Source organism: Rhizobium sp. BK512 (assembly GCF_014194915.1).
GTDB lineage: Bacteria > Pseudomonadota > Alphaproteobacteria > Rhizobiales > Rhizobiaceae > Rhizobium.
The window spans coordinates 227,994-581,500 of sequence record NZ_JACIAS010000004.1 but is presented as its reverse complement, the minus strand read 5'-3'; the positions used below and the strand labels follow the sequence as shown (position 1 = coordinate 581,500).

General features: G+C 59.8%; 343 protein-coding genes, 5 tRNA genes, 3 pseudogenes and 1 riboswitch (1 of these 352 only partly in view). Of the genes and pseudogenes, 202 read left to right on the top strand and 149 right to left on the bottom strand.

What is annotated here, in order from left to right; genetic code table 11:
- Nucleotides 1–175 precede the first annotated feature (175 nt).
- A complete protein-coding gene (locus FHX06_RS35465; protein ID WP_210300559.1) occupies nucleotides 176–964 on the bottom strand; it encodes a DUF4145 domain-containing protein in 789 nt (262 codons plus the stop codon).
- A gap of 272 nt (nucleotides 965–1,236) precedes the next feature.
- Between FHX06_RS35465 and FHX06_RS18080 the strand changes: the two genes are divergently transcribed.
- The 12 genes from FHX06_RS18080 (at nucleotide 1,237) to FHX06_RS18025 (ending at nucleotide 9,392) form a co-directional block, all read left to right on the top strand.
- A complete protein-coding gene (locus FHX06_RS18080) occupies nucleotides 1,237–2,001 on the top strand; it encodes a hypothetical protein (RefSeq protein ID WP_183880287.1) in 765 nt (254 codons plus the stop codon).
- Between the two features lie 190 nt (nucleotides 2,002–2,191).
- Nucleotides 2,192–2,503: a hypothetical protein gene (locus FHX06_RS18075; RefSeq protein ID WP_112967959.1), complete on the top strand. Its 312-nt coding sequence runs from the start codon at nucleotides 2,192–2,194 to the stop codon at nucleotides 2,501–2,503.
- Nucleotides 2,500–3,027: a hypothetical protein gene (locus FHX06_RS18070; RefSeq protein ID WP_183880285.1), complete on the top strand. Its 528-nt coding sequence runs from the start codon at nucleotides 2,500–2,502 to the stop codon at nucleotides 3,025–3,027. The genes FHX06_RS18075 and FHX06_RS18070 overlap by 4 nt, the downstream gene beginning before the upstream one ends.
- The gene (locus FHX06_RS18065) at nucleotides 3,020–3,574 is read left to right on the top strand and encodes a hypothetical protein (RefSeq protein WP_183880283.1); all 555 of its coding nucleotides are present in this window, start codon (nucleotides 3,020–3,022) and stop codon (nucleotides 3,572–3,574) included. The genes FHX06_RS18070 and FHX06_RS18065 overlap by 8 nt, the downstream gene beginning before the upstream one ends.
- A complete protein-coding gene (locus FHX06_RS18060) occupies nucleotides 3,564–3,746 on the top strand; it encodes a hypothetical protein (protein ID WP_183880281.1) in 183 nt (60 codons plus the stop codon). Before FHX06_RS18065 ends, FHX06_RS18060 begins: the two co-directional genes overlap by 11 nt.
- Nucleotides 3,739–4,233 carry an HK97 family phage prohead protease gene (locus FHX06_RS18055; RefSeq protein WP_183880279.1) on the top strand — a complete coding sequence of 165 codons (495 nt, stop codon included), beginning with the start codon at nucleotides 3,739–3,741 and terminating at the stop codon, nucleotides 4,231–4,233. Before FHX06_RS18060 ends, FHX06_RS18055 begins: the two co-directional genes overlap by 8 nt.
- Nucleotides 4,131–4,538, top strand: coding sequence for an HNH endonuclease signature motif containing protein (locus tag FHX06_RS36195; RefSeq protein ID WP_183880277.1), 408 nt, complete (start codon nucleotides 4,131–4,133; stop codon nucleotides 4,536–4,538). The genes FHX06_RS18055 and FHX06_RS36195 overlap by 103 nt, the downstream gene beginning before the upstream one ends.
- A gap of 162 nt (nucleotides 4,539–4,700) precedes the next feature.
- A complete protein-coding gene (locus tag FHX06_RS18045) occupies nucleotides 4,701–5,042 on the top strand; it encodes a P27 family phage terminase small subunit (protein ID WP_183880275.1) in 342 nt (113 codons plus the stop codon).
- 340 nt (nucleotides 5,043–5,382) lie between these two features.
- Nucleotides 5,383–7,428 (top strand): phage tail length tape measure family protein, encoded by a 2,046-nt coding sequence (locus tag FHX06_RS18040; RefSeq protein WP_183880274.1) that lies wholly within the window; start codon nucleotides 5,383–5,385, stop codon nucleotides 7,426–7,428.
- Nucleotides 7,425–8,177 carry a hypothetical protein gene (locus FHX06_RS18035; protein WP_183880272.1) on the top strand — a complete coding sequence of 251 codons (753 nt, stop codon included), beginning with the start codon at nucleotides 7,425–7,427 and terminating at the stop codon, nucleotides 8,175–8,177. Before FHX06_RS18040 ends, FHX06_RS18035 begins: the two co-directional genes overlap by 4 nt.
- Nucleotides 8,178–8,202: 25 nt before the next feature.
- Nucleotides 8,203–8,355, top strand: coding sequence for a hypothetical protein (locus FHX06_RS18030; RefSeq protein ID WP_183880270.1), 153 nt, complete (start codon nucleotides 8,203–8,205; stop codon nucleotides 8,353–8,355).
- Nucleotides 8,352–9,392 (top strand): hypothetical protein, encoded by a 1,041-nt coding sequence (locus FHX06_RS18025; RefSeq protein ID WP_183880268.1) that lies wholly within the window; start codon nucleotides 8,352–8,354, stop codon nucleotides 9,390–9,392. The genes FHX06_RS18030 and FHX06_RS18025 overlap by 4 nt, the downstream gene beginning before the upstream one ends.
- A 54-nt stretch (nucleotides 9,393–9,446) precedes the next feature.
- Here the strand turns inward: FHX06_RS18025 and FHX06_RS36295 are convergent, their stop codons facing one another.
- Nucleotides 9,447–9,698: a CFI-box-CTERM domain-containing protein gene (locus FHX06_RS36295; protein WP_409564425.1), complete on the bottom strand. Its 252-nt coding sequence runs from the start codon at nucleotides 9,696–9,698 to the stop codon at nucleotides 9,447–9,449.
- 116 nt (nucleotides 9,699–9,814) lie between these two features.
- Here FHX06_RS36295 and FHX06_RS18020 point away from each other — a divergent pair, with 116 nt between their 5' ends.
- Nucleotides 9,815–10,513 carry a hypothetical protein gene (locus FHX06_RS18020; RefSeq protein WP_183880266.1) on the top strand — a complete coding sequence of 233 codons (699 nt, stop codon included), beginning with the start codon at nucleotides 9,815–9,817 and terminating at the stop codon, nucleotides 10,511–10,513.
- Nucleotides 10,514–10,529: 16 nt separating this feature from the next.
- Here the strand turns inward: FHX06_RS18020 and FHX06_RS18015 are convergent, their stop codons facing one another.
- Together FHX06_RS18015 and FHX06_RS18010 are read right to left on the bottom strand one after the other, a co-directional pair.
- Nucleotides 10,530–10,781 (bottom strand): hypothetical protein, encoded by a 252-nt coding sequence (locus FHX06_RS18015; protein WP_183880264.1) that lies wholly within the window; start codon nucleotides 10,779–10,781, stop codon nucleotides 10,530–10,532.
- A 588-nt stretch (nucleotides 10,782–11,369) separates the two neighbouring features.
- Entirely contained in the window at nucleotides 11,370–11,531 is a 162-nt protein-coding gene (locus FHX06_RS18010) for a hypothetical protein (RefSeq protein ID WP_183880262.1), read from the bottom strand.
- A gap of 133 nt (nucleotides 11,532–11,664) precedes the next feature.
- Between FHX06_RS18010 and FHX06_RS18005 the strand changes: the two genes are divergently transcribed.
- The 3 genes from FHX06_RS18005 to FHX06_RS17995 all read left to right on the top strand — a co-directional run bounded on the left by FHX06_RS18005 (nucleotide 11,665) and on the right by FHX06_RS17995 (nucleotide 13,860).
- The gene (locus FHX06_RS18005; protein ID WP_183880260.1) at nucleotides 11,665–11,877 is read left to right on the top strand and encodes a hypothetical protein; all 213 of its coding nucleotides are present in this window, start codon (nucleotides 11,665–11,667) and stop codon (nucleotides 11,875–11,877) included.
- Entirely contained in the window at nucleotides 11,877–12,227 is a 351-nt protein-coding gene (locus tag FHX06_RS18000; RefSeq protein WP_183880259.1) for a hypothetical protein, read from the top strand. Before FHX06_RS18005 ends, FHX06_RS18000 begins: the two co-directional genes overlap by 1 nt.
- Before the next feature lie 568 nt (nucleotides 12,228–12,795).
- On the top strand, nucleotides 12,796–13,860 hold the full coding sequence (locus tag FHX06_RS17995) for a tyrosine-type recombinase/integrase (RefSeq protein WP_183880257.1): 1,065 nt from the start codon (nucleotides 12,796–12,798) through the stop codon (nucleotides 13,858–13,860).
- Nucleotides 13,861–13,944: 84 nt separating this feature from the next.
- Here FHX06_RS17995 and FHX06_RS17990 read toward each other — a convergent pair.
- The 10 genes from FHX06_RS17990 to FHX06_RS17945 form a co-directional block, all read right to left on the bottom strand.
- Nucleotides 13,945–14,020: transfer RNA gene (locus FHX06_RS17990), tRNA-Phe, on the bottom strand.
- 177 nt (nucleotides 14,021–14,197) lie between these two features.
- Entirely contained in the window at nucleotides 14,198–14,410 is a 213-nt protein-coding gene (yacG, locus tag FHX06_RS17985; RefSeq protein ID WP_112541619.1) for a DNA gyrase inhibitor YacG, read from the bottom strand.
- Nucleotides 14,411–14,532: 122 nt separating this feature from the next.
- On the bottom strand, nucleotides 14,533–15,153 hold the full coding sequence (locus FHX06_RS17980) for a Maf-like protein (protein ID WP_007821131.1): 621 nt from the start codon (nucleotides 15,151–15,153) through the stop codon (nucleotides 14,533–14,535).
- A gap of 58 nt (nucleotides 15,154–15,211) precedes the next feature.
- Nucleotides 15,212–15,430 carry a translation initiation factor IF-1 gene (gene infA / locus FHX06_RS17975; RefSeq protein ID WP_003545338.1) on the bottom strand — a complete coding sequence of 73 codons (219 nt, stop codon included), beginning with the start codon at nucleotides 15,428–15,430 and terminating at the stop codon, nucleotides 15,212–15,214.
- A 120-nt stretch (nucleotides 15,431–15,550) separates the two neighbouring features.
- Entirely contained in the window at nucleotides 15,551–16,036 is a 486-nt protein-coding gene (locus FHX06_RS17970; RefSeq protein ID WP_183880255.1) for a low molecular weight phosphatase family protein, read from the bottom strand.
- The gene (locus FHX06_RS17965; protein ID WP_112541621.1) at nucleotides 16,033–16,506 is read right to left on the bottom strand and encodes a UPF0262 family protein; all 474 of its coding nucleotides are present in this window, start codon (nucleotides 16,504–16,506) and stop codon (nucleotides 16,033–16,035) included. Before FHX06_RS17965 ends, FHX06_RS17970 begins: the two co-directional genes overlap by 4 nt.
- A 4-nt stretch (nucleotides 16,507–16,510) precedes the next feature.
- On the bottom strand, nucleotides 16,511–17,809 hold the full coding sequence (gene hisD / locus FHX06_RS17960) for a histidinol dehydrogenase (protein ID WP_183880253.1): 1,299 nt from the start codon (nucleotides 17,807–17,809) through the stop codon (nucleotides 16,511–16,513).
- Between the two features lie 33 nt (nucleotides 17,810–17,842).
- Nucleotides 17,843–18,280 (bottom strand): DUF2948 family protein, encoded by a 438-nt coding sequence (locus tag FHX06_RS17955; RefSeq protein WP_112541623.1) that lies wholly within the window; start codon nucleotides 18,278–18,280, stop codon nucleotides 17,843–17,845.
- Nucleotides 18,281–18,394: 114 nt separating this feature from the next.
- Nucleotides 18,395–19,687, bottom strand: coding sequence for a UDP-N-acetylglucosamine 1-carboxyvinyltransferase (murA, locus tag FHX06_RS17950; RefSeq protein ID WP_113206981.1), 1,293 nt, complete (start codon nucleotides 19,685–19,687; stop codon nucleotides 18,395–18,397).
- Between the two features lie 117 nt (nucleotides 19,688–19,804).
- On the bottom strand, nucleotides 19,805–20,014 hold the full coding sequence (locus tag FHX06_RS17945; RefSeq protein ID WP_037101256.1) for a hypothetical protein: 210 nt from the start codon (nucleotides 20,012–20,014) through the stop codon (nucleotides 19,805–19,807).
- A 154-nt stretch (nucleotides 20,015–20,168) separates the two neighbouring features.
- Here FHX06_RS17945 and FHX06_RS17940 point away from each other — a divergent pair.
- Nucleotides 20,169–20,243: transfer RNA gene (locus FHX06_RS17940), tRNA-Thr, on the top strand.
- Nucleotides 20,244–20,391: 148 nt separating this feature from the next.
- On the top strand, nucleotides 20,392–20,634 hold the full coding sequence (locus tag FHX06_RS17935) for a DUF982 domain-containing protein (RefSeq protein ID WP_112541625.1): 243 nt from the start codon (nucleotides 20,392–20,394) through the stop codon (nucleotides 20,632–20,634).
- Nucleotides 20,635–20,869: 235 nt separating this feature from the next.
- Here the strand turns inward: FHX06_RS17935 and FHX06_RS17930 are convergent, their stop codons facing one another.
- Nucleotides 20,870–21,133 carry a hypothetical protein gene (locus FHX06_RS17930; RefSeq protein ID WP_112541626.1) on the bottom strand — a complete coding sequence of 88 codons (264 nt, stop codon included), beginning with the start codon at nucleotides 21,131–21,133 and terminating at the stop codon, nucleotides 20,870–20,872.
- Nucleotides 21,134–21,215: 82 nt separating this feature from the next.
- Entirely contained in the window at nucleotides 21,216–21,434 is a 219-nt protein-coding gene (locus FHX06_RS17925; protein WP_246715587.1) for a BON domain-containing protein, read from the bottom strand.
- 202 nt (nucleotides 21,435–21,636) lie between these two features.
- Here FHX06_RS17925 and FHX06_RS17920 point away from each other — a divergent pair, with 202 nt between their 5' ends.
- Both FHX06_RS17920 and FHX06_RS17915 read left to right on the top strand, forming a co-directional pair.
- The gene (locus FHX06_RS17920; RefSeq protein ID WP_112541628.1) at nucleotides 21,637–21,918 is read left to right on the top strand and encodes a hypothetical protein; all 282 of its coding nucleotides are present in this window, start codon (nucleotides 21,637–21,639) and stop codon (nucleotides 21,916–21,918) included.
- A gap of 111 nt (nucleotides 21,919–22,029) precedes the next feature.
- Nucleotides 22,030–24,090 carry an ATP-dependent helicase gene (locus FHX06_RS17915; RefSeq protein ID WP_113206984.1) on the top strand — a complete coding sequence of 687 codons (2,061 nt, stop codon included), beginning with the start codon at nucleotides 22,030–22,032 and terminating at the stop codon, nucleotides 24,088–24,090.
- Nucleotides 24,091–24,112: 22 nt separating this feature from the next.
- On the opposite strand, the gene FHX06_RS17910 is transcribed toward FHX06_RS17915, so the two are convergent.
- From FHX06_RS17910 to galE, 3 genes are all read right to left on the bottom strand, one after another.
- Entirely contained in the window at nucleotides 24,113–25,174 is a 1,062-nt protein-coding gene (locus FHX06_RS17910) for an enoyl-CoA hydratase/isomerase family protein (RefSeq protein WP_183880251.1), read from the bottom strand.
- A 67-nt stretch (nucleotides 25,175–25,241) separates the two neighbouring features.
- Nucleotides 25,242–27,197 (bottom strand): putative bifunctional diguanylate cyclase/phosphodiesterase, encoded by a 1,956-nt coding sequence (locus FHX06_RS17905; protein ID WP_113211375.1) that lies wholly within the window; start codon nucleotides 27,195–27,197, stop codon nucleotides 25,242–25,244.
- Nucleotides 27,198–27,308: 111 nt separating this feature from the next.
- Complete coding sequence (gene galE / locus FHX06_RS17900; RefSeq protein WP_183880249.1) at nucleotides 27,309–28,343, bottom strand: UDP-glucose 4-epimerase GalE; 1,035 nt, start codon at nucleotides 28,341–28,343, stop codon at nucleotides 27,309–27,311.
- Between the two features lie 465 nt (nucleotides 28,344–28,808).
- Here galE and FHX06_RS17895 point away from each other — a divergent pair, with 465 nt between their 5' ends.
- On the top strand, nucleotides 28,809–29,492 hold the full coding sequence (locus FHX06_RS17895) for a Type 1 glutamine amidotransferase-like domain-containing protein (protein ID WP_246715581.1): 684 nt from the start codon (nucleotides 28,809–28,811) through the stop codon (nucleotides 29,490–29,492).
- Here FHX06_RS17895 and FHX06_RS17890 read toward each other — a convergent pair.
- Both FHX06_RS17890 and mscL read right to left on the bottom strand, forming a co-directional pair.
- A complete protein-coding gene (locus FHX06_RS17890; protein WP_113211374.1) occupies nucleotides 29,489–30,655 on the bottom strand; it encodes a pyridoxal phosphate-dependent aminotransferase in 1,167 nt (388 codons plus the stop codon). The two genes, FHX06_RS17895 and FHX06_RS17890, sit on opposite strands and share 4 nt — an antisense overlap.
- A 135-nt stretch (nucleotides 30,656–30,790) precedes the next feature.
- Nucleotides 30,791–31,228 carry a large conductance mechanosensitive channel protein MscL gene (mscL, locus tag FHX06_RS17885; RefSeq protein ID WP_112541634.1) on the bottom strand — a complete coding sequence of 146 codons (438 nt, stop codon included), beginning with the start codon at nucleotides 31,226–31,228 and terminating at the stop codon, nucleotides 30,791–30,793.
- A 221-nt stretch (nucleotides 31,229–31,449) separates the two neighbouring features.
- Between mscL and FHX06_RS17880 the strand changes: the two genes are divergently transcribed.
- Entirely contained in the window at nucleotides 31,450–34,950 is a 3,501-nt protein-coding gene (locus FHX06_RS17880; RefSeq protein ID WP_113211373.1) for a PAS domain-containing hybrid sensor histidine kinase/response regulator, read from the top strand.
- Nucleotides 34,951–34,953: 3 nt separating this feature from the next.
- On the opposite strand, the gene FHX06_RS17875 is transcribed toward FHX06_RS17880, so the two are convergent.
- A complete protein-coding gene (locus FHX06_RS17875; RefSeq protein WP_113146961.1) occupies nucleotides 34,954–35,517 on the bottom strand; it encodes a TetR/AcrR family transcriptional regulator in 564 nt (187 codons plus the stop codon).
- Between the two features lie 287 nt (nucleotides 35,518–35,804).
- Between FHX06_RS17875 and FHX06_RS17870 the strand changes: the two genes are divergently transcribed.
- Nucleotides 35,805–36,992, top strand: a complete 1,188-nt coding sequence (locus FHX06_RS17870) for an MFS transporter (RefSeq protein ID WP_113211372.1) — start codon at nucleotides 35,805–35,807, stop codon at nucleotides 36,990–36,992.
- Between the two features lie 98 nt (nucleotides 36,993–37,090).
- Here FHX06_RS17870 and FHX06_RS17865 read toward each other — a convergent pair whose 3' ends face one another.
- Entirely contained in the window at nucleotides 37,091–38,113 is a 1,023-nt protein-coding gene (locus tag FHX06_RS17865; RefSeq protein ID WP_112969887.1) for an LLM class flavin-dependent oxidoreductase, read from the bottom strand.
- Between the two features lie 255 nt (nucleotides 38,114–38,368).
- On the opposite strand from FHX06_RS17865, the gene FHX06_RS17860 reads away from it, so the two are divergent.
- On the top strand, nucleotides 38,369–38,680 hold the full coding sequence (locus FHX06_RS17860; protein ID WP_112541639.1) for an ArsR/SmtB family transcription factor: 312 nt from the start codon (nucleotides 38,369–38,371) through the stop codon (nucleotides 38,678–38,680).
- A gap of 80 nt (nucleotides 38,681–38,760) precedes the next feature.
- On the opposite strand, the gene FHX06_RS17855 is transcribed toward FHX06_RS17860, so the two are convergent.
- The 5 genes from FHX06_RS17855 to FHX06_RS17835 all read right to left on the bottom strand — a co-directional run bounded on the left by FHX06_RS17855 (nucleotide 38,761) and on the right by FHX06_RS17835 (nucleotide 45,191).
- Nucleotides 38,761–39,231, bottom strand: a complete 471-nt coding sequence (locus tag FHX06_RS17855; protein ID WP_112541640.1) for an SRPBCC family protein — start codon at nucleotides 39,229–39,231, stop codon at nucleotides 38,761–38,763.
- The gene (locus tag FHX06_RS17850) at nucleotides 39,228–39,575 is read right to left on the bottom strand and encodes an ArsR/SmtB family transcription factor (RefSeq protein ID WP_112541641.1); all 348 of its coding nucleotides are present in this window, start codon (nucleotides 39,573–39,575) and stop codon (nucleotides 39,228–39,230) included. Before FHX06_RS17850 ends, FHX06_RS17855 begins: the two co-directional genes overlap by 4 nt.
- 251 nt (nucleotides 39,576–39,826) lie before the next feature.
- Complete coding sequence (locus tag FHX06_RS17845; protein ID WP_183880247.1) at nucleotides 39,827–42,040, bottom strand: FAD-dependent oxidoreductase; 2,214 nt, start codon at nucleotides 42,038–42,040, stop codon at nucleotides 39,827–39,829.
- A 12-nt stretch (nucleotides 42,041–42,052) separates the two neighbouring features.
- Nucleotides 42,053–43,261 carry an acetyl-CoA C-acetyltransferase gene (locus tag FHX06_RS17840; RefSeq protein WP_113211370.1) on the bottom strand — a complete coding sequence of 403 codons (1,209 nt, stop codon included), beginning with the start codon at nucleotides 43,259–43,261 and terminating at the stop codon, nucleotides 42,053–42,055.
- A gap of 136 nt (nucleotides 43,262–43,397) precedes the next feature.
- A complete protein-coding gene (locus FHX06_RS17835) occupies nucleotides 43,398–45,191 on the bottom strand; it encodes an acyl-CoA dehydrogenase C-terminal domain-containing protein (protein WP_113211369.1) in 1,794 nt (597 codons plus the stop codon).
- Between the two features lie 234 nt (nucleotides 45,192–45,425).
- Here FHX06_RS17835 and FHX06_RS17830 point away from each other — a divergent pair, with 234 nt between their 5' ends.
- From FHX06_RS17830 to FHX06_RS17795, 8 genes are all read left to right on the top strand, one after another.
- Nucleotides 45,426–45,815 (top strand): hypothetical protein, encoded by a 390-nt coding sequence (locus FHX06_RS17830; protein WP_112969892.1) that lies wholly within the window; start codon nucleotides 45,426–45,428, stop codon nucleotides 45,813–45,815.
- 87 nt (nucleotides 45,816–45,902) lie between these two features.
- Complete coding sequence (locus FHX06_RS17825; protein ID WP_113211368.1) at nucleotides 45,903–46,586, top strand: DNA-3-methyladenine glycosylase I; 684 nt, start codon at nucleotides 45,903–45,905, stop codon at nucleotides 46,584–46,586.
- A gap of 76 nt (nucleotides 46,587–46,662) precedes the next feature.
- The gene (locus FHX06_RS17820) at nucleotides 46,663–47,364 is read left to right on the top strand and encodes an SDR family NAD(P)-dependent oxidoreductase (protein WP_183880245.1); all 702 of its coding nucleotides are present in this window, start codon (nucleotides 46,663–46,665) and stop codon (nucleotides 47,362–47,364) included.
- Between the two features lie 89 nt (nucleotides 47,365–47,453).
- Complete coding sequence (locus FHX06_RS17815) at nucleotides 47,454–47,819, top strand: VOC family protein (protein ID WP_112541648.1); 366 nt, start codon at nucleotides 47,454–47,456, stop codon at nucleotides 47,817–47,819.
- Between the two features lie 284 nt (nucleotides 47,820–48,103).
- Nucleotides 48,104–51,865, top strand: a complete 3,762-nt coding sequence (locus tag FHX06_RS17810) for a peptidoglycan-binding protein (protein WP_113211366.1) — start codon at nucleotides 48,104–48,106, stop codon at nucleotides 51,863–51,865.
- Between the two features lie 224 nt (nucleotides 51,866–52,089).
- Nucleotides 52,090–53,013, top strand: coding sequence for a sulfite exporter TauE/SafE family protein (locus tag FHX06_RS17805; RefSeq protein ID WP_112541650.1), 924 nt, complete (start codon nucleotides 52,090–52,092; stop codon nucleotides 53,011–53,013).
- Nucleotides 53,013–53,813, top strand: coding sequence for a TIGR02186 family protein (locus FHX06_RS17800; RefSeq protein ID WP_112541651.1), 801 nt, complete (start codon nucleotides 53,013–53,015; stop codon nucleotides 53,811–53,813). Before FHX06_RS17805 ends, FHX06_RS17800 begins: the two co-directional genes overlap by 1 nt.
- A gap of 225 nt (nucleotides 53,814–54,038) precedes the next feature.
- Nucleotides 54,039–54,599, top strand: coding sequence for a dihydrofolate reductase family protein (locus FHX06_RS17795; RefSeq protein ID WP_183880243.1), 561 nt, complete (start codon nucleotides 54,039–54,041; stop codon nucleotides 54,597–54,599).
- On the opposite strand, the gene FHX06_RS17790 is transcribed toward FHX06_RS17795, so the two are convergent.
- Nucleotides 54,600–55,175: a TetR/AcrR family transcriptional regulator gene (locus FHX06_RS17790; RefSeq protein ID WP_113146951.1), complete on the bottom strand. Its 576-nt coding sequence runs from the start codon at nucleotides 55,173–55,175 to the stop codon at nucleotides 54,600–54,602.
- Between the two features lie 86 nt (nucleotides 55,176–55,261).
- Here FHX06_RS17790 and FHX06_RS17785 point away from each other — a divergent pair, with 86 nt between their 5' ends.
- Together FHX06_RS17785 and FHX06_RS17780 are read left to right on the top strand one after the other, a co-directional pair.
- Nucleotides 55,262–56,203: an alpha/beta fold hydrolase gene (locus FHX06_RS17785; RefSeq protein WP_183880241.1), complete on the top strand. Its 942-nt coding sequence runs from the start codon at nucleotides 55,262–55,264 to the stop codon at nucleotides 56,201–56,203.
- A gap of 57 nt (nucleotides 56,204–56,260) precedes the next feature.
- Complete coding sequence (locus tag FHX06_RS17780) at nucleotides 56,261–56,842, top strand: transglycosylase SLT domain-containing protein (RefSeq protein ID WP_112969900.1); 582 nt, start codon at nucleotides 56,261–56,263, stop codon at nucleotides 56,840–56,842.
- Nucleotides 56,843–56,848: 6 nt separating this feature from the next.
- On the opposite strand, the gene pdeM is transcribed toward FHX06_RS17780, so the two are convergent.
- The gene (gene pdeM, locus FHX06_RS17775; protein WP_183880308.1) at nucleotides 56,849–57,574 is read right to left on the bottom strand and encodes a ligase-associated DNA damage response endonuclease PdeM; all 726 of its coding nucleotides are present in this window, start codon (nucleotides 57,572–57,574) and stop codon (nucleotides 56,849–56,851) included.
- Between the two features lie 35 nt (nucleotides 57,575–57,609).
- Nucleotides 57,610–60,120, bottom strand: coding sequence for a ligase-associated DNA damage response DEXH box helicase (locus FHX06_RS17770; protein WP_183880238.1), 2,511 nt, complete (start codon nucleotides 60,118–60,120; stop codon nucleotides 57,610–57,612).
- A 95-nt stretch (nucleotides 60,121–60,215) separates the two neighbouring features.
- Here FHX06_RS17770 and FHX06_RS17765 point away from each other — a divergent pair, with 95 nt between their 5' ends.
- Nucleotides 60,216–60,716, top strand: a complete 501-nt coding sequence (locus tag FHX06_RS17765; protein ID WP_112541658.1) for an RrF2 family transcriptional regulator — start codon at nucleotides 60,216–60,218, stop codon at nucleotides 60,714–60,716.
- 35 nt (nucleotides 60,717–60,751) lie between these two features.
- The gene (locus tag FHX06_RS17760; RefSeq protein ID WP_112969904.1) at nucleotides 60,752–61,213 is read left to right on the top strand and encodes a carboxymuconolactone decarboxylase family protein; all 462 of its coding nucleotides are present in this window, start codon (nucleotides 60,752–60,754) and stop codon (nucleotides 61,211–61,213) included.
- A gap of 66 nt (nucleotides 61,214–61,279) precedes the next feature.
- On the opposite strand, the gene FHX06_RS17755 is transcribed toward FHX06_RS17760, so the two are convergent.
- The 3 genes from FHX06_RS17755 to FHX06_RS17745 all read right to left on the bottom strand — a co-directional run bounded on the left by FHX06_RS17755 (nucleotide 61,280) and on the right by FHX06_RS17745 (nucleotide 63,340).
- Nucleotides 61,280–61,447 (bottom strand): hypothetical protein, encoded by a 168-nt coding sequence (locus tag FHX06_RS17755; protein ID WP_162709948.1) that lies wholly within the window; start codon nucleotides 61,445–61,447, stop codon nucleotides 61,280–61,282.
- A gap of 130 nt (nucleotides 61,448–61,577) precedes the next feature.
- Nucleotides 61,578–62,213, bottom strand: coding sequence for a YitT family protein (locus FHX06_RS17750; protein ID WP_112541660.1), 636 nt, complete (start codon nucleotides 62,211–62,213; stop codon nucleotides 61,578–61,580).
- A 194-nt stretch (nucleotides 62,214–62,407) separates the two neighbouring features.
- Complete coding sequence (locus FHX06_RS17745) at nucleotides 62,408–63,340, bottom strand: class I SAM-dependent DNA methyltransferase (RefSeq protein WP_183880236.1); 933 nt, start codon at nucleotides 63,338–63,340, stop codon at nucleotides 62,408–62,410.
- Nucleotides 63,341–63,480: 140 nt separating this feature from the next.
- Between FHX06_RS17745 and FHX06_RS17740 the strand changes: the two genes are divergently transcribed.
- The 3 genes from FHX06_RS17740 to FHX06_RS17730 are packed head-to-tail and all read left to right on the top strand — an operon-like array spanning nucleotide 63,481 to nucleotide 65,625.
- A complete protein-coding gene (locus FHX06_RS17740) occupies nucleotides 63,481–63,747 on the top strand; it encodes a DUF6460 domain-containing protein (protein WP_183880234.1) in 267 nt (88 codons plus the stop codon).
- A gap of 1 nt (nucleotide 63,748) precedes the next feature.
- A complete protein-coding gene (locus FHX06_RS17735) occupies nucleotides 63,749–64,246 on the top strand; it encodes a CAP domain-containing protein (protein WP_183880232.1) in 498 nt (165 codons plus the stop codon).
- Between the two features lie 32 nt (nucleotides 64,247–64,278).
- Nucleotides 64,279–65,625, top strand: a complete 1,347-nt coding sequence (locus FHX06_RS17730) for an MATE family efflux transporter (protein ID WP_183880230.1) — start codon at nucleotides 64,279–64,281, stop codon at nucleotides 65,623–65,625.
- Here the strand turns inward: FHX06_RS17730 and FHX06_RS17725 are convergent.
- Together FHX06_RS17725 and FHX06_RS17720 are read right to left on the bottom strand one after the other, a co-directional pair.
- The gene (locus tag FHX06_RS17725; RefSeq protein ID WP_183880228.1) at nucleotides 65,601–66,689 is read right to left on the bottom strand and encodes a quinone-dependent dihydroorotate dehydrogenase; all 1,089 of its coding nucleotides are present in this window, start codon (nucleotides 66,687–66,689) and stop codon (nucleotides 65,601–65,603) included. The two genes, FHX06_RS17730 and FHX06_RS17725, sit on opposite strands and share 25 nt — an antisense overlap.
- A complete protein-coding gene (locus FHX06_RS17720) occupies nucleotides 66,686–67,039 on the bottom strand; it encodes a DUF952 domain-containing protein (protein WP_183880227.1) in 354 nt (117 codons plus the stop codon). The genes FHX06_RS17725 and FHX06_RS17720 overlap by 4 nt, the downstream gene beginning before the upstream one ends.
- 113 nt (nucleotides 67,040–67,152) lie before the next feature.
- Between FHX06_RS17720 and FHX06_RS17715 the strand changes: the two genes are divergently transcribed.
- The 5 genes from FHX06_RS17715 (at nucleotide 67,153) to FHX06_RS17695 (ending at nucleotide 70,423) form a co-directional block, all read left to right on the top strand.
- A complete protein-coding gene (locus FHX06_RS17715; protein WP_113114650.1) occupies nucleotides 67,153–67,551 on the top strand; it encodes a hypothetical protein in 399 nt (132 codons plus the stop codon).
- A 90-nt stretch (nucleotides 67,552–67,641) separates the two neighbouring features.
- The gene (locus FHX06_RS17710) at nucleotides 67,642–68,289 is read left to right on the top strand and encodes a response regulator (protein WP_112541666.1); all 648 of its coding nucleotides are present in this window, start codon (nucleotides 67,642–67,644) and stop codon (nucleotides 68,287–68,289) included.
- Nucleotides 68,290–68,505: 216 nt separating this feature from the next.
- Entirely contained in the window at nucleotides 68,506–69,174 is a 669-nt protein-coding gene (locus tag FHX06_RS17705) for a helix-turn-helix transcriptional regulator (protein ID WP_112969913.1), read from the top strand.
- Nucleotides 69,175–69,184: 10 nt separating this feature from the next.
- The gene (locus tag FHX06_RS17700) at nucleotides 69,185–69,961 is read left to right on the top strand and encodes a thermonuclease family protein (protein ID WP_183880225.1); all 777 of its coding nucleotides are present in this window, start codon (nucleotides 69,185–69,187) and stop codon (nucleotides 69,959–69,961) included.
- A gap of 48 nt (nucleotides 69,962–70,009) precedes the next feature.
- Entirely contained in the window at nucleotides 70,010–70,423 is a 414-nt protein-coding gene (locus tag FHX06_RS17695) for a tellurite resistance TerB family protein (protein WP_007821246.1), read from the top strand.
- A gap of 62 nt (nucleotides 70,424–70,485) precedes the next feature.
- Here the strand turns inward: FHX06_RS17695 and FHX06_RS17690 are convergent, their stop codons facing one another.
- Nucleotides 70,486–71,361: a transporter substrate-binding domain-containing protein gene (locus tag FHX06_RS17690; RefSeq protein WP_183880223.1), complete on the bottom strand. Its 876-nt coding sequence runs from the start codon at nucleotides 71,359–71,361 to the stop codon at nucleotides 70,486–70,488.
- A 446-nt stretch (nucleotides 71,362–71,807) separates the two neighbouring features.
- On the opposite strand from FHX06_RS17690, the gene FHX06_RS17685 reads away from it, so the two are divergent.
- Nucleotides 71,808–73,808 (top strand): methyl-accepting chemotaxis protein, encoded by a 2,001-nt coding sequence (locus FHX06_RS17685; RefSeq protein ID WP_183880222.1) that lies wholly within the window; start codon nucleotides 71,808–71,810, stop codon nucleotides 73,806–73,808.
- A gap of 63 nt (nucleotides 73,809–73,871) precedes the next feature.
- On the opposite strand, the gene FHX06_RS17680 is transcribed toward FHX06_RS17685, so the two are convergent.
- Nucleotides 73,872–74,255 carry a VOC family protein gene (locus tag FHX06_RS17680; RefSeq protein ID WP_183880220.1) on the bottom strand — a complete coding sequence of 128 codons (384 nt, stop codon included), beginning with the start codon at nucleotides 74,253–74,255 and terminating at the stop codon, nucleotides 73,872–73,874.
- A gap of 361 nt (nucleotides 74,256–74,616) precedes the next feature.
- Between FHX06_RS17680 and FHX06_RS17675 the strand changes: the two genes are divergently transcribed.
- Nucleotides 74,617–74,898, top strand: a complete 282-nt coding sequence (locus FHX06_RS17675; RefSeq protein WP_183880217.1) for a hypothetical protein — start codon at nucleotides 74,617–74,619, stop codon at nucleotides 74,896–74,898.
- A gap of 10 nt (nucleotides 74,899–74,908) precedes the next feature.
- Here the strand turns inward: FHX06_RS17675 and FHX06_RS17670 are convergent.
- Together FHX06_RS17670 and FHX06_RS17665 are read right to left on the bottom strand one after the other, a co-directional pair.
- Nucleotides 74,909–74,982 (bottom strand) — tRNA-Gly (locus FHX06_RS17670).
- A 59-nt stretch (nucleotides 74,983–75,041) separates the two neighbouring features.
- A complete protein-coding gene (locus FHX06_RS17665) occupies nucleotides 75,042–76,136 on the bottom strand; it encodes a 2'-deoxycytidine 5'-triphosphate deaminase (RefSeq protein WP_183847916.1) in 1,095 nt (364 codons plus the stop codon).
- 73 nt (nucleotides 76,137–76,209) lie between these two features.
- Nucleotides 76,210–76,288, top strand: a riboswitch (SAM riboswitch).
- A gap of 46 nt (nucleotides 76,289–76,334) precedes the next feature.
- Here FHX06_RS17665 and FHX06_RS17660 point away from each other — a divergent pair.
- Nucleotides 76,335–77,519 carry an O-succinylhomoserine sulfhydrylase gene (locus FHX06_RS17660; protein WP_113203353.1) on the top strand — a complete coding sequence of 395 codons (1,185 nt, stop codon included), beginning with the start codon at nucleotides 76,335–76,337 and terminating at the stop codon, nucleotides 77,517–77,519.
- A gap of 188 nt (nucleotides 77,520–77,707) precedes the next feature.
- On the top strand, nucleotides 77,708–78,100 hold the full coding sequence (gene apaG / locus FHX06_RS17655; RefSeq protein ID WP_112541673.1) for a Co2+/Mg2+ efflux protein ApaG: 393 nt from the start codon (nucleotides 77,708–77,710) through the stop codon (nucleotides 78,098–78,100).
- 60 nt (nucleotides 78,101–78,160) lie between these two features.
- Here apaG and FHX06_RS17650 read toward each other — a convergent pair whose 3' ends face one another.
- The 4 genes from FHX06_RS17650 to FHX06_RS17635 all read right to left on the bottom strand — a co-directional run bounded on the left by FHX06_RS17650 (nucleotide 78,161) and on the right by FHX06_RS17635 (nucleotide 82,130).
- Nucleotides 78,161–78,751 carry a hypothetical protein gene (locus FHX06_RS17650; RefSeq protein ID WP_183880215.1) on the bottom strand — a complete coding sequence of 197 codons (591 nt, stop codon included), beginning with the start codon at nucleotides 78,749–78,751 and terminating at the stop codon, nucleotides 78,161–78,163.
- A gap of 129 nt (nucleotides 78,752–78,880) precedes the next feature.
- Nucleotides 78,881–79,876 (bottom strand): Hsp33 family molecular chaperone, encoded by a 996-nt coding sequence (locus FHX06_RS17645; protein WP_183880213.1) that lies wholly within the window; start codon nucleotides 79,874–79,876, stop codon nucleotides 78,881–78,883.
- Between the two features lie 91 nt (nucleotides 79,877–79,967).
- A complete protein-coding gene (argF, locus tag FHX06_RS17640; RefSeq protein ID WP_112541676.1) occupies nucleotides 79,968–80,885 on the bottom strand; it encodes an ornithine carbamoyltransferase in 918 nt (305 codons plus the stop codon).
- Nucleotides 80,886–80,930: 45 nt separating this feature from the next.
- The gene (locus FHX06_RS17635; protein WP_112541677.1) at nucleotides 80,931–82,130 is read right to left on the bottom strand and encodes an aspartate aminotransferase family protein; all 1,200 of its coding nucleotides are present in this window, start codon (nucleotides 82,128–82,130) and stop codon (nucleotides 80,931–80,933) included.
- 425 nt (nucleotides 82,131–82,555) lie between these two features.
- On the opposite strand from FHX06_RS17635, the gene FHX06_RS17630 reads away from it, so the two are divergent.
- Nucleotides 82,556–83,086, top strand: coding sequence for a GcrA family cell cycle regulator (locus FHX06_RS17630; protein WP_112969922.1), 531 nt, complete (start codon nucleotides 82,556–82,558; stop codon nucleotides 83,084–83,086).
- 300 nt (nucleotides 83,087–83,386) lie between these two features.
- Nucleotides 83,387–84,175, top strand: a complete 789-nt coding sequence (locus FHX06_RS17625) for a pyrroline-5-carboxylate reductase (RefSeq protein WP_183880211.1) — start codon at nucleotides 83,387–83,389, stop codon at nucleotides 84,173–84,175.
- Nucleotides 84,176–84,308: 133 nt separating this feature from the next.
- Here FHX06_RS17625 and phoB read toward each other — a convergent pair whose 3' ends face one another.
- From phoB to phoR, 7 genes are all read right to left on the bottom strand, one after another.
- A complete protein-coding gene (gene phoB, locus FHX06_RS17620) occupies nucleotides 84,309–84,992 on the bottom strand; it encodes a phosphate regulon transcriptional regulator PhoB (protein ID WP_003570612.1) in 684 nt (227 codons plus the stop codon).
- A gap of 129 nt (nucleotides 84,993–85,121) precedes the next feature.
- Complete coding sequence (gene phoU, locus FHX06_RS17615; RefSeq protein WP_037101140.1) at nucleotides 85,122–85,835, bottom strand: phosphate signaling complex protein PhoU; 714 nt, start codon at nucleotides 85,833–85,835, stop codon at nucleotides 85,122–85,124.
- A 44-nt stretch (nucleotides 85,836–85,879) separates the two neighbouring features.
- Nucleotides 85,880–86,695 (bottom strand): phosphate ABC transporter ATP-binding protein PstB, encoded by an 816-nt coding sequence (gene pstB / locus FHX06_RS17610; RefSeq protein WP_003588779.1) that lies wholly within the window; start codon nucleotides 86,693–86,695, stop codon nucleotides 85,880–85,882.
- 14 nt (nucleotides 86,696–86,709) lie between these two features.
- Complete coding sequence (pstA, locus tag FHX06_RS17605; RefSeq protein WP_112541680.1) at nucleotides 86,710–88,032, bottom strand: phosphate ABC transporter permease PstA; 1,323 nt, start codon at nucleotides 88,030–88,032, stop codon at nucleotides 86,710–86,712.
- On the bottom strand, nucleotides 88,029–89,510 hold the full coding sequence (gene pstC / locus FHX06_RS17600) for a phosphate ABC transporter permease subunit PstC (protein ID WP_112541681.1): 1,482 nt from the start codon (nucleotides 89,508–89,510) through the stop codon (nucleotides 88,029–88,031). The genes pstA and pstC overlap by 4 nt, the downstream gene beginning before the upstream one ends.
- Before the next feature lie 168 nt (nucleotides 89,511–89,678).
- Complete coding sequence (locus tag FHX06_RS17595) at nucleotides 89,679–90,713, bottom strand: substrate-binding domain-containing protein (RefSeq protein ID WP_112541682.1); 1,035 nt, start codon at nucleotides 90,711–90,713, stop codon at nucleotides 89,679–89,681.
- Nucleotides 90,714–90,911: 198 nt separating this feature from the next.
- Nucleotides 90,912–92,135 (bottom strand): phosphate regulon sensor histidine kinase PhoR, encoded by a 1,224-nt coding sequence (gene phoR, locus FHX06_RS17590; protein WP_112541988.1) that lies wholly within the window; start codon nucleotides 92,133–92,135, stop codon nucleotides 90,912–90,914.
- Nucleotides 92,136–92,357: 222 nt separating this feature from the next.
- Between phoR and ppk2 the strand changes: the two genes are divergently transcribed.
- The gene (gene ppk2 / locus FHX06_RS17585; protein WP_113211348.1) at nucleotides 92,358–93,239 is read left to right on the top strand and encodes a polyphosphate kinase 2; all 882 of its coding nucleotides are present in this window, start codon (nucleotides 92,358–92,360) and stop codon (nucleotides 93,237–93,239) included.
- Nucleotides 93,240–93,285: 46 nt separating this feature from the next.
- Here ppk2 and FHX06_RS17580 read toward each other — a convergent pair whose 3' ends face one another.
- The gene (locus tag FHX06_RS17580; RefSeq protein WP_113211472.1) at nucleotides 93,286–94,494 is read right to left on the bottom strand and encodes a regulator; all 1,209 of its coding nucleotides are present in this window, start codon (nucleotides 94,492–94,494) and stop codon (nucleotides 93,286–93,288) included.
- Nucleotides 94,495–94,773: 279 nt separating this feature from the next.
- On the opposite strand from FHX06_RS17580, the gene FHX06_RS17575 reads away from it, so the two are divergent.
- Both FHX06_RS17575 and FHX06_RS17570 read left to right on the top strand, forming a co-directional pair.
- Complete coding sequence (locus FHX06_RS17575; protein ID WP_113211347.1) at nucleotides 94,774–95,733, top strand: NAD(P)H-dependent flavin oxidoreductase; 960 nt, start codon at nucleotides 94,774–94,776, stop codon at nucleotides 95,731–95,733.
- A gap of 144 nt (nucleotides 95,734–95,877) precedes the next feature.
- A tRNA-Thr gene (locus FHX06_RS17570) sits at nucleotides 95,878–95,953 on the top strand.
- 280 nt (nucleotides 95,954–96,233) lie between these two features.
- On the opposite strand, the gene FHX06_RS17565 is transcribed toward FHX06_RS17570, so the two are convergent.
- The 3 genes from FHX06_RS17565 to FHX06_RS17555 all read right to left on the bottom strand — a co-directional run bounded on the left by FHX06_RS17565 (nucleotide 96,234) and on the right by FHX06_RS17555 (nucleotide 101,697).
- Complete coding sequence (locus tag FHX06_RS17565) at nucleotides 96,234–97,796, bottom strand: DHA2 family efflux MFS transporter permease subunit (protein WP_246715580.1); 1,563 nt, start codon at nucleotides 97,794–97,796, stop codon at nucleotides 96,234–96,236.
- 19 nt (nucleotides 97,797–97,815) lie between these two features.
- On the bottom strand, nucleotides 97,816–98,982 hold the full coding sequence (locus tag FHX06_RS17560; protein WP_183880207.1) for an HlyD family secretion protein: 1,167 nt from the start codon (nucleotides 98,980–98,982) through the stop codon (nucleotides 97,816–97,818).
- Nucleotides 98,983–99,693: 711 nt separating this feature from the next.
- Nucleotides 99,694–101,697 carry a putative bifunctional diguanylate cyclase/phosphodiesterase gene (locus FHX06_RS17555; RefSeq protein ID WP_183880306.1) on the bottom strand — a complete coding sequence of 668 codons (2,004 nt, stop codon included), beginning with the start codon at nucleotides 101,695–101,697 and terminating at the stop codon, nucleotides 99,694–99,696.
- A gap of 259 nt (nucleotides 101,698–101,956) precedes the next feature.
- Here FHX06_RS17555 and FHX06_RS17550 point away from each other — a divergent pair, with 259 nt between their 5' ends.
- The gene (locus FHX06_RS17550; protein ID WP_183880304.1) at nucleotides 101,957–102,997 is read left to right on the top strand and encodes a class I SAM-dependent methyltransferase; all 1,041 of its coding nucleotides are present in this window, start codon (nucleotides 101,957–101,959) and stop codon (nucleotides 102,995–102,997) included.
- A 40-nt stretch (nucleotides 102,998–103,037) separates the two neighbouring features.
- Here the strand turns inward: FHX06_RS17550 and FHX06_RS17545 are convergent, their stop codons facing one another.
- Together FHX06_RS17545 and FHX06_RS17540 are read right to left on the bottom strand one after the other, a co-directional pair.
- Nucleotides 103,038–103,541 (bottom strand): hypothetical protein, encoded by a 504-nt coding sequence (locus tag FHX06_RS17545; RefSeq protein ID WP_112541735.1) that lies wholly within the window; start codon nucleotides 103,539–103,541, stop codon nucleotides 103,038–103,040.
- A gap of 78 nt (nucleotides 103,542–103,619) precedes the next feature.
- On the bottom strand, nucleotides 103,620–104,462 hold the full coding sequence (locus FHX06_RS17540) for a glycosyl transferase (protein WP_183847906.1): 843 nt from the start codon (nucleotides 104,460–104,462) through the stop codon (nucleotides 103,620–103,622).
- A 363-nt stretch (nucleotides 104,463–104,825) separates the two neighbouring features.
- On the opposite strand from FHX06_RS17540, the gene FHX06_RS17535 reads away from it, so the two are divergent.
- Nucleotides 104,826–106,319 (top strand): MDR family MFS transporter, encoded by a 1,494-nt coding sequence (locus tag FHX06_RS17535; protein ID WP_183880205.1) that lies wholly within the window; start codon nucleotides 104,826–104,828, stop codon nucleotides 106,317–106,319.
- Between the two features lie 71 nt (nucleotides 106,320–106,390).
- Here FHX06_RS17535 and FHX06_RS17530 read toward each other — a convergent pair whose 3' ends face one another.
- On the bottom strand, nucleotides 106,391–107,290 hold the full coding sequence (locus FHX06_RS17530; RefSeq protein WP_183880203.1) for a GntR family transcriptional regulator: 900 nt from the start codon (nucleotides 107,288–107,290) through the stop codon (nucleotides 106,391–106,393).
- 262 nt (nucleotides 107,291–107,552) lie between these two features.
- Between FHX06_RS17530 and FHX06_RS17525 the strand changes: the two genes are divergently transcribed.
- The 7 genes from FHX06_RS17525 (at nucleotide 107,553) to FHX06_RS17495 (ending at nucleotide 115,616) form a co-directional block, all read left to right on the top strand.
- A complete protein-coding gene (locus tag FHX06_RS17525; RefSeq protein WP_183880201.1) occupies nucleotides 107,553–109,055 on the top strand; it encodes a UxaA family hydrolase in 1,503 nt (500 codons plus the stop codon).
- A gap of 39 nt (nucleotides 109,056–109,094) precedes the next feature.
- Nucleotides 109,095–110,114: an aldo/keto reductase gene (locus FHX06_RS17520; protein WP_113207019.1), complete on the top strand. Its 1,020-nt coding sequence runs from the start codon at nucleotides 109,095–109,097 to the stop codon at nucleotides 110,112–110,114.
- A 9-nt stretch (nucleotides 110,115–110,123) separates the two neighbouring features.
- On the top strand, nucleotides 110,124–110,570 hold the full coding sequence (locus tag FHX06_RS17515; protein ID WP_113207020.1) for an RbsD/FucU family protein: 447 nt from the start codon (nucleotides 110,124–110,126) through the stop codon (nucleotides 110,568–110,570).
- 211 nt (nucleotides 110,571–110,781) lie between these two features.
- Nucleotides 110,782–111,771 (top strand): ABC transporter substrate-binding protein, encoded by a 990-nt coding sequence (locus FHX06_RS17510; RefSeq protein WP_183880199.1) that lies wholly within the window; start codon nucleotides 110,782–110,784, stop codon nucleotides 111,769–111,771.
- 204 nt (nucleotides 111,772–111,975) lie between these two features.
- Nucleotides 111,976–113,529: a sugar ABC transporter ATP-binding protein gene (locus tag FHX06_RS17505; RefSeq protein WP_113211339.1), complete on the top strand. Its 1,554-nt coding sequence runs from the start codon at nucleotides 111,976–111,978 to the stop codon at nucleotides 113,527–113,529.
- A gap of 27 nt (nucleotides 113,530–113,556) precedes the next feature.
- A complete protein-coding gene (locus tag FHX06_RS17500; protein ID WP_113207021.1) occupies nucleotides 113,557–114,531 on the top strand; it encodes an ABC transporter permease in 975 nt (324 codons plus the stop codon).
- Nucleotides 114,532–114,596: 65 nt separating this feature from the next.
- The gene (locus FHX06_RS17495) at nucleotides 114,597–115,616 is read left to right on the top strand and encodes a zinc-binding alcohol dehydrogenase family protein (protein ID WP_183880197.1); all 1,020 of its coding nucleotides are present in this window, start codon (nucleotides 114,597–114,599) and stop codon (nucleotides 115,614–115,616) included.
- On the opposite strand, the gene FHX06_RS17490 is transcribed toward FHX06_RS17495, so the two are convergent.
- Complete coding sequence (locus FHX06_RS17490; protein WP_183880195.1) at nucleotides 115,613–116,335, bottom strand: copper homeostasis protein CutC; 723 nt, start codon at nucleotides 116,333–116,335, stop codon at nucleotides 115,613–115,615. The genes FHX06_RS17495 and FHX06_RS17490 overlap by 4 nt on opposite strands.
- 33 nt (nucleotides 116,336–116,368) lie before the next feature.
- Nucleotides 116,369–117,583 carry a LysR family transcriptional regulator gene (locus tag FHX06_RS17485; protein WP_113207024.1) on the bottom strand — a complete coding sequence of 405 codons (1,215 nt, stop codon included), beginning with the start codon at nucleotides 117,581–117,583 and terminating at the stop codon, nucleotides 116,369–116,371.
- A 46-nt stretch (nucleotides 117,584–117,629) separates the two neighbouring features.
- Between FHX06_RS17485 and FHX06_RS17480 the strand changes: the two genes are divergently transcribed.
- From FHX06_RS17480 to FHX06_RS17450, 7 genes are all read left to right on the top strand, one after another.
- The gene (locus FHX06_RS17480; RefSeq protein ID WP_210300557.1) at nucleotides 117,630–117,815 is read left to right on the top strand and encodes an acetyltransferase; all 186 of its coding nucleotides are present in this window, start codon (nucleotides 117,630–117,632) and stop codon (nucleotides 117,813–117,815) included.
- A 199-nt stretch (nucleotides 117,816–118,014) separates the two neighbouring features.
- Nucleotides 118,015–118,923: an ABC transporter substrate-binding protein gene (locus tag FHX06_RS17475; protein WP_113114674.1), complete on the top strand. Its 909-nt coding sequence runs from the start codon at nucleotides 118,015–118,017 to the stop codon at nucleotides 118,921–118,923.
- A gap of 56 nt (nucleotides 118,924–118,979) precedes the next feature.
- Nucleotides 118,980–120,146, top strand: coding sequence for an ABC transporter permease (locus tag FHX06_RS17470; RefSeq protein ID WP_112969952.1), 1,167 nt, complete (start codon nucleotides 118,980–118,982; stop codon nucleotides 120,144–120,146).
- Nucleotides 120,143–121,087 carry an ABC transporter ATP-binding protein gene (locus FHX06_RS17465; RefSeq protein WP_112969953.1) on the top strand — a complete coding sequence of 315 codons (945 nt, stop codon included), beginning with the start codon at nucleotides 120,143–120,145 and terminating at the stop codon, nucleotides 121,085–121,087. The genes FHX06_RS17470 and FHX06_RS17465 overlap by 4 nt, the downstream gene beginning before the upstream one ends.
- Nucleotides 121,084–121,833, top strand: a complete 750-nt coding sequence (locus FHX06_RS17460; protein WP_112541750.1) for an ABC transporter permease — start codon at nucleotides 121,084–121,086, stop codon at nucleotides 121,831–121,833. Before FHX06_RS17465 ends, FHX06_RS17460 begins: the two co-directional genes overlap by 4 nt.
- A gap of 149 nt (nucleotides 121,834–121,982) precedes the next feature.
- The gene (locus FHX06_RS17455; protein WP_112969954.1) at nucleotides 121,983–122,378 is read left to right on the top strand and encodes a VOC family protein; all 396 of its coding nucleotides are present in this window, start codon (nucleotides 121,983–121,985) and stop codon (nucleotides 122,376–122,378) included.
- 16 nt (nucleotides 122,379–122,394) lie between these two features.
- Nucleotides 122,395–124,845: a glycoside hydrolase family 2 protein gene (locus tag FHX06_RS17450; protein WP_183880193.1), complete on the top strand. Its 2,451-nt coding sequence runs from the start codon at nucleotides 122,395–122,397 to the stop codon at nucleotides 124,843–124,845.
- Between the two features lie 49 nt (nucleotides 124,846–124,894).
- Here the strand turns inward: FHX06_RS17450 and FHX06_RS17445 are convergent, their stop codons facing one another.
- Nucleotides 124,895–125,287 (bottom strand): PRC-barrel domain-containing protein, encoded by a 393-nt coding sequence (locus tag FHX06_RS17445; RefSeq protein ID WP_112541753.1) that lies wholly within the window; start codon nucleotides 125,285–125,287, stop codon nucleotides 124,895–124,897.
- Between the two features lie 249 nt (nucleotides 125,288–125,536).
- Here FHX06_RS17445 and FHX06_RS17440 point away from each other — a divergent pair, with 249 nt between their 5' ends.
- The 3 genes from FHX06_RS17440 to FHX06_RS17430 all read left to right on the top strand — a co-directional run bounded on the left by FHX06_RS17440 (nucleotide 125,537) and on the right by FHX06_RS17430 (nucleotide 129,925).
- Entirely contained in the window at nucleotides 125,537–127,237 is a 1,701-nt protein-coding gene (locus FHX06_RS17440) for a long-chain fatty acid--CoA ligase (RefSeq protein ID WP_183880192.1), read from the top strand.
- Nucleotides 127,238–127,377: 140 nt separating this feature from the next.
- On the top strand, nucleotides 127,378–129,003 hold the full coding sequence (pgi, locus tag FHX06_RS17435; RefSeq protein ID WP_183880190.1) for a glucose-6-phosphate isomerase: 1,626 nt from the start codon (nucleotides 127,378–127,380) through the stop codon (nucleotides 129,001–129,003).
- Nucleotides 129,004–129,121: 118 nt separating this feature from the next.
- Nucleotides 129,122–129,925 (top strand): alpha/beta fold hydrolase, encoded by an 804-nt coding sequence (locus FHX06_RS17430; RefSeq protein WP_113211328.1) that lies wholly within the window; start codon nucleotides 129,122–129,124, stop codon nucleotides 129,923–129,925.
- 3 nt (nucleotides 129,926–129,928) lie between these two features.
- Here the strand turns inward: FHX06_RS17430 and FHX06_RS17425 are convergent, their stop codons facing one another.
- The 3 genes from FHX06_RS17425 to FHX06_RS17415 form a co-directional block, all read right to left on the bottom strand.
- Nucleotides 129,929–130,855, bottom strand: coding sequence for a carbohydrate kinase family protein (locus tag FHX06_RS17425; RefSeq protein ID WP_183880188.1), 927 nt, complete (start codon nucleotides 130,853–130,855; stop codon nucleotides 129,929–129,931).
- A gap of 62 nt (nucleotides 130,856–130,917) precedes the next feature.
- A complete protein-coding gene (locus FHX06_RS17420) occupies nucleotides 130,918–131,613 on the bottom strand; it encodes an orotate phosphoribosyltransferase (RefSeq protein ID WP_112541760.1) in 696 nt (231 codons plus the stop codon).
- Between the two features lie 74 nt (nucleotides 131,614–131,687).
- Nucleotides 131,688–132,341, bottom strand: a complete 654-nt coding sequence (locus FHX06_RS17415) for a TetR/AcrR family transcriptional regulator (RefSeq protein WP_183880186.1) — start codon at nucleotides 132,339–132,341, stop codon at nucleotides 131,688–131,690.
- 99 nt (nucleotides 132,342–132,440) lie between these two features.
- On the opposite strand from FHX06_RS17415, the gene FHX06_RS17410 reads away from it, so the two are divergent.
- The gene (locus tag FHX06_RS17410; protein WP_183880184.1) at nucleotides 132,441–133,265 is read left to right on the top strand and encodes an NmrA family NAD(P)-binding protein; all 825 of its coding nucleotides are present in this window, start codon (nucleotides 132,441–132,443) and stop codon (nucleotides 133,263–133,265) included.
- Nucleotides 133,266–133,267: 2 nt separating this feature from the next.
- Nucleotides 133,268–133,750 carry a DUF1772 domain-containing protein gene (locus tag FHX06_RS17405; RefSeq protein WP_183880182.1) on the top strand — a complete coding sequence of 161 codons (483 nt, stop codon included), beginning with the start codon at nucleotides 133,268–133,270 and terminating at the stop codon, nucleotides 133,748–133,750.
- A gap of 86 nt (nucleotides 133,751–133,836) precedes the next feature.
- Here FHX06_RS17405 and FHX06_RS17400 read toward each other — a convergent pair whose 3' ends face one another.
- The 7 genes from FHX06_RS17400 to FHX06_RS17370 form a co-directional block, all read right to left on the bottom strand.
- Complete coding sequence (locus FHX06_RS17400) at nucleotides 133,837–134,373, bottom strand: glyoxalase superfamily protein (protein WP_183880180.1); 537 nt, start codon at nucleotides 134,371–134,373, stop codon at nucleotides 133,837–133,839.
- 185 nt (nucleotides 134,374–134,558) lie between these two features.
- The gene (locus tag FHX06_RS17395) at nucleotides 134,559–135,737 is read right to left on the bottom strand and encodes a GGDEF domain-containing protein (protein WP_183880178.1); all 1,179 of its coding nucleotides are present in this window, start codon (nucleotides 135,735–135,737) and stop codon (nucleotides 134,559–134,561) included.
- Nucleotides 135,738–135,914: 177 nt separating this feature from the next.
- Entirely contained in the window at nucleotides 135,915–136,955 is a 1,041-nt protein-coding gene (gene pyrC / locus FHX06_RS17390; protein ID WP_112541765.1) for a dihydroorotase, read from the bottom strand.
- Nucleotides 136,956–137,019: 64 nt separating this feature from the next.
- On the bottom strand, nucleotides 137,020–137,652 hold the full coding sequence (locus FHX06_RS17385) for a nucleoside triphosphate hydrolase (protein WP_112541766.1): 633 nt from the start codon (nucleotides 137,650–137,652) through the stop codon (nucleotides 137,020–137,022).
- Nucleotides 137,649–138,431: an ATP-binding cassette domain-containing protein gene (locus FHX06_RS17380; RefSeq protein ID WP_112541767.1), complete on the bottom strand. Its 783-nt coding sequence runs from the start codon at nucleotides 138,429–138,431 to the stop codon at nucleotides 137,649–137,651. Before FHX06_RS17380 ends, FHX06_RS17385 begins: the two co-directional genes overlap by 4 nt.
- 2 nt (nucleotides 138,432–138,433) lie before the next feature.
- Nucleotides 138,434–139,498, bottom strand: a complete 1,065-nt coding sequence (locus tag FHX06_RS17375; RefSeq protein ID WP_112541768.1) for an ABC transporter permease — start codon at nucleotides 139,496–139,498, stop codon at nucleotides 138,434–138,436.
- Nucleotides 139,499–139,654: 156 nt separating this feature from the next.
- Nucleotides 139,655–140,674: a sugar ABC transporter substrate-binding protein gene (locus FHX06_RS17370; protein WP_112969968.1), complete on the bottom strand. Its 1,020-nt coding sequence runs from the start codon at nucleotides 140,672–140,674 to the stop codon at nucleotides 139,655–139,657.
- Nucleotides 140,675–140,907: 233 nt separating this feature from the next.
- Here FHX06_RS17370 and FHX06_RS17365 point away from each other — a divergent pair, with 233 nt between their 5' ends.
- Nucleotides 140,908–142,155 carry an ROK family transcriptional regulator gene (locus tag FHX06_RS17365; protein WP_112969969.1) on the top strand — a complete coding sequence of 416 codons (1,248 nt, stop codon included), beginning with the start codon at nucleotides 140,908–140,910 and terminating at the stop codon, nucleotides 142,153–142,155.
- The gene (locus tag FHX06_RS17360; protein ID WP_113013054.1) at nucleotides 142,139–142,615 is read left to right on the top strand and encodes an RbsD/FucU family protein; all 477 of its coding nucleotides are present in this window, start codon (nucleotides 142,139–142,141) and stop codon (nucleotides 142,613–142,615) included. The genes FHX06_RS17365 and FHX06_RS17360 overlap by 17 nt, the downstream gene beginning before the upstream one ends.
- A gap of 16 nt (nucleotides 142,616–142,631) precedes the next feature.
- Here the strand turns inward: FHX06_RS17360 and FHX06_RS17355 are convergent, their stop codons facing one another.
- From FHX06_RS17355 to FHX06_RS17325, 7 genes are all read right to left on the bottom strand, one after another.
- Nucleotides 142,632–143,669, bottom strand: coding sequence for a 4-hydroxyproline epimerase (locus FHX06_RS17355; RefSeq protein WP_113211321.1), 1,038 nt, complete (start codon nucleotides 143,667–143,669; stop codon nucleotides 142,632–142,634).
- 89 nt (nucleotides 143,670–143,758) lie between these two features.
- Nucleotides 143,759–145,009, bottom strand: coding sequence for an NAD(P)/FAD-dependent oxidoreductase (locus FHX06_RS17350; RefSeq protein WP_183880176.1), 1,251 nt, complete (start codon nucleotides 145,007–145,009; stop codon nucleotides 143,759–143,761).
- 76 nt (nucleotides 145,010–145,085) lie between these two features.
- A complete protein-coding gene (locus FHX06_RS17345; protein ID WP_112969973.1) occupies nucleotides 145,086–146,363 on the bottom strand; it encodes an alpha/beta hydrolase in 1,278 nt (425 codons plus the stop codon).
- A gap of 583 nt (nucleotides 146,364–146,946) precedes the next feature.
- Nucleotides 146,947–147,828 (bottom strand): aldo/keto reductase, encoded by an 882-nt coding sequence (locus FHX06_RS17340; RefSeq protein WP_113114693.1) that lies wholly within the window; start codon nucleotides 147,826–147,828, stop codon nucleotides 146,947–146,949.
- A 167-nt stretch (nucleotides 147,829–147,995) separates the two neighbouring features.
- The gene (locus FHX06_RS35605) at nucleotides 147,996–148,247 is read right to left on the bottom strand and encodes a hypothetical protein (protein WP_246715586.1); all 252 of its coding nucleotides are present in this window, start codon (nucleotides 148,245–148,247) and stop codon (nucleotides 147,996–147,998) included.
- A 104-nt stretch (nucleotides 148,248–148,351) separates the two neighbouring features.
- Nucleotides 148,352–149,002 (bottom strand): TetR family transcriptional regulator, encoded by a 651-nt coding sequence (locus FHX06_RS17330; RefSeq protein WP_183880302.1) that lies wholly within the window; start codon nucleotides 149,000–149,002, stop codon nucleotides 148,352–148,354.
- A 16-nt stretch (nucleotides 149,003–149,018) separates the two neighbouring features.
- Complete coding sequence (locus FHX06_RS17325) at nucleotides 149,019–149,684, bottom strand: class I SAM-dependent methyltransferase (protein ID WP_112969974.1); 666 nt, start codon at nucleotides 149,682–149,684, stop codon at nucleotides 149,019–149,021.
- A 216-nt stretch (nucleotides 149,685–149,900) separates the two neighbouring features.
- Between FHX06_RS17325 and FHX06_RS17320 the strand changes: the two genes are divergently transcribed.
- Nucleotides 149,901–150,872 (top strand): oxidoreductase, encoded by a 972-nt coding sequence (locus FHX06_RS17320; protein WP_183880174.1) that lies wholly within the window; start codon nucleotides 149,901–149,903, stop codon nucleotides 150,870–150,872.
- Nucleotides 150,873–150,934: 62 nt separating this feature from the next.
- Here FHX06_RS17320 and FHX06_RS17315 read toward each other — a convergent pair whose 3' ends face one another.
- From FHX06_RS17315 to FHX06_RS17290, 6 genes are all read right to left on the bottom strand, one after another.
- Nucleotides 150,935–151,213 carry a hypothetical protein gene (locus tag FHX06_RS17315; RefSeq protein WP_029869090.1) on the bottom strand — a complete coding sequence of 93 codons (279 nt, stop codon included), beginning with the start codon at nucleotides 151,211–151,213 and terminating at the stop codon, nucleotides 150,935–150,937.
- Nucleotides 151,214–151,367: 154 nt separating this feature from the next.
- Entirely contained in the window at nucleotides 151,368–151,739 is a 372-nt protein-coding gene (locus tag FHX06_RS17310; protein WP_029869091.1) for a hypothetical protein, read from the bottom strand.
- Between the two features lie 192 nt (nucleotides 151,740–151,931).
- Entirely contained in the window at nucleotides 151,932–152,255 is a 324-nt protein-coding gene (locus tag FHX06_RS17305; RefSeq protein ID WP_029869092.1) for a hypothetical protein, read from the bottom strand.
- Between the two features lie 411 nt (nucleotides 152,256–152,666).
- Nucleotides 152,667–152,743 (bottom strand) — tRNA-Arg (locus FHX06_RS17300).
- Nucleotides 152,744–152,866: 123 nt separating this feature from the next.
- Nucleotides 152,867–154,387: a sensor histidine kinase gene (locus FHX06_RS17295; RefSeq protein WP_112541780.1), complete on the bottom strand. Its 1,521-nt coding sequence runs from the start codon at nucleotides 154,385–154,387 to the stop codon at nucleotides 152,867–152,869.
- A gap of 153 nt (nucleotides 154,388–154,540) precedes the next feature.
- Nucleotides 154,541–156,532 (bottom strand): methyl-accepting chemotaxis protein, encoded by a 1,992-nt coding sequence (locus FHX06_RS17290; protein WP_183880172.1) that lies wholly within the window; start codon nucleotides 156,530–156,532, stop codon nucleotides 154,541–154,543.
- A 450-nt stretch (nucleotides 156,533–156,982) separates the two neighbouring features.
- Here FHX06_RS17290 and rpmH point away from each other — a divergent pair, with 450 nt between their 5' ends.
- From rpmH to yihA, 4 genes are all read left to right on the top strand, one after another.
- A complete protein-coding gene (gene rpmH, locus FHX06_RS17285; RefSeq protein WP_016552555.1) occupies nucleotides 156,983–157,117 on the top strand; it encodes a 50S ribosomal protein L34 in 135 nt (44 codons plus the stop codon).
- A 22-nt stretch (nucleotides 157,118–157,139) separates the two neighbouring features.
- Nucleotides 157,140–157,541, top strand: a complete 402-nt coding sequence (gene rnpA / locus FHX06_RS17280; protein ID WP_112541782.1) for a ribonuclease P protein component — start codon at nucleotides 157,140–157,142, stop codon at nucleotides 157,539–157,541.
- Complete coding sequence (gene yidC / locus FHX06_RS17275) at nucleotides 157,541–159,334, top strand: membrane protein insertase YidC (protein WP_113114883.1); 1,794 nt, start codon at nucleotides 157,541–157,543, stop codon at nucleotides 159,332–159,334. The genes rnpA and yidC overlap by 1 nt, the downstream gene beginning before the upstream one ends.
- 130 nt (nucleotides 159,335–159,464) lie before the next feature.
- Entirely contained in the window at nucleotides 159,465–160,118 is a 654-nt protein-coding gene (gene yihA / locus FHX06_RS17270; protein WP_113211315.1) for a ribosome biogenesis GTP-binding protein YihA/YsxC, read from the top strand.
- Between the two features lie 42 nt (nucleotides 160,119–160,160).
- Here yihA and FHX06_RS17265 read toward each other — a convergent pair whose 3' ends face one another.
- The 3 genes from FHX06_RS17265 to FHX06_RS17255 all read right to left on the bottom strand — a co-directional run bounded on the left by FHX06_RS17265 (nucleotide 160,161) and on the right by FHX06_RS17255 (nucleotide 162,083).
- A complete protein-coding gene (locus FHX06_RS17265) occupies nucleotides 160,161–160,718 on the bottom strand; it encodes a fasciclin domain-containing protein (protein ID WP_112969979.1) in 558 nt (185 codons plus the stop codon).
- Nucleotides 160,719–160,830: 112 nt separating this feature from the next.
- Nucleotides 160,831–161,550, bottom strand: coding sequence for an anti-sigma factor domain-containing protein (locus tag FHX06_RS17260; RefSeq protein ID WP_112541784.1), 720 nt, complete (start codon nucleotides 161,548–161,550; stop codon nucleotides 160,831–160,833).
- Nucleotides 161,547–162,083, bottom strand: a complete 537-nt coding sequence (locus tag FHX06_RS17255; RefSeq protein WP_113203392.1) for a sigma-70 family RNA polymerase sigma factor — start codon at nucleotides 162,081–162,083, stop codon at nucleotides 161,547–161,549. Before FHX06_RS17255 ends, FHX06_RS17260 begins: the two co-directional genes overlap by 4 nt.
- A 156-nt stretch (nucleotides 162,084–162,239) precedes the next feature.
- On the opposite strand from FHX06_RS17255, the gene argB reads away from it, so the two are divergent.
- A complete protein-coding gene (argB, locus tag FHX06_RS17250) occupies nucleotides 162,240–163,127 on the top strand; it encodes an acetylglutamate kinase (protein WP_037100983.1) in 888 nt (295 codons plus the stop codon).
- Between the two features lie 30 nt (nucleotides 163,128–163,157).
- Here argB and FHX06_RS17245 read toward each other — a convergent pair whose 3' ends face one another.
- Entirely contained in the window at nucleotides 163,158–164,003 is an 846-nt protein-coding gene (locus tag FHX06_RS17245; RefSeq protein ID WP_113211314.1) for an oxidoreductase, read from the bottom strand.
- A 119-nt stretch (nucleotides 164,004–164,122) separates the two neighbouring features.
- Here FHX06_RS17245 and FHX06_RS17240 point away from each other — a divergent pair, with 119 nt between their 5' ends.
- Nucleotides 164,123–165,094 carry a LysR family transcriptional regulator gene (locus tag FHX06_RS17240; protein WP_183880170.1) on the top strand — a complete coding sequence of 324 codons (972 nt, stop codon included), beginning with the start codon at nucleotides 164,123–164,125 and terminating at the stop codon, nucleotides 165,092–165,094.
- Here the strand turns inward: FHX06_RS17240 and FHX06_RS17235 are convergent.
- The 3 genes from FHX06_RS17235 to bchE are packed head-to-tail and all read right to left on the bottom strand — an operon-like array spanning nucleotide 165,079 to nucleotide 168,501.
- Nucleotides 165,079–165,849, bottom strand: a complete 771-nt coding sequence (locus tag FHX06_RS17235) for an isocitrate lyase/phosphoenolpyruvate mutase family protein (protein WP_113211312.1) — start codon at nucleotides 165,847–165,849, stop codon at nucleotides 165,079–165,081. The two genes, FHX06_RS17240 and FHX06_RS17235, sit on opposite strands and share 16 nt — an antisense overlap.
- Nucleotides 165,846–166,916, bottom strand: coding sequence for a bifunctional transcriptional activator/DNA repair enzyme AdaA (locus FHX06_RS17230; RefSeq protein WP_113211311.1), 1,071 nt, complete (start codon nucleotides 166,914–166,916; stop codon nucleotides 165,846–165,848). The genes FHX06_RS17235 and FHX06_RS17230 overlap by 4 nt, the downstream gene beginning before the upstream one ends.
- 55 nt (nucleotides 166,917–166,971) lie before the next feature.
- Nucleotides 166,972–168,501, bottom strand: coding sequence for a magnesium-protoporphyrin IX monomethyl ester anaerobic oxidative cyclase (gene bchE / locus FHX06_RS17225; protein ID WP_113211310.1), 1,530 nt, complete (start codon nucleotides 168,499–168,501; stop codon nucleotides 166,972–166,974).
- 187 nt (nucleotides 168,502–168,688) lie between these two features.
- On the opposite strand from bchE, the gene FHX06_RS17220 reads away from it, so the two are divergent.
- Complete coding sequence (locus FHX06_RS17220; RefSeq protein WP_113211309.1) at nucleotides 168,689–169,396, top strand: pyrimidine 5'-nucleotidase; 708 nt, start codon at nucleotides 168,689–168,691, stop codon at nucleotides 169,394–169,396.
- A 101-nt stretch (nucleotides 169,397–169,497) separates the two neighbouring features.
- Nucleotides 169,498–170,130, top strand: a complete 633-nt coding sequence (locus FHX06_RS17215) for an EF-hand domain-containing protein (protein WP_113146893.1) — start codon at nucleotides 169,498–169,500, stop codon at nucleotides 170,128–170,130.
- Nucleotides 170,131–170,234: 104 nt separating this feature from the next.
- Here the strand turns inward: FHX06_RS17215 and FHX06_RS17210 are convergent, their stop codons facing one another.
- Nucleotides 170,235–171,107, bottom strand: a complete 873-nt coding sequence (locus FHX06_RS17210) for an LOG family protein (protein WP_112970243.1) — start codon at nucleotides 171,105–171,107, stop codon at nucleotides 170,235–170,237.
- A 195-nt stretch (nucleotides 171,108–171,302) separates the two neighbouring features.
- On the opposite strand from FHX06_RS17210, the gene dapD reads away from it, so the two are divergent.
- From dapD to FHX06_RS17195, 3 genes are all read left to right on the top strand, one after another.
- Nucleotides 171,303–172,160: a 2,3,4,5-tetrahydropyridine-2,6-dicarboxylate N-succinyltransferase gene (dapD, locus tag FHX06_RS17205; RefSeq protein WP_112541793.1), complete on the top strand. Its 858-nt coding sequence runs from the start codon at nucleotides 171,303–171,305 to the stop codon at nucleotides 172,158–172,160.
- A gap of 103 nt (nucleotides 172,161–172,263) precedes the next feature.
- A complete protein-coding gene (gene dapE, locus FHX06_RS17200) occupies nucleotides 172,264–173,457 on the top strand; it encodes a succinyl-diaminopimelate desuccinylase (RefSeq protein ID WP_113211308.1) in 1,194 nt (397 codons plus the stop codon).
- Complete coding sequence (locus FHX06_RS17195; RefSeq protein WP_113146891.1) at nucleotides 173,444–174,040, top strand: hypothetical protein; 597 nt, start codon at nucleotides 173,444–173,446, stop codon at nucleotides 174,038–174,040. The genes dapE and FHX06_RS17195 overlap by 14 nt, the downstream gene beginning before the upstream one ends.
- Nucleotide 174,041: 1 nt before the next feature.
- Here FHX06_RS17195 and truA read toward each other — a convergent pair whose 3' ends face one another.
- The 4 genes from truA to FHX06_RS17175 all read right to left on the bottom strand — a co-directional run bounded on the left by truA (nucleotide 174,042) and on the right by FHX06_RS17175 (nucleotide 177,983).
- On the bottom strand, nucleotides 174,042–174,839 hold the full coding sequence (truA, locus tag FHX06_RS17190) for a tRNA pseudouridine(38-40) synthase TruA (RefSeq protein WP_113211307.1): 798 nt from the start codon (nucleotides 174,837–174,839) through the stop codon (nucleotides 174,042–174,044).
- Nucleotides 174,839–175,774 (bottom strand): methionyl-tRNA formyltransferase, encoded by a 936-nt coding sequence (gene fmt / locus FHX06_RS17185; RefSeq protein ID WP_113211306.1) that lies wholly within the window; start codon nucleotides 175,772–175,774, stop codon nucleotides 174,839–174,841. The genes truA and fmt overlap by 1 nt, the downstream gene beginning before the upstream one ends.
- 98 nt (nucleotides 175,775–175,872) lie before the next feature.
- Entirely contained in the window at nucleotides 175,873–176,388 is a 516-nt protein-coding gene (gene def, locus FHX06_RS17180; protein WP_112541996.1) for a peptide deformylase, read from the bottom strand.
- Between the two features lie 95 nt (nucleotides 176,389–176,483).
- On the bottom strand, nucleotides 176,484–177,983 hold the full coding sequence (locus FHX06_RS17175) for a globin-coupled sensor protein (protein WP_113211305.1): 1,500 nt from the start codon (nucleotides 177,981–177,983) through the stop codon (nucleotides 176,484–176,486).
- A 193-nt stretch (nucleotides 177,984–178,176) separates the two neighbouring features.
- Here FHX06_RS17175 and FHX06_RS17170 point away from each other — a divergent pair, with 193 nt between their 5' ends.
- The 3 genes from FHX06_RS17170 to FHX06_RS17160 all read left to right on the top strand — a co-directional run bounded on the left by FHX06_RS17170 (nucleotide 178,177) and on the right by FHX06_RS17160 (nucleotide 182,944).
- Complete coding sequence (locus FHX06_RS17170; protein WP_113211304.1) at nucleotides 178,177–179,400, top strand: DNA recombination protein RmuC; 1,224 nt, start codon at nucleotides 178,177–178,179, stop codon at nucleotides 179,398–179,400.
- A gap of 44 nt (nucleotides 179,401–179,444) precedes the next feature.
- Nucleotides 179,445–180,344, top strand: a complete 900-nt coding sequence (locus FHX06_RS17165) for a ribokinase (protein ID WP_112541997.1) — start codon at nucleotides 179,445–179,447, stop codon at nucleotides 180,342–180,344.
- Between the two features lie 239 nt (nucleotides 180,345–180,583).
- Nucleotides 180,584–182,944 carry a methyl-accepting chemotaxis protein gene (locus tag FHX06_RS17160; protein WP_113211303.1) on the top strand — a complete coding sequence of 787 codons (2,361 nt, stop codon included), beginning with the start codon at nucleotides 180,584–180,586 and terminating at the stop codon, nucleotides 182,942–182,944.
- 72 nt (nucleotides 182,945–183,016) lie between these two features.
- Here FHX06_RS17160 and ptsN read toward each other — a convergent pair whose 3' ends face one another.
- The 6 genes from ptsN to lptC form a co-directional block, all read right to left on the bottom strand.
- A complete protein-coding gene (gene ptsN, locus FHX06_RS17155; protein WP_029868958.1) occupies nucleotides 183,017–183,481 on the bottom strand; it encodes a PTS IIA-like nitrogen regulatory protein PtsN in 465 nt (154 codons plus the stop codon).
- Nucleotides 183,482–183,553: 72 nt separating this feature from the next.
- Nucleotides 183,554–184,129: a ribosome hibernation-promoting factor, HPF/YfiA family gene (hpf, locus tag FHX06_RS17150; RefSeq protein WP_029868957.1), complete on the bottom strand. Its 576-nt coding sequence runs from the start codon at nucleotides 184,127–184,129 to the stop codon at nucleotides 183,554–183,556.
- 324 nt (nucleotides 184,130–184,453) lie between these two features.
- Entirely contained in the window at nucleotides 184,454–186,007 is a 1,554-nt protein-coding gene (gene rpoN, locus FHX06_RS17145; protein ID WP_029868956.1) for an RNA polymerase factor sigma-54, read from the bottom strand.
- A 156-nt stretch (nucleotides 186,008–186,163) separates the two neighbouring features.
- On the bottom strand, nucleotides 186,164–186,967 hold the full coding sequence (gene lptB / locus FHX06_RS17140) for an LPS export ABC transporter ATP-binding protein (RefSeq protein ID WP_112969995.1): 804 nt from the start codon (nucleotides 186,965–186,967) through the stop codon (nucleotides 186,164–186,166).
- A gap of 15 nt (nucleotides 186,968–186,982) precedes the next feature.
- Nucleotides 186,983–187,624 (bottom strand): LptA/OstA family protein, encoded by a 642-nt coding sequence (locus tag FHX06_RS17135; RefSeq protein WP_029868954.1) that lies wholly within the window; start codon nucleotides 187,622–187,624, stop codon nucleotides 186,983–186,985.
- Between the two features lie 13 nt (nucleotides 187,625–187,637).
- Nucleotides 187,638–188,303, bottom strand: coding sequence for an LPS export ABC transporter periplasmic protein LptC (lptC, locus tag FHX06_RS17130; RefSeq protein WP_029868953.1), 666 nt, complete (start codon nucleotides 188,301–188,303; stop codon nucleotides 187,638–187,640).
- 220 nt (nucleotides 188,304–188,523) lie between these two features.
- Between lptC and sppA the strand changes: the two genes are divergently transcribed.
- The 3 genes from sppA (at nucleotide 188,524) to FHX06_RS17115 (ending at nucleotide 190,237) form a co-directional block, all read left to right on the top strand.
- Nucleotides 188,524–189,474: a signal peptide peptidase SppA gene (gene sppA / locus FHX06_RS17125; RefSeq protein ID WP_113207058.1), complete on the top strand. Its 951-nt coding sequence runs from the start codon at nucleotides 188,524–188,526 to the stop codon at nucleotides 189,472–189,474.
- Between the two features lie 30 nt (nucleotides 189,475–189,504).
- Nucleotides 189,505–189,804 (top strand): integration host factor subunit beta, encoded by a 300-nt coding sequence (locus FHX06_RS17120; RefSeq protein ID WP_003544934.1) that lies wholly within the window; start codon nucleotides 189,505–189,507, stop codon nucleotides 189,802–189,804.
- A 100-nt stretch (nucleotides 189,805–189,904) separates the two neighbouring features.
- Nucleotides 189,905–190,237 (top strand): LapA family protein, encoded by a 333-nt coding sequence (locus FHX06_RS17115; protein ID WP_029869035.1) that lies wholly within the window; start codon nucleotides 189,905–189,907, stop codon nucleotides 190,235–190,237.
- A 6-nt stretch (nucleotides 190,238–190,243) separates the two neighbouring features.
- On the opposite strand, the gene FHX06_RS17110 is transcribed toward FHX06_RS17115, so the two are convergent.
- Both FHX06_RS17110 and FHX06_RS17105 read right to left on the bottom strand, forming a co-directional pair.
- The gene (locus tag FHX06_RS17110; RefSeq protein WP_113211301.1) at nucleotides 190,244–190,714 is read right to left on the bottom strand and encodes a GNAT family N-acetyltransferase; all 471 of its coding nucleotides are present in this window, start codon (nucleotides 190,712–190,714) and stop codon (nucleotides 190,244–190,246) included.
- Between the two features lie 5 nt (nucleotides 190,715–190,719).
- Nucleotides 190,720–191,172: a CoxG family protein gene (locus FHX06_RS17105; protein ID WP_113211300.1), complete on the bottom strand. Its 453-nt coding sequence runs from the start codon at nucleotides 191,170–191,172 to the stop codon at nucleotides 190,720–190,722.
- A gap of 115 nt (nucleotides 191,173–191,287) precedes the next feature.
- On the opposite strand from FHX06_RS17105, the gene FHX06_RS17100 reads away from it, so the two are divergent.
- The 6 genes from FHX06_RS17100 (at nucleotide 191,288) to FHX06_RS17075 (ending at nucleotide 197,769) form a co-directional block, all read left to right on the top strand.
- On the top strand, nucleotides 191,288–192,385 hold the full coding sequence (locus FHX06_RS17100) for a class I SAM-dependent methyltransferase (protein ID WP_113211299.1): 1,098 nt from the start codon (nucleotides 191,288–191,290) through the stop codon (nucleotides 192,383–192,385).
- The gene (locus FHX06_RS17095) at nucleotides 192,382–193,239 is read left to right on the top strand and encodes a TrmH family RNA methyltransferase (protein WP_029869031.1); all 858 of its coding nucleotides are present in this window, start codon (nucleotides 192,382–192,384) and stop codon (nucleotides 193,237–193,239) included. The genes FHX06_RS17100 and FHX06_RS17095 overlap by 4 nt, the downstream gene beginning before the upstream one ends.
- Nucleotides 193,236–193,742: a signal peptidase II gene (lspA, locus tag FHX06_RS17090; RefSeq protein WP_029869030.1), complete on the top strand. Its 507-nt coding sequence runs from the start codon at nucleotides 193,236–193,238 to the stop codon at nucleotides 193,740–193,742. Before FHX06_RS17095 ends, lspA begins: the two co-directional genes overlap by 4 nt.
- Nucleotides 193,743–193,797: 55 nt before the next feature.
- On the top strand, nucleotides 193,798–196,032 hold the full coding sequence (locus FHX06_RS17085) for a hybrid sensor histidine kinase/response regulator (RefSeq protein ID WP_183880168.1): 2,235 nt from the start codon (nucleotides 193,798–193,800) through the stop codon (nucleotides 196,030–196,032).
- A 108-nt stretch (nucleotides 196,033–196,140) separates the two neighbouring features.
- Entirely contained in the window at nucleotides 196,141–197,016 is an 876-nt protein-coding gene (locus tag FHX06_RS17080; RefSeq protein WP_112541806.1) for a GNAT family N-acetyltransferase, read from the top strand.
- Between the two features lie 117 nt (nucleotides 197,017–197,133).
- A complete protein-coding gene (locus FHX06_RS17075) occupies nucleotides 197,134–197,769 on the top strand; it encodes a bleomycin resistance protein (protein ID WP_183880300.1) in 636 nt (211 codons plus the stop codon).
- A 43-nt stretch (nucleotides 197,770–197,812) separates the two neighbouring features.
- On the opposite strand, the gene FHX06_RS17070 is transcribed toward FHX06_RS17075, so the two are convergent.
- On the bottom strand, nucleotides 197,813–200,098 hold the full coding sequence (locus FHX06_RS17070; RefSeq protein ID WP_183880166.1) for an NADP-dependent malic enzyme: 2,286 nt from the start codon (nucleotides 200,096–200,098) through the stop codon (nucleotides 197,813–197,815).
- Nucleotides 200,099–200,211: 113 nt separating this feature from the next.
- Here FHX06_RS17070 and mutS point away from each other — a divergent pair, with 113 nt between their 5' ends.
- The 4 genes from mutS to murJ all read left to right on the top strand — a co-directional run bounded on the left by mutS (nucleotide 200,212) and on the right by murJ (nucleotide 207,809).
- Nucleotides 200,212–202,938, top strand: coding sequence for a DNA mismatch repair protein MutS (gene mutS, locus FHX06_RS17065; RefSeq protein WP_183880164.1), 2,727 nt, complete (start codon nucleotides 200,212–200,214; stop codon nucleotides 202,936–202,938).
- A gap of 12 nt (nucleotides 202,939–202,950) precedes the next feature.
- Entirely contained in the window at nucleotides 202,951–203,226 is a 276-nt protein-coding gene (locus FHX06_RS17060) for a hypothetical protein (RefSeq protein ID WP_112970001.1), read from the top strand.
- 114 nt (nucleotides 203,227–203,340) lie between these two features.
- Nucleotides 203,341–206,232 (top strand): [protein-PII] uridylyltransferase, encoded by a 2,892-nt coding sequence (locus FHX06_RS17055; protein WP_113207064.1) that lies wholly within the window; start codon nucleotides 203,341–203,343, stop codon nucleotides 206,230–206,232.
- Nucleotides 206,229–207,809 (top strand): murein biosynthesis integral membrane protein MurJ, encoded by a 1,581-nt coding sequence (gene murJ, locus FHX06_RS17050; protein WP_113013089.1) that lies wholly within the window; start codon nucleotides 206,229–206,231, stop codon nucleotides 207,807–207,809. Before FHX06_RS17055 ends, murJ begins: the two co-directional genes overlap by 4 nt.
- Nucleotides 207,810–207,865: 56 nt before the next feature.
- Here murJ and FHX06_RS17045 read toward each other — a convergent pair whose 3' ends face one another.
- On the bottom strand, nucleotides 207,866–208,294 hold the full coding sequence (locus FHX06_RS17045) for a YcbK family protein (protein WP_112541812.1): 429 nt from the start codon (nucleotides 208,292–208,294) through the stop codon (nucleotides 207,866–207,868).
- Nucleotides 208,295–208,482: 188 nt separating this feature from the next.
- On the opposite strand from FHX06_RS17045, the gene FHX06_RS17040 reads away from it, so the two are divergent.
- The 16 genes from FHX06_RS17040 to FHX06_RS16965 all read left to right on the top strand — a co-directional run bounded on the left by FHX06_RS17040 (nucleotide 208,483) and on the right by FHX06_RS16965 (nucleotide 222,433).
- Complete coding sequence (locus FHX06_RS17040; RefSeq protein ID WP_113013090.1) at nucleotides 208,483–208,887, top strand: VOC family protein; 405 nt, start codon at nucleotides 208,483–208,485, stop codon at nucleotides 208,885–208,887.
- A 91-nt stretch (nucleotides 208,888–208,978) separates the two neighbouring features.
- Nucleotides 208,979–210,043, top strand: coding sequence for a tryptophan--tRNA ligase (gene trpS / locus FHX06_RS17035; RefSeq protein ID WP_112970003.1), 1,065 nt, complete (start codon nucleotides 208,979–208,981; stop codon nucleotides 210,041–210,043).
- A gap of 74 nt (nucleotides 210,044–210,117) precedes the next feature.
- Nucleotides 210,118–210,609, top strand: coding sequence for a universal stress protein (locus tag FHX06_RS17030; RefSeq protein ID WP_112541815.1), 492 nt, complete (start codon nucleotides 210,118–210,120; stop codon nucleotides 210,607–210,609).
- A gap of 107 nt (nucleotides 210,610–210,716) precedes the next feature.
- Nucleotides 210,717–211,283: a NifU family protein gene (locus tag FHX06_RS17025; RefSeq protein WP_112541816.1), complete on the top strand. Its 567-nt coding sequence runs from the start codon at nucleotides 210,717–210,719 to the stop codon at nucleotides 211,281–211,283.
- 88 nt (nucleotides 211,284–211,371) lie between these two features.
- Nucleotides 211,372–212,031, top strand: a complete 660-nt coding sequence (tsaB, locus tag FHX06_RS17020) for a tRNA (adenosine(37)-N6)-threonylcarbamoyltransferase complex dimerization subunit type 1 TsaB (protein ID WP_183880162.1) — start codon at nucleotides 211,372–211,374, stop codon at nucleotides 212,029–212,031.
- Entirely contained in the window at nucleotides 212,028–212,528 is a 501-nt protein-coding gene (locus FHX06_RS17015) for a GNAT family N-acetyltransferase (RefSeq protein WP_183847846.1), read from the top strand. The genes tsaB and FHX06_RS17015 overlap by 4 nt, the downstream gene beginning before the upstream one ends.
- Before the next feature lie 34 nt (nucleotides 212,529–212,562).
- Nucleotides 212,563–212,991 (top strand): Fur family transcriptional regulator, encoded by a 429-nt coding sequence (locus tag FHX06_RS17010; protein WP_112541818.1) that lies wholly within the window; start codon nucleotides 212,563–212,565, stop codon nucleotides 212,989–212,991.
- Between the two features lie 27 nt (nucleotides 212,992–213,018).
- Nucleotides 213,019–213,816, top strand: coding sequence for a lysophospholipid acyltransferase family protein (locus FHX06_RS17005; protein ID WP_113146879.1), 798 nt, complete (start codon nucleotides 213,019–213,021; stop codon nucleotides 213,814–213,816).
- Nucleotides 213,817–213,863: 47 nt separating this feature from the next.
- Nucleotides 213,864–215,273, top strand: coding sequence for a tRNA (N6-isopentenyl adenosine(37)-C2)-methylthiotransferase MiaB (gene miaB, locus FHX06_RS17000; protein ID WP_183880160.1), 1,410 nt, complete (start codon nucleotides 213,864–213,866; stop codon nucleotides 215,271–215,273).
- Between the two features lie 18 nt (nucleotides 215,274–215,291).
- The gene (locus FHX06_RS16995) at nucleotides 215,292–216,344 is read left to right on the top strand and encodes a PhoH family protein (protein WP_112541821.1); all 1,053 of its coding nucleotides are present in this window, start codon (nucleotides 215,292–215,294) and stop codon (nucleotides 216,342–216,344) included.
- A complete protein-coding gene (gene ybeY, locus FHX06_RS16990) occupies nucleotides 216,344–216,859 on the top strand; it encodes an rRNA maturation RNase YbeY (RefSeq protein ID WP_113013096.1) in 516 nt (171 codons plus the stop codon). Before FHX06_RS16995 ends, ybeY begins: the two co-directional genes overlap by 1 nt.
- A complete protein-coding gene (locus FHX06_RS16985) occupies nucleotides 216,856–217,992 on the top strand; it encodes a hemolysin family protein (protein WP_112541823.1) in 1,137 nt (378 codons plus the stop codon). The genes ybeY and FHX06_RS16985 overlap by 4 nt, the downstream gene beginning before the upstream one ends.
- Nucleotides 217,993–218,125: 133 nt before the next feature.
- Nucleotides 218,126–219,730: an apolipoprotein N-acyltransferase gene (lnt, locus tag FHX06_RS16980; RefSeq protein ID WP_183880158.1), complete on the top strand. Its 1,605-nt coding sequence runs from the start codon at nucleotides 218,126–218,128 to the stop codon at nucleotides 219,728–219,730.
- Nucleotides 219,731–219,883: 153 nt separating this feature from the next.
- Entirely contained in the window at nucleotides 219,884–220,303 is a 420-nt protein-coding gene (locus FHX06_RS16975) for a helix-turn-helix domain-containing protein (protein ID WP_112541825.1), read from the top strand.
- Nucleotides 220,304–220,481: 178 nt separating this feature from the next.
- Complete coding sequence (metK, locus tag FHX06_RS16970) at nucleotides 220,482–221,735, top strand: methionine adenosyltransferase (protein ID WP_112541826.1); 1,254 nt, start codon at nucleotides 220,482–220,484, stop codon at nucleotides 221,733–221,735.
- Nucleotides 221,732–222,433, top strand: a complete 702-nt coding sequence (locus tag FHX06_RS16965) for a tRNA (guanine(46)-N(7))-methyltransferase TrmB (RefSeq protein WP_183880156.1) — start codon at nucleotides 221,732–221,734, stop codon at nucleotides 222,431–222,433. The genes metK and FHX06_RS16965 overlap by 4 nt, the downstream gene beginning before the upstream one ends.
- A gap of 178 nt (nucleotides 222,434–222,611) precedes the next feature.
- Here FHX06_RS16965 and FHX06_RS16960 read toward each other — a convergent pair whose 3' ends face one another.
- Together FHX06_RS16960 and FHX06_RS16955 are read right to left on the bottom strand one after the other, a co-directional pair.
- On the bottom strand, nucleotides 222,612–222,869 hold the full coding sequence (locus FHX06_RS16960; protein ID WP_112541828.1) for a DUF1150 family protein: 258 nt from the start codon (nucleotides 222,867–222,869) through the stop codon (nucleotides 222,612–222,614).
- 47 nt (nucleotides 222,870–222,916) lie between these two features.
- Nucleotides 222,917–223,342, bottom strand: a complete 426-nt coding sequence (locus FHX06_RS16955) for an Hsp20 family protein (protein WP_112541829.1) — start codon at nucleotides 223,340–223,342, stop codon at nucleotides 222,917–222,919.
- 263 nt (nucleotides 223,343–223,605) lie between these two features.
- Here FHX06_RS16955 and FHX06_RS16950 point away from each other — a divergent pair, with 263 nt between their 5' ends.
- Entirely contained in the window at nucleotides 223,606–224,550 is a 945-nt protein-coding gene (locus FHX06_RS16950; RefSeq protein ID WP_183880154.1) for a nucleoside hydrolase, read from the top strand.
- Between the two features lie 70 nt (nucleotides 224,551–224,620).
- Here the strand turns inward: FHX06_RS16950 and grpE are convergent, their stop codons facing one another.
- Together grpE and hrcA are read right to left on the bottom strand one after the other, a co-directional pair.
- Nucleotides 224,621–225,256: a nucleotide exchange factor GrpE gene (gene grpE, locus FHX06_RS16945; RefSeq protein WP_113146875.1), complete on the bottom strand. Its 636-nt coding sequence runs from the start codon at nucleotides 225,254–225,256 to the stop codon at nucleotides 224,621–224,623.
- Nucleotides 225,257–225,367: 111 nt separating this feature from the next.
- Nucleotides 225,368–226,456, bottom strand: a complete 1,089-nt coding sequence (gene hrcA, locus FHX06_RS16940) for a heat-inducible transcriptional repressor HrcA (protein ID WP_183880152.1) — start codon at nucleotides 226,454–226,456, stop codon at nucleotides 225,368–225,370.
- Nucleotides 226,457–226,633: 177 nt separating this feature from the next.
- On the opposite strand from hrcA, the gene rph reads away from it, so the two are divergent.
- The 4 genes from rph to hemW all read left to right on the top strand — a co-directional run bounded on the left by rph (nucleotide 226,634) and on the right by hemW (nucleotide 229,706).
- Entirely contained in the window at nucleotides 226,634–227,350 is a 717-nt protein-coding gene (gene rph / locus FHX06_RS16935; RefSeq protein WP_112541833.1) for a ribonuclease PH, read from the top strand.
- 74 nt (nucleotides 227,351–227,424) lie between these two features.
- The gene (locus FHX06_RS16930) at nucleotides 227,425–227,841 is read left to right on the top strand and encodes a VOC family protein (protein WP_113013100.1); all 417 of its coding nucleotides are present in this window, start codon (nucleotides 227,425–227,427) and stop codon (nucleotides 227,839–227,841) included.
- 9 nt (nucleotides 227,842–227,850) lie between these two features.
- Nucleotides 227,851–228,495 carry an RdgB/HAM1 family non-canonical purine NTP pyrophosphatase gene (gene rdgB, locus FHX06_RS16925; protein ID WP_112970013.1) on the top strand — a complete coding sequence of 215 codons (645 nt, stop codon included), beginning with the start codon at nucleotides 227,851–227,853 and terminating at the stop codon, nucleotides 228,493–228,495.
- A gap of 14 nt (nucleotides 228,496–228,509) precedes the next feature.
- Nucleotides 228,510–229,706 (top strand): radical SAM family heme chaperone HemW, encoded by a 1,197-nt coding sequence (hemW, locus tag FHX06_RS16920; RefSeq protein ID WP_183880150.1) that lies wholly within the window; start codon nucleotides 228,510–228,512, stop codon nucleotides 229,704–229,706.
- 111 nt (nucleotides 229,707–229,817) lie between these two features.
- Here the strand turns inward: hemW and FHX06_RS16915 are convergent, their stop codons facing one another.
- Nucleotides 229,818–230,738, bottom strand: coding sequence for a DMT family transporter (locus FHX06_RS16915; RefSeq protein WP_112541837.1), 921 nt, complete (start codon nucleotides 230,736–230,738; stop codon nucleotides 229,818–229,820).
- 141 nt (nucleotides 230,739–230,879) lie between these two features.
- Between FHX06_RS16915 and gcvA the strand changes: the two genes are divergently transcribed.
- Nucleotides 230,880–231,764 carry a transcriptional regulator GcvA gene (gcvA, locus tag FHX06_RS16910; RefSeq protein WP_183880148.1) on the top strand — a complete coding sequence of 295 codons (885 nt, stop codon included), beginning with the start codon at nucleotides 230,880–230,882 and terminating at the stop codon, nucleotides 231,762–231,764.
- Here the strand turns inward: gcvA and FHX06_RS16905 are convergent.
- From FHX06_RS16905 to mutM, 5 genes are all read right to left on the bottom strand, one after another.
- Nucleotides 231,761–232,843, bottom strand: a complete 1,083-nt coding sequence (locus tag FHX06_RS16905) for a saccharopine dehydrogenase C-terminal domain-containing protein (RefSeq protein ID WP_112541839.1) — start codon at nucleotides 232,841–232,843, stop codon at nucleotides 231,761–231,763. The two genes, gcvA and FHX06_RS16905, sit on opposite strands and share 4 nt — an antisense overlap.
- A 132-nt stretch (nucleotides 232,844–232,975) precedes the next feature.
- On the bottom strand, nucleotides 232,976–234,529 hold the full coding sequence (gene dnaA, locus FHX06_RS16900) for a chromosomal replication initiator protein DnaA (protein WP_112542001.1): 1,554 nt from the start codon (nucleotides 234,527–234,529) through the stop codon (nucleotides 232,976–232,978).
- A gap of 859 nt (nucleotides 234,530–235,388) precedes the next feature.
- On the bottom strand, nucleotides 235,389–235,667 hold the full coding sequence (gene rpsT, locus FHX06_RS16895; protein ID WP_112541840.1) for a 30S ribosomal protein S20: 279 nt from the start codon (nucleotides 235,665–235,667) through the stop codon (nucleotides 235,389–235,391).
- 193 nt (nucleotides 235,668–235,860) lie between these two features.
- The gene (locus FHX06_RS16890) at nucleotides 235,861–236,634 is read right to left on the bottom strand and encodes an enoyl-CoA hydratase (protein WP_113211285.1); all 774 of its coding nucleotides are present in this window, start codon (nucleotides 236,632–236,634) and stop codon (nucleotides 235,861–235,863) included.
- 9 nt (nucleotides 236,635–236,643) lie between these two features.
- On the bottom strand, nucleotides 236,644–237,534 hold the full coding sequence (mutM, locus tag FHX06_RS16885; RefSeq protein ID WP_113207076.1) for a bifunctional DNA-formamidopyrimidine glycosylase/DNA-(apurinic or apyrimidinic site) lyase: 891 nt from the start codon (nucleotides 237,532–237,534) through the stop codon (nucleotides 236,644–236,646).
- Between the two features lie 153 nt (nucleotides 237,535–237,687).
- On the opposite strand from mutM, the gene ubiE reads away from it, so the two are divergent.
- The 8 genes from ubiE (at nucleotide 237,688) to FHX06_RS16845 (ending at nucleotide 247,512) form a co-directional block, all read left to right on the top strand.
- The gene (gene ubiE, locus FHX06_RS16880; protein WP_112970019.1) at nucleotides 237,688–238,464 is read left to right on the top strand and encodes a bifunctional demethylmenaquinone methyltransferase/2-methoxy-6-polyprenyl-1,4-benzoquinol methylase UbiE; all 777 of its coding nucleotides are present in this window, start codon (nucleotides 237,688–237,690) and stop codon (nucleotides 238,462–238,464) included.
- Between the two features lie 5 nt (nucleotides 238,465–238,469).
- Nucleotides 238,470–240,044 carry a 2-polyprenylphenol 6-hydroxylase gene (ubiB, locus tag FHX06_RS16875; RefSeq protein WP_113211284.1) on the top strand — a complete coding sequence of 525 codons (1,575 nt, stop codon included), beginning with the start codon at nucleotides 238,470–238,472 and terminating at the stop codon, nucleotides 240,042–240,044.
- A gap of 92 nt (nucleotides 240,045–240,136) precedes the next feature.
- Entirely contained in the window at nucleotides 240,137–241,720 is a 1,584-nt protein-coding gene (locus FHX06_RS16870; RefSeq protein ID WP_113211283.1) for an aromatic amino acid lyase, read from the top strand.
- Nucleotides 241,721–241,747: 27 nt separating this feature from the next.
- Complete coding sequence (locus tag FHX06_RS16865; RefSeq protein WP_113211282.1) at nucleotides 241,748–243,115, top strand: dihydroorotase; 1,368 nt, start codon at nucleotides 241,748–241,750, stop codon at nucleotides 243,113–243,115.
- Nucleotides 243,112–244,392 (top strand): Zn-dependent hydrolase, encoded by a 1,281-nt coding sequence (locus tag FHX06_RS16860; protein WP_113211281.1) that lies wholly within the window; start codon nucleotides 243,112–243,114, stop codon nucleotides 244,390–244,392. Before FHX06_RS16865 ends, FHX06_RS16860 begins: the two co-directional genes overlap by 4 nt.
- Nucleotides 244,373–245,470 carry a DUF917 domain-containing protein gene (locus tag FHX06_RS16855; RefSeq protein ID WP_113114731.1) on the top strand — a complete coding sequence of 366 codons (1,098 nt, stop codon included), beginning with the start codon at nucleotides 244,373–244,375 and terminating at the stop codon, nucleotides 245,468–245,470. The genes FHX06_RS16860 and FHX06_RS16855 overlap by 20 nt, the downstream gene beginning before the upstream one ends.
- A 3-nt stretch (nucleotides 245,471–245,473) precedes the next feature.
- Nucleotides 245,474–245,803, top strand: coding sequence for a TfoX/Sxy family protein (locus FHX06_RS16850; RefSeq protein WP_112970025.1), 330 nt, complete (start codon nucleotides 245,474–245,476; stop codon nucleotides 245,801–245,803).
- Between the two features lie 47 nt (nucleotides 245,804–245,850).
- The gene (locus tag FHX06_RS16845; RefSeq protein ID WP_113211469.1) at nucleotides 245,851–247,512 is read left to right on the top strand and encodes a urocanate hydratase; all 1,662 of its coding nucleotides are present in this window, start codon (nucleotides 245,851–245,853) and stop codon (nucleotides 247,510–247,512) included.
- 9 nt (nucleotides 247,513–247,521) lie between these two features.
- On the opposite strand, the gene FHX06_RS16840 is transcribed toward FHX06_RS16845, so the two are convergent.
- Together FHX06_RS16840 and FHX06_RS16835 are read right to left on the bottom strand one after the other, a co-directional pair.
- A complete protein-coding gene (locus tag FHX06_RS16840; RefSeq protein ID WP_113211279.1) occupies nucleotides 247,522–247,923 on the bottom strand; it encodes a GFA family protein in 402 nt (133 codons plus the stop codon).
- 58 nt (nucleotides 247,924–247,981) lie between these two features.
- Nucleotides 247,982–249,235 carry an MFS transporter gene (locus FHX06_RS16835; RefSeq protein ID WP_183880146.1) on the bottom strand — a complete coding sequence of 418 codons (1,254 nt, stop codon included), beginning with the start codon at nucleotides 249,233–249,235 and terminating at the stop codon, nucleotides 247,982–247,984.
- A 91-nt stretch (nucleotides 249,236–249,326) separates the two neighbouring features.
- Between FHX06_RS16835 and FHX06_RS16830 the strand changes: the two genes are divergently transcribed.
- Nucleotides 249,327–250,202, top strand: a complete 876-nt coding sequence (locus FHX06_RS16830) for a LysR family transcriptional regulator (RefSeq protein ID WP_113211277.1) — start codon at nucleotides 249,327–249,329, stop codon at nucleotides 250,200–250,202.
- On the opposite strand, the gene FHX06_RS16825 is transcribed toward FHX06_RS16830, so the two are convergent.
- Nucleotides 250,199–251,104, bottom strand: coding sequence for a LysR family transcriptional regulator (locus FHX06_RS16825; RefSeq protein WP_183880144.1), 906 nt, complete (start codon nucleotides 251,102–251,104; stop codon nucleotides 250,199–250,201). The two genes, FHX06_RS16830 and FHX06_RS16825, sit on opposite strands and share 4 nt — an antisense overlap.
- 142 nt (nucleotides 251,105–251,246) lie before the next feature.
- On the opposite strand from FHX06_RS16825, the gene FHX06_RS16820 reads away from it, so the two are divergent.
- Together FHX06_RS16820 and FHX06_RS16815 are read left to right on the top strand one after the other, a co-directional pair.
- On the top strand, nucleotides 251,247–252,011 hold the full coding sequence (locus FHX06_RS16820) for an SDR family oxidoreductase (protein WP_183880142.1): 765 nt from the start codon (nucleotides 251,247–251,249) through the stop codon (nucleotides 252,009–252,011).
- A gap of 120 nt (nucleotides 252,012–252,131) precedes the next feature.
- Nucleotides 252,132–252,881 (top strand): SDR family oxidoreductase, encoded by a 750-nt coding sequence (locus FHX06_RS16815; protein WP_183880141.1) that lies wholly within the window; start codon nucleotides 252,132–252,134, stop codon nucleotides 252,879–252,881.
- Between the two features lie 61 nt (nucleotides 252,882–252,942).
- On the opposite strand, the gene FHX06_RS16810 is transcribed toward FHX06_RS16815, so the two are convergent.
- Nucleotides 252,943–253,806: an NmrA family NAD(P)-binding protein gene (locus FHX06_RS16810; RefSeq protein ID WP_183880139.1), complete on the bottom strand. Its 864-nt coding sequence runs from the start codon at nucleotides 253,804–253,806 to the stop codon at nucleotides 252,943–252,945.
- Between the two features lie 247 nt (nucleotides 253,807–254,053).
- On the opposite strand from FHX06_RS16810, the gene FHX06_RS16805 reads away from it, so the two are divergent.
- On the top strand, nucleotides 254,054–254,974 hold the full coding sequence (locus tag FHX06_RS16805; RefSeq protein ID WP_183880136.1) for a DMT family transporter: 921 nt from the start codon (nucleotides 254,054–254,056) through the stop codon (nucleotides 254,972–254,974).
- Between the two features lie 71 nt (nucleotides 254,975–255,045).
- Nucleotides 255,046–256,257: a bifunctional phosphopantothenoylcysteine decarboxylase/phosphopantothenate--cysteine ligase CoaBC gene (gene coaBC / locus FHX06_RS16800; RefSeq protein WP_112970033.1), complete on the top strand. Its 1,212-nt coding sequence runs from the start codon at nucleotides 255,046–255,048 to the stop codon at nucleotides 256,255–256,257.
- On the opposite strand, the gene FHX06_RS16795 is transcribed toward coaBC, so the two are convergent.
- A complete protein-coding gene (locus tag FHX06_RS16795) occupies nucleotides 256,244–257,056 on the bottom strand; it encodes a class II glutamine amidotransferase (protein ID WP_112541859.1) in 813 nt (270 codons plus the stop codon). The genes coaBC and FHX06_RS16795 overlap by 14 nt on opposite strands.
- A gap of 544 nt (nucleotides 257,057–257,600) precedes the next feature.
- Between FHX06_RS16795 and FHX06_RS16790 the strand changes: the two genes are divergently transcribed.
- The 6 genes from FHX06_RS16790 (at nucleotide 257,601) to FHX06_RS16765 (ending at nucleotide 263,733) form a co-directional block, all read left to right on the top strand.
- Nucleotides 257,601–258,278: a FadR/GntR family transcriptional regulator gene (locus FHX06_RS16790; protein ID WP_183880134.1), complete on the top strand. Its 678-nt coding sequence runs from the start codon at nucleotides 257,601–257,603 to the stop codon at nucleotides 258,276–258,278.
- Entirely contained in the window at nucleotides 258,275–259,567 is a 1,293-nt protein-coding gene (locus FHX06_RS16785; RefSeq protein WP_183880132.1) for a CynX/NimT family MFS transporter, read from the top strand. The genes FHX06_RS16790 and FHX06_RS16785 overlap by 4 nt, the downstream gene beginning before the upstream one ends.
- Nucleotides 259,568–259,666: 99 nt before the next feature.
- Nucleotides 259,667–261,205: a S10 family peptidase gene (locus FHX06_RS16780; RefSeq protein WP_183880130.1), complete on the top strand. Its 1,539-nt coding sequence runs from the start codon at nucleotides 259,667–259,669 to the stop codon at nucleotides 261,203–261,205.
- Between the two features lie 49 nt (nucleotides 261,206–261,254).
- The gene (otsB, locus tag FHX06_RS16775) at nucleotides 261,255–262,052 is read left to right on the top strand and encodes a trehalose-phosphatase (protein ID WP_113013122.1); all 798 of its coding nucleotides are present in this window, start codon (nucleotides 261,255–261,257) and stop codon (nucleotides 262,050–262,052) included.
- A 38-nt stretch (nucleotides 262,053–262,090) separates the two neighbouring features.
- Nucleotides 262,091–263,464 carry an alpha,alpha-trehalose-phosphate synthase (UDP-forming) gene (gene otsA / locus FHX06_RS16770; RefSeq protein ID WP_112541864.1) on the top strand — a complete coding sequence of 458 codons (1,374 nt, stop codon included), beginning with the start codon at nucleotides 262,091–262,093 and terminating at the stop codon, nucleotides 263,462–263,464.
- A gap of 59 nt (nucleotides 263,465–263,523) precedes the next feature.
- Entirely contained in the window at nucleotides 263,524–263,733 is a 210-nt protein-coding gene (locus FHX06_RS16765) for a molybdopterin-binding protein (protein WP_112541865.1), read from the top strand.
- A gap of 3 nt (nucleotides 263,734–263,736) precedes the next feature.
- Here FHX06_RS16765 and tsaA read toward each other — a convergent pair whose 3' ends face one another.
- Nucleotides 263,737–264,246, bottom strand: a complete 510-nt coding sequence (gene tsaA, locus FHX06_RS16760) for a tRNA (N6-threonylcarbamoyladenosine(37)-N6)-methyltransferase TrmO (RefSeq protein WP_113147068.1) — start codon at nucleotides 264,244–264,246, stop codon at nucleotides 263,737–263,739.
- A 66-nt stretch (nucleotides 264,247–264,312) separates the two neighbouring features.
- Complete coding sequence (locus FHX06_RS16755) at nucleotides 264,313–264,840, bottom strand: Lrp/AsnC family transcriptional regulator (protein WP_113114885.1); 528 nt, start codon at nucleotides 264,838–264,840, stop codon at nucleotides 264,313–264,315.
- 78 nt (nucleotides 264,841–264,918) lie between these two features.
- Here FHX06_RS16755 and FHX06_RS16750 point away from each other — a divergent pair, with 78 nt between their 5' ends.
- Nucleotides 264,919–265,305 carry a RidA family protein gene (locus tag FHX06_RS16750; RefSeq protein WP_113207093.1) on the top strand — a complete coding sequence of 129 codons (387 nt, stop codon included), beginning with the start codon at nucleotides 264,919–264,921 and terminating at the stop codon, nucleotides 265,303–265,305.
- A gap of 58 nt (nucleotides 265,306–265,363) precedes the next feature.
- Here FHX06_RS16750 and FHX06_RS16745 read toward each other — a convergent pair whose 3' ends face one another.
- A complete protein-coding gene (locus FHX06_RS16745; protein ID WP_113207094.1) occupies nucleotides 265,364–266,071 on the bottom strand; it encodes a glutathione S-transferase family protein in 708 nt (235 codons plus the stop codon).
- Nucleotides 266,072–266,180: 109 nt separating this feature from the next.
- Here FHX06_RS16745 and FHX06_RS16740 point away from each other — a divergent pair, with 109 nt between their 5' ends.
- The gene (locus FHX06_RS16740) at nucleotides 266,181–267,074 is read left to right on the top strand and encodes a LysR substrate-binding domain-containing protein (protein WP_113207095.1); all 894 of its coding nucleotides are present in this window, start codon (nucleotides 266,181–266,183) and stop codon (nucleotides 267,072–267,074) included.
- Here the strand turns inward: FHX06_RS16740 and FHX06_RS16735 are convergent, their stop codons facing one another.
- Nucleotides 267,075–268,658: a peptide chain release factor 3 gene (locus FHX06_RS16735; protein ID WP_183880128.1), complete on the bottom strand. Its 1,584-nt coding sequence runs from the start codon at nucleotides 268,656–268,658 to the stop codon at nucleotides 267,075–267,077.
- A gap of 90 nt (nucleotides 268,659–268,748) precedes the next feature.
- Between FHX06_RS16735 and dut the strand changes: the two genes are divergently transcribed.
- Together dut and FHX06_RS16725 are read left to right on the top strand one after the other, a co-directional pair.
- Complete coding sequence (dut, locus tag FHX06_RS16730) at nucleotides 268,749–269,219, top strand: dUTP diphosphatase (RefSeq protein WP_113211267.1); 471 nt, start codon at nucleotides 268,749–268,751, stop codon at nucleotides 269,217–269,219.
- A complete protein-coding gene (locus FHX06_RS16725) occupies nucleotides 269,216–270,106 on the top strand; it encodes a GNAT family N-acetyltransferase (protein WP_113211266.1) in 891 nt (296 codons plus the stop codon). The genes dut and FHX06_RS16725 overlap by 4 nt, the downstream gene beginning before the upstream one ends.
- A 2-nt stretch (nucleotides 270,107–270,108) precedes the next feature.
- On the opposite strand, the gene FHX06_RS16720 is transcribed toward FHX06_RS16725, so the two are convergent.
- Nucleotides 270,109–270,576: an Lrp/AsnC family transcriptional regulator gene (locus FHX06_RS16720; protein WP_376776545.1), complete on the bottom strand. Its 468-nt coding sequence runs from the start codon at nucleotides 270,574–270,576 to the stop codon at nucleotides 270,109–270,111.
- 108 nt (nucleotides 270,577–270,684) lie between these two features.
- On the opposite strand from FHX06_RS16720, the gene FHX06_RS16715 reads away from it, so the two are divergent.
- Nucleotides 270,685–271,587, top strand: a complete 903-nt coding sequence (locus tag FHX06_RS16715; RefSeq protein ID WP_113211265.1) for a DMT family transporter — start codon at nucleotides 270,685–270,687, stop codon at nucleotides 271,585–271,587.
- Between the two features lie 21 nt (nucleotides 271,588–271,608).
- Here FHX06_RS16715 and FHX06_RS16710 read toward each other — a convergent pair whose 3' ends face one another.
- Nucleotides 271,609–272,127, bottom strand: a complete 519-nt coding sequence (locus FHX06_RS16710) for a Dps family protein (protein ID WP_112970044.1) — start codon at nucleotides 272,125–272,127, stop codon at nucleotides 271,609–271,611.
- 231 nt (nucleotides 272,128–272,358) lie between these two features.
- Between FHX06_RS16710 and FHX06_RS16705 the strand changes: the two genes are divergently transcribed.
- Both FHX06_RS16705 and cysK read left to right on the top strand, forming a co-directional pair.
- Nucleotides 272,359–272,976 (top strand): LysE family translocator, encoded by a 618-nt coding sequence (locus FHX06_RS16705; protein WP_113211264.1) that lies wholly within the window; start codon nucleotides 272,359–272,361, stop codon nucleotides 272,974–272,976.
- A gap of 141 nt (nucleotides 272,977–273,117) precedes the next feature.
- Nucleotides 273,118–274,080, top strand: a complete 963-nt coding sequence (gene cysK / locus FHX06_RS16700) for a cysteine synthase A (protein ID WP_112541876.1) — start codon at nucleotides 273,118–273,120, stop codon at nucleotides 274,078–274,080.
- 74 nt (nucleotides 274,081–274,154) lie between these two features.
- Here the strand turns inward: cysK and FHX06_RS16695 are convergent, their stop codons facing one another.
- The 4 genes and pseudogenes from FHX06_RS16695 to FHX06_RS16685 all read right to left on the bottom strand — a co-directional run bounded on the left by FHX06_RS16695 (nucleotide 274,155) and on the right by FHX06_RS16685 (nucleotide 277,679).
- On the bottom strand, nucleotides 274,155–274,469 hold the full coding sequence (locus tag FHX06_RS16695; RefSeq protein ID WP_113146842.1) for a DUF982 domain-containing protein: 315 nt from the start codon (nucleotides 274,467–274,469) through the stop codon (nucleotides 274,155–274,157).
- Between the two features lie 120 nt (nucleotides 274,470–274,589).
- A complete protein-coding gene (locus tag FHX06_RS36190) occupies nucleotides 274,590–274,835 on the bottom strand; it encodes a hypothetical protein (RefSeq protein WP_113013133.1) in 246 nt (81 codons plus the stop codon).
- 780 nt (nucleotides 274,836–275,615) lie between these two features.
- Nucleotides 275,616–276,920: pseudogene (locus tag FHX06_RS16690) on the bottom strand (YifB family Mg chelatase-like AAA ATPase); the annotation flags it as partial.
- A 342-nt stretch (nucleotides 276,921–277,262) separates the two neighbouring features.
- On the bottom strand, nucleotides 277,263–277,679 hold the full coding sequence (locus FHX06_RS16685) for a helix-turn-helix domain-containing protein (protein WP_246715579.1): 417 nt from the start codon (nucleotides 277,677–277,679) through the stop codon (nucleotides 277,263–277,265).
- 604 nt (nucleotides 277,680–278,283) lie between these two features.
- Here FHX06_RS16685 and FHX06_RS16680 point away from each other — a divergent pair.
- From FHX06_RS16680 to FHX06_RS16635, 10 genes are all read left to right on the top strand, one after another.
- On the top strand, nucleotides 278,284–280,221 hold the full coding sequence (locus tag FHX06_RS16680) for an AAA family ATPase (protein ID WP_183880126.1): 1,938 nt from the start codon (nucleotides 278,284–278,286) through the stop codon (nucleotides 280,219–280,221).
- Nucleotides 280,221–281,204, top strand: coding sequence for a hypothetical protein (locus FHX06_RS16675; RefSeq protein ID WP_183880124.1), 984 nt, complete (start codon nucleotides 280,221–280,223; stop codon nucleotides 281,202–281,204). The genes FHX06_RS16680 and FHX06_RS16675 overlap by 1 nt, the downstream gene beginning before the upstream one ends.
- A gap of 119 nt (nucleotides 281,205–281,323) precedes the next feature.
- Nucleotides 281,324–282,091, top strand: coding sequence for a metallophosphoesterase (locus FHX06_RS16670; protein WP_183880122.1), 768 nt, complete (start codon nucleotides 281,324–281,326; stop codon nucleotides 282,089–282,091).
- Between the two features lie 234 nt (nucleotides 282,092–282,325).
- Nucleotides 282,326–283,222, top strand: coding sequence for a recombinase family protein (locus tag FHX06_RS16665; RefSeq protein WP_183880120.1), 897 nt, complete (start codon nucleotides 282,326–282,328; stop codon nucleotides 283,220–283,222).
- An 897-nt stretch (nucleotides 283,223–284,119) separates the two neighbouring features.
- Nucleotides 284,120–285,493, top strand: a complete 1,374-nt coding sequence (locus FHX06_RS16660; protein ID WP_183880118.1) for a sigma-70 family RNA polymerase sigma factor — start codon at nucleotides 284,120–284,122, stop codon at nucleotides 285,491–285,493.
- Nucleotides 285,494–285,496: 3 nt separating this feature from the next.
- Nucleotides 285,497–286,990 (top strand): ATP-binding protein, encoded by a 1,494-nt coding sequence (locus FHX06_RS16655; RefSeq protein WP_183880116.1) that lies wholly within the window; start codon nucleotides 285,497–285,499, stop codon nucleotides 286,988–286,990.
- Nucleotides 286,987–289,857, top strand: a complete 2,871-nt coding sequence (locus tag FHX06_RS16650; RefSeq protein ID WP_183880114.1) for a Z1 domain-containing protein — start codon at nucleotides 286,987–286,989, stop codon at nucleotides 289,855–289,857. The genes FHX06_RS16655 and FHX06_RS16650 overlap by 4 nt, the downstream gene beginning before the upstream one ends.
- On the top strand, nucleotides 289,841–290,845 hold the full coding sequence (locus tag FHX06_RS16645; RefSeq protein ID WP_183880112.1) for a PD-(D/E)XK motif protein: 1,005 nt from the start codon (nucleotides 289,841–289,843) through the stop codon (nucleotides 290,843–290,845). The genes FHX06_RS16650 and FHX06_RS16645 overlap by 17 nt, the downstream gene beginning before the upstream one ends.
- A 2-nt stretch (nucleotides 290,846–290,847) precedes the next feature.
- Nucleotides 290,848–292,653, top strand: coding sequence for an AIPR family protein (locus FHX06_RS16640; RefSeq protein WP_183880110.1), 1,806 nt, complete (start codon nucleotides 290,848–290,850; stop codon nucleotides 292,651–292,653).
- 11 nt (nucleotides 292,654–292,664) lie between these two features.
- Nucleotides 292,665–293,231, top strand: coding sequence for a hypothetical protein (locus FHX06_RS16635; protein WP_183880108.1), 567 nt, complete (start codon nucleotides 292,665–292,667; stop codon nucleotides 293,229–293,231).
- Nucleotides 293,232–293,234: 3 nt separating this feature from the next.
- On the opposite strand, the gene FHX06_RS16630 is transcribed toward FHX06_RS16635, so the two are convergent.
- Nucleotides 293,235–294,767, bottom strand: coding sequence for a DNA cytosine methyltransferase (locus tag FHX06_RS16630; RefSeq protein WP_183880106.1), 1,533 nt, complete (start codon nucleotides 294,765–294,767; stop codon nucleotides 293,235–293,237).
- A gap of 67 nt (nucleotides 294,768–294,834) precedes the next feature.
- On the opposite strand from FHX06_RS16630, the gene FHX06_RS16625 reads away from it, so the two are divergent.
- From FHX06_RS16625 to FHX06_RS16610, 4 genes are all read left to right on the top strand, one after another.
- Nucleotides 294,835–295,284, top strand: a complete 450-nt coding sequence (locus FHX06_RS16625; RefSeq protein WP_183880104.1) for a very short patch repair endonuclease — start codon at nucleotides 294,835–294,837, stop codon at nucleotides 295,282–295,284.
- Nucleotides 295,285–295,531: 247 nt separating this feature from the next.
- Complete coding sequence (locus FHX06_RS16620) at nucleotides 295,532–296,191, top strand: DUF2971 domain-containing protein (protein WP_183880102.1); 660 nt, start codon at nucleotides 295,532–295,534, stop codon at nucleotides 296,189–296,191.
- 116 nt (nucleotides 296,192–296,307) lie between these two features.
- A complete protein-coding gene (locus FHX06_RS16615; protein ID WP_246715578.1) occupies nucleotides 296,308–298,098 on the top strand; it encodes an ATP-dependent nuclease in 1,791 nt (596 codons plus the stop codon).
- Nucleotides 298,099–298,103: 5 nt separating this feature from the next.
- Entirely contained in the window at nucleotides 298,104–299,855 is a 1,752-nt protein-coding gene (locus FHX06_RS16610) for a UvrD-helicase domain-containing protein (RefSeq protein WP_183880100.1), read from the top strand.
- A 45-nt stretch (nucleotides 299,856–299,900) separates the two neighbouring features.
- Here the strand turns inward: FHX06_RS16610 and FHX06_RS16605 are convergent, their stop codons facing one another.
- Complete coding sequence (locus FHX06_RS16605; protein WP_183880098.1) at nucleotides 299,901–301,109, bottom strand: hypothetical protein; 1,209 nt, start codon at nucleotides 301,107–301,109, stop codon at nucleotides 299,901–299,903.
- A 327-nt stretch (nucleotides 301,110–301,436) separates the two neighbouring features.
- Between FHX06_RS16605 and FHX06_RS16600 the strand changes: the two genes are divergently transcribed.
- The 6 genes and pseudogenes from FHX06_RS16600 to FHX06_RS16580 all read left to right on the top strand — a co-directional run bounded on the left by FHX06_RS16600 (nucleotide 301,437) and on the right by FHX06_RS16580 (nucleotide 307,689).
- Nucleotides 301,437–303,770 carry an argonaute/piwi family protein gene (locus FHX06_RS16600; RefSeq protein ID WP_183880096.1) on the top strand — a complete coding sequence of 778 codons (2,334 nt, stop codon included), beginning with the start codon at nucleotides 301,437–301,439 and terminating at the stop codon, nucleotides 303,768–303,770.
- Entirely contained in the window at nucleotides 303,767–304,966 is a 1,200-nt protein-coding gene (locus tag FHX06_RS16595) for a hypothetical protein (protein ID WP_183880094.1), read from the top strand. The genes FHX06_RS16600 and FHX06_RS16595 overlap by 4 nt, the downstream gene beginning before the upstream one ends.
- A 537-nt stretch (nucleotides 304,967–305,503) precedes the next feature.
- On the top strand, nucleotides 305,504–305,971 hold the full coding sequence (locus FHX06_RS16590; protein ID WP_183880092.1) for a hypothetical protein: 468 nt from the start codon (nucleotides 305,504–305,506) through the stop codon (nucleotides 305,969–305,971).
- Nucleotides 305,971–306,066, top strand: a pseudogene (locus FHX06_RS36290) (SEC-C metal-binding domain-containing protein); the annotation flags it as partial. The gene FHX06_RS16590 and the pseudogene FHX06_RS36290, both read left to right, overlap by 1 nt.
- An 84-nt stretch (nucleotides 306,067–306,150) precedes the next feature.
- Nucleotides 306,151–306,957, top strand: coding sequence for a hypothetical protein (locus tag FHX06_RS16585; protein ID WP_246715577.1), 807 nt, complete (start codon nucleotides 306,151–306,153; stop codon nucleotides 306,955–306,957).
- A 291-nt stretch (nucleotides 306,958–307,248) separates the two neighbouring features.
- Nucleotides 307,249–307,689: an SDR family oxidoreductase gene (locus FHX06_RS16580; protein ID WP_210300555.1), complete on the top strand. Its 441-nt coding sequence runs from the start codon at nucleotides 307,249–307,251 to the stop codon at nucleotides 307,687–307,689.
- Nucleotides 307,690–307,711: 22 nt separating this feature from the next.
- Here the strand turns inward: FHX06_RS16580 and FHX06_RS16575 are convergent, their stop codons facing one another.
- The 9 genes and pseudogenes from FHX06_RS16575 to rsmI all read right to left on the bottom strand — a co-directional run bounded on the left by FHX06_RS16575 (nucleotide 307,712) and on the right by rsmI (nucleotide 318,164).
- On the bottom strand, nucleotides 307,712–309,175 hold the full coding sequence (locus FHX06_RS16575; protein WP_183880088.1) for a site-specific integrase: 1,464 nt from the start codon (nucleotides 309,173–309,175) through the stop codon (nucleotides 307,712–307,714).
- Complete coding sequence (locus FHX06_RS16570) at nucleotides 309,172–309,540, bottom strand: hypothetical protein (protein WP_183880086.1); 369 nt, start codon at nucleotides 309,538–309,540, stop codon at nucleotides 309,172–309,174. The genes FHX06_RS16575 and FHX06_RS16570 overlap by 4 nt, the downstream gene beginning before the upstream one ends.
- A gap of 86 nt (nucleotides 309,541–309,626) precedes the next feature.
- A complete protein-coding gene (locus FHX06_RS16565; RefSeq protein ID WP_183880084.1) occupies nucleotides 309,627–311,819 on the bottom strand; it encodes a hypothetical protein in 2,193 nt (730 codons plus the stop codon).
- Entirely contained in the window at nucleotides 311,813–313,810 is a 1,998-nt protein-coding gene (locus FHX06_RS16560; protein WP_183880082.1) for a hypothetical protein, read from the bottom strand. The genes FHX06_RS16565 and FHX06_RS16560 overlap by 7 nt, the downstream gene beginning before the upstream one ends.
- 939 nt (nucleotides 313,811–314,749) lie before the next feature.
- Nucleotides 314,750–314,980 (bottom strand): annotated as a pseudogene (locus tag FHX06_RS16555) (magnesium chelatase domain-containing protein); the annotation flags it as partial.
- A gap of 205 nt (nucleotides 314,981–315,185) precedes the next feature.
- Nucleotides 315,186–316,133 (bottom strand): glutathione synthase, encoded by a 948-nt coding sequence (gene gshB, locus FHX06_RS16550; protein ID WP_112541881.1) that lies wholly within the window; start codon nucleotides 316,131–316,133, stop codon nucleotides 315,186–315,188.
- A gap of 96 nt (nucleotides 316,134–316,229) precedes the next feature.
- On the bottom strand, nucleotides 316,230–316,733 hold the full coding sequence (locus FHX06_RS16545; RefSeq protein ID WP_113211262.1) for a cupin domain-containing protein: 504 nt from the start codon (nucleotides 316,731–316,733) through the stop codon (nucleotides 316,230–316,232).
- A 155-nt stretch (nucleotides 316,734–316,888) separates the two neighbouring features.
- Nucleotides 316,889–317,257, bottom strand: coding sequence for a YraN family protein (locus FHX06_RS16540; RefSeq protein ID WP_112541883.1), 369 nt, complete (start codon nucleotides 317,255–317,257; stop codon nucleotides 316,889–316,891).
- The gene (gene rsmI, locus FHX06_RS16535) at nucleotides 317,250–318,164 is read right to left on the bottom strand and encodes a 16S rRNA (cytidine(1402)-2'-O)-methyltransferase (protein WP_183880080.1); all 915 of its coding nucleotides are present in this window, start codon (nucleotides 318,162–318,164) and stop codon (nucleotides 317,250–317,252) included. The genes FHX06_RS16540 and rsmI overlap by 8 nt, the downstream gene beginning before the upstream one ends.
- Before the next feature lie 245 nt (nucleotides 318,165–318,409).
- On the opposite strand from rsmI, the gene dnaN reads away from it, so the two are divergent.
- From dnaN to FHX06_RS16500, 7 genes are all read left to right on the top strand, one after another.
- A complete protein-coding gene (gene dnaN / locus FHX06_RS16530; protein WP_112541886.1) occupies nucleotides 318,410–319,528 on the top strand; it encodes a DNA polymerase III subunit beta in 1,119 nt (372 codons plus the stop codon).
- A gap of 111 nt (nucleotides 319,529–319,639) precedes the next feature.
- On the top strand, nucleotides 319,640–320,233 hold the full coding sequence (pmtA, locus tag FHX06_RS16525) for a phospholipid N-methyltransferase PmtA (protein ID WP_112970053.1): 594 nt from the start codon (nucleotides 319,640–319,642) through the stop codon (nucleotides 320,231–320,233).
- Nucleotides 320,234–320,815 carry a histidine phosphatase family protein gene (locus FHX06_RS16520; RefSeq protein ID WP_183880078.1) on the top strand — a complete coding sequence of 194 codons (582 nt, stop codon included), beginning with the start codon at nucleotides 320,234–320,236 and terminating at the stop codon, nucleotides 320,813–320,815.
- Nucleotides 320,816–320,821: 6 nt separating this feature from the next.
- Nucleotides 320,822–321,529, top strand: a complete 708-nt coding sequence (gene pyrF / locus FHX06_RS16515; protein WP_113146837.1) for an orotidine-5'-phosphate decarboxylase — start codon at nucleotides 320,822–320,824, stop codon at nucleotides 321,527–321,529.
- 14 nt (nucleotides 321,530–321,543) lie between these two features.
- The gene (locus FHX06_RS16510) at nucleotides 321,544–321,831 is read left to right on the top strand and encodes a DUF1330 domain-containing protein (protein ID WP_112970056.1); all 288 of its coding nucleotides are present in this window, start codon (nucleotides 321,544–321,546) and stop codon (nucleotides 321,829–321,831) included.
- Nucleotides 321,832–321,941: 110 nt separating this feature from the next.
- A complete protein-coding gene (locus FHX06_RS16505) occupies nucleotides 321,942–322,922 on the top strand; it encodes a complex I NDUFA9 subunit family protein (protein WP_112541891.1) in 981 nt (326 codons plus the stop codon).
- Between the two features lie 279 nt (nucleotides 322,923–323,201).
- The gene (locus tag FHX06_RS16500; protein ID WP_165911864.1) at nucleotides 323,202–323,354 is read left to right on the top strand and encodes a hypothetical protein; all 153 of its coding nucleotides are present in this window, start codon (nucleotides 323,202–323,204) and stop codon (nucleotides 323,352–323,354) included.
- Nucleotides 323,355–323,437: 83 nt separating this feature from the next.
- Here FHX06_RS16500 and FHX06_RS16495 read toward each other — a convergent pair whose 3' ends face one another.
- Nucleotides 323,438–324,235 (bottom strand): undecaprenyl-diphosphate phosphatase, encoded by a 798-nt coding sequence (locus tag FHX06_RS16495; RefSeq protein WP_183880076.1) that lies wholly within the window; start codon nucleotides 324,233–324,235, stop codon nucleotides 323,438–323,440.
- A 278-nt stretch (nucleotides 324,236–324,513) separates the two neighbouring features.
- Here FHX06_RS16495 and FHX06_RS16490 point away from each other — a divergent pair, with 278 nt between their 5' ends.
- From FHX06_RS16490 to FHX06_RS16450, 9 genes are all read left to right on the top strand, one after another.
- A complete protein-coding gene (locus FHX06_RS16490) occupies nucleotides 324,514–325,206 on the top strand; it encodes a glutathione S-transferase family protein (protein WP_112541893.1) in 693 nt (230 codons plus the stop codon).
- 12 nt (nucleotides 325,207–325,218) lie between these two features.
- Entirely contained in the window at nucleotides 325,219–326,379 is a 1,161-nt protein-coding gene (gene queG / locus FHX06_RS16485; RefSeq protein ID WP_183880074.1) for a tRNA epoxyqueuosine(34) reductase QueG, read from the top strand.
- Nucleotides 326,379–327,248, top strand: a complete 870-nt coding sequence (locus FHX06_RS16480) for an SDR family oxidoreductase (protein ID WP_113211468.1) — start codon at nucleotides 326,379–326,381, stop codon at nucleotides 327,246–327,248. Before queG ends, FHX06_RS16480 begins: the two co-directional genes overlap by 1 nt.
- 409 nt (nucleotides 327,249–327,657) lie before the next feature.
- On the top strand, nucleotides 327,658–328,020 hold the full coding sequence (locus FHX06_RS16475) for a septal ring lytic transglycosylase RlpA family protein (RefSeq protein WP_029868853.1): 363 nt from the start codon (nucleotides 327,658–327,660) through the stop codon (nucleotides 328,018–328,020).
- Between the two features lie 169 nt (nucleotides 328,021–328,189).
- The gene (locus FHX06_RS16470; protein WP_113211258.1) at nucleotides 328,190–329,479 is read left to right on the top strand and encodes an RsmB/NOP family class I SAM-dependent RNA methyltransferase; all 1,290 of its coding nucleotides are present in this window, start codon (nucleotides 328,190–328,192) and stop codon (nucleotides 329,477–329,479) included.
- Between the two features lie 246 nt (nucleotides 329,480–329,725).
- Nucleotides 329,726–331,003, top strand: coding sequence for an imelysin family protein (locus tag FHX06_RS16465; protein WP_183880072.1), 1,278 nt, complete (start codon nucleotides 329,726–329,728; stop codon nucleotides 331,001–331,003).
- Between the two features lie 47 nt (nucleotides 331,004–331,050).
- Complete coding sequence (locus FHX06_RS16460) at nucleotides 331,051–332,589, top strand: di-heme oxidoredictase family protein (protein ID WP_112541898.1); 1,539 nt, start codon at nucleotides 331,051–331,053, stop codon at nucleotides 332,587–332,589.
- Nucleotides 332,589–333,692: an imelysin family protein gene (locus FHX06_RS16455; RefSeq protein ID WP_183880070.1), complete on the top strand. Its 1,104-nt coding sequence runs from the start codon at nucleotides 332,589–332,591 to the stop codon at nucleotides 333,690–333,692. Before FHX06_RS16460 ends, FHX06_RS16455 begins: the two co-directional genes overlap by 1 nt.
- Before the next feature lie 3 nt (nucleotides 333,693–333,695).
- The gene (locus tag FHX06_RS16450; protein WP_183880068.1) at nucleotides 333,696–334,796 is read left to right on the top strand and encodes a DUF1513 domain-containing protein; all 1,101 of its coding nucleotides are present in this window, start codon (nucleotides 333,696–333,698) and stop codon (nucleotides 334,794–334,796) included.
- Here the strand turns inward: FHX06_RS16450 and FHX06_RS16445 are convergent.
- On the bottom strand, nucleotides 334,775–335,857 hold the full coding sequence (locus FHX06_RS16445; RefSeq protein ID WP_183880066.1) for a DUF2252 family protein: 1,083 nt from the start codon (nucleotides 335,855–335,857) through the stop codon (nucleotides 334,775–334,777). The genes FHX06_RS16450 and FHX06_RS16445 overlap by 22 nt on opposite strands.
- 373 nt (nucleotides 335,858–336,230) lie before the next feature.
- Between FHX06_RS16445 and FHX06_RS16440 the strand changes: the two genes are divergently transcribed.
- The 10 genes from FHX06_RS16440 to ybaK all read left to right on the top strand — a co-directional run bounded on the left by FHX06_RS16440 (nucleotide 336,231) and on the right by ybaK (nucleotide 344,984).
- Nucleotides 336,231–336,680: a PaaI family thioesterase gene (locus tag FHX06_RS16440; protein ID WP_183880064.1), complete on the top strand. Its 450-nt coding sequence runs from the start codon at nucleotides 336,231–336,233 to the stop codon at nucleotides 336,678–336,680.
- Nucleotides 336,677–337,315, top strand: coding sequence for a 5'-methylthioadenosine/S-adenosylhomocysteine nucleosidase (locus tag FHX06_RS16435; RefSeq protein WP_007813385.1), 639 nt, complete (start codon nucleotides 336,677–336,679; stop codon nucleotides 337,313–337,315). Before FHX06_RS16440 ends, FHX06_RS16435 begins: the two co-directional genes overlap by 4 nt.
- A gap of 193 nt (nucleotides 337,316–337,508) precedes the next feature.
- Nucleotides 337,509–339,071, top strand: a complete 1,563-nt coding sequence (gene guaA, locus FHX06_RS16430; protein ID WP_113114767.1) for a glutamine-hydrolyzing GMP synthase — start codon at nucleotides 337,509–337,511, stop codon at nucleotides 339,069–339,071.
- Nucleotides 339,072–339,443: 372 nt separating this feature from the next.
- Nucleotides 339,444–340,163 carry a ParA family protein gene (locus FHX06_RS16425; protein ID WP_113013152.1) on the top strand — a complete coding sequence of 240 codons (720 nt, stop codon included), beginning with the start codon at nucleotides 339,444–339,446 and terminating at the stop codon, nucleotides 340,161–340,163.
- Between the two features lie 311 nt (nucleotides 340,164–340,474).
- A complete protein-coding gene (locus tag FHX06_RS16420; RefSeq protein WP_183880062.1) occupies nucleotides 340,475–340,945 on the top strand; it encodes a 2'-5' RNA ligase family protein in 471 nt (156 codons plus the stop codon).
- Nucleotides 340,946–341,015: 70 nt separating this feature from the next.
- Complete coding sequence (locus FHX06_RS16415) at nucleotides 341,016–342,077, top strand: succinylglutamate desuccinylase/aspartoacylase family protein (RefSeq protein WP_113211250.1); 1,062 nt, start codon at nucleotides 341,016–341,018, stop codon at nucleotides 342,075–342,077.
- A gap of 102 nt (nucleotides 342,078–342,179) precedes the next feature.
- Nucleotides 342,180–343,310: a TIGR03364 family FAD-dependent oxidoreductase gene (locus tag FHX06_RS16410; RefSeq protein WP_183880060.1), complete on the top strand. Its 1,131-nt coding sequence runs from the start codon at nucleotides 342,180–342,182 to the stop codon at nucleotides 343,308–343,310.
- Nucleotides 343,307–344,086 carry a phosphonoacetaldehyde hydrolase gene (phnX, locus tag FHX06_RS16405; RefSeq protein ID WP_183880058.1) on the top strand — a complete coding sequence of 260 codons (780 nt, stop codon included), beginning with the start codon at nucleotides 343,307–343,309 and terminating at the stop codon, nucleotides 344,084–344,086. Before FHX06_RS16410 ends, phnX begins: the two co-directional genes overlap by 4 nt.
- Nucleotides 344,087–344,156: 70 nt before the next feature.
- A complete protein-coding gene (locus FHX06_RS16400) occupies nucleotides 344,157–344,507 on the top strand; it encodes an ArsC family reductase (protein WP_183880056.1) in 351 nt (116 codons plus the stop codon).
- A gap of 3 nt (nucleotides 344,508–344,510) precedes the next feature.
- On the top strand, nucleotides 344,511–344,984 hold the full coding sequence (gene ybaK / locus FHX06_RS16395; protein WP_183880054.1) for a Cys-tRNA(Pro) deacylase: 474 nt from the start codon (nucleotides 344,511–344,513) through the stop codon (nucleotides 344,982–344,984).
- Here the strand turns inward: ybaK and FHX06_RS16390 are convergent, their stop codons facing one another.
- A complete protein-coding gene (locus FHX06_RS16390; RefSeq protein ID WP_183880052.1) occupies nucleotides 344,985–345,428 on the bottom strand; it encodes a MarR family winged helix-turn-helix transcriptional regulator in 444 nt (147 codons plus the stop codon).
- Between the two features lie 101 nt (nucleotides 345,429–345,529).
- Here FHX06_RS16390 and FHX06_RS16385 point away from each other — a divergent pair, with 101 nt between their 5' ends.
- Both FHX06_RS16385 and FHX06_RS16380 read left to right on the top strand, forming a co-directional pair.
- On the top strand, nucleotides 345,530–346,213 hold the full coding sequence (locus FHX06_RS16385) for a glutathione S-transferase family protein (protein WP_183880050.1): 684 nt from the start codon (nucleotides 345,530–345,532) through the stop codon (nucleotides 346,211–346,213).
- Between the two features lie 127 nt (nucleotides 346,214–346,340).
- On the top strand, nucleotides 346,341–347,594 hold the full coding sequence (locus tag FHX06_RS16380; RefSeq protein WP_183880048.1) for an aminopeptidase: 1,254 nt from the start codon (nucleotides 346,341–346,343) through the stop codon (nucleotides 347,592–347,594).
- Here the strand turns inward: FHX06_RS16380 and FHX06_RS16375 are convergent.
- Nucleotides 347,542–348,462, bottom strand: coding sequence for an EamA family transporter (locus tag FHX06_RS16375; RefSeq protein WP_183880046.1), 921 nt, complete (start codon nucleotides 348,460–348,462; stop codon nucleotides 347,542–347,544). The genes FHX06_RS16380 and FHX06_RS16375 overlap by 53 nt on opposite strands.
- An 81-nt stretch (nucleotides 348,463–348,543) precedes the next feature.
- Here FHX06_RS16375 and FHX06_RS16370 point away from each other — a divergent pair, with 81 nt between their 5' ends.
- A complete protein-coding gene (locus FHX06_RS16370; RefSeq protein ID WP_183880044.1) occupies nucleotides 348,544–349,041 on the top strand; it encodes a MarR family winged helix-turn-helix transcriptional regulator in 498 nt (165 codons plus the stop codon).
- On the opposite strand, the gene FHX06_RS16365 is transcribed toward FHX06_RS16370, so the two are convergent.
- Together FHX06_RS16365 and xseA are read right to left on the bottom strand one after the other, a co-directional pair.
- Nucleotides 349,042–349,632 carry an NAD(P)H-dependent oxidoreductase gene (locus tag FHX06_RS16365; protein ID WP_183880042.1) on the bottom strand — a complete coding sequence of 197 codons (591 nt, stop codon included), beginning with the start codon at nucleotides 349,630–349,632 and terminating at the stop codon, nucleotides 349,042–349,044. It abuts the gene before it with no gap.
- A 2-nt stretch (nucleotides 349,633–349,634) separates the two neighbouring features.
- On the bottom strand, nucleotides 349,635–351,215 hold the full coding sequence (gene xseA, locus FHX06_RS16360) for an exodeoxyribonuclease VII large subunit (RefSeq protein WP_183880040.1): 1,581 nt from the start codon (nucleotides 351,213–351,215) through the stop codon (nucleotides 349,635–349,637).
- Nucleotides 351,216–351,793: 578 nt separating this feature from the next.
- Here xseA and FHX06_RS16355 point away from each other — a divergent pair.
- Nucleotides 351,794–352,036 carry a hypothetical protein gene (locus FHX06_RS16355; RefSeq protein WP_112541918.1) on the top strand — a complete coding sequence of 81 codons (243 nt, stop codon included), beginning with the start codon at nucleotides 351,794–351,796 and terminating at the stop codon, nucleotides 352,034–352,036.
- Nucleotides 352,037–352,046: 10 nt separating this feature from the next.
- On the opposite strand, the gene FHX06_RS16350 is transcribed toward FHX06_RS16355, so the two are convergent.
- Nucleotides 352,047–353,507, bottom strand: the 3' portion of a protein-coding gene (locus tag FHX06_RS16350; protein WP_183880292.1) for a hypothetical protein. 387 nt of this gene lie beyond the right edge of the window; the window shows 1,461 of its 1,848 coding nt (coding positions 388–1,848); its start codon lies beyond the right edge, outside the window — the gene reads right to left on this strand; it ends in the stop codon at nucleotides 352,047–352,049.

Here is a 353,507-nt window from a genome sequence, read left to right as displayed (position 1 = left end):
TAAATTTGGGTGGGGGTAAACTAATCGTTTTTCCTTAAAAAAATTTTTACTGGGTGGGGGCCCAAAATTCCTGCCTGGACTTCCTATCGGCCCGGTCCCCCCCCCCCCCCCCCCCGCAGCGTTATCGCTAATACGGATCTTCCCTCGCGCGCGTGCGCAAGCGCGCGTGAGAAAGTTATTTTGCTTTTCCTGTCTTTTCCTTGTCCCGCGTCTCGATTGCTCGAAGTTTGTCACCGGGAAGGCTGGCGTAAACCTCATCGACCAACTTGGGCTCAGAGATCATTTTTTCGACAATGAGATTAAACAGTTTGAATAAGCTTTCAGCTGTGGATCGATCGTCATTCAGGTCAATGGTGCCGGGATGAACAGCTTCATTGCCGACGACACGCAGAACATCCAACGCTCTCTGTATGCGGACATCTAAGCCTTTCGCCACAAGAGAAGCGATATCATTGTTAATATTCTTGCCAGGTTCACCCAAGTGCTGACACAGCTTCTGAATCGAAAGTCTGAGAAGCGCGGCTGCTCCTCTAGGTGATTTGTCGAAAATTGCCCGCGCCTCATCGTAATCAGCAACTATTTCTGGCGGCGTGTCTGAATTCGCGGCTGCCAGTAGAGTCGGCTCCGGATATGCCATTGTGTCGGCGCGCCAAATTGCCACTTCTTGGCAATTGAAGCACTTCGTGAGCCAGACATTCTCGACAGCAAAGTCAGCATGATAACCGCGCGAAACGATTACAGGGTGGTGTGTAAGCAGTCGTGTTAGTAACCTTGTGACTTTTTCCCGCTCCCGCGAATCTCCAATATTTCGCGCACGCTCGAGTTCATCAGGATCCGGAAGGGCGGGCAGCTTTCCATTCGTCAGCCCCTCGGCATACACGGAGAACCAATGTTGGTGTGCGAGCACACCGCAGTGGGGGCAATTAAATGCAGTTTGAGTGATGGAGGGAGCAACGGTTTTCAAGATTCCACCTCTTTTGATGAGGCTGAAAATGCAACCTGATCAGCCATCACGCAACTTCAAATGTTGCCGCCGTTGACAATTTTGTAAAACGAACACAGCGTTATTCCACGGCCCGACTTGACCAATCTGGTCTGTTTACATCACGGTCTTAACTTCCACTAACTAAGAGCCGGATCTACCGGCCGGAACAAGCCTCCAGACCTGGAGCCACCCCTTTGCCAAATCCTGATAGAGCCGCGCCTGTTTCGGGCAGCGGCGCGCCGCGAATTGCGTTGCCAACCAACCTGCGCACACTGACGGCGCGTAACGATGCCGAGCGCCTGGCGAACAAGTACTTGGCCGCAAATGACAACACGCCTCCGAAAGGCAGAGCGCCGGTGCATCGTGGCGGCCGGCCAGCATTCAATTGGGCTGCGAAACAGGATCGATACGGCGCGGCATGTCTCTGGCTGATAGCTCGGCAACGACTTCCCGACTCGGTGGTGATCGCCAACGACAACGAGCCGCCTCAAGGCGGGCTCGACATTCGCCGCAACGGCACGGCACGCGGCAAGAAGAAGACCAAAGCGAGTCTCGGCAGCCATCTTGACCTGCCGCCCGTTCTGCCGCGCCTTGGTGATGGCGAACCGCAGCCGGTGGAACCTTGTGGCTACACCCGGCTCGACATTCTGCCGCAAAACGACGTCGATGAGCTTTCCGATGACTTCGTTTCATACGGATCGTGTTCAGATGGCATAGCATCCCTTGGCATTGATTTCATCGGCGCGGAATCAGGGCTGGGAACGCCAAGACCAGGCAAATCGAAAGGCTCACCCATTAGGGCCGAAGATCTGAGCTTTGACGATCCGCCGCCTGATATCGACTACGTCATTGAGTTGCTGATGTCGCGAGAGAACCTTGCCGGAATCGGCGAGGCGTTCGGTGCGCGTGGGCGATATCAGGACAGGAAAGGCGCCGCCATGCTGGCAAAGGCTATGGAATGGGCCAAGGCGCAGGTTGCGGAAAGCAATTTCGGTTCGATGTTGCAAATCGAGTGACGTCGTTTCGCTAATAGCAACAGAACTGACCACGGATGAACTGGCAGTTCGGTAATTGCCGCGCCCAAGCAGCGCGGCGATCGGGCTTTGAGCGCGGCTTCGGCCGCTGCTCGCCTGCCCATTAACTGCCGGCCTTCGGGTCGGCTTTTTTTATGCCGTTCCACACGGAAAAACTTCAAAAGGACTTCTCATGGCATTCACAGGATTCCGCGTCGTTTGCGGCTATGCCGGTTCATATCGACGTGACAAATCTCAGGCGATCCTCGGCAAGGTTGTTTGGTCTGAGGCGCCAGCTTCCGGCGTTACTACCACAAACGGCGCTCCAGCTGATTCAGACGCCTACGGCCAGCCGATGTTTCGGCTTCGGTCAGCGGCCGACGCTTACGTCTCAATTGGCACCGCGCCGAACGCGAACGCCGAGCCGCGCATTTTTGTGCCCGCAAACACCGACTATGACGTCTTCGCCGGCGGTGGTGAAAAGGTGCAGTGGGTGGCCGCATGACAAGCCCGATCACCAGGATCGCCGAGCTGATCGAGCGGCACGTCGGCCTCAAGAAAACGCGGGTGGAAAGTGTCGCCCGCGAGCTGCAATTGGCCGGCACGCTTCCAAAGGGCGCGCCAGGCCGCGCACCTGAGTTCAATCGAGCGGATGCAATCACGCTACTCATTGCGGTCGCAACGGGCGCGAAGCTGGAAGACGTAACGGGAGCCACCCGTGCCGCCCTCGCAACGACACCCGGCGGCGCCAACGTCGATTGTGCTCCGCTCCGCATCCCGCGTACCGCGGAGATCCAACTGGCCGTTCTAGCTGGCATGGCAGCTGAAGGCGACACGCTCGACGAGGTGACGCTCGATGTCGCGCACGGCTGGCCAGAAATTACGTTGGCTTGGGCCGACGGCATCACTCATCGTTTTCAGGCTGCCGGCAGCGTCGCCAACCAGCAGCCGAGCAACAAGGCTCGAATTGCCACCACCATTCCAGGTTCGGCATTCGCCGCATTTATCAAGGAGGCCGATCGTGGCTAAACCATTCACTGTGCCGTCGCTCGCAGAAGCCGACAAGGAATATGCAGCGCTCGAGGCGAAGCTCGCTGAGCTTTCAGCCGACGCCCAGAAGTCTGCTGCAGCGATCGCTGATCTAATCGCAGACATTGAAGCGCGACCCGCTCCCCGGATTCGCGTCGACGTCGCCGCTCTGCTTGGTGAGACGATCGACCAGGCGCTGAGCGAAAGGCCGGAAAAGCTGAAAGCTCTCCGCCGGCACGCTGAAGCCGTTGACGCCGCCATCGTCGAGGTCCAGCAGCGACTTCGAGATCGAATCGGTACGGCAAGCAAAGCCGCGTGTAGCCTCGTCAAAACCGAGTACGGTCGGCGGATCGCAGCTCTCATTTCAGCACTAGACGCCGTCCACGCTGCTCGTCTTCATGCTGAAGCTTTGCTGGATGATCTGGAGAGCGAAGGCGTGCAGCTCTCATATCTGCCTGCCCTGCGCCCGCATTTTCTCGGCGACAAGAACGACGGTCATATCCATCGGTTCAAGCTCGAAGCGCTGGAGGCCGGCCATGTCAACTGAACGCCGCGAATACGAACTGCGCCCTGCTAACGGCGGTCGCAAGGGCCTTCGATCGATCAAGCTGCCCGGTGAGCAGCGACACGTCGAGCGTTCCGAGTCTGCATCTGACATCGCCAGGCGCCTCGCTATCGGGAAGCGCGAAAAGCAGCTGAAGGATCGTCTGCGTGGCTGACATCACCGGTTATGCCATTCAATGGGGCCAGCCCGCGATCATCGCTGGCCTTTTCGAAGAGCGCTTCGCAAGAGGCGCATTCGATCGGAGCCTGATCGATAATCCGGATGTCGCCGTCCTTTGGGCGCACGATTCAAGCCGACCACTGGCTCGCGTGTCGAACAAAAGCCTGACAATCCGGTCCGACAACATCGGCCTTTGGTATTCATTCAAGCCGGATGACAAGTCGCCGCTCGGACAAGAGGCGTTGGCGAGCGTGGGCTCCGGCCTGGTCAATGAGGTGTCTGTGGGTTTTTCTTCGATAGAAGAGGAGTGGGATGACGGCGGAAAGTTGCCCAAGCGGCTCATCACCCGAGCGTTCCTCGGCGAGATCAGCATTGTTCTATGGGGCGCTTACGGCAAGTCCACGAGCGCGTCGCTGTCTGGCCGATCGACAGGCGTCAGCCGTGCCGAAGCCGCGATGAAGGCTCGGGGGATCGCGGTGTGACACAGCGCAGCCCCGAAGCCGAGCGCTATCACGCGCTTTATCGGACAACTCTCTGGAAGCAATTGCGCCTGGCTCAGTTGGCACGAGAGCCTCTGTGCTGGATGTGCGAGGAGCTTGGGATCGTGACGGCCGCCAACACGGTTGACCATCGCACACCGCATAAGGGTGACCATACCCTGTTCTTCGATCCCACCAACCTGGCTAGCCTCTGTCCGCCATGTCACAGCCGGCATAAGCAGCGACAGGAGCGAGGCGGCAAGGTCGTTCGGTTCGGAGCCGATGGATATCCGATCGAGCTCGGCTAGGGAGGGGTATCGATGCCCTTGCGGCCGTTTCCTATGGGGAGCGGTGCTGGGCCATCGTGTATATGCGCCTTGCCCCGGTTGAGAAAATATTCCGGCCATGGCGCAGGCCCTGCTCTCCAAGCCATTCAGCCCAATTGCACTCCATGAAAACGGTCAAAAACGATGGCAAAACCGCCAAAAGCGCCGGCACATCTGCGCCCGGCAACGCAAAAATGGTGGCGATCGGTGCTTGCCGATTTCGACCTTGAGGACCACCACCTCCGCCTATTGCAGCTTGCCGCCGAGGCCTGGGACCAAGCCCAGGGCGCGCGCGAAGTCCTCGACAAGGACGGCCAGACCTTCACAGATCGCTTTGGTCAGCCAAAAGAGCGGCCAGAGGTCGGCATTTTGCAAAATGCTCGCATCGCCTTTGCCAGGCTGCTCCGCGAGCTCGCGCTCGATGGCATCGACGCACCGGAGGCGCCGCGGATGTCCCGCACACGCGACTACGGACGGCGAGCGTAATGCCCATCCGGAGACGAACGAACCTTCGCCGAGCTGGCGAAGTTGAGGCCTGGTCGGGCTATTTCCAAAGCGGCTGCGACTTCTTCGGTGACCTGGACGCGATCGGCCTCACAGAAGAAACGGCTTGGCCGGTTGCCGAGGAAACATGGCGCCGGATCGGCCTCGATGTGATTGAACACATCGAAAACCTTCATCGCAACTTTTATCCGCCGCCGCGCCCGTTCTGGGCGGAAGAGAACTTTGGGCCGCCGGCCGCGAAAGCTGGAAAGCGCAGGCACTAAATCACAGGAAAAATCAATGCATCCTCAACCGACCGCCTCGCGGCCAGGAGGCCATGCCTATGGCTGACAACGACAATAATCTAGTCTTTACCGTCAGCTCTGACATGTCTGCGGCGCAGCGCGGGCTCGCCAAGTTCGCTTCTGACGTCGGCACTGCGACAGACCAGATTGCCAGAAAATACCAGGCCGCCGGCGCAAAGATCGACAGTTCGACGACGGCGCTTCAGACCCGCATTAACGGCGTGGTCGGCCTCGGCACGAAGGCCACGAAGGAGTGGACCGGCGCGCTTGCCGACCAGGGCAAGGAGCTCGAGAGGCTGCGTGCGAAGTATTCGCCGCTCTTCGCCGCGCAGCAGTCGTATACCGATAGCCTAAAAGAGATCAAATCTGCTCATGCCCTTGGAGCGATATCCGCCAAGGAAATGACCGCGGCGATCGACAAGCAGAAGGCTGCATTCGCGTCGCAAATCGCGGTCATCAGGGGGCGCAACAAAGAGCTTGCGGTCTCGAACGACAACTCGGCTGGCCGTCGCCAGAACCTTGGTTACCAAGCCTTCGATATCGGTCAGGGGCTAGCGTCCGGCATGCCTTTGGGGATGATCGCGGCCCAGCAAGGACCGCAGATCGCGCAGCTTTACGCTGGCCAAGGGGGCGTCAAGTCGGCGTTGGCGGACGTCACGGCCGGCGCCACAATGCTGATTTCGACGTTCGGCGCCCTGCCGATCGCGATTGCTGCTGCCGGTGCTGCGGCCATAGCATTTGCAAAGTTGACGTCGGGCAGCGTGCACACAGCCGACGATGCCGTGAAGAGCCACGCGGCCACGATCGAGGCTATCAAGGAAGCCTACGGAATCGCTGGTGAAGGGCTTGGCGACTACGTCAAGAAATCGCAGATTGAAGCTGCGGCTGCGGCCCGAGAAAACCTCAAGGTTCAGCAGGAAGTAGCGAAGGAAGCGGTCTCTGACTTCAATAAGACGCTCGGCGTGCTCGCTGCGCGCACGGGTGGTGCTTCTGATATCGATGGCCGGTTCAAGCCTTTCGCGGATGCGATCCGCAATTTTCGTAAGTCGATAGCTGATGGCGCTCCAGATTTCGCTCGGTTTCGGAGCGAGGTCGAAGGCATCGTCGCCACCAACCCGGCCGGCCTCCGGAAAATCGCCGACGAAATAATCAATAATTCGACCGCAGCAGCCGATGCCGAGCGCCGAGTTAAGGCCGCTAAGGATGTCATCTCCGACATCGGCAAGGTCTCATCGGACCAGGTTGTCGGCGTCCGGGCGCTGCGTAACGCCCTGAAGGAGCTGTCCCAGATTGCGATGCCATCACTGTCCGACGCAGAGCGGGCCGCGGAGGCCTTCCGCAAGGCGATGGATGCGGCTCAGGGCAGCGAAGATAGAGCCGCCGTCCAGCGCCAATACGATGCCGTTCGCAAGCGGATCGACGACCAGAACCCGACTGTGTCCGATGCCGACGGTCGGAGCATGGCCGTACCTATCCCTGGTCAGAAGCCGATCCAGTTGGGCGAGGAGCCTAACAAGAAGGCAGAGACGGCGGCGACCAAGGCTGCCAACGCTTATCGCGATCTCCTGAAGGCGGCGGACGACCGCATTCAGCAGGTACAGCAGGAGACCGAGCTCCTCGGCAAGTATGGCGTCGATGCGGATGCGGCGCGTTTCGCGCTCGATCTGTTTCAGCGATCGGAGGACAAGGGTAGATCTCTTAGCGCCGAGCAGCGCAAGGAAATCGAGAAGAAGGTCGCGCTTTACAAGCAGTATTCGGAGACGCTGTCCAAGGCGAAGCTGCAGCAAGATCTGCTCATGGACGCGCGATACAATTCGCTATCCAAGCAGGATCAGCAGATTACCTCGACGCTGCGCCAATACGGCTTGCCGGAGGATCTCAATAGCGCCGAGGCCGGCCAGATCCGCAGATCCCTCCGAACCGACGACCTGCGCGGTGACATCAAGTCGTTCGCCGGCGATTTCAAAGACGCGCTGCTCAATAACGGCGGCGATATCGGCACCGCTTTCGCCGATGCCATCCAGCGCCCGATCTGCGGCGCAGAGCACAGCCTGAACCTAAATCTTGGAGACTTTTTCCGATGAGCGCATATTTTGCCACTCAGTCCGCTGACGCATCGTATTTGTTTACCGACGGCGCCGGATACACCACCCGCGACGGTGTAGTTCGTTCGCTCGATCGCAAAGTATCGGTCGCAGAGACCAAGCCTTTTGCCGTCACCACGCAGGGGAGCGCTGAGCTCGGCGAACGTATCCGCAATTTCCTGACGGCGCAGGTCGATCAACTCGGTGTGGACGATTTCGTTGATCTGTTCCTGCCAGTTTTTTTGCTCGGCCTGCAGGAAACATACGCTGACGTGCGGCACGTCCCCAGCAATGACGTTCTCGCTGCGATGACGATGTGGTCAGCGACGCGCGGCATCCTGCATTTGGGGTTCCAGACTGGCCCAGAGCCAGACCGACCTGACACGGTTCCGTTTGCGCTCCAGGTTCTAGGAGCAACGACGCTACGCGGCCCGGTGTTCGATCTGATGAAGCTAGCCGCGTATCGGCGCCCTCACTTTGGGGAGGACCAGGTATCGTTCGTAAAGGAACTTGGCTCCTACGTTGTATCGTTAATGCGGGAAGTGGCGTCGGTTCCGACGTCGCTTCACGGCGTTGCCGGCGTCACGCCACACTACTGGGTCGGCGGCTTCGTCGACATGACAATCGTTGATGCCTCAGGCGCCCGCGTCGAACGCGTGCACACCTGGCACAACGACAGGATTGGCGGCCGGATCGACCCTTTCCGCACGCCTCTCAATCGGGCACAGCGCCGCGCGTTGCGCGCGTAGCTCTATACCCAACAGGAAAAACCAAATGAACCAGCCAACCAAGCCGGCCGCGGGTGATGCGCCCCCGCGCCCTGACAAAACTGAAGACGAAAACGACTACTTCGGCACGGCCGACTACTTCAGCCGCGACCGCTTTTTTACCGACAAGCAGCCCTCCAACGAGGAGACCTCTGAATGAGCCAAGCAACAACCTGGTCTGTGCCGCTAGTCGGCCCGGCCACCCCAACTCTGCTCACGCAGCGCACCGACGATTCGCTTGATGCGCTGCTTTCAGGTCACTCCGGATCGGCGCGGCCGTCGTACGCCGTCGCCGGCACTGTCTGGGAGGATACTTCGGTCGCCGGAACCGTGAAATTTTACTTTTTCGACGGCTCTGACGACATCCTGCTTTGCACCGTCAATACGTCTACAAACATTGTGACTTGGGCAAATGCAACATCTGCAGCAACCCAGTCTTATGGTCAGTGCAGGCTGTCGCTGTCTGGCGGCAATCTGCTCTTGTCCCGCTTTAATGGCCAACTGCTGACGATCAACGGGGTACACTATTCCATCCCATCCGCTGGCGTGACCCTGGCTCCCACCGGCCTGACGCCATCCACATTGTATTACATCTATGCCTGGATGAACTCCGGGACGATGACGCTGGAGGCATCCACGACTGCCTCTGCGGTGGACAGCACGACTGGCGTTCGCATCAAGACCGGTGACGCCACCCGAACGCTTGTCGGCATGGCTCGGCCTGTTACGGGCCCGGCATTCGTTGATACGCTGGCGCAGCGCTTCGTCCGGTCTTGGTATAACGACACTGGCGTGGCGCTGTTCAACAACTTCACGGCAAACAGGCAGAGGACGAGCACCACCTTCGCCGAAGTCAACACGGAAATCCGCTGTGAATTCCTTGTCTGGTCCGATGAGGTTGCTGACGCTGTCGCCACTGGAAACGCCATCAACGGTGCAGCCGGCGACGGAACCAGGTCTGCGTTGGCATTTGGCACGACAACGCCAGCATCTACTGTAGAAGTCAACGGCGCCGTCTCTCTCATGGGGAGCTCTGACATTGTGCCATTCTCTGCCAGATCGATGAAAACCGGTCTCACGGAAGGCTATAATTACGTGACGCTCTTCGGGGCGATCCAGACCGGGCCATCAACAAGCACATGGTATGGCGACCAGGACGGACGCCGTACAAGTATATCCGTCGCGGTCCGCCGATAAGAACCCGCATCAGACCATAGTCACGGAGCTGGGGCGGGTCGTGAGGCCCGCACCTTACTTCTGTTTGGGCAATCTGTTTCCGATCGCAGTAAGCAGATTGCCGGAAACACGCATGAGAATTGGGGATTTCCTCAATAGACATGATGCAGCAGGGCTCGCCGCATAGTAAACAGCGATAAGTATCCTTCCAGCAGCGGTTGTCTTGAGACAAGTATCACGGAATCGAAGAAAGCTGTCCATCGGTTCTTCTCGATACCGCCCGTCAAGTGCCGTGGCAACAAAACAGAGTTTCACCGAACTATCCATCTGATCGAGGTTCGCATTTGTTATCATTTTCTCAACGAGCCCTTCTCGCACTAGGCTTGATGTTTCTCATCAGTACATCCCCTTGGATTCAAGCATATGCGTGGGGGCAGGTGCAAGTGTACAATGAGAAAGACGCACAACCTATCTCCGCGCCGGCGGCTACTTGCGATGCCCGTATTGCAGAGGCAGGTCCGGACAATTGCGCCCAGTGGGCTGCCGTAATTGCCGCTCGAGAAAGCACGGCCACCACACTGTGGGGAACGTGGTTGAACGCAATTGGCATGGCTATGCTAATTGCAACCCTCTTCGCCAATATGTACAGCGCATTCTTGGCAAGGAAGGCGACGCTTGCAAACATTAATGCGGAGCGCCCTCACGTCCGCATGTTTACAACCAAGAAAACGAAAGACGAAAATGGAAACGTCGTCGCTACCCACGGCGTCACATTTCGTAATTTCGGCAGAACGCCGGCGAGAGTGAAGCGCCTCAGCATTTGCTACAAGCTGGCAGACACTCCTCCAGATCCGGAAACATGCGCAGTAAGTAGAAGTTATCCTGACGACTCGGTCATTACCCATGAGGAGTTATGGCCTTACAAGGGGTGTATCCCCCAACTGGACGGGCCGAGCGTCGAAAGTTTGGTAGAGGAGCATAAAGCAGGCGGAAAGCGGCTCTTCGTTTACGGCCGGATCACCTACGTAGACGCTTTTGGAGAAGAGCGGTACACGCGGTTCTGTAGAGAATTTGACGGCCGCAATTTCTCATACAATCAAACGGATGTGAACGATCAACGGTCCCTAAATTTTGCGACGTGATGGACTGGTCGGACGCCTATTCGTGCCTGCCGCGACGCAAGTTGAAGCTGATCTCGGCAAGCGTGCCGAGTGCTACCGCAAAAAGGACAGCGTAAAAGCCACGGTCAATGACTTTACCTGCGTTCGCGGCGCCCGGCGCATATCGGGCCAGCGCCTCCTTGTATGGCCCAAAGACTTCGTTGGCGATGCCGAAGCCAATTAATATCTGAGAGGCACCGAGAACGAGCGCAAGCCATGCAACGATCCTGGCTAAATTAGTGAAAATCATCGCGTCCCCCGACGTGTACAACCTGCGCATACAATTGCGTAGTTGCTGGCGCAAGTGGTCGCGCGTACGTTCAACAGGACGGTACATAGCGACGGTCGCGAGGACCGCTTGATCTGGTGCGACATTCGCGGAAATTTATCCGCGACCGTGGATAAAGTTGCGTTTTACGCAACTCCTTCATTGCGACACCCAACAATCTGTTGCACGGTGTTCTTGGCTGTCGGCGAGACCAGCATTCGCGCTGATCTCGCCACCGAGGAGCCACCTGACGCGGGCGAGTGCGGTTCGCCTCCAAGCTTAGCCGCATTCCCCGCTGCCAGGATCTCCAGCTAGGCAGCATTGCGGAGCAAGATCAATGCGGCTTGCTGATTATCCAAGCAAAATTGCTGAAATCCCCACAGGATTCGCACTATGGCCGAAAGTTTGGCCGAAGCGGTCTCCCGTGAGCGTCACGGCGCTCGACCGCAACTTCTTGATCTTGGCCGCCTAAAACTTCCAGTCGCGATAGGTGTCGATCCGCTTCACCTCTGCCCGGCCTTCATCTGTGACGAGCCGCTCGTGCGCCAACCTACAAATTTGTCAACGGGACTATGCGGCATCCTTCGGCAAATAGCCCTTAGTCTCGAGATCATCGACAATCAGCTTTTCGATGTAGCTGGCGACGGTACGGCGATCTGCTTTTGCCGCAGATTCGAGGGCACTCTTCACGGCCGGTTCAACGCGTATTCCCAGGCTTGCGGTTCGGGTCACATCTGTCTCCTCATGTGGTGGCGGGTGCGGTAGCCGGTCGAAAGCAAATGTTAGCACTTTGCCGCACTTGTTAGTTGACCGTTTTTAAGAATCGTTTTACAACAACTAACATTGCCGAACAACGGGGCTGAGAATGAACGCGCACACCATCATCACCACAGCGGAGCCTTACAGATTTGAAATCGGCCAAGCAGTCGATCACATCGCCGGCAAATTGAGATCCGTCATCGTCGATCGCTACATCACCAGCACGGGGCGGGAAAACTATCACCTTGCCGTGTCGGCTGAGGACGCGGCCGGACGGCCATCTCGGATTGTCGCTGGAGATCATCTGGTAGCAAGGTAATGGCGAAACTTCCGCCATCATTCAGCCTTCAGGCGATCGACATCCGCTCAGCTCTGAGCCAAGGCCGCACCGAAGACGCGCGACGGATGGTTATTGAGCTGCTGCTGGCCGGCAAAGCGGATCGCGTCGTGCAAGGCATCGCCGCAGATCTCCTGAAGCCTGCCAAGCGCTCTGCTGGTCGGCCAAAGGCCTTGCCGGCATTCTGGATCGAAATAGGTGAAGACTTCCACCAGATGAGGGAAGCTGGAGTGCGCTACGACACGGTGCTCTCCGAACTCGGAGCTAAGTACGGCTTCAGCGAAAGCCATATCCGGAATGCGATCTCCACCTACGACGACACTGACGAATAGTACCGCAATTAATGCAGGGTTCTTTGCCTAACGCTTGATCTGTGAATCGGTCATTGCTCTGTCTGCCACCGCAGAGGAGACGAGGATGACCGCCACCGTTCTTGCCCAGAGAAGATAGCGACGCATCGCTGCACCGAACGATCACCTATGCCCAAAACCAGAGGAGATACGATGCCTGTCAATCTTGGATGCCAGATCACATTCCGTCCCGAGAGCCCGGTTATTCCATCGTTGGCCTTGCTGGAGGCCATCTGCGCAATGCGCGTCCGCAAAGCGGTACGACCCGTCGCTTCGAACGACAATCTCAAGCACTGCGCATGAGAACAAGATCGCCGCTTGTAGCTGCCAATGATAATTTCCCAGCTAGACTTCTAACGAAGTCGCAGGCCGCCTCATATTGCGGCCTGAGCCTGCCGACATTTGGTTCTGTGTGCCCAGTGCGACCCATCGCGCTGGGCGTCGGCGTGCGTATGGAGCGCTACGACCTGCGAGAGCTTGACTGCTGGATTGACGGGCTGCGCGAGGCAGGGAATCCTTTGAGGACGGCCGACGCGCTGCTCGATGCGCTATGACTGGAACGGTCGTCCGAGTAAAAGGCATAAAGCGGTATTTCGAGCCCAAGACTGGCAAGTGGTATGCCTACCATCGAAAGACCGGGAAGCGGCTAAAATCTGACTTTGGCACATCAGAGTTTTTCGCCGAGCTCGAGGCCATCAACGCAGCGAGCCAAGGCATGGAGGCGAAACCCGGCACGCTTGGCGCCCTAATTATTTCTTATCGCGGATCTGCCGGCTTCAAATCCCTGAAGACACGCACCAAATCCGATTATGAGAAAGTTTTGGAATACCTACGTCCCTTGGCACCTTCACCCCTTGCCGAGCTGACTCAGGGCTGGGTCGCTCGTCTCCGCGACAAGACATTCGAGAAGCGAAAGCGCAAGTTCGCGAACTACGTTCTGACAGTACTCAGCATCCTTTTCGAGCACGGCATAGAGCAAGAGCTGATGTCGTCTAATTCCGTTTCGAAGGTCAAACGCGTTCGCAAAGCGACCGACGCAACCGAGGCAAACCGCCCATGGATGGACTACGAACGAGAAGCGGTCACAGCCGCCCTGCCCGCCCATATGGCGCTGCCAGTGGCTCTTATGATGTACTGCGGCCTCGACCCTCAAGACGCGCTCCAATTGCCACGCACAGCGGTTTCTGAGGGGCGCCTTGATACGCGCCGCGGGAAGACAGGCGTGCCTGTTTGGGTGCCACTGCCCGCCCCGGTAATCGATGCATTGGCGGCCGAGCCTAAGCATCGCACCAGAACCCTCACACTGTGCGCTAATAGCTACGGCAAGCCGTGGACCGTCTCGGGGTTCCGGGCGTCATGGCGCCCGGTTCGTCAGAAGCTCGAAAAGGAAGGCACGGTTCAACCCGGCCTAACCCTTAAAGGCCTCAGGCATACCGTCGCAACTATTCTGCGCGAAATGGGCAAGGACTACTCGACGATCGCCGAAATGCTCGGGCAGAAAACGGAGGCGATGGCAAAGCACTATTCCCGCCGCGCTGACACCTCAAAGAAGATGGCCCAGACAGTCAGCGAGTTTGAGGCTGAAGTGAACAGACGGAAAACAAAAGACGTCTAGAAAATGCAAAAGCAGCGTCTAGACCGCAAATCCTGTCGGCCAAAATAAGGAGCTAAAATGTGAGAAAAACCAAGCCGTTAGAAATGGTGCCCAGGACCGGAATCGAACCAGTGACACGCGGATTTTCAATCCGCTGCTCTACCAACTGAGCTACCTGGGCTAACCACGCTTCTCGAAAAACATTCCGGCTTGGAATGTCAGGGCCTTGGTTCGCCCCGGAAGCGAGCGGGGTTATAGCATCTTGTTCGCCCATGGCAAGCATCAAATGATAGTTTTTTGACGGTCCAGCAGATTTTGGCAATTTGCGAGAAAAAATAAGGGCTTCGCGGTGGAAAACCTAGTTTTCCTCGTCGGGGTAATCCGCCTTGGTCTCGTCGTCGGCCACGGGAATGGCGTAGGAACCCGTCAGCCAGCGCGACAGGTCCACCTCGCGGCAGCGGTTGGAGCAGAAGGGATAGTGCTCGCGGTTCGACGGTTTGCCGCATTCCGGGCAGGGACGCGTCTTGCGCAGCGGCTCGACTTTGCCTCCGGTCTTCATTTCATCGGACATATTTTCCTCCTACAGCATGGGTCCGAAAATCGTTGCCATTTTCAGAAAGCCTGATGTGTAGATTCAAAACGCTAAAGCGTCCCTTGTGCGTCCGAAAGGATGCACAACGCTCTAGCTGAAGATCAACCCTCGGGCCAACGGCTGTGGACATCGAAGCCCTCGCCGGTCAGAAGCAGGATGGTTTCATAAAGCGGCAGTCCCACGACATTGGTGTAGGAACCCACCATTTTCTGCACGAAGGTGCCCGCGAGCCCCTGGATGCCGTAGGCACCCGCCTTACCGCGCCATTGGCCTGACGCAATGTAGTTTTCGATCTCGAAACTCGACAGGCGCTTGAAGCGCACCTTGGTCTCGACGATCTTCTGGCGCACCTTGCGATCGGGCGTGATGAGGCAGATGCCCGTATAGACCACATGGTTGCGGCCGGAGAGCAGATGCAGCGAGTTTGAGGCTTCGTCAGCAAACTCTGCCTTGCCGAGGATGCGACGGCCGACGGCGACCACGGTATCGGCGGACAGGATATAGCTGCCCTTCCAGGTGATGTCGCCCTTGATGGCGGCAAGTGCCGCCTCTGCCTTTTCGCCCGATAGGCGACGTGCCAGAGAGCGCGGATGCTCCGACTTCTTCGGCGCCTCGTCGATATCCATCGGCATGAGGCGCGAGGGCTCGATGCCGGCCTGATTGAGCAGGTCGACGCGGCGGGGCGAGCCCGAGGCCAGAATGAGCTTGTATTTCAGCGCCATGGAACCTCGACCATCGGCAGGCGGGAGCGAAAGCTCCGGGGAGCCTCGCAGACCAAGCTTACTTGAAGCGGTAGGTGATGCGGCCCTTCGTCAGGTCGTAGGGCGTCATTTCGACCAAAACCTTGTCGCCGGCGAGAACGCGGATGCGGTTCTTGCGCATGCGGCCGGCGGTGTGGGCAATGATCTCATGCTCGTTTTCGAGCTTCACGCGGAATGTCGCATTCGGCAGAAGTTCGGTCACGATGCCCGGGAATTCGAGGACTTCTTCTTTCGGCATATAAGGGTTTTCTTCCTGTGTGTTGGGTAAAAAGGCGCAAGGCGCCTGAAAATTTGCGCGGAAACTACACAATCAACGGGGATTTGTGAACCTCGTAGATCGGGCTTTCTGACTTTTGTTTCACGCCGATTGCGCGGCGATGCCATTTCTCTTGAGTAGCCGGCTTTCGATGAGGCCGGCGAGGTGATCGCGAACCTCGCGGTAACCGTCCAATATCTGCTCACGCGTGCCGGTCGCGACCGTCGGATCCATGGTCGGCCAGTAGACCACGTCAACAGCGCTGGAGCGGGTCAGCTCAAGGGCTGCGTGATGGGCCGGCGGCGAGAGCGTGATGATGAGGTCGAAATAGTCGTCCTCAAGCTCCTCCAGCGTCTGCGGCTGCCGGCGGCCGAGCGACAGGCCAATTTCCTCCAGCACGACATCGACGAAGGGATCGCGTTCGCCGGCGCGAACACCGGCAGATCGTATATAGGTATTGGCCGGCAGAATGCTGCGGGCGATCGCTTCGGCCATCGGCGAACGGATAGCGTTCATGCCGCACATGAAGAGGATGGCGCCCGGCCGCTTTCCACCCTCGGTTTCAACAGGCGGCTCCATCGCCGTCATCCACGCCAGTAGAGCACGCAGACCAGCGTGAAGAGGCGCCGGGCGGTGTCGAAATCGACGTCGATCTTGCCGGAGAGACGATCCTTCAGCGTCTGCGAACCCTCGTTGTGAATGCCGCGCCGGCCCATGTCGATCGCCTCGATACGGCTTGGAGACGCCGAACGGATAGCCTCATAATAGCTTTCGCAGATCATGAAGTAGTCCTTCACGATCCGCCGGAAGGGCGTCAGGGAGAGGATATGGGTTGCGACATCCTCACCCTTTTCCGTGGTGATCGCAAAGACCAGCTTGGAATCGACCAGCGAAATGTTCAGCCGGTAGGGCCCGCCGGCATGGCCTGACGGCGCAAACGAGTTCTCCTCGATCAGATCGAAGATCGCGACTGCCCGCTCATGCTCTACATCAGGCGTCGAACGGCCGATCGTATCGTCAAGGACAACGTCGCAGAGCCGGAAGTCGTCCTTCGCCATTCCCTCACCTTTCGAGGTTGAGGCGGATCGCGACCGATCGCGCATGGGCATCGAGGCCTTCGGAGACGGCGAGCGCAATCGCCGCCGGGCCGAGGTCGCGAAGCTGCTGGGGACCAAGGCGCAAGATCGAGGTGCGCTTGATGAAATCGAGAACCGAAAGGCCGGAGGAGAAGCGGGCCGAGCGCGCCGTCGGCAGCACGTGGTTGGAGCCGCCGACATAATCGCCGATCACTTCGGGCGTGTGGGCGCCGATGAAGATTGCGCCAGCATTGCGGATCTTCTCCACAAAGGCATCAGGATTGGCGACGGCCAATTCCAGATGTTCCGCGGCGATGCGGTTTGCGAGCGGGATGGCATCCTTGAGATCGGAGACGAGGATGATCGCGCCGAAGTCGCGCCAGCTGGCAGCGGCAGTTTCCGCGCGGTTCAGCGTCTTCAGCTGCCGTTCGACGGCTGCTTCGACCGCCTTGCCGAATTCCTCGTCGTCCGTGATCAGGATCGCCTGGGAGCTCTCGTCATGCTCGGCCTGGGCGAGCAGATCGGCGGCGACCCAATCGGGATTGTTATCCTTGTCGGCGATGACGAGCACTTCCGAGGGGCCGGCGATCATGTCGATGCCGACAGTGCCGAAGACATGGCGCTTGGCGGCGGCCACATAGGCATTGCCGGGGCCGGTGATCTTGGCGACCGGGGCGATCGTCTCCGTGCCATAGGCAAGGGCAGCAATCGCCTGCGCGCCGCCGACGCGGTAGATCTCACTGACGCCTGCAAGCTTGGCTGCAGCCAGCACCGCCGGATTGACCGAACCGCCCGTGGCTGGCACCGCGATAACGATGCGATCGACCCCTGCGACCTTCGCCGGTACGGCGTTCATCAGCACCGAGCTCGGATAGCTCGCCGTGCCGCCGGGCACGTAAAGACCAACGGCTTCGATCGCCGTCCAGCGCGAACCGAGGCCGACACCCATATTGTCTTCGTAGATATCGTCCTTGGGAAGCTGACGACGATGGTGGGATTCGATGCGGAGCGCCGCGACCTTCAAGGCGCCGAGCACTTCCGAGGGGACGACCTCGACGGCGTTCTCGATCTCTTCCTCGGTGACGCGCATCGGTACCGTCGCGTAATCGATGCTGTCGAACCTCTTCGAATATTCGGCGAGAGCGACATCGCCACGGGCGCGCACATCATCGATGATGGCGCGCACCACGGCGTTGACGTCTTCGGAGACCTCGCGCTTGGTGGTCAGAAAGGCTGCGAAGCGCTGTTCGAAACCGTGGGATGTCTGATTAAGCCAGATTGCCAAGGCCGGAATTCCTTCTTGCTCGAACTGTTGGGCTCAGGTGCCGGGATGACGCGGCTTGGAACCCGTTTCCCAGGCGCCGCCGACATCGGCAAGCTGCATTTCGATGCATTCGACATCGAGAATGATGGAGGCCGCGCCCGACAGCGAGAGCTCGAGCGTGCCTTCCGGCCCTTCGCCCTTCTGCTCGAATTGCAGGGCAAGCAGCGACAGCACGTCATCGCGGCGGGCGCGGTCGATGCCGATCGAGCGGACGGATAGCACGCGCTTGAATACGAGGGCCGCACGACGGCGCTCAAAACCTTTGCGTTTTCGGGCCGCTTCTTCCCAGACGAACCGGTTGGCGGCAATTGCGAACTGCTTGTCGCGCGGCGACCAGTCTATATCGGCTACCTTGAAGACACTGTCCTGCACATGTGCGGAAATGACCGCCAGGTCCTCGGCATCGAGCGCAACAAGTTTCAGGTCGGTCATCCAGCCTCTATCCCGTATCTTTCGGCCGCAGGTGCGGCGATCTGTCAGACAACGGAAATAAGGCGCGGCGGCCAAATACGCAACCGGGATAAAGGGCGCATGTGCGCCCTTTTCTTACTCGCTGACGCGTTCGACGATGGCGCCGCAGCGGGTCAGCTTTTCTTCCAGCCGCTCGAAGCCGCGATCGAGGTGATAGACGCGGGACACCGTGGTTTCGCCTTCGGCGGCAAGGCCGGCGATGACGAGGGAGACGGAAGCGCGAAGATCGGTCGCCATGACGGGGGCGCCCTTCAGCCGCTGGACACCTTCGATCTTCGCCGTCTGGCCGGAGAGCGAGATCTTCGCGCCAAGGCGGGCGAGTTCCTGCACATGCATGAAACGGTTTTCGAAGATGGTCTCCGTGACATGCGAGACACCGGAAGAGCGGGTCATCAGCGCCATGAACTGCGCCTGCAGGTCGGTCGGGAAGCCCGGGAAGGGATCGGTGACGATATCGACCGGCTGGATGCCGGCGCCGTTGCGCTTGATGCGCATGCCATTGTTCGTCGACGAAATCTCCGCTCCGGCGCGGCGCAGCGTTTCGAGAGCCGTTTCCAAGAGGCCAACATCGGTATTTTCAAGCACAACATCGCCGCCGGCCATGGCGACGGCCATGGCGTAGGTGCCCGTCTCGATGCGGTCAGGCAGGACACGATGGCGGGCACCCGAGAGCGAAGTGACGCCCTCGATCGTAATGGTCGAGGTGCCGGCACCGGAAATCTTGGCGCCCATGGCGTTCAGGCAGTTGGCAAGGTCGACGACCTCAGGCTCGCGGGCGGCATTGCCGATCACGGTCGTACCGCGGGCAAGTGTTGCCGCCATCATCAGCACATGCGTTGCGCCAACGGACACCTTGGGGAAGGTGTAATGCGTGCCGATGAGACCGCCTTGCGGAGCCTTGGCATTGATATAGCCGCCATCGATTTCCATCGTCGCGCCGAGCGCGGTCAGGCCGTCGATGAAGAGATCGACCGGACGCGTGCCGATGGCACAGCCGCCCGGCAGGGAAACACGGCAATGGCCTTCGCGGGCGAGAAGCGGACCGATGACCCAGAAGGAGGCGCGCATCTTCGACACCAGCTCATAGGGCGCAGTGGTATCGACGATGGTGCGGCAGGTAAAATGGATCGTGCGGGCGTAGGAATCTTCCTGGCGCTCGCGGCGGCCGTTGACGGCCACATCGACGCCGTGATTGCCAAGGATGCGCATCAGCAACTCGACATCGGCAAGATGCGGTACGTTTTCCAGCGTCAGCGTATCGCTCGTCAAAAGCGAGGCGATCATCAGCGGCAGCGCGGCATTCTTGGCGCCGGAGATCGGAATGATGCCATTGAGCTCATTACCGCCGACAATTCTGATACGATCCATGTGCACTTACGGGCGAGGCCCGCCTTTCCTCAAAAAGTTTTGCCTGTGGGGGCAAGGCAAGAAGTCGGGGTCTTTAGAGCAAATCCCCGTACGCTTCAATTCGTCGCGGACCGAACATTACGATTCGTCCATTTTTGCGGCAGCAGTCTTTGCCGCGGGCAAGCCATCCGTCTCGTCCGCCTGGCCGGAGCGGCGAGCACGTACCTGCTGCTTGCGTCTGGAAAGATTTTCTCTCAGCTTTTCGGCAGCCCGCTCGCGCCGCAATGCCGCCTGGGCTTCCATGGCCGCTTTCCGGCTCTGCCGGGCCTTTTCAGTCTCTTCGTTCATGCCCCAGAAGTAACCGAATTCGCGCCATTCCAAAAGTGCTCCGCACGTTATTCCCAGAGAAGTTGGAATTTGCGGCTTGCACTCCTGCCGAACCTGTGGCAATAGCCGCCCCGTTCACGCGAGTTGAGCGTTTTCGCTTCACGCGTCTGGTCCTGCTGCCGTAGCTCAGTGGTAGAGCACACCCTTGGTAAGGGTGAGGTCGGTGGTTCAATCCCACTCGGCAGCACCAGTTTTCTCCTTTAGCATTATCCACCGCGCCAATCGGCGCCATTGCTGCCGGCAAAAATCTCGCTAGAATATTAGCATTCTGAAGTCTTTGCGGAGGAACCGGGAGGCTTCAATCACTGTTTCTATCGAGACATGCTGGAGGAGCGTCGATGGCAACTGAACGATGGAATGGTCCGATCAAGGTAGGTTTCGAAGGGGCCGGAGCACGTACGGTTAACGGACCGTTCGACGCCTTGGCGTGCCTTGCCGAGCACTGGCCTGCCATGCGCGGACTGAAATACCTCAGGGCACGGAGCGTCTGCCGCGCGGCACTTGATGGAAGAAAGACCGTCGAAGAGGCTCGCGCGGAGTTTATGGCAGCGGCCGAGGAAGCAAAGCTTAAGGTGCATTAAGTCTTCAGCGGCGGTTTCGGACAAATAAAGTCCAATCCGTTCCGAAACGGAGCAATGCTTAATTTTCACTTAACCCTGCACGGAGCTCGCGCAGGGCTTTGTTTCGAAAGATATTGCGCCGCTCATCTGTTCATCAATAGAACGACGCCAGCCATCATGATGATGGTCAGAGGCTCGTCACCCTCTGCGGGAGACTGCAGACGAGCCTCGTCCGCAAGAAAATTAGAATATTCGATCAGCAGTCCGAAGTATTCTCATCCTGGACCTGAATATATCCCACACCGACGATTGTGCCATCTGCGACACGGATGAAGGACGGCAGGTAATGCGGCTCGGCGGGCTCGCAGACGGCAGCGCTGGTATATTCATTCAGCGCGATTTCGTCCTTCGGCAAGGCCGAATAATCCATATCGGTTTCGAGTGAGGCATAGGCGGAGCCGGCAAAGGCGCCGCACCCAATAAGAAGGCCCCAGGCCCAGAGGCGTATAAGCGTTTGCATTATTGTCTCCAGCATTGAAATCAGCTTTTCAACACCGAAGGCAGGGCGTTGGTTCCTTGAAAATCTTCAAGTGGACGGTGATTTATTTCACCAGCATGCGGCAATGGACGTAACCGCTTCCGACAATAGCCTCGGCAATCGCCCGAGCCCGCTCACTGTCGCTCCATTGGCGCACGAAACCTTCGAGAATGACGAGGGAACCGATGGTGGAGACGATGATTTCGGCTGCATCGAAATCGCCCGCGGCATGCAGGGCGCTTTCCACGGACGCGCGCATGGCGGCCGTGTTGCGGCTCTTCATCCAGGCTTCCTCGTCAGTCGGCGAGTTGTGAAATCGCAGCACCATGGTCGTTCCTGACATTGGCTAATAGGGATTTAACGCTGGAAGACGACGTTTGTTGCGGCGCGCGGTCGGCCCGATGCATAGTCATCACGATGGTGGTGCTGAAATCTTGCCGGAAGTGTCGGCAGCCGCCGTAACAATTGCAGCCGAGGAAAAGATGATGAAAGCGCTGGTGCCTGCCCTTCTTGCGACCACCCTATTGGCCACACCCGCTCTGGTCGGCTGCTCCGCCGCGGACGCGCCCGCACTAGAGCCAATTCCCGGCAGCATCACCTATGGCGGGCAGCCGCGCACGAAGCTGACGAAGTCGCCGATCGGCAGCGCAGTGTACAACGACTTCTACGATCAGCAGGGCCAGCGCGTCTACGAAACCTATATTCTTCAGCCCGACCGCAGCCTGAAGCTGGTGCGGCGCCAGATCGTGCCGGATTTTCCGCAATAGTGCGTGGCCGCCTCTGCCTGCTTGACAGCGGCGCCAATCGAGAACATCCAAGGAACATCTGATTTTATTCGCGGGTGCTGATTCTCCCGTGAAGCCCAACCGGACGGCTGGATGTATCTCGAAAGACTCAATCCCCAGCAACGCATGGCCGTTGAACACGGCACGCTTGCCGACGGCAGTCATGTGGCGGGTCCGCTGCTGGTCATCGCCGGGGCCGGATCAGGCAAGACGAATACGCTTGCGCACCGCGTTGCCCATCTGATCCTCAAAGGTGCCGATCCGCGCCGAATCCTGCTGATGACCTTTTCCCGCCGCGCAGCAGCGGAAATGGGCCGCCGCGTCGAACGCATCTGCGGCGAGGTTCTCGGCAAGAATTCCGGCATCATGGCGGATGCACTTGCCTGGAGCGGCACGTTTCACGGCATCGGCGCACGCCTCTTGCGCGACTATGCCGAACAGATCGGCATCGATCCGGCCTTCTCCATCCATGACCGGGAAGACAGTGCGGATCTGATGAACCTCGTGCGTCATGATCTTGGTTTCTCGAAGACCGAGAGCCGATTTCCGACAAAGGGAACCTGCCTGGCGATCTATTCGCGCGCGGTAAACTCGGAAATGGAACTGCCGCTCGTGTTGCGCGACGCCTTTCCCTGGTGCGCCACCTGGGAAAAGCAGCTTCGCGAGCTTTTCGCCTGTTACGTCGAGTCCAAGCAGAGCCAGAACGTGCTCGATTACGACGACCTGCTGCTCTACTGGGCGCAGATGGTGGCCGAGCCGATGATTGCCGAGGATATCGGCAGCCGCTTCGACCATGTGCTTGTCGATGAATATCAGGACACCAACAAGCTGCAGTCTTCCATACTTCTGGCGCTGAAGCCGACCGGCCAGGGCCTGACCGTCGTCGGCGACGATGCGCAGTCGATCTATTCCTTCCGCGCGGCGACGGTGCGCAACATCCTCGATTTTCCGGCCGCCTTCAGCCCGGCCGCCAACATCGTCACGCTTGACCGCAACTACCGCTCGACGCAGCCGATCCTGGCCGCCGCCAATGCCGTGATTGACCTTGCCTCCGAGCGTTTCACCAAGAACCTCTGGACGGAGCGTGAATCGCCGGAACGGCCGCGACTGGTGACTGTGCGCGACGAGAATGATCAGGCACGTTATGTGGCCGACAAGGTTCTCGACAATCGCGAAGAGGGCGTGAAGCTGAAGAGCCAAGCGGTGCTTTTCCGCGCCTCGCATCACAGCGGCCCGCTGGAAGTGGAGCTGACCCGCCGCAACATTCCCTTCGTGAAGTTCGGCGGCCTGAAATTCCTCGACAGCGCGCATGTGAAGGACATGCTGGCGGCACTGCGTTTTGCCCAGAACCCGCGCGACCGGGTGGCGGGCTTCCGGCTGATGCAGATCCTTCCGGGGGTCGGGCCTTCTACGGCGCAGAAGGTGCTGGACCATATGGCTGAGGACCCGAGCCCGGTTGCGGCGCTCGCCGCCATGCCTGCGCCGCCACGCTCGGGCGACGACTGGACCTCCTTCGTTTCGACCATGCAGCAGCTGAAGACCGGCAAGGCCGGCTGGCCCGCTGAGATCGAACTGGTGCGGCAATGGTATGAGCCGCATCTGGAACGGCTGCATGAAGATGCGAGCGCCCGGCTTGCCGATCTCATCCAGCTCGAACAAATCGCCGGCGGTTATGCTTCTCGCGAGCGCTTTCTGACCGAGCTTACGCTTGATCCGCCGGATGCAACCTCGGATCAGGCTGGCGTGCCGCTGCTCGATGAGGATTATCTCATTCTTTCGACCATCCATTCGGCCAAGGGACAGGAATGGACCAAGGTCTTCATGCTGAACGTCATAGACGGCTGCATTCCCTCCGATCTCGCAGTCGGGACAACGGCGGAGATCGAGGAAGAGCGGCGCCTCCTCTATGTGGCAATGACGCGCGCCAAGGACAGTCTCGACCTCGTCGTGCCGCAGCGCTTCTTCACCTATGGGCAGAATTCGCAGGGCGACCGGCATGTCTATGCGTCGCGCAGCCGCTTCATTCCGGCCACGCTGCTGCAATTCTTCGAGGTTTGCGGCTGGCCGCAGGTCAAGACCGATACGGCAGCCGCCCAGCAGGCGCGGCAGGTGCGCATCGATGTCGGCGCGCGCATGCGGGGCATGTGGCGCTAGAGCCTTTCCCGATCAAACAGTGTCAGAGCGAAAGCGGCGGCTTGGGCGATTCGAAGAAGCGGCCGATCATTTCATCATTGACCAGGGCGATCGTCGGCGGCGACCATTTCGGATTGCGATCCTTGTCGATGACGGCTGCGCGAACGCCCTCGTAGAAATCCGGACCGTGCAGGACGTGCATGCAAGCCCCGAGTTCGCGGGCCAGGCATTCGCCGAGCGTGCGGCTCTGGCGGCCGGCTCTCAGCAGCCGCAAGGCAAGCTTGAGACTTGTCGGCGATCGTGTGAGCAACACACGGCGGGTTTCGGCGGCGAATTCACCCTCCTCCGCAGCGAGTGCGGATGCGATATCCTCCACGCGGTTGAAATGGAAGGCACGGTCGATCATTGCGGCATTGGCCTGCAACCTGCCTTCATCCACTTGTTCCGAGAGATCGCGCAGCACCGCATCCACATCATCAGACGAACTTCCCGCAGACAGGTTCGTCAGACGATGGACTGCCTCTTCGAGGCGCGAAGAAGACATATAGACGTCAGCGAGGCCGGTATAGATTGCATCGGAGGCATTGATATCGAGCCCGGTCAGGGCCATCCATGTACCACTTTCACCCGGCGTGCGAGGCAACAGCCACGTAGCGCCGACATCTGGAAAATAGCCGATACCGGTTTCCGGCATCGCAAGGCGGGTGCGCTCGGTGACGATCCGATGGCGGCCGTGGCTGGAAAGCCCGACGCCGCCGCCCATGGTGATGCCGTCCATCAGCGCTACATAGGGTTTCGGATAGCTGGCGATCCGGTGATTGAGGCGGAATTCCTCGCGCCAGAAAGTTTCCGCCAGGCCATCGCCGGAACGCCCGCTCATGTGAATGGCGCGGATATCGCCGCCGGCGCAGAAGCCGCGCTCGCCCTCCCCCATCACGAGGACGCTGGCCACCGCTTGGTCACCGGCAAACTCGTCAAGTGCGGCGGCAATCGTACGCACCATCGGGATCGTCAGGCTGTTCAACGCCTTTGGTCGGTTCAGCCGGATAAGGCCCGCCGTGCCACGCCGTTCAACGATAACTTCGCTTTGATTGCTATTGTCCATGATCCACCTCACTCCTCCCCTAGGAATAAACGGGGTCGGGCCGAGGTTCCAGTGGCTGGCTGATCAATCAGGCCGAAAGGGACTGAGAAACGGTGACGTCGCGCCTGACCGCGTAGTCGATCGCCAGTTCCAGCGGCAGCGGCCGGGAGAAATAATAGCCCTGCGCCAATCTTACGCCGATGCCTTTCAGCGACTCGGCCACCTCCTCGCTTTCGACACCCTCGGCTACGGAGGCGATGCCGAGGTTCTGGCAGAGATTGGCGACGGAACGGGTGATGTTCATGCAGCGCGCATCGCGGTCGAAATTCATCACGAAGGCCTTATCGATCTTCAGCTTGTCGAAGGCCAGGCGATGGATATGGCTCAAGCTTGAATAGCCCGTGCCGAAATCATCAAGCGCAATCGAGATGCCGGCGGCGCGCAGCATGCCGATCACCTGATCGGCAGTATCGAAGTCAGACAGCAGCGCCGTCTCGGTGATCTCGAATTCGATGCGTTTTGGGTCGACGCCCGACCGGTTGATCATGGCGAGCAGGGCCATCGAGGTTTCGTGATCGCAGATGTCGCGGGCCGACAGGTTGAAGGAGACGCGCAGATGCGCCGGCATGATCTTCAGGGCGTCGAGCGCCTGGCCGAAGAGAATGCGCGTCACCCGGCCGATCACGGCGGTGCGTTCGGCAGCCGGGATGAAGGCATCCGGGCTGATACGGCCGAAGCGGGCGCTGTCCCAACGCGCAAGCGCCTCAAAACCGACGACACGGCCGCTGCGCAGTTCGACGATCGGCTGATATTCGAGCTTCAGTTCGCTGGCGAAATTCTCGGTCTGCAGTTCGAGCTCGATCAGGTAGCGTTGTGTCAGGATCTTTTCGTGCTCCGGCGAGAAGAATTCCACACCGCCGATGCGCTTGCTCTTGACCTGATAGAGCGCGAAGTCCGCTTTCTCGTAGAGGTCTTCGGCCGTGTACTCGCCCGCCTCAGGATAGACGATGCCGCAGGAGCCGGAAACACGGACCGAACCGTCCGGGATGTCATAGGGTTCGCGCACGGCCGCGCATAGCGCCAGGCCGAGATCGGAAATTGCCCTGAGCGTCATGTCAGCGGGGAAGATGATGCCGAACTCATCGCCACCAAGACGCGAGACGATGCCCTGATCGCCCAACAACGAGACGAAGCGGCGCGCCGTCTCCTTCAATACGACGTCGCCGGCCGCGTGGCCGAAGACGTCATTGACCGGTTTGAAGCCATCGAGATCGACGATGCCGATGACCGGTGGCGCGGCGGGATCCTTCAGCAGCATCTGTTCCAGCGACAGGAAGAAACTGCGACGATTGGCAAGGCCAGTCAGTTGATCCTGCAGGGCATTGCGGCTGTTGACGCGATTCAGCTCCTCGGCTTCCGCCTGCTTCTGCTTGAGCTCTTCTGCAAGCCGCACCAGATGCGCGAAATTCTGGAAGTAGCTGTTGATGACGCGCAGGAAAGGCAGCACCAGGAACAGGCCGCTGACGGCCGTTGCGACGAAAACCGGGTTGCCGGAAAAGAGAAAGGTCACGATCATGGCCGTAAAGGTGATGACCGTGGTGATTGCCGCGGCGAGCGGCAGGTGCATCAGGCAGAAAACGCAGGAAATGCCGGTTACAACCAGAAAATAGGCGATCTGCCCCTGCTGCGAGGCATCGCCATATCGATAGAGCGCGATAGCCCAACCGCCGAAGCCGATGGTGAGGATGACCGCGCCTGCTAGCGTTACTTTCATCAGCCGCAGCGCGCGCTCCGGCGTGACATTTTCCTTGCCTGATATTTCCCACCAGCAGAGGCGAAAGACGCAGACAATGCTGAGCCCGACGGGAATGTAGAGCGAAAGCCAGAGAGGCGCAGATCTGATGTGAGTGATGGCCACAGCCAGCGCATTGATGACAAGAAGAACGTAGAGAATCGGAATCTGTGACGACAAAGCCTTGAACTGTGCCACCAGAAACTTCGGATTATCTTTTTGCAGCCGCAACGAGGCTATGAAGTTCTTCATGATCCCTATTCCCTTGGCTGAAGTTGGCCAGAGAAAGCTTGATTATTCCTTATTCACGTAACGTCGGGCCACCCGTATCTACGCCGGAATGGCAAGTTGTTCGGCTGCATCTCAGAAAGAAGCTGCAGCCAGTGCGCGATGAATGCTGTGCAGATCGTCGACGCTCTTGTTCATCAGGAAGAGCTCCCAGTCGAGCGAGCTGCGGACGATGGTTTCCAGTGAGTCATATCTCGGCGCCCAATCCAGCACGCGGCGGGCAAGCGTCGCATCGGCGACGACGCTTGCGGCGTCACCCGGGCGACGTGCCGCCATGTTGATTTTGAACGAATGACCGTTCAAGCGGGTGACCATGTTCAATACATCGAGTACGGAATAGCCGTTGCCATAGCCGCAGTTGGCGACAAGTGGCCCCCTGCCCTGGCGCAGATGCTCGAGTGCCTTCAAATGCGCCGCCGTCAAATCACTGACATGGATGTAGTCGCGCACACCGGTGCCATCATGGGTCGGGTAATCGAAACCGTAGACGGTAATGCTGCCACGCTTCCCGAGCGCAGCCTCACAGGCGACCTTGATGAGATGGGTCGCACCCGAGGTCGACTGGCCAGCGCGCAGCTGCGGGTCGGCGCCCGCGACGTTGAAATAGCGGAGCGCCACATAACCGAAGTCATAGGCGGCCGCGGCGTCACGAAGCATCATTTCGGTCATCAGCTTCGACTGGCCGTATGGATTTTCCGGATTGAGGGGTGCCGTTTCCTTCACGGGAGCGGAGCTCTTCTGCTGGCCGTAGACAGCGGCCGTCGAGGAGAAGACGAAGTTGCGGATACCGGCCTTGATCGAAACGCTCAGCAGCGCGCGCGTTTTGCCTGAATTGTTATCGTAGTAGGAGAGTGGATCGGCAACCGAAACAGGGACGACGGCAGAGCCGGCGAAATGGATGATTGCCTCGATATCGTTCTCGATGAAGATCTTCTTCAGCACATCCGGATCGGAGACATCGCCAAGATAGAAGCGCGCCGCCGGCGCCACGGCCCAGCGAAAGCCGGTAGAGAGGTTGTCGAGCACGACGACGTCTTCACCGGCATCCAACAGCGTCCAAACCATGTGGCTGCCGATATATCCAGCCCCACCTGTCACCAGAACCGCCATGTCTGCATTCCCTGTTTTATGTTTTTTCGGGAACATCAGAACGGGGTTTTCCTTTCCGATTTTGTTATCAAACAGCCTCGGAAAGCCTTTGCGGCCGGTATGTTTCGACATGTGGTTAGAGGCGGATTTCCGGCTTTGCTACAATTTTAGCGACCGGCCGATTTCGAAACGAAAAGGCCTCCTGCCCCTCTCTTTCAGCGCTCATTGACATCACGCATGCGGCCGGGCAAACTCAGGCCATGAACAACTTCGCGTTTCAGGCTATGACGATGGGCATGACGACCACCCTTTGCGGTGGGGGCGTCGGCTTGTGACCTGAAACTGTTCACATTACCCGATCCAACCCCGCCGGACGCGCGGGGTTTTTTGTTTCTGCCCCGATGTCCGCCCCATGCAAGGACTTCTCGTGGCACAATATCTTCTTTCCATATCTCGTGACCTGCCCCTCTCCAACAGGGAGCAGCAATGATGAGACTCTACCTGTCATCCTATCGGCTCGGAGCGAGCGCCTTCCGGCTCAAGAAGCTTCTCAATGGCGGGCGGCGCGCCGCAATTATCCAGAATGCGCTGGACTTCATCCCGGCCGAGGCGCGTCGCGCCTATGAGGCCAATGTCTACGATCCCAAGGAGGAGCTTGCCGATTGGGGGATCGAGGCGGAAGAACTGGATCTGAGGGATTATTTCGGGGAGCCGCGTGCTCTTGAAAAAGCGCTCGCCGGCTTTGATCTCGCTTGGGCCGTCGGCGGCAATGCCTTTCTTCTACGGCGCGCCATGCGGCAGAGCGGTTTCGATCAGATCATAGGGGAGTTGCTGCGCGACGATGCGCTCGTCTACGGCGGGTTCAGCGCCGGGGCGGTGGTAGTGACGCCCTCGCTCAAAGGCATCGACATCATGGACGACCCGCAGCAACTCGCGCCGGGCTACGACGAGAATATCCTTTGGGATGGCCTCGGTCTCGTCGATTTCTCCATAGTTCCGCATTATCGCTCAGCGCATGACGAGGCTGCAGCAGCCGAGAGGGCCGTCGACTTCCTGGAAAAAGCCGATATGCCCTTTCAGCCGATCAGAGACGGCGAAGTCATCATCGTCGAGGGGCGCAACGTGACGCTGCTTCCGGTGCTGCCGGAAGCGATACGCCGCTCCGCCTAAACCGTAAGGATATAGTCGCAGAGCCGCTCGGTCGCGACCGTCACCTGGGCCGGATCGCGCAGGAAGCAGGCGCGCAGGAAAAGCTCGCCGCCGGCTCCGAAGGCCGTGCCCGGCGCAAGGCCGACACCGGTCTTGTCGACGATGTCGATTGCGGCCTTGCGGCTGTCGGTAATGCCGTCGATCTTCAGGAAGGCATAGAGCGCACCATCGGGTTTAAGCGTCTCGACGCGATTTGTGGCGATCAGCGCATCGCAGAGGATGTCGCGGGAGCGGGCCGCCTTGTCGATATTCGACTGCACGAAAGCATCGCCTTCGTTAAGAGCCGCGACCGCGCCTTTCTGCACAAACTGCGCGACGCCCGAGGTGGAATATTGGATGAGGTTTTCCAGTACCTGGCCCATTTCCGGCGGGGCGACGATCCAGCCGACGCGCCAGCCGGTCATCGACCAGTTCTTGGAGAAGGAGTTGATGAAGATGACCTTGTCGCCCGGCTCCATCACATCCAGGAAGGACGGCGCGCGACCGCCAGCGTAGAAATAACGCGCGTAGATCTCATCTGCCATGATCCAGAGATCATGTTTACGAGCAAGCGCCAGGATATCGGCCAGGTCCTTCTTCGTCGCGGTCCAGCCCGTGGGGTTCGACGGCGTGTTGATGAAGAGGCCGCGCGTCTTCGGCGTAATGGCTGTTTCAACGCGGTTGAGATCGACCGCCCATGTGCCGCCTTCAAACTGGAGCTCTACGCCAACCGACCGCGCGCCGGCGATTTCAAGGGCGGCGGCAATATTCGGCCAGGCCGGGGTGAGATAGACGAACTCATCGCCGGGTGAAGTCAGCGCCTGGACGGCGATCTGGATCGCCTGCATGCCGGAACCGGTCACATAGAAATGCTCCGGTGCCAGACGGATACCGAAATGCCTGAAATAGTAATCCGACAGGGCCTGGCGCAGCTCGGGGATGCCGCGCTGCCAGGTGTAGAAGGTCTCGCCGGCGGCGAGCGCCTGCATGGCCGCCTGATTGATGAAATCGGGAGTAGGAAGATCGCCTTCGCCGACCCAGAGCGGCAAAAGGCCCTCACGGCCGCGGGCATAATTGACGACTTCGACGATCCCGCTTTCTGGCGCTGCGACGGCGCGCGGGCTGAGGCTGCTTATAATCGACATGCATATCTCCGGTTCACGCCTTCATAACGGATTTGCAGGCGCAAATCCCATGACAAAGCGTGATGGCATATCGATTTTCGTGATGGATGAGCCCGGCCGGAATGGGCGGGCCCTCACCCGGATCAGACCGCCAGATCAGACGGCCGGGCGCTTGGCGAGAAGGTCGCGAATTTCGGTCAGCAATGCGACATCGGCCGGCGGCGGCGGGACCTCTGCCGGTGCGGCCTTTTCCTTGCGCTCGACCTGCTCGCGCAGGATGTTCACAGCCTTGATCATCAGGAAGATGATCCAAGCGAGGATCAGGAAATTGATCAGGACGGTGATGAAATTGCCGTATGCGAAAACGGCCCCACCTTTGCGGGCTTCGTCAAGGGTTGGCCCAACGGCTTTGTCCGACAGCGAAATGTAGTAGTTGGAAAAATCGAAACCGCCGAAGATCGCGCCGACGATCGGCATGATGATATCCTCGACCAGCGACTTGACGATCCCGCCGAACGCGCCGCCGATGATGACACCGACTGCGAGATCCATGACATTGCCGCGGGCGATGAACGCTTTGAACTCATTAAGCATCAGATCTGTCTCCCCTCGATGCATTTTTCAAAGACATGCCATTGTTTTCATTAGCTACACCTTCATCTCAATTAATCAATCGGCAATTGGAAATATTCGGACATCATCCCCTTCCGCGTAGAACTTAAGACCAAGACCGCGGGAATTTTCAAACCTGCTGAATTGCCCTAATCTTCAAACCGTTCCGGGAGGACGGCGGATAGTCCGCCGGCGGAGGGTCAATGCTTCCAGGCTGGGTCATATTTGCGTTTGCCTTGGGCTATCTTCTGCTGCTTTTTGCAGTGGCAAGCTATGGCGACCGCCGGAGTCGAAAATTCGGCGTGCCGGAGGGCGGCCGGCCTGTTGTGTATGCGCTCAGCCTGGCGATCTACTGCACATCTTGGACCTATTTCGGCGGCGTCGGCCTTGCTGCGCATCACGGGCTGGAATTTGCCGGCATCTATATCGGGCCGATTCTCGTCTTCACACTCGGCATGCCGCTCTTGAAGCGCATTATCGAACTCGCCAAGGCCGAGAAGCTGACATCGGTGGCCGATTTCATTGCGGCGCGCTACGGCAAGAATTCCACTGTCGCAACCATCGTGGCGCTCATCTGCCTGATCGGCACCATTCCCTACATCGCGCTGCAGTTGAAATCCATCTCCGCGACGGTCACGGCCATGGTCAATCCGTCCGACTACGGTATCGGCAGCGGCAATCTCTATTTCCTCGACCTGCCGCTGATCGTGACGCTTGTGCTTGCCTGCTTCGCCATCATGTTCGGCACCCGCCATACCGATGCGACCGAGCATCAGGACGGGCTCATCCTCGCGGTGTCGATGGAATCGATGGTCAAGCTCGTTGCCTTTCTGACGGCGGGCATATGTGTCATCTGGTTCTTGTTCGACGGACCGAGCGACCTGTGGCGGAAAGGATCGGAGAATGCCCTGGTCAGTGCCGCCCTCGACTATCAGACGCCGCTCAGCCGATGGATCACGCTGACACTGCTTTCGGCCTTCGCCATTATCATGCTGCCGCGCCAGTTCCACGTCACGGTGGTCGAAAACCGAACGGCAAAACAGCTCCGGCTCGCCGGCTTTCTCTTCCCGCTCTACCTGATCGCCATCAATCTCTTTGTGCTGCCCGTCGCCATCGGCGGACTGCTCATCTTCGGCGGCAACGGCAATGCCGATCTCTATGTTCTTACCCTGCCGCTTGCAGGGCAGATGCCTGTCGTCTCGCTGATCACCTTCATCGGCGGCTTCTCGGCGGCGACCGCCATGGTGATCGTCGATTCCGTGGCGCTTTCCATCATGGTGTCGAACGACATCGTCATGCCGTTCTTCCTGCGCAGGAAGCTCGCGGGCCTTGCGAGCCAGCGTGACGACTTCGCAAAGAGCCTGCTCAATATCCGCCGCAGCGCCATCTTCGCCGTACTGCTGCTCGGATACGCCTACTATCGCTCGACTGACAGCACTGCGGGGCTTGCCTCGATCGGCCTGCTCTCCTTTGCCGCCATCGCGCAGATTGCACCTGCCCTCTTCGGCGGCATGATCTGGCGGCGGGCAAATGCGCGCGGCGCCATCCTCGGCCTGACCTCCGGCTTCACCATCTGGGTCTACCTGCTTTTCCTGCCCTCCTTCGGCGGCCCGGATTATTCCTATGTGGCAAGCAGTTTCCTCGGTTTCATCTTTCCCGGCACGACGCTCTTCACCGGTCCGGATGCAGATCCGCTGGTGAATGCGACGGCGATGAGCCTGCTCGTCAATACTGCCGCCTTCGTCGTGGGCTCGCTGACGCGCAATGCCAAGCCGCTGGAACGCATCCAGGCCGGCATTTTCGTCAAGCGACATTCGCGCTCGCAATTTGCCACGCGCGGCTGGAAGACCCGTATCAGCGTCGGCGATCTCAAAACGGCCATCGCCCGCTATCTCGGCGAAGAGCGCATGCAGCGCTCGCTTGCGACCTATGAGCAGACCTCGGGGCGCAAACTGGAGGACGATCAGCCGGCCGATATGGCGCTCATCCATTTCACCGAGCAGTTGCTCGGCAGCGCTATCGGTTCTTCGTCCGCACGGCTGGTGCTGTCGCTGATCCTGCAGAAGATCGAGGATGCCTCTTCGGATACCGCATGGCTGCTCGACCAGGCGAGCGAAGCGCTGCAATATAATCAGGACATGCTGCAGACCGCGCTGTCGCAGATGGATCAGGGCATTGCCGTCTTCGACAGCTCCAACCGGCTGACAATCTGGAACCGGCGTTTCCGGCAATTGCTGGACCTGCCTGAAAATGCCGGCCAGGTCGGTTTTCCGCTATCTGATATCGTCAGTATTCTCAGCCATCGCGGTGATATCGCGCCCGGCGACCAGGGCCAAGCGGTGCGGCATTTCCTGACGCTCGACAAGCCTTTCCCGCTGGTGCTCGGCGGCGGCGAGCGCATCATCGAAGTGCGTTCCAATGCCATGCCGGACAAGGGCATCGTCGCGACCTTCACCGACATTACCCAGCGTGTGGCCGCCGACCAGGCACTGAAACAGGCAAACGAGACACTGGAACAGCGCGTCGCGGAGCGCACGGCGGAACTGACCCGGGTCAACAAGGAGCTGGCGGAGGCACGCGCGGCGGCGGACGAGGCCAATATCGGCAAGACCCGCTTCTTTGCTGCCGCCGGCCACGATATCCTGCAGCCGCTCAATGCAGCGCGGCTCTATTCTTCCGCGCTCGTCGAACGCATGGCGCAATCGGAAAACAGCCCGATCGTGCGCAACATCGATTCCGCGCTGGAATCGGTTGAATCCATTCTCGGCGCCGTGCTCGATATTTCCAGGCTTGATACCGGCGCCATGCGCCCGCGGCTGGCATCCGTGCCGCTTTCCGACCTGCTCGAGCGTATCGAGACCGATTTTGCGCCGATCGCCCGCGAGAAGAAGCTGAAGCTCAAGGTCATGCCGACCTCGCTGCGGGTGCGCTCCGATCCGAACCTGTTGCGCCGCCTGGTACAGAACCTCGTTTCCAACGCCATCAAATATACGGTCAGCGGCAAGGTGCTGATCGGGGTCAGGCGACGCGGCAATCAGGTGATGATCCAGGTAATGGATTCCGGCATCGGCATTCCGCCTTCGAAATTCCGGACGGTATTCAAGGAATTCGCGCGGCTGGACGAAGGCGCCAAGACCGCATCGGGTCTCGGGCTCGGCCTCTCCATCGTCGACCGCATCGCCCGCGTGCTTGGCCACAAGGTCGAACTTCAGTCGACACATGGCAAGGGAACGGAATTCCGCGTTCTCATGCCGCTAGACATCTCGAAGAGCGCGGAAACAAGTGCAGCCGTGGCTCCCGTCGATCGCACGGCCGAGCCATTGAAAGGATTGCGCATCCTGTGCATCGACAATGAAACCAAGATCCTTGAGGGCATGCGGCTGCTGATCGATGGATGGGGCTGCAACACGCAGGCAGCGGATTCACTTTCGGCTGTCCAGACGCTTTCGATGCGTCAGCCGCCGGACCTTGTCATCGCCGATTATCATCTTGCCGACGGAACCGGGGTTGAAGCGATCCTGCATCTCAGGCAGCATTTCGGCATTGAGATTCCCGCACTGCTCGTGACAGCCGACAGGACGCTGGAAGTGCGGGCAGAGGCAGAAAAGCACGGCATCGCGGTGCAGCACAAGCCGGTGCGCCCTGCGGCACTGCGCGCCTATATCACCCAGATTTCAGGGCTGAAGCGCGCCGCCGCCGAGTGAAGATCAGGCCACCTTGCGCCGGTCGAAAAGGTGGTCAACAAGTTCCCGTACGCGAGCAGAGTTCGGAGCATCGCCGAAGAGGGTGCGGTACATGATGGGTGCAACGACACTATCCATCACCGTATCGACATCGGGAAAGGCCTCGCCCCTCCCCTTCGCCCTTCCGGCGATCGCTTCAATCTGTTGACGGGTGAAGTTGCAGCACTTGTTGGCATTATCACCGGTCTGGGCGGCGAGCACGTCGCGGATATATTCCCGACCGGGGCCGGAGGACATTTCCTCTGCATATTGTTCGGCCCAGGCTTCCAGATCGCCGGCGCCGGTACCGGTATCGACCGGTTCCATGTCGGGACGCAGACGTTCGACGGCGACGTCGGCCAGTAATTCCTGCAGATCACCCCAGCGGCGATAGATGGTGGACGGCGTGACACCCGCCCGCGTCGCGATCAGAGGAACGGTGATCTCCGTTCGGCTCATCTCCGCAAGAAGCTCACGCACTGCGGCATGCACTGAAGCCTGGACACGTGCACTTCTGCCACCCGGACGGATATTCTCTTTTACTGCCATTTCAACCCAACTTTCTCAGCCCTGAAGCGCGCCGCGACCTTTCGGTTTCGCCTAGCATGCTTCAGGTCCCGTTTTAACATGCCGTGGTCGCAAAACCGCTCCCCAGTTTTGCGGGACATGCTCTCTTTGCTTGCCCACAAGTCCGGGCGTTGCACGCCTTGCTGGAATTGCTCCGGCACCAATAGATCAGAAACATTCATCGATCCATTAACGCAAATTATTTGCTTTTACCGGCGGCTCAACCTAAATAGGGCTAACGCAACGATTTAGCTTTAATGGATCAATATATGGTCGCCGCTCCTGAATCCATCAAGAATTCGTCGCCCATGGGCTTCCATGCACTGACGCTGGCCATCTTCTTCGGTGCATCAGCTGCGCCGACGCCGCTTTATCGCATCTATCAGGAAGTCTTTGCCGTTTCCCCAATCCTCATCACCGTCATCTTCGCCGTCTATGCCTTCGCTTTGCTCGCCACTTTGCTGATCGCCGGTTCCATCTCCGATCATCTCGGACGGCGACCTGTCATTTTTGGCGCGCTGGTGCTGGAGATCATCGCCATGGCGCTATTTTCCATCGCCAGCGGACCGGAATGGCTGATCGCAGCGCGCATCGTGCAGGGTATCGCCACCGGTATTGCCGGCGCCTCCCTCGGTGCAGCTCTTGTCGATGTCGACCGGGCCAAGGGGCAGATCGTCAACTCCATTGCGCCGCTTTCTGGCATGGCGATCGGCGCGATCGGAACCAGCGCGCTGATCCAGTTCGGGCCGGAACCACTGCATCTCGTCTACGCCCTGCTTCTCGTCGCCTTTACCGTACAGGCCTTCGCGCTGTGGCTGACGCGAGAAACCGGCGGCACGCGCCCCGGCATCTTCACTTCGCTGAAGCCGACGATTTTCATTCCGCAACAGGTAAAGAAGCCGCTGTCGCTGGTGACGCCGATCAATATCGCCAATTGGACGCTCGGCGGCTTCTACCTGTCGCTCGTACCTTCGCTGGTCGTCTCCACTACCGGCAGTCGCGCACCGCTGACGGGTGGCGCGGTCGTGGCAGCGTTGATGTTGTCCGGCGCAATTACCGTTTTCCTTCGCCGCAGCCGCAGCCCGAAGGGCAATCTCGTCTTCGGCGTCGCCTCCCAAACAGCGGGTATCGCAACGGTCGTCGCTGGCGTGCATCTTGCCAGCGTGCCGCTGCTGCTCATCGGAACGCTTTTGACCGGCGCCGGTTTCGGTACCAACTTCCTGGGCTCGATCGGCACAATCATGCCGCTCGCCAAGCCGGAAGAACGGGCCGGCCTGCTTTCGGCCTTTTATATCCAGAGCTATCTCGCCTTCAGCCTGCCAGCCATCCTTGCGGGCTTCCTCGTCAAGTCGATCGGCTACGGCATGACCACAGACATCTACGCGACCGCCATCGTCCTCGTCAGCCTTGCCGGGCTGGTGATGATGCGTGCGACAAGGGAGACGGCGACGGCTTAAAGCGTGCCGCGATCTTTCAGATCCGCCACGCTTTAAGCTCCTGTTTTCTCATGTCGTTATCGCAAACCGCACGCACTTTTGTGCGACACGCTATGCGATCAACGCCAGCCGAGCGCAGGCGCGATATATTTCATGATCGATTCAATAACGTGGGCATTGTATTCCACGCCGAGCTGGTTGGGGACGGTGAGCAACAGAGTATCTGCCTCGGCGATCGCCTCGTCCTTCTTCAGCTCCTCGATCAGAGCATCAGGCTCGGCGGCGTATGAACGGCCGAAGATCGCCCTCGTATTCTCGTCGATGAAGCCGATCTTGTCCTGCCCTTCATTGCCATAGCCGAAATAGGAGCGGTCGCGATCGTTCACCAGCGCGAAGATGCTGCGGCTGACGGAGACGCGTGGCTCCCGCTGATGACCGGCTTCCTTCCAGGCCTCGCGATAGGCGCGGATCTGTTTGGCCTGCTGGATATGGAAGGCCTCGCCCGTCTCGTCGTCCTTCAAGGTCGAGCTTTGCAGGTTCATGCCGAGCTTGGCGGCCCAGACGGCGGTAGCGTTCGAGCCGGCACCCCACCAGATGCGCTCACGCAGGCCGGCGGAATGCGGTTCGAGCCGCAAGAGGCCGGGCGGATTGGGGAACATCGGCCGCGGATTGGGCTCGGCGAAGCCTTCGCCCTTCAATATTTCGAGGAAAACCTCGGCGTGGCGGCGGCCCATATCGGCATCGCTTTGGCCTTCCGGCGGATTGTAGCCGAAATATCGCCAGCCATCGATGACCTGCTCCGGCGAACCGCGGCTGATGCCGAGCTGCAGGCGCCCGCGAGAAATCAGATCGGCGGAGCCAGCGTCTTCCGCCATGTAGAGCGGGTTCTCGTAGCGCATGTCGATGACTGCGGTGCCGATCTCGATGCGGCTGGTCCGGGCGCCGACAGCGGCCAGCAATGGAAAGGGCGAAGCAAGCTGACGGGCGAAATGGTGGACACGGAAATAGGCGCCATCCGCACCAAGTTCTTCAGCTGCAACGGCAAGATCAATCGACTGCAGCAGCGTATCGCCGGCGGAGCGCGTCTGGGATTGCGGCGAGGGCGTCCAATGCCCGAACGAGAGAAAACCGATCTTCTTCATGATTCCATCGCTTAAACTGAAGTGTGCCTGCACGCTTCTTCTCATGATTCCTGACAGGCATATAGGCGCGCATGGGAGATTTCTGAACCTGGTGACTGATCAAATGCGAATTCGGCACCGGTCAATGCAGCACAGAGCCCTGCTTCTCCTGACACTTCCAAAAAACATGAGGAAAAATTTGTTTCCGGCCACACTCTTAAGACAATTCTTAATTAGTCATATAAATAGCGGCCGCAAGATTGTGAAGGGAATGCGATGAATACAGATAGTTTTGAAAAGAAAGCCGACCTGCTACTGGTGATGGCGAATGCCCATCGACTGCGGATGCTGAAGACGCTTGCCGAGCGCGAAGTGGCGGTCAACAATCTCGCCGATATTATCGGAATCAGCCAATCGGCCCTCTCCCAGCACCTCGCCAAGCTCCGCAGCAGGGACCTCGTCAAGACGCGGCGCGATGCGCAGACGATCTACTACTCGGTCAAATCCGAGAAGGTCCATGTGATCCTTGAAATGCTGAGCGAGATGTTCGACGAGGGCCAGACAACGGATCACCGACTGGCAGGTTAAGCGATCCGTGTCACCCGGCGTTCTCCCGCCGTTCCCAGTTATCGCCTTAGCCCGGCCGCTATAGCGGGCATGAGTTTTCTTTATTTCTCCACCAGCTTTGCCAGCTGCGCGGCGACCGTGCCCCAACCGTCATGGAAGCCCAGTTCTTCATGCGTGCTGCGGGTCTCCTTGTCCTTGTGCATGACGACGGCACTGTAGTCGGTCCCTTCGGGATGATCGGCGAGGGTGATGATGGCTGTCATGAAGGGGGTTGGCGCAGGGCGCCAGCCGCCAAGGAGCGCATTGGTGAAGACGATGCGACGACCCTCCTGAACATCCAGATAGCAGGCACTGAGATGGTGTTGAAAGGGACCGCCATCCTCGCTCATTTCGGTTACAAGGGCGCCGCCGGGTTTGACGTCCATGGTGGCGACACGGCAGAGCGCCGGCGCGGGTATCCACCATTTTTCGAATTGTGCCGGGTTGGTCCAGGCGCTCCAGACGGCGGACGGTGGTGCTTTGATGACGCGCGAAATGGTCAGATCGAGATCGGGATTCACATTTGGCTTCATTGGGATTTCTCCTCCTTCGATTGCGTGGCAGTGACGAAAGCTTCGAGCCTGTCGGTGCGGGCCTCCCAGATGGCGCGCTGAGCCGAAAGCCAGCCTTCGACCATTGCGAAACGCTTCTTCTCCAGCGTGCAGGTGCGCACACGACCCTGCTTCTTCGTTTCGATAAGCCCTGTCTCTTCGAGCAGGTGGATGTGCTTCATGAAGGACGGCAAGGCCATGGCGAAAGGCTTTGCAAGATCGCTGATGCTCGCCGGACCGGTGCCGAGCCGGCCGATGACGGCACGGCGCGTGGGGTCGGCGAGCGCCAGGAAGATGCTGTCGAGCTGATGCGAATAGTAATCCATGAGGCTAAGTATCATGATGCGATACTTAGCGCAAGAGCTAAGTGTTTTTGGCCCAGAGTGTCCGGCAGAATTGTGAGTAACTGAAATTGCGCGGTCGCCTGGAGCCCACTAACCCTCTCCCCGGTGGGTAGAGGGGACGTGGGCTACGACGCCTTTGAGAGCGCGAAAACAGTGTGGCAAAACCCCTTCTCCCCTCTGGGAGAAGGTGGCCCGAAGGGTCGGATGAGGGGCTCCGGACGTTCCCGCCTCGTTTAAGCAGCCTTATCGGCTGCCGGATAGGGATCGAAACGACCGTAGAAGGTTTCGCCCTTGGCGGCCATGTCCTTCAAGAGCGGCGTGGGCTTGAAGTGGTCGCCGTAGCTGGAGGCCAGCTTTTCGGCGAGGTCCACGAAAGCATTCACGCCCATGCCGTCGATATAGCTCAGCGCACCGCCGGTATAGGGCGCGAAACCGAAACCGAGAATGGAGCCGACATCGGCTTCACGCGGATCGGTGACGATGCCTTCCTCCATGGTGCGGGCGGCTTCGAGAGCGATCGTCACCAGGAAGCGCTGCTTCAGCGTGTTGACGTCGACCTCAGCGGCCGGTTTTTGCGGATAGAGGGTCTTCAACTCGGGCCAGAGGAATTTCTTGGCGGGTTTGGCCGGATATTCGTAGAAGCCCTTGCCGTTCTTGCGGCCGCGGCGGTCGAGTTCGTCCACCAGCTTGTCGATGAGGGCGAGGTGGCGCTCGTCGACAGCCTTGGGGCCGAGATCGGCGACGGTGGCCTTGAGGATCTTCTGCGAGAGGTCGATTGCCACTTCATCATTCAGCGACAGCGGGCCGACCGGCATGCCGGCCATTTTGGCGGCATTTTCGATCATCGCCGCCGGCACGCCTTCGATCAGCATGTCATAGGCTTCGTGGATATAGCGGAAGACGCAGCGGTTGACGAAGAAGCCTCTGGTATCGTTGACGACGATCGGCGTCTTCTTGATGGCGGCGACATAATCCAGCGCCACGGCGAGCGCACGGTCACCGGTGCTCTTGCCGAGAATGACCTCGGTCAGCATCATCTTTTCGACCGGCGAGAAGAAGTGCACGCCAATAAACTGATCCGGGCGCTTCGAATTTTCTGCAAGGCCCGTGATCGGCAGGGTGGAGGTATTGGAGGCAAAGACGGTCGTCTCCGGGATGACGGCTTCGACCTGCTCGATGACCGCCTTCTTGACGGCGCGATCTTCGAAAACCGCTTCGATGACCAGATCAGCGTCTTTCAGGTCTGTATAGTCGGCAGACGGCGTGATGCGGGAAAGAAGGGCGGCGCCCTCCTCCTGCGTCAGCCGGCCCTTACCGACGGAATCCTTGACGAGGCCTTCGCCGACGCCCCTGCCCTTGGTGGCGGCTTCGATATCGCGGTCGATGAGAGTGACCTCGAAACCGGCGGCGGCGGTGACATAGGCGATGGAGGCGCCCATGAAGCCGGCGCCGACGACGACGACCTTCTTCAGTTCGGTCTTCGGCACACCGGCCGGGCGGCGGGCTCCCTTGTTAAGCTCCTGCATGGAGATGAAGAGCGAGCGGATCATCGAGAAGGCTTCGGTCGTCTGCAGCACCTGGGTAAAATAGCGCTGCTCGATCTTCAGGGCCGTATCGAAGGGAACCTGCAGGCCTTCATAGACGCATTTCAGGATGGCGAGCGCGCCGGGATAGTTACCCGAGGTTTCGCGGCGCAGGATGGCGGGTGCAGCCGGCCAGAGCTGGGCCGCGGCCGGCGTCCAGATTCCGCCGCCGGGAACCTTGAAGCCCTTTTCGTCCCAGGGGGCGACGGGCTTCAGGCCGTCCTTGATCATCTGCTTGGCAGCCGGGATCAGCTGATCCGGCTCGACCACCTGGTGGAGGAGGTTCATGGCCTTGGCGCGCGAGGCGTTCAGCGACTGGCCCGTCGTCATCATCTGCAGGGCGGACTGGGCATCGGTGAGGCGCGAGATGCGCTGCGTGCCGCCGGCACCCGGGAAGATGCCGACCTTGACTTCCGGCAGGGCGATCTTGACGCTCTTCGCATTGGAGGCGACACGGCCGTGGCAGGCGAGCGACATTTCCAGCGCGCCGCCCATGCAGGTGCCGTTGATGGCGGAGACCCAGGGCTTGCCGCAGGTTTCGAGCTTGCGGAAGAGGCCAGTCATAAGGCCGACAAGATCGAAGAGCTTTTGTGCCGCGCCATCAGGGTTTGCGGCTTTCTCCTGCTGATAGAGCGTGAACATAGCCTTGATCATCGAGAGATCAGCGCCGCCTGAGAAGGAAGACTTGCCCGAGGTGATGACGACGCCCTTGACGGCACTGTCGGCAACGGTCGTATCGATGATCGCATCGAGTTCGCTCATCACCTCTTCGGTGAAGACGTTCATCGACTTGCCGGGCATGTCCCAGGTGACCAGGGCAATACCATCCGCATCGGTCTCGACGGTGAAGTTGGTGTAGCTCATCGTCTCTCTCCCTTAGACGCGTTCGATGACGGTTGCCGTGCCCATGCCGGCGCCGATGCAGAGGGTGACCAGTGCGGTGTTGAGATCGCGGCGCTCCAGTTCGTCCAGCACAGTGCCGAGGATCATGGCGCCCGTGGCACCCAGCGGATGTCCCATGGCAATTGCGCCGCCATTGACGTTGATCTGGTCGTGCTCGATGTCGAAGGCCTGCATGTAGCGCAGCACGACGGCGGCGAAGGCCTCATTCAGTTCAAAGAGATCGATATCGGCAAGCGTCATGCCCGTGCGCTTCAGGAGCTTTTCGGTGACATCGACGGGGCCGGTGAGCATCAGCGCCGGGTCGGAGCCGATATTGGCAAAGGCCTTGATGCGGGCGCGGGGCTTCAGGCCCATGCTCTCGCCGCCGGCTTTAGAGCCGAGCAGGACGGCAGCGGCGCCATCGACGATCCCTGAGGAATTGCCGGCATGGTGGACGTAGTTGACACGCTCGATTTCCGGATGGGCCTGGATGGCAACGGCTTCGAAGCCCCCCATTTCGCCTGGCATCTGGAAGGACGGATTGAGGGAGGCGAGCGCCTGCATATCGGTGCCGGGGCGCATGTGCTCGTCATGGGCAAGGATCGTCAGGCCATTCTGGTCCTTGACCGGGATGACGGAATTCTTGAACCAGCCATTGTTCCAGGCGTTTGCCGCCCGCTTCTGGCTTTCGACGGCATAGGCGTCGACGTCGTCACGCGAGAAACCGTATTTGGTGGCGATCAGATCGGCCGACACGCCCTGTGGCATGAAATAGGCCGGGAAGTTCACCGAGGGGTCCATGAACCAGGCGCCGCCGGACATGCCGAGGCCGACGCGCGACATGCTTTCGACGCCGCCGGCGATGACGATATCGTCAGCGCCCTGCGCGATCTTGCCGGCGCCGAAATTCACGGCGTCGAGACCGGAAGCACAGAAGCGTGAAATCTGCATGCCGGGCGCCCTGGTCGAATAACCGGCTTCGAAGGCAGCGGCCTTGGGGATGACGGCGCCGGCATCCATGACCGGGTCGACACAGCCCATGATAATGTCATCGACTGTTTCGGTGTCGAGACCGTTGCGGTCGCGGATCGCTTCCAGCGTCTTGGCCGCAAGGCGCACGGAGGGCACTTCGTGGAGCGATCCATCCTTCTTGCCGCGGCCGCGGGGCGTGCGGACGTGATCGTAAATGAAAACCTCGGTCATTGTCTCATCTCCCTGGCGGCGCAAAGGCGCCGGTGAAATCGTCTTCCGGCAGGAAGGAGCCAGAGACGGCCGCGCTTGCGGCCCCCTCATCCGGCCCTTCGGGCCACCTTCTCCCCGTGGGGAGAAGGGGTAGTGATCAAAACGCTTCGGCGGCCAGTTCCATCATCGTGTCGGCACCGGTTTCGATGCGCGTCTTGCGCAATGCGGTTTCGGGCATCACACGCTCCATGAAGAATTTCGCCGTTATGAGCTTGTTCTTCAGATAGTCTTCTCTGGCATCGCCGGCGGCAAGACGTTCATTGGCGGCTTTGGCCATACGCGCCCACATATAGCCGAGAATAACAAGGCCAAAGAGGTGCATGTAATCGGTGGAGCCGGCACCGGCGTTGTCGGGCTTCGCCATCGCATTCTGCATGAACCACATGGTCGCGCCCTGCACGTCGTTCAAGCCCTTCTTGAGGTGCTTGGTGAAGAAGCCCAGCTCTCCGTCATTGCGGTTTTCCTCGCAGAAATCACCGATCTCCTTGAAGAGCGCCATGGCCGCGCGGCCGCCATTCAGTGCCAATTTGCGGCCAACCAAATCGAGCGCCTGGATGCCGTTTGCGCCTTCATAGATCATGGCGATGCGGGCATCGCGCACATACTGGCTCATGCCATGCTCTTCGATATAGCCGTGGCCGCCGAAGACCTGCTGGGCCATGACAGCATGATCGAAGCCCCTGTCGGTCATCACGCCCTTGAGGATCGGGGTGACGAGGCCGAGAATGTCGTCGGCCGTCTGGCGTTCCTTCTCATCGCTGGCGCGGTGGGCGATATCGGATTTCAGCGCGGTCCAGAGCAGGAAGGCGCGGCCGGCCTCGTTGAACGAGCGGATGGTCATCAACGCGCGGCGGATATCTGGGTGGACGATGATCGGATCGGCCTTCTTGTCCGGCGCCTTGACGCCCGACAGGGAGCGACCCTGGATACGATCGCGGGCATAGTTTGCGGCGTTCTGATAAGCGATCTCTGAAATGGCGATGCCCTGCAGGCCGACCATCAGACGGGCCTCGTTCATCATCACGAACATGGCGTTGAGCCCGCGGTTTGCCTCGCCGATAAGATAGCCGGTCGCGTCGTCGTAGTTCATGACGCAGGTGGCGTTCGCGTGAATGCCCATCTTGTGTTCGATCGCGCCACAGGTAACGCCGTTGCGCACCCCGGTACCGCTATCGTCAGCGGCCAGAAACTTCGGCACGATGAAGAGCGAAATGCCCTTGGTGCCTTCGGGGGCGCCCTCGATACGGGCGAGCACAAGGTGGACGATATTGTCGGCCATGTCATGTTCACCGGCGGAGATGAAGATCTTCTGGCCTGAGATCCGATAGCTGCCGTCAGCCTGCGGTACAGCTCTGGTGCGCAACATGCCGAGATCTGTGCCGCAATGTGGCTCGGTGAGGTTCATCGTGCCGGTCCAGGCACCCTCGACCATCTTCGGCAAGTAGGTGCGCTTCTGCTCTTCGCTGCCGTGAACGAGGATCGCAGCAATCGCGCCCTGGGTCAGGCCCGGATACATCATCAGCGACATATTGGCGGCGGAGGTATATTCGCCGACGGCGACGTGCAGCGTATAGGGCAGGCCCTGGCCGCCGAATTCCTCCGGCACGGCGATGCCGATCCAGCCACCTTCGCGATAGGCCTTATAGGCTTCCTTGAAACCCTTCGGTGTCGAAACCGCGCCATCCTCTTGACGCAGGCAACCTTGCTGATCGCCGGAATAGTTCAGAGGAAACATAACCTCCTCGGCCACTTTCGCCGCTTCGCCCAGAATAGCCTCCACCATGTCAGGCGTGGCATCGGCAAAACCCGGGAGATTGTTGTAGCGCTCGAGACCCAGCACGTCGTTCAGCACGAAGAGCGTGTCGTTCACCGGGGCCTTGTAGACTGGCATCGTTCGAATTCCTCCAATTCGGCAACCGGATCGCTCCGGCGTTGACACTCTCTTACAAAATATTGACGTTTGCGTAAACGTCAAATCCGGAGTGCGCGCGATTTTGTGAGGTGGCGTGGAGAGAGGTGAACGATGCACGCGCATTGTCACAGAATGGTAATAGTCCGTTGCTTCTCCGGCCAAGCGCGCTACACTCCATCCTGCGACCTTGGAAAAGCCTGGGAGGAGCTGTTCATGAAAAGAGCGTGGCCTGCGGAGTTCAATTCCATCTTCGATACGGCGGAACTTGTGACCATCGAGCCTGTGACTGTGGAACCGGTCAATGGCGAAAGAGTGGTTGCGCATGACGAGCCGCCGGCTCCGCGCAGGGCGCTGAGGGTGCGCATTCCCATGGAAACCTATGAACGCATCTGGCCGCTTGCCGAAATGCGTTTCCGGCCGGCCGAGGGGCCTTATGCCGGCAAGGCGGTGACGCTGATCGCCACCAATCCACACTATCATCCGTGGCACCCCGCCGATGGCGGCTGCGAAGAAAAAGTCGGCGACAGCGGGCGCCATTACAAGACCGACTATCTGGTCGTGCATTTCCTGCTCGACGACGTGCGTGAATCCGTCGCCGCCTGAGCGGCAATCTTGAAGCCAAACGGCTTGAAGACAAGGTCGCTCCCGGACTAGGCTTGTGCCAGCAATGTCTATTTCGGGAGCCTAGCCTTGAGCGATTTCGATATAATCCGTCTGCGCGCCGAGCAGAGAAAAGGCGGCGCCGACGCGCTGAAGGCGATGCTCCCGGCCATTCCTGACCATGAGGCGCTGCGTGCCCTGCCGGATGACCGCATCCTGTCGCAGATGACGCAGCGCGTCTTCTACAGCGGTTTCGTCCACAAGGTCATCGATAATAAATGGCCAGGCTTTGAAGAGGCTTTCGACGGTTTCGACCCTGCCGCCCTCAATATCGCTTCCGACGAATATTGGCATGACCTGACGAACGATGACCGCGTCGTCAAGAATGGCGCGAAGATCATGTCGGTGCGCGCAAACGCCGCCTTCGTACGCGAGATGGCGAACGAGGCGGGCAGCGCCGGCGCCTTTTTCGCAAACTGGCCACATGAGGATCACATCGGCCTGCTCGACGTGCTTGCCAAACGCGGCAACCGGCTGGGCGGAGCCACCGGTCAATATTTCCTGCGCGGTATCGGTCGCGACGGCTTTATCATGACATCAGACGTGCTCGCGTGCCTGAGGGATGCGGGCGTGCCGCTCTCGGCATCCGGAACCGGCAAGAAGGATCAGCAACTGATCCAGCAGACTTTCAACCGCTGGGCCGAGGAGACGGGTCTGCCGCTCGCCCATCTCTCGCGCATCTGCGGGCTTTCGATCGACGCTCCCCAGGAATGAAATATTTCCGGCCGGCGGTTTTTTGACAGGCTGCGACTGCCTACCTCTCCGGAAGGTTCATCCGAAGGAGAAGATCATGGCCGAGTTTCCCTATCGCAGCGCGCTCATCGTCGGTGCCGGTTCCGGTATCAGCGGCTCGCTTGCCCGCAAGCTTGCAGAGCGCGGCGTCAAAGTGAGCCTTGCGGCGCGCAATATCGGCAAGCTCGGGCCTCTGCTCGATGAAACCGGGGCGAAAGCTTTTGCGACCGACGCTTCACAGCCCGCGGCGGTTTCGGCCCTTTTCGAGCGCGTCGATGCCGAAATCGGCGAGCCCGATGTCGTCATCTATAATGCCAGCGGCCGGGCGCGAGGGCCGATTGCCGAACTCGATCCCGCAGATGTGCAGCAGGCGATCGCCACCAGTGCCTTTGGCGGCTTCCTTGTGACCCAGCAGGCGGCCAAACGCATGATCGCGAAGGGTCGCGGGGCTATCCTGCTGACGGGGGCGACGGCCAGCATCAAGGGCTATGCGCAATCGGCGCCCTTTGCCATGGGAAAATTCGCGCTGCGGGGTTTGGCACAAAGTGCTGCCCGCGAACTTGGGCCGCGCGGGATCCATGTGGCGCATTTTATCATCGATGGCGCCGTGCGTTCCGCCACGAGGCCGGATAGCGAAGACAGGCCCGACGGTACGCTTTCGCCTGATGCGATCGCACAGTCCTATATCGACGTGCTGCAGCAGCACCGCAGCGCCTGGTCGCAGGAAGTGGAGTTGCGGCCCTGGACGGAGAACTTCTGATCCAGACGGTCTCGATCGCGCATAGATGCTTTCCCGAAGGCGTCGAAACCGGTAGGATCGGTTTGGCTTCGAAAGCCTGGGAGGGAACGATGCTGCGTCTGGACCATGTGACGATCGATACCCGCGATGCGCCTGCCATGATCGCTTTTTTCGAAGACATTCTTGGCGTGAAGGAAGGCTATCGGCCGCCCTTTCCCTCGCGCGGTCACTGGCTTTATCTCGACGACAAGCCGGTGATCCATCTGAGCCTGACGGAGCGGGCGGGCGATTTTCCGCCCGGTATCTTCAATCATGTGGCCTTCAGCCTCTTCGAATTCGAACCGGCACTCGCCCGCATCAAAGCGAGCGGCTATCGCCATGAATATCTCGACATTCCGGATACCGATCTCGGCCAAGTCTTCATCTATGGGCCAGAAGGCGTGAAGATCGAGTTGCAGTACAAGCGACCGATCTGAAGATTTGCGCGCGCCAAATTGGCACGAAGAGCGCAAAAGTTAAAAAATTCTCATCCGGGTTAACGAGTTCTTTACCACGTTTCGTGAAAGGTGCGCGGTGAGCATTGGCGATCTGCATTCCTTTTCTTTGTCTCGCGTTTCAGGAGTGCCGCCAAAATCTGTCCAGCTTGAGGAAAGTCTAATTGATTATTTCCTCATGGATGGCGCTCTCCGCTGCGTGCCCCGGTACGCTTCGGAAAAGGCAATGATCGGGCCCGGACCGGGCAATCGAAGCGAGCAAGAACATGAACGGATCGCGATCACATTCTTCCCGGCATTCCGACAGAACCTCGCTCGACGCGTTGAACCGCACGATCGAAGGGCTGGAAGCGCGGATCGAAGGCTTGATGGGCAGCGGACGCGAACAGCGACCCAGTAATCCGACGCCCGTCCGCGATCCCTACGTCAGTTCCTATACGCCGCGCGCTGCCGACCCGCTGGCGGAAATCCGCCAGCGCCAGCGCGCGCTTGACGCTACCAGAGAGAACCGCGAGCGCGCCTATACGCGCGAAGCGGCACCGGCCCTTCTGCGTGAACCGGCACTTGCGCCTGCTCCGCAGCGCGCGCCGGCACCGCAGCCGCCCGCACCCGCTTTCCGCGCCTCCGGCGACACGATGACCGAAATCGCCCAGGCCCTCGTCAACCTGCGGCAGGACCTGAAGCGCGACATTTCCGAAGGTGTCACGCGCGAGATGAATGCGCTGCGCACGGAACTGCGAGAGATCAAGGCGAGCGCGCAGGACAGGCATTTCGCCGACGACATCCGCGCCGACATGGGTCGCCTGTCGCAGAGCATCGCGCAGCTCACCAGCCGCTCGGCTGGTCCGGAGGCTACCGGCCTGCGCAACGAATTCGAAGAGCTGCGTTCGCTGATGGACGGGCTGGCGCGCGAGGATTCCATGCGCCACATGGAACAGCGCTGGGACAATGTGGAAAACCGCCTGGCAGAGCTCGACACGGCCGGGCTGCAGGAAGAGCTGGTGTCGCTCGCCTACCGGCTTGACGACATCAAGCGGCATCTTGGCGGCATGGGCGAAAGCCCGGCCGTGCACGCACTGGAAGACAAGCTCATCACCATCGCCTCTGCGGTCGAGCAGTTCGGCAACCTCATCCAGCCGCACGATCGGATCATGTCGGAGCAGTTCGCCGCCATGGACACGCGGCTCGACGAGATCAGTCGCGCGATCGCCGCCAGCGGACGCAGTGCTGCAGGTGGTGATCCCGCACTGATGCAGCGGCTGGAAAATCGCCTTTCCGCGCTTGGCGAACAGATCGAGCTGATGGGCCGGGCCGCGATAAACCGTCCCAACCCGACCGACGAGATGGCCGGCCGGCTGGAAGCATTGACGGCGCGCGTCGAGGACCTTGCCAAGGCCGAGGCGACTTCGCGTCTCGACGAGCGGCTGGAGCACCTTTCCTACTTGCTCGAGCGCACGCAGAAGGCCGCCCCGCAACAGGACCTGACCGGCGCGCTTTCCGACATTTCCCGCAAGATCGATGCGCTGGAAAGCGGCTCGGTCAATGATGCGCTCGCCCAGAGGCTCGACTATCTCGCACGCCGCATCGACGAGATGGAAATCCGCCCCGTCCCGGCGCCTGTTATCGACGACAGCGCCTTTCAACGGATCGAAGGGCGGCTTAGCGACATCGCCGCAAGGCTGGAGGAAAGCACGGCAGCTGCGCCGACCGACACGCGCGCGCTGAAGAACCTCGAGGAGCAGATTGCAAATCTCTCCGAGCTCCTGAATGCGCCGCGCGAAAATGCGGAAGTATCGGCAGATCTCGACCGTCGCATGGGTGCAATCGAAGATTATATCGCGACGAACGACGAATATATCATCGAGGCGGCACGGCAGGCAGCGGAAGCCGTGGTTGATGCCTATTCGCGCAACGGCGGAGCACAGGGCGCTGCACCCGCAGAGAGCGACATGTCGGCCCTCATCGCACTCGCCGATGATCTGCGGAACCTCGAAGATTTGAGCCGCGACAGCGAGGAGCGCACGCACAAGACCTTCCAGGCCCTCCACGAGACGCTGCTGCATATTGCCGACCGGCTGGATACGATGGAGGAGCGGGTTCGCCCGGCCGCCCGGATGCCGGCGGCGGAAGTCGATTTCGACGTTGACCCCTACGCACTCGTCGATGCGGGCAGCGAGCCAGCCAGGGCGCCGGTGATGCCGGCGCCGAAGGCCTCGCCTGTGCTGCGCACGGCAAACATCGCCGAAGAGACGGCGGTGCGTATGCCGGAAGCGGCTTTGGCCGACAGCACCAGCGCGATCGCCATCGAAGCCACGAACCAGTCGGAAAAGCCTGTCGTTCCCAAGGGTAGCCTGCTTGCAAGCCTTGGCCGCAAGCTGATGCCATCGCGCAAGACGGAGGCAAAGGCCGCCGCCGAGCGCACGGTCATCGATCCCGCACCGTCAATCGATCCCGTCGATGTCGTGCCGGCAGAGGCGGCGAACGAATTGCTCGAACCGGGCTCTGGCGCACCTGATGTCAAGAAGATCCTGGAGCGCGTGCGCGCCAGCCAGAATGCCCAGCGCGGCAAGCCGGCCACCGAAAACGATCGGGCCGACTATATCGCCGCTGCGCGCCGCGCCGCGCAGGCCGCCGCCATGGAGATCGACAGCAACGCAAAGCCCGCGACCCGCGCCGAGCGTCGTGCTGCGAAGCCTGAAAAAGCCGGCAAGGGTGGCGCCTTCTCGCGCTTTCGCCGGCCGATCCTGCTCGCGGTCGGGGCCGTGCTGCTGGCCATCATGGCTTTCCCGCTTGCCCGCACGTTGACCACGGGCGAAAAGGCCCCGCCTCCGGCTGAAGTCTCGGTTCTGACCGACGCGACCGAAACGCCGCAGGCCAATATGGCAGCCCCGGCACCGGTTGCGCCGGAAGCAGCCGCGCCCGAAATCAGCGCTCCGGCGCCGATGATGACGCCGGACGCAGCACCTTCCGAGGCGACCGCGCCCGCAGAGCCGCAGGCAGCGACACCCGATCACCTCACCGATGCCACGCCGCTTGACGGCGAAGGCGCAGAGGATTTCAGCCAGGCGCCCGCGCAGAATACGTCCGGCTTTGTTCCGAACGCTCCCGCGGCGCCGACGACGATACCTGCCGCATCCGCTGCCGCCTCGATCATCGTTCCCGATACGATCCAGCCGCAGCCGCTTGCCGATGCAGCGCGTAATGGCGACGCGCTGGCGCTCTTCGAGATCGGTGCGCGTTATACCGAAGGCCGCAATGGCCTTGCCGCCGACCAGAAGCAGGCCGCGAGCTGGTATCAGCTCTCGGCCGACAACGGCTTCGCACCGGCACAGTACCGTCTCGGCAGCATGTATGAGAAGGGCAATGGCGTCGACCGCGACGTGCAGAAGGCCAAGAGCCTCTACGAGCAGGCTGCGGGCCAGGGCAATGCCAGCGCGATGCACAATCTCGCCGTGCTCTATGCCTCCGGCGCGCTCGGCCAGCAGGATTATGCGACGGCCGCAACGTGGTTCCAGAAGGCTGCCGACCTCGGCATCACCGACAGCCAGTTCAACCTCGCCATCCTGTGCGCCCGCGGCAATGGCGTACCGGCGGATCTGGAAGAATCCTACAAGTGGTTTTCGATCGCCGCCAAGTCGGGCGACAAGGATGCCGCCCAGAAACGTGACGAAGTCGCAAATGCCATGAAGCCGGACCAACTCGAGCGCGCCCGCGCCAAGGCCGAGCTCTGGAAGCCGCAGCCGCTCGACAACAAGGCGAACGGCATCGAGGTTCCCGATGCATGGGCAAGTGCCGCCGCACCGAAGACGGCCACCGTCGACATGAAGAAAGCGATCCGCAACATCCAGGCGATCCTCAACAATAACGGCTTCGACGCTGGCCCGGCGGATGGAGAAATGGGCGCCAAGACGGTGACTGCCATCAAGAACTTCCAGAAGTCGATCGGACAGGAGCCGACCGGCAAGGTCAACGACGATACGGTGAAGGCGCTTCTGGAACGCAACAAACCGGGCGCCAAGGCTATCTGAGATCGCCCGCGGCGCTCTGCCGCGGGGCTTTTCGCCTTTTCGAGCCACCTGTCACAAAACCTGAAAAAAGCCGGATTATGCGGGACATATCGAGACCCGCATCCGGCTGATCGCGCTTTTTTCCTTCGAAAGCCTCTGGCAACGATTTCACAGTAGGATGCGCCATTCGAACGGGGACGTGAGACAGGCCGCCGCGGCGGGCGCGGCGATAATCGGGGTCGGCTGTGACAATCTATCTGCCCATCGCAGAATTGTCGGTGAACATCTTCATCATTCTCGGCATGGGGGCCGCCGTTGGCTTCCTGTCGGGCATGTTCGGCGTTGGCGGCGGCTTTCTGATCACGCCTCTCCTGATCTTCTATAACATTCCGCCGGTCGTCGCCGTCGCAACCGGGGCCAACCAGGTGGTCGCTTCCTCGATCTCGGGGGCGATCACGCATTTCCGGCGCGGCACGCTGGATGTGAAGCTCGGATCGGTGCTGCTTGTCGGCGGTCTTTCGGGCGCGACTGTTGGTATCTGGATCTTCTCGCTGCTGCGCGCGATCGGTCAGCTCGACCTCTTCATCTCGCTGCTTTACGTCGTCTTCCTCGGTACAGTCGGCGGGCTGATGCTCTGGGAAAGCGTCAATGCCATGCGCCGGGCGGCCCGCAATGAGGCACCGGCGCCCCGCAAGCCCGGCCATCAGCACTGGGTTCACAAGCTGCCGCTCAAGGTGCGGTTCAAGAAATCGAAGATCTATCTGTCGGTTATTCCGATCGTGACGCTCGGCTTTGCGATCGGCATCCTGACCTCCGTCATGGGTGTCGGCGGCGGCTTCATCATGGTTCCGGCCATGATCTACCTGCTGCGCATCCCGACCAATGTCGTCGTCGGTACCTCACTCTTCCAGATCATCTTCGTGACCGCCTATACGACGATCGTGCAGGCGGCGACCAACTATTCCGTCGATATCGTGCTCGCCTTTTTCCTCATGCTCGCCGGGGTCATCGGTGCGCAATATGGCGTGCGTGTCGGCCAGCGGCTGCGCGGCGAGCAGTTGCGCGCCCTGCTCGGCCTGCTGGTTCTCGCCGTCGGCCTGCGCCTTGCCGTCGCGCTGATCGTAACACCGCAGGATATCTATTCAGTGGTCATGGGAGTGGGGAACTGATGTTTCGGCTCCTCCTGCTTCTTGTTCTTCTGATGCCTGTGGCCGCCTCGGCGCAGATGATGCTGCCCGGACAGGGAACGACGCAGGCCGAGCGCGAATTGCTGGAAATTGGCACTTCGACCAGCGAGATCGCCATCACCTCGGATTTCCGCGGCGCGGACCTGACGATTTTCGGTGCAGTGACCAATACGGACGACCTGCTGCTCGCCATCGGCCAGTATGATGTCATCGTGGTTCTGGAAGGACCGCGCGAGGATGCCACCGTGCGCAAGAAGGAGCGGGTCTTCGGCATCTGGATCAACACCTCGTCGATGACCTTTGCCGACGTGCCGCATTCCTATTCAATGTCGAGTTCGCGTTCCATCGATGATATCACGACGCCGCTGGACCTCACCGGCGAAGGGATCGGCATCGACCATATTCCGCTGCGGCCGATCGATTTTGCCGGTAATTTCAACAGTCTCAACGAATTCCGCACCGCCTTCCGGCGGATACAGCAGGTGGGCGGGCTCTACGAGCGCGATCCGAGCGGCGTGCGCTTCGTCTCCTCCAACCTCTTCAAGGCAAGCCTGCGGCTGCCAGCCAACATTCCGAACGGCGTGCATACGGTGCGCGCCTATCTGTTCAAGAGCGGCAAGTTCGTGACGCAGAAATCGCAGCCGCTGCGTGTCATCAAGACGGGTATCGAGCAGACGATTACCGATGCTGCGCACGAGCAACCGATTTTCTACGGCTGTTTTGCGGTGCTGCTGGCCGTGCTGACGGGATGGGGCGCCAGTCTGATCTTCCGCAAGGATTGATCCGCGGATCTCCGCCACCGGTCGACAAGTTTCAGATAGGTTTTCGTCAAACATCCGACGGCCATCACGTAGCGGACGGCAGAAGCGTGTCCCGATGCCCGCTGCCGCCGCCTTTCAAACTCCCCCATCTTTAACCGCTTGCATTTTGCCATCAGTTGGACTAGTTTCAAAACCAGTTGTTAATAGCAACTGGTTTTGAAGAGGACAAAGTCCAAGGAGGATGAGATGAGGAAGCTTGTTGTCTGGAACCTGATGACGCTGGATGGCTACTTCGAAGGGACGAAACCGTGGGACATCGAGTTCCACAATCTGGCCTGGGGGCCGGAGCTCGAAAAATATGCCGAGCAGTTCGGCGAGGAAGGCGACCTTCTGGTCTTCGGACGCAAGACCTATGAGGGCATGGCGGCCTATTGGCCGACCGCGGAGAGCGAGGACAAGATCAAGGCCTATATGAACGGCATCGCCAAGATTGCCGTCTCGCGGCGCATGGAAAAGGCGGACTGGAACAATACGCGCGTCGTCAACGACCCGGTACCCGAACTGAAGCGGCTGAAGGAGGAGCACGGCAAGACGATCTTCATCTTCGGCAGCGCCGAGCTTGCCGATGTCCTCTTGAAGGCTGGACTGGTGGATGAAATCCGTATCTGCCTCGTGCCGGTCATCCTCGGCGGCGGCAATCCGCACTTCAAGCCCGCGGAAAACCAGAGGGCGCTGAAGCTGCTCGATTCCTCGGTGACCAAGAGCGGTGCGGTGATCCTGCGCTATGAGCCCGGCACCGCAGAATGATCATTTTCCGGCTGCAGCCACCAGGGCTGCAGCCGCTTCGCCGGCCGTTTCCATATAGGTCGGATCGCGATGCAGGAGCACGGCGGCAAAGGAGCCGTCGAGCAGCAGCACGATCTGGCGGGCGAGCTTATCCGCGTCAGCACCATGCTCAGCCTCGAAGAGCGTCACGAGCCACTGCTCGACATTCTTCTTATGCGCGGCGCCGACCTTGATCGCGGGATGGCCGGGCATGTTTGCGAGTTCCGCCGAAGTTCTGAGATATCCGCAGCCCTTCCATTTCGGGTGCCGGGCAGAACGGGCGAGATTGCCGAAAATGCCTTTTACCTTCGCCGCGAGATCGCCGTCCGTTTCCGCAAACCAGCGCCTGTAGACAGCGAGATTGGGCTGATCCCGGCTTTCCAGATAGGCGGCGATCAGATCGTCCTTGCTGTCGAAATGATAGTAGAGGGTGCGCTTGGTGACATCTGCCTTCTCCGCAACGGCATCGACGCTCACGGCGCGGATGCCGTCGCTGTAGAAGAGTTTCGCGGCGGCTGCGACGATGCGCTCCCGCGTGTCTGATGCGGATCTGACCATGACAGCAATGTATACCGACTAGTGAGTGTCATCAACACGGCTTGACGGCTAATGTCCTGCAGGGTCAGGGACGAAGGGGACGACAGATGCCGGCTGCAGGCAAACGCAGGGAGAGTGATCTTATCAAGGAGGCGGAAGCCGTCGTGATCGAATGCTCCGATGGTGTTGCGCTTCACGGCCACATCTGGAGTACGACCAGCAAACGCAGCAATGGCAACGTCGTCATCAATCCGGCAACCGGCGTTGCGGCGCGCTATTATCACTATTATGCGCGCTTTCTCGCCGAACATGGCTTCGATGTACTGACCTATGACTATCGCGGCATCGGCCTCTCGCGACCGGAGCGGTTGCGTGACTGCGGCTATCGCTGGCGGGACTGGGGCGAGCGGGATTTCGATGCAGCGCTAGGCTTCATGGAGGCCCAGAGGCCCGGCCGAGAGCTCTTTGTCGTTGGGCATAGTATCGGCGGCTTCCTGCCGGGCCTTTCGGCGCATGGCGACCGCGTTGCCCGGATGCTGGCGGTCGGGGCACAATATGGGAACTGGCGGGACTATGCGCCTGATCATCGCGGGCGGCTGTTCGTGAAGTGGCATCTTCTGATGCCGGCGGTAACGTTGCTTGCCGGCTATTTTCCCGGACGGCTTCTCGGCTGGCTCGAAGATCTGCCGAAGGGAGTGGCTCTCGACTGGGCATTCCAGCGGGGATGGGACAATCCTCGCTCGGCGGAAAAAAAAGACGCCTCAAAATCCTTCGGAAATTTCCATGCGCCGATCCTCGGCCTGACCGTCACCGATGACGATATTGGTACTGTGCAGGCCATTCGTCGCGGCCTTTCTCACTATCGCAATGCCAGAGTGGAGGAGGTGCTGCTGGCGCCAGACGATCTCGGATTTCCGAGGATCGGACATTTCGATCTTTTTCATGCACGCCATGCCGCCGGCTTCTGGCTGGATACGCTGCTCTGGCTGCGGGACGGCACCAATCCCTGGCCTCACAAAAAGCCGCCAGAACATCTCGTATTCGCATAAAAACCGGTCTTTAACGTTTACGAGTTAGTAATCTCTCGGAAACGAGAGGTTTGTATCATGCGTACTCGTATCGTGCTTGCGGTCATCGGGCTGGCCCTGCTTGCCGGCTGCGCGACAGCGCCCCGCCAGACGAGAAATATCTGCGCCGTCTTCGATCAGAAGGATGGTCTCTTCACCAGTTGGCAGGGCGCCGCAGAGCGTGCCGAGAAAAAATACGGCGTGCCGGTGCCGATCCTGATGGCGACCATGTATGTCGAATCCGGGTTCCAGCCCTATGCGCGTCCGCCGCGCACAAAACTCTTCGGTTTCATTCCCTGGACGAGACCGTCGACGGCCTATGGCTACTCACAGGCGCTGAACGGAACCTGGGATCACTACCAGTCCGAAACCGGCAACTGGTCCGCGCGTCGCACGAACTTTGGCGACGCTATCGATTTCATCGCTTGGTATCACTACAGCAACGCCCAAACGACGGGCATTCCGCTCAACGACGCCTACAACCTTTACCTGGCCTATTACTCCGGCCCGACCGGCTACAAGCGCGGCGACTGGCGCAGCAATGGTCAGCTGCAGCAGACGGCACAGAAGTTTGCACGGATGGCCGGCACCTATCAGCAGCAGTTGCAGGGATGTAATTAAGCCTGTTCAGCCACGCAGATTGCCATAGCGCACCGAATAGATCCGGTCGCGACCGAGCAGATGGGCAATCAGCGAAGCCTTGTCGAAGAGGCCCTTCATCGCCTTGTGGCCAAGGTCGAGACCACCGCTCATGACGCCGAAGGCTGGCATCAGCAGACGGGCGCCGTCGGTCGCAAAGCAGGGACGGCGGACGGATTTTTCGCGGCGGCGGACGGTGGCCGCCGGATGCAAATGGCCGGCGATCTCGCCCTTCTGCAGACCCTCGCGCGGCTCGTGGCGGAAGGTCAGGCCGGCGTAAAAAAGTTCATCCGAACAGGTGCCGGGCAGGTCGACGGTGCCGTCAGGGTCGTGGTTGCCGTTGATCCAGATCCATTCGCGGCCGCGGGCCATTTCGACGATCAGGGCACGGAAGGCATCCGGCAGGTGCTTCGAGCCGACGCGGTCGTGGAAATTGTCACCCAGGGATATGACGAGTTTCGGATCGTAGCGGGAAATGACGGCGGCGAGTACGGTCAGTGTCGCCAGCGTATCGTAGGGCGGCAACATCATGCCGCGGCGGGCGTAAGCTGCGCCTTTTTCCAGATGGAGGTCGGAAACGACAAGAATGCCGGCATCCGGCAGGTAGAGCGCACCAAGCGGATCGCAGACGGCGGCAACACCGTGAATGGCGGTTTCGACGCCCGGTATTGCGGCAAGGCTGATCATGTCGCGCGCGAGCGCCAGGCGGTTCATCACTCTCGTATTCCCAATAATTCAGGCCCGATTTCTCAGGACATGGCCTCGGCGATCAGATCGTCGGCGGCTTCGGCAAGCAGCGCATCATGGGCCTGACCCGGCACCGATTCCCGGCCGATTTCCAGCATGACCGGCACGGCGAGCGGCGAAATATGGTCCAGCGCCCGGTGGGTGATATGGCCCTTGATTCGCCTCAGCATATCGCCAAGGCGGGAAATATCCAAAAGTCCGGTCGAAGCATCCTGCCGTGTTGCCTGCAGCAGGATGTGATCGGGCTCGTGGGTGCGCAGCACATCATAGATCAGATCGGCGGAGACGGTGATCTGCCGGCCGGTCTTTTCCTTGCCCGGATGGCGTCGCTCGATCAAGCCTGCAATCACGGCGCAATTGCGGAAGGTGCGCTTCAGAAGGAAGGATTCGTTCAGCCAGGATTCCAGATCGTCACCCAGCATGTCCTCGTCGAAGAGATCTGAGAGGCTGAGGCGCCCATTGGCGATCATCAGGCCGAGGTCTTCCAGACCCCATATGGCAAGGGAATAATCCGTCGCGACAAAGCCGAGCGGTTTTGCCCCTGCCCTGTCCAGTCGGCGGGTGAGCAGCATGCCGAGCGTCTGGTGCGCAAGACGGCCCTCGAAGGGATAGATGACCATATAGCCGCGGCTGCCGCGCGGGAAGGTTTCGATCAGCAGCTCGTCGCGCTTCGGCAGCAGCGATTTTTCCTTCTGCAACGACAGCCAGTCGCGCACCTGATCCGGCAGACGGTGCCAGCGGGCGGGATCATCGAGCATCGAGCGAACCTGATCGGCGAGATAGGTCGAAAGCGGGAATTTTCCGCCGGCATAGGAGGGGATTTTTGGATCGAAGGAATAGGCCTGGCTAACCAGAGCTTCGTTTTCCCGGATACCTTCGAAGCGCAGAACCTTTCCGGAGAAGATGAACGTATCGCCAGGGGCGAGCTGTTCGAGGAAATATTCCTCGACCTTGCCGAGCACGGCGCCCGGACGGCCGAGCCTGCCGCCCTCACCGCGCTTGGCCATGCGGATATTCAGCATCGGATCTTCGACGATGGTGCCGAGGTTTAATCGATATTGCTGCGCGACCTGCGGATTGGAGACGCGCCAGCGGCCTTCCTTGGTCTTGCGGATGCGGGCGTAACGCTCATAGGTGCGCAGGGCGTAACCGCCGGTCGCGACAAAATCGACAACGCGCTCGAAGGTCTCCCACGCAAGATCGGCATAAGGCGAGGCGCTGGTGATCTCGTCATAGAGTTCCAGCATGTCGAAGGGTTCGGCACAGGCCATGCCGAGCACGTGCTGGGCCAGCACATCGAGCCCACCTCGGCCTACGGGCGGCGTATCCTGCGCGCCGATGTAATTTGCATCGAGGGCAGCCTGACACTCCATGACCTCGAAGCGGTTGGCGGGAACGAGGATTGCCTTAGACGGCTCGTCCATGCGGTGATTGGCGCGGCCGATGCGCTGCGCAAGGCGCGAGGCGCCCTTCGGCGCACCGACATGAATGACCAGATCGACATCACCCCAGTCGATGCCGAGGTCAAGGGTCGAAGTGGCGACGACGGCCCGCAAGCGGTTGGCGGCCATGGCGGCTTCGACCTTGCGGCGCTGCGCAACATCCAGCGAGCCATGGTGGAGCGCGATCGGCAGGTTCTCCTCGTTGACCGTCCAGAGCTCCTGAAAGAGCATTTCGGCCTGCGAGCGGGTATTGACGAAAAGCAGCGTCGTCTGGTGGTCGATGAGTTGGCGGTAGACATCCGGGATCGCATATTTGGCGGCGTGGCCGGACCAGGGGATGCGCTCTTCCGTATCGAGAATGGAAATATCGGGCTTGGCGCCACCTTCGACAAGTATGAGGCCAGCATGGTTCTCCCTGCCCTCCTGCTGCGCCACCAACCATCTCTGCAAATCCAGGGGTTCGGCAACGGTAGCGGAAAGGCCGATGGTCTTCAGATCGGGCGCCAGCCGACGCAGGCGGGCAAGGCCAAGCGAGAGCATATGGCCACGCTTTGACGTGACGAGCGAGTGGAGCTCGTCGAAGATGACGTATTTCAAATCCCCAAAGAAACGCTCGGCTTCGCGGTTTGCAAGCAGCAGCGCCACCTGTTCCGGCGTCGTCAGCAGGATATCCGGCGGGTTCAGCTTCTGGCGCTGGCGCTTGGCGTTCGGCGTATCGCCGGTGCGGTTCTCGATCGAGATCGGCAAGCCCATCTCGGTAACGGGCTTCATGAGATTGCGCTCGATGTCGACAGCCAGCGCCTTCAGCGGCGAGACATAGAGTGTGTGGATGCCTGTGAAGGCCGAGCCCGGCGGGATTTTGCCGCGGCGTGTGAGGTCGGTCAGCGACGGAAGAAAGCCGGCGAGCGTCTTGCCGGCGCCGGTTGGCGCGATGAGTAACGTGTTTTCGCCGGCTTCGGCGCGGGCCAGCAATTCAAGCTGATGCGCGCGCGGGCGCCATCCCTTTTCCGCAAACCAGCGGAGGAAGGGTGGGGGCAAGGCAAGGCTGGTTTCGGCATCGATCTGATCCACGGGGCAAATGTAGTTCAAACATCGGCGAATAGAAGCGCTATTGACTCCTTGTCATAATCATGGATAAATTATATCCACGATAGAGGAGATTGGCCATGAAGCTTGGTGACGGCGTCGAACAGGGCATTCATTGCACGGCAGTGCTGGCCGGGCTCTCCGAAGGCGGCGTGTTGTCGGCTGCGGCCCTTGCCGAATATCACGGTGTCTCCACGAGCTACCTGCTGAAGCATCTGCAGGCGCTTTCGGGGAGCGGAATTCTGGAAACAGTGCCCGGTCCCAAAGGCGGGTATCGACTGGCGAAGAAGCCGGAGGATATTTCGCTGCTCGATATCGTGCTCGCGGTCGAAGGGCCGGCACCGGCCTTCCGCTGTTCGGAGATCCGCCAGCGGGGGCCGAACCCGCTGCCGCAGCGCTATTTCACGAAACCCTGCCAGATCACGGCGGCAATGCTCAGAGCAGAGCGCGCCTATCGCGCCGAACTCGCAAACACAAGTATCGCCGAAATCCTGGCCGAACTTTCCGCAGATGATGACGGCGGGATTGCTGCCAGAGGCTGCGCCTTCATGGAAATGCACGAGAGAAAAGCGGCTCGCTGAGCCGCAACAACAAACCCCAACCCAAGGAGAATACCATGCAAGCACGTTTCAACTTCGGCAAAGCCGCCCCGGATGCCTACAAGGCCGTCGCGGCGCTGGAGCAATATGTCCAGGAATCCGGACTGGATAAGCGCTTCATTCACCTGATCAAGCTTCGCGCCTCGCAGATCAACGGCTGCGCCTATTGCGTCGACATGCATTCGAAGGAAGCGCGCCACCACGGCCTTTCCGAACAGTGGATCAACCTCATGTGCGTATGGCGGGAATCGCCGGTCTATGACGCCCGCGAACGCGCTCTGCTCGCCTGGGTCGATGCGGTGACGAAGATTGCCGAGACCGGTGCACCGGATGCAGATTACGAGGCGCTGAAGGCGCATTTTTCAGAGGAAGAAATGACCAAGATCACGGTTGCGATCGGCACGATCAATATCTGGAACCGGCTTGCCGTTGGCTTCCGCAGCCAGCATCCGATCGATGCGCCGCAGAAGGCAGCCTGATAGATTCTGCCTGAAAGGAATTTATCCTGTGACCGACCCGAAGTATCGGGTCGGTTAACTATTTGGTCACTTGTGACCCGTCATTGCCCGTGCGGCAACGGCTGCAGGCCATTTGCCCGACAGGTCGACGCTGTTGAATATGTCGCGAATGACCTTCGTAATTTCCTCTGCGGAAGAACCCTTGGTATATTCTTCCTGCATGCGGCGTCTGACAAGCTTTTCCAGATCTGACATAGCTTACCTCATCAATTCCGGCGCGGGGGAAAGTTTCACGCCGGGATCCATCACAGGCAAGTTACGTTTTGTTTACAACGGATTACCAATTTGTAAGGTTGAGTTTCCGGTCAGATCAGCTGGGAGAATGTTATAGCGCGATGTAGCGGTCGGCCCGATGATTGATCGCGACGAAGAGGTTGAGCACGACCGCGCCGAGCACGGAATAGAAGACGACCGGCGGCGTGGTGACGAAGAAGGCGGCTGCCAGCACGCACATGTCGATCGCGAGCTGTACGATGCCGGCGCGGATGCCGAAACGCTCCTGCATATAGATGCCGAGGATGCCGACGCCGCCGAGGCTGGCGCGATGGCGGTAGAGAGCAAGAAGCCCGTAGCCAAGCAGCAGGCCACCGAGAAGGGCTGCCCATGCCGGATGGATGGCGGCGATTTCCATGACCTTCGGCTGCAGGCTGGAGAGCAGCGACGTCAGGCCGATGGCGATGAAGGTCTTGATCGTAAAGGCTGTGCCGAGGCGCTTCCACGAGAGGTAGAAGAAGGGCAGGTTGAGCAGGAAGAAGGCGAGGCCGAAGTTCACTCCGAAGGCGTAGTGAAGCAGGAAGGCAACGCCTGCGGTGCTGCCGGTCAGGAGTCCGGCGCTGGCGAGCACATAGAGGCCCAGCGCGGAGATGAGGCTGCCGGAAAATATGCCCTGCACATCCTCGACCGGCGTGTGGCGCGTCGCGGTGGTATTCCAGAAACCGAGGGCACTGATGATCTGGCTCATGTCGCGATCTCCATAGCGGCTGTTCCGGACCGGCCGGAGGTAGGGGCAATGTAGGGATAAATGCGGCGCGTGCTGCGCTTTTGGAGCGCGTCGCTGTCTCGCGGGATGGCCGGATTATCAGGCCTTGCCCGGTTGTGCGCAAGCGAAATACGTAAGCAATGCTGACCTATTTTAAAATCGCAAGAAATATGCGCTTAAGCCGCCTTGCGCGTAAGGAACAGAATGCCGGATATCGGTTTGCCGCCATCTTTGCGAATGGTGGTTTTGACGATATCGAGAATTTCGAGACCGTGGGCTGACGCCAGTCCCTCGATGTAGGTTTGCGAGTGGGCATAACGCAGCGACGGCGCCAGGCTGAAGCCGTCGCCCTCGCCGCCATCCTCGACCGAAAAGACGATGTCGGCACCTGTTGCGGCGAGGTCATCGACGATCGCAAAGACGCTTTCGAGATTGCCGAGATACATCAGCACATCGGCGGCCGTGACGAGATCGGCACGGTGCCGCGCGCCATCGGAGAAGATGCCGGAAGCTTCAGGCGCCAGCGACAGGTCCGCCTGGGCAAGATGATCATAGACCTGTTTTTCGGCAGCCTTCGCGAGCATGTTCTGCGACAGGTCGAAGCCCTCAAGGCTGACCACATGGGAACGGATCTCAGGGCCGAGCAGGCCCGTGCCACAGCCGAGATCGACGGCAAGCTGGTAGTGCCTGCCGGTGGATGCGACGAGGGCGGCAAGCTTCTGCGGGACGGAATAGTCCAGCTTCTCCACCAGCGATGTTTCGAAGCGATCGGCATAATCGTCGAAAAGGCGTTCGACGTAGCGGCTCGACGGCTGGGCCGGTGTCTCCGCATCACCAAGCAGCGCGAGCTTAAGGCCCGCGCCGAAAATATCGTCGGGATCAAGCTCCAGCGTGCGGCGATAGGCTTCGATGGCGGCCTCCGCCTTGCCCGCCTTCTCGTGATAGGTGGCGAGGCGATACCAGCCGGCGGCCCAGGCCGGAGCAAGTTCCAGCGCCTGCTCCATCAGCTCGGCCGCCGCTTCCGCTTCGCCGCCCTCGTCGAGCATCTTCGCATAGTCGGCACGGCGGTCGGCGATGACGTCGCCGGAAGAAAGCTGGCTTGGCTGCATGATCGGACCCTTTGGCTGGCGGCATTTGGCTGCGGCCACAAAAAAACTCAAGTCCTATTTCAGAGGCGGTGCTGCCTTGGCGGAAAAGGCTTGCGGCCGGTCCGCCGTGACCGTATCTCAAGGCAAACAGGAGATGGCGCATGTCCGATCAGGTAAACAGATTCCTCGGCGATTCCATTGGCCGCACGATCATCAAGCTTCTTGTGGTCTCGCTGATCGTCGGCTTCGTCATGGCCATATTCGGGCTTACCCCTTGGGAGCTCGTCTACAATTTCCGCGATTTCGTGGTGCATCTGTGGCGGCAGGGTTTTTCGGCGCTCGGACGCGTCGGCGACTATCTGATGCTGGGTGCGACCATCGTCATCCCGATCTTCATCATCATCCGTCTTTTCAGCTATCGCAAATAACATGAGCTCAATCATCCTTTCGCGCCGCGGCATTCTTCAGCTTTCGGGACTCGCACTGGCCGCCGGCATTGCCGGCTGCACGACCACGCCGAAAATGGCGAGCACGCCATCCGACGGCGTCGATCAGACCGCTTCGGCGCTGCCGCTCGTCAACCAGTTGCGCGCCAAGAACGGCCTGCCGCCGCTCAGCGTCGATCCGCATGCAAGTGCCGCCGCGATCTTCCAGGCCAAGCGCATGGCAAGTGCGGGCAAGATGAAGCATCTGATGGGCATGACGGACAGTTTCGGCGCCCGCGTGAAGGCGAGCGGCGTTTCCCTTCCGGCCGCCGAAAACATCGCAGCGGGCCAGCAGAGCGTCGATGCGGCCGTCACTGCCTGGATCAATTCCCCCCACCATCTGGAAAATATGCTCGGACGCTATAGCGGTCTCGGTGTTGCCGTTGCACATAATACGTCTTCGAAGAATCTGCCCTATTGGGCGATGGTGCTTTCCAACTGAGGCGACATCGCCTCTCTCCCCAAGAGGCGGATATGGATACAGGCGGCAGCAGAAATATATTGGCCTTCGACGTGACGCACCGGCTGGTGCTGTCGATCGCCATTCCGATGACGCTCGGTTTCATGACCACGCCGCTGCTGGGCATCACCAATACTGCCGTCGTTGGCCACATGGGCGATCCGGAAGCGCTGGCGGGGCTTGCCATCGGTGCCATGCTGTTCGACCTCATCATGGGCAGCTTCAACTTCCTGCGGGCGTCCACGACCGGATTGACGGCGCAAGCGCTCGGGCGACGTGATCAACACGAGCAGCAAGGCGTCTTCTGGCGAGCGATGGTCTCTGCACTCGGCTCCGGCCTGGCGCTTCTGGTGCTGTCGCCGCTGCTGATTGTTATCGGGCTGAAGCTAATGGGGGCGGAAGGCCGGATTGCCGAGGCAACCAGCACCTATTTCTCGATCCGCATCCTCGCGGCCCCGGCAGCCCTTGCCAATTACGCGCTGCTCGGCTTCGTGCTTGGCCGCGGACAAGGCCGGACGGGACTGCTGCTGCAGGCGGTGATCAACGGCATCAACATCCTGCTCTCCATCTATCTCGGCCTGTCGCTCGACTGGGGTGTCTCGGGTGTCGCCTGGGGCACGATGGCGGGCGAAACGGTGGGCGCGCTTGCCGGTCTCTTCATCGTGCTGCGCAGCTTCGATCGGGCACATCGGCCAAATCGGATGGAGATCTTTTCGCGCAGCAAGCTTGCCGAGCTTTTCGCGCTGAACCGCGATATCCTGATCCGCACCTTCGTGCTGATCGGCTCCTTTGCGATCATGACCCGCATCGGCACCAGCTTCGGGGCCATCACCCTTGCAGCCAATGCGGTGCTGATGAATTTCTTCCTCTTGTCGGGCTATTATCTCGACGGTCTTGCCAATGCCGCCGAACAGATCACCGGGCGGGCGATCGGAGCGCAATATAAGCCCGCCTTCGATCGTGGCCTGAAGCTCACGACGCTCTGGTCCTTCGGGCTTGCGGCAATCATTTCCGCCTTCTTCTATTTTGCCGGTCCTGCCCTCATCTCCGGACTGACGAGTTCGCCGGAAGTACAGGCAGCCGCCGAGACCTACCTGCCCTGGGCGGCGGTGACGGGACTGACAGGCGCACTCGCCTTCCTGATGGATGGCGTCTTCATCGGCGCGACATGGTCCGTCGACATGCGCAACCGCATGCTGATGTCCTTTGCAGGCTATCTTGCCATGCTCGCCGTCTTCGTGCCGCTCGTCGGCAATCACGGCCTGTGGCTGGCGATGAATGCCTTCCTGCTGTTTCGCGGTTTCTTCCTGGTCGTGCTGGTCAAACCGCGCGCGGCTCAGACCTTTCGCGCTGCCCAGTAGTCGAGCCTGCTATCCCTGAGATCGCGGATCGAGGCGACTTTTTCGCGGTCGAGCAGCTTTGAGAGGCCGCGCACGACGGTGCCTGGCAGGCCCGGGCCTTCATAAACCATGCAGGAATAAAGCTGCACGAGATCGGCCCCTGCCCTGACCTTTTCCAGCGCAGTCTCGGCCGAAGAGACGCCGCCGACGCCGATGATCGGCAGAGCAGGACCGACGCGCTTGCGCATCCTGGCGAGTACGGCCGTCGATTTTTCGAACAGCGGCGCGCCGGAAAGGCCACCGGTCTCCTTCGCCTGGACCTGATCCTTCAGGCCGTCGCGCGAGAGCGTCGTGTTAGAAACGATGAGACCATCGAGTGCATGTGACAGCGCCTCTGCAGCAATGTCATCCATGCCTTCTTCTGTGAGATCGGGGGCGATCTTCAGGAAGACCGGGATTTTCCGTCCGGCCTTTTCCGCTTCCTCGTCACGCGCCGTCAAAACAGCCGACAGAAGGGCCGCGAGGCTTTCGCGCGCCTGCAGGTCGCGCAGGCCCGGCGTGTTGGGCGAGGATATATTGGCGGTGAAATAGCGGGCGACCGAATAGAAGCGGCGGATTCCGGCGACATAGTCGGCGATGCGGTCCTCGCTATCCTTGTTGGCACCGATATTGACGCCAACGATACCGGCGCGACTGATCTGCTGAAGGCGGCGGAAAGCTGCATCATGGCCCTCATTATTGAAGCCGAGGCGGTTGATGACCGCATCGTCTTCCACCAGACGGAAGATGCGCGGGCGCGGATTGCCTGATTGCGGCTTCGGGGTGACGGTGCCGATTTCGGTAAAGCCGAAGCCGAGCTTCAAGAGCGCTTCCGGCACCTCGGCATTCTTGTCATAACCCGCCGCCATGCCGAGCGGATTGGGAAAATCGAGCCCGGCGACGGTCTGGCGCAGGCGCGGGTCTGGCGCGATGCGGCAGGCGGGCACGACGCCTGACTTCAGCGCCGCAATCGACATGCCATGCGCGGTTTCCGGATCGAGGAGGAAGAGGCCACGGCGGGCGATGCGCTTGAAGGGATCGATCACGCTGCAAGCTCCGGAAAGATGTGAAGGCCGGCATCATCGAGCGGCAGGGCGGCCTCCCAGAGCACGGCCGAAAGCGGCAGGTCGGCATAGAGATGCGGGAAGAGCGCGCCGCCGCGTGAGGGTTCGAAGACCAGCTTGTCGCCAAAACCGCTCCCATCGATCGCGACGAGGACGAGACCGGCCTGGCCGGCGAAATGCAGGGCCGCGGTCTGCCTGACCTGGTCCGCGGTCGAGAAATGGATGAAGCCATCCTTGATATCAATGCCGGCGCCATGAAAAATGCCGGTTTGTCTGGCCTCCTTCCAGAGTGCCTCCGGCACGATCTTGTAAAGGGTCGGTGTCGCGGTCATGATGATCCCGTTGGCTGGCCTTGTTAATGAGGGCTTTGCCCCAAAGAGACGGCGATGTCCACGCCTGCGGGCGCAAAAACGGACGGGTATCACGCTTTGCGGAGGATGAGACGATGAAGGCATTTGCAGTACTGCTTGCCGCCGGTCTTCTGCCATGTGCGGCATTGGCGGCCGAGCCGGATACCGCCCGCTTCCAGCTCGAACGCAGCGGCGACCATTTCGTGCGCCTCGACAGGCAAACAGGGGCGATGTCGCTCTGCGCCGAGAAGGATGGTGCCCTGGTCTGCCGCATGGCCGCCGATGAACGGGCGGCTTACGAGGACGAACTCGACCGGCTCGCCGATCGCGTAAGCGCGCTGGAAAAGAATTCAGGCGCCAGGCCCGCCTTGCCGACGGATGCGGAGGTCGACCGATCGATCGGCATCATGGAGCGGATGATGCGCAGTTTCATGGGTATAGTTCGGGAATTCCGGGCGGAAGACGAGGCCAATCCTCTTCCGCAGCGGAGTTGATCTGGTTATATTCATATAAGTGGAGAGTCATGTTCGCGCGGGGGAGCCGGACAGGGCTGACGGGATCGAGCTCTTGGGAGGGAGTTTTCGATGCAGGAACAGACCATCATCATCGCTGACGATCACCCGCTTTTCCGCGACGCGTTGCGGCAGGCGGTGACCGGGATGGACGGACACCAGGCAATCGTCGAAGCCGGAGATTTCTCCGCGGCAAGAACTGCTGCGGGCGAGCACCCAGATGCAGACCTGATGTTGCTCGATCTTGCCATGCCTGGAGTCAGCGGTTTTTCCGGCCTGATGGCGTTGCGCTCCGAATTCATCAGCCTGCCGATCGTCATCATATCCGCGACCGACGACACCACGACAATCCGCCGGGCGCTGGAACTTGGCGCTTCCGGCTTCATTTCGAAATCTTCAGGCATTGAGGATATCCGCCGCGGCATCCTGACAGTGCTCGCGGGCGACATTGCGACGCCCGAGAGCTATCGCGACGGACAGGAACAGGACCCCGATGTCGCCGACCTCATCCATCGCCTGCACACGCTGACGCCGCAGCAGAGCCGGGTGCTGACCATGCTCGGCGAAGGACTCCTGAACAAGCAGATCGCCTACGAGCTCGGTGTTTCCGAAGCGACGATCAAGGCACATGTCTCGGCAATCCTCCTGAAGCTCAATGTCGACAGCCGCACGCAGGCGGTCATCCAGCTCGGCAAGATCAACATGGCCATGGTCGCCTAAAGCGTGTCGCGATCTTCGGACTCGCTTGCCACGCTTCAGGCTTTTGTTTTCGCATGTTCGTTATCGCAAAACCGCTGCGCACTTTTGCGCGACATGCTTTAGCCTGCGACAGACGAGACAGGATTTTATTCCTCATTTTCGCTTTACTCGGAGAAATGCCTCGGTTAATCTGCCGGCGATAGAAAGCGGCCGGATGGACCGCGGAACCGGACGCATATGCTGTCACATGACCAGATCTGGGGAGCGATCGACAGGCTTGCCGAACGGCATGACCTGACGCCGTCTGGTCTTGCGCGGCGAGCGGGTCTCGATCCGACCTCCTTCAACAAATCCAAGCGGCTATCGGCAGACGGGCGCCTGCGCTGGCCTTCGACGGAATCCATCGCCAAGGTGCTGGAGGCGACGGGGGCGAGCATGGAGCAGTTCCTCGGTTTCATGCGGCCGGCGGGGGCTGCGGCCGCAAGCCTGCCGGAGGGGATTTTTGCCTCACAAGGAAACTCAATTCCGCTGCTCGGCTTTGCACAGGCAGGCGCCGGCGGCTTTTTCGACGATGGCGGCTTTCCTGCCGGCCAGGGCTGGGATGTTGTGGAATTCCCAGCCGGCCCCTCGCAGAAGGCCGGCGTCTATGCGCTCGAGATACAGGGCGAAAGCATGATGCCGCTCTACCGCGACGGCGATGTGCTGATCGTGGAGCCCGGTGCGCAGGTGCGCCGCAACGACCGTGTCGTCGTCAAGACACGCGAGGGCGAGGTCATGGCCAAGGTGCTTCTGCGCCAGAGCCCGCGCTCCATCGAACTTTTGTCGCTCAATCCCGAACATCCCAACCGGACGATCGAGCTTTCCGACGTCGAATGGATTGCCCGTATCATCTGGGCCAGCCAATAGGAAAATAATCATGCGCCCTGCAGCCTTGATCACAGGTATCGCGGGGATGGCGGTCGTGGTCGGCCTGCTCTTGGCCGGGCAAGCGCGGCTCAATGGCGGCGGGGGGCTGGCATCTGACGCCGATGCCGGAAATGTCGCCGCAGCGCTGCCCGATGCGACTGCCGATGTGGCAAAGCCGCCTGCATCGCTCACGGATGAAGATGCCGAATTGATCGCCCGGGCAACGGAGCCTGCGCCAACCGAGCCGGCAGCGGCTCCATCCGAAACCCCAGCAAGAGCTTCTTCCGAGAATGCGCCAGCGAGGGCAACAGCGCAAAGCGCTCCAGAGCCGACGGAGACGCCATCACCTACCCCTGCCGGAAAGGACAGCGTGGAACTGCTGCGACCGACGGTGGAGAGCGCCGGTCTTCTCTCCTTCGGCAAACGCAGGCTGCAGATTGCCAATATCATCGAGACGCCCGCCGACAAGAGCTGCGGCTCGGATGGCAAGCAGTGGCCGTGCGGCATGATGGCGAAGACGGCGCTGCGGCTTTACCTGCGTAACCGCACGATCGATTGCGACCTGCCTTCCGACGCATGGGAGGATATGGCAACTGCTGCCTGCCGGCTGGGGCAGCAGGATATCGGCACATGGCTGGTTGAAAACGGCTGGGTGGAGGCGCAGCCGGGTTCACCGCTTGCTGCTGCCGGCGAAAAGGCAAAGCAGGCAAAACAGGGCGTTCACGGCGAAGATCCGCGCCGCAGGCCCGCGGCTGCTGTCCGGCCCGAAACGGCCGCTCCCTTGTAATAGAGACCGCTAATTCCTAATCTCCGCTCATCGAAGAGGGAATCAGACATGAACAAGCCGCTTTCCGCCCATGACGCGCTGATCTATGTGATGGTGATGGCATCCGCCGTCGACAGCACCATGAACGACCGGGAAATGGAGAGAATTGGTCAGCTCATTGGCTTCCTGCCGGTTTTCCGCGATTTCGACGACGACAATCTGATTTCCATCGCCCGCGATTGCGCCTCGCTGCTCGCCGGCCCTGAAGGGCTGGATGTGGTACTGGAAACCGTTCGCGATACACTGCCTGCCCGTCTCTATGACACGGCCTATGCACTGGCAGTCGAAGTCGCCTCGGCCGACCTTTCCGTCAAGGCAGAAGAACTGCGGCTGCTCAGCCTGCTGCGCGACCGTCTCGGCCTCGACAAGCTGACCTGTGCCGCCATCGAGCGCAGCGCGATCGCCCGCTTCCGCAAGGGCTAAAGCTTTCTGCTTTTTAACGCAATTCCGGACGCAAAACCGCTGCACACTTTGCTGGAATTGCTCTAGTAGAGCCCGTAAGGGAAATAGCGCAGATAGATTTCCTGCAGGCGGCCGTTGCGCGAGAGTGTTGCCAGCGCATGGTCGATCGCTGCCGTCAACACACTATCGTTCTGGCGCAGCATGATCGTCATCCCCTCGCCCAGGAAATGCTCCGACATATAGGGACCGTCGAACAGGGCGCAGCATTTGTCCGAAGCTGACGAAGCGACCCAGAAGGAAAGCTGTAGTGCATCGGCAAAGGCAGCATCGATCTTGCGCTCCTTCAAGGCGGTCAGCAGCGCTTCCTTGTTGTCGAAGGGCTGAGCCTTGATGGCGGGGAAGAAGGCAGCAAGCATCGCCTCATGCACTGTGCCCTTGACGACGCCGACGGAATGGCCGGCGAGGCCGGCAGCCGTCGTTCCGGTCACGGAGGCGCCTATGTTGCGGACGAAGCGGGCCGGCAGCATCAGATAAGGGCGAGAGAAGAGAAACTCGCGGCGCAACTCGGGCGTGACGGCAAGGCCGGCAATGACGGCGTCACCCTGTAGGCCGGCGAGCGCCTTCTGCAGGTCGGCAAAGGGCAGCGCCTGGATCTGGCACTTATCGGCGATCTCCAGCTCGGTGCAGATCTCGCGGGCGAGATCGACGTTGAAGCCGGCGAGCTTGCCGTTCTGGTCGGTGAAATTGAAAGGCGGGAAGTCCACCGAGGTCAGGAAACGCAGGCGCACGAGCGAGGAAAGGTCAGGCTTTGCCAACCGTTCGCGGGAATCGAAGAGCAGAGGCACGGACAGGCCCGGTTGCTGCGCAAAAGCGGAAAAAACCGACAGCATGACAGCCGAAAAAAGGCAGAGGATGAAAATTCCTACGCGAGCCATAAACGCCGGTTTAGATTGCACCATTATGACCTGCCTAGAGATTACATGCGGGTTTGCCGCTTCCCCGAGCTGTAACAGAATCATCCCGTGTGGGGAATATGGCCGAGCCGTTCTGCCAGCTGCCAGAGGCGTAAACAGAAGGTCTGTTCTGCCTTCAAAGCTGACTTTTCAAGAGCGCCATCCAACACAGATCACTCCGGCATTCTGCGCGGAGCGGTTTTGCGATCTCTGCGACGAGAGCGGCCCGCCCCTCGAAATTAACAGCAATCGCATGCCCTCGTTAGCGCGGAATTAAGCAATATCCGGTCTTATTTGGTGCGACGACACCGACCTCACCGGCCGACCGCATGATGCGCATGTCGAACCTCTCAAGGTATCTCCCGCCACCGAAATACCGAAGAATTGTTCTGCAACAAATGATTTCAAAAGCGCCGGGTTCGCAACACACCCGGCCAATCGGGTGACATTCCATGCTGAAACATCTGAAAATCCGTACAAAAGTCATATCGGTCGTGGCGCTCCTGGGGCTGATCACCATGGCCGGACTGGTCTATGTCATGTCGGAGTTCCGCCAAGCGGACGCGACCTACAGCGCCTTCATCGATCATGAGGCGCTGGCCTCGATGCAGAGCGCTCGCGCGAGCGCATCGGTCGTCGCCTCGGTGCTGCAGGTGAGCCTGCTTGCCGACATGAAGCCCGATACGCCGGCATTCCAAACGGCACTCGCCACGCCGAGCAAGCTGCCGCAGGCACGCGACCGCATGAAGCAGGCGCTGGAGCTTGTACCCAGCCGCAAGGCTGCGATCGATGAAATCCAGGCCGGTATCGATGAAATCGAAACGCTGGCGAACAAGATCATCGAACAGAGCAAGGCCAAGGACAGCGCCGGCGCCCTGGCGAATGTCGCTCTGATCAACGCCAAGCTCAACGCGTTGACGCCGAAGATGATCGCCAACAACGATGCGATGATGACGATGCTCAACGACGGCGGGGACGCGCTTTCGGCTTCCGTCAATGAGCGGATCTTCTTCTGCTTCATTCTAATCGGCATTGCGGTTCTTGCAGCCGTCGGCATCAGCGTGGCCGTGGCGCAGATCGGTATCGCCGGCCCGATGATGCAGCTTCGACTGCGCATGACGCGGCTTGCCGAAGGCGATACCGCAAGCGATATCAGCGGGCTCGACCGCGGCGACGAGGTCGGTCAGATGGCCAAGGCCGTCTCGATCTTCCGTGACAACGCGATCGAACGCGCCCGGATCGAGGCACGCGCCGAAGCCGACCGCAGCCTCGGCGACAACGAACGCCGGGAACGCGAAGCGCAGAAGGCTGCGGAAGCCGCCGATCTCGAGCGCGCGGTCAATGCGCTCGGAGACGGCCTGCGCCGACTCTCTGCCGGCGATGTCGCATCGCATATCGAAACGCCTTTCGTCGCGCATCTCGACGCGCTGCGCCGGGACTTCAACAATTCGATCGAGAAGCTCAACGAGACCCTGCACACAGTCGGCTCCAATGCCCGCGCGATCGGCGCCGGCGCCAACGAGATCCGGTCGTCTGCCGACGAGCTTTCGAAGCGCACCGAACAGCAAGCCGCCTCCGTCGAAGAAACGGCAGCAGCGCTCGAAGAGATCACCACCACCGTAAGAGACGCGGCAAAGCGGGCCGAAGAGGCAAGCCAACTCGTTGCCCGCACCCGCCTTGGTGCCGAAAAATCCGGCGACGTCGTCCGCAAGGCGGTCGCCGCCATGCAGCAGATCGAGCAATCCTCCGTCGAGATCGGCAATATTATCGGCGTCATCGACGATATCGCCTTCCAGACGAACCTGCTGGCGCTGAACGCCGGTGTTGAAGCAGCGCGTGCCGGTGAAGCCGGCAAGGGCTTTGCGGTCGTCGCACAGGAGGTGCGTGAACTCGCACAGCGTTCGGCAAACGCCGCCAAGGAAATCAAGGCGCTGATCACAACATCGGGTACGCATGTGCAGACCGGCGTCAGTCTTGTCGGCGAAACGGGCAAGGCGCTCGACGCAATCGTCCACGAGGTGCAGGAAATCAACCAGCACGTCCATGCGATTGCAGAAGCAGCCCGCGAGCAGTCGACCGGCCTGCAGGAGATCAACACAGCCGTCAACACCATGGACCAGGGCACGCAGCAGAATGCCGCCATGGTCGAAGAATCCACCGCAGCCAGCCATGGCCTTGCCACGGAAGCGGCGGCACTTAACAACCTGCTCGGCCAGTTCCGCCTGTCGGGCACCGGCGGCTTCGTTGCAAGCGCGCCGATCCCGACGGCACCGGCCGCGCCACGCGCCGCCACACGCCCAGCCGCCAGAACGCCGGTCCGCGTTGCCGAAAGCACGACACGCCCGAAGGCTTCGCCTGCCCGCGCGCTCGGCCAGAAGCTCGCCAGCGCCTTCGGCGCGAGCAATGCCGCTGCCCCGTCCAGCAGCCAGGAAGCCGACTGGACAGAGTTCTGAGCAAGCGATCGATTGAATGAGGATGGGCGGCTTCGGCCGCCCATTTTCGTTTCAGGTCTCTGTTCAGACCGGTGGACGCCAGCCGACTTCGACAAGAATGTTACCGGGCGCGGTGCAATAGAAGAGCCAGCCGCCGCGAACGGCGGCAGGCGGCCCTGAGACAGCGGCGCTGTCCGCTGCCAGGCGGGCATGAAGCACATCGACATCCGACCTTTCAGCAAGAATAAAGCCGATATGATAGGTTTGTCGCTGCAGTTCGACCTGATCGGCACCGCCGAATTTTGGCAACGGGCGACTGAGAACGACCTCCGTGCCCTGGTCGTCGTAGAGGATCGCCCGGCCGATCCGTTCGTTCATCTCCCGCAATTCGAGAGCGAAATACCGCCGAAAGAAATCCGCCGTAGCGGCAATATCGGGCACGTAGAAATCAAGATGGTTCAAACGCATGACTGTCTCCTTTGAGAATAAAATCCCGGAGGAGTGCGTCTTTTAACGCTCCGCATGCCGCCGGGACCCCGCATTCGCATGCGGGCCACGTCGCGGGTTCTCGTGTGATACACGGAGCAGAGCTTCCCATGGTGGGAGGGACCGGGCTTACCTTATCCGGTCCTGCCTTTTTCGACATTGCCGCTCTAGCAGATCGGCCCAAGAGCGGCAACATCGCCGGCCGAGTCACATTCGCCAAGCAGTAGGCTGTTGGTCGTAAGCCTCTTCTCGAAGGGTTGAAGACACCGGCGCCGTTTGTGTCGTGAGCTTTCGGCGATTTGAGGTAGAATAGCGCCGTGCTGCGGAAAGAAAGGCATCCAACATGAAACTGATCGCACTTGGCCTGATCAGCGCGCTGGCGCTCGCCGGCTGTACTACCGTCGAGTATAACGGTCCCGGCCTCGAACCCATTCCCGGCAGCATCACCTATAGCGGTCAGCCGCGTTCGAAGCTTACCAAGTCGCCAATCGGCTCGACCTTCCCGCACGATTTCATCGACCAGTTCGGCCGGCAGGTCGAGGAAACCTATATCATTCGCCCGGACCGCACGCTGGCGATTGCGCATCGCCGATACCGGCCAATCACAATTTTCGGAAGAGATTGAGGAGGGAAGCTGGAGCGGGTGAAGGGAATCGAACCCTCGTATTCAGCTTGGGAAGCTGCTGCTCTACCATTGAGCTACACCCGCCAACCGCTTGAGACTTCCAACAGATGACCGCCGCTGTCAAGTCGCGGCGTCACCGCATATCAGATGCGGAAGTGCTTCGAGAGCTTCAGGCCCTGGGCCTGATAGTTGGAGCCAAGACCCGAGCCGTAGAGGCTCGAGGGCTGTTCCTGCATGTGTTCGTAGATCAGGCGGCCGACGATCTGGCCGTCTTCGAGGATGAAGGGCACTTCGTGGCTGCGCACTTCGAGCACGGCACGGCTGCCGCGACCGCCTGCCGGAGCGTGGCCGAAGCCCGGATCGAAGAAGCCGGCATAGTGGACGCGGAATTCGCCGACGAGTGGGTCGAAGGGCGTCATTTCCGCCGCGTAGTGCGGGGGAACGTGTACGGCCTCGCGCGAGACGAGGATATAGAATTCATCGGGATCGAGGATCAGTTCGTTGCGGCCGCGGCTGTAGAGCGGCTCCCAGAAATCGTAGATATCGTGCTGGGCCTTCTTGTCGACATCGACGACGGCGGTGTGATGCTTGCCGCGGTAGCCGATCAGGCCGTCCTTGTCGCCCGTCAGGTCGATCGACAACGCGATGCCGCCGCCGGAAATGTTCGGCTGCTTGGCTGCGACCAGCGTTTCCGTCTCGTGCAGTTTCAGAAGATCCGGCTCACCGAGTACCGATTGGCCGAAACGGAAACGGATCTGCGACAGGCGCGAGCCGCGGCGCACGACGATCGGGAAGGTGCGCGGGCTGATTTCGAGATAGAGCGGGCCGGAATAGCCTGATGGGATCTTGTCGAATTCCTGCGCGTAATCAGTGATGACACGCGTGAAGATATCGAGGCGACCGGTCGAGCTTTTCGGATTGGCCGAGGCAGACATATTGGCCGGCAGATCGAGATGCTCCATCAGCGGCACGATATAGACACAGCCGGTTTCCAGTACCGCGCCTTCGCTGAGGTCGATGACGTGCAGGCTCAGCCGATCAAGCTTGTCGGAAACGAGATGGGACGGGCCAGGCATGAAGCTGGCGCGCACCCGGAAAGCCTTGGCGCCCAGCCGCAGATCCAGGCTTGCCGGCTGGATCTGGTCGCGGTCCAGCTCGCGTTCGCTTTGAAGGCGCCCGGTTTCAAACAGCGCGGCAATTGCGCGGTCAGCCAAAATTCCAGTTTCGCGAGCCATCATGCTCCATCCATATACTCGCGGAGACAAAACCAAAGTCGGGGAATTGACGCAAGCTTAGAACGGCAGTATTGCAAATTTATCCCGTGGTGATTTGGCCGGTCGGCTTGCAGCCACGTTAAACAAGTGGCTAAAAAGACCGGGTTGAAAACCGGTCTGCATTTGCGGCCGGTTTTTTTGTTGTTTGAAAGTGGTGATGGCATGAGCAAGACCTGGCGCCCGGCAACCCAACTCGTCCACGGCGGAACGCTCCGCTCGCAGTATGGCGAGACTTCAGAGGCAATCTATCTCACGCAAGGTTTCGTCTACGATACGTCCGAAGCGGCCGAAGCGCGCTTCAAAGGCGAGACCGATGGTTTCATCTATGCGCGTTACGGCAGCCCCACCAATGACATGTTCGAAAAGCGCATGTGCATGCTGGAAGGCGCTGAAGACGCCCGAGCCACCGCGTCCGGCATGGCCGCTGTTACTGCTGCCATCCTCTGCCAGCTGAAGGCCGGCGATCATATCGTTGCTGCGCGCGCCCTTTTCGGCTCCTGCCGCTGGGTGGTTGAGACGCTGGCGCCGAAATACGGGATCGACTGCACGCTGATCGACGGTCGCGACCTCGAAAACTGGGAAAAGGCTATTACCCCGAAGACCAAGGTCTTCTTCCTGGAAAGCCCGACCAATCCGACGCTGGAAGTTGTCGACATCGCAGGTGTCGCCAAGCTCGCCAACCAGATCGGCGCAAAGGTCGTGGTCGACAACGTGTTTGCAACGCCGCTCTTCCAGAAGCCGCTGGAGCTCGGTGCCCATATCGTCGTCTATTCGGCGACTAAGCATATCGACGGCCAGGGCCGCTGCCTCGGCGGCGTCGTTCTCTCCGACAAGGAATGGATCGACGAGAACCTGCACGACTATTTCCGCCATACCGGCCCGGCCATGTCGCCCTTCAATGCGTGGACACTCCTGAAGGGCATCGAGACGCTGCCGCTCCGCGTCAAGCAGCAGACGCAGAATGCGGCGAAGATTGCCGATTTCCTGGCTGATCAGGGCAAGGTCGCCAAGGTCATCTATCCCGGCCGCAAGGACCATCCGCAGGCCGATATCATCGCCAAGCAGATGTCGGGCGGCTCGACACTCGTCTGCTTCGAACTGAAGGGCGGCAAGGAGGCGGCCTTCGCGCTGCAGAATGCGCTTGAGATCGTGAAAATCTCCAACAATCTCGGCGACTCCAAGAGCCTGATCACGCATCCGGCAACGACCACGCACAAGAATCTGACGGATGAGGCTCGCGCCGAACTCGGCATCTCGCCGGGCACGGTACGCCTGTCGGCCGGTATCGAAGATACGGACGATCTCATCGAGGATTTCGCTCGCGCTCTGGCGAAGGTTTCGGCCTGACATCAAGGCACGGCCGCCGGCAAACGCCGCGGCCGTCGCATTTGCCTTGAAATTAACACTGAGAGTTAGGCTTAATGAACGAAAGGCGGCCCAACTGAAGGTAGTGAGGCCGCGATCACTGTACCGTTTCTTGACGGAAGAGGCCTCGTATAAGATACGGGTAACGTATCCTGACTAAGGTGTAAGGCATGTATCGCGCCCTCACACGAGATATCGAAGTCGTTGTCGAGCCGTTTTATCTGGAGGAGCAATCCGATCCGGAAGACGATCGGTATGTCTGGGGTTATCGTGTGGTGATCAGCAACAACTCCGATATCGCCGTGCGTCTCGTCAACCGCTACTGGAACATTACCGACCAGAACGGGCAGATCGACGAGGTCAGCGGCCCCGGCGTCGTCGGCGAGCAGCCGCGGTTGCAGCCGGGCGATACCTATGAATATTCCTCTGGCTGCCCGCTGGATACGCCATCCGGCCTGATGTTTGGCCACTACCAGATGGAGACGGACGAAGGCGAGATGTTCGATGTCGACATACCCGCCTTCTCGCTCGATTCACCCGGCCTGCTCAGGGTGCTGAACTAAAGCGTAGCCTCGCTATTTGCGACGATGCGTCAATCTTGAGCCTTCAGTCGTCAATCTCTGTTAAAGTTCAAACGGATCCGCGGCGGTCTGAGCATCCGGTTTTGCATCGAATGGATCCTTTGATTGTGGCGGTTTCGGCTGTTTGGCCAGGACAGCGTCAACGGCCTTCTGACAGGCGATCATCTCATCAATAGCCTTGACGGAGTTTTTCAGACTAAGGGCGACTATTCGCTTGCCGTTAAAATCGGCGCGAAAACCCAACTTGACGGCAAACTCGCTAACCAAGTTAGTATCTTTAAAATCAATGCGTAGTCCCTTTTCACCGTTAAAGACCACAGCGCTTGCATCGACAGTCCATTTGGAGCGGTCCAGATAGAGCTCGATCGGGTATTGCTTGCCTTCCTCCAACGATTTCCAATTGTCATTGACCATCAGAATATAAAAGGGATGGTCCTTATCGAGGAAATTGAAGCCAAGACGGAAAAGTGTACGATCCTCAAAGGCCGTCGCAACAAAGCAGGCGCTGCCCAAAGTCAGGTCGGCAGCCACCGTCCAGCCGCCGACTTCTTTCCATAGCATTGTCTCGTCACTGGCGAAGCTCGTTTGCGGCACCGCAGCTATCAGCGCGAGAAGCAAACACAACAGCTTCATTGGCACCCATCCCGTTTTCATAGCCCAACCAATGAAACGCATAGGCACACAGTGACTACCAAAAGTCGAGTCACTGTGCCGCACCATCGCCTGTTTTTATTGGACGTTCTTCCCTTTCAACTGGGAATACTAAGTAAGCTGAGACGCGACCTCGTCCACCGGGAAACGATAGGTCGTGGAGCAGAACTCGCAGGTCACCGCGATCTCGCCGTTTTCCTGACTCGCCTCGATTTCCTCCGCGCTGAAGCCCTTCAGCACGCCGCCGATCTTTTCGCGCGAACAGCTGCAACGATCGAAGACCGCCCGCGGTTCGTAGACGCGCACGCCGCGCTCGTGGAAGAGGCGGAAGAGCAGGCGTTCCGTGCCGACCTGCGGATCGGTCAGTTCGTCGGCATCGACCGTTTCAACGAGCGAGCGGGCTTCCATCCAGGCATCATCCTCAACATGGGCGCGCGTAGCCGTGTCGCCATCGCCGCCATGAAGATCGGGCTGGCGCATACGCTCCGGCGCTTCCGGCAGGAACTGGGCGACTAGGCCCCCTGCCCGCCAGCGGTGACGCGGCTTGCCGTTCTCGTCGCGGTCGAAGAGTTCGGCAGCGGCAAGGCGCACACGTGTCGGGATCTGTTCCGACTGGCGGAAATAGACACCGGCTATGTCTTCCAGCGAGGTACCGTCAAGCGCGACGATGCCCTGATAGGGCTGGCTGAACTTGCCCTGGTCGATGGTGAAGGCGAGCACGCCCTTGCCGAGCAGCTGTTCCGGCTCCGTTTCGCCTGCCGCAATCGCCTTGTCGAGCAAGGCCTGATCGAAGCGGGCGTAGGCCCGGACATTTTCCGGCGTGGAGAAATCGGCGACCAGTAGATCGACGGGACCGTCGCTTTTGGTCTGGACCGTGAATTTGCCCTCGAACTTCAGCGAGGTGCCGAGCAGCACCGTGAGCACCACCACTTCCGCCAGAAGGCGGGCGACGGGCATGGGATAGTGATGGCGTTCGAGGATCGAATCCAGCATCGGGCCGAGCTGGACGGCGCGACCGCGCACATCCAGCCCTTCCACCTGGAAGGGGACGACATGATCATCGCCGGCGAAATCGAACTCGCCGAGGGCGGCGGCAGCTTCTGCCATGGCTTTCACTCCTGTTTTGTCAGAGCAGCCGGCTAGCGCACCGGCTGCTTGCGCAGCCGCGAGTTTTGGACTCGCGACATCCGATTATGGTTCAGATCGCGCCCAGGCACCAAGCAAGAATCGACTTCTGCGCATGAAGACGGTTTTCCGCCTCATCGAAGACCACGGACTGCGGGCCATCGATCACCTCATCCGTCACCTCCTCGCCGCGGTGGGCGGGAAGGCAATGCATGAACAATGCATCTTTGCCGGCCTGCGCCATCAAATGCGCATTGACCTGATAAGGCTGGAAGACATTGTGACCACGGGCCCGATGTTCCTGATTCATGGAGACCCAGGTATCGGTCACCACACAATCGACGCCGGCGACCGCACGGTCAGCATCATGGTAAAGCATGATTTCGGCGCCCTCATTGCGGGCCCAGTTCAGATAGTGATCCTTCGGCTCGGAACCAAGGGGTACCGCCATGTTCATGCGGTAGCCGAAACGGGCAGCCCCTTCCACGAGGGAATGCAGCACGTTGTTGCCGTCGCCGGTCCAGGCGATCGTCTTGCCCTTGATCGGGCCGCGATGCTCTTCGAAGGTCATGATATCAGCCATGATCTGGCAGGGATGGGTGTCATCCGTCAGCGCGTTGATGACGGGCACCGTGGCATGCTCGGCAAGCTCCAGCATCCGGCTGTGCTCGGTCGTGCGGATCATGATGGCATCGACATAGCGCGACAGGACCTTGGCCGTGTCGCCGATGGTCTCGGCGCGGCCGAGCTGCATTTCAGTACCCGACAGGAACAGCGTCTCGCCGCCGAGCTGGCGCATGCCGACGTCGAAGGAGACGCGGGTGCGGGTCGACGGTTTCTCGAAGATCATGGCCAGCATCTTGCCGGCGAGCGGCTTGTCGGCGGAACCGGCCTTGAATGCCTGCTTTCGCACCTTGGCATCGTCCATGATGGTTCTGAGGTCGGATGCGGTGACTGCGGAGAGATCGAGAAAGTGTTTGGGGGAAGCCATTGTTCGTTACCTGCTACGCCCGCCAGCGGGCGGGGCAATGTCCTATCAAGCGGTCTTCTTGACCTTGGCGGCACGGATGCTTTCGGCAGCGCGTTCGAGACGGGAAAGCCCCTCGCGCGCCTCCTCGGCGGTTACGACCAGCGGCGGCAGCAGGCGGATGACATTGTCGCCCGCCGGGATCGCCAGAAGGTGTGCTGCGCGAATTTCCTTCAGCAGTTCTGCCGAGGGGATGGCAGCCTTGACGCCGAGCAGTAGACCTTCGCCCCTGATATCTTCGATCACATCGGGATAGCGATCCTTGAGCGAGGCAAGGCCCTGACGGAAGACGAGGGTCACATCCCGCACGTGCTGCAGGAAGCCCTCGGCCAGGATGACATCGAGGACCGCGTTGCCGACGGCCATGGCCAGCGGATTGCCGCCATAGGTGGAACCATGCGTGCCGGCCTTCATGCCGGAGGCTGCTTCTGCGGTCGCGAGGCAGGCGCCGAGCGGGAAGCCGCCGCCGATGCCCTTCGCAACAGCCATGATATCGGGCGTGACACCCGACCATTCATGGGCGAAGAGCTTGCCGGTGCGGCCGACGCCGGTCTGAACTTCATCGAGAATGAGGAGCAGGCCATGCTCATCGCAGAGCTGGCGGAGCGCCTTCATGAATTCAGGTGTCACCGGGCGCACGCCACCCTCACCCTGCACGGGTTCGATGAGGATGCCGGCCGTCTTGTCGGTAATCGCCGCGCGTACCGCCTCGACATCGCCGAAAGGAACCTGGTCGAAACCGGGGGTCTTGGGGCCGAAACCTTCGAGATATTTTTCCTGGCCGCCGGCAGCGATCGTCGCCAGCGTGCGGCCGTGGAAGGCGCCTTCGAAGGTGATGATATGGAAACGCTCGGGATGACCCTTGGAGAACTGGTAGCGGCGCGCTGTCTTGATGGCGCATTCGAGCGCCTCGGCGCCGGAATTGGTGAAGAACACCTTGTCGGCGAAGGTGGCCTCGGTCAGGCGGTTGGCAAGCTTCTCCTGGCCGGGGATCTCATAGACGTTGGAGAGGTGCCAGACCTTGTCAGCCTGATCCTTGAGAGCGGCCACGACATGCGGATTGCCGTGTCCGACGGAGGTAACGGCAACGCCCGCGCCAAAATCCAGATATCGCTCGCCGGTTTCGGTGATCAGCCAGACGCCTTCACCTCGCTCGAACCGCAGCGGGGCACGAGAATAGGTATCATAAAGCGGCGAGGCTTCAGCCATGGCGCGATCTCCTTCAATCAGGCTCTGAGGCAACGGACTCCGGCTAAGAAAACCCGGTCCGAAAAATTAAAAATGCCGCCTTTCGGCGGCCTGAAGCACTATTTACTTTTCGCACTGCAATGTCAACAAAACTGAGGATTTAGCGCATGCGTCAAGCCTGCAATCCGCATTACAGGTCTATCAACAGCTAATGTTGCAGAAATGACTCTCTCGGGAAGCAAGTTGGGGAAAACTACGAATTCGGATTCATCGGATTCCTGCGACTCTTGTCACAGAGTCAGGCTCACACTAGGTTAAAGTTCAATTACTAGACTGCATGCGGCGGAACTAGTCACCAAAATTGATCAGGCGTTTCTTGCTTCGGAGGCTTCCGAGGCAACGGTGAGGGATTCTGCCATCACCAACGCGAAAGGTGGAGACAGGGCATGAACTGGACAGACGAGCGTGTCGAAAAGCTCAAGAAGCTTTGGTCGGAGGGACTAAGTGCCAGCCAGATCGCTGCGCAACTTGGCGGAGTAAGTAGAAACGCTGTTATCGGCAAGGTTCACCGGCTCAGTCTTCCCGGTCGCGCCAAGGCCGGCGGAACCGCAACCACGGCGCGTGCGCCCAAGCGCAACACCTCTGCTCCCCGCGCCCCGAACTATGCATCTCGCATCGCCACCCGCACCGTGACGCGCCAGCAGGGCGCAACGATGCTGAAGGAAGAGATCGAGATCGAAACGGTCGAGGAAATGGAATACGTGCCGGCCAAAAACGTGGTCGTGCCTATTTCACGTCGCCTCGGCCTGACGGAACTGACGGAGCGCACCTGCAAGTGGCCGGTCGGCGATCCGCTGAAGGACGATTTCTACTTCTGCGGCTGCGACTCCCCGGATTCATCGCCCTATTGCAACTACCACCAGCGTCTCGCCTATCAGCCGGTGAGCGAACGCCGTAAGGCTGTCCGGGTCGCCTGAGCAGCGATCTTGCAACAGACGCAATGTATCATCACCCCTCCTCGCCTGGCGCGGAGGGGTGATTTTTTAGCCGGCACAGGAACGCCGGAAAACGGCTCCTGACCGCGATCTGCGGAAGGCCGATCTCTGCCGGCATCCACCCTGCCTGACAATGCGAGCTTATGTGGCCAAGACCATCGATGCGTTTCAGCCCCAAGGCTGGCATGGACCGGTGGTCATGGCGCTGTAGCGCGATTTTCTGATACAGATGCGGTATTCTGGTGGAGTAGCACGGCGCAAATAGTCGCTTGGGGGGTGCCAATGGAGATCGATCCAAAGCGGATGACAATGGGGTTCGTCGGGGCGGGCACGATTACCGAGGCTGTCGTCACCGGATTGGGCAAGACGGCGTTTCGCGACACACCCATCGCGCTGTCACCTCGCAACGCAGGCGTCGCCTCCCGCCTCGCGGCGGCAAACGGGAATGTGTCTATCGCTCTGGGCAACCAGGATGTTCTCGACCGCTCCGATCTCGTATTTTTGGCAGTGAGGCCGCAAATTGCCGAGGAGGTCATCCGCTCGCTCCGATTTCGGCCGGGCCACCATGTCATCAGCTTTGTCGCGGCCACGCCAATGGATCAACTGCTGGCGTGGATCGATCGGCCGGTTCGCCTGAGCCTGGCAATTCCACTTCCGTTCGTCGCAGATCTCCAGGGGGCGACTGCGATCTACCCGCCCGACGAGGTCTCCCACACACTCTTTTCGGCGCTCGGAACGGCGATCCAGGTTGAAGACAAGCAGGAGTTCGAACTTCTCGCGGTGGCGAGCTGCCTGATGGCCAGCTATTTCGGCATCCTGGACGCGACGTCGACCTGGCTGCAGAGCAAGGGGCTCTCGGGAACGGCTGGCGACGCCTACCTCCGTCAATTGTTTTCCGGCCTCGCCCATGCTGCCCGTTCAAAACCTGTCGCGAGTTTCGATGAACTCATCGGCGAGCATTCGACCAAGGGCGGATTGAACGAACAGGTGCTCGAAGACTTTCGTGCGTTTGGCGGCACTGCGGCTCTGCAAAAGGCTCTTGATCGAATTCTTGTGCGCATCCGTCTGTAAAAAGCAGATCCTTTCGAGGTTCGCTTTCGGCGCCTGGTGTCGGCTTTCGTAAGGAGCTAGGGGCGCCAGATAGACAAACGGGCCGCCCGGCAAGCGAGCGACCCGTCTGGACCTCCGATCACTCGGATTAAGCTTAAGCTTCCATGGAATATCCCGCGCCGCGCACGGTGCGGATGACATCCTGCATGTTGGAGAAATTCAGCGCCTTGCGCAGGCGGCCGACATGGACGTCGACGGTGCGCTCGTCCACGTAGATATCATGGCCCCAGACGCCGTCGAGAAGCTGCGAGCGGGAGAAGACGCGGCCCGGCGAGGACATCAGGAATTCCAGCAGGCGGAATTCGGTCGGGCCGAGGCGGACTTCGCGGCTCTTGCGATGGACGCGGTGCGTTTCGCGATCGAGCTCGATATCACCACATTTCAGAACGGTGGAGAGCACCTCGGGACGGGCGCGTCGGAGCATCGCCTTGACGCGGGCGACGAGTTCCGGCGTCGAGAAGGGCTTGACGACATAGTCGTCCGCGCCGGTCGAAAGACCGCGAACGCGCTCGCTCTCTTCGCCGCGCGCCGTCAGCATGATGATCGGCAGGCGCTCGGTTTCCGGCCGCATGCGCAGCCGGCGGCAGAGCTCGATGCCGGAAACGCCCGGCAGCATCCAGTCAAGGATGAGCAGGTCCGGCGTGCGCTCCTGAAGCCGGATTTCGGCTTCGTCGCCACGAAGGATCGTATCCACCTCGAAACCTTCGGCTTCAAGGTTGTAGCGGAGAAGCACGCTCAGCGCCTCTTCATCTTCAACAACTGCAACTCTTGGGATCATGCGTGTCAGTCTCCTAATGCATGATCCTTAAACCGGGGGTGATTTAAGCAAGGGACCATGCAAGAACTCGGAATTGGCTGCGACCCTGCGCGCCCCCGACGGGGCGCGCACGCAATCGGCAGGTCCGGATTACTCCGTGACCGCACCAACGGTATTGGAGCTGTCGTCCTTCGGACGCTCGCCTTCCGGCTGGGCGCCGGTTGCCATGTAGTAGATCGTCTCGGCGATGTTGGTCGCGTGGTCGCCGATGCGCTCGATGTTCTTGGCGCAGAAGAGAAGATGCGTGCAGCTCGTGATGTTGCGCGGATCTTCCATCATGTAGGTGAGGAGTTCGCGGAACAGCGAGGTGTACATCGCGTCGATCTCGTCGTCGCGCTCGCGGATGGACTTGGCCTTGTCGGCCGAGCGATTGGTGTAGACGTCGAGCACTTCCTTGAGCTGGACCAGCGCCAGTTCGGAGAGATGCTCGAGACCGCGGGCGAGCTTGCGCGGAACGCCGGTGCTCTGCACCGCTATGACGCGCTTTGCCGTGTTCTTGCCGAGATCGCCGACGCGCTCGAGGTCGGCGGCGATGCGGATCGAACCCATGATCTCGCGAAGGTCGGAGGCCATCGGCTGGCGACGGGCGATCGTGACGATCGCCTTGTCGTTGATCTCGCGTTCAGCGTGATCGAGGATCACGTCGTCGGAAATGACCTTCTGAGCGAGTGCGGTGTCACCGTTGACCAGCGCGCGAACTGCGTCGGCGCCCATCTGTTCGGCAAGACCACCCATCTCGGAAATGCGCCGGGACAGGAACTTCAGATCGTCGTCATAGGCGGAAAAAATATGTGTCGATGCCATGGGGCTTTGTCCTCGAAAATCGGGAAGGCTTCACATTGCCAAAATCAGCCAAACCGGCCCATGATATAGTCCTGGGTGCGCGGATCGTCCGGATTGGTGAACATCTTGTCAGTATCGTTTTCCTCGACCAGGTTGCCGAGGTGGAACATGGCCGTACGCTGTGATACGCGCGCGGCCTGCTGCATGGAATGCGTCACAATGACGATCGTGTAGTTTTCACGCAGCTCGTGGATCAGCTCTTCGACCTTTGCAGTCGCGATCGGGTCGAGCGCCGAGCAGGGTTCGTCCATCAGGATGACTTCCGGGCTGACCGCAACGGCGCGTGCGATGCACAGACGCTGCTGCTGACCACCGGAAAGGCCGGTGCCGGATTCATGCACGCGGTCCTTGACCTCGTTCCAGAGGCCGGCGCGCTGCAGGCTGGTCTCGACGATCTGGTCGAGATCGGCCTTGGACTTTGCCAGACCGTGAATGCGCGGGCCGTAGGAGACGTTTTCATAGATCGTCTTCGGGAACGGGTTCGGCTTCTGGAATACCATGCCGACGCGGGCGCGGAGTTCCACGACGTCGATATCGGGATCGTAGATATCATCGGTGTCGAGCGTGATCTTGCCGGTCACGCGGCAGCCGTCGATCGTGTCGTTCATGCGGTTCAGCGAACGCAGGAAGGTAGACTTGCCGCAGCCCGAAGGGCCGATCAGCGCGGTCACGGTGTTTTCGCGGATGTTCAGATTGACATCGAAAAGCGCACGCTTCTCGCCGTAATAAACGGAGACATCCTGACCGATCATCTTATACGGGACGTTGCTCATTTTCTGGTCCAGCGCCTTCTCGACTGCGGCTTCCGTCAACATGTTCATGATCTCTACTCCGTTTACCAGCGGCGCTCAAAGCGACGACGCAAGAGGATAGCTCCGATGTTCATGACGATCAGGAACAGGAGCAGGACGATGATGGCACCCGAGGTTCTTTCCACGAATGCGCGCTCCGCTTCGTTGGCCCACATGTAGACCTGAACCGGAAGTGCCGTGGAGGGATCGAGCGGAGTGGCCGGCGCCTGGGCGACGAAGGCGACCATGCCGATCAGGAGCAGCGGCGCAGTTTCGCCGAGTGCGTGGGCAAGACCGATGATCGTGCCGGTCAGGATGCCGGGCATTGCAAGCGGCAGCACATGGTGGAACACCATCTGCATCTTCGAGGCGCCGAGGCCGAGGGCTGCCGAGCGGATCGACGGCGGTACGGCGCGCAGTGCCGCACGCGTCGCGATGATGATCGTCGGAAGCGTCATCAGGGTCAGCACCAGGCCGCCGACGAGCGATGCCGAACGCGGCAGGCCGGCGAAGTTGATGAAGACCGACAGGCCGAGCAGACCGTAGACGATCGACGGAACGGCGGCGAGGTTGTTGATGTTGACCTCGATCAGATCCGTCAGCTTGTTCTTCGGCGCGAATTCCTCGAGGTAGATCGAGGCTGCGACGCCGATCGGCAGCGAAAGGGCAAGCACGATGAGCATCAGGTAGAGCGAGCCGATCAGGGCGACGCCGAGACCTGCGGCTTCCGGACGGCTGGAATTGCCGTTGACGAAGAGGCCGGTGTTGAACGTCTTGTGGAGAGCACCGCTCGCCTTCAGCTCGTTCATCCAGGCAACCTGCTTGTCGTTGACCTTGCGGTTCTTCTCATCAACCGAAAGATTGATCTGGCCTTTGTTAGCGCTGTCGATATTGGCATCTGCAAGCACCGTGACATTGACGGTCTTGCCGATGATCGACGGGTCGGCAACGACCATGTCACGCAGCTGGATCGGCGCGCCCTTGGACAGCATGGCGGATGCGTCGCGCACGTCAGGACGGCTCGATGCATTGATGCCGAGCTGCTTGACGATCGCGTCGCGCAGCAGAACCGGATAGTTGGCAGCGACTAGCACCGAGGGGTCGGTTGCACGCTTGTTGTCCGGGTCGAGCGTCTTCTCGGCGAACTCGATCGGCAGCGTGATCGACGTCTGCTGGAAGGCCGTATAGCCGTTGCTGATGACCGTCCAGAGCAGGATGAAGAGGAAGATGAGGCCGAACGCTATGGCTGCGATGCCATAGGCCTGGAACCGGCGCTCGGCGGCATAGCGGCGCTTGATGCCGATATCGCGACGCGCGGGCGCCTTGGAAACGGTGACGCCGGCGACGGGGGAAACAATATTCGTCATTCGTACTGCTCCCGATATTTGCGCACGATGTAGAGCGCGTAAATGTTGAGGCAAAGCGTGATGCAGAACAGCGTGATGCCAAGTGCGAAGGCGACCAGCGTCTGCGGCGAGGTGAACTCAAGGTCGCCGGTCAACTGGTTGACGATCTTGACGGTCACGGTCGTCATCGGCTCGAAGGGATTGATCTGGATACGGGCGGCGACGCCGGCGGCCAGAACCACGATCATGGTTTCGCCAATGGCGCGGGAAGCCGTCATCAGCAGCGCGCCGACGATACCGGGAAGAGCTGCGGGCAGGACGACCTTCTTGATGGTTTCTGAGCGCGTGGCGCCGAGGCCGAGCGAACCGTCGCGCAAGGCACGCGGAACGGCGGTGATGATGTCATCCGACAGCGAGGAAACGTAAGGGATCAGCATGATGCCCATGACGATGCCGGCGGTGATGACGCTCTGTGCCTGGATGAAGTTCGTATAATTACCGGTCAGGAGACCGCTGATCTGCGACGAGAAATCACGCAGGAACGGCCCGACGGTGACGAGCGCGAAGAAGCCGTAGACGATCGTCGGAATGCCGGCGAGCACTTCGAGAAGTGGCTTGGCGATCGAGCGGATCTTCGGAGAGGCGTATTCGGCCATATAGATGGCGGCAAAGAGGCCAACCGGCACGGCGACCAGCATGGCGACCAGGCCGATATAGAGCGTGCCGAGCAGGAGTGGGATAAGCCCGAACTGGCCGAAGGAGGAGCTGCCCGCACCGGCAAAGCGCGGATCCCAGACCGTTCCGAAGAAGAAGTCGACGAAGGGAACGACGGAGAAGAAACGGGCCGCTTCTGACAGCATCGAGAGAACGATGCCGATCGTCGTCAGAATGGCGATGGAGGATGCAACGAGCAGCGCCCAGAGCATTACACGCTCGACACGATTGCGGGCGCGGAAGCGCGGAGCAACCGAGCGCAGCGCATAGAAGGCGCCTGCGACGGAAATGAGCAGAACGATCGCCGTCATGATGGTGCGGCTCGTCATGCTCTCAGAGTTCAGGGTCTTTGCGGCATCGATCATGTAAGGCTGCGGCTCGCCGGCGAGCGGCACACCCTTTTCACTGAGCTTTGCCTGCAAGCCCGCGGGATTGCCCGAGAGGGAGGAAACCTCATCTGAGGTCAGCAGGTTCATGCCGCGGGCAATGGTGGCGACCATGCTGTAGGCGAGATCCTGCTGGACGGCCGGCTGCGCCTTCACGTCGTCAGGAAAGGCGCCGCGAACGGAAGAAGAGATGATGCCCGGGCTGACAGCCAGCCAGACACACAGAACGATCAGGGACGGCAGAGCAGCCCAGATCGCGGCATAGGAGCCATAATAGGCCGGCCGCGAATGCAGGGCAGCAGATCTGCCTCCGGAAAGTGCGCTAGCGCGGCTGCGCGCAGCCACATAGGCAACGGCGCCGATCACCACCAGGCACAAGAGTATGATGGATGTGCTCATTCGTTACGTCCCCAGGCCCACAGCCCCCAAAGAACCCGGCAGCTCCAGGAGCGTGCCATCGGCTTCATTATCATGGAGAAGAAGTTCACCCGTCCGGCGCCCCATTGGAGCCGGATGGATAAGGCGATGCCGGCGCGACGCCCCCGAGCGTCGCGCCGGCAAAGTTCATTACATGGTCTTGCCAGCCTCTACGTCCTTGCGGATCGCATCGCGCTCTGCATCCGGAGCAGCAACGAGACCGTATTCGGCGAGCGGGCCGTCAGGGCCGATCATCTGGTCGGATACGAAGAAGTTGACATATTCCTTCAGGCCCGGAACGGCGCCGAGATGTGCCTTCTTGACGTAGAAGAACAGCGGGCGGGAAACCGGGTAGGTGCCGTTAGCGATGGTTTCCGTCGACGGAACGATGCCGCTCATGGTCGCAACCTTGAGCTTGTCGGCATTGTTTTCATAGAAGGAGAGACCGAATACGCCAACGCCGGTCTTGTTGGCAGCGATGCGTGCCAGCGTTTCCGGATAGTCGCCGTCGATGTCAACGGCAGCGCCGTCCTTGCGAACTGCGACGCAAGCCTTGCCCTGGGCAGCCTTGTCGGCGATTTCCTTGGCGATAACGTCGGTTGCGCCGGAAGCCTTGCAGCCAGCAGCGAGAACGTTCTGTTCGAAGACTTCGCGGGTGCCGTGCTTTTCGCCCGGGATGTAGGCAGCGATATCAACAGCCGGAAGCTTCGGGTTGACTTCGGACCACTTCTTGTACGGGTTGGCGACGAGCTTGCCGTCAACAACGACCTGGGCTGCGAGGGCCTTGTAGATGTCGGCCGGAACGTAGGCAACATCCGGGTTGGAAGAGTCGGTTGCGAAGACGATGCCGTCGTAGCCGATCTTGACTTCCTGGATGTCGGTTACGCCGGCAGCCTTGCAGGCTTCGGCTTCGCTCTTGTTGATCGGGCGCGAAGCGTTGGCAACGTCGATCGTGTCTTCACCGACGCCCTTGCAGAATTCCTTCAGACCAGCGCCCGTGCCGCCGGATTCGACGACCGGCGTCTTGAAGTTGGTGAAGGTTTCGCCGAAGGATTCGGCAACGATCTTTGCGTACGGCAGGACGGTGGACGAACCAGCAACCTGGATCTGGTCGCGGGCGACAGCAACGCCAGCGAAAGCGGCGGTTGCAGCGAGCGCGGCAACAGTAAGTTTAAAGGTGTTCATTTGAATCTCCCGGCATTTGGGCTTGTGTGAGTGCGGCCTCAAAGAGGCCCTCGCATTGCCTTTTTTCATCGGCAGGACTCTCTTAGCGCCTTAAGCACCGTCCTTTTATGTCAAATCGGTGAAACATTTATGACAGATTAAGCTATTGATTATTAAAGTAAAAATACGACGCTTCAAAATAGTGTGCGACATATTGCGTCAGAAGCGCACCGTGAACTCGGTTCCCTTGCCCACCTCGGATTTAACGATCAGCCGTGCACGATGGCGCGTCAGAATATGCTTGACGATGGCAAGCCCGAGGCCGGTGCCCTTCTTCGAACGGCTGTCTTCAATGCTGACGCGATAGAAGCGCTCCGTCAGGCGCGGCACGTGTTCGGCGGGAATGCCAGGCCCCTTGTCGACAACGCTGACCTCGACGGGCTGGCCCGACCCGTTCTTCAGCCAGACATCGACGATCTCGCCCTCCTGGCCGTATTTACAGGCGTTTTCCATCAGGTTTTCAAAGACCTGAACGAGCTCATCACGATCGCCCAGCACCTCGACCTTGCCCTCGGGCAGATGCAGGTTGATCGAGACGCCGACATCCCTTGCAAGCGGCAGAAGCGAGTCCCTGACGTGGCCGAGAAGCGGCACGAGATCCACCTTCTCGTCGGGAGCGATGTGCGATTTGAGTTCCAGCCTGGAGAGAGACAGGAGATCGTCGACAAGCCTGCTCATGCGTGTCGTCTGGTCGAACATGATGCCGAGGAAGCGCGCCTGCGCCTTCTGATCATTCTTTGCCGGGCCCTGGATGGTTTCGATGAAGCCGCGCAGCGAGGCAAGCGGCGTGCGCAGCTCGTGGCTTGCATTGGCGACGAAATCCGAGCGCATGCGATCGATGCGGCGAACCTCGGAAATATCGCGGAAGGAAAGGATGTAATAGCGCTCGTTGCGGCCGTCATCATCCTTGAATTCGACAGGAGCGCTGCGAACGATATAGACGCGCTCCGAAGGCAGCCGCTCGGAATGCTCGATCTGGTTCGGGGCGTTGGTGGCGATGGTCTCGCGCACCATGTCCAGCACGCCAGGCGAACGCAACCGCGCCGATATATGGGAGCCGAGCGTCGCCTCGCCGAAGGCTTTTTCGGCCGCCCGGTTCTGAAACAGCACCGAGGCATCTTCCGAGAGCACCATGACCGGGATATCGAGGCCGGCCAGCGTGGCGGAGACTTCAGGCAGGCGGCTCGGAAGCACTTCGGGCTCGGGTTCGACCGGTTCGACGACATCGGGCCTGATGACCGGGGCCTCGTTGAAGAGCGAGGTGACGATCATAACGAGCAGCAGGGCGAATACGATCCATTTGTTCATGCCCGCAGCAAGCGCGACAAGCGCGCTCAGCAGCGTCGCCAGCAAAACCGGGCGTTCGCGCCGGATGCGCGCCAACAGGCTTTTTGTCCACGGCATTTGGTCTTCCAAGCTGCCCCTCACGGCATCGATTCGTTTTTCTTCACATTCAAACTCTGCCTGATAGCCGCGTTTCATGACAGAAGTTTTCCGTTTCCGAAACTTGTACGAAAAGCCGCAGCACTCAGCATCGGATTTGATTTTCAATGATAAATATGTTCGCCTGCCGAAAGGCGAAAGCATCAAGCGCCGGAGGAGATGATGGCCGAGGACGTCGAAAGCAGAGCCGTGGAGCTCGAGATCAGGGGCAAGAAACGCGTCTTCGATATCGATGATCCCGTGCTGCCCGACTGGGTGGACGAGCATGCGCTGGAATCCGGCGACTATCCCTACAAGAAGAAGCTCAAGGAAGACGAATATTTCGAGGAGCTGAGGAAGCTGCAGGTCGAGCTCGTGAAAGTGCAGTTCTGGCTGCAGGCGACCGGCAAACGCGTGATGGCGCTCTTCGAAGGGCGTGATGCGGCTGGCAAGGGCGGCGCGATCCAGGCGTCCTCGGCTCACATGAACCCGCGCCTTGCCCGCGTTGTGGCGCTCGCCAAGCCCACGGAGCGGGAGCAGGGCCAATGGTACTTCCAGCGCTATATCGCGCAGTTTCCGACCTCGGGCGAATTCGTGCTCTTCGACCGCTCCTGGTACAACCGTGCCGGCGTGGAGCCGGTCATGGGCTTCTGCACGCCGAAACAATACGAGGACTTTCTCAACCAGGCGCCACAGGTGGAGAAGGTCATTGCCCATGAAGGCATCTTCTTCTTCAAGTTCTATCTGGATATCGGCCGGGAAATGCAGATCAAACGTTTCCATGACCGGCGCCACGATCCGCTCGCCGTATGGAAGCTTTCCTCGATGGATATAGCCGCCCTGACCAAATGGGACGACTACAGTGAGAAGCGCGACCGCATGTTGAAGGAAACCCACACCGAATTTGCGCCCTGGACCGTGATCCACGCCAACGACAAACGCCGGGCACGGCTCAACCTCCTGCGCCACATGCTGAAAACCATCGACTATGACAGCAAGGACAAGAACGCGATCGGCGCGATCGACGACAAGATCATCGGCTCCGGCCGAGGCTTCCTGAAATAGAGGTCGCTACAGCCTCGGACGCACGGCGTCCGGCAAACCCTGCCGCTTATTGGCCAGGCAGGATCCGTACGGCGAAGAGATTGATGCCGCGAGCCTTGCCATCGACATCACTGTTGATCATGAGCCGGCCCGCGGAATTCGGGGCCAGTGAACGGTCGAAGCGCACCTGAAGCAGCGCGTCCGATTTTTCACGCGTGACGTTGAAGCGGTGGCGGGCGCAATTGCCGAGTGACTGGAAATCGCATTCGACGGTGATCTGCGTGGGCTCGTCCGTGGTGGACTGCAAGGTCAGCGCGATGGTCGAGGACTTGCCGGCGAGCTGCTGCAGGACATTGGCCGGGATGGTGATTGAGACGTTGCCATCCGTATTGCCGCTCTGGGACGTCAGGCGAACGGCCTGACCTTCCGTTTCGGTGACATTTTCCGTGCGGGCACGCGCACCGCTCTCGATCTTGTCAGCATCGGAGGGCTTGAAGACCTCGATCCAGTCTGCCGAGAAGCTGTTTTGCGGGTCAATCGTCACAGGCTGGTCGTCATGCGAGGGGGGGCTATTGGCGGCACTATCCTCGCCGTCGAAATCTTCCGGCTGAGTGCTCGCGGGCGGATTGGCGACGCTCGTGTCACGCTCGGCCGCCGTCAGCAGCAGGCCGGAACTGTAAGCCCACCAGGCACCCGTGCCGATGAAAGCGAGCAGCACGCACCAGACGAGTAGACGCGAGAAGAACTTGCGCGGCTTGCGGCGGACAGCTGCCCGCTCGGGGCGAAAATCCATGCCGCCGCGCTTTTCCGGCGCTGCGCGCATTTCGCCGCGCATCTCTCCGTGGGGTGCCGCCCCCAGCTGATCAACGCTGCTCGCGTGAACGTCATCCAGGCTCGCATCATCCAAGGTCCGGGAGGCGGCATGGTGGCCGCGCGTTTCACCGGCGACGACCGGATCGTGATCTTCCTGCGCAGGATAAGCGGGCTCTGCCGCGTGATGGACGGGCTCGGGCATTTCGACGACAGGGGGCACCGGAACCTCCGGAGGCCCCTGCCGCGGGTGAAGGCGGGCGCGCTCTTCGCTCTCGATGGTGTGGATCGTCGTTTCGAGACGGTGGCGATGATGGGCGACCACATCGGCATCGGTGATATCCTGCTTGCGCAGGCCGGCTTCCAGCGCCTGACGCGCGGACTGATAGATGCGTGCACGAACTTCCGCACTGTCGCGGTCTGAATTATCCAACGCAGTTCTGATAGCCGTTTCTAGTCCGCTCACATCAGGCCCTTCACGTTTCCTGCCGGCATCGAGCTCAAAGATCACATGCCTGTCAAAATTCGGTAGCGGCAAGTGCGGCAAACCGCAAGCCTTGCAACCTTACCGGAGCGCATCGGCGGGGGATAAGCGACGCCGCGCTGTGCTCCAAATCTCCATTAGATATTCTGAAACTAGACGGGATTACGGAAAAGAGCACGCGTTCCCTCTCTTGCCCTTTTCCTCACGCACCGGCTCTGATAATCAATTGACGTTTTCGTAAACGTCAAAATCGGTGAAAGCATGGCCCTGCCCGCGATACTCAGAGATAATCTGCGACTGCCGGTCATCGGCTCTCCGCTTTTCATCATTTCCCATCCGGCGCTGACGCTGGCGCAATGCAAGGCCGGCGTGATCGGCGCCTTTCCGGCCTTGAACGCACGGCCGGAAAGCCAGCTCGACGAGTGGCTGGCCATGATCACCGAAGATCTTGCCGATTATAATGCCAGGCATCCGGAACGGCCGGCAGCCCCCTTCGCGGTCAACCAGATCGTCCATATGTCGAACAAACGGCTGGAGCACGATCTGATGCTCTGCGTGAAATACAAGGTGCCAATCGTCATTTCCTCGCTGGGCGCTGTGCCGGAAGTGAATGCCGCGGTGCATTCCTATGGCGGCATCGTGCTGCACGACATCATCAACAACCGCCATGCCAATTCCGCGATCCGCAAGGGCGCGGACGGGCTGATCGCCGTTGCGGCAGGTGCCGGCGGACATGCGGGCACGCTTTCGCCCTTCGCGCTGGTGCAGGAAATCCGCGCATGGTTCGACGGCCCGCTGCTGCTTGCCGGCTCGATTGCAACCGGCGGCGCCATTCTGGCCGCACAGGCCATGGGCGCCGACATGGCCTATATCGGCACGCCCTTCATCGCGACGGAGGAGGCGCGCGCCTCCGATGCCTACAAGCAGGCAATCGTCGAGGGTGCGGCGGCCGATATCGTCTATTCCAACTATTTCACCGGCGTACACGGCAACTACCTGAAACCCTCCATCCGCGCGGCAGGCCTCGACCCCGACAACCTGCCTGACGCCGATCCCTCGAAGATGGATTTCGAACAGGCAACGGGCGGCGCAAAGGCCTGGAAGGACATCTGGGGCGGCGGCCAGGGCATCGGCGCGATCAAGGCCGTAGAGCCGGTCGCCAAGCTGGTCGACCGGCTGGAAGTGGAATATCGGGCCGCCCGCACCCGGCTGGCGCTGTGAAGTGCGGGCCTTTCCATTGAATGGGGGCCTTTCCACAGGCTTCAGCTTTTTTGCCATGGGGCATAAGAGGGTGCTTGAAATCTTCAGACAATGCCTGTATCAGCCCCATGCAAATCGCGGGCGACAAGCTTCGCCCGCCGGATTGCCGCTTTAGCTCAGTCGGTAGAGCACATCATTCGTAATGATGGGGTCACGTGTTCGAGTCACGTAAGCGGCACCATTAGCCTCTTGATTGCAAGTATAAACTCTCGACGTCTTCAGATATTACCTGCCGACGACGCGCTCAAGTTGCCGCGCGTGTAGCGCCTAGGTGTACCGCGCTCCAAGCTCGCCGGTCTTCTATCACGGCCCGAAATCACAAAGGCGGGAGTGTACTTTCTGGTTGGCCCCGATCCGGACGCCGATGGTCAAACGTTCGTTTACATTGCCAAAGGTGTTCTAATGCCGCGTTGTACAACGAGTTCAGGTCATACAGCGCCTTGGCACCCCGCCGAAACAGCCTAAGTCGGCGAAGCCCCCCGTGTCAAAAGGACCACGACGACTGCGAGCGACAGGAGCACTCCGAGTACATAGAATGTGTCGGAAAACGCCATGACGAAGGATTGTTGCTGGACGAGCGTGCCGAGCAAGATTTCGGCCTCATGATGCGCATGACCGGCATCGCCGGCGCCATGCGCCATAAAATACTGCTGCATGTTCGTCAGAAACTGCCCGACGTTGCTTCCATAGGGCGTGACCGACTGGCCGATGATGTTGGAATGGAATTGTTCACGTTTGGTGATGATCGTTGCCAGTGTGGCCGTTCCCACTGCGCCACCGAGGCTTCGCATCATGTTGAACAGCCCGGATGCCGCTCCTGATTGCTCTCTGGGGATCCCAACAGTTGCGATACCGATCAACGGCGCTATCACTACGGCCTGACCAATTGCACGCACGATGTTGGTAATCATGAACTGGGGACCACCATCGTCAAAGCTCAGATGCGTGTTCAGAAAGCAGCTTGCCGCGAAGATAGCCAGACCGACAGAGACGATGGCACGCCGATCGAAGTGCTTTTGCAGCAAAGGCACGAAGGGGATAATCAGAAGCTGGGGCAGGCCGGCCCAGGCCAGCACCAAGCCGGTTTGCTCGGCATTGTAGCCTTGAACTCCGTTCAGGTACGCAGGCAGCACGTACACCGAGCCATAGAGAGCAAAGCCAACGATGATATTGGCGAGCGTACCCAATCCAAAATTTCGGTGCGCGAGCAGACGTAGTTGGACAGCAGGTTTCTCGACGACCAACTCGATAATGATGAAAATCGTCAGTGCGATGGCTGCCAGGATGGCCAAGTGCACTATGTAGGGTGACCCGAACCAGTCGTCCTTGTTGCCTTCATCGAGCACTGTTTGCAGCGATGCCAAGCCAACCGCCATGAATGCGATGCCGAGCCAGTCGCCGTCGCGCAGCAATGCGAGGTTCATCTTGGATCGTTCCAGCGTCGGATAGAGCAAGCCAAACATCAACGCCCCGGGGGCAAGATTGATGAAGAAGATATACTGCCATCCGTAGTTTTCGGTCAGGTAGCCGCCGATGGTCGGCCCGATTGCTGGTCCGAAGGTCGCAGTCAGCGCGAAAGCCGCCAACCCCGTCGGCTGCTGGCGCAGCGGGATGGTCGTCAACACGCGAGTGAAGGCCATCGGAATCATCACCCCGCCCGTGAGGCCCTGCAATCCACGGAACATGATCATTTCCGATAGGTTCGAGGCAAAGGCGCAGCAGATGGAAAACAACAGGAACAGGCCGAGATTGCCGAGCAAGGCGCGGCGGAAGGTGAAGACGCGGCTGAGATAGTCCGTCAGCGGGATCATGATGATTTCGCCGATCAGATAGGCGGTCGAGATCCAGGTGCCGTTGTCGGAACCGGTACCGATTCCGCCTTCGATCTGTGGAAGCGAGGAATTGGTGATCTGAATGTCGAGGACGGCAATCAGAGCCCCCACCATACAGCCGCCAACCGCGATCCAAGTGCGTACGCTGGCGACCGCCTCGCGCTCAACGCCAGATGTTTCCATGCCCGCCATCGCCGTAACCTCCGAAGGATTACTTGCTTGTGTTCCCAGGAGGGTTGCCATTAGCGGCCGGTCCAACCTTGATTGTGGTCGTTACCGACATCCCCGGAAGCAGGCGACCGGCAAGTGGATCCGACTTGTCGATGGTGATCTTGACCGGAACACGCTGGACGATCTTGGTAAAGTTGCCGGTCGCGTTGTCGGGCGGCAGCAAGGCGAACTCCTGACCGCTTGCCGGCGCTAGGCTGTTGACGATGCCGCGCACGGTGATACCTGAAAATGTATCCACGTCGATCCTGACCGGCTGGCCTGGCTTGACGTTGGCGAGCTGAGTCTCCTTGTAATTGGCGACGACATAGGCCGCCTGGAGCGGCACTACGGCCAGCAACAGTTGACCAGGCTGGGCGTAGAGGCCAACCCGCACTGCCCGCGCGCCGACGACTCCGTCGACGGGTGCTCGCAGCACCGTGTATCCGAGATTGAGTTCGGCCTGAGCCAGCGCGGCACGATTGTGACCAAGAGTCGCTTTTGCTTCGGACTCTTGAGCATCGAGCGTAGCGATCTGCTTCTGCGCGGCGACCAGTGCAGCCTTGTCCTTGACTACGACGGCCTTCGCCGAATCGGCCTGCGACGATGCCTGTTGGGCCTCTTCCACTGTTGCCGAACCCGTTTTTGACAGGGTCATGAAGCGCTGGTTGTTCTGTTCAGCGAACACTTCCGATGCCTGATCGGTATTGATCGTCGCTTGCGCTTCATCGATCAGGGCCTTTTGTTCGCTGAGTTGGGCCGCAATACTGACGATGGCCGCTTCGGCCTCGGCGACATCCGCCTTGGCCTGATCGACCGCCGCCTGAAAGTCGCGCGGATCAATTGTCGCGAGAACGTCACCGGCTTTGACCTGCTGATTGTCATTGACGAGAAGCGTCTGGATATAGCCCGCCACCTGTGGCGCTATCGCGACCACGTCGGCCTGCACATATGCATCGTCCGTCGATTGTTCGAATTGCCACACCGTCCAGTATTTCCAGCCGCCATAGGCCGCTGCACCAAGCGCCACTATCCCTATCGTACCCACCACCAGCATTCGCCATTTCAGCTTTCGCGTCGGCGGAACAGGTGTCCCTGTCTCCGCTTGATCGCTCTCATCTGAAGTTTTCAGGTTTGTGTTCGCAGGATGATTGGTGACATTCATGGTCATGGGGGCTCCTGCCCCTGAAGCGCCAACTGGCGGTTTGGGCTGCACCGGGATTTAGCGATTCCAGCAAAGTTAGGTTCAGCCAGCCGGCCGACCCGACCGGGGAAGGCAGTGATGCGATGGGTGAAAATTATCCCGTTAGTGTGTGTTCCATAACCATACGTTGGTGTAGGATATGCGGTGCTTTCTGGTCACGTCTTTGAGTTCGGGCTTGCGACGTGGACCCACCGCAACAGGTCATTGATCTGGCCGTTTGGATGCCCGTTGACCGTAAGCGGTGGGCCGCCCCCCTTGACCGAGATCATCGACAGATTTGCTACTCGCCGCATGAGCTGCACTCTGGTATCGCGGTACAGGCTGACATTTCGAGTTTCGCGAAAACCCCTGACGTCGATAATCCTACCGGCGGCGCAGCCGTTCGAGGCGGTGAGACGCGCCCGTCCCGACGCCCGTATCGGACCGGGAAACTTGCCATCCCTGACTCGTGCTCGACAGTGTGCAGGTGATTGCGCTGCCAGTCATGGTCGTTCCGCTGAGACCGATCAGAGGCAGAATGCGCGACGACGGCTGTTCATAACAAATGCGATGCAGTTCGACGCGATACAGCCGACGCAGGGCGACGTTCACTCTATCGGCGGCTCGCCGCACGGAAGGCAATGTGGGCCGGCCCGGCCCGGCAGCCGTCGTCCGTGGAGGTCCTGAAGCGGGCTGAACCTATGGCCCATTCCGGAACAGGCGTTTTGAGTCAAGGTTCCTGATCATGCTGAACTGCAGCACGTTATCAGCTTCGAGCTGGGCTGCCGGCGCGGGCCTTCCTATGAAATAGCCTTGAATCTGGTTGATCCCGTACTGCTGCATCAGCCGCTGATGTTCGATGGTCTCGACGCCTTCAATCAGGATCTGCACGCCGCGATTGCGCAGCAGGCTGATGATGTCGAGCAACATCCTCTTGCCTCTTTCCGTATTGCAGTCGTGGAGGAAGGATCGATCGATCTTGACGGTGTCGAACTCTATGAGACGGAGCCACGAGAGACCTGCGAAGCCTGTACCGAAATCGTCAAGCCAGACCTGAGCGCCGAGCTTTCTCAGGTCGCTGATGCAACGAACGACGTCCTGGTCGATTTCCAATTCCACGCCCTCGGTAATCTCGAAAGCAAGCCGGGCGCCCGTCACGCCGAATTCTGCCAGCGTTGCCGCCACATAGGTGGCGAAACCCGGCGTCTTGAGTTCGATCGGGGAAACGTTGACGCTCGCGACCTGCACGAGGTCGGCCGCCAGCAAGTCCCGGCAAACAGTGCGGATTGCCCAACGGCCGAGTTCGACGATTGAACCCGTTCTTTCGGCGACCGGGATGAATTTGACAGGCGGTACCGACGTTCCATCCAGCATGCTCAAACGCATCAAGGCTTCGACAGCGTCCGTCTTGCCCGTCTGGACGTTGCGGATCGGCTGGTACACGAGAGAGACAAGGCCGTGACCGAGCGCGATCTTCAGGGTCGCAGCTATATCCTCGCTGTCATCGCTGCTCTCGGGATCTTCGGGATCGAAGACAACCAGGGTGTTGCGGCCCGCAGCCTTGGCGGCGTAAAGCGCGCGATCCGCTTCGTGAATGACCTTCTCGACCTGCTTGCTCTCGTCCCGCGTACAGGACACGCCGACACTCACCGTGATGACAGTGGTCCCGTCCCGCCTGTGTTCGTGTGGCCAGCCCAAGGCCCTAACGGCAGCACACATCGCTTCTGCAAGCTCGACCATTCGTTCTGGATTCGGCATCGGTGTGATGACGATGAATTCCTCACCGCCGTATCGCCCGATGATCGAGCCCCAGGACTCGGCCACGCTTCGAAGAAGCTCGGAGACAGCGATGAGACAGCGGTCACCTTCCTGATGGCCGTAGCAGTCGTTATAGCGTTTGAAATAATCCACATCGATCAGGAGGACGGCAAATGGCGCGCTGTCGTCCTGCCATCGTTGCCAATGATCACGCAGACGTTGATCGACGGCCCGCCGATTTTCGAGGCCGGTCAGCGAGTCGGTGTTCGAGAGATGCAAGAGAGCCTTGCCTCTTTCGTCCGCGGCAGCTTGCTGCAAACTGGCTTCAAGAGCATTCAGGAAGACTTTGTAGCGTTCCCTATTGAGCTGAAGATTCACGTAGGACGTGAAAACAAAACAGGAAAAACAGAACGCGCCGAGAATGAGCTTGTGCAGCAGCAACATCGGCGCGAACAGATAGAGGGCGCCAGTGAAGATGAGCACGTTCGTCGCGGAGGCGGCAAGAGCAACCGGAAACCGGAAACTGAAGAACAGATTGACGCTCATCATGAAGATCGCGCCAAACACCATATAATAGGAGAACGCATCCCTGACCGCAGTCATCTGGCCAGTGAGAAGCCAGACGAGATAGGCTGCGAGCACCGACAACGCCGCAGCCATGTCGACCGTATCGGCTTTTGCCTTGCGATAGAGCAGGAATTCCAGCACGCATAGTGCAGCGACGCCGACCACGAGCCGGCCGGCGACCGTGTACTGGACGACATCGCCGATAAAAAGATAGTCCGTGAAGGAATATGCAAGGTAGGCAGCGACCGCTGTCCAGAGGCCTTTACGCGTCGCGTTCTTTCGGCTGCTCTCGCTATTCTGCTTGTATAGGCAACGCAACTGTTCTGGCGACAGCGTCGGCCGCACGGTAGCAGCTGCGGTCTCGGCTAACACGTGCATCATGCCCCTGCCACCCAACATCTTGCAGCAGTTGCCCTTCGCAGACTGCCGAGTGACGCTGGATAGCCGTAGGCAGACTCCACATCAACCGATAATGCCCAAACGATCCCGAAGCGGGCGGGCTATCGCTCGGTTTCACTAATATTTTCTAAAGTCAGACGTGCATTTGCCCCGCAGTCCAACCTTAACGCTTGACCTCCGTGTAAATGATGAGGATTTTACGCAATGTTTTAAATTCTTGTTTACCAGTGAGGTTTCCGTGGCTCAGCCGCTCTTTTCTCTTGATGGCCAAAGCTTGATTACGCCGCAGTCCTTCAGCAATACGCTTCCCTCACCGAACCGAGATAACGGGGCAGACCATCTGCGAACTGCGGAGGCAGAGTTTGCGATCGTCATCAACATTGCCATGCAACGGTTCTCCTCGGGCGGGAACCTGCCTGATGCCGTCAGGTGGTTGATCGGCCAGCTCCATGAGGTCCGTCATAAATTCGGCGCTGCCGTGTGGCAGAAGCTCATCCCGATCATTCAAGCCCATCCCTCGGCAAAGATCCTCCAGCAATGCCCGTTCACCCGCTGGTCCTTTGACAAACCTCGCGGCTATTCCGGCGATGCCAGTCTCATAGACTTCATTTATGGGCATCCGGCGGTGGCCGAAGAAGTGGCCAGATCCACCCGTCTGGGCCTCGATATCTTCGACTACACGATAAATGCCCCCGGCCCGGTCGCCGTCAGGGAACGTCGCGACATCCTGACCCGCTATGTCGACGAGAGCGCTGCGCGAACAGGTCCGGATACCGAGGTGCTGGCCATAGCTGCCGGTCACCTGCGGGAAGCGGAGGCATCGAAGGCCCTTGCGGAAGGCCGCCTGAAACGCTGGGTAGCCCTTGATCAGGATCCAGAAAGCATCGGCTCCGTCTCGAGCCAATTCCATGGAACGTCCGTCGAGCCCATCAATGGATCCGTGCGCGGCTTGCTTGCACGAAAGCACCGGATCGGCACATTCGATCTGATCTACGCGGCAGGATTATACGATTATCTCACGGACAAAGTGGCAATCCGGCTCACGCAGATCTGCATGGAAATGCTGAAGCCCGGCGGCGTCTTCCTGTTTGCCAACTTTTCCGACGAGATGGCCGATGACGGCTACATGGAATCCTACATGAACTGGGAGCTTCTCCAGCGCTCCGAAGCCGACATGTGGCGTATTTCCCATCGCAGTGCGCCGGGAGACACTGACAAGACGGTCTGGTTCGGTGCCAACCGCAACATCATCTACGCTACCATCAAGAAGCAGTCGTAGGTTCCGATGGGTCGGGCGCGTCACAAAATCCGGGACATGTTCACTGCCGCTGCAGATCGATGCGGCTCGTCACCACCGATCGGCCCGAGGCAAGGTCGCGATCGACGGTCTGCAGGCGAAGCCCGTTCTGGCCCACCTTCTCGATCATCATGTTTGCGCTCCGATCGCCGTTAGTGACGCGCGCCCAGGTGACATTGAAGTTGAGAGCATCGCCTTTCCTGCTGCCGACAAGCCTGGAGGGCTGGCCCGATGGGCCCGTATAGTTGCCGGTATAACGTTGACCGACAGCCTTTACATTTGCCGAGAAGCTTCTTGTGACGACGGCGAGACCACGGCAGTTGCCGTTCATGGCCACTGTCGTGGCGCTGGCGTCGGATTTCAGATTGCAGGACACGTTGACCTTCATGCCGCCGATCCTGGTCAGGACCATGCCGCTTCCACTCCAGTTACCCTCGAGCGAATTGAGGAAATCCGCCTCGGACGCGTTTGCGCCGGCGGCAAGGCCGGTGAGCGAAAGAAATGCTGCGCATAGAAGAGGACGCATCGGAGCACCCGGGAGTTTTCCTCAGCCGAAAACAGTCAAGGCGAGAAATAGTTCCGTTCTGCTTCAGAACTTGCGTTCTTATTCATGCCAGTGATCCGCCACCCACGGCGTCGGGAGAATATAGTGGCGCAGGTAGCGGAACGGTTTCTTGTTGCCGCGCTTTCCGGCGTCGAAGACGCCCCTGATATGATCGAGCCTCGTTTCGGCCCGGCCTTTCGGGCCGAATTTCCCGTCGATGGCATTCTGCGGGTGGAAGCCGCGCGGGAAGAGGACGACGCGGGCGCTGGAGGGCAGGCGCGGCGTGAGGAAATAGTTCAGCGGAAAGGCCCAGTGGCAATCCTGCCGGAAATGCAAGACCCAGCTCCGCGGGAAGAACTTCACGCCACCCGGCGCATTGCGGGTGACGAAGCGCTGTTCATACTGATATTCATCGGCCACTTTCTGCGGGTTGGCCCTGAACTCCTCCTGCAGCGGCAGGAGCTTGCCGACAGGGAAGCGAAAAAGCGAGCTCTGGCCCAGCTTTTCGAAAGGCGTCGTCTGGTTGCGGGCCATGACGACATCCTCAGGCTCTCCAACCTCGAAAAACGCATCGAGGGAGGCGACGATCACCAGGTCGAGGTCCAGATAGAGGACCGGCCCGCTCAGACTTCCAAGCTTCGGTCCCCAAAGCCTTGCCTTCGGCCAGATGCCTCTCGTATTAACAGGCATTTCGACATCCAGAGGCGGCAGGTCCTCACACAGGATGCCGGAATGGAGGTCGTCCCGGCAGTCGGTGAAACAAGTAAAGGTGAAGGGCGGCGTGATGTTGCGTTTCACCATCGCAAAGAGACGGTTGATGAAGGTCGGCCCGTATCTCGTGCCCCAATTGATGCAAATTACCTGTCTAACCCCGCCGCTCGCAGCCAAAACATGCGTCATCATAGCTCGCCATTTCCCTGCCCGGATCCGAACCCCTCGCATCCGATGGAGCGGTTCGCAGGCCTGCATCAGATTTTCAGTTGGGAATAACCTGGCGGAAATGCAATCCTGACATCCGAGAGCCCTGGCCTGCCAGACCTCGTGTTTCGGCGGAAACCCACCGAAACCTGCTTTGTAAAATGCCTTGTATTTGAATTTTGCCGGGGTCGGAAGCGGTTTAAAGCGTCGACACAAAAGAAAGCATATCACTTGCGCTTTACCTGCTATCAGCGGGAGCATAAAAGACTGCCGACACTCCGCGTTGCACCTGCCCCGCCAAGCCGAGAGCAGTTTTCTCGCCACGGAGAAAGCTCCGAAAGGTTCATCATGTCCGCCACCGCCCAGCAATCCAACCGCACGCTCGTGGTTGCCACGATCATGCTCGCAACCTTCATGGTGGCGATCGAGGCCACCATCGTGGCGACCGCCATGCCGCGGATCGTCGGCCAGCTCGGCGGCTTCACCTATTACAGCTGGGTCTTTTCAGCCTTCCTGCTGGCGCAGTCGACGACCACTGTCATCTACGGCAAGCTGTCTGATATTTTCGGCCGCAAGCCGGTCTTGATCGGCGGCATCATCGTCTTCCTCGTCGGCTCGCTCTTCTGCGGGCTTGCGTGGTCGATGGCCTCGCTGATCGTCTTCCGCCTGGTGCAGGGGCTGGGTGCCGGGGCGATCCAGCCGGTGACGATGACAATCATCGGCGACCTCTTCAAGCTGGAGGAACGCGGCAAGGTGCAGGGCGTGATGGCGACAGTCTGGGCGACTTCAGCCGTCGTCGGGCCGCTCGCCGGCGGCATCATCGTCGATACGATCTCCTGGGCCTGGATCTTCTGGATCAACCTGCCGATCGGCATCTTCTCGATCATCGCCTTCCTGCTCTTCCTCAAGGAGGACGTGGCGCACAAGGATGCGAAGATCGACTATCTCGGCGCCATCCTGTTTTCGATCGCCATCATCGCGTTTTTGACGATCCTGACGGAGACGGATGCGCCGGCCTGGGTGCTCATTTCACTTGCCGCCGTTTTCGTCGTGACCGGTATCCTATTCGTGCTGCAGGAGAAGCGCACGCCGGAACCGATCATTTCCATCGCGCTCTGGAGCCGGCGGCTGGTCGCCACCAGCAATGCCTGCATGCTGCTTGCCGGCATGGCGCTGATCGGCCTTTCGACGATCCTGCCGATGTATGTGCAGGGCGTGCTTGGCCGCTCGCCGATCGTCGCCGGTTTTACGCTCACCATGCTCGTCGTCGGCTGGCCGCTGTCGGTGATGCTGTCCAGCCGGTTCTTCAGGGCATTCGGCATCCGCAATACGTTGCGGGTCGGCAGCTTCATGTTTCCCTTCGGTGCCTTCTTCCTCCTGTTCCTGACACCGGAAAGCCATCCGGCCGTCGCCGGCGCCGGCTCCTTCTTCATGGGCTTCGGCATGGGGCTGATCAACCTCACCAGCATCGCGCTGGTGCAGGACAGCGTCGAATGGTCGATGCGCGGCAGTGCGACGGCCTCGATCATCTTTGCCCGCAGCCTCGGCAATACGCTCGGCGCCACGGTACTCGGCGCGATCCTCAATGCCGGCATCGACCATTACGCAACGGGGGATGCGGCAGACAGTCTGCACAATGTCCTGAACGAGCCGACCGGCCTTTCGGCACTTGCAGGTGATCCGGCGGTGCGCGGCATCTTCGATGCGGCGCTGCACTGGAGCTTCTGGGGTGTCGTTGTCGTGGCGGTGCTGACCTTTGCGACCACCTGGCTCATTCCGATCGGCCGCGGTGTGAAGACCGGGGGCGCTGGCAGCGCTGCGAGCGAGGCTGCCTCGCACTAGAGATCATGCTGATCGGCTGGGATCACCGAGTGTGGGCCCCTAATCCGCCCTTCGGGCACCGACGTCTCCGCTCAGGCGCTTTCCGCAACACTCTGCGGGATGGACTGCAGCAGCGTCTGGCGGGCCGAGCGGAGGTGGATGCGACAGGCGGCCTGGATCCTCTCCTGATCGCGGGCTTCGAGTGCTGCGATATAATCGAGATGTTCGTGGATCGCGCGCTCGTTGCGTTCGCGGGCGGCGGTCTTGTTCCACTGATAGTGATAGTGGAAGATGATGGCGATCGCGTCATAGAAGTCGGCGATGAAACGGTTCTTCGAGGCGCGGTGGATCAAGAGGTGGAAGCGCTCGTCGAGGACTGAGAATTCCTTGAAGCGGTTGTTGATGTCCGAGAGCATGGAGAGGTGCTCTTCCTTGATGGTCGCAAGGGCAGCCCAGGCGTGATGGTCGGCAGGTAGCTTGCCGAACTCGGCGGCCGAATGCAGCTCGAACATTTCGCGCACATCGGCAAGTTCCAGCGCGAATTCGCGAGTAAAGCCCTTCAGCGTCCAGTGGCTGTTCGGCCGTTTTTCGATCAGCCCGAAGCGCGAGAAGCGGATCAGGAATTCACGCACGCTGGTCGTGCCGGTGCCGATCTCGCGGGCAAGCTCCAGTTCGTTGATCTGCATGCCGGGGGCGGCCTCATCGGAGAGGATTCGCTGCATGAAGCTGCGCTCGATGATGTCGTGCAGCGAATCCGTTTCCTCCGAGGGGAAGAAGTCGCGGTCGACAGGCTGGCGCAGCACGATCTTCTGGCGCTTGTTCCAGCGGATGATGCCCTCATCGCTAAGGCGGGTCAGGATGGCGCGCGCGGTGCTGCGGCTGACGCCGAGCTGGGCTGCGATTTCCGGCTCCGAAGGCAGCGCCGTGTCCATGCGCAATGCTGCCGCATATCGGTTATAGGCTTCCTTGAAGACTGTATTCTGCCGTGCCATCAGACCCCGCTTTCCGCTCAAACCCGACGGCTCTGGCGACACGGCGATGATGCCCGCCGCCAAGAACGGGCACAGCCAGACCAGGAGCCTCTTCAGGCGACCTTTATCTTATTTTCGGTCGCATGCGGCTGTTTGCCTCCCTCGTCCACAGGATCAATATTCCCGTTGACTTGAAAATGTTTATTGTAGATAAAAAACAAAATCAATGCGCATTCGTCGATGCAACGGGCGCAGAAGCGAACGTTTCGTCAGGGAGATGAAATTGGACAGACAGCCTTGGATCATCCTGTCGGCCGGAGACAATGTCGCGGTCGCAACGGCCCCGATTGCCGAAGGAGCGATTGTTGCCGGCGTTACGACGCGCCAGAAGATCGACCCCGGCCACAAGGTCGCCATATCGGACATTCCGATCGGCACAGCGGTCGTGAAATACGGCCAGGCGATCGGCCGCACCACGGCTGATGTGAAAGCCGGCGACCACGTTCACAGCCACAATCTGCATTTCGAAAACGACCGCCTTGCGGCGACCGCCAATTCAGCGCCTGAAGAAGCAAGTGCTGAGGACAGGGCGCGGACCTTTATGGGTTACCGCCGCGCCGACGGCCGGGCGGCGACGCGCAACTATATCGGCATCATTGCCAGCGTGAACTGTTCCACCACGGTCTGCCGGGCAATTGCCGACGAGGCCAACCGCACCATCCTGCCGCACTATGACGGCATCGACGGCTTCGTGCCGATCGTCCACGACCAGGGCTGCGGCATGAGCTCGACGGGTGACGGCATGAACGTGCTGCACCGGACACTTGCCGGCTATACGCGCCATGTGAATTTCGGCGGCGTGCTGATGATCGGCCTCGGCTGCGAGGTCAACCAGCTCACCCTTTACGGCCAGAGTGGCGCGGGCGCCTCCAAGCGGCATTTCAACATTCAGGACGCAGGCGGGTCCCGCCGCGCGGTCGAGCGCGCGATGGGCGTGCTGCGCGAAATCGCCGCCGATGTCGGCCGTGAGAAACGCGTGCCGATGTCGATCGGCGAGATCATCATCGGTCTGCAATGCGGTGGCTCGGACGGTTTTTCGGGCATCACCGCCAATCCGGCGCTTGGTGTTGCTGCCGACCTCCTGGCGGCTGCCGGCGGTACGGCGATCCTTTCGGAAACCTCCGAGATCTACGGTGCCGAGCATTTGCTGCGCAGCCGCGCCGTCAGCGACGATGTCGCTAAAAAGCTCGATGAGAAGATTGCCTGGTGGGAAGACTATGTCGCCCTGCACGGTGCCTCGCTCGACAACAATCCGTCTCCGGGCAACAAGCGCGGCGGCCTGACGACCATTCTCGAAAAGTCGCTCGGCGCCGTCGCCAAGGGTGGCCGCTCGCCGCTGACCGCCGTCTATGGTTATGCCGAGCGCGTCACCGCCCCCGGCCTCGTCTTCATGGACACGCCCGGCTACGATCCGGTTTCAGCCACCGGCCAGGTTGCCGGCGGCGCGAACATGATCGCGTTCACGACCGGTCGCGGCAGCTGCTTCGGCTGTCGTCCCGCGCCCTCCCTGAAGCTCGCCAGCAATTCCGCGCTCTATACCTCGATGGAAGAGGATATGGATATCGACTGCGGCTCGATCGTTACGGGTGACGCGACGATCAGCGGCAAGGGCCGCGAGATCTTTGAACTGATCGTCGATACGGCCTCCGGCAAGAAGACGAAAAGTGAGATTTTCGGCTACGGCGACAATGAATTCGTCCCGTGGCATCTCGGAGCGACGCTCTGAATAATATTTATTGATTTCAGGTCTTCACGAGGAGGAATGATGAAGACGAGGAGAATTGGCAAGACGGCGCTGGAGGTGACCGAAATCAGCTTCGGCGCCGCTGCCCTCGGCGGCCTTTACCGCGCCTGCCCGCGTGAGCAGGCAATGGAAACGCTGGAAACGGCATGGGATCACGGCATCCGCTATTATGATGTGGCGCCGTGGTATGGCCTCGGACTTGCCGAACGACGCGTCGGGGATTTCCTGCGTGACAAGCCGGAAAACGATTATGTTCTGTCCACCAAGGTCGGTCGTCTGTTGCGCCCGGTGCCGACAGGCACGGTTCCCGACTACAGCTATGTCGATCCGCTCTCCTTCGATGCCGATTACGATTATTCCTATGACGGCATCATGCGCTCGGTCGAATTCAGCTATGCGCGCCTCGGCCTGAACCGTATCGATATCCTCTTCGTTCATGACATCGGCGCCTATACGCATGGTGCGGCCAGGAATGCCGTGCATCTGAAGAATTTCCTCGATAGCGGCGTCAAGGCGCTGGAGCAGCTGAAATCCTCGGGCGCGATCAAGGCTTTCGGCCTCGGCGTCAACGAGGTGCCTGTCTGCCTCGACGTGATGCGCAACGCCGATATCGACACGATCCTGATGGCCGGCCGCTACACCCTGCTCGACCGTTCGGCCGTTGCCGAACTGATCCCGCTCTGCCGGCAGAAGGGAACCTCGTTCGTCGTCGGCGGCGTCTTCAATTCCGGCATCCTCGCGACCGGCCCGGTGCCGGGCTCGCATTTCGACTATATGCCGGCGAGCGAGGAAGTGCTCGCCAAGGTGGGCGCAATGGAAGAGGTGGCAAAGCGCCACGGCGTACCGCTGGCAGCCCCTGCCCTGCAGTTTCCGCTGCACGACCCGGTCGTCTCCTCGGTGCTGATCGGCACCGCGCGTCCGTCGAGCCTAACGCGCAACATGGAAAATTTCGAGCCGCGGCTTCCTGCCGACATCTATCCCGAATTCGAACCCTATACGCTTGTCGCCGCGCCGCTCGGCGAAGAGGCCGTGCGGGTCTGAGGAGACACCATGCTTAAAGGTATTCATCCGCTTCTTGGCCCCGATCTGCTCTATGCGCTGAAGAGCATGGGGCATGGCGACGATATCGTCATTGTCGATGCCAATTTCCCTGCAAGCAGCATGGGGCCCGACGTCATCCGGGCTGATGGCGTCAGCGCCACTGCCATGGCCGAGGCGATCCTCACCCATATGCCGCTCGATACGTTCGTGCCGCAATCGGCATGGCGGATGGAGGTGGTCGGCGACCCCAAGGCGGTGCCGGAGGTTTGCGCCGAATTCCAAGAGATCGTCACCCGGCGCGCCGGCGATTTTTCCATCGCATCCGTCGAACGCTTCGCCTTCTACGAGATGGCACGGAAGGCGGCCTATATTGTCGCGACCACCGAGTTCCGGCTCTACGGCAACCTGATTTTGAAGAAGGGCGTCGTGCACCCGCACGAGGTGCAATTCGACTGAGGACCGTATTTTAGGTTCTTATGTATTGGAAACGAAAACAATTGCTTGGCAGACAATTTAGCGGGTAAAAAAGCGAAATCGGCACACTTGCAATTTGCTTTCGCCTCGGCTAGCTTCACATCGTAAATGTTTTTTATCGATAAAAATCGTCCGCCTGCGTTCAGCGGTCCGGTTTCATTGGAGGAGAACGCACCCTGAGAGGAGAACCCTTATGAATATCGTGAAATCCATTCTGTCTCGCCGCGCCTTTACGGCACTTGCAGGCGCCGCTGTCATTGCAACGGCAATGCCGGCCGCGTCCTTTGCCGCTGAGGTAACGATCCCGATCATCGTCAAGGACACGACGTCCTTCTACTGGCAGATCGTTCTGGCCGGCGCACGCAAGGCCGGCAAGGATCTCGGCGTCAACGTGCCGGAACTCGGCGCCCAGGCTGAATCCGACATCAATGGTCAGATCAGCATTCTCGAGAATGCCGTTGCCGGCAAGCCGGCCGCCATCGTCATCTCGCCGACCGAGTTCAAGGCACTCGGCAAGCCGATCGATGAAGCCGCCAAGTCGGTTCCGATCATCGGCATCGACTCCGGCGCCGACTCCAAGGCATTCAAGTCGTTCCTGACGACCGACAACGTCCAGGGCGGCCGTATCGCCGCTGACGGCCTTGCCGCCGCCATCAAGGGCGCCACTGGCAAGGAAGAGGGCGAAGTCGTCATCCTGACCAACCTTCCCGGCGTCGGCTCGCTGGAACAGCGCCGCGAAGGCTTCCTGGATCAGGTGAAGACCAAGCATCCCGGCCTGAAGGTGATTGCCGACAAGTACGGCGATGGCCAGGCAACGACCGGCCTCAACATGATGACCGACCTGATCACGGCAAACCCGAAGCTCGTCGGCGTCTTCGCCTCGAACCTCATCATGGCGCAGGGCGTCGGCCAGGCGATCGCCGAAAACAAGCTCGGCGACAAGATCAAGGTCATCGGCTTCGACAGCGACGACAAGACGGTCGGCTTCCTCAAGGATGGTGCGATCGCCGGCCTCGTCGTTCAGGACCCCTATCGCATGGGCTATGACGGCGTGAAGACCGCTCTTGCCGTCTCCAAGGGCGAGAAGGTCGAGCAGAACGTCGACACCGGTGCAAACCTCGTCACCAAGGCGAATATGGCCGAGCCGAAGATCGACGCGCTCCTGAACCCGAAGATCAAGTAAAAACGACAGACGGCCGCGCCGGCTACTGCATAATTCCTTAAATCGGATCGATTTAAGGACAAAATTATGCAGAAACTCAAAGTGTTACAGCGTCCTTTGCGCGTCTTAAAAGACGCGCGGCGCTGTAAAAACCGGCGCGGCCTTTTTCATCCATGGTATGATTCACCAGGGATGGAGCAGACGTGACAAGAGGAGGAGAAGTCCATGGTCGGACTGGAAGAGGTCAGTCATCGCCACGATGACAGCGCGACGCTGAAAGAAGCCAATCGAATTCCCACCGGATCGCCCATCCTCGAACTGAAAGGCCTGCAGAAGAATTACGGTCACGTGCAGGCGCTGAAGCCGGCGACGCTGACCTTCCTTGCCGGTGAAATCCACGCCATCGTCGGCGAAAACGGCGCCGGCAAGTCCACCCTGATCAAATTGCTCACCGGCGTCATCACACGCACGGCAGGCGAGGTGCTGTGGTGCGGCCACCCGGTGGGGCTGTCGACGCCGAACGAGGCAATCGCCCGCGGCATCAACGCCGTCCACCAGGAAGTCGTGCTGTGCCGCCACCTGACGGTGGCCGCCAATCTCTTCCTCGGCGACGAGGTCAACCGTTACGGGCTGATGCGCAAGAAGCAGATGGAGAAGATGGCGCAGTCCGTCCTCGACGATCTCGGCTTCGGCCTGCCGGCCGGTGCGCTTCTGAGCTCGCTGACGATCGGTCAGCAGCAGCTCGTCGCCACCGCGCGCGCGGCCATGCGCGGCACGCAGTTCCTGATCTTCGACGAGCCGACCGCCTATCTCACCCGCCAGGAATCCGCACAGCTCTTCAAGCTGATCCGCCGCCTGCAGAGTGAAGGCGTCACCATCGTCTATATCAGCCACCGCATGGAAGAGGTCTTCGAGCTCGCCGACCGTGTCTCGGTGCTTCGCGACGGCACGCATGTCGGTACGCGCCTGATCGGCGAGACCAACGAGGCCGAGTTGATCGCGCTGATGATCAACCGCTCGATCGAGCAGATCTACCATAAGGAAGAGATTCCGATCGGCCAGACGATCCTCGACGTCAGGGGACTTACAGGACCCGGCTTCGAGGACGTGACGCTGAGCGTCAAGGCAGGACAGATCGTCGGGCTCTACGGCCTGATCGGCGCCGGGCGCAGCGAATTCGCGCTCGGGCTCTACGGGCGCCAGCCGACAAGTGCGGGCGAAATCCACTGGATGGGCAAGCGCGTCGACATCAGGAACGAACGCACCGCCATGGAGCTCGGCATTGCGCTGGCGCCCGAAAGCCGGCGCGACCAGGGCCTTTGCCTCAACCTGCCGATCGGCCTCAACATCAACCTGCCGGTATTCGGACGCCTCAGCAACGGCCCGGTCATCAATCACTCACGCGAATCGACGAATGCCGACAAGCAGATCCGCGATCTCAGCATCAAGACGCCGAGCCGGCGTGTCCCCGCCTCCAGCATGTCGGGCGGCAACCAGCAGAAGATCGTCATCGGCAAGTGGCTGAGCCACGGCGCCCGGCTTTTCATTTTCGACGAGCCGACCGTTGGCGTCGACGTCGGCACCAAGGCGGAAATCTACCGGCTCTTCGCCAAGCTGCTGAAGGAGGGGGCAGGCATCATCCTGATCTCCTCCTACCTGCCCGAGGTCTACGAACTGGCCGACCGGCTGCACGTCTTCCGCAGCGGCAAGCTCGTTGCAAGCCATGATTTCCACGCGGCGACGCATGAAGAAGTGCTCAGCGAAGCGATCGGCGTCTGAGCAAGAAGAATAAGAGGGAGAAAATTCATGACTGTCACCCCCACCGAAATCGTCGCGCCGCCGCCGCGCCGGAAGATGAACATTCTGTTCGGCCTGACGCTGATCGGGTTGCTGATCTTCCTCTGGATCGTGCTTGGTTTCGTCACCGAGAGCTTCTGGACGCCGCTCAACATCTCCAACCTGCTGCGCCAAGGTGCGATGACGGCGATCCTGGCGCTCGGCCAGACCTTCGTCATTATCACCGCCGGCATCGACCTTTCCGTCGGCGCAATCGTCGGTTTCTGCACCGTCATCATCGCCTGGCTCTTACAGGCGGGTGTGCCGCTCTGGGCGGCAATCTTGCTGACGCTAGCTATCGGTGTCGCGATCGGCTCCTTCCATGGCTTCGGCATCGTGCATATGGGCCTGCCGCCCTTCATCATCACGCTTGCGACGCTGACGTCGCTGCGCGGCATCGGGCTCTTGATCACCAACGGCTCGACGATCAGCATCACGGACGAGGGCTTCAGCAATTTCGCCCGCGCCGATTTCCTTGGCGTTCCAAGCCTGTTCTGGATGGTCATCCTGGTCGCGATCCCCTCCTTCGTCTTCCTGCATCTGAGCCGCTGGGGCCGCTACCTCTTCGCCGTCGGTTCAAATGCGGAAGCGGCGCGTCTTTCCGGCGTCAACGTCAAGGGGATGATCTACCTCGCCTATATCCTTTCGGCATCGTTTGCGGCTTTCGTGGGCGTGCTGCTCGCCTCGCGTATCGCAATCGGCAACGCGACACAGGCCGACGGCTGGGAACTTCAGGCGATCGCCTCTTCGGTCATCGGCGGCACGTCTCTCTTCGGAGCTGTCGGCTCCGTGCATGGCCCGCTGATCGGTGCGTTCATTCTGGCGACCATCAACAACGGCGCAAACCTTCTGAACGTCAACTCGTTCTGGCAGCGCATCATCACCGGCCTGCTGATCATCGTCATCGTCTACTTCGATCAGCTTCGCCGGCGCCGGGCGGGCTGAGCGGGATACAAAACAAAGCCGGCCCGAGGGCCGGCTTTCTTCATTTCAGCAATGCGAGAACAGTCATGAAAGCAGTCCTTTGCCGCGAACCAGGCGTCCTCGATCTCGTCGAGCGCCCCTCCCCCGAAAAACCAGCGCCCGGCTGGGTACGGCTTGCCGTCAGCCATGTCGGCATCTGCGGCACGGATTACCATATCTTCGAAGGCAAGCACCCGTTCCTCGAATATCCGCGCGTCATGGGCCATGAGATCTCGGCGACCGTGCTCGAAGCAGGCGACGGCGTGGCGATGGCGACGGGCACACCTGTGATCGTCAATCCTTACCTTTCCTGCGGTAGCTGTGTCGCCTGCCGGCAGGGCAAGCCGAACTGCTGCACCAATATCAAGGTTCTCGGGGTTCATACCGACGGCGCCTTCTGCGAGGAGATCGTGGTGCCTGCGGGCAATCTCTATGCCGCGAAGGGCCTCAGCCTGGAGGCTGCCGCGACCGTCGAATTCCTCGCAATCGGCGCGCATGCTGTACGCCGCTCCATGGCGGCAGCAGGTTCCCGGTCGCTCGTTATCGGCGCAGGCCCGATCGGCCTTGGTGCGGCAATCTTCTCGCGTATTGCCGGTCATGATGTGACATTGCTCGATACGAGTGCGGAACGGCTGCAGATGGCCTCCGAGCGCTTCGGCTTCACGTCAGGCATCGTCGCCAATGATGGGACCGCAGATGCCGTGAAAGCCAGGACGGACGGCGATGGTTTTGAAGTCGTCTTCGACGCGACAGGCTTTGGGCCGTCGATAGAGAAGGCCTTCAGCTTTGTCGCCCATGGCGGCGCGCTGGTGCTCGTCAGTGTCGTGAAAGACGATATCCGCTTCTCCGACCCGGAGTTTCATAAGCGGGAGATGATGGTCATCGGCAGCCGCAATGCAACGCGCGTCGACTTCGAACATGTCGCGGATTCGATCGCCAAGGGCCTCGTTCCGGTCGACAAGCTGATCACGCATCGCACGACGCTTGCCGATGCGCCGCGCGATCTTGCCCGCTGGGCGCATGAGAAGAGCGGTCTCATCAAGGCCGTCATCAAGGTCGCTGGTTAAAGCGTGTCGATCGCGGCGCGCATCTGCCTGACGACTTCGACATCGGTCCGGTTCGAGGTCGGCACATCGAAGCCGAAGGAGACGGCGCGCGGATCGGCACTGGCAACGGGTGAGCTGCAGGAACCGTGGATTTCGTGAGCACCCGTCGCCCGCAGGATTTCGACGGCATTGGTCGGGCGCACGCCGCTGCCCGGCATGATCGAGATGCGACCGGCTGCCTTGGCGGAGATGCGCTTCAGCGTTTCCAGTCCATCGAGCGCCTTCGGCACACAGCCTGAAGTGAGGATGCGCTCGCAACCGAGTTCGACCGCCTGCTCCAGTGCCACATCCGGGTCCGGCACGAGATCGAAAGCGCGATGCAGGGTCGAGCCGAGGCCGGCGGCATGCGCCTTCAAGCGATGAATGAGCTGCATGTCGAGCGTGCCGTCCGACCGGTTGGCGCCGATGACGACGCCGGCGAGGCCGGCGGCCCTGACGGCATCGATATCGGCCAGCATCGCCTTTTCATCCGTGGCATCGAAGATGAAGGGACCGGCGTGAGGGCGGATCATCGCATAGACCGGGATCGGTGCTTCGGCGGCAATTCGCATCAGGCTCGGCAGCGGCGTCAGCCCGCCAAGTTCCAGCGCCGAGCAGAGTTCGATGCGGCCGGCACCACCCTCGATCGCCGCCGAAAGGCCTTGAGCGCTATCGACGCATACTTCCAGCAAAACCGTCATCGTCCGAATCCCTCTTCTTCCGCCGCAGCTTATTTATGCGAAGGCGGCATCTTTCGCGACAGGTCTTGGGACGATTTTTGCAGCAGTCGCGATCAGCAGGTCGCAAGCGTCAGCGGCCGCTTTCCGATGATTGAAGGCCACGTGGTAGGACATGGGCATCGGCTCGGCGAGTTCGACGATGCGCACTCGGTCGGCAATCGGCATGGCGCTGACGCGGCCGAGGAAGGAGACGTAGCCGTGATTGGCGACGAGATCGACGATGACAGGCAGCGAATCCGCCGCGGTGATATCCCGGTCGCGGAGGCGGCGATGCAGGGTACGGTCATAGCCGAAGGTCATGGCGGCATGGCCGATGCCGGTGCGCGGGCTCGGCGTGCAGATCGGATGACTGGCGACAAGCTCGACCGCGGTTGTTTCCGTGCTGTCTAGCGGGGCGATCGCCACCATATCGGTGCGCAACAATTCGCGATGGCGGAAGCTTTCCAGGCCGAAGACGGAATCGAGGATCGCGACATCGATGCGTCCGGATTTCAGCGCCTCGCGAAGATCGTCCGCGGTCATCGAGACCAGCGATAAGGCATTCTTGTTGCGGCCGGTATTCCACTCGGCGACGAGGCTGCCAAGGCAACGTGCGACCCAGCTTTCCGAGCCCGTAGGGATGATGGCGCCTATGCGCAGCGAGCGGGCGGTGCGCTGGTAGCGTTCGTCCGCAGCGGATTTCAATTCGTTCCAGGCGAGGCTGATGGTCGAAAAGACCGCATAAGCAAAGCGGCCCTCCTCCGTCAGCGCAGAGCCTTGTGCCTGACGTTCGAAGAGTCGGTCTCCGAAGAATTTCTCAAGATTGGCAATCTGCAAGGAAAGCTGCGGCTGACCAAGACGAAGGCGGCGTGCTGCCCTGTTGATGCTGCCTTGATCGGCAACCTCCAGATAACGCTCCATGGTGACGAGCTTGACGGGGATGCGGGCGGCCCATTGTCCGTAAGCTTCCGGTTCACGATGACCGAGCCGGTCTCCAAGCTGCCCTGTTGCAGCAAGGATCGGCGCCAATCCCTCCAGAACTCTGCCTCCGGCAAGCAGAATGACCAGTTCGCCCGAGGAACGCTCGGCGAGCTTCAAGGCAAGCTCCGTCTCCAGATTGTCGATCGCTGCCGACACGGTCGAGACGGAGACGTTGAAGCGGCGCGCCGTCTCGCGCATGGAGCCGGAAGAGAGAACGTGACTTGCGATGAAGAGGGCGCCAAGATGCAAGGCTTTCTCCGGAAACCACTGAAAAGGCGGAGGATATGACGTGTTCGTGAAAAAAGATATCCCTGCTCGCGAAGGTGCAGGCTATCGTTCATCCCATAGAAATCCGGGCGGCGAAAGAACCGATCAAAAGCACCGGAACATCGTGGAAACACGTAAGGGGACAAAAACAAATCGCGCCGGCCTTGGAAAAGGGAATGCAATTCCGCGCAACGGTCTGCATTCGCCGCCATAATCGCGCCGCGAGAGCGAATACTGGAGGGGGCTGCTTCGATTTTCGGGCATCGATTTTTCGGGCATGCACACTATTTCCATGACGCACGTATTTCCGGCATGATGGTCTGATGGCTGACCATGCCGGCTGGTTTTATGCGCGCAGGCTTCGCGTCCGGGGCTTTCGCGACGTTTAACGGTGTTCAACCAAGGGGATAATCATGCTGAAGAAATTCGCACTTGCCGTTTCGCTTGCCGCCTTTGCGGCCGGCGCGGCCCACGCCGCAGACGTCGTGGTTTCATCGAAGATCGACACCGAAGGCACGCTGCTCGGCAACGTCATCGCGCTCGCGCTGGAAGCCAACGGAATCAAAACGCAGGACCGCATCGCGCTCGGCGCGACGCCCGTCGTGCGCAAGGCGATCACTGCTGGCGAAATCGACATCTACCCGGAATATACCGGCAATGCCGGCTTCTTCTTCAACAAGGCCGATGACGCAGCCTGGAAGAACCTCGAGCAGGGTTACCAGGAAGCCAAGAAGCTCGACTACGACGCCAACAAGATCGTCTGGCTGACGCCTTCGCCGGCCAACAACACCTGGGCGCTTGCCGTGCGCAACGATGTTGCCGGCCCGAACAACCTCAAGAGCATGTCCGATTTCGGCAAGTGGGTTTCGGGCGGCGGGGCCGCCAAGCTTGCGGCTTCGGCCGAGTTCGTCAACTCCGCCGGCGCCCTGCCCGCCTTTCAGACCACCTATGGCTTCACGCTGAAGCCGGATCAGGAAGTCGTGCTTTCGGGCGGCGATACGGCCGCGACGATCAAGGCTGCGGCCGACCAGACCAACGGCGTCAACACCGCCATGGTCTACGGTACGGATGGTGCAATCCAGGCCGCCGAGCTGACGGTTCTCGAAGACGACAAGAGCGTGCAGCAGGTCTACGCACCGACCCCGATCATCCGTGAGGCCGTGCTGCAGGCAAACCCGAAGATCCAGGAAATTCTTGCTCCGATCTTCCAGAGCCTGACGGCAGACGAGTTGCGCAAGCTCAATGCCAAGATCCAGGTCGATGGCGAACCGGCGAAGTCCGTTGCCGAAGCCTATCTCAAGGAAAAAGGCTTCCTGAAATAATTGGCTGATGCGCCCCGCCCGTTCAGGGCGGGGCATTCTCCCACAGGACAGGATCGATGGAAGAAACCTTAGCGGTCCGCAAACTGGACCGGCTCGGCGTGGTACTCGTGGCAGGCGGCATTCTGGCAACGGCGCTTCTGCCCTTCATCTATGTGAAGGCAAACCGTATCGCCGCCGGCAAGCCGATGCTCTTGACGCAACTTCTTCCGCAACCTTCCGTCGTCATCCTGCTGGTGCTGCTGGTTGCCACAGCATTGGCAACTCTCTTCCTGCGCAATGCTTTCATCCGGCTCGCCCTCGGCACGCTCTGCCTTGCGGCGCTGATCGCCGCCATTGGTCTCACCGCAACGGCTGCCACCCCGCCCGGCAGTACGGTGGCGCGCATGACGCCAGGTGGCAGTTTCTGGGTGCTCTTCGGGGTGATCGGCCTCATCATCTCCGACGCGCTAGTGAAGATCCGGCTGACGCCCTGGACGCGTGTCGCTGTGCTTGCCGCCTATACGGCGCTTCTCGGCCTCTGCCTCTCCTCCGGCCTGCTCGATAGCCTGTCGATCCTCCGGGAATTCTCCACGCGCTCGGCGCAGTTCTGGACGGAGGCCTATTCCCATCTGCTTCTGGCCTTCGGATCGCTTGCGGTGGCGATCGTGCTTGGACTGCCGCTCGGCATCCTCTGTTTCTGGGTGCCCAAGCTGCGCGCCATCGTGCTGCAGACGCTAAGTCTGATCCAGACCATTCCAAGCCTTGCGCTATTCGGCATATTGATGCTGCCGCTCGGCTATCTCGCGACGCATGTGCCGCTCGCGGCCGAAATCGGCATTCGCGGTATCGGCACGGCGCCGGCGCTGATCGCGCTCGTGCTCTATTCGCTGCTGCCGATCGTCGCCAATACGGTCGTCGGCCTTGAAGGCGTCGACCCCTCGGTGCGCGATGCGGCGGCCGGCATGGGGCTGACGCGCCGGCAGATCCTCACCGGCATCGACCTGCCGCTTGCCTTCCCCGTCATCCTCACCGGTATCCGTATCGTGCTGGTGCAGGCAATCGGCATGGTGACGATCGCCGCCCTGATCGGCGGTGGCGGCTTCGGCATCTTCATCTTCCAGGGGCTTGGCCAGACGGCCATGGACCTCGTTCTGCTCGGCGCCGTGCCGACCGTTTTCTTCGCCTTCTCCTCGGCCGTCATCCTCGATGCGGTCATCGAAAGCATCCAGGGGCCAGCTGCATGAGCAAGATCGAGATCAGGAACGTCACGAAGCGCTACGGCGCGGCCACCGTCGTCGATGATGTCTCCATGAGCGTCGAGAAGGGCTCGATCACCGTCATCGTCGGCACATCGGGCTCCGGCAAATCGACGCTGATGCGGATGATCAACCGGCTGGTGCCGATCACCGAAGGTGAGATTCTGGTCAATGGGCAGAATATCATGGACGTGCCGGCGACAGAGCTTCGCCGCAAGATCGGCTATGCGATCCAGGGACACGGCCTCTTTCCGCACCGGACGGTGGCGCAGAATATCGCGACCGTGCCGCAACTGCTCGGCTGGGACGCAACCCGGACCGACAAACGCGTGAGGGAACTGCTCGGCCTCTTCAATCTCGATCCGGCAGCCTTCGCGGAGAAATATCCGCATCAGCTGTCTGGCGGTCAGCAGCAGCGCGTCGGCGTTGCCCGGGCGCTCGCGGCCGAACCGGAACTGCTGCTGATGGACGAGCCCTTCGGCGCGCTCGATCCCGTCATTCGCGGCAAGGCGCAGGACGATCTGCTGGCGATCCAGAAGCAGTTCGGCACGACGGTCGTGCTCGTCACCCATGACATGGACGAGGCCTTCCATCTCGGCAACCAGATCGCCGTGATGAGCGGCGGCAAACTCCTGCAGTGCTCGACGCCGGAGAAGATCCTGACAGAGCCTGCAGACCCCTTCGTGCAGCAATTGACCGGCACATCCGACCGGGCGCTGAAGCTGATGTCGCTGACACCGCTGAAGGACAGTATGGAGCCAGCCAAGCCGGGCCTGCCCTATTCGCTGGCGCAGTCGCTCAGCCTTCGCGATGCGCTGGCCGAGATGATCTGGCAGGGCGTGGATGAGGCAGCCGTGCAGAATGCCGACAAGACGGCTGTCGGTTCGATTTCGATGGAGCGGCTCATCGAACTGGGCCGCAAGGCATGAAGTTTCTCCTCGCCAATCTGTTTCGCGCGCTGGCGCTGGTGATCCTGCTCATCCTGATCTTCAGGACGGAGTGGCTCTCCTTCATGCTGGTGCCGCTGACCAACAACAATGCGCCGCCGGTCTATATGCAGAACAGCCTCGCTTCACTGGCGCTCGGCCATCTGGAGCTGGTCTTCGTTTCGATTATCGGCAGCGCGGTGCTTGCCGTTCTCGGCGGTATTTTCGTTACCCGGCCAAGCGGCGCCGACTTCTTGCCTTTGTCACGCGCCATCGCCAATGCCGGCCAGACCTTTCCGCCTGTCGCGGTGCTGGCGCTTGCCGTTCCCGCTACCGGCTTCGGTGCTGCGCCGACGCTGATCGCACTCTTTCTCTACGGCCTGCTGCCGATCTTCGAAAATACGGTCGCAGGCCTCAAGCAAGTGTCACCGCAGGTACTGGATGCAGCAGACGGAATGGGCATGAACGGGACGCAGCGCCTCTTCCAGGTCGAGCTGCCCCTCGCCCTTCCGCTGATCCTCGAGGGGCTGAAGGTCGCAACCGTCATCAATATCGGCACGGCGACGATCGGCTCGACGGTTGCGGCAAAGGGTCTCGGCGAAGTGATCATTGCCGGTCTGATTTCCGACAATACCGCCTTCATTCTGCAGGGCGGTCTGATCGTCGGCCTGATGGCGGTGCTGATCTATGATGTCGTCGGCATGCTCGAAGGGGCGATCACGCGCAGAATGGGCTTGCGTCCGGCTTGAGAGGACGGCTACCAAGGCTGCCTAGGGCACGTTCGTTTTCTTCGAATCACGAAAGTGCTCTATCTGCTCGTTTTTACGCAATTCCGAACGCATAACCGCTGCACGCTTCTGCTGGAATTGCTCTGGATATCAGCGATTGGGAGACCGCCTTGGCCAAGATGATCCATTCCATGATCCGCGTTCTGGACGAGGCGCGCTCGGTCGAATTCTACAGCAAGGTCTTCGGGCTCAAGATTGCCGACCGTGTCGATTTCGAGACTTTCACGCTGATCTACATGAGCAATGACGAGAGCGGTTTCGAGCTGGAACTGACGGTCAACAAGGGCCGTATCGAGCCCTACAATCTCGGCGATGCCTACGGCCATCTCGCCGTCTCCGTTCAGGAAGTGGAGGTCGAGCACAAGCGGCTGACCGATCTCGGCCTCAATCCCGGCAAGCTCGTGGAACTCAACCGCGACGGCAAGCTCTTCGGGCTGTTCTTCTTCATCGCCGATCCCGACGGCTACAAGATCGAAGTGCTTCAGCGCCACGGTCGTTTTCAATAAAATACAAGAGGCTGACATGATTGGGAGGAGAGACCTTCATAACGGCTGGACGCTTTCCTGTAACGATACAGGAAGAACCAGTCTGCCGGCGTCCATTCCGGCAACGGTGCCTGGCTGCGTGCATCTCGACCTGCTGACAAACCGGCTTATCCCCGATCCCTATCTCGATATCAACGAGATCACCAATGACTGGATCGGCAAGACGGAATGGGTCTACCGGCTCAATTTCGAAGCCGCGGCCGATGCCATCAAGATGCAGGAACTGGTCTTCGACGGCATCGATACGATCGCGACGATCCGACTGAACGGCGAGGAGATCGGCCGCACCTTCAACATGCACCGCACCTATCGCTTCGACGTTTCGTCTCTCCTGCGGTCGGGCACGAACGAACTCAGCGTCACCTTCCATTCCGCCTATGCCTACGGTGCGGAAATGGAGAAGCACTACGGCTACCGCCCAAACAACTATCCGGGGCCGGGCAACCTGATGCGCAAGATGGCCTGCAATTTCGGCTGGGACTGGGGCCCGACGCTTGTGACGGCTGGCCTCTGGAAGCCGGTGCGGCTGGAGAGCTGGGATCGGGTGCGGCTTGGCGAAACCCGCGTCTCGGCAACGCTTGCCGGCGGCGATGGGCTGATCAAGGTTCATGCGCGGCTGGCAAGACATGGCGAGACCGGACCGGCGAAGCTGACGGCCGAGATCGGCGGCGTGACGCAGACGGTCACGATCGACGCAGATGCGGATGAGGTTTCGCTCGAGGTGCGCGTGCCCTCGCCGCAGCTATGGTGGCCGCACCATCTCGGCGCGCAGCCACTCTATCCGCTGGAGATCCGGCTGGAGGACGAGAGCGGCGATATCCTCGACAGCTATTACAAGCAGATCGGCTTCCGCTCGCTGCGGCTCGATACTTCACCGGACGCACATGGCTCTGCCTTCACCTTCATCATCAACGACGTGCCGATCTTTGCCTGCGGCGCCAACTGGATTCCGGACGATTGTTTCCCGTCCCGCGTGACGGCGGAGCGCTATGCGGCGCGGATCGACGAGGCGAAGGCCGCCAATATCAATCTGCTGCGCGTCTGGGGCGGCGGCATCTTCGAGCGGGACGAGTTCTACGAGGCCTGCGACCGGGCCGGCATGCTCGTCTGGCAGGATTTCCTCTTTGCCTGCGCCTCTTATCCGGAGGAAGAGCCGTTGCGCAGCGAGGTGATTGCCGAGGTTCGCGACAATGTCGTGCGGCTGATGCCGCATGCTTCGCTCATCATCTGGAACGGCAATAACGAGAATATCTGGGGTTTTGACGAGTGGGGCTGGCGGCCGATCATCAAGGACGGTGTCAGCTGGGGGCTCGGCTATTATCTCGATGTCCTGCCAAAGCTCTGCGCGGAACTCGATCCTGACCGGCCCTACTATCCCGGCAGCCCCTATTCGGGCTCCATGGATATCGAGCCGAATGACGACCGGCATGGCTGCAAGCATATCTGGGACGTGTGGAACGACGTCGGTTACGAGGTCTACCGCAATTACATCCCGCGCTTCTGCTCGGAATTCGGCTGGCAGGCCCCGCCGAACTGGGCGACGCTGCAGGAGAGCGTGCATGACAACCCGCTGACGCCGGAATCGCGCGGCGTCTTCCATCATCAGAAGGCGACGCAGGGCAATGACAAGCTGATCAAGGGGCTTGCCGGGCATCTGCCCGTACCGCAGACGATGGATGACTGGCATTTTGCCACTCAGCTCAATCAGGCCCGCGCCATTCGCTTCGCCGTCGAGCACATGCGCTCGCATCGCGACATCTGCAAGGGCGCGGTCGTCTGGCAATTCAACGATTGCTGGCCGGTGACGTCCTGGGCGGCACTCGATTCCGCCGGCCGGCGCAAGCCGCTCTGGTATGCGATGCAGCAGGCATTCCACCCTCGCCTGCTCACGATCCAGCCACGCGGCGAAGGCCTTTCGGCAGTGGCCGTCAACGAGCAAACCTTGTTCTGGCGTTCGAAGATCAGCGGCAATCGCATGCGGCTCGATGGTACCGTCCTGGCGGAGTTCGAATTCTGGCGGCTGCTCTGCGACCGGTTCGAAGCGAAGGAATTTCCTCTGCCTGCGGATATCGCAAAAGCCGGCACAGCGGATGAGGAAGTCATCGTCGTCCAGATGCTGGACAAGCGCGCCTTCCACTATTTCGTCGAGGATATCGATCTGAAGCTTCCGGCACCTGATCTCAGCATATCGCTGGCAAAATCGGCCGGCGGCTACGATGTCACGGTGACGGCGCGGAATTTCCTGAAGGATCTCTGCCTGATGGCGGACCGGCTCGACCCCTCGGCTGTGGTCGACTCGATGCTGGTGACGCTGCTGCCCGGTGAAAGCCACGTCTTCCGTTTAACGACCGAGAAGTCCTGGTCAGCCGAACAAATCGTCGTTGGAACGGTGCTTCGGACCGCCAATGACCTTGTGAACAAAAACTGAAAGGCCCCGCTCTCGCGGGGCCTCTGCCGGCTCATCTGCGCGGGCGACGTTACATCCAGTAGGGCGGCACGCCGTAATAATCATACACGCGGCGGCCATTATCGTTGTACCAGGTGTCGTCATCATCCGCGTAGCTCGGCGCGCCTTCGATCTGCTCCTTGGTGAGATCAATGCGGTAGCCGTCCAGCTGGGTATCATAGCTCAGCTTTGCCCAGGGCAGCGGATAGTGGTCGTGGCCGATGCCGAGGAAGCCGCCAAAGCTCAGGACGGCGTAGGCAACGCGGCCATCCTGCTTCCCGAGGATGAGACGTTCGATGGAGCCGATATGTTTGCCATCGGCGCCATAGACGCGGGTGCCTTCAACGCGGTCACTGGCGATCAGCGTCGGCGTATCCTTGACATTCGGGTCGCGGCGAGTGGCGTCGGTATCCTGATTGAGCATTGTGCACCTCCTTTGTCGTTCCTCGTGGTTTATCCACACCGACACAACGTACCCTGTGCTTCAAAGTTCCCGGCCGCATGACGTTCGCAGGAACCGGCTGCGATATTGACGTTTACGTCAAGGTTATTGTAGCCTCAAGTTGCTTGAACCGTTCAAGCAATGGCATAAGCTGCCTTGACGGAGGATGGAGGAATCTTCCGATCGATCCCGGCGCAAATCCGGTTTCGGCGGCCGAATGGGAGAGAGAAAATGAACAGCATTTCCGTCCACCCAAGCGGTGCGAAACCGGAAAAACCATGGCTTGCCACCTATCCGGACATCGTTCCGGCCGAGATTCCCCCACTGGAATTCACATCGCTTCCCGACCTCCTGGAAAAAAACTGTGCCCGCTTTGCCGATCGCAAGGCTTTTTCCAGCATGGGCAAAACGATGACCTATCGCGAACTCGAGGCCCAGACCCGCAAGGTGGCTGCCTGGCTGCAAAGTGCGGGTCTGCAAAAGGGCGATCGTGTCGCCGTGATGATGCCGAATGTGCTACAGAACCCCGTCGCGGTCTATGGCATCCTGCGCGCCGGGCTCGTCGTGGTGAACGTCAACCCGCTCTATACGCCGCGCGAGCTTGAGCACCAGCTCAACGATTCCGGCGCCAAGGCAATCTTCGTTCTGGAAAATTTCGCGCGCACCGTCGAACAGGTCATCAACAAGACGGACCTGCGCCATGTCGTCGTCACCTCTCTCGGCGAAATGCTCGGGGCCAGGGGGCATATCGTCAATTTCGTCGTTCGCCGGGTAAAGAAGCTCGTTCCCTCCTGGTCCATCCCGCAACACAAGAGTTTCAGGCAGGTCCTGGCCGAAGGCGCGCACAGGACCCTTGCTCCCGTCGCACTCACCGGCAGCGACATCGCCTTCCTGCAATATACGGGTGGGACGACAGGCATTGCGAAGGGCGCTGTGCTGACGCATCAGAACCTGCTCGCCAACAAGCTGCAGCTGCAACTCTGGCTGAAATCCGCCTTCGACAAGAAGAGGCAGCCTGATGTGCTGAACTTCCTCTGCGCGCTGCCGCTCTATCACATCTTCGCACTGACGGTGAATTCGCTGATGGGCATGTCGCTCGGCGCCCATAATGTGCTGATCGCCAATCCACGCGACATTCCGGGGCTGGTCAAGGAATTCCAGAAGTCGAACATCCATATTTTTCCAGGCCTCAACACGCTGTTCAACGCGCTGCTCAACAATGCCGACTTCGCCAAGCTCGATTTTTCCTCGCTCGTCATGTCGCTCGGCGGCGGTATGGCAGTGCAAAGACCGGTCGCGGAGCGCTGGCTGAAGGTGACCGGCTCGCACATTACGGAAGGTTACGGGCTGTCCGAGACATCGCCTGTCGCGACGGCCAACCGTTTCGATTCCCCAGAATTCACAGGATCGATCGGCCTTCCCATTCCTTCGACGGAGCTCGATATCAGAGACGAAGAAGGCAATTCGCTGTCGCTCGGCGAGATCGGCGAGATCTGCATCCGCGGGCCGCAGGTCATGGCCGGCTATTGGAACAAGCCGGAGGAAACGGCGAAGGTGATGACGCCGGACGGCTATTTCCGGACCGGCGACATGGGCTTCATGGACGGGCGCGGCTATACCAAGATCGTCGACCGCAAGAAGGACATGATCCTCGTCTCCGGCTTCAACGTCTATCCGAACGAGATCGAGGAAGTGGCGGCCATGCATCCCGGCATCCTGGAGGCGGCGGCCATCGGCGTGCCGGACGTGCATTCCGGCGAGGCGGTGAAGCTCTTCATTGTACGCAAGGACCCTGGGCTGACAGAGGCCGATGTGAAGGCGCATTGCGCCGCCAATCTCACCAACTACAAGCGACCGCGTTTCATCGAATTCCGCACCGAGCTGCCGAAGACGCCCGTCGGCAAGATTTTGCGCAAGGACCTGCGCGGCTGAATTTGACCGTCCCGTGAAATTGCGAGCCATCCGCTTGTCGCGGGTGGCTTTTTTCATATTTCGACAGATGGCTGAACTTGATTTGACCAGGAGAAAGGGAATAGTTTCCGCAGCCCTCTCCGCCTCCAAAGGAGCCTTCCATGAATGCCATCGTCGAACAATTGAAGAGCACCGCGGCAGCCACCAAGGCCACCGACCTGCGCGCCGCATTCGCGGCCGATCCGCAGCGCTTTTCGCGCTTTTCCGTATCGCTTGGCGACCTGCTGATGGATTTTTCCAAGACGGCCGTCAACGACGAGATCCTCAAGCTTCTGGTGAAGCTCGCCGAAGAAGGCGGTGTCGAAAAGAAGCGCGAGGAGATGTTCTCCGGCAAGGCGATCAACTTCACCGAAAACCGCGCGGTTCTGCACACGGCGCTGCGCAACCGCTCCAACACGCCCGTGCTGGTCGATGGCAAGGACGTCATGCCTGACGTCAATGCTGTTCTCGCCGCCATGGGCAAGTTCGCCGACGGCGTGCGCTCCGGCGCGCTGAAGGGCGCGACCGGCAAGAAGATCACCGATGTCATCAATATCGGCATCGGCGGTTCGGACCTCGGCCCGGTCATGGCGACGCTGGCGCTTGCCCCCTTCCATGACGGCCCGCGTGCCCATTTCGTCTCCAATATCGACGGCGCCCATATTGCCGATATCCTGAAGCTGGTGCAGCCGGAAACGACGCTCTTCATCGTCGCCTCCAAGACCTTCACCACCGTCGAGACGATGACCAACGCCCAGACGGCGCGCAAGTTCATCGCCAGCGCACTTGGCGAAGCTGCTGTTCAGCACCACTTTGCCGCCGTTTCGACGGCGCTCGACAAGGTCTCGGCCTTCGGCATCGAAAGCGAACGCGTCTTCGGCTTCTGGGACTGGGTCGGCGGCCGCTACTCGATCTGGTCGGCGATCGGCCTGCCGCTGATGATTGCCGTCGGTCCGGAGAATTTCGGCAAGTTCCTCGATGGCGCCCATGCCGTCGACAACCACTTCCGCAAGGCGCCGATCAAGGAAAACCTGCCGATGCTGCTCGGCCTCATCGGCTTCTACCATCGCAATGTCCTGGGTTATCCGACGCGCGCCGTCCTTCCCTACGATCAGCGCCTGTCGCGCTTCCCGGCCTATCTGCAGCAACTCGACATGGAATCGAACGGCAAGGGTGTGACCATCGACGGCACGCCGATCGAAGGCAATTCCGGCCCCGTCGTCTGGGGCGAGCCCGGCACCAACGGCCAGCACGCCTTCTACCAGCTCATCCACCAGGGCACGAGCATCATCCCGGCCGAATTCATGATCGCGGCCAACGGTTTCGAACCGGAACTGCGCCACCAGCATCAGCTCCTGATGTCGAATGTTCTCGCCCAGTCGGAAGCCCTCATGAAGGGCCGCACCTTCGCGGAAGCCAAGAAGCAGCTGACCGACAAGGGCATGGAAGACAAGAAGGCCGATTTCATCGCCCCGCACCGCGTCTTCAACGGCAACCGCCCGTCGATCACCTTCGTCTATGACAAGCTGACGCCCTATGCACTCGGCCGCCTGATCGCTCTCTATGAACACCGCGTCTTCGTCGAAGGCGTGCTCTTCCGCATCAACTCCTTCGACCAGTGGGGCGTGGAGCTCGGCAAGGAGCTGGCGACCGGCTTGTTGCCCGTCGTCGAAGGCAAGGAAAGCGCTGCCGGTCACGATTCCTCGACGCAGGGGTTGGTTGCCGCGCTGGCAAAGCTCGCCAAGTAAGTTTGGCGATCGCGCCCTTACAGAAGCCCATCCGTGATGCGGGTGGGCTTTTTTATTTGACGCTGTCGAAATGCAGGGCATCTCGTCGTCTATAGAGAGAGTGCTGGAGGAGGAGCCGATGACTGCAACGGATGACGAGCTGGTGAAATTCGAAGCCGAGGGGGCGCTACCATTGCCGCCCGCGGACGATGAGGGTTTCGTCGAGAATGAAGGCGCGCGCATCTGGTATGCAAGCTACGGCACCGGCCCGGCCGTCATCCTGCTGCATGGCGGGCTCGGCAATAGTGGCAACTGGGGCTATCAGGTTCCCGATCTCGTCGAGGCAGGCCACCGGGTCGTGGTGATCGACAGCCGCGGACATGGCCGCAGCACGCGTGACGACCGTCCCTATACTTATCACCTCATGGCATCGGATGTGCTGGCCGTGATGGATCATGCCGGGATTCGGGAAGCTGCCTTCGTTGGCTGGAGCGATGGCGCCTGCACATCGCTGATCCTTGCCGACCAGAATCCGGAGCGCGTCTGCGGCGTCTTCTTCTTCGCCTGCAACATGGACCCCGGCGGCACCAAGGAATTCAAGATGACGCCCGTTATCGATCGCTGCTTCAGCCGCCACAGGCAGGACTATCAGGCCCTATCGGCAACGCCCGACCAGTTCGAGGCCTTTGTCGGCGATGTCTCGAAGATGATGGCGACGGAGCCCAACTACTCGGCGGAGCAGTTGGTTGGCATCAAAGTTCCAGTTTCCATCGTGCTCGGCGAGCATGACGAATTCATCAAGCCCGAGCATGCCGACTATCTGACAAGGACGATCCCGGATGCGGAATTCGTGCTCATGCCAGATGTCAGCCATTTCGCGCCGCTGCAGCAACCGGACCTCTTCAATCGCGAGGTCCGAGCCTTTCTCGACCGGATCGAATAAGATTCAGAGGCCGATTTCGCGCGCCCAGGGCGGATTGGCGCCGGCGCGGGAGACGGTGACGGCAGCCGCCTTGGCGCCAAGCGCCAAAGCGTTGCGAAGCGCCTGTTCGTCGAGGTTGGCGACCTGCGCCTTGGTCAGCAGGTTATCCATCTTCAGCGAGGCGAGGACGCCGGCGTCGAATGTGTCGCCGGCGCCGACAGTATCGACGACGGTGACGCGCTCGCTCGGTACGGTGACCTTGCGCGCGTTTGTGTAGCCGGTTGCGCCTTCAGCACCCTTGGTGATGACGACGAGCTTGGCGCCGTGGTTCAGCCAGTGGGCAGCCAGTGCGTCATGATCGCCGTCCAGGCCGAACCATTCGAGATCCTCGTCGGAGAATTTCACGATGTCGGACTTGGCGGCCATGCGCTTGATGCGGGCCATGTGCGCAGGCTTGTCCTTGATGAAGCCCGGGCGGATGTTCGGGTCGAGCGAGGTGACGCGCTTTGCGGCTTCGCGATCGAGAAGCGCTTCGTAGGTTTCGCCGCAGGGGCTCGGGATCAGGCTGATCGCACCGAAATGCAGCGCTTCGCAATCATCGCCGAGAACAGGCAGGTCATCCGTGGTGATCATGCGGCCGGCAGTGCCTTCGTCGTAGAAGGCATAGGTTGCCTGACCGTTGACGAGCTTGACAAAGGCGATCGTCGAAGGGCGCGAGGTGATGGCGCACGGGCTGTAATCGACATTGCTCGCCTTCAGCGTATCGAGCAGGATTTCGCCCATCATGTCATCGGCAATGCCGGTGAAGAAGGCCGTCGGGATGCCCAGACGACCAAGCGCAATCGCCGTGTTGAAGATCGCGCCGCCGGCATAGGGCGCAAAGCCCTTTTCGCCAAGGGTGGTATCCCTCGGCAGCATGTCGATCAGGGCCTCGCCGCAGCACAAAATCATCGAATTCCTCCCAACAGGACTTACGCGTTTCTCAATCGATTAAGCGAGCTTTTGTCAAAAGGCTAGAGCGAAAGCTCACTCACGCCACCATTCCTTGCCGACCAGGCCAGCGGCGCATCGAGGAAGGCCTCGACTTCCTGCAGCGTCTTGTCGTCGAAGAGCTTCTGCTCTTTGGCGATCGCCAGAACCTCACGCCAGGTGGCGATATGATGGAACTGGACCTTGCCATTGGCAAAGCGCTGATGCGCCTCCTGGAAGATGCCGTAGAAGAAGAGCGCCATGCCGTGATCGACGATGCCGCCGGCAGCCCTGATGGCATCGATGAAGGTGAACATACTGCCGCCGGCCGTCGTCAGATCCTCGATGATGAGAACGCGGGCGCCTTCCTTCATGTCGCCTTCGATCTGCGCATTGCGGCCGTGGCCCTTCGGCTTCTTGCGGACATAGATCATCGGCAGGCCCAGACGATCGGCAAGCAGTGCGGCAAAGGGAATGCCCGCGGTTTCGCCACCGGCGATGCAATCGAACTGTTCGAAGCCGGCATCGCGCAGTAGCGTGCTGGCGGCAAAGTCCATCACCGTCGAGCGGACGCGTGGGAAGGAGAGAAGCTTGCGGCAGTCGATATAGACCGGGCTCATGATGCCGGAAGCATATTTGTAGGGCGTCTCGGCATTGAAATGAACAGCCTTGATCTCCCAGAGCATCTTTGCCAGCAGCTCTGCCATGACGGCGCGGTCAGGAAATGTGGTCTGGATCATGCGGCTTCTCCTTCGGCTGACGTTCCAGCGGCAATAGCAGCAAGAGCGGTCGGTTTCCAGACGGAAGACGGCCGTCAACCGAGCAGGCGGCCAATATCCGCAACCTGCATCTTCCTGAAGAGCGCGATTGCCTGCGCGCCCTCTATCTCATCCAGCGAAACAGCGTAGCGAACAGCCGCCGCCAGGAGCTGCATGGTCAGCCGGGCAATGGCCAGAAGCTCCGTCTCGGCACGCTTTGGCCATAGTTGTTTTAACACCGAGAACAGGGCCTGCGCGTGGAATTCCATATCTTCGGCATCGACCTGCTGAAGAAGCTTGTCCGTATGGGTCGCGTGCCAGATATCGCGCATGACAGGCTCGCGGCGGAAGAAGGCATAATATTCATCGGCGATGACGCCGAGGGCTGTCTGCAGATTGTCCGCGTCCGTCACCTTCGCCAGTTCGTCTGCCACGCATTGCCGGCCCTGCTCATTGAAGCGCTCGGCAAGTGTGCGGATGATCGAGGTCTTGTCCGGGAAATATTGATAGAGGGCGCCGAAGGAAATCTCACCCTTTTCAACGATTTCACTCATCTTCAGTGCATCGCTGCCGTTCTTTTCGATCAACGCGGAGGCGACCGTCAAGATCCTTTCAAAGCGTTCGCGGCCGCGCTGCTGGCTCGGGATACGGCGCGGCTGGCCGGTCGGCTCCTGCTGGCGCCTGCGTCGTGCGATCACCTCTTCTGCCATCTTCCGCTTCCCTCGACTGTTGACAAAGAAAATAAGAGAGTTTATCTCATTTTGCAAATGAGAGAGTTTCTCTTGTTTGAATCGAAGAGGAGTTTCGATATGCAGAATTCCGAAATCGTTCTGATCGGCGGATCGGGGAAAACCGGCGGCCGCATTGCCAACAGGCTGGAAGAGCTCGGACTTGACGTTCGCAAAGCATCCCGCTCCACGGTACCGGCCTTCGACTGGGAGGATCGCACGACCTGGCGCAATGCACTCACGGGTGCGACGAGCGCCTATGTCGCTTTCCAACCGGACCTTTCCGTCTCCTGGGCGGCAGAGGCTATCGAGGCGCTTTCAAGACTCGCAAGGGAGTGCGGGCTGCAGCATATCGTGCTGCTGTCCGGCCGTGGCGAAGACGGGGCGCAGCGGAGTGAGGAAGCGCTGCGGGCGGCCGGGATCGACTACACGATCCTGCGCGCCTCGTGGTTCTGCCAGAATTTCAGCGAGGGCGCTTTCGTAGAGTCGCTCATTGCCGGCAGGCTGGAACTGCCGGCCGGCGATATCAAGGAGCCCTTCATCGATGCCGATGACATTGCCGATGCGGCAGTGGCGGCGCTGACCGATATCAGGCATCGCAACAGGATCTACGAGCTGACCGGCCCTCACGCGCTGAGCTTCCGCGAAGCCGTGGCCGAGATTGCGGCTGCCTCAGGCCGGACTATCGACTACGAACAGGTATCGATGGCGGACTTCAAGGAGAGCCTCTCCGTAGCGGGAACACCGGAGCCTGTCATCGCGCTGCTGGAAGAGCTCTTCGGCCAAATCCTCGACGGGCGCAATTCCGAGGTGATGGGTGGTGTGACAGAGATACTCGGCCGCCCGGCAAAGGATTTCAGCCAATATGCGCGGGAGACCGCGGCGACCGGATTGTGGAGCGCCTGACCATGCAGATCGTTCTCGTCATTTCCCTTATTGCCGCCGCGATCGGCAGCGGCCTTGTCGCCGGCATCTTCTTTGCTTTCTCCACCTTCATCATGACTGCTTTTTCGCGCATCCCGGCCGAACAGGGCATCGCGGCGATGAATTCCATCAACGTGACCATCGTCCGCTCGCCTTTCATGCTGCTCTTCGTGCCGACGGCGATCCTCTGCGTCGTCATCGCAGTGCTGGCCTTCGTGAACTGGCGCGGCGGCGCCTCTTCGATGATGCTGGCCGGCGCGGCACTCTATGTCATCGCGTCCTTCCTCTCGACCATCGTCTTCAACGTGCCGATGAATGATGCGCTGGCGAAAGTCAGCGGCAACGGGCCAGACGCGGTGCAGCTCTGGACGACCTACCTCGGGGACTGGACGTGGTGGAACCATGTGCGCACGATCGCCTCGCTGTTGGCCTCGGTCGCTTTCGTGCGGGCGCTCATGATCATTTGAAAAGGGCGGAGGGAATAGCCCTCCGCCCTTCGCTGTTTCCGCGCACTTCCGGACGCAGAACCGCGGCACACCTTTGCTGGAATGCTTTAGCTCTGCTGGCAGAAGGTGATGCGGTTGTTGAAGGGGTCGATGACGCCCATTTCGAGGCCCCAGGGCGCTTCTTCGACACCCGGGTTCATGTAACGATAGCGTTTGGCGGCGAGTTCTGCCTGATAGGCTCGGACATCCCTCACCCGTACGAAGGCTCGCGCGCCTGGGCTGGCATCGCCGGAATGTTCGCTCAGGTGCAACTGCATATTCTCGCGGGAGACCTGGCAATAGAGCGGGGAGTTTTCGCCGAAACGATGCTCCCAGTCGAGCGTGAAACCCAGGAAGCCGCAGTAGAATTCCATGGCTTTCTCGACCGAGAAGATGCGGAAGATCGGCACAGGTGGTTCGATACCGATAGCAGGTTTCGCACCTTCGGCCTCATCCAGCTTTGCCGAGAGAATATTCCACTGGTCGAGGCCGAATTGTCTGGCGACAATCTCCAGGGTTTCGCTATGGGTGAGGGAAATATCGCGGTCGGCAAGCGCCTGCCGCAGGGTTTTTGCCATAAGCTTGGCATCGCGAAAATCGCGCATGGTTCATCCTTCTCCGTTGGCGGCAAACAGGAAGATCAGTGCCCGCGTCTGCTGACCCGTTCGCCATCGATTGCCAGAGCAAGGATGTGAAGGTGGAGTTGGACGCATTCACCATAATGCTTGCGCATCGCGGGGCGGCTGGCTGCATCCGGCCGATCTCACATTACGAAAGGTCGGGAGACGGATCAAGAGGCCGAGCGCGCAACACCTGCCGGCACCGAATGAAGGTGGCTGGCGAGTTCGACGCGGTTGCGGCCGGCGCGTTTTGCGGCATAGAGCGCCTTGTCCGCCTCGTTCAGCATGGCATCGAAATCCAGCGGCTCGGAACGTCCGGGCGCGACGCCGACGCTGACAGTGCATTTCAGCACTTCGTCCTCGATATAGATGTCGCGCTCCTCGAAAGCCTTGCGAATGCGCTCGGCGGCAAGCTCGGCGCGGCCGGGCATGATTTCCCTCAGCACCAGCGCGAATTCCTCGCCACCCAGGCGGGCGGCCGTATCACCGCCGCGGCAATTGGCGGAGAGTTCGCCGGCAAAGACTTTCAGGACGTGATCACCGGCCGCATGGCCGTAGCGGTCGTTGACCGATTTGAAATAATCGATGTCGAAGACGATGACGGCGGTCGAAGCATCCATGGAGCGGACGCCATATTGGTCGAACAGAGCGCGGCGGTTCACTAACCCGGTCAGCGGATCGGTGATCGCATCCATGCGGTGACGGGCGGCAAGCCGCCATTGATGCAGTGCCAGCGACAAGGCGCCGATGCCGGTCATCCCGGCGATGCACACGGCGATACTGAGGTCTTCGGCCCAATTGCTGGGTGCGGCCCCGAGCACCAGCTTGCCGTCCCAGATCAAGACTGCGGCGCAGAGGACGAAGGAAATCGCCGTCAATGTGTAGAGGGCGGTAATGCCTGATATCGGCGCAGGTGCTTCGGCGCGGTCGAGCCAATATTGCCGGGCGGTGGTGAAGAGCAGGAAGGCGATGGCGAGATTATCCGCCATGAAGGCCAGACCATCCAGCCCGGCGATCATCGGCGGAATGGATGCGACCATGGCGACAAGTGCACGGACAACGATGCCTGATTTCGGGAGCCGACCGGTGCGGAACTGATAGCCCGCGCCCCAGATCGTGGCAAAACCGGCATGAAACAGCACGAAACAACCCGCGCCAAGCATGCGCTCGGGCTGTTCCACATAGTGGGCATAGGCTAAGATGCCGGCGACAACGAGAACGAGGCCGAATGCGCCGGTGAGAAGAAAGGTTTCAGCCCGGCGCGCAAGCCAGCTTCCCGTGAGCGTCACGGCAAGGCAGGTTGCTGAAACGCCAAGCGCCAGCAGCAATGAATTATAGTCAAGCATCATGCTTTAAATCTCCGCGGCTCTTGCCGCGCCGATACCGTTTTTAAAAATCTATCTCGTCATTGCTGACGAATGTCTTACGCATTCCGTTAAAAAACATAGGTTTTCGCAGCCGAGCGTTACAAAATCAACGTTCGACAGCAACTATAAGAAGAAAAATATCTAAGCCTGTACAGCTTCTCAGGCTTTGATCTGCCAATGCAATGCAAACATCGGATCGAAGACGGTAACCGGCCCGGCGCCGGTTTCGATCCTGGCGGGGAAGACCACGGGGTCGGCCTGCCGCTCCAGCGTGATACGTTCCTCGTTCGGCTCGAGCCCATACCAGGCCGGACCATTCAAGGAGGCAAAGGCCTCCAGCCTGTCGAGCGCGCGATCCTGCTCGAACACATGGGCAAGGCAGCTCATCGTGTTGATCGAGGTATAGATCCCCGCGCAGCCGCAGGCACATTCCTTCAACGGGTCGACATGCGGCGCGGAATCCGTGCCGAGGAAGAACCTGGCATCGCCGCTGGTCGCCGCTGCCCTCAATGCCAGCCGGTGATTTTCGCGTTTCGCGACCGGCAGGCAGTAATAATGTGGGCGAATGCCGCCGACGAGGATGGCATTGCGGTTGATGATCAGGTGATGGGTGGTAATGGAGCCGGCAAGATTGGCCCTGGCCGACTTGATATAGTCGATGCCATCTGATGTCGTGACATGTTCCATCGTCACCTTCAGTTCCGGCAGGCGCTTGCGAAGCGGGTCGAGCACCGTTTCGATGAAGACGGCTTCGCGGTCGAAAATATCGACGTCGGGCGTCGTCACCTCGCCGTGGACGCAGAGCGGCAGGCCGATCTTCGCCATGCGCTCCAGTACCGGCATCGCCTTTTCCATATCGCGCACGCCGCCGTGCGAATTGGTCGTGGCGCCGGCCGGATAGAGTTTTACGGCGGTGATGAGGCCGCTCTTCTTGCCCTCTTCCACATCGTCGGCGCTCGTGTGCTCGGTGAGATAAAGCGTCATCAGCGGCTGGAAGCGATGGCCGGCCGGAAGCGCCTTCATGATACGCTGGCGATAAGCGGCCGCATCCGCGGTCGTGACGACCGGCGGGACCAGGTTCGGCATGATGATGGCGCGCGCGAAGGTTCGGCTCGTATCTCCGATCACACCTTCCAGCATGGCGCCGTCGCGCAGATGCAGATGCCAGTCGTCAGGACGGCGGATAGTGATCGATTGCATGGGAGCCTCCGAAGCGATGCGGGTTTCGCCTCGATAGCATCAAGACCGGTGCGGAAACAACTGCTCAGGCCAGCGCGATTTCCAATGTGATGTCGGCGGGCCGACGATTTTCGAGAATGAGCCGGCCGTTCGGCAGGTCGTTGCCGTAGACTTTGGCGCTCGCTTCCTCCTCGGTCAGTCTATAGCCGCGCCAGCGATCCCAGAGGCGCTCTTCCAGAACTTCCATCGGCGGGGCGAGCATGATCGTGTAATCGAAGATGCCGTCGAGCTCGGCCCATTTGCCCTGCGTGAAGAGCAGATAGTTGCCCTCGATGATGATGAAGCGGTCCTGCGGATCGATCGGCCTGGCCGACGCGATCGCAAGCTCGCGCGAACGATCAAAGACGGGAACGAGGACTTCCTGATCGGCGGGCCGCACGGCTCGGACGATATCGAGGAAGCCGCGTACATCGAAGGTTTCCGGAATGCCCTTGCGAGCCAGCAGACCGCGCTCGATGAGAACCGTATTGTCCATATGGAAGCCATCCATGGGCAAAACGGCAGCACTCTCGCCCAGCACCTTCAAGGCGTCGGCGATATTGTCGGCCATGGTGGATTTGCCGGCGCCGGGTGGCCCCGCAATCGCAATCAGGAAGCGCCTGGAATCGCCGGCGCGGTTCAGGACCTCGCCGACGATTTCGCCTATTCTCGCATTCATGCCGCAACGGGCTCCGCAGGGGCTGCCTTGGCGCCGGTCATGAAGGCGACGGCATCGGACATCGTGTATTCCTTCGGATTGATGACCGTCAGGCGGCGTCCGAGACGGTGGATGTGAACGCGGTCCGCGACCTCGAAGACATGCGGCATGTTGTGCGAGATGAGCACGATCGGAATGCCACGGGCGCGCACGTCGAGGATCAGTTCCAGCACGCGGCGGCTTTCCTTGACGCCGAGGGCGGCAGTCGGCTCGTCCATGATGATGACCTTGGAACCGAAGGCCGCCGCACGGGCAACGGCGACGCCTTGGCGTTGGCCGCCGGAGAGCGTTTCCACCGCCTGGTTGATGTTCTGGATGGTCATCAGACCGAGTTCGGACAGCTTGTTGCGTGCCTGCTTTTCCATCGTCGGCCGGTCGAGCATGCGGAACCACGAGCCCAACGGACCTGGCTTACGGATCTCGCGGCCGAGGAACATGTTGTCGGCAATCGACAGCGCCGGCGAAAGGGCGAGGTTTTGATAGACGGTTTCGATGCCTGCTTCGCGCGCTTCCATCGGTGATCTGAACTGTACCTGCCGGCCTTCCAGGGTGATCACTCCGTCATCGGGCGTGATTGCGCCCGATATCGCCTTGATGAGCGAGGATTTGCCGGCGCCGTTATCGCCGATGACAGCGAGGATTTCGCCCGGATAGAGGTCGAAATCGGCATTGTCGAGCGCAGTCACGCGTCCATAACGCTTGACGAGGCCTCGGGCAGTCAGAATGGGTTCGCCAGCCATGGTTATACCGAAACCTTTCTGATCCATTGATCGATCGCGACGGCGGCAATGATCAGCACGCCTGTCAGCAGGACTTTCCATTGTGGGTCGGCACCGAGCATGTTGAGCCCCATGGACACGACGCCGACGATCATGGTGCCGAAGAGCGTGCCGAGAATGGAGCCTCGGCCGCCGAAGAGCGATATGCCGCCGATGACGGTCGCGGTGATCGCTTGCAGATTATAGTCCGTGACGGCCGAGGACGGGGAAATCGAGCCATTGCGGCCGATCGAGACCCAGGCGGCGAAGGCAGCGATGACACCCGATATGGTGTAGACGGTCAGCAGCACCTTCTTGGTCTGGATGCCGGAGAGCTTGGCAGCTTCCGGATCATCGCCGACAGCATAGACATGCCGGCCCCAGGCGGTGTGATTGAGGACATACCAGAGCAGCACGACGAGCAGGACCATGGCGATAACACCGAGGGTCAGCACCGCGCTGCCGAGCTTGAAGCTCGTGGCGAAGAGATGGAGCAGCGGCGCCTGTTCATCGACATCGGTATCGCGGATCGTCTCATTGGCGGAATAGATGAAATTCGTCGCCATGACGATATTCCAGGTGCCGAGTGTCACGATGAACGGCGGCAGCTTCATGAAGGCGACGAGGAAACCGTTCAGCAATCCGCAGAGACCACCGACGACGAGGCCGGCTACGACCGCGATCGGTGTCGGTATGCCATAGGTGATGGCGACATTGCCCATGATGACGGCCGAGATGACCATGATGACGCCGATCGAAAGATCGATGCCGGCGGTCAGGATAACCAGCGTCTGGCCGGCGCCGAGAATACCGACGATGGCGATCTGCTGCAGGATCAGCGTCAGCGTATAGGACGAGAAGAACCGTCCGCCGATCGTTATTCCGAAGATCACGATCGACAGTATCAGCACGATCAGCGGCACGGCGGCCGGTGTCGAGTGCAGAAAATGCTGCGCGCGTTTGATCAGCGAGACATTCTCGTGCTCGAACGAGGCAACACTCTTGTCGCTTTCGTCGAGGACGCGTTCAAATTCCTGTGCTCCGGTCATTGTTCCTCCTTCGCAGCCGCGCGCCGAACTCACGCGAAAGCCGTCGCCGATAGTCTTCCGGTCTTTGTTCAGCCGGTTTGTCGGGCGACGGCATATGGTCCGCCCAAAACGGCCGGGGATCAAGCCCCGGCCACTCCGCACTTATTCAGGCAGGGCTTAGCCCCAGCACTTGTCCGTGCCTTCCTTCGTGTCGATCGACTTGACGCCGGAAACCGGCTTGTCGGTGACGAGGGAAACGCCGGTGTCGAAGAAGGACTTGCCTTCGGTCGGCTTCGGCTTTTCACCGCCATCAGCGAACTTCTTGATCGCCTCGACGCCGAGCGATGCCATCATCAGCGGATATTGCTGCGAGGTCGCACCGATGACGCCTTCCTTGACCGACTTCACGCCTGGGCAACCACCGTCGACCGATACGATCAGTACGTTCTTCTCCATGCCGACGGCCTTCAGGGCCTGATAGGCGCCGACCGCAGCCGGCTCATTGATCGTGTGGATGACGTTGATGCTCGGATCCTTCTGGAGAAGGTTTTCCATGGCCTTGCGGCCGCCTTCCTCGTTGCCGTTCGTCACGTCATGGCCGACGATGCGCTTGTCGTCTTCGTCGCCGATCTTGTTCGGGTCTTTCGGGTCGATGCCGAAGCCCATCATGAAGCCCTGGTCGCGCAGGACGTCGACAGTCGGCTGCGACGGCGTCAGGTCGAGGAAGCCGACCCTGGCGTCCTTTGCCTTGTCGCCCAGCGTTTCCTTGGCCCACTGACCGATCAGCTTGCCGGCGAGCAGGTTGTCGGTTGCAAACGTGGCGTCTGCGGCATCGGCCGGCTCAAGCGGCGTATCGAGTGCGATGACCAGCAGGCCGGCGTCGCGAGCCTTCTTGACCGAGGGCACGATGCCCTTGGTGTCCGAAGCGGCGATCAGAATGCCCTTTGCGCCATCGGCAATGCAGCTTTCGATCGCTGCGACCTGGCTTTCGCTGTCACCGTCGATCTTGCCCGCATAGGACTTCAGCGTGACGCCGAGTTCCTTGGCCTTGGCTGTCGCACCTTCCTTCATCTTCACGAAGAAGGGGTTGGTGTCGGTCTTGGTGATCAGGCATGCGGAAACATCCGCCGCCATTGCCGGAGCGGAAAAGGCGACGCCGAGCGCGAGCGCGCCGAAAGCGAGAACTGATTTCTTCATGAACTCCTCCCAGATTAGCCGGCCCGCCCCCAAGGCGGCACCGGAATTCATGCACGGCGAGACTTGCGGAATGCGACGTCAGCCTCCTCCCAAAGCCGTCCCGTGCCGTTGACGCTGGCAATTAAGAGCGAAAGAAAACCGCTTGTCAATAAATAAATCCAATTGAATTATTAATTCGATGTGGCATGCTGGCGAGAAATCGGGCATAGGCCGTTAAACGGGAGGAGTGGCCAATGTCGTCCTTGGATGGTCCGGATTCCATGCCGGCCCCACCACCAATTCTAAATCCGTCGGGAGGTGCGAACCAGATCAGGGTGCGCGCCTATAACGAACGGCTCGTGCTGTCGCTGGTGCGCCTATACGGCGCGTTGTCGAAGGCCGATATCGCACGCCGCAGCGGGCTTTCGGCCCAGACCGTCTCCGTCATCATGCGCGCGCTGGAGAAGGAAGGCCTGCTTTCGCGCGGCGAACCGATCCGCGGCCGTGTCGGCCAGCCATCCATTCCGATGCGGCTTAATCCGGATGCCGTCTATTCCTTCGGCGTGAAGATCGGTCGGCGAAGTGCCGACCTCGTGCTGATGGATTTCGTCGGCAACATCCGGCTGCAATTGCACAGGATCTACGCCTACCCCCTGCCGCACGAAATCCTGTCCTTTGTGACCAAAGGGATCAGGGAGCTGGAAGGGAGGCTCGACGAACGCGAGCGCAGCCGTATAGCCGGGCTCGGCATCGCGGCTCCTTTTGAGCTTTGGAACTGGGCGGACGAAGTGGGTGCGCCCGAGGGTGCCATGGAAGTCTGGCGCGACTTCGACCTGCAGGCAGAGATTGCCGAACAGGTCGCCTATCAGGTCTTCCTGCAGAACGACGCCACCAGCGCCTGTGGTGCCGAACTGGTCTTCGGGATTGGTCCGTCCTATCCGGATTTCGTCTATTTCTTCATCGGTTCCTTCATCGGCGGCGGGATCGTGCTCAATTCGGCGATCTTTTCCGGCAAAACCGGCACAGCAGGCGCCATCGGCCCACTGCCCGTGCGCGGCAAGAATGGCGAAACGCTACAGCTCCTGGAAATCGCTTCCATCTTCGTACTGGAAAACATGCTGCGCGAGCGCGGTATAGATCCGCAACCGCTCTGGTATTCGGCCGACGACTGGGTGGATTTCGGCGAACCAATGGAAACCTGGATCCAGGATACGGCCAAGGCGCTGGCACAGGCGATCGTGGCGGCCGCCTCCATCATCGACTTCAGCGCCGCCGTCATCGATGGCGGCTTTCCGGACTGGGTGCGCCGGCGCATCGTTTACGCGACGATCCACGAAGCTGAAAAGCTCGACCTGCAGGGCGTCGTCATGCCCGACATCGTGGAGGGCCTGGTCGGCGCGCAGGCACGGGCCATCGGCGGCGCCAGCCTGCCGATCTTTGCGCGCTATCTTACTGACCAGAATGTACTCTTCAAGGAGATCGACAATGCTGAAAGGGCTTGACCCGCTCTTGAGCCCGGACCTGCTCGCGACATTGCGCGGCATGGGCCATGGCGATGAAATTGCCATCGTCGATGGCAACTATCCGGGTATCGAGCATGCGCGGCGGCTGATCCGGCTCGACGGACATCATCTCATTCCGGTCCTTGATGCCGTTTTGAGCGTGCTGCCAATTGACGACTTCGTGGCAGAAGCAATTTTCCGCTCAACAGTGAAGGCCGAACGCGACAAGCTCGACCCCGTTCATGAGGAAATGATCGCCTGCTGCGCCAGGCATGAGCCGGATCGGGAGGTCGTTCCACTTGTCGGGCAGGATTTCTATGGCCGCGTGCGCGCGGCCCATGCGGTCATCCAGACCAGCGAGCCGCGGCTCTATGCCAATATCATCCTGCGCAAGGGCGTGATCTATCCCACGGCCGCCGACGAACCCGTCAAGGCCGAAGTCGATCCCTTCGTCTATTGATAGCTGAGACGCGAGATCAGATCTCGCCGGCCGAAGGCCCCCAGACATCCGTCAGCGCAAAGCCGAGAGGATGCGGGTCGAAGGGGTCGAGTGCGACCTGCGACAGGCCGAAGGTGAATCCACGGCCAGTGATCGTCGGGATGACGGCAGGCTTGCCGGCGACCTCCGTCACCGCCTGGAGGCCGACTTCGAATTCCGAGCCGATGATCGACTTCGACTTGAATGTGTCGCCGACTTTCGCTTTTCCGCGAGCGTAAAGGGTTGCCAGATTGGCCGAATTGCCGGTGCCGCAGGGCGAACGGTCTGCACGTCCAGGCCACATGGTCGTGCAGGTGCGCACCGTGCCATCGGCCTCGATATCGCGAAACATGACGTAGGCGACGCCCGAGATTGCAGGAATTTCCGGATGGACGACGGGCATCTGCCGGTTGATGAGGTCCTTCAGCACCATGCCGGCCTGGACGAGTGCTGCGGCATTGGCCTTTTCGATCTTCGAATTGATCTGGCCGACATCGACCAGCGCATAGAAGATGCCACCATAACAGATGTCGGCCTTGATCTTTCCCCAGTGCGGCGTGTCGATCTCGACATCCAGCTCGTGGACGAAGGACGGCACCATCGTCAGTTTCACCTTCTCGCAGCGACCGTCGCGGCAAGTGGCGGTCGCCTTGACGAGACCGGCTGCGGTTTCCAGTGTGACGACGGTTTCGGGCTCCTTCATCTCGACGATGCCGGATTCCAGGAGAGCGGTCGTCACGCAGATGGAGTTCGAGCCGGAGCTCGCATGCGCCTGATCAGGCTGCAGGATGATGAAGGCCGCATCCGCGTCCGGATGCTTTGGCGGCAGCAACAGGTTGACCGAGCCGATCGGTGCACCACGCGGCTCGAGGCAGAGGAAACGACGAAGCTCCTGCCCCTTGGGGTCGGTGTTCAGCCAGTGAAGCTGGGCGGCGACCGTCTCGCCCGGAATTTTGGGCACGCCACCGATTGCGACCTTGCCGATCTCACCTTCGGCATGAACATCCAGAAGCTGGATCGTGCGCTTCCATCTCATTTCTCAAGCTCCCAATCAGACGTGACGCGCGATGCGGCCATCGACGCGGATATTATTGCGGGTGACGAAGGTTCCGGCCATGACCAATGCTAGTATCTGTCGATGCGGAATGGTTTGATATCAACTGCTGTTTTGACACCTGCCACCATTTCCGCGATCAACCGCGCCGTCGTTGCCGAATAGGTCAGACCGAGATGGCCGTGGCCGGTGGCATAAAAGACGCCGGGCATTTTCGACGAAGGCGAAACGATCGGGATCGTATCCGGCAATGCCGGGCGATGGCCCATCCATTCGCTGGTGTCCTGGACCTTGAGATCGGGAAGGATGCGTTGCGCGTGGCGCACCAGCACGCGCGGCCGGCGGAAATCGGGGGCGGCCGTAAGCCCCGCCAGCTCAACATTGCCGCCGACACGGATACCGCCTGCGGTCGGCGTCACCATGAAGGCGCGATGCGGCCAGATCACCGAATAGCGCATGGAAATGCCGGGCTGCATGATCTGCGTATGATAGCCACGCTCGGTTTCGAGCGGGATCGGCTCACCGAGGGCCTCGGCGAGGAAACGCGTGTGGACGCCGGCTGCCAGGATTACCTTGTCGGCTTCGATGCGATTGCCGTTTTCGAGAAGAACGGCGGTCCTGCCATCGCTCTTGCGTTCGACGGTTTTCACTTGCCCGGACACGAAGTTGGCGCCGGCGGCCTTTGCCGCATCTGCAAGCTTTACAACCAGCTTATAGGGATCGCGGATCGACTTGTTGTCCGGCAGCAGCACGGCCTTGGCGATTTTCGGCGAGAGGGTCGGCTCGTAATACTGGATCGCACCGTTGCTCAGCACCTCGAATTCCATGCCGTAGCGCCGCATCAGGTCAAGGTGGCCACGGTCCGCATCAAATTCGGCCTCGGTCTCGTAGATCGCAAGGCAGCCCTCTTCAGTCATCAGGTCGGGCGCGCCGATCGCATTGAGCATGGCGCTGATATCGCCGAGAGCGATCCTGGAGAGGCTCATGCCCGCATCCTCGATCTCTCTCAAACGTGCCGGACGGCCGGCCGCGAGAAACCGCAGGAACCAGGGCAGGATTTTAGGTGCATAGCCTGGCCGCAGCCAGACCGGACCTTCCGGATCGATCAGCCAGCGCGGCAGCTTCTTCCAGGTCGAGGGACCGGAACCGGCCGCGAAGTCGAGCGCGATACTCGCCATATTGCCGTAGGAGGTTCCCCTGCCCGGCTCGCCCTTGTCGATCAACGTGACTTGAAAGCCGCGCCGCTGCAGTTCGAAAGCAATCGAAGCACCGATCACACCGGCGCCGACGACGGCCACCGTCTCATTCGTTTCATTCGCCATATCTTGTCCACCGCACGGCAGAGTCGGTGCCGTCGGAGATGTGATATATCACCGCGAAGCGAATGCCTATGATTTTTTACTGTGGATCTTCCGGCAGGCCGGCCCCGACGCTATCGCCCACGGACCCCACCGTATTGTTCATTGACTGGCCGAGGCGGCGCACCTGGCTGTCATAGTTGCGGCGAGTGCGAGGATCGAAAATCGCGATCGGGGTGCTGACTGCGAGACTGACTGCGCTGCCGGCCGTCTGTGCAGCACCCATGGCGACTGCACCGACGGCCTCACCGAGCCCGACTTCGGAATCGGTGATGGTCTGGCCGGCAATCAGACGGTCGCCGATGAGCTTCACGACTTCAGGGCTTTCGGCAAACTTGCCGTGGTTCAGGCGATCGCCGGTCTTCAGCTTGGTCAGGTCAAGCACGGTGATACCGGCAGCTTCCAGCTTGCTGCGATAAGGCTCGGCCGAGGGATCGATCTGGCCGAGACGATCGACATTGCCGGAGATGCGGCGCGAGAGCGCCAGTGCCCGGTCGTCCTGGGATACGAAGATGGTGAAATGCGGCTTGTCCTTGCCGAGGCTCTGGAACTGACGACCGAACACGTCGACATCGAGATCCGGCGAGGCAAGAATGATGTTGTTGATCTTGGAGGCGACGCGGCCGTCGCGGATCGCCATCTGACGCAGCGCCTCCACCGTCAGCCATGTGCCCATGGAGTGGGCCATGACGGTGATATCGCCAACAGCCGGATTGTTGGCCGTGCGCCGCAGCAACTCTTCCAGCGCATCACGCGAATAGTTGGTGCTTTCCTTGTCGTAATTGTAGTCGAAAATGCTGGCGCGCGAGGGCCAGGTGAAAACGACGGGCGCAACGTCGGCATGCGAATCATGGACGATCTGCGCAAAACGATAGACCGCATCCTCATAGCGATTGTTGAAGCCATGCACGAAGATGAGCACGCGCTTGCTCTTCGGCATGTGCGTCCTCAACCAGTTCTCGCCCGCCTTCTCGCCATCGAGCGGGTCGACTGCGACGGTGACGAAATCCTTGAGAGGATCGGCAGGCAGGCGACGCGGCCATTGCACTTGGCCAGCCTTGCGGTTGGCTTCCGGCGGAATGGAGACATCGACAGCATCAACCATCAACCCGGTGCCGCGCTCGCCGGAGAAGAGCACCGCCGGATTTTCATCCGCGGCACGCGTGGTTGCCACCAGAAGGTCGACGCGCGAAGTACCCGGCGGAACGGTGCCGGCTGCCTGCATGACGCCGATCGGCCGCCCGCAGGAAACAAGACCAAAACACAGGACAAGCAGGGCTGCGAGGGCTTTGCGAGAAACGCCGCATCCGCCGATCATGACATCTCCGCAGGTTCAGGCGTCATCGCGCCAAGCCACCGATATGCGCTTGCGGCGCGCTTCCAGATAGTCCGAGCCCGCGAGCCGAGTCAATTTCACGAAGGTTTTACGAGAGATTTGATCCGGAAAAGAAAAGAGCCCGACGCGGGAGGAGGTGCGTCGGGCTCTTGATCCTGACTGACAACTGGGAGGAGGAGTGTTGTCAGTCCGATGAAAGGGAGCGCTGGGAGGAGGAGTGCGCTGCCTTCGGGATTATTAATACCCAATTCATTTGATGGAGAATAGCGAAATTACCGCAATGCAGCAATGCATTGGGCGCAATGCTTGCCAAGTTAGCGTCACACACGCGCCTCATTTTGCGGCATCTTTTATCAACTGATCAAAATTATTCCGCACATTGCGGCGGATAGGACCAGATGCCGCCGCCCTTCCCCTTGTCCCTTGCCTTTATTATTGGCGAAAGGCACGCATCATCAAAGCTGCGCGTCTTTCTGGGCACTCTCCGGGAAACAGCGGCGCAAGGCGGAAAACGAAAACGGCCGCGACTGAGATCGCGACCGTTCAAATGCCGGTCCTATTCCAATCAGGCAGCCTTGAAGAGCTTCTTGCCTTCGGCGTCGAGAGCGGTGAACTCGTCGTCGGACAGAGTAATGTTCACGGCTGCAACGTTTTCTTCGAGATGCTTGACCTTCGACGTGCCGGGGATCGGCAGCATCACCGGGCTGCGCTTCAGTACCCAGTCAAGCGCGATCTGGCTGGGGGCAGCATTGTGTTTTTTGGCAATCGTATCGAGCAGCGAGCCGGGCTTGGCGAGATCGCCGGCTGCCAACGGGTACCAGGGGATGAAGCCGATATTATGCTTGGCGCAATAGTCGAGCACATCTTCGCTGGTGCGGTCGACGAGATTGTAGCGGTTCTGGACCGTCGCGACCTTGAAGACCTTGGAGGCCGCCTCGATATCGGCGACCGAGACTTCGCTGAGACCCGCATGGCGAATCAGGCCGGAATCGAGCAGCGACTTGATCGCGTCGAACTGTTCCTTGGCCGGGACCTTCGGGTCGATACGGTGCAATTGCCAGAGATCGATCTGCTCGACGCCGAGATTGCGCAGGCTCTTGTGCACCTGCTGGATCAGATATTCCGGGCGGCCGAGCGGCAGCCAGATATTGGGACCGTGGCGCGTGAGGCCGCCCTTGGTGGCGACGACGAGGCCCTTCTTATAGGGATGGAGCGCTTCCTTGATGAGCCACTCGGAAACGTCAGGACCATAGGAATCCGCGGTATCGATGAAGTTGACGCCCAATTCCGGCAGGCGCTTCAGCGTGCGGATCGATTCATCATGATCGGCAGGATTGCCCCAGATACCGTCGCCGGTAATGCGCATGGCGCCGAAGCCAAGGCGGTTGACCTCCAGATCGCCACCGATCTTGAAGGTGCCGGATTTCGCTGCATTGTAATCAGTCATCGTCTCTTCCTCTCTTGGTCAATAAAATCACTCAAAATCGGCGGAGCCGGAGACCTGCCCTCAAGTATCGAATATGGTCTTGAGAGACTCCAGCCTTTCGCGAACGGAGCTAATCACGTCACGCCCAAGCAACAGATGGGCCGGCGGATCGTCGGATGCAATGAGCGTCAACATTGCAGACGCTGCCTTTTTTGGTCGCGCAGCTCGACGACCATCACCTGGTTGACAAAGCTCCCGCCCCTTTTGCCGAGGTTCTCGGAAATGCCTTCGCGGGCGAACTTGCTGCCATGATGAAAAGCGATGCCCGGCATGGTGATGATCCCGTCCATCGAGATGACATTGAGGATGTGGCCGCTGCCGCGTTTGCAGCATATAGGGCAGCACCGCTTGCATGACAGCCACCGGCCAAGAACATTCATCTTGAACGGGCGGCAGAGCTCACGCGCGTCACCAACATCCCGAAACGGCATCGATCCGAAGCACCGCGACGACAAGAAGGGTCATCGTCCAGGCGTGAAACTGCCTAGAACCCGGACTTTGCTTCTTCACCGAATTCGGCCAGCATCTTCCAGAGTTCGCCAAGGATCTCGCGTGCGAACGCTTCCATCGCGGCACTTTCGGTCGAAGTACCTGGCGCGCGCCGCTCCCAGAGCTCACCGCCAACGCGCAGCGCGCCGATGACAACAGCCGAAAGCAAGCGCATGTGTGTCCGCACATCAGGATCGCCGCCCTTGCGGGCGATCAGCGCCTCGGTAAGCTTCTGCTCCAGCTTGGCATATTTAAGCTGATCGCGGGCCTTGAGGGTCGGCGTGCAATGGATCAGCTCACCGAGCGCCAGAGCGCGCTCGTCAGCCGAGGCGGTTACGGTGACGATAAGGGCCTCTTCTACGGCCTTGACGGAGGATTCGGCGGCCGGACGTGCGGCAATCGCCGCCATCAGGCGGTCAGCAAAAGAATCCTGCCAAGCGAAGACGACCTCTTCCTTCGACGGGAAGTAATCAAAGAAACTACGCTTCGAGACATCTGCGGCTTCGGTGATTTCCTCAATCGTCGTGGCGTCGAAGCCGCGCTCCAGAAAGAGGGTCATCGCTGCCTGCTCGATGCGCTCGCGGGTCTGGCGCCGCTTGCGCTCGCGTCTGCCCTCTACGGCTTCTGGCTGTTTCTTCTCTGTCATTTCCATCAGGTGTCATTCAGTCATCCGCTTCGGGGAAAGCAGAGATCTCCATATCCGCTCCGCTACTGCGATATTTGAAACGCTCACGCGAAAGCTCCAGCGGCTTGCGGCGCGAGATCCGGTAGACGGAGGCCGGCGGCAGATTGCGTACCGTGCCGCCGATGCGCGTGGCCTTCAGGCCCAGGCGGTCAAGGATCGGGCGCGGCACAGGACAGCGCGGCCCATAGGTGAACTGATAGAAGGCGCCGCCGGCCCGCATATAGACGAAGGCACCGGCTAGGATCGAGGCGATCTTGCGCGGCGACATGGAAAGCAGCGGCAAGCCGCTGACGACTGCGCCGACAGGTTCACCCTCGAATATATCGGCCTGCGCCAGCTGAGCGGCATCCATCTGCAGGATGCGTGCATCGGGAAAACGCTTCTGAAGCGACCCGATGAATTCCGGACCATACTCGATCAGCGTCAGATCGGATTCGCTGATACCACGCGCAAGCAGCGCGCGGGTGAAGACGCCGGTGCCCGGCCCAAGCTCGATAATCGGACCATCCAGGGCCGCGATCTCGCTGGTCATGATCCGCGCGAGCGAATCGCCGGAGGGCGCAATGGCCGCAACCCTCAGCGGGTTGCTCAGCCAGGAGCGGAAAAAATGCAGGAAATCGGAGCATGCAGTTCTAGCGATCATGATTATCCCACCTGTCTGAAATGCGATTGACCATTGATGCGACGATCTCTCGCAGCATGGCAATTCCAAGGCGGGCCCGTCAATCCATCGTCTTTGCGCACGTCCTTCTCCATAAACATTTTGTGTATTTTTGTATTTATTGCATTTTTGCATTTAGCGCAATATATTGTATCAAAGCAGCAACTCGGCACGCGCCGCACCGCAAAGGGAACTTTCATGGCTGACTGGATGACGAAGGACATACCGGACCAGACGGGCCGCATCGCGGTCATTACCGGCGCGACGAGCGGTATCGGATATGAAACGGCCAAGGCGCTTGCCGGGGCGGGCGCCCGCGTCATTATCGCATCGCGCAATGTGGAAAAGGGCAAGCAAACGCTTTCGGATATCCGTGCGGCGCATGCCGGCGCCGAGGTAAGTTTCGAACCGCTCGATCTGGCGAGCCTGACATCGGTGGCAAACTGCGCCACCCGTCTCTCCGCCTCGCTTCCACGCATCGACCTGCTCATCAACAATGCCGGCGTAATGGCAATCCCGACGCGCCATGTCACCGAAGACGGGTTTGAAATGCAGCTCGGTGCCAATTACATCGGCCATTTCGCCCTGAACCTGCGGCTATTGCCCAAAGTATTGTCGGGCAACGCCCCGCGCATCGTTACCGTCAGCAGCCTGGCCCACCGCTCCGGCAAGATCAACTTCGACGACCTGCAATGCGAGCAACGTTACGGATACTGGTCAGCATACGCGCAGTCCAAGCTTGCAACACTGATGTTCAGCCTGGAACTCGATCGTATGGCAAGAGCGCAGGGCTGGAATCTGAGGAGCAACGCGGCACATCCGGGCTACGCGGTGACCGGATTGCAGAGCACTGGTCCGCGCATGGGACGTACTGGCCCGAGCCGGCAGGAGCGTTTCAGCAAGTTGCTGGAACCCCTGCTCTCCCAATCGGCCGCCGCCGGCGCATTGCCGACGCTGTTTGCCGCGACTTCGCCGGATGCGAAAGGTGGCGTCATGTACGGTCCCGATGGATTTTATGAGCTGAAAGGCTCACCTGCGCTCGCAGAGATCGTTCCTGCTGCGCAGGACAAGGCGGTCTGGCGCAGGCTGTGGCAGGTCTCGGAATATCTGACCGGCCTTTCCCTCGACGGCGTGGCCGAAGCGTCTGCGGAACGAAAAAGGCAGCCGTAGCGGCTGCCTTTTTCGGGGTGGGGACCTCAGTCCCTCCCCTTCGCCCATGCCATCAACTGCTTTTAGTAGTTGCAGCCCGAGCTGCTGGTCGGGTTGAAGCGCAGGCCGCAGGCCATGTTGAGCGACTTCTTCCGACCGTACTGGTAAGGGTCGGAGCTGTTGGAAGCACCATTGACGGATCCGGTGGTGCGCGGCTCGTTGCGAGCGTTCGTGTTCTTCTGCTGCTTTACGACCTGCTGCTGCTGTTGCGCCGGGGCTGCGTTGGCAGATGCGAAAGCCGAAACGCTGACGATTGCGCCAAAGGCTACGGCGACGAGGCCATTCTTCACGATATTGATCATTTCTTGTCTCCTTGGGAGGATGTTTGGGATTTACGCCAAGGAGCTAGGGAGCAGATCTGTCACATTCCACTGCACCAGATAGCAATCACGACGACGTGAGATCCAATTGCGCGCAAGAAAAAGGCGGCTTTTGGCCGCCTCTCTCTTTGCCGGCTCAATAGCCGTTGTCGCATGGCATGCTGCCGGGTCCGATCGTTCCACTAAATGCTGGGTTGCACATAGTTTTGGGCTCGGTGCGATTGAGGGGCTGGCGGACAATCGCGCCCGTGGTGCGGGCTTCAACGCCGAACGCAGCAAGCGGATACCAGTAGCCATCGGAGTGACGGCGGGTACCGGGGCGTTCCGTGCGGAAACCATGGTAGCCATGCCAATAGCCGGCATGTACCTTATATTGCACCATTTCTTGGTTTGAGGCGACCGGATTCCGGGCCTGCTGAACGGGCGCCGCCAGCGCGGGAACGATAGACGAGAGGGCGAGAAGAGCGCTGAGCGCAATGGCGGACGGGACTAGAGTGAACATTTTCATGATAAACCCTCCTTCCTGGATTTATCTATGAAAAATGCGTTCTACGCGCGTGAAGTTCCACCATCACACGCAGCTTCCTACACTTGTGATTGCAGGCGATCCGCCGCGACTGAAAGACACAAAAAATCAAAATTTGCGATTTTGCGGAAGCCGCACGAGCGGGCTCCTGGGACATTTATCGAATGTGTGAATTCACCGTTCTTGATATGCGTACAAAGGACGGTAGCCCTGGCCAGCGATGCAGGAGACATATTGCCGATGAGCGGCACTGCTCGCATTCGTCTCCCGTTCCACCGGATCGCGGTGGCCGGTCAACTGCGCCCGCAAGTCGTATTGTTTGTTGGATTCGTCGTACATGGCATTGGCATCGGACATGCAGAGGCTGTGAGCGACGCCAGGCGGATTGACGGGCGAAGCGACAGCCACGAGCACCGGCGCATTGGCACGATCGACGCATCCCGCAAGGGCCGCCATCATCGCGACGAGACCTACGACACCAACAGTTCCCGTCTTCATGCAATCCTCCGGCTTCTCGCCTGCCATAATCCATCGCCTCCGCAGATAGACGTCGAAGGTTGCGCGAAACTAGGCTTGGATGGGGGAACTTCGCCGCTGACCAGGAAGCGGCGGCCCTATATTGGCTTTCTCGGCATCGGCGGCAGCGTGCAGAAGACCTGAACCGCTTCCTTGCCAGCACGGCGAAATACTCGGTGGCGTCAAAGAGCCTAGGAAGTCACATCATCCGGTTGGCTCGACAACGGGTACTAGGAGATCGAAAAACTCAAGTAGCCGCCTGCTCCATAGTCATAGGGCTCCGCACTAGACCCATTGACCGTGCATTCGAAATGCGACCGGATAGTAGTCGGGCTTCGGCAACAACCGACCACGAGCAGCTCAATAACTGATCATCGGAATTTGGAGAGGAAATGGCGCACCCGAAGAGATTCGAACTCCTGACCCCCAGATTCGTAGTCTGGTGCTCTATCCAGCTGAGCTACGGGTGCGTCTGCAGTGGCGGCCGTGCCGCTTGCGTGGGCGGTTCTCTAAAGGGTCTTTTCAGGCAATGCAAGAGCAATTCGAAAAAAATCGCGACTTTGGTTCAGCAAGGCTCCATTGCGGAAATTGCATCACTTTTCGGCGTGCGACCGGCTGCGATAATCTTCCAGTGAAACCGGGCGATCCGGAATTTCGATACGGAACTGAGTGCCGACCGAGGGCTTTTCCACAAGTGCGATGGTGCCGCCATGGGCCAGCACCAGCTCACGGGCAATGGTAAGGCCGAGACCGGTGCCGCCAGAGCGGGCCGAGCCGCGGAAGGCGGCAAAGAGGTTCTGCCGCGCCTTAAGCGGCATGCCTGGGCCGGTATCATCCACAGTGATGCTGACGACGCTCCCGACGCGCTGGGCGGCAACGGTGATGCGCCTTACGATCCCTGCCCCCTCTTCTCCCGGAGAGGTCAGCGCCTGCAGGGCATTGCGGCAGAGATTGTGGATGATCCGGAACAATTGCTCACTATCGGCATCCACTTCCAGATCCAGCCCCATCTGCTCTACGAATTCGACGCCGGTTTGAGGGTCGATGGCAAGGATGTCCTTCACCTCCTGTATCAGCTCATAGAGGCGGAGGCGGCGGCGGCGGGGCGCCGATTCGGTCGCCTTGCCATAGGAGAGCACTTCGGTCGTGTAGCCCACGGCGCGGTCGATGGTGCGCAACAGCTTCGGCGCGAAGCTCTTCACCATGGGATCATCGACATCGACGAGGCGGTCGGACATCAGCTGGGCGGATGCCAGGATATTGCGCATATCGTGGTTGATCTTCGACACCGCGAGACCGAGCGCCGCGAGATTTCTCTGCTGCTTCAATGTCTTCTGCAGTTCGAGCTGCATGGATGTCAGGTTGCGGCCGGCAACAGCCAGTTCGTCGCGGCCGCCGTCTCCGACATAGACATGGAGCGGATTTTCGGGGTCGGAGGCAAATTGCTGCATGCTGCCCGTCAGCTTGCGGATAGGGCGGATGAGGATGCGATTGATGGAGAAGAAAATCAGTGTCGCGGTAAAGAGCGAAATCAGGATCGACAGCAGCAGGACGTTGCGGGCATAGACGAACATTGCCTTGCGTAGCGGCCTGTCCTTCATCACCACTTCGACGCCGGTATTCGTCTCGCCCACCGGTCCGTAGACGCGGATCATGCGGTTGCCGCCGAAGATCAGAGTGTCCAGCGCATCACGCATGGCGGTCAATGGCGGGATATCCGTGAGGTCGTATGATTCGTCGACCGAGGTTGGCATCTCGCTCATGGCAAGCAGGCGGGAGGTGCCGTCCTTGCGCAGCACGATCGCCTTGGTGCCGGTCGCCTCCAGCGTCTCTTTCTGCAGCGCGCGCGGCAGTTCCACCGGCTGCAGCCCGTCGATGACGATTGCCGCAGCGGCGGCCGTATTCAGGCGATCCTCGAGCCAGCGGACACGCATGCTCGCGATCGAGGGAAAGAAGATCAGGATTTCCGCCAGCATAATGAAGAAGACGGTGAGCCAGAGCAGCTTGCCGGACAGACGGCTGAACATGCCGGCACGCGGATAGGAGCCCTTTGCAGCCTCGCCGGCCGCGATGTTTTCCGCCTTGGAAGTCTCGCCCTGGTCTTGAACCGGCATCTCGTCTTGTCCGTGCGGCGAAAGGCCGCCATCAGAATGAGCTTCTATATTAGAGCAGAATGCTCCGCTTTCAAATCTTTGCGAGGAGCGGCAAGTCGTCACAAACAAAAACGCCGCCCGCAGGCGGCGTTCCGATCCTGATTGCAGAGGCTGTCAGAACTCTTCCCAGCTCTGCTCCGCAGCGGCTGCATTGCCGCCGAAGGCCCGGGCGACGCGGCTGATAGCGCGGCGCGCCGGAGAGGCAACTGGCTGGTGATGCTGCTGGCGCGCAACAGCAACGGACGCCTCGCTGGAAAGCTTGAAGCGGGAGATGAGGCGCACGAGGCCATCGGCTTCGGCCGAGAGCTTGTGGGTCGCAGCCGAGGTCTCTTCCACCATCGCGGCGTTCTGCTGAGTGACCTGATCCATCTGGTTGACGGCGGTGTTGACTTCCTTGAGGCCGGTCGACTGTTCCTTTGCCGCCGTCGCGATCGAATGGATATGATCGTTGATGGCGATGACCCGCGTCTCGATCTCGGACAAGGCCTCACCCGTCGCCTGAACCAGCTTGACGCCGACCTGCACCTCATCGCCCGACTTGGTGATGAGCGCCTTGATATCCTTGGCGGCGGTTGCCGAGCGCTGGGCGAGTTCGCGCACTTCCTGCGCGACGACAGCAAATCCCTTACCGGCTTCACCGGCACGGGCGGCCTCGACGCCGGCGTTCAGCGCCAGCAGGTTTGTCTGGAAGGCGATCTCATCGATGACGTTGATGATCTGGCTGATTTCGCGAGACGCCTGTTCGATGCGGCCCATCGCATCGACGGCGTTGCGAACCACGACGCCAGAGCGGCCGGCATTTTCCTTTGCCTCGGAGACCATGACGGTCGCTTCCTGCGCACGTTCGGTCGAATTCATAACAACGGCCGTGATCTCGTCGAGAGCAGCGGAGGTTTCTTCCAGTGCGGCGGCCTGCTGTTCGGTACGCTTGGAGAGATCGTCGCTGGCGTTCCGGAGTTCGTTGGTATTGCCGTTGATCGCTTCAGTCGTTTCGCGCACTTCGCGCATGGTCGTCTGCAGCGTCACGAATGTGCTGTTGACGTTATTCTGCAGTTCGGCAAAGGCGCCCTGGAATTGGCCGCGCATGGTCTGCGTCAGGTCGCCTTCGGCAAGGCTTGCAATGACCCGGCGGGTTTCATTGACACCGGCATCGACGCTCGACAGGAGCAAGTTGATGTTGCCGGCGAACTGGTTGAGGCTTTCGTCCTCATAGTCCTTGTCAATGCGATGGCTGAAATCGCCGGCGGCTGCGGCCGCAACAACGACCGACATGCTGGACTGCAGGTCGTCGCTCTTTGCACGCATCGCCGCTTCCTGGGCATTCATGCGCTGGATAACGAGGCCGTTTTCCTTGAAAACTGCGACGGCTGCGGCCATTTCGCCGATTTCGTCCTTGCGGCCGGCAAAGGGCACTTCGACCTGGAAATTGCCGTCTGCGACCTCCTTGATCGCATCCGTCACCTTCTTGATCGGCCGGCTCAGGTGGCTGGTACCGATGTAAAAGCCCATGCCGACGCCTGCCGCGATGCCGATGCCGGTAATGCTGAGCACCAGCATGAGGATCCAGCTGCGGAAGTCTTCGATCTCGTCATTGACTGCCGTCAACTCCGCCTTGTCGGTGGTGACGATCGCGTCGATCTCGGCCTGGAACGCCTTGCGGTTGGCGCGGTTGGCGTCGTTGTTGCCCTGCTCGTTGGCCGCCTGCGGGCTGACCTGCGTACCGAGACGGGCCGTCTCGCTGCGGAAGGTGCGGAATTCCTTGGCGCGGTCGACGAGCTTGGTGAAGGAATCTTTCTGGCTGTCAGGCACAAGCGTCGCCCAACCGGCGATGACCTTGTCGATCTCATCCAGATCGGCCATCAGCCCCTTGGCGAAAGCCGGCGTCTGGTCGAGGCTCTTTGCAGCATAGATGCCGCGCGATTCCATGACGACGGCGGTGACAAAGCGGTTCAAGCGTTCGCCTGCATAGGCACGGGCCGCGGCGTGTTCATACGCCGTCAGGTTCGCGTTATACTTGGCCATCGCCGACAGCGCGGTGGCACCAATCAAAAGCGCAACGGCGCCCATGACAGACACAAGAAGATTGATTTTGCCGCGAATTTTCAACGAACGCTCCTCGCCTCACAATGCCTGGAAAACACATTCCCAGCCGATGCATTGGAAGATCGGGTAAATTCGTTAATGTTGTATTTCGAATATTAACAATATCGACTACAGGAAATTACCCATATTTACTGTTAGCCGCGTTATGTTTCGTCTAGAACCGAGCATCTTCTAGAAAGAAAAACTCCGGCTGAAAGCTTTCCGAAGCCTCCAGACGAAATATACAACCATATAGTGAACCGCCGCATTCGTTAACACCGAAGTGCGAAATCTTGCCATCCGCCGTGTGTATTCAGGAATCTGCCTGCCATAATTGACTTTGAGAGGCTTCATCCGTATAAGCCGCCGCACGTCCGGTCGTTTCAGGTCTTTTGCGACCTCGTCCGTTCGAAAAACCACGCTCCTTGCATTATGCAAATTCAAGAAGGGCCGCACTCCGCGGTGTTTAAATAAATGAAGCGTACCTATCAGCCCTCGAAGCTTGTTCGCAAGCGCCGCCACGGTTTCCGTGCGCGTATGGCCACTAAGGGCGGCCGCAAGGTCATCGTTGCTCGCCGCGCACGCGGCCGCAAGCGTCTTTCGGCCTAAGGCCGGAATTGCCCGATAGAAAATGACGGGCGAGTTGAAGACCAAAGAAGACAAACAGATTGTCGGGCGGCTCTTGAGCCGCCCGCAATTTCTTGCAGTCCGCGAAGGCGAAAAGCGCCGCGGCCCTCTCTTCCTTCTCGAGGTCCTGAACCGCAAGGAAGAAGAAAGCGAAGCCCGCGTCGGCTTCACAGTCACCAAAAAACATGGCAACGCGGTCGAAAGAAACCGTATGCGGCGGCGCCTTAAAGAGGCGGTGCGGCTTCATGCAGGGTTTGCAATGCAGCCCGGACACGACTATGTGGTTGTCGCCCGCAGGGACGTTTTGACGGCGTCCTTCGATGAACTGGCCGCGGAACTGAAAGCCCGCGTGGAAACCAGGCCGAAACACCGGCGCCCGAAAGACGAGCGCCCCAGGAACGTATGATGCAAAACAACCGCAATTACTTCATTGCGATCGCTCTCTCGGTGCTGATCGTCCTTGGCTGGCAGTTCCTCTACATGAACCCGCGCATCGAAGCTCAGCGCAAGGCTCAGGAAGCGCAGAAGGCACAGCAGCAGACCGAGCAGACGCAGCAGCCTGCCGCAAGCAGCAGCCCGAGCGCCCAGACGAATGGCGCCGCCCCGACAGGCCAGGCAGTTGCGACCGCTACCCGCGAAGAAGCGCTTGCAAAGACGCCGCGTGTTGCCATCGACACCGCCGCGCTCTCCGGCTCCATCAACCTCGTCGGCGCTCGCCTCGATGACCTGAAGCTCAAGGCCTATCACGAGACGGTCGATGACTCGAGCCCGATCATCACGCTGTTCTCGCCAGCTGAAACCAAGGATGGTTACTTCACCGAACTCGGTTATGTCGGCAGTGACACGACAGGCACCGTTCCGGGCCCATCCACCGTGTGGACCGCACCGGAGGGCGCAAAGCTCACCGAAAAGACGCCGGTCACTCTTACCTACACAAATGACAAGGGCATCACCTTCGCCCGCACGATCTCCGTCGACGAGCATTACATGTTCACGGTCACGGACAAGATCCAGAACGCCGGCCAGGCACCTGTCTCGCTTTCCTCTTACGGCCGCGTGACGCGCTACAACAAGCCGACGACGCCGTCCGTCTACGTTCTGCATGAAGGTTTCATCGGCGTCATCGGCGACGACGGTCTCATCGAGAGCAAATATACGGCGGTCGAGAAGGAAGCCGTTACCCCGCCAAAATCCACCGGCGGCTGGCTCGGGATTACTGACAAGTATTGGGCCGCGACAATCATCCCGCCGCAGCAGGCACCCTATGACGCGCGTTTCTCGCACTTCACCGACGGGCAGCCGCGCTACCAGGCGGACTACAAGGAAGACGCCTTTACAATTGCGCCGGGTCAGTCGGTCGAACTCAAGAATCTTGTCTTTGCCGGTGCGAAGGAAGTTCCCGTCATCGACGGCTACGAACAGAGCTACAACATCCCGCGCTTCGACCGCCTGATCGATTGGGGCTGGTTCTATTTCATCACCAAGCCGATGTTCAAGCTGATGGATTTCTTCTTCCGCTACTTCGGTAATTTCGGCGTGGCGATCCTCTGCACGACCATCGTCGTCAAGGCGCTGTTCTTCCCGCTCGCCAGCAAGCAGTATGCTTCGATGGCGAACATGAAGCGCATGCAGCCGAAGATGGAAGAGCTGAAGGCCAAGTTCGGCGACGACCGTATGGGCCTGCAGCAGGCGACGATGCAGCTCTACAAGGAAGAAAAGATCAACCCGATCGCCGGCTGCTGGCCGGTGGCGCTGCAGATTCCGATCTTCTTCTCGCTCTACAAGGTGATCTACATCACCATCGAAATGCGCCATGCGCCGTTCTTCGGCTGGATCAAGGACCTTTCGGCACCCGATCCGACGTCGATCGTCAACCTGTTCGGCCTGCTGCCGTTCGAGGCCCCGACCCTGCTGCATCTCGGCGTCTGGCCGCTAATCATGGGTATCACCATGTTCTTCCAGATGCGCATGAACCCGACCCCGCCGGATCCGACGCAGGCCATGATCTTCAACTGGATGCCGCTGGTGTTCATGTTCATGCTGGCGAGCTTCCCGGCAGGTCTGGTGATCTACTGGGCCTGGAACAACACGCTCTCGGTCATCCAGCAGTCGGTCATCATGAAGCGCCACGGCGTGAAGATCGAGCTCTTCGACAATCTGAAGGGCCTGTTCAAACGAAAACCGGCGCCATCGAAATAGTCAAAAAGCCCTGCTTCGGCAGGGCTTTTTGTTTCCGGCCGCCGAAGCGCTCAACCGCGCGAAGCTTGACAACACGCCTTAAAAACATGAAGCCGGTTTCATTACCGAACCCGGAGATTGCAGAATTCATATGACTGAAATCGCAAAGCCGCTCTTCGGCCACCCCTGGATCTTCATCCGCGGCGTGCCTTCCCTGAAATTCCTTCCGCCGGAAGGTCCCCTGGAAGTCGCCTTCGCCGGTCGATCGAATGTCGGCAAATCGTCGCTGATCAATGCGCTGGTCGGTCAGAAGGGTCTGGCGCGCACCTCCAATACGCCTGGACGTACGCAGGAGCTCAACTACTTCGTTCCGGATGGCTATTCCGGCGAGGGCAACGACCTGCCGCCGATGGCGCTGGTCGACATGCCTGGCTATGGCTATGCGCAGGCGCCGAAGGAGCAGGTGGATAACTGGACGAAGCTCGTTTTCGACTACCTGCGCGGCCGCGCGACGCTGAAGCGCGTCTATGTGCTGATCGACAGCCGCCACGGCATCAAGAGGAACGACGAAGACGTGCTGACGCTGCTCGACAAGGCTGCCGTCTCCTATCAGATCGTTCTGACCAAGACGGACAAGATCAAAGCGCCGGCCGTGCCGAAGCTGCTTGCCGAAACATCGGAAAAGATCCGCAAGCGGCCGGCCGCCTATCCGGCCGTGCTTTCAACCTCTTCGGAAAAGAACGAAGGACTGGACGAACTGCGCCAGGCGATTGCCGAAACAGTCGGCATCAACAACTGGAAATAAAGAGGCGCCCCGAAAGGCGCCCCTGACAGCCGATACCTGGAATTACATCTTCGGCAGCAGTACCTCATCGACGACGTGAATGACGCCGTTCGACTGCTTGACGTCAGCGATGGTGACGTGGGCGACATCGCCATTTTCATCCGTCAGCGTGATCTTGCCCATGCTTTCCTTTGCCTTGAGCACGCAGCCGCCGACCGTCTTGATATCGTGCTCGCCGCCATCGTCCTTGATCATCTTTGCGACGGTCTTCGACATCGCGTCTGCGGCAACGACATGGCACGTCAGGATCTTGACGAGCTTAGCCTTGTTTTCCGGCTTCAGCAGCGTATCGACAGTGCCTTCCGGCAGGGCAGCAAAGGCTTCGTTGGTCGGCGCGAAAACGGTGAAGGGCCCTTTGCCTTCCAGCGTGCCGACGAGGCCGGCGGCCTTCACGGCAGCAACAAGGGTCGTATGATCCTTGGAGTTGACGGCATTCTCGACGATGTTCTTGTTCGCATACATCGCGGCACCGCCGACGATCGGGTTCTTTGCCTGAGCAGCGAAAGCGATAGCGGAAAAGGCGGCGGCGACAGCTGCAACGCGCAATGCGGACTTGATCATGATTTTTCTCCTCTGCATCCGGTCGCAGCCGCCGGCTTTATGCCCTGCGCCGCCCGGATATCAGGAACTACGGAAGGCGCTGCAGAAGAGTTTCAGGAAAATGATCCGATTTTCACGGTCTGTGGATCGAACCGCTGGCGATGACGGGGCCCGACGGCTGATGTGTGGGCGAGCCGCCGAATGGCTCCAGGCTGACGGCCAGCGTCGCGCCATCGGAAATCTGGCCGCGCATATCCGTCGGTATCTGCAATTCGCCGTTCATACCGCGCTGGAAGACGCCGAGAGAACGGGGCGTGCCGCTGCCCGGCACCAACCAGAGCTCCAGAGATTTCTCCTCCGGCTTGCCGGCAGCGACCGGCACGATCTTCAACCGGCCCGTCTGGATCTCGTAAGAGGCGGTCAGATTGACCTGATTGTTCTGCCCGGAGAGATCGGCCACCAGCGGCGGCGATACAGGGGGCTGAGGCACGAGACCGGAGGTAAAGGCGATGACGCCCAGGGTGACCGCAAGGGAGGCAAATGTCAGCGAGCGCCAGAAACCGGCGGAATTCCAGAGGCCGTGCGAAAAGCGCGGCGCACTTTCTGTATCGGCGAAGAGACGCGCCTCGATCTGCTTGAAGGTCTCGTGGCTCGGAGAAGCCGTGCCATATTCGTCGTTGAAGCCGGAGAGGTTGACCTCCCAGCGGCTGACGATCGCGGCAAACTGCCGGTCGCGGCGCATGCGTTCCTCAACGATCTTGCGATCCTGAAGAGAGAGGACGCCCAGCACATATTCGCCGGCGAGAACCTCATCCCGGGAGCGGTCTCCCTTGCTTTTGTCGGGCGATGTCATCGTTCCATGCACTCTCTCAGTTTCAGCAGGCTGCGTCTAAGCCATGTCCGCATCGTATTCAGCGGGACACCAAACTGATCGGCCAGTTCCTGATAGCTCAGCCCTTCGACATAAGCCCGTTTCACTGCGACCGCACGATCAGCTTCCAACTCTTCCATGCAGGTGTCAATCCGCCTTCCTTCATCCTTAATCACGACTTGCGCTTCAGGATCGGGACCGGCATCGGCAAGATCAAGCGCTTTGTCGATTTCGTCGGCTACAGGCTTGCGCGCACGCAAGGCATCGATCGACTGATTGCGGGCAATTGCCGCAAGCCAGGCGACCGACGTCGCGGAGCCCGCCGTAAAGGCACCGGCGCGCTGCCATATCTTGATATAGACCTCCTGCAACACCTCTTCGGCCTCGTTCCTGTTTCCAAGAATACGAAGGCAGATCGCCAGAAGTTTCGGGCTGGTCTGGTTATAGAGCGCGGCGAAGGCCCTGCGGTCACCCAACGCGACACGGCCGATTAAATCTGCAAAATCCCCAGTCATGTCGCCCTCGAATGAACGATTTCCGGTTCGATAGTTTCAATATGAGCTGGCCGGCTTCCAGGTCGGCCTTAGATACGAAAAACTATTGCGTGCCGGATTATTCCCTCTGTCAAAAACTTGAGATAAAAGGCCGCGATCAATTCCGCGGGGTCCCCCATGAACGAGTCCGAAAGCGAAATCCAGGCACGTCTTCTCGCACAGGCGCTGCCCTTCATGCAGCGCTATGAAAACAAGACGATCGTCGTGAAATACGGCGGCCATGCCATGGGCAATCCCGAGCTCGGCAAGGCTTTCGCCAGCGATATCGCGCTTCTGAAGCAGTCCGGCGTCAACCCGATCGTCGTTCACGGCGGCGGCCCGCAGATCGGCGCCATGCTGACGAAGATGGGCATCGAATCGAAGTTCGAAGGCGGGTTGCGCGTCACCGACCAGAAGACGGTCGAGATCGTCGAGATGGTTCTCGCCGGCTCGATCAACAAGGAAATCGTCGCGCTGATCAACCAGACCGGCGAATGGGCGATCGGCCTCTGCGGCAAGGACGGCAACATGGTCTTCGCCGAAAAGGCCCGCAAGACCGTCAAGGATCCGGATTCCAACATCGAGCGTGTGCTCGATCTCGGTTTCGTCGGCGAAGTCGTCGAAGTCGACCGCACGCTGCTCGACCTTCTCGCGCGCTCCGAGATGATCCCGGTCATCGCCCCGGTTGCCCCGGGTCGCGATGGCGCGACCTACAACATCAACGCCGACACGTTTGCCGGTGCGATTGCCGGCGCGCTGAACGCCACCCGCCTGCTGTTCCTGACGGATGTGCCCGGCGTTCTCGACAAGCAGGGCAAGCTCATCAAGGAGCTTTCCGTCGCCGAGGCGCATGCGCTGATTGCCGACGGCACGATTTCCGGCGGCATGATCCCGAAGGTTGAGACCTGCATCGATGCCATCAAGGCCGGCGTGCAGGGCGTCGTTATCCTCAACGGCAAGACGGCCCATTCGGTGCTGCTCGAAATCTTCACCGAGCACGGCGTCGGCACACTGATCGTTCCCTGATCGAAAAAGGCGCCCTTGCGGGCGCCTTTCTCATGCTCCGGCAAAGTTTGTCGAGAGCGTCAGATCTTCCCAGGCATCAATTTCCGAACTCATGCTCTTGAGCTTGTCGCGGACGAGCGTCAGCGCATCGGCGCCGAGCAGCAGATGGACCGGCGGATCTTCAGCCTCGACCAGTGCCAGCACAGCGGCCGCCGCTTTGCGAGGATCGCCTGACTGTCTGCCGCTCTTTTCCTCGCGCGCCCTGCGAATGGGATCGAAGAGCGCATCGTAATCAGAAATGCTCCTGTCGGTGCGGATCATCGATCGTCCGGCCCAGTCGGTGCGAAATGAGCCAGGAGCCACAGCGGTGACTGCAACATTAAATGGCTTCACTTCCTTCGCCAAAACCTCGCTGATGCCTTCGAGCGCAAATTTGCTGCCGCAATAATAGGCGATGCCCGGCATGGTGATGAACCCGCCCATCGATGTGATGTTGATGATATGGCCCGCCCGCCGCCGGCGCATGAACGGCAGAACGGCCTTCATCATTCCGACGGCGCCGAAGACATTGACCTCGAATTGCCGGCGCATTTCCTCGATCGGCGATTCCTCCAAAGTTCCTTCATGTCCATAGCCGGCATTGTTGATGAGAACGTCCACCGGACCGATGTTTCCCTCGATGCCGGCAACGGCCGGTTCGATCGCCTCTATATCGGTCACGTCGAGGCGGACTGCCGTCGCCCGACCCGGCGCCAGCCTCTCGAACGACGCTATTGCATCATCGTTTCTCACCGTTCCCACTACACGGTGGCCCTTTTCCAGTGCGGCCTGCGCAAAGGCGCGGCCAAAGCCAGAGCTGACACCGGTAATGAGAAACTGCTTTTCGATTGAACTCATCGTGAACTCCTTTCCTGGCGCACCCGTCATATGAAGGCTGCGCGTTCCGTCATGTGGCGGCGCAGGGGAGATGGTTCCAATATATTGCAGAGGTGAATGCGATATCTTAAACGTATCGCATGGAACTTCGTCATCTTCGTTATTTCATCGCCGTCGCAGAAGAACTCAATTTCACACGCGCGGCACGGAAGGTCGGTATCGGCCAGCCGCCACTCAGCAATCAGATACGCGATCTTGAAAACGAGATTGGCGCGGCTCTTTTCCGCCGCCTCTCGAATGGCGCGGAACTGACGGAGGCGGGCAAGGCCTTCCTGCCGGAGGCGCAGGCGATTTTGCTTCAAGCGGAGCAGGCCAAACAATCTGCGCTGCGGGCGGCGCAGGCGATTTTGCTTCAAGCGGAGCAGGCCAAACAATCTGCGCTGCGGGCGGCGCGCGGAGGGAGCGGGCGGCTGCGGGTTGGCTTCACCAGCTCTGCGGTGTTCAATCCGGTCGTGCCCGCTATCGTGAACGCCTTTCGCGAGAAATATGCGGCCGTCGAACTCGGCCTGGGGGAAGCGCCGACGGCGCAACTGCTGCAGCGTCTCGACGGGGACGAACTCGACGCCGTCTTTATCCGCCCGGGCAGCAGTGATGTGCTGCAGGCCCGATGTCAGCTGCTGGCCGAAGATCCCATGGTCATCGTGCTTCCAGCAAGGCATCCGCTGTCACAGGCGCAGACTTTACCCCTCGGCGCCCTGGCCGAAGAGAGCTTCGTCCTCTTTCCACGCGAGGCGGGTGTCGGCTTCTTCGACGACATCATCGCCGCATGCCGGCGAGTGGGATTTGAACCGCGGCTCGGCCAATCAGCGCCGCAGATCACTTCGATTGCCAGCCTGGTCGCAGTCGGTCTCGGCGTTTCGATCGTGCCGGCGGAAATGGTGAAGATCAAAGTTCCCGGTGTTTGCTACATCGCATTTGACGGCGAAGCGCCAGCGGCACGGCTGGCACTCGCCACCCGGCGTGACGAGCGCTCCCCCACCGTTCGCAATTTCATTGCTCAGGCCATCGCCATGCAGCGAAACTCCACCGGCAACGATCAGTTGGCCGAATAGATCGCAGCTGCTGCTTCCTTCAGCTTTTCCATCATCGCCCGATAAGGCCCCGGACCATAGCTGATGCGCGAAACACCGAGCCTTCCAAGATCGGCCGGTTCGGGCGCACCGGCCTTCATCATGATATTGACCGGCAGCGAGGATGCGGCGCAGACCTTTTCGATCAGGGCCGGCTCGATCAGACCCGGCACGAAGAAGCCGCTGGCGCCTGCCGCTGCATAGGCCTTGCCACGCTCGATCGCTGCATCCACCAGTCCTGCGTGCCTGGAGCCGTCACCTTCCTGAAGGAAGAGATCAGTGCGGGCATTGAGGAAAAAATTGATGCCTCGCGCCTTCGCCATTTCCCTGATGGCGCGGATGCGAGCCGCCTGCGCTTCGATGGGATGAAGGCCGGCCTCGCCGACGCGCTGGTCCTCGAAGTTGATCCCTATGGCGCCAGCCTCGATGAGTTTTGCGACATTGGCCGCGGCGCCGGCGGGTTCGGTGGAATAGCCGCCTTCGAAATCGACCGAGAGCGGCAGGTCGTTGACGGCGGTGATCGAGCGCGCCGTCTCGATCAGCACATCCATCGGCAGCTTCTGGCCGTCGCCATAACCATTGGCAGCCGCGACGGACCAGCTTCCGGTCGCGAGCGCCTTCGCGCCCGCCTCCGTAACGGCCTTGGCCGTTCCGGCATCCCAGATGTTGTATAAAATGACGGGCGTGCCCTTGCGATGCAGCGTACCGAAATAGTCGGCTTTCTCAGTCTGATTCATGCTGTCCTCTCCATTTTATATCCGCTGATCTTTTCCTCGTGCCGCAGCAGCCATTGCTTGCGCCACAGCCCGCCGCCGTAGCCGGTGAGTGAACCATCCGCGCCGAGGATACGATGGCAGGGCACGATGATGGCGAGCTGGTTGGCGCCGTTGGCACGGCCGACGGCACGCACCACCTCCGGCCTTTCCATCTCTCTTGCAAGATCGCCATAGGCGCGTGTCTGGCCGACGGGAATTTCGATGAGCTTTGCCCAGACATGCTTTTCGAAGGGCGTGCCGCCAAGCGCCAGCGGCGTCTTGAATGTGGTCAGCCGCCCTTCGAAATAGTCCCTGATCTCCATCTCGATCTGGTCGATAGCAGGCGTGCGGCCGATCGCGACCGAGGAACGGACACGCTTCTGCAGGGCTTCGAGTTCGGTCGGCAGCGCCTTGCGGTCGTGAAATTCGAGGAGATGCAGATGCGTCTTGTCGGCGACTGCTATCATCGGTCCGAGCGGTGTATCGAACCAGTCGGCAAAGAGCAGTTCGCGGTTTTGCGAAAGCGCCGGCGCCTTGCCGACCAGCCGCTGAAAAGCGGCGCGAAAGCCGCTCGGGGATTCATATCCTGCATCGAGCTGCACATCGATCACCCGCGCACCATCGGCAAGCTGCCGTGCTGCTTCGCCAAGCCGGCGATAGCGGACGATATCGTGGAAGGTCATGCCGAGCGCCCGCTTGAAGGCGCGGCGCACGGTCGAAGGATCGTAGCCCCGGCGTACGAGCTCATCTTCGGTCCAGCGCACATCGGGTTCGCTGTCGAGCCGCGCCAGCAGCATGTCGACGACCGGCTCGCGGCCCGGCTGCTCCAGCGGCCTGCAGCGCTGGCATGGGCGGAAGCCCGAATGCATGCAGGCGGCGATCGTATCGAAGAAGATGGTGTTTTCCCGCTTCGGCTTGCGCGCCGGGCAGGTCAGACGGCAGAAGATGCCTGTTGTCTTCACACAGACATAGGCCTGGCCCTCATAATCGGCGCTGCGGGCGATCAGGGCATCATAGAGCGTGTCATCGTCGGGGCGTTCGAAAAGCATGTCGGCTTTCTAGCACTCCGCGCCTCAGCCGTCCGCCGAAAATCGGGCGTCTATTTTATTCCGCAGCGTCGAGGCTCTTCACATGCCGCGGCGGACGCAGCATCGATTCCTCCTCCGCATCCTGGGGAGCGCCCCAGAATGTCTCGAGGGTCGGGCCTTCCTTGAGGTGGCGGCGGCGGAAAAGGAATTCGAGGATCTCGTGAAACCAGACGCGGCGGCCCATCTGCGTATACCAGCGCATGGAATGACGCTGTTCTGGATCGCGGTGGAAGAGAATACGCAGCAGCGCCTTCGGGCGCGCCTGGACTGCGACCTCGATCAGCTTGACGCAGGCGACCAGCACGATCGGGTTGAGATAGCGCATCTTCAGGACCTGATGCTTATAGTCCCATTTGCGGATATCGGCCTCGATCACCTGTCGCTCGCGAGCGATGCGGAAGAAGGGCGTCCAGCGATGCGGCGTCACATAGAGCGCCTGGATCTGGTCGGGATCATAGGAGAGCAACTGCCGGAAGCCGCGCCAAAGATCGCTCAGCTTCTCCTCCTCGAAACCGACGACCCAGGTCGCCATGGAGAGGATATCGTGCCGGCGCAGAAGGCGGATCGCTTCCCGGTCGGTTGTCTTGGCACCGCCCTTCTTGATCAAGGCAAGCGTCGCCTCATCGGTGTTTTCCATGCCGAGCAGCCAGCGGACGATGCCAGCCTTGCGATAAAGGTGCAGGATATCGGCATCGCGAACGATATCGTCGGCCCGCGTCGAGCCGACGATCTGCACGGGCACATTCTCGGCAACCATCGCTTCGAGGAAAGCCAGCCAGGCTTTTCGCGAGGATGTCGGGTTTTCATCGGCGAGGTTGATGAGTTCGACGCCCTCTTCGCGATAGAGCCTGGCAATCTCGCGGGCGAAAAGCTCCGGCGAGCGATGACGCCAACGGGTCCAGAAACCACGCTGGCCGCAATAGTTGCAAAGATGCGGGTACCCCCTGGAAAACTGCATGACGACGGCACGCTTGCCGCCCCAGTAGCTATAGTTGCGATGATCGATCAGTTCCCAGCCGACGCGATAGGCATCGAGATCGGCGATCGCCTGTGCTGGCTGCGTTGCCAGGATTTCGCCATGGCCATCGCGAAAGGCAATTCCGGGGATCGTGGCGAGCGGACGGTTCGTCACTAGCGCATCCGCAAGACGCCGCATGGTTTCCTCACCCTCGCCGCGCACGAGGACGTCGAATGCCTCGGTCTCGGCCAGCACCTCCCGCCAGTGATAGGTTGGAAATACGCCACCATAGATGATGGAGATTTTCGGATCGCTGCTCTTGATAGCCTCTGCGATCACTCGAGCAGTCGGATGGGCCGACGTCGAGCCCGAATGGCCGATCAGCACCAGATCGGGACTGTCAGCCACCACCCGGCTGACGATGTCCGCAACCGTCATCGGGCCGAATTCGGCATCGATGAGGCTGACGGCATGACCATCGTCGATCAGCGGACCTCCAACCGAAAGAAGGCCGAGCGGCGGAAGATGATCATCGGGAATACGGCTGCCGATCGCGGTATGCGGCGGATTTATCAGAACAATCTTCATGCGACTTTACCCTTGCGGGTCCCCCTGTCTGACGCAGGCAGAGGTCACCAGTTATCAATGGCGAAAGTCGGCCAAAATCTCTCTAAAGTTGTGAAAATCTGGCGGCTTTTTTGGGAGGACCTCGCGGAGCCGGACCTGCTAGCGAAAGCCTTTGGTTTCCCGCCGCGGCCATGCGATAAGAGCGGCTATGACAAAGATCGACCGCACGCCTACCAAAAACGATTTCGAGCACGTGACCGAATGGGTCTTCGACCTCGACAACACGCTCTATCCGCATCATGTCAATCTCTTCGCGCAGATCGACAAGAACATGACGGCCTATGTCTCAGCGCTTCTGCAGATGGAGCATGACGACGCGCGCAGGCTGCAGAAGCAATATTATCTCGACCATGGCACGACGCTGCAGGGGCTGATGATCCATCACGGGGTCGATCCCAACGATTTTCTCGAAAAGGCGCATGCGATCGACTATTCATCGCTGACCCCGCATCCGGACCTTGCCGACGCAATCAAGGCCCTGCCGGGCCGTAAGTTCATCTTCACCAATGGCAGCGTCCCGCATGCACAGGCAGCTGCCGGCGCACTGGGCATTCTCGATCATTTCGACGATATCTTCGACATCGTCGCGGCAGACTACCTGCCGAAACCGGCGCAGGCGACCTATGACAAGTTCATGGCGCTGAAGAAGATCGAGACGAACAAGGCTGCGATGTTCGAAGACCTGCCTCGCAATCTCACCGTGCCGAAGGCACTCGGCATGCAGACCGTTCTGCTGGTGCCGCGCAACCTGGAAGAGACCGTCGTCGAATGGTGGGAAAAGACCAGCGGCGAAGATGACCACATCGATTTCGTCACCGACGATCTTGCTGATTTCCTTAAGAAGATTACGACCTAGCTTACCAAAGTTTCATCCATCTTACAGATGTTTAACTGGGTCCGGGCGCGGTTCGGACCTACCTTTCGTGGTCGAGGGACACCCTACGAAAGGATGCAATCATGCACCGCAACAAGCTTATTCTGACGGCTCTTTCTTCTGTTCTTCTCCTCGGCGCCGCCGCCGGGGTGAGCTTCGCCGCACCAAGAGACCGGCCGGATCGGCCCGACCGTCCGGGACATCATGGCCAGATGGGCTGGGGCATGATGGGTGGTCCGCGTGGTGCTGCCTTCCGCGACATCGTCTTCGTGCGCATGCTGAAACAGTTCGACACCAACAAGGACGGAAAGATTACCAAGCAGGAGGCGACCGATGGCATGGAGAAGATCTTCGCCGCCATCGATACCAACCATGACGGCTCGCTGACGCCAGGCGAAATCCGCGCGTACCGCGAAGCACAGTTCAAGGCGCGTCGTGAAGCGGTCTCGGCCAAGCAGGGCGATGCGGATCAGAATGCGGCGCCGCAGGCTGGCGACGACAAGGACCATGGCCGTGACGGCCGCGACCGTCACCACTGGATGCATGGCAATGCTCGCTTCATGGCAATGATGATGGGCCGCATTGACACCGACCAGAACGGCCAGATCAGCAAGCAGGAAGCGGAAACCGCCTTCAACAAGTTCTTCGATCGCATGGACCGCAACAAGGACGGCGTGATTTCGATCGACGACATGCCGGACCAGCCCTTCCTCTGAAAGGATGAGCGAACCGCAAACAGTTTATCGCGAGGGGTTTGCCCCTCATCAGGAGCCCTCTTCCCCTCATGGGAAGAGGGTTTTTCGTTGCCAGGCGTTAGAGCCTAGTGGCCTTCCCGGTGCTCGTAAAAATCCTGGACGATCTTCCAGGCCTCGTCGGCAGTATCGACGAAACTGATCAGGTTCACGTCCTCGGGGGCGATCGTCCCGAATTCGGCGAGCGCATCGAAATTGATGATGCTGTGCCAGAATTTCGAGCCAAAGAGCAGCAGCGGGATGCGCTCCATGCGACCTGTCTGGATCAGCGTCAGGCATTCGAAGAATTCGTCCATCGTGCCGAAGCCGCCCGGGAAGACCGCAATTGCCTTGGCGCGCACCATGAAATGCATCTTGCGGATTGCAAAATAGTGGAAATTGAAGCTGAGCTCGGGCGTCACATAGGCATTCGGCGCCTGTTCGTGCGGCAGCACGATATTGAGGCCGATCGAAGGTGCTCCTTCATCCGCCGCGCCCCGATTTCCCGCCTCCATGACGCCGGGACCGCCACCGGTAACGACGACATATTCGTGGAAATCGAAGCCGGCAGCATAGCGTGAGCAAAGGCGGGCGAACTTGCGGGCCTCATCATAATAGACCGATGCGGCTTCGAGGTTTGCGCGCTGGGTTTCGTTGCGGGCGGCCCAGGCGCTCTGGCCGGGGGCCGGAATGCGCGCGCCCCCGAACAGGACGACGGTCGACTTGATGCCGCGCTCGGCCATCATCATCTCGACCTTGAGGAGCTCGAGCTGCAGGCGGATCGGGCGCAGCTCCTCGCGGCAGAGGAAATCCTCGTCCACATAGGCAAGGCGATAGGCCGGCGAGAGCGTCTGTGGCGTCTTCGGAACCGCTTCCGCACGCTGCCTGTCGCTCGAACTGCTCTTCAACGGGTCCCAGACGCCATCCTTGCGTCGTCCGCCGCCGTTTCTTGCCTTTGCCATATCGAAATGCCTTTCAGTATCACCGGCCATAAGTGACCGGATATGTCGCTATAACGCCTTGAATCCAGATATGATCTTGTCCGAAAAATCATTCCATTTTACGGCCGCATGCTATAGATCGGGTGAAAACCCGCCAACCGCAATTCCGGAGACTCCGTCGTCTCCACGATAAAGATCGAAGTTTAAGGAATTCTCATGAGCGCCACCGACCTCGCATCCCTCGAAAAGACCCTCGAAACTGCCTTCGACAATCGCGACAATGTGAACACGTCGACGAAGGGTGAAGTGCGCGATGCGGTCGAGGCGGCTCTCAACCTGCTCGACGAGGGCAAGGTGCGTGTGGCCGAGCGCGGCGCCGACGGCGCCTGGAAGGTCAATCAGTGGCTGAAGAAGGCCGTGCTGCTTTCCTTCCGCCTCAACGACATGGAAGTCGTCAGGGGCGGTCCTGGTCAGGCAACCTGGTGGGACAAGGTTCCCTCGAAGTTCGAAGGCTGGGGCGAGAACCAGTTCCGCGCCGCCGGCTTCCGGGCCGTGCCGAACGCGGTCGTGCGCCGCTCGGCCTATATCGCCCCGAACGCCATCCTGATGCCGTCCTTCGTCAATCTCGGCGCCTATGTCGGCGAAGGAACGATGGTCGACACCTGGGCGACTGTCGGCTCCTGCGCACAGATCGGCAAGCATGTGCATCTTTCCGGCGGCGTCGGCATCGGCGGCGTTCTGGAGCCTATGCAGGCCGGCCCGACGATCATCGAAGACAACTGCTTCATCGGCGCCCGTTCGGAAGTGGTCGAAGGCTGCATCGTGCGTGAAGGCTCGGTGCTCGGCATGGGCGTCTTCATCGGCAAGTCCACCAAGATCGTCGATCGGGCCAGCGGCGAGATCACCTATGGCGAAGTGCCGCCCTATTCGGTCGTTGTTGCGGGCTCGCTGCCATCCGACAAGACGATGGCGAACGGCCAGCCGGCGCCGAACCTCTATTGCGCCGTGATCGTCAAGCGCGTCGACGAGCAGACCCGTTCCAAGACCGGCATCAACGAACTGCTCAGAGATTGATGACAGCCCGATATTGATTCGGTAAACAATCGGCGTCTTTTTGGGCAAGGCGAGCTCACGCCTTGCCACGTCTTTGCCATTCCCACCGGATAATTCCACCGCCATGACCGCTACGAATCCTGTTGCCAACCTTCAGACATTGATCCGCTGCCCGTCCGTGACGCCGGCGGAAGGCGGAGCGCTATCTGCGCTGGAAGCCATGCTTTCGCCGCTCGGTTTCAAAGTCGACCGGATGGTTGCGAAAGAGGCCGGCACGCCCGACGTTGAGAATCTCTATGCCCGCCTCGGAACCGAGGGCCCGCATCTGATGTTTGCGGGGCATACGGACGTCGTGCCGGTGGGAGATGAAGGCGCATGGACCCACCCGCCCTTTGCCGCCGAGATCGCCGATGGCGAGCTTTTCGGCCGCGGCGCAGTGGACATGAAGGGAGGCGTTGCCTGCTTTGCAGCAGCCGTTGCCCGCCATGTCGAAAGACATGGCCCGCCGAAGGGCTCGATTTCCTTCCTGATCACGGGCGACGAGGAAGGCCCGTCGATCAACGGTACGATCAAGCTTCTGCAATGGGCAGCCGAACGCGGCGAGACCTGGGATGCCTGCGTGGTCGGCGAGCCGACCAATCCGAACAAACTTGGCGACATGATCAAGATCGGCCGACGCGGTTCGCTCTCCGGCAAGATCATCGTGTATGGCGTGCAGGGCCATGCCGCCTATCCGCATCTTGCTGACAATCCGGTGCGAGGCATGATGCAACTGGCGCAGGCGCTGATGGACCCGCCGTTCGACGCCGGGACCGACGATTTCCAGCCGTCCAATCTCGAAGTGACGACCATCGACGTCGGCAATCCGGCGACCAACGTCATTCCGGCCAAGGCTTCCGCGAGCTTCAATATCCGCTTCAACGATACCTGGACGGCGGATACGCTGCGAGCCGAGATCGTCAGGCGGCTCGATGCGGCAGCCGCAGATGGTGCATTGCGGCCGGGCCGCGAGCCGGTGAAATACGAGATCATATGGGCGGATCGCCCGAGCCACGTCTTCCTGACACGCAACAATGCGCTGATCGCCTCGCTTTCCTCCGCAGTCGAAGCCATCACCGGTGCATCGCCGGCGCTCTCGACGACGGGCGGTACCTCGGATGCGCGCTTCATCAAGGACTATTGCCCGGTCGTGGAATTCGGCCTTGTCGGCCAGACCATGCACATGGTCGACGAACGCGTCGCCGTTGCAGATCTGGAGACGCTGACGGCGATCTACGAGACCTTCATCGAACGATGGTTTGCGAATGCCGGGCTTTAGAGAGGTTCAATATTATCTCGCCGGCATCTGGCTGCTGATCAAGCTCGATCCGCGCGGTTTCCGCTTCCTCGACATATCGGACCGCGGTGTCAACCGGTCCTTCTGGGCGATCCTCTGGTGCCTACCGCCAACAGGGATTTCCTGGCTCTGGTGGCGCAATGCCTTTCTGCGATCCATGCCGCCGGAAACCGATGTCGGATTTCCCTTCTATTTCCGGCTAGGGCTGGTCGAGCTTGCGAACTGGTTCGTGCCGCTGGTCTTTGCCGGCCTGTTGTTGCTTGCTTTCCGCATGGGCGAGCGCTTTGCTCCCATCGTTGTCAGCATCAACTGGCTCGGCGTGCCGCTGGCCTATATCAACGGTCTGCTGCTGGCACTCGTCTTCTTCCTGCCAGGCTCCGTCGGCATTGTATCGCTGCTGTTGCTCGTGTTCATGCTGGCACAGGTCTTCGTGCTGGCGCGCATCCTCAGGATGATCTGCCAGGGCCATGCCCTGCTGGTCGGCGCTCTGACGCTGGTGCTGCTGGTGCCGTCGATGCTGCTGTCGGAATATCTGCAGACCTTCCTCGGCATCTATCCGGCGTGAACTAGAAAAAGTCGTCCTCGTCGCCTGCAGGCTTGCGGCGGTCGGTGATCACCTCGGGATAATCCACCTGCATGAAATAGAGCCCGTCGGGCGGGGCCACGGGGCCGCAGGCCTTGCGATCACGTGCGTCCAGCGCCGCACGCACATCATCTGGCGTCCACTTGCCCTCGCCTGCAAGCTTCAGCGTTCCAGCGAAAGAGCGGATCTGGTTGTGCAGGAAGCTCTGGGCCGTGGCGCGAATTTCGATCAGCTCGCCATTGCGGGTCACATCCAGCCGGTCGAGCGTGCGCACAGGGCTGTTTGCCTGGCAGTGAGCTGAGCGAAAGGTGGAAAAATCATGTCTGCCGACGAGCGTCTGGGCGGCCGCATGCATGACCTCGTGATCGAGCAGCTTCGGCACCCACCATGCCTTGCCCGCCTCCAGCGCCAGCGGCGCGCGCCGGCTGATGATGCGGTAGAGATAGTGCCGGCGGAGCGCCGAGAAGCGGGCATCGAAGAATTCGCTCGTGGCCTCCACGTCGAGGATCGCCACTTTCTCGGCGGCGAGCCTCAGATGGGCGTTCAGCGCATTCTGGAGCTTGAAGGGGGACCAGTCCTTCGAAAGGTCAGCATGGACGACCTGCCCCATGGCGTGGACGCCGGAATCGGTGCGTCCCGCGCCGCGGATGGATACGGCATCGCCCGATGCCGAGAAGATCGCCTTTTCGATTGCGCCCTGCACCGATGGTCCGTTGTCCTGCCGCTGCCAGCCGACATAGGGGCCGCCGTCATATTCGACGATCATACGGTATCGCGGCATTAGGCGAGCCTTGTGCCGGCAACAAGCGGCGTGCCGCGCAGGAAGTCGGACGCGACGAGCGGTTTGCCCCCGGCCTTCTGAAGTTTCGTGAGGCGAACCGCACCACTGCCGCAGGCGACGACGAGATCATCCGTCACAAGCGTTCCAGCCATACCCTCGCCCGTCGCAAGTTCCGAGCCCAGCACCTTGACGCGCTCCGCCTTGTCGTGGCCGACAAGCTCGAACCAAGCGCCTGGGAAAGGTGCGAGGCCGCGGATATGGTTGTGAACGTCCTTGGCATCGCGGCTGAAATCGATGCGCGTTTCCGCCTTGTCGATCTTGGCGGCATAGAGCACGCCTTCGGCCGGCTGCGCCGTAAGCGGTAAATCGTCCATCTCCAGCTTGACCATGGCCTCGGCCATCGCTTTGGCGCCAACATGCATCAGGCGGTCGTGCAATTCGCCCGCCGTCATGTTCGGGGCGATTTCGACTTCGCGGGTCAGCGCCACGTCGCCGGTATCGAGGCCCTTGTCCATTTTCATGACCATCATGCCGGTCTTGGCATCGCCAGCCATGATCGCCCGCTGGATGGGAGCAGCACCGCGCCAGCGCGGCAGCAGCGAAGCATGGCCGTTGTAACAGCCATAACGCGTGCCGGTCAGGATAGCCTCGGGCAGCAGCAGGCCGTAAGCAACGACGACGCCGACATCGGCACCCAAGGCGCGGAAGCGCTCGCGCTCTTCCGGATCTTTGAAATTGACCGGTGTGAAGACCGGCAGACCCAGCAGCTCTGCCGCCTGGTGCACCGGCGACTTCTGAAGATCAAGCCCGCGCCGTCCGCCCGGCCGTGGCGGCTGGGTATAGACGGCGATGATCTGATGGCCAGCCTCGACGAGCAGGCGCAGCGTCGGGACGGAAAAGTCGGGCGTTCCCATGAAAACGATACGAAGAGACATTCTATCTCGCCAAATGAGGATCAACCGTCTTCAAACGGGTTTACGGGCTCACCAGCAAGCCCGCTCGAATCTTTCGTTTGTCGCTGCTGTCGGCCCTCTCAGAGCACCTTCGACTTTGCAGCCTTGGTGAACTTCTTGATCACCATTTCGCGCTTCAACCGCGAAATATGATCGATGAAGAGCACCCCATTCAAGTGATCGATCTCGTGCTGGAGGCATGTCGCCAAAAGACCATCAGCCTCGACGCTCTGCTCCTTGCCTTCGCGATCAAGATACTTGACCGTGACATTCGCGGGGCGTTCAACTTCCGCATAATAGTCGGGAATGGAAAGGCAGCCTTCCTCATAGACCGAGCGTTCGTCCGAAGAGCGGACGATCTCCGGATTGATGAAGATGAGCGGCTGCTTTTCCTCGCCTTCCTTCGAGAGATCGATAACGAGCATGCGGCGCGGCACGCCGATCTGGATCGCGGCAAGGCCGATGCCCGGCGCATCATACATGGTTTCCAACATGTCGTCGGAAAGGCGCTGCAGGTCGGCGTCGACCCGCTCGATCGGCTGGGAAACCTGACGGAGAAGGGGGTCGGGAAGAATGATGAGTGGCTTGATGGTCATGGCGTTCCCATAACGCATCTTTTCACACTAGGGAATCATCCGCCGGGCAGGGATTGCGGTTTTTTGCAGCGCCTGCCCGGTTTTCGTCGAGATTATCAGGCCGCGCGACGAGCGGCAGGGGCGGGCTGACGGCCTTCGGCACGTGCGCGGAAACGCTGCAGAAGCTCGATGAGGTTCTCGACCTCATCCTTCAGCCGACGGGTTTCGGCAGACGTACGCTCCACCATGCCGGAATTCTGCTGCGTGATCGTGTCCATGTTGCGGATTGCGATGCTCACCTCGTTGACGCCGGTTGCCTGATCGCGGGCGGCAGCGGCGATATCGGCGACGAAACTGTTGATGATGTCGATGCGGCTGATCATGTCGCTCAGCGCCTCACCAGTGCTGCTGACAATGTTGACGCCCTCGTTCACCTGCGTCGAGCTTTCGGAGATCAGGTTCTTGATCTCCTTGGCGGCATCGGCCGTGCGCTGGGCAAGCTGACGGACCTCCTGAGCAACGACCGCGAAGCCCTTGCCGGCATCACCGGCACGCGCAGCCTCGACGCCGGCATTCAGTGCCAGCAGGTTGGTCTGGAAAGCGATCTCGTCGATGACGCCGATAATCTTGGCGATTTCGGTAGAGGACTTCTCGATACCTGCCATGGCCGAAACGGCGCTGGTGACGAGTTCGCCGGAATTCTTGGCCTTCTGCTGCGTTTCGCGCACGGCGCCAGACGCCTTTTCGGCATTGGCGGCGGTCTGGCTGACGCTGACGGAGAGCTGTTGGAGGGCGGCCGAGCTTTCCTCAACACCTGCGGCCTGCTGAGCAGTGCGCAGGGCGAGGTCATCGCCCGCCGTGGAGATCACATCGGCGCCTTCGAGAATGTGACGGGACGTCGTGTGAACGGAGGTGAAGGAATCGCGCAGTGCGCTGACGGCCCTGTTGTAATCCTCGGCCATCCCGCGAAAATTGCCGGGCAGATCGGAAGGAAGCGTCGCTTCAAGGTCACCACGCGAAAGAGCTTCGAGGCCACGACGCAAATGCTCCAGCGCCAGTGCCTGATCGGCTTCGGCCCGGGCGCGTTCTTCTTCCAGAACACGGCGCTTCTCATCAAGCGCTTCCAGATAGACCGAGATCGAATAGTCCATATCGAGCATCGCCGCCTTGATGACGGCGGTCAGTTTTTCGGCGAGCGTCTTTCCCTGCTGGCGGGCAAAGAGCGAAGGCCACTGCTTTTCCATCAGGCCGCGGACGAGCTCGGACATGACAAGCGCATAGCCGCCTATATACCAGCGCGGCTCGAGGCCGATGCGGGCATGGGTGCGGCCGACGGCCGTGACACCATTCACATAGCTCTGGTCGAAATTGCCGCCGGAGAGATTGCCCCAATGTTCCTGCTGGCGCTTCTTGGCATGACCCATATGGGCCTTGTCGGAAAAGAAGCTCGCGACGGCCGGGGTCTTGGCGAGCTTGCCATAGAACTTATCCAGGGCGCCGCCGAGCAGCTCCGAGATTGCCGGGCGCAGTTCCCGCAGGTTCTTGCGTGCCTCATCGTCGAGCTCAATGAAGTCAAGGCGCTGCCTGAGGGCATTGTCGGTCTGCTGGGAAGTCATGGGGATCTCTATCTGGCGGGGATGCGGAGGGAAATTACCGCGCCAGATTTGGCGAATATGGTTTAGCAATGGTTAAGTGTACTCGCTAATTTTTCTTCCATTCCAGTGGGGTAGCCCGACAATATGCCACAGGACAACGGGGATTGTTCACGTTTTGATCTAGATATCGGCGGTTATTTTGTTATGGTGCGGCATGACCATGACATCCGACTCACTCACCATTTCCCTGCCCGTGCTAAGCCCTGGCGTGCTTGCGTTTGCTGGTGGCACGCTCGCCGTCGTCATTCTCGTGACGATTGTGTTTGCGTTGCGCAATGCCGGCATTCGCCGCGAGGAGGCGGAGGAGGCCAATCTTCGTGCTGCCGAAAGCGAAGCCCGCATGGCCGAGCTTCTGAAAATCCAGGCGGAGATGCAGGGACGCATTTCGACGATGGCCGAGGTTTTCGGTTCAAGGCAGGCAGAGCTCAACCATGCGATCAACCAGCGGCTCGATGGCATGACGCAGCGCATGAGCTCGACGCTGACCGAGCAGACGAAATCGACGCATGACAACCTGCAGAAACTACAGGAACGGCTGGCTGTCATCGATGCCGCCCAAAGCAATATCCAGACACTCGCCAAGGATGTCGTCGGGCTGCAGGCCATTCTTTCCAACAAGCAGACGCGTGGTGCCTTCGGCCAGTCGCGCATGGAGACGATCGTCGCCGACGGCCTGCCCATGGGCGCCTATGCTTTCCAGCAGACGCTTTCGAATGGCTCGCGACCGGACTGCACGATCCGGATGCCGAACGGTGCACCGCCGCTGGTGATCGACGCGAAATTTCCGCTCGAAGCCTGGAATGCGATTCGCGATGCCGGCGGGCCGGATGCTGGCAAGCTAGCCGCACAGCAGTTTCGCCGCGACATGGAAGTCCATATCAAGGATATTTCCGAGAAATATCTGATTCAGGGGGAAACACAGGATACGGCTTTCCTCTTCGTTCCCTCGGAATCGATCTTTGCCGAAATTCACGAAAATTTCGAGGCGATCGTGCAGAAGGCTCACCGCGCGCGGGTCGTCATCGTCTCGCCCTCGCTCCTGATGCTGTCAATCCAGGTCATTCAGGCCGTACTGAAAGACCAGCGCATGCGGGCGCAGGCGCATGTCATCCAGGGAGAAGTCACCCTCCTCATGGACGATCTCGGCCGGCTCGACGAACGCGTACGCAAGCTGCAGGGACATTTTTCCCAGACGCAGCGCGACGTGGACCAGATCATCACCTCGGCGGACAAGCTCACCAAGCGGGGTGCAAAGATCGAAGCGCTGGAATTTGAAGCAGGCGGCGACGGCAAGCCGGCGCGCGAGAACGAGGCGCCGGCCAAATCTGTCGAAAGCCGTACTGGACTGCTCAAGCTCAGGGTAGTTGACGAGGAATGATCGCTTCGGCAGTGTCGCGGCCCGAAGCAAGGGACGGACATGCCATGATTACAGTTTTCGGCTCCATCAACATGGACCTCATCGCCACGACCGAACGCCTGCCGAAGCCCGGCGAAACGGTTGCCGGCAACAGTTTTGCGACGGCTGCCGGCGGCAAAGGCGCCAATCAAGCGCTCGCCGCCCGGCGGGCTGGACGTTATGTCCATATGGCGGGTGCTGTCGGAAAGGACGCGTTTGCCGAAGGTGCGCTTGAACTTCTCGACGGCGCCGGCACCGATCTTTCCCGCGTCAGGCGTGTCGAGGGACCGACTGGCACTGCCCTCATTCTCGTCGGCGGCGATGGTGAGAACATGATTGCCGTTATTCCCGGCGCAAATGGCAAGGTCGACGGCGCCAACGCCGAGGCTGCCGTCAATGCCATGAATGAGGGCGATATCCTGATGCTGCAGCTCGAGATTCCGGTTGAAGCGGTCGAGCGTGCGCTTGCCACCTCTCGCGCCAAGGGCGTCACGAGCATTCTCAATCTCGCTCCACTCATTCCAGATGCACCGCGCCTTGGGCGGCTCGCCGATATCGTCATTGCCAACGAGACCGAATTCGAGCGGCTGGCGGGACGGGAAAACATGAGTGCCGGTGACCGTGAGGCTGCTTTGGAGCGTCTTCATGCGGAGACCGGCCAGACCCTGATCGTCACGCTCGGCGGTGATGGCGTCATCGCGATCCGGGATGGTCAGATCGCCCGCGCGCAAGGCCTCGTCATCGAACCCGTCGATACTGTCGGCGCCGGCGATACGTTCTGCGGTTACTTCGCGGCAAGCCTTGATGAAGGGCTGGATTTCGACTCGGCGCTCCGCCGCGCAGCGGTCGCCGGCTCGCTCGCCTGCCTGAAGCCGGGTGCACAACCGTCTATACCGCTCGCAGCCGAAGTCGCAGACAGAATATAGTCCAGTCCAACTGCGAATAACCCATGAAACGCCACCCCTAGTTTTGGGGCGGCGTTCCGGTTTTGCTGCCGAAACATAGCAAATTTCATTCAAATTTAAGAGGTTTCTGGCGATCTTTCTCGCGATCGCACCTCGTCCATCTTCGAGGCGGTTCAACCCCTGTGGCTGCTCCATGACGAAGCATGCCTTACCCGCTGTGCCGAAGAATGGCCCTTCGGCGCGTCCTGCCCGAGGAACACATGTTCATTTTCAGAATGAAATCGCTTGCGGCGAAACTCATTGTCATTACCGGTGCCGCCATCGCACTGGTGCTCGTCGTTTCAAACCTCTTCCTCATCGACCAGACCCGTAGCCGCGTTCAGACCCTCACGCTGGATCAGGCCAATTCGGAAGCCAAGTCGATCGCCAACGAGATTGCCGCCAATGTCGGCGAGCTTGCGAGTGCTGCCCGCACCATGTCGGGCGTCGTCGGGCGCGGACACGAGGGCAAGATCCTCGACCGCAAGGGCATCATCAATATTCTGAAAGCCAACCTCGAACAGAATGCTTTCGCCTTTGGCAGCTGGTTCTGCGAGCAGCTCGGCGCATTCGACGGCAAGACCACTGAGATCGCCAACAACAACGACCAAGGCACCAACAAAGTCGGCGCCTTTACGCCCTACTGGTCGAAGACCAGGACCGGCGACATCCAGTTCTCGACCTTCGAAAACGATTATACTGCCGAATGGTGGAAACTCGCTGCCGACAGCGGCAAGGGCGCGATCACTGCGCCGTACCTCGCCGAGGGCACCGACGTTCCGACCTTGCTAACGTCGATTGCCTATCCTGTCATGTCCGGCGGCAAGATGATCGGTGTGGAAGGCGTCGATATTTCGCTGAAGTCGCTCACCGACAAGGTGCAGGCGCTGCGCCCCTTCGGCTCCGGTCGCGTGACGCTGATTGCCCAGAACGGCAACTGGATCGTTGCCCCGAGCCCCGAGCTCATGTCCAAACCCTATGGCGACAATCCTGGCTCGGCTGACGTAAAGGCTGCGCTTTCGTCCATGAAGGTCGGCCTCGTCAAGAATCTCAGCTTCGATGGGCTCGATCCGTTCGATCGCGTCGTCTATCCATTCCCAGTTCCGGGCCTGAATGCCAACTGGGTCGTGCTGGTCGACGTTCCGCATGCGGCGATGAATGCGCCGGTTCAGGACCAGACCTTCATGATGATCGTCAACGGCATCATCGTGCTCGGCGCTGTACTGCTCGCCCTCTACTTCGCCGTCCGCTCGTTCGTTCAGCGTCCGCTCGCTGGCCTTATCTCCAGCGTCAAGGCGCTGAGCGACGGTAAATACGACGAAACGGTCGCCGGCCAGAACCGCGCCGACGAAATCGGATCGGTCGCCAAGGCTCTCGAAGGTTTCCGCTTTGCCCTTGCCGATACACGGCGTCTCGAAGCCGAGGCGGACAATCAGCGGCTCGCCGCCGAAACCGAACGCGGTCGCTCGGAATCGGAACGCCAGCAATCGGTCAACCTGCAGCGTCATATCGTGTCGATCGTCGGTGCGGGCCTTTCCGAACTGTCGCAGGGCAATCTCGGCCACCGCATTACGGAGGAATTCCCCGGCGAATACGGCAAGCTGAAGCAGGACTTCAATGCCGCTCTGGCGAGCCTCGAGGAAACCATCAATACGATGAGCCTCAGCGTCGTCAATATCGGCTCCGGCACCGGCGAAATCAGCAACAGCGCGTCCGACCTTGCCAAGCGCACCGAACAGCAGGCGGCAAGCCTGGAAGAGACGGCAGCGGCACTCAACGAGCTGACCGCTCAGGTCAACTCCAGCGCCGAGAATGCGCGTACAGCGGCTGACAACGTCAATCTCGCCTGCGAAGACGCCGAGAAATCAGGTGAAGTGGTGCAGAAGGCGATTGCCTCCATGCACGGCATCGAACAGTCTTCGACGGAAGTGTCGCGCATCATTGGCGTCATCGACGAGATCGCCTTCCAGACGAACCTTCTGGCTCTGAACGCCGGTGTCGAAGCGGCCCGCGCCGGGGAAGCAGGCAAGGGCTTTGCGGTCGTAGCGCAGGAAGTGCGCGAACTCGCCCAGCGTTCGGCAAATGCCGCCAAGGAAATCAAGACGCTCATCAACACATCGGCCGTCCAGGTCAAGGAAGGCGTCGATCTCGTCGGTAGGGCCGGCGAGACGCTGCACAAGATTGCCGAGCAGGTGATGGGCATCAACGGCCTCATCCGTCAGATCTCAGCCTCTGCGAGCGAACAGGCTATTGGCCTGAAGGAAATCAACCAGGCCGTGAACCAGATGGATCAGGTCACGCAGCAGAACGCAGCGATGGTCGAAGAAACCACCGCAGCCAGCGTGACGCTGAACGACGAGGCCCAGACGCTGAAGACACTGGTCAGCCGCTTCCGCGTCGCGGGCCAGGGAAATGCCGCGGCAGCACTGCGAGCCACCGGGCAACAGATGCGCGCACCGGCCGCTCAGACACCACGCGCAGCCGCTCCGGCACCACGTGCGGCTGCTCCTGCACCGCGACGGGCCGTTACTCAGTCTCGGGGCTCAGCGGCTGTTGCCCAGGACAATTGGGAAGAGTTCTGATCGCTTATCGCCGAACAGGAAAGGCGCCTGATCGATCAGGCGCCTTTTTGCATTCGGATGGACAGTCAGGCGTCAGGCAGCGTTCGACGTCTGCTCTTCATTGAGGAAGGCATAAATCGCCGAAGCGGAATCGGTCGCGCGCAGCTTGGCGACCAGATCGTGGTCGCGCAGGACGCGGGCGATGCGTGAAAGCGCCTTAAGGTGATCAGCGCCGGCGCCTTCCGGCGCCAGAAGCAGAAACACCAGATCGACCGGCTGGTCATCCAGCGCTTCGAAATCAACGGGCTGTTCCAACCGAGCGAAAATACCGACGATGGAGTGGATATTGACGAGCTTGCCGTGGGGAATGGCGATGCCGTTGCCGACACCGGTCGAGCCCAGGCGTTCACGCTGCAGGATCACATCGAAGATTTCCCGCTCGGAAAGCCCCGTGGTCCTGGAGGCTTTTGCTGCCAATTCCTGAAGCAACTGTTTCTTGGAATTTACCCTGAGGGCGGGAATGATCGCATCCTGGTGCAGCAAATCTGCCAATGCCATTTCTTTTTCCTTCTGTCACCGAGATCACGCGTCCGAAGGAGCGGTACATCGCACCGCTCCTTCGTCCGGATCTCAGCTTTTGATATTGGCTGAATCGATCCAGCCAATATTTCCGTCGTGACGACGGTAAACGATGTTGAGCTGTTCCTTGCCGGGGCTGCGGAACAGGAGAAGTGGCTCATCGGTCATGTCGAGTGCCATGACGGCGGTTGCGACAGACATCGTCTTGAGCTGCTTGGTGCTTTCAGCGACGATGGCCGGAGCGAAATCGTCCGGGACCTCGTCTTCGTGATCGGGAACCGCGTCCATGACAGTGTAGGCGACTTCCGCGAAACCGTTCAGGTGATTACCAGCGTGGTGATCCTTGAGCTTTCGCTTGTAGCGGCGCAGGCGCTTCTCGATACGCTCGGATGCCGCATCAAAGGCAATCTGCGGGTCCATCGCCTCACCTGCCGCATGCAGCACGACGCCGCTGTCGAGATGAAGCTTGCAATCGGCGGAAAACCGAGAGTTCGATTTTTCCACGATCACCTGCCCGGAATATCCCCCGTCGAAGTATTTCGTGACGGCCACACCAATTTGGTCCTCGATCTTTTGACGGAAGGAGTCACCAATTTCCATATGTTTACCGGATACACGCACACTCATGGAGTTTCCCTTCTTATGGTAGTTTGCGAGTATCAGTTTACGCCAAGCCTCAAGCTCATCCAAGCACTTCGCGCAATCTCAAGCAAGATGAGGCTCAAGTCTGCGTGTCCCTGGTGCCGTAAGGATGATGGGGATAATGCCCGGATGCCCTTCGCTGCTCCGATTGCGGCGGGCTTCTAGCGACAGGCTCCCGGAAAGTCAATAGCCCGGCACAGCGAGGCCTAGTATACGCGGAAAACGTGCAGTGAAAATCCCATGAAATGGGGAGGCATCCGCGATCTGCGGTTCGTAACGACGAGCGTTTGCTCGCCCTGGCGTTGCAACTCAGAAGCCGGCGACCTTGGCTAGTGCACGCTTTTCCCTGCGGCGCTGGACCGAAGAGGCAATGTTCATCGCCTCCCGGTATTTGGCCACCGTTCGACGCGCAAGATCGATACCGCCTTTCTTGAGCATATCGACGATGTCGTCGTCGGAGAGCACCGCGTCGGGGCTTTCCTGCATGATCAGCGTGCGGATCTTATGGCGAACCGCCTCAGCCGAATGGCTGTCCCCGCCCGCGACGGCGCTGATCGAAACCGTGAAGAAATATTTGAGTTCGAAAAGACCGCGCGGCGTCAGCATATATTTATTCGAGGTGACGCGGCTGACCGTCGATTCATGCATCTTGATCGCTTCGGCAACCGTCTTGAGGTTCAGCGGCCGCAGATGATCGACGCCATGTACGAGAAAGGCATCCTGCTGGCGTACGATCTCGCTTGCCACCTTCATGATGGTCTTGGCGCGCTGATCCAGACTGCGCGTCAGCCAGTTGGCGCTCTGAAGACATTCGGAGAGGAAGGCGTAATCCTCTCCGTTCTTCGTAATGTGCGAAAAATAGGACTGGTTGACGAGGACCCGCGGGAGCGTATCCGGATTGAGTTCGACCAGCCAGGCGCCGTCCGACGAAGGGCGGACCACGACGTCGGGCGTGATGGCCTCTGAAACGCCGGCCTCGAACCCGCTGCCGGGTTTCGGATTGAGCTGGCGGATTTCGGCGAGCATGTCGAGCAAGTCTTCCTCATCGACGCCGCAGAGGCGCTTCAGGCTGACGAAGTCACGCCGTGCAAGCAATTCGAGATTTTCGACCAGTGCCTGCATGGCAGGGTCGAAACGATCCTTCTGGCGCAGTTGAATAGCCAGGCATTCGGCAAGGGTACGGGCAAAGACGCCGGGCGGATCGAGCGTCTGCAACGCTGCGAGCACGCGCTCGATATCTTCTGCATCTGTACCGAGACGCTCACCGGCTTCGGCGACATCTGCCTGCAAGTAGCCGGCATCGTCGAGCTGATCGACCAGGTTCTGGGCAATCAGGCGATCGGCCATATCGGGCAATATGAAGGGTATCTGCTGAGCAAGATGATCGCGCAACGAGACCTGGCCGGCAACGAAATCATCGAGATCATAATTGTCAGCACCTTCGGCGCTGCCCGGCATCGATTTCCACTGGCTGACGAGTTCCGGTGCGTCGAGACGCTGCGGCGCCCCATCATCGGGGAAAACATTGCTGTAATTGGCGTCCAGCTCGTCACTCAGCCGGCTTGGGCTGCCGTTGTCGTACCAGTCGCCGGACAGCGTTTCGCCACGGGCCTCATAATCGCCGTCGCCCGCATCCTCTGTCTGCTGGGAGTATGGTTCGTCCGCGGCCTCACCACGTTCGCCGGCGTCGCCATCGCCATCGCTCGACGGGATTTCGAGCAGTGGATTCTTCTCCACTTCCTGAGCGATGAACTGGGTGAGTTCGACATGCGTCATCTGCAGCAACTGGATGGATTGCATCAGTTGCGGTGTCATCACCAGGGACTGGTTCTGTCTTAGAAAAAGGTTTGCAGACAGGGCCATGGCGGACGCTAAACTCCCTCGACTCCTCCTGGAAACCGCGTCCGATCAAGGCTTCAGGCCACGGAAATCCGAGTTGGCCCAAAAATTGCTTTTTTATCCTATTTGGTCAAGCGGAACCTATGCCGCAACGATAATTTTCTGTCGTCCAGGACTGGTTCAGAGACTGAAATTGTCGCCCAAATAAAGCCGGCGCACTTCGGGATTGTTGACGATATCGTTTGCGCGCCCGTGGGTCAGCACTTCGCCTGCATGGATAATATAGGCCCGGTCGATCAATCCCAGCGTCTCGCGCACATTGTGGTCGGTGATCAAGACACCGATGCCGCGTGCCGTCAAATGATGCACGAGGTTCTGAATATCGGCAACCGAGATCGGGTCGACACCGGCAAAGGGCTCGTCGAGCAGCATGAAGGTCGGGTCGGTCGCAAGCGCGCGGGCGATTTCCAGGCGTCGGCGTTCACCGCCCGAGAGTGCCACGGCGGCACTCTTGCGGAGCTTCGCGATGTGAAATTCCTCAAGCAGTTCGTCGAGCTTGCGCTCGCGCGCCGCCTTGTCTTTTTCATGCACCTCGAGAACGGCTCGGATATTCTCCTCCACCGTCAGTCCACGAAAAATCGAGGCTTCCTGCGGCAGGTAGCCGACGCCGAGGCGGGAGCGACGGTACATCGGCATCGTCGTCACGTCATTGCCGTCGATTTCAATCGTTCCCTCGTCAACCGGCACAAGACCGGTGATCATGTAGAAACAGGTGGTCTTGCCGGCGCCGTTCGGGCCTAGCAGGCCCACGGCCTCGCCGCGTCGCACGACCAGCGAGACGCCGTTGACGACACGCCGCGTCGCATAGGTCTTGGTTAGACCGCGTGCAATCAGCGTTCCCTGATAACGGGCCTTATCGACGGGAGCAGCTGCGGCTTCCGTCGCAGCTCTGCCGGACTTGGTGGATAAGGAGAATAGCTTCACGTGAAAGGCCGACTCTCAGTTCTGCTTTGGCTGCTGGCTCGGCTGCGATTTCGGATCGAGCTGAATTTGGACACGGCCGCCACAGCTTTCAAGCTCTGCCTGGCCTGTCGTCATGTGAACGGTGAGCTGGCAACCGGTAAAAACGTTCGGGCCATCCGTCAGCACGACCTTCTTGCCGGTGAGGATGAAGACCTGCGAGGTCATATCGAAATTGCCATCGTCGGCTGTCGCCGTCTGCGTCCCCGAGGTGAGGTAGACCTTGTCGGTCACCAGGATCTTGTCGATGTCTGCGCTGCCCGAGGCAAGGGAATTGGACTGCTCAGCGGCTGCCTGCGCCGGCTGGGCTGCAGGTGCTGCTGCGCCGCCTGCCTGGGGCTGCTTTGCCTTGTCCTTGTAATAGACGGTCATTTTGCCGGCCTGCAGGGTCGTCGTACCCTGAACGACCTTGACGTCACCGGTGAAGAGCGCCGTGTGTTCCTGATCATGGATTTCCAGCTTGTTGCTTTCGATCTGGATCGGCTGATCGCTTGAAAGCTTCATGCCAGGCATCGTCGTCGACTGAGCGGCCGCCCCCGCGACCGACAGAACGAAGGCAAGCGCGCCAGTGATGAAAGCTACGCCAGTCTTGCAAGTTGAAATGCGACAATCTTTTGTCATGTGACCCGGCTCTTTAGGTACCCTGTTTGTGGATAGCGGATGATTCAACATTCATGCGAACATTCCCCTCGAATGTGATCACGCGCCCCTTATCGGTTATATTGAGGGTCTGCGCAACAATCGAAGCGTTGTCCTTGGTAATTCTGACGGGATCGTCGGTCGTCAAGTTTCCGCCCTTGATATCAAGGTGGGCGGACTGAAAATTCGCAACGAGACCGCTGCTCAGGACAAGGGTGAACGGTGCGGTCATATGCAGGTTGTCGGTGGCGCGGTTGAAATCCGCGGTCGCCGCCGTCACGCGAGCCATCAGGCCGTCATTCATCGGCACGGCCGCCTTGATTGTCTCCAGCGTGATGAAGTCGGGATTGCGAATATCCTGCAGCGCGCGTTCGGCCAGCATCGAATAATTGATGCCGTCGGAGTTACGACCGGCAATGGCCGGCTTTTCCATCACGACTTTGCCGTTCTCGATCTTGGCGCCCTCGATCTTGATGGTTTCAGGCAGGTAAGTGCGGATCACAGAGACGGCAATGAAGATGAGGGAAACGACGAGAGCTGCGACCGGGAGCAAAAATTTCAGGCGGCGGACACGTACGGAATGAAACCGGGCAACGCCATAGGCGCTGTCCTTTGGCCCTGCGTATGCGGGCTTCCCGTTATTCCTGAGGGTATCGAGCATATGCCTGGTCCGTGTGTGATGATCGTGCCGCTTATATAGCAATACCGGGCGCCAATCACAGTTCGTTTCGCATTATTACATTGGCTTGCCAATATGGATTTTTTTCTGCAACAAGCAACTAAACCGAAAATAGCAGGTTTCCGGGCATTTTCTCGAAGGGGCTTGCGCCTTATTTCCCAGCGGCGGAAACCGCTGTTGGGTTTCGTTTCTGGAGGTTGGAATGGACAGCTCGATCATCGCAGACCGCCGGCTGCTGCGCCGCAGGCTTGGTTTCTGGCGCCTTGCTGCGGTCGTGCTGCTCGTTGCACTGGGCTTCGCGCTTTATAATTTTGCCTTCAGCGAAAGCAGCACGGCGCGGCCGCATATCGCCCATGTGACGATCTCCGGCCTCATCACCGATGATGACGAGCTGCTCGAGCGACTGAAAAAGATCAAGGACAACGATCAAGTCAAGGCAGTCGTGGTCTCGATCTCTTCGCCCGGCGGCACGACCTACGGCGGCGAAAAGATCTTCAAGGCGATCCGGGCGATTGCGGAGAAGAAGCCCGTCGTCTCCGACGTCAGGACGCTCGCAGCTTCCGCCGGCTACATGATTGCAACGGCCGGCGATACGATCATCGCCGGCGAAAGCTCGATCACCGGCTCGATCGGTGTCATCTTCCAGTACCCGCAGATCCAGCCACTGCTCGACAAGCTCGGCGTCTCGCTGCAGGAGATCAAATCTTCGCCGCTCAAGGCCGAGCCGTCGCCGTTCCACGACACGAGTGAAGAAGCCAAGGCCATGATCCGCAACATGGTTCTCGACAGCTACGACTGGTTCGTCAACCTTGTTGCCGACAGGCGCAAATTGCCGCATGACGAAGTGCTCAAACTGGCCGACGGCACGATCTATACGGGCCGCCAGGCGCTCAAGGTGAAGCTCATTGACGCGGTCGGTGGAGAAGCAGAAATCAAGGCCTATCTGACCTCCCGAAACGTTAGCGACAAGCTCCCGGTCGTCGACTGGGACAAGAAGAGCAACACGCCCTTTTTGCTCGCTGGAGCTGTTTCGCGATTGATTACGATCTTTGGTTATGGTGATCTGGTCAAAGGTCAGGATATGAACGGCATCCTACCCCCAAAGTTGCTCCTTGACGGGCTGCTTTCAGTTTGGCAGGTTGGCCAGGATTGAATAAGAAATCAATAATTTAAGGGGGCAATCGTGATCAAGTCCGAACTGGTGCAGATCGTTGCGGCACGCAATCCGCATCTCTACCACCGCGATGTTGAAAATATCGTCAATGCGGTCCTCGACGAGATCACGGATGCGCTTGCTGCCGGCAACCGCGTCGAACTGCGCGGCTTCGGCGCATTTTCGGTCAAGAACCGCCCATCCCGCTCCGGCCGCAACCCGCGCACCGGCGATACGGTATTCGTCGAAGAGAAGTGGGTCCCCTTCTTCAAGACCGGCAAGGAACTGCGCGAGCGCCTGAACCCCGGACAGGCTGACGAAGAGGATTGATCCTCGGCATCGCGCATCAAGCCGCACTTGAACTTCGCCGCCGCCATTCTATTCTGGCGTCCATGAAGCTTGCCTTTGGAAGACCGGCGCGGAGAACCATATGACCAAGAAGATCATCAACCTTTTGATTTTGCTGCCACTCGGCGTCATCCTGATCATCTTCTGCGTCGCCAACCGACAGAATGTGACGCTTGCCTTCAATCCGTTTCGCCCGGAAGATCAGGTTCTTTCCCTCGCCGCGCCTTTCTTCGTCTTCCTGCTGATCGCCTTCATCATTGGCATGCTGGTGGGTTCTGCCGCGACCTGGTTCAATCAGGGCAAACATCGCAAGCGCGCACGCGTCGAAGCCAAGGAAGCAATCCGCTGGCAAGGCGAAGCTGGCCGCCACAAAACGCGGGCGGAGGAAATCGCCGGACAGTTACCCTCGCGGTGATTACAACTATCCCGTCGCGGCGGGAATGAAACTCAGTTCTTCGTAGTCGCCTTCCGTCGAGGCGCCCCTGCCGGTGACCTGAAAGCCATGCGCCAGATAGAAGGCTTTGGCCCTGCTGTTGTTGACCAGGCATTTCAGCCGATACCTGTGCTCGGGCCAGGCGGGAAGCGATTGCAGCAAGGCGGTTCCCGCGCCTTTGCCCTGGAATTCGGGCAGGATGTAGAGCATGTGGATGAAATCATCCGCCGCCCAGATCGATATGAAGCCAGCTATCTTCCCAGCGGGTCCCTCGCAGACGGAGATCATTTCGCCGTTGGTATGGGCGGCAAAATCCTCCCGATGAAATTTGCCGGGGTCCACCCATGTGAAGGTTCGGCGTCGGACGGAGAGGTAGATCTCAGCGAGCTGCATCGCATCTTCGGGACGGTTCGGTCGGATTTTCCAGCTCGTCGATCCTGCTTGGAAGGGATTATGCATGATGCCTAACCTGCAGCCTTTTCGACGACGGCCGCATTGAAGCTTCCCCAGAAGCGTCGCGCGAGCTTTTCCAGCGTGGTGCGGATCAGCATGCCGCCGAGTTCGGCGACCCGGCCACCCGTATCACCGTCCGCCTTATAACACAGCAAGGTATGCAGGCCCTCGTCCACCAGGGTCACATCGGCTTCGCCTCTTGCAAAGCCGGCAATCCCGCCCCGCCCTTCCGCGGCGATGGTGTAACTGCGCGGCACATCGACATTCGAAAGCCTGATCTCGCCGTTGAACGTCACGGAAAACAGTCCGAAACCGACTTTGACCGTTGCCAGGAATTGTGTGGGCGACAGCTTTTCGACGCTTTGGCAGCCGGGAATGCATTGCCTGATGATCTCGGGATCGTTCATGGCCGCCCATACGACATCCCGCGGCGCGGCGATGCGTTCCTCCCCGATCAGTTCCATCAGCAATTCCCCATTTCCATGAGCGAACCATATCATAACGGGAAAGCGCTTTGCCAAGGTCGGACAGGATGCTATTTGCACTGGCTCAATTGATTTTTGGACGCGGAAGACCACGTTGAAACAGAGAGAACGCCGGCCCGGCGCGAAGACGTCGGCAGGCCCTTCGGGCGGACGCCGCAGCGATGCGCGACCTGCAATGCCGGAGAAGACGGCCGCAAAACCTGCACCTCAGCGCGAACAGCGCCCACCGGCAGCCGTTCCGGCAGCAATCGACCGCCCGCTCATGGTGCGCAATGGCGAGCGGCCGGCTGAACGCGTCCCCGTCATCCTCGATTCGACGGGCGCCGGCGATTTCCATCTGATCGACAGCGGCAACGGTCAGAAGCTGGAGCAGTACGGCCCCTACCGGATTGTGCGCCCTGAGGGACAGGCACTGTGGCAGCCGACGCTGCCCGCCCATGTCTGGGAGAAGGTCGACGCTGTCTTCACCGGCGATACGGATGAGGAAGGCACTGGCCGCTGGCGTTTTCCGAAGGAGGCGCATGGCGAGACCTGGCCCCTCAACCTGCTCGGTGTCGATTTCTTCGGCCGCTTCACCTCCTTCCGGCATGTCGGCGTTTTTCCCGAGCAGATCGTGCACTGGAGCTGGATGAAGGAACAGGTGGAACGGGCTGGGCGACCTCTGAAGGTGCTGAACCTCTTCGGTTATACCGGCGTCGCCTCACTGGTCGCCGCCGCCGCCGGCGCGGAGGTCACGCATGTGGACGCGTCGAAGAAGGCGATCGGCTGGGCCCGCGAAAACCAGGCGCTGGGACGCATGGAGAAATTGCCGATCCGCTGGATCTGCGAGGACGCCATGAAATTCATTCTGCGCGAAGAGCGCCGCGGCAGCCAATACGACATCATTCTCACCGACCCGCCGAAATTCGGCCGCGGGCCGAACGGCGAGGTCTGGCATCTCTTCGAACACCTGCCGCTGATGCTGGATATCTGCCGCGAGATCCTGTCGCCTAGAGCCGTCGGCCTGGTGCTGACCGCCTATTCGATCCGGGCGAGCTTCTATTCGATCCACGAATTGATGCGCGAGACAATGCGCGGGGCCGGCGGCGTGGTCGAATCCGGCGAACTCGTCATCCGCGAGGCAGGCCTCGACGGCAAGACGCCGGGTCGGGCGCTCTCCACTTCCCTCTTTTCCCGCTGGGTGCCGAAATGAACGAATTCCACGATCGCGGCCCCCGCAGGGTTGGGCAGGTGAAGGAAGTCACCTCGCTTGCCAATCCGATCATTAAAGACATCAAGGCGCTGACCAACAAGAAGTCGCGTGAAGAGAGCGGCACCTTCATGGCTGAAGGGCTGAAGCTCGTCATCGACGCGATCGAGCTCGGCTGGACAATCCGCACGCTCGTCTATGCCAAGGCAGCCAAGGGCAAGCCGCTGGTCGAGCAGATGGCGGCAAAGACCGTTGCGTCCGGCGGCCTGGTGCTCGAAGTCAGCGAGAAGGTGATCTCCTCGATCACGCGTCGCGACAATCCGCAGATGGTGGTCGGCATTTTCGAAACGCGCTGGGCAAAGCTCAGGGATATCCGGCCGAAGGATGGCGAGACGTGGGTGGCGCTCGACCGCGTGCGCGATCCGGGCAATCTTGGAACGATCATCCGGACGGCTGACGCGGCCGGCGCCTCCGGCGTCATTCTTGTCGGCGAAACGACCGATCCTTTCTCGTTGGAAACGGTGCGGGCCACCATGGGCTCGGTCTTTGCCGTTCAGGTCGCCCATGCAACTGCGGAGGAATTCATCGCCTGGAAGAAGCAGGCGGGCGTTTCCGTCGTCGCGACCCATCTTGCCGGCTCGGTCGACTATCGCACGATCGATTACAAGAAGAAGCCGGTCGTGCTTCTGATGGGCAACGAACAATCCGGCCTGCCGGACCAGCTTGCCAGGGAAGCGGACGCGCTTGCCCGCATTCCGCAGCAGGGTCGCGCCGATTCCCTCAATCTCGGCGTTGCCACAGCCGTCATGCTTTTCGAGGCACGCCGCCATCTCCTCTCACTGTCCGAGGGCAAATGACCGATCTTGCGACCGCACGCCCGGCGCTCTTTTCACGACCGCTGCCGATCCTGATCTTCATCGTGATCGCCGTCATCCTCGACCAGATCGTCAAGATCGCCGTCGACCATTATCTTCCGCTGCAGGAAGCCGTGCCCGTCATTCCGATGCTGGCGCTCTACCGCACTTACAATCTGGGCGTCGCGTTCTCGATGCTATCAGGCATGGATGGCTGGTTCATCGTCGGCATGCGCCTGATCATCGTCGCTTTCGTTCTTTATCTCTGGCATCGCACGGCCAAGGACCGCTGGCTGGCGCATCTCGGTTACGCGCTGATCATTGCAGGAGCGATCGGCAATCTCATCGACCGTTTCGCCTATGGCCATGTGATCGACTATATCCTCTTCCACACGGAAACCTGGTCCTTCGCCGTGTTCAATCTCGCCGACAGTTTTATCACCGTTGGCGCAGGCTGCGTCATTGTCGATGAGATGCTGCAGAAGCCGAAAAAGACGGATCATTAAATTTTTAGCGGATTCCTGAAAACATTCGGAACGGGCAATATGTTAGCTGGACTGCATGCAGAGTCTGGCGCAGTTACAGGACCGATTGTCCGCCGCATTCGGCGGTACCGCCGTCAGGGCCTACCGAGGCCGGACGGCGGGTGAATTATCGTCGCCGCCTCCCCTGCGCTCTCTGTATCCTCTGCTCTTTTACTGGCTCGGCGGAGCAGGTCTCATTTCGGCGATCCTGCTGCTGTTGCTTTCTCACTGGGGCGGGTCACTCGTTGCAGGCCTCGGCCTTGTCCTGATCGCCGCGATTGCAGGCTATCTTGCCACGCTTTTGAAGAACCGAGCCAGGCCCGGCGGGCGAAGCCCGGATATATCTGAACGTGTCGATACAACCGGCCTGCTCGGTGAGGTCCATGACGTGCTCGGCGACATCGTCGTCACCCGGACGATGGACCGCCGCATCATCGGCGCCAATGAGACGTTCCGCCGGCTGACAGGGCGCGCCAAACCCGAAGGCCAGACTTGCGAGGAGATCGGCCTTGCCTTCCGCCCCGGCCCTCAGCCGCACCGCTATGATGTCGAAATCTCGACATCGACCGGCCAGCGCATCTTTCTCTGGCAAGATGTGGTGACCCGCGATCCGACAAATGGACGCCTGCTTTTGCAAAGCATCGCGCGCGACGTGACCGAAGAGCGGCTTGCCGCCGAAAGCCGTGAGGAGGCTCGGCAGAAGGCCGAATATAACAGCGCCGCCAAATCGCGGCTGCTTGCCACGGTCAGTCACGAAATCCGCACGCCTCTGTCAGGCATTCTCGGCATGGCGCATCTGATCGCAGAAACGAAGCTCACGCAGGAACAGCAGAGCTACCTCACCAGCATCCGCCAGTCCGGTCAGGCGCTGACGCAGCTGGTTGAAGATTTGCTCGACTTCTCCACCATCGAGGTCGGCCGCTTCCAGCTTCATCCGCGCTCGGAATCCCTGCGCAAGCTGGTCGAAAGCGTTGTCGAGATGCTCGCCCATCGCGCTCATGAGAAGGGTATCGAGATCGGCGCGACAGTTTCCTCCGACGTACCGGAGCTGATGAACTTCGATCCGGCGCGACTGCGGCAGGTGCTCTTCAATGTCATCGGCAATGCCGTCAAGTTCACGCAGGCCGGCGGCGTCTTCATCCGCGTCTCCCGAGCTGCCGGCGAGCTGGTGATATCGGTGACCGATACCGGGCCTGGCATGACGGCGGACGAGCAGGCGCGCATATTCGGGGAATTCGAACAGGGCGGTTCGCTTGCCCAGAAGAGCAACGGCACGGGCCTCGGCCTTGCAATCTCCGCCCGCATCATGCGCGAATTCGACGGTTCGCTGACAGTTGCAAGCGAGAGGGGCAAGGGCAGCCAGTTCACCATCCGCTTTCCTGTCGAATTTTCGGAAGAGGATACAGCCACCCGAAATGCCTTGCTGGCGGGAAACAGCATCGTGCTGCTCGCTCCGGCGGGCGCAGCGCGCACGGCGATCGCCGAAACGATCACGACGCTTGGCGGACGCTGCCACCTTGTCGCCGCCGGCGAGGCGGCGCGCGAAAGTCTGCTGTCGCTAGCCCGCAGCGGCGACCGACCGACCGATATTATCGTCGATCACCGCATGTCTGACGATTTTTCGCTGCACATCGCCGATCGCACGGAGATCGCGGCACTCGGCCTGCGCAAGGTGCTGCTCGTCAATCCGGAAGAGCGCAACTCCTATTCGCTCGACCTCTTCGATGCGTGGCTGATCCGGCCGCTGCGCGAGCAGTCGCTGATCGACGTGTTGCGCGGACGTATGCGCGGCATGGAAAAGCGCGATGCGCTGAACGACAACCAGCCCGGGCTCGGCCCATCCATTGCAGAACGCACGGCGATGGGCGGCGGTCTTTCTGTCCTCCTCGGCGAGGACGATCCGATCAACGCCATGCTGGTGCGCGTCATGCTGGAAAAGGGCGGCCATTCCGTCAGGCACGTGGATGATTTCGAAACCCTGCTCGATTATGCATTGGGTGACGACAGGCCCGATATCATCATCAGCGATCTCTCCATGCCCGGCGGCAATGGTATCGACATGCTCGGACGCCTGCGCGGACACGAACGACGGCTCGATCTTCAGCCCGTACCGGTCATCGTCCTGACTGCTGACAAGAGTGACGAATCGCGGCGACAGGTCTTGCTCAACGGCGCCAATCGCGTCATGGTGAAGCCGGTGGATCCAGTCAGGCTGTTGACCGAAGTACAGGCGGTTGTTGCGCTTTCGGCACGCCGGGCTGAGGCGCGCTGAAGGTGGGGAAATCGGCACGTTTCTTGCGTGCACAAATTCGATATGTCACTTTCCTGTCGTACATAAGTGTTTTATGGCGTGTGGTAGGCCGGAGACGGGAGAATCGCCATGTCTGTTGACATCCTTAATTGTGACGCTGTTGCCGAGGCCGCTCGGCCGTCGACGGCTGCCGCCCCGAAGGAAGACGATGTTCTCGGTCGCATCGGCAATCTGGAGACTCGCCTTGCCCGCAGCGCGCGTGAAATCGATGCCGCGCAGGCTGTGCGTTACCGCGTTTTCGTCGAGGAAATGAAGGCCCAGCTGCCGGCAGACGCCATGCGCCGCGAGCGGGACTTCGATGCCTACGATGCCTTCTGCGATCATCTTCTCGTTCTCGACCGCTCGATCGAGGGGGACGCTGAAGACCAGATCGTCGGGACCTACCGGCTGCTGAGGCAGGATGTCGCCATGGCCAATGGCGGTTTTTACTCGGCTTCGGAATTTGCGATCGACGAGCTCATTGCCCGTCATCCTGACAAGCGCTTCATGGAACTCGGCCGCTCCTGCGTGCTGCCGGAGTACCGCACCAAGCGCACGGTGGAACTGCTCTGGCAGGGCAATTGGGCCTATGCGCTGAAGCACGGCATGAGCGCCATGTTCGGCTGCGCCTCCTTCCCAGGCGTTCACCCGGAAAGCCATGCGCTGGCACTCTCCTTCCTCTATCACAGCGTGCTCGCCAAGAACGAATGGGCCGTTGGCGCCCTGCCGCATCTCGCGCGCGACATGGACCTGATGCCGGCCGAAGGCGTCAATCCGAAAAAGGCGCTGATGGCGTTGCCGCCGCTCATCAAGGGTTACCTGCGCCTCGGCGCGATGGTCGGTTCCAGCGCGGTCGTCGATCAGGCGTTCAATACGACCGACGTACTGATCGTGCTACCGATATCGAGCATTTCGGACCGGTATCTCAATTATTACGGTGCAGACGCAGGTCGCTTTGCAAGCTGACGGCCATCGCTTGACGGCGATGTCTCATGCATCCATTCTTGTTCGGCGTTTTCAGTAGGGCGCATCGGCAATGGTGCCGGCTGGGCTATGCCCGCCTACAAGATCAAACCTTGCGCCATGCCGAACCTCGAAAATCTCCGGAAGAAAGCCAAGCAATTCAAGCGCTGGCATCAGGATCGTTATTATCCTGTCGCCGCAGAGATTCGCCATTGGCTTTCCCGCTACCGCCATCTCAATGACCGGCAAATCCTCGAGCTTGAGTTCAAGCTTGCGGATGCACAGGAACTGGTGGCCGCACAGGAGGGATTTGAAAGCTGGGAGGCGCTGAAAAAAGGGCTCACGGAGATGAGTGCAACCGACCAACAGAAATCCGCTTGCCAACCGACATTTCTGGACGCTCAGCCGCAGCTTTTTGTGGACGATATCCAGGCCGCCTGCGATTTCTATTCACAGAAACTCGGCTTCACGATCGCCTTTACCTACGGCGAACCGCCCTTTTATGCGCAAGTCGTCCGCGATGCAGCCAGGCTCAATCTTCGCCACGTCGACATGCCTGCCTTTCATCCCGAACTTCGTCAGCGCGAGAGGGATATCCTGTCAGCAACGATCACACTTGATGATGTGAAGGCGCTTTTTCTCGAATACACCGCAAATGGCGTGCCCTTTCATCAGCCGCTGAGGCTGGAGCCCTGGGGCGCCAGAACATTCATCGTATGCGATCCAGATGGAAACCTGATCGCCTTCGCGGGGTAGGTTGCGTGCGGCCGGACCGCAGTGATCCGGCCTCTTTTATCTATCAGGAGCCGGCAGCATAGGCCGCGATGGCAGCCATGTTGACGATATCGCTGTCCTTGGCGCCCATCGAGGTGATCTGCACCGCCTTGTCTAAGCCGACGAGGATAGGGCCAATGACTGTCGAGCCGCCGAGTTCCTGCAGCATCTTGGTCGAGATCGATGCCGAGTGGAATGCCGGCATCACGAGGACGTTGGCCGGGCCGGAGAGGCGGCAGAAGGGATATTGCTCCATCACCTTGCGGTTCAGGGCAACATCGGCGGCCATTTCGCCATCATACTCGAAATCGACGCGACGCTTGTCGAGGATCTTTACTGCTTCGCGGACACGCTCGGAACGCTCCCCCGAGGGATGGCCGAAGGTGGAATAGGCGAGCAAGGCGACGCGCGGCTGGTAGCCCATGCGGCGCGCCAGACCTGCGGCCTCCTCGGCAATATCAGCAAGCTCCTCTGCCGTCGGCATGTCGTGGACCGCAGTGTCGGCAACGAAGACCGTGCGGCCGCGGCAAAGCGCGATCGACACGCCGATCACGCGATGGCCCGGCTTATGGTCGATGCAGCGGCGCACATCTTCGAGTGCCGTCGAATAGTTGCGGGTGATGCCCGTCACCATGCCATCGGCATCGCCAAGCGCCACCATGGTGGCCGCGAAATGGTTGCGGTCATTATGGATCAGGCGCTGCGCGTCGCGGTGCAGGTAGCCTTTGCGCTGAAGGCGGGCATAGAGATAGTCAATATAGGCCTCGACGCGGGTCGAGATACGAGCGTTGACGATCTCGAGGCCTGGGCGATTGAGGTCGATGCCGGCGCGTTCGGCCGTTGCATGGATCAGGTCTTCGCGGCCGAGCAGTATGGCGGTGCCAAGCTGCTGATTGGCGTATGACATGGCGGCGCGTAGCACCTGTTCTTCTTCTGCCTCGGCGAAAACCACCCGCTTCGGGTGACGGCGCACACGCTCGTAAAGGCTGGCGAGCGTGGAGGCGATCGGATCGCGGCGGGCCGACAGCTCTCGCTTGTAGCCAGCCATGTCGGTGATGATCTTGCGGGCGACGCCGCTTTCGATCGCCGCCTCGGCAACGGCGGCCGGAATGGCTGAGATCAGGCGCGGATCGAAGGGAACCGGAATGATATATTGCGCGCCGAAACGCGGACGATTGCCCTGATAGGCAGCCGCAACATCATCGGGCACATCTTCACGGGCGAGGCTGGCGAGTGCGTCTACAGCGGCAATCTTCATCGCATCGTTGATGGTCGTAGCACGAACGTCGAGGGCGCCGCGGAAGATATAGGGGAAGCCCAGCACATTGTTGACCTGGTTCGGATAGTCCGAACGGCCGGTCGCCATGATGGCGTCATCACGGATACGGGCAACTTCCTCCGGCGTGATTTCCGGGTCGGGATTGGCCATGGCGAAGATGATCGGCCGGTCGGCCATGGAGCGGATCATCTCTTCGGAGAAGGCACCCTTCTGCGACAGGCCGAAAACCACATCGGCGCCCTGCATGGCTTCTTCCAGCGTGCGGGTATCGGTCTTTGCCGCATGCGCCGACTTCCACTGGTTCATGCCTTCGGTGCGACCCTGATAGATGACGCCCTTGGTATCACAGAGGATGATATTTTCCGGCGCAAAGCCCATCGACTTGATGAGCTCGACGCAGGCGATGGCGGCAGCACCCGCACCGTTGCAGACGAGTTTGGTGGTCTTGAGATCACGCCCGGTCAGTTCCAGCGCATTGATGAGGCCGGCGGCAGCGATGATTGCCGTGCCGTGCTGATCGTCATGGAATACGGGAATATCCATCAGCTCGCGCAGGCGGCTTTCGATGACGAAACAGTCCGGCGCCTTGATGTCTTCCAGATTGATGCCGCCGAAGGACGGGCCGAGGAAGCGCACGCAATTGATGAATTCGTCAATATTTTCGGTGTCTACCTCGAGGTCGATGGAATCGACATCAGCGAAACGCTTGAAGAGAACCGACTTGCCTTCCATGACCGGCTTGGAAGCCAATGCTCCGAGATTGCCGAGGCCAAGGATGGCGGTTCCGTTGGAGATGACGGCGACCATATTGCCGCGGGTCGTATAGTCGTAGGCAGTGGCAGGATCGGTGGCGATGGCTTTGACGGGCACCGCGACGCCGGGAGAATAGGCAAGCGAGAGGTCGCGCTGTGTCGCCATCGGCTTGGTCGGGTTGATCTCCAGCTTGCCTGGCCGACCCATCGCCTGAAATTCGAGCGCTTCCTTGTCGGTAACAGAGGTCACCGGCCGTTCTTTCTTCTCCATCTGGGACATGCCTCCTCCAAACGTCTGTGGGTGACGTTTTCCTCTTTCCCAATTGCTGTTGTCATCTATAGCGGCGCGCGGATAGGGTTGGCACCTGTTTTTTTGGGAAAAACTGCACCTCCGTGAACGCACGAATAGACAGCAGAAACGAAGCCTTCTCGGCAGCCGAGCTCGCGACTGAGGAAAGTCGCGCCTCGGCGACGCCGATGATGGAACAGTATATCGAGATCAAGGCGAACAATCCGGATTCGCTGCTCTTCTATCGCATGGGCGATTTCTACGAGCTGTTCTTCGAGGACGCGCTCGAAGCTTCGCGCGCGCTCGGCATCACGCTCACCAAGCGCGGCCAGCACATGGGGCAGGACATTGCCATGTGCGGCGTGCCTGTGCATGCGGCCGACGACTACCTGCAGAAGCTGATCGGGCTCGGCTACCGCGTTGCCGTCTGCGAGCAGGTGGAAGATCCGGCGGAAGCCAAAAAGCGCGGTTCGAAATCCGTCGTCAAGCGCGATGTCGTCCGTCTTGTCACCCCGGGCACCATTACCGAGGAGAAGCTGCTTTCCCCTTCGGAATCGAACTATCTGATGACGCTGTCGCGCATCCGGGGTTCTTCCGAGCCGGCGCTGGCGCTTGCTTGGATCGATATTTCCACCGGCGTCTTCCGGTTGGCGGAAACCGAAGCATCGCGACTGCTCGCCGATATCCTGCGCATTGATCCGCGCGAACTCATCGTTCCCGATACGATGTTTTATGACGGCGAACTGAAGCCGGTCTTCGACATACTCGGTCGCACTGCCGTCCCGCAGCCGGCCGTGCTTTTCGACAGCGCGACAGCAGAAACGCGTATAGCGCGCTATTTCGAGGTTTCGACGCTCGACGGTTTTGGAAGTTTTTCGCGCGCCGAGCTGGCGGCCGCCGCCGCAGCCGTCGCTTATGTGGAAAAGACACAGATTGCCGAGCGGCCGCCGCTCGGGCGGCCCGAGCGGGAAAGCGGCGCGTCGACGCTGTTCATCGATCCGGCAACACGCGCCAATCTGGAACTTGTGCGCACGCTCTCTGGCGATCGCAATGGCGCCCTGCTCAGAGCGATCGACCGGACGACAACCGGCGGCGGGGCGCGACTGCTTGCGGAGCGGCTGATGTCACCGCTGACGGATCCCATCCGGGTCAACCAGCGCCTGGATTCGATCGGCTTCCTGATGCAGGAACCGTCGCTCTGCGGCGACTTGCGCGACGCGCTGAAACACGTTCCGGACATGCCGCGGGCACTCTCCCGCCTGGCGCTCGACCGCGGTGGTCCGCGGGATCTCTGGGCTATCAGGCAGGGGCTTGGTGCCGCGGCTCAAATCGCCGACCTGCTGGGAAGCGCGATGCTGCCGGAGGAACTGGAGCAGGCGCGCATGGGGCTGCAGGCTCTTCCATCCGAGCTGGAAACACTCCTCGCCGAAAACCTCGCCGAAGAATTGCCGCTCCTGAAACGCGACGGCGGCTTCCTGCGTGACGGCGCCAATGCCGATCTCGACGAGGTTCGAGCGCTGCGCGACCAGTCGCGCCGTGTCATTGCCGGCCTGCAACTGCAATATGCCGAAGAGACCGGCATCAAATCGCTGAAGATCAAGCACAACAATATTCTCGGCTATTTCATCGAGGTCACCGCCGGCAATGCCGGGCCGATGACCGATACATCCGAGGCGAAGGCCCGCTTCATCCATCGCCAGACAATGGCGAATGCCATGCGCTTCACCACGACCGAGCTTGCCGACCTCGAAAGCCGGATTGCCAACGCCGCAGACCGCGCGCTGCAGATCGAGCTCGAAGCTTTCGGCCGGATGACGGAAGCGACCGTGGCCGAGGCCGAAGCGATCAAGGCCGGCGCGCGCGCGCTTGCCGTCATCGATGTCGCGGCAGGGTTGGCACTGCTTGCGGAAGAGCAAGCCTATTGCCGACCGCTGGTCGACGGCTCGAAGATGTTTGCAATCGAGGGCGGGCGCCATCCCGTCGTCGAACAGGCGCTGCGGCGGCAGTCCATCGGCCCCTTCGTCGCCAATAATTGCGATCTCTCGCCCGTTTCAGATGGGAAGGATGGGGCGATCTGGCTGCTGACCGGCCCGAACATGGGCGGCAAGTCCACCTTCCTGCGGCAGAACGCGCTGATCTCGATTCTCGCCCAGATGGGTTCCTTCGTGCCGGCAACGTCAGCGCATATAGGCATCGTCGACCGGCTGTTTTCGCGCGTCGGCGCTTCCGACGATCTGGCGCGCGGGCGTTCCACCTTCATGGTGGAAATGGTCGAGACGGCTGCAATCCTAAACCAGGCAACCGATCGTTCCCTCGTCATTCTCGACGAGATCGGCCGCGGTACCGCGACCTTCGACGGCCTTTCCATCGCCTGGGCCGCTGTCGAGCATCTGCACGAAGCCAATCGCTGCCGCGGACTTTTCGCCACGCATTTCCATGAGCTGACCGTGCTTTCTGAAAAGCTTGCCCGGCTATCGAATGCGACGATGCGCGTGAAGGAATGGGACGGCGATGTCATTTTCCTGCACGAGGTTGGTCCAGGTGCGGCCGACCGCTCCTATGGTATTCAGGTCGCGCGGCTCGCCGGTCTGCCCGCCTCTGTCGTGGCCCGCGCGCGCGATGTGCTGACCCGGCTTGAAGATGCCGATCGCAAGAACCCGGCGAGCCAGCTGATCGATGACCTGCCACTTTTCCAGGTCGCAGTGCGCCGCGAGGAAACATCGCGCGGGCCTTCCAAGGTGGAAGAAGCCCTCAAGGCAATGAGCCTCGACGACATGACGCCGCGCGAGGCGCTCGATGCGCTTTACGACCTTAAAAAGAAGATGAAATAGGAGCAGCACCCCGTGTTCATGGAAAAACTGCTTCAGGAAACCCAGCGACTCTCCGTCATCGTTTCGATGCTCGAAGTCATGAAGCAATCTGATGGTAATCTGGAGGCGCGCGGCTGGAACACGCCGATCGGCATGGCGAAGATCACCGGTTCCTGCCTGAAGATCGGCGAACTCAGCGGCGCGATCGTCGATGCCGGCTACCGCGAATGTGACAAGGCGACGCTTAACGGCATCATGAGCGAGACGCGGCAGGTTCTCGATACGCTGCTGACGCAGGCATCAGCCTGAGGGCTTGCGGCAAAGCGTCCGTCACCTGCGGCTTGCCAACACCATTTCGCCAAATTTAAAGGTTCATGGAATATGAAGACCCGTGTCAATCCGCGGGCAAAGAGGCTATAGCGCATGCAGATCAAACAAGAGGCGCGCCATGAGCAAGCGGCTCGGACCGAAGAGACAACCGCCCGGCCGATGGTGACGCACGACATCGATTTTTCCGAAATCCTCGATGTAGAACTGCTGCAGGGGCAATGTAACGCCATTGCCGAAGCCAACCGCAACCGTCCGGACGTGCTGCGGAACGATCTTCTTGCCGTTCTGAAGAAAGCCAGCGTCGAAGGGCGCAGGAAGGCGCGCGAACTGCTCGATGCTCAAGGTGGCGGACTTGATTGCGCCCACCGCATTTCCTGGCTGCAGGACCAGATCATCGCCGTTCTCTATAATTTCGCCACCGAGCATGTTTTCCCGAAGCAGAAGGACAAGTTTGCGGTGACCGCTGTCGGCGGCTATGGCCGTGACACGCTCGCGCCAGGCTCCGATATCGACCTGCTCTTCCTCTTCCTGCCGAAGCCGGCGGAAGAGACGCATAAAGCCGTCGAGTTCATGCTCTACATGCTCTGGGACATGGGCTTCAAAGTCGGGCACGCGACGCGTACCGTCGAGGAATGCATCGCGCTTTCCAAATCCGACATGACCATCCGCACCGCCATTCTCGAGATGCGCTACATTTGCGGCCTGAAGTCGCTGGAGGCGGATCTGGAAGCCCGCTTCGACAAGGAAATCGTCACCGGCACGGGGCCGGAATTCATCGCCGCCAAACTCGCCGAACGTGACGAACGCCACCGGAAGGCCGGCGATACGCGCTACCTCGTCGAACCCAACGTCAAGGAAGGCAAGGGCGGCCTTCGCGATCTGCATACGCTCTTCTGGATTTCGAAATATTACTACCACGTCCGCGATCCGGCCGATCTGGTGCCGCTCGGCGTGCTGTCGAAGCAGGAGTACCGGCTTCTCAAAAAGGCCGACGATTTTCTCTGGGCCGTGCGCTGCCACATGCATTTCCTGACCGGCAAAGCGGAGGAGCGTCTTTCCTTCGACATCCAGCGCGAGATCGCCGAGGCGCTCGGCTATCATTCCCGCCCCGGCCTCTCGGCCGTCGAGCGCTTCATGAAGCACTATTTCCTGGTCGCTAAAGATGTGGGCGATCTCACTCGCATCCTCTGCGCGGCACTCGAAGACCAGCAGGCGAAATCGATCCCGGGACTGTCGGGCGTCATCAGCCGCTTTACCCACCGCAATCGCAAGATCCCCGGCAGCGTCGAGTTCGTGGAGGACCGCGGCCGTATCACGCTCGCCAACCCCGATGTCTTCAAGCGCGATCCGGTCAGCATCATCCGTCTGTTCCATGTGGCCGATATCAACGGACTGGAATTTCATCCCGATGCGCTGAAGCGCGTCACCCGTTCGCTCGCCCTCATCAACAACGACCTGCGTGAGAATGACGAGGCGAACCGGCTTTTCCTGTCGATCCTGACGTCCAAGCGCGATCCGGCGCTGATCCTGCGGCGCATGAACGAGGCTGGCGTGCTCGGCCGCTTCATTCCCGAATTCGGCAAGATCGTCGCGATGATGCAGTTCAATATGTATCATCACTATACGGTCGACGAGCATCTAATCCGCGCGATCGATGTTCTCTCCGAGATCGACAAGGGCAAGGCGGAGGAACTGCATCCTCTCGCCAACAAGCTCATGCCGCATATCGAAGACCGCGAGGCCCTCTATGTCGCAGTGTTGCTGCACGATATCGCCAAGGGCCGGCAGGAAGACCATTCGATCGCCGGTGCACGCGTCGCCCGCAAGCTCTGCGCCCGCTTTGGCCTGTCACAGAAGCAGACCGAGATCGTCGTCTGGCTGATCGAGGAACATCTGACCATGTCGATGGTCGCGCAGACGCGCGATCTGACGGACCGCAAGACGATCACCGATTTCGCTGATCGCGTTCAGTCTCTCGACCGCCTGAAGATGCTGATGATCCTGACGATCTGCGACATCCGCGCCGTCGGACCGGGTGTCTGGAACGGCTGGAAAGGCCAGCTGCTGCGCACGCTCTATTACGAGACGGAACTGCTGCTTGCCGGCGGCTTCTCGGAAGTGTCGCGCAAGGAGCGCGCGCAGGCCGCGGCCGAAGCGCTCTACGCCGCGCTTTCCGACTGGAGCCAGAAGGACCGCCGCACCTATACCAAGCTGCATTACCAGCCTTACCTGCTCTCCGTGCCGTTAGAAGACCAGATCCGCCATGCGCATTTTATCCGCCAGGCAGACAAGGCGGGGCAGGCCTTGGCGACGTCAGTGCGCACGGACAGCTTCCATGCCATCACTGAAATCACCGTTCTCTCCCCCGACCACCCTCGCCTGCTCGCCGTCATTGCCGGCGCTTGCGCTGCGGCCGGGGCCAATATCGTCGATGCGCAGATCTTCACCACCTCCGACGGACGGGCACTCGACACGATCCATGTCAGCCGGGAGTTTCCGAACGATGAGGACGAGCTTCGACGCGCCGGCACCATCGGCCGCATGATCGAGGACGTGCTTTCCGGCCGCAAACGCCTGCCCGAGGTGATCGCGACCCGCACGAAGAACCGGAAGAAGAGTAAGGCCTTCGTCATTCCACCGTCAGTGACCATCACCAACAGCCTGTCTAACAAATTCACCGTCATCGAGGTGGAATGCCTCGACCGACCAGGCCTGCTGTCGGAAATGACAGCCGTTCTCTCCGATCTGTCGCTTGACATCCAGTCGGCGCGCATCACCACCTTCGGTGAGAAGGTCATCGATACCTTCTACGTCACCGATCTCGTCGGCCAGAAGATCTCCGGCGACAGCAAGCGTTCCAATATCACTGCCCGCATGAAAGCGGTCATGGCCGAGGAGCAGGACGAACTGCGCGAACGCATGCCGTCAGGCATCATCGCCCCTGCCGCTACTGCCGCCGAAAAGAAAGCCGGTTCCCCCGTATGAGCCTCGTCAAGAAATTCGCCACGGTCGGCGGCGCCACGCTCGGAAGCCGCATCTTTGGTTTTGCCCGCGAAACGCTGATGGCAGCGGCGCTCGGCACCGGACCGATGGCCGACGTCTTCTATGCCGCCTTCCGTTTCCCGAACCTGTTTCGCCGGCTGTTTGCCGAGGGCGCTTTCAACGCGGCCTTCGTGCCGCTCTTTGCCAAGGAGATCGAGGCGAACGGCATTGATGGCGCAAAGCGCTTTTCGGAAGAAGTCTTCGGCGTTCTGTTCTCCGTGCTGCTGCTCATCACCATCGTGATGGAGCTTTGCATGCCATTGCTGGTGCGCTTCGTGATCGCACCGGGCTTTGCAGACGATCCGGAGAAGTTCGACATTACCATCCGCATGGCGGCGGTGATGTTCCCCTATCTCATGTGCATGTCGCTGACGGCGATGATGAGCGGCATGCTGAATTCGCTGCATCATTTCTTCGCGGCAGCGGTGGCGCCTGTCTTCCTCAACGTGGTGATGATCGGCGCGCTCTTTTATGCGCTCTATACCGGCGCCGAACCGCTCGCGACCGCCTGGTATCTGTCATGGGGCGTGCTGGCAGCAGGCGTCCTGCAGCTCGCCGTCGTCTATTTCGGCGTGCTGCATGCCGGCATCAGCATCGGCTTCCGCTTTCCAAAGATGACGCCCAACGTCAAGCGGCTGCTGATCCTTGCCGTTCCGGCGGCCGTGACCGGCGGCATTACGCAGATCAACCAGCTGATCGGCCAGGCGATCGCCTCCTCGCGCGAGGGCGCCATCGCCGCCCTGCAATATGCCGACCGTATCTACCAGCTTCCGCTCGGCGTCGTCGGCGTCGCCGTCGGTGTGGTTCTGCTGCCCGAGCTTGCCCGCGCGCTGAAGGGCGGCGCGTTACGCGAGGCCGCCTTCCTCCAGAACAGATCGATCGAATTCGTGATGTTCCTGACCATCCCCGCCGGTTTCGCGCTGTGGATCCTGTCGGACGAAATCATCCGCGTGCTCTATGAGCGCGGGGCGTTCCATGAGCAAAACACCCTGATCGTCGGCTCGATACTTGCGATCTACGGCATCGGGCTGCCGGCCTTCGTGCTCATCAAGGCGCTGCAGCCGGGCTTTTATGCCCGCGAGGATACCAAGACGCCGATGCGGTTTTCGGCAATCGCGGTCGCCACCAACTGCGCGACCGCGCTGACGCTCTTTCCCTATATGGGCGCACCCGGCATTGCAGTGGCGGAAGCGACCGCAGGCTGGATCAGCACCGTGCTGCTCTTCACCACGCTTCTGCGCCGCGGCCACCTGACATGGGAATGGGCACTTGCCAAGCGCACCGCGCTGCTGATCGTCGCCTCTGCCGTAATGGGCGTTGCGATCATGTATCTCAAACATTACTGGGCGCCTTCGCTCGCCTCGGGCGCGCCGCTTCTGACCAAGGTCAGCACGCTTGGCCTGCTGATTGCGATTTCGATAGTCATCTATTTCGCGACCGCCTTCCTGATCGGCGGCGCGGATCTCGGCATGATACGGCGCAATCTCAATCGCAAACCGGCACCCGCGAAGGACGTATAAGGCTCTCTTTACGCAATTACTGACGCAAGCCGCCGCGCGTCTTCGCTGGAATTGCCTCAGCAATCCACCCATCGTCGCTGTGGGCCGACATCGACATGGACGATGCCATTGCAATAGGTGCCGATCCCACCGATGCCGGGAGCGCTTTTCGCAGCGGCGATGATCGTGCGTTCCGGCACACCGGGGATCCGGATATCCGCCGCCAGGCATTTTCCATGCATGGACCCATGGCGACGGGGGTGCGGGCGAAAGCCCGAGGTTATCATCGGCCGTCGCCCGGTCTTTGCCGCGATATACGACAAGACCGCTCGCAATCGCTCAGGGAAACAGCTGGCACGAACGCTGACGGTCTGAACCGTATAGGCAACGCGCAGTTCGTGTTTTGGAAGATTGTTGGTCTGCCGTCGGCCATCTTGACCGACGGCGGTGGTTGCTGATTGTAGGGCAAAGAGGCCTGCCACAGCGAGCAAACTGGCGTTTTGCATAGTCCCTCCGATCGGTTACACAGACGGCTCAATGCGGCCGTCACGCCAGTCGAGGGATTTTCAGTTCAAAAAAAGCTTTTCTGTGAAATTTTATACTCAATTTTAGCTAAGTCTTCTGATCAATTTGACGTAAAACAGGACGTTTAGCAGCACCAAAAGAGAACAAATTCCCAAAAATCGGAGATCCTATGGCCCAATCCCTGTTCCTCGTCACCCTCGTCATCGATGACTATGATCGCGCCAAAGCCTTCTATTGTGAGGCGCTTGGCTTTGAATGCCTGCAAGACGAAGTGCAGCCGGAAGGCAAGCGCTGGGTGGTCGTGAAGCCAAAAGGCGGAGATGGGGCGGCCTTTCTGCTCGCGCAAGCGGCCACCGAAAGCCAACGAGCCGCCATCGGCAACCAGACCGGCGGGCGCGTCGGCTTTTTCCTCAGGACCGACGATTTCGCACGAGATCATGCGGCGATGCGTGCCGGCGGCGTGCGCTTTCTGGAGGAGCCGCGCCATGAGGTTTACGGCACTGTGGCCGTCTTTTCGGATCCTTACGGCAACACCTTCGATCTCATTCAACATGCCGCGCCCGAGGCCTCTTGATTGCGACCGGGAGCCCGTGCATAAGCGCCCGCGTTAGCAACATGGGCCTTTGGCCCTGGGGCCCTCCACCAGCCTAATCGAGGACAGCATCATGGGTGAATTCAAGAAGCTCGTATTCTCCGGCGTTCAGCCGACGGGCAACCTGCATCTCGGCAATTATCTCGGCGCGATCCGCCGCTTCGTGCAGCTTCAGGACGGCAACGATTGCATCTATTGCGTCGTCGACCTGCATGCACTGACCGCGCAGCTCGTCCACGAGGACATGCTGTCGCAGACGCGCTCCATCGCAGCCGCCTTCATCGCTTCCGGCATCGACGCTGAAAAGCATATCGTCTTCAACCAGTCCGCCGTACCGCAGCACGCCGAGCTCGCCTGGATCTTCAATTGCGTCGCCCGCATCGGCTGGATGAACCGCATGACGCAGTTCAAGGACAAGGCCGGCAAGGACCGTGAGCAAGCCTCGCTCGGTCTCTACGCCTATCCGAGCCTGATGGCTGCCGACATTCTCGTCTACCGCGCCACGCATGTGCCTGTCGGCGAGGACCAGAAGCAGCACCTCGAGCTGACGCGCGACATCGCGATGAAGTTCAACCTCGATTACGCCTCGCATATCCGCAAGACGAACTACGGGATCGACATCGCCGTCGGCGACGAGCCGGTGCATGCCTATTTCCCGATGGTCGAACCGCTGATCGGCGGACCGGCACCGCGCGTCATGTCGCTGCGGGACGGCACGAAGAAGATGTCGAAGTCCGATCCGTCGGATCTTTCGCGCATCAACTTGATGGACGACGAGGATGCGATCTCCAAGAAGATCCGCAAGGCCAAAACCGATCCGGATGGATTGCCGAGCGAAATCGCAGGTCTCGAAAATCGGCCCGAAGCTGAAAACCTCGTCTCGATCTATGCCGCACTCGCCGACAAGACGAGAGAACAGGTGCTCGCCGAATTTGGCGGCCAGCAGTTTTCCGTCTTCAAGCCAGCGCTGATCGATCTCGCCGTTCAGGTCCTGTCGCCGATAACTGGCGAAATGCGCCGCCTGATGAACGATACGAGCCACATAGATGCGATCCTGCGCGACGGGAATGAGCGCGCAAGGGCGCGCGCCGACGTAACGATGCGCGAACTTCGGGAAATCATCGGCTTCCTCTACTAGTCGATCGCCATGCAGAGCCCCCGTGCAAAACGGGGGCTTGCAAATTTTCGGTCACAGGTGTCAGAGTTCGCGCCATGGTATCAAAGCGACTCTCACGGCTCGAAGGTCATCGCCGCAAGTTTATGGCGGTGATAGACGGGACACCCGAATGCCAACGCGCCGTCCATTATGCCGGGCGGCGCGCCAAGAATTCCAATGGCGGTCTCATTCTTCTTTATGTGATCCCGGAAGGCGATTTCCAGCAATGGCTTGGCGTCGAGGAGATCATGCGGGCGGAAGCTCGCGAGGAGGCGGAAGCCACAGTTGCCAAGGCTGCGCAGATCGTGCGCGAGACGATAGGCATCGAGCCTGAGATCGTCATCCGTGAAGGCAATTCGGCCGAGCAGATCAACGCCGTGATCGAGGAAGACCGGGACGTTGCCATCCTCGTGCTTGCGGCAAGCTCGGCGAAGGAAGGACCGGGGCCGCTGGTTTCTTCTGTCGCAGGACGCGGAGCGGCCTTTCCGATTCCAGTTACCGTGCTTCCCGACACGCTGACCAACGAGGAAATAGACGCCCTCTGCTAAGGCATTTCTTGAGTATCAGTCTCTTGAATCAGCCGGACAATAGGCTTATTTTCTTTTGAAGAATTCTAAAGACGGTAGAGGCTGAAGCCCGCCGCATGGAGAGCGAGATGTTCATTCAGACCGAAGCCACGCCGAACCCCGCCACGCAGAAGTTCCTTCCCGGCAAGGTCGTGATGGAAAACGGTACGGCCGAATTCCGCAATGCCGATGAAGCCCAGGCTTCGCCGCTCGCTGCGCGCCTCTTCGAGATTCCGGGCGTGACCGGCGTCTATTTCGGCTACGACTTCATTTCCGTTTCCAAAGACAATGCCGAATGGCAGCATTTGAAGCCAGCCATTCTCGGCTCGATCATGGAGCATTTCATGTCCGGCAAGCCGGTCATGGGTGACGCCTCGATCCTGTCGGAAGATGTCGATGCCGGCGATGAATTCTTCGATGAAGGCGACGAATCGATCGTGCTGACCATCAAGGAACTGCTGGAGACCCGCGTGCGTCCGGCCGTTGCCCAGGATGGCGGCGACATCACCTTCCGTGGGTTCAAGGACGGCAAGGTTTACCTGAACATGAAGGGTTCCTGCTCCGGTTGCCCGTCTTCGACGGCAACGCTGAAGCACGGCGTCCAGAACCTGTTGCGCCATTTCGTTCCGGAAGTGCAGGAAGTGATTGCCGCTTAAAAAAGCCGGATACGCCGGGCCGTTCATCCGAGGTTCGGCCAGACGGATTTATGGATAGGCGACAATAGTTTATTCGGATATTGATGGCATGATCGTTCTGGCGCTCGACACGGCAGGTGTGGATTGCGCTGCCGCTATTTATGACAGCGGCAGGAATACGATGCTGGGGGAGGCATCGGACATGATCGGCAAGGGGCATGCTGAACATCTGATGGGTATCGTCGACCGCGCGCTGGATCAGGCGGGCGTTGCACTCTCGGATGTCGACCGCCTTGCCGTCACCATCGGTCCCGGCTCCTTTACCGGCATCCGTGTCGGCGTTGCAGCCGCCCGCGGCTTTGCGCTTTCCCTCGATATTCCCGCCGTCGGCATAACCACGCTCGAAGTCATGGCAGCCGCCCAGCGCGAAAAGACGCCTGGCCGCGCAGTGCTCGCGGCGATGGATGCCAAGAGGGAAGAAATCTATCTCCAGTCTTTTGCGGCCGACGGCGCCGCGCTCGACGAGGCACGCGCGGTCAGCATCGCCGAGGCTCAGGCTTTCGCTGCCGATTTCGACGGCGAGATCACCGGTTCGGCGACCCCGATCCTGAAACCGGATGCAACGGGCGAATACGCCAACTCCTTCCCTATCTCCATCGTGGCGCGTCTCGGTGCTGCCGCGAACCCGAATACCGGAAAGCCGAAGCCACTTTATCTGCGCGGACCCGATGCCAAACCGCAGGCCGGATACGCGATTGCAAGAGTATGACGATGCTGGAAGCCTATCTGACGCTGAAACCGGAATTCGAAATCGTCACCATGCAGCCGGAGGATTGCCTCGACGTTTCCGTCCTGCACGGCGAGCGCTTTGCCCGCCCCTGGGGTGACGGCGAATTCCACAGCCTCTTGTCACAGAACACTGTGTTCGGCTTCGTCGCCCGCCAGACCAATGCGATCCTGAAAAAGACCCTGCCGGGCTTCATCCTTGCGCGCCAGGTGGCGGGCGAGGCGGAAATCTTGACGGTTGCCGTACAGGCAAAGGTCGCGCGTTCCGGCCTCGGGTGGCGGCTGATGCAGGCCGCCATACGCGAAGCACGGCTCCGTGGCGGCGAAAGCATGTTCCTGGAAGTCGATAACGGCAATACCGCCGCCCTCGGCCTTTACCGCAAGCTTGGCTTCGAGCAGGCCGGCGAGCGCAAGGGCTATTATAAGGATGCCAACGGGGCTACCTCCACGGCGCTTGTCATGAAGCGCGTTCTTCGGTAGTTCCCTTCTCGGCAGGAATAGCGAGAAGGCAGCCATGACTGAGGTAGCCAAAACCCTTGAGGAGCTTTGCGCTGAACGCGGCATGCGCATGACCGAGCAGCGCCGGGTAATCGCGCGCATCCTCGAGGACTCCGAAGATCATCCCGATGTCGAGGAGCTCTATCGCCGCTCCGTGAAGGTAGACGCCAAGATTTCGATTTCGACGGTCTATCGTACGGTAAAGCTTTTCGAAGATGCGGGGATCATCGCCCGACATGATTTTCGCGACGGCCGCTCGCGCTACGAGACGGTGCCCGAGGAACATCATGACCATCTGATCGACCTGAAGAGCGGCGTCGTCATCGAGTTCCGCTCGCCGGAAATCGAGGCGCTGCAGGAGCGGATCGCGCGCGAGCATGGCTTCAAGCTCGTCGATCACCGGCTGGAACTCTACGGCATCCCGCTGAAGAAAGACGAACTCTGACATCATGGCAGTCCGGGAGCGCCACATTTGATCGTCCGGCTGCGCATTTTCTTCGCGCTTACCACCATCATTGTCGTCAGCATCCTTCTCATGCCGCTGCAGATCCTGGCGCTGCATTTCGACTGGAAACTCCGGCGTACCCTTCCCCGCCGCTGGCATCGTATCGTCTGCTATTGTCTCGGCATCCGCATCCGCGTGCGCGGCGAACTCGAGGGCCGCCGGCCGCTGATGCTCTGCTCCAACCATTCCTCGTGGATGGATATCATGGTCATGTCGGCGGTAGCCGACGTCGCCTTCATCGCCAAGATCGAGGTTCGCGACTGGCCGATCTTCGGGATGCTTGCCAAGCTGCAGAAGAGTGTCTTCGTGGTGCGGGAAGAAAAACGCCGCACGGGCGATCAGGCGAGCGAGATCGCAGGCCGCATGGCCGACGGTGAAATCGTCGTGCTGTTTCCCGAGGGGACGACGTCGGACGGTAACCGCCTGCTGGAGGTCAAATCGTCGCTCTTCGGTGCAGCCGCCATGGCCGTGCCCCATTCCCCGACCGGCGCGGTGATGGTGCAGCCGGTGGCGATTGCCTATACTCAGGTGCATGGCATCGCCATGGGCCGCTACCATCGTCCACTTGCAGCCTGGCCCGGCGATATAGAGCTTCTGCCGCATCTGACCGACATCCTGAAATGCGGCGCAATCGATGTCGAAGTCTCGTTTGGCGAGGCGGTCGAATATGGCGAGAAGACCAATCGCAAGACAGTCAGCACCACGATCTCCGCCCGCATCCGCAACCTGCTGAACAGCAGCTTGCGCGGCCGTAATATCGGCTGAACCGAGAGTCCCTTTTCTCGCGCGGTAAAAACCACTAAATAGCCGCCATGACCCAGGACAACGCCCTTCTTCAGGCCCCGGAGACCTCTCTCCGCGATGGCTCCAACAGCCGCAAGGTTTTCATCAAGACCTATGGCTGTCAGATGAACGTCTACGACTCGACCCGCATGAGCGATGCTCTTGCCCGCGACGGCTATGAGCCGACCGAGGACATGGAAGAGGCCGACCTCGTCCTGCTCAATACCTGCCATATCCGCGAGAAGGCGGCCGAGAAGGTCTATTCCGCGCTTGGGCGCCTGCGGGAGATGAAAAAGCGCAAGGCTGCCGACGGCCGCGAGATGATGATTGGTGTCGCTGGCTGCGTCGCGCAGGCCGAAGGCGAAGAGATCCTTCGGCGTGCGCCGGCGGTCGATGTCGTTATTGGCCCGCAGACCTATCATCGCCTGCCGGAAGCGCTCCGCCGCGCCAAGGAAGGCCACCGCGTCGTCGATACGGAATATGCGATCGAAGACAAGTTCGAGCATCTGCCGATCGCCGAGGCACCGAAAATCCGTGCCCGTGGTGTAACAGCCTTCCTGACGGTTCAGGAAGGCTGCGACAAGTTCTGCACCTTCTGCGTCGTGCCTTATACGCGCGGGTCGGAGGTGTCGCGGCCGGTGTCGCAGATCGTCGAGGAGGCGATGAAGCTTGTCGAAGCCGGCGTGCGCGAAATCACCCTGCTCGGCCAGAACGTCAATGCTTGGCACGGCGTCGGTCCCAAGGACGAAGAGTGGAGCCTCGGCGACCTGCTCTACCGGCTTGCCGATATCCCCGGCCTTGCGCGGCTTCGCTACACGACGAGCCACCCGCGGGACATGGACGATCGGCTGATCGCGGCGCATCGCGACCTTCGGACGCTGATGCCCTATCTGCACCTTCCCGTTCAGGCCGGATCGGACCGAATTCTGAAAGCCATGAACCGTCGCCACACGGCAGCGGAATATCTTTCGCTCATCGAGCGCATCCGCAAGGCCCGCCCTGACATTGCGCTTTCAGGCGACTTCATAACCGGCTTTCCGGGGGAGACAGACCGGGAATTTGAGGATACACTAAAACTCGTTGAGGAGGTTCGTTATGCACAGGCCTTCTCGTTCAAATATTCGACGCGGCCGGGCACGCCCGGTGCGGAATTGAAGGACCAGGTGCCGGAAGATATCAAGGCAGAACGGCTGGAACGCCTGCAGGCGCTGCTTCTCAAGCAGACGCAGGCATTCAACGAGTCCTGCATCGGCAAGGAAATCGATCTCCTCCTGGAAAAGCCGGGCCGCATGCCTGGTCAGCTTATTGGCAGATCGCCGTGGCTGCAGTCCGTGAATGTTGATGCAAAAGCATCGCAAATCGGTGACATTATTAAAGTGCGAATCACAGGAACCGGAACCAACAGCCTGTTTGCCGAACGCGCAGAGGCTGAGGTTTAACCCAGGGAGCTCGACCGCTTGAACGGACAGGAATTGGTTTCTTCTTCACCGCGCCACCCACGCATTGCGAGCGACGCCAATCACTTCGTCCTGACGTTCGAGAACAACCGGTTCGCCAGCGAACTCTTCGGACAGTTCGATCAGAACCTGAAGCTTCTGGAACAGCGGCTCAATATCGATGCGCGAGCGCGAGGCAACTCCGTCGTGATCACCGGCGATGTGCTGGCCACCAATCAAGCGCGACGCACACTCGATTACCTCTATGAAAAACTCCAGAAAGGCGGCAGTGTGGAGCGTTCAGACGTTGAAGGGGCAATTCGCATGGCGGTTGCCGCCGACGACCAGCTCACGCTGCCGACGATGGAGAAAAAAGCCAAATTGACGATGGCGCAGATTTCGACGCGCAAAAAGACGATCATCGCGCGCACGCCGACACAGGATGCCTATATGCGGGCGCTCGAGCGCTCGGAGATGGTGTTCGGCGTCGGCCCGGCCGGTACCGGCAAAACCTATCTCGCCGTCGCCCAGGCCGCCCAGCTTCTGGAACGCGGCGCGGTCGAAAAGATCATCCTTTCGAGACCGGCCGTCGAAGCCGGGGAACGTCTGGGCTTCCTGCCTGGTGATATGAAGGAAAAGGTCGATCCCTATCTGCGCCCGCTTTATGACGCACTCTACGACATGATCCCGGGTGACAAGGTCGAACGGGCGATCACTGCCGGCGTCATCGAAATCGCGCCGCTCGCCTTCATGCGTGGCCGTACGCTTGCCAATGCCGCCATCATCCTCGACGAGGCACAGAATACCACCTCGATGCAGATGAAGATGTTCTTGACTCGTCTCGGCGAAAACTCCCGCATGATCATCACCGGCGACCCGAGCCAGATCGACCTGCCACGCGGCGTCAAATCCGGCCTCGTTGAAGCCCTTCATCTGTTGAACGATGTCGAGGGTATCTCGATCACGCGGTTCAAGGATGTCGACGTCGTTCGCCATCCGCTCGTCGGTCGCATCGTCAAGGCCTATGACGCGACCTATACTGCGGCAAACGAAGAGGCCAGCCGGCAGGACTGATGGCCGAGCTCGACATACAGATCAGCATCGAGGACACGGGCTGGCCCGCCGAAGATGTATTGCATGCCCTTGCCGAACGGGTGTTGGGCGCGGCTGTCACTTATCTGCGGGAAGAGGAAAAACAACCCTTCCCGACGATGCCGCCGGAAGTTTCGCTCGTCTTCACCGACGATGCCTCCATCCAGGACATCAATGCGGAATGGCGCGGCAAGGACAAGCCGACCAACGTGCTGTCGTTTCCGGCTTTTCCGGTCAAACCCGGCAAAATGCCGGGCCCGATGCTCGGCGATATCATCATCGCCCTGGAAACGGTGGAGCGCGAAGCGCAAGAGCTCGAAAAGAGCTTTGACGATCATCTGACCCACCTTATGGTGCATGGTTTCTTGCATCTGCTCGGCTACGACCATATGAATAATGACGAAGCCGAAATTATGGAGGGGCTGGAGACTCGCATTTTGGCAGTACTCGGCCTATCTGACCCCTACGAGGGTCAAGACCTTAAAATGGAACCATGAGCGACTTTTCAACGAAGCCGGCGTCAGACGCCAAGGACTCCGACCAATCCTCCTCTTCCGACGAGGGTGGAAGTAGTCGACACCGACCGCAATCCTTCTGGTCACGCGCCGCGCGCATCTTGAGACCACAACAGGGCTCGCGTCTGCGCGAAGATATTGCCGACGCGCTGATGACCGACCCGGCTGCAGCGGACGCGTTTTCGCCCGACGAACGGGCAATGCTCCACAATATCCTGCGCTTCCGTGAGGTGCGCGTTGCCGACGTCATGGTGCCGCGCGCCGATATCGAGGCGGTCGACCAGAACATCACGATCGGCGAACTGATGATCCTCTTCGAGGAAAGCGGTCGCTCGCGCATGCCGGTTTATGCCGAAACGCTCGATGACCCGCGCGGCATGGTGCATATCCGCGACCTTCTTTCCTATGTCGCCAAGCAGGCGCGTAACAAGCGCCGCGGCGGCACGAAGCCGGCGGCGGGCGCGCCGACGATCGAAGTCTCTCTGGAGAACCTCCAGAAGGTGGCGCGCTCGGCCAAGCCGAATTTCGATCTCGGACGCGTCGACCTGCAGAAGACGCTCGCCGAGACGGGCATTATCAGACAGATCCTTTTCGTGCCGCCTTCCATGCTGGCATCCGATCTCCTGCGTCGCATGCAGGTGAACCGCACACAGATGGCGCTGGTCATCGACGAATATGGCGGCACGGACGGCCTTGCCTCGCATGAAGACATCGTCGAGATGGTGATCGGCGATATCGATGACGAGCATGACGATGAAGAAGTCATGTTCAAACGTGTTTCGGAAGACATGTTCGTTGCCGATGCCCGCGTCGAGCTCGAGGAGATTGCCGAGGCCATCGGGCCGGATTTCGACATCAGCGAGCAGATTGATGAAGTCGATACGCTGGGCGGCCTGATCTTCTCCGCACTGGGGCGCATCCCCGTGCGTGGAGAAGTCGTCCAGGCCCTGCCGGATTTCGAATTCCACATCCTCGACGCGGATCCGCGGCGCATCAAGCGGGTGCGCATCACCCGCAAGCGCCAGGCAATCCGCCGTCGCGCCAAGGCAGATGGTGACGGACCGTCCATCGGCGACGGCAACGACGACCGGCCTGCGGAATCGACTGCAAACTGACCCTTCCCAAGAACGCAGTGTCGGGCTTTCCGAAAGCGGATTTCGATTTTCTGTCCGATCCCGCAAGACGACAAGCGCGCGCTTTTTTGAAAGACTGCGATTGGATTGATTCGCGGCTTTGATGGGAGTGCGCATGGAGCGGCTTGCGGACAGGATTATCCTCGTCTGGGGGTTCAAACGGTCATTGCTTGCGATCGCCGCCGGCGCATTCGGTGTCCTGGCGCTGCCTCCGATCGGCTTCTTCGCGGCGATGTTCGTCTCCTTCACGCTGCTCGTCTGGCTGATCGACGGGGCGGCCGCTTCGCCCGAAAGCAGCCTTGCCGGCAGGCTCTGGCCGGCATTCGCCACGGGCTGGCTGTTCGGCTTCGGCTATTTCGTTGCCGGGCTCTGGTGGCTCGGGCATGCACTGCTGATCGATTCAGATGAATTTGCCTGGGCCTTGCCGCTCGCAATCCTCGGGCTTCCGGCCTGTCTTGCCGTCTTCTACGGCTTGGCCGCGGCTCTTGCGCGTATCTTCTGGTCCGACGGCATGGGGCGGATTGCAGCACTTGCTGCCAGCTTCGGCTTGCTTGAGTGGGTGCGCAGCTTCATCTTCACAGGGTTTCCGTGGAACGCCATCGGCTATGCCATGATGCCGATGCCTATCATGATGCAGTCGGCGCATGTGATCGGCACCATGGGGGTCACCGCTCTCTCGGTCTTCGTCTTTGCTGCCCCTGCCCTCATCGGAACCCGACAGGGAGCGAAACTCGGCGTCAGCCTCGCGGCGATCCTCTTTGCAGTGCATCTCGGTTATGGCGCCTACATTCTCTATCTCGCGCCGAAACCCGAAGCATTACCCGAGGACAAACGGCCCGTGGTGCGCCTCGTGCAGCCGGCAATCGACCAGACGGCCAAGATGGACAGCGATGCGGATCGCGAGGCTATCTTCGAGACCCATCTCAAGCTCTCAAGTGAGCCTCCCAAGGACGGTGGCAAGAAGCCCGACATCATCGTCTGGCCGGAAACCTCGATCCCCTTCATCCTCACAGACAACCAGGATGCATTGACCCGGATTGCCGACACGCTCGATGACGACCAGATCCTGATCGCGGGCGCCGTCCGCGCTGAAGAACTCGGCCCCGGCTATCCTACCCGCTACTATAATTCGATCTATGTGATCGACGGGCGGGGGCAGATCGTCGCCGCCTCCGACAAGGTGCATCTCGTTCCTTTCGGTGAATATCTTCCCTTCGAAGACATGCTCAACGAACTCGGCATCCAGAATGTGGTGGAGATGCCGGGCGGCTTTTCGGCAGCCGCCAGCCGTCATCTGCTCGAACTTCCGAGCGGGCTGAAATTCTATCCGCTCGTCTGCTACGAGATCATCTTCCCGGACGAAATGACCGGCGACATCGGCCAAGCGAACGCCATTCTCAACATCACGAATGACAGCTGGTTCGGCTCGACGCCGGGTCCTTACCAGCATTTTCAGCAGGCACGCGTACGGGCGGTCGAGACCGGTCTGCCGCTGATTCGCGATGCGAATAGCGGAATTTCGGCGGTTGTAGACGCACGCGGCGAAATCGTTGCAGGTCTTAAATTGGACGAAATGGGCTTTATTGATGCAACTCTCGATGGATTGCAAAAAAACACTGGAAGCCCATATCCCCGCCAAACGTACTTCTGGTTGACTGAAACGTTACTGATGGCCATTGCGCTAATTTCACGCAGGGGTTTTATTTCCAGGTTGAATTGACCAAAAACCCCTAAAATTGCATAGTGGTCGCAATCGGCGTTAGTAACGTATGCTTCAAGGTGGGTTATCGCGACTTGCAACGTGGCGTTACGGAATGAGGTCAGGGCATGCCGGTTAGAACAGGGTTGAATTTTTCTTTGCTAGGGCACGACCATGATTGAAAATAAGAAGAAGCCGAATCCTATCGACATCCATGTCGGTAGCCGCATTCGACTTCGCCGTACCATGTTAGGCATGAGCCAGGAGAAGCTCGGCGAAAGCCTCGGCATCACCTTTCAGCAAATCCAGAAATACGAGAAGGGCACCAACCGCGTTGGCGCCAGCCGCCTGCAGAACATTTCGAGCATCCTCAACGTCCCGGTTTCCTTCTTCTTCGAAGACGCTCCCGGTGAACATTCCGGTGCCTTGACCGGCATGGCGGAAACCTCGAGCTCGAACTATGTTGTCGATTTCCTCTCCTCTTCGGAAGGACTCCAGCTCAACCGCGCATTTGTGAAGATCACCGATCCCAAGGTTCGTCGCAAAGTCGTCGAACTGGTGAAGGCACTGGCGGCGGAAGCCGATTCCGACTGAGCGTCTCCACGCTCGGAAAGCTTAAGGCGGCTCAAAAGGCCGCCTTTTTGCGTTTTTGGGGCAAAATTTGTCATTTCGCCCCAGATATAAAGATATATTTATGTCCTTCTGTGCTTGTCATCAGAGCACGAAATGAGTACCTACTAGACCGCTTTTATTCTTTGAGGGGAATCCCGGAATGCGCGCGAACTATTTCTTTACCAGCGAATCTGTTGCCGAAGGTCACCCGGACAAGGTGTGTGACCGCATCTCCGACGAGATCGTCGATCTGGTCTACCGCGAAGCGGCAAAGACCGGCATCAATCCGTGGGGCGTGCGCATTGCCTGCGAAACTCTGGCGACCACCAACCGCGTCGTCATCGCTGGTGAAGTTCGCCTGCCGCCGAGCCTGATGAAGAAGGACAAAGACGGCAACGACGTCATCAATCCGTCGAAGTTCAAGGCTGCGGCCCGTCGCGCCATCAAGGATATCGGCTACGAGCAGGACGGCTTCCACTGGAAGAAGGCCAAGATCGACGTGCTCCTGCATTCGCAGTCGGCCGACATTGCCCAGGGCGTCGACAGCGCCGCCGACCAGCAGGGCGATGAAGGTGCCGGCGACCAGGGCATCATGTTCGGCTACGCCTGCAAGGAAACGCCTGACCTCATGCCGGCGCCGATCTACTATTCTCACAAGATCCTGCAGCTGCTTGCGGCCGCGCGCAAGAAGGGCGAAGGCGAAGTTGCCAAGCTCGGCCCCGATGCCAAGAGCCAGGTGACCGTGCGCTATGTCGACGGCAAGCCGGCAGAAGCCACTTCGATCGTTCTTTCCACCCAGCATCTCGACGACAGCTGGGACTCGAAGAAGGTTCGCAGCGTCGTCGAGCCCTATATCCGCGAAGCCCTCGGCGACCTGAAGATCGCCGACGATTGCAAGTGGTACATCAACCCCACCGGCAAGTTCGTCATCGGCGGCCCGGACGGTGACGCCGGCCTCACTGGCCGCAAGATCATCGTCGACACCTACGGCGGTGCGGCTCCCCACGGCGGTGGCGCATTCTCCGGCAAGGACACGACCAAGGTCGACCGTTCGGCTGCCTATGCAGCCCGCTATCTCGCCAAGAACGTCGTTGCCGCCGGTCTCGCCGACCGCTGCACGATCCAGCTCTCCTACGCCATCGGCGTCGCGCAGCCGCTGTCGATCTATGTCGACCTGCATGGCACGGGCAAGGGCGTTTCCGAGGATCAGGTCGAGGCGGCGATCCGCCAGAACATGGACCTTTCGCCGTCGGGCATCCGCCGTCACCTTGACCTCAACAAGCCGATTTATGCGAAGACGTCGGCTTACGGTCACTTCGGCCGCAAGGCCGGTCGCGACGGCTCGTTCTCCTGGGAGCGCACGGACCTCGTGAAGGCGCTCAAGGAAGCCGTCAAGACCAAGGCCGCTGCATGACGGACATGGAACGCCGGGGTCGGGCGACCGAAGCCTTTTTCGGTCGCCGCAAGGGAAAGGCTCTGCGCGAGCAGCAGGCCGAAAGGCTCTCTACCCTGCTCCCGGCATTCATCGTCGATCTCTCGGCGGCTCCACCGGAGCCGCTGAAAGCGCTTTTCCCCGATGGGGTCCAAAGGTTGCGGCTGGAGATCGGCTTCGGCGGTGGCGAGCATTTGATCCACAGAGCGCTGGAAACGCCTTCGACGGGCTTTATTGGCGTCGAGCCATTCATCAATTCCATGCAGAAGCTGCTTGCACGCGTCGATGAGACCGGTGCCCGCAACGTGCGCGTCTACAACGACGACGCCACACAGCTCCTCGACTGGCTTCCCGATCATTGCCTCGACCAGATCGACCTGCTCTATCCGGACCCCTGGCCGAAACGGAAACACTGGAAGCGGCGCTTCGTCTCCAAGACCAATCTTGACCGTTTTCATCGCGTGCTGAAGCCGGGCGGGCTGTTCTGCTTCGCCTCCGACATCGACACCTATGTGAACTGGACGCTCCTGAAATGCCGCAACCATGGCGGCTTCGAATGGATGGCACAGAATGCGGCTGACTGGCTGACGCCCTATGAGGGCTGGCCGAGCACCCGCTATGAAGCCAAGGCCCGTCGTGAGGGCCGCTCTTCGGCCTATCTCACCTTCAAGCGCGTCTAACCCGACTAGACGGATCAATTTCGACGGCGTTGCCGCTGAGTGGAATTTTTCGAGAATAGGGAAATGCTGCAAAGCAGCTAGCGTGTGGGCAAGGGACTGACGTCAGTCCCTTGCATCGCCCATTACGATCTTCACACATGCATTCGTCGGCCAGCCGTGCTCGGCGGGCCGGTTTCGATCAATGCAGGCTGACCGTTTTCAGTTCGTCTTCAGCTGCCTTGAAGAAGGTGCTGGAGCGATTATCGGTCAGCAGGATCGGCGTACCATCGGCGCCAAACAATGCCCAGAGATCAACGCTCGGATCGATATCCGGAGCCTCGGGGAAGCATTTGGAGACCTCTTCATTGCGAATTTTGCGGATATAGGCGACCTCGCCATTGCCGATACCGGCAAGTTCAGACTTGGTCAGACGCGACGTGGCTTCTTTCATCAACATTCCTGTTCCTCCGAGAGAAGGGACCAACGGTTCAACAAACCGTTGTGCTACTGTGAAACCGAAATGTTAATTTTCTTGACCATACGCGCCGGTTCCGGGCGAATTAGATCAACCGAAAGCAGGCCGTTCTTAAGGATTGCGCCCAAGACCTGCATGCCATCGGCGAGAACGAAGGTGCGCTGGAACTGTCTGGCGGCAATGCCGCGATAGAGGTAATCGCGCTCGCCCTGATCGACCTGGCGGCCGCGGATCAGAAGCTGGTTTTCCTCAATTGACACATCAAGCTCTTCTTCGCTGAAACCGGCGACTGCAAGCGTGATGCGAAGCCGCTCCGGCGCGTCGTGACCGGCGGCGATGCGTTCGATATTATAGGGCGGATAACCGTCGCTGGCCTTGGAAATCCGCTCGAGCGTCTTTTCCATGGCATCGAAGCCCAAAAGCAGCGGGCTGGCGAAAGGGGTAATGCGGCTCATCTTCCAAAGTCCTTGATGCAAGCGACCTTCCCGGACCTCACATGCAGCATCCGGGTACCGCTAATATGGGGACGACGCTTGCCTGCTGCAAGGCATGATGGCCGCCGGCCGGGCCTCCCGCATTTTGATCGCTTCCTTGACAAAGGGCGCAGCGCCCCGCATCAAAACATGCTCCGGCGCGCTGTGTTGATTTGCGACGGGAGCGTAAAGACAATGAAAAGGTGCATGCCAGGCGTCGCGCACCAGAGGATGGAACGATTCGGATGGCAGAACCGAGAAAAATCATTATCGACACCGACCCCGGCCAGGACGATGCCGCCGCGATCATGCTGGCCTTCGGTAGCCCGGAAGAGCTTGAGGTGTTGGGCATCACCACCGTTGCCGGCAATGTGCCGCTGTCGTTCACCAGCCGCAACGCGCGTATCATCTGCGAATTGTGCGAGCGGACCGATATCAAGGTCTTTGCCGGCGCCGACCGACCGATCGCCCGCAACCTCGTCACCGCCGAGCACGTGCATGGCAAGACAGGCCTCGATGGCCCGACGCTTCCACAGCCCACGATGCCGCTGCAGGCGCAGCATTCGGTCGACTTCATCATCGAAACGCTGCGACGCGAGCCGGAGGGCACCGTCACGCTCTGTACGCTCGGTCCGCTGACCAATATCGGCCTGGCTTTCCAGAAGGCGCCGGATATCGTCCCGCGCATCCGCGAACTCGTCATGATGGGGGGCGGCTTCTTCGAAGGCGGCAACATCACGCCGGCTGCCGAATTCAACATCTATGTCGATCCGGAAGCCGCCGATATCGTGTTCCGCTCGGGCGTGCCGGTCGTCATGATGCCGCTCGATGTGACGCACCAGTTGCTGACCCGCAAGGACCGGGTGAAGCGCATGGCCGATATCGGCACCGCGCCGGCCAAGGCGATGGTCGAGATGCTGGAATTCTTCGAGCGCTTCGACATCGAAAAATACGGCTCGGACGGCGGTCCGCTGCATGATCCGACGACCATCGCCTATCTACTGAAACCGGACCTCTTCAGGGGCCGGGACTGCAATGTCGAGATCGAGGTGACATCCGAACTGACGGTCGGCATGACCGTTGTCGACTGGTGGCATGTGACCGACCGAAAGCGTAATGCAAAGGTCATGCGCTCTGTGGATTCCGACGGTTTCTTCGATCTTCTGATCGAGCGTTTCGCGCGGATCTGATCCGTTACTCTCCAACGGAAACAGAAAGGCCGCTGACGCGGCCTTTTTAATTGTTAGATGTCCTGGCCTCTCAGGCGTCCTTCTCGTCCAGAACCGAGTTGGCCTCGGCCTCTACGAGTTTCGGGCCACCCTTGGCGACGCCGACCATGGCTGGGCGCAGCACGCGCTCACCGATGGAGAAACCGGCCTGTACGACCTGTACAACCGTATTATTCGGCACTTCGGTATTCGGCACTTCGAACATCGCCTGATGGAAGTTCGGGTCGAACTTCTGGCCGACCGGCTCCAGCTTGCGAACGCCGTGGCGCTCGAGAGCCGAGAGCATGGAGCGCTCGGTCATCTCGACACCTTCGATCAATGTCGTCAGGCCAGCGTCGGCGGCAGCCCTGGCTTCCGGCGGAATGGCATCGATCGCACGGCGCAGATTGTCCGAGACGGCCAGCATGTCGCGGGCGAAGCCTGCGACGGAATAGGACTTGGCGTCCTTGACCTCGCGCTCCGTGCGGCGGCGCAGATTATCCATTTCGGCAGCGAGCCGCAGGTAGCGGTCGCGCAATTCCGTATTCTCGGCCTTCAGAAGCTCAAGCGCATCTGGTTCGCCTGCGGCTGCTTCCTTCACGGCTTCATTCTCGACGTTTGCGGCGGCGTCGGCTGTGGCTTCCGCCGCAGCCGCGTCAGGTCCGTTCTTCGTCGTTTCATCAGTCATGACGGTCTCCGGTTCGTGTATTCTCAGATGCGCCCGATATCGATGTTTGGCCGGAAAAAATCAAGTCTGCGTTACGAAGAAGCTAAAATTCCGCCTGTTTTGCGCAAGGGATCAGAGAGATCCGCGCGAAAGGCGCGACACGAGCTGCGCCGTATAGTCCACCATCGGCACGATGCGGGAATAATTGAGCCGCGTGGGACCGATCACTCCTACCGCGCCAACGATGCGGTCGTCGTCATCGCGATAGGGCGCCACAATGAGCGAGGAGCCGGAAAGTGAGAAAAGCTTGTTTTCCGAACCGATGAAAATGCGTACGCCCGGCCCGCTTTCGGCAAGGTTCAGGAGCTCGATCAAGCTGTCCTTCTTCTCCAGATCATCGAATAGCAGGCGCAGCCGGTCGAGGTCTTCCGCGCCGCCTACGCCTTCCAGCAGGTTTGCTCGGCCGCGGATGATGAGCTGTGCCGGCTTGGTATCGTCCGAGTTGCCGGCCCACACGGCGACGCCGCGCTCCACGAGGTCGCGCGACAGTGCGTCGAGTTCATGGCGAACTTCATCTTTCAGCTGGCCCAATTGCAAGCGCAATTCCGGCAGCGTCTGCCCGGTCATGTGTGCATTGAGGAAATTGGCAGCCTCGGTGAGTTGCGACGAGGTAACACCTGCGGGCAGTTCTATAATGCGGTTTTCCACCTGATCGTGGTCACCGACAAGAACAGCCAGCGCCTTGGTAGGTTCCAGGCGGATGAACTCGACATGTTTCAGAACCGGGTCGCTCTTGGAAGTTATGACAAGGCCGGCGCCGCGCGAAATGCCCGAGAGCATGCGGCTCGCCTCATTCATCATCGATTCCACCGGATTGTCGCGGCTTCCGGCCCGCACCTGGCGGTCGATGCTGGCACGTTCTTCTGCCGAGAGGTCACCGACCTGCATGAAGGCATCGACGAAGAAGCGCAGCCCGATCTGGGTCGGCAGGCGCCCGGCGCTGACATGCGGCGAATAGATGAGACCAAGCTCTTCCAGATCGCTCATGACGTTGCGAACGGAGGCAGGCGACAGAGACATCGGCAGAAGACGCGAAAGATTGCGGGAGCCGAGCGGCTCGCCGTGCTCCAGATAGCCTTCGACGATGCGCCGGAAGATTTCCTTCGATCGTTCATCCAGCGCAGCCACGGCATCCGATATTGATGTCGACCTGTAGCTCATGAACTTTTCGCACCCGCACTGAATGATATCAGGGAAATATAGCCAATCTGCCCCCCGTGGCAAAAGGGAATTTGCAAATGCACGCAGCCAATCGTAGAAGCGGGCGACGATACAATGCATGCAAAGACATTGCCTGAAAGCGCTCACGTTTTCGGCATCATGTTTCAGGAGAAGAGAATGCGGCCTTCAGGCAGAAAAACCGACCAGATGCGCAAGGTCTCCTTCGAGCGCAATTTTTCCAAGCATGCTGAAGGCTCCTGCCTGGTGAAGTTCGGCGATACGCACGTACTCTGTACGGCGAGCCTGGAAGACAAGACGCCGCCGTGGCTGCGCAACACCGGCAAGGGCTGGGTCACAGCCGAATATGGCATGCTGCCGCGCGCGACAGGCGAGCGAATGAAGCGCGAAGCTGCCGCCGGCAAACAGGGCGGCCGCACTCAGGAAATCCAGCGCCTGATCGGCCGCTCGCTGCGTGCCGTGGTCGATCTTACTGCCCTCGGCGAGCGGCAGATCACGCTCGACTGCGACGTCATTCAGGCCGACGGCGGCACGCGCACGGCCTCTATCACCGGCGGCTGGATTGCGCTTTACGATTGCCTGCGCTGGATGGAAACCCGCAACATGATCAAGGCCGACCGCGTGCTGAAGGACCATGTCGCGGCGATCTCCTGCGGCATCTTCGCCAACCAGCCGGTCATCGATCTAGACTATCTCGAGGATTCCTCGGCCGAGACCGACGCCAATTTCGTCATGACGGGCGCCGGCGGCATCGTCGAGATCCAGGGCACGGCGGAAGGCACGCCTTTCAGCGAAGAGGAGTTCTCCTCGCTGATGGGTCTCGCCAAGGCGGGCATTGCCGGGCTGGTGGACCTGCAGAAGCAAGCCATCGCCTGAGGCTTTCATTCAAGCCTCGCCAGTGAATTTCCTCGTCCCTGCTTACGGGGGCAAGGCCTAAAAAAGGGCGGGCAATGGCACAACCCATCGAAGGCGTTCTTGAAACTGCGCTCTACGCAACCGATCTCGATGCGACAGAAGCCTTTTACGAGGATGTGCTGGGCCTTGAGAAGATCGCACGGTCTGGCAACCGTCATGTGTTCTTCCGCTGCGGACCAGGCGTGCTCCTGATCTTCAACCCGGAGGAAACGGTGAAGCCGCCTGCACCGGACAGCCTGCAGGTTCCGCCGCATGGCACTATCGGAAGGGGGCATGCCTGCTTCAGGGTTTCGGGAGACAATCTCGATGCGATGGTGCAAAAGCTGAAAGCTGCCGGCATCGGCATCGAATCCGAGGTTCAATGGCCGCAGGGCGGCCGGTCGATTTATTTCCGCGACCCTTCAGGCAATAGCCTGGAATGCGCGGAGGCCAAAATCTGGGGCATGGGGTAAGGATATTTTATGCGTAAGCTCGAAACCAAAACTATTGTCGTCGCCAGCCACAACCAGGGCAAGATCCGCGAGATCCAGGATCTGATCGGGCCGCTCGGCTTCACCGCCAAATCGGCCGCCGAACTCAATTTCATCGAACCCGAGGAAACCGGGACGACTTTCGAGGAAAATGCCACGATCAAGGCACTTGCCTCGGCTCAAGCCTCCGGAATGCCGGCGCTTTCCGACGATTCCGGCCTCGTCGTCGATGCGCTTGGCGGCGATCCCGGCGTCTACACCGCCGACTGGGCTGAAACCGGCAACGGCACCCGCGATTTCTTCATGGCCATGGAGAAGGTCGAGAAGGCATTGGAAAAGGCCGGCGCCACCAAGCCCGAGCAGCGCTCTGCCCGTTTTGTCAGCGTGCTCTGCCTTGCATGGCCGGATGGTCACACGGAGCTTTTCCGCGGCGAAGTGGAAGGTAAAGTCGTCTGGCCGCCGCGCGGGACGCAAGGTTTCGGCTATGATCCGATCTTCCAGCCTGAAGATTATGATGTGACCTTCGGCGAGATGAGCGCGGAAGAAAAACACGGCTGGAACATCGGCAAGCCGCAGGCTCTCTCGCATCGCGCCCGCGCCTTCAAGCTCTTCGTCGAAACCTGCCTGGAAGCATAGGCCGAGCCTTGAACATGATCGATCCGTCTGCGTTGACGCGCGATGCAAAGCTTCTGCCCGATACCGGCGAGCCCGGTTTCGGGGTCTATGTGCATTGGCCTTTCTGCGCGGCGAAGTGCCCCTATTGCGATTTCAACAGCCATGTCCGGCATCAGCCCGTCGATCAGGAGCGCTATGTCGCAGCTTTCCTGAAAGAGATCACCAATGCCCGCCTGATGAGCGGGCCGAAGACGGTAACCAGCATCTTCCTCGGCGGCGGCACGCCGTCGCTGATGAAGCCGGAAACAGTCGATGCGATCCTCGACGGCATTGCGCAGCACTGGAATGTGCCTGACGGTATCGAGATCACGATGGAGGCCAATCCTTCCAGCGTCGAAGCAGACCGTTTCCGTGGCTACCGCGCCGCCGGTGTGAACCGCGTCTCGCTCGGTGTACAGGCCCTGAATGATCGCGACCTCAAATTCCTTGGGCGGCTGCATGACGTCGCCGATGCGCTGAAGGCGATCAGGCTCGCGCGTGACATCTTCCCGCGCATGTCTTTCGACCTGATCTATGCGCGGCCGAACCAGACGGTCGAGGAGTGGGATCGCGAGCTCAAGGAAGCCATCTCCTATGCCGTGGACCATCTCTCGCTGTATCAGCTCACGATCGAGGAAGGCACGCCCTTCTACGGGCTGCATAAGGCTGGAAAGCTGATCGTGCCGGATGGGGACCAGTCCGCTGCTCTCTATGAGGCCACGCAGGAGATCACCGAGCGCGAAGGATTGCCGGCCTATGAAGTGTCCAATCATGCCCGGCCGGGTGCGGAGAGCCGCCATAACCTCACCTACTGGCGCTATGGCGACTATGCCGGCATCGGCCCTGGCGCGCATGGTCGCCTGTCGCAGGGCGCAGAGAAGGTCGCGACCGCTACGGAGCGCAAGCCTGAAGCCTGGCTGGACCTCGTCGAACGCGACGGCAATGGTATCACCGAGCACGAGCGCCTCGGTTTCGATGAGCAGGCCGATGAATTGCTGCTGATGGGACTGCGCCTGAAGGAAGGTGTCGATCTTGCCCGCTGGCAGCAGCTTTCTGGCCGCGATCCCGATCCGAAACGCGAGGAATTTTTACTGGAACACGGCTTCATTGAGCGGATCGGCAATTCCCGCCTGCGCTGCACGCCGGCAGGCATGCTGATCCTTGATTCCGTCGTGGCGGACCTCGCCTGCTAGAGCATTCCCCTTGTTCTTCGAAACAAGGCTAAGCTCTATCTCCCTTGCTTCACTCAGTTCCGGGCGCAAACCTGCCGCTCACACTTTTTCCTGAATCGCTTCAGGTCCGCCTCAAGCAGCCCGTCTCCTTGCAAAATTGACGAGCCTTCCATCGATTGCGGCAAGGCCGACCGCGATCAAAGCCATGCCCACCAGATGTTTGAGCTGCAACTGCTCACCGAGTGCTGCGGCGCCAAGCAGGATCGCGCTAACGGGGATCAGGAAGGTCACCAGCATCAGATTGGTGGCGCCTGCCGTTGCCAGTATGCGGAAGAACAGCACATAGGCCACGGCCGTCGAGAGGATCGCAAGTCCTGATAGCGCCAGCCAGGTCTCGACGGAGGGCATGGCGAGCGTCCAGGGCTGGTCGACAATCAGCGCGATCGGCAGCATCAGAACGGTGGATGCAGTCACTTGCCCGGCGGCCGGAATAAGCGGCGCAAGGCCCATCCGGCGGAATCGCCGTCCCCAGATGCCGGCCAGCGAATAGGAGAAAGCAGCACCGAGAACTGCGAGTTGGGCAAGCACGTTCGAGCCGAGATCCTTCAACGCGTCAAAGCCGATCATGTAAGCAACGCCTGCAAAGCCGACGATCACGCCGAAGAGACGGTTTGCCGTCAGCTTTTCATCCGCCGTCAGGACATGAGCAACGAGTACGGCAAAGAGTGGTGTCGTGGCGTTGAGGATCGAGGCAAGACCGCTCGCAATATGTGTCTGGCCCCAGACGATGAGACAGAAGGGAATCATATTGTTGAGAAGCCCCATGCCGAAAAAGGCGATCCAGCTCTGCCTGTCACGCGGCATGGTATGGCCCATGGCGCGCACGATCAGATTAAGTGCGATGGCGGCAAGCAGGACACGCCCGGTCACGATTGTGAACGGCGGCAGCGCCTTCACGAGAATGCCGTTGAAGAAGAAGGAGCCACCCCAGAGAAGCGACAGCACGATCAGCATGGCCCATTCTGCGGCTCCCATGGTCTTCTGGATGGACATGACAATCTCCTCGCCGAGTTCTGCTAAAGTGCTTTCTCCGGCTCACCTGCGTGGATTTGCCAGATCTACCGGTTTTTATTAGTATTCCTTACCGCCTGACAAACGAGCATTTCTGCTCGCATGATTGAGCTGAGCTAAAGCATGACAGATCCTTTGCCGTCATTGTCGGCCCTGCGCGCCTTTGAGGCCACGGCGCGTCATCTGAGCATGACGCAGGCGGCGCGCGAGCTCCACGTCACGCCTGGCGCTGTCAGCCTGCAGGTCCGCGATCTCGAAGCCTCGCTCGGCGTATCGCTGTTCGAGCGGCGTACACGGCAGATTCTGTTGACGCCGGAAGGCCGGGACTATTTCGCGACATTGCGCACGGCCTTCCAGCTCGTGCGCGAAGCGACGGCATCACTGACGGCACGGCGGCGGGGCAATGCGCTGGCGCTGACCTGTACGGCAGGTTTTGCAACACACTGGCTTTTGCCGCGCCTGCAGCGCTTCGAGGACATGCATCCTGATATCGATGTCCGTATCAGTGCGTCCCATCGCATGTTCGATTTCGAGCGCGATGGGATCGATCTCGCCATCCGCCACGGGCTTGGCGGTTATGAGGGATTGATCAGCGAGCGGCTGGTGGATGACGAACTGGTGCCGGTCTGCACGCCGGCGATCGCTGCGACCCTCGGCGAAAATCCCTCGCCCGATCAGCTTTCGGCATACCAGCTCATCCACGACGTCTACCGCCGCGACTGGCAGCTCTGGCTGGCCGCGGCGGGCGCCACCAAGGTGGATGCCTCCCGCGGCCCGATCTTCAGCGACGGCAATGGCGCCTTCGATGCGATGAAATCAGGCTTCGGCGTGGCGCTGATGCGCCGCTCCTTCATTGAGAAGGAACTTGCCGAGGGAAGGCTCATCGCGTCGTTTCCACTGGGGCTGACAAGCAAACTTGCCTACCATCTCGTCTATCCAGGCACAGCGCTGGAACGGCCGGCGGTTGCGGCGTTCCGGCGCTGGTTGCTTTCAGAAGCGAAAACCTAATCGCGGCTGGTAGCACCTGCCTTGAAAAGGCTGCCGGTCGGCGTCTTCAGGAACATCTCGAGCGGAATATGCTCCTGATGCAGGAAGCCGCTCGCCGGCAGCAGACCGTCGCGGACCATTTCGATGACGGCAACCACCGAGGCCGACGTCGTCCAGGCGATCGCGGTACGCCGGGCTCCTGCAATCTCGATCGGATAATAAGCGCGGACAAATTCCTTCCGGCGCAAGGAGCCGTTGATCGTGCCTTCGGCCGCGACATGGACGTAGACGACGTCGTCATCGACAGGCGGCTTGGCGTTGGTCAGGATTTCGCCGGCGAGCTGGCGCTTCTCACGCATCAGAAGCTCATGGAAGAAGAAGTTCATCAGCTCCATATGGCCGGGATAACGCATCGTCTTGTAATCGAGGTTATCGACCTTGCCGAGCATGGTGTCGCACATGGTCCCGAGGCCGCCCGAGGTGGTGAAGGCCTCCAGCTTGACGCCGCCGACATAGATCGTTTCGTGCCATTCCATCGGCGAGACGAGCTTACGCACGCCGCCCTCGATGACTTCGCAATCGTTCAGATATTCATTGACCACGCCTTCCGGCGACCAGTTGAAGGCATAGCCCAGAAGTCCGGTCGGGTGCTGCGGCAGGGCGCCGACACGCATGCGGATCGAGCGGCAGCGATCAAAGCCATCGGCAAGGCTTGAGCCGACGATACCGACGAAGCCGGGCGCCAGACCGCATTGCGGCGCCATCAGGCCGCGGGCGGTCTTGGATAGCTCGATAATGAAATTGGTGGTCGGCACATCCTCGGTCAGATCGAAGTAGTGGATGCCGGCGAGATGGGCCGCCCGTGCCAGCTCGATGTTGAGATGATATGGCAGGCAGGACAGCACCGCCTCGACGCTCGACAGCAGCTCTCCGATGACGGAGACGTCGGTGATATCGCCAGCCCGGCATTGGAAGGGCAATTCGCCCGTGGGCAGTTGTGCATCGACACCGACAACCTCAAAGCCACCCTCATGCAAAAGCGTTGCCGCCAGCCGCCCGACCTTGCCAAGGCCGATCACGGCAATCCGTTCAAAACTCATTGATGTCCTCCCGAATGCCGACGTTCGTCACCGGCGCATTTTTCTCACTTGCGGGTGTATAGAATAAAATGCTCATAAAAGAAAACAGCCGGGATTGCTCCCGGCTGTTGAAACGTGGTGGCTGTGCACCGCTTATTCGTTGATGAGACGCTTCAAAAGCTCGATCTCATGCGACAGCTTCGTGTCTCCCGAGATCAGTTCCTCGATCTTGCGCACGGCGTGCAAAACCGTCGTGTGATCGCGTCCGCCGAAGCGGCGACCGATCTCCGGGAAAGAGCGTGGCGTCAGCGTCTTCGACAGATACATGGCGATCTGGCGCGGTTTGACGATGACACGCGTGCGGCGGTTCGAGACCAGTTCCTGGCGCGAGACGTTGTAGTGACGTGCGACGATGCGCTGGATATCCTCGATACGCACACGACGCGGCTCGCCGGAACCGACGAGATGGGCCAGCAGCTCATCGACGCGCTCGATCGACAGGTTCGGCTCGAAGGAGCGACGGAAGATCAACTGGTTGAACGCGCCTTCCAGTTCGCGGCCGCTTGCCGTGATGTTGCGGGCAACGTGCTGCAACAGGTCGGTCGGGATCTCCAGTGACGGATCCTCCAGACGGGCCGCCGCGAGACGACGATTCAGGATTTCGAGACGCATCTCGTAGTCGGGACCATCAAGTTCGATCGCAACGCCACCCTGCAGACGCGAACGGACGCGCGGATCGAGCGATTCCAGTTCCCACGGCGCTCGGTCGGCTGCGACGACGACCTGCTTGGCGCTGTCGAGCAGCATGTTCAGCAGGTGGCAGAACTCATGCTGGATCATCTTGCCCTGCAGGAACTGCATGTCGTCGATGATCAGAAGATCGATGTTGCGCAGCGAATCCTTCAACGTCAGCGCGTCATTGTCACGGATCGCCGTCGCGAAACGCCACATGAAGTATTCGGCCGTCAGATAGACGACGCGCAGGCCACGTGGGTTCTGCACCGCAGCATTGGCGATCGCCTGCAGCAGATGGGTCTTGCCGAGACCGACGGTCGCATGGACGAAGAGCGGGTTGAAGCGCACAGCGCCCTGACCTGCTTCCGCAATGGTTTTCGCGGCGGCAAGCGCCACGCGGTTGGAGCTGCCCTCAACGAACGTGTCGAAGGTGAAGCGAGAATCCAGCGGCGAGCCAAAGAGCGGCGAACCGACACTTGCCGGGCGCGCCGCAGCGGCGGCCGACACGGCCTGCTGGACGATATGCCCCGCCGGCTGGGCAGATGCCGGACGACGAAGCTGGGTGGGCTGGGCAGCCGGCTCGATGGCGACCGCCTCGTCGACCGCCTTCACGCCGGTGCGCGTTGCCGTGCGCACAAGGATCTCGACCTTCAGGATTTCAGGATCTTCGGCCTGAAACAGCCCGACAATGAGATCGAGATACCGGTTGTTGATCCACGACTTCAGAAAGGTCGTGGGAACGGTGAGACGGACGACACTCTTGGAAACCGAATGAAGCTTGAGCCGTGCAAACCAGCTTGCATAGACGTCAGGACCAACTTGTGCCTTCAGACGCGCGCTGACGCGGTCGAAGAGAACGCCATGCTTCATCTCGCCCTTTTCTTCCGTTGCACTCAGGTGAATGGAACCGAAAGACTGCGGTGCAGCTTCCCCGTTATCCAGCGCACCCGTCGTCATCGAATTCATCTGCATAATGCCGCCTTTCATTTCCTCGGGCGGTCATTCGTTGACAGCCGCCCGATCATTCCCCGCTCTGGCAAAACCAGCGACATCCTCATGAGCCGCCTGCATGCCGGTTCACTCAAACACTGCCCCTTTCGGGACTGACACAGAGACCCTGCGGTGGTCGCGATCATGCGACAACCGTCTCAACGGCTCTGTGTCAGGCTGGCGGCCGATCCTCGTTTTTCGCCCGCAAGCCCGCACGCAATGTTACACTTTCCCCTGCCCTTTTCCGGGCCTCGCGCAAAGCGTGTGGCCGCGGAGCGCACAAAACGTCCCCGTCCCGTGACAGCCACGTCACGGTACAATGCCGTCGAGTGCGTGAGAAAACGGAAGCTGTCCGCTCCGTTGCAAGCGACACAGAGCCATCATCCTGCCGACGTGGCAGTTTGGACTGACTTCTGCAGGTGATGTCCGCGCCCTTTGCTGGACGCCATTTAGGCAGGATCAAATGGCAAGATCAACGATGAATTTTACGCAAAATTAAGATGCGGCCATTGACTCCCGCTGCCCTTTTAGGGCGTCACACCACCGTCAAAAAAGAATCGCTTTTGAATCAAGGAGATTCCCCGAGTGGGCTATTTTGGACACGCATAAAAAGAAAAAAGAAAAAATGTTCTTGACTCATTTGGTGCCCCGGGCTGGGTGACCAGAGTCGCAAGTCTTAAAAAGATCCTTGCGTAAGCTATTGTTTTAAAACAATTTTTCCTGTCATGCCTCTGACACGAAATCGTCGTTAGATTAACCATAGCCGGAGCGGGCGACGGAATCGAAAAAGCCCGGTAAAATTACCGGGCTAATCATAACGAGCAATTCGTTAATGAGATATTTACGCTGTCGCAGAAGCCGACAGGGCCTTCACACGAGCGGCAAGGCGCGAGACCTTGCGGGATGCTGTGTTGGCGTGCAGGACGCCCTTGCTTGCGGCACGCGCCAGCTCGGGTTCAGCTGCGATGAAGGCTTCCTTTGCCTTGGCGGCATCACCAGCGGCGAGTGCCTCTTCGACCTGGCGAACGTAAGTGCGAACGCGCGAACGGCGAGCCTTGTTGACTGCGGTACGGCGAGCGATCTTGCGGGTCGCCTTTTTCGCCGAGGTTGTATTGGCCATGGATGCCTCTCTCAAGAATTCGAACAAACTCCGCCATTGCCGCGCTGGCCCTGCGGCCACTCAATTCAGCAATACGGGAGCATTAGCGGAAAACCTGAGCGGCTTTCCGAACCGTGGGCGGGCATATAACGCTAAAGCTCACCCGCGTCAACGCGCATTTTCAAGGAAAAGCGCCTTTCCCGGCAGCATCCGCTCACCTGTTCTTGAAGGCAGGTTTGCGCTTTTCGATGAAGGCGGCCATGCCCTCTTTCTGATCCTCGGTCGCAAAGAGGCTCTGGAAGAGGCGGCGTTCGAAACGCAAGCCCTCCTCCAGCGTCGTCTCGAAGGCGCGGCTGACCGCCTCCTTTGCCATCAGAACCGACGGCCGAGACAATGATGCGATCTTGGTTGCCGCCTCCAGCGCTTCATCCAGCAGCCTTTCCGGTGCCACCACACGCGAAACGAGTCCCGCGCGCTCGGCTTCGGCTGCGTCCATCATCCGGCCGGTCAGGATCAGATCCATCGCTTTGGCCTTTCCGACCGCGCGCGTCAGGCGCTGCGAGCCGCCAATGCCTGGAATGACGCCCAGCGTGATCTCCGGCTGGCCGAACTTTGCCGTCTCCGAGGCGATGATGAAATCGCAAAGCATGGCAAGCTCGCATCCGCCGCCGAGCGCAAAGCCGCTGACAGCTGCGATGATCGGCTTACGGGCCTTGGCGATCTCGTCCCAGCCGCTGATGAAATCGCTCTTGTAGACTTCGGCGAAATCGAGCGGCTGCATTTCCTTGATGTCGGCACCGGCGGCGAATGCGCGCTCCGAGCCGGTCAACACGATCGCGCCTATGGTCTCATCGGCATGAAAGGCCGCATAGGCTTGCTTCAGTTCCTCGAGCACGGTCGAATTCAGCGCGTTCAGCGCCTGCGGCCGGTTCAGCGTAATGAGGCCGACATTGCCGCGGGTTTCAACAAGAAGTGTTTCATAGACCATGGCGCTCTCCTATTTCTGGCAGGTGGCGCAATAGAAGGTGGACCGGCCAGCCTGCACGATGCGCGAGACCGTACCGCCACAGCCCGGCGTGCGGCAAGTTAGACCTTCGCGATCATAGACGGAAAAGGAATGCTGGAAGTAGCCGAGCGAGCCATCCGTCTGGATATGGTCGCGCAGCGACGATCCGCCCGCAGCGATCGCATCGGCGATGACATCGCGAATAGAGCTGACCAGCAGGTTCAGCGCTTCCTTCGGCTTACCCACCTTGGTCACCAGCGTGCCGGCTGCGCGCGTCGGCAACAGATGCGCCCGCCAGAGCGCCTCGCAGACATATATATTGCCGAGCCCGGCGATGTTCTTCTGATCGAGCAACGCGCTCTTCAGCGGCTGTGCCTTGCGTTGGAAACGTTCGGCCAGATAGGCGGCCGACAGCTCGTTGCCCGTCGGTTCCGGCCCCAGACCGAACAGAAAGGGGTTGGCGTCGAGTTCAGAGCGGTCCGCAATGTCCATGAAGCCGAAGCGGCGCGGATCATTGTAGATGACGCGGCGCGGTCCGCCTTCGCCATCCAGATGAAAGATGGCGTGATCATGCTTCTCATCCTTGGAACGCTCGTGATGGAAGTCGCCAGGCGTGCCGCTGACGGCGCCCTGTTCGATCCGGAAGGAGCCGGACATGCCGAGATGGGAAATGATCGTCTTGCCGCTGTCGAGGTCGATCAACAAGTACTTGGCCCGCCGTCCAAGGCCGATGATCTTGCGGCCGGATACCTGCTGCTCGAAGCCCTGAGGAAAGGGAAATCGCAGATCGCCGCGGCGCAATTCCAGCCTCTCGATGCGCGCGCCCTCCATTGCCGGCGTCAGACCGCGCTTCACCGTTTCGACTTCTGGCAATTCCGGCATCTTAACCCATCTATATCTAACGTGTTTCAACCGCCCGCGATGTGCGCTATAGCGCCAACGTGCCGCGGGCAGACCGTGGCCCACAGATAGCGCCGCTCCCTCGCTTTCGCTATGGTCGCCGCGCCGAATTCTTGATGTGAACGGAGTAGCTTGATGTCAGACAGCCGGACCTCCGCCGATGGCGGCATGGAAACGTCCTACGGCTTCCGTGAGGTGCCGACCGGTGAAAAGCAAGGCCTCGTCAACGAGGTCTTCCACAAGGTCGCCAAGCGCTACGACATCATGAACGACGTCATGTCGATGGGCATGCACAGGGCCTGGAAGGACGCCATGATCGCGGCACTCAACCCGCGCAAGGAGCCGGTCTACAAGGTGCTCGATGTTGCCGGCGGCACGGGCGACATTGCCTTCCGCATCATCGAAGCTTCCAACCGCCAGGCGCATGCGACCGTGCTCGACATCAACGGTTCGATGCTTGGCGTCGGCGCCGAGCGAGCGGAAAAGAAAAAGCTTTCCGACAATCTGACCTTTGTCGAGGCCAATGCCGAAGACCTTCCCTTCGAGGCAAACAGCTTCGATGCCTATACCATCGCTTTCGGCATCCGCAACGTGCCGCGGATCGAGGTAGCACTCTCGGAAGCCTATCGCGTCCTGAAGCGCGGCGGGCGGCTGCTGGTGCTGGAATTTTCCGAAGTGGACTTGCCGCTGCTCGACAAGGTCTACGATGCCTGGTCCTTCAACGCCATTCCGAAATTCGGCAAGGCGATCACCGGTGACGCAGAGCCCTATCAGTATCTCGTGGAATCGATCCGCAAGTTCCCGAACCAGGAGAATTTCGCGGCGATGATCCGCACGGTCGGCTTCTCGCGCGTGACCTATACCAATTATACCGGCGGCATCGCAGCGCTGCATTCCGGCTGGAAGCTCTGATCCGCATGAGTGCTTTCGGGGCATATTTCAGGCTCGCAAGAGTCGGCTGGATTCTGGTGCGTGAGGGCGTCATCTCGGCACTGCCTTCGGAAGGCCTGCCGCCATCGGTCAGCCTGGCGAAATCCTTTGTCGGCATGTTTGCGCGCAAGCGAAGCAAGTATCAGAAGCGCAGCGACCGGCTGGCACAGGCTGTCGAGCGGCTAGGGCCATCCTATGTGAAGATCGGCCAGTTCCTTGCAACGCGTCCTGACGTCGTTGGTGTCGAGTTTGCCGACGATCTGTCCCAACTCCAGGACCGGATGGCCTTTTTCCCGGCGGCTGCCGCCAAGGCCAATATCGAGGGTTCGCTCGGGCGGCCGATCACGGATCTCTATGCGAGCTTCGGTGATCCGATTGCCGCAGCCTCCATCGCGCAGGTGCATGCAGCAGAGGTCGGCACACCTGATGGACCCAAGAAGGTTGCGGTCAAGGTTGTGCGGCCCGGCGTGAGAGCGCGGTTTGCCCATGATATCGAGGCGATGTATCTCGTCGCCCATATGCAGGAACGCTTCATGCCGGCCAGTCGGCGCCTGCGGCCGGTCGAGGTGACGAAGACGCTGGAGCAGACCACCAAGGTGGAAATGGACCTGCGTCTTGAGGCGGCTGCACTTTCCGAGATTGCCGAGAATACCGAAAAGGATCCGGGCTTCCGCGTGCCGAAGGTGGACTGGGAGCGCACCGGCCGCGACGTCATCACCATGGAGTGGATCGACGGCGTCAAGATGTCCGATGTGGAGGGGCTGCGGGCTGCCGGCCACGACCTCAACATGCTTGCCGATACACTGATCCAGTCATTCCTGCGCCATACGCTGCGTGACGGTTTCTTCCATGCTGACATGCACCCGGGCAACCTCTTTGTCGATTCCGACGGCATGATCGTTGCCGTCGACATGGGCATCGTCGGACGTCTCGGGAAGAAGGAGCGTCGCTTCCTCGCCGAAATCCTCTACGGTTTCATCACACGCGATTATATCCGGGTGGCGGAAGTGCATTTCGAGGCGGGCTATGTACCCGGCCACCACAATGTCGAGAGTTTTGCCCAGGCGATCCGGGCGATCGGCGAGCCGATCCACGGACAGCCGGCCGAGACGATCTCGATGGGCAAGCTCTTGACGCTGCTTTTCGAAGTCACCGAACTCTTCGACATGCAAACGCGCCCCGAGCTCGTCATGCTGCAGAAGACGATGGTCGTCGTCGAAGGCGTCTCGCGCATGCTCAATCCGCGCTTCAACATGTGGAAGGCGTCCGAGCCTGTCGTCGGCGACTGGATCAAGAACAATCTCGGCCCCAAACGCATCGTCACCGATCTCAAGGACGGGCTGAAGGCCGCCGTGAAGCTCGCCGAAGCCGCGCCGGAGATCGCCGCCCAGACCGAGAAATTCCACCATCAGCTTCTGCATATGAGCGAACATGGATTGCGCTTTGACGAGCAGACAGCAGAGGCCATCGGCAAGGCGGAAGCCCGTCATAACCGTTCGGCAAAAGTGGCCCTCTGGATCATTGCGCTCACGCTTCTCTATATTGCCTGGATGGTGAGCTGATCGGAAAGCAACAAAAGCATGATGTGTTCGGCATTTGGGATATCCCGCCAGACGTGAGGCTCGCTTAGTCTCGCCTCCATGGAGATGAGCACATGAAGCATGAACGCCCCGGAATCGAACTGAGCGGCCAGCCCTTCAGCTTTGCCGAAATGGTGAGGATCGGCTCCGGCAGGGTTACGCTTTCGGCCTCGGAGATCGGTATGCAGCGCGTGAGGATCGCGCGTTCGATCGTCGAGGATGCCATCGAATCCGGCATGCCCGTTTACGGCGCGACCACGGGTGTGGGCGCCATGAAGGATGTCGAATGGTCGCCCGAAGATCTCGACGCCTTCAATCTCGGTCTGGTACGCGCCCACCATTTCGGCACCGGCACACCTTTTTCCTGCAATGTCGTGCGCAATGCCATGGCGATGCGCGTCAACACGGCACTGACCGGCCAGGTCGGCTGTACGCCCGATCTCATCGACGCCTATATGCGCATGCTGAGGGCAGACCTCATTCCGGTCGTGCGCCGCACCGGCTCGATCGGTTGCGCTGATATCGGCCTGATGGGCCAGATCGGCGCGGTGCTGACCGGCGTTGGCGAAGCGATTTATCGCGGTGAGCGCATGCAGGCTGCCGACGCCTTCCAGGCAGCCGGCATGGAACCGGTGAAGATGGCGCCGCGCGACAGCCTCGCCTCGCTCAGCGTCAATGCCGTCAGCTTTGCCGCCGCTGCGGAGACGACGCGCAATGCCGCTGCCTCAATTCGTGTGCTGCTGGCGACCGGCATGATGGCCTCAGGCGCGCTCGGCGGGTCACGCGATCCCTGGCGGGCTGTGCGCCATGTCGGCACCGCGCGGGAAGCGCTGATCGGCGCCTGGCTGTGCAATGCCTCCGACGAATGGGAATGGCCGGTCGCGACCCATGTGCAGGATGCGCTCAGCCTGCGCATGATCGCCCAGGTCTTTGGTGCCGTTATCGAGAACCTGCTTTCGACGGGCCACAAGATTCTCGCCGCCACCGGGCGTTCCGATGACAATCCCGTCGTCGTCGAGGGACGGGTGATGACATCGGGCGGCTCCCTGCCGCTCGACGTGACCATTCTGCTGGAATCGGCAGCGCTTTGCATGGCGCATGCAGCGCGCAACGCCTTCAACCGCTGTGTCCTGCTCGGCAACGGCCAGCGGCGCGGCCTGCCGGTCAATCTCGTGCCTCCCGGCCGCATCGCGACCGGTTTCGGCCCGATCATCAAGCTTGCAGGCGAAATCTTTTCGCGCGTACTCTCCATGTCGAACCCTGTTTCGGCGCAATCGCTCGTCGTAGCGGCGGGGCTTGAGGACGAGGCGGCCTTCCTGCCGCTCGTTATCGAGCGTTTCGACCGCCAGATGCGGGCGCTGAAGCGTCTCGCCGCACTGGAGGCCCTGCTTTCAGCGCAGGCGATCGATATTATCGGCGACACGCCGAAGGGTGTTGCGGGTATGCTCTATGAGGTCGTGCGCAAACATGCGGCCTTCTACACAGTGGATCGGCCGCTTTCGGCCGAAGTCGAGGCAATCGAGGAGGAACTCGGCTCGGATGCATTCCTCTCCAGGCTGATCGAGCAGGTGCCGATCGCCTCCTTCGACGATTTCTTTGCACTCGGTTCGCTCGAGCGCATCGAAGAACGGCTGACGCGGGAACCGGCCATCATCTGAATTTCGACCTATCGAGGGAGACGCGGCATGGATTTCGATCTCGTTCTGCAGGGCACGGTGGTGCTGCCGGAGCGCATTGTCGAGGGCGGCTATGTCGCCGTTCACGATGGAAAGATCGCCGAAGTCGGTATTGGCGTGCCGCCGGCGGCCAAAGAACGGCACCTGCTTGGCAAGGCACTGATCCTGCCGGGCGCGATCGATGCGCAGGTCCATTCACTCTCCCAGAAAGACCAGGAGGACTTCATCTGGTCGACGCGCTCGGCGGCTGCCGGTGGTGTCACGACCATCGTCGACATGCCCTATGACGAAGGCAATCTCGTCTGCTCGGCGGCAGCCGTGAAGAAGAAGGTCGATCATGCCGGTCCGCAGGCCCGCGTCGATTTTGCGCTCTATGGCACGGCCGATCCCGAGGAAGGTGCGACGCGCATCACGGAAATGGTGGAAGCGGGTGTGGCCGCCTTCAAATTCTCGACCTTCGGCACCGATCCCAAACGCTTCCCGCGCATCCCACCGGCCCTGCTCGACGCCTGTTTTGCGGCGATTGCGCCGACCGGGCTGACGGCCGGCGTGCACAACGAGGATGACGAGGCGGTCCGCACCTATATGGAACAGGTGAAGGCAAGCGGCATCACCGACTGGCGAGCGCATGGCCTGTCACGCCCGCCGATAACCGAACTGCTTGCCATGCACACGATCTTCGAAACCGGCGCCAATACCGGCTGTCCGTCGCATGTCGTGCATTGCTCGCTCGGGCGCGGTTACGACATCGCGCGGGCCTATCGCCGCGACGGTTTCGAGGCGACGGTGGAATGCTGCATTCACTACCTGACGCTCGACGAGGAAAACGATGTGAAGCGGCTCGGCGGCAAGGCGAAGATCAATCCGCCAGTGCGGCCGCGCGCCGAAGTCGAGACGCTGTGGCGTAAGGTTGCCGAAGGCAACGTCTGGCTGGTTTCGACTGACCATGTGAGCTGGTCCGAAAACCGCAAGACCAATCCCGACATGCTGGCGAATGCATCAGGTGTTCCAGGTCTGGAAGTGATGGTGCCGCTTTTCGTCAAAGGCGCGTTGGAACGCGGCGTACCGCTGACCTGGGCGGCGAAGCTGATGGCCGAAAACCCGGCCAGGCATTTCCGCCTCGACCATATCAAGGGAGCGCTCACACCGGGCAAGGATGCCGATATCGTCGTGCTGGAGCCGAAGGAAATGGTCTACGACGCCTCGTCCAGCGGCAACAATGTCGTCGGCTGGAGCCCTTATAACGGTATCCGCCTGCCGTGGACGGTTTCAGCCGCATGGCTGCGCGGAGAGAAGATTACCGAGGGGTCGAAGGTTCTGGCCGAACCCGGTACCGGCCGCTTCGTGCGACCGCTTGCCAGACAGGTGCTGGCATGAGCCGCAACCTGCCCGTCAATCCTGGCCGGATATCCGCAGACATCGAAGCTCTCTCCAATATTACCGAGCCGGGGCATCCGTGGACACGGCGGGCCTTTTCGCCGCTTTTCCTTGAGGGCCGCGCCTATTTGGAGGCCCGCATGCAGGCGATCGGGCTGGAAACCCGCATCGACGCATCCGGCAATCTGATCGGTCGGCGCGAAGGCGCAAAACCCGGTTCAGGCATCATCATGCTGGGCTCGCATTCCGACACGGTACCCGATGGCGGGCGTTTCGACGGCATTGCCGGTGTTGCCGCAGCTCTGGAGGTCGCGCGGGCGTTGCGGGAACAGGAGATTCACCTCGATCATGATCTGGAGATCGTCGACTTCCTGGCCGAGGAGGTCAGCATTTTCGGCGTTTCCTGCATCGGCAGTCGCGGCATGACGGGGCAATTGCCGCAGGCATGGCTTTCCCGCGCGGTCGACGGCCGCGATCTTGGCGAAGCGATTGCCGAGGTCGGTGGATCGCCAGGGGTTCTGACCCACGAGAACAAGCCCGATATTGCCGGCTTTCTGGAACTGCATATCGAACAAGGCCCCATCCTTCAAAACGAGCGCAAGGATATCGGCATCGTCACCGCGATTTCAGGCATTACCCGCATCGAGATCACCGTCGAAGGCCGCGCCGACCATGCCGGGACCACGCCGATGGATCTGCGCTCCGATGCGCTGGTTGCCGCTTCGCAGCTGGTGCTCGATATTCGCAATGCGGCGAGCGAACTTGCCAAGACACCCGGTCATTTTGCGGCCACCGTCGGCGAATTCCGCATCGAGCCGAATGCCGCCAATGTCGTGCCGTCGCGGGTCGTGCTGCTGATCGATGGACGGGCCGAAATCCGGGCCGACATGGAAGCGTTCTGCCGCTGGCTGGACGGCCATGCGGAAAAGCTCGCTCTGGCATTCGGCGTGACGATTGCTTCTCCGAACCGCATTTCCGACAATTTCCCGACACCGAGCGACAAAGGCCTGCTCTCGACCCTGGAACGGGCCTGCGAGACAGTCGGCGCCAAACACCGCTTCATGGCATCGGGCGCCGGCCACGATACGGCCTGGATTGCCCGCGTCGCGCCGGCTGCGATGATCTTCGTGCCTTGCAAGGAGGGCCGAAGCCACTCCCCGGATGAATGGGCCGAAAATGATGACATAGCGCTCGGCGCCGCCGTGCTTTTCGAGGCAGTGCGCGAGATGGACAGGACACTTACGACGGAGAAGGATAATGGGACGCATACTGGTTGAGAAGGACGTGGAAGCCGCCGTCAAGGGCGGTTCCGTCTATGCCGCCGGCGGCGGCGGCTGGGCCGATCACGGTCGCATGCTCGGTTATGCCGCCGTTAACGTCGGCAAGCCTGAACTCGTGTCCATCGAGGAACTCGGCGATAACGACTGGGTCGCGACGGCGGCGGCGATCGGGGCGCCTGCCTCCACCACGCCCTGGGAGATGCAGGGCATAGACTATGTGAAAGCCGTGCAGTTGCTGCAGGAGTCGCTCGGCGAAAAGCTCTCCGGTCTCATCATCGGCCAGAACGGAAAGTCCTCGACGCTGAACGGCTGGCTGCCTTCAGCGATCCTCGGCACCAAAGTCGTCGATGCCGTCGGCGATATACGCGCACATCCGACCGGCGACATGGGCTCGATCGGCATGGCAGGATCGCCGGAACAGATGATCCAGACGGCTGTCGGCGGCAACCGGGCCGAAAACCGCTATATCGAGCTGGTCGTGAAGGGTGCTACGGCGAAGATCTCGCCGGTGCTGCGGGCGGCCGCCGACCAGTCCGGTGGCTTCATCGCCAGCTGCCGCAACCCGCTGCGCGCCTCCTATGTCCGCAAGAATGCCGCGCTTGGCGGGATCTCGCTGGCACTGAAGCTCGGCGAAGCCATCATCGAAGCGGAAAAGCGCGGCGGATCGGCGATCATCGATGCGATCTGCAAGACGACGGGCGGCCATATCCTGGCCGAAGGTACGATTACCAGGAAGGACGTCGTCTATACGAAGGAAGCCTTCGACATCGGGACGATCACCGTCGGCGCCGGCGACAAGGCCGTCACGCTGCATGTGATGAACGAATATATGGCAGTCGAAGATGCCGGCGGCACGCGTCTAGCGACCTTCCCGGCCGTCATCACCACACTTTCCGAGGAGGGCGAGCCGCTTTCGGTCGGCCAGCTCAAGGGTGGCATGCATGTCTTCATCCTGCATGTACCGAAGGAGATCATACCGCTATCCGCCAGCGTGCTCGATCCAACCGTCTATCCGTTCGTCGAAAAGGCGATGGGCATCGAGATTGCACGCTATGCACTGGAGACGAGGGCCTGAGCCATGGCACGCGATCCCGGCCTGGAAGAACTGATGCGCGAGGAGCTCGGCGACCGGACGGGCCTGAGCGAAAAATCCATGTTCGGCGGCTGGGCCTTCATGCTTAATGGTAACCTGCTCTGCTGCGCACGCCATGACGGCATGTTGCTGCGCTTGGGCAAGGGCAATGATGGCTGGGCGCTGGCGCAGCCCGGCGTGATCCAGATGCTGTCGGGCGAGCGGATCATGCATGGCTGGGTGCGGGCCAATGCCGATGTCTATGGCGACGACACCATGCGCCGTCGCCTCATAGACGCCGCGCTTGCGTATGTGGAACCGCTGCCTGCCAAGTGAATGAACCGGTGCTGCATGTGCCGACGACAAAAGACGAGGAACCCAAGATGCCGAAGGCCAATCCACGCCATCCGAAATTTCCGATTCCCGGCGGATCGGAGCTACGTGCCAGGGGCTGGCGGCAAGAGGCGTTGCTGCGGCTTCTGGAAAACGTACTTTCGGTTGGCGAAGACCCTGACAATCTCGTCGTCTATGCAGCTCTCGGCAAGGCAGCGCGCAACTGGGCGGCGCACCGAGGCATCGTCAAGGCGCTCACCGAAATGGACGAGGATCAGACGTTGCTCATCCAGTCCGGCAAGCCGATCGGCCTCGTGAAGACCCATGCCAAGGCGCCGCTCGTCATCATGGCAAATTGCAACATCGTCGGCCAGTGGGCGAAGGCTGAGGTCTTCTACGAGCTGCAGCGCAAGGGACTGATCTGCTGGGGCGGGCTGACGGCCGGCGCCTGGCAATATATCGGCAGTCAGGGCGTCATTCAGGGCACCTACGAAATCTTCATGCGCATTGCCGAGCGCCGATTCGGCGGCGATCTCCATGGGCGCTTCGTGCTGACGGCAGGGCTTGGCGGCATGGGTGGGGCGCAGCCCCTGGCGGGCCGCATGGCCGGCGCTGCCATCCTCTGCGTCGACATCGATCCGGAACGCGCCCGCAAGCGCCAGCAGATCGGTTATCTGCAGGAGATCGCGCCCGATCTCGACAGCGCGCTCGCGATGATCGATGCCGCCGTCAAGGACAAGCGGGCGCTTTCCGTCGGGTTCGTTGGCAACGCCGCTGAGATCTATCCGGAAATTGCCCGGCGTGGCATCGTGCCCGATATCGTCACCGACCAGACCTCGGCGCATGACCTTGTCTATGGCTATGTGCCGAAGGGCATGAGCATCGATCAGGTGAAGGGACTGCGCGACGATGGCCAGGGCCAGCTCATGGCTGCCAGCCGTGCCTCGATCGTCGAGCACGTCACCGCTATGCTGGAATTCCAGAAGCGCGGCGCTGAAGTCTTCGACAATGGCAATCTCATCCGTACGCAGGCCCGCGAGGGTGGCGTTGCCAATGCTTTCGACATCCCGATCTTTACCGAAGCCTATCTGCGCCCGCTCTTTGCCCGCGCCATCGGCCCGTTCCGTTGGATGGCACTATCAGGCGAGGAGAGCGATATCGCCAGCATCGACGATCTGTTGCTCGAGATGTTTCCCGACAACAAGATCATCACCAACTGGATCCGCCTGGCGCGCGAGCATATTCCCTTCGAGGGGCTGCCGGCACGTATTGCCTGGCTCGGCCATGGCGAGCGCACGGCGCTGGCGCGCCGCGTCAACGAACTGGTCGCCAATGGCGAACTCAAGGGACCGGTCGCCTTCTCGCGCGACCATCTCGATGCCGGCGCCATGGCGCATCCGAACATCATGACGGAACGCATGAAGGATGGCTCCGATGCCATCGCCGACTGGCCGCTCATCGACGCGATGATGCTCTGCTCCTCGATGGCCGATCTCGTCGTCGTCCATTCCGGTGGCGGCGGTTATGCCGGTTACATGACGAGCTGCGGCGTCACCGTCGTTGCCGACGGCTCCGAGGCCGCCGACGAACGGCTCGACCATGCGCTGACCAACGATACGGCGCTCGGCGTCATGCGTTATGCCGATGCCGGTTATGACGAGGCGCTCGACGAGGTGGCGAAGAAGGACGTGCCCTATATCCGGCTTGGCTGACAGCCACCGTCAGAGATGCCGCGTTTCGGCAGGTGCTGCGTCATAACGATCATGCATGCCGTCGAAATAGGCGATCGGGGCGGCGGCAAGCTCTTCGGCGCTGGCGTCGTCAAGGCAGCTGACGGCGACGGCGATGAAGGGGCCGATCGTCTGATTGTCATTGCGGGCAAAGGAAGCCACGCCGCAATTTTCGCAGAAGAGATGCTGGATCGAGCCGGAAGCGAACTGATATTTGCGCAGCCCGTCACCGCCCGAAACCAGCCGGAAGTCATCGGGCTGCACGACAGCCAGCCAGCTGCGCTTCTTGCGGCAGATCGAACAATTGCACTTGAAGGTGCCTGCCGAAAGATCGAGCCCGGCTTCATAGGCAACGGCGCCGCAATGGCAGCTTCCATGATAGATTTTCTTCAAGGTGGTCCTCCGACTTGTATTTAACCGTTAAGTTAAATTAGTAGTCGCACGCCAGAAGTCAAGGGAGGAGATGGGCGAGACGGCGCGCGGTCAGCGCGGACAGAAATGCGAGCGCCATCATCGTCAGCGTGAAAATCACGATCGCAGACCATCCCTCCACAGCCCAGAACCATCCGCCGGCAGAGCCCATGACGCTCGAGCCGATGTAATAGGCGAGCATGTAGAGCGAGGAGGCATGCCCCTTGGTGCCGGCAGCAAGTTTGCCCACCAGACCGCTTGCCACCGAATGCGTCATGAAGAAGCCGCTGGTCAGTACGATGATGCCGGTGATGATCAGCGGCAGCGAGGCCGAAAGCGTCAGAGCACAGCCTGCTGCAGTGATGACGATGCCCGCCAGGAGCACGGTAAAATGGCCGAGCCTGTCGCCGAGGATGCCGCCGACTGAGGACGCGCCGATACCGAAGAGGTAGACCGTGAAGATCAAGCCGAGTTCGGTCTGGTTGAGATCATAGGGCGGTGCCACGAGGCGGAAGCCGGCATAGTTGTAGATCGTTACGAAGGAACCCATCGCGAAAAAGGCGATCATGAAGATGAAGGGTAGCGCCGGGTTGCTGATGTGTCCGGACCACGCCTTCAGATGAAATTGCGGATCGAAGCCGGCGCGGCGCACGAAATTGCGCGAGGGCGGCAGTAGCGCAATGAAGCCGATCGCGGCGGCCAGGCCGATGGCGCCGATCAGGAACAGGGCCGGTCGCCAGGAAAGATATTCGGCGAAGATACCCGTCAGCACCCGGCCCGACATGCCGCCGAAGGCCGTGCCGCCGACATAGAGACCCATGGTGGCGCCGAGACCGCGCGGGTCGATCTCCTCTGCGAGATAGGCCATGGCAACGGCCGGAACCCCGCCCAGAACGAAGCCCTGCAGCGCGCGGATAATCAGCATCAGATGCCAGTTCGGTGCAAAGGCGGTGGCGATCGTCAGCACGGCGGCGCCGACCAGCGAAATCGACATGAGGCTGCGCCGGCCGAGCCCTTCGGAGACGGCAGCGGCGCAGACGATGGCGATCGCCAGGAAGCCGGTGGAGAGGGATAGCGACAGCGAACTTTCAGCCGGGCTGACGGCAAATTCCTGCGAAAAGATCGGCAGGAGCGGCTGCACGCAGTAGAGCAGCGAGAAGGTGGCGAAACCCGAGAGGAAGAGCGCCAGGCTGGCGCGGCGATAAGCGCCGGTGCCACGCGTAAGATAGTGTTTCCGGTGGTTTTCTTCGGTCGTTTCAAGGCCGGCGACGTCTTGGATTGCAGAGTCGGACATTATCATTCCTTCCTGCCTCCCGATCTAGTCAGATCGCCTCCATTTGTCCAATATATGAGACAGGCGTTCTTGATAGCTTTTGGAGATAGCAATGGAGCTGCGGCATCTCAGGTATTTTCTGGCGGTGGCGGAAGAGGGCAATTTCACGAGGGCGGCTGCGCGCCTCGGCATCGGCCAGCCGCCGCTCAGCCAGCAGATCCGGGATCTTGAAACCGAAATCGGCGCCATGCTCTTCCATCGCGTGCCGCACGGGGCGGAATTGACCGCAGCGGGCGCCGCCTTTCTGCCGGAAGCAAAAGCGTCGCTCGCGGCAGCCGAGAAAGCACGGCTGGCGGCGCAAAGCGCCAATCGCGGCGAGACTGGCCGGTTGTCGCTCGGCTTCACCGCCTCCTCCGCCTTTAACCCCGTGGTCAGCACGACGATCCGCCGCTTTCAGGCCCGCTGGCCGGATGTGCAGTTATCACTGACGGAAATGAACACGCTAGGCCTGATGCAGAAGCTGGAACACGGCGAACTGGATGCGACCTTCTTCCGCCCCGGCCTCGACGATCCCGATGGCGTCAGGCTGAAACGCCTGCCGGACGAACCAATGGTCGTCGCCCTGCCGGCAAGCCACGCGCTGGCAAAACGAAAGACGTTACCGCTCGCTCTGCTGGCGAAGGAGCCATTCATTCTTTTCCCGCGTCTCGTTGGCCTCAGCCTATATGATGACGTGGTGCGCGCCTGCCGCGAGGCGGGATTTGAGTTGAAGGTCGCTCAGGAGGCGCCGCAAATCTCCTCAGTCGTTAATCTCGTTGCAGCCGATCTCGGTGTCTCGATCGTTCCAGCGTCGATTTCACATATCAAACTTGCCGGTGTTGCGTACCGGCCGATCGAAGGCCCGCCCGCCGTAGCGCGGCTGGCGCTTGCGGTGCTGCGCAGCCAGCGTTCTCCCGTGACCGAAAACCTGATGAGCCTTCTGAACTAGCAATCCGGATCCCAATAGGGCGGATCACCAAACGTCTTTTTCAGATGATCGGCGATGGCGCGCAGCTTGGCGGAAGGATTTCGGCCTTCGGGATGGGCCATGTAGATGAATTCCGGTTCGGGCTTGGCGCCGACATCGATTTCCATGAGTCGTCCCTCGCGTATGGCGGGACCAGCGATGAAGGTCGGCAGCAGCGCGATACCTAGACCCTCGATCGCAGCATCATGCAGCATATCGCCATTGTTGATGCCGAGACCGAGCATCGCGCGGATGACGACGGTGCCCTCCTCTGTCTGGAAGCGCCAATCCGCAGCGCCGCGATTGGTATAGAAAATACCCCGATGGCCATTGAGATCGGACAATGAAGCCGGCGTTCCGTGGTGTTCGATATAGTCGGGTGAGGCGACCAGCAGTCGGCGACTGCGGGCAAGCTTCCAGGCGACCAGCCGTGAATCGGCGATGGCACCGTGGCGGATGATGGCGTCATAGCCGTCCGAGGCGGGATCGACGCGCCTGTCGTCCATGTCGAGCGTCAGAGCGATCCGCGGATGCGCCTTCAAAAACGGGTAAAGCGCAGGACCGAGATGCAGGCGGCCGAAGCTGACGGGCGCTGCGATGCGCAGCGGACCGGAGAGTGTGCCGCGGCGTTCGGCCATATCTGCCTCGGCATCCTCCATCTCGCGGACGATGCGCCCGGCGCGCTCCAGAAAGGCTGCCCCATCCTCGGTCACGGTGAGCTTGCGCGTGGTGCGGTGGACGAGCATGGCGCCCAGCGTCTTTTCCAGCTCGGCCAGCCGTTCGCTGACAACCGACTTCGACAGGCGCAGCCGCCGCGCGGCTTCGCTGACAGAACCTGCCTCCACTACGGCGACGAAAGCCGCTATCCCCTCAATCTTCATCATCGTTTGGCTCTATCATCGTTCGGCTTTTCCGAATTCGAACTCCGTGATCGGGAGACTAATCCGAACGAAAGAAGAATGCCATCTTCCAGTCATCGAAACGGGACGGCGTCGCCGATCCAACCCAGACTCAGGAGATGGAACTATGAATCGTCTGATCAACAAAGTGGCAATCGTTACCGGCGCAAGCTCGGGTATCGGTCGCGTGACTGCCAAGCTTTTTGCCGCCGAAGGCGCCAAGGTCGTCGTCGGTGCCCGCCGCCAGGCCGAGCTTGAAAGCCTGGTTGCAGAAATCAAGGCTGCCGATGGTGACGCTGTTGCCGTGGCCGGCGACGTCCGCTCGGAAGACTATCACAAGGCGCTGGTCGCAGCCGCCGTCCAGAACTACGGCAAGCTCGATATCGCCTTCAACAATGCCGGCACGCTCGGCGAAGCAGGCCCGAGCACCGGTGTCTCCGAAGCGGGCTTCAGCGATGCGCTGGCGATCAACCTGACGGCTTCGTTCCTTGCTGCCAAGCACCAGATCGCCGAGATGGTCAAGAATGGTGGCGGCTCGGTCGTCTTCACCTCGACATTCGTCGGCTACAGCTTCGCTTTCCCCGGCGTTGCGGCCTATGCCGCCAGCAAGTCCGGCCTCATCGGCCTCACACAGGCGCTCGCCGCCGAATACGGCGCACAGAACATTCGCGTCAACGCGATCCTGCCGGGTGCCGTCGATACGGACATGTATCGCGAGATGAACGATACGTCGGACAAGCAGGCCTTTATCACCAACCTGCATGCGCTGAAACGCGTTGCAGCGCCGGAAGAGCTGGCCCGGTCGGTCCTGTATCTCGCATCCGACGATGCAAGCTTCGTCACCGGCACTGCGACGCTGGTCGATGGCGGCGCCTCGATCACCCGTACCTGATGGCCATGGCGCGAATATCCGCTGCAGGTTGATGATCTCTCCTGAAAACAGCGGGTTATCGCGCCGGCCTTCCTTCCGCATGATCCCATCATCATCCCAGATATCCAGGGGAATAGGACAATGACTCGCCTTGCAAATAAGACAGCCCTGATTACCGGCGGCACCAGCGGTATCGGCCTTGAAACCGCCCGCCAGTTCATCGCCGAAGGCGCTCGCGTCGCCATTACCGGCAGCAGCGCCAAAAGCGTCGACGCCGCCCGCGCGGAATTCGGTGACAAGGTTCTCGTTATCCAGGCCGATGCCGGCAATGTCGGTGCTCAGGCTGGGGTTGCCGAAACGGTAAAGAACGCTTTCGGCACGCTCGATATCCTCTTCGTCAATGCCGGTATCGCGGAATTCGGCCCGGTCGAGAGTTGGAGCGAAGGGGCTTTCGACAAGTCCTTCGCGATCAACGTCAAAGGCCCTTACTTCCTGATCCAGGCTCTGCTGCCGATTTTCTCGAAGAAGGCTTCGATCGTGCTGAACACCTCGATCAACGCTCATATCGGCATGCCGAATTCGAGTGTCTACTCGCTGACGAAGGGTGCGCTGCTGACGCTGGCCAAGACGCTGTCAGGTGAATTGATCGGTCGCGGCATCCGCGTCAACGCCATCAGTCCCGGCCCGATCTCTACACCGCTCTATGACAAGCTCGGCATTTCGGAGGCCGATTCCAAGGCGATGGCTTCCCATATCCAGTCGCAGATCCCGGCCGGCCGCTTCGGCGATGTCAGCGAAGTCGCCAAGACCATCGTGTTCTTCGCCTCTGACGAGGCTGCCTATATCGTCGGCAGCGAACTCATCATCGACGGCGGCATGAGCAACCTCTGAGATTTCTCCTGCACATCAGAGGTATCGAGCAAAGGCCGCGGCGCTCCCGCGGCCTTTGTATTCATGCACCGATGACGAGACGGCGGATCGCCGTTTCGATCGTCGTCGTGCCCTTCAGCGATTTCTCGCGTCCGCCCTCGAAATCGATCCAGCCCTCGTTGAAACCATCGAGCATGCGCATCCGTGGCTCTGGGTTCTTCATGCCCTGGGTCCGGAACAGTTCCTCCCAGTTCTTACGCGGCACGATTTGCGCGGATACCGGTTTGCCAAGTGCCTTGGCAAAGGCAGCTGCTATCATGGCCGGGCTGACGCGCTCGCGGGCTTCCAGCTCCTCAACGCGTACGCCCTGCCAGTCTTCACGCAGCATTTTCGCACCGAGCGCGCCGATATCATCAACGGCAATCATCGGCACGGTGCGGTCGAGAGGCTGAAGGAAGCTCGGAATGATGCCGCTTTCGCGGGCTGGCGCCACATCCCAGGCAGCGTTTTCCATGAACCAGGCAGCGCGCAGGAAAGCGACCGGGATGGAGAGCGTCGAAAGCTCCTTCTCCACGATGCCCAGCTGGCTCAACAGGTTCGGCTGTTTCGCCTGTGCGCCGACGGTCGACAAGCAGACAAGTTTTTCTGGCCGCGCCGCCTCGAGCGCGGTCTTCAAGGTTGCCAGCATGCCTTTCACCTCCGGAAAACCCGGTGTGGGATCGAAAAGCGGTGGGATGACGAGAAAGACGCCTTCGGCCCCTCTGAACGCTGATGTCAGCGATATCGCGTCATTCATGTCGGCGACAGCAATCTCGCAGTCCCGTTCCTTCCAGCCGGCCGCCTTTTCGGGGTTTCTTACGACCGCGCGAACCTCGGCGCCATCTTTCAGCAGATGATCGGCAACAGCGGCGCCGACCTGACCTGTCATTCCTGTTACAGCAAACATGGGGCAACTCCTTTACTCGGGTTGGCCCACTATGCCGATGCGCCGTCTTTGACTGAAGTGCGCTTACGTCACATGATTAGTGACACCAACGCAGCAATTCGCGATCTGCGTTCCGACTATCATCCGGATGTCGCAGACAGGCCTTGTTTCGACGCCCGATAGGGCATATCGGCTATGAACATCCTTCCGCGTGACCGCTCCCTATCCCTTTCCTGTCGGAGCCTCGCCCGTCTCTTCGGAGTTTCACATGCTGATCGGCATCCTGTGCGGTCTTGCCACCTGCGCGCTATGGGGGCTCAGCTTCGTTGCCCCGCGCGTCGTCGCACCCTATACGGCGATCGACCTGACGGTGGCGCGCTACGGGCTCTTTGCCGTCGTCAGCCTTATCCTGATGATCAATCCGCGTTTTCGCCCAGCGGGCTTGCGACGCTCGCTTGTTCTGACCGGCATCGCGCTCGGCAGCGTCGGCTATGTCGGTTATTTCATGAGTATTTCCTATGCCGTGCGCTACGCGGGCACGGCCATCCCCCCGCTCGTCATCGGCACCATGCCCGTCCTGCTCGCCATCATCGCCAATCTCAGGGAGAAGGTCATCGGCTGGAGAGCACTGGCAATACCGCTGATCCTGATAGCCATCGGCATCGGCTGGGTGAATGTCTCGATCTTTGCCACGACATCCGCCGGCGATCAGACCGAGATCCTGTTCGGCATCGTCGCCGCTCTGATCGGACTGGCGCTCTGGGTCACCTATGGCATGATGAGCGCTGCCGTCATGCAGTCGCAGGATGCGCCAAGCGCCATGCATTGGACCGCTCTGCAGGGGATCGGCGCCGGCATCGGCTCAGTCGTCCTCCTGCCCTTCACTTCGCTCGGGGAGGTAGTCAGCTTCACCGGCGTGCAGACCTTTCACTTCGTGCTCTGGGCGGCCGTCATGGGCATTGCCGGATCGTGGCTTGCCACGCTGTGCTGGATGATTGCCTCGCGTATTCTGCCGCTGGCACTCGCCGCCCAGCTTATCGTTGCGGAGACGGTCTTCGGCCTGTTCTATGGCTTCCTGTTCGAGCAGCGCATGCCGACAGTGCCCGAAGCCGGCGGCGCGATCCTGCAGCTGATCGGCGTCGGAATGGCGATTGCGATCTTTACCCCGAAGCGGCCCAAGCAGGCCTGAGCATCGGCGATTGCATGTTTTCCGCCAAAGGCTTAGGGTTTTGCCCAATCAAAGAAGCGGCGGGAAAAACCATGGCTCTCAGCGGCAAGCGCATCCTTCTCATCATCACAGGCGGCATCGCGGCCTACAAGAGCCTTGATCTCATCCGCCGCCTGCGGGAACGCGGCGCTTCCGTGCGTCCGATCATGACGAAGGGTGCGCAGGAGTTCGTGACCTCGCTTGCCGTCGGTGCGCTAGCGGCAGACCATGTCTTCACCGATCTCTTTTCCAGGCAGGATGAGCAGGATGTCGGGCATATCCGGCTGGCGCGCGATTGCGATCTGGTGCTGATCGCGCCCGCTACCGCCGACCTGATGGCCAAGATGGCGCATGGGCTTGCCGATGATCTCGCTTCCACGGTGCTGCTTGCCACCGATAGGCCGGTGCTTGCCGCACCCGCGATGAACCCTAAAATGTGGACGCATCCGGCGACGAAACGCAATATCGAGACCCTGCGGCGCGACGGCATCCGCTTCATCGGCCCTGTCGCCGGCGAGATGGCGGAGAGCCGCGAGGCCGGCACGGGCCGGATGGCGGAGCCGCTGGAGATCGTTGCGGCTGCCGAAGCACTGCTCGACGACGGGCCGAAGCCGCTCGCCGGCCGGAAGGCGATCGTCACCTCAGGCCCGACGCATGAGCCAATCGATCCGGTGCGGTACATCGCCAACCGTTCCTCCGGTCGGCAGGGTCATGCCATTGCCGCGGCCCTGGCGCGACTCGGCGCGGATGTGACGCTGGTGTCCGGCCCGGTGACGATCCCCGATCCGGCCGGTGTCAGGATGGTGCATGTCGAGCGCGCTGAAGAGATGCGCGACGCCGTGCTTGCCGCCCTTCCCGCCGATGTCGCCGTCATGGTGGCAGCAGTCGCCGACTGGCGGGTGGCTTCGGCGGCTGACCAGAAACTCAAGAAGCATCCGGGTGAATCCATTCCGACACTGGCGTTGACCGAGAACCCGGATATCCTCAAGACCGTCGGCCATCACACGACGCGACCGAAACTCGTGATCGGGTTTGCGGCAGAGACACAGGATGTCGAGGCCAATGCCAAGCTGAAACTGGATCGCAAAGGCGCGGATCTGATCGTCGCCAACGACGTCTCGCCATCCACCGGCATCATGGGGGGTACGCGCAACAGCGTGAAGCTCATCCGGCGCGACGGCATCGAGCAATGGCCGGATCTATCCAAGGACGAGGTGGCGGTACGGCTGGCCGCGCTGATCGCCGAACAGCTTATGCGGGGATAGAAAAAGGTTCTGGCCTCGCAGCCGCAGGCTTTTCCGGCCGGAAAGACGTGATCTCAAGACCCTCGGTGCTGACGATCACAGCACTCCCATCAGGGATTTCCCGCCAGGCATCACCGTCATCGTTCAGCGGCTCGGAAACGAGGCAGTACCCCTTGGCAAGCGGCGAGGCATAGAGGGTGGGTGCCTTGCGGTCAGTGGCATAGCGAACCGCGTAAAGAGACTTTCCATCCGAGAAGGCCGCGGTGAAGCGCAGCAGCACGGATCCCAGAATATTCTCCGCCAGGCCTTCGACGAACGCGATGGTCTGCGCCATGGCAGCGATCGGTGCATCCCGAAGACCGAACTGCAGAGCGAGCAGGAACAGGAGTTCAGAATCCGTCGTGCCGCTGCGGGCATTGAAGAGTTCGTCATCCAGCATAGTTTCCATCGGCCGACGCAGACGCTCGAAACCGGAGATCTGGCCGTTGTGCATGAAAGACCAGGTTTCATGCGTGAAGGGATGGCAGTTGTCGCGGCGCGTGCCGCCGCCGGTCGCGGCCCTGACATGCGCGAGGAACAGTGGCGAGCGGATCTGCCGGGCCAGGCTCTTCAGATTGCAGTCGGACCATGCCGGCAGGATATCGCGGTAGCGGCCCGGCTCGGGCCGGTCACCATACCAGGCAATGCCGAAACCATCGCCATTCGTCGCCGTCTTGGCGCGGGTGGCGCAATGGGATTGCTCTATCAGGGAATGGGCGGGAGAGGATACCAGCTCCTCCAGATAGAGAGGGTCTCCGCGATAGGCTGCCCAGCGACACATGCTCTTGCTCCGGCCCGCCGCCTGCGCGGCAGGAATGCTGAAAACGTCTTCGATTGTCTGACGCTACGGCTAACAACAACTTAATGACTATCCGATTTGCCAGGCCAAGTTGACCAATTCTTGACGCTGATCGACATCACTTTCCGCAAAAACAATAGGGATTTGCGTGATCGCAGCCATGGAAAATCAGACAATTGCGCGACATAACCCAACGCCGGCTAAAAAACAGCCATGCGATTTTTTCTTGCATCTCCGGGGAATCGGCTTACGTTTAGATCATTATCAACGTAACGAAAGGAAGGTGATCCAATGTCTAATGAGTTTTCGGACCTCGTAATGGGCATGGAAGTGGTGATGGAAGCGAGGCAGCCCTCGCACTAAACCCCACCTTCCAGGGACCGCATAAGACGGTCCGGCCAATTACAGGCCAAACCTCATGGAAAGGGTCGCGAAAGCGGCCCTTTTTTATTTCCGCGGTGGCAATTGACGCTGGAACGAAAGCAACCTATTCACAAAGTCATCCGATGACTTTATGAATAGTGTCATGCAACCACTCAACAAAACAAACCTTGCCGATACGGCGACCGAAGCAATCCGCAGCGAGATATTCGCCAAGCGCTGGGCTGTCGGCGAGAAGCTGCCGAACGAGGCCACGCTATCGGCCATGCTTTCGGTCAGCCGCGGCACGGTGCGCGAGGCTGTGCGCGTTCTCGTCTCGCAGGGTCTTCTGGAAACGCGGCAGGGCTCCGGCACTTATGTGCTTTCGACCACCGACAACAGCCGGCCGCTCACAATGGCACGGCGCGCCGGCCTGCGCGACCAGTTCGAGGCGCGCTGTGCGCTTGATGTCGAGGGCGCACGGCTTGTCGCCATCCGCAAGACGCCTGATATCATCGCCGGGCTTCGCAGACTGCTTGCCGAGCGCGGCAACTATGAAGGCGGCGATCCCGCAGGCTTTATCGAACGCGATCTTGCCTTCCACAAGGCCGTCATCGCCGCTTCGGGAAACCGGGCGATGATTGAAATCTACGATTTCTTCTCCATCTCCATCGCGGAAACCATCGCCGCCACGCTCGACAGGACCATTCCTGAGCCTGACATCCAAGCGCATCAGGCGATCGTCGACGCCATTGAGACGGGCAGCCCCGACAAGGCCGATGCTGCCGTACGCGCCTTCATGGCACCCATCCTTTCCGCTCTCGACCGGATGCTTCTTTCATGACCATGACCGTACAGAATGTCACGTCCTCGTTTGACGCCGCCGACGAGACAATGATCGATGCCGAAATTGACAGCGTGCCTTCACCGCTGCCTCCGCAGAAGCAGAGCACAACAGCCCGCTTCCTGCTTGGCGCCAGCCTCGTGCTGATCGCCTTCAATCTGCGCCCGGTCTTTTCCAGCGCTTCCGCCCTGTTGCCGGAGATCCGTGGGGAACTCGGCCTGTCGCCACTCGGCGCCAGCCTGCTGACGACCTTGCCCGTCGTGTGCCTCGGCGCCTTTTCTTCACTTGCTCCGCGGCTTGCCCAGCGCATCGGCACGGAGCGGACGCTGCTCGGTGTGCTCCTGCTGCTGACGCTCGGTACGGCGCTGCGTGGCTTTTCCTCCGTGCCTCTGCTCTTCTTCGGTACCGCTCTTGCCGGTGCTGCGATCGCCGTCGGCAACGTGCTGCTGCCCGGACTGGTGAAACGCGATTTCGCCGCGAATACGGCTCTGATGACCGGCCTTTATACGATGGCGCTCTGCGCGGGGGCCGCCAGTGCCGCCGGCCTGACGCTACCGATCGAACATGCGCTCGGCGGTTCGCTGGACGGCGCGCTCTCCGTCTGGGCGCTGCCTGCGCTCTTGGTCGGGCTCATATGGCTGCCGCAGGTCTTTGCGAGCAGCCGACAGGCCCGGCGCAGCGGTTTTCGCGTCGAAGGTCTGTGGCGGGATAAGCTTGCCTGGCAGGTCACGCTCTTCATGGGCCTGCAGTCGGCGCTCGCCTATTGCGTCTTCGGCTGGCTGGTGCCGATCCTGCGTGAGCGTGGTCTCGACGGCATTGTGGCCGGCGGCATAGTCTCGGTCTCCGTGATGGTGCAGGCCGCCGCCTGCCTATTCGTGCCGCACATCGCCGTACGAGGCAAGGATCAGCGACTCATCAACGTGACGCTCTGCGCTTTCGCTGTCGTCGCACTGCTCGGCCTGCTCTTTGCCCCGCTTTCCACCGTCTGGATCTGGGCCGTGCTGCAGGGCATTGGTCAGGGCGGGCTGATCGCCGCGGCGATGACCGCCATCGTGCTGCGTTCGCGCGACCCGCATGTCGCCGCTCACCTTTCCGGCATGGCACAATGCGTAGGCTATCTGCTTGCCGCCGTCGGGCCGTTCATTGTCGGTCTGATCCGCGGCTGGACTGGCAGTTTCGCATGGTGCGCGGTGCTTTTCGTCGCGCTCGGCCTTGGCGCCGCGTTCAACGGGTGGCGGGCCGGCCGGGCGCTGCATGTGAATGCGCGCACGGTCGAGAAAGGCGAATGAGCCAGCCTCACCTTCGCATCACCATCTCTTGATCTCCATCGAAGGGGTTCGGCTGCTACCCTATCTCAGCCGCATTCCGCCCCACCGGAGGAAAAATCCTTGCACTTCCGATCCCTGCTTCTGTTCGCCGCGCTGACCGCTACGCTCGCACCCGCGTTCTCCTTTGCGCAAGAGGCCGGTGAACGACGGGCTGCGTCAGCTCAGGGTTCCTCCCGCGACGGCGTGCTCAAGCTGCTGCCGCGAGATTCCGTAACCGAGCACGAGATGACAACGGCCGACGGACGCAACATCGCCTACACGGCCACGGCTGGTACGCTCGATCTTTTCGGCCAGGATGGCGCGCAGAACGCCGCGATCTTCTACACCGCTTATATCGCCAAGGATGCCGGGCCGAACCGGCCGCTGACCTTCGCCTTCAATGGAGGCCCGGGCGCGGCTTCCGCCTTCCTGCATCTTGGACTTGTCGGCCCGCGCATACTCGATTTCGGGCCCGATGGCCGGGACGGCGCAAACGCGAAGCTCGTCGACAATCCCCATAGCTGGCTCGATTTCACCGATCTCGTGCTGATCGATCCTATCGGCACCGGATGGAGCCGTACGGTAAAGGCGGACGACGCCTCGAATTATTACAATGTCGGCAGCGACGCGCAGACGATGGCGAAGGCAATCGCCCTCTATGTCGCGCACAATAATCGTGCCAATTCGCCGAAATATCTGCTCGGCGAGAGCTATGGCGGCTTCCGCGCCGCAAAGGTCGCCTCGGCGCTGCAGCAAAACCAGGGCATCATCATTGCCGGCACCGTCATGCTTTCGCCGCTGCTCGAAGGCCAGCTGATGTTCAATGCCGACCAGTTCGCATTGGGGGCTGCGCTGGAATTCCCCTCATTGGCAGCCGCCGAAGCCGACCGGCGCAAGAGCTTCAGCGAATCCGGCCAGCGCGATGCGGAGAAGTTTGCACTTGGCGACTACCTCACCACGCTCGCCGGCCCGGCACCGACAGGGGACGCGGCAGCAAGCTTCTATAGCAGGATCTCCAGCCTTACGGGCATCCCTCAGGACATCGTCACCCGCAATCGCGGCTTCCTCGGCAATGCCTACACCAAGCATTCCGGCAAGCAGGCGGGCGAGGTGATGAGCCCATACGACGCGGCCTTCGCAACGCCCGACCCCTTTCCGGAATCCGATTACGACCGAGGCGACGATGCGATCCTCGACGGCTTTACCAGAGCCTATGGCGGCGCCTTCGCCGACTACGCCCGCAACGAGCTCGGCTTCAAGACAGAGATGACCTACACGCTGCTCGAAAACGATATCAGCCAGCGCTGGGAGTGGGGCGGCGGCCGCGGCGGCGGTTCACGTTTCCAGGCGAGCGCAACTGATGATATCAGGCAGATGCTTGCCTCCAACCCGTCCTTCCACCTGCTGATAGCCCACGGCTACAGCGATCTCGTAACGCCCTACGGCGTCAGCCGCTATGTGGTCGATCACCTGCCGCCGTCCCTGGCGGGAAATCGCGTGTCGCTGAAACTCTATCGCGGAGGCCACATGTTCTACACGACAGCTGGCCAGCGCGCCGCATTCACGACGGATGCAAAAGCCTTTTATGCCGAGCATCCGGTGAGCCCGCCAGCGGATTGAACGACGATCGAGGGTTGCCGGAGGGCTGTGCTGACCTAGTTTCCCCGGCATGGCAAACAGCAATCAGCTATCAGAAGCTCCGCCGTCCGGCAGCGCTTCCCGGCAGGATGAAACCCTCTCCACACTCTCTTCCTATCTTCAAAACGGTGCATTCTTCCTCGATATAGACGGCACGCTCCTCGATCTCGCGCCGACGCCGGATGAGATATTCGTGCCGCCGTCGCTTCCCGCGCAGCTCGATACGCTCTCGCAGAGGTTCGGCGGGGCACTAGCTCTGGTGACCGGACGAGGCCTTACCTATGCCGACCGGCTCTTCGCTCCCTTCCAGTTTCCAATCGCCGGATTGCATGGAGCCGAGCGCCGCAGCCCTGACGGCAGCATCTTCAAAGTAGAGCCTACGGGCGAGTTCGAGAGGCTGAAGATCGAGCTTCGGGCAGAAACGGCCAGCTGGACCGGCATCCTGATCGAGGACAAGGGCGCAGCCGTTGCCGCCCACTATCGCCTTGCGCCCGAGCGGCTGGCGGAACTTACCGTGCTGATCGAGCGTTTCGTCAACCGCGCAGGTCCGGACTGGACCCTCCAGCGCGGCAAGATGGTTCTGGAAATCCGGCCCGCCAGAGCCAACAAGGGCGATGCACTGGAGAGTTTTATCGCAACCCCGCCCTTCCTTGGCCGTCGTCCGATCGCCATTGGCGACGACATTACCGATGAGTCAATGTTCCGCGCCGCAAACAGGCTTGGCGGCTACTCCATCCGCGTCGGTGCACCTTCGCACGAGACAGACGCGCGCGGCATCCTGCCCTCCGCAGCGGTGGTCCGCGAGATCGTCGCGCGTTTTGCCGGCTGATTGCGTTTTGCAATTATTTCTAATGAAAGGAATTTGCCATGAGCCGCCTTGTCGTCGTTTCGAACCGCGTGCCCGTTCCGGAGAAGAAAGGGGCGGCATCTGCCGGCGGGCTCGCAGTGGCACTGGAGGCCGCCCTTGAAAAACGGGGGGGCGTCTGGATGGGCTGGTCGGGCAAAATCAACGACGCGGGCGAACCCGGACCGCTTGCGATCGAGCAGCGCGGCAACATCACCTATGCGCTAACCGATCTGACATCCAAAGATGTCGACGAATATTACTTCGGCTTCGCCAATCGCATGCTCTGGCCAATCTGTCATTATCGACTCGACCTCGCAGAATATGGGCGCACGGAAATGGCCGGCTATTTCCGTGTCAATCGCTTCTTCGCCCATCGGCTGGCGCCACTGATCAAGCCTGACGATATCATCTGGGTGCACGATTATCACCTGATCCCGCTTGCCGCCGAACTTCGACAGATGGGTATCAGGAACAAGATCGGCTTTTTCCTGCATATCCCCTGGCCGCCCGCCGACGTCCTCTTCGCCATGCCTGTCCATGACGAGATAATGCGGGGGCTCGCCGCCTACGATCTCGTCGGCTTCCAGACTGATCACGATCTGGAGAACTTCGCAGGCTGCCTGCGCCGGGAAGAGATGGGTGACATGATCAGCGAAGGGCTTTTCGTCGCCGGCGAGCGCAGGTTCCGCGGCGGAGCCTATCCGATTGCCATCGAGACGGCTGCCTTCGCGGAATTCGCGAGGAAAGCCGGCACTCACAGCATGGTCCTGAAGGCACAGCAGAGCATCGAAAACCGCAGCCTCATCATCGGCGTAGACCGGCTGGATTACTCCAAGGGCATCACCCAGCGCATCGACGCGTTTGAAAATTTCGTCACCAACAATCCGGCGCATCAGCGCAAGGTCACCTACCTGCAGATCACACCGAAATCCCGCTCCGAGGTGCCCGAATATGAGGCGATGCAGCGCATGGTCGCCGAACAGGCGGGCCGCGTGAACGGTGCACTCGGTACGGTCGATTGGGTGCCCATCCGCTACATCAACCGCTCCGTGAGCCGGCCGGTGCTTGCCGGCCTCTATCGGCTCGCCAAAGTCGGGCTTGTTACGCCGCTGCGCGACGGCATGAACCTCGTCGCCAAGGAATATGTTGCCGCCCAGAACCCCGATGATCCAGGCGTTCTGGTCCTCTCCCGGTTCGCCGGTGCGGCGCGCGAGCTGAACGGCGCTCTGCTTGTGAACCCCTACGACATTGTCGGCACATCCAATGCGCTGGCGCGGGGGCTCAACATGCCGCTTCAGGAGCGCCAGGATCGCTGGAGACGGATGATGGACCATCTGCTGGAACGCGACGTCTCGCGCTGGTGCAATGACTTTCTCGGTGATCTTGCCGCCTGAACGGTTTGACGGGCGCATCTGCCAGAAGATAATCTCGCTGACAACAAGCGGAGGATTCCATGAAGATCAGTGCACGCAACCGCCTGAAGGGCAAGGTCGTGGATGTGGTGAAGGGTGCGACGACGGCACATGTCCGCATCGATATCGGCAATGGCACCATCGTCACGGCCTCGATTACCAATGAAGCCGTGGACGAACTCGATCTCAAGGTCGGCGCCGAAGCCTATGCGGTCGTCAAGGCCTCCGACGTGATGGTGGCTGTCGACTAAGCTTCATGCCTCGGACACATCGCCGGTCTGAAAGTCGCCCGGCTGCGGCGGCGCAATGGGCGTGAAGAGCGTCCGATCCGGCTTCAGATCGAGGAGCGGCGTGCCATCGAGGCAATCCATGCCGCGCACAAGCACCGTATTGCCTTCGACAGCTTCCAGCTTGACGATGGAGGTGCCGATCGGGTTCGGCCGCACGGGTGACCGCAGTGAGAAAGTACCATGCGTCTTGCCGTTGCGAGCCGGGCTCTGCAGCAAGAGGTCGCGCCGTGACTGGTGTAGCCAGTAAAGCACTTCGAGCCGCTCGAAACCCGCAACGCCCTGCAAAGCCGGCACCCAGGGGTCGAAGATCTCAATGCGGCAGAGCGGCCCGTCATGCCGGCCCTGACGCGGCGTCTCCATCCGCGAGGTCCACGGCGTGAAAATCCGACCGATGAAGACGAGGCCGGCGTCGGTTGCATCAGGCGGATTGTCCAGCACCAGCTCGTTTTCGCGGATCTCGTTTTCTCGAACCATCATATGCTCTCCTTGCAAGACGGCACTATGCATGACGATGTGGTGGCTGGACTACACCGCATACCTTCAGGCCGGCAACGGATTTTCTGGCCAGTCCGCCGTCATATCCGCCTGAACGGGCCGCTCCATATAGGTGGAAAGTGCCACATAGCTTTTGGTAGAGGTCACGCCGGGAACGGAATGGACCTGGGACAGAAAAGCTTCCAGGGCGCGCGGGCTCTCGGTGCGCACCTTGAAGATGACGCTGGCGTCGCCGGCAACAGAATGCATTTCCTCCACTTCGGGAAAGCGGCAGAGCTGCATCAGCCTTTCACTTTTGCCCCAGCCTGCGGCCTCGACATGCACGAAGGCCAGCAATGGCTTGCCGAGCGCGGCGCCATCAAGTGCAGCATGCGCACCTTTCATGACGCCGGACCGGCGCAGCCGCTTGACGCGCTCGTGCACTGCAGGCGGCGACAGGTTGACGGTTTTTCCCAGGGCCGCATAGCTCTGCAGGGCATCCTCCGCCAGGGCGCCTAATATCCTTCGGTCGAAGAGGTCCAATTGTTCGGGCCTTTGTCTGCTGCGTCGAATACCATTCGTTTCTTTCGTCATTCGGAAAATCTGCCTTATCGCCGAAGAATATTCGGCAATAATAGCGCCAAGCTTTCAGATATTCGAGGAGATCTTGAAATGGAACTGGTGAAGCACAGTCCTAGCGCCGGCATCTATGCGGCAACATCGGATTATATTCACGCGATGGAGGTCAGGAACCCCACCCGCTTTCTCTTCGTGAGCGGCACAATGGGCCTCGACGCGGAGGGTGCGCCGGGCAAGGATCTATCGGTCCAGCTCGACCTTATCTGGTCGAACCTGCGGGCGATCCTTACGGATGCCGGCATGGGGGTTAGCAATATCGTACGGTTGACCAGCTATCTCGGGGATGCTGGCCATGCCGAAGCAAACCAGAATGCACGGCTGGCCGCACTCGGTGATCATATCGTGCCGACCACCGCTATCGTTGTTCAAACGCTCCAGAAAGACTGGCTGGTGGAAATCGAAATCATCGCAGCCGCATGAGAGAATACCGCCCAGCATGGGAGAATGCCGCCCCGCGGGACAGGGCGGCAAAGGACGATCAGGCAGCCTGGCGGAGCAGGCCAAGGGCTTGGTCCAGGTCGATCTCTCCCATGAAGCTGCCGGTGCTTTCGGCCTTCTCCTGATGCTCAATCGCAAGCGCGAAACGAACAGCGGGCTCTTGCAGCATGCGCTGATAGAGATCATTCACCGCCGGAAACCGTCCGATATCGACGGTCTTGTGGAAGTCGTTCCAGCGGGCGATGCCGGTGAAATAGGCGTCGGCGATGCCAGGCCGGTCGCCCAGCAACCATTTCCGGCCGGCAAGCAGGCGCTCCAGCGTCCGGTGAGCCTTCTCCACCTTGGCCTTGCCATAGGCAACGAGAATCTCCTTCTCCGCAGGCTCCAATTCATGCTCTACCGCGTGCCAGAGCGGGCTGAAGGCGTTGAAGAAGCTCGTGTTCAGATAGGCGAGCATCTGGTTCAGGCGATCGAAACCCACGGTGCCCTGCGCAAAGCCCAGTCCGTTGTCGGTGGACTGCGCGCCTATATTGTTCAGGATTGCCATGCTTTCGCTGATCAGCCGGCCGTCGGGCAACAGCAGCGACGGCGTTTCGCCGACCGTATTGATATGCCGGTATTCGTCCCCGGAGACGACCTCGGGCATCTGGATTCGGCAGAGACGATACGGTAGGCCGGACCATTCCAATGCAACGATGGAACCGAAGGAGCAGCCTTCCGGCACGCCATAAAACAGTATGAGGGACATTATGGGTCCTTTCCATGAGGAATTATTGACCCGCGCAATATGATTTCGTGGACGATGAAGCGGCAGACGACAATAATGCATCTTAAAGTCCACAGGCATGGAAGATGATATGGCGGCCTTCAATCTCAACGATCTCCAGCTCTTTGTGCAGGCGGTTGAAAGCGGCAGCTTCACGGCCGCAGGGCGCCATCTCGGCATTCCGAAATCAACGATCAGCAAACGCGTGGCGGAACTTGAAGAAAGGCTTGGCGTGCGGCTGATCCAGCGCACATCACGAAGCTTCGCACTAACGGATATTGGCGGGGAGTTCTTCGAGCACGCGCAGGCCTCGATCATCGAAGCAGAAATGGCCGAGGGCATCGTCCGCAGCCGCCTTGCGGAGCCGAGCGGCACTGTCAGACTGACGGCTGCCGTGCCGACCGCGCAGTTCATGCTCTCCAAACATCTGGCCGAGCTGACGGCGCGCTATCCAAAACTGAAATTATCGCTGCATGTGACGGACCGCTTCGTCGATATCGTTCAGGAGGGCTTCGATATTGCGCTGCGCAGCCACCGCTCGCCACTCGGCGATTCCACGCTCGTGCAGCGCCGGATCACCACCCACCCGTTCCTGCTTGTAGCCTCGCCCGATTATATAGCGAAATATGGAAAGCCCGAGCGACCCGAGGACATCGCCATCCACAAGGGGATCATGCCGAGCCTCTCCGGGGAGCAATGGCGACTTATTTCAGATGACGGCGCGGAAGTCGTGATAGGGCCTCAGCCTGTCATTGCAGCGGACGAACCGATGGTGCTGCTGAAAGCCGCTGCCGCCGGGATCGGCATAACCATCCTGCCTACGTCGGTCTGCAACGACGCGCTGCAAGATGGCCGGCTGATACGCCTGCTATCCGGCTGGACAGCAGGCAGCATCACGACGACGGCACTGATGCCGCACCGGCGCGGGCAGTTGCCATCCGTGCGCGCGGTTGTCGAGTTCCTGGCCGAGCGGCTGGCAGGATGATCAGGCAGCTTTGGCCGCGTGATATTCCTTGATCGCCACCATCCTGATGGCCGGATAGCGCTCCGCCTCATAACGGAGCGAGAAACCGTCCTGCGCCAGGAAGACCGGGTCGCCGTCCAGGTCACGGGCGATATCGCCGCGCTTGACGGTCAGGAACTTGTCGAGTTCCGCGGCCTGCTCGGACGAAATCCAGCGGCAGACGGAGAAGCGCGACATTTCGAAGGAGACGGGCAGACCGTATTCGGCCATTAGCCGTTCCTTCAAGACATCGAGCTGCAGCGCGCCGACGACACCGACGATGGCGGGCGAGCCGTCTTCCGGCTGGAAGAGCTGGACCACGCCTTCTTCCGCCATTTGCTGCAGGGCCTCCTTCAGCTTCTTGGCCTTCATGGCGTCTTCCAGGCGGACACGGCGCAGGATTTCAGGCGAGAAGTTCGGCACACCCTGGAATACCAGGCTTTCGCCCTCCGTCAGCGTGTCGCCGATGCGCAGCGTGCCGTGGTTCGGGATACCGACCACATCGCCGGCGAAGGCCGTATCGGCCAGCTGGCGCTGCGAGGCGAAGAAGAACTGCGGCGCCGTCAGGCCGAGCTGCTTTCCTGTACGTGCCAGGCGGGCTTTCATGCCGCGCTCCAGCTTCCCGGAGCAGATTCGGGCAAAGGCGATGCGGTCGCGATGGTTCGGGTCCATGTTTGCCTGAATCTTGAAGACGAAGGCCGTCATCTTGTCTTCGGCGGCATGCACGGTTCTGATATCGGCGACCTGGTCGCGCGGCGGCGGCGCGAAATCGCCGAGCGCGTTGATAAGATCGCGGACACCAAAATTGCGCAGCGCCGAGCCGAAGAAAACCGGCGTCATGTGGCCTTCGAGGAATGACTCCCGGTCGAAGGGACGGCAGGCTTCGATTGCGAGCCCCACTTCTTCGATAAAGGCATCGCGCTCATTTTCCGGCAGCCGGTCGGCGACACTCTGCGGTCCGTTGACCGGCGTAACGGCGACTTCCGTATCGGAGCCGCGCACGGTGTTTTCCTTCAGGTGGTAAGAGCCGCAGAAGGTCTTGGAGCGACCGATCGGCCAGGTGATCGGGGCCGCATCCAGTGCCAACTTCTCTTCGACTTCATCGAGGATTTCGAAGGGATCGCGGCTTTCGCGGTCCATCTTGTTGATGAACGTGATGATCGGAATGTCGCGCATGCGGCAGACTTCGAACAGTTTCAGCGTACGCGGCTCGATACCCTTGGCGGCGTCGATGACCATCACCGCGGCGTCCACCGCCGTCAGCGTGCGGTAGGTATCGTCGGCGAAGTCTTCGTGACCGGGTGTGTCGAGAATGTTGAAGACATTGCCTTCATATTCGAAGGTCATGACCGAGGTCACGACGGAGATGCCGCGCTCGCGCTCGATCTTCATCCAGTCCGAGCGGGTCTGCATGCGGTCCTTCTTCGCCTTCACCTCACCGGCGAGCTGAATGGCGCCGCCGAACAGCAGCAGCTTTTCGGTGAGCGTCGTCTTACCCGCGTCCGGGTGCGCGATAATAGCGAATGTGCGGCGGCGGGAGACCGCCTCGGCGAGACTTTCGGCCATAGTGTGAATCCTGTGGAATTGCGGCGTATCTAGCGATTAAAGCGCGCCATTGCAATTGACCTTGCTGCTTGCGGCGCGAAGTAATGCCGCATGACCATTCACACAGACACCCGCCCCACCCTCAATCTGATCCGCCTGCCGAACGGCCAGGGCCTGGATCTGCCCGCCTATGAAACGCGTGGGGCAGCCGGCATGGACCTGCGCGCGGCCATTGACGAGGACAAGCCCCTGGTGCTGGCGCCTGGCAAACGCGCGCTCGTCCCGACGGGCTTCGTCTTTGAAATCCCCGAGGGTTTTGAGGGCCAGGTACGCCCGCGTTCCGGCCTCGCCGCCAAGAACGGCGTCACCTGCCTCAACGCGCCCGGCACGGTCGACTGCGATTATCGCGGCGAAGTGAAGGTCATTCTCATCAACCATGGCGAAGAGGATTTCACCATCACGCGCGGCATGCGCATCGCGCAGATGGTAATTGCACCCTTCACCCAGACCCACATCGCCGAAGTCTCGGAAACGACGGAAACCGCGCGCGGAGCCGGTGGCTTCGGCTCGACTGGGGTATGAGCGCGGCGCACCTGACCGGTCTCAATTTCCGACAGGACTATTTCAGCGACCCGGCGGCCTGGGCCGCCCTCGTCTCGCTTCTCGACGATACATTCGGCATCGATATCGATCCGTTGCGCGATCTCGGCGGTCCGGACCCGACAAGCATGCCCTTCGGCTGGTTTACCGATGAGGGCGTGCTTGCGGCCAATCTTTCCGCCTTCGCAATGCCCTTTGTCCTCAACGGCCGGCTCATCAACGCGGCCGGGCTTCAATCCGGCGCAGTCCGTCCGCCGTGGCGCGGCCGAGGCCTCTATCGCGATGTGACGCAGAAGGCACTTGCCTGGTGCGAGGCACAAGGATTCGAGGCAGTGATCCTCTATACGGACAAGCCCGCACTCTACGAGAAATATGGTTTCCGTCCGCTGCCGCTTCACAAATATGTCGGACAGGCGCCCATCGCCATGGATCATAGCGGATCACGGTCGCTTCAGCCTCGCGATACCGAGGATCTTGCCCTGCTCCAGGGTCTGCTTGCGACCCGCAAACCGGTATCCGAAACGCTTGCCGTCGCCAGCAGCCCGGCCATGTTTCTGATCAATACGCTTCTCGATACCGACGTCCGGCTGAGTTATCTCGAAGAGTACAAGGCAGCCGTCGCGTGGAAAATGCCGGCGGATGGCCATTTCGCTCTTCTCGATGTGGTCGCGGCAGAAATCCCCTCATTTGCCGCAATCCTTGCCGGCCTCGGCATTCTGGCGACGACAGTCGAAACACACTTCCGCCCGGACAGGTTTCAATGGTCCGGCAAGGCAGTGCCTTACGAAAGCGGAACGCGGCTGATGGTGCGCGGGCCGAAAGGCAGTCTCGACCATCCCGCCATGCTCTCTCCGCTGGCGGATTTCTGAGGCTATTTTTTCCGTATCAGGGGCGGCAGGCGACGCTTGACCGGCGAGGATTTGATCATCGACGTATTGGTCTCCGCCCGCTCGGCGACCTTGTCGAGAATGCTGTCCAGCTCTCCCATAGAGCGGACCACGAGCCGGGCGATAAAACAATCGTCTCCGGTCACCTTGTCGCACTCGATGAATTCGGGCGTGTCCTGGATAATACGCTCGACGATGTGAAGCTGGCCGGGCAGCGGACGCACCCGGACGATCGCCTGAAGCGGGTAGCCTATTGCCGCCGGATCGAGATCGATGGTGAAAAGCGTCACCACGCCGCGATCCTCAAGACGTCGCAGACGTTCCGCCGCACTCGGCGAAGAAAGTCCGACAGCCTGGGCGAGCTCCTTTAGGGAAATTCGCGAATTTCCGGCCAGTGCCTCTATCATTGCACGGTCAATATCGTCGACTGCCTGCATCTCGTTAGCCAACATGGCAAAACTCCTAACAAGATTAGGTTCATCCAGCCTTTCCCCTCTTTCAACTTATAGAAAATGCTGCGATGCCGCAATACAATTTCCCGCTAACGAACGGAGATGGCGATGCAGGATGAAATCAGAAGGGGTACAGCGGAGATGACGGGGGCGATGCTGATCTCGGGAACGATCGGCTGGTTCGTCGTCATGTCGGGTCAGCCGGTTAGCGGCGTGGTCTTCTGGCGCTGCTTCTTCGGGGCGCTGACACTGCTCGTGATCTGCACCGCGCTTGGCCTGCTGAGGCCTGGTATCATCAGCCTGCGGTCGCTCGCTATTGCCGTCTTCGGCGGCGTCGCGATCGTCTCCAACTGGCTGCTGCTGTTCGCCTCCTATTCGCACGCGTCAATCTCGATTGCGACGACGGTCTACAATACTCAGCCTTTCATGCTGCTTGCGCTCGGCGCACTCTTTCTGGGTGAGAAGATCACAGGCACCAAGCTGTTCTGGCTCGGGCTTTCCTTTGCCGGCATGGCGGCAATTGTCGAGGCTAAGCCGCAGGCCGATGCCGCCTCCGGCAGTTACGGTGTCGGCATTCTGCTGGCGCTCGGCGCGGCCTTCTTCTATGCGCTGGCCGCGCTCGCCGCCAAATGGCTGCGATGCACGCCACCACATCTAATCGCGCTGATCCAGGTTTCGACTGGCATCGTCATGCTGGCACCCATGACCGATTTCACCAACCTGCCGGCCGATACGGGATCATGGCTGATCCTGATCACCGTCGGCGTTATCCACACCGGTCTCATGTATGTGCTGCTCTATGGTGCGATTCAGAAGCTGCCGACACATCTGACCGGCGCTCTGTCCTTCATCTATCCGGTCGCCGCGATCCTGGTCGACCGTTTGGCCTTCGGCCACGCATTGCAGCCGATGCAGATTGCCGGCGCGGTCGTCATTCTGCTTGCTGCGGCCGGCATGAACCTCGGCTGGTCGCCGGGCAGGCTTATCCGCCTGCCGGCGACCAGAAGCTGAGCTGTAACTTCAGCTTGTCTATTACTTCGCCTGACGCGTCGTTTCGAACAGGAACCAGGTGCGGCGTTCGCTCTGGTCGATCCAGTTCTCGATGAGGCTTGCGGTCGCCACGTCATTGTGCTCGTCGCAGACCTCATGCACTTCGCGCAGGATGGAGACGAGGTGAAGGTTGTCTTCGCGCAGTTCGGAGAGCATGTCTTCGGGGGTGACATAGTCTGCGTCATTATCCGGGATGCGCTGCTGGCGGGCGATCTGGCCGATCGAGCGCAGCGTCGTGCCGCCGATCTTGCGAGCGCGTTCGGCAACCTCGTCCGTCATGTCGAAGATCTGTTCCGCCTGCTCGTCGAGCAGCAGATGGTAATCGCGAAAATGCGGGCCGGACATATGCCAGTGAAAATTCTTGGTCTTCACATAGAGCGCGAAGACATCAGCGAGCAACGCGGTCAGCGCGGCCGAAATATCGGTGATCGCATTGGTCGGAAGGTCCGAGGGGGTCTTGAGCGGCGAACGTCTGCGGGCTTCGGCTGAGGTAGGCGACATGCATTCTCTCCTTGGTGATGAAAACCTTCTGCGCCGACGACTGGGGAAAGCCTCGGCGGGCCGTGTCTGCGGCCGCTTGCAAGGGGAAAATAGCAAGGCGGATTTGGTTTCCAAGTAGATCATGGTTCAGCCGACCTATTCTTTATGGTTATGGACAGATCAGCGCCCGGCGATTGATGGAGCATGCCTCATGCGCCTATAGAAAGACGACGCAATCTCCTGGATCCAAAGATGAGCCTTACCGTCCTGATCGCCTATGCCGGCGCCTTGTTCATCGCCGCCGCCATTCCCGGCCCGGGGATCACGGCAATCGTGGCGCGCGCCCTTGGTTCGAACTTCCGCGAAACCTTCTTCATGGGTCTCGGTCTCGTGCTCGGCGATATGAGCTACCTGACCGCCGTTATCCTTGGCCTTGCCTTCGTGGCGCAGACCTTCACCGAGATTTTCCTCGTCATCAAGATCGCTGGCGCGCTCTATCTTGGCTATATCGCATGGAAGCTCTGGAGCGCCGGCCTGCTGCCGCAGGATATTGCCGCGAAGAAATCCAGCAGCGCCGGCATGTCGTTCCTGTCTGGTCTGCTGGTGACACTCGGCAATCCGAAGACCATGCTCTTCTATGTGGCGCTGGTGCCGACCCTCATCGATCTCAACAGCATCGGAACGCGCGACTATCTCATGCTGCTTGCCGTCACCTTCATCGTACTGATGATCGTGCTCATTCCCTACATGCTTCTCGCATCGCGCGCCCGCACGATGCTGAAGCAGCCGCGCGCGTTGCAGGCCCTGAACCGCGTCGCAGCCAGCATCCTGGCGGGCACGGCAGCCTTCATCGCAACGCGTGCCGCCTGAAATAAACATTCGGCAACGAACGGTTTTCAAAGGATTTTTTCTCTGGCTTGCACGGCCGACGGGTGAAGCCACTCTGGTCTCACCGCCACTTTGACCCTATTCTCTCCGCAGATTTCAATATGGATTTCAAGGGAGAGCACCATGTCGCACAAACCGGGCCGCGGCCGCATCTATTCCTCCATTACCGATACAATCGGCGACACGCCGCTCGTTCGCCTCGACAAGATCGCCAAGGAGAAGGGCGTCGTGGCGAACATTCTGGCAAAGCTCGAGTTCTTCAATCCGATCGCCTCGGTGAAGGATCGTATTGGCGTCGCCATGATCGAGAGCCTGGAAACGCAGGGCAAGATCTCGCCCGGCAAGACCGTGCTGATCGAGCCGACTTCGGGCAATACCGGTATCGCGCTCGCTTTTGCTGCCGCTGCCAAGGGTTACCGGCTGATCCTGACCATGCCGGAAACCATGTCCGTCGAGCGCCGAAAGATGCTGGCGCTGCTCGGCGCGGAGCTGGTGCTGACCGAGGGGGCGAAGGGAATGAAGGGGGCGATCGCCAAGGCCGAGGAGCTCGCCGCCTCGCTGCCAGACGCTGTTATTCCGCAACAATTCGAAAACCCCGCCAACCCGGAAATCCATCGCAAGACGACGGCGGAGGAAATCTGGAACGACACCGACGGCAACGTCGATATCTTCGTGGCCGGTATCGGCACCGGTGGCACGATCACCGGCGTTGGCCAGGTGCTGAAGAGCCGCAAGCCGGATATTCGGGTCGTGGCCGTCGAGCCGACCGATTCACCGATCCTTTCAGGCGGCACGCCTGGCCCGCACAAGATCCAGGGCATCGGCGCCGGTTTCGCGCCCAAAATCCTCGACACCAGCATCTATGACGAGGTGGTTACCGTCAGCAATGACGACGCTTTCCAGCAGGCTCGGCTCGTCGCCAGGCTCGAAGGCGTGCCGGTCGGCATCTCCTCGGGTGCGGCATTGACGGCGGCGATCGAAGTGGGTCGTCGTCCGGAAAATGCCGGAAAGAACATTGTCGTGATCATTCCATCCTTCGCAGAGCGCTATCTTTCGACGGCGTTGTTCGAAGGTCTCGGAAGCTGATCGGATTTCGGCACTTCGTGTCACCGTTCGTGGGGCGCTTCGGCGCCCCTTTTATCATGCTGCCGGTGTCAGCCTTACATTACCGACGCGATGTGCGGTCGCGGATACATCCTCACGACACCCAGTCGATGATCAGTGGTGATCGCCGCAATGCCAGCTTCATATGCTGCACGGACGATCGCCTGGTGCAGCTTTTCGGGTTCGGTCTTTCCGGTAATGACGTCCAAACAGGTTTTCACCGCCACCAGGAATTCCTCTCCCTCCTCGGTCGGCCATTCCCTCAGCAATACTTCGGCCGCCTCGCGAGCTGTACGGACGACCCTGCGCTCTCTCCTTTCTGCAAAAACGAGAACTATCGGCTCGAATCTTTTTGACGTGTCCCACTTCATTGCGTCTGAACTCCACAGGAGAGGCTATGATGGTATCTGGCAATTCTACGTTCAATTCATAGGGCAAGAACGGCGCCTGCTTTAGCGCGTGGTCCGGATCGAGATGACCAAACATGATCATCAAACATCTGCCATGCCAATGAGGGAAACGGCGTCCCCCGTTCGTTGCAAAGGGGTCTGCATTTCCGTCGACCAGTCCCTCGCACCTGTATTCAGACAATTATCCAGCTTAGACTGCCAGTTGCGGGCCGCCGCCTCAAGCAATTGCCTGAGGTCTTCCAGTTTCACGCCATCGGCATGCATCAGCACGGCAATAAGAGGATCACGAAGGCATTCGGATATCGTCAGATCAGTGCCCTTAATCAAAGCCAGCCCCTTTCATTGACAACCGCCTGTATTCCGCCGGTTCCTCGGTTGTCGTCCTTGCGGCTATCACCGCCCGCAGGCCTTCGAACTCTTCGCAAGCACCAGGGCGAAGCTGTTTCAGCGCGGACACCTCGGCCTTGGCTATATTATCCTGCCCCGACACAGAACTCGCCGAGATATTCGTCTGCTCGGATGCCCTCATAAATCGTCGCCGTGACCTCGATACATCTTTGTAGAAACCAGCCGTTGGTTCCCCGATTGTCCCAGCAAGTGCCGGGGCAACGAATTCAGGCTTCGGCGACAGGCTAAACGCGGCCACAGCAGCCGATCCCGGGACGACGCGAAGTGACATGGCATACCTCCCCTCGTTGATGGCGTTTCGAGTGGCGAAAGCAGTAAATCATCCACGCTCTCGCTGACGAACTAGATCGCCGGCGAAGCACAGTTATTCCCAACTGGGCCAAGATTTTCGACAAGCGTATGGAAACGCTTGCTTATTTCATACACCACAACCCCGCTGTGCTTGAGGCGGGAAGAAGCTGCGAGCCTATTCTTTCAGGCGATGCCAACTGTCTTGGCACTCCGTTTAACCTCGCCAACATCTTGAATTGCGTCGTTCGCTGCTACGGTTTTGGCCTGCCGCATCTCTGCTGTTCCCAAGACCCGATCACATCGTGCGGATGTTTCCGCCGCAAAACAGGTTGCGCCAGCAATGACGAGATAGAGCCCTGGCCCTGCCTTGATCCACACCAGGATCTTGTCTCTCACCCAGCTGTCATTTTATGCAGCTGCAGTCAGCCTTGCGCCGGCGACGCGATAGGAAATCGCCTCTGCGAGATGGATACGTCCAACCGTATCCTTGCCGTCGAGATCTGCGAGCGTGCGGGCGACCTTCAGGACGCGATGATAACCCCGCGCCGAGAACTTCATCTTGTCCGCGGCATCGCGCAACAGCTGCAATCCGGCCGCATCCGGCTCAGCAAATTTCTCGATCATCGAAGTAGAGCAGCCGGCGTTGGTCGAAATACCTCTTGCGCCTGCAGAAGCATACCGTTCGCGCTGGATGTCACGGGCGCGGGCCACGCGCCGAGCAACATCTGCGCTCGCTTCGGCTGCCGTCGGCCGGATAAGATCGGCCGCAGAGACCGCCGGCACGTCGATGCGGATATCGATACGGTCCATCAGCGGACCGGAAATGCGGGCTTGATAGTCCGTCATGCAGCGCGGCCCGCGGGCGCAGGTATGGCCGGGTTCACCCGCCATACCGCAGCGGCACGGATTCATGGCCGCGACGAGCTGGATCCGCGCGGGATAGGAGACGCGGTGATTGGCCCGCGCGATGACGCATTCGCCGCTTTCCAGCGGCTGACGCAGGGCATCAAGCACCTGTGGTGCAAATTCGGGAAATTCATCGAGGAAAAGCACGCCGTGATGGGCAAGCGAGGCTTCGCCCGGGCGGGCGCGCAGGCCGCCGCCAATGAGGGCTGCCATCGTCGCCGAATGATGCGGCGTGCGAAATGGCCGCCGGTCGGAGAGCTTGCCGCCGGAGAGCTGACCGGCGATGGAGTGGATCATCGAGACTTCCAGCAATTCGGCCGCCGAGAGCGGCGGCAGGATGGACGGCAGCCTGGACGCCAGCATCGACTTGCCGGAACCGGGCGGCCCGACCATGATGAGGTTATGGCCGCCGGCAGCCGCCACTTCCAGGGCCCGCTTGGCGCTTTCCTGGCCCTTGATCTCGGCGAGATCGGGCAGATTGGCGGCATTCGGACGAATGGATGGTTCCGGTCGCGACAGGATCTGCGTGCCGCGGAAATGATTGGCGAGTGCTATCAGGCTGCGCGGCGCCAGGATATCGACGTCTGAACCGGCCCAGGCGGCTTCCGCTCCGCTTTCGGCAGGGCAGATCAGCCCTTTGCCCGTCGCGTTGGCGCCGATAGCAGCCGGCAGAGCGCCGGCGATTGCGGCGATCGTACCGTCGAGATTGAGTTCTCCGACGACGACGTAATCGGACAAGGCATCCGCAGGAATTGCGCCGAGTGCAGCCATTAGTCCAAGTGCGATGGGGAGATCGAAATGGCTGCCTCTGCCACATTCTCAATTATTATATCCAGTGGGTCTTGCAAGTTGCAACTCTCACCGGGACGTATCGTCAGTTCTCGGCCTACTCTACTATGACTCATCCGCCGACTAGGCGGATTCCTTTTAGGTATACGAGCCGTTCGGACCAGCGACCCCAACATCTGGCGGTCCGTTCGGCCCGTATACAAAACAAAAGCCGGGCCCATAGGCCCGTCATGATCGTCTCGCTTGCGAGACGCCTCGGCTTTAGCTTGGTCACTGGGATAGCAACTGTCACACGCCACGTGAGCACACTTTGCAATAGAGTGATGAGGGTGCCGGGAGCCCTCAGAAGCCCACGCTCGATTACGAAGATATTGGGAGGCTCCGCATCCAACGAACGCCCACTCCATAGAAGCGTTTTGTCGCCGCGTCGCTCCACCCAAGAAACTCGACATGGTTCCGTTCGTAGTAGCCCTGCATCGCCTTTGACGAGTCAGCCCAATGGTCGCCACGCTCCAAAGCTTTCACTGTCGCAACGGACAACCCGGTCTCGTCTGCGACGACTTTTTGCGTCTTGTTCAGGAGGGCTCTAGCGGCTGGGAAGGATATCCCAAGGTCTTCGGCCTGAAATTGCCATCGCTCGTCCACACGGCTTACCGGATCAGGCGCGTTCCATTTTGCGCCGGCACCGCGGACCACGGTCCCGATCGTGGCTTCTCCCAGAAATTCAATGCCACGGGCGATGTAAAAGTCGACAAGCGTGAGATTGAGATCGAACATGGATTCCGACGTTTCGGCTGTCGAAATGTATCGTCTTGTTACGCCCGTTAGATCGGCGGCTTCTTGCTGTGAAAACCCCGTTAATGCACGTGCGACCCTGAGTGCTTCCGGTGGAGCAGGTAACCTCATTCGTCCGAGAAGCCGCTCAGGAGAAAAATTGTCAACATTTACCGTATGGGGTCTTTTAATATCCAAAAGGGAGTCTATAAGGATTCCTATAGGATGAAAAAACATCCCAAATCTGGAGGGTGTGTTGGCATTGAGTGATTCGGGTCCCAGTAAGGCAACTACCGACGGACATTGGCGGCCTGGCCAGAAGCGCCGAGGGCTGATTGATGACGTGGAAGATATCGATCGTCTGTCGCCGGTCCTGAGCGAAAGCTGGGTGGTCGCGAGCCGATCGTTGAGTGGCTTGACGGTTCAAGGGGGTAGGCATCTGACGACAGTCGATCTATCGGACGTCACAGCCGGTATCTCCTACTCGGGATGAGAAGCCGGGGCTAACGGGAGGCTTCTCGTGCCGGCATCTAAATGGACCTGCCGATAGGCCATAAGCAATCTCGGCCTGACAAAGGCCTGAACGCATCGAATTTTAGGATGTCCCATGCCGAACCATGAATTTGGCAAGCGATCACGCGTGCCTTGGAATACGAGAACCCGCGAGTGGCGCTACGTCACTGTGCCCGTCTATATGGCGTATTGCGCTGTCGCCGCCGCACTGCGGCCTTGGAATGGAATTGAGCGGAAATTCATAGCGACGCTGGTTTTCAAAGACGATTACTACCAACCGATATACTCGCAGGCAGCCCAAGCCTTCGCACGGGAGATTTGGAAGTCTTCCGAATGGGAGACCTACATCTTCGAATGGTCGAAGTCGCCGTTTCGCGACCAGTCGCTCGCCGAAAGGAATGGCCAGGGCATTTTCCTCTCGCCGCCGGGATACAGGCTGACCGACGACGAACGGCTGTTTTCCGACGCCGTTGTCGAAATCGAGCCTCGGTCTCCAGAGCATGCAAGGGCTGCACTTCGCCGGGCCGGAATTCCGGTCGACGATGAACTCGTCGAGCTGTTGATTTCGGAACCGTGGCCAAGGCTGCATTCCGCCTTTCAGGACCGGCGTGGTCCGGTCCAAGGTTTGGAACGTCTTCGACGCGAGACTGCGAGGCTCAGAGAGATCGAGTCTGCAAAAGCCTTAGACAATAATGGTCCTACACTCGATGACATGCATGGTCTGGGGCCTGCTGTGGAGTGGGGACACAATCTCGCGAAAGACCTTGCAGACTACAGAGCTGGGCTAATCGGCTGGAACGAAGTCGACGCCGGAGTCTTGCTTTCCGGGCCTCCTGGCATTGGGAAAACCCTGTTTGCAACCGCGCTCGCTAATTCGTGCAAAGTACCGATCATCTACGGCTCGGTTTCGAAATGGCAGGAAGCCGGTGCTCTGGACGCGCACCTTAAAGCCATGCGCGCTTCCTTCAAACTGGCGCGCGAAAAGGCACCATCGGTCCTGTTCATCGATGAATTCGACTCCTTGGGAAAACGTACGACCTCTGACCGGAACGCTGGCTACCACAATGGCGTGATTACTGGTGCACTTGAGCAGCTCGATGGCTTTGAACGTCGAGAGGGCGTAGTCGTTGTTGCTGCGTGCAACCACCCTCGGCTCGTCGATGCCGCCCTTCTGCGAGCGGGAAGGCTCGACAGACATCTGGAGCTGACACTTCCTGATGGCCCCGCGCGCCGCGGCATTCTGAAGTTTCACTCCGGGATCGAGCTGTCGTCCGCTGATGCGGAGATGTTCGAATTCGCTACCGATGGGTTTTCGGGTGCGGAGATCGAGCGGCTCGTCAGGGATGCGAGACGAGCCGCCCGCCGTCAAGGTAAGTGCTTTAACGCGCTACACATTTTCGATCAGCTTCCAGCTACCGAGAAGCTTTCAGAAGAATATGTCAGGGTGATCGCGGTCCATGAGGCCGGCCATGCGTTGGTCAGCTACGAAATTGGGCATGAAGTCTCAGGCATCACGATCTCCAAATGGCGGGTCAGCGGCGAGAGCCGGGTGCTTGGCAGCGTCGATTCAAAACCTTCACTGGTGCGGGCCAGGACCAAGACCACCTACCTCGACACCATAGCCATCTACTTGGGGGGCATTGCCGCGGAGTTGGAAGTCTTCGGGGCCTTTGCAGACGGGGCATCGGGTGCAAGCGAGGCCGATCTGAATAAGGCAACCGATCTTGCGACGATGATAGAGGGGACACAGGGTATGGGCCACACGCTGGTGGTAGAAGTCCCTGATCCAAGAGAGTTCGCGCGGATGCGCTTGTACAATCCGGAACTCCGAGAACAGGTCCGCATCCTGCTGGATAACGAACTCGTAAGGACGAGGTCCATCGTTCAAAGTCAGCGTCCTGCACTGGACGCGCTCGTCTATAGACTGATGGCAAATCCGATCATGACCGGAGGGGAAGTCGCGCAGTTGCTGCAAAGCAACAGGCGCACGGTTGTCAGCCTGGCGAAGCCCCAGTGGAGGACGGGAACGTGATGGCGAAACGGACAACATCAACTGGCCGGCGGGCGGCATCGAAGAAGCCCTACGCGGGGTCGCTGGGCGAGATGCTCGATGAGTCCGGATTTGAACCATTGGGTAGGCGAATACAGGTTTCTGATCGCGGCGGCAGGACTCAACTCGCATCACCACCCAAGTGGTTCGATCCCGCGGTGGAATTCCTCTGGGCGGCCCTACCGGACTTGGCCGCCAATCACTGGGACCATCTCTATATCGACGCTCTTCAATCTGCTTGCCAGGCATTAGTCGCACTAGGTCAAGCAGTTCTCGATGGCGGCGGTGGCATAAAAGTGAATCCGGAGCCTGCGCTGCCTAGCATCCTTCCCCGGACGGACGATGTAGCGACAGTGATCGTCTGCTTGGCAGCGCAAGTGAGCCTCCTTGAGTATCGACATTTCACAGGAGCGCGCGACCGACCTAGTCCTATGGGACTACGACGTCCGAACATTCGACCTGACCATGGCTGCGGTCCTGCATATCTGGCCCCGGAGGCGTTCCGGGTCTTCGAAAGCCTCGACCTCGTCCTTAATGCTCGTTGGACGGAGCGCGCCGAGACGATAATCTGGCGTGACAACCCGTCAGAGTGGGGCGTTGATTTCACGAGAGACCGCCGGTTCATATCGGCTCGGGACGCGGCCCTGGAAACCGTGCCCGACGACATTGCAGAGAAGATCGAGAAGACGGCGGTGATAACCGAAGAGAGTATTGTGGAGTGGCTCCAGATAGCGCCGAAAGACAAAACCCGAGAAGACGCGCTCAAGTCTCTCAGGCTTTGGAGCCGTATCGGTCTTGATCGGGTTTTCAATCGCCGGTGGCGGCTGGACTGCGGATGGCTTTCGGTCGAGGAGTCGTACAGGACACTCCTAATCGAATGCGACGCCGTCTCGATCAACATGCGTCGGCACTTTGCGTCCCGATATCTGCCGCACGCTCCATTTCTGAATGAACGAAATTGGTGAGGTGCGGCCAGATCGCACGCTGTCGGCAATTGCCCACCGCCACTCCTGGAGACATCGATGACCTCAATATCCGCAAACGCGGTCTATCCGGTGCTCGCTGCTCAGTCCGTGCTCTTTCGATGAAAATCTGGGTTTTCTCCGACATCCATCTCGAGTTCGGTAGACCGTTCAGCGTGACCCCGCCAGATGATATCGACGTCATTGTCTGCGCGGGTGACGTCCTCGACAAAGGCGTTGTGCCCAGCATTGAGTGGCTTGCGAAGAGCTTTAGACCGGAAGTGCCGGTGGTTTTCGTCGCGGGAAATCACGAGTTCTACCGCAGTTTCCTTACGGACAGCATCGCTTCGGCGAATGCGTTGCGAGATCGCTATCCGCACATCCACTTCCTCGACGACCGTGATGTAGTCATTGACGACGTACTTTTCGCCGGCGCAACCCTTTGGACTGACTTCCGGCTATTTGATCGCAATCCCGAAACGTCGATGTGGTGGGCCGAGAAGGGCATGAACGACTACAAGCGCGTCAATCTGTCCAAACAGCCATTCAAAAAATTCAAGCCCATTCACGCGTACCGGAGGCATGACGCCTCCATGAAATTCCTGACGGAAAGCCTTGGTCGGACCGATGTTAGTAAAAAGGTCGTTGTCACTCATCACGCGCCATCTCCTCGATCGATCTCGCGGTGGTTTCGCGATGATGCGTTAGCACCGTGTTACGCCTCGGATTGCCATGATTTCATCAGGGAGGCCGAGCCGGACCTGTGGGTGCACGGCCATGTGCATCAGCGACTGGACTATATGCTCGGATTTACCCGAATTATGTGCAATCCGCGTGGTTATCCGGGCGAGAGAACCGAATTCGACCCAGGCTTGGTAATTGAGATTTAGTCCTCACACAGACGGCTCGGGAGACGAAGCGGCGCTCGAGTGCAAGCGGTACTCCGCGAACAAAAAATTGAACGACTCAGCCACTTTCCTTTTGGTGGGGCGCAAACTCGGTCCAGCTGTAAGCGTAGTCCCGTTCACACCTTGACCCACTTTTGAAGACTGCAGAGGTCGACAAGCGCTCGAGCAAATCTGCGTCGTGATACCTTTGCCCGCCATAGCTATCGGGAGGCCAATATGTGCAAGAGGGTGGTCATTTACGCGCGGTATTCAACAGATCAACAGAATCCAGCTTCGATAGAAACCCAGCTTGATCTGGGTGCTTCGTTCGTTTTGGAGCGTGGTTGGAAGCTGAGCGGGACATATGTTGATGCTGGGATTAGCGGCGCTAGTTTCGAAACACGGCCGGGTCTTCAGGCTGCGCTGAAAGGGGCGCGAGAAGGAGCCTACGATGTCCTACTTTGCCTTACGCTTGACCGGCTGTCGCGAGACCTGGAACACAGCGCTAAAGTGTTAAAGCTGCTCCAGTTCCACGACATTGAACTTTGGACCGTGCATGGTGGCTCTCAGGTGTCAGCCATGGAACTTGGCCTGAGGGCGGTCCTGAATAGCGAGATGCTGGAGCAGGTTCGATATCGAACCAGGGAAGGCATGAAAACCGTAGCGAAGACGGGCCGAGTTCCCGGCGGCATTTGTTACGGCTACTCGATCAAAAAGATGATTGGGACTGACGGAGAACCGATCCGTGGCCTGAGAGATATCATTGCCGCCGAGGCGGCCGTAATCGTGTGGATATTTGAGCAATACGTGAAAGGCCTTAGTCCCGACGCCATCGCAGAAATCCTCAATGAGCAGGGTATACCTGGCCCTCGCGGGCAGGCTTGGAGAGGAACGGCGATCCGGGGACACCGGCGAAGAGGTAGCGGAATTCTTAATAATCAGATGTACATCGGTCGCCTGGTGTTCAACAGGCTCGTATACCGAAAGAACCCAGTGAGCGAACGCCGGGTGTCTCGGCTCAACTCGCCGGAGCAACATATCATTCAAGACGTACCGACGCTTCGGATTGTGTCGGATTCGCTCTGGAAAAAAGTAAAACGGAGGCAAGGTCTACCTCGCCGCCGGGGCTCGTGAGCTGCAAACATAAAGCGTCCAAAGGAAGATCGCTCTCTCCTACCGACCATAGCAATATCAGTGAGCGGGTTAGAGACAAGGCTACGATGGCTTCGTCGGATTTTGTTCGACGATGCCCAGTTCTTCGACGCGATTTGCGCCCTAGCTCGTCGTCAGTGCCGGTGAGCCTCACGTCCAGAACTCCTGTTCGTGAGTTTAACGGGAGATGCACCGCCTATTCGCATGATGTGCCCGCATCAAGCGGGCTCACTAAAACCCCTGTCGTAAGAAAAACTATCGGCTCGAGCCTACATACTCTATCAAGGATTGCAGTCTACGCTCGAATACAGCAGAAAATCAAAGACGTCGATTACATTCGGACAAGTGATTCGCTCAGGTCAGCGCATTGTGAACAGTACAAATCAGGTACACCCCGACGATCTGTGCAATAGCGATGGCATTCGGTCAACGGATACAGTGGCGGACGACCCTTGCAAATTCCATTTAGTTCATAGCGACTGCGCGACCAACTCTGGAACTGCCGTCTCGCATCGCGAAGCCCCGAGCTCCCCAGCGGACGACGACATCCTATTCGATTGGACCTTTTCAGAAGACCCAGAGACATTCGTTATGCGCACTGCAGGTCTCAGCAGCGCGGGCGTCTTCATCGTTCCAAGTGAGCCTCCCAAGAATTATGACGCCTCCGGGCAAGACTGGAGCCTCGATCTAGCTCCAGCGCCAATCGATGGAGACGGATTCTTAGCGAATGCCGTAGAAAGTCAGAACCCCGCCGGCAGACGCCAGTCGAAAGAGGACCACGACTTTCTCCGCGTTCAACGAGGGGGCCGTCGATCTGTAAAGCGATCCGCGTCCATATCGGACACGAGACTGTCCATAGGTTACGACACATGCCGGGCCATGGCAGGGACTGTTCTCGAGCGAGGCTTTTATCTGCAGGATGACTTGGATCAAATGATCAGTTCCTGCCATGGCAATGGGCACGACCAGCATCTGAGCGCCAACTTGGCGCGCGTATTCGAGGGTGCGGGGATACCTTCCGAAGAGACACTGGCCGACCCCGAATTGCTGTTGAATGCATTGACGGATATTGACATCGACGATTTGGGACATGGGCTCGAAGCCACGCTTTCTCGGGCAACCAGCCTCCCGGGAACCAGTCGTTTCCAGCTGGATAAGTATGGTGAGAAACGGTTGCTTGACGAGCTAGGTGCCGTCAAGTTGACATTGCAGCTAGAGATTCTCGGTTCAAAAACGGCGGTCGAGAGCGCCATATCTGCGGTGGATGCCGCGCTCAACGGGCTGGCCAAGCCTGCTGAGGTAACCATGCGGCAAGTCGTCGTCGAAAGAGATTGCGACGATGCTGACATACTTCGTGACGCAATCACTAAGCTGTGTTCTTGGCTTTCAGCTGGTTCCATCATGAATGGTAAGGAACGCCGGGTAGCATTGCAGGCATTGGATGCCCTTGACCTGACACTCTCGTTCCAACGGAAACTGGCGACCGAGTTAGCCTCAGTGTACCAAGATTTCCTGACGGCAGATCGAATTGGAGAGCTGATCTTCGACTACGAAGTCGCTTCAAATAGATTGGTACTCGAACATTTGCCGTTTGCTCGTCGGTTTGCGTCTCGAAACGTGGCTCCGAGCGAAGAGCTGGAGGATGTTTTCCAGGTTTGCACCATTGGTCTGTTCAATGCGGTCCGACGGTTCAAATCCCACCGGGGTCACAGGTTCTCCGTTTATTCAATGTTCTGGATGAAGCAAACTTTGACGCGATGGCGCGGGGATGAAGGCGCGATAATTCGCATTCCAGTGCATAGGCATGTAAAATTGGCCGAACTGGACCTGGCGGCGTCCGAACTCGAAAGAACAGTTGGGTGCCAACCGAGCTCGGAGGAGTTGGCAGCTCTCTTGCGATGGAAACAGGACGACGTCGAGCGATTAATGAACATTCCTCGCGATTGGGTGGCTGAAGAGTCCGCAATTGAGAGTTTGAACGATTCGTCTGTCGCCCTCGCCCCGGAGGAAGCAGTTTTTTCAAAACAGTCTGCACAGATCATACGGGCTGCGCTCGTTGAGCTGCCCCAACGGCAAGCTGAAGTGATACGTATGAGATTTGGATTGGACGGGGAGGAAGAGATGACACTGGAGGAGGTTGGCCAACTCTTCGGTGTTACGCGAGAGCGTATCCGACAGCTCGAGGCCAAAGCGCTGGAATACCTGCGCCACCCGGCCCGCATCCGCCGATTTCAAGCAACTTTGGGAATGTAAGAAATGGCTGCTAGAAACGCGCCACCTCATGCGGGCTCGATGCTCGAGTCTCTCCGGGGACTTGGTTATGCACCCGCAACCGCACTGGCAGATTTGATAGATAATTCGGTTTCGGCTGATGCCGGAAGCATAGATATAAACTTCGAATGGGCTGGCCCCGATAGCTGGGTCCGCATTATCGACGACGGCAAGGGCATGGACGACCCGACTCTCGAGCGCGGCATGCGCTTGGGCGCGCGCGATCCGAGGGAGGAACGGTCTGCACGCGATCTCGGTCGCTTCGGTCTAGGTCTGAAGACCGCCAGCTTTTCCCAAGCGCGCCGTTTGACGGTTGCAAGCAAGCGTGCTGGAGGCGAAACCGCATGCCTACGATGGGATTTGAATCTAATCGGGCGTCCAGAATCCGTCGACTGGCCACTTTTCGAAGGTCCCGCGCCAGGATCGGAGGTACTTCTCGCGCCTCTCGAAAAAATGACGAGCGGAACGATCGTCCTTTGGGAAAACATCGACCGAATAGTGACGGAAGGTTTCACAGGCAAAGATATGTACTCTTTGATCGACACCGTCGAAGTGTACCTCGCGATGATCTTTCATCGAATGCTCGACCGCGGCCTTAGAATCTCCCTGAATGGCAAAGGCCTCAAATCGTGGGACCCATTTCTAATTGGTCATCCGGGAAAAGCTCTCGAGAGTCCGGTCTACAGAATTCTTCATACAAATGGCGTGTCGCTCCAGTGCCACGTGCTCCCCCACAAGGACATGCTCAAGCCGGCAGAGCAGGAGCTTGCGGCTGGGCCATATGGATGGATACAACAGGAGGGGTTCTACGTTTATCGCAACCGACGGCTTCTCCTTGCCGGTGGCTGGCTCGGACTTGGCGAAAAAGGAAAGACGTGGCCTAGAGACGAAGCGCACCGCCTCGCGCGAATTATGCTTGATATTCCGAATAACGCAGATGCCGATTGGAAGATCAATGTCTTGAAATCGACCGCAAGCCCGCCGGTGAAATTGCGACCACAATTGCAGAGACTCGCGGCGGAGACCAGAAACACTGCGCGTCGTGTTTTTGCCCACCGCGGGTTTGTTTCTCCCGCGGGCAATAGCAAGATAAATGGCTTAACCGAAACTTGGCAGATACGCCGTTCCGCCAAGGGAACGTCCTACCGAATCGCGAAAGACAACGACTTGATCGCGTCGGTACTGGACCGCGCCGGGCCACTCAAGGACGACATCATCGCCATGTTGCGGCTGATCGAGGAAACTGTTCCTGTCCAGAGAATATGGCTCGACACCGCTGAGGATAAGGAGACGCCGCGCACCGGCTTCACCGAAGCACCGGAAGCGGAGGTGAACGAGACGTTGAATTCAATGTTCACGGCATTGACCAAATTTCGTGGCTTCGATCCCAAGGAAGCCTGCGATCGGCTCGCCCGGACACCTCCATTCGACCGTTTCCCCCATCTTGTTGCCGCGCTAAACCAAACGGATTCTAAATGACTATTTCAGATCAGAAAGCCTTCGATTCAATCCTTTCGATGGCCCAGAATATGTTGCGCCTAGCGTCGGAGCGGTCGAAAACTCCCATCACACCGGAAATGATAGAAAAAGAGCTACGAAAGCTCTCGATAGTCATGGAAGAGGACTTTGCCCTTGTCGATCCAGATGCGCTATCGGAGGAGTTGATCCGTCGATCCAGTCGCACGGTGGGGGACAACGCCATCCTCTTCAGCAGGGATGACCACATCCCGTGGCTTGACGCTGAGCGAAAGAAGAACTGGAACTACTGGCGGCGCTACTCGGAATACATGGAACCGCGGATTCCGTGGGTTGCTCTTGACGCACTCGATGTCGCCACAGACGAAATCCTTGGTCAATTGGAAGACCCCGAGCGGGAAGGCGCATGGGATAGGCGCGGCCTTGTGGTGGGGCACGTGCAGTCCGGGAAGACCGGTAACTACACGGGTCTGATATGCAAAGCTGCAGACGCCGGATACAAGATCATCATTGTTCTAGCCGGCCTGCATAACAACCTGAGAGCGCAAACGCAAATTCGTCTGGACGAGGGTTTCTTGGGATTTGCGACGGTTTCGGATGCAGACGAGTTGCCAAGCGTTGGCGTTGGCAAGATTGACAACGACGTCTCGGTGCGCCCAAATGCGGCGACAAACCGAAGCGACCGTGGGGATTTCAATACTGCCGTCGCATCGAAAATGAATGTCAGTCCCGAACAGCGCCCATGGCTGTTTGTGGTGAAAAAGAACAAGACTGTCCTAGAGCGTCTTCTATACTGGATTCGCAATCGGGCAGCCAACCATACCGACCCAATCACGGGTCGAAAGCTCGTTACTAATCTTCCATTGATCATCATTGATGACGAATCCGATCACGGGTCAGTCGACACTGGCGAAAACGTCGTTGACGACGACGGCAAACCAGACCTCGAGCACGACCCGAAGACTATCAACAGATTGATCCGTTCCGTACTCCATCACTTTTCACGCAAGGCATATGTCGGATATACAGCGACACCGTTCGCGAACATCTTCATCCATGACAAGGGTGAGACACAGGAGCATGGCCCTGACCTTTTCCCGGCCGCGTTCATAACAAATCTCGCCGCGCCTTCGAACTACATAGGTCCGGGACGAGTGTTCGGTTCCGCCTCGAGCACGCCGGAGAACCTGCCCTTGGTGCGCCCGCTCGCAAATGAAGATTTCGAGAGTTGGATGCCACCGAAACACAAGAACGGGTATCGGCCTCGGTGGCAGGGAGAGGATAAAGTCCCTGAGACTCTCGCAGAGGCGGTCCGTTCTTTCGTGTATGCGTGCGCTGTCAGAAAGCTGAGGGGGCAGGGAAACAGCCATAGCTCAATGCTGGTGCACGTAACGAGATTTACGTCCGTTCAGGCTGTGGTTGTCAATCAAGTCGCCGAGTACCTGCGTGATCTAAAGGGCCGCTATACACGCGGTATCGATCTAACCGATCTAAGGTCGCAAATGCAGACCGAATATGAGCTGAAATTCGCACCTGGAATGGAACGCATACGTGACGCCTTGGTGCAGGAAGAGACCTTGTTCACACCAGAGTGGTCGCGAATCGAGGAAGTGCTGCCCGAGATTCTGTCGGACATTCGCGTCCGCGAGATCAACGGTACCGCGAAAGATGCCCTGGACTATTCCGAGAATGAGGCAACGGGACTGAAAGTCATCGCCGTAGGCGGGGACAAGCTTGCTCGCGGATTGACCCTTGAGGGCCTTTGCACGAGTTACTTTCTTCGAACGGCAAAGATGTATGACACGCTCATGCAAATGGGAAGGTGGTTCGGTTACCGCGACGGATATCTCGACGTGTGCAGACTCTATACATCCGGGGAAATGATCGAGTGGTTTGGGCATATTGCCGATGCCGCAGAGGAACTACGCCAGGAATTCGACAATATGGTTGCCGCGGGCGCGACTCCAAAGGAGTTCGGCCTTCGTGTGAAATCTCACTCTACCCTGACCATCACGTCGAGGGCGAAGATGCGGAATGCCCGTGCCATGCAACTCACCTATGCTGGAGATTTGCTGCAGACTATCGTGTTTGCGGTGGGTCAAGACGAGGTAAGAAGAAACTATCAGGCTGCGGATCGATTTCTCCAAGCGCTGCCACGCCCACTTCCTCTCAATAAGCAGCACTACGTCCACGGATCACAACAGTGGCACGGTCATTTGTGGCGAGAGGTGCCTGCCCTGAATGTTGTGACGTTCCTTCGAGAGTACAGGACGCACCCCGCCAGTTTCCGGGTCATGAGCCCGCTCATTGCTGACTTCATCGAGGAGATGAACAACGGCGGCGAACTTACCACGTGGACTGTTGCGTTGGTCGGCAAGGACGGCAGCCTAGATGATCTTCCGCACTCCTTAGGCGGATACCCCATAAATATGCTGCAACGAACGGCGGTGGGAGAGCATTCTGATCGGTACTCAATTAAGACCCTGATCTCCCCGCGCGACCAAGCAATCGATCTCACCGAGAGTGAATGGAATGCGGCACTCGAACTGAGCCGCAGGACGTGGCGGAACGACGTTGACAGAAACGAAGGAAAGACCCCACCCGAGGAACCGCGGGGACCGCAGATACGTCGTATTCTCGGCGAGGGAGTGCCGTCTCAAGGCATTGCAAACCGCCGTGACCGTGGTCTCCTGACTCTTTATCTGCTTGATCCCTCCAAGGCGGATCAGCGCTTGAGCGAGCCAAACCGAGACCCGTTCGTTGCGTGGGCGATCAGTTTTCCGTCCAGCACGTCGGGACGGACGGTGTCGAATTCCAGATATGTGGGTAACAGCGTACTATGGGGGGCGATCAATGAGTGGGTGGACTGAGGAAGGATTGCTTCGCACTTGGCGTGCCCTCGCTCAACAGGAGGCTTCGGAAGAGTGGCGTTTCGTTCGTCTCGCCTCAGTCCAGCGTCTTTCGTTTGAGGCTGGATGTAACTTTCCAGGGTCTAAAGAGGCGCTCGTCGTGTCCTTTGATGGCAGTAAATCGTTCGACAGCTCCATGCTGCCGCAAGGACGAGGATTTGACGTTGTAAAGATCGAAAAACAAACAGCTTTTTCAGATCGTACAGCTATCGGGCTCGTGCGAAGCCCGGAAGGGTCTCGGGACATCTTCCTCTTGATGGTCATAGACGTGATCCGCTCGATCGAAAGCGCGGCGGCTTCGTCGAGGGTCGACTTGTTGGACGAATTTCTGCTCAGGGTTCGAGAATGGCAGGATTTCATGAGCAGGAAGAACCGCCTGCTATCACTCGATGCGCAAATCGGTCTTCTCGGCGAGCTCCATGTTCTCGAGAGACTTCTGGACTCGCGGTTGGGAAGTCAAGCTGTACAGTGCTGGCAAGGGCCATTGAAGGCCGCGCAGGATTTTCATATTGGAGCCGGCTCCGTTGAAGTAAAAAGCACTACGAGCGAAAGAGGGTTCATCGCTCGCATTAGCAGTATCGAACAGCTGGACAGTGACCGATCGCCAGGATTTCTTTGCGCAATCCGTTTTCGTGAGGCGGGCGAAGGGTCGTCACTCTCCGAGACAGTGTTACGTCTGCGAGACCGTTTGGCGACGAGTGGTTCTGCCCGTATGTTCGACGCACTTCTGCTCGTTATGGGCTACCTAGACGAACACGCGGTGTCCTATAGCCGCAGGTTCATTCCTAGCGAAATTAGAGGATTTCCGTTGGACGAGAACCTTCCTCGGCTCTCTCGATCCATGCTGCCCGCGGCAATTCGCTCAGCCAATTACACGCTTGATCTTGATGCCGTGCAGACATCGTTCGTCACGTGTGATCAGATAATCGAATCATTTGGATTGAAATAAAAATGACCCTGAACGATTTCCACCGCAACTTTCGTTCTGACGTTCAGACTGTCATTAACGAGCGCGTCGAAGCTGGCGAAGGCCCATTTCCGTCTGATGAACTTGTTTTTGCGGAATTGGTTATGCGGCACATGGAAGATGCGGGTCTTTGCGAGCCCGCAACCGTCTGCCACTGGAGCGGAACTATCGGCAATGCGAAGCTCCGTATCACGGGCTACGCATTGAGTGCAGACGAAACTGGCTTGGACCTCTTTGTCACCCATTATTTTGGCACAGACGAACTTGTCGAGCTGAAGGATGCCGATGCCATTGCCACTGCGAATGAGGGCGTACGTTTCCTTTTCAGAGCCGCTCGTGGAAATCTGGATGCGAGGATCGATCCAACCCACCCCGTTCGAGACCTTGTGGCGACTATTCGGTCGCGTTGGGCCGAACTCGACCGCCTGCGCGTGATACTCGTCACGGACGGTCACACGAAAAACAAGCGCTTCGCAAGCAAGGAGCACGAGGGAAAGATAATCGCGGTGGAATCCGTGGATGTGGAACGCCTCCTGCGCCACACCGAGGGAAAACCACGTGACGAACTCGCCGTGAGTTTTGTGCAAGCTATCGGGCGCGTTCTTCCTTGCGTGCATGTTCCAGACCCGGATGCGGACTACGAGTACGTGCTCACGGCTATCCCAGGCAAAGTGTTGTGGAGCCTGTACCGGGACTTTAACACGAGTCTGCTCGAGGCCAACGTACGCACGTATCTAGGTGCGAAGAAGACTGTGAACCGCGGCATCGTCGAAACACTCCGCTCGGAGCCCGAGCATTTTCTGGCATTCAACAATGGCCTTGTGCTGGTTTGCGACGAGGCGAAGTTCGAACGCGGAGCAGATGGAAACATTGGGCTGTCGTTCTTAAAGGGAGTTCAGATCGTCAACGGTGGACAAACAACGTCAACTATCTACTTCGCCTCCCGCGATGATAAGGGAATTGACCTGAGCCACGTGATGGTGCCTGCAAAAATCATAATTCTGAAAGGCTCACAGGACGAGGCACGCGAGCGCCTTATCAGTAACGTGTCCCGTTACGCCAATAGCCAGACCGCAGTGAAGATGTCCGACCTCTCGGCAAACCGTCCGTTTCACGTCCAGCTTGAAAAGCTCGCCGATGACACTTGGTGCCCCGACGGTGCTACCAAATGGTTTTACGAACGCGCTGCTGGTGCATACAATGTGATGCTTCTGCGCGAAGGCACCACACCTGCGAAGCGCAGAAAGCTTATGGAGACCGCCTCCCCCAAGAGAAAGCTCAGTAAGAATGACATCGCGAAGTATCACGAGGCTTGGCGAGGGAAACCGAATCAAGTTGCGTTGGCGGGTGAAAAGAACTTCTCGGCATTCATGGCGGCGCTTGATGAAGACCCCAGCATAATCCCTAATCCACTTGATGCGCGCTGGTATCGCGCAATGATCGCGAAGGTCATCCTGTTCAAGGCCGTTGAGAGCATCATCAAGACCCGAGAGGCGAAGGAGACCTTCCGCCAAGGCTGGGTGAACATCGCAACCTATGTAGTTTCGGCTGTTGCCGACAGGCTTGGAGACCAATTGGACCTAGAGCAGATTTGGATCAAACAGGGCGTGTCGCCGGCTTTGGAAAAGCTGTTGTGGGATTGGGCGCTCGTCGTCAACGCCGAGTTTGCACGCATCGCACCTGGACAACAGATTTCCGAGGTGGCCAAGCGCGCAGAAACTTGGGCTGCGATCCGAAGGGCTAGGTTCCCTGATCGTGTTGCCAAGATTCCCGAGCTGAGGAGCGCATAACCGCGGACGCCATGCTCCATCGATTGCTTTGGAATATTCGCGAGGTCGTATTTGGGGCCAAAAAGGAACCGGGTGCGCCTGCGACCTCGCCAGTTGAGCCCGTGGGACGGACGCAGCCCGCTCCGCGGGTTATTGAAGAACAAGATTCGGCTGCTCTGCCTGATTTCCAGTTCGAGGCTGAAATACCGGCCGAGGCCTTTTTCTCGAAAACAAGTGGCGACACGATATCCGGAAGCTTTGACCCGTTGGACCAAGGGTCAATATCTTTCATCGACGCTGAATGGGACTTAGATCACCTCGACAAGTCGACAGCCAGCGACCATTCCAGGCGACCCGGGCCGGCATCGACGTCACTGAGTGACCTGCGCGGCTCGGTGAAACGTATCAGGGCTCAAGCCGAGCGCGACAGGCTGCTTTCACCCAAATCGGCACTTGCGCTTGCCAAACTCGAGACAGGCAAGGCGAAACTCACGGAATCTGACCTGAACGCTCTTCAGTACCTACTGAGCCGGCTGCGCGACAACAAGCGGACCGCATCTGACGTCGCGCTCGTAGCCGATCATCTTCTCCGAACGTAGCCGCTAACCTATGACCTTGTGCAATAGCTGCGCGATTTGTCGGGCAAGAAACGGCGGCACTGCGTTTCCGACCTGCACATATTGCTCTGTACGATTTCCAAGGAATAGGTAGTCGTCCGGAAACGTCTGCAATCGTGCAGCTTCGCGCACAGTCAGGCTACGGCACTGAACAGCATCTGGATGAATGAAATAGTGCCCGTCTTTCGAGATATGGCTGGTCACAGTCGTGGACGGCTGGTCAGCGATCTGTACCCGGAACCGGTCGCTGAACACGCCAGAATGCCAATTGCGATGATCAGGGCTGATTTCCGCAGGAAATTCATTGGCTTTCGGACTATAGCCATGCAAGCGACCGAAAGTCGCGGAGAACATATATCGACCCAAATCACTAGACATATGCCCTCGGGTCTCGTGCTGAGCGACAGCTTCCAGCTCCGCGTTCTCAAGCCATTGCAGCAACGGGTCGTTGGTGGTGCCATATCCGCGCGGGAGCGTCGAAGAACTGCGCGGTGGTACTCGCATAGTTTCAAAGGTCTTGGCCAGCTCTGAAAACTGTCCTTCCAGATGTGGCATGACTCCGTTCTGAAAGCTCTCGGCCATCTGCTTTGCTGAGGATACTACCGCGTCTCGCCAAGCATGGTCACTGTCAGGGCTCCGACTTAGACCGGCCCGGAGTGGCGGGAGGTTACCGATAACATCACTTACCGAACGCGACCCCGATGACACCTTCAACGATGCTGATCCAATACCCGATGCAATGTCAGAACGGATTCCAACAATGATAACTCGATGTCGTCGTTGGGGTACGCCAAAGTCCTCGGCACGAACGACGAAGTCCGACGGACGAACTACCTCCTGTAGCGATGCCTTTCCGTCCGTAATTCTGATCGCACGCAGTTCATAGAAGTGCCCTCGTCCGATACCTAGCGACGACAGGTCCTCCATAAGCATCTCGAACACCAATCGACTTTCGACTGTCGACGACAGCATTCCCTTCACGTTTTCCATGACGAAAGCGGCGGGGCGCAGGCGATCCAGTACTCTGATGTATTCGCGAAAAAGGTAGTGCCTTGAATCGTTTTCCGGTACGTAGTCAACCTTGCCTTTCGCTCGCGCGCGACCCACCAAAGAATACGCCTGACATGGGGGCCCTCCGATTAGAATCGTCTCGTCAAATTTACGCTGCAGTCGGGCAATAGTCTCATCAATCGCTAACCCCGCGGCGGGCTTGCCGAGTTCAAGCGCTCGTGCCTCGGTTTTTGCGACGAGCCACGAAGTCGGATCAATAACCGACCAATCAGGTTCCGAAATTCTGCCAGCGTGAAAATCAATGAAAGGTTCAGGAAGACGGCCGTGCTGCTTGCGGTGTTCCCGAAGAAAAGCACGCAAGGTGAGGGTTCGGTGCGCGGACGCCTCCTTTTCGACGGAGATGCCGATATCGAACGGTTCACGACCGCGGTCGGAGATTGACGCAAAGCCCTCGCCGAGCCCCCCGGGCCCAGCAAACAAATCTATAACGCCAAATGTTGCAGGCACCCTGCACTCCTTTCGGTGGGAATCTGCTGGTCTAATATCATCTATGATCGAAAACACCAGGTGAGCGATGGTCGATATCGTCGACAAAGAAACACGATCCCGCATGATGGCCGGGATAAGAGGCCGAGACACCAAACCCGAAACGCTTTTGCGCCGCGCACTGCATGGTCGTGGCCTCCGCTACCGGCTTCATTCGAAGCTTCTCCCAGGTCGCCCCGATCTAGTCTTTCAGAAACTTCACGCAGTGATCTTTATTCATGGATGCTTCTGGCACCGCCACGCTGGTTGCCGGTACTGTACTACCCCCAAGACCAACCAAGAGTTCTGGCACGAGAAATTCGCTGCAAACGTCACACGAGATGCAAATAGTATGGATAGCCTTCTCAAATCGGGATGGAGGGTTGGCACAGTCTGGGAATGCGCACTGCGTCGAGAGAGCCAAGTCCAGATCACAGCCGAGCAGGTGCATTCGTGGCTGTTATCCGGTTCGTCACTGATGGATTTGAGCGGCGACTAACGAGATCACCTGATGCGGTGACCAAGAAATTGCAGTCAGATGCCGCCCCAACGTCTGAGCGACATCGACCTTTGTGGACCCGCACGACAATGTGCGCATCTGTCGGCTCTTCCTTACAGTTCAAAACAAACGTGACTGCCGATAATGATTGTTATCGGCAGTCGGGCCTTTCGAGGATTCGTCCATATGATAGGAGTTGGCGGGCCGTAGGTTTCACTAAAAATCCAAGGGGTAGAGGCAGCATTAGATGATCAGACTATACCGCTTCATGAGTGCCGAGTTCGGTCTCCTTTCAATTCGTGACAAGCAAGTCAGAATCGGACGAATCGAAGAACTGAACGACGACTTCGAATTCATCGGCATGGCACTTAAACTGAAAAGTGATCGGATGGCTCTCCGCGAGATGCGGAAGCATGTTGATGGCGGTAACGGCATCGTTTGCATGAGCGAGACATGGGAAAGTCCATTGATGTGGGCCCATTACGCCGATAGCCACAAAGGCATTGTGATGGGGTTTGATGTTCCAGCCCAGGCGTTTGAAAAGGTCGAGTACGTTAGCGACCGGCCGACCTTGGCTTCAATGAACCTCGACAGTTTCGACGACATTACGCCCGATGATTTAAAGCGATTGATGCGTATGAAGGCGGCTGGTTGGTCGTACGAGCGGGAGCATCGCGCGTTCCTGAAGCTGCAAAACGGCGTGACAATCAACGGAACCGAACATTTTTTCATTCCATTCAGCAACCGTCTTAGGCTACGCGAAGTCATCGTCGGATCGCGTTTTAGAAAAAGCCGCCAAGAGGTGTTGGATTTGGTCGGTGATCCGACCGTCGATGTTTTCATGGCACGTGGAGACTTCGAAGAGTTCAAAGTGGTTCGACAACGCCAGGAAAGTATGTGGCGATAAGTTCCGCACTACAAACTCGGGCAAGTCAAATAGGCTAAAATAAACCCGAAGGTGAATTTCTGTGGGATGGATACCACCCATGCGCTAAAATAGCAGACGTTAGCCAAAATCGGAGAATGTCGTTGCGTCTAAGTCGTGTCGTCGTGAAAAACCTACGATCAATCCAGCATGCGGACGTCTGGCTATCCGAGCCTACCACGTTGGTCATCGGAGAAAACAATACCGGCAAATCTTCTTTCATTCATGCCCTCCGGCTTTGTCTTGATGTTGGGCTGTCCTCAACGTTTCGAACGCTTCTCAAGGACGACGTTTATTCCGGCGTCGATCAGACGTTACCGTTCCAGGTGATGGTCGGCGTCGAATTCACAGGATTCCAAGGCAACGAAAACGAGGAAGCACTCCTTCACGGCACGCAGATCGGCATCGATCGCGCTCGATTGTTTTATCGTTTCCGTCCTAAACGCACCGTTCGCGAAATTCTCGAGCGCGGCCCGCTGGGTCGCCCGCTTGTCCTGGACGATTTCGGATGGGAACTGTTTGGCGGAGGCAATCCCGCGTTTGACCTTGCATCAATCGAATGGAACCACGAGAACGCGGCATTAGGTGCTTCGCCGGTTGGGCTACAGTACCTCCAGAACTATCTCGTCGTCCATCTCCCGGCGCTGCGCGACGTCGAAGCCGATCTACAGCAATCCAGGCGCTCCACTTTGATGAGGCTTGTCGAGGTAAGCGACATTGATCTAGTCGAACAGGCTCGGTTGGTCGCGGCAGTACAGCAGGCGAACCGAGAGGTCGAGGCGTCTCCAACCATAAAGAGCATCTCCGGGGCTATCGACGCTTCCCTAAAGGAAATCACAGGCCCAGCCTTTAGTCTCGACGTCGATCTTGGCCTATCCGCTCCATCATTCCAGGCGATTGTCCGCAACCTAATCGTCTTGCTTTCGAATTCCATGATGGAACAGTTCGAACCGCGCAGAAACGGACTGGGTCTCAACAATATCCTTTTCATAGCGATGCTAATCGAGCAGTTCCGCAAGCGCGCCGCAGCGGGGAAATCCGCGGGAGAGCTGATATTGGTCGAGGAGCCGGAGGCTCATCTACACCCCCAACTTCAATCGACTCTCGTGGCCGCCTTGCGCGAGCTACCATTCCAAGTCATTGCGACCACCCACAGCACCCAAGTCACATCTAAAGCACCGCTCTCCTCGTTCGTCATGATGACCCAACGCCCCGGCATGGGTCCCGCAGTACGGACGCCGCTATCCGCGCCCCTTCTGATGCCAGCCGACCGAAACGATCTGGAGCGCTATCTTGACGCCACAAAGTCCAATCTGCTGTTCGCAAGACGGGTGATGTTGGTCGAGGGAGCCGCGGAGCAGATACTCCTACCACCATTGGTCAAAAAAGTTCTCGGGGTCGATATGGAGCGGGAGGGGATTTCGCTCGTGGCAATTCATGGAGTTCATTTCGGGCCATTTACTCGCCTTTTCTCTCCCGACTGTCTTCCCAAAAGATGCGCAGTAGTCGCCGATGCCGACTTGGGACCGGGTTTCGTTCCACCAGGAGACGATCCCGTCACCAATCCGAATTTGGTGACACTTCACGGGCCATATGTAAGGTCGTTCGTGGGCGCGACCACTTTCGAGCGCGAGATCACATTACACGGCAATTTGGCCATGCTGGCTAAGACGGCGCTCGAACTCGGAGCCCCGCGCCTTCACGACGACTTAGTAAGGCAGGCTATGTTGGCCGGTGGCCCACCGGAAGATTTGAAGGACAAGGTGCTCCGAACCGCTCAAAGGTTCGGAAAGGCCCGCTTTGCGCAAACTGCCGCCCGGAACATCGAGTTGGCGCAGGAGTTGCCACCCTATGTCGGGGAGGCTATCGCGTGGCTACGGGAAGTCTAATCCGCTTGACCGAACAGCAGAAAGTCGCCGTAGAACACCAAGGCAACGTATTGCTGACCGCTTGTCCTGGGAGTGGCAAAACCCGGACACTCATCGCCAAACTCGTTGCTGAGATCGAGGGCGTTAGAGGATCACCCAAGGCAATTTCGTGCATAACCTACACAAACACGGCCGTCGAGGAGATAGAGAAACGCGCCAGGGAGCAATTGCTGCCTGGGGACGATGCCTACTTCAATGTGTCGACGATACACGCGTTCTGCCTAAACGAAATCGTAAGGCCGTATGGCTGGATGAAGCCGGAATTTTCGGGCAGCCGCAAAATACTGACGCGCGAAAGTCCGGATTTCGAGGCGATCTGCATCTACGCTGCGGAGCAGGTCAATCTCTACACGCTCCGTCAGTCCGACTACGAGGCTTTCGAGGGTCTCAGTGTTGACGCCGCGGGACAATTGGTTGGGTTAGCCGCCCGGAATGAGGTGATAAAGCGCGCGGCACCGCATTTTTGGCGGCGCTGCACCGAACTGGGCTACATTGATTTCGGGACAATTATCTATGCCGCCTACTGCATCCTGCGGGATGAGCCTCGGGTCGCCCGAACGCTTTGCGCCCGTTTTCGCTGGTTCCTGATCGACGAGTTCCAGGACACAACCGAGCTTCAGATCGAAGTGCTGAAGCTCTTGCATGCCACGGGGAGATCGTCTTTTTTTGTCGTCGGGGATGTAGCGCAATCGATCTATGCCTTTGCCGGCGCTCGCCCCGAGCTCGTTGCTCCTTTCGGCCGCCACATTGGCGCGCGTCTGGACTTTTCGCTTTGGGAGAACTTTCGATCCAGCAAGCTTATTGTCGAACAAGCCGAACGTTTGTTTCCCCGGCGGCCGGAAATGGTCGCAGCGGGCGAGGACAGGAATTACCCATCGCCTCCAACGCTGATAACGGGTCTCTCCATATTTCAAGCAATCACCGAAGAATTCCTCCCTCGTTTGACGGCCGAAAAGATTGAACTGGGAGACGCCACAATCCTGGCGAAGGATTGGGGATCGCTCATCGGCTTGGCGCGACAGCTTCGCCAGTTCGGCACTCCCATCGTCGGCCCGGGCGCAAGACCCTACAAGCGATCTCGCTTATTCGCGAACTTGGCCGAGCAGCTGTGCGGAGCATTGACTGATGCAAGCCCCGAAACCAGCCACCAACTTGAGAAGGCGCTCTACTTCGCAATTGCCGACGCGACCGGTCAGCGCCCCACCAATGTCTTCAGTCACGCCGGACGCGTCGTTCTGATCCGCCTTATGCGGCAGGCATCCAGCTTGGCGGCTTGGACGCATAATGCCATGCAATGGTTAGACGCGATGTCGCATGCCACAGGAGCAATATTACTCCAAACGGGATATGTCGACGAAATCCAATCTGGCCTATTCTTCGCGTCCGCCCAGGAGATGAAAGCGGACATGCGTCGCCAGGACGTCGATACCGCCAACCTATCGATCAGCGATCTCGGTCTGTTCGCCAGCCCTAACAAAGCTCTACGGCTATCGACGCTACACTTTTCAAAAGGGCGGGAATATGATGCAGTGGCCATGATTGGACTTCGGGCGGGCTGGTTTCCCCACCGCAATTCGGACGACGTCGAAGCTGAGAAGCGGCTCTTCTATGTCGGCGTTACCCGAGCTAGGAAGATGTTGATGTACGTGTGTGAGCGCGACAGCCGAGGGGATGCACCAAGCGTCTTTTTAGGGCGAGATGGCGTCGGCATGGTTTAAATTTTCCAAATCGCAAAGGCATACACTGAGGTCACAGCCTCGGAGTTATCTTTCCTCTGCTGGAAAATCGAATGTGGTCAGCGGCAGCCAACCTGTTATGTCGGCCGAGTCCTCGTCGGGCCTCAGCCCTTCCTCGTGAAATTTTAGCAACCCCGGCTTTGCGACCGTCCAAATCTCTTCAATAATCTGCTGGAAGTGCTTGCGCATATCGTTCATGACGCCAGCTAATGAGGGATTCATATGCGTATCGGCGAGAGCTATGTGTTGTATCCGCTCCACGAACGGCGGATGGTGACTACGGGGCGGCAGAATGTCGGTCCCAGCACGAAGTATCATTTTCGCGCGCGCCACGAGCTCCAGCATGCCTAAAATCAAGACACCCCCAACTCCGCTGTAGCAGAAAAGGTTTGGACCGTCCCCGCCACTCAATGCGGCTGAAATCATACGAGCGAACATGTCTGCATCGAACTCTTCACCGAAAACGTCGTCGTCTTTGGAAGTACTTTCAGCTATGCCATGCAGCATCACATGATGCCCGTACTCATGAGCAACCGCAAATAGCTCCATCGCACGTAGGATCAAAATACGTGTCACCGCGAGGCTCTCAGTCAGCGGTGATTGAGCCTGATACGGAGCGACCCAACCGTAAGCGGCATACCACGCCAGCATCCGGGTCCATTCGAAGGCCAGCTCGGGGGAATTCGAAAGCTTTTCTGCTATCGCGACAGCGTCGTATGAGGCGTTCCACCCACCGTTTTCGGCAGGGGAATGGATCAACGTTCGCGCCATACCCTTACTGACCTGATTGCAGAACGATACAAACGGTGTCGTTAAGTCGATAATACTTACATCGGTACCGAGAACCCTTCGCTGCATGGCATCTAAACCAATCGTGCGGGAAGCGCCAACGACCACGCCATCGCGAATCGGGACGCCTGTCTCACGACATAAGTCTTCAATTTCGCGAACGATGGCGGTTACGATGAACCTTGCGCCTATATCATCAAATTCCGACGCGCCCTCGTGACCATGAATGGCGTCGAGAAAGGCGTCGACAACTTCATCGATCTCGTGTGACTTCGAACCGTTTTGCTGGGCAATTTCCCGAAGACGCGGCTTGTTGGTTGCCAACCATTCGGAATACGCTTGCTTTCCGACGGGCAAGAAATCGCGACGTTTCGCATCAGCCTCCTGTCGCTGACGCCGATAGTCCTCAGCTATCTCGGATGCCGAGGGAAAGTCCTGTCCATCCAAAATTTCGTCCTCTTTGCTAACTGTAGTGCTCTCGGGAAAACTTGTAGGCGATTTTCCTCGAAACTGGAAATACAACCGGCCTACGGGAGCAACAGAACTTTTGTTTCTCCGAGGCCACTAAACCCCATAGCGATAGGTCGAATGACGATATCATTCTCAGATCGGATATCTATTCACTCGGACTCCACATGGCTTATGGGTTAGGCAAAGCAATACAATTTGCGGAGGATACTTCCTCGACCACTCGCCAACCTCCGGATCATTTTGATACGTTGACACCCCAACTTGATTATCGAATCGCAGATTACGTCAAACGTCGGAGAACCGATGCATATGGATGTGGCGCAACCGAAGAATCCCGCCTCAAAATCCACTTCCTTTAGTCGCTCGCTGCTTACGAACGGCTTCTTGGTAAAAGTGCCGGATGCTGTCGAAGTGGTCGTCAGGGATTTTCTCGATGGATCAGAGGTGAAGGCCGAACGGGAGCGTCTTGGCCCGCACTGGTTTCTTCATTGGTCCGGCGGGCAGCTATATCACCTGCGTCTCAAAAACGGCGGGCCGAACGTCCAAGGTCGTACGATAGAGCTGGAAACCTCACGACACCCTTGGCTCCTTCGATCTCGTATCGAGGACGCGATCGATGAGGCGATTCCTAGTTATACGGCTATCAAAAAGCGGCCCTTCACTTTTCTGGCGCAAAAGTCCGAGTTGCTGGACTTGGCCGCTAAGGCGGTGGACATCAGCCACCCGTTGCTTCCAAACTTTCGGATAAGCCCAAAGTTTGTGTTGAATACGAAGATTTTCGAAGATGCGGCTGGGCACACGCGGATCGGCATTTTTGTGACTATCGGCATGCGGTACGAGATCGACGCGGGTCTCGAAGACCTCATTGCGTCGAAAGTCGATGTCTCGGGAATGTACGTCGTCCGCAGAGTGCTCCAACCCGGCGAACGTCGATTGCTAGGCAGAATCCGTCGTCTCGATGGAAAATGGACGCACCTTGTGGAAAACGCGGAGGACGACGTCTTCGAGACGGCAGACATCAAGCTCGAAGGCTCGAAAGAGAATTTTTCTAAATGTCTTTCCGCAATGCTCGGAACCTACCAGTATAGGAAATTGCTTGGCGCGATCGACGATGAGGAAGCCAGATTTAGGCTGGGGCCAGAGCTTGACAAAGTTATCGAGCAAATGGGGACCTTTCTCCAGCGAAAACCGATACCTATCGCGCGAGACTTCGACGCCACTGTGGGTGATCGGATCGTCCTCTCGAACTCGGGGATCGTCAGGTCCGTCTATCGTGCACCAACCGTTGAATACGTCTTCGACAGGACCGGTGCAAAGAGCAGTGAATTTGCTTGGGCAGGGCTTGCCAGAAACGGACCCTATGACCGGACAAGTTTCGCCAACAAATCTCCACGCATCCTTGTCGCCTTCCCGAGTTCTGTCCAAAGCAAGGTCGAAACCTTCCTACGGGCATTCAGGGAAGGGCTCGGTGCCGATTTCAGGAGCTACGAGAAAGGGTTCAGGGACCTCTTCGGTCTTGTCGGCACGGATTTCGTGCTATGCCCCGTCGATGTAGGTGTCCGCGACTCCGGGTCTCCATACAAGGCCTACAGGACTGCGATGGAGGAGCGCCTTGCGAACGCCGGGGATATTCATGCCGCGATCGTGGTGCTGTTTGATGAACACGCCTTTCTGTCTGGAATCGAAAACCCCTACATCCAAACGAAATCCCTGCTGCTGACCCTTGCCATCCCGACACAGGAGCTGAGGTTTTCGACACTCACAGCAGAGCCGAGGAATCTGCAGTATACGCTCCAAAACTTTTCGGTTGCTCTTTATGCAAAACTCAACGGCATCCCCTGGACCGTCAACCATGACAAAGCCATCGACGACGAACTGGTGGTGGGCATGGGCGTTGCAGAAATGTCGGGCAGCAGAGCGCAGAAGCGTCAGAGGCTCGTGGGTATCACCACCGTGTTCAGCGGAGACGGCACATATCTGCTTGGGAACGTATCCAAGGAATGCGCCTACGAGGAACACGCCGACGCCGTGCGGGAATCCTTAACGAGTGTGCTTCAGGAATTAAAACGCCGGAACAACTGGCAGCCCGGAGATACCGTTCGCGTAATCTTCCATGCCAACAAGCCGCTCCGACGTATAGACATCGCGAAGGTGGCCTTTGATTGCGCACGCGCCGTGGGAGGCGAGCAGAATGTCCAGATGGCATTCGTCACTATATCGCACGACCATCCGTTTGCCCTTTTGGATCGAGTTGAAAAAGGCGAGCCGGTTGGGAAGACAGGAAAATTCAAGGGAGTCTTCGCACCCGCCCGGGGAACCATCGCCAAGATCGGCCCATTCACACGGCTAATGAGCGTAAATGCAGGGAAATTGATCAAAAGACCTAACTCCCCTCTGCCTATGCCTCTTCTCGTTTCGCTTCATCCTGATTCGACTTTCAAGGACGTCGACTATCTCGCGGAACAGGCTCTCAAATTCACCAGTCTCTCATGGAGGTCGATTCTTCCGGCCGGGTCGCCGGTCACGATCTATTATTCCGAACGTATCGCGGAACTTCTCGGGCGTTTGAAGGAAATCCCGGACTGGTCACCATCCGCTTTGAACGTCAAGTTGAAGTGGAGCCGTTGGTTCCTATGAATGAAATCGTTTGGAGCGTCTCAGCGCAGACCATCGCTGCCGCCGGCGCGGTTCTCCGCGGCCGCCAATCGTGGCCGGATACGGCGACGGGATTTGCATTCCTCATATGCGACCGAACCGGATCGAAGGTCCCCCTTTTTATGGATGAGCCCTTGCGGAAAACAACCCCGCTCGCGCTGAGGCGAACGCCCGAGCTTGCCGCATACGGTTTTACGGCCGCAAAGGCAGATACGGATTTGCGCAACGACTGGATCGAAGGGTTGGATCATCTCAAGGGGCGCGAGATTTTCCCAGCGGATCGCCAGTCTTTCATATTTAACCCAGTTGAAGTTCTCGGGATTGCGAACGGAATCGTATCGTTCGAAAGCCCCGACTTCCAGCGCAAATGGTATCTCGAGACACTGGAGCGTGCCCTTTCGGAGGACCGTCTGGTAACTCCGATCTCGAAATTGGCAGTCAAGGCCGCCATCAGCCTGGTCTCCACACAGCAGTACAGACAGGGAGATAGCATCGAAATCGATCTTAACGCCCTTTCGACGTCCGAACTGATCCTCACCACCGCAATAGTGCTCGCCTACCAGCCGACAGGCTTTCCAAGAGGAGATAAACTTGAGGAGGCGTTAGTGGCGCGTTTTCTCAAAAAGAGCGTTCGGATCGCCGACGCAATGGAGGCTGTCACATCGTCAATCATTGCGCATCGCGTGTCTGAACGTCCGATTGTCTCAAGCTCGGACGACCCCGTCGAGCTTATCGTCTCACATTGTCGACGCTTTCCTCTATTCGTACGGCAGTTGGCAACGCGCCAGCGATCTCGGCCGCCCTTTGATGTGCAGGACGAGTACGATGTCCAGGATGCCCTTCACGCTGTATTGCTGCTTAGTTTTGATGACGTTCGGCCGGAGGAGCATACGCCGAGTTACGCGAGCAGCAGTTCCAGGCTAGATTTCTTCCTGCCGAGAGAGAGGGTCATCGTCGAAGCCAAGATGACAAGACGAGGCCTCGGCCAGAAAAAGGTTATAGATGAATTGATAATAGACTGCGCGCGGTATAGCCGCATGCCAGACGTCGACCATCTGATTTGCATAATCTACGACCCCGCCGGAGAATGCAAAAACCCTGTTGCGATTGAAACCGATATAGAGCGCAGTGGCTCTCGCCTGAACGTCCGCGTGGTTGTTTGTCCACGGGGCACATGACTAGCTGGCAGCTCTGAGCTAGCAACCCCTCTACGCCGATGTGATCGCTTTGGCTCAGGTCTTCATAGTCTCCAAATCCCCGGGTCGGAAAGCTACGAGTCTTTCTGAATACGGCCCTCGCGGATTGTCCGATACTAATGGCCGTCGATAGGTGGGTGCTCATCAGCCGTCGTCGTCCGTTGTTTGCCCATACTGGCGTCGTAGTTGAACGAAATTACAAGACGCGGTCTTGTTGCCAAGCCAGCATGTTTGCAACCCAACAGGACGACAGGAAGAGATGCACGCGGTCGGCGGTCCAGATTATGGCCGTGGTCGAGGCCGAAGCTCTAGCAGCAATGGCAACCGCTTCGCTCCGTGGGCGGTCAAACACTCGGGACCCTTCAACTGGCAATCGGTCACGGGTGCCCAAACGCATCAAAATTTCAACGTGGAAGGCGTCGTCACCCCTTATTGGACGGGCTTGCGTAATCGCCCAATCGTCGTCAAATGTTCAGATCGCACAAGCTGCCTAGCAGGCCTAGTTTCGGGGGGAACAGAATGCGCCACGTAGAGGTGAAAGACGATTTGTGGCCACTAATTTGCAATTTCTTTTTTTGGTTTTCGCGGTTCGAGTCCGCCCTGAAAGAGAATAATTGGCTCAAGTCTGACACGATTGGCGCGACGGCGCTGGCGGACTGGAAGAGTTTCGTAGAAGCCTATGCTGGCGACTATGCTCCTTCGGATGCCGCCGAACGCCTCATTGCCGCCAACCCGCAGAAGCAGATCGTCACCGAGGGCGGGCTGACGTTCACGGATGTGACGTTCAAAGACAGCGACTCGCAGCTAGACCGCGTCGCATTGTTGCTGAAGACGGTGCGAAACAACCTGTTCCACGGCGGCAAGCATGGAAGTGCCTACTGGGACGATGCTGAACGGATACGGCTGCTGCTACCGCTGTGCATCACCGTGCTTGACGAACTGGCTGAGCGCGGCGAAATGCAGGCCGACTATACCGGTTATTATTGATGGCGCGCCCCCCTACAGACCGGTTCGGGTTGCCTTGGAGGCGAAACGATCCTTGCCCGTGCAAAAGCGGGTCGGACTTTGCCGATTGTTGCCTTGGTGTTGATGGCCGACCCGCATTGGTTCTCGGCGATCTCGTCCCGCCCAAGCCGTTGACAAATGTGGCTCAGAGCGGCTGCTACATGGCGGCGACCGCGGACTGTGGTGGCGGCCTCAGCCGTGAACATTATATCTCCCGCGGTTTGATAGACGGCCCAGAGCTCAGAGTCCGCGGCATGCCGTGGCAACGTGAAGAAGTCGCCAATTACTCCCCCGACAATCTCGTAGCGCGCATCCTATGCCGTCGTCACAACAGCGCAATGTCGCCGCTCGACGCACACGCGATCCGATTCTTTCTGGCGCTCGAGGAAGGTTTGGAGCACGCGCAGCGGCGTTCTGTGTCGCGAAGAAGCCGATACTTCATGGCTTCCGGCGACGGGCTCGAACTGTGGGCGATGAAAACACTTGCGAGTCTCTTCGCCTCACAGATCGACTTCACAACACCCAATCATCGGTTTCGAGACTACGAACCGCCGATGGATCGTATCGTTTCAGTGCTGTCCTCGCAGCGCCCGCGCAGTCTCATGACGCTCAGCCTGCCCCTCACGCAGGATGCGCATGAGGAGCGAGTCGGCAGGCGCGCGATTTCGATCGGGCCGATCGTCGATGACGAGAGCCGACAACTCTCCGGCCTGCTTGTCCGGATGCATGGCATAGCACTGGTCTTCAACATTGACCTACCTACTGAGCAGGCGCTTCCCGAAGCCGAAATAGCACGCCCCGACGTAATCGACTTGATCGGCAAGGGGCGAACGTCGCGCATCGTCCTTTCTTGGCAAAAGCACAATCGCGAGGGCAGGATGGTCCAGATTCGGCTGGGTCATCCTCTTACCGAACGGCCAACCGGTAGGCCCGATCGCGGCTGGGATCGCCAACCCGTACGGAAATAGAAAACCCGTCCATCATTGGCTTTTGATCATCGGGGACCACCATCTTGAATCGACTAAACTAGGGTGTTCTGCATGGCAGGGCTTCTCTGAGGCGATCCTCTTTCGGCGAACATCTCAACGTTTTCGATCTCGATCGTTTGTTCCAACTCGAACATTTGGTAAATCGACGGCCTGGGTCTCCTTCGTCGAGGCGACGTGCGGCGCTCCTGACGTCTTGTTCAATTCCACTGCCATCTGGCAAATGGCGGACATTCTTGATACGACCCGGGCATCGTTTTCGGCGCGGTGAATGTGACGGGGCTGTTCTTCCTCCAACAAGCCGTTGCCAAGAGCATGATCGCGGCAGGCCGCCGTGGGGGTATCGTCAACATTGCATCACAGGCTGGCCGCCGCGGCGAGCCAGACTCTGCGATATATGCCGCGACGAAGGCGGCCGTGATCAACATTTCTCAGTCAGCGGCACTAGCCCTGATTTCGAAGGGTGTGAGGGTGAATGCCGTTGCTCCCGGAAACATCGACACGCCCATGTGGCGGCATATCGACAAGGTGTTTGCCGAGCGCGACGGGTTGAAGATCGGTCAGAAGATGGCCGAGGTAGCGGCCGCCATTCCTTACGGCCGGTTCGCCAGTGCAATCGAGGTCGCCCACGTCGCAGTGTTCTTGGCCTCGCAGCGAGCCGAATATGTGGTTGGACAAACGTTCAACGTCGATGGGGGCATTGTATTGAGTTGACCCCGGGCGGATGTATCGCCCGTTATATTACGGCATATCGACGCCCTTCTTCGAATATCGGTTCCACGCCTTGCTCCTGCATAAATCCACGTAGTGCCTCTCTGAAATTGTCGTTGTCGGGCGCGCAAAGCTTCGCGGCTAGTGCCCGCACATACGGCGTATCCTCCGGTGTCTCTACCATGATCGGGTCGCCAAATAGGGCCTCCTCCGCAAGGACAGCATTCAGGTAGTGTTCGAGAGAGTGGGGATTTTTGTGCCCCAAAAGCTTTCGGGCGAGTTCGAGTACGTTCTCAATTCGCCAGGCTTTGCCGTTAATCGCTCTTTCACGCACATAGATATCGCGTACGACCTCCTGACAGAAGGCCGCGCGAAGCCGGTGGAAAGTGCCATCTATTTCCAGTTGCCTGAAAAGCTTATTGAAAAAGTTTCCCATCGCCTCCTGGGTCAAAGCGCCGCCGGCTTGGGTCGTCTTGTATGACAAAAAGACATTGTCTGGCGGCTTCTTGTTTGCCTTCAGGAAACGCATCCGGACAATGTCTTGGCGACGAGTGCAAATATACTCGAAAATCTCGATAGCGAGCTCGACAGGGATCGCGATGGGGACAGGGTCGCCGCCACCCTTGTTTGGAACTTCGCAGTAAATGAATTTGCGCCGACTTCGGCCCAATAGCTGCAGAAACGCAATTATTGTTACGCGGTTTTCGGAAAGCAGATAATGCTTAATCACCGAGCGATAATTCGGCGTCTTCTTGAAAAGTTTCTCGCTGGAAATCCCCTTGAGAAATTCGGTCACCATTAACCCATGAATTCCCAGTCCTCTTGAGCCGCTACGCCGAGCGAGGTTTCCAATCAAATAGTATGTCTGGGCACGGTTTTCGTCTTGCCGACTTAGAACCTCGTCTATCACGGCATCCCAGTCGTCGTCGTCTGGAGTGCCTACCCTGCGCTTGGATTTATTCGTCTGTGAGGCCTTGGTAAAATTTAACTCCGCCTTCGCCGCGGACCTGCCTTCGCGCTCGAAGAGGTTTTCCGGGATATCGGCAATAGTCGTTCCACGGAAGCTTTTCAGAATTTTGCCACGCTTGTTTTGCCAGAAATCGTAAAACGCTATGACTGCTTTGAACTTCGCAAGATTAGTCTTGGTACGAGGAACCTGAACGGTTTTTCCAACTGCGACTACATTCCCGGTGCGTTTCCCTCCTCCCAGCAGGAAGTTTCTGAGATGGCCTTCGTGAGCATCGAAGATCGATAGACCGAGCCGCTGCAGGAAGTCATACCATTCGCAAAGTGTATATCCATGCTTCTCAGCCGTGCGCCAGTGATCACCAGCCCGAACACAACACTCTAGGATGTACGCTTGCACGACGACGACGACGCCTAGATCGTTCACCGCTAGCGGCATCTTGCCGGCGGGAATTCCGTCTACTTGGAAATCTAAGGCGGAGTGATCAAGCCGGGTACGTCCATATGAGGTGATAGCTCTCATGGAAACGGGACCCTTTTGAGCACTTCATTGTTCGCGTCGAGACGACTTATCGCATCCCTCAGTTCCATCACCTGCCACACAAGGGTAGTGTTTTGTTCCGATAGCGCCTTATTGAGTTTCCTCGCGCCTTGAAGGGTATCAAGACAGTCTCCGTTCAAGAATGGAAGGGCGTCCTTCTGGAGCTGCCAGTAGTCCGCCACGAGGTCTTTATAGGTTTCATTGCTTTTCTGGGTGACGTTGGGACTGGTCCACCTGTAGATAGCCTTGTCGGGATCATCCCAATCCGCCAAACCAGCGAGCGTGTCCGGCCAAAAACTCTCATCCTTCGTACCTTTAGTCCTCCAGGATTTCAGCACGCGTCTCATCTCGCCGATCTTATTCTCAAAGGACGCCTTCGTAACGTTCGTCCTATCCGTACCTTGGAAATGTTTAGCTCTCGTCACATCCGACCCTATGCATGCTCTTCGATCATTTTGATCCGTTCCCGAATGAACGGCGCGAATTCGTCATTGGCATCGAGCAACGCCTGCTCAGCGGCCTGGATTTCAGCATCCCATTTTGCCGACATGATCTCCAGGGAGGCTCGGCAGCCGCATTTGAGGCATCCTATTGGGTCCGCGAAGTCATAGGCTTGCTTGGAAGCGCTCGCACTGGGCTGCCCGGTCAAACTCTCCCTCAGCTGAAGGCACACCGACATCGCGCAATGCTGCTTGATGCTATCCGGCCCAGTGCCGAAACCACACAACGTAAGTCCCTCGGGATGGGGCTCCAACGACACCGTGGAGGCGAGGTCGGCAAGCATTTGGTCGAAGGACGGCCTGTCTTCTTCCATCTCCGTGACATGCATTTCTGATAGGAATTCATCCTTCAGGGCGTTGATCCTTGCTTCAATTTGACGCCCCATCGAACCTCCGAGTTCCTCTCCATTGGCGACTCCCTTCAAAACGGACAAGACGAACGCGGTCTTGGTATCGTCGAAGGACCTCTTGCGCTCCAGGTCCCATTTCCAACTCTCTGACGCGAGCTTCTCGTCTCGCATTCGCAAAGCCTCCGCAGCCTTCATCTCAATATAGCCGCGCGTCGTATCGGGGTTGAAATGGCGCAGATGGAAAGTCAGTGCCGTGAGATCAGGAAACGACCAACGCCAGAAGTACGTGACCGCGAAGAATTTCCGGAACTGGTGTGGTTTGAACGCCCACGCCACCCCATCCAGCAGTGGCACACCAAAGTAGTCCCGCACCATGTCGAGAGATTCTCGTAGGTCAAATTGCACGGGGCGTTTCAAGATTGGACATGCGAAGTCGTAGAGCTTTTGTGAAGCCTTGTTGCCTAGTTTCCTAATTCTCCGCACGACGTCCACGGCGCGAGCGACAGATTTCGGTATTGGAACAAGGTCTCGTTGATCGACGTTTTTCACTATGGTGCAATTGAGCCACGTCTCTCCTCGCTCATCAATATGGATGCAATCGATCGGACTTGTTTCGATTTCTGCGTTTCTTCGGGCTGAGAAGGCCGCCGTTACAATGCGAGCAGCTACCGGCAGCACCTTGAAGATCATATTGTATATTGTCAGCTTGGAACTCTGTCGCCACCGATCATTATGGTACGACGTGCCGATGATCGGAAGTCCCAGCTGTTCTAGCCGTTTGTTGCACTCTGATAATGCAGTTTTATCCCGAACCTCGCGCCCTTCACCTATGCCTCCGCCTTCAACCAGACCGATGATTTTATCGCACACTGGGTCGAGCAATAGCTTGAGCGCGCTGTTGATTAGGTAGCTTGTTTGATAGGCGGGCGCGTCATCAGTTGAGTCCGGGCTGTCGAAGAAATTGTTAACATGCTTCGCTAGCTTACGAGTGGAGCCAAACGCCCGATAACCGATGGCATCGTGGTTCAATTTGTCTCGAAATCGCCATAAGTCGAGCCAAACTCTATAATACTTAGTTGCGTTGGTGTTGGTGACGCCTTCGCTAACTTGCAACGGCTCCCTCCGCGACGCAGCGGTTCTCGTGTATCTAATATCGTTCTTAGAGAGAAACCTTTCGATCATGATACGGGCGTGTACGGTCAATCCGCTCGCCTTGGGGACACCGATGAGTCGAGCAAAAGGGTCGCCCGCAATCCCTCCTCGGTCGTCACGTTCCGGAATGAGCGTCTTGTTCCTGACAGCCTCCAGAACCGGGAGAGCTCGCTCGGAGAGTCTGAGTAAGCCCTCTCTCGCCCGAAGTTTGAAACAGCGGTCAAATTCGTTGTACCAAGGGGCACTAAGTTCGCTGTTCGAGGCGACGCCTCGATCAGTTCGCCACCGAACGAAATCCACGTGGGCTTGGAAGATATCGACGACCGTGCTTCCCTTGGTGGCCCAACCCACCGGCCTCGGCTTCATACAGAAATACAAAATTAGTTTAATTGTTACCAAATCGCGCTCAAATCGCTTATCGGTCAAACACTCTGCGTGTGGCCAAGACGTGATCGGCGCGTTGAAGTTTATCGTAACTTCCTCATCGCTCTTCCTCGATTTTATTTTCCACACATTCTCAAGTAGCGATTCGTTCATCAGCCAGTTGGGACGGAGCAAACCGCCAACGATCTCGTCATGTAGAGACTTTGGCTGGCTATCCAGCCTCAGGCGCTTTGCTACCATAGGGAAGGCAACCTGAGTTCGCCTCTGGCGAGCTTCACTTCGACCGTATCCCGTGCGCGACGAAGCTGCACCTTGAATCGAGTCTGTTCGATTTTTGCGCAATAGCCTTCGACGATTGCTAGCCAAGGAACCCACGTCCGAAGCAGTCGGAGCGGATTCAGATTGAGCATATATTCGAACTGCTCACGAAGGGCACGCCTAGCGAGTTCGAGCAGCAGCAACGACTTCGATGAAACCCGAAAGACTTTGGCTTTCGGTGACAGTGCGTCCAGACCAGCGTTTGAAGATTCATCGGACTCCGCACAATCTGGGTTGGCGAATGAAAGTCCATTGTCAAACCCGAGTTGTGCACGACGATGAAGCTCAGGCGACGGCACTCCCAAGTATCTCGCGGCCGACTCGAGATCGGTGATCTCGGTTGCTTCCCAAGCATCCACAAACTGACGAACTTTATCGGAGAGAAGGGCTCGAACTGCACCTTCAGTTAAATATTCGAAAGTCACCTTGGGACTGGAATGACCCATCAAGGCCTGTTGAACAACGAAATCCAAATCTCCGCTGTTCGCTCTCGAGTTATTCACGGTAGTACGGATCATTTGCCTTGTAATGGGCAGTCCGCCGAATGTCGGATTTTGCGAATGTCGGTCGAGGAACGCTGGCCAGCGTTCACAACTCATTGAAACGAGGCGGGTTTTAACGACGGTGTCACCCACAATTCTCCAAACCCAGAGGCGCTCGAACGTCGGGCCGGTCGCTCCGCGCATCCCCTTCGTTAACTTCTTCCAGATGTCGACAACAACAACGCTTGAGGGGCGTTCTGCGGTAGTTTTGCTCTCGACGTAAAGCAGCGTCTCCTCGATGTCCTCCTTTATGCTTCCGGGTACTGCCTCGCCATTTTTCCGATTTTTGTTAAGCCGCACGCTTCGAACCGCGTATTTACCTCGCTTCGCTTTCCCCACGAAACATTCGAACGGGATGTCGTCCACGGGCTGACAGTTCGCGCCGGCGTCGATTAGGAGAATATGATAGGCAGCGTTTAGAGCCTTGCTCGTGGCTTCGAAATACGGTTGAGCCGCACCGTGATCAATAAGTGATCGCGCGAAGCCCAACTGCTTTTCAGAGAGCGTCGACCCACTGGCGCGCGCGCGAAGTATCCGCAACGCGAGCCCTAACCCCTGCGGCTCGGAAAGTCCTAGCTTTTTGAAACTCTTGCCTTTCCTAATCTCTTCACGCGACAAGGTCGAAAGGACTTGCTCTGCCTCCCCAAAGGTCGGGAGCAATGGGTCTGACATCAATTCCTGGCCGAGATCGAAGAGGTCACTGTTCTCCTTTAACTCTAGCCACAGGCATCGCCTGATCTCCTCCAGGACCTTTTTGTTGAAATCTATAAATGCTTGCCTCGCGTCGCTGGCGTTAAGCCCGGTTAGGCGAAGTCGACCAGCCTCGAAGGCGATCGTGGCTATGCATTTGGAGGGCGCGGCCGTCCGAACCTCGAGACGGCGGTACTCATACTCAACGTCGGGGAAAAGTCGCTGCTTGATCAACCATGACAACGCCGCACGAAGTGACTCGTTTTTTTTGTTTCGGCTCGCCGGGTTGTCGGAATCGATAAATGACCGATCGTCTAAATCACTGATCGACCCAGCCAGATCGTTTAGGCTCTCGCCCCAGTCGCGCTCGTTTGGCATCTCGCCGCTCTGAAATGCGGCGAGCACCCTAGCCTCAGGGGAGCTTTTTCTCGCTGTTCCTTGCATTGCGATCCAAATCAATCCACTCCGAAGGCTTTTGAAGTAGTTCATGGAGGTCTGGGCGGTTTGGAACAGCGCGGCTTTAGTCCAAGCGTCAGAAAATCGATTGCAGAAGGCTGCACCGTAGTACGGGAGAAAGTGACCGATATGGTATGTATGATCGTGCTCTGGAACCCTAACTTCGAACGCAACCGGACCTGGTAGCGAAACATCGAAGCCATCAGAGGGAAATTGTATCGTCATCGGCGTCGCATCCAATACGACGAGGTTGCGACGGGAGCCCAATGTACCGGCCCAGCCACGAGTCCCAGCCTAGTTAGGCAATTCCAAATCTGCAGCGCCCTTGTCTGCAGCAAAGGCGTTGTTCCCGTTTCTAAGTCGCTCAAGTAACAGCGGATCACCTCAATCCATTCTGTGACCTCGACCGGGTCCTTTCCGTTCCTCAATCTCGAAACGATTCTCGAAACGCTACCTCCCGGAACTCTGTTGGCGTGCTCGCCGGTCCACGTCAAAAAGTGGATGATACCTTCCGTATGCGATAATTGCGTTGGCTTGGGGCGATCGCCGCGGACCCCAAACTTCATGGCAGCGACCCTCAAGCAGAACGCGTCTCCGAAGAATTTCTTGAGCGGCGCGACGTCGACAGACCAACCTGCGGAGTCTTCGATTACCCAGCCTTTTTCTTTCAATTAAAGTCCTCGCTAAACAACGAACCGAAAAATTAAAGACCCCGTCGACATAAAGCATGTATTGAGGTCTTCAATTTTGAATTCTTTGATTTTCACAATTGACACACTCTGGTTTATTCTTTATTCTAATTAAAGACTCCGATTTTTTTATTTATTGACGAGAATCATTACTATCATTTTCAGAATTTTTTGCAAGTTTGTTTTTGGCACGGTCGTTCGTAACGCCCCACAGCCTCCGACTGGAGGCATCGATCCGGCACGAATGTCGTGCAAAAAATTGTGGTAAACGTGCCTCAAGCGGCGTGACTCGAAAGTCTAATACCGATCAGCCGAGAGCTGAGCTGTAGGCGACATAGAGAAGGTGAGTGATCGCGTTGCGATTACGTGTCGGAAGGCCCACGCAGGATATTTGTATCCAGGGTCGGGATGTCTTTCGGCGAAGCGAAATCAGCTACTTAGCCCGTGGATATAAAATCCGATATGGCAGTGGGATTCCCTCCTTGGGAAGGTCGGCAGGCGCAAGGTTGACCGTCACGCGCTTGGACGGCAGCGCCAGGCCGGAAGCGTGCAGGGCTGCCTGTACCCGCTCGCGGCTTTCTGCCACCGCCTTGTCAGGAAGCCCGACGATCTGGATCCCCATTTTCCCGGGAGCGACTATGACCTGGACCTCGACCGGAACACCTTCAATGCCCTGAAATGCAACCGTACTGACGCGCGCGACCATGCCCCTGCCTCGTGACCCCGATACCCAACCTATGAAGGCGGTCACAATCTGGCATGGAAGCCGGAATAAAACAAGAACGATAAGCGAACGAATTCAGCTATCCGCTGCAATCAAATTGCAGCGGGTTGCAATCCTGGAACGGAGGCGATCAAAGGCGGAACGACAAGAACACTTTTCGTAGTCCGGAAGTATTCCTGGCTTTGCTTCAGCCGCGCTTGCGCTCGATAGCATCCCACAAAAGGCTTGCGATATCGGCGCCGCCGAACTTCTTTACTTCGCGGATGCCAGTTGGCGAGGTCACGTTGATCTCGGTCATGTAATCGCCGATGACATCAATGCCGACCAGCAGGAAGCCGCGTTCGCGCAGGGCCGGACCGATGCGATCGCAGATTTCCTTTTCGCGCGTCGTCAGTTCGGTTGGCTCAGCACGGCCGCCGACATGCATGTTGGAGCGGCTGTCATGCTCGGCGGGGACACGATTGATGGCGCCGGCAAATTCACCATCGACGAGGATGATGCGCTTGTCGCCCTTGCGCACGTCGGGCAGGTACTGCTGGGCGATGAAGGGCTCGCGGAAGAGCTGGCCGAACATTTCGAGCAGCGAGGACAGGTTGCGGTCATCCTTGGTGGAATGGAAGACGCCTGCGCCGCCATTGCCGTAGAGCGGCTTCAGGATGATATCGCCCAACTCGTCGCGGAAGCGGCGGATCTCCGCGGGATCCTTGGTAATCAGCGTCTTCGGCATGAGGTCGGAAAATTCCGTGACGAAGATTTTTTCGGGCGAGTTGCGCACCCAGGCCGGATCATTGACGACAAGCGTCTTCGGATGGATGCGCTCCAAAAGATGCGTCGAGGTGATGTAGGCCATGTCGAAAGGCGGATCCTGGCGCAGCAGGACGACATCCATGGTCGAGAGGTCGACGCGTTCGGGCGCACCAAGCTCATAATGGTCACCCTTGACGTCGCGCAACACCATCGGCTCGACGGAGGCATAAAGCTTGCCGTCGCGGAAGCTCAGGCGATCAGGCGTGTAATGAAAGAGCTTGTAGCCACGCGCCTGCGCCTCGATGCTCATGGCGAAGGTGGAATCGCCCGCGATGTTGATGCCGGAGACATGGTCCATCTGGACCGCTACGTTCTTGATCTTGGCCATTTCCGTCCCTTGAGCTGATGCCGCCCAGATGTAGGTCGGTCAGGTATCAAACGCAACGGCAATCAATGGCTTCGGGCGTTTCGGGATGCGCAATTTTCAGGCTGCGATACCGGAGGCACCGCTGTTGCGCAACAGGTTGCGCAGGCGGTAGGCGATGGCAAGCGGCTTCGGGAAGGGCTTGCGCAGGAAGGCGACCTTGCGGACGTAGTTGTCGACCCTCCAGTTGGCCCAGGTGCCGCCGGCAAAGAAGGCGACGTCACCGGTCTTCAGTGTGCGTTCCGTTCCGTCTTCGGTGGTGACATGCACCTCGCCTTCGAGGATCATGACCGTTTCGTCCCAGCCGAAACGCCAGCGGAATTCACCCGATGTGCAATCCCAGATCGCCGTCAGCGACGCCTCGTCATGGCCGCGGGAATGTTCTGCCGTGCGTGCCTGCGGGTTTCCGCTGATGATCCAGTCCGGATTGATCGGCGTCGGTTTCAGAACCAAGCCATCGCTTGCGTGAGCGATGAATATTTTCCCCGATGGTTTCAGCGCCGCATAAGGCACGGACCGCGCCGCCATGGCGACGGCGGTCGCAAGCATCATCTTCCAGGCCATGCATAACCCCCAATTTGCTACCCCTAGCTCAGCCGTGGATAACAAAAGAGTCGTAAAGGGCCGTTCAAGCAGGCGCTAAAATTTTAATGAAAACTTGCTCGCCGCCGACGACTTGCGGATACCGTCACTGCCGCCAGAACAAACTCGGCGAGAGATCAGAAGGCATCCGGGAAATGACGAGGCAGTTTCCCGGGCACTATCGCAACGATATCGTAGCGCTGCGATAGCCGCGCATAATCGCGCTGACGGGCAAGCCAGAGATCGCTTGCAGCCCGGATCCGATTTTGTGACGTGTAGGAGACGGCATCTATCGCACCTGTTTCGTCGGCGCGCGCCTTGACCTCGACGAAGACGGCCAGGTCCCTCTTTCGGGCAATGATGTCGATCTCGCCGAGCTTCGTTTTGTAGCGCATGGCAAGGATGCGATAGCCTTTCAGCATCAGGAAAACGGCGGCAATATATTCCGCGGCCGAGCCCCGGCGCAGCGCCTTTCTCCTGCGGAGCGTCGCTTCGCCGTCAGCCATTCGCCGCCTTCATGACGAGAAGCTTCTGGTAGAGCACCTTGCGTGGCAGGCCGGTCAAGCGGGCAGCCTCGGTCGCGGCCTTGGCCGTTGGTAGGGATTTCGCGAGATCGGTGAGAATCGCGTCGACATCGGCTTCGGTGGCGGGCTGCTCTTTCGGCGGGCCGATCACCAGCACGATCTCGCCCTTCACATTGTCATGCTCTTCATAGTGGACCGCAAGATCGGAAAGCGTGCCGCGGCGGAACTCCTCGTAGGTCTTCGTCAGTTCGCGGCATACAGACGCCTGGCGCGCACCGCCAAGCACATCGGCTGCGGCAAACAGCGTCGCACCGATGCGGTGGGGCGATTCAAAGAAGATCAGTGTCGCCGGTGCGTTTGCGAATTCCGCGAGACGGTCTCGGCGAGCCTTGTCCTTGGTCGGCAGGAAGCCCGCAAAGAGAAAGGCGTCGTTTGGCAGGCCTGAACCGACGAGGGCAGCAAGCGGCGCCGAAGCGCCGGGAATGGGGATAACGCGGTAACCTGCCTCGATCGCCTGCTGCGCAAGACGATAACCGGGATCAGATACAAGCGGCGTGCCGGCATCGGAAACAAGCGCCACCGACTTGCCCGCCTCGAGCGCCTGCAGGAGCCTCGGCCCTGCCTCATCGGCATTATGTTCATGATAAGCGAAAGGCCGGTTCTGGATGCCGTAGCGATCAAGCAGGACGCGGGTAACGCGTGTGTCCTCGCAGGCCAGGACGTCGGCACCGGCAAGCGTTTCCAGTGCCCGCAGCGTAATGTCGCCCAGATTGCCGATCGGCGTGGCGACGAGATAGAGGGCCGGTTCGAGCGGGCGTGCCGGCACCGCAATATTATGCAGGCGAAAGCCGCGTCGGGCGCCGGTTTCCGCTCTCACCTCTTCCGTCATGTCACTCGCTTTCGTCCCGCCAGCCTCTTGCCTTTATGGGCGAGCGGTGCTGCTTCGACAAGAGCCGCAATTTCTGTGAGCATTGCGCTGCAAAACGGCATTTGCGGGCCTGTGGACGGCCATGCCTCTTGCAATCGCTGGCAAAGTTCTGCCATTTTGCCCGTCCACTCCCCTCTCCCGAAGGGGAAACAGTGACGCGGCGCTTTTTGCGCCCGGGCAATAAAGGTCGAAAGCGGTAGCATCCCATGCGTATTACTATTGAGCGGTCAAACCTTTTGAAGTCGCTGAACCACGTCCACCGCGTGGTCGAACGCCGCAACACGATCCCGATCCTGTCCAACGTGCTGCTGAAAGCAGATGGTCAGAGCCTCGACATGAAGGCAACCGATCTCGATCTGGAAATTACCGAGGCCACACCTGCCAATGTCGAGCAGGCGGGTGCCACCACCGTTCCGGCCCATCTTCTTTACGACATCGTCCGCAAGCTTCCCGATGGCGCAGAGGTCCTGCTTGCCACCACCCAGGATGGCGGCTCGATGAACGTTCAGTCTGGCCGCTCGAAATTCTCGCTGCAGTGCCTGCCGGAATCCGACTTCCCCGACCTGACCGCCGGCACTTTCACGCATTCCTTCAAGCTGAAGGCAAGCGACCTGAAGATGCTGATCGACCGCACGCAGTTTGCGATCTCGACCGAAGAAACACGCTACTATCTGAACGGCATCTTCTTCCACACGATCGAGAGTGGCGGCGATCTGAAGCTGCGTGCTGTCGCCACCGACGGTCATCGTCTGGCGCGCGCCGATGTCGATGCGCCTTCGGGCTCTGAAGGCATGCCGGGCATCATCATTCCGCGCAAGACGGTCGGCGAACTGCAGAAGCTCGTCGACTCGCCTGATGCGGTCGTCACCGTGGAAGTTTCCGACGCCAAGATCCGCATCACGATCGGCGGCATCGTCATGACCTCGAAGCTCATCGACGGAACGTTCCCAGACTATCAGCGTGTTATTCCCACCAATAACGACAAGGAAATGCGCGTCGATTGCACGAGCTTCGCCCAGGCCGTCGATCGAGTTTCGACCATTTCCTCCGAGCGCGGACGCGCCGTAAAGCTTGCCCTTTCCGACGGCCAGCTTCTGCTCACCGTCAACAATCCGGATTCCGGCAGTGCGACGGAAGAAGTCGCAGTCGGCTATGATACCGACCCAATGGAAATCGGCTTCAACGCCAAATATTTGCTCGATATCACCGCGCAGCTTTCCGGAGACGAGGCAATCTTCCTTCTGGCCGATGCGGGCTCGCCGACACTTGTGCGTGACACCGCAGGTGACGACGCTCTCTACGTGCTGATGCCGATGCGCGTTTAATCTCGCGTCGCTTTTGTCGTCGAAACTTTCCTGATCGCGACATCGCCTCTTGTTTTTGCTTCATCCTCCTGCAATTAAGGGAGGGTTTAACGGCAGGCATGGGAGGACGGCATGGCACTGCGGCTCAAGGAACGGCTCGGCAGGAAGTTTGACGAGGAAATCCGCTTCTTCAAGGGCATGATGCAGGGGCCGAAAACCGTCGGCTCCATCGTTCCGACTTCCTCGATCACCGCCCGCAAGATGGCGAGTGTCGCAAATCCGCATTCGGACTTGCCAGTGCTCGAACTCGGGCCCGGCACGGGCGCCATCACCAAGGCAATCCTCGCGCATGGCATAAAGCCGGAAAAGCTCGTCGCGATCGAATATTCGACGGATTTCTACGAACATCTCGTACGCCTCTATCCAGGCGTGAACTTCATCAACGGCGATGCCTTCGATCTCGACCGGACGCTCGGCGTGTTCAAGGACCAGACGTTCGATTCTGTGATCTCAGGCATACCGCTTCTGAATTTTCCCATGCAGGCGCGCATCGCGCTCCTGGAAAGCCTGCTCGATCGCATGCCGGCGGGCCGGCCGGTCGTGCAGATCTCCTATGGCGCGGTCTCGCCGATCGTTGCCAATGCCGATCGCTACAGCATTCATCATTTTGATTTCATCGTGCGCAATATTCCTCCAGCTCAACTCTGGATCTATCGGCGCGGATAAATGTTTGGACTTTATATTACTCATCCCCAGGTCAAGATCGACCCTGAGGTTCCCGTTCCCAAGTGGGGGCTTTCCGACATTGGCGCAGAACGCGCCCGCAAGGCTGCTTCAAGCGACTGGGCGAAACGGCTGACCCGTATCGTCTCCAGCGACGAGACGAAAGCGATCGAGACGGCGGAAATCCTTGCAGCGGCGTCAGGCGTGAAAATCGAGATCGTGCATGGCATGCATGAGAACGACCGCTCCGCCACCGGTTTCCTGCCACCGGACAAGTTCGAAGAGGCGGCCAACTGGTTTTTCGCACACCCGGAAGAGAGCTTCAGGGGCTGGGAACGGGCCACTGATGCGCAGGCCCGCATCGTTTCTGCCGTCGAAACCATCCTATCCTCTCATGACCGGACAGCACCGATCGCCTTCGTCGGCCATGGCGGCGTTGGAACGCTGCTCAAATGCCAACTGGCCGGAGCCCCCATTGTGCGTGATCGCGACCAGCCGGCCGGCGGCGGCAATCTCTATGCTTTCGGCCTTGCAGATCGGCGCTTATCATGCGACTGGACACCCATTGAAGACTGGCGGGGATGATTTGAGATGGACGCACGCGAGCGGTTGATCGTCGGACTGGATGTTCCAACGATCGGCGAAGCGGAAAGATTGGTTTCCACGCTCGGCGACGACGTTCTCTTCTACAAGATCGGCTACCAGCTCGTTTTTGCCGGCGGGCTGGAATTCGCCCGCGACCTTGCCGCTAGCGGCAAGAAGATCTTCCTCGACATGAAACTGCTCGACATCGACAACACGGTCGCATCCGGCGTCGAAAACATCGCCAAGATGGGCATGTCGATGCTGACGCTGCATGCCTATCCGAAAGCGATGAAGGCCGCGGTCGAGGCGGCAAAGGGCTCCGGTCTCTGCCTGCTCGGCGTGACCGTGCTGACTTCGATGGATGCCGAAGACCTCGTCGAGGCCGGGTATCAATATGATCCGCAGGCGCTGGTCGCGCGCCGCGCCGAACAGGCGCGTGCTGCGGGTATGGGCGGCATCGTCTGCTCCGCCGAAGAATCTGCTGCCGTCAGCGAGATCGTTGGACCTGATATGGCGATCGTTACGCCAGGCATTCGCCCAACAGGCGCCGAAAAGGGCGACCAGAAGCGGGTGATGACGCCTAGGGATGCACTGAAGGCCGGGTCCACGCATCTCGTCGTCGCGCGCCCGATCGTCAAGGCACCGGAGCCGCGGGAAGCTGCGCGTGCAATCCTCAATGAAATGGTCGCCGCGCTCTGGCCGGCGAACCGCTGAACCGGGAGACAGGAATGGCCAAGGGATACTGGATCGCCCGCGTCGATGTACGCGACCTCGAGCGCTACAAGGATTACGTCGCGACCGCAAAGCCGGCCTTCGAGAAATACGGCGCGAATTTCCTCGCCCGCGGCGGTGCAATTACCGAGCTTGAAGGCAAGGCGCGCGCCCGCAACGTGGTCATCGAATTTCCCACGATGCAACATGCCGTCGACTGCTATAATTCGCCCGAATACCAGGCTGCCGCAAAAATCCGCCATGAGGTGGCTGACGCGGAAATGGTCGTGGTCGAAGGCGTCTGAGCCAGTTTTGAACGGGTAAGAACTGCGGCGCGATGGCCCTTTTCGTCGCGTCGGTATTGGGCTAAGACGAAAACAATCACAGCATTCCAAAGCCTTTCGAGGAGCCTGCCATGACCCTTGCCAACCTGCCGCCGCTCGTCACCGTGTTCGGAGGGTCCGGCTTCATCGGCAGACATGTCGTGCGGGCGCTCGCCAAGCGCGGTTACCGCATACGCGTTGCGGTGCGTCGCCCCGATCTCGCAGGCTTCCTGCAGCCACTCGGCAATGTCGGCCAGATTTCTTTCGTCCAGGCCAACCTGCGCTACCGCAATTCGATCGACCGCGCCGTCGAAGGTGCCGACCATGTCATCAACTGTGTCGGCATCCTCCACGAGAGCGGCCGCAACACGTTCGATGCGGTGCAGGAATTCGGCGGTCGCGCCGTTGCCGAAGCTGCCCGCAACGCAGGTGCGACGCTCACCCACCTCTCGGCTATCGGTGCAAATTCCGGCTCCCAGTCCAGTTACGGCCGCACCAAGGGCCGCGCGGAAGCCGCCATCCTGTCGATCAAGCCGGACGCGGTGATCTTCCGCCCGTCTGTCGTCTTCGGTCCCGAAGACAGCTTCTTCAACAAGTTCGCCGACATGGCGCGCATGTTTCCTGTTCTGCCGCTCGTGGGCGGCGGCAAGACGAAATTCCAGCCCGTCTATGTTGAAGATGTTGCCGAGGCTGTTGCCCGCGCTGTCGACGGCAAGGTCGAAACTGGCAAGATCTATGAACTTGGCGGTCCTGAAGTGCTTACCTTCCGCGAATGTCTCGAGACCATGCTCAAGGTCACGGTCCGCAAGAACCCGCTCGTTTCCCTGCCGTTCGGCATCGCATCCATGATCGGCAGCATCGCCTCGCTGGTGCCTTTCATCGCGCCGCCGATCACGCCGGACCAGGTCAAGCTGCTGAAGCACGACAACGTCGTTTCAAAGGAAGCCGAAGCTGAAGGCCGCACGCTGAAGGGCCTTGGCATCAAGCCGACGATGGCGACTTCCGTGCTCGACTCCTATCTGGTGCATTACCGCCCGCACGGTCAGTATACCGGCTCCGGCAAGGCTGCCTAATAGTCGACAGACGGTCGTTCAAGCGCCGCTCGTGAACATTCCCGGGCGGCGCTTTTTTTGTGCGATGCAAATCCGGCGCAAGCCTGGCGCGTTATGAGGCGTTTCATAATGTGTGACGTTGCATAAAAGACGCATAGGAAATTTAGTGGAATTAACACCAAATTTAGCAGGAACATTTATTGCTATTTGCCATTCCACTGACTAAACACCCCCGCGCGTCTTCAGACAGACTCAAGCGCCTCGCAGGCGTGCGGCAATCACTGTGAAAGGCTATTTCTAATGGGTAAGTCAATCGCGCTTCTTTTTGCGTGTGCGGCACTGGTCATCCTCGCAGGCTCCTTCATTGCGCCGGGCTCCGTCGCAGCGGTGAAGGGCGGTTGCTCGCCGGCCTATGGCGTCGATCCCTGCTCGACGGCCTCCATCACCCACTAATAAAGAAGCCGGTCCTTTCGAACCGGCTTTTATTTTTGCCTTGATGCGAGCGACGAATGTTCGATCGCTCAGTTTTCAGCATATCAGCTGATCATGCCGGCCATCGCCATGCCGAGCAGGACGACACCCAAAATGATGCGATAGATCGCAAAGACCGTGAAGCGGTTGCTCCTGATATAGGCCAGCAACCATTTGACGGCGACGAAGGCGACGATCGTGGAGACGACGAACGCGATGCCGAGCGCTGTCCAGTCTTCATTGGCCGCGCCGCCATCCTTGAAGGTCTTCAGCAGCGAGAAGGCGCTTGCGGCATACATGGTCGGAATGCCGACGAGAAACGCAAATTCGGTTGCCGCAGCGCGATTGGCCGTGCCGGCCAGCATGGCGACGAAGATCGTGGCGCCGGAGCGGGACGTGCCCGGGAAGACACCGGCGACGACCTGGGCGATACCGACCAGAATGGCAACAAGCCAGGTGATGTGGGCGCGCGGCGGGCGGCGGGCGGCGGCCCATTCGGCAAAGATCATCCAGATACCGCCGATGATCAGCGCCCAGGCAACCGGCGTTGCGGTCTCAGGCAGCTCGAAACCCATTTTCTTGACGAGAAGGCCGAGCACTGCCGTGATCAGAAAGGCGACAATCAGTTTAAAGGCATAATCGCGGTTTTGCGGATCGCGCCAGCCGAGCAGCAGATCAAGCAGACGACGCCAGTAGATAATCGTGACGGCGAGGATCGCTCCCGCCTGAATGACGATGTTGAATGTATCGCTGCGGGCACCAAGCCACTGTTCGGCAATGATCAGATGGCCGGTGCTCGAAATCGGCAGGAACTCTGTGATCCCTTCTATAATGCCCAGAATTATAGAGTTTATGTAGTCCATAAAGTGTCTCCGGTTTGGGGTTCGGTCGGACTGGAGTGGCGGTCAGGCTTATATTGCACTGCACAATCATCATTCGCCAGAGCGGGAGGCAAGAAAAGGCGAGCGGGGAGTTGCGATGATTCAGGCAGCCATGTTTTGTCCCTTGTCAGGCAGGTGAGCCCGATTCGCTTGTATTGGCGGGGGCAAGCTCCTATAGCTTCAACTAATGAGTCATGACTAGGGCGGTATAAGTGGCGAGCCCTTGAGCCCATGCACCACAATCAAAAGTCCGAGTATCGATGCCCACGCTTTATCATCATCCCATGTCGTCCGCATCCCGCTTCGTCAGGCTCATTCTGGCGGAATACGGCTATCAGGCGGAGCTGATCGAGGAACAGACCTGGGAGAAGCGCCGCGACTTCCTGGCGCTCAACCCGGCCGGCACGCTGCCTGTTTATGTCGATGACAGCATGCGGGCGCTCTGTGGCGCGACCGTCATTTCAGAATATCTCGACGAGACGCATGGCGTGCTGAAGCGCGACCGTCGGTTGCTCGCCGAAGATCCATTCCAGCGTGCGGAAATCCGCCGGCTGACGGAATGGTTCATGCAGAAGATGGAAAACGACGTCACCAAGCCGCTGGCGCGCGAGCGCGTCTATAAGCTTCAGATGACGGCCGACCAGGGCGGAGGCGCCCCGGATTCCAAGATATTGCGCACGGCGCGCGCAAATATCCGCCAGCACATGCGTTATCTCACCTGGCTTGCAGGCTCGCGCCAGTGGCTTGCCGGCGACCGGATGAGTTACGCCGATCTGGCCGCCGCAGCCTCCATTTCCATCCTCGATTATCTCGGGGAAATCGACTGGTCGGAATCGCCACTCGCCAAAGACTGGTACCAGCGGCTGAAATCGCGCCCCTCCTTCCGGCCGATGCTCACCGAGCGCGTGCGCGGACTGACGCCGGTTTCCCATTATGCCGATCTGGATTTCTGACGAGGGCTTCCGATGCCCGAAGCGAAAACCGACGATACCAGGGAGCAGAAGCGCCGCGACAATTTGACCGCCTTCCTGAAGGCGGAATCGGCGGCTCTTGGCTTCGACCTCTGCCGCATCACCCGTCCCGACGCGATCCCGGAGGCCAAAGAACGGCTTGGACAGTTCATCGATGCCAACAGGCATGGGACGATGGAATGGATGGCGGAAACGCGTGAGCGCCGCGGTGATCCGCGCACGCTCTGGAGCGATGTGCGCTCGGTCGCCGTCTTCGGTCTGAATTATGGGCCTGACGAAGACCCGCGTGGCATCCTTGGCAAGGCGGAAAAGGCGGCAATTTCCGTTTATGCACGAAACCGCGACTATCACGATGTCATCAAGGGCCGGCTGAAAGAGATTGCGACCCGCTTCGCCGCCAGGGCAGGCGCGGATGTAAAAGTCTTCGTCGACACTGCACCCGTCATGGAAAAGCCGCTCGCGGCAGCCGCCGGTCTCGGCTGGCAGGGCAAACACACCAATCTCGTCAGCCGCGAACATGGCTCCTGGCTTTTCCTCGGTTCGATGTTCACGACGGCCGATCTCAATATGGATGCGCCAGAGACCGACCATTGCGGCTCCTGCCGTGCATGCCTCGACGCCTGCCCGACGGCTGCCTTTCCTGCCCCCTACCAGATCGACGCGCGCCGCTGCATCTCGTATCTGACGATCGAACATAAGGGGCCGATCGATCCCGAATTCCGGCCCCTGATCGGCAACCGCATCTATGGCTGCGACGATTGTCTTGCCGCGTGCCCCTGGAACAAGTTCGCAAACGAAGCGTCGGAAATGAAGCTGAAGGCAAGGGAGGATCTGAAGGAGCCTTCGATCGCCTTCCTCTTGTCGCTCGACGACCCAAGCTTCCGCACGTTCTTCAGCGGTTCGCCGGTCAAGCGCATCGGGCGTGACCGCTTCGTTCGCAATGTGCTGATCGCCGCTGGCAATTCCGGCGAGCGGAGCCTGATCGAGCGATGTCGTGCGCTTGCCGCCGACACCTCGCCGGTCGTGCGTGGCATGGCGGTTTGGGCGCTGTCGCGGCTCATGGAGGCTGGCGAATTCAAAGCCTTTGCCGCACAAAAGGAAAATGAGTCGGACGATGACGTCCTCAACGAATGGCGATTGGCAGGGGTGAGCTGATGCATGTGATGATCTTTGGCTGCGGTTATTCCGGCACGGCTATCGCCAAGGCGTTCGGCGACAGCGGCATTCGCGTCTCCGGTACGACCCGTTCGGAAGAGAAAGCCGAAGAGTTGCGCGAGATCGAGATCGAAGCCTTTATCTTCAACGGAGAGGACTTGAGCGACGACCTGTGTGCGGCGATGGCCACCGTCACGCATCTCGTTCAGTCGATCGCTCCGCGCGATGCCGACCCGCTGCTTGCTTTACTTGGGAAGGACAGCACGGTGCTTCTGCCTGACCTGCAATGGATCGGCTATCTCTCCACGGTCGGCGTCTATGGTGACCACAAGGGTTCCTGGGTGACCGAGGAAACGCCGTGTATACCGGTCTCGGGCCGCTCCAAGGAACGTCTTGACGCCGAGGATGCCTGGCTTGCGCTCGGCCGTTCCCGCGAAACGCCGGCCGCCATATTGCGACTTTCCGGCATCTATGGACCGGGACGCAACGCCTTCGTCAATCTGGACCGCGGCACAGCGCGCCGCATCATCAAGAAGGACCAGGTGTTCAATCGTATCCGCGTGGAGGACATCGGCGCTTCCACACGGTTTCTGTCAGAACATGCGCTCGGCGGGATCTATAATGTCACCGACGACCAACCCGGTCCGCCGCAGGATGTCATAGTCGAGGCCGCCAGCCTGATGGGCGTCACGCCGCCGCCGGAGCAGCCTTTCGAGACCGCCGAGATGACGCCGATGGCGCGTTCCTTCTATGGAGAGAACAAGCGCGTTTCCAATGCCAAGCTAAAGGCTGCAGGCTTCCGGTTTGCCTTCCCGAACTATCCGATGTCGCTCGCCCAGTTATGGCAAAATGACAGTTGGCGCGGCTGACGAACCCCTCTCATTCGGGTGATAGGGTTATAATCCATAAAGAGTAGGAATTTCCTACTTTCTGATTTTTGCGAACTGAATTTCGCTCCGTATTATGGTTAACGGCCTCTAAATTTGCGCAAATGTGGCGACAAATATGGCACCCTGAGAAAAAATTTTTTGTGATTTCCAACGGCCATCAAATGTTTACCGTTTACGCGAAAAAATCGTTCGGATTTTAACTGATTTCATTAGGCTTTTTCCAAGAATTGCCAAAGCGGTGTCCTGCTACCGCAATGTTATCGGAATCACAAATATTACAGACTGTAATGTTCCGTGATCGTGTTCGGCACTTTTTCGCCACTTTTCCCCGGATTTAAGCCCCGCCGCCTGTGAAGGCGCAAGTTCAATAGTTGAGGGACAATCCGTTTTGAAGAAAATTTGCCGTTCTCTAATCACTACCGCAGCCATTGCAGCGTGCTCTTTCATCCTTCCGGCTGAAGGATTTGCTGCCAACGGATGTGGCGGTGCTTCGTGGTACGCACTTCGCTCCAAAACTGCTTCCGGGGAACGCATGAACCCGGCCGTCTACACTGCCGCACATCGCTCTCTGGCGTTCGGCACAAAGGTGAAGGTCACCAACCGCAACAACGGCCGCAGCGTCGTCGTTCGCATCAATGACCGTGGTCCGTTCATCCGCGGTCGCGTGCTCGATCTGTCGCGCGCTGCCGCACAGAATATCGGCATGGTCTCCTCGGGCACTGCGAAGGTCTGCTACGAAGTCATCAGCTGAGGCCAAGTCCTCCGCACAATCCCTGCGCCGGATGCGGCGCTTGCTCTTGCCGTCAATCGCGGGTACCACGCGGTTGAGACTTGTGAACAATCCGCCCAGCCGAACAGCTTTGCTGGGGGTTCTTTCTTGCGCGGATCGTTCACCAGCCAAGGCAACAGGAGAAGTTTGAATGCGTTTGGGCGGCCGCCTCGAAGGGGCGATCTCGGTTCTGGCTGATATCGATGCCCGTAAAAGGCCTGTCGCCGATGCGCTGAAGGACTGGGGCCTCGCTCACCGCTTTGCCGGCTCCGGCGACCGGGCGGCGATCGGCAACATTGTCTACGACGCGCTGCGCATGCGATTGTCCCATGCCTATCTGATGGACGATGACAGTGCCGTTGCCATTGCGCACGCCGTCATGTTCCGCCAGTGGGGTTTTACGCCGGAAACACTGGCTGCGGAACTTGCAGGCGACAAGTTCGCGCCGACGCCGCTTTCCGCAGAAGCGCTCGCAGCCTTTGCCAGCCGCTCTCTTTCCGATGCTTCCCCACATGTGCAGGGCGATATTCCGGAATGGGTACAGCCCTCCTTCGAACAGGCTTTCGGCGGCGAGTGGCTTTCCGAGGCGCAGGCGCTTGCCGGGCGCCCGACGCTTGATCTGCGCGCCAATATCCTGAAGGCCACCCGTGAAAAGGCCGTAAAGGCGCTGGAACGCGCCGGCGCCAACGAGGCGAAGATTGCACGCTACGGCATCCGGATTCCCGCCGGCGAAGGCGCCTCACGTCTTCCTAACGTCACGGCCGAGCTTTCGTTCCAGAAGGGCTGGTTCGAGGTTCAGGACGAGGGATCGCAGATCGTCGCCGATCTCGTCCTGCCTGGAGATGGCGAGCAGGTGCTGGACTATTGCGCCGGCGGCGGCGGCAAGACGCTCGCCATGGCCGCCGCCATGCACAATAAGGGTCAGGTTCACGCCTATGACGCCGATCGCAAGCGGCTTGCGCCGATCATCGAGCGTCTGAAGCGCGCCGGGACGCGCAACGTCCAGGTCCATGACGATGCCAAGGGCTTGTCCAACCTGCGCAACCGCTGCGACAAGGTTCTGGTCGATGCCCCCTGCACCGGCACCGGCACATGGCGCCGCCGCCCGGACACGAAATGGCGGCTGACGGCAAAGAACCTCGACGAGCGCACCGCCCAGCAGCAGGACGCCCTGAAGCAGGCAAGCAGCTTCGTGCGCCCTGGTGGCGACCTCATCTACGTCACCTGTTCGGTGCTGCCGCAGGAGAACGAAGAGCAGGTGCGGCGCTTTGCTGCCGAGAATGGCGATTTCAAAATTGAAAGCGCGCTGCCGGCCTGGGACAGCCTGTTCGGCAAGGACAGCGCGCGCCCACGCTCTTCCGATGGCAAGACGATCACGCTGACGCCGGCGTCGACGGATACGGATGGCTTCTTCTTCTGCCGCTTGAGAAGGGACGGCTGAGAAGCGCTCTGCAGCGGAAATCGAAAACTCTGCGTGATCCGCGTTGATCACGAGACCCAGAGGTAGCAAGGGCGATCCGTCGTGCAGGTGATCTTAAATTTTGCGGTCAGATAGTCTTCAAACGACCAGCTAAATACAGTCATCCATCCTTAAAACCATTCCAAACTAGAGTGTTTGACACCAGTTTGCTTTTGCGCGAAGAGACGATTGCCGGATTCAGACGGAAATCCGTCACAGGAGAGGATTATGAAGCTCAACCGCACATTCCGCGCAGCCGCGCTGGCGATCGCCCCCGCCGCCCTGCTCGCCCTTCCCGCCTATGCGGCGCCCGATGCTGCTGCAGTCGTGAAGCACTATGCCGAAGTCGCCCATGCCAAGTACGAGGACTCGCTGACGACTGCGAAGGCGCTCGACGCGGCCATCGATATATTTCTGAAGACGCCCAACGATACGACGTTGAAGGCTGCTCGGGATGCCTGGCTCAAGGCGCGCGTCCCCTATCAGCAGACGGAAGTCTACCGCTTCGGCAACCCTGTTGTCGATGACTGGGAAGGCAAGGTCAACGCATGGCCGCTGGATGAAGGCCTGATCGACTATGTCGATCCTTCTTACGGTACGGAAAGCGACGAGAACTCGCTCTATGTCGCTAATGTCATTGCCAACAAGACGATCAAGATCGATGGCAAGGATGTCGACGCCTCCAAGCTGACGCCGGAATTCCTCTCGGGCACGCTGGCCGAAGCCGGCGGTATCGAGGCCAATGTCGCGACCGGCTATCACGCCATCGAATTCCTGCTCTGGGGCCAGGATCTGCATGGCACGGGTCCGGGTGCCGGCGAGCGCCCCGCAACCGACTATGACCTGAAGAATTGCACACATGGCAATTGCGACCGCCGCGCCGAGTATCTGAAGTCCGCCTCCACGCTGCTCGTTTCCGACCTGCAAGAAATGACCGACAACTGGGCGCCCGACGGTGAAGCCACCAAGCATGTCGAAGCTGATCCGAAGGCCGGTCTCGCCGCCATCCTGACAGGCATGGGTTCGCTCTCTTACGGTGAACTGGCCGGCGAGCGCATGAAGCTCGGCCTGCTACTGCACGATCCGGAAGAAGAGCATGATTGCTTCTCCGACAATACTTACAACTCGCATCTGAACGACGCGATCGGCATCGCCGCCGCCTATACGGGCGAATATACCCGCGTCGACGGCACAAAGATGACCGGCCCTTCGCTGCACGACCTCGTTGCCGCCAAGGACAAGGCACTGGACGCCGAGATGACCGGCAAGCTCAATACGACGCTGGATGCCATGCACGCCATGGCCAAGCGCGGCGAGACAGTCGAGAAATACGACCAGATGATTGGCGAGGGCAACAAGGAAGGCAACGCCGTCGTCCAGGCTGCTATCGACGGTCTCATCGACCAGACGAAGTCGGTCCAGCGTGTTATTGCCGCACTTGACCTCGGCACCGTGGAGCTTGAAGGTTCCGACAGCCTGGATAATCCTAACGCTGTCTTCAAATAAGCAAAAAGGCGGGCCGTTCCGATCGCGGAACGGCCCGGACCCTTGAAATGTCGCATGACCCTGCCCGTCACCTTCTTGTCAGCGCAGCTTTCTGCGCCTTGCTTGCCGGGCTTCCCGTCGCCATCGCCGGCGCTTTCGATCTCCCCACCAGTCGGACCGATCTTTCCGATGCGGACCTGAAGCGCGTCGCCGATATCACAAGGCCGACCAGCGATTTCAGCAAGGCGGAGCCTTACGAGGCCATGCAAGCGGGTGCGGCGACCTCCGTCGATCCGGTTACCGAAGACAGTTTCTCGCATATCTCGGCCAATATCCCCTTCGAGGAAGAGCAGAATTTCCGGCTTGGCAATGCGCTCTTCCGCAAGCTTTGGGTTTCGGCGCCATCCTCGACGCAAGCTTCCGACGGGCTCGGCCCGCTCTTCAACGCCCGTTCCTGTATGAGCTGCCACGCCAATGACGGTCGCGGCAAACCGCCGGAGGGTGGTCCAAGCGCTACCTCGATGGTCTTGCGTATTGCCCGTGCAGCGAAGACAGCGGAGGAAGAAAAAGCAATCGCCGGCGCCGATGTCGTCAACTTCCCCGACCCGGTTTACGGCCACCAGCTTCAGGACCTCGCGGTTCCGGGGCTTGCCGCCGAAGGCAAGGTTGCTGTCACCTATACCGAGGAGACCGTCACGCTTGCGGGCGGGGAGACGGTTAGCCTGCGCAAACCCGCCTATTCCGCCAAGGACCTCGCCTACGGCCCGCTCGATCCGGCAACAACGATCTCAGCGCGGGTCGCCCCGGCGATGATCGGCCTCGGCCTGATCCAGGCGATCCCCGAGGCGGATATTCTTGCCCATGCCGATCCTGATGATCTCGATCATGATGGTATCTCCGGCAAGGCGGCGATCGTACGCGACCACCGCAGCGGCAATATTGCACTGGGGCGCTTCGGCTGGAAGGCGCAGAATGCCAATATACGCGACCAGAGCGCTGACGCCTTTTCCACCGATATCGGCATTTCGACGCCGGACGCGCCAAATGCCTACGGCGACTGCACCGGCGCTGAGACAAAGTGCCTCGCCATGCCTGATGGCGTGCAGAAACGCCTCGGCGAGCAGGAAGCTCCTGGCCCGGTGCTCGACCTGGTGACCTTCTATTCCGAAAACCTCGCCGTGCCTGCCCGGCGCAAAGCAAGTTTCGCGGAAACCTTGCGCGGCAAGCAGCTGTTCTATGAATCGGGCTGCATTTCCTGCCACGTGCCGAAGTTCGTCACGCGCCGCGATACCGCCGAAAAGGCGCAATCCTTCCAGCTCATCTGGCCCTATTCCGATTTTCTGCTGCACGACATGGGCGACGGTCTTGCCGATGGGCAGCAGGTAGGACTTGCAAGCGGACGGGAATGGCGCACGCCACCGCTATGGGGTATAGGACTGACCCGGACTGTCAGCGGACACAGCTTCTTCCTGCATGACGGCCGCGCCAGAAATCTCACCGAAGCAATCCTCTGGCATGGCGGCGAAGCGGAAAAAGCCCGTAGCGCATTCTCCTCTCTATCAAAAGGCGATAGAGAGGCCCTGATTACATTCCTGGAGTCACTTTAATGCGCCCCTGGCACACCCTCCTCTGCCTCGCCGTGACCGGCCTTGCCACATCGGCTGCCGCCCAGAGCGCGGCGACGCCCGCTGCGGGACTGAACGAGGATGCCGTGCCGTCGGTCATGCAGCGCGCCGTCGATGAGGTCATCCGCCCAGGCTATCGTAACATGCAGCAATCGTCCGCGCGCCTGACGACCGCCATGAACGATCTCTGCGCCTCCGGTACACAGCAGACGCTCGACCGCGCCAAATCGGCATTCGACGATACGATCCGCTACTGGTCGACGATCGAGATCGTCCAGACCGGCCCTGTCATCCAGGACAATCTCTTCGAGCACATCCTCTTCTATCCCGACCGCAAGGGTGTCGGCCTGAAGCAGGTGCAGGCGCTGATCGCCAAGGCCGATCCGAAGGACGCGACAGTCGACGCCATCGCCGGCAAGAGCGTCGCTCTGCAGGGTCTGACCGCACTCGAATATGTGCTCTACGGCAACGGGTCCGAGGACCTGATCAAGCAGAAGGGCGGTTTCCGCTGCCTGTATGGCCAGGCGGTTGCCGGCAATATCCAGCGTGAAGCCGGCGAAGTGGTCGCCGCCTGGGAAAAGCCTGACGGTGTGCAGGCGGGCTGGAAACACCCTGGCCCGCAGAGCGACGATTTCATGGATAACAAGGAGGCAGTAACCGCCCTCCTCGGCATCCTCGTCCACGGCGCAGAGAATGTCCGCGACCAGCGACTGGAGCAATTCTACAAGGGCAAGGATACGCCCGCCCGTCCGCGCATGGCGATCTATTGGCGTTCCAAGAATACCTGGAAATCGATGGCCGCCAATCTCGAGGGCATTCGTACCCTCTGGCAGAAGGCCGGCATGGCCGAGCTGCTGCCGCCCGAAAAGAAGGCGGTTGCCGATTCAATCGACACCAAGTTGAAGACGATCATTGACGGCGTCTCAAAGCTGAACCCGGATATCGAAGTCGCGGTCAGCGATGCGGAGAGGGGCAAGCTCGATACGCTGCTTAGCGAAAGCCGCGATCTCATCACCACGATCAGCGATCAGTATGGAGCGGCAATCGGTCTTTCGGCCGGCTTCTCCTTCTCGGACGGAGACTGACCGATGTGGCGCAGCGCCGCGATCGACCGCCGTGGCTTCGTCAAGGCCGCCGGTATCGGCTTTCTGGCTGCGCTGAAACCTGAAGCGCTGCTGGCTCTCGCGCGCGCCGATGCTGTGTACGCCTCCGGTATCCGCGCCGCCAACGGCTCCTTTGCCGTGGCGACGGTCACCGAACGTGGGGAGATTGTCGATCAGGTGGCGCTGCCCGCCCGCGCCCATGGCTTGGCCCATAGCGTTGCCACCGGCCACACCGTCGCCTTCGCCCGCCGGCCGGGTACCTTCGCGATGATCTTCGACCCCCGGAACAGGGGCGAACCGATCGTCATCACCTCACCGGAGGGCCGACATTTCTACGGCCACGGTGCGTTTTCGCCGGATGGGCGGTTGCTCTATGCCAGCGAGAACGACTTCGACAACAACAGGGGCATGATCGGCCTCTACGATGCGACGAACCGTTTCGCCCGTATCGGCGAATACGAAACCTATGGCGTCGGCCCACATGACATGACGGTTTCGGATGACGGCCGCATGCTTGTTGTCGCCAATGGCGGTATCGAGACCCACCCGGATTTCGGCCGCACCAAGCTCAATCTCGGCAACATGCAGCCGTCGCTGGCGCTCATCGATGCGGCGACCGGCACGCTGATCGAAAAGCATACGCTACCGCCGCAATGGTCGTCGGTCTCGACACGCCATGTCGATCTCGAGGCCAACGGTCGCATCTGGTTCGCCTGCCAGTATGAGGGCCATAGGAAGGACCTGTCGCCGCTCGTTGGACATTTCGCCAGGGGCGAGGATCTTGTTTTCGTCGATTTGCCTGAGGAAACGACCCGGCGGCTTGCCAACTATGTCGGGGCGATCGCAGTCAATCGAAAGGAAGGCCTGGTCGGCGTCACCTCGCCGATCGGCGGCGCATCTGTCACCATCGATGCGAAAACCGGCAATGTGCTGAGCGAGGACAGCGTTCGCGATGCCGCGGGAATCGCGCCTGCTCCCGGCGGTTTTGCCGTTTCCTCCTACGATGGCGATTTCCTGTCGGCTCATAGCGATGTCGCCTGGGATCAGCATATCGTGCGGATCACTCAGCCGGCACTCATGCGGTAGTCTTTCCATTCCTTTTCAGTGACTTCGGCGGCTGCCCGCGCCGCCTCATACAGCCAATCCTCTCCGCGGGAATGCAGGTCATTGCGAATAGCCGTAGCACTTGCAGCGTCATCCGAATGGCAGTTGGCGATCTCGAATCCCATCAATTCCAGCATGGCGCCATCCAAGAGCGTTTTCGCATCGCTCTCGGTCTCGATCTTGCGGCTGTTCGGCGAAAGCCGGCGGACAAGAATTCGGCCCGACACAGCGAAATGAGGATCTGGGCTGCGCATGCGCCCGGCGGCGATGACGCCTGTTCTGATGACGTGATCTCCCGATCTTGCCAGCGACCATGCCGAGGGCACGAGCGCCTTGGCTTCACGCAGCACAGGCCCACCACGCCATTCCTTCACATAGGCGACGAAACGTGGCCGCCCGAGGCTGCCCGTTCCCTTCTTCTTCACGGGTAAGGGCGTAGAACTTCCTGCGCCCCTCGGCAAAGCATTCCTCAGTGCATCAACAAAACGGCCGGGAGTTGGCTTTTCGCCGGGCTTGTGCTTGTCCCATTTCTTCCAGAATTCCTTCCGCTCATCCTCCGAAAGCAGCAGCTTGTCGCGCAGCCAGGGATGATCGCGCTCCAGCACGATCGGGCTCGCATGTTCAAGTCCGCGCACATATCCAGCGAGAATGAGCTCGGCGATCGCCCTGCCGGAAATCCCGGCATCCGGCTGAGCCAGAATGGCGCTTGCGACCAGCCGGACAAGATCCAGACCATAGGGCATGATCGCCGCGTCGTCGAAATCATTGGCGCCCCAGACCAGCCGCCCCTCGATATCACGCCAGGTCCCGAAATTCTCGAGGTGCGTATCGCCGATCGACAACACTTGCGGCATGCCGGCAAGCTCCGGCCTCACGGCGTAGATAATTTCCGCCCAGCGCCAGTAGGTAGCGCGCAGGAAGGAGAATGCCTCCTCGCGCATCTTCCTGTGTTTCTCGTCGATACCCTCCTGTACGAGCTCGCCCTGCAGCTCGTGTGCCAGCCACGCCTCGTAATCACTCATAGATTGAGAAAATGTCTTCATCGGCTCGCCCTCAGGTTTGCATGATCATAAACCTGGGGCGCCTTATTCAGAAGCGGTTTTGAGGCAATCTAAGGCGGGCGCGACGAGACCAATATCCAGCCATCGCAAAGGCGGCTTGCGATGGCCGCCGCTGTTGCCCAGAGCTACGCCGTATCACGCTGTGATCAAGTCTGATGTGGCAGTGGCGGATGAAGTGCTGCAAGCCGTTGGCGAAACATCGGCGCGGCGACAGGACGGGAGCGACCATCTCGAATAGATTGTTCGAGATGGACGCATTTGGAGTGGCAGCGGAAGACAAAAACGCCTTGAGCCGGATTGCAACCTTGTCGAATCCGGCGGGCCATGCCACTTTCGCGGTCGCGAGAGGGCTGCGATGAACGATACCGACAGAGGCGATTTCCGGGAGCGGATCCGCCAGAGTTTTGCACGACAGGCCGCCATGCACACCATCGGCGCGGAGCTGACGCGTATCGAGCACGGCATGGTGGAAATCGAGCTTCCTTTCGACGTCAAACTGACACAGCAGCACGGCATTTTGCACGCAGGCGTCATTTCCGCAGCGCTCGATTCGGCCTGCGGTTTTGCCGCTTACAGCGTCATCGATGCCGAAGCCTCGATCCTCACGATCGAGTTCAAGGTCAACCTCATGTCGCCGGGGCGCGGCGAACGCTTCCTCTTCAGGGGCGAGATCACCAAGCCCGGCTCCAACATCATCGTCGCCGACGGGCGAGGTTATGCGATCAGCGATGGGGCGGCCAAGCTCATCGCGTCCATGACCGGGACGATGATGGTCATTCGCGGAAGAGAGGGAATTACGGGATGAAATTCGAACTGAAGTCGGTTGCAGGCAAGTCCATCCTGTTTGTCATGGCCGCGGAGGCCGAATATGGCCCGTTCCTGCGCTCGCGCATCGAACCGCTGATGACTGGCGTTGGGCCGGTCGAGGCAGCAATCGCGATCACCAAGTCGCTCTCCCGTCTCGATGCTTCGGACGATCTGCCCGACCTCGTGGTTTCGCTCGGCTCGGCCGGTTCGGCGCGCCTGCAGCAGACCGAAGTCTATCAGGTGACCTCCGTTTCCTATCGCGACATGGATGCCTCGCCGCTCGGTTTCGAAAAGGGCAAGACCCCCTTCCTCGACCTGCCTGCGGATCTCGACCTGCCGCTGCGCATTCCCGGCATTCCCGAAGCCACGCTTTCGACCGGTGGCAACGTCGTTTCCGGTGCCGCCTATGCAAATATAGCAGCCGACATGGTCGACATGGAGACCTATGCGGTGCTGCGCGCCTGCCAGGGCTACAAGCTGCCGCTGATCGGCCTTCGCGGTATTTCCGACGGCGCGGTCGAGCTGCAGCATATTTCCGGCTGGACGGAATATCTGCATATCGTCGACCGCAAGCTTTCCTATGCCGTGGACAGCCTTTTCACTGCTCTGGAGGACGGCGTTTTCTGGTTCTAGAGCGTGTCGCGCAATAGTGTGCATCGGTTTTGCGATAACAACATGTGAAGACAAAAGCTTGAGGCGCGGCAGCGAATTTGAAAGATCGCGACACGCTTCAAGCGCTGAAAACAGGGACAATCGGGACAATAAAACCCTGACACGGCCGAATTCCCGCATTGCAAGAAGAGGCGCTTTTCATTAAAGGCTCGCCATGACCCAGACAGCACATCCCGACAGCGTTCTCATCGTCGATTTCGGCAGCCAGGTGACCCAGCTCATCGCACGTCGCGTGCGTGAAGCCGGCGTCTATTGCGAGATCGTTCCTTTCCAGTCCGCCGAGGAAGGCTTCAAGCGCCTCCAGCCGAAAGCCGTCATCTTGTCCGGCAGCCCGGCCTCGACGGTCGATGAGGGATCGCCGAGGGCGCCGCAGATCATCTTCGACAGTGGTCTTCCGGTGTTCGGCATCTGCTACGGACAGCAGACGATGTGCATGCAGCTCGGTGGCATGGTGGAAAGCGGCCATCACCGCGAATTCGGCCGTGCCTTCCTCGAAGTCGATGAGGACTGCGTGCTTTTCGAGGGCCTCTGGTCCAAGGGTTCACGCCACCAGGTCTGGATGAGCCATGGCGACCGCGTCACCAAGCTGCCCGAGGGCTTTGAAGTCGTCGCGACGTCGTCCAACGCGCCCTATGCTTTCATCGCCGACGAAAAGCGCAAATATTACGGCGTGCAGTTCCATCCTGAGGTCGTGCATACGCCCGACGGCGCCAAGCTGATCGCGAATTTCATCCACAACATTGCCGGTATCAAGGGCGACTGGACCATGTCGGCCTACCGCCAGAAGGCGGTCGAGGACATTCGCAAGCAGGTGGGTGACAAACGCGTCATCTGTGCGCTTTCCGGTGGTGTCGACTCCTCCGTTGCAGCGCTGCTGATCCACGAGGCGGTCGGTGATCAGCTGACCTGCATCCTCGTCGACCACGGCCTGATGCGCAAGGACGAGGCGGCCGGCGTCGTCGCCATGTTCCGCGAGCACTACAATCTGCACCTGATCCATGTCGACGCTTCCGATCGCTTCATCGGCGAGCTCGAAGGCGTTTCCGACCCGGAAACCAAGCGCAAGATCATCGGCCGCCTGTTCATCGAAACCTTCGAGGACGAGGCCAAGAAGCTCGGCGGCGCCGATTTCCTCGGCCAGGGCACGCTCTACCCCGATGTGATCGAGTCCGTCTCCTTCACCGGCGGCCCGTCGGTCACCATCAAGTCGCACCACAATGTCGGCGGCCTACCGGAGCGCATGAAGATGCAGCTCGTCGAGCCGCTGCGCGAACTCTTCAAGGACGAGGTTCGCGCCCTCGGCAAGGAACTCGGCCTGCCCGACAGCTTTATCGGCCGCCATCCCTTCCCCGGTCCGGGCCTCGCCATCCGCTGCCCCGGCGGCATTACCCGCGAGAAGCTCGACATCCTGCGTGAAGCTGATGCGATCTATCTCGACGAGATCCGCAAGGCCGGTCTCTATGACGCAATCTGGCAGGCTTTCGCCGTGCTGCTGCCCGTCCAGACTGTTGGGGTCATGGGCGACGGCCGCACCTATGAATTCGTCTGCGCGCTGCGCGCCGTCACCTCGGTCGACGGCATGACGGCGGATTTCTACCACTACGACATGGAATTCCTCGGCCGCGCAGCCACCCGCATCATCAACGAAGTCCGCGGCATCAACCGTGTCGTCTACGACGTGACCAGCAAGCCGCCTGGCACGATCGAGTGGGAATGAAGATCCCGGGAACCCGACACGGGTTCCCGTTTTGCCTCTGCTCCAGAGGAGCGTGAATGATAGGCAAAACAGCTGAACAGTGGCTGTTTCAGCATCTAGATCCGGCCAGAGCTAGAGTACTCAATTCTACTTATGAAAAACCGCTGCCGGTTTTATAGGGCTGCGTGCTGATCATCTCAGGCGTGGCTCTCCTGAGGCCCGACCCTCATTGAATGCCCCCAAAAAAATCAACCTCGGACAGCATGTTGAGACAGCGCCACGCAAGGTTTCTGTTTGACCTTTTCGTCTCATCACTGTGAAAGCTGCTGTTCCTAAAATCCGAGACGCACCTCTCCCAGGATGATGCCGCCAACTCATCAACCCGAGGTATCGATGCCAATACTTACTTTTGCGAATACGAAAGGAGGCGCCGGCAAAACGACGGTCGCTCTCGTTCTCGCCACAGAACTGGCTCGCCGTGGCCATCGCGTTTCCGTTCTGGATGCCGATCCCCAGCAATGGGCCACACGCTGGCATCGCCTGACTGGTGACGCAGCGGAATTCGCTGTCGTCCCCGGTGTCAGCGAAAATACGATCGAACAGCAGGTCAAGGACCTGAAAAAGCGTGGCGGCTACATCATCGTCGATCTGCCGGCCGGTCTGAGCCCGGCTATGGCGAAAGCCATCGGCTTTTCCGACCATGTGCTGGTTCCGGTCCAGGGATGCGCAATGGATGCCGTCGGCGGTGCGCAGGTGCTTGAGATCATGAAGCAGCTTGCTGCCCAGCACGACATCCGCATCCCGCATTCGGTCGTGCTGACGCGCATCAGTTCGATTATCACCACTCGCGCGCTGCTGGCGGTCAAGGGCCTGCTTGCAAAGCAGCAGGTCAATGTCATCGACACAGCACTGATCGAGCGCGCCGCCTACCGCGACATGTTCGTTTCCGGTGGCAGCCTCTATACGATGGATCCCGCCCGCGTCAGCAATCTCGATAAGGCGCAAGACAATGCCCGTATGCTGGCAGACGATGTCCTTCGTCTCGCACCGCCGAAGGCAGCCCGCGCCAAGTCCGCCAGGAAGGTGGCCGAGGTCGTCAAGAACGCTGCCTAATCCATGCCTAGGCTTGATTGATCCCAGCAGACGGCTGCCGCAAAGGTGGCCGTTTCTGTTTTGAGTATCCTCGCAGTAATGTCTGTTCATGCTTTGTTCTTGACCAGAACGCCGATCCCAGTATGCTCCTCCTCGTAAAAACAAGGAGGCGGGCGATGTAGTCCGTAGTTCAAATGCCTCATTTTCCACTCGATCCGAATAGCGCTGGCCCCCGGAAGAAATCCAATCTCGTCGGGGAATTTCACGACAGGATTTTCTTCGCACTTCGTCCAACTATCGAAGCGTCATCCGAGGCGCTGGACATCGCGCAAGTGTATCGCAATAGACATTCTCTGACCGTGCCCTCGCGGCCCAACGCACTACTTCATGTCACCCTGAACGGCATCGGCGCCTACCGTCGGCTGCCGGATGATATCGTGTTCAGCGCTGAACAAGTCGCCGCGACAGTGCGCGTCCAACCGTTCGAAATTGTTCTCGACGAAGCCATGAGCTTCACGCATCCGGGCCAACCGCAAGCCTTCGTCATCTGCGGCAGGCAAGAAAACGAAGGCCTGCTAGATCTTCGCAACCAAATCCAGGAAGGTCTCTACGAGGCCGGACTGCCCTATAATGTCGGCGGACATCTGACGCCACACATGACGATGCTCTATGATCGCAAGACCGTTCTGCCCGAAAAGCTCGACCGACCCGTGCGCTGGATGGTACAGGAATTCCTGCTGATCCATAGCATCTACGGGAAGGGCGAGCATCGCGTCGTCAACCGATGGCCCCTGATCGGCTGAGCTGCGCTTGCACCGCGGGTGGGGATTCTTGTAAAACTCCCCACTCAATATGCACATGCGGAGCAAGACAGTGGACGTTTCAGAGATCATCCTTCCCGGCGATACACCAGGTATCGAATGGCGTTTGCCAGTCATGCGCTTCAATGGAAAGGATCCTGCGGCTCCCAAGGTGTATATCCAAGCTGCCTTGCACGCCAACGAACTGCCGGGCACGGCGCTCGTGCATTTTCTCTGCGGCAAGCTGCGCCAGGCTGAAAGCGAGGGGCGGATCGCGGGCGACATTACGCTCGTGCCGCAGGCAAACCCTGTTGGGGCGGCACAATCGCATTTTGGTGAATTGCAGGGTCGCTTCGATCTGGGATCACGAACCAATTTCAATCGCGATTTTCCGCTGATCTCGATCCGTGATCGGGCAGAGCTGCTTGACGGATTCGATAATTATCCGGCTATAGATCGGTTGAAACGAGAGCTGATACATATGGCGCTCGGGGCCGATCTGGTGCTCGACCTGCATTGCGACGATGAATCGCTGCAATATGCCTATATCGACGAAGCCTTCTGGCCGGAGGCTGCTGACCTTGCCAATGCGCTCCACATGGAAGCGGTGCTGCTTTCAGATGGCGAGAGTTCCGCCTTCGAAGAGGCGGTCGGTTTTGCGTGGAAGTACGAGGTGCCGGGCGAGCGCAAGGCCAAGCTTCCCGGCAAGCTCTCAGTGACTGTGGAACTGCGCGGCCGCCGTGACGTCTATCCCGATATGGCCGAGAAAGACGCCGAGGGGCTGCTGCGCTTCCTGATCGGGCGCGGTGTCGTCAACGGCAAACCTTCCGGAGACAAGACCTTCGCCGGACCTGCCGTGCCGCTCGACAATGTGGAGATCGTGCGTGCGCCGCAGGGCGGTACCGTGCTCTTCCACCGCAATATCGGCGAACATGTCTCGGAAGGAGAGCTTCTGGCGACGATCGTCACCCGGCCCGGCTTTGCCGAAGGGGATATCGATATCCGGGCGCCACAGGATGGGCTGTTTCTCACACGGACATCTGATCGCCTTGTGCGCCGGCGCGGCGACCTGATGAAGATCGCCGCCGACAAGCCAAGCAGGGCGACGCGAAAGGCCGGCACGCTGGAAGACTGACCGGCGTTCTTTTCAACATGCGAATGTAAAGCTCGCGCAACTGTCACACAGGCTTCAAGAAAATCCGCCAAGCCGTTGCAGACATGTTGCGAAGGAGCTTTCATGCCGCATTATGACATTGCGATCGTCGGCGCGGGAATTGTCGGGCTGGCGCATGCGCTGGCGGCGGCAAAGCGCGGCAAACGGGTCGTCGTTGTTGACCGCGACGCCCAGGCAAATGGCGCCTCGGTGCGCAATTTCGGCTTTGTGACGGTGACCGGCCAGCAGGCAGGCGACTGCTGGAACAAGGCACGCAGGGCCTGCGATGTCTGGGCCGAGATCGTCGATGACGCCGGCATTGACGTCCTGCAGCGGGGGCTGCTCCTTGCTGCAAGGCTCGACGAATCCGAAGCCGTCATCGACGCCTTCCTGCGCACGGAGATGGGCGAAGGCTGCGAAAGGCTGACGCTCGAAGAAGCACGCCGGCTTGTGCCGGCACTGCGACCGGAAGCCGGGCGCTTCACACTCTATAGCCCGCATGAACTTCGGGTCGAATCCCGTACAGCCATTCCGCTGCTCGCCCGCCATCTCGAAGTCAAATATGGCATCGAGTTCCGCCGCTCCACAGCAGTGAATGGCGTCGAACCGCCGCGGATAGAGACGTCCACCGGTCTGATCGAGGCGGAGACCGTGGTTGTTTGCCCAGGCGACGATTTCAAGAGCCTGTTCGCAGATCGCATTGCTGCCTATAACGTCACACGCTGCAAGCTGCAGATGATGCGTGTCGTCCCGGCCCAGCGGGTTTCGCTGAGCACTGCCGTCATGTCCGATCTCGGGCTTGGACGTTATCTCGGCTATGCCGAATTGCCTGAAGCGACGGCCCTGAAGGCGCGCCTTGACCGCGAATTCAAGCCAGAGCGGGAAAACGGCATCCACCTGATCGTCACGCAGTCGGAAGACGGATCGCTGATCGTCGGCGACAGCCACCATTACTCCGAAACGCCCGATCCCTTTGGACTGGAGCGGGTCGACCGACTGACCCTCGACGAAATGGATGCCGTGCTCAACCTGCCGGGTCGCTTCATTACCGAGCGCTGGATCGGTACCTATGCCTCCGCTCCAGACCGCTGGCGGTTTACCGACAAGCCTTCCGATGCGCTGCGCATTGTCGTGGTAACCGCAGGCTGCGGTGCTTCGACCGCCTTCGGCATCGGCGAGGAAACCATCGAGGATCTCTACGGGAGCGCAGCATGACACAATTCAAGGCAGTGGTCTTCGACTGGGCCGGCACGGTCATCGATTTCGGATCCTTCGCACCGATGGGTGCCTTTGTGGAAACCTTCGGCAAGTTCGGCGTCGAGGTGACGATTGCCGACGCGCGCAAGCCGATGGGGCTCCCGAAGCGCGCGCATATCGCCGCGATGCTGGCCGAGCCGCATGTCGCCGCCCGCTGGCAGGCGGCACAAGGCACGCTTCCGGACGAGGCGGCCATCGACCGTGTTTACGAACTCTTCGTGCCGCTGAACGAAGCTGTCGTGAGCGATTATTGCGCGCTGGTGCCTGGAGCGATCAAGACGATCGAATATCTGCGCGAGCGGCAGATGAAGATCGGCTCGACCACAGGCTATACACGCTCGATCATGGAGCGCGTGCTGCCGCTTGCCGCCGAACAAGGTTATGCGCCCGACAATCTGATCTGTGCCGATGATCTGCCGCTTGGCCGACCGACGCCGATCGGCATGTATAAATGCTTCCTCGACCTGATGGTCTATCCGGCCTCTGCCGTGCTGAAGGTCGATGATACCGAACCCGGCATTGCCGAGGGTGCTGCCGCAGGCTGCGTCACCGTTGGCGTGACGCTCTCGGGCAACGAGGCGGGGCTGACATCCGAAGAGCTGGACGCGCTTTCGCCAGCGACACGAGCCGCGTTGCACAAGCGGATTGGCGAGAAGCTAATTGCTGCCGGTGCCGACTACGTTATCGAAACGGTGGCGGACCTGCCTGCCCTTATCGAAGAGCTTGAGGGATAAAGGACCGACGGCGTTTGCAGCGCTGATACAGCGTGGTATCTCCCTCCGGAAACAGGGAGATCGAACCGGCATGGCCGTCACCATCTACGGTATCAAGAACTGCGACACGATGAAGAAGGCCCGCAACTGGCTGGACGATCATAACGTCGCCTACGACTTTCACGACTACAAGGCCGTCGGCATCGACCAAGCGCATCTGGAACGCTGGATCGACGAGGCGGGCTGGGAGACGGTGCTGAACCGCGCCGGTACGACATTCCGCAACCTGCCTGACGCCGCGCGCGAAAATCTCGGCCGCGATAAAGCCATCGCGCTGATGCTCGACCAGCCGTCGATGATCAAGCGGCCAGTACTGGAAACTGGCGGCAAGCTGCTGATCGGCTTCAAGCCGGATATCTACGCGCAGGCGTTCAAGGGCTGAGCCATGTCCAAGACCACTCGCGCCACTCAGGTCCTCACACAAGCCGGCGTCGCCTTCACGGTTCACACCTATGACTATGATCCGAACGCCGAGCGCGTCGGGATGCAGGCAGCCGAAGCGCTCGGCGAGGAGCCGCATCGCGTGTTGAAGACACTGATGGCGGAGGTGGACAGGAAGCCGGTCTGCGTGGTCGTGCCTTCCGACCGCGAGGTCAGCATGAAGAAGCTCGCGAGCGCCTTTCATGGCAAATCGGCCAACATGATGAAACCGGGCGATGCCGAGCGGCTAACGGGATACCATGTCGGCGGCATCAGCCCGTTCGGGCAGAAGAAGATCGTGCCGACTGCGATCGAGGAAACCGCTCTTGCCGAGCCGTTCGTCTATATCAATGGCGGGCAACGCGGACTGCAGGTGCGGCTCGATCCGAAAGAGGCGTTGAAGGCACTGAAGGCCGCCGCCGCACCGCTGATCGCCTGATCAGAGAAAGCGGTCCAGCAGGCTGGCGATCATCCTCGCCTCGCCTTCTGCAAGCTTGCCGCCGATATGAGTTTCGATTGCTTTGCCATAGACGGTCCACATGCGCTCCCGAAGCTGCCGGCCGGCATCAGTGATCACCACCCAGCGGCCGCGACCATCCTGTGCGAAGACCTCGCGACCGACGAGGCCCTCCTTTTCCAGCCGATCGATCAAACGGGAAAGATTGTACTGCGCCAGCAGTGTCCGCTCCTCGAGCTCATAGGGGCGCAGCCTGCCTGATTGCGAGCGCGCCAATTCCCAAAGCACGTCATACCAGGCAAGCGGTGGCATGCCGGCAGACTTCAAATCGGCTTCGATCAAGCCCAGCAGCCGCTCGCGGGCACGCATGAGGCCCGTCCAGGCAGAGACGACGGCTTCGTTCGGCTTCGGCATATTCTCAGACATAAATGCAAATACATCTATCTTGAAACCCAAGACAAGCGATATTAGATGCATCTGCATACATATGAAGCCAACGATCCCTTGCAAACCCCCAGGAGACTTTCATGAGCAAGCTTACCCTCATCAGCCATCATCTCTGCCCCTATGTGCAACGTGCCGCGATCGCGCTCCTCGAAAAGGGCGTGCCATTCGAGCGGATAAACATCGATCTTGCCGACAAGCCGGATTGGTTCCTGAAAATCTCGCCACTCGGCAAGGTGCCTTTACTGCGGATACAAGAGGACGACGGTCGCGAAGAGGTGTTATTCGAAAGCAGCGTGATCTGCGAATATCTGGAGGAAACACAGACGGGTGCGGCGCTGCATCCGGCCGACGCGCTGACCCGCGCCCGCCATCGCGGATGGATGGAATTCGGCTCTTCCGTTCTTTCCGATCTCTGGGGCTATGAGACGGCGCAGGATGGGGCGCAGCTGGAGGCCAAACATAAGGCGCTTGTTGCCAAATTCGTGACGATCGAGGATGCGCTGGCGGACGGACCCTATTTCGCGGGGACGAGCTTCAGCCTCGTCGACGCGGTCTTTGGGCCGATCTTTCGCTACTTCGACCTGTTCGATACGCTCGGCGGCAGCCCCATCTTCGATGGTCTCGAGCGGGTCGAGCGCTGGCGCAAGGCGCTGGCCGAGCGGGCAAGCGTCAGGAACGCCGTCGGCGAAGACTATCAGCAGCGGCTGATGGAATTCCTCGAGAAGCATAATTCGGTCCTACTCCGGCTGCCCGCCGCCGCTTGACGCGTGCGCACCAGCGGCCGGACATGCTTCGGCCGCGCTCAAATTGGAGCCGGCACGCTTCATTTTCGCCGTAAAGGGGTCTAAGTCTTTCACCTCCCGTCGCAGATATCAGAAGGCAGGTTGACCCATGACGTTTATGCCCCAGAGCCACAGCTCCGTCGATCCCGGCAAACTCGAGAAGCTCGCAGAAGTCGCCATCAAGGTGGGCCTGCAGCTTCAGCAGGGGCAGGATCTCGTCATTACCGCGCCGGTCGTGGCGCTGCCGCTGGTGCGACTGATCACCAAGCACGCCTATCTCTCGGGCGCCGGCCTGGTTTCGACCTTCTATTCCGACGAGGAAACGACGCTGGCCCGCTACCAGTATGCCAGCGACGAAAGCTTCGACCGGGCTTCCGGCTGGCTTTATGACGGCATGGCGAGAGCCTACGAAAAGGGTGCTGCCCGCCTCGCGATTGCCGGCGACAACCCGATGTTGCTGGCGGAGCAGGATCCGAGCAAGGTCGGCCGCGCCAACCGCGCCAATTCCACGGCCTATAAGCCGGCGCTGGAGAAGATTTCCAACTTCGACATCAACTGGAATATCGTTTCCTACCCCAATCCTTCCTGGGCGAAGGTTGTCTTCCCGGACGATCCGGAAGCAATCGCCATTGCCAAACTCGCCAAGGCGATCTTTGCCGCATCGCGTGTCGATGTGCCCGATCCGGTCGCCGCCTGGGCCGAGCACAATGCCAATCTGCGCAAGCGTTCTTCCTGGTTGAACGGCGAGCGTTTCGCTTCACTGCATTTCACCGGGCCGGGCACGGACCTGACCGTCGGCCTTGCGGACGGCCATGAATGGCACGGCGGCGCCTCCACGGCGAAGAACGGCATTACCTGCAATCCGAATATTCCAACCGAGGAAGTCTTCACCACGCCGCATGCGCTGCGTGTGGAAGGCCATGTATCGAGCACCAAGCCGCTCTCACATCAGGGCACATTGATCGACAATATCCGGGTTCACTTCGAAGGCGGCCGCATTATCGAGGCCAAGGCCTCACGCGGGGAGGAAGTGCTGAACAAGGTGCTCGACACGGATGAAGGCGCCCGCCGGCTGGGCGAAGTGGCATTGGTACCGCATTCCTCGCCGATTTCAGCGAGCGGCATCCTCTTCTACAATACGCTGTTCGACGAAAACGCTTCCTGCCATATCGCACTCGGCCAGTGCTATTCGAAATGCTTCCTCGACGGCGCATCGCTCAGCCAGGAGCAGATCAAGGCGCAGGGCGGCAATTCCAGCCTGATCCATATCGACTGGATGATCGGCTCCGACAAGGTCGATATTGACGGCATCAAGCCCGATGGCTCGCGGGTACCGGTGATGCGCCAGGGCGAGTGGGCATAGTACCAGCCTTCGGCATCAGGCTGCGCTGGCTGAGCCAGACGCTGACCAGCACCATGGCAAAGCCTGAAAGCTGGACCGGTGTCAGGCTCTGGCCGAGCGCCAGCCAACCGAGCAAGGTCGCGACAACCGGGCTCAGGAAGCCGAGTGACGCCGCGGCCGAAGGCTCTATGAGCGAGAGGCCGCGGAACCAAAGCAGATAAGTGAAGGCAGCACCGACGAGGCCAAGCCAGGCAATGCCGAGGATATTGGCTGTCGTCGGCACAGGAAGCGCCGACTCCAGGAAGAGTGCCACGGGCACGAGCAGAATCCCGCCTGCGGTCAATTGCCAGGAGGTAAAGGTGAGGCTGGAGACGGGCGGCTGCCAATGGCGGGTCAGCACCGTACCAAAGGCCATGGAGACCGCGCCAGCGAGACCTGCGACGACGCCAACGGGATCGAGGGCCGCTTTCGGCGTCAGCACCAGAAGTGCGACACCTGCGATGCCGATCAGGCCGGCCATAACGGCAATGAAGCGGATCGGCTTGCCAAGGAAGAGGCGCGAGAGCGCAATGACGATCAGCGGCTGCACGGCGCCGACCGTCGCGGCCACGCCGCCGGGCAGGCGGTAGGCTGAAACGAAGAGCATCGCCCAGAAGAACGAGAAGTTCAGTGCGCCGAGAATGAAGACGCGGCTCCACCAGATGCCCGTCGGCAGCTTCCGGACAATCAGCAGCAGAAGCAGCCCTGCCGGCAGCGCCCGCAGCATTGCTGATGTCAGCGGGTAGCCATGCGGCAGGAAGGATGTGGTGACGAAATAGGTGCTGCCCCAGATGGCGGGGGCAATCGCGGTCATCAACACATCGGTCGCGTATCGAATGTTTGTCTTCATTTCAACAATCTCTACTTCAAGATAAATTCAGAATAGCGTGTTTTATCTTGACGTCAAGATACCTGCTGATATCGATGCAGCATGGACAAGGAGAAATCAGATCACGTCGACAGGATCCTGGCGCAATGGCGGCGCGAGCGGCCGGAGCTGGATGTCGAACCCATGGGGATCTTCGGCCGGCTGAAGCGGCTGACGACGCATATCGGCCGCGAAGTGGACGCGGTTCTGCTCAAGCATGGCCTTTCCTCTTCCTCCTTCGATGTGCTGGCCACGCTTCGCCGTTCCGGCGCACCCTACCGACTTTCGCCCGGAGAGCTGCTCGGCATGGCGATGGTCAGCTCCGGCACGATGACGAACCGGATCGACCAGCTGGAAAAAGCGGGCTTCGTGCAGCGCCTGTTCAATCCCGAAGACCGGCGCAGCGTGTTGATTGCGCTGACCGAGAAGGGTTTGGCAGCGGTGGAGGCGGCCGTCGGGGCGCATGTCGCCAACCAGCAGCGGCTGACACGCAACCTGACGGCAGAAGACAAAGCCGAGCTCGACCGGTTGCTCAAGAAATTCCTGTCCGATTTCGAATAGTCAGACGGCAGCGAGCGCCTTTCGGACACGCTCCAGATGCGTCTTGCGCTTGGCGTCCGTCGTGCGGTCCATGTCGTGCAGGCTCAGCATCCGGAACTTCACTCGCTTGGCACAGAAATTGGCGATGCCGCGCTTCAGCAGGCGTCGGACGGGATTGCCCATATAGAGATGCACCAGCCACCAGGGCGAACCAGTTGTCGTCAGCGCGTAGAGCAGCTTGATATTGGTCAGTTGCGGCACGATACGGCCGCCGGCAGCATCGTGGGCAAAGGCGACGCCCGGCGCAAAGACGCGATCGATGAAGCCCTTCAATATGGCCGGGAAGTTGAACCACCACTGCGGAAAAACCAGAATGAGGCCGTCTGCCGCTTTCAATCGCGCAACGATGCCGGAAACGGCGGACGCATCGTAGGGCACATCGAAATAACCGCCCCGCTCGGCCCTGGACAGCCTCGGGTCGAAATCCTCCGCATAGAGATCCAGGAGATCGACAGTATGGCCGGAGGTTTCGAGTGCCTCGCGAGCGGTCCGCGCCACAGAAGCGGCGAAGCTTTCGGGCAGCGGATGGGCGAGCACCAGCAGAATGTGCATTGCTAGAACAGGCTTCCCTGCTTCGGTGGCTCGCCGGCCTTGATCGTGCGCTTCCTGGCCCCTGATGGCGCAGCACCGCCTTCTGTCGTCATGGCGCCGACGCGGCCGTCGGCGAACTCAATGGCGATGCCCATGCCGGCGGAGAGTGCCGATGCCTGCGAGACCGGCTTGTTGTTTTCATCACGAATGACGGCATAACCGCGGTTCAGCACGTTCTTGTAGGAGAGAGACTGAAGAACACGGTCTTGCGCTGCCAGAGCTGCGCGGGCGCGAGCGAGCTGATGACCAATGGCGCTGTCGGCATGGCGGGAGAAATTGGCGAGGCGGTCGCGAGCACGACCCGTCTGTGTGGTCAATCTAGTCGGCACGGATGACAGAACGACACCGAAGCGTTCGACACGGGCTTTCAGATTGTCGATGCGGCGTTCGACGACACGCTCGGCCCGCGCCATGCGTTCGTTCAGAAGCTGCCGACGCTCGGTGATGCGGTTGGAGAGCACGTCCGGCCGCAGATGCGAGGCAACACGCTCGAAACCGCGGCGTTTGTTGATGGTGTTGAGCTCCAGCCCGCGACCGAGACCGGCAGCGGCCTCATCAAAGCGGCGTCGGGGCAGCGCCAGCAGCTGATCGAGCGACGGCAGGGCGCGCATCAAGGCGCGGACGGACTGGCGGCGCTGATCCATCTGGCGGCTCATGCAGCCCTGCAGACGGGCAGTGAGACCTGCGACCTGGGCCTCGAGCTCGGCCTTGACGGGCACGGCCATTTCGGCTGCACCGGTCGGTGTCGGGGCGCGGATATCGGCTGCGTAGTCGATCAACGTCCAGTCGGTCTCGTGGCCTACAGCGGAGATCAGCGGAATCCGGCTATCGGCCGCGGCACGCACGACGATTTCGTCGTTGAAGCTCCAGAGATCTTCGAGGCTGCCGCCGCCGCGGGCGACGATCAGCACATCAGGACGCGGGATCTCGCCGCCATGTTCCAGGGCGTTGAAGCCGTTGATGGCGTTTGCCACCTCCTCGCCGGAGCCCTCCCCCTGCACCTTGACCGGCCAAACGATGACATGGACGGGGAAACGATCGGAAATGCGATGCAGGATATCGCGGATGACGGCGCCCGTCGGCGAGGTCACGACACCGATCACCTTGGGCATGAAAGGCAGGCGCTTCTTGCGCGAAGGATCGAACAGGCCTTCGGCGCCGAGGCGGCGCTTGCGCTCCTCGATCAGCGCCATCAACGCGCCTGCGCCTGCGGGCTCGAGCGTCTCGATGACGATCTGGTATTTGGAGGAGCCGGGAAAAGTCGTTACCTTTCCGGTCGCGATCACCTCCATGCCCTCGTCAGGGCGGAATTTCAGTCGGGAAAAAGTTCCCTTCCAGATGACCGCATCGATCCGCGCGCGATCGTCCTTCAGCGAGAAGTAAGCATGGCCCGAGGAATGCGGACCACGGTAACCCGAGATCTCGCCGCGCACACGCACCTGATCGAAAGCTGTCTCGACGGTCCGCTTGATGGATCCGGAGAGCTCAGAGACCGAATATTCCGCAAGGTTGGTAGGCGAATCGCCGTCAAAGACATTGCTCATCCCCTCTTTCTATTTTGATCGCCCTTAAACTGAAAGGTCGGGGCCGGGGAAGGGCGAATTTTTATTCAAAAAACGGTGGGAGACCCAAGAAATAGGGATATCGCTACTCTAAAAAAAATCTTAGTATCATTCATGTTCGTAGGGAGTGGCGAACACCCGACCCGAAAATGAGCATGTTGGTGACAGTGAAAATTCCCCGTCGATGAGCGACGCGGGAGCGGTCGCTTCTATCATCGTCGCCATTGCTCAACCTTATAGGTTTCGGCTCGCCCTCTTTCCGAACAACTGGTCGATCAGGCGCGATCGAATTGACAGCGTAATGCTGCTTCGTGCGAACGCGGATGTTGCAGCCGGAGAGTTCCGTTTACGTAAATGGAAAAGTAACGGAACTTTTCAGCCTGTAACAGAGTTGAACTGTATCGAAACACGTACCCGGCGGAAGCCGGAGGAAATGCCGTCAGGTGAACGCATCCGTAACCATGGCTGCAAGTGCAGCTTTCATTAAGGGTGGCCAATAAACTTTTGTTAGCGGAGGACCCCTAGGTTCCTCGCAAACGACCTGAAGAAGAGGTGACAACATGATCATCCTGACAGCAACCACCCTGGGCCTCACCGCTGGCCTTATGCGCTCGGCCGGCGTCATTGCAATCGTCGCCATGCTGATCGCTGTAACCTTTGCCATCGCCGCGATTGTGTCTGGCGGTGCGGTTTCATTCCTGGCGCTTTTCTACACGATCATCGGTTACAATGCCGGCCTGCTGCTTTACCTCGGCGGCCTCTTTACCACCGATCGCCTGCGGGCTGTACTCGTCCACTCCTGAAAGACGGGACTCAGTCCGACGCCGGCCGATAACGGAAGAACTGGACGCCGCTGTCCGCAGCTTTTGGCAGCGGAGCGAGATACCCAGGAATATTGCCCTTGCCAAGTTGTGCATAAAGCCCGTCGGGCTTCAATTTGGCGATTTCGCTTGTCTGCAGATCATCCGGGCAGAAGGCAAGAACAGTAACGCCCGCTCCCTTCAGAAAGGCCTCTGCTTCCTGCGGCTCGGCCAGACCTATATGCATCTCGGTCAGCATGCCGCCTTGGTTGCGATGATAGGGCGCCGATAAAACACGGTTGGCGGTGTAGCGCAGGATCGGCACACCCATTTCCGACGGCGCCGAGACGAGACCCGCAGGCAGGCCGCCAAGCGGCGCGAGCGCCTGCCTGGAGGAACATGATGGTTTATCCGCCACCTCCGTATCCTTCGTCTTGTTCACCTGCATTTCGACAAGCGCACCGCCGACGGCCCATACCGCCGGCACGCTTGCCAGGACCGTCACGATATAGATGAGGGCAGCCGCGGCATTTTCGCTGTCGCCGTTCGACACGCGGCGCACGTCGATGATCAGCAAGGCAAGCGGCAGGATGGATAGCAGATTTAAGAATACGGCTCCCCGGACCTGAACCAGTGCAACGGCCCAGCTGACGCTCAAGAGTGCCAGAAGGACGAGATGGACTTGCACGCGATCACCCTGCACGGAGCGGAAAATACAGACGGCGATCGCGAGCAGGCCAGGCGCATAGAATGCGCCGATGGAAAAGGGATCTGTCCTGCCAAGAGCGAGAATGGATTGCGCTTCCGAGACATTGCGCAGCCAGAGTTCGACCAGCATGGGATCGAGGTCGGCAAGCGGGTTGCGCAAGCATTCCGGGGCAATAACCATGGCGGAGCCGAAAACAGCGGCGCCGACAGCCGCAATCACGGCAAGACGCAAGCCGCGGCCGAGACGGCTCGCAAAGATCGCGGCGGCGAGCAGCAGACCACCGCCAATGGTTGCCAGGCTGTAGAAGCCGAGCGAAAGATTGTCGCAAGTCACCGCTGAATAGTGCTGTGGCGGTACCGTTACAAAGAAGAGGATGCTGATCGCAACAGCCAGGCTGAGGCCGAAAGCTTTGGTGGCGGCGGCGAACGGCTCGCCTTCCCAGACCCAAAGCAGCGCGACGACAAGACAGTAGATGGCAACGAAGGGCGTGGTTTCCGCGCCGATCGCGATCGCCAGGGCGGCTGACGCGCCAGCAATGACGTAGTTCCAGGCGCGCTGCCTTTCATCGAAGAGCATCGCCACCATGGTTGCGACGAGCGCGAGCTGAGCGTTGTGGTGATCGATGGCACCTGGCGCAAAGCGATTGCCGGTATAGACCGCCATGCCGGCAAAGCAGAAAGACAGGTGCATGCCGGCAAGGCCGCCGACACGCCGTCCGGCAAGACCCATGGCAAGCATGGCAGGAAAAACGAGCGACAGGGGCCA

Excerpts from the sequence above, each read along its gene's own strand:
- FHX06_RS18075 (WP_112967959.1), top strand. The coding sequence starts at position 2,192 with ATGGCATTCACAGGATTCCGCGTCGTTTGCGGCTATGCCGGTTCATAT.
- FHX06_RS18070 (WP_183880285.1), top strand. The coding sequence starts at position 2,500 with ATGACAAGCCCGATCACCAGGATCGCCGAGCTGATCGAGCGGCACGTC.
- FHX06_RS18060 (WP_183880281.1), top strand. The coding sequence starts at position 3,564 with ATGTCAACTGAACGCCGCGAATACGAACTGCGCCCTGCTAACGGCGGT.
- FHX06_RS36195 (WP_183880277.1), top strand. The coding sequence starts at position 4,131 with ATGGGGCGCTTACGGCAAGTCCACGAGCGCGTCGCTGTCTGGCCGATC.
- FHX06_RS18045 (WP_183880275.1), top strand. The coding sequence starts at position 4,701 with ATGGCAAAACCGCCAAAAGCGCCGGCACATCTGCGCCCGGCAACGCAA.
- FHX06_RS18040 (WP_183880274.1), top strand. The coding sequence starts at position 5,383 with ATGGCTGACAACGACAATAATCTAGTCTTTACCGTCAGCTCTGACATG.
- FHX06_RS18035 (WP_183880272.1), top strand. The coding sequence starts at position 7,425 with ATGAGCGCATATTTTGCCACTCAGTCCGCTGACGCATCGTATTTGTTT.
- FHX06_RS18030 (WP_183880270.1), top strand. The coding sequence starts at position 8,203 with ATGAACCAGCCAACCAAGCCGGCCGCGGGTGATGCGCCCCCGCGCCCT.
- FHX06_RS18025 (WP_183880268.1), top strand. The coding sequence starts at position 8,352 with ATGAGCCAAGCAACAACCTGGTCTGTGCCGCTAGTCGGCCCGGCCACC.
- FHX06_RS36295 (WP_409564425.1), bottom strand. The coding sequence starts at position 9,698 with ATGGATAGTTCGGTGAAACTCTGTTTTGTTGCCACGGCACTTGACGGG.
- FHX06_RS18015 (WP_183880264.1), bottom strand. The coding sequence starts at position 10,781 with ATGATTTTCACTAATTTAGCCAGGATCGTTGCATGGCTTGCGCTCGTT.
- FHX06_RS18005 (WP_183880260.1), top strand. The coding sequence starts at position 11,665 with ATGAACGCGCACACCATCATCACCACAGCGGAGCCTTACAGATTTGAA.
- FHX06_RS18000 (WP_183880259.1), top strand. The coding sequence starts at position 11,877 with ATGGCGAAACTTCCGCCATCATTCAGCCTTCAGGCGATCGACATCCGC.
- FHX06_RS17995 (WP_183880257.1), top strand. The coding sequence starts at position 12,796 with ATGACTGGAACGGTCGTCCGAGTAAAAGGCATAAAGCGGTATTTCGAG.
- yacG (WP_112541619.1), bottom strand. The coding sequence starts at position 14,410 with ATGTCCGATGAAATGAAGACCGGAGGCAAAGTCGAGCCGCTGCGCAAG.
- FHX06_RS17980 (WP_007821131.1), bottom strand. The coding sequence starts at position 15,153 with ATGGCGCTGAAATACAAGCTCATTCTGGCCTCGGGCTCGCCCCGCCGC.
- infA (WP_003545338.1), bottom strand. The coding sequence starts at position 15,430 with ATGCCGAAAGAAGAAGTCCTCGAATTCCCGGGCATCGTGACCGAACTT.
- FHX06_RS17970 (WP_183880255.1), bottom strand. The coding sequence starts at position 16,036 with ATGACGGCGATGGAGCCGCCTGTTGAAACCGAGGGTGGAAAGCGGCCG.
- FHX06_RS17965 (WP_112541621.1), bottom strand. The coding sequence starts at position 16,506 with ATGGCGAAGGACGACTTCCGGCTCTGCGACGTTGTCCTTGACGATACG.
- FHX06_RS17955 (WP_112541623.1), bottom strand. The coding sequence starts at position 18,280 with ATGACCGACCTGAAACTTGTTGCGCTCGATGCCGAGGACCTGGCGGTC.
- murA (WP_113206981.1), bottom strand. The coding sequence starts at position 19,687 with ATGGATCGTATCAGAATTGTCGGCGGTAATGAGCTCAATGGCATCATT.
- FHX06_RS17945 (WP_037101256.1), bottom strand. The coding sequence starts at position 20,014 with ATGAACGAAGAGACTGAAAAGGCCCGGCAGAGCCGGAAAGCGGCCATG.
- FHX06_RS17935 (WP_112541625.1), top strand. The coding sequence starts at position 20,392 with ATGGCAACTGAACGATGGAATGGTCCGATCAAGGTAGGTTTCGAAGGG.
- FHX06_RS17930 (WP_112541626.1), bottom strand. The coding sequence starts at position 21,133 with ATGCAAACGCTTATACGCCTCTGGGCCTGGGGCCTTCTTATTGGGTGC.
- FHX06_RS17925 (WP_246715587.1), bottom strand. The coding sequence starts at position 21,434 with ATGAAGAGCCGCAACACGGCCGCCATGCGCGCGTCCGTGGAAAGCGCC.
- FHX06_RS17920 (WP_112541628.1), top strand. The coding sequence starts at position 21,637 with ATGAAAGCGCTGGTGCCTGCCCTTCTTGCGACCACCCTATTGGCCACA.
- FHX06_RS17915 (WP_113206984.1), top strand. The coding sequence starts at position 22,030 with ATGTATCTCGAAAGACTCAATCCCCAGCAACGCATGGCCGTTGAACAC.
- FHX06_RS17910 (WP_183880251.1), bottom strand. The coding sequence starts at position 25,174 with ATGGACAATAGCAATCAAAGCGAAGTTATCGTTGAACGGCGTGGCACG.
- FHX06_RS17905 (WP_113211375.1), bottom strand. The coding sequence starts at position 27,197 with ATGAAGAACTTCATAGCCTCGTTGCGGCTGCAAAAAGATAATCCGAAG.
- galE (WP_183880249.1), bottom strand. The coding sequence starts at position 28,343 with ATGGCGGTTCTGGTGACAGGTGGGGCTGGATATATCGGCAGCCACATG.
- FHX06_RS17895 (WP_246715581.1), top strand. The coding sequence starts at position 28,809 with ATGATGAGACTCTACCTGTCATCCTATCGGCTCGGAGCGAGCGCCTTC.
- FHX06_RS17890 (WP_113211374.1), bottom strand. The coding sequence starts at position 30,655 with ATGTCGATTATAAGCAGCCTCAGCCCGCGCGCCGTCGCAGCGCCAGAA.
- mscL (WP_112541634.1), bottom strand. The coding sequence starts at position 31,228 with ATGCTTAATGAGTTCAAAGCGTTCATCGCCCGCGGCAATGTCATGGAT.
- FHX06_RS17880 (WP_113211373.1), top strand. The coding sequence starts at position 31,450 with ATGCTTCCAGGCTGGGTCATATTTGCGTTTGCCTTGGGCTATCTTCTG.
- FHX06_RS17875 (WP_113146961.1), bottom strand. The coding sequence starts at position 35,517 with ATGGCAGTAAAAGAGAATATCCGTCCGGGTGGCAGAAGTGCACGTGTC.
- FHX06_RS17870 (WP_113211372.1), top strand. The coding sequence starts at position 35,805 with ATGGTCGCCGCTCCTGAATCCATCAAGAATTCGTCGCCCATGGGCTTC.
- FHX06_RS17865 (WP_112969887.1), bottom strand. The coding sequence starts at position 38,113 with ATGAAGAAGATCGGTTTTCTCTCGTTCGGGCATTGGACGCCCTCGCCG.
- FHX06_RS17860 (WP_112541639.1), top strand. The coding sequence starts at position 38,369 with ATGAATACAGATAGTTTTGAAAAGAAAGCCGACCTGCTACTGGTGATG.
- FHX06_RS17855 (WP_112541640.1), bottom strand. The coding sequence starts at position 39,231 with ATGAAGCCAAATGTGAATCCCGATCTCGATCTGACCATTTCGCGCGTC.
- FHX06_RS17850 (WP_112541641.1), bottom strand. The coding sequence starts at position 39,575 with ATGGATTACTATTCGCATCAGCTCGACAGCATCTTCCTGGCGCTCGCC.
- FHX06_RS17845 (WP_183880247.1), bottom strand. The coding sequence starts at position 42,040 with ATGAGCTACACCAACTTCACCGTCGAGACCGATGCGGATGGTATTGCC.
- FHX06_RS17840 (WP_113211370.1), bottom strand. The coding sequence starts at position 43,261 with ATGACCGAGGTTTTCATTTACGATCACGTCCGCACGCCCCGCGGCCGC.
- FHX06_RS17835 (WP_113211369.1), bottom strand. The coding sequence starts at position 45,191 with ATGCCAGTCTACAAGGCCCCGGTGAACGACACGCTCTTCGTGCTGAAC.
- FHX06_RS17830 (WP_112969892.1), top strand. The coding sequence starts at position 45,426 with ATGAAAAGAGCGTGGCCTGCGGAGTTCAATTCCATCTTCGATACGGCG.
- FHX06_RS17820 (WP_183880245.1), top strand. The coding sequence starts at position 46,663 with ATGGCCGAGTTTCCCTATCGCAGCGCGCTCATCGTCGGTGCCGGTTCC.
- FHX06_RS17815 (WP_112541648.1), top strand. The coding sequence starts at position 47,454 with ATGCTGCGTCTGGACCATGTGACGATCGATACCCGCGATGCGCCTGCC.
- FHX06_RS17810 (WP_113211366.1), top strand. The coding sequence starts at position 48,104 with ATGAACGGATCGCGATCACATTCTTCCCGGCATTCCGACAGAACCTCG.
- FHX06_RS17800 (WP_112541651.1), top strand. The coding sequence starts at position 53,013 with ATGTTTCGGCTCCTCCTGCTTCTTGTTCTTCTGATGCCTGTGGCCGCC.
- FHX06_RS17795 (WP_183880243.1), top strand. The coding sequence starts at position 54,039 with ATGAGGAAGCTTGTTGTCTGGAACCTGATGACGCTGGATGGCTACTTC.
- FHX06_RS17790 (WP_113146951.1), bottom strand. The coding sequence starts at position 55,175 with ATGGTCAGATCCGCATCAGACACGCGGGAGCGCATCGTCGCAGCCGCC.
- FHX06_RS17785 (WP_183880241.1), top strand. The coding sequence starts at position 55,262 with ATGCCGGCTGCAGGCAAACGCAGGGAGAGTGATCTTATCAAGGAGGCG.
- FHX06_RS17780 (WP_112969900.1), top strand. The coding sequence starts at position 56,261 with ATGCGTACTCGTATCGTGCTTGCGGTCATCGGGCTGGCCCTGCTTGCC.
- pdeM (WP_183880308.1), bottom strand. The coding sequence starts at position 57,574 with ATGAACCGCCTGGCGCTCGCGCGCGACATGATCAGCCTTGCCGCAATA.
- FHX06_RS17765 (WP_112541658.1), top strand. The coding sequence starts at position 60,216 with ATGAAGCTTGGTGACGGCGTCGAACAGGGCATTCATTGCACGGCAGTG.
- FHX06_RS17760 (WP_112969904.1), top strand. The coding sequence starts at position 60,752 with ATGCAAGCACGTTTCAACTTCGGCAAAGCCGCCCCGGATGCCTACAAG.
- FHX06_RS17755 (WP_162709948.1), bottom strand. The coding sequence starts at position 61,447 with ATGTCAGATCTGGAAAAGCTTGTCAGACGCCGCATGCAGGAAGAATAT.
- FHX06_RS17750 (WP_112541660.1), bottom strand. The coding sequence starts at position 62,213 with ATGAGCCAGATCATCAGTGCCCTCGGTTTCTGGAATACCACCGCGACG.
- FHX06_RS17745 (WP_183880236.1), bottom strand. The coding sequence starts at position 63,340 with ATGCAGCCAAGCCAGCTTTCTTCCGGCGACGTCATCGCCGACCGCCGT.
- FHX06_RS17740 (WP_183880234.1), top strand. The coding sequence starts at position 63,481 with ATGTCCGATCAGGTAAACAGATTCCTCGGCGATTCCATTGGCCGCACG.
- FHX06_RS17735 (WP_183880232.1), top strand. The coding sequence starts at position 63,749 with ATGAGCTCAATCATCCTTTCGCGCCGCGGCATTCTTCAGCTTTCGGGA.
- FHX06_RS17730 (WP_183880230.1), top strand. The coding sequence starts at position 64,279 with ATGGATACAGGCGGCAGCAGAAATATATTGGCCTTCGACGTGACGCAC.
- FHX06_RS17720 (WP_183880227.1), bottom strand. The coding sequence starts at position 67,039 with ATGACCGCGACACCGACCCTTTACAAGATCGTGCCGGAGGCACTCTGG.
- FHX06_RS17715 (WP_113114650.1), top strand. The coding sequence starts at position 67,153 with ATGAAGGCATTTGCAGTACTGCTTGCCGCCGGTCTTCTGCCATGTGCG.
- FHX06_RS17710 (WP_112541666.1), top strand. The coding sequence starts at position 67,642 with ATGCAGGAACAGACCATCATCATCGCTGACGATCACCCGCTTTTCCGC.
- FHX06_RS17705 (WP_112969913.1), top strand. The coding sequence starts at position 68,506 with ATGCTGTCACATGACCAGATCTGGGGAGCGATCGACAGGCTTGCCGAA.
- FHX06_RS17700 (WP_183880225.1), top strand. The coding sequence starts at position 69,185 with ATGCGCCCTGCAGCCTTGATCACAGGTATCGCGGGGATGGCGGTCGTG.
- FHX06_RS17695 (WP_007821246.1), top strand. The coding sequence starts at position 70,010 with ATGAACAAGCCGCTTTCCGCCCATGACGCGCTGATCTATGTGATGGTG.
- FHX06_RS17690 (WP_183880223.1), bottom strand. The coding sequence starts at position 71,361 with ATGGTGCAATCTAAACCGGCGTTTATGGCTCGCGTAGGAATTTTCATC.
- FHX06_RS17685 (WP_183880222.1), top strand. The coding sequence starts at position 71,808 with ATGCTGAAACATCTGAAAATCCGTACAAAAGTCATATCGGTCGTGGCG.
- FHX06_RS17680 (WP_183880220.1), bottom strand. The coding sequence starts at position 74,255 with ATGCGTTTGAACCATCTTGATTTCTACGTGCCCGATATTGCCGCTACG.
- FHX06_RS17675 (WP_183880217.1), top strand. The coding sequence starts at position 74,617 with ATGAAACTGATCGCACTTGGCCTGATCAGCGCGCTGGCGCTCGCCGGC.
- FHX06_RS17665 (WP_183847916.1), bottom strand. The coding sequence starts at position 76,136 with ATGATGGCTCGCGAAACTGGAATTTTGGCTGACCGCGCAATTGCCGCG.
- FHX06_RS17660 (WP_113203353.1), top strand. The coding sequence starts at position 76,335 with ATGAGCAAGACCTGGCGCCCGGCAACCCAACTCGTCCACGGCGGAACG.
- apaG (WP_112541673.1), top strand. The coding sequence starts at position 77,708 with ATGTATCGCGCCCTCACACGAGATATCGAAGTCGTTGTCGAGCCGTTT.
- FHX06_RS17650 (WP_183880215.1), bottom strand. The coding sequence starts at position 78,751 with ATGAAGCTGTTGTGTTTGCTTCTCGCGCTGATAGCTGCGGTGCCGCAA.
- FHX06_RS17645 (WP_183880213.1), bottom strand. The coding sequence starts at position 79,876 with ATGGCAGAAGCTGCCGCCGCCCTCGGCGAGTTCGATTTCGCCGGCGAT.
- argF (WP_112541676.1), bottom strand. The coding sequence starts at position 80,885 with ATGGCTTCCCCCAAACACTTTCTCGATCTCTCCGCAGTCACCGCATCC.
- FHX06_RS17635 (WP_112541677.1), bottom strand. The coding sequence starts at position 82,130 with ATGGCTGAAGCCTCGCCGCTTTATGATACCTATTCTCGTGCCCCGCTG.
- FHX06_RS17630 (WP_112969922.1), top strand. The coding sequence starts at position 82,556 with ATGAACTGGACAGACGAGCGTGTCGAAAAGCTCAAGAAGCTTTGGTCG.
- FHX06_RS17625 (WP_183880211.1), top strand. The coding sequence starts at position 83,387 with ATGGAGATCGATCCAAAGCGGATGACAATGGGGTTCGTCGGGGCGGGC.
- phoB (WP_003570612.1), bottom strand. The coding sequence starts at position 84,992 with ATGATCCCAAGAGTTGCAGTTGTTGAAGATGAAGAGGCGCTGAGCGTG.
- phoU (WP_037101140.1), bottom strand. The coding sequence starts at position 85,835 with ATGGCATCGACACATATTTTTTCCGCCTATGACGACGATCTGAAGTTC.
- pstB (WP_003588779.1), bottom strand. The coding sequence starts at position 86,695 with ATGAACATGTTGACGGAAGCCGCAGTCGAGAAGGCGCTGGACCAGAAA.
- pstA (WP_112541680.1), bottom strand. The coding sequence starts at position 88,032 with ATGACGAATATTGTTTCCCCCGTCGCCGGCGTCACCGTTTCCAAGGCG.
- pstC (WP_112541681.1), bottom strand. The coding sequence starts at position 89,510 with ATGAGCACATCCATCATACTCTTGTGCCTGGTGGTGATCGGCGCCGTT.
- FHX06_RS17595 (WP_112541682.1), bottom strand. The coding sequence starts at position 90,713 with ATGAACACCTTTAAACTTACTGTTGCCGCGCTCGCTGCAACCGCCGCT.
- ppk2 (WP_113211348.1), top strand. The coding sequence starts at position 92,358 with ATGGCCGAGGACGTCGAAAGCAGAGCCGTGGAGCTCGAGATCAGGGGC.
- FHX06_RS17575 (WP_113211347.1), top strand. The coding sequence starts at position 94,774 with ATGGCCCTGCCCGCGATACTCAGAGATAATCTGCGACTGCCGGTCATC.
- FHX06_RS17565 (WP_246715580.1), bottom strand. The coding sequence starts at position 97,796 with ATGGCGGGCATGGAAACATCTGGCGTTGAGCGCGAGGCGGTCGCCAGC.
- FHX06_RS17560 (WP_183880207.1), bottom strand. The coding sequence starts at position 98,982 with ATGACCATGAATGTCACCAATCATCCTGCGAACACAAACCTGAAAACT.
- FHX06_RS17555 (WP_183880306.1), bottom strand. The coding sequence starts at position 101,697 with ATGCACGTGTTAGCCGAGACCGCAGCTGCTACCGTGCGGCCGACGCTG.
- FHX06_RS17545 (WP_112541735.1), bottom strand. The coding sequence starts at position 103,541 with ATGCGTCCTCTTCTATGCGCAGCATTTCTTTCGCTCACCGGCCTTGCC.
- FHX06_RS17540 (WP_183847906.1), bottom strand. The coding sequence starts at position 104,462 with ATGATGACGCATGTTTTGGCTGCGAGCGGCGGGGTTAGACAGGTAATT.
- FHX06_RS17535 (WP_183880205.1), top strand. The coding sequence starts at position 104,826 with ATGTCCGCCACCGCCCAGCAATCCAACCGCACGCTCGTGGTTGCCACG.
- FHX06_RS17530 (WP_183880203.1), bottom strand. The coding sequence starts at position 107,290 with ATGGCACGGCAGAATACAGTCTTCAAGGAAGCCTATAACCGATATGCG.
- FHX06_RS17520 (WP_113207019.1), top strand. The coding sequence starts at position 109,095 with ATGAAGACGAGGAGAATTGGCAAGACGGCGCTGGAGGTGACCGAAATC.
- FHX06_RS17515 (WP_113207020.1), top strand. The coding sequence starts at position 110,124 with ATGCTTAAAGGTATTCATCCGCTTCTTGGCCCCGATCTGCTCTATGCG.
- FHX06_RS17510 (WP_183880199.1), top strand. The coding sequence starts at position 110,782 with ATGAATATCGTGAAATCCATTCTGTCTCGCCGCGCCTTTACGGCACTT.
- FHX06_RS17505 (WP_113211339.1), top strand. The coding sequence starts at position 111,976 with ATGGTCGGACTGGAAGAGGTCAGTCATCGCCACGATGACAGCGCGACG.
- FHX06_RS17500 (WP_113207021.1), top strand. The coding sequence starts at position 113,557 with ATGACTGTCACCCCCACCGAAATCGTCGCGCCGCCGCCGCGCCGGAAG.
- FHX06_RS17495 (WP_183880197.1), top strand. The coding sequence starts at position 114,597 with ATGAAAGCAGTCCTTTGCCGCGAACCAGGCGTCCTCGATCTCGTCGAG.
- FHX06_RS17490 (WP_183880195.1), bottom strand. The coding sequence starts at position 116,335 with ATGACGGTTTTGCTGGAAGTATGCGTCGATAGCGCTCAAGGCCTTTCG.
- FHX06_RS17475 (WP_113114674.1), top strand. The coding sequence starts at position 118,015 with ATGCTGAAGAAATTCGCACTTGCCGTTTCGCTTGCCGCCTTTGCGGCC.
- FHX06_RS17470 (WP_112969952.1), top strand. The coding sequence starts at position 118,980 with ATGGAAGAAACCTTAGCGGTCCGCAAACTGGACCGGCTCGGCGTGGTA.
- FHX06_RS17465 (WP_112969953.1), top strand. The coding sequence starts at position 120,143 with ATGAGCAAGATCGAGATCAGGAACGTCACGAAGCGCTACGGCGCGGCC.
- FHX06_RS17460 (WP_112541750.1), top strand. The coding sequence starts at position 121,084 with ATGAAGTTTCTCCTCGCCAATCTGTTTCGCGCGCTGGCGCTGGTGATC.
- FHX06_RS17450 (WP_183880193.1), top strand. The coding sequence starts at position 122,395 with ATGATTGGGAGGAGAGACCTTCATAACGGCTGGACGCTTTCCTGTAAC.
- FHX06_RS17445 (WP_112541753.1), bottom strand. The coding sequence starts at position 125,287 with ATGCTCAATCAGGATACCGACGCCACTCGCCGCGACCCGAATGTCAAG.
- FHX06_RS17440 (WP_183880192.1), top strand. The coding sequence starts at position 125,537 with ATGAACAGCATTTCCGTCCACCCAAGCGGTGCGAAACCGGAAAAACCA.
- pgi (WP_183880190.1), top strand. The coding sequence starts at position 127,378 with ATGAATGCCATCGTCGAACAATTGAAGAGCACCGCGGCAGCCACCAAG.
- FHX06_RS17430 (WP_113211328.1), top strand. The coding sequence starts at position 129,122 with ATGACTGCAACGGATGACGAGCTGGTGAAATTCGAAGCCGAGGGGGCG.
- FHX06_RS17425 (WP_183880188.1), bottom strand. The coding sequence starts at position 130,855 with ATGATTTTGTGCTGCGGCGAGGCCCTGATCGACATGCTGCCGAGGGAT.
- FHX06_RS17420 (WP_112541760.1), bottom strand. The coding sequence starts at position 131,613 with ATGATCCAGACCACATTTCCTGACCGCGCCGTCATGGCAGAGCTGCTG.
- FHX06_RS17415 (WP_183880186.1), bottom strand. The coding sequence starts at position 132,341 with ATGGCAGAAGAGGTGATCGCACGACGCAGGCGCCAGCAGGAGCCGACC.
- FHX06_RS17410 (WP_183880184.1), top strand. The coding sequence starts at position 132,441 with ATGCAGAATTCCGAAATCGTTCTGATCGGCGGATCGGGGAAAACCGGC.
- FHX06_RS17405 (WP_183880182.1), top strand. The coding sequence starts at position 133,268 with ATGCAGATCGTTCTCGTCATTTCCCTTATTGCCGCCGCGATCGGCAGC.
- FHX06_RS17400 (WP_183880180.1), bottom strand. The coding sequence starts at position 134,373 with ATGCGCGATTTTCGCGATGCCAAGCTTATGGCAAAAACCCTGCGGCAG.
- FHX06_RS17395 (WP_183880178.1), bottom strand. The coding sequence starts at position 135,737 with ATGATGCTTGACTATAATTCATTGCTGCTGGCGCTTGGCGTTTCAGCA.
- pyrC (WP_112541765.1), bottom strand. The coding sequence starts at position 136,955 with ATGCAATCGATCACTATCCGCCGTCCTGACGACTGGCATCTGCATCTG.
- FHX06_RS17385 (WP_112541766.1), bottom strand. The coding sequence starts at position 137,652 with ATGAATGCGAGAATAGGCGAAATCGTCGGCGAGGTCCTGAACCGCGCC.
- FHX06_RS17380 (WP_112541767.1), bottom strand. The coding sequence starts at position 138,431 with ATGGCTGGCGAACCCATTCTGACTGCCCGAGGCCTCGTCAAGCGTTAT.
- FHX06_RS17375 (WP_112541768.1), bottom strand. The coding sequence starts at position 139,498 with ATGACCGGAGCACAGGAATTTGAACGCGTCCTCGACGAAAGCGACAAG.
- FHX06_RS17370 (WP_112969968.1), bottom strand. The coding sequence starts at position 140,674 with ATGAAGAAATCAGTTCTCGCTTTCGGCGCGCTCGCGCTCGGCGTCGCC.
- FHX06_RS17365 (WP_112969969.1), top strand. The coding sequence starts at position 140,908 with ATGTCGTCCTTGGATGGTCCGGATTCCATGCCGGCCCCACCACCAATT.
- FHX06_RS17360 (WP_113013054.1), top strand. The coding sequence starts at position 142,139 with ATGCTGAAAGGGCTTGACCCGCTCTTGAGCCCGGACCTGCTCGCGACA.
- FHX06_RS17355 (WP_113211321.1), bottom strand. The coding sequence starts at position 143,669 with ATGAGATGGAAGCGCACGATCCAGCTTCTGGATGTTCATGCCGAAGGT.
- FHX06_RS17350 (WP_183880176.1), bottom strand. The coding sequence starts at position 145,009 with ATGGCGAATGAAACGAATGAGACGGTGGCCGTCGTCGGCGCCGGTGTG.
- FHX06_RS17345 (WP_112969973.1), bottom strand. The coding sequence starts at position 146,363 with ATGATCGGCGGATGCGGCGTTTCTCGCAAAGCCCTCGCAGCCCTGCTT.
- FHX06_RS17340 (WP_113114693.1), bottom strand. The coding sequence starts at position 147,828 with ATGACTGATTACAATGCAGCGAAATCCGGCACCTTCAAGATCGGTGGC.
- FHX06_RS35605 (WP_246715586.1), bottom strand. The coding sequence starts at position 148,247 with ATGAATGTTCTTGGCCGGTGGCTGTCATGCAAGCGGTGCTGCCCTATA.
- FHX06_RS17330 (WP_183880302.1), bottom strand. The coding sequence starts at position 149,002 with ATGACAGAGAAGAAACAGCCAGAAGCCGTAGAGGGCAGACGCGAGCGC.
- FHX06_RS17325 (WP_112969974.1), bottom strand. The coding sequence starts at position 149,684 with ATGATCGCTAGAACTGCATGCTCCGATTTCCTGCATTTTTTCCGCTCC.
- FHX06_RS17320 (WP_183880174.1), top strand. The coding sequence starts at position 149,901 with ATGGCTGACTGGATGACGAAGGACATACCGGACCAGACGGGCCGCATC.
- FHX06_RS17315 (WP_029869090.1), bottom strand. The coding sequence starts at position 151,213 with ATGATCAATATCGTGAAGAATGGCCTCGTCGCCGTAGCCTTTGGCGCA.
- FHX06_RS17310 (WP_029869091.1), bottom strand. The coding sequence starts at position 151,739 with ATGAAAATGTTCACTCTAGTCCCGTCCGCCATTGCGCTCAGCGCTCTT.
- FHX06_RS17305 (WP_029869092.1), bottom strand. The coding sequence starts at position 152,255 with ATGAAGACGGGAACTGTTGGTGTCGTAGGTCTCGTCGCGATGATGGCG.
- FHX06_RS17295 (WP_112541780.1), bottom strand. The coding sequence starts at position 154,387 with ATGCCGGTTCAAGACCAGGGCGAGACTTCCAAGGCGGAAAACATCGCG.
- rpmH (WP_016552555.1), top strand. The coding sequence starts at position 156,983 with ATGAAGCGTACCTATCAGCCCTCGAAGCTTGTTCGCAAGCGCCGCCAC.
- rnpA (WP_112541782.1), top strand. The coding sequence starts at position 157,140 with ATGACGGGCGAGTTGAAGACCAAAGAAGACAAACAGATTGTCGGGCGG.
- yidC (WP_113114883.1), top strand. The coding sequence starts at position 157,541 with ATGCAAAACAACCGCAATTACTTCATTGCGATCGCTCTCTCGGTGCTG.
- yihA (WP_113211315.1), top strand. The coding sequence starts at position 159,465 with ATGACTGAAATCGCAAAGCCGCTCTTCGGCCACCCCTGGATCTTCATC.
- FHX06_RS17265 (WP_112969979.1), bottom strand. The coding sequence starts at position 160,718 with ATGATCAAGTCCGCATTGCGCGTTGCAGCTGTCGCCGCCGCCTTTTCC.
- FHX06_RS17260 (WP_112541784.1), bottom strand. The coding sequence starts at position 161,550 with ATGACATCGCCCGACAAAAGCAAGGGAGACCGCTCCCGGGATGAGGTT.
- FHX06_RS17255 (WP_113203392.1), bottom strand. The coding sequence starts at position 162,083 with ATGACTGGGGATTTTGCAGATTTAATCGGCCGTGTCGCGTTGGGTGAC.
- argB (WP_037100983.1), top strand. The coding sequence starts at position 162,240 with ATGAACGAGTCCGAAAGCGAAATCCAGGCACGTCTTCTCGCACAGGCG.
- FHX06_RS17245 (WP_113211314.1), bottom strand. The coding sequence starts at position 164,003 with ATGAGTTCAATCGAAAAGCAGTTTCTCATTACCGGTGTCAGCTCTGGC.
- FHX06_RS17240 (WP_183880170.1), top strand. The coding sequence starts at position 164,123 with ATGGAACTTCGTCATCTTCGTTATTTCATCGCCGTCGCAGAAGAACTC.
- FHX06_RS17235 (WP_113211312.1), bottom strand. The coding sequence starts at position 165,849 with ATGAATCAGACTGAGAAAGCCGACTATTTCGGTACGCTGCATCGCAAG.
- FHX06_RS17230 (WP_113211311.1), bottom strand. The coding sequence starts at position 166,916 with ATGCTTTTCGAACGCCCCGACGATGACACGCTCTATGATGCCCTGATC.
- bchE (WP_113211310.1), bottom strand. The coding sequence starts at position 168,501 with ATGAAGATTGTTCTGATAAATCCGCCGCATACCGCGATCGGCAGCCGT.
- FHX06_RS17220 (WP_113211309.1), top strand. The coding sequence starts at position 168,689 with ATGACAAAGATCGACCGCACGCCTACCAAAAACGATTTCGAGCACGTG.
- FHX06_RS17215 (WP_113146893.1), top strand. The coding sequence starts at position 169,498 with ATGCACCGCAACAAGCTTATTCTGACGGCTCTTTCTTCTGTTCTTCTC.
- FHX06_RS17210 (WP_112970243.1), bottom strand. The coding sequence starts at position 171,107 with ATGGCAAAGGCAAGAAACGGCGGCGGACGACGCAAGGATGGCGTCTGG.
- dapD (WP_112541793.1), top strand. The coding sequence starts at position 171,303 with ATGAGCGCCACCGACCTCGCATCCCTCGAAAAGACCCTCGAAACTGCC.
- dapE (WP_113211308.1), top strand. The coding sequence starts at position 172,264 with ATGACCGCTACGAATCCTGTTGCCAACCTTCAGACATTGATCCGCTGC.
- FHX06_RS17195 (WP_113146891.1), top strand. The coding sequence starts at position 173,444 with ATGCCGGGCTTTAGAGAGGTTCAATATTATCTCGCCGGCATCTGGCTG.
- truA (WP_113211307.1), bottom strand. The coding sequence starts at position 174,839 with ATGCCGCGATACCGTATGATCGTCGAATATGACGGCGGCCCCTATGTC.
- fmt (WP_113211306.1), bottom strand. The coding sequence starts at position 175,774 with ATGTCTCTTCGTATCGTTTTCATGGGAACGCCCGACTTTTCCGTCCCG.
- def (WP_112541996.1), bottom strand. The coding sequence starts at position 176,388 with ATGACCATCAAGCCACTCATCATTCTTCCCGACCCCCTTCTCCGTCAG.
- FHX06_RS17175 (WP_113211305.1), bottom strand. The coding sequence starts at position 177,983 with ATGACTTCCCAGCAGACCGACAATGCCCTCAGGCAGCGCCTTGACTTC.
- FHX06_RS17170 (WP_113211304.1), top strand. The coding sequence starts at position 178,177 with ATGACCATGACATCCGACTCACTCACCATTTCCCTGCCCGTGCTAAGC.
- FHX06_RS17165 (WP_112541997.1), top strand. The coding sequence starts at position 179,445 with ATGATTACAGTTTTCGGCTCCATCAACATGGACCTCATCGCCACGACC.
- FHX06_RS17160 (WP_113211303.1), top strand. The coding sequence starts at position 180,584 with ATGTTCATTTTCAGAATGAAATCGCTTGCGGCGAAACTCATTGTCATT.
- ptsN (WP_029868958.1), bottom strand. The coding sequence starts at position 183,481 with ATGGCATTGGCAGATTTGCTGCACCAGGATGCGATCATTCCCGCCCTC.
- hpf (WP_029868957.1), bottom strand. The coding sequence starts at position 184,129 with ATGAGTGTGCGTGTATCCGGTAAACATATGGAAATTGGTGACTCCTTC.
- rpoN (WP_029868956.1), bottom strand. The coding sequence starts at position 186,007 with ATGGCCCTGTCTGCAAACCTTTTTCTAAGACAGAACCAGTCCCTGGTG.
- FHX06_RS17135 (WP_029868954.1), bottom strand. The coding sequence starts at position 187,624 with ATGACAAAAGATTGTCGCATTTCAACTTGCAAGACTGGCGTAGCTTTC.
- lptC (WP_029868953.1), bottom strand. The coding sequence starts at position 188,303 with ATGCTCGATACCCTCAGGAATAACGGGAAGCCCGCATACGCAGGGCCA.
- sppA (WP_113207058.1), top strand. The coding sequence starts at position 188,524 with ATGGACAGCTCGATCATCGCAGACCGCCGGCTGCTGCGCCGCAGGCTT.
- FHX06_RS17115 (WP_029869035.1), top strand. The coding sequence starts at position 189,905 with ATGACCAAGAAGATCATCAACCTTTTGATTTTGCTGCCACTCGGCGTC.
- FHX06_RS17110 (WP_113211301.1), bottom strand. The coding sequence starts at position 190,714 with ATGCATAATCCCTTCCAAGCAGGATCGACGAGCTGGAAAATCCGACCG.
- FHX06_RS17105 (WP_113211300.1), bottom strand. The coding sequence starts at position 191,172 with ATGGAACTGATCGGGGAGGAACGCATCGCCGCGCCGCGGGATGTCGTA.
- FHX06_RS17095 (WP_029869031.1), top strand. The coding sequence starts at position 192,382 with ATGAACGAATTCCACGATCGCGGCCCCCGCAGGGTTGGGCAGGTGAAG.
- lspA (WP_029869030.1), top strand. The coding sequence starts at position 193,236 with ATGACCGATCTTGCGACCGCACGCCCGGCGCTCTTTTCACGACCGCTG.
- FHX06_RS17085 (WP_183880168.1), top strand. The coding sequence starts at position 193,798 with ATGCAGAGTCTGGCGCAGTTACAGGACCGATTGTCCGCCGCATTCGGC.
- FHX06_RS17080 (WP_112541806.1), top strand. The coding sequence starts at position 196,141 with ATGTCTGTTGACATCCTTAATTGTGACGCTGTTGCCGAGGCCGCTCGG.
- FHX06_RS17075 (WP_183880300.1), top strand. The coding sequence starts at position 197,134 with ATGCCGAACCTCGAAAATCTCCGGAAGAAAGCCAAGCAATTCAAGCGC.
- FHX06_RS17070 (WP_183880166.1), bottom strand. The coding sequence starts at position 200,098 with ATGTCCCAGATGGAGAAGAAAGAACGGCCGGTGACCTCTGTTACCGAC.
- FHX06_RS17055 (WP_113207064.1), top strand. The coding sequence starts at position 203,341 with ATGCAGATCAAACAAGAGGCGCGCCATGAGCAAGCGGCTCGGACCGAA.
- murJ (WP_113013089.1), top strand. The coding sequence starts at position 206,229 with ATGAGCCTCGTCAAGAAATTCGCCACGGTCGGCGGCGCCACGCTCGGA.
- FHX06_RS17045 (WP_112541812.1), bottom strand. The coding sequence starts at position 208,294 with ATGCAAAACGCCAGTTTGCTCGCTGTGGCAGGCCTCTTTGCCCTACAA.
- FHX06_RS17040 (WP_113013090.1), top strand. The coding sequence starts at position 208,483 with ATGGCCCAATCCCTGTTCCTCGTCACCCTCGTCATCGATGACTATGAT.
- trpS (WP_112970003.1), top strand. The coding sequence starts at position 208,979 with ATGGGTGAATTCAAGAAGCTCGTATTCTCCGGCGTTCAGCCGACGGGC.
- FHX06_RS17030 (WP_112541815.1), top strand. The coding sequence starts at position 210,118 with ATGGTATCAAAGCGACTCTCACGGCTCGAAGGTCATCGCCGCAAGTTT.
- FHX06_RS17025 (WP_112541816.1), top strand. The coding sequence starts at position 210,717 with ATGTTCATTCAGACCGAAGCCACGCCGAACCCCGCCACGCAGAAGTTC.
- tsaB (WP_183880162.1), top strand. The coding sequence starts at position 211,372 with ATGATCGTTCTGGCGCTCGACACGGCAGGTGTGGATTGCGCTGCCGCT.
- FHX06_RS17015 (WP_183847846.1), top strand. The coding sequence starts at position 212,028 with ATGACGATGCTGGAAGCCTATCTGACGCTGAAACCGGAATTCGAAATC.
- FHX06_RS17010 (WP_112541818.1), top strand. The coding sequence starts at position 212,563 with ATGACTGAGGTAGCCAAAACCCTTGAGGAGCTTTGCGCTGAACGCGGC.
- miaB (WP_183880160.1), top strand. The coding sequence starts at position 213,864 with ATGACCCAGGACAACGCCCTTCTTCAGGCCCCGGAGACCTCTCTCCGC.
- ybeY (WP_113013096.1), top strand. The coding sequence starts at position 216,344 with ATGGCCGAGCTCGACATACAGATCAGCATCGAGGACACGGGCTGGCCC.
- FHX06_RS16985 (WP_112541823.1), top strand. The coding sequence starts at position 216,856 with ATGAGCGACTTTTCAACGAAGCCGGCGTCAGACGCCAAGGACTCCGAC.
- lnt (WP_183880158.1), top strand. The coding sequence starts at position 218,126 with ATGGAGCGGCTTGCGGACAGGATTATCCTCGTCTGGGGGTTCAAACGG.
- FHX06_RS16975 (WP_112541825.1), top strand. The coding sequence starts at position 219,884 with ATGATTGAAAATAAGAAGAAGCCGAATCCTATCGACATCCATGTCGGT.
- metK (WP_112541826.1), top strand. The coding sequence starts at position 220,482 with ATGCGCGCGAACTATTTCTTTACCAGCGAATCTGTTGCCGAAGGTCAC.
- FHX06_RS16965 (WP_183880156.1), top strand. The coding sequence starts at position 221,732 with ATGACGGACATGGAACGCCGGGGTCGGGCGACCGAAGCCTTTTTCGGT.
- FHX06_RS16960 (WP_112541828.1), bottom strand. The coding sequence starts at position 222,869 with ATGTTGATGAAAGAAGCCACGTCGCGTCTGACCAAGTCTGAACTTGCC.
- FHX06_RS16955 (WP_112541829.1), bottom strand. The coding sequence starts at position 223,342 with ATGAGCCGCATTACCCCTTTCGCCAGCCCGCTGCTTTTGGGCTTCGAT.
- FHX06_RS16950 (WP_183880154.1), top strand. The coding sequence starts at position 223,606 with ATGGCAGAACCGAGAAAAATCATTATCGACACCGACCCCGGCCAGGAC.
- grpE (WP_113146875.1), bottom strand. The coding sequence starts at position 225,256 with ATGACTGATGAAACGACGAAGAACGGACCTGACGCGGCTGCGGCGGAA.
- hrcA (WP_183880152.1), bottom strand. The coding sequence starts at position 226,456 with ATGAGCTACAGGTCGACATCAATATCGGATGCCGTGGCTGCGCTGGAT.
- rph (WP_112541833.1), top strand. The coding sequence starts at position 226,634 with ATGCGGCCTTCAGGCAGAAAAACCGACCAGATGCGCAAGGTCTCCTTC.
- FHX06_RS16930 (WP_113013100.1), top strand. The coding sequence starts at position 227,425 with ATGGCACAACCCATCGAAGGCGTTCTTGAAACTGCGCTCTACGCAACC.
- rdgB (WP_112970013.1), top strand. The coding sequence starts at position 227,851 with ATGCGTAAGCTCGAAACCAAAACTATTGTCGTCGCCAGCCACAACCAG.
- hemW (WP_183880150.1), top strand. The coding sequence starts at position 228,510 with ATGATCGATCCGTCTGCGTTGACGCGCGATGCAAAGCTTCTGCCCGAT.
- FHX06_RS16915 (WP_112541837.1), bottom strand. The coding sequence starts at position 230,738 with ATGTCCATCCAGAAGACCATGGGAGCCGCAGAATGGGCCATGCTGATC.
- gcvA (WP_183880148.1), top strand. The coding sequence starts at position 230,880 with ATGACAGATCCTTTGCCGTCATTGTCGGCCCTGCGCGCCTTTGAGGCC.
- FHX06_RS16905 (WP_112541839.1), bottom strand. The coding sequence starts at position 232,843 with ATGAGTTTTGAACGGATTGCCGTGATCGGCCTTGGCAAGGTCGGGCGG.
- dnaA (WP_112542001.1), bottom strand. The coding sequence starts at position 234,529 with ATGCAGATGAATTCGATGACGACGGGTGCGCTGGATAACGGGGAAGCT.
- rpsT (WP_112541840.1), bottom strand. The coding sequence starts at position 235,667 with ATGGCCAATACAACCTCGGCGAAAAAGGCGACCCGCAAGATCGCTCGC.
- FHX06_RS16890 (WP_113211285.1), bottom strand. The coding sequence starts at position 236,634 with ATGGTCTATGAAACACTTCTTGTTGAAACCCGCGGCAATGTCGGCCTC.
- mutM (WP_113207076.1), bottom strand. The coding sequence starts at position 237,534 with ATGCCGGAATTGCCAGAAGTCGAAACGGTGAAGCGCGGTCTGACGCCG.
- ubiE (WP_112970019.1), top strand. The coding sequence starts at position 237,688 with ATGTCAGACAGCCGGACCTCCGCCGATGGCGGCATGGAAACGTCCTAC.
- ubiB (WP_113211284.1), top strand. The coding sequence starts at position 238,470 with ATGAGTGCTTTCGGGGCATATTTCAGGCTCGCAAGAGTCGGCTGGATT.
- FHX06_RS16870 (WP_113211283.1), top strand. The coding sequence starts at position 240,137 with ATGAAGCATGAACGCCCCGGAATCGAACTGAGCGGCCAGCCCTTCAGC.
- FHX06_RS16865 (WP_113211282.1), top strand. The coding sequence starts at position 241,748 with ATGGATTTCGATCTCGTTCTGCAGGGCACGGTGGTGCTGCCGGAGCGC.
- FHX06_RS16860 (WP_113211281.1), top strand. The coding sequence starts at position 243,112 with ATGAGCCGCAACCTGCCCGTCAATCCTGGCCGGATATCCGCAGACATC.
- FHX06_RS16855 (WP_113114731.1), top strand. The coding sequence starts at position 244,373 with ATGGGACGCATACTGGTTGAGAAGGACGTGGAAGCCGCCGTCAAGGGC.
- FHX06_RS16850 (WP_112970025.1), top strand. The coding sequence starts at position 245,474 with ATGGCACGCGATCCCGGCCTGGAAGAACTGATGCGCGAGGAGCTCGGC.
- FHX06_RS16845 (WP_113211469.1), top strand. The coding sequence starts at position 245,851 with ATGCCGAAGGCCAATCCACGCCATCCGAAATTTCCGATTCCCGGCGGA.
- FHX06_RS16835 (WP_183880146.1), bottom strand. The coding sequence starts at position 249,235 with ATGTCCGACTCTGCAATCCAAGACGTCGCCGGCCTTGAAACGACCGAA.
- FHX06_RS16830 (WP_113211277.1), top strand. The coding sequence starts at position 249,327 with ATGGAGCTGCGGCATCTCAGGTATTTTCTGGCGGTGGCGGAAGAGGGC.
- FHX06_RS16825 (WP_183880144.1), bottom strand. The coding sequence starts at position 251,104 with ATGATGAAGATTGAGGGGATAGCGGCTTTCGTCGCCGTAGTGGAGGCA.
- FHX06_RS16820 (WP_183880142.1), top strand. The coding sequence starts at position 251,247 with ATGAATCGTCTGATCAACAAAGTGGCAATCGTTACCGGCGCAAGCTCG.
- FHX06_RS16815 (WP_183880141.1), top strand. The coding sequence starts at position 252,132 with ATGACTCGCCTTGCAAATAAGACAGCCCTGATTACCGGCGGCACCAGC.
- FHX06_RS16810 (WP_183880139.1), bottom strand. The coding sequence starts at position 253,806 with ATGTTTGCTGTAACAGGAATGACAGGTCAGGTCGGCGCCGCTGTTGCC.
- FHX06_RS16805 (WP_183880136.1), top strand. The coding sequence starts at position 254,054 with ATGCTGATCGGCATCCTGTGCGGTCTTGCCACCTGCGCGCTATGGGGG.
- coaBC (WP_112970033.1), top strand. The coding sequence starts at position 255,046 with ATGGCTCTCAGCGGCAAGCGCATCCTTCTCATCATCACAGGCGGCATC.
- FHX06_RS16795 (WP_112541859.1), bottom strand. The coding sequence starts at position 257,056 with ATGTGTCGCTGGGCAGCCTATCGCGGAGACCCTCTCTATCTGGAGGAG.
- FHX06_RS16790 (WP_183880134.1), top strand. The coding sequence starts at position 257,601 with ATGCAACCACTCAACAAAACAAACCTTGCCGATACGGCGACCGAAGCA.
- FHX06_RS16785 (WP_183880132.1), top strand. The coding sequence starts at position 258,275 with ATGACCATGACCGTACAGAATGTCACGTCCTCGTTTGACGCCGCCGAC.
- otsB (WP_113013122.1), top strand. The coding sequence starts at position 261,255 with ATGGCAAACAGCAATCAGCTATCAGAAGCTCCGCCGTCCGGCAGCGCT.
- otsA (WP_112541864.1), top strand. The coding sequence starts at position 262,091 with ATGAGCCGCCTTGTCGTCGTTTCGAACCGCGTGCCCGTTCCGGAGAAG.
- FHX06_RS16765 (WP_112541865.1), top strand. The coding sequence starts at position 263,524 with ATGAAGATCAGTGCACGCAACCGCCTGAAGGGCAAGGTCGTGGATGTG.
- tsaA (WP_113147068.1), bottom strand. The coding sequence starts at position 264,246 with ATGGTTCGAGAAAACGAGATCCGCGAAAACGAGCTGGTGCTGGACAAT.
- FHX06_RS16755 (WP_113114885.1), bottom strand. The coding sequence starts at position 264,840 with ATGACGAAAGAAACGAATGGTATTCGACGCAGCAGACAAAGGCCCGAA.
- FHX06_RS16750 (WP_113207093.1), top strand. The coding sequence starts at position 264,919 with ATGGAACTGGTGAAGCACAGTCCTAGCGCCGGCATCTATGCGGCAACA.
- FHX06_RS16745 (WP_113207094.1), bottom strand. The coding sequence starts at position 266,071 with ATGTCCCTCATACTGTTTTATGGCGTGCCGGAAGGCTGCTCCTTCGGT.
- FHX06_RS16740 (WP_113207095.1), top strand. The coding sequence starts at position 266,181 with ATGGCGGCCTTCAATCTCAACGATCTCCAGCTCTTTGTGCAGGCGGTT.
- FHX06_RS16735 (WP_183880128.1), bottom strand. The coding sequence starts at position 268,658 with ATGGCCGAAAGTCTCGCCGAGGCGGTCTCCCGCCGCCGCACATTCGCT.
- dut (WP_113211267.1), top strand. The coding sequence starts at position 268,749 with ATGACCATTCACACAGACACCCGCCCCACCCTCAATCTGATCCGCCTG.
- FHX06_RS16725 (WP_113211266.1), top strand. The coding sequence starts at position 269,216 with ATGAGCGCGGCGCACCTGACCGGTCTCAATTTCCGACAGGACTATTTC.
- FHX06_RS16720 (WP_376776545.1), bottom strand. The coding sequence starts at position 270,576 with ATGTTGGCTAACGAGATGCAGGCAGTCGACGATATTGACCGTGCAATG.
- FHX06_RS16715 (WP_113211265.1), top strand. The coding sequence starts at position 270,685 with ATGCAGGATGAAATCAGAAGGGGTACAGCGGAGATGACGGGGGCGATG.
- FHX06_RS16710 (WP_112970044.1), bottom strand. The coding sequence starts at position 272,127 with ATGTCGCCTACCTCAGCCGAAGCCCGCAGACGTTCGCCGCTCAAGACC.
- FHX06_RS16705 (WP_113211264.1), top strand. The coding sequence starts at position 272,359 with ATGAGCCTTACCGTCCTGATCGCCTATGCCGGCGCCTTGTTCATCGCC.
- cysK (WP_112541876.1), top strand. The coding sequence starts at position 273,118 with ATGTCGCACAAACCGGGCCGCGGCCGCATCTATTCCTCCATTACCGAT.
- FHX06_RS16695 (WP_113146842.1), bottom strand. The coding sequence starts at position 274,469 with ATGAAGTGGGACACGTCAAAAAGATTCGAGCCGATAGTTCTCGTTTTT.
- FHX06_RS16685 (WP_246715579.1), bottom strand. The coding sequence starts at position 277,679 with ATGTTCGATCTCAATCTCACGCTTGTCGACTTTTACATCGCCCGTGGC.
- FHX06_RS16680 (WP_183880126.1), top strand. The coding sequence starts at position 278,284 with ATGCCGAACCATGAATTTGGCAAGCGATCACGCGTGCCTTGGAATACG.
- FHX06_RS16675 (WP_183880124.1), top strand. The coding sequence starts at position 280,221 with ATGGCGAAACGGACAACATCAACTGGCCGGCGGGCGGCATCGAAGAAG.
- FHX06_RS16670 (WP_183880122.1), top strand. The coding sequence starts at position 281,324 with ATGAAAATCTGGGTTTTCTCCGACATCCATCTCGAGTTCGGTAGACCG.
- FHX06_RS16665 (WP_183880120.1), top strand. The coding sequence starts at position 282,326 with ATGTGCAAGAGGGTGGTCATTTACGCGCGGTATTCAACAGATCAACAG.
- FHX06_RS16660 (WP_183880118.1), top strand. The coding sequence starts at position 284,120 with ATGGCAGGGACTGTTCTCGAGCGAGGCTTTTATCTGCAGGATGACTTG.
- FHX06_RS16655 (WP_183880116.1), top strand. The coding sequence starts at position 285,497 with ATGGCTGCTAGAAACGCGCCACCTCATGCGGGCTCGATGCTCGAGTCT.
- FHX06_RS16650 (WP_183880114.1), top strand. The coding sequence starts at position 286,987 with ATGACTATTTCAGATCAGAAAGCCTTCGATTCAATCCTTTCGATGGCC.
- FHX06_RS16645 (WP_183880112.1), top strand. The coding sequence starts at position 289,841 with ATGAGTGGGTGGACTGAGGAAGGATTGCTTCGCACTTGGCGTGCCCTC.
- FHX06_RS16640 (WP_183880110.1), top strand. The coding sequence starts at position 290,848 with ATGACCCTGAACGATTTCCACCGCAACTTTCGTTCTGACGTTCAGACT.
- FHX06_RS16635 (WP_183880108.1), top strand. The coding sequence starts at position 292,665 with ATGCTCCATCGATTGCTTTGGAATATTCGCGAGGTCGTATTTGGGGCC.
- FHX06_RS16625 (WP_183880104.1), top strand. The coding sequence starts at position 294,835 with ATGGTCGATATCGTCGACAAAGAAACACGATCCCGCATGATGGCCGGG.
- FHX06_RS16620 (WP_183880102.1), top strand. The coding sequence starts at position 295,532 with ATGATCAGACTATACCGCTTCATGAGTGCCGAGTTCGGTCTCCTTTCA.
- FHX06_RS16615 (WP_246715578.1), top strand. The coding sequence starts at position 296,308 with ATGTCGTTGCGTCTAAGTCGTGTCGTCGTGAAAAACCTACGATCAATC.
- FHX06_RS16600 (WP_183880096.1), top strand. The coding sequence starts at position 301,437 with ATGCATATGGATGTGGCGCAACCGAAGAATCCCGCCTCAAAATCCACT.
- FHX06_RS16595 (WP_183880094.1), top strand. The coding sequence starts at position 303,767 with ATGAATGAAATCGTTTGGAGCGTCTCAGCGCAGACCATCGCTGCCGCC.
- FHX06_RS16590 (WP_183880092.1), top strand. The coding sequence starts at position 305,504 with ATGCGCCACGTAGAGGTGAAAGACGATTTGTGGCCACTAATTTGCAAT.
- FHX06_RS16585 (WP_246715577.1), top strand. The coding sequence starts at position 306,151 with ATGGCGGCGACCGCGGACTGTGGTGGCGGCCTCAGCCGTGAACATTAT.
- FHX06_RS16575 (WP_183880088.1), bottom strand. The coding sequence starts at position 309,175 with ATGAGAGCTATCACCTCATATGGACGTACCCGGCTTGATCACTCCGCC.
- FHX06_RS16570 (WP_183880086.1), bottom strand. The coding sequence starts at position 309,540 with ATGAGACGCGTGCTGAAATCCTGGAGGACTAAAGGTACGAAGGATGAG.
- FHX06_RS16565 (WP_183880084.1), bottom strand. The coding sequence starts at position 311,819 with ATGGTAGCAAAGCGCCTGAGGCTGGATAGCCAGCCAAAGTCTCTACAT.
- FHX06_RS16560 (WP_183880082.1), bottom strand. The coding sequence starts at position 313,810 with ATGACGATACAATTTCCCTCTGATGGCTTCGATGTTTCGCTACCAGGT.
- gshB (WP_112541881.1), bottom strand. The coding sequence starts at position 316,133 with ATGGCCAAGATCAAGAACGTAGCGGTCCAGATGGACCATGTCTCCGGC.
- FHX06_RS16545 (WP_113211262.1), bottom strand. The coding sequence starts at position 316,733 with ATGGCCTGGAAGATGATGCTTGCGACCGCCGTCGCCATGGCGGCGCGG.
- FHX06_RS16540 (WP_112541883.1), bottom strand. The coding sequence starts at position 317,257 with ATGGCTGACGGCGAAGCGACGCTCCGCAGGAGAAAGGCGCTGCGCCGG.
- rsmI (WP_183880080.1), bottom strand. The coding sequence starts at position 318,164 with ATGACGGAAGAGGTGAGAGCGGAAACCGGCGCCCGACGCGGCTTTCGC.
- dnaN (WP_112541886.1), top strand. The coding sequence starts at position 318,410 with ATGCGTATTACTATTGAGCGGTCAAACCTTTTGAAGTCGCTGAACCAC.
- pmtA (WP_112970053.1), top strand. The coding sequence starts at position 319,640 with ATGGCACTGCGGCTCAAGGAACGGCTCGGCAGGAAGTTTGACGAGGAA.
- FHX06_RS16520 (WP_183880078.1), top strand. The coding sequence starts at position 320,234 with ATGTTTGGACTTTATATTACTCATCCCCAGGTCAAGATCGACCCTGAG.
- pyrF (WP_113146837.1), top strand. The coding sequence starts at position 320,822 with ATGGACGCACGCGAGCGGTTGATCGTCGGACTGGATGTTCCAACGATC.
- FHX06_RS16510 (WP_112970056.1), top strand. The coding sequence starts at position 321,544 with ATGGCCAAGGGATACTGGATCGCCCGCGTCGATGTACGCGACCTCGAG.
- FHX06_RS16505 (WP_112541891.1), top strand. The coding sequence starts at position 321,942 with ATGACCCTTGCCAACCTGCCGCCGCTCGTCACCGTGTTCGGAGGGTCC.
- FHX06_RS16500 (WP_165911864.1), top strand. The coding sequence starts at position 323,202 with ATGGGTAAGTCAATCGCGCTTCTTTTTGCGTGTGCGGCACTGGTCATC.
- FHX06_RS16495 (WP_183880076.1), bottom strand. The coding sequence starts at position 324,235 with ATGGACTACATAAACTCTATAATTCTGGGCATTATAGAAGGGATCACA.
- FHX06_RS16490 (WP_112541893.1), top strand. The coding sequence starts at position 324,514 with ATGCCCACGCTTTATCATCATCCCATGTCGTCCGCATCCCGCTTCGTC.
- queG (WP_183880074.1), top strand. The coding sequence starts at position 325,219 with ATGCCCGAAGCGAAAACCGACGATACCAGGGAGCAGAAGCGCCGCGAC.
- FHX06_RS16480 (WP_113211468.1), top strand. The coding sequence starts at position 326,379 with ATGCATGTGATGATCTTTGGCTGCGGTTATTCCGGCACGGCTATCGCC.
- FHX06_RS16470 (WP_113211258.1), top strand. The coding sequence starts at position 328,190 with ATGCGTTTGGGCGGCCGCCTCGAAGGGGCGATCTCGGTTCTGGCTGAT.
- FHX06_RS16465 (WP_183880072.1), top strand. The coding sequence starts at position 329,726 with ATGAAGCTCAACCGCACATTCCGCGCAGCCGCGCTGGCGATCGCCCCC.
- FHX06_RS16460 (WP_112541898.1), top strand. The coding sequence starts at position 331,051 with ATGTCGCATGACCCTGCCCGTCACCTTCTTGTCAGCGCAGCTTTCTGC.
- FHX06_RS16455 (WP_183880070.1), top strand. The coding sequence starts at position 332,589 with ATGCGCCCCTGGCACACCCTCCTCTGCCTCGCCGTGACCGGCCTTGCC.
- FHX06_RS16450 (WP_183880068.1), top strand. The coding sequence starts at position 333,696 with ATGTGGCGCAGCGCCGCGATCGACCGCCGTGGCTTCGTCAAGGCCGCC.
- FHX06_RS16445 (WP_183880066.1), bottom strand. The coding sequence starts at position 335,857 with ATGAAGACATTTTCTCAATCTATGAGTGATTACGAGGCGTGGCTGGCA.
- FHX06_RS16440 (WP_183880064.1), top strand. The coding sequence starts at position 336,231 with ATGAACGATACCGACAGAGGCGATTTCCGGGAGCGGATCCGCCAGAGT.
- FHX06_RS16435 (WP_007813385.1), top strand. The coding sequence starts at position 336,677 with ATGAAATTCGAACTGAAGTCGGTTGCAGGCAAGTCCATCCTGTTTGTC.
- guaA (WP_113114767.1), top strand. The coding sequence starts at position 337,509 with ATGACCCAGACAGCACATCCCGACAGCGTTCTCATCGTCGATTTCGGC.
- FHX06_RS16425 (WP_113013152.1), top strand. The coding sequence starts at position 339,444 with ATGCCAATACTTACTTTTGCGAATACGAAAGGAGGCGCCGGCAAAACG.
- FHX06_RS16410 (WP_183880060.1), top strand. The coding sequence starts at position 342,180 with ATGCCGCATTATGACATTGCGATCGTCGGCGCGGGAATTGTCGGGCTG.
- phnX (WP_183880058.1), top strand. The coding sequence starts at position 343,307 with ATGACACAATTCAAGGCAGTGGTCTTCGACTGGGCCGGCACGGTCATC.
- FHX06_RS16400 (WP_183880056.1), top strand. The coding sequence starts at position 344,157 with ATGGCCGTCACCATCTACGGTATCAAGAACTGCGACACGATGAAGAAG.
- ybaK (WP_183880054.1), top strand. The coding sequence starts at position 344,511 with ATGTCCAAGACCACTCGCGCCACTCAGGTCCTCACACAAGCCGGCGTC.
- FHX06_RS16390 (WP_183880052.1), bottom strand. The coding sequence starts at position 345,428 with ATGTCTGAGAATATGCCGAAGCCGAACGAAGCCGTCGTCTCTGCCTGG.
- FHX06_RS16385 (WP_183880050.1), top strand. The coding sequence starts at position 345,530 with ATGAGCAAGCTTACCCTCATCAGCCATCATCTCTGCCCCTATGTGCAA.
- FHX06_RS16380 (WP_183880048.1), top strand. The coding sequence starts at position 346,341 with ATGACGTTTATGCCCCAGAGCCACAGCTCCGTCGATCCCGGCAAACTC.
- FHX06_RS16375 (WP_183880046.1), bottom strand. The coding sequence starts at position 348,462 with ATGAAGACAAACATTCGATACGCGACCGATGTGTTGATGACCGCGATT.
- FHX06_RS16370 (WP_183880044.1), top strand. The coding sequence starts at position 348,544 with ATGGACAAGGAGAAATCAGATCACGTCGACAGGATCCTGGCGCAATGG.
- FHX06_RS16365 (WP_183880042.1), bottom strand. The coding sequence starts at position 349,632 with ATGCACATTCTGCTGGTGCTCGCCCATCCGCTGCCCGAAAGCTTCGCC.
- xseA (WP_183880040.1), bottom strand. The coding sequence starts at position 351,215 with ATGAGCAATGTCTTTGACGGCGATTCGCCTACCAACCTTGCGGAATAT.
- FHX06_RS16355 (WP_112541918.1), top strand. The coding sequence starts at position 351,794 with ATGATCATCCTGACAGCAACCACCCTGGGCCTCACCGCTGGCCTTATG.